Raw genomic sequence first — 461,373 nt, forward strand, 5'->3', positions numbered from 1 at the left:
TGTTCAACGTTGACTACCTCGGCGGTCAGATTGGTACTTTCGCCATCAACTTCTCCCGCCCGGCGGGTCAGGTGATTGCACAGTACTATGAATTCCTGCGCCTCGGTCGTGAAGGCTATACCAAAGTACAGAACGCTTCCTACCAGGTTGCCGCTTATCTGGCGGATGAAATCGCCAAACTGGGGCCGTATGAGTTCATCTGTACCGGTCGCCCGGACGAAGGCATCCCGGCGGTTTGCTTCAAACTGAAAGATGGTGAAGATCCAGGATACACCCTGTACGACCTCTCTGAACGTCTGCGTCTGCGCGGCTGGCAGGTTCCGGCCTTCACTCTCGGCGGTGAAGCCACCGACATCGTGGTGATGCGCATTATGTGTCGTCGCGGCTTCGAAATGGACTTTGCTGAACTGTTGCTGGAAGACTACAAAGCCTCCCTGAAATATCTCAGCGACCACCCGAAACTGCAGGGTATTGCCCAGCAGAACAGCTTTAAACACACCTGATAACATCACGTTGTAAAAACCGAATGCCCAACCTTTAAAAACAGGTGGGTATTCGGCTATTTATTAATTGCAATAATATATTACCTGTCTATTCATCGTGTTGATAAGATATATGTTATATGAATGTTATGGAGCATAGCGATACTGCTTAATATTACGATGATGAATTATTTGCTTACTATTAATTCCTCTGCGTTCTTAAGTCCCCTTTTTATATAATAAATCCAGTCATCCAGCCCGAGTATCATCGCTCATTATCATCCTGTTTTCCCGCTTCGTTTAAATTTATTTATCAATCAATTTGACTTAAGAGGGCGGCGTGCTACATTAATAAACAGTAATATGTTTATGTAATATTAAGTCAACTATGCAACCACTACATGGTAATTGTCTAATTGCGTACGCAAGACATAAATATATTCTCACCATGGTTAATGGTGAATATCGCTATTTTAATGGCGGTGATCTGGTTTTTGCGGATGCAAGCCAAATTCAAGTGGATAAGTGTGTTGAGAATTTCGTATTAGTTTCAAGAGACACGCTTTCATTATTTCTCCCGATGCTCAAGGAGGAGGCATTAAAACTTCATGTACATAAAAAAGTTCCTTCATTACTCGTTCATCACTGTACCAGAGATATTCCTGTTTTTCAGGAAGTTGCGCAACTATCGCAGAATAAGAATCTTCGCTATGCAGAAATGCTACGTAAAAGGGCATTAATCTTTGCGTTGTTATCTGTTTTTCTTGAGGATACGCAGTTTATACCGTTACTTCTGAACGTGTTGCAACCGAATATGCGAACACGAGTTTGTACGGTCATCAATAATAATATCGCCCATGAGTGGACATTAGCCCGAATTGCTAGCGAATTGTTGATGAGTCCAAGCCTGTTAAAGAAAAAATTGCGCGAAGAAGGTACGTCATATTCACAGTTGCTTACTGAGTGTAGGATGCAGCGTGCTTTACAACTTATTGTTATATATGGGGTTTCAATTAAGCGAGTTGCAGTATCCTGTGGATATCACAGCGTGTCGTATTTCATTTACGTTTTTCGAAATTATTATGGGATGACGCCCACAGAGTATCAGGAGCGATCGGCGCAGGAATTACCGAACTGTGGCTCGGCGGCAAGTATGGCTGCGCAAGGGATTTTTTACGGCACTGACCGTTCTGCGGAAGGAATAAGATTATAGAGTTTTACTCAGACATAAAAAAAACCCGGCATAGGGGACCGGGAAGAGGATAGTCTGCCGTCTCCAGACTAATAAACCGTTATAACACTCCCTGTTGGCACGGGAAACTTTGTGCTCTCAGTAAGTTAAATATAACTTTTACTGGAAATAAGATCAGCCATTTTTTTATAAACATAAGCTATACGCTGTGTGAAAATATAATCGTGTTGCATTTACTTATTATCAATTAACTGTTATGCAAAACTACTTTGTGGATAAAATTTGGTCCTACCAAATATGGCAGTTTTTGCACACAGAAACAGTCTGGCGTCATTTCATTAGTATACTGACATTGAAATAATCGCAGTAATGAAATATAAGGGATAGTCATGGCTCATGTCTGCTCGGTGATCCTCGTTCGTCGTTCATTCGATATTCATCATGAACAGCAAAAAATATCGTTGCATAACGAGAGTATCCTGCTGCTGGATAAAAATTTGGCAGACGATTTTGCGTTTTGTTCACTTGATACGCGACGGCTGGATATCGAAGAGCTGACAGTTTGCCATTACTTACAAAATATTCGTCAGTTGCCACGCAATTTAGGATTGCATAGCAAAGACCGTTTGTTAATTAACCAGTCACCCCCCATACAGCTGGTGACGGCGATTTTTGATAGTTTCAATGACCCCCGGGTCAATTCGCCGATACTGAGCAAAATGCTCTATCTTTCCTGTTTATCAATGTTTTCTCATAAGAAAGAACTGATCCCCTTACTTTTCAATAGTATCAGTACTGTTTCAGGAAAAGTTGAACGCCTTATTAGCTTTGATATCGCTAAACGTTGGTATCTACGCGATATCGCAGAAAGAATGTACACCAGCGAGAGTCTCATCAAAAAAAAGTTGCAGGATGAAAATACCTGTTTCAGTAAAATATTACTCGCCTCCAGGATGTCGATGGCCAGACGATTACTCGAGTTACGTCAAATACCTCTGCATACTATTGCGGAAAAATGTGGCTATAGCAGTACGTCATACTTTATAAATACATTTAGACAATATTATGGTGTAACGCCACATCAGTTTTCGCAACATTCGCCGGGTACCTTTTCCTGACATATTTCGCATTTGAATATTGGTCAGGATCTCACGTCTGCTTCATGTGAAACTCTTTCCTGATGATTTCTGCCGGGCTACCGGCTAGTTCTCTTTCGTAGTTTGCCAGGCGGTATAGGTATTTTCAGGAGGAAAAGACTCGGCATGTTTGGGATTATTAAGCTAACAATTCATACGATTACGGGAATGTGGGTCAGTATTGTGCTGTTCAAATTGATGACGAATGGCTGGAGTGGTTTCTACTTTCAGTGCTGTGTACTAAGCCTGGTATTCCTGACGGTTAGCTGGTTGTTGAGTGGTGAATGGTTAGCAGGAAAGAGTAAGGCTGAACCCTCACGTTCAACCTTACTCTCATTTACACGTTACGCTTTTTTAAAGCGGGCAAAGAGATGTTCCACTACAACGAAAAAGACCGGAACGAAGTAAATTGCCAGCACTGTTGCGGCAAACATCCCGCCCATTACGCCGGTACCTACCGCGTTTTGCGCGCCAGAGCCGGCACCATGACTGATAACCAGCGGCAGCACGCCGAGAATAAAGGCCAGAGAAGTCATCAGGATTGGGCGTAAACGCATACGCGCTGCTTCGATGATTGCCTCTACCGGCGTTTTCCCTTCTTTCTGCATCATCTCAACGGCAAATTCGACAATCAGGATGGCGTTCTTGGCGGAAAGCCCGATGGTGGTCAGCAAACCAACCTGGAAGTAAACGTCATTACTTAAGCCGCGCAGATCGGTGGCCAGTAATGCGCCAACGACGCCTAACGGAACAACCAACATCACCGAGAACGGAATTGACCAGCTTTCATAAAGTGCGGCGAGGGCGAGGAACACCACGACCAGTGAAATGGCATATAGCGCGGGAGCCTGGTTTGAGGATAACGCTTCCTGATACGACAGTCCGGTCCATGAGTAGCCGACGCCTGCCGGAAGTTTTGCGACCAGGTCTGCCATAAATTTCATGGCGTCACCGGTACTTTTCCCGGCAGCCGCTTCACCTAAAATCTCCATTGACGGGATGCCGTTGTAGCGTTCCAGTCGCGGTGAACCATAGGTCCATTCGGTAGACGAATAGGCAGAAAGCGGTGCCATCGTGCCAGAGGCGTTGCGTACATACCATTGGTTGATGTTATCCGGCAACATACGGAACGGCGTGCCTGCCTGGACATACACTTTTTTCACCCGCCCCTGGTTGAGGAAGTCGTTCACGTAGCTGCTGCCGAAGGCGGTGGAAATTGTCTGGTTGATATCAGACAGCGCCACACCCATAGCCTCGGCTTTCGCGGCGTTGACGTTCACTTTGAACATCGGCGTATCTTCCAGGCCGTTCGGGCGTACCCCGATGACCTGATTCGGTGATTGCGCTGCCAGTGATAACAGCTCGTTTCGCGCCTGGGTCAGCTTTTCGTGCCCCAGATTGCCGTTGTCCAGCAGTTCCATATCAAAACCTGACGCGGTACCCAGTTCAGCCACCGCGGGTAAGTTGAACGGGAAGACGACGGCTTTATTGATACTGCTTAGCGCAATCATTGCCCGCTGAATAATCGCGGTAACCGAGTTTTCCTCGCCGACACGTTCAGACCACGGCTTGAGGCTGATAAACGCCAGACCGTTGTTTTGCCCCTGACCACTGAAGCCAAAGCCACCAACGGTAAACACCGACTGAACATTATTTTTCTCTTTTGTCAGATAATAATCCGTCACCTGTTGTAGCACTTTCGTGGTGTTAACCATGGTTGCACCGGAAGGTAACTGCGCGGTGGTCATAAATACCCCCTGATCCTCTTCTGGTAAGAAAGAGGTCGGCGTACGCAGGAACAGCACCGCCATCCCGGCGCAAATCAGCAGGTAGACCACCATGTAGCGACCGGTACAACGCAACAGCGAGCGGGTGCTGTCGGTATAGTGCTGAGTTGATTTTTCAAACAGCGTGTTGAAGCGTGCGAACAGGGCGTTAGGTTTGTGACCGCCCTCCGGCGCGGCTTTCAGAATGGTGGCGCACAGGGCAGGGGTCAGGCTCATTGCTACAAATACTGAAAGCAGCATGGAGGAGATCAGCGTGATGGAGAACTGGCGGTAGATCTCCCCGGTCGCACCGCTCATAAAGGCCATCGGCATAAACACTGCGGAAAGAACAACGGCAATCCCGACCAGCGCACGTTGGATCTGCCCCATCGATTTATGCGTCGCTTCCTTCGGCGGTAGCTTATCTTCCGCAATGACACGCTCGACGTTCTCCACCACCACGATGGCGTCATCCACCAGTAACCCTATCGCCAGCACCATCCCGAACATAGTTAACGTGTTGATGGTGAAACCGACCGCCGACAAGATCGCAAACGTCCCGAGAATAACCACCGGTACGGCAATCGTCGGGATGATTGTGGCGCGGAAATTCTGCAAAAACAGATACATGACCAGGAAGACGAGGATGATAGCCTCAACCAGCGTTTTGAAAACTTCCTGAATAGAAATTTTGATAAACGGTGTGGTGTCGTAAGGATAAACCGTCTTCAGGCTTGCAGGGAAATAAGCCGATAAACGGTTCAGCTCCTCTTTCACCGCTCGCGAGGTATCCAGGGCGTTTGCTCCGGTAGCCAGTTTGATGGCGATCCCGGCAGCAGGTTTGCCGTTATAGCGCGCCACGGTGGAATAATCTTCCGCCCCAAGTTCGACGCGGGCGACATCACGCAGCAGCACTTGCGAACCATCTTGCTGAACTTTCAACAGGATTTTGCCAAATTCTTCCGGCGTTTGCAGACGCGTCTGCACAATGATCGAGGCGTTCAGTTGCTGGTCTGCCGCCTGTGGCATGCCACCCAGTTGACCACCGGAAATCTGGTTGTTTTGCACCTTAATCTGGGAAATAACATCGGAAGGTACCAGGTTATATTTATTGAGTTTTTGCGGGTCCAGCCAGATACGCATGGCGTACTCGGAACCAAAGAGCTGTACGCTACCAACGCCCGCGGTACGGCTTAGCGGGTCTTTGATATTAGACGCTACATAGTCCGCGATATCGTACTGGTTGAGGCTGCCGTTATCAGAAATAAATGCCGCTACCATCAGGATATTACTGCTCGACTTATCGACGCTAATTCCCTGCTGCTGCACCGCTTCAGGTAATGAAGGCATAGCGAGTTGCAGTTTATTTTGCACCTGAACCTGTGCGATATCAGGCGATGTCCCCGTCTCGAAGGTCAGAGTGATGGAGGCATTACCTGCCGCATCGCTGGTTGAAGACATGTACATCAGGCCATCAAGCCCATTCATATTTTGCTCAATCACCTGAGTGACCGAGTCTTCTACCGTTTGCGCATCGGCACCCGGATAGGTTGCGCTGACGGTAATGGTCGGTGGTGCAATCTGCGGATACTGCGCAACCGGTAAGTTCATGATCGCCAGACCGCCTGCAAGCATCATAATAATGGCAAGTACCCAGGCAAAAACCGGGCGATCAATAAAATAGTTAGCCATGAAAGTCCCCTTAAGCCTGCAACGTTATTGTTTCGATTCGGTGCTGGCGTTTTCCTGGCTGGAGGAAATTGCACGTGCTTTGATACCCGGACGAATGCGTTGCAAACCGGAAACGATCACCCGATCGCCAGCCTGCAAGCCAGAGGTGACAACCCACTGGTCGCCGATGGCTTTGCTGGCTTCGATTTCGCGTAGCTGCACGACATCGTCTTTATCCAGAATGAGTGCCGTTGCTTTACCCTGGGCGTTGTGGGTGACGCCTTCCTGCGGCACCAGTAATACATTCTGGCGGCTACCTTCATCCACTAATGCCGTGACATACATGCCAGGCAGCAAGTCACCATTTGGGTTGGGGAAAATCGCCCGTAACGTCACGGAGCCCGTGGTTTCATCCACCGTCGGGTCGGAGAATTTCAGCGTGCCGGTCTGGCCGTAACGTTTACCATTTTCCAGATTGAGCTGTACTGGCGTACTGCCCTGAACCTGTTTGATTTGCCCACTGGCGACCTCTTCTTTCATGCGCAAGAAATCCTGCACCGACTGCGTGAGATCGACATAAATCGGGTCCAGACGTTGTACGGTAACCAGCGAATCTGCCTGATTAGCGGTAACGAGTGCGCCGACGGTCACCGACGATTTCCCGCTGACGCCCGTAATCGGCGAGGTGACATTCGCGTATTGCAGATTGATCGTCGCCTGTTCAACAGCCGCTTTGGCGACGGTGACATTGGCTTCTGCTTCATTCAACTGGGTGCGCGCGGTGTCGTAATCCTGACGGCTAACATAGTTGGTCTTCAGCAACGATGCCTGGCGGTTAAAGGTGATGCGGGCATTGCTGGCGGTAGAGAGCGCTTTCGCCAGCGAACCTTTGGCGGAGTTCAGCTCTGCCTGTAAAGGCGCAGGATCAATCTGATACAGCGAATCGCCCTGGTTCACTTTATCGCCTTCGATAAAGTTGCGTTTAATGATAATACCGCCCACCTGGGGACGTATCTCGGCAACTTCATAAGGAACGGTTCTACCGGGCAATTCGCTCAACACATTGACCGAACCGGGGGAGAGTGTGACGACACCGACCTCAGGCGTCATGGCGGCGGCGTTTTCCGCCGATTTGTCATCGCAGGCGGTGAGCATCGCGCCGCAGAATAACAACGGTATTAACAGTTTTCTTCTTCTGTTCATTTTAGTCCCTGAAAATTCTTGAGAAATAACGGTTCTTTAAATTGCGCGCGAGGAGAGATATGAGGGATTTACAGACCAGCGGCATAGTGGGGTTGTCAGCCAGTAAGATGGGATGCAAGCACAGTGATCGACATGGTGAGGTCAACGACAAAAAAAATGTTGCCGTTCTGCCAACAGTTTCTGCCAGCATTCGGGCAACGAAGGGTTCTACTGGTGGATACACATACCAGGGGAATAAAGTCGTTTTCGTCTCTCCTTCAATAATCACCGGGGGTATTGAAATCAGCATCTGCATCCCTCGTCATGCCAGCCATCAATTTCAGCTGCTTATGTCCTTACTAAAAATAAGATGTGATACCCAGGGTGACGATGTCGCTCATACGTCTTAATTTCAGCTTGTACATAATGTTGAATTTCTGAATCTTTAATGTTTGTTGCGAAATGTTGAGCGTTGACGTGATATTGCTTTCATTTTTGTTTTTCAGAATCAGTTGCATAATTTTGAACTGATTATGTGAAAAACATAATTGTGAATTCTTATGGGGCAAGTGTTTACCATAAGTAATCTCAAGAAGATTTTTGATACTTTCTTTACGGCTGACAAAATAAATAGGCGCTTTAGCTTTTAGTTTACTGATGTGATAAGGTGCCAAAACAATAATTCTCTCGGCATCTAATTTCTCCAGGAATTTAATCGCTTCTTCATCAAGGATATGGTTGTGATAGGTGTCAATGATCACCTTGAAGGGTTTATTGCCTACTTTTTTGATCTCTGACAGGGAATTGATTTTTATCATTTCGTGATTATCTTTCAACTGCCAAAAGCCCTGTAAAAGAAAAGAATCTTTCGTCATGAGAAAAATCATAACTTGCTCCTTAGCCGTTATCGTTTCGAACATGTCATCCTTTTCATTATTTACATCCTTGTCCGAATCGTTGTTCAATATAGTAAACGCCTATAAGAACTTTGCCCTTCGTGAACTAATACGTCTATTAACACTAATCAATACTTCAGATTTATCCATCACGCACTCCATATATTGATCCTAAGTAAGATTCCTGGTTGTTATCAGTTTGTAACCAGTAAACAAAAGGTTAACTTTTGCGGATTACTGCCCAAGAATAAGTTATCAATAACCAGTTTGTGATCTCTGAAGAATATTACTAAAGTTAAAATGTAATCCGATTTAAATATCGAGTCTCCTTGTTTCGACTTAGGCTGGCAATTGGATTGCCAGCTTTCTTTTAACGCATTGAAATTACCTGATTAAATAACTCATTCATGTCTTCAGGTTTTTATATAGCGTCTGGAGACACGGATATTTATGCAATGTAATCAACGCCAGTTGCAAAAAAATGAACCCGGATTACTTATTTAACCGCCCATAGCATCAACGCTTACGGAACTCTTTGTTCACTTTCCCACAGCACTTTTAAAACATTAAACCTGACCACGGAAAATATCAGCCATGATAATGTTTGAAATGGCTAATTTGCCATGGAACGAAAAAAATCAGATTAAATTCAGTAGGTTGAAATAATCAACAGCAGGCAATTGTTTCAATGATAGTGCGTAATTGAACTGAAACACTGTATAGCTAAGAGAGTATTAACTGGATCATAGTCACTTAATGTGACTATGATCCAGGTGGAAATAGGGATAATTATTGCTTTTTAACGAACAAACTGGCGAAGCTGAACAGACTGGCGGCGCTAAATATCAGTTCAATTCCCACCAGTGTGGAAACCAGCGTTACCGACACCATCGGCGTAGCACCAAGGAATATCCAGGCAATGACGATATCCAGCACACCAATAACGAGCTGTAGCCAACTGCCTTTCATTGAACGCTGACGATACCAACTCATCAGGCGAATAACCCCTGCCACACAGAACAAACCGGCAATAAATGCCGCAATGGCAAAAATGCCCAGCTCTGGTGCGCGGATGAAGAAATAGCCGATCAATAAATAGGCGACTGCGACGAGGAAACCGGATAATACCGGCCAGAAATTATGACTGCGGTTGCTGAATAGCCCGACAATAAGCGCAATGCCCGAGCAGATTAATAATGCACCCACTACTGTGCTTAAAATGTCGCCAGAGACGAACGGAAAACTGATACACAGCAACCCGACGATAAACAGCAGCACGGCAATAAACTGGATTGCTCTGCGATGTTTTTTAAGCATCTCCAGATCAAACTTCAAAATTGTTGCCTTATCTATATATAACATAGAACCACCCTATAAAATTAAGAAGAAAATCCCCTGCTATCAATCTATGCCAAAAACGCGTGTAAGAATGCAGTCGATTTAATAAAAATTTCCTAATTACAGTATCTGATGCATCTGTAACTCATTGTATTGAAATAAAAATATCTGATTTTGATATTTTCCATCAACATGACATATACAGAAAACCAGGTTATAACCTCAGTGTCGAAATTGATTCGTGACGGCTCTTTCACTTTATAGTTGAGGATATTACGATGAAAAAAGTATTAGGCGTTATTCTTGGTGGTCTGCTTCTTCTGCCAGTAGTGAGCAATGCAGCGGATGCACAAAAAGCAGCTGATAACAAAAAACCGGTCAACTCCTGGACCTGTGAAGATTTCCTGGCTGTGGACGAATCCTTCCAGCCAACTGCAGTCGGTTTTGCTGAAGCACTGAACAACAAAGATAAACCAGAAGATGCGGTTTTAGATGTTCAGGGTATTGCAACCGTAACCCCAGCTATCGTTCAGGCTTGTACTCAGGATAAAAAAGCCAGCTTTAAAGATAAAGTTAAAGGCGAATGGGACAAAATTAAGAAAGATATGTAATTCCGGGAATGCGTTACATCGTATTTCCTTGCATATTGAACAGGCCGGAATATCTTCTTTAAAAGCAGCTATTCCTCCTGTTTGTATATAATCTCTATATTGAATGGGTTACAAAATGAACATTTCATCTCTCCGTAAAGCGTTTATTTTTATGGGCGCTGTAGCGGCTTTGTCACTGGTGAACGCACAATCTGCGCTGGCAGCCAATGAATCCGCTAAAGATATGACCTGCCAGGAATTTATTGATCTGAATCCAAAAGCAATGACACCAGTTGCGTGGTGGATGCTGCATGAAGAAACAGTATATAAAGGTGGCGATACCGTTACTTTAAATGAAACCGATCTCACTCAAATTCCTAAAGTGATCGAATACTGCAAGAAAAACCCGCAGAAAAATTTGTATACCTTCAAAAATCAAGCATCTAATGACTTGCCGAATTAATAAGGTACAAGTAAAAAGGAGTAGCAAGTTGAGCCATCTTGCTGCTCCTTTTTTCATTTTTATATGACAGCAGAATTTATTATACGACTTATACTTGCGGTAATTGCCTGTGGCGCTATTGGCATGGAAAGGCAAATGCGCGGCAAAGGAGCAGGGTTACGCACACATGTATTAATTGGCATGGGAAGCGCCCTGTTTATGATTGTTTCGAAATATGGTTTTGCTGACGTGCTGTCTTTAGGTCACGTCGGACTGGATCCCAGCCGTATTGCTGCTCAGGTTGTGACGGGCGTCGGGTTTATCGGTGCAGGTAACATTCTCGTTCGTAACCAAAATATTGTAGGTCTGACGACGGCAGCGGATATCTGGGTGACCGCCGCCATTGGTATGGTTATTGGCAGCGGTATGTACGAACTGGGTATTTATGGTTCAGTGATGACCTTGCTGGTGCTGGAAGTCTTCCATCAATTAACCTTCCGCCTGATGAACAAAAATTACCATTTACAGCTGACATTAGTGAACGGTAATACGGTATCAATGCTCGACTGGTTTAAGCAGCAAAAAATAAAAACGGATTTAGTTTCGTTGCAGGAAAATGAAGATCATGAAGTGGTCGCCATTGATATCCAGCTTCATGCCACGACGTCGATAGAAGATCTGTTGCGATTATTAAAAGGTATGGCAGGGGTGAAAGGCGTTTCAATTAGCTAATCTGTATAGTTATTTATTCGCAGGAGTACCAGTGCGGTACTCCTGTTGGTTTTAATGATCGAGGACGATCAGTGGTGAATGGTTGGCAGGATCTTTAAGTACGGTAATATCCGCGCCGTAGAGCATTGTTAGCGCCTGCTGTGTCAATACGTCCTGCGGCTTACCATTTGCGATAACCTTTCCTTTTTGCATTAATACAACACGGTCTGCATAACGCGCGGCAAGATTTAGATCGTGCAATACGCAGCAAACATTGAACTGCCGTTCGTGAACTAACTGGCGTAATAAACGAAACAAGTGCTGCTGATGGTGAATATCCAGCGCCGAAGTTGGTTCATCAAGAAATAACCATTTCGGTGAGGGAGTAGGTTCCCAGAGTTGCACCAGCAGGCGCGCTAATTGCACGCGCTGTTGTTCACCACCGGATAATTGCCGATAGTCGCGGTTTGCTAACGCCTGACAGTCACATAACGCCATTATTTGTGCTGTTTCATTATCCTGATTACCAGTACGATGCGGATGCCGCCCCATCTGGATAACTTCTTGTACGCTGAATGGAAACGCCATGTGGCTATTTTGACGCATCACGGCCCGGTGTTTCGCCAGTTCAGTAATCGACCATTCATTTAATGGCTTATTAAACAACCGACATTCGCCGCTATCAGGTTGAAGATAGCCGGTTAGCTGGCGAAGCAGCGTAGATTTTCCCGCACCATTAGGCCCGAGGATGGCAACAATTTCCCCACCGGGAAAAGTCAGCGAGACATTATCAGTCAGACGCCGCCCCTGAAGGCTATAAACCAGATTCTGGGCGCTGATCATGTGATCCTCCGGTTGCGCAGAATCAACCACATAAAATAAGGGCCACCAAGCAGGCTGGTTAATAATCCCACGGGCATTTCTGCTGGCTGTACCAGCGTGCGGGCAAGCGTGTCTGCCATCAGCAATAAACAGGCTCCGGCGAGGGCGGAACAAGGGATTAGCCAGCGGTGATTTGCCCCGGTAGTCATGCGAATCAGATGCGGGATCACCAGGCCAATAAAGCCGATAATGCCGCTTACCGATACGGCAGCACCAACGAGCAGTGAGCTCACTAACAGTAATTGCTGGCGTTTACGCTTCACGTTCACGCCGAGGTAGTGGGCTTCTTCATCACCGAGCTGCAGTAAATTCAGCGTTCCGGCGAGACAAGTTGTTGCGATAATGGCCGGTAGGATGAATGAACTGGCAACCAATAACGTCGGCCATTGCGCCTGTCCAAGATTGCCCATCATCCACAATGTGAGTTGTCGTAGCTGCTGCTCATCGCCGATATAGCTCAGGATGCCGATCGCTGCGCCGCACAGGGCATTGATGGCGATACCGGCGAGTAATAATTGCATCATGCTGCCATCGCGATGGCGCTGCGTGATGAGAAAAATGATGGTGCAGACCACTAAACTTCCGGCAATGGCAAACACCATTTGCTCATAGAGCACCAGCACCACTGGGAAGGAGAAGGGCAGCACAATAGCAACGCCAACCATTAATGCAGAACCGCTACTGACGCCGAGTAATCCAGGGTCAGCCATTGGGTTGCGAAAAAGCCCCTGCATAATTACCCCGGCGGTTGCCAACGCTGCACCTACCAGCACCGCCAGCAAAACCCGTGGTAGACGAATATTGAGCCAGATATCGCGGTATTCCTCATCAAAAAGGGCATCAAAACTGATCTTTAACGCTCCCTGACTGGCACCAAACAGCACCAGAGCTAGCAATAATAGTGATAGCCCCATAAAGACCCTGGCGGAAGAGAGTGAATCCTTGAGCACGCAAAACTCCGTTACGACATTACGGCGCGGACATGCCGCGCCGGGGGATCACGCCGGTTTCAGGTCCGGTTCAATCAGACTGTAGACCTGCTGGTTAAGTGCTGGCGCATTTGCCAGTTCATGGATATGTGCGGCGACATCAGCACGGTTAATAAAACCATGACACTCCTGATTTTGTATCCGTTGTGCTTTGCCCGTTGCCGCACCATCAAGCAGACCGCCAGGGCGGAGAATGGCATAATCAAGCTGGCTGGTTTGCAACCAGCTTTCCGCCAGCGTTTTTTCCCGTACCGCCTGACCAAACGCAGCCTTTGCCCGCTCTGATAAAAACGGCCAGCTATCGCCGCATCCCAGTGACGTCACCAGAATCATGCGTGTGATGCCTGCTTTCTCGGCCTCGTCAATCACTGTTCTGTGCGCCAGATAATCCTGAGCTCCGCCCATTGTTGAGATGATAAGCGCATCCGGGCCAGCTGCGCGGCAAGCAGCCGCGACTACGCTGGCATCACAGGCGTCGCCTGTAAAAACCTGTACGCCTTGTTGCGCCAGTTTCGTGGCGGCATCGGCATGACGAATGACAGCAACGACCGGACGTTGTTCCGCCAGCGCCAGTTCAAGCGTTCTGGCACCCACACCTTTTCCGCCTGCGCCAAAGAGTAGCCACGGTGTCATCAGGCGTGTTCCTTTAACGATGCTGCCAGAGCATGGAAGGCGCTGACTTGTTCGCTCAGGAGCTGACGATGATCATCCCTACCGAGGAAGATTTTCAGCATTGCGCTGCCTTCCTTATTGAAAAAGAGAATAGAGGCGGTGTCCATGCCCATAAATTTACGTTCGATCAAGGCAATATGCGTGCAGTTTTCTGCTTTGATATGCCCGGACATGCCGTGCTTTCCGCGTAGGTTGAAATAGCCGTGGCGATGGAAACCCGAAGGCAGTTCGCCGCTAAATTCGAGTATTACATCGGTAGTATGTACTAACGTGGTGACGTTGCCCCATTCGCAGACGGTATCCCAGACAGTATCGAATTTATCACCTGACACAACAGTCGGAGAGGGCAGATTTTTCACTACCTCCAGCAGCGTGGTGTTGTATTGTTCGGCGATCGCCTCCAGCGTACCGTCTGGCTCCGTTTTCAAAAATTCCTGTAACGAGACATGGCTCATAAATCACTCCTGTTATGGTTTTTCAAGCGCAATTGCTGGCGCATTAAGTACCTGAATCAGTTCATTAAGAGACTGCAAAATGTTGCTTGCCCAGAAACGACCTTCATTGGTCAACCGCAGACACGTTGACGCATCGCGGCTTAAGCCTTTTTGGTGCCACTGGGCCAGTAACGGCGCGAGTTTTTCGGCATGTGGCGTAAGTTCGTCCAGCGGTACACGCGCCGTTTCAATGCCCGACTGCAAGGTATGACGCCATTGCGCATTACGTTCGGCGTTACGCATGATCATCATCAGCGGTTTTTTGCCTGCCGCGACGGATTCATGCCAGGTCTGAAGATTGCGTTCGTTCATCCAGGAGTACCCATTAATCGAACCGCCGGCTCCGGAACCAAAGGCCAGACAATCGGCACCTTGTTTAATCAGCAGGTTATAGAGATTGCGTTCGCGTGTGGTACGGCCCCAGTGGCTGTTACTGATGCAGCGCCAACCGGCATCGTCCATAAAATCACATCCTTGCAGGTAAAGATCGCGACGTTCTGCCGGAGAGGGCACGGTAGTACGCCCATTTTCCACGGCTTTGCCCAGCGGTGTATTGGGCAGGACATTGAGCGCATAGAGATCGACGCCGTCGAGACCGATATCGCGGGCAATAGCCAGATCTTCTCCCCAGGTTTGCGCATCCTGACCCGGCAGACCAAACAGCAGGTCACAGACCACCGCGGCACGGTCGCGTTTGACCAGGCTTTCCATAAACGCAATAGCGGTTGGGCCATCCGAGGTGCGGGCCATTTTCTTGCGGATTTTGCTGTTAAACGACTGAATACCAATTGAGAAGCGGTTTGCTCCAGCATCAAGGCAAGCATCGATTCGCTCAGCGTCAAAATTCAGTACCCGGCCTTCAATAGTGATTTCACAATCAGGGGCCAGTGGCAGCTTTTCTCGTAATGTGGTGATGATTCTGGCCAAATCGTGTGTTGAAAGCGCGGAAGGCGTACCGCCACCGAAATAGACCGCGTGGATGGGGGCAGACTGATGCAATACGCTGTCTGCTTCCATTTCTATTTCACGAATCAGGGCGTCGGTATAATGAGCACACGCATCGTCATTAAAACGGTTCTGATAAAAACCACAAAACGTGCAGTGTGTCGCACAAAAAGGAATGTGTAGGTAAACCAGTCGCTTACGTGGTGATACCGTTTGATTGATCATCTCTTGCCAGGTCTGTGCCAGTTGCTCTTTGGCAACCGGAATGGCCCCACGAAACGGCATCATGGCGCGCCTGTCTTTAAAGGGCTGATCACCGTCTAAAGCAAAATGTGGCGTGAGATCCAGGGTGTTATTTGTGTTCATTCGTCTGATTTAAATCCATTTATTGCGGCCAAAGCTGCTGGTGTAAAGACTCAACGACATCAGCAATACGCGGACCCATTCCCAGAATCAGGTTTTGATCAACGGTGATAATGCGCTGGTTTTTCCATGCGGCAGTGTGGGTAATTCCGGCAATAGAACGTAGCCGATTAATATCGCCATCGACCATTTGTGAGGTGACGACAATCACTTCAGGGTTAGCCGCAATCAGCGATTCCGCGCTGTAGCTTTTGTACTGCTGGTGGGTAGCGACGTTTTCTGCTCCGGCAAGCGAAAGAATGGCGTCCGCGACGCTGCCTTTACCGGCAACCTGTGGCGCACTTCCGCCTGCGGAGAGAATAAACATGGCTTTAACCGGGGCTTTTTTGGCCGCCACGTTTTGCTGTACTCGCTCCAGGCGTTGGTTGATCTGTGTCACCAGCGCCTCGCCTTGTTCAGGAACCTGTAACGTTTTTGCCAGTTGGCGAATGTTGGCGTACATCTGCTCAAGGGTGGCTGGTACACGCGGCAGAGTGACGACGTTGACTTTTTGCGCCCGCAGTTGGTCGAGCACAATTTGCGGTCCTGCATCCTGCCAGGTAATTACGCTATCCGGGCGAAGTGACAAAATGCCTTCGCTGCTGAGTTGTTTCCAGTAACCAATATGCGGCAGTTTGGCGGTTTCTGGTGGATAAGATGTCGTTTCATCGACACCAACCACGCGTTTGCCAGCGCCCATCGCGTAGATTAACTCCGTCAGCGATCCTCCTGCGACCACGATACGTTCGGCAGCCGTTACGCTAAAAGTCCAGCTAAGAGCCAGTAATGCCGTAAACAATTTTTTTCGTTTTACCATGGTCTTCGCGGCAGAGACCACGGCTGAAATACATAACGTTAGTGGGGAAAAAAGAAACGGCCTGGTGATGATCCTTGGCATAATGTGAGAACTCTTATCAAATTGAGAATGATCATGATTATCATTTGAGTTATATATGAAATACAACCGTCGATTCAATACGCACGGCGTTACAAGCGTATTTATTTTTGATTTTTATCAAGATGCTTCGTCAGCTAATGTTCTTGTTACCGATTAAATTTCAGCGCGGGAAAAAGCTGAGAACCCGGAGATATCGCGGCTTGCAGAGCAAAGAGAAGAGAAAATTATCACTGTTAACGACAACGTTTTGTGATGAGGTTGTGGGGGGATAGCCATAAACACAGGATGGTTTTCTGGATGCTGGATAGATTTCATAACCCCCTGTTTATTGTGTTAATGGCGGTTAAAAAAAGCTTGATCATAAAAAATTGATCGATAATAATTCTCATTATCACGTTTGAGTTTAACAAAATATGACATCATGGATAACAAAATCATATCTTTTGTAAGGGAAAACGCACAGCACTCTTCACTTCAGACGTGGCGTACTACTTTGCCTGACAAAGAGGGCGTGCTTTTGCTGAATTATCAGAAATATTCGGCAATTTTACGGGATATATACGCTAATAGCTTCCCGTGGTGATATCTAATCATTTGAATTGTAAATAAATTTATTTTTCGCCAGCCACCCCGGTATTAACCCAGGCAGCCAGCATTTTTTATTTTCCTCATGGAGAATCGCTATGTCACGTCCGCAATTTACCTCGTTGCGTTTGAGTTTGTTGGCTTTGGCTGTTTCTGCCACCTTGCCAACGTTTGCTTTTGCTACTGAAACCATGACCGTTACGGCAACGGGGAATGCACGTAGTTCCTTCGAAGCGCCTATGATGGTCAGCGTTATCGACACTTCCGCTCCTGAAAATCAAACTGCTACTTCAGCCACTGATTTGCTGCGTCATGTTCCTGGAATTACTCTTGATGGTACCGGACGAACCAACGGTCAGGATGTAAATATGCGTGGCTATGATCATCGCGGCGTGCTGGTTCTTGTCGATGGTGTTCGCCAGGGAACGGATACCGGACACCTGAATGGCACTTTTCTCGATCCGGCGCTGATCAAGCGTGTTGAGATTGTTCGCGGACCTTCAGCATTACTGTATGGCAGTGGCGCGCTGGGTGGAGTGATCTCCTACGATACGGTCGATGCAAAAGATTTATTGCAGGAAGGACAAAGCAGTGGTTTTCGTGTCTTTGGTACTGGCGGCACGGGGGACCATAGCCTGGGATTAGGCGCGAGCGCGTTTGGGCGAACTGAAAATCTGGATGGTATTGTGGCCTGGTCCAGTCGCGATCGGGGTGATTTACGCCAGAGCAATGGTGAAACCGCGCCGAATGACGAGTCCATTAATAACATGCTGGCGAAAGGGACCTGGCAAATTGATTCAGCCCAGTCTCTGAGCGGTTTAGTGCGTTACTACAACAACGACGCGCGTGAACCAAAAAATCCGCAGACCGTTGAAGCTTCTGATAGCAGCAACCCGATGGTCGATCGTTCAACAATTCAACGCGATGCGCAGCTTTCTTATAAACTCGCCCCGCAGGGTAACGACTGGTTAAATGCAGATGCAAAAATTTACTGGTCGGAAGTCCGTATTAATGCGCAAAACACGGGGAGTTCAGGCGAGTATCGTGAACAGATAACAAAAGGAGCAAGGCTGGAGAACCGTTCCACTCTATTTGCCGACAGTTTCGCTTCTCACTTACTGACATATGGCGGTGAGTATTATCGTCAGGAACAACATCCGGGTGGCGCGACGACGGGCTTCCCGCAAGCAAAAATCGATTTTAGCTCTGGCTGGCTACAAGATGAGATCACCTTACGCGATCTGCCGATTACCCTGCTTGGCGGAACCCGCTATGACAGTTATCGCGGTAGCAGCGACGGCTACAAAGATGTTGATGCCGACAAATGGTCATCTCGTGCGGGGATGACTATCAACCCGACCAACTGGCTGATGTTATTTGGCTCATATGCTCAGGCATTCCGCGCCCCGACGATGGGCGAAATGTATAACGATTCTAAACACTTCTCGATTGGTCGCTTCTATACCAACTATTGGGTGCCAAACCCGAACTTACGTCCGGAAACTAACGAAACTCAGGAGTACGGTTTTGGGCTGCGTTTTGATGACCTGATGTTGTCCAATGATGCTCTGGAATTTAAAGCCAGCTACTTTGATACCAAAGCGAAAGATTATATCTCCACGACCGTCGATTTCGCGGCGGCGACAACTATGTCGTATAACGTCCCGAACGCCAAAATCTGGGGCTGGGATGTGATGACGAAATATACCACTGATCTGTTTAGCCTTGATGTGGCCTATAACCGTACCCGCGGCAAAGACACCGATACCGGGGAATATATCTCCAGCATTAACCCGGATACCGTTACCAGTACCCTGAATATTCCGATCGCTCACAGCGGCTTCTCTGTTGGTTGGGTCGGTACGTTTGCCGATCGCTCAACACATATCAGCAGCAGCTACAGCAAACAACCTGGCTATGGTGTGAATGATTTCTACGTCAGTTATCAAGGGCAGCAGGCGCTCAAAGGCATGACCACTACTCTGGTATTGGGCAACGCCTTCGATAAAGAGTACTGGTCGCCGCAAGGCATCCCACAGGATGGTCGTAACGGAAAAATTTTCGTGAGTTATCAATGGTAATCATCTGCCCCGATATTTCGGGGCATTTATCTGGAAGGAAGAGAGACAATGAACCACTACACACGCTGGCTTGAGTTAAAAGAACAAAATCCCGGAAAGTACGCGCGTGACATCGCAGGTTTAATGAATATCAGCGAAGCAGAACTGGCATTTGCACGCGTCACGCACGACGCGTGGCGGATGCGCGGCGATATTCGTGAAATTCTGGCGGCGCTCGAAAGTGTTGGCGAGACCAAATGTATTTGCCGTAATGAATACGCAGTCCATGAACAAGTTGGTGCGTTCACAAACCAGCATTTGAACGGACATGCCGGATTGATCCTCAATCCGCGCGCGCTGGATTTACGTCTGTTTCTCAATCAATGGGCCAGTGTTTTCCACATCAAAGAAAACACGGCTCGTGGCGAACGCCAGAGTATTCAGTTCTTTGATCATCAGGGCGATGCATTACTAAAAGTTTATGCCACCGACAATACCGATATGGCGGCATGGAGTGAGCTTCTGGCACGGTTTATCACCGATGAGAATACGCCGCTTGAGTTAAAAGCCGTTGATGCGCCAGTTGTTCAAACGCGAGCCGATGCCAGTGTGGTCGAGCAAGAGTGGCGGGCGATGACCGACGTTCATCAGTTTTTTACGTTGCTCAAGCGCCACAACCTGACGCGCCAACAGGCGTTCAATCTGGTGGCAGACGATTTGGCCTGCAAAGTATCCAACAGTGCGTTGGCGCAAATTCTTGAATCTGCACAGCAGGATGGCAATGAAATCATGGTGTTTGTTGGCAACCGTGGCTGCGTACAGATTTTCACCGGTGTGGTAGAAAAAGTGGTGCCAATGAAAGGTTGGCTGAATATTTTCAACCCGACGTTTACCCTTCATCTATTAGAAGAGAGCATTGCTGAAGCCTGGGTTACCCGTAAACCGACCAGCGATGGCCACGTAACCAGCCTGGAATTGTTTGCCCATGATGGTACGCAGATAGCGCAACTTTATGGTCAACGTACAGAAGGTGAACAGGAGCAAGCGCAATGGCGTAAGCAAATTGCTTCGTTGATACCGGAAGGCGTTACTGCATAACGTATAATTAACGGGAGGTCTGGCTGTTGCTGGGCCTCTTTATATTGTTCAATCGTTCACACCAGATAATTAATATGCTGATGGCGTACCAGCTCATTGATCCGCTTAAGATTGAGGATCATCATGATATTGTGTTTATGGCAGTAGAACGTTTTTAGCGATATTTTCAGTTTCTCCAGAATATCTTCCGTTGTCATTTGATTCGCAATACAGCTCAGAACCTGATGCTGCTTGCGCGAGAGGGACACATCCGCTTCAGGCACAGAGCAGTAACTGCCATTGATGAGTGCGACAAAGTCGATGATGGCGATAGTTCGCGGAACAAAGGTCACCGGTACTTTCCCCAGGCAGCGTTTAATATTAAAGGGGGAGAAAATAATTACATGGACAGGTTTTAATCGTTCAATTTGAGTGAGAAAATTAGAATGAAATACATTATTCATTAATGTATCAATAATGACGAAGGCATTCTGATGCAACATTACGTCGATCTCTTCTTCGTTCTGTATATGAACGACATTACCTTTACTCAGAATGTTTTTCATCGCGGTGAAAAACATCGTATCCCTGGTAATTATAAGAAACATAACCGACTCCTGGTACGGACATTAACTTTATAATCAGTTTGCCAAAGGTAATTAACAGGACAGGGCTTATAATAATAGTTAGCTTACTGTGTATTAATTTGATGTAATGCATGATGCAGATGCTGAGAAAGCATCTGCATCTTTCGGTGGTGTTATTTGACCAGCTCAGGTGTTACCTGACTCACCGCATTGGTGTAGTAAGGAGCCCCCCAGCCCGGTTCCGGCCAGAATGCACCATAGCCGTAATCCCACAGGTTATAGGTGGTATTAACCACTTCTCTCAAATGCCACACCTGGATGCCCTGCATATTCACTTCCAGGAAGTTATACGGGACTTTATTGATAAAGCCAGGTTGTTCACCCTGAATGGTACCGAGGATGGTAACAAAGTGATTACGATAGTTCACTGGATCAAGGAAGCCGCTTTGTCTGGCGAGCAGTCGGCCCTGATAGTTGGCTTCAATATCGGGCTTCGCATAGCTATCCAGCGGTAATACAGCGATTTCTAACAACGTATCCGTTTTACCATTGATAACGTTGATAACCTTCCCGCCAAAGCGCGCTTGTTGACCAACATATAACCCCGGCTGGTTATGAACAGCAACAAAACTTTTTTGAATATCAGGTTGGTTATTGCCTTTGATATTTTGCGGAATTGAACTACATGCGGCAAGCAAAAATGAAAGGCTGAGGATGAGTGCACCTTTTGTCATGTTCATGTTACTATCCTTATCAACAAATATTAAAACCATAATAGATATTTCTTTATAGTTTTCATCTGATTCTGAGGCGATATGCCTGATAGTAACGTAAACCTGTCTGATGTTTATATCTCTTCTGTTTAGTTGAGCTCAGTTAATTTTTGGGCGTGGCATGAGTATCCATTGTTCCATAATCTATATTCAGAGGTTTTTAATCTTTTCGTGTCTAATGTTATTTATCTGATTAAGTATTGATTGTGTCTTTTGCGGAAGTGGTGTCGAGCTTATCGTTTCAATGTTATTAATAAGACTTACAAGTTGAGCCTCAACTTTGAGTAGTCTGCATTTGTATATGTGGTGTTCGTATGGCACGCATTAATTTGTTGGCGTTGTTGCGCTAAATCAAATTGTTCAGAGGTGTATCCATTCTCCAGAGAATGGGGCATTAATGGGGTGTTGTTCTTCCCGGTTATCACAAGGCCACTTCGGTGTGTCTGGCGTTTTAACATTATCGGTATTTGTTGTGCAGTTATAAATATCACCGTTATATGTATTTATTACACCTGGGGTAAAGTCAATTGACATAACATTCCTTATTCATCATTTGTTTTATGCTAAGATTTTTAAATTGGATAATTAGAACAGGAATGGATTTTCTTCTACATACAGTAAATATAATGCGTCATATCTTCCTGATATAATTACCTTTGACTTCTCTTTTATTTCCATCTGGTAATATTTGAGTGCAAAAAAAGGCAATAATCATATCGCAAAAGAAAACGTTAACAACTATCGAAAATGCTCGTTTTAAAAAGGTATGATGTTCTCTGATAGTGTGTGAAGTGATATTTTTGTGATGTTTTAGATATGTAATAATAAAATAGGTTAACGTATGTTGAAATTATTTATTGTGTAAACCACTGATAAATCATAATCCAGTACATCTTTAAACTGCTGCACTGTATCGCTGATAACTAAGCAGCTCACTGATACACCATGCTGGACGCGATAATTGGAATCTCACGCAGGGAGTACTGTGTAAATAGCAAAATCGCCTGATACGCTACGACTGTCAGGCCTACAAATAACATACAATTCATCGAATTATCATAACTTTGTAGGTCGGATAAAACGCGCCAGCGTCGCATCCGACATAAATAAAGCGCATTTTTCTAACAACCTGTGGGGGAATATAGCCGCTTTATTTCAGGCGATTACCCGCCTCATCAACCACTTTCTCGCCATCTTCCTTGGTGAACGCGCCTTTTTGCGCATCTGGCAGAATTTCCAGCACGACTTCTGAAGGGCGGCACAGGCGAGTTCCCAGCGGCGTCACCACAATCGGGCGATTAATCAGAATCGGGTGCTGAAGCATAAAGTCGATTAACTGATCGTGAGTAAATTTATCTTCTGCAAGGCCCAGTTCCTCATACGGCTCGACGTTTTTACGTAGCAGCGCGCGTACGGTAATCCCCATATCGGCAATGAGTTTTACCAGCTCATCGCGCGTCGGTGGTGTTTCCAGATAATAGATAATGGTCGGTTCTGTACCGCTGTTGCGGATCATCTCCAGCGTATTACGTGACGTACCGCAGGCCGGGTTGTGATAAATGGTAATGTTGCTCATATCAGTATCTCATTACGATGTGAAAGAGAGGTGTAGCGCCAGCGCCACCAGAGTTACAAACCAAAGCGGACAAGTCAAAAACACATATGGTTTAACGAATATGTAAGTGTAGAGAAAGGTGTAGGTGTGAATTAAGCGTTGGGCATTCATTTGAAAGGAGGTCTGAATCAGGACGTAAAAAAACCGACTTCGCGTCGGTTTTTTTACTGTTCAGCCCTGAGTTGGTGGCTCTGGCTGGAGTGAGATAGCCCACATCTAACAATGAGACATGCGCCGTGACAGGCAATGGATGAGTAAGCGGATGCATTCTCACTCCATCGCATGGAGAAAACGGGTGATTGATAAAGCAATCATCGTTCTTGGGGCGTTAATTGCGCTGCTGGAACTGATCCGCTTTCTGCTTCAGCTTCTGAACTGATAGCGGAAACGTAGCTAAGGGCTAAGAGCACACTACTCTTAGCCCTTTAACATTTAACGCATTGTCACGAACTCTTCTGCCGCTGTCGGGTGAATGGCAACCGTGTTGTCGAAGTCTTTTTTGGTTGCACCCATCTTCAGCGCCACCGCGAAGCCCTGCAACATTTCGTCCATACCAAAACCAATGCCGTGAATACCGACAATCTTCTCTTCCGGTCCAACGCATACCAGTTTCATGCGACACGGCTGGCGGTGAGTGGTGACGGCGGTATACATCGCGGTGAAAGAGGATTTATACACTTTCACCTGATCGTCGCCGTACTGCTCGCGCGCCTGCGGCTCCGTTAAACCAACAGTACCAATCGGCGGATGGCTGAAGACCACGGTCGGAATGTTGCTGTAATCCAGATGCTCATCCGGCTTGTTATTAAACAGGCGTTCAGAGAGACGGCGACCTGCTGCAACAGCCACCGGTGTCAGTTCCACTGCACCCGTGTTATCGCCCACCGCGTAAATACCTTCAACGTTGGTGTTTTGATATTTATCGACGACGATATAGCCTTTTTCGTTGGTTTTAACGCCAGCGGCTTCCAGGTTGATGTTGTCATTGGCAGGCTCGCGACCAATCGCCCAAATCAGGCAATCCACCGTTTCACTGCGACCATCTTCCAGCTCCAGTGTCAGGCTACCATCGGCATTTTTCACTACCGCTTTCGGGATGGCGTTGGTGTGCAACTGCGGGCCTTCGGCGTTCATCACTTCAACCAGCGTTTCAGAGATCATCGGGTCGAAGCTGCGCAGCGGCGCATGTTTACGCACAAACAGATGCGTCTTCGCACCGAGGCCGTTAATCACGCCCGCCAGTTCAACGGCGATGTAACCCGCGCCAACAACCGCTACGCGCTCTGGCAAAGCCGGAAGGGCGAAGAAGCCATCAGAATCAATACCGTATTCCACGCCCGGAATATCCGGGTGGCTCGGACGACCACCGGTGGCGATCAGAATATGATCGGCCGTGATGGTTTCGCCGTTGACTTCAATGGTTTTGGCATCAACGAAGCGGGCAAAGCCTTTGATTACATCAACGTTATTTTTACCGAGCACGTTCTCATAGGAAGTATGAATACGGTCGATATAGGCGGTACGGCTGGCGATCAACGTTTCCCAGTTGAATTTATTGATAGTGGTATCAAAACCATAATCCGGGCCGTACATATGGATCGCTTCACGGATTTGCGCCGCGTGCCACATCACTTTTTTCGGCACACAGCCAACATTTACGCAGGTGCCGCCCAGCTCTTTGGCTTCAATCAGTGCGCATTTCTGGCCGTACATAGCCGCGCGGTTGATGGAGGCGATACCGCCGCTGCCGCCGCCGATGGCGATGTAATCATAGTGTTTAGTCATGACATATTGTCCTTATCGTTGATTACCGCGATTGTAGCGCGAGACGTAATAGGTGCCAGCAATGGCTGCAATTACTCTGGCACGATCCAGCTTACGGTGGCGTGCCCGGTGCCTGCCGGAACCAGTTTGCTGTGCAGCCACGGCAGCACGTTATTCATCTGCTGTTCCAGCTTCCACGGCGGGTTAATCACAATCATGCCAGAAGCGGTCATGCCACGGCGATCGCTGTCTGGCAGCACCGCCAGTTCAATTTGCAGAATTTTGCGAATGCCGGTCGCTTCCAGGTCGTGGATCATGCGCTTAATTTGCTGGCGCAGCACCACTGGATACCACAATGCGTAAGTGCCAGTGGCGAAACGTTTGTAACCTTCTGCTATCCCGCTGACCACCGCCTGATAGTCGGTTTTCATTTCATACGGCGGGTCGATAAGGATTAAACCACGGCGGGAAACCGGCGGCAGCTTGGCCTTAAGCTGCTGGAAACCGTCGGCTTTTTCGACGCGCGCACGGCTGTCTTTCTGAAATTCAGAACGCAGCAACGGGTAATCGCTCGGGTGCAGTTCGGTCAGTTGCAGGCTGTCCTGTTCACGCAGTAGCTGGCGAGCAATCAACGGCGAACCGGGGTAATAACGCAACTGCCCGCTACGGTTGAAGTGTTTTACCACATTGATGTACGCCTCCAGCTCCGCAGGCAAATCGTCCTGCTGCCAGATACGGGCGATGCCTTCGAGATATTCGCCGGTACGCTCGGCATGTTCGCTGCCTAACTGATAACGCCCGGCCCCTGCGTGGGTGTCGAGATAGAGAAACGGTTTATCTTTCTCTTTCAGCGACTCAATGATCAGGCTCTGAACGGTATGTTTAAGGACGTCGGCGTGGTTGCCAGCGTGAAAGCTGTGGCGATAACTGAGCATGGGTAAAGGTGTTCCGGTAAGTAAAAATCGGCCCGTATTCGGGGCGCACAAAAGCCTATCAGGACAGTATACCGAAAAGAGGCCGCCGCCGCGAAAGCGTAACGTTTCTCATTGAAATTCACTACACTTAACCCCATGCTACAAACATTATGTAAAGCGCCTGTTGAGCGCTTCCTTAACCTCTTTAACCAGGACTGCGCTAATGACGAATCCGTTACTGACTCCCTTTGAATTGCCTCCGTTTTCTAAAATTCTCCCGGAACATGTCGTTCCAGCCGTGACTAAGGCGCTGAACGACTGCCGCGAAAATGTGGAGCGCGTAGTAGCGCAAGGGGCACCGTACACCTGGGAAAATCTCTGCCAGCCGTTGGCGGAAGTGGACGATGTGCTGGGGCGTATCTTCTCCCCGGTCAGCCATCTGAACTCGGTGAAAAATAGCCCGGAACTGCGTGAAGCGTACGAACAAACCCTGCCGCTGCTGTCAGAATACAGCACCTGGGTAGGGCAACATGAAGGGCTGTATAAGGCATATCGCGACCTGCGCGATGGCGATCATTACGCCACGCTGAACACGGCGCAGAAAAAAGCGGTTGATAACGCACTGCGCGACTTCGAACTCTCTGGCATCGGTCTGCCGAAAGAGAAACAGCAGCGTTACGGCGAAATTGCTACCCGTCTTTCTGAACTGGGCAACCAGTACAGCAACAACGTCCTCGATGCGACGATGGGCTGGACCAAACTCGTTACCGACGAAGCGGAGCTGGCGGGGATGCCAGAAAGCGCGCTGGCTGCGGCAAAAGCCCAGGCTGAAGCGAAAGAGCTGGAAGGTTATTTGCTGACGCTGGATATCCCAAGCTACCTGCCGGTAATGACCTACTGCGACAACCAGGCCCTGCGCGAAGAGATGTATCGCGCTTATAGCACTCGTGCTTCCGATCAAGGTCCGAACGCCGGTAAGTGGGACAACAGCAAGGTGATGGAAGAGATCCTCGCGCTGCGTCACGAACTGGCGCAACTGCTGGGCTTTGAAAACTACGCCTTCAAATCACTTGCCACTAAAATGGCAGAAAACCCGCAGCAGGTGCTGGATTTCTTAACCGATCTGGCAAAACGCGCGCGCCCGCAAGGCGAAAAAGAGCTGGCGCAACTGCGCGCCTTCGCCAAAGCCGAATTTGGCGTCGATGAGTTACAACCGTGGGATATCGCTTACTACAGCGAAAAACAGAAACAGCACCTCTACAGCATCAGCGATGAACAACTGCGTCCGTACTTCCCGGAAAACAAAGCGGTTAACGGCCTGTTTGAAGTGGTGAAACGTATTTACGGCATCACCGCTAAAGAGCGTAACGATGTTGATGTCTGGCATCCGGATGTACGTTTCTTCGAACTGTATGACGAGAACAACGAACTGCGCGGCAGCTTCTACCTCGACCTGTATGCCCGTGAAAACAAACGCGGCGGGGCGTGGATGGATGACTGCGTAGGCCAGATGCGTAAAGCCGACGGTTCGCTGCAAAAACCGGTCGCGTATCTGACCTGCAACTTCAACCGCCCGGTAAATGGTAAACCGGCGCTGTTTACCCATGACGAAGTGATCACCCTGTTCCACGAGTTCGGTCACGGCCTGCACCATATGCTGACCCGCATTGAAACCGCTGGTGTTTCCGGGATCAGTGGGGTGCCGTGGGATGCGGTCGAACTGCCGAGCCAGTTTATGGAAAACTGGTGCTGGGAGCCGGAGGCGCTGGCGTTTATCTCCGGTCACTATGAAACCGGCGAGCCGCTGCCGAAGGAGCTGCTGGATAAAATGCTGGCGGCGAAGAACTACCAGGCGGCGCTGTTTATTCTGCGCCAGCTGGAGTTCGGCCTGTTCGATTTCCGCCTCCATGCAGAGTTCCGTCCGGATCAGGGGGCGAAAATCCTCGAAACTCTGGCAGAAATCAAGAAACTGGTTGCCGTGGTACCGTCTCCGTCATGGGGCCGTTTCCCGCATGCTTTCAGCCACATTTTTGCCGGTGGTTATGCGGCAGGTTACTACAGCTACCTGTGGGCCGATGTACTGGCAGCAGATGCCTTCTCGCGTTTTGAGGAAGAGGGCATTTTCAACCGTGAAACTGGGCAGTCGTTCCTCGACAACATTCTGAGCCGTGGCGGTTCAGAAGAGCCGATGGAGCTGTTCAAACGCTTCCGTGGTCGTGAACCACAGCTGGATGCGATGCTGGAGCATTACGGCATTATGGGCTGAACATTCAGTGAAAATCTGCTTAATTGATGAAACAGGCGCCGGAGACGGCGCCTTATCTGTTCTGGCGGCCCGCTGGGGGCTGGAACACGATGAAGACAACCTGATGGCGCTGGTGTTAACGCCGGAGCACCTGGAACTGCGCAAGCGTGATGAGCCGAAGCTGGGCGGCATCTTTGTTGATTTTGTTGGCGGGGCGATGGCGCACCGACGCAAATTCGGCGGTGGTCGCGGAGAGGCGGTGGCGAAAGCGGTGGGCATTAAAGGCGATTATTTGCCGGATGTGGTGGACGCCACCGCAGGATTAGGGCGCGATGCCTTTGTGCTGGCTTCGGTCGGCTGCCGCGTGCGGATGCTGGAGCGTAATCCAGTGGTTGCCGCGCTGCTCGACGATGGCCTGGCGCGTGGTTATGCGGATGCGGAAATCGGCGGCTGGTTACAGGAACGTTTGCAGTTGATTCACGCCTCCAGTCTGACGGCGCTGAGCGATATCACCCCGCGTCCGCAGGTAGTTTATCTTGACCCAATGTTCCCGCATAAGCAGAAAAGCGCGCTGGTGAAAAAAGAGATGCGCGTGTTTCAGTCGCTGGTGGGGCCGGATCTTGATGCCGATGGATTGTTGGAGCCTGCGCGGTTGCTGGCAACCAAACGCGTGGTGGTGAAGCGTCCGGACTATGCGCCGCCGCTGGCGAATGTCGCCACGCCAAACGCGGTAGTCACTAAAGGGCATCGCTTTGATATTTACGCCGGAACGCCGGTGTAAAAGTAAAGCGGGGTAGCGATAACGCTACCCCGCTTTCTGCAAGAATAATTAATGGCTTTCCGGCGTCGCAATCATGCGTTTCAGCCACGGCACCATCAATAGCATCACTACTGCAACGCCCAGCGTAACCAGGCCAATCTTACCAAACACGTTGGTATAGACGGGCAACGTCTCAAGTGGATCGGTAATGTTGTCTGGTACTGCGGTAAATGTTGCCACATAGCCGCCCAGCAAGAACGCGGCAGCCTGCGTCAGGAACCACATCCCGAGAATAAAGCCCATCAAATGCTGCGGCACCAGGGCAGCAATCATCGCCAGGCCAAGGGCGCTAATAAACAGTTCACCTAAGCTCTGGAATAAGTACACCAGCACGATAAACCATGGCGATGTCAGCCCCTGGGCATCCGCAAACCACATTCCAGCCGCTGCAGCCGTCAAAAAGCCCAGTGAGCACATAAACATGCCGAGAGTAAACTTCATCGGCATCGAGAGATCTTTGCCTTTGTTACCCAGATGCGTGTAAATGCCTGCCAGTATTGGGCTGGCGAGTACCACCCAGAACGGGTTAAGCGCCTGGAAGCTGACCGGGTTGATGGAAAAGCCGAGAATTTCATGATGCACGTTGTTGATGGCAAAGAAGTTCAGCGACGTTGGCATCTGGGCGTAGAGAATGTAAAACACCACCGCTTCGAGCATCAGGACAAAGGCGACAAACATTTTATTGCGCCCGGTTTTATCCAGCTTGAATGCCTGACGAAAGAAGATGATGGTGACGACGATGGAGAGAACAATCAGAACCAGATTGGCGACTTCTACGTTGTGCATCAGCCAGGCGCAGACGAAGATCATCACCACGCTGCCAAGTAATACGTACAACAGTTTACTGAAGCTCATCGGCCGGAAGTCGGGTTCAGAACCAATGTCTTTCACCATTCCACGACAGGCGATGTAAACCAGTAATGCGATAATTAACCCCGCACCGCACAGGTTGTAGGTGACTGAATAGCCGAATTTATCAGCGATCACAGGGGCCAGCGATAACGCTATCAACGAGCCGATATTGATCGACATATAGAACAGGGTGAATGCGCCATCAAGCCGCGGATCTTTCGGCGGGTAGCACTTCGAAAGCAAGCTGGCTGGGTTAGCTTTAAACAGGCCGTTACCGACAGCGATAGTCCCCAGGGCGATGAAAATCAGGTCAGGCTTAAGTAGCGACATGCCGGTCATGAAGTAGCCAATCGCCAGCACAAGTGCTCCGAGAACAATGGTGCGTTTGGTTCCCAGCAGGTGGTCGCCAACATAGCCACCAATGGAAATGAGGCCATAGACCAGCGCAGCAAAAGCACCAAAAGTGACAAAAGCCTGCTCTTGCGAGAACCCAAGCTGTTTAACGAAGAAAACCGCCAGTACGCCCTGCACGCCGTAGTAGCCGAATCGCTCCCATAACTCGACAAAAAAGATCATGAAAAATGGGCGAGGTTGCTGCAGCATCCCCATGGGTGTTGTTGTATTCATATTTATTAACCTTCCAATACCATCCTGAAAAGTATGAACGCGTAAGGGATAACGCGCGAAAAAGTTTATATCTGTCAGAGATTCTTAATATTGATGCGGCGAATAGATTAATACACTATTACAACAGAAAATAACCAGCTGATCACACTAATGATAGAAAATATGATGGTGTTAAATGTTGTATTGGCAGGGGTTTTGATTGAGTACGCAGACCGCAGGCCAGATAAGGCGTTTACGCTGCATCAGGTAACAAGGCGCGCCAAAAAGCAAAACGCCCGCATATGCGGGCGTTCAGGAACACGTCGTGGAGGGAAGATTATTCTTCTTCGTCGCGCAGCGGAACAATCAGCATATCAACGTGAACGGTGTTGATCAGCTGACGTGCGGAAGACATCAGTTTGCTCCAGAAGTCCTGGTGGTGACCACAAACCACCAGATCCATATCGTATTTCTTGATTGCATCGACCAGTACCTGGCCCAGATCGCCGCTGCCGCTCAGGGTTTCAGTGATTGGGTAGCCTGCATTGGTTGAAAGCTCGGTCAGCGCATGATGTGTCTCTTCAGAGATGCGTTTCTGCATATCACCCAGATTCACATCGATAAGCCCGGTGTATAGGTCAGAGTAGTTTACATCTACGTGGATCAGAGAAACTTTCGCATTGTAGGGGCGAGCCATAGAGACTGCTTTCTCTACCAGAACTTTGCTTTCCGGGGAGAGGTCGACCGCGATGAGAATGTGTTTATAAGCCATAGTGTTACTCCTTCCATAAAGTTGTCGATGACTGGCCAGCTAGCGTTTCTTGTGCCGTTACGTCACCCGCGTCCTGCGAACTACGTGCGCGGGGCTAACCCAGCCGTAAAGATTCAGTGTTAAGACCATCCTTACCTTATAGCGACCCGGATGATCCGTCAATCCGCCTTGCTTACTCGTTAGATAAACAAATTTTCGACATGAATATATTGATAGTGGTTAACCTTCTGGAAAAAAAACAACCTGATCTCCTACACTATCTATAGAGCCGCTCGGATGTTGGTCACCACAAAAGCGGTTTCTCCAGGACCTGGTGTTAACTGATTGGCAGCGTATCGGGAGCGGTAGCCCCGGGGTGGAACTCCGCGGGCAGGTCGCCGGGGAGGAGGTATGATAAGCACCGTCGCATTATTTTGGGCTTTATGTGTCGTTTGCATTGTTAACATGGCGCGCTATTTCTCATCACTACGCGCGTTGTTAGTGGTACTGCGTAACTGCGATCCATTGCTCTATCAATATGTTGATGGAGGGGGCTTTTTTACCTCACATGGCCAACCCAACAAACAGGTGCGTCTCGTTTGGTATATCTATGCCCAACGTTATCGCGATCATCACGATGATGAGTTTATTCGCCGCTGTGAGCGGGTGCGTCGGCAGTTTATTCTGACCAGCGCATTGTGTGGTCTGGTGGTGGTCAGCCTGATTGCATTGATGATTTGGCATTAAGCACTTCAGCAATAATGACGCATAAAAAAAGCGGGCCAGTAAACTGACCCGCTCGTTTTGGTGCGTACGATTACAGGAACTGCAAGGAGAGCCAGTACAGCCCGCCGGAAAGCAGTACCGCAGCCGGAAGGGTAAACACCCAGGCCATCAGAATACTGGTTACGGTTTTACGCTGTAAGCCGCCGCCATCTACCACCATCGTCCCCGCGACAGAAGAGGAGAGTACGTGAGTAGTGGAAACCGGCATCCCGGTATAACTTGCCAGGCCGATAGACACTGCCGCCGTCATCTGGGCAGACATCCCCTGAGCGTAGGTCATGCCTTTCTTACCGATTTTCTCACCGATAGTCGTTGCCACACGACGCCAGCCAATCATCGTACCGATACCTAACGCCAGCGCGACCGCCATGATGATCCACACCGGCGCATACTCGATGGTGCTAAGCATGTCGGACTTCAGTTTCTTCAACAGGCGCTGATCGTCAGCACTCACGCCAGGCATCTTCACCACTTTGTCGATAGTGTCAGAAACGCACAGCATAATGCGGCGCATCTGGCTACGTTGATCAAGCGACAGCTTGTCGTAGCTTTCCACATCGGTAGTCAACATGCCTTTCAGGCGGTTGAGCGCGTTAATGGTATTCGACGGATGGCAATGGAACTCCGCGGGTTGCGTTGCGCCAGCTTCCGGAGCCGGTACTAACTGATCAGCACCGGTCGCTTGTTTCAGCAGCGCAGGATGCTGCTCAAAGTAAGCTTCGACGTTGTTGATGGCATCACGGGTACGGGTGATTTCGTAGCCAGTGGCATTCATGTTCACCACGAAGCCTGCTGGTGCGACACCAATCAATACCAACATAACCAGACCAATGCCTTTCTGACCATCGTTCGCGCCATGCGAAAACGCCACGCCGATAGCGGAAAGGATCAGCGCAATACGCGTCCAGAACGGCGGCTTTTTCTTGCCGTCTTTCTTTTCACGCTCCGCTGGGGTCAGGTGGATACGGGCGCGTTTCTTGGTGCCGCTCCAGTAGCGACGCAGCAAGAAAATCAGACCGCCAGCAAACACCAGGCCGACAATAGGGGAAACGATCAGGGAACCGAAAATACTTAATACTTTCGGGATATTGAGTGCATCCACCACTGACGTCCCGGTCATCAACGCATTGGTTAAACCAATCCCGATGATCGCGCCAATCAGCGTATGAGAGCTGGATGCAGGTAAACCAAAGTACCAGGTACCCAGGTTCCAGATAATCGCCGCCAGCAACATAGAGAACACCATGGCAAGGCCATGAGACGATCCCATATTAAGCAGCAGATCCGTCGGCAGCATATGCACAATGGCATAGGCAACACTCAGACCACCCAGCAAAACACCCAAAAAGTTGAACACCGCCGCCATAACCACGGCGAGCTGAGAACGCATCGCGCGGGTATAGATAACGGTTGCCACGGCGTTGGCTGTGTCATGGAAACCATTGATGGCTTCGTAGAACAGCACAAAAGCCAGTGCAAGCAATAATAACAGCCCGGTATGCAAATCCAGGCCAGCAAACAAATGTAGCATAGGACGTTACGCCATTTTGAGGACATGAACGCGGCGCATTATCAGTGACTTTCGCGGCGCGGGCAAAGTGAAATATAGACTTTTTTTGATTTGCCTCCTGTATGGATTACACTCAAAAAATAATTATCTTATATAATTCAGGCAAATACTTCCTTTTAGTAATATTGATGCTGGTGCGACCACTGAGGAATCTTTACAATTCACGCCCGTTTTTTCTTAGAGGAGCGCAACGTGGAAAGGTTTGATGCCATTATTATAGGCGCTGGTGCGGCAGGTATGTTCTGTTCTGCGCTGGCAGGTCAGGCAGGACGCCGGGTTCTGCTGATCGATAATGGTAAAAAACCAGGGCGCAAAATCCTCATGTCTGGCGGTGGGCGCTGCAACTTTACCAACCTTTATGTCGGACCGGGCGCTTATCTGAGCCAGAATCCGCATTTTTGTAAGTCTGCACTCGCGCGTTTTACCCAGTGGGATTTCATTGATCTGGTCAATAAACACGGCATCGCCTGGCACGAGAAAACGTTAGGGCAGCTCTTCTGCGATGACTCCGCGCAGCAGATTGTCGACATGCTGGTGGATGAGTGCGAGAAGGGCAATGTGGCCTTCAGATTGCGTAGCGAAGTGCTGAGCGTGGCGAAGGATGATACAGGCTTCACGCTTGAACTGAACGGCATGACTGTCGGTTGCGAAAAGCTGGTCATTGCGACCGGTGGACTGTCAATGCCGGGGCTGGGCGCATCGCCGTTTGGTTATAAGATTGCCGAACAATTCGGCCTCAACGTGCTGCCGACCCGTGCGGGTCTGGTGCCATTCACTCTGCATAAACCGTTGCTTGAAGAGTTACAGGTGCTGGCGGGCGTGGCGGTGCCTTCCGTGATTACCGCTGAAAACGGTACCGTTTTCCGTGAGAACTTACTCTTCACCCACCGCGGCTTATCTGGACCGGCGGTGTTGCAGATTTCCAGCTACTGGCAACCGGGTGAATTTGTCAGCATCAATCTGCTACCGGATGTGGACCTCGAAACCTTCCTGAATGAGCAGCGTAATGCACATCCGAATCAAAGCCTGAAAAACACGCTGGCGGTTCATCTGCCGAAGCGGTTGGTTGAACGGTTACAACAACTCGGGCAAATCCCGGATGTCTCGCTAAAACAGCTCAACGTGCGTGACCAACAGACACTGATTAGCACATTGACTGACTGGCGCGTACAACCCAACGGCACTGAAGGCTATCGCACTGCCGAAGTGACGCTCGGCGGCGTGGACACCAACGAACTCTCTTCACGGACGATGGAAGCGCGCAAAGTGCCTGGGCTGTACTTCATCGGCGAAGTGATGGACGTCACCGGCTGGCTGGGGGGCTATAACTTCCAGTGGGCGTGGTCGAGTGCATGGGCTTGTGCGCAGGATTTGGTGGCAGAATAAGAAGCAAAATGCGCTCTCGATACCAGAGGGATTAACCTGAATAAAACCAGATAAGGCGCCCAACGCCTTATCTGAAGCCTTTTTTATTATTTTTTCGCTGAACCCGCTTCTAATATAGAAACGATGGAAAACAGTGTAAAACAAACTGCACCTAAGCCCACCAGAACTCGCGAAGGAATAAAGTAAGCCATATCGGTTTGCGCAATTTCAGCCAGGAACGCAGCAAGGAACAGACAAAACAGACAGGTAAATACCGGAATCATGGGTATTCTGTTGGCTAACGAACATGTGCGTCGCCATACCAGCGCTAACAACCACACTTTGGAGAAAATACTGTAGCAGATCATCCCCAGGCAAATGAGAATAATGCCGGGGGCCAGGCGGGCGCTTGCATCTGAACTGATTAATACGTAGATACCAAAAATAATGGTAAGTGAGCCAAGCAAAATAACCCAATAGCACCACAGCCAATGTTCTTTCACTGAGAACGTATTCCGCGTTTGATGGACAATAGTGGCGACAAGGCCAATAAGACAAGCGCAAATTGCCGTTAACCCCATTAGTACGTGACCTGCAACATAATGTGGTGTGATATCTGCACTACGTAACAGTACGACTGACCAAATGAAACCAAAGAGAGTAAGCAGAACGGGAACGGCAATTAAGCAATCACCGATTGTTGAAGAATAGGCCTGCAATGGCGTACCGTCACTCTTACTGCCCGAGGCGTTTTTGGGGATCAACAGAAAATGTCCGGAAGATGCCGCTACGGTTGATACACAAGCGGCAATCATGCCAACGCCGAAAATAACATGACCGGCGACAAATTCATCTGCCATCACATTATTGCTTGCCAACAGTGACCATCCCCAAATCATAGTTGTAGCAGAACCGGCATAACCAATAACAGGAAATAACCTGTTGTAGAATTTATTCATGCCGTGAGTTAACTGAGATATAATAATAAATGCGGTAGTGAACAATGCCAGACATATCGCAGAAAGAGAAATCAGAACATGCCCTGCAACGAAATATTCACTTTGCCCAGAACCGGTTAATACAAACTCACCTAATGCGATGCATATTATACCCATCAGTAAAGGAATTAATTTAAACAACCATCCGATATATATATTCATTTTAAACCCCATATATATTTTCTGCTACACTTCGAAAAACATATGATTCGTCTTTTCAGTTAGTTAAATATGTCTATAAGATGCCATCAATTAAAAAAAGTAACTTCACTATAATCGGATTTAGCGTTATGGGGATCAACTTTTAGCGGTGAGTTAATGCTATTAAATAAATATTTATCCTAAGATAAACTCTGAATTAATATCTTTATCTTATTTTGTTGTTTTAAATGAGTCTTTTAGGAAATATTTTATTAAACCCACGAGCCTTTATCATCTATCATCTTTTCAGAATAAATTATTTTATATTCGGTATTTATTCGCATATCAGGCGATAATAACGCTATGTGATAGTCATCAGGTTTCCCTGTTACGGAAACCTGTGCAACAGAATCTGTGAACCTGTACAGAATATTTTTGGAAAAAACACCAGCGAACGGAAGAACATCGCGATGTATCACAAGTTGATGGCAATCAAATAGACAACATGAATATAACTGTTAGTATTTAATTGATTTCACTTATGAGTATGCGTGTTTCATTTACGGCCAGGAATGCTGATGATGACAACATTACTACCCGTTTTCACTAAGCCTTCCCCATTGGCGCTCAATGCTCTGTGCGCTGGTCGTATTTGCCATTTCCTTCTTATCCCGGATGGAAGAATCCGCTGAACATCGTTCGGTGGCAGTTGTAACACGCGTCGATTGCTTACAGGGATTATGGCGGGTCGATTATGGATAAGAGTAAGCGCCATCTGGCGTGGTGGGTTGTCGGGGCACTGGCGGTGGCTGCCGTCGTGGCGTGGTGGCTGTTGCGCCCGGCGGGTGTGCCGGAAGGCTTTGCTGTCAGCAATGGGCGCATTGAAGCGACGGAAGTGGATATCGCCAGCAAAATTGCCGGGCGTATCGACACCATTCTGGTGAAAGAAGGCCAGTTTGTTCGAGAAGGTGAAGTGCTGGCGAAGATGGATACTCGCGTGTTGCAGGAACAGCGACTGGAAGCCATCGCGCAAATCAAAGAAGCACAAAGTGCCGTTGCCGCCGCGCAGGCTTTGCTGGAGCAACGCCAAAGCGAAACTCGTGCCGCACAGTCGCTGGTTAATCAACGCCAGGCAGAACTGGACTCCGTAGCAAAACGTCATACGCGTTCCCGCTCACTGGCACAACGGGGGGCAATTTCTGCGCAACAGCTGGATGACGACCGCGCCGCCGCTGAGAGCGCCCGAGCTGCGCTGGAATCGGCAAAAGCTCAGGTTTCTGCTTCTAAAGCCGCTATAGAGGCGGCACGCACCAATATCATTCAGGCGCAAACTCGCGTCGAAGCGGCACAAGCCACTGAACGGCGCATTGCCGCAGATATCGATGACAGCGAACTGAAAGCCCCGCGTGACGGACGCGTGCAGTATCGGGTTGCTGAGCCAGGCGAAGTGCTGGCAGCAGGCGGTCGGGTGCTGAATATGGTCGATCTCAGCGACGTCTATATGACCTTCTTTCTGCCAACCGAACAGGCGGGCACGCTGAAACTGGGCGGTGAAGCACGTTTGATTCTTGATGCTGCACCAGATCTGCGTATTCCCGCGACCATCAGTTTTGTCGCCAGCGTCGCCCAGTTCACGCCAAAAACTGTCGAAACCAGCGATGAGCGGCTGAAATTGATGTTCCGTGTCAAAGCGCGTATCCCACCGGAATTACTCCAGCAGCATCTGGAATATGTCAAAACCGGATTGCCGGGCGTAGCGTGGGTGCGGGTGAATGAAGAACTTCCGTGGCCTGACGACCTGGTGGTGAGGTTGCCGCAATGACGCATCTGGAACTGGTTCCCGTCCCGCCTGTCGCGCAACTGGCGGGCGTGAGCCAGCATTATGGAAAAACCGTTGCGCTGAACAATATCACACTCGATATTCCGGCCCGTTGCATGGTCGGGCTGATTGGACCGGATGGTGTCGGTAAATCGAGCTTGTTGTCGCTGATTTCCGGTGCTCGCGTCATTGAGCAGGGCGGCGTGATGGTGCTGGGCGGCGATATGCGCGACCCGAAGCATCGCCGCGACGTCTGCCCGCGCATCGCCTGGATGCCGCAGGGGCTGGGCAAAAATCTCTACCACACCTTGTCGGTGTATGAAAACGTCGATTTTTTCGCCCGCCTGTTCGGTCACGACAAAGCGGAGCGGGAAGTGCGAATTAATGAGCTGCTGACCAGCACCGGATTAGCACCGTTTCGCGATCGTCCGGCAGGGAAACTCTCCGGCGGGATGAAGCAAAAACTTGGGCTGTGCTGTGCGTTAATCCACGACCCGGAATTGTTGATTCTTGATGAGCCAACAACGGGGGTTGACCCGCTCTCCCGCGCCCAGTTCTGGGATCTGATCGACAGCATTCGCCAGCGGCAGAGCAATATGAGCGTGCTGGTTGCCACCGCCTATATGGAAGAGGCGGAACGCTTCGACTGGCTGGTAGCGATGAATGCCGGAGAAGTGCTGGCAACTGGCAGCGCCGAAGAGTTGCGGCAGCAAACGCAAAGCGCCACGCTGGAAGAAGCATTTATAAATCTGTTACCGCAAGCACAACGGCAGGCGCATCAGGCGGTAGTGATCCCACCGTATCAACCTGAAAACGCAGAGATTGCCATCGAAGCGCGCGATCTGACCATGCGTTTTGGTTCCTTCGTTGCCGTTGATCACGTCAATTTCCGCATTCCACGCGGGGAGATTTTTGGTTTTCTTGGTTCGAACGGCTGTGGTAAATCCACCACCATGAAAATGCTTACCGGATTGCTGCCCGCCAGCGAAGGTGAGGCGTGGCTGTTCGGGCAACCGGTTGATCCAAAAGATATCGATACTCGTCGCCGGGTGGGCTATATGTCGCAGGCGTTTTCGCTCTATAACGAACTCACCGTGCGGCAAAACCTGGAGTTACATGCTCGTCTGTTTCATATCCCGGAAGCGGAAATTCCCGCGCGAGTGGCTGAAATGAGCGAGCGTTTTAAGCTCAACGACGTCGAAGATGTATTGCCGGAGTCATTGCCGCTCGGCATTCGCCAGCGGCTATCGCTGGCGGTGGCGGTGATTCATCGCCCGGAGATGTTAATCCTTGATGAACCGACTTCTGGCGTCGATCCGGTGGCGAGGGATATGTTCTGGCAGTTGATGGTGGATCTCTCGCGCCAGGACAAAGTGACTATCTTCATCTCCACCCACTTTATGAACGAAGCGGAACGTTGTGACCGTATCTCACTGATGCACGCCGGAAAAGTGCTCGCCAGCGGTACACCGCCGGAACTGGTTGAGAAACGCGGAGCCGCCAGTCTGGAAGAGGCATTTATCGCTTATTTGCAGGAAGCGGCAGGGCAGAGCAACGAAGCTGAAGCGCCGCCGGTGGTACACGACACCACCCACGCGCCACGTCAGGGATTCAGCCTGCGCCGTCTGTTTAGCTACAGCCGCCGCGAAGCGCTGGAACTGCGACGCGATCCGGTACGTTCGACGCTGGCGCTGATGGGAACGGTGATCCTGATGCTGATAATGGGTTACGGCATCAGTATGGATGTGGAAAACCTGCGCTTTGCGGTGCTTGACCGCGATCAAACCGTCAGTAGCCAGGCGTGGACGCTCAATCTCTCCGGTTCCCGTTACTTTATCGAACAGCCACCGCTCACCAGTTATGACGAGCTTGATCGTCGGATGCGTGCGGGCGATATCACGGTGGCAATTGAGATCCCTCCCAATTTCGGGCGCGATATCGCGCGTGGTACGCCCGTGGAACTCGGTGTCTGGATCGACGGTGCGATGCCGAGCCGCGCCGAAACGGTAAAAGGTTACGTGCAGGCCATGCACCAGAGCTGGCTACAGGATGTGGCGAGCCGACAGTCCACACCCGCCAGCCAAAGCGGGCTGATGAATATTGAGACGCGCTATCGCTATAACCCGGACGTAAAAAGCCTGCCGGCGATTGTTCCGGCGGTGATCCCGCTTCTGCTGATGATGATCCCGTCAATGCTAAGCGCCCTTAGCGTGGTGCGGGAAAAAGAGCTAGGGTCGATTATCAACCTTTACGTGACCCCCACCACCCGTAGCGAATTTTTACTTGGCAAACAGCTGCCATACATCGCGCTGGGGATGCTGAACTTTTTCCTGCTCTGCGCCCTGTCGGTGTTTGTGTTTGGCGTACCGCATAAAGGCAGTTTCCTGACTCTCACCCTGGCGGCGCTGCTGTATATCATCATCGCCACCGGAATGGGGCTGCTGATCTCCACCTTTATGAAAAGCCAGATTGCCGCCATTTTCGGTACGGCAATTATCACGTTGATCCCGGCGACACAGTTTTCCGGGATGATCGATCCGGTAGCTTCGCTGGAAGGTCCAGGACGTTGGATCGGCGAGGTTTATCCCACCAGTCATTTTCTGACTATCGCCCGCGGAACGTTCTCGAAAGCGCTGGATCTGACTGATTTGTGGCAACTTTTTATCCCGTTGCTGATAGCCATACCGCTGGTGATGGGCTTAAGCATCCTGCTGCTGAAAAAACAGGAGGGATGATGCGCCATTTACGCAATATTTTTAATCTGGGTATCAAAGAGTTGCGCAGTCTGCTCGGTGATAAAGCGATGCTGACGCTGATTGTCTTCTCGTTTACGGTGTCGGTGTATTCGTCAGCGACCGTTACGCCAGGATCGTTGAACCTCGCGCCGATCGCCATAGCCGATATGGATCAATCGCAGTTGTCGAACCGGATCGTTAACAGCTTCTATCGCCCGTGGTTTTTGCCACCGGAGATGATCACCGCCGATGAGATGGATGCCGGACTGGACGCCGGACGTTATACCTTCGCGATAAATATTCCGCCTAATTTTCAGCGTGATGTCCTCGCCGGACGCCAGCCGGATATTCAGGTGAACGTCGATGCCACGCGCATGAGCCAGGCATTCACTGGCAACGGTTATATCCAGAATATTATCAACGGTGAAGTGAACAGCTTTGTCGCGCGCTACCGTGATAACAGCGAACCGTTGGTATCGCTGGAAACCCGGATGCGCTTTAACCCGAACCTCGATCCCGCGTGGTTTGGCGGGGTGATGGCGATCATCAACAACATTACCATGCTGGCGATTGTGTTGACCGGATCGGCACTGATCCGCGAGCGTGAACACGGCACGGTGGAACACTTACTGGTGATGCCGATAACGCCGTTTGAGATCATGATGGCAAAGGTCTGGTCGATGGGGCTGGTGGTGCTGGTGGTGTCGGGATTATCGCTGGTGCTGATGGTGAAAGGCGTGCTGGGCGTACCGATTGAAGGCTCGATCCCGCTGTTTATGCTGGGCGTGGCGCTCAGTTTGTTTGCCACCACGTCAATCGGCATTTTTATGGGGACGATAGCGCGTTCAATGCCGCAACTGGGGCTGCTGGTGATTCTGGTGCTGCTGCCGCTGCAAATGCTTTCCGGTGGTTCCACGCCGCGCGAAAGTATGCCGCAGATGGTGCAGGACATTATGCTGACCATGCCGACGACACACTTTGTTAGCCTCGCGCAGGCCATCCTCTACCGTGGTGCCGGATTCGAAATCGTCTGGCCGCAGTTCCTGACACTGATGGCAATTGGCGGCGCGTTTTTCACCATCGCACTGCTGAGATTCAGGAAGACAATTGGGACAATGGCGTAATTACAGTTGCCCGATGCGTAAGCTTATAGGGTCTACGCATTGGTGCAATTTATTGAATTTTAGTGGTTTTGTAGGCCGGATAAGGCGTCACGCCGCATCCGGCGAAGATTTACTTACCCAACCGATGCCCCTCATTCATCATCAGGATTTTGCTATACACATCTTCCTCGACGGCGTTTTTTGCTGATGCCATCACCCGTGCCAGATTCGCCTCGTTGTGATTATTCACATACGCTTTGCCGACTGCGGTGATAAACGCTTTGCGCAGATCGCTGGCGATATTCACTTTAGCGACGCGATAATTAACGAAACTGCGTAATATCTCCGGGGCGATACCGGAGCCGCCGTGAATAACCAGCGGCACCGGGCTGACTTCGGCAATGCGCTTCAGCAGGGGGATATCGATCCGCGGTATATCGTCCAGGCCATGAACGTTACCAATAGAAACTGCCAGCATGTCGCAACCGGTGCGTTCGACAAAGGTCTTCACCTTTTCCGGTTCCGTTTTGCAATCGGCTTCGCTGACGTGATCGTCTTCTTTGCCGAGAATCGCCCCCAGCTCCGCTTCAACCGGTACGCCATAGGATTTACAGAAATCGACAGCTTCCTGGGTGAAAGCGATATTCTCTTCAAAAGAGAATGCGGCACCGTCAATCATGACCGAGGTAAAGCCCGCGCGCACCGCCTGTTTAACATCCTCCTGAGTTTTCCCGTGATCAAGATGAAGACTGACCGGAACATCCATTTTATCAGCGTGACGTTTCACGATTTCATAAATGTAATCGTATCCCGACAGTTGTGCATTGGTGGGCGCAATCTGAATGAAGTTGGGTAATCCTGAACGCTCAATGGCGTTTAAAATTGAAATCGTTGTCTCCAGATTGGTGGTATTAAATGCGCCCGCTAATACCCGTTTTTCCTGAATGCGGTCGAGCAGTATCCGTCCATTAACTAATGGCATATTGAAAACCTCATCTTTTAATATCAGTTAATTATTCAGCTTCACCGAAGCGGTCGCGAAATAAGGTAGTGAGAGTTTGTATTGCCTCGTTTTCATCATCACCTTCGCAGCGTATTTCCACCGTTTTTCCGCCTTTTATTCCGGCGCGCATAATATTCATCATGCTGGTGGCATTAATATCATTACCTTCATAGTGCAGCGTCACTTTACAGCTATATTTTTTGGCGGCTTTCGCCAGACAGGCCGCCGGACGTGCATGCAGGCCAGTACTGTTTCTGACTTCCACGGTTTTACTCAACATAGTGCTCCTCCCGATGATGTAATGGCATCACGCCTTCTTGCTGTAATTTCAACTGATACCAGCTTTTCCATTTGTGCTGATAACGCTGTAATTGATGGTATCTCGCCCGATTCGGTAACAAACGTTGGGCTATGGTGACTTGCGGCGGTGGAATATCCGGTGCGGCGGTTAATAATGCTCCGACAGAAACCGCCTCGTTAAATGCAATTGCTTCAACCGGACGCTGTAAAATATCCGCCTTTAATTGCAGCCAAAGGGGATTATGGGTTGCCGGACCTATCACTTTTAACGCGCTGGTGCCGGGCACATTAAAACAGGCGAAGCAGTTGGCAAATTCCATGGTTAATCCCAGTGAGACGCTGGCAATTAACATATCGATATTTAACGTATCGCCAAGCCCATAAAATAATCCTCGGGTATGGCGATTTTTATAGGGCGAACCCGAACCGCGAAGATGCGGAATAAAAACGGGAATGTCATCAAGCGACCAGTTCCCCGCCAGATAATCCGCATACCCACGATTGAGCGACACGGCGATCTCCTCATCGGTTAGCCGGAACGTGTTACGCAGCCACTCCAGCGCGAAACCGCCCACGGGCAGAGAAGCAAACAGGGTGAACTGGTTGGCAAGCGAGTAACAGCCGTTTGCCAGCTTGTCACGTTTGGCCTGTTCATCCAGCGTCGGTTGTGTATCCAGTTGCAGAATGCCTTCCGTGGTGCCCGTCGAGTTAAGGATATCGCCCGGCATCATCTGCAACGCCCGCGCACCCACCATATGGTCATGTCCGGCCAGCGTCACGCTGACCGATTGCGAGAACCCAAGCGTTTTACAGAGCGACTCACTGACCCATCCGGCGTGTTCGCCTGGCTGCACCAATGGCGCAAATGCTGAACAGGGAACGTGTAACAACGCCGCCGCTTTCGCTGACCATTCGCCTTTGCGCACGTCCAGGCACAGTGTACGGCTGGCTAAGGTGATATCCGTTCGCTGTTCGCCAGTCAGCCGCCAGAGCAGCACTTCCGGTGCATGTAGCCAGCGCAGGCCGCGACGATTGCGCAGCGGATAATGCTCCAGCAACCAACGCATTTTGAAGGCAGAGTAATTGCTGTGCAGTGGTAACCCGCAAATGTCATAAAGTGCCGCACTGTCTGCCTCGCTAAGCGTTGCCAGATACTCTTCACCGCGACGGTCATACCATGCCAGCATTGGCGTCAGGATCTCGCCATGTTCGTCAAGAAACACCCCTGACTCGCCAAAACTGGCAATGCTTATCCGCCTGACCGGCAGCGGCGAAGCGGCGTTCAGTTGCGCTATCGCCTGGCGGACCTCCTGCCAGAGGGCGTCGATATCGAAATCGACATCGCCCTGTGGGGAGATCTGCTTTGCCGTCACGAATTTATGCGCGCCCAACGTCGTTGCGTCCAGGCAGGAAAAGCAGGTGACTTTGCAATTGGTGGTGCCAATATCGATAACGATAGCTGCGCTGTTATCAGGCATAAACCGTGCTCCGCGTCATTCGGAAAATGCCATACAGTACCAGGGCGATAACCGGCACCAGACCAATGGCGATGATATTGCCGTTGAAGATTTCCAGCAGCCAGAAGCGGAACGGGTTACCGCCATCAAGGAAACTGGAAACCTGGCCGCTGGAGCCTTCGGCAAATTTGAAGTTAACGTCTTTCGCCATGCCGGTAATAAACGGTGCGATTTTAGTCGCAATCCACAGGTCGGCAATAATCACCGGGATCGCCGCCAGAACGGTGCGGAAAATATTGCCACGGCTGGCTAAAGCAATCATCGACGCCATTACCGCCAGGTTGGCAAGGTCACCAAGCGGCAGGACTTCATTACCTGGGAGGACAAACGCGATAAAGACCGAGATTGGCGTCAGCAGCAGGGCGGTGGAGATAATCGCCGGGTTACCTACGGCAACGGCGATATCCAGGCCGATATAGAGATCGTCACGGTCAGGGTATTTGGCATTGAGATACTTTTTAATGGCTTCAGACAGCGGTAATAAACCTTCCATCAGGATGCGTACCATGCGTGGCAGGATGAACATCACACCGCCAATGCTGATGCCAAGCAGCAAGACTTTTTTGAAATCGTATCCGGCAATTACGCCGAGCAGAATGCCCAGAATAGTGCCAACCATCATCGGTTCGCCGAAGATGCCAAACTTTTTCTGTACGGTTTCCGGGTCGATATGAATACGATTGAGGCCGGGGATATGGTCGATGATTTTGTCGACCAACAGACCGACCGGAAAGAACACCACCGAAGAGAGCGTCGGCAAAGAGATCCCTTCCAGGCCAAAGTATTTTTGTACCAGTGGCGCAGACCAGTCGGCGAGTTTAAGTACTACCACCGCAGCAATCGCCGCTGCCAGCAAACCAAAGAACAGGCTGCCGGTGCTGTAATAAACCAGCGTACCGGCAAGGGCAAAATGCCAGTAGTTCCACATATCTACGTCAACGGTGCGGGTTTTATTTAACGCCAGCATCGCCACGTTAATCAGAATAGTCAGGGGAATAACAAACGGGGCAATTGGCGAACCCCATGTAATAGCGGAAAGCGGCGGCCAGCCTAAATCCACCACCGGTAAATTAATTCCGGTGCGTTCAACCATCGCCTGGGCCGCTGGCCCGACATTGCTGGTAAGAATATCGAAAATGGCATAAATACCGACAAAACCAATGCCGACCGTTAATGACGAACGTAAGGCTTTAGCGGGTTTTACTTTAAAAAAGAGAGCAAGAATAAATAACACCAACGGCAACATTACCGTGGGACCAAATCCCAATATATATTGCACAATATTATAGAGGGTATGCGCGATATCGTTCATAATAAACCTCTTTTTCAGGCGAGAGCGCACCTCGCGTTAGCGCCTGATGGAGTGGGTTGAAATTAATTATTATTAATTACTTTTTAAGGATCGAAACAATTTGCGCCAGTACTTTCTCTTCGCCAATACCGGTAATAATGGGTAAGCCGTTAACCACCGGCACGTCGAGTTCATAAGGCACTTTAGTCGTTGAAACAACCAGCGCTACGCCGTCGGTATTACCGGGTAAAGAGGCAACGTTGGTTTGGGAATAATTGACGTTAAGGCCGTGCTCTTTGCAATACTCCATGACTTTTTCTGTTACCGCCGTGGATGTGGCAATACCCGTGGCGCAGACAAATAAAATGGTTTGACTCATATTTCACCTCGTTCATTCATTTTGTTTAAGATTACTGTGTGTATTTTTGTTGTTTCCATTGTAAGCAAGGCTTGCATAAAGGGCGTATCCTGAATCATCTCCATAATCCAGCCCAGGGCATTTAATTGTTTGTTACTTTCGCTTAAGGCGAGCAAAAAAATCACCCTGACAGGCACGGGATCAGGGTCGCCGCCCATATCGGCAAACTCTACCGGCTCTGGCAAAATACCGACGGCAATTGCATTGTGCCTGACATGTTTATGGTCCGTGTGCGGAATGGCGACGCACGGCGGTTCGGTAGGCAGCCCCGTTGGGTACGTCGCTTCACGTTTCAGTACGTGATCGGCAAAATCAGGGACCACCAGCTCAGCAGCAACCAACGGTTGCGCTAACTGACGGATGATCTGTTCAACGCTTAACCCTGCCGGAAGTCGTTGAATATAATTTTCCTGAAACTGTATGCCTTGCATTTTATTCCTCATAAAAAAGTGTATTTAACTCAATTCCCGCCGTTGCAGCACGGTGCCCAGATAATATTTATTTCCTTTTAACCAGACGTTGCCAAACTCAACGGGTAACTCTCGGGAGAAAAAGACTAATTGCTCCAGATGCAAAACGGGTGCATCTTCACTGATATCTAAAAAATGACCGCGTTCATTACCAATTAATCGCGCGGCATAGCGACTTTCCGAGTAACGAATTTTTCTTTTCGACAAACTTTCTATTGTTGGAAATAAATTGTGTTGATTAAAATCGATTTCCACGATGCCGGGGCATAGCTCAATATTGATACGGTTCTCTATCAGCATCGCTTTTTCATCACCAATTGAACGTAAACGCTCAAGGTAAAGAATATCCTGACCGGGCGTTATTCTTAATTTCTCTGCCACATAACGATTAGCCGGTTCAATCCGTGACGTAATAACTTCAGTGGTAAAGTGTATTTTCTGGCTTTCCAGCGATTCCGCGAATGACAATAATCCTTCACCTAACGGATATGCCACGTTCTCTTTTTTGACAAATGTTCCCTTCCCCTGGACCTGTATCAACACGCCTTCTTTTACCAGTTGGGCGACCGCTTTTTTAACGGTTCCCCGGCTCACTTCCAGCATATCCATAATCTGGTATTCCGAAGGAATGCGATCGTCTTCCACCAGATCCCCGGTATAAATACTTTCTCTTATCCACTCCACCACTTGTTGATAGAGCGGTATTTGTGACGACTTACTTAATGATTTCATGGCGCGCACCTGAACATTTACAGTTGTCTATGGACAATCATGGACAACTTCAAGCGTATAGTAGGTGAACGGGAGAAAAAGAGGATCGAAGCGTCTCACATTTTGAGGGACCAAATCGTGATCAAAAAAATGTGACGTGAGTCGATATTTGTCAGAAGTTTACTGCGCCGTCAGGAAATAACGGCGCGTTGGTAGGTGTTAATCTTCCTTCGGCAAGCACTGCAAATGCCCGTGCCGCACGCCGCGCTGGGCGATGACGTCATCGGCAAAATGCTGCACGTCGCCCATGTCACCTTTCAACACGGCGATTTCCAGACAGTCGTCGTGATTAATGTGCACATGCAGAGTAGCAACTGAGAGATCGTGGTGATGATGCTGGGTGGAGACAATACGGCTGGCTAAGTCGCGTTTTTCGTGTTCATACACATACGACAGCACCGCGAAACCTTGTGTGCCGTGTTGTTGAGTGGCTTCCTGCGCCAGAGCGCTACGCAGAATATCGCGGATCGCCTCGGAACGGTTGTTATAACCACGACGCTGGCTCAGACTGTCCAGCGTCTCCAGTAAATCGTCATCAAGCGTGATGGTGACTCGTTGCATTTGCGTTAAACCTTTTCTGTGGTGCGACGGCGCACGGGGAATGCGGGTAATACCGCGTTTTGTAGCACACGTCCGGCGTCAGAGGAAAAGGTTAATTTATCTCCCACCACCTGGGTTTCGACGATTTGTCCGTTGTCCATCACCATCACCCGCTGACAGAAGCGTTCCACCAGGCGTAAGTCGTGGGTGATGAACAGGCAGGCGGTGCCAAACTGTTGTTGCAGCTTTTTCAGCAGGCGAATGACGCCCGCCTGTAACACGAGATCAAGGTTCGAAACCGCTTCATCCAGAATCAGCAGTTTCGGTTCGACCGCCAGCGCGCGAGCCAGGCAGACGCGCTGGAGCTGGCCGCCGCTTAACTGCGGTGGGCGTTTGTCGAGCACGCTGTCGTCGAGATCGACCGCCTTCAGCATTTCACTGGCGCGCGCCAGTTGTTCGGCTTTTTTCAGCGATAGCAGGTGGCGCATCGGTTCACGCAGGATCTCGCGCACGGTTTTGCGCGGATTCACGGCGCTGATGGAGTCCTGAAACACCATTTGAATATCACGGCGGAACGCTTTACGTTGCGCGCGATTGAGCTTCGCCAACGGTTCGCCGCGCCAGCTAATATTTCCCTGTGAGGGCGACTCTAACCCTACCAGCAGCCGCGCGAGGGTACTTTTTCCGCAGCCGCTGCGCCCCAGCAGGGCGACGGTTTCACCGCTTTTCAGGGCCAGGGAAACGTTATTCAGCACCGCCTGGTGTTGATGTTTGCCGCTAAATCCACCGTGCGCGTAGTGATGGGAAAGGTCGGAGACGTTAAGTAAAGTCATGATGCCAGCTCCATACCGTAGAGGGCGAGATGAGCGGAAACCAGGCTGCGCGTTACCGCATGTTTGGGGACGTTAAACAGCGTTTCTACATCGCCCTGTTCAACAATCTTACCGTGAGACATTACCGCCACATCGTCTGCCAGACGCGCTACCACGCCCATATCATGGGTAACCAGCAGCATTCCCGGTGCTTGTTTTTGCATAATGCTTTCCAGCAGATCGAGGATGCGCGCCTGTGCTACAACGTCGAGATCGGTGGTTGGTTCATCGGCGATGATAAACGGTGATTCGCACAGCACCGCCATCGCAATCATCATGCGCTGCAACATGCCGCCGCTCATCTCGAACGGGTAGAGCTTCAGCACGCGCGCGGCGTTTTCCAGCCCCACCGCTTCTATGGCAGCGGTAAGCGTAGCGTCATCGGCGGGTTTCCCCAGCGCCAGGCAGGTTTCACGCGCGTGGGTGTGCATGGTGTGCAGCGGATTAAAGGCACTGCGCGGGTTCTGCATGATGGTGGCAATTTTGATGCCGCGCAGGGCGCAGGGAGAAACCGGTTTTCCATCGGCCAAAATTTCCCCCGCCGTCTGGCGAACGCCAGCAGGCAGAATGCCCAGCGTCGCGGCGCAGGTCAGCGACTTCCCGCTGCCACTACCGCCGACTAACGCCAGCACACGCCCACGTTGCAGGGTTAACGATACGCCGTGCACCAGCGGCTGCGCGGCCTGTAGCGCGATATTACGGAGTTCAATCTGTTGTGGCATTAGTGTGCGTGCTCCGTCACCAGATGAGGGTCCAGATGATCGCGCAGTGCGTCACCCACCAGGTTAAAGGCCATCACGCTGATAAACAGCGCCAGCCCCGGCCAGAACATTTGCAGCGGCTGGGTCCAGATATACTGACGCGCGTCGTTAATCATCACGCCCCATTCGGCGGTCGGCGCGGTCACGCCGAGACCGAGGAAGGACATCCCCGCGACGTGTAGCATCATATGACCGATATCCAGCGTCGCCAGCACCAGCAGCGAGGGGATCACCGCACCTGCCAGATGATCAATAAACACCCGCACATGGCCCGCGCCAGAAAGCCGTGATGCCAGCACAAACTCGCGCTGGCGCAGTGAAATCACCAGGCTACGCACCATGCGTGCATACCACGCCCAGTGCGACAGGGCGATGGCTATAATCACATTGGTCAACCCGGTGCCGAGCACGCCGACCATAAAGAACGACAGAATCGAGGTTGGGAAGGTCATAAACATATCAGCGACGCGCATGGTGGCCTGATCAACGCGCCCGCCAATCAGCCCGGCGCTGCCGCCAATAATCAGCCCTAATATCAGCACCAACAGCAGGCAGGCCATTACCGAGCCGAGCGACACGCGGGTCGCTGCCATCAGCCGCGAGAAAATATCGCGCCCTAAATGATCGGTGCCCAGCCAGTGCTGCGCATCCGGCGAGAGCAGGCGCGACGGCAAATCAATAGCCTGAGGGTCATACGGCAGCCACCACTGGCTGGTGAGCGCAATCAGCGCCAGCAGGGCGATAATGATCAGCGCCAGGCGAACCGACCAGCGGGAGGAGAGGAAAAAGTTCACGCGTGCGCTCCTTCATGACGACGAATACGCGGGTCCAGCGCGGCGTTGAGCAAATCGACAATCAAATTACAGACCACAAAAACCACCACCATCATCAGCGTAAAGCACTGGATCACCGGATAGTCACGGTTAAAAATCGCCGACACCGCATAGCGCCCGACGCCCGGCCAGGCAAAGATGTTTTCGATAATCATCGTCCCGCCAATCAGTTCGCCAATGTGCATCCCCACGGCAGTGATCATCGGCAGCGAGGCATTGCGCAGAATATGGCGGCGTTCGGTCTGTTTGTCGCTCAGACCACGCAGTCGTGCCCAGGTGACGTGACGCTGACCGGCGACGTCCAGCATACTGGCGCGCAGCAAACGCGCGTTAATCGCCAGCGACATAAAGGCGATGGATACCGCAGGCAAAATGATGTGCTGCCAGCCGCCGTAACCCATCGCGGGTAGCCATTGCAGATACACCGAAAACGCCATCACCAGTAAAAACGCCAGCCAGAAGTTAGGCATCGACACGCCGAGAAACGCGATGAAACGGACGGCGAAATCCGGCAGACGATCGCGATGGCGCGCCGCCCAGATACCGAGCGGTACGGAGGTGAGCAGAATTAATACCAGCGCCGCACCTGCAAGTTCCAGCGTGGCGGGCAGGAAATTCAGCATATCGTCCAGCACCGGGCGTTGGCTGGCGAATGAGATACCAAAGTCAAGATGCAGCGCCTTCCACAACCAGGTGCCATACTGGACGTACAGCGGCTGATCCAGCCCCAGCATAGTTCGAGTAGAGGCCAGCATCTCCGGCGTCGGCGGCAGGTTAGATAAACGCAAATAATCAAGCGCCGGGTCGCCGGTGCCGAGGCGCAGCATCAAAAAAATGATCACCGAGGCGGCGAGCACCATCGGGATCAGCAGCAGAAAGCGGCGTAATACATAACGCAACATTAAGGTTTCACCGGTTTAATCTGTTCGAACGGGATTTCGGTGGCGATCGGCGCGTAGGGGATGTTACCCAGTTCCGGTTTTGAAACCACCATCATTGAGATGTAACTGATAGGCAGATAAACCGCCTCGTCATGCAGACGGGTCAGAATGTCGCGATACAGCGCCTGACGTTGCGTTTCGTCATGGGTCGCCAGCACTTCGCCGATCTCTTTATCAATCAGCGGCTTGTCGGCTAAACCTTGCTGTGCCTGGAAGTCAGCGTGCGACGGTACGCGCATTGAACTCAGGAAGGCGTGTGGATCGTATGGCGCGCCCCAGGTGCGGTGGAAAATCATGCCAAAACGACCGTCGCGCTGACGAGCATAGATACTGCTCTCTTCTTCGCCAATCAGCGAGACATCTGCGCCAATCTGGCGCATATCAGCCTGAATGATTTCCGCCATCGATTTGCTTAACGCATCGGTGCCGATGAACGACAGTTCAATGCGCAGCGGCTGACCATTTTTCTCGCGGATGTCTTTGCCTGCAGGCAGCGTCCAACCGGCTTTTTCCAGCAACGCTTTCGCTTTCTGCGGATCGTACTGGCGCGGTTTCAGGCCGAGGTTGGCGTAGGGCACAGAAGGGGCAAACAGGGTGTCGGCGACCTGCTGGGTACCATACAACGCGTTATCAATCAGCGATTTTTTGTTCACCGCGTAATTAAGAGCTTCACGGACTGCCAGCTCGTTGGTGGGGGCTTTGGCGGTATTGAGCGCCAGCATCACGGTTTCGATCGGCTGTGACAGTTGAGTGTGGTAAGCCGGGTTCTGGCTAAAGCGGGCGAAGGTATCGAGCGGTAATAACCCTTCGTTTCCGTACAGCAGGTCGATATCGCCAGTTTCAAACGCCACCGCGCGGGTAGTCGGGTCCGGGATCACGTTAAAGGTGATCTTTTTAATCGCCGGCTTTTCGCCCCAGTAGTTTTCGTTACGGACGAAGACATCGTACTGATTCAGTTTCGATTCCTGTAAAACCCACGGCCCGGTGCCAATCGGCGCTTTAATTCCGTTCATGGTTTCGTGGTTTTTAAACTGCGAGGGTGCGATAAAACGGAAAGGACGGGGCAGGGCCAGTTCTTGCAGGAAAGGATAGTAGGCGCTTTTCAGGGTGATTTGCAGCTCGTTTTTGCTGAGTGCTTTGACATCAACAATCTGGTTTGCCAGCTCCAGCCAGGCGTGACGTTGACGGTTATCGAGCACTGCACGGAAGTTTTCTGCCGCCGCCTCTGCATCAAACGGTTCGCCGTTGGAGAATTTCACGTCATCACGCAGGGTGAAGGTCCAGGTTTTACCATCTTCTGAATGAGTCCAGCTTTTTGCCAGCCACGGGATCACCGAACCGTCTGCCTGATATTTCACCAGCGGTTCATAAACCATGCTCTGGGCGAACATTTGGTTAGGCGTGTAAAGGTGCGGGTTTAGTGGCCCGACATTCACCGGCCAGGCGGTGGTGATTTCATCTGGTGCAGCGGCATGGACGATAAAAGACGCACAAGCCAGCAGCGCAAATAGAGTGCGGCGGAGTGTAGAGAACATGGTAACCCCAATGGATTAAAATAGATGGCGGAAATAAGTATGACGATTTTAAGTATTCGTCATACTGATTACCTGTTCTGGATCAATAGATGGGCAGTCGGGTGGGCGGATCAGTTAACTGAATCGATCCATTGCACACTGTCGGCGGTGAGCGTAAAGGGGGTAGGGGTGCAGATCGCCAGGCTTAAATTTTCTAGCTGACAATGGCTGACTGACAGCGAGGAGTTATAGGTGCTGTCTACGCTGACGATTTGCCAGGCGCTGCCGCCACGCTGTTTAACGATGGCTTCTTTGCGCGTCCAGATGCGCCAGAACATTTCCAGTTGCTGATCAGGATGCACGGCGTCCATCTCGGCATGTTCCCCAAGGCTGAATACGGCGTTCGCCAGCCAGCGCCAGTTGGCGCGCGGGCGAATCACTTCGATATCGCAGCCGACTTCGCCTTCATCGCTCAACAGCAGGGCGATATCGTCACCACTATGGCTTAAGTTGAACCATAGCGGCGTTTCCGGCGCGAATGCAGGTTTGCCTTGTTCGCCATAGATGATCTCCGGTAGCGGGGAAAGCGTGTGCGAAAGCAATGCACGCCCCGCCAGCCAGCGTTCACGTCGTGGACCTTGCGGTGCTTGCTCGCGTAAACCCGGTGGCAGAGGAGCTGCGCTTAAGGTCGAAACTTTCCCCAGAACTATCCGATACATATCAGGGCCAACGTTTAATGGAAAATGAAAGTGCGTATCGTAACACTTGTCGCCTCATCCCGGTAACCGACTTTTCGGTCTGCCTGGCCCCAGTAAAATCGCCAGTTTGCTGCCGCCTTTGGTGGTTTCCATCCAGATTTTACACACGCTGGTTAATGGCACCGAAAGTAGCATCCCTACCGGGCCGAGCAGCCATCCCCAAATTAACAATGAAAGAAATACCACCATGGTGGACATCCCCAGGCGATGGCCCATCATCCGTGGTTCTAAAATATTGCCGATGACCATATGGACCACTAAAAACAATGCGCCGACCAGAATACATTCGTAAATACCATTAAACAGCAGCACCTGAATCATTGGCGGTACGGCGGAAATTACCGCACCGATATTGGGCACGTAGTTGAGCAAAAACGCCAGTACTGCCCACATCAGCGCAAACTGCACCCCCATCAGCTCCAGCCCCAGCCAGACGATTATGCCTGTCCATAAACTGAGTAGCGTCTTTAACGCCAGATAATGCGAAACGCCTTTAAGTGCGCGGTGTAGTCCGGCGATGTGAATCTGTGGATTATTCAACGCGAAACGCATTTTGTAAGGGACGTGGCGCACTTCAAACAGCATAAAAACTACGGTCATCACCAGCAAAAGCACGCTCGCCATTGCCCCGGAAAGCCCGGTCATTAGCGCCGTGGTGAAGGTAACCACTTTTTCCGAGTCCATCCGCTGCAGTATTCGCTCCGGCGACATATGCAAATTAAGAAAAGGCAACATCTCCTGCAATTTAAAAAGTTTGCGCGTCAGCTCCTTATTAAACCTCGGCAGCATAGAGATAAATTCGTTAAACGATGCCGCCAGTACGCCGACCAGCGCGGTGAGTGCGATCAGCATCACCACAACCACAATCGTAATGGCAACGGGGCGTTGTACCCCCCGACGAATAAACCAGGTGACGAGCGGGTTGAGAACGATGGCAAAAAACAGCGCCAGTAATAGCTGCACAATGATATCTGCCGCTGCGTGAATGCCCGCGAGGATCACTACCAGCGAGGCCAACTTGAGCAGAATGTGCATGCCCGTTTTATCGGGTTGAGGGGTTTCCATTGGGGCTTCCTTGTGACTTTTTGTATTAAGTGTAGCGGGAGTCACGCCAGCAATATTCTGATTCTTACTGCTGATTTTCACGTCAGCACATGGTAAAAATGAAACACTGTTGTAAAAATGTGGTGATCCTCATGCCCGAACCCGTAGCCGAACCCGCGCTAAACGGATTGCGCCTGAATTTGCGCATTGTCTCCATTGTCATGTTTAACTTCGCCAGCTACCTTACCATCGGGTTGCCGCTCGCTGTATTACCGGGCTATGTCCATGATGTAATGGGATTTAGTGCATTCTGGGCAGGGTTGGTTATCAGCCTGCAATATTTTGCCACCTTGCTGAGCCGTCCTCATGCCGGACGTTACGCCGATTTACTGGGACCAAAAAAGATTGTCGTCTTCGGTTTATGCGGCTGCTTTTTGAGCGGTCTGGGATATCTGACGGCAGGATTAACCGCCAGTCTGCCCGTCATCAGCCTGTTATTACTGTGCCTGGGGCGCGTAATCCTTGGGATTGGACAAAGTTTTGCCGGAACGGGATCGACCCTGTGGGGTGTTGGCGTGGTTGGTTCGCTACATATCGGGCGGGTGATTTCGTGGAACGGTATTGTCACTTACGGGGCGATGGCGATGGGTGCGCCGTTAGGTGTCGTGTTTTATCACTGGGGCGGATTGCAGGCGTTAGCGTTAATCATTATGGGCGTGGCACTGGTGGCCATTTTGTTGGCGATCCCGCGTCCGACGGTAAAAGCCAGTAAAGGCAAACCGCTGCCGTTTCGTGCGGTGCTTGGGCGCGTCTGGCTGTACGGTATGGCGCTGGCACTGGCTTCCGCCGGATTTGGCGTTATCGCCACCTTTATCACGCTGTTTTATGACGCTAAAGGTTGGGACGGTGCGGCTTTCGCGCTGACGCTGTTTAGCTGTGCGTTTGTCGGTACGCGTTTGTTATTCCCTAACGGCATTAACCGTATCGGCGGCTTAAACGTGGCGATGATTTGCTTTAGCGTTGAGATAATCGGCCTGCTACTGGTTGGCGTGGCAACTATGCCGTGGATGGCGAAAATCGGCGTCTTACTGGCGGGGGCGGGGTTTTCGCTGGTGTTCCCTGCATTGGGCGTAGTGGCGGTAAAAGCGGTTCCGCAGCAAAATCAGGGGGCGGCGCTGGCAACTTACACCGTATTTATGGATTTATCGCTTGGCGTGACCGGACCACTGGCTGGGCTGGTGATGAGTTGGGCGGGCGTTCCGGTGATTTATCTGGCGGCGGCGGGACTGGTCGCAATCGCGTTATTACTGACGTGGCGATTAAAAAAACGGCCTCCGGTGGAAATACCTGAGGCCGCCTCATCATCTTAAAACTTACTGAATAACCAGCGTATTAATGATGTTTTCTGCGGTGGTCTGTGCTTTTTGCTGATTGTCAGCTGGCAGCGTAATTTGCATGGTTAGCAGTTGATTACCCACGTTACCCAGAATAACGGAAGAGTACGCCGTCTGGCCTTTCGCGGAGATAATGCTGTCTAACTGCTGCATTTTGTGACCTTTCAGCTCAATGGCTTTATTGGTTACCACTTGCAGCTGCGGATCGCGGCTACGTTGCTGATCTTCCAGACGCTTCGCCAGCACCGCCAGATCTTCTTTCGGATCATCGCCCATGATGACGATGACTGCTTTCTGCCCTGTGGCGTCGGACCAGACATGCATGTTATTGGCCTGCGTTCCCAGCTTACCGCTCTGGTCGGTCATATCCGCTGGCAGCGAGAAACTTAACTTGCCATCAAGCAGGTTGACGGGATTCCCGGTCGCGTTACTTTCTGCGACCGAACCCTGCGCCATAGCGTTAGTGTCTTTATCATCACAGGCCGCAAGCCCCATAACCAGCAGGCCAATTCCGACATATTTAACCAGATTGCGCATTGACTTCTTCCTTTCGATAAACGGCCATAACGGCTCATTCATCCATCTTATCACAACTCTGATAACGAACCTTTAACTCGCCTGCAAAGCGTTGATTTCGGATTTATCTGCCAGTCTTTTCAACAGCATATTGAGTAATACGCCATACATTGGCAGGAAGAAAACGATACTGATTAACACTTTGAAACAGTAATCGACCAGCGCGATTTCCATCCAGTGTTCAGCCATAAAGGCATCCGGGCTACGCCAGAAGGCAATGAAGAAGAAGGCCAGCGTGTCGCTGACGTTACCGAACAGTGTGGACGCTGTCGGTGCCAGCCACCAGTGACGACTCTGACGCAGGCGGTTAAAAACGTGCACGTCGAGGATCTGCCCCAGCGCGTAGGCCATGAAACTGGCGGTGGCGATACGGGCGACAAACAGGTTGAAGTGGGCGAGCGCGCCGAATCCTTGCCATGACCCCATATAAAACAGCGATGAGATGACGTAGGAGATCAGCAATGCGGGGATCATTACCGCAAAGATGATGCGACGAGCCAGCGGCGCGCCAAAAATACGCACGGTCAGGTCAGTAGCGAGAAAGATAAACGGAAAGCTAAACGCGCCCCAGGTGGTATGAAAACCAAAAATGGAGACCGGGAGCTGTACCAGATAGTTGCTGGAGGTGATCACCAGCAGATGAAATAGCGATAGCCAGAACAACGCCTTATAGCGTTGCGTTTGCGAGAAAACGTTCATATTGTACCTTTTTGATTAACCATTGGGGTGAGGGAACCCAATACGTACGACACGTCTGTTACCTTAACATAATAACGTGCTTACCCTTTTTTCGAGCCGCCGCATGATACTGCTTTACGTTGACAATGCAATGGTTAATTTTCACGCAATCGTTAACCTGGTTTGCTTACGGACTCACAGGGCGTAAACTAGCGCCGTTTTTTTATGTGATGAGAAGAAAATGACCGATCTCTTTTCCAGCCCTGACCACACACTCGACGCACTTGGCCTGCGCTGCCCGGAACCAGTAATGATGGTGCGCAAAACAGTGCGCAATATGCAGCCAGGTGAAACGTTGCTGATTATTGCTGACGATCCGGCGACGACCCGTGATATTCCTGGGTTTTGTACCTTTATGGAACACGAACTGGTTGCTAAAGAGACGGATGGACTGCCTTATCGTTATTTGATTCGTAAAGGCGGTTGATGGGGGAAGATGGGCTTCGATACTGCCTTTCCCTTACCCTCTCCCCAGAGAGGCGAGGGGACCGATCGCGCTCAATGTTGCTGCTTGAAACCGGTTTGTAGGCCGGATAAGGCGTTCAAGCTGCATCTGGCGATACGGTGCACAATGCCTGATGCGACGCTGTCGCGTCTTATCATGCCTACGAGTTCGATGCTCTGTGTAGGCCGGATAAGGTGTTCACGCCGCATCCGGCATTGTTGGACCGTAGACTGATAGCCTCTTTATTTCCTGCGCAATAACCGTAACGCATTCGCCGTTACCAGCACCGTCGCACCGGTATCTGCCAGCACTGCCAGCCACAGGCCGGTCATCCCTAACAGCGTGGTGACGAGGAAAACGCCTTTCAGCCCCAGCGCAATAGTGATGTTCTGGCGAATATTCGCGTGAGTGGCGCGCGCCAGTTCAATCATTTGCACCAGGCCGCGCAGGTGGTTATGCGTCAACGCCGCGTCGGCGGTTTCCAGTGCGACATCTGTGCCACTGCCCATTGCGATCCCAATGGCGGCGGCTTTCATCGCTGGCGCGTCGTTAATACCGTCGCCGACCATCGCCAGCGGCGCATGTTGATTCAGCTCGGTCACCGCTTTAACTTTATCTTCCGGCAAGAGGCCCGCTTTAAATTCCAGCCCCAGTTCCCCGGCGATTGCCGCTGCTGCGCGTGGATTATCGCCGGTGAGGATCACCCCTTTGACACCCAGCGCGTTCAGTTCACTGATAGCAGTTGCAGCATCGGCGCGCAGGGTATCCTGCAACGCAATGACACCCAGCACGTCATCATTACGAACTACCAGCACTACCGTTTGCCCGGCGCTTTCCAGTTCATTAATCAAACCAGCAAATGCATCAGCAGGATGTTTTCCGGCAGCGCATATCAACACGCGCTCACCGTTAACCTGCGCTTCAATGCCAGACCCGACCAGCGCCCGCTGTGATTGGGCGGTGGGAATGGCGAGTTCAGCAACCTGTGCTTCGCGCACAATGGCCTGTGCCAGTGGATGCGTCGCGCCTTGCTCGACCGCCGCCGCCAGTGTCAGCAGTTCAGATTCACTAATACCCGTTGCCGGATGAATCGCGGTAACGCGCGGTTTACCGACGGTCAGCGTACCGGTTTTATCAAACGCCACCTGGGTAACACGACCCAGCTGCTCCAGCGCCGCGCCGCCTTTAATCAACGCCCCACGACGCGCTGCTGCCGCCAGCCCGGAGGTAATCGCCGCGGGCGTGGAGATAACTAAAGCACACGGGCAACCAATCAGCAGCAGCGTCAGCCCTTTATAAATCCACTCCTGCCAGCTGGCGGCAAACAGCAGCGGCGGCACCAGCGTTACCAGCAGGGCGACGGCCATAATCGCTGGCGTGTAAATACGGCTGAAACGGTCGATAAACCGCTCAATAGGTGCGCGGCGCTCTTCGGCTTCTTCAATCAGTTTCAGAATCCGGTCAATGGCGCTGGCACCCGGTTCTGACAGCACTTCCAGCGTTACCAGACGGTCTACGCTGGTGGTGCCTGCAGGAACTTTATCGCCCGTCGCGCGCTCCACAGGAATGGATTCTCCGGTCAGGGCACTTTCATCAAAACTGGCAAACGGTGAGAGCAGTTTACCGTCGGCAGGCAAACGCCCACCTGCCGCAACTTCAATCACATCGCCAGGCCGCAGGCTGTTTATTGCCACCTCTTCACGCTCACCGTTACGCAGACGCGTGGCGGTTTCTGGCTTCAGCGCCATTAACGCGCTGACCCCTTGACGCGCGCGACTGGCGGCCCAGCCTTCCAGTCGTTCACCAATCAAAAACAGCAGCAACACCATCGCAGCTTCAGCCGTTGCGCCAATAAACAGCGCACCAATAGCGGCTACGCTCATTAAGGTTTCAATGGCGAAGTAGCTGCCAGATTTGATCAGCCGTAATGCCTGACGAGCAATTGGGTACAGCCCAACCAGCGTGGTCGCGATAAACGCCAGTTGACCAAACGGATGATTGAACTGCTCCAGCCCCCAACTGATTGCCATCATCACGATAAGCGTAATCAGCGGCAGATTCTCTTTCAGGCGTGATTCTTGTGGTTCGTCGGAGGCCTGTTCATCGCGCAGGGAATAGCCCGCTTTTTGCACCGCAGATTCAACTTGTGCCCGGATGTCATTGTCGGCATCCACCACCAGTTTTTCGGTGGCGAACAACACCTGTACCTGATTCACGCCTGCAAGCTGGCGCACGGCATTTTCCACTTTGCGCGCACAGGCGGCGCAGTCCATACCGCTGACTTTCCAGCTATAGCGGGTGCCGGAGACGTTTTCAGAGAGAGTTGGCGTGCTGGAACATGCGCCGCCGCAGCAACAGTCGTTGGTGTTCTGTACCGTAGTTAGCGGTTTGAACGCAGCAAATTGAGGGGCTTTCTTGCCGTGATTGTCAGGAGTCGACATGGCATCCTCCGGTTAAGTTTTTTCTCATTAACCGAAGGATACACTCTGGAGTCGACTCCAGAGTCAAGTTTTATCAGAGATACAGCGAGCGGACGATGAGGAAGTGACCAGCAAAGTAGCAGGCCGCGGCAATGGCGTTATCCGCACGGAAGCGTCGGCGATAGTGACTACCCAGCCAGACAAAGTTACTGATAAACAGCAACGAAGCGCCGACAAACGCAGAGAGCGCCGGAGCGGTCGGACGGAAGAACCACAGTTCACCTGCCAGCCACACCATCACCAGCGTCATGCCGATAAACGTGCAGATAGGCCAACGATACTCTTCCAGACGCGTCCAGATAATCGCCAGTAACAGCGCGCCCAGAACCAGCAGCACCAACGGCAGAGGCCAGAAGAAAGAGAGCGTCATCTGACTGGCGAAATAGATGGTGTACAGCAGGTGCGAGAGGAAAAACGCGCCGATGGCGTACATCAGACGTTGACGTGGCAACAGGGTTAGCGCATCGCCCAGCAGTGAGGCACACAGCCCCGCCAGCACCAGATAGCTAATGGCGTCGAACATCGGCGCTTGCCAGGCCAGCAACAGCAGGAGAAGAAGGGTTAACGGTTTAAACACCCAGCGTTGCCAGGTTGGCCCACGATACGATGCATCCACAGATAGCCATGCGGAAAGACAGACAGCGATAAACGACCAAAGCATCTTAGTTCCTTGAATTCGTTATTTTTTCGTAAGCGGAATGCCTACGGTCTTGCTTCCAGTTTAGTGGCGAGGGTGGACGGATGACAACACCATAACTGGCAGGGTATGCTTATTTCCGCATTTTCCGATGAGGGATAAAGATGAGTAAACCACCTCTTTTCTTTATTGTTATCATTGGCTTAATCATCGTCGCCGCATCGTTTCGTTTTATGCAACAACGACGGGAAAAAGCTGATAATGATATGGCACCGCTCCAGCAAAAGCTGGTGGTGGTGAGCAACAAGCGGGAAAAACCGATTAACGATCGCCGTTCGCGCCAGCAGGAAGTGACTCCGGCAGGCACCAGTATGCGCTATGAGGCAAGCTTCAAACCGCAAAGCGGAGGAATGGAGCAGACGTTTCGCCTCGACGCCCAGCAGTACCACGCCCTGACAGTGGGTGATAAAGGTACGCTGAGCTATAAAGGAACGCGCTTTGTCAGCTTTGTAGGCGAACAATAAGGTTATTTTTTAACTTTAAATTTCTTCTGCCAGACCAGCAGTTCAAACACGCCGAAAAGGAAAATCCGCACCTTTTCGGCGGTGGTCATCTGCGGGCCATCTTTCGGTAAAGTGGATTTCAATAGCGCCAGCTGCATACCATGCATCAGCACGGTAAAAATCAGCGCCACGTTAACGAAAATATTCAGCGGGCGTGGGAAGGGATGCACCAGGTTGAGGATTAAAAATCCCCAAACGCAGAGCATTAACAAACGACCAATATTAATCAGCATCACTTTCTCCTTGTGCTTCGCGTTGATACAGCCGATAAGCCACCTGACCCGCCACTTTTTCCCGATGTAATGACCAGTTTGCCGGAACAGTGGGCAGACCGTTTTCGACTTCGCTTTCGACATAAATCAGGGCTTCGTCAGCCAGCCAGCCGTTATCTTCCAGTAAATTTATCGTCTCTTCTAACAAGCCACGGCGGAACGGTGGATCGACAAACACGATATTATGCGGTGTGCCTTTTTGCGCCAGGAATGACATCGCGTTGCTGTTCACCACGCGTGCATTGCCTGCTTTTAGTGTCGCCAGATTCTTAATTAACTGCTGAGAAACCGCACGATCCATCTCAATCAACGTGGCCCCCGCAGCGTAGCGCGATAACGCTTCCAGCCCCAGCGCGCCGCTCCCGGCGAAGCAATCCAGACATTGGGCGTCAACAATGACCGGAGCCAGCCAGTTAAACAACGTTTCGCGTACGCGGTCGGTGGTGGGGCGCAGACCTGGACTATCAGGAACCGGGAGTTTACGGCCTCGCCACTGCCCGCCAATAATGCGGATTTGGCCGCTGCCGGAATGATTCGGTTTTTTCATGATAAATTGCTCAATCCGCCAGATAACACATACTTGCAGGCGGTGATGTGAATTAAGTTAAGTGATAGACTATTTCATCATTTTTTTAGCTGCTATGTACATAGCGTTAACGCTGTGCCATGAAGCAACAGCGAGGAGTGTAGTCGCAAATGGCGAAAGAAAAAAAACGTGGCTTTTTTTCCTGGCTGGGCTTTGGTCAAAAAGAGCAGACCCCGGAAAAAGAGACAGAAGTTCAGAATGAACAACCAGTTGTAGAAGAAATCGTTCAGGCGCAAGAGCCTGTGAAGGCTTCTGAACACGCCGTTGAAGAGCAGCCGCAGGCGCATACTGAAGCCAAGGCGGAAACTTTTGCTGCCGACGTTGTGGAAGTTACTGAACAGGTTGCTGAAAGTGAAAAAGCGCAGCCTGAAGCGGAAGTCGTTGCACAGCCGGAACCGGTCGTAGAAGAAACGCCGGAGCCAGTGGCTATCGAACGTGAAGAACTGCCGTTGTCGGAAGACGTCAACGCCGAAGCGGTTTCGCCAGAAGAGTGGCAGGCCGAAGCGGAAACCGTAGAGATTGTCGAAGCGGCGGAAGAAGAAGCGGCTAAAGAAGAAATCACCGACGAAGAGCCGGAGGCACAGGCGCTGGCTGCCGAAGTGGCAGAAGAGGCGGTAATGGTGGTTTCTCCGGCAGAAGAAGATCAGCCGGTGGAAGAAATCGCTCAGGAGCAGGAAAAACCGACCAAAGAAGGTTTCTTCGCGCGCCTGAAACGCAGCCTGTTAAAAACCAAAGAAAATCTCGGTTCCGGATTTATCAGCCTGTTCCGCGGTAAAAAAATCGACGATGATCTGTTTGAAGAGCTGGAAGAACAGCTGTTGATCGCCGATGTGGGCGTGGAAACCACTCGTAAAATTATCACCAATCTGACAGAAGGCGCATCCCGCAAGCAGCTTCGTGATGCCGAGGCGCTCTATGGCCTGCTGAAAGAAGAGATGGGCGAGATTCTGGCGAAAGTCGATGAGCCGCTGAATGTTGAAGGTAAAACGCCGTTCGTGATCCTGATGGTGGGCGTCAACGGTGTGGGTAAAACCACGACGATTGGTAAGCTGGCGCGTCAGTTTGAGCAGCAGGGTAAATCGGTGATGCTGGCGGCAGGCGATACTTTCCGTGCGGCAGCGGTTGAACAGCTTCAGGTCTGGGGTCAGCGCAACAATATTCCGGTGATTGCCCAGCATACCGGTGCTGATTCCGCTTCTGTTATCTTCGACGCCATTCAGGCCGCTAAAGCGCGTAACATCGACGTCCTGATTGCCGATACCGCCGGACGCCTGCAAAACAAATCGCACCTGATGGAAGAGTTGAAGAAAATCGTCCGCGTGATGAAGAAACTCGACGTTGAAGCTCCGCATGAAGTTATGCTGACTATTGATGCCAGCACCGGGCAGAATGCGGTAAGCCAGGCCAAACTGTTCCACGAAGCCGTTGGCTTAACCGGCATCACGCTAACGAAACTGGACGGCACGGCGAAAGGCGGGGTAATTTTCTCGGTGGCTGACCAGTTTGGTATCCCTATCCGCTACATTGGTGTCGGCGAACGTATTGAGGATTTGCGTCCGTTTAAGGCGGACGACTTTATAGAGGCACTTTTTGCCCGAGAGGATTAACAATGATTCGCTTTGAACATGTCAGCAAGGCTTATCTCGGTGGGAGACAGGCGCTGCAGGGCGTTACGTTCCATATGCAGCCGGGTGAGATGGCGTTTCTGACCGGTCATTCCGGCGCAGGGAAAAGTACCCTCCTGAAGCTGATCTGTGGGATTGAGCGGCCCAGCGCCGGGAAAATCTGGTTTAGCGGCCATGACATCACGCGTCTGAAAAACCGTGAAGTTCCGTTTCTGCGCCGCCAGATTGGCATGATTTTCCAGGATCACCATCTACTGATGGACCGTACTGTCTATGATAACGTGGCGATCCCGCTGATTATCGCCGGTGCCAGCGGTGATGACATTCGTCGCCGGGTGTCGGCGGCGCTGGATAAAGTCGGGCTACTGGACAAAGCGAAGAACTTCCCTATTCAGCTTTCCGGCGGTGAACAACAGCGTGTTGGCATTGCCCGCGCGGTGGTGAACAAGCCCGCGGTACTGCTGGCGGACGAACCGACTGGTAACCTGGACGACGCGCTGTCGGAAGGCATTTTACGTCTGTTTGAAGAGTTTAACCGCGTTGGAGTAACCGTATTGATGGCAACGCACGACATCAACCTGATTTCGCGACGTTCCTATCGCATGCTCACCCTGAGCGATGGTCACTTGCATGGAGGCGTGGGCCATGAATAAGCGCGATGCAATCAATCACATTCGGCAGTTTGGCGGGCGTCTGGATCGCTTCCGTAAATCGGTCGGCGGCTCTGGCGACGGCGGTCGTAACGCGCCGAAACGCGCGAAATCCTCGCCAAAACCGGTAAATCGCAAAACCAACGTTTTCAACGAACAGGTACGCTATGCCTTCCACGGCGCATTGCAGGATCTGAAAAGCAAACCGTTCGCCACGTTTTTAACGGTGATGGTTATCGCCATCTCCCTGACGCTGCCCAGCGTCTGTTATATGGTGTACAAAAACGTTAACCAGGCGGCGACGCAATATTATCCGTCACCGCAAATCACTGTTTATCTGCAAAAAACGCTGGATGATGACGCCGCTGCGGGCGTGGTGGCACAGTTGCAGGCCGAGCAAGGCGTGGAGAAAGTGAATTATCTTTCTCGTGAAGACGCACTGGGCGAGTTCCGTAACTGGTCTGGTTTTGGTGGTGCGCTGGATATGCTGGAAGAAAACCCGCTTCCGGCAGTGGCGGTGGTGATCCCGAAACTCGATTTTCAGGGGACGGAGTCACTGAATACGCTGCGTGATCGTATCACGCAGATTAACGGCATTGACGAAGTGCGGATGGATGACAGCTGGTTTGCCCGCCTGGCGGCGTTGACCGGGCTGGTCGGGCGCGTTTCCGCGATGATCGGCGTGTTGATGGTGGCAGCAGTGTTTCTCGTCATCGGCAACAGTGTGCGTCTGAGCATCTTTGCTCGCCGTGACTCTATTAACGTGCAGAAACTGATTGGTGCGACGGATGGTTTCATCCTGCGCCCGTTCCTGTACGGTGGCGCACTGCTGGGATTTTCTGGCGCATTGTTGTCATTAATTTTGTCAGAAATTCTGGTGCTGCGATTGTCATCGGCGGTTGCGGAAGTGGCACAGGTTTTCGGAACGAAGTTTGATATCAATGGTTTATCGTTCGATGAATGCCTGCTATTGCTGCTGGTATGCTCGATGATTGGCTGGGTGGCAGCGTGGCTTGCCACGGTACAACATTTACGCCACTTTACGCCTGAATAATAAAAGCGTGTTATACTCTTTCCCTGCAATGGGTTCCGTAGCAGGGAAAGAGACCCCGTTGTCTCTTCCCGGTATTTCATCTCTATGTCACATTTTGTGCGTAATTTATTCACAGCGTTGTATTGAACTTGTGGATAAAATCACGGTCTGATAAAACAGTGAATGATAACCTCGTTGCTCTTAAGCTCTGGCACAGTTGTTGCTACCACTGAAGCGCCAGAAGATATCGATTGAGAGGATTTGAATGACTGACAAAATGCAAAGTTTAGCTTTAGCCCCAGTTGGCAACCTGGATTCCTACATCCGGGCAGCTAACGCGTGGCCGATGTTGTCGGCTGACGAGGAGCGGGCGCTGGCTGAAAAGCTGCATTACCATGGCGATCTGGAAGCAGCTAAAACGCTGATCCTGTCTCACCTGCGGTTTGTTGTTCATATTGCTCGTAATTATGCGGGCTATGGCCTGCCACAGGCGGATTTGATTCAGGAAGGTAACATCGGCCTGATGAAAGCAGTGCGCCGTTTTAACCCGGAAGTGGGTGTGCGCCTGGTCTCCTTCGCCGTTCACTGGATCAAAGCAGAGATCCACGAATACGTTCTGCGTAACTGGCGTATCGTCAAAGTTGCGACCACCAAAGCGCAACGTAAACTGTTCTTCAACCTGCGTAAAACCAAGCAGCGTCTGGGCTGGTTTAACCAGGATGAAGTCGAGATGGTGGCCCGTGAACTGGGCGTAACCAGCAAAGACGTACGTGAGATGGAATCACGTATGGCGGCACAGGACATGACCTTTGACCTGTCTTCCGACGACGATTCCGACAGCCAGCCGATGGCTCCGGTGCTCTATCTGCAGGATAAATCATCTAACTTTGCCGACGGTATTGAAGATGATAACTGGGAAGAGCAGGCGGCAAACCGCCTGACCGATGCGATGCAAGGTCTGGACGAGCGTAGTCAGGATATCATCCGCGCGCGCTGGCTGGATGAAGACAACAAGTCCACGTTGCAGGAACTGGCTGACCGTTACGGTGTTTCCGCTGAGCGTGTGCGTCAGCTGGAAAAGAACGCGATGAAAAAATTGCGCGCTGCCATTGAAGCGTAATTTCCGCTATTAAGCAGAGAACCCTGGATGAGAGTCCGGGGTTTTTGTTTTTTGGGCCTCTACAATAATCAATTCCCCCTCCGGCAAAACGCCAATCCCCACGCAGATTGTTAATAAACTGTCAAAATAGCTATTCCAATATCATAAAAATGGGGTATGTTTTAGCAGAGTATGCTGCTAAAGCACGGGTAGCTACGTATAAAACGAAATAAAGTGCTGCACAACAACATCACAACACACGTAATAACCAGAAGAGTGGGGATTCTCAGGATGAACATAAAGGGTAAAGCGTTACTGGCAGGATGTATCGCGCTGGCATTCAGCAATATGGCTCTGGCAGAAGATATTAAAGTCGCCGTCGTAGGCGCAATGTCCGGTCCGGTGGCGCAGTACGGTGACCAGGAGTTTACTGGCGCAGAGCAGGCGGTTGCGGATATCAATGCTAAAGGTGGTATCAAAGGCAACAAACTGCAAATCGTAAAATATGACGATGCCTGTGACCCGAAACAGGCGGTTGCGGTGGCGAACAAAGTCGTTAACGACGGCATTAAATACGTGATTGGTCACCTCTGCTCTTCATCAACGCAGCCAGCGTCTGACATCTACGAAGACGAAGGCATTTTAATGATCACCCCAGCGGCAACCGCGCCGGAGCTGACCGCCCGTGGCTATCAGCTGATCCTGCGCACCACCGGCCTGGACTCCGACCAGGGGCCGACGGCGGCGAAATATATTCTTGAGAAAGTGAAACCGCAGCGTATTGCTATCGTCCACGACAAACAGCAATACGGCGAGGGTCTGGCGCGTGCGGTGCAGGACGGCCTGAAGAAAGGCAATGCTAATGTGGTGTTCTTTGATGGTATTACCGCCGGGGAAAAAGATTTCTCAACGCTGGTGGCGCGTCTGAAGAAAGAGAATATCGACTTCGTTTACTACGGCGGTTACCACCCGGAAATGGGGCAGATCCTGCGTCAGGCACGTGCGGCAGGGCTGAAAACCCAGTTTATGGGGCCGGAAGGCGTGGCTAACGTCTCGCTGTCTAACATTGCGGGTGAATCAGCAGAAGGGCTGCTGGTGACCAAGCCGAAGAACTACGATCAGGTTCCGGCGAACAAACCGATTGTTGACGCGATCAAAGCGAAAAAACAGGACCCAAGCGGCGCGTTCGTCTGGACCACCTACGCCGCGCTGCAATCTTTGCAAGCGGGCCTGAATCAGTCTGACGATCCGGCGGAGATCGCTAAATACCTGAAAGCGAACTCGGTTGATACGGTGATGGGGCCGCTGACCTGGGATGAGAAAGGCGATCTGAAAGGCTTTGAGTTCGGTGTGTTTGACTGGCACGCCAACGGCACGGCGACTGATGCGAAGTAATCATTAATCGGCAACTTTGGGTTGCCGCCAAATTGCTAATATCGAGTACGTTGCTTCATGCCGGATGCGGCGTAAACGCCTTATCCGGCCTACAAGATTCAAAGAAATCAGTAAATTGCAGCACACATTGTAGGCCTGATAAGCGTAGCGCATCAGGCAATATCACTTTTGAAATCAAACTTGACGATTAATGCTTCTCCCAGCCACCCTGTTGTGCCGTAAATCCCAGTGCTCGCATAAACGCTGTCATCACGCCGCGATCTTCCACGCCAGCATCCGCCATCCACCAACATGAAACGTCAGGATTGTTACGCAAAACCTCTTCCAGTAGATATTGCCCCACACCGCGACGTCGGGTGACTTCCCGCACGCGTAGAGAATCCAGTGCCCCCTCGGTGCCGCTTAAGGTTACCCGCACGGCAGCGAGCAGGCGCTCGTTAAAACGCGCGGCGTAGATACGGTAGTTATCGTCAACCTGTAAAGAGGAAGGGGAATACTCCGGCCAGATCTTTTGCAGGTCAATCCGGTCCTGGTCGCTAAAGTTTTCTAATCGAATGATGGTCAGCTTCATGGGGAACCCGTGTAAATCACAAAAGTGGAACCAGTGTAGCGAAATAATTTAATCGGAGGCTTTCTCTTTTTTATTTCTTTTGGCAGGTGATTAATTTTTTTTCAGCAATAATTACAAAGTTAAAACATTAGAGAATGAAAAATATCCAGCATAATCCCCTAAATGGTAGTGAATTATTCTGCCCTTTGTACCGTTATTTTATGCTGACAACGGCGCTTTTTTCTGTTTATCTATCAATAAATTCAGAATATTATCTGTTCTTAATCGACTGAAAAATAGGGATTTTAATCGCTATCATCACAAAATACTGCGCTAAACCCTTAATCAGACAGGTAAAAACAGTGCAGTATAAAAAAAGAACAGTCTGATTTGTTAACACATAAAAACAAAGCAACACAACATCACGAATGGGGATTTTTGACTATGAAACGGAATGCGAAAACTATCATCGCAGGGATGATTGCACTGACAATTTCACACACCGCTATGGCTGACGATATTAAAGTCGCCGTTGTCGGCGCGATGTCCGGCCCGATTGCCCAGTGGGGCGATATGGAATTTAACGGCGCGCGTCAGGCAATTAAAGACATTAATGCCAAAGGGGGAATTAAGGGCGATAAACTGGTTGGCGTGGAATATGACGACGCCTGCGACCCGAAACAAGCCGTTGCGGTCGCCAACAAAATCGTTAACGACGGCATTAAATATGTTATTGGTCATCTGTGTTCCTCCTCTACCCAACCTGCATCAGATATCTATGAAGACGAAGGTATTCTGATGATCTCGCCGGGAGCGACCAATCCGGAGCTGACCCAACGCGGTTATCAATACATCATGCGTACTGCCGGGCTGGACTCTTCCCAGGGGCCAACGGCGGCAAAATACATTCTTGAGACGGTGAAGCCCCAGCGCATCGCCATCATTCACGACAAACAACAGTATGGCGAAGGGCTGGCACGTTCGGTGCAGGACGGGCTGAAAGCGGCTAACGCCAACGTCGTCTTCTTCGACGGCATTACCGCTGGAGAGAAAGATTTCTCCGCGCTGATCGCCCGCCTGAAAAAAGAAAACATCGACTTCGTTTACTACGGCGGTTACTACCCGGAAATGGGGCAGATGCTGCGCCAGGCCCGTTCCGTTGGCTTGAAAACCCAGTTTATGGGGCCGGAAGGTGTCGGTAATGCGTCGCTGTCGAACATTGCCGGTGATGCCGCTGAAGGCATGTTGGTCACCATGCCAAAACGCTATGACCAGGATCCGACAAACCAGGGCATCGTTGATGCGCTGAAAGCCGACAAGAAAGATCCGTCCGGGCCCTATGTCTGGATCACCTACGCGGCGGTGCAATCTCTGGCAACTGCCCTTGAACGTACCGGCAGCGATGAGCCGCTGGCGCTGGTGAAAGATTTAAAAGCTAACGGTGCAAACACCGTAATTGGGCCGCTGAACTGGGATGAAAAAGGCGATCTTAAGGGATTCGATTTTGGTGTCTTCCAGTGGCATGCCGACGGTTCATCCACGGCAGCCAAGTGATCATCCCACCGTTCGTGAAAAACGGGCGGGTTTAGAAAGGTTACCTTATGTCTGAGCAGTTTTTGTATTTCTTGCAGCAGATGTTTAACGGCGTCACGCTGGGCAGTACCTACGCGCTGATAGCCATCGGCTACACCATGGTTTACGGCATTATCGGCATGATCAACTTCGCCCACGGCGAGGTTTACATGATTGGCAGCTACGTCTCCTTTATGATCATCGCCGCACTGATGATGCTGGGCATTGATACCGGCTGGTTGCTGGTGGCGGCGGGATTCGTCGGCGCAATCGTCATTGCCAGCGCCTACGGCTGGAGTATCGAACGGGTAGCCTATCGCCCGGTGCGTAACTCTAAGCGCCTGATTGCACTCATCTCGGCAATCGGCATGTCTATCTTCCTGCAAAACTACGTCAGCCTGACCGAAGGTTCGCGCGATGTGGCGCTGCCCAGCCTGTTTAACGGTCAGTGGGTGGTGGGCCATAGCGAAAACTTCTCTGCGTCTATTACCACCATGCAGGCGGTGATATGGATTGTTACTTTCCTCGCCATGCTGGCGCTGACGATTTTCATTCGCTATTCCCGTATGGGGCGCGCCTGCCGTGCCTGCGCGGAAGATCTGAAAATGGCGAGCCTGCTTGGCATCAACACCGACCGGGTGATTGCGCTGACCTTTGTGATTGGCGCGGCGATGGCGGCAGTGGCGGGCGTGCTGCTCGGTCAGTTCTACGGCGTAATTAACCCTTACATCGGCTTTATGGCCGGGATGAAAGCCTTTACCGCTGCGGTGCTCGGTGGGATTGGCAGCATTCCGGGGGCGATGATTGGCGGGCTGATCCTGGGGATTGCGGAGGCGCTCTCTTCTGCCTATCTGAGTACGGAATATAAAGATGTGGTCTCATTCGCCCTGCTGATCCTGGTGCTGCTGGTGATGCCGACCGGTATTCTGGGTCGCCCGGAGGTAGAGAAAGTATGAAACCGATGCATATTGCAATGGCGCTGCTCTCTGCCGCTATGTTCTTTGTGCTGGCGGGCGTCTTTATGGGCGTGCAACTGGAGCTGGATGGCACCAAACTGGTGGTCGACACGGCTTCAGAGATCCGTTGGCAGTGGGTGTTTATCGGCACGGCGGTGGTCTTTTTCTTCCAGCTTGTGCGGCCTGCTTTCCAGAAAGGGCTAAAAAGCGTTTCCGGGCCGAAGTTTATTCTGCCCGCGATTGATGGCTCCACGGTGAAGCAGAAACTGTTCCTCGTGGCGCTGCTGGTGCTTGCGGTGGCGTGGCCGTTTATGGTGTCGCGTGGGACGGTGGATATCGCCACTCTGACCATGATCTACATTATTCTCGGTCTCGGGCTGAACGTGGTTGTTGGTCTTTCTGGTCTGCTGGTGCTGGGATACGGCGGCTTTTACGCCATCGGCGCTTACACTTTTGCGCTGCTCAATCACTATTACGGTCTGGGCTTCTGGACCTGTCTGCCGATTGCCGGGTTGATGGCGGCGGCGGCGGGCTTCCTGCTCGGTTTTCCGGTGCTGCGTCTGCGCGGTGACTATCTGGCGATCGTTACCCTCGGGTTCGGCGAAATTGTGCGCATATTGCTGCTCAATAACACCGAAATTACCGGCGGACCGAACGGTATCAGTCAGATTCCGAAACCGACGCTCTTCGGACTCGAGTTCAGCCGTACCGCCCGCGAAGGCGGCTGGGACACGTTCAGTAATTTCTTTGGCCTGAAATACGATCCCTCCGATCGCGTCATCTTCCTCTACCTGGTGGCGTTGCTGCTGGTGGTGTTAAGCCTGTTTGTCATTAACCGCCTGCTGCGGATGCCGCTGGGCCGTGCGTGGGAAGCGTTGCGTGAAGACGAGATCGCCTGCCGTTCGCTGGGCTTAAGCCCGCGTCGTATCAAGCTGACTGCCTTTACCATCAGCGCCGCGTTTGCTGGTTTTGCCGGAACGCTGTTTGCTGCGCGTCAGGGCTTTGTCAGCCCGGAATCCTTCACTTTTGCCGAATCGGCGTTTGTGCTGGCGATAGTGGTGCTCGGCGGTATGGGCTCGCAATTTGCAGTGATTCTGGCGGCTGTTTTGCTGGTGGTATCGCGCGAGTTGATGCGTGATTTCAACGAATACAGCATGTTAATGCTTGGTGGTTTGATGGTGCTGATGATGATCTGGCGTCCGCAGGGCTTGCTGCCCATGACGCGCCCGCAACTCAAGCTGAAGAACGGCGCAGCGAAAGGAGAGCAGGCATGAGTCAGACATTATTATCTGTTAACGGTCTGATGATGCGCTTCGGCGGCCTGCTGGCGGTGAACAACGTCAATCTTGAACTGTACCCGCAGGAAATCGTCTCGTTAATCGGCCCTAACGGTGCCGGAAAAACCACGGTCTTCAACTGCCTGACCGGATTCTATAAACCCACCGGCGGCACCATTTTACTGCGCGATCAGCACCTGGAAGGTTTACCGGGGCAGCAAATTGCCCGCATGGGCGTGGTGCGCACCTTCCAGCATGTACGTCTGTTCCGTGAAATGACGGTGATTGAAAACCTGCTGGTGGCACAGCATCAGCAACTGAAAACTGGGCTGTTCTCCGGCCTGTTGAAAACCCCCTCTTTCCGTCGCGCCCAGAGCGAAGCGCTCGACCGCGCCGCTACCTGGCTTGAGCGCATTGGTTTGTTGGAACATGCCAACCGTCAGGCGAGTAACCTGGCCTATGGTGACCAGCGTCGTCTGGAGATTGCCCGCTGTATGGTGACGCAGCCGGAGATTTTAATGCTCGACGAACCGGCAGCAGGTCTTAACCCGAAAGAGACGAAAGAGCTGGATGAGCTGATTGCCGAACTGCGTAACCATCACAACACCACTATCTTGTTGATTGAACATGATATGAAGCTGGTGATGGGGATTTCAGACAGAATTTACGTGGTCAATCAGGGGACGCCGCTGGCAAACGGTACACCGGAGCAGATCCGTAATAACCCGGATGTGATCCGTGCCTATTTAGGTGAGGCATAAGATGGAAAAAGTCATGTTGTCCTTTGACAAAGTCAGCGCCCACTACGGCAAAATCCAGGCGCTGCATGAGGTGAGCCTGCATATCAATCAGGGCGAGATTGTCACCCTCATTGGCGCGAACGGGGCGGGGAAAACCACCTTGCTCGGCACGTTATGCGGCGATCCGCGCGCCACCAGCGGGCGAATTGTGTTTGATGATAAAGACATTACCGACTGGCAGACGGCGAAAATCATGCGCGAAGCGGTAGCGATTGTCCCGGAAGGGCGTCGTGTCTTCTCGCGGATGACGGTGGAAGAGAACCTGGCGATGGGCGGCTTTTTTGCCGAACGCGACCAGTTCCAGGAGCGCATAAAGTGGGTCTATGAACTGTTTCCGCGTCTGCATGAGCGCCGTGTTCAGCGAGCGGGCACTATGTCTGGCGGTGAACAGCAGATGCTGGCGATTGGTCGCGCTTTGATGAGTAACCCGCGTTTGCTACTGCTTGATGAGCCATCGCTCGGGCTGGCACCGATTATCATCCAGCAAATTTTCGACACCATCGAACAACTGCGCGAGCAGGGGATGACCATCTTCCTTGTCGAGCAGAACGCCAACCAGGCGCTAAAGCTGGCGGATCGCGGCTACGTGCTGGAAAACGGTCATGTAGTGCTCTCCGATACCGGCGACGCGCTGCTGGCGAATGAAGCGGTGAGAAGTGCGTATTTAGGCGGGTAATAACACGTTGATTGATAAGGAGTCAAAAGACTCCTTTGAGACAGGTGACAAATGTAAAATTGCCTGATGCGCTGCGCTTATCAGGCCTACTGGGTGAGTTGCAATATATTGAATTTGCACGATCTTGTAGGCCGGATAAGGCGTTTACGCCGCATCCGGCATGAAACGATGAGTAATCTGTAGAGTTTGATTCAGACCTTCTATTTTTCCGCTTATCCGTGCCCCATCTCCCATTTTCCCTCGCCCGCGCCGTCACCGCCTTGTCATCTTTCTGACACCTTACTATCTTAAAAATGTAACAAAATAGTTATTTTTCTGTAATTCGAGCATGTCATGTTACTCCGCGAGCATAAAACGCGTGAATTCGCGCATTCGGTACAACAAGAGAGATAATCAATGAAACCGTTACGTTATACAGCTTCAGCACTGGCGCTCGGACTGGCTTTAATGGCAAATGCGCAGGCAGTGACGACCATTCCGTTCTGGCATTCTATGGAAGGGGAACTGGGTAAAGAGGTGGATTCTCTGGCCCAACGTTTTAACGCCGAAAACCCGGATTACAAAATTGTACCGACCTATAAAGGCAACTACGAACAGAATTTAAGCGCGGGGATTGCCGCATTTCGTACCGGCAACGCTCCGGCTATTTTGCAGGTTTATGAAGTTGGCACCGCCACCATGATGGCGTCGAAAGCCATTAAACCGGTGTATGACGTATTTAAAGAGGCAGGGATTCAATTCGATGAGTCGCAGTTTGTGCCGACGGTTTCAGGCTATTACTCCGACAGCAAAACCGGCCACTTACTCTCCCAGCCGTTCAACAGCTCGACTCCCGTTCTCTATTACAACAAAGACGCCTTCAAGAAAGCAGGATTAGACCCGGAACAGCCGCCGAAAACCTGGCAGGATCTGGCGGACTATGCCGCAAAACTGAAAGCCTCCGGTATGAAGTGCGGCTACGCCAGCGGCTGGCAGGGATGGATCCAACTGGAAAACTTTAGCGCCTGGAACGGTTTGCCGTTTGCCAGCAAAAACAACGGCTTTGACGGCACAGACGCGGTGCTTGAGTTCAACAAGCCGGAGCAGGTGAAACACATCGCCATGCTCGAAGAGATGAACAAGAAGGGCGATTTCAGCTACGTTGGGCGTAAGGATGAATCCACCGAGAAGTTCTATAACGGTGATTGCGCGATGACTACCGCCTCTTCCGGTTCTCTTGCCAACATTCGCGAGTACGCCAAATTTAACTATGGCGTAGGCATGATGCCTTACGACGCCGATGCGAAAGACGCGCCGCAAAACGCCATTATCGGCGGAGCCAGTCTATGGGTAATGCAGGGTAAAGATAAAGAAACCTACACCGGCGTGGCGAAGTTCCTCGACTTCCTCGCAAAGCCAGAAAACGCTGCCGAGTGGCATCAGAAAACCGGCTATCTGCCAATCACTAAAGCGGCGTATGACCTGACCCGTGAGCAGGGCTTTTACGAGAAAAACCCAGGAGCGGATATTGCCACGCGTCAGATGCTGAACAAGCCACCGTTGCCGTTCACCAAAGGTTTGCGTCTGGGCAACATGCCGCAGATCCGCGTGATTGTGGATGAAGAGCTGGAGAGCGTGTGGACCGGTAAGAAGACACCACAGCAGGCGCTGGATACTGCCGTTGAGCGTGGGAACCAGTTATTGCGCCGCTTTGAGAAATCGACGAAGTCTTAATCAGTGTAATGTCGGATGCGTTTCGCTTATCTGACCTGGCATCGCGTGTAGGCCGGATAAGCGAAGCGCATCCGGCACAGTTCAGGAATTAACTGTAATGTCATCATCCCGTCCGATGTTCCGCTCGCGCTGGCTGCCTTATTTGCTGGTCGCGCCGCAGCTCATCATCACCGTTATCTTTTTTATCTGGCCTGCGGGCGAAGCGTTGTGGTACTCGCTACAAAGCGTCGATCCGTTTGGTTTCTCCAGCCAGTTTGTCGGCCTGGATAATTTCGTCACGCTGTTTCACGACAGCTACTATCTCGACGCCTTCTGGACGACGATAAAATTCAGCACCTTTGTCACCGTCAGCGGTTTGCTGGTATCGCTGTTCTTCGCAGCGCTGGTGGAGTACATCGTGCGCGGCAGTCGTTTCTATCAAACCTTGATGCTGCTGCCGTATGCCGTGGCTCCCGCCGTTGCCGCCGTATTGTGGATCTTTCTGTTTAACCCTGGTCGCGGGCTGATCACCCATTTTCTCGCTGAGTTCGGCTACGACTGGAACCACGCGCAAAACAGCGGTCAGGCGATGTTCCTGGTGGTGTTTGCCTCAGTGTGGAAGCAAATCAGCTACAACTTTCTGTTCTTCTATGCCGCGCTGCAATCCATCCCCCGTTCGTTGATCGAAGCCGCAGCCATTGATGGGGCAGGGCCGATTCGCCGCTTCTTTAAGATTGCGCTGCCGCTTATCGCTCCGGTGAGTTTCTTCCTGCTGGTGGTGAACCTGGTGTATGCCTTCTTCGACACCTTCCCGGTGATCGACGCCGCCACGTCCGGCGGGCCAGTACAGGCCACCACGACGCTGATTTATAAGATTTACCGTGAAGGCTTTACCGGACTGGATTTGGCTTCGTCTGCCGCGCAGTCGGTGGTGTTGATGTTCCTCGTCATCGTGCTGACGGTGGTGCAGTTCCGCTATGTTGAAAGCAAGGTACGTTACCAATGATTGAGAACCGTCCGTGGCTGACAATATTCAGCCATACCATGCTGATCCTCGGGATCGCGGTGATCCTCTTCCCGCTGTACGTGGCGTTTGTCGCGGCGACGCTGGATAAACAAGAAGTCTATGCCGCACCGATGACGCTAATCCCCGGCACACATCTGCTGGAAAACATCCACAACATCTGGGTAAACGGGGTAGGCACGAATAGCGCGCCGTTCTGGCGGATGTTGCTTAACAGCTTTGTGATGGCGTTCAGCATTACGCTCGGCAAAATTACCGTCTCGATGCTCTCGGCATTTGCCATTGTCTGGTTTCGTTTTCCGCTACGTAACCTCTTCTTCTGGATGATTTTTATCACCCTGATGTTGCCGGTTGAAGTGCGTATCTTCCCGACGGTGGAAGTCATCGCCAACCTGAAAATGCTCGACAGCTACGCAGGTTTAACGCTGCCGCTGATGGCCTCGGCGACCGCCACGTTTCTGTTTCGCCAGTTCTTTATGACCCTACCGGATGAACTGGTGGAAGCCGCGCGGATCGACGGCGCGTCGCCAATGCGTTTCTTTTGCGACATCGTTTTTCCGCTGTCCAAAACCAATCTGGCGGCGCTGTTTGTGATTACCTTTATTTACGGCTGGAACCAGTATTTGTGGCCGTTGTTGATTATTACCGACGTTGATCTCGGCACCACCGTGGCAGGGATTAAAGGGATGATCGCCACAGGCGAAGGCACAACGGAATGGAACTCGGTGATGGCGGCGATGTTGTTAACCCTGATCCCACCAGTAGTGATTGTTTTAGTGATGCAGCGTGCCTTCGTGCGCGGCCTGGTCGATAGTGAGAAATAAGATGGCAGGACTGAAATTACAGGCAGTAACCAAAAGCTGGGATGGCAAAACCCAGGTCATTAAACCGCTGACCCTTGATGTGGCGGATGGCGAATTTATCGTGATGGTCGGGCCGTCTGGCTGCGGGAAATCGACGTTATTGCGAATGGTTGCCGGACTGGAGCGGGTAACGACGGGCGATATCTGGATCGACCGCAAGCGTGTCACCGAAATGGAGCCGAAAGATCGCGGGATTGCGATGGTGTTCCAGAACTACGCGCTCTATCCGCATATGAGCGTAGAGGAGAACATGGCGTGGGGGCTGAAAATTCGCGGCATGGGCAAGCAACAAATTGCCGAACGTGTTAAAGAAGCGGCGCGCATTCTGGAGCTGGACGGCCTGCTTAAGCGCCGCCCGCGTGAGCTATCTGGCGGTCAGCGTCAGCGTGTGGCGATGGGGCGTGCGATTGTGCGTGAGCCGGCAGTGTTCCTGTTTGATGAGCCGCTCTCTAACCTCGATGCCAAGTTGCGTGTGCAGATGCGTCTTGAACTGCAACAGCTGCACCGTCGCCTGAAAACGACTTCACTCTACGTTACCCACGATCAGGTTGAGGCGATGACGCTCGCCCAGCGAGTAATGGTGATGAACGGCGGCGTCGCCGAACAGATTGGCACGCCAGTTGAAGTGTACGAAAAGCCCGCCAGCCTGTTTGTGGCGAGTTTTATCGGCAGCCCGGCGATGAACCTACTGGCTGGCCGCGTGAATAACGAAGGTACGCATTTCGAACTGGATGGCGGTATTACGCTGCCACTAAACGGTGGCTACCGTCAGTATGCCGGGCGTAAAATGACCCTCGGCATTCGCCCGGAACATATAGCGCTAAGCTTGCAGGCAGAAGGTGGTGTGCCGCTGGTGATGGACACGCTGGAGATCCTCGGTGCAGATAACCTGGCGCACGGACGTTGGGGCGAACAGAAGCTGGTGGTGCGACTGGCGCATCAGGAGCGCCCGACGGCAGGCAGCACGCTGTGGCTGCATCTGCCGGAAAATCAGCTGCATCTTTTTGATGGTGAAACAGGACAACGAGTATGAGTAACTGGCCTTATCCCCGCATCGTCGCCCATCGTGGCGGCGGTAAACTGGCCCCGGAGAACACCCTGGCAGCAATCGACGTCGGGGCAAAATACGGTCATAAGATGATCGAATTTGACGCGAAGTTATCGAAAGATGGCGAGATCTTCCTGCTCCATGACGACAATCTTGAACGCACCAGCAACGGCTGGGGCGTCGCGGGCGATCTGAACTGGCAGGATTTACTGCGCGTGGATGCAGGCAGTTGGTACAGCAAAGCGTTTAAAGGTGAGCCACTGCCGTTGCTTTCGCAGGTGGCGGAACGTTGTCGCAAACACGGGATGATGGCGAATATCGAAATCAAACCCACCACTGGCACCGGGCCATTAACGGGCAAAATGGTGGCGCTGGCGGCACGCGAACTGTGGGCCGGAATGACGCCGCCGCTGCTGTCATCGTTTGAGATTGATGCTTTAGAAGCCGCACAGCTGGCGGCACCGGAACTGCCGCGTGGTTTATTGCTTGATGAGTGGCGCGACGACTGGCGAGAACTGACCGCGCGGCTGGGCTGCGTCTCTCTTCATCTCAATCATAAGTTACTCGATAAAGCGCGAGTGATGCAGTTGAAAGACGCCGGATTACGGATTCTGGTTTATACCGTCAATAAACCCCAGCGCGCGGCAGAGTTGCTGCGCTGGGGCGTGGATTGCATCTGTACCGATGCGATTGACGTGATTGGTCCGAACTTTACGGCCCAATAGTTTTCAACGGAATGTCAGGCTGCGGCGTGCTGGGCTGATTCAGCATGTCGCCGTTTCTCCTCTCCGGCAGAATATGCTGCTGATTCAACGAACTATCCGGATTACGGTTGCTGTTTAACATCCCGCCGTTGGTGTTGGGCAGCATTTGCTGCCGGGCGGGATTTCGCTCCCCCGGCTGTGACTGCAACACCCGCTGAGAATTATTGTTTATCTGGTTTTCTAAATGCTGCTGTTGCAGCTGCGTTTGCGTTTTCAGTTGCTGGTTCAGCATCCCTTTTTGCTGGATTTGCTGCGTCTGCATTTGAGTTTGCATCCGCTGCTGGCTGGGGATCTGATATCCCGGCTGGTTAGGGTTGTTCAGAGTATTAATGGGCTGTGCAAAGCCGACAAACGGCAGGAGTGCCGTCAAAAGCAGAAGTCGTTTCATCGCGTATCCTCCTCTGAAGATATTCTTTAAGTTTACTCGCTTCCCGGCAAAACGATGATTAATTCAGAGTTATATACCAGGCTTAGCTGGGGTTGCCCCTTAATCTCTGGAGAATAACGATGATAAAACCGACGTTTTTACGCCGGGTGGCCATTGCTGCTCTGCTCACAGGAAGTTGTTTTAGTACGGTAGCCGCGCCACCTGTTTCTTATGGTGTGGAGGAAGATGTCTTCCATCCGGTACGCGCTAAGCAGGGAATGGTGGCGTCTGTAGATGCTACTGCCACTCAGGTGGGGGTGGATATCCTCAAGGAGGGCGGGAATGCCGTTGATGCTGCCGTGGCGGTGGGCTACGCGCTGGCAGTAACGCATCCGCAGGCAGGGAATCTGGGCGGCGGTGGTTTTATGCTGATCCGCTCGAAAAATGGCAATACCACGGCTATCGATTTCCGCGAAATGGCACCCGCCAAAGCGACCCGCGATATGTTCCTCGATGATCAGGGCAACCCGGACAGCAAAAAATCACTCACTTCGCATCTGGCTTCCGGCACACCCGGTACGGTAGCGGGTTTCTCGTTGGCGCTGGATAAATACGGCACCATGCCGTTGAATAAAGTGGTGCAACCGGCGTTTAAACTGGCACGCGATGGTTTTATCGTTAACGACGCGCTGGCTGACGATCTCAAAACCTACGGCAGTGAAGTGCTGCCGAACCACGAAAATAGCAAAGCTATCTTCTGGAAAGAGGGCGAACCGCTGAAAAAGGGCGACAAGCTGGTGCAGGCGAACCTGGCAAAGAGCCTGGAGATGATTGCCGAAAACGGCCCGGATGAATTCTACAAAGGCACGATAGCGGAACAGATTGCCCAGGAGATGCAGAAAAACGGTGGCTTGATCAGCAAAGAAGATTTAGCGGCATATAAAGCGGTCGAACGCACACCGATAAGCGGCGATTATCGCGGGTATCAGGTTTACTCCATGCCACCGCCATCTTCCGGCGGTATTCATATCGTACAAATCCTCAATATTCTGGAAAACTTCGATATGCAGAAGTACGGCTTTGGCAGTGCCGACGCGATGCAAATCATGGCAGAAGCTGAGAAATACGCCTATGCCGACCGCTCGGAATATCTTGGCGACCCGGATTTTGTCAAAGTACCGTGGCAGGCGCTGACCAATAAAGCCTATGCCAAATCTATTGCCGATCAAATCGATATCAATAAAGCGAAGCCATCCAGCGAAATTCGTCCTGGCAAGCTTGCGCCTTATGAGAGTAATCAAACTACCCATTACTCAGTAGTGGATAAAGACGGTAACGCCGTGGCGGTGACCTATACGCTGAACACCACCTTCGGTACGGGCATTGTCGCGGGCGAGAGCGGTATTTTGCTCAATAACCAGATGGATGATTTCTCCGCAAAACCAGGCGTACCGAACGTTTACGGGCTGGTGGGCGGCGATGCCAACGCCGTCGGGCCGAATAAACGCCCGCTGTCGTCGATGTCACCAACCATTGTGGTCAAGGATGGTAAAACCTGGCTGGTCACCGGAAGCCCAGGCGGTAGCCGGATTATCACCACTGTGCTGCAAATGGTGGTGAATAGCATCGATTATGGAATGAACGTCGCCGAAGCGACCAATGCGCCGCATTTCCACCATCAGTGGTTGCCGGACGAGCTGCGTGTCGAAAAAGGGTTTAGCCCGGATACGATCAAGCTGCTGGAAGCAAAAGGTCAGAAAGTGGCGCTGAAAGAGGCGATGGGCAGTACACAAAGCATTATGATTGGGCCGGACGGTGAGCTGTACGGTGCATCCGACCCGCGCTCGGTGGATGATTTAACGGCGGGGTATTAAGGTTAGCGGCCCTCTTAGTGGGAAGAGGGCCGTATTGTCAGGGCAAGCCGAAGGTAGCCTTTTTTATTTCATAATCCTGTAGATATTCTTCCAGTGGCTTTGCCGTTCCCAGAGAATGAATTTCACCACTGCCTTTATCAACAATAAAAGGTGCGTTACCAGCTAAGCGCGCGGCCTCATCTCCAGTTTCGAGAAATTCTCGTGCTTCGAAACAGAAATACCAGCCCTGGCTAAAGCGTCCATGTAGAGTAATGACGACCGGGAGATTTGCATCATCAAGGTAATTGTTCGCTTTCGCGAATGCGTCGTGATAAGTAATCATAATTATAATAAATATTATTGTTTAGCGTTATATTATTATTCCTGCGTTATACATTGAGCAAAGACGCGTTCATCTTCGTCAAAGATATTATTAAATGCTGGTTTTGAAAAGAGTTCATCGGATAAGGTATAGTCACAAAATAAGTATCTGCTAATATTTTGTGATTTATTTTCCAGAACGTCGAACCGGATTTGCTCATTTAAGATATCAGAATCTTATGATTCGGGTAAAATTCTAACCAAATCAACATGTCACTAAGATCATCATCGCCATTAGCTATTTCAGTTTAAATAGCGACTACATGTCTTCGGTCCATCTCACTTAAGGAGTGTAGTTCCGTTGTAAGTTTTTCTATAGCTTGTATTGATAAATTTCGATCAAGAAATTTACTGCTGGTAAACTCTAAAAAGATGGCATGGTTTACAATGATTTTGGTTACCTTTTTATTATTATGAACAACTGTCCATGATTTCGTTTAAGAATGAAGAGAAATCACTAAACGAACTGAATATATTTTCTGTGCCAATATTATCTCTAATTTCAAAAAAGTTACTTTTAATGTCATAAGTAAATATTGAAATGCTATCATCCCCGATCACTAACCGTTCTTGTAAGTCAGGATTTATGAAATCATCATTATCTCTATAAAATTCATTTACGGCAAAAAGGTTTTTAACTGAAGGTTCTGGAATCGAGAGGCTAAATAATCGTAATCCATTAACTTCGAATCCATCCATTGCTCTTAAAAAAGTAAGATAATCAGGTTGATTATTAAAGAGAATACTAACTTCATTACATAACTTCTCCAGGCAATTAGTTGAGTTAGAATTAAATTTTATTTGGATTATACTTTCAATAAATGATTCCTTGAGCGGTGCTTCAAATGGATAGTCTAAATCATTCATCATTTTTTTTAATTTACTTATTTGGGTTTTAGTCATCATTTTGTGGGTTCCATAATATTTTTCATGGGAGGATAAATTGAGCCAGATGGAATGGCCCAGGGAGTGATTTTGCTTTCACCCACTAATATTCCCTTAGCTATTCGTGATTGCATGTTAGTAAACACCTTATGATATGGTTCGTTTTCGATTAATACTAAATTTTCCAAATCATTAGTACCACCATCATCTAGAGATAGTTTATGGTGTACATTATAATTTAGAGGAACATTGCCCTTTCTCATTCTTAAAAGGTCTTCGGCGTTGAATCTTCCAGATGCTTCGGAGGTTTTTGCAAGTTTGATAAGAAAATTTTTTCTTACATTTTTATTAAACTCCTTTCGTAAGTTAGCTAAGTCTTTTGAAGGTCTCTTAATGTATATTATTTCTATTATGTCTATACTATCAAGAAGTTTTTGTTGGCCTCTAAGCTTGCCTAAGTAACTATTTATTTCTGTATATGTATCAACATTAGAACGCTTTGTTAAAAGAATAGATGCTGTTGCTATCGCTATGCCCGCTGTTTTTTCATTTAGTATTTGATCATAGCCTTTGATTGCATCTCCACCCAGTTTTTCCGCAGTATCTCTGAATCCTTCAATGTTCCCATTGTATACGCCACCAGCAGCAAGTAGCCTGCCAACAGCTTCTCTGTTTAACGTTTTTAAACCATTATTTGTTTTGTTTTTTGAATTTGGTAAAAACAAGCGGTTATAATTTTCAGGGAGTGCCAAATAGCTGAACTCGGTGTTAGTGATAAGATGTTGGCAGAGGATAAATTCATAACTAACAGTTATTGTTTCTGTATCCAGTTGGTTTTCAAAGATCTGGTGATGAATAGCCGATAAAAAAGCGCCTCTTAGTTGTATATAATAATACTTTTCCCATCTACCAAATCTATTTATTCGATAGAAGTCAAATTCCATAAATAATTGTTCATTATTGTTAATGGAATTAATAAATAATGGAGTGCTTTTATCAATTAATTTACAAAATGTTATACCATGGAACTGTGAACCAAGCCCCGTATTAGTAATACTATTTAAGAGTGAGAATGTAAATATTTCATCCTCATGCCCGCTCTGCCAGCGATTACCTATAGATTCAGTAGTCCCACAACCTGCGGAGATGCTTCCTTGTTGTTCTCCCGTTACTGTCAGATAAACAATATTACTCATCCCTGAAAAGTCCTTTTATGGCATGCTATTTTATCAATGGCAATATTATGCTTGTTAATTGTTATTTATTTACTCCAGGAAATTGTAGGCGTATATATTAAAAAATAAAATATTACACTTTAGGAAGTAATTATGAGGTAAATCTCATATATTTATTGGGAAAATAAATACATTAAAGGAAGGTATGCCGATTTTGAATGACACCCTTTTTCCATCTCAGAAAAAGGGCACTATCTTACTTCACCCGCGCCATATAATACGCATCGACATATTCACCATTACGCAGCGCGTACTTCTTGCCAGTCCCTTCAATCTCAAAGCCAAATTTTTTATAGACCTTAATTGCTGGCGCGTTATCGACGAACACCGTTAGCTCAATACGATCTACCCGCAACCAGTTGTCGCACATTTCAATCATCTCTCACATCAGGGCGCTGGCGACGCCGCGGTTCTTCCAACGGGAGTCGACACAGATACCAAAATCGGCAACATGACTGCGGCGTGGGCGTTGTTGCACGTCAATGGTGAGATGGCCTACGACGATTCCATCAATACAGGCGACTAACTGCTTGATGCCAGGGCGAGCGGTGAGTCGTTCCAGCCACATTTGTTCTGAAGGATGAGGCACCTGTAGCGTGTTGTAATACACCTCCGGCTGGGCGTGAATCTGCCTGATGGCCTCGTAATCGCGTGTTTCTGCGTGGCGTATTACTATCTCACTCATTCCTTTGTCCTCTTTGGGGTAAATGTCCCTTTCAACATCATTGACTTTCAAATGCGAGTCAAATGCATTTTTTTGCAAAAAGTGTTGGACAAGTGCGAATGAGAATGATTATTATTGTCTCGCGATCAGGAAGACCCTCGCGGAGAACCTGAAAGCACGACATTGCTCACATTGCTTCCAGTATTACTTAGCCAGCCGGGTGCTGGCTTTTTTTTTGACCTTTCGTTCTCAATTTATCCTCGGGAAGTGCTTGTGTTCGTTATGCGCACTCCAGTAGGAACCACGTCCGCTTTGCGCTAAGGTGTAAATAACCACCTTAAAAAGGACGAAATCATGGTCATTAACTGCGCCTTTATTGGCTTCGGCAAAAGCACCACCCGTTACCATCTGCCGTATGTACTTAACCGCAAGGATAGCTGGCATGTCGCGCATATTTTTCGCCGCCATGCGAAGCCGGAAGAACAGGCCCCCATTTATTCCCATATCCATTTCACCAGCGATCTCGACGAAGTGCTAAACGATCCCGATGTTAAGCTGGTTGTCGTCTGCACCCACGCGGACAGCCACTTCGAGTACGCGAAGCGCGCGCTGGAAGCCGGGAAAAATGTGCTGGTCGAAAAACCGTTCACTCCGACAATTGCGCAGGCGAAAGAGCTGTTTGCACTGGCGAAAAGCAAAGGGCTGATCGTTACGCCGTATCAGAATCGTCGCTTTGATTCCTGCTTCCTGACAGCGAAAAAAGCGATTGAAAGCGGCAAGCTGGGAGAGATTGTCGAAGTGGAAAGCCATTTTGACTATTACCGCCCGGTGGCAGAAACCAAACCGGGGCTGCCGCAGGATGGCGCGTTCTATGGCCTTGGTGTGCATACGATGGACCAGATTATTTCTCTGTTCGGTCGCCCGGATCACGTCGCTTATGACATCCGCAGCCTGCGTAATAAAGCCAATCCGGACGACACCTTTGAAGCGCAGCTGTTTTATGGCGATCTAAAAGCCATCGTCAAAACCAGCCATCTGGTGAAAATCGATTATCCGAAATTTATCGTTCACGGTAAGAAAGGTTCGTTTATTAAATACGGTATCGACCAGCAGGAAACCAGCCTGAAGGCTAATATTATGCCGGGCGAACCAGGATTCGCAGCGGATGATTCGGTCGGTGTGCTGGAGTATGTCAATGACGAGGGCGTGACGGTAAGAGAAGAGATGAAGCCAGAGATGGGCGATTATGGGCGCGTTTATGATGCGTTGTATCAAACCATCACCAACGGTGCGCCAAATTACGTCAAGGAATCTGAAGTTCTTACGAATCTGGAAATCCTTGAACGCGGTTTTGAGCAAGCTTCTCCCTCCGCAGTGACTCTCGCGAGGTAAGTTTGATGGCCCCTCGAATAGTTCAATTTTTTTGAACAGAGGGGTCAATTTTCACCCTCTATCATCCCAGGCGGATCGGGTCCACACTAAGCCCATCGAAATCATTCAGGGGGCGAATACAAATGATCTACTTACGCAAAGCAAATGAACGCGGTCATGCAAATCATGGCTGGCTGGACTCCTGGCATACTTTCTCTTTTGCCAACTATTACGATCCGAATTTTATGGGCTTCTCTGCGCTGCGCGTGATTAACGACGACGTGATTGAAGCAGGGCAGGGCTTCGGCACTCACCCGCATAAAGATATGGAAATTTTGACCTACGTGCTGGAAGGTACTGTTGAGCATCAGGACAGCATGGGCAATAAAGAGCAGGTTCCGGCGGGCGAGTTCCAGATTATGAGTGCGGGTACGGGTATTCGTCACTCAGAGTACAACCCAAGCAGCACCGAGCGTCTGCATCTGTATCAGATCTGGATCATGCCTGAAGAAAACGGCATTACGCCGCGTTATGAACAGCGTCGCTTCGATGCCGTGCAGGGCAAACAACTGGTGCTTTCGCCGGATGCGCGTGATGGTTCATTGAAAGTGCATCAGGATATGGAACTGTATCGTTGGGCGCTGGTGAAAGATGAGCAGTCGGTGCATCAGATTGCCGCTGAACGCCGCGTCTGGATCCAGGTGGTGAAAGGCAATGTCACCATTAACGGCGTGAAAGCCTCGACCAGCGATGGTCTGGCAATCTGGGATGAGCAGGCGATTTCCATCCATGCTGATAGCGACAGTGAAATCCTGCTGTTTGATTTACCGCCAGTCTAAATTTATCTCACAAACCTTCCTGAGGAATCGGGAAGGTTCTGATGCGTCCGTGTTAAACTAAGAGAATCTATCTCTTTTGTACCTTCAGGACGATGAAAAAGAAAAGACCCGTACTTCAGGATGTGGCTGACCGTGTAGGCGTGACCAAAATGACGGTCAGCCGTTTTTTACGCAACCCGGAGCAGGTTTCCGTCGCTCTACGCGGCAAGATTGCCGCCGCTCTTGATGAACTGGGTTATATTCCCAATCGCGCGCCCGATATACTCTCTAACGCCACCAGCCGGGCGATTGGCGTCCTGTTACCTTCTCTCACCAACCAGGTTTTCGCGGAAGTATTACGCGGAATCGAAAGCGTCACCGACGCGCACGGTTATCAAACCATGCTGGCGCACTACGGTTATAAACCGGAAATGGAGCAAGAACGCCTCGAATCAATGCTCTCATGGAATATCGACGGCCTGATCCTCACTGAACGTACCCACACTCCACGCACCTTAAAGATGATTGAAGTGGCGGGGATTCCGGTGGTGGAGTTGATGGACAGTAAGTCGCCGTGCCTCGATATCGCCGTCGGTTTTGATAACTTTGAAGCGGCACGCCAGATGACCACCGCCATTATTGCTCGCGGGCATCGTCACATTGCCTATCTCGGCGCACGCCTCGACGAACGTACTATCATCAAACAGAAGGGATACGAACAGGCGATGCTGGATGCAGGCCTGGTGCCGTATAGCGTGATGGTTGAGCAATCTTCTTCTTACTCTTCCGGTATTGAACTGATTCGCCAGGCGCGGCGGGAATATCCGCAGCTGGATGGCGTGTTCTGTACTAATGATGACCTGGCGGTCGGCGCGGCGTTTGAATGTCAGCGTTTGGGGTTGAAAGTTCCTGACGATATGGCGATTGCCGGTTTCCACGGTCATGACATTGGTCAGGTGATGGAGCCACGGCTAGCGAGTGTGCTGACGCCGCGTGAGCGGATGGGCAGCATTGGCGCTGAGCGCCTGCTGGCGCGTATTCGTGGCGAATCTGTGACACCGAAAATGTTAGATTTAGGTTTCACCTTGTCACCGGGCGGATCTATTTAAGCCTACAAATTTGAAGTAGCTCACACTTATACACTTAAGGCACGGATGGATATTGCTTCTGATATTGTCCGGCTGGACAATGTTACCGATAACAGTTACCCGTAACATTTTTAATTCTTGTATTGTGGGGGCACCACTTTGAGCACGACTAACCATGATCACCACATTTACGTCTTGATGGGCGTATCGGGCAGCGGCAAATCTGCGGTCGCCAGTGAAGTGGCGCATCAACTTCATGCCGCGTTTCTTGATGGCGATTTCCTCCATCCGCGCTGCAATATCGAAAAAATGGCGTCTGGCGAACCGCTGAATGACGACGATCGCAAACCGTGGTTGCAGGCGCTGAACGACGCCGCGTTTGCTATGCAGCGCACCAATAAAGTATCGCTGATCGTCTGTTCTGCACTGAAAAAACACTATCGCGACTTGCTGCGTGAAGGTAATCCTAATCTCTCTTTCATCTACCTGAAAGGCGATTTTGATGTGATTGAAAGCCGCCTGAAAGCGCGCAAAGGCCATTTCTTTAAAACCCAAATGCTGGTGACGCAGTTTGAAACGCTGCAGGAGCCGGGTGCGGACGAAACCGATGTACTGGTGGTGGATATTGATCAACCGCTGGAAGGTGTTGTGGCAAGCACCATTGAGGTTATTAAAAAAGGCAAATAAGTAGTGACTACATTAACGCTTGTTTTAACAGCAGTAGGGTCTGTTTTACTGCTGCTGTTTTTAGTCATGAAGGCGCGTATGCACGCTTTCCTGGCTTTAATGGTGGTGTCCATGGGGGCTGGCCTTTTTTCTGGTATGCCGCTCGATAAAATCGCAGCGACGATGGAAAAAGGGATGGGAGGCACCCTCGGCTTCCTGGCGGTGGTTGTCGCCCTGGGAGCCATGTTTGGTAAGATCTTACATGAAACCGGCGCGGTCGATCAGATTGCCGTCAAAATGCTCAAATCCTTCGGTCACAGCCGCGTGCATTATGCCATCGGCCTTGCGGGGCTGGTTTGTGCGCTACCGCTGTTCTTTGAAGTGGCGATTGTTCTGCTGATTAGCGTTGCTTTCTCAATGGCGCGCCACACCGGCACGAACCTGGTGAAGCTGGTAATCCCATTATTCGCCGGCGTGGCGGCAGCGGCTGCGTTCCTGGTGCCTGGGCCAGCGCCAATGCTGCTGGCATCGCAGATGAATGCCGATTTTGGCTGGATGATCCTGATTGGCCTGTGCGCGGCAATTCCGGGAATGATTATTGCCGGGCCGCTGTGGGGTAATTTCATCAGCCGCTACGTGGAGTTGCATATTCCTGACGACATCAGCGAACCGCATCTCGGCGAAGGCAAAATGCCGTCCTTCGGATTCAGCCTGTCGCTGATCCTGTTGCCACTGGTGCTGGTGGGGCTGAAAACCATTGCCGCGCGTTTTGTGCCAGAAGGCTCTACTGCTTACGAATGGTTCGAGTTTATCGGCCATCCGTTTACCGCGATTCTGGTTGCTTGCCTGGTGGCGATTTACGGTCTGGCAATGCGTCAGGGTATGCCAAAAGACAAAGTGATGGAGATTTGCGGTCACGCGCTGCAACCGGCGGGGATCATTCTGCTGGTGATTGGTGCGGGCGGCGTGTTCAAACAGGTGCTGGTTGACTCTGGTGTCGGTCCGGCACTGGGCGAAGCGTTAACCGGCATGGGCCTGCCGATTGCCATCACCTGCTTCGTGCTGGCAGCTGCAGTGCGCATCATTCAGGGTTCTGCCACCGTTGCCTGTTTAACGGCGGTGGGACTGGTGATGCCGGTCATTGAACAACTGAACTACTCCGGTGCGCAAATGGCGGCGCTGTCGATTTGTATTGCCGGTGGTTCGATTGTTGTCAGCCACGTTAACGACGCGGGTTTCTGGTTGTTCGGTAAATTTACCGGCGCGACCGAAGCCGAAACGCTTAAAACCTGGACCATGATGGAAACCATCCTCGGCACTGTCGGTGCCATCGTTGGGATGATTGCGTTCCAGCTGTTGAGTTAATTACTGCGACAAATTACTGCGAGCTTGCTCGCAGTAATTCATTTCTCTTTTCTCCTGTCTTCATTTTTTTGATCTCTCTCGCAAAAAGACCGGAACATTATCCGTTCTAATCACTGCGTTAACGGACGAGGGAGAAGATGATGGAGAAACACGGAGCTGAATTGCTGTTACAGCGGATGTTAAGTAACACCAGCGCTACTTTCAGGGAAGGGCAATGGGAAGCTATAGATGCGGTGGTTAATCAGCGGCGAAAACTACTGGTTGTACAGCGCACCGGCTGGGGGAAAAGTGCCGTGTACTTCATCGCCAGTAAAATCTTCCGCGATCACGGCGCTGGCCCGACAATTATCATCTCTCCTTTGCTTGCCCTGATGCGTAACCAGGTTGCCGCCGCTGAACGGTTAGGTATTACGGCTGAAACGTTGAATTCTACAAACAGGGAAGAATGGCAGCGCATTAGCGATAAGTTGCTGCAAGGTGGCGTAGATTGTCTGCTGATTTCACCTGAACGGTTGGCGAATCAGGATTTTCTTGAAACGGTTTTATATCCAGTCGCTGACCGCATCGGTTTACTGGTGGTCGATGAGGCGCACTGCATCTCTGATTGGGGCCACGATTTCCGCCCGGATTACCGACGTATATTAGATATTTTGCGCCAACTGCCTGCGAATACCCCTATTCTGGGTACAACCGCGACAGCGAATAACCGTGTCGTTGAGGATATCCGTCAGCAATTGGGTGACATTGTGATTCAGCGTGGAACGCTGGCTCGCGAAAGTTTGGCGCTTGATGCCTTAGTCTTAGGAGAACAGTCATCCCGTCTGGCATGGTTAGCAACGGTTATCCCTCAGTTTTCCAAATCGGGAATTGTTTATACCCTGACGACTCGCGATGCTGAACTTGTCGCCGAGTGGTTAAGGAAAAATGGTATCAGTGCATTTGCTTATTACAGCGGCGTGACTTGTGAAGGTGCGGAAGATTCTAATACTGCCAGGGAGTATCTGGAGCAGGCACTGCTGGCAAATAAAATCAAAGTGCTGGTCGCGACGACGGCATTAGGTATGGGATTTGATAAACCTGATTTAGGTTTCGTCATTCATTATCAGATGCCGGGGTCTATTGTCGGTTACTACCAACAGGTGGGGCGTGCCGGGCGTGCTATAGATTCCGCAGTTGGCATATTGCTTTGTGGTGGTGAAGACCGCGCTATTCATCAATTCTTCCGTGAAAGCGCCTTTCCTGCGGAGGCGCAAATTCATGAAATACTCAACGTACTTAGCGAGAATGACGGTCTTACCCTACGAGGCATTGAACAACGGACGAATCTTCGTTATGGGCAAATAGAAAAAGCACTGAAATTATTGGTAGCTGAAAATCCATCGCCTGTGGTGTATACCGAGAAATTATGGCGCAGAACTATCGTCAGTTTTTCTCCTGATCATGAACGAATTAACCATTTGATGAATCAGAGAAAAAGTGAGTTGGCAGACGTTGAAAGCTATATCACGACCAAAGAGTGCAAAATGCAATTTCTGCGCCGCGCACTCGATGAGCCAAGTGCCGAACGTTGTGGTAAATGTAGCAGTTGTCTTCAGCATCCGCTGTTGTCGCCCGACATTGATAGCGGCTTACTCCATGCGGCAAATTTATTTATTAAACACGCTGACCTGCCATTAAATCTCAATAAACAGGTGGCATCTGGGGCTTTTACGCAATACGGATTTAAAGGGAACTTGCCTGCGGGTTTACAAGGATCTACGGGGCGAATCCTTTCTCGTTGGGGAGATTCCGGGTGGGGAAAGCAGGTAGCCCAGGAGAAAAAAACGGGGCGCTTCAGTGATGAGCTGGTGGAGGCATGTGCGGAAATGGTTCGCCAACGCTGGAATCCGCATCCTGAACCCACCTGGGTATGCTGCGTTCCTTCATTAAGGCACCTCGACCTGGTTCCTGATTTTGCCCGGCGACTGGCGGCGAAACTTGGCTTACCTTTTATTGATGCCATTGAAAAAGTCGTGGACAATCCACCGCAGAAAATGCAGCAAAACCGTTTTCACCAGTGTCAAAATCTCGACGGGGCGTTTGTGATTACCCCTCCTTTGATGCCAGGTCCGGCGTTGCTGGTTGACGATATCGTGGATTCTGCATGGACGCTGACAGTTCTGACAGCACTGTTACGCCAGGCAGGTTGCCCGACGGTTTATCCTCTTGCCCTTGCTTCTACCTCGGTAAAAAATTGATGAATCTTTCAGCCAATGCACAAGCAACTCTCCTGCTAACCAGCGATTTTTCTCGCGCGGCGGCGAGTGAGTATAAACCTCTTAGTAATAGTGAATGGGGGAAGTTTGCATTATGGCTGAAGCACCAACGTATCAGTCCCGCCGAGCTTCTGGTGCCGCAACCGCAAGAGAAACTTACAGGCTGGAGCGATCCGCGTATTTCTCAGGAGCGTATTCTTGGCTTGCTGGCGCGTGGTCATAGTCTGGCGTTGGCGGTAGATAAGTGGCAACGCGCCGGTTTATGGATCTTAACCCGCGGAGATGCCGATTATCCCGTTCGCTTGAAAAACCGATTGCGAACGGATGCACCTCCCGTTTTATTTGGCTGCGGGAATAAAGCATTACTGCAAGCGGAAGGTATGGCGATTGTTGGCTCGCGAGATGCTCCGACTGACGATTTGCGCTATACCCAACAACTGGCCGCGAAACTGGCCCAACAGGGGATTTGCGTTATCTCTGGTGGTGCGCGAGGTATTGATGAATGTGCAATGGCCTCGGCTCTGGAGGTCGGGGGAACTGCCGTTGGCGTATTAGCTGATAGCTTGTTAAAAACGAGTACGTTAGTGAAATGGCGTGAAGGGCTTATAGCAGGCAACCTGGTGTTGATTTCGCCGTTTTACCCAGAGGTACGTTTCACCGTCGGCAATGCGATGGCGCGGAATAAATATATTTATTGCCTTGCTGAAAGCGCAATGGTTGTACGTGCGGGAATGACCGGTGGAACGATAACCGGGGCGATGGAGGCATTAAAACATCAGTGGCTGCCCATGCAGGTTAAACCAAATCAGGATATGCAATCAGCCAATTCACGATTAGTAGAAAATGGGGCGTCATGGAGTGCTGAACAGGCTGAGAATGTGACGATCAGACTGCCAGACGTTCCTGGGCTGATGTATGACAGAGCACTCCGTAACGCTCAACCAGAACTGTTTTCGCTGCACGAAGATGACGCAAATTACGCAGTAATGCCCGCGCATACCCCTGTCGATTTTTATCAACTCTTTGTGGCGGAACTGGCGATCCTTGCAAAGGAATCGATAAGTATTGAAAGGCTGGCGTCTTGTACTGGTTTAACCATCGAACAAATTAGTGTGTGGCTGAACCGCGCAGAAGAAGAGGGAAGGGTTATCCGATTGGGTGAAGGTCATTATCAGTTCAGGTAATAAAACAGGTGCCGCGTCTGGTTGTGTGCAACACCTGTTTGAACCTTACCCCTTCATCCACATTCGAATGCCGTCGAGGAACATCTGAGTTGCCATCATCACCAGAATCAATCCCATCAGGCGTTCAAGTGCGTTCACCCCTTTCTCGCCCAGCAGACGTAAAAATAGCGAAGACTGTAGCAGGATGACAAAGGTGCCGCCCCAGGCCAGCAGCAGAGCAATCACCAGATGTCCCATCTGATTCGGGTACTGATGAGACAACAACATCAGCGTGGCGAGAATAGTCGGCCCGGCGACCAGCGGAATTGCCAACGGCACGATAAATGGCTCTTCACCTGCCGGAAGCCCGCTGCTATTTCCTGAAGCGCTGGGGAAAATCATCTTAATGGCGATCAGAAACAGAATGATGCCGCCAGAAATGGAGACGGTTTCTGCCCGCAGGCTAAGAAATGCCAGAATTTTCTCGCCCGCAAACAGGAACACCAGCATCACAAGGAGAGCAATAAGCAACTCTCGCACCATGATTGCCCGCCGTCTTTTCGGTTCAGTATGTTTCAGTACGGACATGAAAATAGGTAGGTTTCCGAGCGGATCCATAATCAGGATCAATAAAACTGTTGCAGAAATGATTTCATTCATAACTCAAATTCCCTGATAATTGCCGCGGACTTTCTGCGTGCTAACAAAGCAGGATAAGTCGCATTACTGATGGCTTCGCTATCATTGATTAATTTCACTTGCGACTTTGGCTGCTTTTTGTATGGTGAAAGATGTGCCAGGAGGAGACCGGCACATTTATACAGCACACATCTTTGCAGGAAAAAACGCTTATGAAAAATGTTGGTTTTATCGGCTGGCGCGGTATGGTCGGCTCCGTTCTCATGCAACGCATGGTTGAAGAGCGCGACTTCGACGCCATTCGCCCTGTCTTCTTTTCTACTTCTCAGCTTGGTCAGGCTGCGCCGTCTTTTGGCGGAACCACTGGCACACTTCAGGATGCCTTTGATCTGGAGGCGCTAAAGGCCCTCGATATCATTGTGACCTGTCAGGGCGGCGATTATACCAACGAAATCTATCCAAAGCTTCGTGAAAGCGGATGGCAAGGTTACTGGATTGACGCAGCATCATCTCTGCGCATGAAAGATGACGCCATCATCATTCTTGACCCCGTCAATCAGGACGTCATTACCGACGGATTAAATAATGGCATCAGGACTTTTGTTGGCGGTAACTGTACCGTAAGCCTGATGTTGATGTCGCTGGGTGGTTTATTCGCCAATGATCTTGTTGATTGGGTGTCCGTTGCAACCTACCAGGCCGCTTCCGGCGGTGGTGCGCGACATATGCGTGAGTTATTAACCCAAATGGGCCATCTGTATGGCCATGTGGCAGATGAACTCGCGAACCCGTCCTCTGCTATTCTCGATATCGAACGCAAAGTCACAACCTTAACCCGTAGCGGTGAGCTGCCGGTAGATAACTTTGGCGTGCCGCTGGCGGGTAGCCTGATTCCGTGGATCGACAAACAGCTTGATAACGGTCAGAGCCGCGAAGAGTGGAAAGGGCAGGCGGAAACCAACAAGATCCTCAACACATCTTCCGTAATTCCGGTAGATGGTTTATGTGTGCGTGTCGGGGCATTGCGCTGCCACAGCCAGGCATTCACTATTAAATTGAAAAAAGATGTGTCTATTCCGACCGTGGAAGAACTGCTGGCTGCGCACAATCCGTGGGCGAAAGTTGTTCCAAACGATCGGGAAATCACTATGCGTGAGCTAACCCCAGCTGCCGTTACCGGCACGCTGACCACGCCGGTAGGCCGTCTGCGTAAGCTGAATATGGGACCAGAGTTCCTGTCAGCCTTTACCGTGGGCGACCAGCTGCTGTGGGGGGCCGCGGAGCCGCTGCGTCGGATGCTTCGTCAACTGGCGTAATCTTTATTCATTAAATCTGGGGCGCGATGCCGCCCCTGCTAGTGCGTAATACAGGAGTAAGCGCAGATGTTTCATGATTTACCGGGAGTTAAATAGAGCATTGGCTATTCTTTAAGGGTGGCGGAATACACGAGTATTCACAGCCTTACCTGAAGTGAGGACGACGCAGAGAGGATGCACAGAGTGCTGCGCCGTTCAGGTCAAAAAAATGTCACAACCAGAAGTCAAAAATTCAGTTGGATGGGGTGACACAATAAAACAGGAAGACAAGCATGTCCGATCGTATCGATAGAGACGTGATTAACGCGCTAATTGCAGGCCATTTTGCGGATCCTTTTTCCGTACTGGGGATGCATAAAACCACCGCGGGACTGGAAGTCCGTGCCCTTTTACCCGACGCTACCGATGTGTGGGTGATTGAACCGAAAACCGGGCGCAAACTCGCAAAACTGGAGTGTCTCGACTCACGGGGATTCTTTAGCGGTGTCATTCCGCGACGTAAGAATTTTTTCCGCTATCAGTTGGCTGTTGTCTGGCATGGTCAGCAAAACCTGATTGATGATCCTTACCGTTTTGGCCCGCTAATCCAGGAAATGGATGCCTGGCTATTATCTGAAGGTACTCACCTACGTCCGTATGAAACCTTAGGCGCGCATGCAGATACTATGGATGGCGTCACAGGTACGCGTTTTTCTGTCTGGGCTCCAAACGCCCGTCGGGTCTCGGTGGTTGGGCAATTCAACTACTGGGACGGTCGCCGTCATCCGATGCGACTGCGTAAAGAGAGCGGAATCTGGGAACTGTTTATCCCCGGGGCGCATAACGGTCAGCTCTATAAATACGAGATGATTGATGCCAATGGCAACTTGCGCCTGAAGTCCGACCCTTATGCCTTCGAAGCGCAAATGCGCCCGGAAACCGCGTCTCTTATTTGCAGCCTGCCGGAAAAGGTTGTGCAGACTGAAGAGCGCAAAAAAGCGAATCAGTTTGATGCGCCAATCTCTATTTATGAAGTTCACCTTGGCTCCTGGCGTCGCCACACCGACAACAATTTCTGGTTGAGCTACCGCGAGCTGGCCGATCAACTGGTGCCTTATGCTAAATGGATGGGCTTTACCCATCTCGAGCTACTGCCTATTAACGAGCATCCCTTCGATGGCAGTTGGGGTTATCAGCCAACCGGCCTGTATGCACCGACCCGCCGTTTTGGTACTCGCGACGACTTCCGTTATTTCATTGATGCCGCACACGCAGCTGGTCTGAACGTGATTCTCGACTGGGTGCCAGGCCACTTCCCGACCGATGACTTTGCGCTTGCCGAATTTGATGGCACGAACTTGTATGAACACAGCGATCCGCGCGAAGGCTATCATCAGGACTGGAACACGCTGATCTACAACTATGGTCGCCGCGAAGTCAGTAACTTCCTTGTCGGTAACGCACTTTACTGGATTGAACGTTTTGGTATTGATGCGCTGCGCGTCGATGCGGTGGCGTCAATGATTTATCGCGACTACAGCCGTAAAGAGGGGGAGTGGATCCCGAACGAATTTGGCGGTCGCGAGAATCTTGAAGCGATTGAATTCTTGCGTAATACCAACCGTATTCTTGGTGAGCAGGTTTCCGGTGCAGTGACAATGGCGGAGGAGTCTACCGATTTCCCTGGCGTTTCTCGTCCGCAGGATATGGGCGGTCTGGGCTTCTGGTACAAGTGGAACCTCGGCTGGATGCATGACACCCTGGACTACATGAAGCTCGACCCGATTTATCGTCAGTATCATCACGATAAACTGACCTTCGGGATGCTCTACAACTACACTGAAAACTTCGTCCTGCCGTTGTCGCATGATGAAGTGGTCCACGGTAAAAAATCGATTCTCGACCGGATGCCGGGCGACGCATGGCAGAAATTCGCTAACCTGCGCGCCTACTACGGCTGGATGTGGGCATTCCCGGGCAAGAAACTACTGTTCATGGGGAACGAATTTGCCCAGGGCCGCGAGTGGAACCATGACGCCAGCCTCGACTGGCATCTGTTGGAAGGCGGCGATAACTGGCACCACGGTGTCCAGCGTCTGGTGCGCGATCTGAACCACACCTACCGCCACCATAAAGCAATGCATGAACTGGATTTTGACCCGTACGGCTTTGAATGGCTGGTGGTGGATGACAAAGAACGCTCGGTGCTGATCTTTGTGCGTCGCGATAAAGAGGGTAACGAAATCATCGTTGCCAGTAACTTTACACCGGTGCCGCGTCATGATTATCGCTTCGGTATTAACCAGCCGGGTAAATGGCGTGAAATCCTCAATACCGATTCCATGCACTATCACGGCAGTAATGCAGGCAATGGCGGCGCAGTACACAGCGATGAGATTGCCAGCCACGGTCGTCAGCATTCACTGAGCCTGACGCTACCACCTCTGGCCACTATCTGGCTGGTTCGGGAGGCAGAATGACACAACTCGCCATTGGCAAACCCACTCCCCTCGGCGCGCATTACGACGGTCAGGGCGTCAACTTCACACTTTTCTCCGCTCATGCCGAGCGGGTAGAGCTGTGTGTCTTTGATGCCAATGGCCAGGAACATCGCTATGACTTGCCAGGGCACAGTGGCGACATTTGGCACGGTTATCTGCCGGATGCGCGCCCGGGTTTGCGTTATGGTTATCGCGTTCATGGCCCCTGGCAACCCGCCGAGGGGCATCGCTTTAACCCGGCGAAGTTGTTGATTGATCCTTGCGCGCGGCAAATTGACGGGGAGTTTAAAGATAACCCGCTGCTGCACGCCGGTCATAATGAACCTGACTATCGCGACAACGCCTCCATTGCGCCGAAATGCGTAGTGGTGGTTGATCACTATGACTGGGAAGATGATGCCCCGCCGCGCACGCCGTGGGGCAGCACCATCATTTATGAAGCCCATGTCAAAGGATTAACGTACCTGCACCCGGAGATTCCGGTCGAGATCCGTGGCACTTATAAAGCCCTGGGGCATCCGGTGATGATCAACTATTTGAAACAGTTGGGCATTACCGCGCTGGAGTTGCTGCCGGTGGCACAATTTGCCAGCGAACCACGTCTGCAACGCATGGGGCTTAGTAACTACTGGGGGTACAACCCGGTGGCGATGTTTGCGCTGCATCCGGCGTATGCCTGCTCGCCAGAAACGGCGCTGGATGAGTTTCGCGATGCAATCAAAGCACTGCATAAAGCGGGTATCGAAGTCATTCTTGATATCGTGCTCAACCATAGTGCGGAACTGGACCTCGACGGCCCGTTATTCTCGCTGCGTGGGATCGACAACCGTAGCTATTATTGGATAAGAGAAGACGGCGATTATCACAACTGGACCGGTTGTGGTAACACGCTCAATTTGAGTCATCCGGCGGTGGTAGATTATGCCAGCGCCTGCCTGCGTTATTGGGTAGAAACCTGCCACGTCGATGGTTTCCGCTTTGATCTGGCGGCAGTCATGGGCCGTACGCCAGAGTTTCGTCAGGATGCGCCGTTGTTTACCGCTATCCAGAACTGCCCGGTGCTCTCGCAGGTGAAGTTAATTGCTGAACCGTGGGATATCGCTCCTGGTGGTTATCAGGTGGGAAATTTCCCGCCGCTGTTTGCCGAGTGGAACGATCATTTCCGCGATGCAGCCCGTCGTTTCTGGCTGCATTATGATTTACCTCTGGGAGTGTTTGCCGGGCGTTTTGCTGCCTCCAGCGATGTTTTTAAACGTAATGATCGTCTGCCGAGTGCCGCGATTAATCTCGTCACCGCGCATGACGGTTTTACGCTTCGCGACTGCGTTTGCTTCAACCATAAACACAATGAAGCAAACGGAGAAGAAAATCGCGACGGGACCAACAACAATTACAGTAACAATCATGGTAAAGAAGGGTTAGGCGGTACTCTTGATCTGGTTGAACGGCGGCGCGACAGCATTCACGCCCTGTTAACAACGTTGTTGCTCTCCCAGGGTACGCCGATGTTACTGGCCGGTGACGAACATGGTCACAGCCAGCATGGCAATAACAATGCCTACTGTCAGGATAACCAATTAACCTGGTTGGACTGGTCGCAGGCAAGCAGTGGTTTAACCGCATTTACCGCCGCGTTAATCCATCTGCGCAAGCGCATTCCCGCTTTGATGGAGAATCGCTGGTGGGAAGAAGGCGACGGCAATGTCCGTTGGCTAAATCGATATGCTCAACCTTTAAGCACGGATGAGTGGCAAAACGGGCCGAAACAGCTGCAAATTCTGCTCTCGGATCGCTTTTTGATCGCAATTAACGCCACGCTTGAGGTAACAGAGATTGTTTTACCTGCTGGGGAGTGGCACGCCATTCCCCCATTCGCTGGAGAGGATAACCCAGTGATTACGGCTGTCTGGCAGGGACCTGCACACGGATTGTGTGTGTTCCAGAGATGATAAAAAAGGAGTTAGTCATGGTTAGTTTAGAGAAGAACGATCACTTAATGTTGGCGCGCCAGCTGCCATTGAAATCTGTTGCCCTGATACTGGCGGGAGGACGTGGTACCCGCCTGAAGGATTTAACCAATAAGCGAGCAAAACCGGCCGTACACTTCGGCGGTAAGTTCCGCATTATCGACTTTGCGCTGTCTAACTGCATCAACTCCGGGATCCGTCGTATGGGCGTGATCACCCAGTACCAGTCCCACACTCTGGTGCAGCACATCCAGCGCGGCTGGTCATTCTTCAATGAAGAAATGAACGAGTTTGTCGATCTGCTGCCAGCACAGCAGAGAATGAAAGGGGAAAACTGGTATCGCGGCACCGCAGATGCGGTCACCCAAAACCTCGACATTATCCGCCGTTATAAAGCGGAATACGTGGTGATCCTGGCGGGCGACCATATCTACAAGCAAGACTACTCGCGTATGCTTATCGACCACGTCGAAAAAGGCGCACGTTGCACCGTTGCTTGTATGCCAGTACCGATTGAAGAAGCCTCCGCGTTTGGCGTTATGGCGGTTGATGAGAACGATAAAATTATCGAATTCGTTGAAAAACCAGCTAACCCGCCGTCAATGCCGAACGATCCGAGCAAATCTCTGGCGAGTATGGGTATTTACGTCTTTGACGCCGACTATCTGTATGAACTGCTGGAAGAAGACGATCGCGATGAGAACTCCAGCCACGACTTTGGCAAAGATTTGATTCCCAAGATCACCGAAGCCGGTCTGGCCTATGCGCACCCGTTCCCGCTCTCTTGCGTACAATCCGACCCGGATGCCGAGCCGTACTGGCGCGATGTGGGTACGCTGGAAGCTTACTGGAAAGCGAACCTCGATCTGGCCTCTGTGGTGCCGGAACTGGATATGTACGATCGCAATTGGCCAATTCGCACCTACAATGAATCATTACCGCCAGCGAAATTCGTGCAGGATCGCTCCGGTAGCCACGGGATGACCCTTAACTCACTGGTATCCGGCGGTTGTGTGATCTCCGGTTCGGTGGTGGTGCAGTCCGTTCTGTTCTCGCGCGTTCGCGTGAATTCATTCTGCAACATTGATTCCGCCGTATTGTTACCGGAAGTATGGGTAGGTCGCTCGTGCCGTCTGCGCCGCTGCGTCATCGATCGTGCTTGTGTTATTCCGGAAGGCATGGTGATTGGTGAAAACGCAGAGGAAGATGCACGTCGTTTCTATCGTTCAGAAGAAGGCATCGTGCTGGTAACGCGCGAAATGCTACGGAAGTTAGGGCATAAACAGGAGCGATAATGCAGGTTTTACATGTATGTTCAGAGATGTTCCCGCTGCTTAAAACCGGCGGTCTGGCTGATGTTATTGGGGCATTACCCGCAGCACAAATCGCAGACGGCGTTGACGCTCGCGTACTGTTGCCTGCATTTCCCGATATTCGCCGTGGCGTGACCGATGCGCAGGTAGTATCCCGTCGTGATACCTTCGCCGGACATATCACGCTGTTGTTCGGTCATTACAACGGGGTTGGCATATACCTGATTGACGCGCCGCATCTCTATGATCGTCCGGGAAGCCCGTATCACGATACCAACTTATTTGCCTATACCGACAACGTATTGCGTTTTGCGCTGCTGGGGTGGGTTGGGGCAGAAATGGCCAGCGGGCTTGACCCATTCTGGCGTCCTGATGTGGTGCATGCGCACGACTGGCATGCAGGCCTTGCGCCTGCGTATCTGGCGGCGCGCGGGCGTCCGGCGAAGTCGGTGTTTACTGTGCACAACCTGGCCTATCAAGGCATGTTTTATGCACATCACATGAATGACATCCAATTGCCATGGTCATTCTTTAATATTCATGGGCTGGAATTCAACGGACAAATCTCTTTCCTGAAGGCCGGTCTGTACTATGCCGATCACATTACGGCAGTCAGCCCAACCTACGCTCGCGAGATCACCGAACCGCAGTTTGCCTACGGTATGGAAGGTCTGTTGCAACAGCGTCACCGTGAAGGGCGTCTTTCCGGCGTACTGAACGGCGTGGACGAGAAAATCTGGAGTCCAGAGACGGACTTACTGTTGGCCTCGCGTTACACCCGCGATACGTTGGAAGATAAAGCGGAAAATAAGCGCCAGTTACAAATCGCAATGGGGCTTAAGGTTGACGATAAAGTGCCGCTTTTTGCAGTGGTGAGCCGTCTTACCAGCCAGAAAGGTCTCGACCTGGTGCTGGAAGCCTTACCTGGTCTTCTGGAGCAGGGCGGGCAGCTGGCGCTACTCGGCGCGGGCGATCCGGTGCTGCAGGAAGGTTTCCTTGCGGCGGCAGCGGAATACCCCGGCCAGGTGGGCGTTCAGATTGGCTATCACGAAGCATTTTCGCATCGCATTATGGGCGGCGCGGACGTCATTCTGGTGCCCAGCCGTTTTGAACCGTGCGGCTTAACGCAACTTTATGGATTGAAGTACGGTACGCTGCCGTTAGTGCGGCGCACCGGTGGGCTTGCTGATACGGTTTCTGACTGTTCTCTTGAGAACCTTGCAGATGGCGTCGCCAGTGGGTTTGTCTTTGAAGATAGTAATGCCTGGTCGCTGTTACGGGCTATTCGACGTGCTTTTGTACTGTGGTCCCGTCCTTCACTGTGGCGGTTTGTGCAACGTCAGGCTATGGCAATGGATTTTAGCTGGCAGGTCGCGGCGAAGTCGTACCGTGAGCTTTACTATCGCTTGAAATAGTTTTCAGGAAACGCCTATATGAATGCTCCGTTTACATATTCATCGCCCACGCTTAGCGTAGAAGCTCTTAAGCACTCTATCGCTTACAAGCTGATGTTTACGATTGGCAAGGATCCGGTCGTCGCCAATAAACATGAATGGCTGAACGCAACGTTATTTGCTGTGCGCGATCGTCTCGTGGAGCGCTGGTTACGCTCAAACCGTGCCCAGTTGTCGCAAGAAACTCGTCAGGTTTACTACCTGTCGATGGAGTTTTTGATTGGCCGTACGCTTTCCAACGCCATGTTGTCGCTAGGAATTTACGAAGATGTACAGGGCGCACTGGAAGCGATGGGATTAAATCTCGAAGAGCTGATTGATGAAGAAAATGACCCGGGCCTCGGTAACGGTGGCCTGGGCCGTCTGGCGGCTTGCTTCCTCGATTCTCTGGCGACGTTAGGGTTGCCGGGGCGCGGTTACGGCATCCGCTATGACTACGGTATGTTCAAGCAGAACATCGTTAACGGTAGCCAGAAAGAGTCGCCTGACTACTGGCTGGAATACGGTAACCCGTGGGAATTCAAACGCCACAACACGCGCTATAAAGTCCGTTTTGGCGGTCGCATTCAGCAGGAAGGTAAAAAAACGCGCTGGATTGAAACCGAAGAGATTCTGGGAGTAGCTTACGATCAGATAATCCCAGGTTACGACACCGACGCGACCAACACGTTGCGTTTGTGGAGTGCCCAAGCCAGTAGCGAAATTAACCTCGGTAAATTCAACCAGGGCGACTACTTCGCGGCAGTGGAAGATAAAAACCACTCCGAGAACGTATCTCGCGTACTGTATCCGGACGACTCCACCTACTCCGGGCGTGAGCTACGACTGCGTCAGGAATACTTCCTGGTTTCCTCGACCATTCAGGACATTTTAAGCCGCCATTATCAGTTGCATAAAACCTACGATAACCTGGCGGATAAAATTGCGATTCACCTCAACGATACTCATCCGGTGCTGTCGATTCCTGAGATGATGCGTCTGCTGATCGATGAGCACCAATTTAGCTGGGACGACGCGTTTGAAGTGTGTTGTCAGGTCTTCTCCTACACCAACCACACGCTAATGAGCGAGGCGCTGGAAACCTGGCCAGTCGATATGCTGGGTAAAATTCTGCCGCGTCACCTGCAGATCATCTTTGAAATCAACGACTATTTCCTGAAAACCTTGCAGGAACAGTATCCGAACGATACCGATCTGCTGGGACGGGCGTCGATCATTGATGAATCCAACGGTCGTCGTGTGCGTATGGCCTGGCTGGCGGTTGTGGTGAGCCACAAAGTTAACGGTGTATCGGAGCTGCACTCTAACCTGATGGTGCAATCGCTATTTGCCGACTTTGCGAAAATCTTCCCGGGTCGTTTCACCAACGTCACCAACGGTGTGACGCCGCGTCGCTGGCTGGCGGTAGCGAACCCATCGCTTTCAGCCGTGTTGGACGAACACTTGGGCCGCAACTGGCGCACCGACCTTAGCCTGCTTAATGATCTGCAACAACACTGTGATTTCCCAATGGTTAATCACGCGGTGCATCAGGCGAAGCTGGAGAACAAAAAGCGTCTGGCGGAGTATATCGCCCAGCAGCTGAATGTGGTGGTAAATCCGAAAGCGCTGTTCGATGTGCAAATCAAACGTATTCACGAATACAAACGTCAATTGATGAATGTGTTGCACGTGATCACCCGCTATAACCGCATCAAGGCCGACCCGGATGCGAAGTGGGTACCGCGCGTGAATATTTTTGGCGGTAAGGCGGCTTCGGCCTATTACATGGCGAAGCACATTATTCATTTGATCAATGACGTAGCGAAAGTGATCAACAACGATCCGCAGATTGGCGACAAGCTGAAAGTCGTGTTCATCCCGAACTACAGTGTTAGCCTGGCGCAGTTGATCATTCCGGCGGCCGATCTGTCTGAACAGATTTCGCTGGCGGGGACGGAAGCTTCCGGCACCAGTAACATGAAGTTTGCGCTTAACGGCGCGCTGACTATCGGTACGCTGGACGGTGCGAATGTCGAGATGCTGGATCATGTCGGTGCTGACAATATCTTTATCTTTGGTAACACAGCGGAAGAAGTGGAAGAACTGCGTCGTCAGGGCTACAAACCGCGTGAATACTACGAGAAAGATGAGGAGCTGCATCAGGTGCTGACGCAAATCGGCAGCGGTGTATTCAGTCCGGAAGATCCGGGTCGCTATCGCGATCTGGTTGATTCGCTGATCAACTTCGGCGATCACTACCAGGTACTGGCGGATTATCGCAGTTATGTCGATTGTCAGGATAAAGTCGACGAACTCTACGAGCGTCAGGAAGAGTGGACCGCAAAAGCGATGCTGAACATTGCCAATATGGGCTACTTCTCTTCTGACCGTACGATCAAAGAGTACGCCGATCATATCTGGCATATTGATCCGGTGAGATTGTAAGTTCAAATACGGCTAAATACCGTGTGTTCCGCTGAAGTAATACAGAGTGGAACTCACGGTATTTCTATACACAATAAACAATAACTTTGATGTATGTTATTCTATTTAATATATACCATTAATATATATTAAATAACGATTGATGATAATGTTTTTGGTATTTTGTTATTTCAAATAATATTAATTTATTATGAATGCATTAATATTATTCATGTGATTTATGTTTTATTGCCCCTCTTACAACTCCACGTAAAAATAAATTTTATCATTATCAGTGTGTTATATGTGAGTATAAACTCACTTATTGCGGCTTTGGATTATTTTAGGTACATTACTAAGCAGCATATATAATATTATTCACTCAATTACTCTTCTAAAGAACCTTCTGGAATTAGCCAACGTCAGCTTATTTTTTTTTGTGAGATATAACTTATTAACGCAGAATGTAAAAACACCAATGTTGCTTGGATTTTTTAACAAAAGGAAAGGTATAAATGAAATTCAATTTATCTAATTTATCCGCAGTATTACTGGCATCAGGTATGCTGATGTCTACTGCGGTAACCGCAGCACCCGGCGATGCAACACAATTTGGTGGGGCGGATACTGACTGGAGCACCGTTGATTATCCCAGGCTCACTGATATGGATGACAACGTTGATTCAATGGGGGGGAAAATCCGCTTTACTGGCCGTGTAGTGAAAGCTACCTGTAAGGTCGCAACCGATTCAAAACAGATTGAAGTTGTCCTGCCGGTTGTGCCTTCCAACCTTTTCACTGGTATCGACGTAGAAGCACAGGGGGCGAGCAACCAGACCGATTTCAATATTAATCTGACCGAATGTAGCAATACAGATGATCAGAAAATTGAGTTCCGTTTTACCGGTACTGCAGATAGCGCTAATAAAACGCTCGCTAACGAAGTAGAAGGATCAACGGATGCTGACAACAGCGGCAATGCGGGGGCGACTGGTGTAGGGATTCGAATTTACTCCAAAGGTACGACGAATAATGGTCTGATTAACCTGAATACCACTGCGGCAGAGGGTAGCGCCTCCACCGCCGCTTATACAATTCCAGGAAATGCTACGACCCATGATTTCAGCGCGGCCTTTACTGCAGGTTATGCTCAAAACGGTAGCACTGTTGCACCAGGTGTAGTTAAGTCAACAGCAAGTTTTGTTGTGCTGTACGAGTAAATATAAATACGATTTCAGGTTACAAAAAGTTGTAACCTGAGATTGAAATTATTTAATAGAGTATGAATAACAGATGTTATTTCATCAACAAGGATGCTGTATGAAATGTATTATTGGAAATAAAAAATGGGTTTGTGGATTCAGGGATGAATTAAAAGTATCACAAAATATTATACGCTCAGGGATTCTTTTTTTACTATCGATATTATTTATTAATAATGCGTCCGCGGGCGGGTTTGGCCTTGGCGTAACGCGATTGATTTATCCGGCAGAAAGTAAGCAAATAACACTCAGTGTGCAAAATAGCGGTGACAACACCAGTTATTTAATTCAATCATGGGTTGATGACAGTAAAACGGAAAAAAAGAGCCAGGATTTTGTTATCACTCCTCCCCTCTTTATGTTACCAACGCGTAAAGAAGCTTCATTACGTATCATGTTTCTTGGTAAGACTAATTTGCCGACCGATCGTGAAACTTTGTATTGGATGAATGTTAAAGCAATTCCGCCAACAGATGAGAAAAATACACAGAAGAATACCTTACAGTTGGCATTACAAAACAAAATCAAGCTATTTTATCGCCCGGAAAATCTACCTGTGCAACCAGGAAAAGCACGAAATATGTTGCGGTTTAAGTATGAGGGCAAACAACTAAAAGTTATCAATCCTTCGCCTTATTACCTGACACTGACAGGAATTAAAGTACAAGGGAGTAAATTGCCCAATATGTTTGTACCACCGAAAAGTGATATTACGGTCTCGTCGCCAGTGACGTTGGCTGGTGAAATTACTTATCAAACAATTAATGACTTTGGCGCTACGACGGAGCGGCAGAAAGGAATAATGCAGTAACAACGGAATAGTTCAGATGCAACACAGGTCAGGGATATGAACCTAAAGCTCAAAAGATGCGAATATTGGATGGCGGCACAAAAGCAGATGAAACGGGTTGTGCCGCTTCTTCTGGTTATTATGCCTGCATGTTCAATCGCGGGAATGCGCTTTAACCCTGCTTTTCTGTCGGGTGATACTGAAGCTGTTGCTGACTTATCCCGCTTCGAGAAAGGGATGACTTATCTTCCTGGTAGCTATGAAGTCGAAGTTTGGGTCAATGATTCCCCTTTACTCTCTCGTACTGTAACTTTTAAAGCAGACGATGAGAATCAACTGATTCCCTGCCTTTCACTTGCTGACTTATTAAGCCTTGGAATTAACAAAAATGCGCTGCCAGAGCAGGCTTTGGCTTCATCTGAAAATAGTTGCCTTGATTTGCGTATCTGGTTTCCCGATGTGCATTACATGCCGGAGCTGGATGCACAGAGACTTAAACTGACCTTTCCACAGGCGATAATAAAACGTGACGCTCGCGGATATATTCCACCAGAACAGTGGGATAACGGTATTACAGCTTTTTTGCTGAATTATGACTTTTCTGGTAATAACGATCGTGGTGATTACTCTTCAAATAACTATTATTTAAATCTTCGCGCTGGGATCAATATTGGTGCATGGCGTTTTCGCGATTATTCAACCTGGAGTCGTGGGAGTAATTCAGCAGGTAAACTGGAGCATATCAGTAGTACGTTGCAGCGCGTTATTATTCCTTTCAGAAGTGAATTAACGCTAGGAGATACATGGTCATCATCAGATGTTTTCGACAGTGTTAGTATTCGTGGCATAAAACTGGAATCTGACGAAAATATGTTGCCCGATAGTCAAAGTGGTTTCGCTCCCACGGTGCGCGGAATTGCGAAAAGTCGCGCTCAGGTAACAATCAAACAGAATGGTTATGTCATTTATCAAACCTATATGCCGCCGGGACCGTTTGAGATTAGCGATCTTAACCCGACATCATCTGCGGGAGATCTGGAAGTTACCATCAAAGAGTCTGATAATTCAGAAACTGTCTATACCGTACCTTATGCCGCTGTCCCCATCCTGCAACGAGAAGGTCATTTAAAATATTCTACTACGGTTGGCCAATATCGAAGCAATAGCTATAACCAGAAAAGTCCTTATGTATTTCAGGGGGAATTAATTTGGGGTTTACCCTGGGATATTACGGCTTATGGTGGGGCACAATTCTCTGAGGATTACCGGGCGTTGGCGCTCGGCCTTGGCCTGAATCTGGGTGTATTTGGTGCAACATCGTTTGATGTTACTCAGGCTAACAGTTCGCTTGTGGATGGGAGCAAACATCAAGGGCAATCTTATCGTTTTCTTTATTCCAAATCGTTAGTTCAGACAGGAACAGCATTCCATATTATTGGCTATCGTTATTCAACCCAGGGCTTTTACACTTTAAGTGATACGACATACCAACAAATGTCAGGGACTGTTGTTGATCCAAAAACGTTAGATGATAAAGATTACGTTTATAACTGGAATGATTTTTATAACTTGCGTTATAGCAAACGTGGAAAATTTCAGGCTAGTGTATCGCAACCTTTCGGTAACTACGGGTCTATGTATTTATCGGCTAGTCAGCAAACATACTGGAATACTGATAAAAAAGATTCTTTATACCAAGTTGGTTATAACACCAGTATTAAGGGTATCTATCTAAATGTTGCGTGGAATTACAGTAAATCACCAGGGACAAATGCGGATAAAATTGTCTCGCTAAATGTCTCATTACCTATAAGTAATTGGTTATCTTCCACGAATGATGGGCGCTCATCATCGAATGCCATGACTGCAACGTATGGTTATAGTCAGGATAACCACGGACAGGTAAACCAATATACGGGGGTATCTGGTTCTCTGTTGGAGCAGCATAATCTCAGTTATAACATACAACATGGTTTTGCTAATCAGGATAATAGCAGTAGTGGTTCTGTTGGTGTTAATTATCGTGGGGCATATGGTTCCTTGAATTCCGCCTACAGTTACGATAATGAAGGTAATCAACAAATAAACTATGGCATCAGTGGTGCTCTTGTTGTACATGAAAATGGTCTTACGTTGAGTCAACCATTAGGTGAAACTAATGTTTTGATAAAAGCGCCTGGAGCGAATAATGTGGATGTTCAGCGGGGGACAGGAATATCCACTGACTGGCGTGGATATGCAGTTGTTCCTTATGCAACAGAATATAGACGTAATAATATTTCATTAGATCCTATGTCAATGAATATGCATACTGAACTGGATATCACTTCCACTGAAGTTATTCCGGGAAAAGGTGCGTTAGTTCGTGCAGAGTTTGCTGCTCATATCGGTATTCGTGGTTTGTTCACAGTTCGTTATCGTAATAAATCAGTCCCATTCGGTGCTACAGCCAGCGCTCAGATTAAAAACAGTAGTCAAATTACCGGGATTGTCGGCGATAATGGACAACTTTATCTCTCAGGATTGCCTTTAGAAGGTGTTATTAATATCCAGTGGGGAGACGGTGTTCAGCAAAAATGTCAGGCTAATTACAAGCTCCCTGAAACAGAACTGGATAATCCTGTTAGCTATGCAACTCTGGAGTGCCGCTAATGAATTTAATATTCTCTAAATATTCTGTATTTTTTATTTTTTTCGCTTTTTTTGCTTTTCCGCTCTCAGGGCAGGCCAATGATTCAGTTGTTGTTACATTTACTGGGATTTTGTTGGCAAAAAGCTGTGACATTACTACCGGAAGTAAAGATCAGTCGGTAAAAATGGGCACTTATGATGCTAATGAATTTTTAAATGTAGGTGATGTTTCTCCGAGTCAAACGTTTACGATTAATGTACAAGGATGCCCGACTGCAAAAAGTACTGTTTATAGTTCTGGTGTGAGCGCCAATGTGCGGTTTACTGGTGATGCAGATGCCATTAATAGCGCATTACTGCGTCTCTCCGCCGGTGCAGATAGTGCGACTGGACTGGGAATAGAAATATTGGATAACAATGATGTGGCGATTGCCATTAATGGTGAATCAGGTTTTCGTGATTTAGTGTTAAATGAAAACGGTGATGCTAATTTGACGTTTAAACTTCGCTATAAATCAACTCAGGAAAATGTACATGCCGGGCAAGCAAATGCTCTGTTGTATTTTGATATCGATTATCAGTGAGGGAGATATGAAGATATTCATTAGTTTATTTTTGTTTATAATATCAACAAATTCTTTTGCTGATGATATCACTCATGCCGGAGTGGTTCGTATTGAAGGGTTAATTACCGAAAAAACCTGCATTATTTCTGATGAGTCAAAAAATTTTACAGTTAATATGCCAGACGTACCCAGTAGTTCGGTAAGGAGTGCAGGGGATGTTACTGAAAAGGTTTATTTTTCCATAACGTTAACCCGCTGTGGTAGTGATGTTGGCAACGCGTATATAAAGTTTACCGGCAATACAGTTTCTGAAGATGCCAGTTTATATAAGCTGGAAGATGGCTCGGTAGAGGGGCTTGCACTTACGATTTTTGATAAGAACAAAGGCAGTATTAGTAATGATGTTAAAAGCATGGTTTTTTCACTTACATCATCAGTTGATAATATATTGCATTTTTTTGCGGCTTACAAAGCATTAAAAAATAATGTCCAACCAGGGGATACAAATGCGTCAGTATCGTTTATTGTCACCTATGATTAAGGTAGTCATAGTATTATTTTCCCTTTTATTCTCTACAGCACAAGCAGGCTTAGTGATCGGTGGAACGCGTTTTGCGTATCCGGAAAATCAGTCCTCAATATCTGTTGAACTCAAAAACACTTCAGACAGAGATATGTTAGTCAAGGTTGCAGTCTCCCCTGATGATGCTCGTCAGTTGACGGGAACGGTTGAATCTTTGCCCTCATATTCTGAAACGGTATTTATCGCAACTCCGCCACTGTTTATTTTGAAGCCTGACAAAAATACAAAAATAAGAATTAATCGTGTTGGTGGCAGTTTACCTGCCGACCGGGAAAGTTTATTTATACTGAATGTTGCAGCATTACCAACGTTGGAAAATAGTCATTCAGTCAAAACTGATAATCAATTGCAAATAGCAGTCCGCAATCGTATGAAAATATTCTATCGGCCATCAAATTTGTCTGAAGACCCGAATATGTCATATCAAAAATTACGCTGGGCACGAAAAAATGAAATTGTTACCGTTTATAATCCAGGCCCCAGATATGTGACACTCTATAACCTACATGTTGATGGTAAAGTTATAGATGGTGGTATGGTCGCACCATTTAGCCATCGCCAACAATCATGGTGTAAATCGCAAGGGGTTTGTGAAATAGCATGGCAGACATTGGACATTTATAATAATGTATTGCCAATTTTGAAAGTAAAATTAAATCCTTCACAGTTGGATGTTACTGGCTTTGCATTTAGTCAATAATATATCTGAGGACATGATATGCGTATACATACTTATTGGTATAGAAGATATTTCATTTTATTGATTATTATATTTTCAAATGTTCTTTCTTCTATTGCTAATGCTGAAGATATGGGGCGAGAACGTGCATATTGTTATCCGGGTTCACCGAGTAATAATACTACGCCTGCATCCTTTTCTTATAATTTTGGTACTATAGTGGTTTCTGATGTCAACAAAAATGCGCCTGGCACTGTATTGCCATCACAAATCTGGAAGGTTGGAACCTATAAGGCTTATTGTAATTCTCTTGATGATTATGAAATTTACTTCAGTGCTGTCTCTGGAATAGATCCGTCTGGTGCCAGTGGTGATCATCAAGGGAGTGATGTATTTATTCCACTCACCCATGAAATATCTGTCTCTACTCATATAAAACTTTATAATCAAAATGGCACAATGACAGATAAAATTGTGCCATTCGAAAATTATAATACCAATTATCCGGGGGACAGAAGCAAACCATCTAATTGGGCATCAGGTACTGAAGGATATATTAAAATCAGGATTGATAAAAAAATTATATCTGATGTTTCATTAAGTAACGTATTATTGGTGTCATTATATGTCAGCCAGATCCCTACCGAACATGGTCCTATCCCTGTCTTTAATGCCTACATAGGAAACTTAAATATTCAGGTTCCGCAAGGTTGCACTATTAATGAGGGTACGAGTTTTACTGTTAATATGCCGGATGTGTGGGCCAGTGAATTGAGCCGGGCTGGTGCCGGAGCGAAGCCCGCTGGTGTTACTCCTGTAGCAACAACTATTCCGATTAATTGTACGAATAAAGATACAGATGCGGTAATGACGTTGGTATTCGACGGTAACATTTCCGCCACACGTGATACCAATGGGAAACAAAGTATTATTCAGGCACAAGATAATCCTGATGTTGGTATTATGATTATGGATAGTCAGCAAAACTCCGTAGATTTAAATGCCCTGGCAACATCAGTAGGCGTTCCGTTCAGATTGGTGGAAAACCAGGCTGCTTCTGCGCAAACTGCTGATGTTACTTTTCTGACTTTACCTGTTAGTACAACTGGAAAAGTGCCTGCGGCAGGTCGTTATAATGCACTGGCTATATTGCGAGTGGAATATCAGTAATTTTTGAGCCAGTACAGAGTCGGTTTAGCTATCACCGCAAAATAAAATGCAATAATAGGGATGAACAGAATGTAAAACAAAAAAATATTTTTAATTCTACAGGGGAAAAACCTGGTGGAAAATGTAGGTTATGTGCCGATGAATAAAATGTTGCATTAAGCCGGATAATAAAAATGGAATTAGTTGATACGTTATTTGCAAGCCTCTCCGGTACTGATCCATTCACTGGCGTGGATATTACGATTGCCAACTGCAAATCAACATACTGGGATGAAGGCATTGTTCAGCAACTCATTAACCAGGTCCTGGATGAAGGGGAAAAGTTCGCCGGTGCTGCCGGTCTTGAGGGATTATCTCGATATGATGTCACATTAAATATTGGTTTAACGTCCAGCAATGTATGGCCGGGATTTTCCCTCGATACCGCCACCATTAGCCGTCTTTGTGCCTGTGGTGCTGACTTTGGATTTGACCTCTATATCAGTGATGTACCAGATGTTCAATGTGATCTGAACACGACAAATGACTTCACCGTACAATTTACGGCGATGCTCAACCCGGATGAGCGGGTGATCATAGCAAAGCGTCCGCTTAAAAAATGTGACGCCTGGATTGAGGATGTTTATATCTTTCAAGTGTTTAAAGAAGCCTGGCAATTTCAAAACGATAACAGTTTACGCGGATTTCGCGATAAGCAGGCTGAACTGAAACTCTACGCGCGTCATTACTCAGTGGAAAATTGCACAGAGGAAAGCTGTTGGGACTGTAATTATTGCATTCGGCCCAGCTTTTCCCTCTCTCGTAGTGCCATTATTCGCCTGAATGCGGCGAATGCTCGTTTTGTCTATCAACCCTTTACACGCGATCAGCGGGCGAGGGGGTAATTATGCACCCCACTCCTGCCATGCAGGCATTAATTGAGCAGATATATCATATTTTTCGTCGTTATCCGGCGCCGAAGCAATTTGTGGTTTGTTGTGAATATTGTCTGAGTCAACAGGAACAAAAAGCATTACGGAATACATCGTTGCGAGCGATTCCTTATTCCTTAATCAATGCCTGGAATAGTAGTCCAGGACCTGATCCGCAAAACAGCGATGAGGTTCGTTATTTTCTGCCTCGTTTACTGGAGTTTGTTGCGCAGGGGCAATTTGACAATATTCACGAAGTATTTTCTCTACGGCGTATAAACCTTGCCAGTAAAGAAAACTGGCGTGAGGATGAACGGGAAATATTGCAGCAATTTGCTTGCCAGTATATGACTGATTGGGTATCCGGGGATGAGGCTGTCGAATTACAGTACAAGCTGGAAATGTTTTTCCGTGCCGATATCGCTCTTTCGCCATTGCTTGATGCCATTATTTCAGTTCCCGGATTTTGGTCGGCAGCGTCTCTTGCCTGTTTATTGAATACGTATCGTGACGGTTATATCAGAGATAACCAGGACGATATCGATAAAGCCATTACCGCCCAAATCAATGCCTGGGCCTTCAACAATCAATCCATCCTGAAAGAACGCGCGCGGCAGGCGATTGAGAACCCGCTTAAGCAGCCCGAACAGGGCACACAGTATCAGATCTGGGAAGACGACTGGATGATTGATGAGTGTTTATGCGCGATGTATGACGCATCATCCGAATCACCAGGAAAATAAAAATGATTAAATTCCGGCTTTATATTCCCCCTGTAATTCTCGGTTTTGTTATCGTACCATTATTGGTATGGCCGACGGTTATTGCCTTAGCCGTACTTATATTCACGTTAACTTTTCTGGCGGAAATAATATTCTCCTTTCCGCTCCTGGTTGTGCGTATTTCTCTTCAGGAATTACAACTTGAGTTATTGGTTGTATATGCACTTTTTTTCAGTGTAATGGGTGGCATCGGTTGGCAATTCTCCCGCAGAACGCCTCCTGAATTAAAAAACAGGCTACATTGCTGGCTGGTCTTTTCTCCGGTCTATTTCTGGTTAATTCTCTCGAATTTCATTCTTTATATTTCTCCAGAGAAATCAGCGTTGCTGGAAAATATCCGAAATTTCTTTCTGACATTTGTCTGGCTTCCCCTGAATTTTTCCCCTTTTTGGCCGCAGCCGTGGACTGATTTTGTCGGCCCGATTAGTGCCCAGCTTGGTTTTGCGTTGGGATATTATTGCCAGTGGCGTAGCAAAAATAGAAGCCATAGGAAGAAGTGGGGCGATTGGGTAACGTGCTTAAGTTTGGCGATTTTAGCTCTGGGGCCGTTATTCAATTATTTACAATGAATAGTCTAAGGAATTCAAATAGCCCGGTTGCACTTCACAACCGGGCATCATCCTTACGACGCCAGCGACAACCTCTGCTGCGTATATTCCACCAGCCACTGACTCACACGAGATTGTTGATCCGCATTTAGCCACATGCCTTGTTTCGTGCGACGCCACAGGGCATCGTCGGCGCGGCGGACCCATTCGTGGTCGACCAGATATTTCAGCTCCGCTTCGTAGAACTCATGACCGAAATCTTCACCGAGGTCGCTTATCGCCCCTGCATTGCCGAGCAGCAGTTCGCTGTTGCTGCCGTAAGTGCGCGCGTAGTGACGTGCCAGCGATTCAGTCAGGAACGGGTAACGGCGGCGCAGGCGGGCGGCGTAATCGTCACGGTCGCCTTCAATGGCACCACCCGGCAGCACGCTCTCTTTCGTCCACGCCGGACCAATGCCCTGATAATATGGCGTCAGTTTTTCCAGCGCGTGCTCCGCCAGTTTGCGGTAGGTGGTCAGCTTACCGCCGAATACCGACAGCAGCGGGGCTTTGCCGTCTTCATCATGGATATCAAGGGTGTAATCACGGGTAATGGCCTGTGGCGAGTCGGACTCATCATCACATAGCGGACGCACGCCGGAGTAGGTCCAGACGATATCGTCCCGGTTTAACTGCTTTTTAAAGTGCGTGTTATACACTTTCAACAGGTAATTGATTTCACTCTCTTCAATCTTCACTGCTTTTGGATCGCCTTTGTATTCCACATCGGTGGTGCCGATGATGGAAAACTCGTCCATCCACGGGATCACGAAGACAATACGTTTATCTTCGTTTTGCAGAATGTAGGCTTGCTTCTGGGTATGCACACGCGGCACCACAATATGGCTGCCTTTGATCAGGCGAATGCCATAAGGCGAAGGCAGATGCATCCCGTCGTCGAAAAATTGTTTCACCCACGGGCCGGTAGCATTAACCAGGCCGCGCGCCTGCCATGTATATTTTTTGCCGGTATCGATATCTTCCGCCTCCACAATCCACAGGCCGTTTTCGCGGCGAGCAGACGTGGCACGAGTACGAGTAAGCACTTCACCGCCTTTACGCACCACCATCTGGGCGTTGGCGAGTACCAGACGGGCGTCGTCTACCCAACAGTCAGAATATTCGAATCCGCGCTTAATTTCCGGTTTTAACACTGAGTTTGCGCCAAAACGCAAACCGGTTGATCCCGGCAGGCTGGTGCGTTTACCCAGATGATCGTACATAAACAGACCAATGCGAATCATCCACGCCGGGCGTAGATGCGGACGATGCGGCAGGCGAAAACGCATCGGGAAAGCGATATGCGGGGCCATTTTCAGTAGCACTTCACGTTCAGCCAGCGCCTCGCTGACCAGGCGGAATTCATAGTGCTCAAGGTAGCGCAGGCCACCGTGAATGAGTTTTGAACTGGCGGAAGAGGTCGCGCAAGCGAGATCCTGCGCCTCCAGCATCAGCACGGATAAACCGCGTCCAGCGGCGTCTGCCGCGATACCAGCACCATTGATGCCGCCACCTATCACAATCAGATCTTTGGTTTCCATGCTGCCCTCATTCACTTTCGTTAAAGTTCATAAATGTTCGTTATCGAACATATTAGCAAAGAATCGCGCTTTGGGTAACATTGAAAAAACATTTTAGAGTGATATGTATAACATTATGGCGTTTATCTGCCGCTTCGACGTAAACTGTGCGGTAAATTTGCCCACTTGTTTGTAAAGAAAGAGAGACGCATGGATCAGTTCGAATGTATTAACGTTGCCGACGCGCACCAGAAGTTGCAGGAAAAAGAGGCGGTGCTGGTCGATATTCGCGATCCACAGAGTTTCGCAATGGGGCATGCGGTGCAGGCTTTCCATTTAACCAACGACACGCTGGGCGCGTTTATGCGTGATAACGACTTTGACACTCCGGTGATGGTGATGTGTTATCACGGCAATAGCAGCAAAGGCGCGGCGCAGTATCTGCTGCAACAGGGCTACGATGTGGTCTACAGCATTGATGGCGGTTTTGAAGCCTGGCAGCGCCAGTTTCCCGCAGAGGTGGCGTACGGCGCGTAACGCTTTATACTGTCCCCTTTTGTGTGGAATAAGCGACAGCAACGATGTTGATGATTACCTCTTTTGCTAACCCCCGCGTGGCGCAGGCGTTTGTTGATTACATGGCGACGCAGGGTGTTATCCTCACGATTCAACAACATAACCAAAGCGATGTCTGGCTGGCGGATGAGTCCCAGGCCGAGCGCGTGCGGGCGGAGCTGGCGCGTTTTCTCGAAAACCCGGCAGATCCGCGTTATCTGGCGGCCAGCTGGCAGGCGGGCCATACCGGCAGTGGCCTGCATTATCGCCGTTATCCTTTCTTTGCCGCCTTGCGTGAACGCGCAGGTCCGGTAACCTGGGTGATGATGATCGCCTGCGTGGTGGTGTTTATCGCCATGCAAATTCTCGGCGATCAGGAAGTGATGTTATGGCTGGCTTGGCCATTCGATCCGACGCTGAAGTTTGAGTTCTGGCGTTACTTCACCCACGCGTTAATGCACTTCTCGCTGATGCATATCCTCTTTAACCTGCTCTGGTGGTGGTATCTCGGCGGTGCGGTGGAAAAACGCCTCGGTAGCGGTAAGCTAATTGTCATTACTCTCATTAGCGCCCTGTTAAGCGGCTATGTGCAGCAAAAATTCAGCGGGCCGTGGTTTGGCGGGCTTTCTGGCGTGGTGTATGCGCTGATGGGCTACGTCTGGCTACGTGGCGAACGCGATCCGCAAAGTGGCATTTACCTGCAACGTGGGTTAATTATCTTTGCGTTGATCTGGATTGTCGCCGGATGGTTTGATTTGTTTGGGATGTCGATGGCGAACGGAGCACACATCGCCGGGTTAGCCGTGGGTTTAGCGATGGCTTTTGTTGATTCGCTCAATGCGCGAAAACGAAAATAATTCCAGGGATTTATCAATGAAACAAACACAACGTCACAACGGTATTATCGAACTGGTTAAACAGCAGGGTTATGTCAGCACCGAGGAGCTGGTAGAGCATTTCTCCGTTAGCCCGCAGACTATTCGCCGCGATCTCAACGAGCTGGCAGAGCAAAACCTGATCCTGCGCCATCATGGCGGTGCGGCGCTGCCTTCCAGTTCGGTTAATACGCCGTGGCACGATCGCAAGGCCACCCAGACCGAAGAAAAAGAGCGCATCGCCCGCAAAGTGGCGGAGCAAATTCCCAATGGCTCGACGCTGTTTATCGATATCGGCACCACGCCGGAAGCGGTGGCGCACGCGCTGCTTAATCACAGCAATTTACGCATTGTGACCAACAATCTCAACGTCGCTAACACGCTGATGGTAAAAGAGGATTTCCGTATCATTCTTGCCGGTGGCGAATTACGCAGCCGCGATGGCGGGATCATTGGCGAAGCAACGCTCGATTTTATCTCCCAGTTCCGCCTTGATTTCGGCATTCTGGGGATAAGCGGCATCGATAGCGACGGCTCGCTACTGGAGTTCGATTACCACGAAGTTCGCACCAAACGCGCCATCATTGAGAACTCGCGCCACGTTATGCTGGTTGTCGACCACTCAAAATTTGGCCGTAACGCAATGGTCAATATGGGTAGCATCAGCATGGTCGATGCTGTCTACACCGACACGATGCCGCCTGCGAGCGTGATGCAGGTGCTGAAGGACCATCATATTCAACTGGAGCTGTGCTGATCCTGCATTGCTTCCCATGTCAGACCAAAACGCGCCAGGTATTTGCGTAGCCGATCCGCGTCATTGACGCTGGCTTTACCCTGGCGCGAAATGTCAAACAGTTCACGTCCGGCAGCAGAAAGCGACTTTGCCTGGCGGCAGATAGCGATAACGTGTTCCAGTTGCATACGGTCGAAGAGATCGATGTTTTCTGCCTCTGCGCCCAGCAACGCCGTAAGCGTGGAGGGGCGACTCTCCTGCCAGTTATAGCGCAGACGGTTGATCTCATCTTCCACCGTATCCAGTGTGATGCGTCCGCTAGTGGCAAAGGTGGCCATCCGCGTGACGCTGGCAGAAAGTTCGCGAAAGTTACCGCGCCATGTTGCCTGGGGAGAGGTCGCAAAGGCCAGCCAGGCACGCCGCGCTTCGGTGTTAAAACGCACGCTGTCGCCAGTGAGTGAGGCGTGGCGCCCCACTTCATAATCCAGGTTCGGTTCAATATCTTCCTGGCGTTGGCGTAATCCTGGCAAGGTGAAGGTCCAGAGATTGATCCGCGCGTACAGGTCTTCACGAAATTTGCCTTCGGCAACCAACTGGCGCAAATCGCGCACCGTTCCGGCGATAAGCTGAAAATCACTGCTCACCTGGCGATCGCTGCCAAACGGGTAAAAGGTTTTCTCTTCAATGGCTTTTAGCAACATCGCCTGTTCGTCTGCGCCCAGTTCGCCAATCTCATCAAGAAACAACATTCCGCCGTTGGCGCTGCGTAATAATCCTTCACGCGATTCCCGCGCCCCGGTAAACGCGCCTTTCACATGACCAAACAGCGTCGACATGGCGGTATCGCCGCGCAGGGTGGCGCAGTTCACTTCCACAAACGCGCCGCTAAACTGATGCCGTGCCTGTTTTAATTCAAAGATGCGTCGCGCCAAAAATGACTTACCCGCACCGGTCGGGCCGTTAAGCAGGATCGGTGCGCGGGATTTGATCGCCACTTTTTCGATCTGCTCAATCATGCGGTTGAAGTGGGAGTTACGCGTGGCAATGCCGGACTTAAGAAAATCAAGCGTTTGCTGGCGTTCCTCGGCAAAGCGGCTGGCGATGGCGTTATAACGGCTTAAATCGAGATCGATAATCGTCACCGCGCCAGGGCTATCGGGCCGCTCTTTTTTGCGCGGTGGTGAAGATTGTATCAACCGGGCGGGCAGGTAACGCGCTTCTGCCAGCAGAAACCAGCAAATCTGCGCGACGTGGGTACCGGTGGTGATGTGAATTAAATAGTCTTCTTTTTCTGGCTGGAACGCGTAACCACGGGCGAAATCATGCAGGCAGGCGTAAACCTCTTCGAAATCCCAAGGGTTATGCAGTTCTATCTCAACGCCCACCACTTCTGTTTCTGGCGAAACGCTGGCGATATCGCGTTTAAGCGTTTCGAATAGCGAGCGCGAGCGGGCGTCGTGCAATAATTCCAGCCGATCGATAACTAACGATTCTTGCTGGCATAGACAGAGTGTCGGACGCCATTTTGACCAGCGCTGACTGCCGCGCCCGGCATAATCCAGCACCGTTCCGACAAAGCCAAAAGCCACTGTTTTACGCATCTTAGATATCCTTATAAAAGACGAGATTTCATTATCGGTAAATCGGCTTTGCGGGAAATCTCCGTTTACGGACGTAAAAATATAATATTTTTAAAAACAATGAATTAAAAAATTAATATGCTTATTTGATTTTCTGGCACGACGGTTGCAATTATCAGGACAGCAAACAACGAAAAGAGAAAAACAAAATGAATTACGAATTACTGACCACTGAAAATGCTCCGGTAAAAATGTGGACCAAAGGCGTGCCGGTAGAAGCCGATGCGCGTCAGCAACTTATTAATACCGCGAAGATGCCATTTATTTTCAAACATATTGCGGTAATGCCTGATGTACACCTGGGTAAAGGTTCCACCATTGGTAGCGTGATCCCGACCAAAGGGGCGATTATTCCGGCGGCGGTGGGCGTGGATATTGGCTGTGGAATGAACGCACTGCGTACCGCGTTAACGGCGGCGGACCTGCCTGAAAACCTGGCAGAGCTGCGTCAGGCGATTGAAACGGCCGTACCGCACGGACGTACTACCGGGCGTTGTAAACGTGATAAAGGCGCATGGGAAAATCCGCCTGTTAACGTCGATGCGAAATGGGCTGAGCTGGAGGCCGGTTATCAGTGGTTAACGCAAAAATATCCGCGTTTCCTTAACACTAATAACTATAAACACCTGGGAACGCTGGGTACGGGTAACCACTTTATTGAAATTTGCCTTGATGAGTCGGATCAGGTGTGGATTATGCTGCACTCCGGTTCACGCGGAATTGGTAACGCCATCGGAACTTATTTTATCGATCTGGCGCAAAAAGAGATGCAGGAAACGCTTGAAACGTTGCCATCGCGTGACCTGGCGTACTTTATGGAAGGTACGGAATACTTTGATGATTACCTGAAAGCCGTGGCCTGGGCGCAGCTTTTTGCCAGCCTTAACCGCGATGCGATGATGGAAAACGTGGTAACGGCGTTGCAGAGCGTTATGCAGAAAACGGTAAAACAGCCACAAACGCTGGCGATGGAAGAGATCAACTGTCACCACAACTATGTGCAAAAAGAACTGCACTTTGGCGAAGAGATCTATGTGACGCGTAAAGGCGCGGTGTCTGCGCGTGCTGGTCAATATGGAATTATTCCCGGTTCGATGGGGGCGAAAAGCTTTATCGTCCGTGGGCTGGGAAATGAAGAGTCGTTCTGTTCGTGCAGCCACGGTGCCGGGCGGGTAATGAGCCGTACTAAAGCGAAAAAACTGTTCAGTGTGGAAGATCAAATCCGTGCCACCGCGCATGTGGAGTGCCGTAAAGATGCCGAGGTGATCGACGAAATCCCGATGGCGTATAAAGATATTGATGCGGTGATGGCGGCACAAAGCGATCTGGTGGAAGTTATCTATACCCTGCGTCAGGTGGTGTGCGTAAAAGGATAAATGATGAAAAGGATGATTGCGCTGGATGGCGCACAGGGCGAAGGCGGCGGGCAGATCCTGCGCTCGGCGCTGAGCCTGTCGATGATAACCGGCCAGCCATTTACCATCACCGGCATTCGTGCCGGGCGGGCGAAACCGGGGCTGTTGCGCCAACATCTGACCGCGGTAAAAGCGGCTGCGGAAATTTGTAGGGCAACGGTGGAAGGCGCTGAGCTGGGGTCGCAGCGTCTGGTCTTCCGACCTGGCACCGTGCGCGGCGGCGATTACCGCTTTGCTATCGGTAGCGCCGGAAGTTGTACGCTGGTGCTGCAAACGGTGCTGCCCGCGCTGTGGTTTGCCGATGGACCTTCGCGTGTTGAAGTGAGCGGCGGCACCGATAACCCGTCGGCCCCGCCTGCGGATTTTATCCGTCGGGTGCTGGAGCCGCTGCTGGCGAGAATAGGAGTTCATCAGCAAACCACGCTGTTACGTCACGGTTTTTATCCTGCCGGAGGCGGCGTGGTAGCAACGGAAGTCTCACCGGTGGCATCGTTTAATAGCTTGCAACTTGGCGAGCGCGGGAACATTGTGCAGATGCGTGGAGAGGTGCTACTGGCTGGTGTGCCGCGCCATGTTGCTGAGCGTGAAATCGCTACACTGGCGGGTAGTTTTTCCTTGCATGAACAGAATATTCATAACCTGCCGCGCGACCAGGGGCCGGGTAATACCGTCTCGCTTGAAGTCGAAAGTGAAAATATCACCGAACGCTTTTTTGTCGTCGGTGAAAAGCGCGTCAGTGCCGAGGTGGTCGCGGCACAGTTGGTGAAAGAGGTGAAACGCTACCTGGCAAGCCCGGCGGCGGTGGGGGAATATCTCGCCGACCAACTGGTGCTACCGATGGCGCTGGCGGGGGCGGGAGAATTTACGGTCGCCCATCCCTCATGCCATCTGCAGACCAATATCGCGGTGGTGGAGCGTTTCTTGCCAGTGCGGTTTAGTCTGATAGAAACAGATGGCGTAACGCGGGTGAGCATTGAATGATGTAAAGATGTAAGCCGGATCTGGCGCATTATCCGGCTAAACTCATACCCCATATCCCATCATCTTCAGCAGTTTCTGCGCGTGTTGTACCGCGGCCTGACGGTGGGCGACACCGAGTTTTTGGTACAGATTGCGGATATGCGTCTTGATGGTGGTTGCCGCCACTTCCAGCTCGCCTGCAATTTGCTCATTGCTGTAACCGGAGTAAATCAGCCCCAGGACCTGCCATTCACGTTGGGTCAACGGGCTGGTGCGGATCAGCTCTGGCACTTCCGGATGATTTAGCAGACGTTCAACGAAATTCTCATCGAAATGGGCGAATTTATGCCGATGATGTTGATTGATTTCTCGCAGAATACGCTGTGCGCGATGCTGTTCCAGCTCCGGCAGCGTATTGAGTTGAATAAGCTGGCGCAGTTGTTGCGCCATCGCTTCGCCTTCGATGACAAAATGACTGATAAATCCGGTACGATTCGCCAGTTTTAATGCGTCCAGCAACACACGCTGGGCGTCACTTTTACGTCCGGCCTGCCAGTACAGTTGATTAAGCAGCAACAGGTTACGGTTGAGATCGCTCATCAACCGCAGACTGCGGGCATTTTCATTGAGTTCTTCGAGGACAATTTCCGCAGATTCAAACTCGCCCAGCAAGATTTGTGCACGGGCAATGTTGCGCCATTGACCTTGCAGGAAGTGGTTGTTCGCAAACTCCGGTTTAGCCGTATGACGCAACCAGTTGGCAGCGGCGGCTTTATCGCCGGTCATTTGCCAGTACATCACCCGGACTTTGTTGGCGTTAGAGATCCAGTCGCTGTGATATTTGCCATTCCCCAGCAGGTTTTCCAGACGGTTCAGCTGGCTACGGGCGTTATCTAAATCACCACGGGCCAGCGAGCATTGAATCAACATTGCCAGGCACTGAAGCTGTTGCTGTGGTTGATAAGACGACAAGACTTCAATCCCGCTGCGCGCCGACGCTTCGGCTTCATCCAGCCGTGCCCAGGCCCATAACAGCTGCGCACGAATGCGCACCAGAAACTCATGCATTGGCAGCTGTTCCAGATGCTGCTCGTTGATCAGCTGGAACGCTTTTTCCTGCGTTTCCCACGCGGTTTGCAGGAACCCTTGGGCAAACAGAATTTCACTTTGCTGGATTAAACTCCACAAAGCGTAGTGCCAGACATCGTGCTGGCGTGCCATCTGTTCGGTTTGCTGCATTAACGCCAGTGAGCGGGTCAATTCGCCTTTGCAGTGCAACACTTCACCCAGCACCGAGGTTGCCACAATGCGGCTATAGAACCAGCCCGGCGGCAGCTCTTCCAGTGCCAGTTTTGCCAGCCGTTCCGCTTCATCCGGATTACCATCGTTAATCGCCACCTGGGCGCGCAGAGCGTTAAATTCTGCGTGCATGGTGCCTTCTCTGATGTCCTTGATTTCATGTTCAGCGCGGGCCAGTAGGGTGTTAACTTCGCCGTAGCGATGCTGGCTTTGCATCAGCCACGCCTGCAATAACACCAACTGCGGATTTTCCAGCAAACTGTCCCACGGCAGGGCCTTAAGCGACTCTTCCAGCAGCGACAGTTCGCTATGGTTGAACAAACTCCAGGCGTGATTAAGCAGAATATCGCGCAGCATCAGCGCATCGCCTGCCGCCAGCGCATGATGAATCGCTTCGCTGGGAAATCCCTGGGCCATCCAGCTTTCTGCGGCGGCACGGTGGATTTCCGGCAGCTCCGCCGCCAGTTCCCACTGGCAGCGCTGGCGCAGGAAGTTACCAAACAGTGGGTGATAGCAAAACCACTCGCCGGTATCATCCATCCGCTGTAAAAACAGCCCCTGACGCTCAATCTCTTCGAGGCGCATTTGCCCGTTTTCTTCGCCGGTCACACGGGTGATGAGTGCATCGTTCATTGAGCGCAAAATGGCGCTTTTCAACAGAAAATGGCGCGTTGCGAGATCGACGTTATCCAAAACCTCATCGACCAGATAATCCGAAAGATGGCTGGCATTGATTCCCGCCAGGCGGCGTGCCGACTTATGGGCTGAGTGAGTATTCTGCCGGGCGGAGAGGGCGATTAGCTGCAGTGCCGTCGCCCAACCGGAAACATCATCACAAATCCGACTGCTTTCTGCAGCTTCAATCGGCGATGACAGACGGCAATCAAAAAACTGCTTCGCTTCCTGATGGGTAAATGCCAGTTGCTGACTGCCAATTTCCAGCAGCTGGTCACGAACACGCAGATTGGCAATGCCCAGTTGCGGAAGGTTGCGTGACAACACCACAAGGGTGAGATTTTCTGGTTGATGGCGAATAAAGAAGCGCATTGACTCGTGGATCACAGGATTAGTGATCAGATGATAGTCATCGATGACCAGATAAAGTGGGCTATGCCATTCCGCCAGCTCAATGAAAAGCTGGGCGAAGAGTGACGTCAGGCTGGCATATTGCCGTTTTTGCGCCATCGTCTCACATATCGCGCAGTGACCGTTGGTTGCCTGTTGCACGGCGGCAATGAGATAGCTGGCGAAACGCTCTTGCTGGTTATCACCTTCATCCAGCGAGTACCAGCCGATATCGTTTTTGCCTGCCGCCCACTGGGAAATGAGCGTGGTCTTTCCGTAGCCCGCAGGACTTGTGATCAGCGCCAGCCGGAAGTTGTTCGCGCCGGAAAGTTTAGCCAGCAGGCGCTCACGAACCACGGTATGGTCGAGTCGAACCGGACGACTTAATTTTGACGGAATCAGCATAGTTAATCACTTCACTGTGGAAAATGAGGAAATATTATTTTTTTTGCGCTTCGTAATTAATGGTTATAAGGTCGGCCAGAAACCTTTCTAATGCAAGCGATGACGTTTTTTTATGTGTCTGAATTTGCACTGTGTCACAATTCCAAATGTTTATTAACAACTCACCTAAAACGACGCTGATCCAGCGTGAATACTGGGTTGTACGGTATTTTCCTTATGTTCATCAGTTTCATTTAAGCAAGGGTTTCTTCTTCATTTCTGATGAAAGTGCCATCTAAAAAGATGATCTTAATAAATCTATTAAGAATGAGATGGAGCACACTTGATATTTTACTTGTGAAACTGTTTCACTCCTTTACTTAATTTATAGAGTTACCTTCCGCTTTTTGAAAATACGCAACGGCCATTTTTTGCACTTAGATACAGATTTTCTGCGCGGTATGGCATTGATTTGCTGCTAATCCTGTGGATTGCACTAGCTTTAAGTGGTCGAGATCACATTTCCTTGCTCATCCCCGCAACTCCTCCCTGCCTAATCCCCCGCAGGATGAGGAAGGTCAACATCGAGCCTGGCAAACTAGCGATAACGTTGTGTTGAAAATCTAAGAAAAGTGGAACTCCTATGTCACAACCTATTTTTAACGATAAGCAATTTCAGGAAGCGCTTTCACGTCAGTGGCAGCGTTATGGCTTAAATTCTGCGGCTGAAATGACTCCTCGCCAGTGGTGGCTGGCAGTGAGCGAAGCACTGGCCGAAATGCTGCGTGCTCAGCCATTCGCCAAGCCAGTGGCGAATCAGCGACATGTTAACTACATCTCAATGGAGTTTTTGATTGGTCGCCTGACGGGCAACAACCTGTTGAATCTCGGCTGGTATCAGGATGTACAGGATTCGTTGAAGGCTTATGACATCAACCTGACTGACCTGTTGGAAGAAGAGATCGACCCGGCGCTGGGGAACGGTGGTCTGGGACGTCTGGCGGCGTGCTTCCTCGACTCAATGGCAACTGTCGGGCAGTCAGCTACTGGCTACGGCCTTAATTATCAATATGGCTTGTTCCGCCAGTCATTTGTCGATGGCAAACAGGTTGAAGCGCCGGATGACTGGCATCGCGGTAACTACCCGTGGTTCCGCCACAACGAAGCACTGGATGTGCAGGTAGGGATTGGCGGTAAAGTGACGAAAGATGGACGCTGGGAGCCGGAGTTTACCATTACCGGTCAAGCGTGGGATCTCCCCGTTGTCGGCTATCGTAATGGCGTGGCGCAGCCACTGCGTCTGTGGCAGGCGACGCATGCGCATCCGTTTGATCTGACTAAATTTAACGACGGTGATTTCCTGCGTGCCGAACAGCAGGGCATCAACGCGGAAAAACTGACCAAAGTTCTCTATCCAAACGACAACCATACTGCCGGTAAAAAGCTGCGCCTGATGCAGCAATACTTCCAGTGTGCCTGCTCGGTAGCGGATATTTTGCGTCGCCATCATCTGGCGGGGCGTAAACTGCACGAACTGGCGGATTACGAAGTTATTCAGCTGAACGATACCCACCCAACTATCGCGATTCCAGAACTGCTGCGCGTGCTGATCGATGAGCACCAGATGAGCTGGGATGACGCCTGGGCCATCACCAGCAAAACTTTCGCTTACACCAACCATACCCTGATGCCAGAAGCGCTGGAACGCTGGGATGTGAAACTGGTGAAAGGCTTACTGCCGCGCCACATGCAGATTATTAACGAAATTAATACTCGCTTTAAAACGCTGGTGGAAAAAACCTGGCCGGGCGATGAAAAAGTGTGGGCCAAACTGGCGGTGGTACACGACAAACAAGTGCATATGGCGAACCTGTGTGTGGTTGGCGGTTTCGCGGTGAACGGTGTTGCGGCGCTGCACTCGGATCTGGTGGTGAAAGATCTGTTCCCGGAATATCACCAGCTATGGCCGAACAAATTCCATAATGTCACCAACGGTATTACCCCACGTCGCTGGATCAAACAGTGCAACCCGGCACTGGCGGCTCTGTTGGATAAATCACTGAAAAAAGAGTGGGCTAACGATCTCGATCAACTGATCAATCTGGAAAAATTCGCTGATGATGCGAAATTCCGTCAGCAATATCGCGAGATCAAGCAGGCGAATAAAGTCCGTCTGGCAGAGTTTGTGAAAGTTCGTACCGGTATTGAGATCAATCCACAGGCGATTTTCGATATTCAGATCAAACGTCTGCATGAGTACAAACGCCAGCATCTGAATCTGCTGCATATTCTGGCGTTGTACAAAGAAATTCGTGAAAACCCGCAGTCTGACCGCGTACCGCGCGTCTTCCTCTTCGGCGCGAAAGCAGCACCGGGCTACTACCTGGCGAAAAATATTATCTTTGCGATCAACAAAGTGGCTGACGTGATCAACAACGATCCGCTGGTTGGCGACAAGTTGAAGGTGGTGTTCTTGCCGGATTATTGTGTTTCGGCGGCGGAAAAACTGATCCCGGCGGCGGATATCTCCGAACAAATTTCGACTGCAGGTAAAGAAGCTTCCGGTACCGGCAATATGAAACTGGCGCTCAATGGTGCGCTTACTGTCGGTACGCTGGATGGTGCGAACGTTGAAATCGCTGAGAAAGTCGGTGAAGAAAATATCTTTATTTTTGGTCATACCGTGGAACAAGTGAAGGCAATTCTGGCCAAAGGCTACGACCCGGTGAAATGGCGGAAGAAAGATAAGGTGCTGGACGCAGTATTGAAAGAGCTGGAAAGCGGTAAATACAGCGACGGCGATAAGCATGCCTTCGACCAGATGCTGCACAGTATCGGCAAACAGGGCGGCGATCCGTATCTGGTGATGGCAGATTTCGCCGCTTATGTAGAGGCACAAAAGCAGGTGGATGTGCTGTACCGCGACCAGGAGGCCTGGACTCGCGCGGCGATCCTCAATACCGCCCGCTGCGGTATGTTTAGCTCGGATCGCTCTATTCGCGATTATCAGGCTCGTATCTGGCAGGCAAAACGCTAAGGAAGCTCGATGGAAAGCAAACGTCTGGATAATGCCGCGCTGGCGGCGGGGATCAGCTCCAATTACATCAATGCCCACGGTAAACCGCAGTCGATTAGCGCCGAAACCAAACGGCGTTTGCTTGACGCGATGCATCAACGTACCGCCACGAAAGTGGCGGTAACGCCAGTCCCGAATGTCATGGTTTATACCAGCGGCAAAAAAATGCCGATGGTGGTGGAGGGCAGCGGTGAATTTAGCTGGCTGCTGACTACCGAAGAAGGAAAGCAGTACAAAGGCCATGTGACGGGGGGCAAAGCGTTCAATCTACCGACGAAGCTGCCGGAAGGTTATCACACGCTGACGCTTACCCAGGACGACCAGCGCGCGCATTGCCGGGTGATTGTCGCCCCGAAACGCTGTTACGAACCGCAGGCGTTGCTGAATAAACAAAAGCTGTGGGGTGCCTGCGTTCAGCTTTATACGCTGCGATCGGAAAAAAACTGGGGTATTGGGGATTTTGGCGATCTCAAAGCGATGCTGGTGGATGTGGCAAAACGTGGCGGGTCGTTTATTGGTCTGAACCCGATTCATGCGCTCTATCTGGCAAATCCGGAAAGTGCCAGCCCGTACAGCCCGTCTTCTCGCCGTTGGCTGAATGTGATTTATATCGACGTTAACGCAGTTGAAGATTTCCATCTTAGCGAAGAGGCTCAGGCCTGGTGGCAGTTGCCGACCACGCAACAGACGCTGCAACAGGCGCGGGATGCCGACTGGGTTGATTACTCCACGGTTACCGCCCTAAAAATGACAGCATTACGAATGGCGTGGAAAGGTTTCGCGCAACGTGATGATGAGCAGATGACCGCGTTTCGCCAGTTTGTTGCAGAGCAGGGCGACAGCCTGTTCTGGCAGGCAGCCTTTGATGCGCTACATGCCCAGCAAGTGAAAGAGGACGAAATGTGCTGGGGCTGGCCAGCATGGCCAGAGATGTATCAGAACGTGGATTCACCAGAAGTGCGCCAGTTCTGCGAAGAACATCGTGATGACGTCGATTTTTATCTCTGGTTGCAGTGGCTGGCTTACAGCCAGTTTGCCGCCTGCTGGGAGATAAGCCAGGGCTATGAAATGCCGATTGGCTTGTATCGTGATCTGGCCGTTGGTGTAGCAGAAGGTGGGGCAGAAACCTGGTGCGACCGTGAACTGTATTGCCTGAAAGCGTCGGTTGGCGCGCCGCCGGATATCCTCGGCCCGTTGGGGCAGAACTGGGGATTGCCGCCAATGGACCCGCATATCATCACCGCGCGTGCCTATGAACCGTTTATCGAGCTGTTGCGTGCCAATATGCAAAACTGCGGCGCATTACGAATTGATCACGTGATGTCGATGCTGCGTTTGTGGTGGATACCGTATGGCGAGACGGCAGATCAGGGCGCGTATGTTCACTATCCGGTGGATGATCTGCTCTCGATTCTGGCACTCGAAAGTAAACGTCATCGCTGTATGGTGATTGGTGAAGATCTCGGTACCGTACCGGTAGAGATTGTCGGTAAGCTGCGCAGCAGCGGTGTGTACTCCTACAAAGTGCTCTATTTCGAAAACGACCACGAGAAGACATTCCGCGCACCGAAAGCGTACCCAGAGCAGTCGATGGCGGTTGCGGCGACACACGACCTGCCTACGCTACGCGGCTACTGGGAGAGTGGGGATTTAACGCTGGGCAAAACGCTGGGGCTGTATCCGGATGAAGTGGTACTGCGCGGTCTGTATCAGGATCGCGAACTGGCGAAGCAAGGGCTGCTGGATGCTCTGCATAAATATGGTTGCCTGCCAAAACGTGCCGGGCATAAGGCATCGTTGATGTCGATGACACCGACGCTGAATCGTGGCTTACAGCGCTACATCGCCGATAGCAACAGCGCCCTGTTAGGGCTACAGCCGGAAGACTGGCTGGATATGGCAGATCCGGTAAATATTCCCGGCACCAGTTACCAGTATAAAAACTGGCGACGTAAACTTTCCGCAACGCTTGAGTCGATGTTTGCCGATGATGGTGTGAACAAATTGCTGAAGGATTTGGACAGACGGCGCAGAGCGGCAGCGAAGAAGAAGTAGAGTGCGGTTGATGCCGGATGCGACGCTTGACGCGTCTTATCCGGCCTACTAATTAATGCCGAATCGTAGGCCGGATAAGGCGTTCACGCCGCATCCGGCCATCAGTATTATCAAATCACCATATTCAGCAGCAGACAGCCTACCAGACCGCACACCGAGATAATGGTTTCCAGCATCGACCAGGATTTGATGGTCTCGCCGATAGTCAGGTTAAAGTACTCTTTGAACAGCCAGAAGCCCGGATCGTTCACGTGAGAGAAAATCACACTACCGGAACCAACCGCAATAACCATCAGCTCCGGGCTAACACCCGTCGTTGCAATCAGCGGTGCCGCGATACCACCCGCAGTGATTGCCGCGACGGTTGCGGAACCCAGCGCGATACGCAGTACGGCAGCAATCGACCAGGCCATCAGCAGCGGAGAAATGTTGGTTTCGTGCATCATGGAAGCAATGTATTTGTCCACGCCGCTGTCTACCAGCACCTGCTTGAACGCACCGCCACCACCGATAATCAACAGCATCATCGCAATGATTTTGATGGAAGAAACCAGCGTGTCGTTAATCTGATCCATTGAACGACCACGGTTCAGACCAAAGGTGAACATCGCGATCAGCACGGCAATCAGCGTAGCCATTACCGGGTCACCGAGGAACTCCGCTACCGGCAGGAAAGCGTGACCTTTCGGCAGGATCATTTCGGCAATCGCACGCATCGCCATCAGAACCACCGGCACCAGAGAGGTCCAGACGCTGACGCCAAAGCTCGGCATCTCTTCTTCGCTGAAGGTTTTCGCGCTGTACAGACCTTCCGGGATCGGCTTATCGATACCTTTCAACACGCGAGCGTAAACCGGACCGGCGAGAATCACGGTCGGGATTGCCAGAATAGTACCGTACAGCAGAGTTTTACCCATATCGGCATTGAAAATGGTGGCAATTGCAGTCGGACCCGGATGCGGTGGCAGGAAGCCGTGGGTCACAGACAGTGCAGCCGCCATTGGTACACCAACATACAGCAGTGGAATATTCGCGGAAGCCGCGATGGTAAACACCAGCGGCAGCATCAGCACGAAACCCACTTCATAGAACAGGGCAAAACCAACGGTAAAACCGGTCAGTACCACCGCCCACTGGATGTGTTTTTTACCAAATTTGGCAATCAGTGTGGTAGCGATACGTTGTGCGCCACCGCAGTCTGCCAGCATTTTGCCCAGCATCGCACCAAAACCCATGATCAGGGCAAGGCTACCGAGCGTTCCGCCGACACCGGCTTTGATGGAGCCAATAACTTTATCCAGCGGCATCCCTTGCATTAATCCAACAGCAAGCGCCACGAGGACGAGAGCGATGAAGCCGTTCATTTTGAAGCGGATCATCAGGAGTAATAACAAGATTACACCGATAGCAACAATGACTAATGGCATGATTTACCTGGCCTTTAATTTGTTATGGGTAACGTCAGGTTTCTGACGGAAAATCCTGGTTGTCCCAACTGGGAACAGAGATGTTACGGCACCACGGCTGATGACCCCTAAAACGAGTTAGTGTAGTCAGATGTTATGAGTGTGTTTGGTGCCCATGAGAATGATACGGGTAACATTACGTGCTTGAGAATCACCAGAGCGGGGTAAATTTAAATTATGAGAGGTTGGTCATATTATCGTGGGGAAACGAAGAGATTGGATTTGCTGAGGTAATTCTGCGCTAATGTCAGACTCTCGTGCAACGTACAGGCCCGATAAGACGCTTTAGCGTCACATCGGGCAATCGACAAAAGAGGAGAGAACTTAGTAGTAAGAGTGCTCGCCGCGTTGGTGTTCGGTGAGATCGCGTACACCTTTCAGCTCCGGGAATTCGTTCAGCAACTGCTTCTCGATCCCCTCTTTCAGCGTTACATCGACCATGGAACAACCGTTACAGCCGCCGCCAAATTGCAAAATGGCGTAACCGTCTTCGGTGATTTCCATCAGCGAAACGCGACCACCGTGACCAGCAAGCTGTGGGTTGATCTGTGATTGCAGCATATACTCCACGCGCTCCATCAGCGGCGCATCGTCAGCCACTTTACGCATTTTGGCGTTAGGCGCTTTCAGCGTCAGCTGCGAACCCAACTGGTCGGTAACAAAATCGATCTCTGCATCTTCCAGGTAAGGAGCGCTTAACTCATCAACATACGCGGTCAGCAGGTCAAATTTCAGGGCAGTGTCGGTGGCTTCCACAGCGTCCGGCGGACAATAAGAAACGCCACATTCAGCGTTAGGCGTGCCAGGGTTAATCACAAATACGCGGATTTGTGTCCCTTCTTCCTGGTTTGCCAGCAGTTTGGCAAAGTGCGCTTGTGCAGCATCGGAAATACGGATCATAGTAATGGCCTAATAGTTGACTATTTTAGTTGGTTATAATACGCCCATCATCGAGGCTCTACAAGGTTCGACAAAGGCACCAGACCTGGACAGTCGCCGCACCATTGCGTAAAAGCAACTGCGCAATCTCTGCGACGGTACTTCCGGTGGTGACGACATCATCCACAATCACCATATGGCGACCTTGCACGGGCAATTCAAGACGAAAGGCATTTTTCAGGTTGCGTTTGCGTAGCCGGGCACTGAGAAAATGCTGGGTCGCAGTGGCCCGTGTTCGTGTGACGGCTTCGCTATCCCATCGGCAGTGCAACCAGCGTGATAACGGCTGACACAGCAAATCGCTCTGATTAAATCCCCGACGCCAGTGACGCCGCTGCCATAACGGAACGCTGATGATGCGATCCGGCAATTGCAACCCGGTGGTGCGACGAGCGTGTAAGACCTCCAATAGTAACAGACGTGACAGGGCGCTGGCGATTTCGCTGCGCCGGGAAAACTTAAGCTGGTGGATTAGCGGGCTTAACGGCGGCGCATAGTCGGCAACCGTGACCAGTCTTTGCCAGGGCGGCGGTTTTTGCAGGCAGCGACCGCAGGGAAGATGTGAGTGTGTGGCGGGTAATCCACATTGGGGGCATAACGTTTTATCTGTACGGGCGGCGCGTGAGCATACCGAACAAATCCCCCAATGACCTAACGCCAGCGGCATTCGGCATAGCCAGCATAATCCCGGTACTGTTAGCATATGTTCATCCTTGTAAGTAAAAAGAGAACAATAGCGGATGAATAACATCTGGTGGCAGACCAAAGGTCAGGGGAATGTTCATCTTGTGCTGCTGCACGGATGGGGACTGAATGCCGAAGTGTGGCGTTGCATTGACGAGGAACTTAGCTCGCATTTTACGCTGCACCTTGTTGACCTGCCCGGCTTCGGGCGTAGCCGGGGATTTGGTGCGCTATCATTTGCTGATATGGCCGAAGTCGTGCTGCGACAGGCACCAGATAAAGCCATTTGGTTAGGCTGGAGTCTGGGCGGGCTGGTGGCAAGCCAGATTGCGTTAACCCATCCCGAGCGGGTTCTGGCGCTGGTCACCGTGGCGTCGTCACCTTGTTTTAGTGCTCGCGACGAGTGGCCGGGGATAAAACCGGACGTGCTGGCGGGATTTCAGCAGCAACTCAGTGATGATTTTCAGCGTACAGTGGAGCGGTTCCTGGCGTTACAAACCATGGGTACTGAAACGGCGCGCCAGGATGCGCGGGCGTTGAAGAAAACCGTTCTGGCGTTACCGATGCCGGAGGTTGACGTGCTTAATGGCGGGCTGGAAATCCTGAAAACGGTCGATCTCCGTCAGCCGCTGCAAAACGTGCCCATGCCGTTTTTGCGATTGTATGGCTATCTCGACGGTCTGGTGCCGCGCAAAGTGGTGCCGATGCTGGATAAACTTTGGCCTCACAGCGAATCATATATCTTCGCCAAAGCGGCCCATGCGCCGTTTATTTCACATCCGGACGAGTTTTGTCATCTGCTGGTGGCGTTGAAGCAGAGGGTGTAGGTGGCTTTCGAAATGGCGGGACAGAACTTTACTGGCTCGCCGCAGCCAACTCTTCTTCTGACACCCCGGTAAAGCGCATGATGTCTGCAAGAGGGACTCCGGATTCAAGCATTATTTTTGCTATATGCAAGGCTTTGGATTGTTCCCCTTCCTGCCGCAATCTTTCCGCAATAGTCATTAAACTCACCTTGTGTTTTGGTGAACGTTTGGCCACACCATCGATAAAATCGTTAAAACGTACCGCGTCGCCGGTTTGCAGTATGTAATTAAACAGCCCTTTGATTTGTCTGCCATTAGCGTATCCACTACTTAATAAGCAGGCCATTTGCTCTACCAGCCCCATCAGGTCGCGTTGACGAATATGTTTTTGAATTAACTCCAGTAGCGCCATACGTCGGTGCAGCATGATTTCATCATCAGGCATGAGGGTGACATCAATCAGCGGAAATGCAGAGGCATAAAGCTGCCTTGCCAGGTTGGGATCGGCGAAACAATCCAGCCAACACAGCGAATAGGGATAGGGGCTTTCAATACCGTGATAAAACAACAATGGCACCACCATCGGCAATGTTTTGTATCCGGCATCAAGGTGATTTTGCATTGCGGCAATGGCGTAACGCATCGTGTGGGGTGGAACTCTGCTTTTTGCTCATGGCGTTCCTTCACCTGTTATTTGAATGCCGCGACTCTACGCGCCACTCCACACCTGTGCATTAGCGAGTTTTCATCCCTGCGAGACGCTTTCAGAGGAACTTACGTCGCGCTGCAAGGGTTGCATTTTTATGGAAAGCCGCACGCAAAAAAGCCAGGATGCAAACGCATACCGGGCTTTCAAAACAGGCAGTGAAACAAGGTTAACGCAACGCCCACCATTCGTGCAGACAGGCTTTTCCTTCCGGGCAGCTTTTACAACTGCCGGAAAGACAGCCGTCAGGTTCTTCCTGAATCCGCACTGCTTTTCCCATACTTTCTAGCTGTTTCAGCATGGCGTTAATCATTGGCTGCGGAGTGTTCAGTGTCTGGCTAATCTGGGCCGCTTCCATACGGCCCCGTAACGCCAGCAAATCACGCACCTGAATAAGTGAAGCCATTAATGGCAATCACCGGTGGTGCTGGCCGCACAGCAACTGCTTACCGATTTGCGCGTTGCCAGCAGTTCGACATCTACCCGGCTACGCGCGCGGCGCAGCAGACCGATAACCACGATGTTAAACAGGATAACTGCCAGAATGCACACCAGGCTGTAAGTTGGATGCTGGCTGTAGCTGGCGACCTGATAGAACAATGTTGCCAGTGAGTAAGCAATATTCAGCCCCCACAGGATGGAGAAGCCCATCCAGCCACGGCTTGATTCACGCGCGATAGCCCCCATCACCGAGATGCACGGTACGTACAGCAGGACGAAAATCAGGTAGCTGTATGCGGCAGCTGCGCTACCGAATTTCTGATCCATCACGCCCATCGCCCCGGTACCCATTTCGCCGTCGCCTTTGCTGGCTTCAATGGGGTTCATCAGTACGCTAAGGCTGAAGGTGTCTTTCAGGCTCTGCCAGGTTTCATCTACCGCACTGAACAGCTCTTCACCGAGGTTAAATTCCGCCGGATTGAACTCTTCGTCCTGAATATTTTCTGCGGTGTAGAGGGTGTTGAGCGTACCCACTACCACTTCTTTCGCCATGGCACCTGTAAACAGGCCAACCGTTGCCTGCCAGTTATCTTCATGCACGCCAATCGGCTTGAAGACCGGGGTGATCACCCGGCTGACGGAAGCCAGCGCCGAGTCGTTGATGTTATCGACGATTTTCCCGCTCAGCGAGAAGCTGTTGAAGGCGCTCAGGAAAATGCTGACGATGATAATCACTTTACCAGCACGCAGAACGAAGCCTTTCAGACGCTGCCAGGTCTGGATAATCAGGCTTTTAACGTGTGGTACATGGTAGACCGGCAGCTCCATGACAAACGGCGTCGCTTCACCGCGCATGATGGTGTACTTGAGCATCAGGCCCGTCAGCACCGCCATTACGATACCCAGCATATACAGCGAGAAGACCGCCAGCGCACCGTTCTGCCCGAAGAAGGCAGCCGCGAATACTGCGAAGATAGCCAGACGCGCGCCGCAGGACATAAACGGTGCCATCATGATGGTCATCAGACGTTCACGCGGTGCATCAAGCGTACGTGCGCCCATTACCGACGGTACGTTACAACCGAAACCAACGATCAGCGGTACAAAGGATTTCCCCGGCAAGCCCAGCGCCTGCATCAGACGGTCCATCACAAACGCCGCACGCGCCATATAGCCGGAGTCCTCAAGGAAGGAGAGGAACAGGTACATCATGCCGATCTGCGGCACCAGTGGCAGCACGGTGTTAATACCACCGCCCAGGCCTTGGGCGAGGAAGATAGTCAGCCAGTCCGGGAAGTGGAGCGTGTAGCCAATCCACTGAATACCATGCACAAAGAGTGCTACGGAGCCGACGTCAAACAGCGGCTGTAACGCCCCGCCGATGTTGATAGCCAGCAAGAACATCAGGTACATCACAAAGAGGAAAATCGGCAGACCGAGGAAACGGTTGAGCACGATTTTATCTACCGCAGTGGTGAAACGGCTGGGTTCTGCCGTCAGGGTGTTGCTTACCACATCACAGATGGCAGCAATGCACTGGTAACGCGCATCGGCAATGTGCAGCGCCGGATCGTCCATCTCATTACGCAGACGGGCGAGGGCGGCATCCAGATGCTGCGACGCTTCACCGGCGTAGGCGCGGCTGTAGATATCGCCTTCCAGCATTTGCAGGCCCAGCCAGCGACGTTGTTTCAGCGGGATGTCGGAAGGCATCACTTTTGCCAGTGAATCTGCTTCGTTGAGCAGCGGCTGAGCGTAATGCACCAGTTCCACATTTTCGTTAGCTTTATAGCGATCAATCGCCAGCTTGAGCGCTTCAATACCGCGACCACGGGTTGAAACCAGCGGGATCACCGGGCAGCCAAGACGCGCCGACAGAGCATCAATTTCAATGCGAATATTTTGCTTCTCGGCAATGTCGAGCATGTTCAGCGCCACGATGCAGGGAATGCCGAGTTCCAACAGTTGCAGCGTCAGGTACAGGTTACGCTCAAGGTTAGACGCATCCACCACGTTAATCAGCAGGTCTGCGTCGCCACTCAAAATGTAGTGACAGGCGATTTGCTCATCGAGCGAGGTCTGCGATGAGATGGTGGTCAGAGAATAGGTGCCGGGCAGGTCCACCAGCGTGACCTGATGATCGGTGGTGGAGAATTGCCCTTCTTTACGTTCGACGGTAACGCCAGCCCAGTTACCTACACGCTGACGTGAGCCAGTGAGCTGGTTAAATAACGTTGTCTTGCCAGAATTTGGATTACCAATTAAGCCAATGGTTAATTTTTTCATTGTTGTTATCACCGTATTAACAGGAAACCGCTTCCACTTCTAATAAGGCCAGATCTTTTTTGCGTAATACCAGGCTCACACGACGGGTTTCGATATGAATGGGGTCGCCGAGTGGAGCGACGCGCACCACATTAAAAGAGGAGCCAGGTAACATGCCAAGAGAAAGCAGTTTTTGGCGATATGCCGGGCTGATTTCACGGGAAAAGCCAGTAATTTTCCACGCAGTATCTGGAGTGTATTGCATAGGTGCCTACTTGTTTCTCATTAACTGGATAACTACCTCATGGGGCGTTTGACAGCGACATGAGACCAGATGATTTGCCAACGAAGGAGAGATTAAATAATCAACAGTACAATGATAATGAGAATGGTTTCTATCAGCAATACTTAAAATGTGTGTGAATGTTGGTTTGAATAATAATCTGACTCAATGTTGATATGGCTCAAGGTTATATCGCAGCGAAAATATAATTCGCATGACGAATTATTAGGGCTGGTTAATGTTTAATTAAGGTCTCAGTTGTTAATGAAGTGATAAATATTAGGGAGTATATTGTGGGGTTGGCTGTGGAATAAAAATGCCGGAGATATACTCCGGCATTTTTATGTCAGGCAAGGCGTGTATTGCCAGATGCGGCGTGAACGCCTTATCTGGCCTACGATTTCGTGAAAATTTGAACCGTAGGCCAATCAGGGGGTTTAACGCTTTTTACCCATTGCTGCCGCCAGCGCGTCCATCATCGCGCTATTACCGGCAGGCTGCGCTTCACGCCCACGCGGTTTGGCTGCCGGGCGGTTGTTTTGCAGGCGTTCATTACCGCCGCCGCGACGGGCGTTGGTTTCGCCAGGCTGCTCGTCCAGACGCATGGTCAGGGCGATACGTTTACGCTGAAGATCCACTTCCAGCACTTTCACCTTCACAATGTCGCCCGCTTTCACCACGGTATGCGGATCTTCCACAAACTTGTTCGACAATGAAGAGATGTGAACCAGGCCGTCCTGATGCACGCCAATATCGACAAACGCGCCAAAGTTGGTGACGTTGGTCACCGCACCTTCGAGGATCATACCCGGTTGCAGGTCGTTCATTGTCTCGACGCCATCGGCAAACTGAGCGGTTTTAAATTCCGGACGCGGATCGCGACCCGGTTTTTCCAGCTCTTTGATGATGTCGGTTACCGTCGGCACACCGAATTTCTCATCAGTAAAGTCAGATGCTTTCAGGTTACGCAGTTCGCTGCTGTTACCCATCAGATCTTTCAGTGCCTGCTGTGTTGCTGCCAGAATGCGTTCCACCACCGGATAGGCTTCCGGGTGAACGGTAGAAGCGTCCAGCGGGTTATCACCGTGGTTAATGCGCAAGAAGCCCGCGCACTGCTCGAAGGCTTTCGGCCCCAGACGGCTCACTTTTAACAGTTGCTGACGGTTCTGGAACTGGCCGTTCTCATCGCGCCAGGCCACGATGTTTTGCGCCATCATGCGCGTCAGGCCCGCCACGCGGGTTAACAGAGGAACAGAAGCGGTGTTGAGATCGACGCCAACGGCGTTTACGCAGTCTTCTACTACTGCATCCAGTTTGCGTGCCAGCTGCGTCTGGCTGACGTCATGCTGATACTGACCTACGCCGATAGATTTCGGATCGATTTTCACCAGCTCCGCCAGCGGATCCTGCAAACGACGGGCGATAGACACCGCGCCACGCAGCGAAACGTCGAGATCCGGAAATTCCTGTGCTGCCAGCTCGGAAGCCGAGTAAACCGACGCGCCAGCTTCGCTGACGATCACTTTCTGCGCGGTCACTTTCGGGAACTGCTTCTGCACGTCGAGATAGAAACGTTCGGTTTCGCGAGAAGCTGTACCGTTGCCGATCGCCACCAGTTCAACGTTATGCTTTTCACACAGCGCAGCAACGGTCATCGCTGCTTTTGCGGCCTGCCCGGTATGCGGATAAATGGTATCGGTCGCCACCAGTTTGCCAGTTGCATCGACTACCGCCACTTTTACCCCGGTACGCAGACCCGGATCGAGGCCCATCGTTGCACGCAGCCCGGCAGGGGCCGCCATCAGCAGATCGTGCAGGTTACGGGCAAAGACGTTGATTGCTTCATCTTCCGCGCGTTCGCGCACGGTGCCCATCAGTTCAGTTTCCAGATGCATCAACACCTTGATGCGCCACGTCCAGCTCACCACACCTTTGCGCCAGCTATCCGCCGGGGCATTGTTCAGGCGCAGGCCAAGGTGATCCATGATGATTTGCTCGCAATAGCTCTCTTTCGGCGGCTCTTCGAACTGCGGATCGGCATTCAGCGAAAGCTGAAGTATGCCTTCGTTACGACCACGGAACATCGCCAGTGCGCGGTGAGAAGGCACCGTTGACAGTGGTTCGTGATGATCGAAATAGTCGCGGAATTTTGCCCCTTCCTCTTCTTTACCGCTCACCACGGTTGAGACCAGATGCGCGTTCTTCCACAGATAATCACGCACTTTCGCCAGCAGCGCAGCATCTTCGGCAAAACGTTCCATCAGGATATAGCGCGCGCCGTCCAGCGCGGCTTTGGTATCTGCCACGCCTTTATCGGCATCAATATATTGTGCAGCGGCGACTTCTGGCGTGTGTGACGGATCGCTCCACAGCAGATCGGCCAACGGCTCAAGCCCTGCTTCAATGGCGATTTGCCCACGGGTGCGGCGTTTAGGTTTGTAGGGCAGGTAGAGGTCTTCGAGTTCGGTTTTGCTTAGGGTGGCGTTGATGGCATTCGCCAGATCATCGGTGAGTTTGCCTTGCTCGGAAATGGACTTGAGGATCGCCTGACGTCTCTCTTCCAGCTCGCGCAGATAGCTCAGACGCGTTTCCAGATTACGCAGCTGCGTGTCATCCAGACCGCCGGTGATTTCCTTACGATAACGTGCGATAAACGGCACGGTATTCCCTTCGTCAAGCAGGCGAACGGCAGCGTCAACCTGTTCCGGGCGCGCCTGAATTTCACCCGCAATAATGCGGCAGAACGAATCATTCATCATGGTTTGAGTTCATCTTTTCGGATCAAAAATCAGGGGATAGTTATACGGACTGGCTGGCAAAAATGCCAGCCATCGGCAGGAGGTTAAGACTCTTCCTTACGGTTTCACGTACTCGATAGCATTAACATACCAGCTCGCTTCCCCGGCAGGGGTATTCACCACCGCCAGATCGCCGACTTCTTTTTTCAGCAATGCGCGGGCCATCGGGGAATCGATAGAGATGTAATCTTTACGGCCAAAAATTTCATCGTAGCCGACAATACGGAAACGGTGAGTCACGCCATCGTCGTTTTCAATCTCCACCCACGCGCCAAAAAAGACTTTGCCTTCCTGCTGCGGGGAGTAATCGACGATTTTGAGATTTTCCATGCATTTAGTGAGATAGCGCACGCGACGGTCGATTTCACGCAGGCGCTTTTTATTATACTGATAGTCAGCATTTTCGCTGCGGTCGCCCAGACTTGCGGCCCAGGTCACTTTCTTTGTGACCTCCGGGCGTTCTTCACGCCAGAGATAATTAAGCTCTTGTTTGAGTTTTTCATACCCTTCCCGGGTAACCAGGGGCGTTTTCATCTCGTTGATTCCCTTTGTCTGTTTGATAATGCGCACATTGGGTATAACGTGATCATATCAACAGAATCAATAATGTTTCGCCGAATAAATTGTATACTTAAGCTGCTGTTTAATATGCTTTGTAACAATTTAGGCTGAAATTCATACCAGATTTAGCTGGTGACGAACGTGAGCTTTTTTAAGAATACACGCTTACAAATTGTTGCGAACCTTTGGGAGTACAAACAATGCAAGAGAACTACAAGATTCTGGTGGTTGATGACGACATGCGCCTGCGCGCGCTGCTGGAACGTTATCTCACCGAACAAGGCTTCCAGGTTCGAAGCGTCGCTAATGCAGAACAGATGGATCGCCTGCTGACTCGTGAATCTTTCCATCTTATGGTACTGGATTTGATGTTACCTGGTGAAGATGGCTTGTCGATTTGCCGACGTCTTCGTAGCCAGAGCAATCCGATGCCGATCATTATGGTGACGGCGAAAGGGGAAGAAGTGGACCGTATCGTTGGCCTGGAGATTGGCGCTGACGATTACATTCCAAAACCGTTTAACCCGCGTGAACTGCTGGCCCGCATTCGTGCGGTGCTGCGTCGTCAGGCGAACGAACTGCCAGGCGCACCGTCACAGGAAGAGGCGGTAATTGCTTTCGGTAAGTTCAAACTTAACCTCGGTACGCGCGAAATGTTCCGCGAAGACGAGCCGATGCCGCTCACCAGTGGTGAGTTTGCGGTACTGAAGGCACTGGTCAGCCATCCGCGTGAGCCGCTCTCCCGCGATAAGCTGATGAACCTTGCCCGTGGTCGTGAATATTCCGCAATGGAACGCTCCATCGACGTGCAGATTTCGCGTCTGCGCCGCATGGTGGAAGAAGATCCGGCGCATCCGCGTTACATTCAGACCGTCTGGGGTCTGGGCTACGTCTTTGTACCGGACGGTTCTAAAGCATGAGGCGATTGCGCTTCTCGCCACGAAGTTCATTTGCCCGTACGTTATTGCTCATCGTCACCTTGCTGTTCGTCAGCCTGGTGACGACTTATCTGGTGGTGCTGAACTTCGCGATTTTGCCGAGCCTCCAGCAGTTTAATAAAGTCCTCGCGTACGAAGTGCGTATGTTGATGACCGACAAACTGCAACTGGAGGACGGCACGCAGTTGGTTGTGCCTCCCGCTTTCCGTCGGGAGATCTACCGTGAGCTGGGGATCTCTCTCTATTCCAACGAAGCTGCCGAAGAGGCAGGTCTGCGTTGGGCGCAACACTATGAATTCTTAAGCCATCAGATGGCGCAGCAACTGGGCGGTCCGACGGAAGTTCGCGTCGAGGTCAACAAAAGTTCGCCTGTCGTCTGGCTGAAAACCTGGTTGTCGCCCAATATCTGGGTACGCGTGCCGCTAACCGAAATTCATCAGGGCGATTTCTCCCCGCTGTTCCGTTATACGTTGGCGATTATGCTATTGGCGATAGGCGGGGCGTGGCTGTTTATTCGTATCCAGAACCGACCGTTGGTCGATCTCGAACACGCAGCCTTGCAGGTGGGTAAAGGGATTATTCCGCCGCCGCTGCGTGAATATGGCGCTTCGGAGGTGCGTTCCGTTACCCGCGCCTTTAACCATATGGCGGCTGGTGTTAAGCAACTGGCGGATGACCGCACGCTGCTGATGGCGGGGGTAAGCCATGATCTGCGCACGCCGCTGACGCGTATTCGTCTGGCGACCGAGATGATGAGCGAGCAGGATGGCTACCTGGCAGAATCGATCAATAAAGATATCGAAGAGTGCAACGCCATCATTGAGCAGTTTATCGACTACCTGCGCACCGGGCAGGAGATGCCGATGGAAATGGCGGATCTCAACGCAGTACTCGGTGAGGTTATTGCTGCCGAAAGTGGCTATGAGCGGGAAATTGAAACTGCGCTTTACCCCGGTAGCATTGAGGTGAAAATGCACCCGCTGTCGATCAAACGCGCGGTAGCGAATATGGTGGTGAACGCCGCCCGCTATGGCAATGGCTGGATCAAAGTCAGCAGCGGCACGGAGCCGAATCGCGCCTGGTTTCAGGTAGAAGATGACGGTCCGGGTATTGCGCCAGAACAGCGTAAGCACCTGTTCCAGCCGTTTGTTCGTGGCGACAGTGCGCGCACTATTAGCGGCACGGGATTAGGGCTGGCGATTGTGCAGCGTATCGTGGATAACCATAACGGGATGCTGGAGCTTGGCACCAGCGAACGGGGCGGGCTTTCCATTCGCGCCTGGCTGCCAGTGCCGGTAACGCGGGCGCAGGGCATGACAAAAGAAGGGTAAAAAAACGGGAGGTGAAGGTGCCTCCCGTTTTTAGATTGTTTTCAATTGATTGATAATGAAAGGATTCGCTTGCAAAAGCAGGAGCAATTTTCGGGGTGCTCCGGTAGGCTGACGGCGTTTGGTTTCCCAGCTTTTGACCAGGTCATAACTTACCCCTACGGCGACAGCAAAATCTTGCTGACGTAAACCCGTTGCTTCACGGATCGCTTTTACATCGATTTCGCTAAAAGTATGGACGTGCTCTGGTTCAGGCGTTTCTTCACCCTTTTCGATGCGTACCATTTCTTCTGCGCTGGCAAGAAGATCAGCAAATAATTCATCTTTCATCTGTTTTCAATGTCTCCGTTGGCATTTCGACCATGGTGGAATTTGTGGAGCTTCAACATTAAAGCAGCTTCTCGGACAATAGTTTCAATGCCTTTCTTTGTTCTTCTGTTAAATCATCCTGTTCATTTTTAGGATAAATCAACGCCAGATAAATTCGACCATTGCGTGTTACGTTGTAATAAATTATTCGAATGCCACCCCGTTTCCCCATTCCAGAACGGTTCCAGCGAATTTTTCTAAAACTGCCTGTGCCTGCGATAATGTCACCGGCAGTGGGATCTTGAATGAGTAGTTCCTGAAAAGCCCGGAACTACTTATCAGGTAGCAATAACTGGCGGCGTTTGCTAAATCCTTGTAGTTCAATAAAGGTGAACATAATGCATCCTGCGGTCTATTGATAATTATAAGTGTACATATTGGTAGCTAATTAGATATAAAAAAACCCCTTATCCGTTTGGATAAGGGGTCAATGAGATATCAGCTGATTACAGCTTCGGACCAGCCGCTACCAGCGCGGCACCCGCAGGGGTGTCGGTGTATTTATCGAAGTTGTCGATAAACAGTTTCGCCAGCGTTTCGGCTTTTTCCTGCCACTGTTCCGGAGAAGCGTAGGTGTTACGCGGATCGAGGAGCTTCGTGTCTACGCCCGGCAGTTCGGTTGGGATCGCCAGGTTAAACATCGGCAGAGTGAAGGTTTCTGCGTTATCCAGCGAACCGTTGAGGATGGCGTCGATAATAGCGCGGGTATCTTTAATGGAGATACGTTTGCCAGTGCCGTTCCAGCCGGTGTTAACCAGATACGCCTGCGCACCCGCTGCCTGCATACGTTTTACCAGCACTTCTGCGTACTGAGTTGGGTGCAGCGACAGGAACGCCGCGCCGAAGCAGGCGGAGAAGGTTGGCGTCGGTTCGGTGATGCCACGCTCAGTCCCGGCCAGTTTGGCGGTGAAGCCAGAGAGGAAGTGGTACTGGGTTTGATCGGCAGTCAGACGAGAAACCGGCGGCAGCACACCAAAGGCGTCTGCTGTCAGGAAGATAACTTTCGTTGCGTGGCCCGCTTTGGAAACCGGCTTAACGATGTTATCGATGTGATAGATCGGATAAGAAACGCGGGTGTTCTCGGTTTTTGAACCATCATCAAAGTCGATTGTGCCATCTTCACGCACGGTGACGTTTTCCAGCAGCGCATCGCGACGGATAGCGTTGTAGATTTCAGGTTCCGCTTCTTTCGACAGCTTGATAGTTTTCGCGTAGCAGCCGCCTTCGAAGTTAAACACACCGTCATCATCCCAGCCGTGCTCGTCATCGCCAATCAGGCGGCGTTTCGGGTCGGTGGAAAGGGTGGTTTTACCGGTGCCGGAAAGGCCGAAGAACACCGCAACATCGCCTTTCTCGCCAACGTTGGCGGAGCAGTGCATAGAAGCGATACCTTTCAGCGGCAGCAGGTAGTTCATCATCGAGAACATCCCTTTCTTCATTTCGCCGCCGTACCAGGTGCCGCCAATCAGCTGCATGCGCTCGGTCAGGTTAAACGCCACGAAGTTTTCGGAGTTCAGACCCTGTTCTTTCCACTGCGGGTTAGTGCACTTCGCGCCGTTCATAACGATAAAGTCTGGTTTGAAACCTGCCAGCTCTTCATCGCTCGGGCGAATAAACATGTTTTTGACAAAATGCGCCTGCCAGGCCACTTCGGTGATGAAACGGACGGAAAGACGAGTATCCGGGTTCGCACCACAGAAGGCGTCGACAACGAACAGACGTTTGCCGGAAAGCTGCCTGGTCACCAGGCCTTTCAGATGCTGCCAGGTTTCCGGAGAGAGAGGTTTGTTGTCGTTCTTACCTTTGCCTTTGTCTGCCCACCAGAAAGTATCGCGAGTGGTATCGTCACGAACGATATACTTATCTTTCGGTGAACGACCGGTGAAGATCCCGGTATCGACGGCAACGGCACCCAGATTAGTTAACACCCCGCGCTCATAACCGGTCAGGCTCGGGTCCAGCTCTTCCTGGTACAGCAGATCGTAGCTTGGGTTGTAAACGATATCATGTACGTCACTGATACCATAAGCCTCGAGTTCTTGCGGGGTCAAACCATTGTTAACGCGCATTTCACTGCTCCTTAGCCAATATGTATTGCCTGAATAGTAAAGTCTTTTTGGGGGTGTTAACCGCGACAAGGCTCATAGATTTACGTATCTGGAGAAATTCATATTTGACAAAAAACTCCGTGATTCCTGTCACGAAACGGTTGCTATTATCGCAGAAATAGCATTTTAGGTGTGGAAAATGTTCTCAAAAGGTTAAAACTTGGTTTATATGGCGGGAATATTGTGAGTGGAATCGCATTCATGAATGAAATTGATGCAAATTCAATCGGTAAAGTATCGATTCACCACGCTAACTTTTTTTGATTATTTTCTGAAAAAAGCAAAATACTACTGCCCGGATGCGATAATTAACCCACCTTTTGATTCTGGATAACCAACATGGATAACGTTGAACTTTCACCGGCAACACGCTGGGGGATGATTGCTACCGGATTACTTCAGGGGCTGGTTTGCTACCTGCTGATCGCCTGGCTTGCCGGAAAAAATCACAGTTGGATTGTTTATGGCGTGCCTGCGACCGTCGCGTTTTCATCCGTTTTACTCTTCTCCGTGATCTCCTTTAAACAGAAGCGCCTTTGGGGATGGCTGGCGCTGGTGTTTATTGCCACGCTGGGAATGAGCGGTTGGCTAAAGTGGCAAATTGATGGCATGAACCACTGGAGAGCAGAAAAGGCGCTTTGGGATTTTGGCTGCTATCTGCTGCTGATGGCAATGTTGTTGCTACCGTGGATACAACAAAGCCTTCGCATCCGCAATGACAGTAGCCGCTATCGCTATTTTTACCAGTCAGTATGGCATAACGTACTTATATTACTGGTGATTTTTCTCGCCAATGGCCTGACGTGGCTGGTACTTTTACTGTGGGGAGAGTTGTTTAAACTTGTTGGCATCACGTTTTTCAAAACGCTCTTTTTTGCAACCGACGGGTTTATTTATCTCACGTTAGGTCTGGTTACCGCACTGGCGGTGATCCTCGCGCGTACACAGTCACGTTTAATCGACTCTATTCAAAAGTTGTTCACGTTAATCGCCACGGGGTTGCTGCCGTTAGTATCATTGCTAACCCTGATGTTTATCATCACCCTGCCGTTTACGGGCCTGAGCGCGATTTCTCGCCACATTTCCGCCGCCGGGTTGCTGTTGACGCTGGCCTTTTTGCAATTGATCTTAATGGCTATTGTCCGCGATCCGCAAAAAGCGTCACTTCCCTGGACGGGGCCGTTGCGTTGCCTGATTAAAACCGCTTTGCTGGTTGCTCCGCTGTATGTGTTCGTCGCCGCCTGGGCGTTATGGATGCGGGTCGCTCAGTACGGCTGGACTGTCGACCGCTTGCAGGGCGCGCTGGCGGTGCTGGTGTTACTGGTATGGTCGCTGGGGTATTTTGTCAGTATCGTCTGGCGTAAAGGGCAAAACCCCCTTGTTCTTCAGGGCAAAGTGAACCTTGCGGTTTCGTTATTGGTGTTGGTAATACTGGTGCTTCTTAATTCTCCGGTGCTGGACAGTATGCGCATTAGCGTGAACAGTCATATGGCGCGTTATCAGAGCGGCAAAAACACGCCAGACCAGGTAAGTCTCTATATGCTCGAACAGAGCGGTCGCTATGGACGTGCGGCGCTTGAGTCGCTGAAAAGCGATGCCGAGTATATGAAAGACCCGAAACGCAGGCGGGGTCTGCTGATGGCTTTTGATGGAGTACAACGTCTTCAGCAGCAGATATCGGAAAAAGCATTAGCAGATAATGTATTTATTGCCTCAGGTTCTGGAAAACCGGATACGATATTCTGGTCGGCAGTGATGAAAAATCGCTATAACGCAATGATATGCATTGAAAAAGATGCCTGCGTGCTGGTAGAGCAAGATCTGAATAGTGATGGCAGGGCAGAGCGGATCCTGTTTGCCTTTAATGATGAAAGATACATTGTCTATGGTATTGATCCTGCTGGGAAAGAATGGAAAGAGATTACGATGAATTCACTCCCGGCTGTAATAACGAAAGAAAAATTACTCATGGCTGCGGAGGATGGAAAACTGGGGACGAAGCCTAAAGTGTGGCGCGATCTTACGGTGGATGGCGAAAGACTGGATTTGAATCTGAATGAATGACAGCGCATATCTGATTTTTATTGGATTCGGCACATTATCTTACCTGCGATAAATTGCATTGAATCCGTAGGTCTGATAAGCGCATCAGGCCATTACGTCGTAAAATCCGGCAGAGTCCTCTCTGCCGGACATACTCATTAATGAACTTGCGGATCTGCCGGAGACGCGTTGTTGCGGATCTCGGCAATATCCATCGCATTGAACAGATAGTGGTTACCGCAGTAATCACAATGCATGTCAATTTCGCCATCTTCCGCCAGGATGCTATCGACTTCTTCATCAGGCAGCGTTTTCAGCGCATCGGCGCAACGTTCACGCGAGCAGGTGCATTTGAACTCCACATCCTGCGGATCGTAAACCGTCACCTCTTCTTCGTGATACAAACGCCACAACACTTCGTTTGCCGGTAAAGTCAGCAGTTCTTCGGTTTTGATGGTTTCGGTTAGCGTCGCCAGGTGGTCAAAGTCGTCCTGCTGGGCATTTTGCGCAGGCATTACCTGCAACAACATTCCGCCTGCAGCCGGTTTGCCGTCTACGTCGCCGGTGCGAATAAACAGGCGCGTCGGCAGCTGTTCAGAACGCATAAAGTAATCTTCCAGGCAGGCAGCCAGGGTATCACCTTCCAGACCAACCACGCCCTGATAGCGTTCGCCTTCGCTCGGGGTGATGGTGATCACCACGTAACCATTGCCGACCAGCGTTTTCAGGTCGGCATTTTCTGGAATTTCGCCCTGCACGCGCGCCACACCGCGCATCTGCTGGTTGTTGTTACCGTTAATAACCGCCAGATTCATCGGACCGTCGCCTTGCAGCTGTACGGTGATATCACCATCAAACTTCAACGTAGCGGTTAACAGGCTGGTCGCAACCAGCAGTTCTGCCAGCACGTTCTTAACGGGCTGCGGATAATCGTGATTCTCAAGGATCTGTTGCAGGGTTTCCGAAACGGTTACCAGTTCGCCGCGAACGGCAAAGTTTTCAAACAGATAGCGATGTAATTGGTCATGTTGCGGCATAATCATCTCTCTTGCAGGTGACAGTTATTCACTGTCGCCGTGTTTAAATCGTAACAGGTCGCGGCGCTCTTTTTTGTCCGGGCGTCGGTCCGGATGCGGCATGGTTAAGGCATTAAGTTTACGTGCCAGCGCCATTTTTTCGCGTTTCTCTACACTTTCCGCAGTCTCTTCATACAGCAAGGCTGCCTCGCTGGCGGGGCGACGCTGTTCAGTAATCGCCTTTACAATCACCGTGCGTTCGTCATTTCCCTGGCGCAGAGTGAGCGTGGCATTCAGCTCGACGATTTTGCTTGGCTTGCTGCGCTGCCCGTTGTAATGCACCTTACCGCCTTCAATCATTTCACGGGCCAGCGCGCGGGTTTTATAAAAACGGGCAGCCCATAGCCATTTATCCAGTCGAACCTCAACAGCAGGTTTTTCTTTCATGGCATCTCCTTCACATTAGCGAGGGGATCAGGCGGCGGTAGTCATTCAGTGACGGATGGCGTTGATACTGTTTCTCGGCAATCCCGGAGTCAGGATTAGTCACACCGAGGCAGTAACGAATACCAAATTGCGCGGCAGCATCGAGAATCGCTTCGCTGTCATCAATAAACAGCGTTCTTTCAGCTTTAAGATCCGTAGCTTCGGCCACCGCATGCCATAACCGCTGATCCTCTTTCGGATAACCAAATGTGTGGGTGGAAAGTAATAAATCAAGGTGTGCGTCCAGACCGGTATGCTCAAGTTTTACCGCCAGGTTGTGCGGATGCGCATTGGTGAGCAAAATTCGCTGTTTACCGCTGGCTTTCAGTGCCTCAAGAAACGGAATGGTATCTTCACGCAGTACGGCACGCGGTCCCATCTCGGTGGTCATCGCACAGATATCCAGACCCAGTTGCTCACTCCAGTAATCAAGACAGTACCAGTTTAGCGTATGCTGTACGTCGTGATATTGCTGGCGCATATATTCCATCGCTTCCTGTGGCGTAACTCCGTTTTTCGCGCCCCATGTTTCAGGCACCAGCTTTTGCCAGAAATAGTTATCGAAGGCGAGGTCGAGCAACGTGCCGTCCATATCCAGCAGAACGGTATCTACGTCCTGCCAGGCAATGTTGATATGCATGAGGGAAATCTCCAGAGTGAAGCAATTTGCGCGACAGGGTAGCATAACCTGCCGCGCAAACGTGTTATTCGATAAGGCTTTCTGAAGGGGTGATCAGCTGCGGGTTCAGGCAGCTTTCATAATAGGCCTGAATCTTCATCATGCGAGTACGATGGCGCTGGTAACGACGCCAGGCCTGTACGCCATTATAAATGGCGCTACCCAGCATCGTCAGTAGCAGCAGCGTGGTGCTGAGATAGCGCCACAGGCCGGAACGATCCGGGATCGGATGAAGGCCAATATGCTGCGTACCATTGGCGTCAGTGAAGATTTTTGTGACGATACCTTCGGCGTTAAACGGCGTATGCATCAGCATTTGTGCCAGTTTCTGGAAAGCGTTCCACTGTTCTTGCGGCGGATAGTCGTAAAGTGATGCCGAAGGCCAGGGCTGATCAACAAAATCGCTGCCTTCGTCGCTGACAATCAGGAATCCGCCGGGGGCCGGACTGTTTAGTGATTGTGCCGCTCGCGCCGTTTCATGCGTGATAAACGGCGCGGTAGAGGTGGCCACCAGGTTATCCAGCGATTCCGCACTCACCGGGCGTAATAACACATTCACGCCATCGAGTTTCCCGGCGTTGGCGCGTTTTACCAGCGCGTCCCAGTCTTTACTGTTGCCGAGATTGACCAGCGCATTTTTCAGTCGCACACAGTCATCTTTGGCAGAACACAGATCTGCTGTCTTCAGAACAATGTCGCCAAAATCATCAAGCAATACCATACCGGATTTTTGAATTGCTGAACGTAATGAGGCACTGACGCGAGATTCATCTTCCGGTTTAGGGTGCAGCTGGCGATTAACTGCTTCGGTCAATGCCGTCGCTTTGTTGACCAGTTCAGATTCTGGTAATGGCAATGAGCGGGCGTCGTTCCAGATGATCTGCGAGCAGTCAAATGGTAAAAAAGGTGAATTGGTTTTCGCGCTCCAGGTACCGGAAGTGCGAATATTACACATTCCCGTACCGCTAATACGCAATGTATCGCCAACCCGCACGCCAGCGTCAGCCAGTTGTTTTACGCTAGTGGCTTCAATGGTCTGCGCGCCTTTCATCCACGAGAGGGTGAATTTCAGCGGCATATCCAGCGGGATCCAGAATAACAGCATAAACAGCACCAATAGCGAGCCCGCAGCAATAATCGTACTGCGCAGCCAGTGCTGTAACGGAAAGTTTTTTACTTCATCATGCAGCGAAAGATATCGCCCCTGACGCACTACGTGGCGGTCGAGATAGATATCGATATCGGTTTGTTGACCAAGATCCTGAGCAATGTATGGCTGCCAGTGTGCGGGATAGACCAGGTCGATAATACCGAGTGAAATATTGTTGATCTGTTCCTGATCGTTTTCGCCAAACAATCCCCAACGACGGGGTGTACCGCGCAGACAATGAATTTCCCGCAGGGAGGATTTTGCCGGGGGCGCGAATAGCCCCCACAGACCTGCTCCCAGCAGCAGTAACGCGCCGCCTGCCAGCCACGGAACAAAGACATCCGGGGTAATCAGGCAGAAAAAGAACATCATGAAGGAGGCGACAATCAGCAACGCTTCGCGCAGCCCGCGCGGACGACTCAGCGCATACTCTTCGTGCGTTTCTTTGCGAATATTGAGCAGCTCTATTTGCTCGCTCTCTTCCCCGCGAATCGACGCCTGCGTTGACGGAACAGGTTGCAAAGCATAGCCGCGAATTTCCTGCATGTACTCCTGCAGCGTATGACCGTTGAGTGAAATAACCAGCGGCAGCGAATCGGTATGAATCAGTTCAACGGTATTCTCATCGTTGATGTACTGTTCCCAGAAAGGCGGCAGGTGGACTTCTACCGAATCGAGGTAGTAACGCCATTTATTCGGATCGTCGGTAGAGATGCCATAACGCGTGATAGCGTGTGTCAGCATCATGACGTTGTTGCTTTCGGCATTCAGCGCCAGAGAGATCGGTGCCGCGCTGGCTCCCGTTGGGCCAGGCACCTGTAATACCTGCGTCAGGCTCTCAAGATAATTTTCAACGGCGCTACGTTCTTCAGATGTGAGTTTACGCGTTTGCGCATCCACGAAGGCGTTGGTCCAGGGCAGCTGACGCCGTCTGGATCGCACTTTTATCAGCCATCCCGCAAGTAGTGAGCAGGCCAGCAAAGCAGCTAAAAAAATCACAATGGTGCTCATGCTTTCCCCATCTTACTTAGTCTGTCAGGCGTGGTCAGTCGCACCGGACACAATACATGATTCTGCGGTTGGCTATCGGCAAGCGTGGAGTTTAACTTGAGCATCATTAAGCACATCACAGTAACCGCTGATCATAGCAAACCCTCTGAAGGCGGAATATCAGCAAATTCCTGGAGTTATTTCAACCTATTGACTTTTAATTTGATTTGAGGACGATTATTTATTAAGTTACATAAATGTAAATAACATGCAATTCACATTGCCGAAAGCGTGTCCGATATCGCACAATAACCGCTGATTTCACAGCATAGATCCCACGATGAGCAAATCATTACAAAAACCCACCATTCTGAATGTTGAAACTGTAGCCCGTTCCCGACTGTTTACCGTCGAAAGCGTGGATCTGGAGTTCAGCAATGGCGTGCGGCGTGTTTATGAACGAATGCGTCCAACCAACCGGGAAGCAGTGATGATTGTGCCGATTGTGGACGATCACCTGATCCTGATCCGCGAATACGCAGTGGGAACTGAATCCTACGAATTAGGTTTTTCGAAAGGATTAATTGATCCGGGTGAAAGCGTCTTTGAAGCCGCTAACCGCGAGCTAAAAGAAGAGGTTGGATTTGGTGCGAACGATCTGACTTTTTTGAAGAAGCTCAGCATGGCACCGTCTTACTTTTCCAGCAAAATGAATATCGTGGTAGCGCAAGATCTCTACCCGGAATCACTGGAAGGCGATGAGCCAGAGCCGCTACCACAGGTGCGCTGGCCGCTGGCGCATATGATGGATTTGCTGGAAGCCCCTGACTTCAACGAAGCGCGTAATGTCAGCGCGCTGTTCCTCGTGCGCGAATGGTTGAAAGGGCAGGGGCGAGTGTAAATGCGTGAAGTTTGCCTGATGCACAACGCTTATCAGGCTTACGAAGTTCCTGCAATTTATTGAATTTTCAATTTTTTGTTGGCCGGATAACGCGTTCACCCGCATCTGGCATAAACAAGTGCACTTTGTCAGCAAACTGAAAAAGGCGCCGAAGCGCCTTTTTAATCAGAACAATTCCTGTGCCTCGCCATTATCGATAATGGTCGTTCCCACCTCGTGCACCGCCTGTTGTGTCGGCTGCGTACCTTCGATGAAATACTCTTCGCGGCTGTTGCCACCATTAGCTAATTGCCCGGTGCTGCGATCGATATTCACCGTCACAATACCCGGTGGCGGCGTCAGCGGCTGTTCCGGCACACCTTCAAGAACGGCTTTCATATAAGCGTCCCATGCAGGCTGGGCACTCTTGGCACCGCCTTCGTAACCTGAGATCTGATCTTTAATCGCTCCGGAAGCCGTTGTATGACCGAGATTACGACGGTGATCATCAAAGCCAATCCAGACCGAGGTCACAACGCCCGGACCGTAACCCGAGAACCACGCATCTTTCGAACTGTTAGTGGTACCCGTTTTTCCGCCTATATCATGCCGTTGTAAATCACGACCTGCTCGCCAGCCAGTACCCTGCCAGCCTGGTTCACCAAAAATATTGGTGTTCAAGGCACTCTTAATCAGGAATGCCAGCGGTGTGTTGATGACGTGCGGTGCGTACTCCTGCGCGCCAGTCTTCGCCACTAACGCCTGATTTGCCTGCTCCAGCTGCGGCATTGGTACAGAAACATTCTGCTGCTCGCGGGAGATAGCGACATCTTCAACATCGTTATTTTCCAGCACGTTCGATTTCTGCGTATCACCGTAAATCACCGGAATATCGCATTCCGGGCAGGCTACTTTCGGTTTCGCTTCGAAAATCACGCCGCCCTGATCGTTTTCAATTTTGCTGATAAACCACGGGTCCACCAGGAAGCCGCCGTTCGCCATGACCGCGTAGCCGCGCGCCACCTGCATTGGGGTGAAGGACGCTGAACCCAGCGCCAGCGATTCGGTGTGGACAATGTTTTGTGCCGGGAAGCCGAAGCGTTGCAGATATTCTGCAGCGTAGTCGACGCCCATCGCCCGCATTGCGCGTACCATCACCACGTTTTTCGACTGACCCAGCCCCTGACGTAAGCGAATTGGACCGGCATATTGCGGTGGTGAGTTCTTCGGTTGCCAGTCAGAACCGGCACCTGCATCCCAGCGGGAAATTGGCACATCGTTCAACATACTTGCCAGCGTCAGACCTTTATCCATCGCCGCGGTGTAGAGGAACGGTTTGATGTTGGAACCCACCTGACGCAGTGCCTGGGTGGCGCGGTTAAACTTGCTCTGATTGAAATCAAAGCCACCGACCAGCGCCATAACGGCACCGTTTTGCGGATTGATCGACACCAGCGCCGAGTTCACTTCCGGCACTTGTGCCAGCCACCATGCATCGCCAACTTGACGAACCCAGATTTGCTGACCCGTTTGCAGAACATCGGTCACTTTACGCGGCGTCGGTCCCTGCTGAGTATCCGAACGGTAAGGGCGCGCCCAGCGAACACCTTCCATACTCAATACGACGGTCGACCCGTCTGCCAGCATCGCTGTTGCTTCCTGAGGATTGGCGCTGGTGACTGCGGCAGGCAGCAGCGGACCATAGGTCGGCAGCGCCTTCAGCGTATCGGTAATTTTGTTGTTGTCCCACGCCGATTCGCCCACTTTCCACAGCACATTTGCCGGGCCGCGATAGCCGTGGCGCATGTCGTAGTCCAGCACGTTATTACGTACCGCCTGCTGTGCGGCCTGCTGCACTTTGCGGGTGATGGTGGTGTAAATGCGATAACCGTCTTCATAGGCACTTTCGCCATAACGGTTATACATCTCCTGGCGCACCATTTCACTCAGGTATGGCGCAGAGAAAGCAATCTCCGGCGCGTGATAGTTAGCGGTAATCGCCTCAGTGCGTGTCTGATCGAACTGTTGTTGGGTGATATACCCTTCATCCAGCATCCGCGACAGCACGACGTTACGCCGTGCGACGGCACGATCCATTGAGTAGAGCGGGTTGAAGGTGGAAGGCGCTTTCGGCAGCCCGGCTATCACCGCCATTTCGTTCAACGTCAGTTGGTCGACAGTTTTACCGAAATAGACTTGTGCCGCAGCACCGACACCATAGGCGCGGTAACCGAGGTAAATCTTGTTCAGATAAAGCTCGAGGATCTCGTCTTTCGTCAGCAACTGTTCAATGCGAATCGCGAGGAAGACTTCCTTAATCTTGCGCATCAGTGTGCGTTCTGGACTGAGGAAGAAGTTTCTCGCCAGCTGCTGGGTAATGGTACTCGCCCCTTGTGACGCGTGACCGGAGAACAGCGCCACGCTTGCCGCACGGAAGATCCCCACCGGGTCAACGCCGTGATGCTCGTAGAAGCGGCTGTCTTCCGTCGCGATAAAGGCTTTAACCATCTCCGGCGGGATTTGATCCAACGTAACCGGAATACGACGTTTCTCACCGTATTGAGCAATCAGCTCGCCATCGGCGCTGTAAATCTGCATCGGAATTTGCAGGCGAACATCTTTTAATGTCGCCACATCCGGCAGTTGTGGCTCGATGTAGCGGTATAGGCCATAAATCGAGCCTGCTCCCAGCAGAATGCAACAGACTGCAAGGATCAAAAAATACTTTACGAACTTCACTGGAAATTTCCCATTTAGTTTCATTTGGGCAGTTTATAAACAAACGCGCGGTAGTATAAAGGCAAGCCAGACGCATTGATATACCCGTCAGAGTGACGGGTGATAAGGAGATCATCACAATGGCATTTAAGAACTGGCAAATTGGTTTGCATTTACAACAGCAAGAAGCGGTAGCGGTTGCTATCGTGCGGAGCGCAAAAGAATGCTTATTGCACCGCTGGTGGCGGTTGCCACTGGAGAACGACATTATCAAAGATGGGCGGATTGTTGATGTGCAGCGGCTGGCTAACACGTTGTTACCGTGGAGTCGTGAACTGCCGCAGCGTCATCACATTATGTTGGCGTTTCCCGCCAGTCGCACATTACAGCGGTCATTTCCACGCCCGTCGATGTCCCTCGGTGAGCGGGAGCAAATGGCCTGGCTGTCCGGGACGATGGCCCGTGAACTGGATATGGATCCGGACTCCCTGCGCTTCGATTACAGCGAAGACTCACTCAGTCCCGCCTATAACGTGACTGCCGCGCAAAGCAAAGAGCTGGCAACGCTGCTTACTCTGGCAGAAAGGTTGCGTGTTCATGTTAGCGCGATCACTCCGGATGCCAGTGCATTACAGCGATTCCTGCCTTTTTTACCTTCTCATCAGCAATGTCTGGCCTGGCGTGATAACGAACAGTGGCTGTGGGCGACGCGCTATAGCTGGGGGCGCAAACTGGCGGTGGGGATGACTAGCGCGAAGGAGCTGGCGGCAGCGTTATCTGTTGATCCCGAAAGCGTCGCGCTATGTGGCGAAGGCGGATTTGACCCCTGGGAGGCGGTTTCTGTTCGTCAGCCGCCGCTACCGCCACCAGGTGGAGACTTTGCCATCGCGCTGGGGCTGGCGCTTGGGAAGGTGTACTGATGAACCCGCCAATTAATTTTTTGCCCTGGCGACAGCAACGCCGGACTGCTTTTCTTCGTTTCTGGTTGCTGATGTTCGTTGCGCCTCTGCTGCTGGCCGTCGGGATAACGCTAATACTGCGTCTGACAAGCAATGCCGAAGCACGCGTAAACGCCGTTTTGCTTCAGGCGGAACAACAACTCGCCCGCAGCTTACAGATAACGAAACCACGTTTGCTGGAACGCCAGCAGTTACGCGAACAGCGTTTGCAAAGGCAGCGCCAGCGACAATTTACCCGCGACTGGCAATCTGCGCTGGAAGCACTGGCGGCGCTTTTACCCGAACATTCCTGGCTGACAACGATAAGCTGGCAGCAGGGAACGCTGGAGATCAAGGGGCTGACAACAAGCATTGCCGCGTTAAACGCGCTGGAAACGTCACTCCGCCAGGATGCTTCTTTTCATCTCAATCAGAGGGGGGCCACGCAGCAGGATGCGCAGGGACGCTGGCAATTTGAGTATCAGTTAACAAGGAAGGTTAGCGATGAACATGTTCTTTGACTGGTGGTTCGCCACATCACTCCGCCTCCGCCAGTTTTGCTGGGCAGTCTGGTTGCTGGTGTTAGTTACGCTCATTTTTCTGTCATTGACACACCATGAAGAGCGCGACGCATTAATTCGACTACGGGCGAGTCACCACCAGCAGTGGGCTGCACTGTATCGCCTGGTTGACACCACTCCCTTCAGCGAAGAAAAAACGCTGCCCTTTTCGCCACTGGATTTTCAGTTGCCCGGCGCACAACTGGTTTTCTGGCATCCATCCGCGCAGGGAGGCGAGTTGGCGTTGAAAACGCTGTGGGAAGCAGTGCCGTCGGCATTTACACGGCTGGCAGAGCGCAACGTCAGCGTGAGCCGTTTTTCGTTAAGCGTGGAAGGTGATGACCTTTTGTTCACGCTACAACTGGAGACACCGCATGAGGGTTAAACGCTGGTTGTTGGCAGGTATTGCATTGTGCCTTTTAACCGGTATGCGTGACCCTTTTAAACCGCCGGAAGATCTATGCCGGATTAGCGAACTTAGCCAGTGGCGCTATCAGGGGATGGTAGCGCGAGGCGAGCGCATCATCGGTGTAATAAAAGACGGGCAAAAGAAATGGCGACGGGTGCAGCAAAACGATGTGCTGGAAAACGGCTGGACAATTTTACAGCTGACGCCAGACGCACTAACGCTGGGAACCGGAACAAACTGCGAACCGCCACACTGGTTGTGGCAACGGCAAGGAGATACAAATGAAGCAATGGATAGCCGCACTACTGTTGATGCTGATACCCGGCGTACAGGCGGCAAAGCCGCAAAAAGTGACGCTGATGGTGGATGACGTTCCGGTAGCTCAGGTGTTGCAGGCGCTGGCTGAACAGGAGAAGTTGAACCTGGTGGTTTCGCCAGACGTCAGCGGTACGGTGTCGTTACATCTAACAGATGTTCCCTGGAAGCAGGCACTACAAACTGTAGTGAAAAGCGCCGGACTGATAACGCGGCAGGAAGGCAATATTCTCTCGGTGCATTCCGTTGCCTGGCAGAATGACAATATCGCCCGCCAGGAGGCGGAGCAGGCGCGGGCGCAGGCAAATCTGCCGCTGGAAAATCGCAATATTACTCTGCAATACGCCGACGCCGGAGAGCTGGCGAAAGCGGGGGAGAAGCTACTGAGTGCCAAAGGGAGTATGACCGTCGATAAACGCACCAATCGCCTTTTGCTGCGAGATAACAAAACGGCGTTAAGCACGCTTGAACAGTGGGTATCGCAAATGGATCTGCCGGTCGGGCAGGTTGAGCTCTCGGCGCATATTGTCACCATTAATGAAAAAAGTTTGCGTGAGTTAGGTGTGAAATGGACGCTGGCCGATGCGCAACAAGCTGGTGGCGTTGGGCAAGTCACCACGCTTGGCAGCGACCTCTCCGTAGCGACGGCGACAACGCATATCGGTTTTAACATTGGACGCATCAACGGACGTTTACTGGATCTTGAGCTTTCCGCGCTCGAACAAAAACAGCAGCTGGATATTATCGCCAGTCCGCGTCTGCTGGCCTCACATCTTCAGCCTGCCAGCATTAAACAGGGGAGCGAAATTCCATATCAGGTTTCCAGCGGGGAAAGTGGCGCGACGTCGGTGGAATTTAAAGAGGCCGTCCTGGGGATGGAAGTCACGCCCACGGTGTTACAAAAAGGTCGCATCCGGCTGAAATTACACATCAGCCAGAACGTTCCGGGGCAGGTGCTACAGCAGGCAGATGGCGAAGTGCTGGCGATTGATAAGCAGGAGATCGAAACGCAGGTCGAGGTCAAAAGCGGAGAAACGTTGGCGCTGGGCGGCATTTTTACCCGTAAAAATAAATCGGGTCAGGATAGCGTACCGTTGCTTGGCGACATTCCCTGGTTCGGGCAATTATTTCGTCATGACGGAAAAGAAGATGAACGACGCGAGTTAGTGGTGTTTATCACGCCACGACTGGTTTCCAGTGAGTAAACAGCCGTAAAAGCGGTAATGTTTTTACACTGAACGTGTTTCATCTATTTGACGCGCGCAGGTATTTAGCATACAAGGAGTACCGATTTGAGAGTTGGTGCTCTTCGCTGCCTGCGTTCCATGATGATGATTTATCATTCAGGCGGCATTTTGCTGTCTTTTTTACGCTAATCTTACCCGGTGATTTATCGCCAGAGCGGTGGTAGCAAGGCAGCGCGCTTGCAGCGACCAGATATGCAGAGGGATGGGTGATTTATTCAGTTGCCAAACCCGCTGGAGTATTGAGATAATTTTCAGTCTGACTCTCGCAATATCTTATGAGGTTTCAGTTCATGTCCTGCGGCGCTCTCTGAGCGAAGCGGGTTTATCATTAACGAATAGTCTTAGTAGTACCGAAAAAATGGCAGAGAAACGCAATATCTTTCTGGTTGGGCCTATGGGTGCCGGAAAAAGCACTATTGGGCGCCAGTTAGCTCAACAACTCAATATGGAATTTTACGATTCCGATCAAGAGATTGAGAAACGAACCGGAGCTGATGTGGGCTGGGTTTTCGATTTAGAAGGCGAAGAAGGCTTCCGCGATCGCGAAGAAAAGGTCATCAATGAGTTGACCGAGAAACAGGGTATTGTGCTGGCTACTGGCGGCGGCTCTGTGAAATCCCGTGAAACGCGTAACCGTCTTTCCGCTCGTGGCGTTGTCGTTTATCTTGAAACGACCATCGAAAAGCAACTTGCACGCACGCAGCGTGATAAAAAACGCCCGTTGCTGCACGTTGAAACACCGCCGCGTGAAGTTCTGGAAGCGTTGGCCAATGAACGCAATCCGCTGTATGAAGAGATTGCCGACGTGACCATTCGTACTGATGATCAAAGCGCTAAAGTGGTTGCAAACCAGATTATTCACATGCTGGAAAGCAACTAATTCTGGCTTTATATACACTCGTCTGCGGGTACAGTAATTAAGGTGGATGTCGCGTTATGGAGAGGATTGTCGTTACTCTCGGGGAACGTAGTTACCCAATTACCATCGCATCTGGTTTGTTTAATGAACCAGCTTCATTCTTACCGCTGAAATCGGGCGAGCAGGTCATGTTGGTCACCAACGAAACCCTGGCTCCTCTGTATCTCGATAAGGTCCGCGGCGTACTTGAACAGGCGGGTGTTAACGTCGATAGCGTTATCCTCCCTGACGGCGAGCAGTATAAAAGCCTGGCTGTACTCGATACCGTCTTTACGGCATTGTTACAAAAGCCGCATGGTCGCGATACTACTCTGGTGGCGCTTGGCGGCGGCGTAGTGGGTGATCTGACCGGCTTCGCGGCGGCGAGTTATCAGCGCGGTGTACGTTTCATTCAAGTCCCGACGACGTTACTGTCGCAGGTCGACTCCTCCGTTGGCGGCAAAACTGCGGTCAACCATCCCCTCGGTAAAAACATGATTGGCGCGTTCTACCAGCCCGCTTCAGTGGTGGTGGATCTCGACTGTCTGAAAACGCTTCCCCCGCGTGAGTTAGCGTCGGGGCTGGCAGAAGTCATCAAATACGGCATTATTCTTGACGGTGCGTTTTTTAACTGGCTGGAAGAGAATCTGGATGCGTTGTTGCGTCTGGACGGTCCGGCAATGGCGTACTGTATTCGCCGTTGTTGTGAGCTGAAAGCAGAAGTTGTCGCCGCCGACGAGCGCGAAACCGGGTTACGTGCTTTACTGAATCTGGGACACACCTTTGGTCATGCCATTGAAGCTGAAATGGGGTATGGCAATTGGTTACATGGTGAAGCGGTCGCTGCGGGTATGGTGATGGCGGCGCGGACGTCGGAACGTCTCGGGCAGTTTAGTTCTGCCGAAACGCAGCGTATTATAACCCTGCTCACGCGGGCTGGGTTACCGGTCAATGGGCCGCGCGAAATGTCCGCGCAGGCGTATTTACCGCATATGCTGCGTGACAAGAAAGTCCTTGCGGGAGAGATGCGCTTAATTCTTCCGTTGGCAATTGGTAAGAGTGAAGTTCGCAGCGGCGTTTCGCACGAGCTTGTTCTTAACGCCATTGCCGATTGTCAATCAGCGTAACAACAAGAAAGGTCAGGCCGCTTATCAAGCGGTCTATTAGCTTCAGGTTAATTGCAACGTGGTAAGCATTAACCTTTTAGTGGGGTGTTAAATGGATGAATTCAAACCAGAAGACGAGCTGAAACCCGATCCCAGCGATCGTCGTACTGGTCGTTCTCGTCAATCTTCTGAACGTTCTGAGCGTACTGAACGTGGCGAACCGCAGATCAATTTTGATGATATTGAACTTGATGACACTGACGATCGCCGTCCGACTCGTGCGCAAAAAGCGCGTAATGAGGAACCGGAAATCGAAGAAGAAATTGACGAATCCGAAGATGAAACCGTGGATGAAGAGCGCGTAGAGCGTCGTCCGCGTAAGCGCAAAAAAGCAGCCAGTAAACCCGCTTCTCGTCAGTATATGATGATGGGTGTCGGCATTCTGGTTCTACTGCTGTTGATCATCGGTATCGGTTCTGCGCTAAAAGCCCCCTCGACCTCTTCCAGCGATCAAACCGCGTCTGGCGAGAAGAGTATTGATCTTGCAGGCAATGCGACCGATCAGGCCAATGGCGTGCAGCCAGCGCCGGGAACCACGTCTGCGGAAAATACTCAGCAGGATGTTTCTCTGCCGCCGATCTCTTCTACGCCGACTCAAGGGCAAACCCCGGCGGCAACGGATGGTCAACAACGTGTTGAAGTGCAGGGTGACCTGAACAATGCGCTGACCCAGCCACAAAATCAGCAACAGTTGAACAATGTGGCGGTCAATTCTACATTGCCGACTGAACCCGCGACTGTCGCGCCTGTTCGCAATGGCAATGCATCGCGTGACACGGCGAAAACGCAAACCGCTGAACGTCCGGCCACTACGCGCCCGGCTCGTCAGCAGGCGGTGATTGAACCGAAAAAACCGCAAGCAACCGTGAAAACGGAACCGAAGCCAGTCGCACAGACGCCGAAGCGAACTGAACCAGCTGCCCCTGTGGCGAGCACAAAGGCACCGGCTGCGACTTCTACGCCAGCACCAAAAGAGACGGCGACTACGGCTCCAGTACAGACGGCATCCCCGGCGCAAACCACGGCAACACCAGCCGCTGGAGGGAAGACCGCAGGTAATGTTGGTTCGTTGAAATCGGCACCGTCCAGCCATTACACTCTGCAGCTGAGCAGTTCCTCTAACTACGACAACCTGAACGGTTGGGCGAAGAAAGAGAATCTGAAAAACTACGTTGTCTATGAAACGACGCGTAATGGTCAGCCGTGGTATGTCCTGGTTTCTGGCGTGTATGCTTCGAAAGAAGAGGCGAAAAAAGCGGTATCTACATTGCCAGCAGATGTCCAGGCCAAAAACCCGTGGGCGAAACCGCTGCGTCAGGTACAGGCCGACCTGAAGTAATCAAGGTTATCTCCCGCAATGGTTTATCATTGCGGGCGTTGCCTGAAGCGCTGGATGCTGTCGGAGCTTTCTCCACAGCCGGAGAAGGTGTAATTAGTTAGTCAGCATGAAGAAAAATCGCGCTTTTTTGAAGTGGGCAGGGGGCAAGTATCCCCTGCTTGATGATATTAAACGGCATTTGCCCAAGGGCGAATGTCTGGTTGAGCCTTTTGTAGGTGCCGGGTCGGTGTTTCTCAACACCGACTTTTCTCGTTATATCCTTGCCGATATCAATAGCGACCTGATCAGTCTCTATAACATTGTGAAGATGCGTACTGATGAGTACGTACAGGCCGCACGCGAGCTGTTTGTTCCCGAAACAAATTGCGCTGAGGTTTACTATCAGTTCCGCGAAGAGTTCAACAAAAGCCAGGATCCGTTCCGTCGGGCGGTACTGTTTTTATATTTGAACCGCTACGGTTACAACGGCCTGTGTCGTTACAATCTGCGCGGTGAGTTTAACGTGCCGTTTGGCCGCTACAAAAAACCCTATTTCCCGGAAGCAGAGTTGTATCACTTCGCTGAAAAAGCGCAGAATGCCTTTTTCTATTGTGAGTCTTACGCCGATAGCATGGCGCGCGCAGATGATGCATCTGTCGTCTATTGCGATCCGCCTTATGCGCCGCTGTCTGCGACTGCCAACTTTACGGCGTATCACACAAACAGTTTTACGCTTGAACAACAAGCGCATCTGGCGGAGATCGCTGAAGGTCTGGTTGATCGCCATATTCCGGTGCTGATCTCCAATCACGATACGATGTTAACGCGTGAGTGGTATCAGCGCGCAAAATTGCATGTCGTCAAAGTTCGACGCAGTATAAGCAGCAACGGCGGCACACGTAAAAAGGTGGACGAACTGCTGGCTTTGTACAAACCAGGAGTCGTTTCACCCGCGAAAAAATAATTCTCAAGGAGAAGCGGATGAAACAGTATTTGATTGCCCCCTCAATTCTGTCGGCTGATTTTGCCCGCCTGGGTGAAGATACCGCAAAAGCCCTGGCAGCTGGCGCTGATGTCGTGCATTTTGACGTCATGGATAACCACTATGTTCCCAATCTGACGATTGGGCCAATGGTGCTGAAATCCTTGCGTAACTACGGCATTACCGCCCCTATCGACGTACATCTGATGGTGAAACCCGTCGATCGCATTGTGCCTGATTTCGCTGCCGCTGGTGCCAGCATCATTACCTTTCATCCAGAAGCCTCCGAGCATGTTGACCGCACGCTGCAACTGATTAAAGAAAATGGCTGTAAAGCGGGTTTGGTATTTAACCCGGCGACACCTCTGAGTTATCTGGATTACGTGATGGATAAGCTGGATGTGATCCTGCTGATGTCCGTCAATCCTGGTTTCGGCGGTCAGTCTTTCATTCCTCAAACACTGGATAAACTGCGCGAAGTACGTCGTCGTATCGACGAGTCTGGCTTTGACATTCGACTGGAAGTGGACGGTGGCGTGAAGGTGAACAACATTGGCGAAATCGCTGCGGCGGGCGCGGATATGTTTGTTGCTGGTTCGGCAATCTTCGACCAGCCAGACTACAAAAAAGTCATTGATGAAATGCGCAGTGAACTGGCAAAGGTAAGTCATGAATAAGTTTGAAGATATTCGCGGCGTCGCTTTTGATCTCGACGGTACGCTGGTTGACAGTGCACCCGGTCTTGCTGCTGCGGTAGATATGGCGCTGTATGCGCTGGAGTTGCCTGTCGCAGGTGAAGAACGCGTTATTACCTGGATTGGTAACGGCGCAGATATTCTGATGGAGCGCGCATTGACCTGGGCGCGTCAGGAACGTGCGACTCTGCGTAAAACAATGGGTAAACCGCCCGTTGATGACGACATTCCGGCAGAAGAACAGGTACGTATCCTGCGTAAACTGTTCGATCGCTACTATGGCGAGGTTGCCGAAGAGGGGACGTTTTTGTTCCCGCACGTTGCCGATACGTTGGGCGCGTTGCAGGCTAAAGGCCTGCCGCTAGGCCTGGTCACCAACAAACCGACGCCGTTCGTCGCGCCGCTGCTCGAAGCCTTAGATATCGCCAAATACTTCAGCGTGGTGATTGGTGGTGATGATGTGCAAAATAAAAAACCGCACCCGGACCCGCTGCTACTGGTGGCTGAGCGGATGGGCATTGCTCCACAACAGATGCTGTTTGTCGGCGACTCACGCAATGATATTCAGGCGGCAAAAGCGGCAGGTTGCCCATCAGTTGGCTTAACCTACGGATATAACTACGGCGAGGCTATCGATCTCAGCCAGCCTGATGTAATTTATCAGTCTCTAAATGACCTTCTGCCCGCATTAGGGCTTCCGCATAGCGAAAATCAGGAATCGAAAAATGACTAAGCCCATCGTTTTTAGTGGCGCACAGCCCTCAGGTGAATTGACCATTGGTAACTACATGGGTGCGCTGCGTCAGTGGGTAAACATGCAGGATGACTACCATTGCATTTACTGTATCGTTGACCAACACGCGATCACCGTGCGCCAGGATGCACAGAAGCTGCGTAAAGCGACGCTGGATACGCTGGCGTTGTATCTGGCTTGTGGTATCGATCCTGAGAAAAGCACCATTTTTGTTCAGTCCCACGTGCCGGAACATGCGCAGTTAGGCTGGGCATTGAACTGCTATACCTACTTCGGCGAACTGAGCCGCATGACACAGTTTAAAGATAAATCTGCGCGTTATGCCGAGAACATCAACGCTGGTCTGTTTGACTATCCGGTGCTGATGGCAGCGGACATCCTGCTGTATCAAACTAATCTGGTGCCGGTGGGTGAAGACCAGAAACAGCACCTGGAACTGAGCCGCGATATCGCCCAGCGTTTCAACGCGCTGTACGGCGATATCTTTAAGGTGCCAGAGCCGTTTATTCCGAAATCTGGCGCGCGCGTAATGTCGCTGCTGGAGCCGACCAAGAAGATGTCCAAGTCTGACGATAACCGCAATAACGTTATCGGCCTGCTGGAAGATCCGAAATCGGTAGTGAAGAAAATCAAACGCGCGGTCACTGACTCCGACGAGCCGCCGGTAGTTCGCTACGATGTGCAGAACAAAGCGGGCGTTTCCAACCTGCTGGATATCCTTTCTGCGGTAACGGGCCAGAGCATCCCGGAACTGGAAAAACAGTTCGAAGGCAAGATGTATGGTCATCTGAAAGGTGAAGTGGCTGATGCCGTTTCCGGTATGCTGACTGAATTGCAGGAACGTTACCACCGTTTCCGCAACGATGAAGCCTTCCTGCAACAGGTGATGAAAGACGGCGCAGAAAAAGCCAGCGCACACGCTTCCCGTACGCTAAAAGCGGTGTACGAAGCGATTGGTTTTGTGGCGAAGCCGTAATTTAACATTAATGCCAAAAACCGGGGAAACCCGGTTTTTTTATCCTCATTTGCAATAATCCGAAAAAATGTGAAGCGCCTCGCCGTTTCCACATCTCGCTGTTGCGCCTTATCTTCAAATTCCTGAAGATATAAACATTCATTTTATTGAAAATATATTATGCGTCGAACGTTTATCAAAAAAGAAGGCGTCGTTATCACGACACTGGCCCGTTATTTGTTGGGTGAAAAGTGCGGTAATCGACTGAAAACCATAGATGAGCTGGCAACTGAATGCCGTTCATCGGTTGGCCTGACGCAGGCCGCGTTGAAAACGCTGGAATCAAGCGGAGCGATACGGATTGAACGCCGTGGGCGCAATGGCAGTTATCTGGTCGAGATGGATAACAAAGCATTGCTGACTCATGTGGATATCAACAACGTGGTATGTGCGATGCCCTTGCCCTATACCCGTTTGTACGAAGGCCTGGCGAGCGGATTGAAAGCCCAGTTTGATGGCATTCCTTTTTACTATGCGCATATGCGCGGCGCGGATATTCGCGTGGAGTGTTTACTTAACGGCGTGTATGACATGGCGGTGGTTTCGCGACTGGCGGCGGAAAGTTATCTCACGCAAAAAGGATTATGCCTCGCGCTGGAGTTGGGACCGCATACCTACGTTGGCGAGCACCAGTTGATTTGCCGTAAAGGCGAGTCCGCAAACGTGAAGCGCGTGGGGCTGGATAACCGTTCGGCAGATCAGAAAATCATGACCGATGTCTTTTTTGGCGATAGTGATGTGGAACGAGTCGATCTCTCTTATCACGAGAGTTTACAACGCATTGTTAAAGGCGATGTTGACGCGGTTATCTGGAACGTAGTGGCGGAAAACGAACTGACCATGCTGGGATTAGAAGCGACGCCGCTCACAGACGATCCGCGATTTTTACAGGCCACCGAAGCCGTGATCCTGACGCGAGTCGATGATTACCCAATGCAACAACTGCTGCGTGCAGTTGTTGATAAACATGCCCTGCTTGCTCATCAACAGCGAGTAGTCAGTGGGGAACAGGAACCCAGTTATTAAACGAAAGGCATCTGATATGGAAACCAGACTCAACCTGCTTTGCGATGCAGGCGTTATTGATAAGGACATCTGCAAAGGCATGATGCAGGTCGTCAATGTACTGGAAACAGAGTGCCATCTACCGGCGCGCAGTGAGCAAGGAACGATGGCGATGACACATATGGCGAGTGCACTGATGCGCAGTCGCCGTGGTGAAGAAATAGAGCCGCTGGATGACGAATTGCTGGCGGAACTGGCGCAATCCAGCCACTGGCAAGCCGTTGTGCAATTGCATCAGGTATTGTTGAAGGAATTTGCACTGGAAGTTAACCCGTGTGAAGAAGGCTATTTGCTGGCCAACCTTTATGGATTATGGATGGCTGCTAACGAAGAGGTTTGAAGCTCCCGATAAATCCACGTCGTACAACCTAAATATTCAAAAAAATGAATATTTAATTCAAGGAACAGAAACGAGGCAACAAGATGTTTGTAGAAGCATTGAAACGCCAGAATCCGGCGCTGATTTCCGCCGCACTAAGTTTGTGGCAGCAGGGCAAGATCGCCCCGGACAGTTGGGTGATCGACGTGGATCAAGTTCTGGAAAACGGCAAGCGGCTGATTGAGACGGCGCGGCTTTACGGCATTGAACTGTATCTGATGACCAAACAATTCGGTCGTAATCCGTGGCTGGCAGAAAAACTGCTGGCTCTGGGCTACAGCGGCATTGTGGCGGTGGATTACAAAGAGGCGCGAGTCATGCGCCGCGCCGGTTTGCCGGTAGCGCATCAGGGGCATCTGGTACAAATCCCTTGTCATCAGGTTTCTGACGCCGTTGAACAGGGAACCGACGTCATCACTGTGTTTACCCTCGACAAAGCGCGGGAAATTTCTGCGGCAGCGGTGAAGACCGGACGTGTGCAGTCTGTGCTGCTCAAAGTTTATAGCGACGATGATTTTCTTTATCCGGGGCAGGAGAGCGGTTTTGTACAGCATTCGCTGCACGAGGTGGTTGCTGAAATCCAGAATCTGCCGGGGCTACATTTGGCGGGACTTACCCATTTCCCTTGCCTGCTTTGGGATGAGGCTGCCGGGAAAGTTTTGCCGACACCGAATCTTCACACGCTGGTACAAGCACGGGATCAACTGGCGAAATCTGGTATTGCGATTGAGCAACTGAACGCACCTTCAGCGACCAGCTGCACGTCGCTGCCATTGCTGGCGGAATACGGTGTGACTCATACCGAACCCGGTCATGCGCTGACGGGCACTATTCCGGCAAATCAACAGGGCGATCAGCCTGAACGTATCGCGATGCTCTGGTTAAGTGAAATCTCCCATCATTTCCGTGGCGACAGCTACTGCTACGGCGGCGGTTACTACCGTCGTGGTCACGCGCAACATGCGCTGGTGTTTACGCCAGAAAATCAAAGAATTACTGAAACATATCTCAACGCCGTGGATGACAGCAGTATCGACTACACCCTGCCGCTGGCAGGCGAGCATCCGGTAAGCAGTGCAGTGGTGCTCTGTTTTCGCACGCAGATTTTTATCACCCGTAGCGATGTGGTGTTGGTGTCCGGTATTCACCATGGCGAACCAGAAATAGTTGGTCGTTATGACAGCCTAGGCAACCCTCTGGAGGCGTAAATGGCGCGATTTGTGGTGTTATTGATTGATAGCTTTGGCGTAGGGGCAATGAAAGATGTCACGTTGGTGCGTCCGCAGGATGCCGGGGCGAATACCTGTGGTCACATCCTGAGCCAGTTGCCGCATTTGCAGCTACCAACGCTGGAGACTCTGGGGCTAATCAACGCATTGGGTTATGCGCCTGGCGATATGCAGCCGTCAGACTCCGCAACCTGGGGCGTGGCAGAGCTGCAACATGAAGGTGGCGATACCTTTATGGGGCATCAGGAGATTTTAGGTACGCGCCCATTACCGCCGCTGCGGATGCCCTTTCGTGATGTGATTGACCGTGTTGAGCAGGCATTAGTTTCCGCTGGCTGGCAGGTTGAGCGTCGTGGCGATGATCTGCAATTTCTGTGGGTCAATCAGGCGGTTGCGATTGGCGATAATCTCGAGGCGGATTTAGGCCAGGTCTATAACATCACCGCCAATCTCTCTGTGATCTCTTTTGACGACGCAATCAAAATGGGTCGTATCGTGCGTGAGCAGGTACAGGTCGGGCGGGTCATTACATTTGGTGGCCTGTTAACCGACAGCCAGTGCATCCTCGATGCCGCAGAAAGCAAAGAAGGGCGCTTTATTGGCATCAATGCGCCGCGTTCTGGCGCCTATGACAACGGTTTCCAGGTCGTACATATGGGCTACGGTGTTGATGAAAAAGTGCAGGTGCCGCAAAAACTGTATGAAGCGGGCGTGCCAACCGTGCTGGTGGGTAAGGTGGCAGATATCGTCAGCAATCCTTATGGCGTGAGCTGGCAAAACCTGGTGGATAGCCAGCGGATTATGGATATCACCCTCAACGAATTTAACACCTATCCGACGGCGTTTATTTGTACCAATATCCAGGAAACCGACCTCGCTGGTCATGCAGAAGACGTCGCACGTTATGCGGAACGTTTGCAGGTCGTTGACCGTAACCTTGCCCGGCTTATTGAGGCGATGCAGCCAGATGATTGCCTGGTCGTGATGGCGGATCACGGTAACGATCCGACCATTGGTCACAGCCACCATACCCGCGAAGTGGTGCCAGTGCTGGTTTATCAGCAAGGGATGGTCGCTACGCAGCTTGGTGTGCGCACCACGCTTTCTGATGTGGGGGCTACCGTATGTGAATTTTTCCGCGCGCCACCGCCACAAAATGGTCGCTCTTTTCTTTCCTCCCTCCGGTTTGCAGGAGACACCCTATGAGTTTTGATCCGACGGGTTACACCCTGGCCCATGAGCATCTGCATATTGATCTCTCCGGCTTTAAAAACAACGTGGACTGCCGCCTTGATCAGTATGCGTTCATTTGCCAGGAGATGAACGACCTGATGGCCCGGGGCGTGCGTAATGTGATTGAGATGACCAACCGTTACATGGGGCGCAATGCGCAATTTATGCTCGATGTAATGCGCGAAACCGGGATCAACGTGGTGGCCTGTACCGGTTATTACCAGGACGCGTTTTTCCCGGAACATGTGGCGACCCGCAGCGTGCAGGAACTGGCGCAGGAGATGGTCGATGAAATTGAGCAGGGTATCGATGGCACTGACCTGAAAGCCGGAATTATCGCGGAGATCGGCTCCAGCGAAGGGAAGATTACGTCGCTGGAAGAGAAGGTGTTTATTGCCGCCGCGCTGGCACATAACCAGACCGGACGCCCGATCTCCACGCATACGTCGTTCAGCACGATGGGGCTGGAGCAACTGGCTCTGTTGCAAGCCCACGGAGTTGATCTTTCGCGCGTCACCGTCGGCCACTGCGATCTGAAAGACAATCTCGACAACATTTTGAAGATGATCGATCTCGGCGCGTATGTGCAGTTCGACACCATCGGCAAGAACAGTTACTACCCGGACGAAAAGCGCATTGCGATGCTCCATGCGCTACGTGACCGTGGGTTGCTGAACCGCGTCATGCTGTCGATGGATATTACGCGGCGCTCTCATTTAAAAGCCAACGGTGGTTATGGCTATGACTTTTTATTGACCACTTTTATTCCGCAATTGCGCCAGTCAGGATTCAGTCAGGCCGATGTGGATGTGATGTTACGTGAAAATCCCTCTCAATTTTTCCAATAAGGACAGACTCATGAAAAAGATTGGCGTTGCAGGCTTACAGCGTGAGCAGATTAAAAAAACCATTGAAGCGACGGCTCCTGGCTGTTTTGAAGTTTTCATTCACAACGACATGGAAGCGGCAATGAAAGTGAAATCCGGGCAACTGGATTACTACATCGGCGCGTGTAATACCGGTGCGGGCGCGGCCTTGTCGATTGCTATCGCGGTGATTGGCTATAACAAAAGTTGCACCATTGCCAAGCCGGGCATTAAAGCGAAAGACGAACATATCGCCAAAATGATCGCTGAAGGAAAAGTGGCGTTTGGCCTTTCCGTTGAGCACGTTGAACACGCGATTCCGATGCTGATTAACCATCTGAAATAAAAGGCACGACTATGGATCTGTATATTCAGATTATCGTGGTGGCGTGCCTGACGGGTATGACATCGCTTCTGGCGCATCGCTCGGCGGCCGTTTTTCATGACGGTATCCGCCCGATCCTGCCACAACTGATTGAAGGCTATATGAACCGTCGCGAGGCGGGGAGTATCGCTTTTGGTCTGAGCATTGGTTTTGTGGCCTCGGTGGGGATCTCTTTTACCCTGAAAACCGGGCTGCTCAACGCATGGTTACTCTTTCTTCCTACCGATATCCTCGGCGTACTGGCGATAAACAGCCTGATGGCGTTTGGTCTTGGTGCTATCTGGGGAATATTGATCCTCACCTGTCTGTTGCCAGTAAACCAGCTGCTGACCGCGCTACCGGTGGATGTATTAGGTAGCCTGGGGGAATTAAGCTCGCCGGTGGTTTCAGCTTTTGCACTGTTCCCGTTGGTGGCGATTTTCTACCAGTTTGGCTGGAAGCAAAGTCTGATCGCCGCCGTGGTGGTACTGATGACTCGTGTGGTGGTAGTGCGCTATTTCCCACATCTTAACCCTGAATCCATCGAAATCTTTATTGGCATGGTGATGCTGCTGGGGATCGCAATAACTCATGACCTGCGCCATCGTGATGAAAATGATATCGATGCCAGCGGTATGTCGGTGTTTGAAGAGCGTACATCACGGATTATCAAAAACTTACCGTATATCGCCATCGTGGGTGCATTGATTGCTGCCGTTGCCAGCATGAAGATTTTCGCCGGTAGTGAAGTGTCGATCTTCACACTGGAGAAAGCGTACTCCGCAGGCGTAACGCCGGAACAATCGCAAACACTAATCAACCAGGCGGCACTGGCAGAATTTATGCGCGGGCTGGGTTTTGTGCCGTTGATTGCCACCACCGCGTTAGCCACCGGTGTGTATGCAGTTGCGGGCTTTACCTTTGTTTATGCGGTGGGCTATCTCTCGCCGAATCCGATGGTTGCAGCGGTATTAGGCGCAGTGGTTATTTCGGCGGAAGTCTTGCTGCTTCGTTCGATCGGCAAATGGTTGGGGCGCTACCCGTCGGTACGTAATGCGTCGGATAACATCCGTAACGCCATGAATATGCTGATGGAAGTGGCGTTGCTGGTCGGTTCGATCTTTGCAGCAATCAAAATGGCGGGCTATACCGGATTCTCTATCGCGGTTGCCATTTACTTCCTCAACGAATCCCTGGGCCGTCCGGTACAGAAAATGGCGGCACCGGTCGTAGCAGTAATGATCACCGGCATCCTGCTGAATGTTCTTTACTGGCTTGGCCTGTTCGTTCCGGCTTAAGGAAGGCACCTATGAAGACGTTTCCTCTGCAAAGCCTGACGCTTATTGAGGCGCAGCAAAAGCAGTTTGCGCTGGTGGACACGATTTGCCGTCATTTTCCTGGCTGCGAGTTTCTTACCTGCGGTGATTTGGGCTTAACGCCGGGGCTAAATCAGCCCCGCATTACCCAGCGTGTGGAACAGGTGCTGGCTGACGCGTTTCACGCACAGGCCGCGGCGCTGGTACAGGGCGCGGGTACTGGCGCGATCCGTGCGGCACTGGCGGCTTTGCTCAAATCGGGGCAGCGTCTTCTGGTGCATGACGCGCCTGTTTACCCGACGACACGGGTTATTATTGAGCAGATGGGGCTAACGCTCATTACGGCTGATTTCAATGATCTGTCGGCACTGAAGCAGGTTGTTGACGAGCAACAACCTGATGCCGCGCTGGTGCAGCATACGCGCCAGCAGCCGCAGGACCGCTATGTGCTGGCAGACGTGCTGGCAACGTTGCGCGCGGCAGGTGTTCCAGCGTTAACCGATGACAACTATGCGGTGATGAAGGTAGCGCGAATCGGCTGCGAATGCGGGGCGAATGTGTCGACATTTTCCTGCTTCAAGCTGTTTGGGCCAGAGGGCGTTGGTGCGGTGGTAGGCGATGCCGATGTTATTAGCCGGATTCGCGCCACGCTCTATTCCGGCGGCAGTCAGATTCAGGGGGCGCAGGCATTAGAGGTGTTGCGTGGTCTGGTGCTCGCGCCAGTGATGCACGCGGTGCAGGCGGGGGTATCTGAACGGTTGCTGGCTTTGCTTAACGGCGGCGCGGTGGCGGAAGTGAAAAGCGCCGTCATTGCCAATGCACAGTCGAAGGTATTGATTGTGGAGTTTCATCAGCCGATTGCCGCCAGAGTGCTGGAAGAGGCGCAGAAACTCGGTGCCTTGCCTTACCCGGTTGGTGCAGAGTCGAAATATGAAATCCCGCCGCTCTTTTATCGACTTTCCGGAACGTTTCGCCAGGCGAATCCGCAGTTAGAACATTGCGCGATTCGCATTAACCCAAATCGCAGCGGTGAAGAGACGATATTGCGGATCTTGCGTGAAAGTATTGCCAGCATTTAATCGTTGTAAACGATATTTTTGAAAAGAATGCAGAAACAAATACGCCCTCGGGTAATCTCGAGGGCGTCAGGCAATTAAACCGGCGTTAGCCGATTTCTGTCAATGGCTTACTGTGCAGTCGGACCGCAACCGCCAATGATTTTAGAAATAGAAATAGCCGGGTGCAGCAGGTAGTCGTAAGAGCAGTTCTTATCACGGTTTTCAATATGACCAGTACATGCAGTTAACGTAGCCAGTACTGCGCCTACCAGTGCAACTTTAATAAATTTGTTCATTTACATTCCCTATGTATTATATATTAATTAACATTCATTGATTATATGAATATAAGCAGACTGCTCATTAAGAACGATACAGAAATATTCAATTAGCGTCAGTGAGCGATTGATTTAATTTTGTAAGTCGCTGTAACGGTGAAAATAACCCATTAGCAGACAATATTTATTAAGGGGTTATGTTTTTATCTGCTGAATATATAAAGAGAGTTGTAAACGAAAAAGGCCAGACTTCTCTGGCCCTGGTTAAATTAATGGTTAGAGAACCAGTTCAATTTATCGCGCAGGCCAACAACCCGACCAATAATAATTAGCGATGGACTGTTCATTTGCTGCGCCAGTTCGCCCAGCTGCGTGAGCGTACCGTCAATCACGCGCTGCGTGACTGCCGTTCCGTTTTCGACAATTGCCACCGGCATTTCACCAGGCATACCGTATTCAATCAGCTTTTGCTGAATAGTTGCAGCCTGATTCAGCCCCATATAAAACACCAGCGTCTGTTTTTCTGCCGCCAGGTTTTCCCAGTCCAGCTCGCCACCGGTTTTTAAGTGTCCAGTAATTAAGCGTACGCTCTGGGCATAATCGCGATGCGTGAGCGGAATACCCGAATAGGCAGAGCAACCAGAAGCTGCGGTAATACCCGGAACCACCGAGAATGGAATACCCGCGTTGCACAGTGTTTCCAGCTCTTCTCCGCCACGCCCGAAAATAAACGGATCGCCGCCTTTCAGACGCACCACGCGTTTACCTTTTTGCGCTTCCCGCAGCAGGATCTGGTTAATCTCTTCCTGCGGTACGCAGTGGTATCCCGCGCGTTTGCCGACGAAAACGCGATCAGCATCGCGGCGTACCAGATTCATAATATCGTCAGAAACCAGACGGTCGTAGACCACCACATCTGCCTGCTGAATTTGTTGCAGACCTTTCAGTGTCAGCAGTCCGGCATCGCCCGGACCTGCACCAACCAGCACCACTTCACCGCGATGGTCGAGCGGTTCGTTGATTAACTGTTCGGTGGTTTCAGTAATGGCTTTCTGATCGTTGTTGGCCAGCGACTGCGCCAGGCGGTCGTTAACGAATAATTTCTCCCAGAAACGGCGACGCTCACCCATCGTGGCGAACTGTTGTTTCACTCGCCCGCGTAATTGCCCGGCGTATTTCGCTACCTGGCCCAGATGTAACGGCAGCAGTGATTCGAGTTTTTCGCGCAACAGGCGCGCCAGAACCGGAGAGGTGCCGCCAGAGGAGACCGCTACCATGAGCGGCGAGCGGTCAATAATCGACGGCATAATAAAGCTGGCGGCTTTCGGCGCATCGACCACGTTACAGAAGATGCGACGAGCTTCAGCGGCTTCGCTGACGCGCTGGTTAAGCGCGTCATCATCTGTCGCTGCAATCGCCAGCCAGCAGGTGTCGAGAAGGCTTTCATCAAATGGCCCTTCGACGAGGGTTAACATGCCTGCATCTGCCCATGCGGTGAACTGTGGAATAAACGCTAATGCATTCACCGTTAAGCGAGCGCCTGCGTCTAACAGCAACCTTGCTTTGCGTTCCGCGACATCACCACCGCCGACAATCAGACAGTCGCGATCGCGTAATTGGCAAAATATAGGCAAATGATCCACGTAAAAACCCCTTAGTAATTAACCGGCAGCCGTTTCAGTTTGATTAAATTTGTCCGCAACCGGACGATTCGCTTTCGGCGTAGCATACCAATAACCCAATCCCATGAATACGGCACCCGATAAAGTATTACCCAGCGTCACCCACAGCAGGTTATGACCAATGCCCGCCAGCGTGTAGGCTTCGCTGTGGTTGCCGAACCAGGAGAGTGCGAACAGCGTCATGTTAGCGATGGAGTGCTCGTAGCCGGACGCGATAAATGCCAGCAAACACCACCAGATAGCGATAAATTTCGCCGCCCCTTCAGTGCGCAGCGCCATCCAGATTGCCAGGCAAACCAGCCAGTTACACAATGCACCTTTGAAGAACAGTACCATTGCCGGTGCAGTGGTTTTAGCCAGCGCAACGGAGTGAACGATGCTGGTATCTACCGGCAGCAGGCTACCGCCGCCCCAGCTATAAAGCATGGCAACGAAGACGGAACCGACCAGGTTACCCAGCCAGGTTTGCGGCAGGATTGCCCACATTTGCCCGTGGCTGATGGTGCCCGCTTTCACCCCAAAGGTGAGGAACATGGTGTGTCCGGTGAACAATTCAGAACCGGCGATAATCACCAGCGTTAAGGCGATACCAAAGGTCGCGCCCATCACCAGAGGACGTACGGACGGGTCGAGCAAATTACCGAGCGTGAAAATCAGGATGATCCCAAGACCCACATACGCGCCCGCCATCGCGGAGCTGACCCAAAAGCCGAGCGGGTTATTTGCCGACAGGCGTGCAATGCGCGCAGCGTTAGCCGCACACTTAGTAATAGTGTCTGTAAACATTTGATTATCCTTTAAAAAATAAAAACAAAAAATAAAACAAAAAGTTTAAAAAATGTCCTGCAATATACCGAAGGTTATTACAGGACCATGCAAAAAGGGGAGGCATTGCGCCTCCCGTTAAAATATTAACCGCGCAGCTGTACCACGCCGTCTTTCACTCGCGCGTCGTAATGCTTGACGGAAAACTGTTCGTCTTCCATGCACAAGCCGTCGCTTAAGCGAAAACGCTGCTTTTTCAGCGGACTGGCGACCCACAGCTCGCCCTGGTGTTCCGCAATCAACCCGCGTGACAGCACGCTGGACTCGAAGAACGGGTCGATGTTGCTGATCGCAAACACCTGATCGCTGTGATACGGGCGGAAAATTGCTACTTGTTCGTCACCTAACAGCGCGCAGACGCCGGTTTCAGGCAGGATGTCATCGATTTTGCAGATGTCTTTCCACTGGCTCATGCGTTGTCCTCCACCAGAGTTACCGGGATACGTTCATACGGCGTTGCCGGACGGTGCTGTTCGCGCTCTGGCACCATCTGCACGTTCGGGTCACGCTTGTCGCTGTTGATGAAGTGTTTGAAGCGAGTCTGCGCAGACGGCGTATTGACCGTTTCAGTCCATTCGCACACTACCGCTTCCCGCAGGCGCGCCATCTCTTCTTCCAGATGAGCGTTCAGCCCCAGTTTGTCGTCAATGATCACCGCTTTCAGGTAATCGATGCCACCTTCGAGGTTTTCTAACCACGGCGCGGTACGCGTCAGTTTGTCGGCAGTACGGATGTAGAACATCATGAAGCGGTCGAGATATTTGATCAGCGTTTCGCGATCGATATCCGCTGCCAGCAGATCCGCATGACGCGGTTTCATGCCGCCGTTACCGCAAACGTACAGGTTCCAGCCTTTTTCGGTGGCGATAATACCCACGTCTTTACCCTGAGCTTCTGAACATTCACGGGTACAGCCGGAGACACCGAACTTCATTTTGTGCGGCGTACGGATGCCTTTGTAACGGTTTTCCAGTTCCACGCCGAGGCCGACGCTGTCGCCAACACCGTAGCGGCACCAGGTGCTTCCCACGCAGGTTTTCGCCATACGCAGTGCTTTCGCATAGGCATGACCGGTTTCGAAGCCGGCTTCAATCAGTTGACGCCAGATCTCTGGCAGATCGTCTTTCTGTGCGCCAAACATCGCCAGGCGCTGAGAGCCGGTGATTTTGGTGTAGAGATTAAATTCACGCGCGATACGACCCACTGCCATCAGCCCTTCCGGGGTGATTTCACCGCCCGGAGAACGCGGGATCACCGAGTAGGTGCCGTCTTTCTGGATGTTCGCGAGGAAGTTGTCGTTAGAATCCTGCAGCGGAGTATGTTCCGGCTTCAGAATGTATTCGTTCCAGCAGGAGGCCAACAGCGAACCGACGGTCGGTTTACAAACTTCACAACCGTAACCTTTGCCGTGTTTCGCCAGCAGTTCTTCGAAGGTTTTAATGCCTTCAACGCGGATCAAATGGAACAGTTCCTGACGCGAATAAGCAAAGTGTTCACACAGGTTGTTGTTAACTTCGATACCCTGTTTCGCCAGTTCCGCGTTCAGTACCTGAGTGACCAGCGGAATACAACCGCCGCAGCCCGTACCGGCTTTGGTTTCGGCTTTCAGCGCCGCAACGGTGTGGCAGCCTTTGTTGATAGCAGCAATCAGGTCGCCTTTGGTGACGTCGAAGCAGGAGCAGATTTGCGCGCTGTCCGGCAGTTTATCAACACCGATAGACGGCTTACCGCTACCCGAGTGCGCTGGCAGGATCAGGGAATCCGGGTTTTCCGGCAGCTCGATAGCGTTCAGCACCAGTTGCAGCAGGTTGCCGTAGTCGCTGGTATCGCCCACCAGTACCGCACCGAGCAGGGTTTTGTTGTCTTCGCTGACAATCAGGCGTTTGTAGATCTCTTTGCTTTCGTCGAGGTAAACGTAGCTACGTGCGCCAGGCGTGCGACCGTGCGCATCACCAATACCGCCTACGTCTACGCCCAGCAGTTTCAGCTTGGCGCTAAGGTCTGCACCTTCAAAGGCGTTTTCGCTACCAAGAATATGGTCAACGGCGACCTGCGCCATTTTGTAGCCTGGTGCTACCAGACCAAATACACGGTTGTTCCAGCTTGCGCATTCACCGATGGCGTAGATATCCGGATCGGAAGTCTGGCAGGAATCATTTATGACGATACCCCCACGCGGAGCAACGTCCAGACCACACTGGGTTGCCAGCTTATCGCGCGGACGGATACCGGTAGAGAAGACGATAAAGTCGACTTCCAGTTCGCTGCCGTCGGCAAAACGCATGGTTTTACGCGCTTCAACACCTTCCTGCACAATCTCAAGAGTGTTTTTGCTGGTGTGAACGCGCACGCCCATACTTTCGATTTTGCGACGCAGCTGCTCGCCGCCCATCTGATCAAGCTGTTCCGCCATCAGCATAGGGGCAAATTCGATAACGTGGGTTTCAATGCCTAAGTTTTTCAGCGCGCCAGCAGCTTCCAGACCTAACAGGCCGCCACCAACAACGGCACCGCGCTTGCTGCGACGAGCGCAGGATTCAATGGCGTTGAGGTCTTCAATGGTGCGATAGACAAAGCAGTCCTGAGTATCAGAACCTTTAATTGGCGGGATCCACGGGTAGGAACCGGTCGCCATGATCAGCTTGTCATAAAAAACGGTACGTCCGGCGCTGGAGTGAATCACCTTCTCCTGACGGTTGATGGTGATAGCGCGTTCGCCGACCAGAACTTTGATGCCGTGTTTCTCGTAGAAGCCTTCGCGCACCAGCGACAGCTCTTCGGCGGTGTGGTGAGAGAAGTAAGACGAGAGGTGTACGCGGTCATAAGCGATGCGCGGTTCTTCACAGAAAACGGTAATATCAAAGTTGGCCGCATCAGATTTATCAAGAAGATCTTCGATAAAGCGATGGCCGACCATACCGTTACCGATAATTGCGAGTCTGACTTTGCTCATTTTTGCCTCGATTTCTTTTCTATTACCGCCTACCTTAACGATTCAGCAACCCCGCTTATTGATGTAAATCAAATTCACCTTTATATACTCCTTAAGGGGTATATTGCTGATTTGTATAAATTTTCTTAAGTCACGGAATTGTCTGATATTTCATGTTTGTGCAAAAAACAGACAAATTGAACGGATTTATAGAAATAGATGTACGTAGCAGAGTAAGAGAGGAAAAGGCCGGACGACGATAGTGCCGCCCGGCATGAACAATTAATGAGAGGTCAGGGTGTTATGCTGACGGTGACGGCTGACGAAACCTAACAGGAAGCACATCACAAAGACGACAGCGTACAGACCGTTTGCCGTCAGCAGCGCCGCCTGCGGACCACTATGTTCAACAATCGGGCCGGTAACCACAAAGGTCAACATAGTACCGATGGTCCCGCAGGTCAGGACAAAGTTAACCAGTTTTGGCGACGGTACTTTGGTCTGCTGTGAACCCAGGGTGATGATGGTGGTATAGATCGCGCTGGAGAAGAAGCCCAGGGCGAGAATTGACCACGCCATATGTGCCGGTGTTCCGGTGTTAAAGACGTACATCAGAATCGCAGCCAGACCAGCCAGTACGGTCAGAATGCGCTGCAAATCAAAGAAGCGAAGAATAAAGCTGAACGCCCACATGCCGACCATGTACGACATCCAGAAGTTACTTACCAGCGTGCCAGCGTCATTCAGGCTCATACCCAGACCTTTGGCATATTCTGGCACCCAGGAGATAAAACCTAACTGACCGAGGATGTAGCACAGCGCCGCAACAGAGAGAAACAGTACGCCGATCCCCCACTTTTCTTTCTCTACCGGAGCATCCGTTTTTGGCGCATGTTTGCCCAGCGCCGGGAACTCACAGCCGAAGGTCAGAATAAAAATAGCGACATATACCAGCCCGATGCAGGCATAAACCCAGTACCACTCAATGCTACGTGCCAGCAGAAACGCGGCGATCATTGGGAAAATCATCCCGGCCATACTGAAGAAGGAGTCGGTAAATAACAGGCGTGAACCGCGCTGACGTCCTTCATACATTTGTGTTACCAGGAATGTACCAATCGACATGGTGATGCCGCTGACCACCCCGAGAATGAACATCGCCGCCGAGAACAGCGCCAGGCTGTGGCTGAACATCAAACCGGCAACCGCCAGCACCATCAGGAGAAAGCCAAAACGTAACTGCGTTTTCAACGGGACGATTTCCATCAGCCAGGCGTTGAGGAAGATAGAGATTAAAATGCCGGCATTGAGGAAGGTGAAGGTGTTACTCATGCTGGAAACAGGCAGATTGAAATAATCGGCGATATTTCCCATCACCATCCCGGTGACAATAACCAACGCACCGGTCAGTGCGTAGGAAAGAAAGCTAATCCATGTGAGCTTGATGCGATTGCTGTTAGTCATGATTGGCCTGCGTTCAAAAATAAAATGGCATAGCGGGCTATGCCGCGAGCGGGCGATTTTAGGCGATTTTGTGATCTGATTAAATGTTTTATTGCAATCGGTTGCTAAATTGCATTTTAAGAGGTGATTTTGGTCACGGAATAAAAAGTTATCCTCAGGTTACATATATTTCAGATACGTAAAATTAGGTAAAGGGATGGCCTTGTTCTTGAAGGCTATTTAGAATCTCTTCACTTGCTTTTTTTCTGCTCTGTTTGTTAAGGAAATCTCATGTTCAAATCGACCCTGGCGGCGATGGCTGCTGTTTTCGCCCTTTCTGCTCTTTCTCCCGCAGCAATGGCAGCGAAAGGGGACCCGCACGTATTGTTGACAACCTCAGCTGGTAACATCGAACTGGAGCTGGATAAACAAAAAGCGCCAGTGTCTGTGCAAAACTTTGTCGATTATGTGAACAGTGGTTTTTATAACAACACGACCTTTCACCGCGTCATTCCTGGCTTTATGATTCAGGGCGGCGGTTTCACCGAGCAGATGCAGCAGAAAAAACCAAACCCGCCAATCAAAAATGAAGCTGATAACGGCCTGCGCAACACGCGTGGCACCATCGCGATGGCGCGTACCGCTGACAAAGACAGCGCCACCAGCCAGTTCTTTATCAACGTTGCCGATAACGCCTTCCTTGACCACGGTCAGCGTGATTTCGGTTACGCGGTATTTGGTAAAGTGGTGAAAGGCATGGACGTTGCCGATAAGATTTCCCAGGTGCCGACTCATGACGTTGGTCCGTACCAGAATGTGCCGTCAAAACCGGTAGTTATCCTTTCCGCTAAAGTCCTGCCGTAATGATTTCTCGCGCGGGCAATCTTGCCCGCGCTTCTGCTCTCCCGGCGTAACCCGGATTTGCCGCTTATACTTGTGGCAAATGGACACGTTCAGGGAGGCATCAAGTGAAGAAACTCACCGATAAGCAAAAGTCCCGTCTCTGGGAGCTTCAGCGTAATCGTAATTTCCAGGCCAGTCGCCGTCTTGAAGGCGTCGAGATGCCTTTAGTCACTCTTACTGCCGCAGAGGCTTTAGCGCGTCTTGAAGCGCTGAGGAGGCACTATGAGCGATAAATTCGGCGAAGGGCGCGATCCGTATCTTTATCCAGGCCTTGATATCATGCGTAACCGGCTGAACATCCGCCAGCAGCAGCGGCTGGAACAGGCCGCTTACGAAATGACGGCGCTGCGTGCTGCGACCATTGAACTTGGCCCGTTGGTTCGGGGTTTACCGCATTTGCGCACTATCCATCGCCAGCTGTATCAGGATATTTTCGACTGGGCGGGGCAACTGCGCGAAGTCGATATTTATCAGGGCGATACGCCGTTCTGCCACTTTGCTTATATCGAAAAAGAGGGCAATGCCCTGATGCAGGATCTGGAGGAAGAAGGTTATCTGGTTGGCCTGGAGAAAGCGAAGTTCGTCGAGCGGCTGGCGCATTACTATTGTGAAATCAACGTGCTGCATCCCTTCCGGGTGGGAAGTGGTTTGGCACAGCGGATCTTCTTCGAGCAACTGGCGATTCATGCCGGATATCAACTGAGCTGGCAGGGTATCGAAAAAGAGGCCTGGAATCAGGCAAATCAGAATGGGGCAATGGGGGATCTCACCGCGCTGCAGATGATATTTAGCAAAGTGGTAAGCGAAGCCGGGGAATCTGAGTAAAATAGCGCGGTTCTTTCGTACCGGAGCCGCCATGATCCTGCTTATTGATAACTACGATTCTTTTACCTGGAACCTCTACCAGTACTTTTGTGAACTGGGGGCGGATGTGTTGGTTAAGCGCAACGATGCGTTGACGTTGGCGGATATCGACGCCCTTAAACCACAAAAAATTGTCATCTCACCCGGCCCCTGTACGCCAGATGAAGCCGGGATCTCCCTTGACGTTATTCGTCACTATGCCGGACGCTTGCCGATTCTTGGCGTCTGCCTCGGTCATCAGGCAATGGCGCAGGCATTTGGCGGCAAAGTTGTGCGCGCCGCAAAGGTCATGCACGGCAAAACCTCGCCGATTACACATAATGGTGTGGGCGTATTTAAGGGGCTGGCAAATCCACTCACCGTGACACGCTACCATTCGCTGGTGGTGGAACCTGACTCATTACCGGAGTGCTTTGAAGTGACGGCCTGGAGCGAAACCCGCGAGATTATGGGGATTCGCCATCGCCAGTGGGATCTGGAAGGTGTGCAATTCCATCCAGAAAGTATTCTTAGCGAACAAGGACATCAACTGCTGGCTAATTTTCTGCATCGCTGATTTCTGATTGCCATTCAGTGATTTTTTATGCATATTTTGTGATTATAATTTCATATTTATTTATGCGTAACAGGGTGATCATGAGATGGCAATTGAACAAACAGCAATTACACGCGCGACTTTCGATGAAGTGATTCTGCCGATTTATGCTCCGGCAGAGTTTATTCCGGTAAAAGGTCAGGGCAGCCGAATCTGGGATCAACAGGGCAAGGAGTATGTCGATTTCGCGGGTGGCATTGCAGTTACGGCGTTGGGCCATTGCCATCCTGCGCTGGTGAACGCGTTAAAAACCCAGGGCGAAACTCTGTGGCATATTAGTAACGTTTTCACCAATGAGCCGGCGCTGCGTCTTGGCCGTAAACTGATTGAGGCAACGTTTGCCGAACGCGTGGTGTTTATGAACTCCGGCACGGAAGCTAACGAAACCGCCTTTAAACTGGCACGCCATTACGCCTGTGTGCGTCATAGCCCGTTCAAAACCAAAATTATTGCCTTCCATAACGCTTTTCATGGTCGTTCGCTGTTTACCGTCTCGGTGGGCGGGCAGCCAAAATATTCCGACGGCTTTGGGCCAAAACCGGCAGACATCATCCACGTGCCTTTTAACGATCTTCACGCAGTAAAAGCCGTGATGGATGACCATACCTGTGCGGTGGTGGTTGAGCCGATTCAGGGCGAGGGCGGCGTGACGGCAGCGACGCCAGAGTTTTTGCAGGGCTTGCGCGAGCTGTGTGATCAGCATCAGGCATTATTGGTGTTTGATGAAGTGCAGTGCGGGATGGGGCGGACCGGCGATCTGTTTGCTTATATGCACTACGGCGTGACGCCGGATATTCTGACCTCTGCGAAAGCGCTAGGCGGCGGCTTCCCGGTTAGCGCCATGCTGACCACGGCGGAGATTGCTTCCGCGTTTCATCCTGGTTCTCACGGTTCCACCTACGGCGGTAATCCTCTGGCCTGTGCAGTAGCGGGCGCAGCGTTTGATATCATCAATACCCCTGAAGTGCTGGAAGGTATTCAAGCGAAACGCCAGCATTTTGTTGACCATTTGCAGAAGATCGATCAGCAGTACGATGTGTTTAGCGATATTCGCGGTATGGGGCTGTTGATTGGCGCAGAGCTGAAACCACAGTACAAAGGTCGGGCGCGTGATTTCCTGTATGCGGGTGCAGAGGAAGGCGTAATGGTGCTGAATGCCGGGCCTGATGTGATGCGTTTTGCGCCGTCGCTGGTGGTGGAAGATGCGGATATCGATGAAGGGATGCATCGTTTCGCCCACGCGGTGGCGAAGGTGGTTGGGGCGTAAATAAGACGCATCAGGCAAAAGATGTCGGATGCGGCGTGAACACCTCATCCGATGGTTTAGCCTGTATTACGCCTTCGAATCCCGCAACTTGCGACTCAGCCAAATCCCGTGATGCGGTCGCTGCCGCCATGCCATCGACGAAATGGTGTGCATGGTGTTCAGATGACCAATAACCCGTTGTAAATGCTGCTCCAGCGTACCTGCCGCGCCTTCGTGCGGCTGCATCTCCGGCGCATCCATGATATTGGCATCGCCAGAACTACCCGGTTCGTCATACTCCAGTCGCTGCTGACAACGCTGAATGGCGATTTCACAAGACTGTAAATACTCTTGTGCCAGTTCCGGTGGCAATGCCCGGTGTTCCCGCGCCAGCGTGGTCATGGCATTAATATGCTCAACAATAAACTGGCTGTGCGTTACCCACAGTTTCATATCTGCCAGATAATGGCTGTTAAACGCCGGTTCCTGCATCGCCTGATTCAATGAGTTATACAGAGTGTTATGCGCCTGATTTACCCGCATTCGCTGCCAGGCCAGTGGCGTAGGTTGCGGGTCCTCGCTCAGAATCAAGCGAATCGCGTCCTGATAGGCTTCTAAAGCGTCATGGGCGTTCTTACGCAATAACCCGCTCTGCCACTGCGGCCACAGCCAGACAGTACCGCCGAAAGCAATTAAACAACCAATAATGGTATCGATAAGACGCGGAAGGATGTACTGCTCACCGTTCAGCCACAACAGTTGCAGGGTATACACTGCGGTAATAGTAAAACCGACCGTCGCCCAGCCGTAGTTTTTGCGCAATATCAGGTAGCTGGCGAGGGTGGTAATCAGCATCAAGGTCAGGGTGTAACCTTCGGGAATTTTAAAGTGTAGCGTCACGCCTGCAATGATTAACCCGACCACGGTTCCCACGGAGCGATTTACAATCCTCAGACGGGTTGCGCCATAGCCATTTTGCGTCACCAGCAATACTGTCATCAGGATCCAGTACGACTTCGGCAGATGAAGCGCGGTGCCCATCAGGCTGGCAACGCTTAACATCACACTGAGTCGTCCGGCATTGCGTAGCGCTGGAGACTTTAGTGACAGATAACTTTTCAGCGCCGGAAGTAATGGCATTCGCCGCTGTTTATCGGCCAGTAAGTCACGGGCATAGAGCGGTTTTTGGGTGCGCAGCACACGAGCAATGCGGCTGAAATGCCAGTAGCAGAATTGCCCAACCGGATTATCCGGGTGTTGGCGGGCGATTTTTTCCAGTGCGCCAATTTGCTTTTCCATCGTAAAACGCGTTGGCAGGCGATGGTAAAGAATGTCATCAGCCAGCACGCGCAGGCGAGCGGCGACGGTTTGCGCATTCCAGCGGATAACTTCTTCCGCATGGCTACGCTCGACCAGCTTTTGCACCTCTTCCGGCTGATGCAAACTGACCGAAATATGTTCCTGCAAATCCAGCGCCTCCTGGAAAATACGCAGCATCCGCTTGTAATCGGTATTATTTTGCGCGGAAAGCATATGCATTTGCTGATAGCACTGGGTAATTAGATCGACCGCTTTTTGCTGGCGCACCAGCAGCGGCGGCAGCGCTTTATCAGGGTCGGTGTGCTGGGTAAGCAGGCTGTATTTGGCTTCACAGTAATCTGCCAGTTCACGGTACAGCAGACTTAGTGACTCGCGTAGCGGTTGTTCGCGCCAGATCCAGAACCAAAACCAGTTAAACAATCCGTACCACAAAGTGCCCAGCGCATAGATGAGCAACGGTTCCCAGACCGGCATGTATCCCGCCAGACTGAGGGTAAAAATGGCAGCGAGCAGCGATGCGGGAAGCAATTTTGCGTGCAATGGCCCCAGTTCAGCAGTGACGCCAAGTACCAGCGTTAATCCGGTCAGCAAAAAGGGCAGGGGAACATCTTTTGCCAGTAGCACCTGTGTCAGCAAGCTACAGGTGGCAAACAGCGACGCACCAATGATTAAGCGTTTGAAAAAACGTTTATGAGGCGTATCAAGGCCCGCAATATTGCAACAGGCAGGAACGAGGGAGAAGAGCAGGCCGAATCGTAATTCGCCAAGCATTAACCCAACGGCCACGGGCAAACATAGCACCAGCGTTTGTCGAAGTGCATAGTTGATATCGGGGTGATAAATCAGTCTGCGCCACATCGGGGGAAACAAAATGGCGCGCTACCAGGTAACGCGCCACTCTGACGGGATTAACGAGTGCCGTAAACGACGATGGTTTTACCGTGTGCGGAGATCAGGTTCTGATCTTCCAGCATCTTCAGAATGCGTCCCACGGTTTCACGAGAACAGCCGACAATCTGACCGATTTCCTGACGGGTAATTTTGATTTGCATACCGTCCGGGTGAGTCATAGCATCCGGTTGTTTTGCCAGATTCAGCAGAGTCTGTGCAATGCGGCCCGTCACGTCGAGGAACGCCAGGTTGCCCACTTTCTCTGAAGTGACTTGCAGACGACGCGCCATCTGTGCAGACAGACGCATCAGAATGTCCGGGTTTACCTGAATCAATTGGCGAAATTTTTTGTACGAAATTTCAGCCACTTCACAGGCGGTTTTCGCACGTACCCATGCGCTACGTTCCTGGCCCTCTTCAAACAGGCCCAGTTCGCCAATAAAATCACCCTGATTCAGATAGGAGAGGATCATTTCTTTACCCTCTTCGTCTTTGATCAGCACTGCCACAGAGCCTTTAACGATGTAGTACAGCGTTTCCGCTTTTTCACCCTGGTGAATAAGCGTGCTCTTGGATGGGTACTTATGAATGTGGCAATGAGACAAGAACCATTCGAGAGTCGGGTCTGTTTGCGGTTTGCCAAGCACCATGCGCGGTTATCCTCTGTTATAAGCTTTCTCCAGAGCCAGATAACGCCGCTGTCTCTGGATTGCCGAAATATGCTTCCCGCTACCTGGGAAGGGGCTATCAACTGTACTGCACGGTAATGTGGCGTCCTTTGCATACATGCAGTACATCAATATATTACTGTAGCATCCTGACTGTTTTAGCATAGCTTTCGCTTTGTGTCTCCTGGTGTCTCGCTTCAGCATGACCCAGGTCGCCTTCCGTTGCGCGATTTGGTTAGTACGCGTACTCTGTCAGGAAAATTGACGCAGTGGAGTAGCAAAAATGCAAGCGCGAGTGAAGTGGGTCGAAGGGTTAACTTTTCTGGGCGAATCCGCCTCTGGTCACCAGATTTTAATGGACGGCAACTCAGGCGATAAAGCACCAAGCCCGATGGAAATGGTGTTGATGGCAGCGGGTGGTTGCAGTGCCATCGATGTGGTTTCTATCCTGCAAAAAGGGCGTCAGGATGTGGTCGATTGTGAAGTAAAATTGACCTCTGAACGCCGCGAAGAGGCACCACGCCTGTTTACGCACATTAATCTGCATTTTATCGTTACCGGTCGCGACCTGAAAGACGCAGCGGTTGCACGTGCGGTTGATCTCTCTGCCGAGAAATATTGTTCAGTGGCGCTGATGCTGGAAAAAGCGGTGAATATTACTCACTCGTATGAAGTGGTTGCCGCGTGATTTAACTATCCCGTTGTGAAGCCGGATAGTATTTTATCCGGCGTAATAGCAGCGTTACTCGATTTTCTTTCCTTCCATCAATCGTTGCACCAGCGGCAGCATAATTAATTCCATTGCCAGACCCATTTTGCCGCCAGGCACCACTAACGTATTGATGTGGGAAATGAATGAGCCTTGCAACATCGCCAGCAGCCAGGGGAAATCGATCCCTTCCAGATTACGAAAATGGATCACCACAAAGCTTTCATCCAGCGACGGGATACCTTTTGCCGCGAACGGATTTGAGGTGTCGACGGTGGGAACGCGCTGGAAATTAAGATGGGTGCGGGAAAACTGCGGTGTGATGTAGTTGATATAGTCTTCCATTGAACGCACTACCGAGTCCATCACTGCTTCTCGTGAGTGCCCGCGCTCGCTGGTGTCGCGGATCAGTTTTTGAATCCACTCAAGGTTAACGATAGGCACCACGCCGACCAGTAAGTCCACATGCTGCGCAACGTTATGCTGTGGCGTGACTACGCCGCCGTGTAAACCTTCATAAAACAGTACATCAGTGGGTTCCGGTAAAGATTGCCAGGGGGTGAATGTCCCCGGTACCTGATTCCACGGTACGGCTTCGTCGTAGGTATGCAGATATTTGCGAGATTTCCCTTTGCCGCTCTGACCGTATTCAATGAAGGTTTGTTCCAGCAGGCCGAAGTCGTTCGCTTCGGGGCCGAAGTAGCTGATATGCCGCCCGGCGTCGCGCGCTTTGCGGATCGCCATGTCCATTTCCGGGCGGGTATAACGGTGAAAACTGTCGCCTTCCACCTCGGCTGCATGCAGATTTAACTGCGCGAATATTTTACGAAACGCGAGGCTGGTGGTGGTGGTCCCCGCGCCGCTGGATCCTGTTACCGCAATGACCGGATGTTTGGCAGACATAGTAACTCCATGACTTAGCTATCATTATTATCTCGTCCGCCGACGGTTGCAGGTTATTCGCGAAACTGACTGCGCGGCATGATATTGACCGTTTCGTGCAGCTCCGACCATACCAGCACCGCTTCTCCGCACTGTAGCTGGCGTTTGACGTCGGCGACTTTCTGTTCAAGTGTACGCTCATGTTCACCATAATCGGTGCCTTCACGTAACACAAAGCTTTCAATTAAATTTTCCAGCGTTTCGGGGGAGAGGTCTTGCCACGGAATCAACATGATTTCGCCTCCAGATACGTTGTTAACCAGTCAGGAATGCGTGACTCCAGCCACATTTGCGGATGAAGTAATGTACCGCCAATAAAGCCAACATGACCGCCATGTTCAGTCAGCTGATACTCCACCTGCGGGGGGAGACTTTCCGGTTTCGGGATCACCTGATGATCCATAAACGGATCGTCTTTGGCGTGAATAATCAGTGTCGGTTTGGCTATCCGATTGAGCATCGGCATGGCGCTACACTGACGATAATAGTCGATAGCGTCAGCGTAGCCGTGAATTCTGGCGGTGATGAGATCGTCAAATTCACGGATGCGACGTACCGATTTTAACTGCGTGAGATTAATCGGCAGTGTTCCGGGGTAGGCTGCCAGCTTGCGCGCGGCATTGGCTTTTAACAGGTTCAGCAAGTAACGCTGATAAATGCGGGAAAAGCCCTTTTCCATATGGTAACTACAGGCCTCCAGCATAAACGGCGCAGAGACAATCACTGCCGCATCAATCGGGAGATCATTGCCTTCTTTTGCCAGCAAACAGGCCAGCATATTACCGCCGAGCGAATAGCCGACGGCAGCCGTTGGCGCATGACCAAACTCGCGTTGCAGCCAGCGTAAAAACCAACTGGCGTCTTCGGTTTCGCCCGAATGGTAAATGCGGTGCATACGGTTTGGTTCACCGCTGCATCCGCGAAAATGCATCACCACGCCCAGCCAGCCGCGCTTTTGCGCCGCCTCAACCAGACCGTGAGCGTAAGGGCTATTGAGACTGCCTTCCAGCCCGTGAAATACCACTAAACGCGGTTTATGCCGCGCCTGTGCAGGATCTTCACTCCACGCGAGATCGACAAAATCGCCGTCGGGCAACTCCAGCCGCTGCCAGTACGGGGTGAATTTCACCTTGCGACGGAACAGACGCGGCAGCATGGTTTGTAGATGACAATTGCTAAAGCCGCGCATAGGGGTGAATTCAGCACTGCTGCTAAATTCATTGGCATCGGTCGTTGTTATCTGCGCCATCAGTTGCTTTGGCCTTCCAGCAGCATCTGCTCAAGCTGCTCCTGGGCTTCCAGCCATGCCATTTCGCACTCTTCCAGGCCGGATTTGGCGCTGGCTTGCTGTTGCAGGCAGGCGGTCAACTCCGCTTTACGGTTTTGATCGTACAGTTCGCTGTCGCCGAGTTTCTCTTCCGCCTGCGCCAGTTGCGCGTTCAGCTTCTCCATCTCTTTTTCCAGACGGGCAATCTCTTTACGCAGTGGCTGGGTTTGCGCACGCAGCTCCGCTTCCCGACGCTTCTGATCTTTACGTGCCTGGGCGCTGTTCGCGTTCTCTTTTGGCGCTTCGTCGGTCTGGTTTTCCTGCTTTTGTACGTCGCTCAACCACTGTTGATAATCTTCCAGATCGCCGTCGAACGGTTCGACTTTACGATCGTGAACCAGGTAGAGATCGTCAGTGGTGGAACGCAGCAAATGACGGTCGTGCGAGACGACAACCAGCGCGCCTTCGAACTCGATTAATGCTTCGGTGAGTGCCTGACGCATGTCGAGGTCAAGGTGGTTGGTCGGTTCGTCGAGCAGCAGCAGATTCGGACGCTGCCAGACAATTAATGCCAGCACCAGGCGGGCTTTTTCCCCACCGGAGAAGCGGCGCGTTTCTTCGGTTACTTTATCGCCCTGGAAACCAAAGCCGCCGAGGTAGTCACGCAGTTTTTGTTCCAGCTCCTGCGGCGCTAAACGTGCCAGATGTTGAAGAGGCGATTCGTCGGCGCGCAGGTATTCCAGTTGATGCTGGGCGAAGTAGCCGAGCTTGATCCCTTTCGCCAGACCAATTTCACCGCTGACTGGCGCAAGTTCGCCGGCTAACAGTTTGATTAATGTCGATTTACCCGCGCCGTTGCGGCCTAACAGACCAATGCGCGAGCCGGGGACCAGATTCAGTTTAATCGAGTCGAGAATAATGCGATCACCATAGCCTGCGCTGACTTTTTCCATCTTTAATAACGGATTAGGCAGGCTTTCCGGCGCGCGGAAGCTAAAGCGGAACGGGTTGTCGACGTGCGCGGGGGCAATCAGCTCCATACGCTCGAGCATCTTGATGCGGCTCTGGGCCTGCTTCGCTTTGGTGGCTTTGGCACGGAAACGGTCGATATAACTTTGCAAATGCGCCACGCGTTCCTGCTGGCTTTCATACATCGCTTGTTGCTGCGCCAGACGGGTGGCGCGCTGTACTTCAAACGAACTGTAGTTGCCGGTGTACTCGAACATGCTTTGTTGTTCGATATGAATAATTTTATCAACGATCGGATCGAGGAAATCGCGATCGTGAGAGATCAGGATCAGCGTGCCCTGATAGCTCTTCAGCCATTTTTCCAGCCAGATAACGGCATCGAGATCGAGGTGGTTAGTCGGTTCGTCGAGCAGCAGCAAGTCTGAACGGCAAATCAGCGCCTGGGCAAGGTTAAGACGCATACGCCAGCCACCGGAGAAATCACTTACCGGGCGCTCCAGTTGTTCATTGCTGAAACCGAGGCCGTGCAGCAGGCTGGCGGCACGGGAGCGAATACTCCATGCGTCAATAGCATCCAGCTTGCCATGAATGGTCGCAATGGCGTGCCCGTCGTTACGTTCGTTGGCGTCGTGTAGCTGCGCTTCCAGTTGACGATATTCACGGTCGCCGTCAATGACATATTCCAGCGCCGCTTGCGGTAACGCCGGTGTTTCCTGATTCACCCACGCCAGTTGCCAGCTTCCCGGAAAGGTGTAGCTGCCGCCGTCGGCGCTGATTTCATTTTTCAGCAATGCCAGCAGGGTAGATTTACCACAGCCGTTTTTACCCACCAGGCCGACTTTCTGCCCAGGGTTGATGGTGGCGGTGGCATTATCCAGCAGGACGCGCACGCCGCGACGAATTTGTAACGAGGAAAAAACAATCATAAGGCGCCGTATGTTCAGACTATGTTAACTTATCATTATGATAATGTAATGTATGGGCGAGCTGCCGCACCGGGCGCAATGGTAGCCCAAAACAGCGACTATACACAAAAACCATACCGGGAGGGGGATGATGTCTCAGCCAGCGAAAGTTTTGCTGCTGTATGCCCATCCGGAATCTCAGGACTCGGTGGCAAACCGGGTTCTGCTTAAACCGGCCACGCAGCTCAGCAATGTTACCGTGCACGACCTTTACGCGCACTATCCCGACTTTTTTATTGATATCCCTCGTGAGCAGGCATTACTGCGCGAGCACGAGGTGATTGTCTTTCAGCATCCTCTTTATACCTATAGCTGCCCGGCGCTACTGAAAGAGTGGCTGGACCGGGTATTAAGCCGTGGTTTTGCCAGCGGACCGGGGGGAAACCAACTGGCGGGAAAGTACTGGCGTAGCGTGATTACCACCGGGGAGCCGGAAAGTGCTTACCGTTATGACGCGTTGAATCGCTACCCGATGAGCGATGTTCTGCGCCCCTTTGAACTGGCGGCGGGCATGTGCCGGATGCATTGGTTAAGCCCCATCATTATTTACTGGGCGAGACGGCAAAGCGCACAGGAGCTGGCGAGCCACGCCAGAGCCTACGGTGACTGGCTGGCAAATCCGCTGTCTCCAGGAGGCCGCTGATGGAAGGTTCTGATTTTTTACTCGCAGGAGTGCTGTTTCTCTTCGCGGCGGTGGCTGCGGTGCCGCTGGCATCGCGGCTGGGTATTGGTGCAGTGTTGGGATATTTGCTGGCGGGGATTGCGATTGGCCCGTGGGGGCTGGGGTTTATTAGCGACGTCGATGAGATCCTCCACTTTTCGGAACTCGGCGTGGTATTCCTGATGTTTATCATCGGCCTTGAGTTGAATCCCTCCAAGCTTTGGCAACTGCGGCGTTCGATTTTTGGCGTAGGCGCGGCACAGGTGCTGTTAAGCGCGGCGTTGCTGGCAGGATTATTGATGCTGACCCATTTCTCATGGCAGGCGGCGGTGGTCGGTGGCATTGGCCTTGCGATGTCTTCAACTGCAATGGCGTTGCAATTGATGCGTGAGAAAGGGATGAATCGCAGCGAATCCGGCCAGTTAGGTTTCTCGGTACTGCTGTTTCAGGATCTGGCGGTGATCCCGGCACTGGCGTTAGTGCCGTTGTTGGCGGGTTCGGCAGACGAACATTTCGACTGGATGAAGATCGGCATGAAGGTGCTGGCGTTTGTCGGCATGCTGATTGGCGGGCGCTATTTACTGCGTCCGGTATTCCGTTTTATTGCAGCTTCTGGCGTGCGGGAAGTGTTCACCGCTGCGACGCTGCTGCTGGTGTTGGGTTCCGCATTGTTTATGGATGCGCTGGGGTTGTCGATGGCGCTCGGTACGTTTATTGCGGGTGTGCTACTGGCGGAAAGTGAATATCGCCATGAACTGGAAACGGCTATCGATCCCTTCAAAGGCTTGCTGCTCGGTTTGTTCTTTATCTCTGTCGGCATGTCGCTCAACCTCGGGGTGCTTTATACCCATCTGTTGTGGGTAGTGATAAGTGTGGTTGTGCTGGTGGCGGTGAAAATTCTCGTGCTGTATCTGCTGGCGCGATTGTATGGCGTGCGCAGTTCTGAGCGGATGCAGTTTGCTGGCGTGTTGAGTCAGGGCGGTGAGTTTGCCTTTGTCCTCTTTTCTACCGCTTCTTCACAACGCTTATTCCAGGGCGACCAGATGGCGCTGTTGCTGGTGACGGTGACGCTTTCCATGATGACCACGCCGCTGCTGATGAAGCTGGTCGATAAATGGCTATCCCGCCAGTTTAACGGACCGGAAGAAGAAGACGAAAAACCATGGGTCAACGATGATAAACCGCAGGTCATTGTCGTGGGCTTTGGGCGTTTTGGTCAGGTGATTGGTCGTTTGCTGATGGCAAATAAAATGCGCATTACTGTACTGGAGCGGGATATCAGTGCCGTTAACCTGATGCGCAAATATGTCTACAAAGTTTATTACGGCGACGCCACGCAGGTAGATCTTTTACGTTCTGCGGGTGCAGAGGCCGCTGAGTCTATCGTCATTACCTGTAACGAGCCGGAAGACACTATGAAGCTGGTGGAAATATGCCAGCAGCACTTTCCGCATTTGCATATTCTTGCGCGAGCGCGCGGACGTGTGGAAGCGCATGAGTTATTACAGGCAGGGGTGACGCAGTTTTCCCGTGAAACATTCTCCAGTGCGTTAGAGCTGGGGCGCAAGACGCTGGTCACGCTTGGCATGCATCCGCATCAGGCGCAGCGCGCGCAACTGCATTTTCGCCGCCTGGATATGCGAATGCTGCGGGAGTTAATCCCGATGCATGCTGATACCGTACAAATTTCTCGCGCCAGGGAAGCCCGACGTGAACTGGAAGAGATTTTCCAGCGTGAAATGCAACAAGAACGACGCCAGCTGGACGGCTGGGATGAATTTGAGTAGAGGGTAAAGATGGCAATCCGAAAACGTTTTATTGCGGGCGCAAAATGCCCGGCCTGTCAGGCACAGGATTCAATGGCGATGTGGCGCGAAAATAATATTGATATCGTTGAATGTGTTAAGTGTGGACATCAGATGCGAGAAGCAGACAAAGAAGCCCGCGATCACGTCCGCAAAGATGAGCAAGTGATTGGGATTTTTCATCCGGACTAGCGATATGCGCCGAGTTTTTTTAAGCTAGTGAGTACACGGCTGCAGAATTCCGCTACAATCTGCGCCACTATTCTTCCCATGCTCAGGAGATATCATGAAAGTAGCAAAAGACCTGGTGGTCAGCCTGGCCTATCAGGTACGTACAGAAGACGGTGTGTTGGTTGATGAGTCTCCGGTGAGTGCGCCGCTGGACTACCTGCATGGTCACGGTTCCCTGATCTCTGGCCTGGAAACAGCGCTGGAAGGTCATGAAGTTGGCGACAAATTTGATGTCGCTGTTGGCGCGAACGACGCTTACGGTCAGTACGACGAAAACCTGGTGCAGCGCGTTCCTAAAGACGTATTTATGGGCGTTGATGAACTGCAGGTAGGTATGCGTTTCCTGGCTGAAACCGACCAGGGTCCGGTACCGGTTGAAATCACTGCGGTTGAAGACGATCACGTAGTGGTTGATGGTAACCACATGCTGGCTGGTCAGAACCTGAAATTCAACGTTGAAGTTGTGGCGATTCGCGAAGCGACCGAAGAAGAACTGGCTCATGGTCACGTTCACGGCGCGCACGATCACCACCACGATCACGACCACGACGGTTGCTGCGGTGGTCATGGCCACGATCACGGTCATGAACACGGTGGCGAAGGCTGCTGTGGCGGTAAAGGCAACGGCGGTTGCGGTTGCCACTAATATCGAAAAGGTGACAAAAAAGCGGGGAATCCCCGCTTTTTTTACGCCTCAATAATGTGGCGGAGGCGTTTCTTCAGCCTGCGACGCGATGTTCGACGGCTGGCTGGCTTTTAACTTCTCGGTCAGCAGACGCAGATGATCGCGCAGTTTCGCCATCTCCATTTCATGAGCGGTCACCGTGACGTTCAGTTCTTCAATGGTGATTTCCTGAAAAGCCAGTCGGCTCTCCAGCTCTGCCAGGCGTGCTTCCAATGATAAATCCTGCATGATTCACCTCTTTTGTCGAATGGTCGCCGCGGATTCTACTTAACTTTGCTGCCCGAGACAGCACTCATTTCGCGGTCATCGAAACTAATTTAAACAAAAAGAGTCTGAAAATAGATGATAATAGGGCGTGTCTGTATGTAGATTTGTTCGACAACGCTTTATAGTACCCTTCTGATAATAGTTAACCCTGGGGTGAGATGCCCCGATCCTGGAGATATGGATGAAATCACTGTTTAAAGTAACGCTGCTGGCGACCACAATGGCCGTTGCCCTGCATGCACCAATCACTTTTGCTGCTGAAGCTGCAAAACCTGCTACAACTGCTGACAGCAAAGCAGCGTTCAAAAATGACGATCAGAAATCAGCTTATGCACTGGGTGCTTCGCTGGGTCGTTACATGGAAAACTCTCTTAAAGAACAAGAAAAACTGGGCATCAAACTGGATAAAGATCAGCTGATCGCTGGTGTTCAGGATGCATTTGCTGATAAGAGCAAACTTTCCGACCAAGAGATCGAACAGACTCTGCAAGCATTCGAAGCTCGCGTGAAGTCTTCTGCTCAGGCGAAGATGGAAAAAGACGCGGCTGATAACGAAGCAAAAGGTAAAGAGTACCGCGAGAAATTTGCCAAAGAGAAAGGTGTGAAAACCTCTTCCACTGGTCTGGTTTATCAGGTAGTAGAAGCCGGTAAAGGCGAAGCCCCGAAAGACAGCGATACTGTTGTAGTGAACTACAAAGGTACGCTGATCGACGGTAAAGAGTTCGACAACTCTTACACCCGTGGTGAACCGCTCTCTTTCCGTCTGGACGGTGTTATCCCGGGTTGGACAGAAGGTCTGAAGAACATCAAGAAAGGCGGTAAGATCAAACTGGTTATTCCACCAGAACTGGCTTACGGCAAAGCGGGTGTTCCGGGGATCCCACCGAATTCTACCCTGGTGTTTGACGTAGAGCTGCTGGATGTGAAACCAGCGCCGAAGGCTGATGCAAAGCCGGAAGCTGATGCGAAAGCCGCAGACTCTGCTAAAAAATAAGCACTAAGAACCGCCGCCTGACCAGGCGGCGGTTTTTTTATTACAGGCCGGATATAATTAGTGCTGGAAAGCGGAACCTCCGCTGTATTAATTTAGTTACCCGCATCATTAATGAGCCTGCCCTGAAAAGTTAACGACAGGCTCCTGAAAAGGAGTGTTTTTTTTCATGTCCAGGTCGCTTTTAACCAACGAAACCAGTGAGTTGGATTTACTGGATCAACGTCCTTTTGACCAGACCGATTTTGATATTCTGAAATCCTACGAAGCGGTGGTGGACGGGTTAGCGATGCTTATTGGCTCCCACTGTGAAATCGTTTTGCACTCTTTGCAGGATCTAAAATGTTCAGCCATTCGCATTGCTAACGGTGAACATACAGGCCGGAAGATTGGTTCGCCAATTACTGACCTGGCGCTACGTATGCTGCACGATATGACGGGAGCGGATAGCAGCGTTTCTAAATGCTACTTTACTCGCGCCAAAAGCGGCGTATTAATGAAGTCCCTGACTATCGCGATTCGTAACCGCGAACAGCGTGTAATTGGTCTGCTGTGCATCAATATGAATCTTGATGTTCCCTTCTCGCAGATTATGAGCACTTTTGTGCCGCCGGAAACTCCGGATGTCGGTTCAAGCGTCAACTTTGCCTCTTCTGTTGAAGATCTGGTTACCCAAACGCTGGAGTTTACCATCGAAGAAGTGAATGCCGATCGCAATGTTTCTAATAACGCCAAAAATCGTCAGATCGTGCTAAATCTCTACGAGAAAGGGATCTTCGATATTAAAGACGCGATCAACCAGGTTGCTGACCGCCTGAACATCTCCAAACACACTGTCTATCTCTACATCCGCCAGTTCAAGAGCGGTGATTTCCAGGGGCAAGATAAGTAATGCGTTTTGCCATCGTGGTGACCGGGCCAGCATACGGTACGCAACAGGCGAGTAGTGCTTTTCAGTTTGCGCAGGCGCTAATAGCAGAAGGCCATGAGTTAAGCAGCGTTTTTTTCTATCGGGAAGGGGTCTATAACGCTAACCAATTGACCTCACCGGCAAGCGACGAATTTGACCTTGTGCGCAGCTGGCAACAGTTGAATATGCAACATGGTGTGGCGCTGAATATCTGCGTAGCGGCGGCATTACGCCGTGGCGTTGTTGATGAAACGGAAGCCGGAAGACTGGGGCTGGCTTCGTCAAACCTTCAGACGGGATTTACCTTAAGCGGACTTGGCGCGCTGGCGGAAGCCTCGCTGACCTGTGACAGGGTGGTACAGTTCTGATGAAACGAATTGCGTTTGTTTTTTCTACTGTGCCTCATGGCACCGCGGCTGGCCGCGAGGGATTAGATGCTTTACTCGCAACTTCCGCATTAACTGACGATCTGGCCGTCTTCTTTATTGCTGATGGCGTTTTTCAGCTGCTGCCAGGACAAAAGCCCGATGCAGTGCTGGCGCGTGATTACATTGCCACTTTTAAATTGTTGGGTCTGTACGATATTGAACAGTGCTGGGTTTGTGCGGCTTCACTGCGCGAACGCGGGTTAGATCCGCAGACACCTTTTGTTGTCGAAGCCACGCCGCTCGAAGCAGATGCCTTACGCCGCGAACTCGCCAACTACGATGTTATTTTGAGGTTTTGAGGCATTTATGCTGCACACATTACATCGTTCACCCTGGCTGACGGATTTTGCTGCGCTGCTGCGTCTGCTCAGTGAAGGTGACGAACTGCTATTATTGCAAGATGGCGTAACTGCCGCAGTTGACGGCAACCGCTACCTTGAAAGTCTGCGTAATGCCCCCATTAAGGTCTATGCTCTGAACGAAGACCTTATTGCCCGCGGTTTGACTGGTCGAATTTCGAACGACATCATTCCCATTGACTATACTGATTTCGTCAGACTTACGGTTAAGCACTCCAGCCAGATGGCCTGGTGATGGCGGGATCGTTGTATATTTCTTGACACCTTTTCGGCATCGCCCTAAAATTCGGCGTCCTCATATTGTGTGAGGACGTTTTATTACGTGTTTACGAAGCAAAAGCTAAAACCAGGAGCTATTTAATGGCAACAGTTAACCAGCTGGTACGCAAACCACGTGCTCGCAAAGTTGCGAAAAGCAACGTGCCTGCGCTGGAAGCATGCCCGCAAAAACGTGGCGTATGTACTCGTGTATATACTACCACTCCTAAAAAACCGAACTCCGCGCTGCGTAAAGTATGCCGTGTTCGTCTGACTAACGGTTTCGAAGTGACTTCCTACATCGGTGGTGAAGGTCACAACCTGCAGGAGCACTCCGTGATCCTGATCCGTGGTGGTCGTGTTAAAGACCTCCCGGGTGTTCGTTACCACACCGTACGTGGTGCGCTTGACTGCTCCGGCGTTAAAGACCGTAAGCAGGCTCGTTCCAAGTATGGCGTGAAGCGTCCTAAGGCTTAATGGTTCTCCGTTAAGTAAGGCCAAACGTTTTAACTTAAATGTCAAACTAAACTCGTAGAGTTTTGGACAATCCTGAATTAACAACGGAGTATTTCCATGCCACGTCGTCGCGTCATTGGTCAGCGTAAAATTCTGCCGGATCCGAAGTTCGGATCAGAACTGCTGGCTAAATTTGTAAATATCCTGATGGTAGATGGTAAAAAATCTACTGCTGAATCTATCGTATACAGCGCGCTGGAGACCCTGGCTCAGCGCTCTGGTAAATCTGAACTGGAAGCATTCGAAGTAGCTCTCGAAAACGTGCGCCCGACTGTAGAAGTTAAGTCTCGCCGCGTTGGTGGTTCTACTTATCAGGTACCAGTTGAAGTCCGTCCGGTTCGTCGTAATGCTCTGGCAATGCGTTGGATCGTTGAAGCTGCTCGTAAACGCGGTGATAAATCCATGGCTCTGCGCCTGGCGAACGAACTTTCTGATGCTGCAGAAAACAAAGGTACTGCAGTTAAGAAACGTGAAGACGTTCACCGTATGGCCGAAGCCAACAAGGCGTTCGCACACTACCGTTGGTAATCCCTTCGGAGTTTTAGTCACCAGGCGGGCGCTTCCAGTAAGCAGCCCGCTTTGGGCTACTTAAATTGAACGCCTAAAAGATAAACGAGGAAACAAATGGCTCGTACAACACCCATCGCACGCTACCGTAACATCGGTATCAGTGCGCACATCGACGCCGGTAAAACCACTACTACCGAACGTATTCTGTTCTACACCGGTGTAAACCATAAAATCGGTGAAGTTCATGACGGCGCTGCAACCATGGACTGGATGGAGCAGGAGCAGGAACGTGGTATTACCATCACTTCCGCTGCGACTACTGCATTCTGGTCTGGTATGGCTAAGCAGTATGAGCCGCATCGCATCAACATCATCGACACCCCGGGGCACGTTGACTTCACAATCGAAGTAGAACGTTCCATGCGTGTTCTCGATGGTGCGGTAATGGTTTACTGCGCAGTTGGTGGTGTTCAGCCGCAGTCTGAAACCGTATGGCGTCAGGCAAACAAATATAAAGTTCCGCGTATTGCGTTCGTTAACAAAATGGACCGCATGGGTGCGAACTTCCTGAAAGTTGTTAACCAGATCAAAACCCGTCTGGGCGCGAACCCGGTTCCGCTGCAGCTGGCGATTGGTGCTGAAGAACATTTCACCGGTGTTGTTGACCTGGTGAAAATGAAAGCTATCAACTGGAACGACGCTGACCAGGGCGTAACCTTCGAATACGAAGATATCCCGGCAGACATGGTTGAACTGGCTAACGAATGGCACCAGAACCTGATCGAATCCGCAGCTGAAGCTTCTGAAGAGCTGATGGAAAAATACCTGGGTGGTGAAGAACTGACTGAAGCAGAAATCAAAGGTGCTCTGCGTCAGCGCGTTCTGAACAACGAAATCATCCTGGTAACCTGTGGTTCTGCGTTCAAGAACAAAGGTGTTCAGGCGATGCTGGATGCGGTAATTGATTACCTGCCATCCCCGGTTGACGTACCTGCGATCAACGGTATCCTGGACGACGGTAAAGACACTCCGGCTGAGCGTCACGCAAGTGATGACGAGCCGTTCTCTGCACTGGCGTTCAAAATCGCTACCGACCCGTTTGTTGGTAACCTGACCTTCTTCCGTGTGTACTCCGGTGTGGTTAACTCTGGTGATACCGTACTGAACTCCGTGAAAGCTGCACGTGAGCGTTTCGGTCGTATCGTTCAGATGCACGCTAACAAACGTGAAGAGATCAAAGAAGTTCGCGCGGGCGACATCGCAGCTGCAATCGGTCTGAAAGACGTAACCACTGGTGACACCCTGTGTGACCCGGATGCGCCGATCATTCTGGAACGTATGGAATTCCCTGAGCCGGTAATCTCCATCGCAGTTGAACCGAAAACCAAAGCTGACCAGGAAAAAATGGGTCTGGCTCTGGGCCGTCTGGCTAAAGAAGACCCGTCTTTCCGTGTATGGACTGACGAAGAATCTAACCAGACCATCATCGCGGGTATGGGCGAACTGCACCTCGACATCATCGTTGACCGTATGAAGCGTGAATTCAACGTTGAAGCGAACGTAGGTAAACCGCAGGTTGCTTACCGTGAAACTATCCGCCAGAAAGTTACCGATGTTGAAGGTAAACACGCGAAACAGTCTGGTGGTCGTGGTCAGTATGGTCATGTTGTTATCGACATGTACCCGCTGGAGCCGGGTTCAAACCCGAAAGGCTACGAGTTCATCAACGACATTAAAGGTGGTGTAATCCCTGGCGAATACATCCCGGCCGTTGATAAAGGTATCCAGGAACAGCTGAAAGCAGGTCCGCTGGCAGGCTACCCGGTAGTAGACATGGGTATTCGTCTGCACTTCGGTTCTTACCATGACGTTGACTCCTCTGAACTGGCGTTTAAACTGGCTGCTTCTATCGCCTTTAAAGAAGGCTTTAAGAAAGCGAAACCAGTTCTGCTTGAGCCGATCATGAAGGTTGAAGTAGAAACTCCTGAAGAGAACACCGGTGACGTTATCGGTGACTTGAGCCGTCGTCGTGGTATGCTCAAAGGTCAGGAATCTGAAGTTACTGGCGTTAAGATCCACGCTGAAGTACCGCTGTCTGAAATGTTCGGATATGCAACTCAGCTGCGTTCTCTGACCAAAGGTCGCGCATCATACACTATGGAATTCCTGAAGTATGATGAAGCGCCGAGTAACGTTGCTCAGGCCGTAATTGAAGCCCGTGGTAAATAAGCCTAAGGGTTAATACCAAAGTCCCGTGCTCTCTCCTGAAGGGGAGAGCACTATAGTAAGGAATATAGCCGTGTCTAAAGAAAAATTTGAACGTACAAAACCGCACGTTAACGTTGGTACTATCGGCCACGTTGACCACGGTAAAACTACTCTGACCGCTGCAATCACCACCGTACTGGCTAAAACCTACGGCGGTGCTGCTCGTGCATTCGACCAGATCGATAACGCGCCGGAAGAAAAAGCTCGTGGTATCACCATCAACACTTCTCACGTTGAATACGACACCCCGACCCGTCACTACGCGCACGTAGACTGCCCGGGGCACGCCGACTATGTTAAAAACATGATCACCGGTGCTGCTCAGATGGACGGCGCGATCCTGGTAGTTGCTGCGACTGACGGCCCGATGCCGCAGACTCGTGAGCACATCCTGCTGGGTCGTCAGGTAGGCGTTCCGTACATCATCGTGTTCCTGAACAAATGCGACATGGTTGATGACGAAGAGCTGCTGGAACTGGTTGAAATGGAAGTTCGTGAACTTCTGTCTCAGTACGACTTCCCGGGCGACGACACTCCGATCGTTCGTGGTTCTGCTCTGAAAGCGCTGGAAGGCGACGCAGAGTGGGAAGCGAAAATCCTGGAACTGGCTGGCTTCCTGGATTCCTACATTCCGGAACCAGAGCGTGCGATTGACAAGCCGTTCCTGCTGCCGATCGAAGACGTATTCTCCATCTCCGGTCGTGGTACCGTTGTTACCGGTCGTGTAGAACGCGGTATCATCAAAGTTGGTGAAGAAGTTGAAATCGTTGGTATCAAAGAGACTCAGAAGTCTACCTGTACTGGCGTTGAAATGTTCCGCAAACTGCTGGACGAAGGCCGTGCTGGTGAGAACGTAGGTGTTCTGCTGCGTGGTATCAAACGTGAAGAAATCGAACGTGGTCAGGTACTGGCTAAGCCGGGCACCATCAAGCCGCACACCAAGTTCGAATCTGAAGTGTACATTCTGTCCAAAGATGAAGGCGGTCGTCATACTCCGTTCTTCAAAGGCTACCGTCCGCAGTTCTACTTCCGTACTACTGACGTGACTGGTACCATCGAACTGCCGGAAGGCGTAGAGATGGTAATGCCGGGCGACAACATCAAAATGGTTGTTACCCTGATCCACCCGATCGCGATGGACGACGGTCTGCGTTTCGCAATCCGTGAAGGCGGCCGTACCGTTGGCGCGGGCGTTGTTGCTAAAGTTCTGGGCTAATTACACGTTAATTAGTTTTGAATTGAAAAGGGCGCTTCGGCGCCCTTTTTGCATTTGTTGACTGCATATCTTATTCGTACTGTCAGAACGAATAAATTATTCATATTTAAAATATCAATTCAATTTAATATTTTAAATATGAATGTTTCTGTTTTTAAAATGCTTCATTTGTCAGGCTTTTTTCTTATTTTTAATGCCGCACTTTAATTCATATTGAAGGGTTCTCGTAAAACGTAAATAATTCCTGCGTAGGACTTTTGTTTTGCAGTTTTTACGTTACAAGGGATTATAATGAAATTAAATATATTTACTAAATCTATGATTGGTATGGGGCTGGTGTGTTCCGCTCTGCCAGCATTGGCAATGGAAGCATGGAATAACCAACAAGGTGGTAATAAATATCAGGTTATTTTCGATGGCAAAATTTATGAAAATGCCTGGTGGGTTTCTTCTACAAATTGCCCGGGAAAAGCGAAAGCAAATGATGCAACTAACCCGTGGCGTTTAAAGCGTACCGCAACAGCTGCTGAAATTAGTCAGTTTGGCAATACACTTTCCTGCGAAAAGAGCGGCAGCTCATCTTCTTCAAATTCAAATACGCCAGCATCTAATACGCCTGCTAATGGCGGTTCGGCTACACCAGCACAGGGCACTGTTCCGTCTAATTCTTCTGTAGTTGCCTGGAATAAACAGCAGGGCGGTCAAACCTGGTATGTCGTCTTTAATGGTGCGGTATATAAAAATGCCTGGTGGGTAGCCTCTTCTAACTGCCCGGGTGATGCGAAAGGCAATGATGCCAGCAACCCATGGCGTTATGTTCGTGCCGCTACGGCAACGGAAATCTCAGAAACCAGTAATCCACAGTCTTGTACTTCAGCACCACAGCCTGCACCGGATGTGAAACCGGCACCGGACGTTAAACCGGCTCCTGATGTTCAGCCAGCCCCAGCTGATAAGTCAAACGACAACTATGCTGTCGTAGCCTGGAAAGGTCAGGAAGGTTCTTCTACATGGTACGTTATCTACAACGGCGGCATTTATAAGAATGCCTGGTGGGTGGGCGCGGCAAATTGCCCAGGCGATGCGAAAGAAAACGATGCCAGCAACCCATGGCGTTATGTTCGCGCGGCAACGGCAACAGAAATCACTCAGTATGGTAACCCAGGCTCCTGTTCCGTTAAGCCGGATAATAATGGCGGTGCTGTGACTCCGGTTGATCCAACTCCGGAAACACCGGAAACTCCAGTTACTCCAACTCCGGATAACAACGAGCCATCAACACCAGCGGATAGCAGTAACGATTACTCACTGCAGGCGTGGAGTGGCCAGGAAGGCAGCGAAATTTACCATGTTATCTTCAATGGTAATGTTTATCAGAATGCCTGGTGGGTTGGTTCTGAAGATTGCCCGCGTGGCACCAGTGTAGAAAACTCCAATAACCCATGGCGCCTCGTGCGTACAGCTACCGCTGCGGAAATGAGTCAGTACGGTAACCCGACTACCTGTGAAATTGATAATGGCGGCGTCATTATTGCGAATGGTTTCCAGGCCAGCAAAGCGTACAGCGCGAACAGCATCGTAGATTATAACGATGCACATTATAAAACCTCTGTCGATCAAGACGCATGGGGCTTTGTCCCCGGCGGCGATAACCCGTGGAAGAAATACGAACCGGCGAAAGCATGGTCCGCTTCCACCGTGTACGTGAAAGGTGATCGCGTTGTTGTTGATGGGCAGGCTTATGAAGCGCTGTTCTGGACGCAAAGTGACAACCCTGCTCTGGTTGCGAACCAAAACGCCACCGGTAGCAATAGTCGCCCGTGGAAGCCGTTAGGTAAGACTCAGAGCTATAGCAACGAAGAGCTGAATAATGCGCCGCAGTTTAATCCAGAAACGCTTTATGCCAGTGATACGCTGATTCGCTTTAACGGTGAGAACTACATTTCTCAGAGTAAAGTGCAGAAAGTTTCTCCTTCTGACAGCAACCCGTGGCGTGTTTTTGTTGACTGGACCGGAACCAAAGAGCGCGTAGGTACGCCGAAGAAAGCGTGGCCGAAACACGTTTATGCACCGTATGTCGACTTTACGCTGAATACGATCCCGGATTTGGCTGCGCTGGCTAAGAATCATAACGTCAACCACTTCACGCTGGCGTTTGTGGTGAGTAAAGATGCGAACACCTGTCTACCGACATGGGGTACCGCTTACGGTATGCAGAATTACGCTCAGTACAGCAAAATCAAAGCTCTGCGTGAGGCTGGCGGTGATGTGATGCTGTCTATCGGTGGTGCTAATAATGCCCCGCTGGCAGCTTCCTGTAAGAACGTTGACGATCTAATGCAGCATTATTATGACATCGTTGATAACCTGAACCTCAGAGTCCTGGACTTCGATATCGAAGGCACCTGGGTTGCGGATCAGGCATCTATTGAACGTCGTAACCTTGCTGTGAAGAAAGTGCAGGATAAATGGAAGTCAGAGGGCAAAGATATTGCTATCTGGTACACCTTGCCAATTCTGCCGACTGGCCTGACGCCGGAAGGGATGAATGTCCTGAGCGATGCCAAAGCGAAAGGTGTTGAGCTGGCGGGTGTGAACGTGATGACAATGGACTACGGTAACGCGATTTGTCAGTCTGCAAATACCGAAGGCCAGAACATTCACGGTAAGTGTGCAACGTCTGCGATTGCCAACCTGCATTCACAATTGAAAGGCCTCCATCCCAACAAGAGCGATGCAGAAATTGACGCTATGATGGGTACCACGCCGATGGTTGGCGTGAACGACGTTCAGGGCGAGGTGTTCTATCTCTCTGATGCTCGTCTGGTCATGCAGGATGCGCAGAAGCGTAATCTCGGTATGGTTGGTATCTGGTCAATCGCGCGCGACCTGCCAGGCGGCACTAACCTGTCTCCGGAATTCCACGGCCTGACTAAAGAACAGGCACCGAAGTACGCATTTAGCGAAATCTTCGCGCCGTTTACTAAGCAATAAATGTGTTGGCGATACCTTCCGGTATCGCCGCATTTTTTGTCAATGGGCTACTTTTGGTAGCCCATTATTTTTATTCATATTTCTATTCTTTGCTTAAAAAAGAGTCTTTCCGTAATTGAAATAAGAACTATTTTCATTTATTTTTGAAGAAAGTATACGGGAGTCTCTATGTACGTTTGTCTTTGTAATGGTATCAGCGATAAAAAAATTCGTCAGGCTGTGCGCCAGTTTTCCCCCCACTCGTTCCAGCAATTAAAAAAATTCATTCCGGTCGGCAATCAGTGCGGTAAATGTGTCCGGGCCGCGCGTGAAGTGATGGAGGATGAATTAATGCAACTGCCGGAGTTTAAGGAGTCCGCATAAACGGAGTGTGTTTTTTGACTTACTCGTAAGCCGTTCTACGCTTCAAAGAGTGGAAGCGAAGGAGTCAAAAAATGAAAGGTGATACTAAAGTTATAAATTATCTCAACAAACTGTTGGGAAATGAGCTTGTCGCAATCAATCAGTACTTTCTTCATGCCCGGATGTTTAAAAACTGGGGTCTCAAACGTCTCAATGATGTGGAGTATCATGAATCCATTGATGAGATGAAACACGCCGATCGTTATATTGAGCGCATTCTTTTTCTGGAAGGTCTTCCAAACTTACAGGACCTGGGCAAACTGAACATTGGTGAAGATGTTGAGGAAATGCTGCGTTCTGATCTGGCACTTGAGCTGGATGGCGCGAAGAATTTGCGTGAGGCAATTGGTTATGCCGATAGCGTTCATGATTACGTCAGCCGCGATATGATGATAGAAATTTTGCGCGATGAAGAAGGCCATATCGACTGGCTGGAAACGGAACTTGATCTGATTCAGAAGATGGGACTGCAAAATTATCTGCAAGCACAGATTCGCGAAGAAGGTTGAGCCGTGTCGGGAGGGAGAACCCTCCCGGTTAATAAGAGATCCAGGCCAGATATCCCAGGTTTATCATGCTGCCGAGCGCAAGCCACGGGCCGAATGCGATAGTGGGTATAGTCCGGCGTTGCAGAAGTTGTGAAACGATGGCGTAACCAATGCCACCCAGCGAGGCAATCAGCAGTATCATTGGTAACGTTTGCCAGCCACACCACGCGCCTGCAGCGGCCAGTAGCTTGAAATCACCGTAGCCCAATCCCTCTTTGTGACAAACTAACCAGACGCCCCAGTAAACACACCACAGCACCCCATAGCCAGCGACCGCGCCATAAACCGCATCATGTAAATCAATTAATCCAGACTGCGCATTAAATACCAAGCCAAGCCAGAGCAGCGGTAAGGTGAGTTTGTCGGGCAGGAGCTGAGTGCGAAAATCAATAACACTGAGCGTGAGTGCGAAACAGAAATAGAGAAAGAGTGCGCCAGTCACAATGGGCGTGAAAGGTGCCAGGGCGCAGGCGATAGCAGCAGCAACGCAAAGTATCAGGGGCACTGTATCATGCCAGGCATATTTTTTTTGCCAGAAATGAACCAATACCTGGCGAAACGTTAACGCCGTTTTATCCTCCAAAGGCGAGAGGTGATAGGCCATGACATTAACAAAATAACCTGCAATAAAACCAACCAGAATGAAGAGCGGCAGTAGCATTGTCATTATTGTTGCTCCCTGAAGGACAAATGCTTGAGGGTGATCTCTTCGTTTCCGGCAAGAGTAAACTGAAGGTCTTCAATAACAATACCGTATGTTATCTGTGCCGTAGTGAGCCAGCGGGAGACGTTTTCGAGGGGAGCTGTGACAGGGTTAATTGTCAGAGTATTGTCCGGACCGTTTTCCAGCGTGATAGTCAAATTCTCACGTTTTGCTTCTTCGAGAAGGATATTTTTGATGGGCTGCGTAAGCGCTGGATGACCGAGTAAACCATGGGTGCTCGCTTGATCCTGCATCCATTTGATGTCCTTCTTAATTTTTTGCGCGTGGGACTGATGCTCTTCAATGTAGGTATCTATCGGTTTTATCACCGCAAGCCAACAAAAAACGCCGAGCGAGAGAACCGCCAATGCCGCAACGATCTGTTTTTCCGATGTGGATTTTTCTGCCCACCATGATTTAATCATTTCCCTGAGTTCCTTACTGTCCATACGCCACTGACCGGATCTTTTTCTGTTTTTTCCATCGGAAGCCAGGACTGTGTTAACTCACAGAAACGATCGATATTGGCTTCACTCTTAGCACTCATTTTTAAGGTCAGCGACTTTTGCCTCTGGCTATAGTTCGCCTCCATTAACTGCAGTTCATGGTGTTCAAGCAGAAGTGTTTGTAAATGATAGAGCAACGGTACAGCTTCAGGATATTGCTGAGCGAGTTGCTGCTTAAAGTAAAAACGAAAGTTGTGGGTGTGTTTGATCTGCGGGAAATAACGTTGCCAGGTTTCTTGCTGTTGTTGCTGAAGTTTATCTTCAATCTTAAGCGTTTGCCAGAACGCGATGCCCCGGCTGCCAACAAAAGAAAGAATGGAGAGAACGAGACAGCTTACTGCCAGGCGGGCGAGCCATTTTCCCGATTTGCTTACAGTTTTCTGTTTACGAAAAACACCATGCAGCATGTCATAGCGCTGGAATGCAATATCGGCAGAATACAAACTCAGTGATGGTATTTCAGGATGCTGGATAAGTGGATTGGCCGCTGCAACGCCGTGAGGCGCTACACCATAACAACGCATATTCTCAGGCGGAAACTGGTTAGCAAGATGCTGTAACCAGTGTTCATCCAGTTCGTTGAAGGCATGTGCGGCACTGCGAATAAGCCAGCTTGTTTGCTGGTTAACCAGAGTCCAGCTATCTACTTCCCAGGGAAGATAGCAGCCATCTGGCAAAACCCGCGTCACGTTGAGTCCGGCAGTATGTAAACGCTCAAGATAACGACTGAGTTTCTCCGACTGAATGCCTATCACCTCGACACTTTCGTTTTGTTTATCGACAACCGTCCAGTGCCAATTTTGGCTGGCGTCGGGTAATGTCTCCTCCGCCAACCACTGTAATGTTTGCGCGGTGAGTTTGTATTTGGCGTTGGGCAGCGTGAGGGAACGATATAAAAGACCCTCAGGTGGGATCAAAAGGTGAACATTTCCAGCACCGGGCTGATCGGCCAGCGACTCCAGCGGAAGATCGTCTGTGAGCGTATGTACCGAAGATACGCTATCTGCGGAGAACGTCATCCATTCCCAATGCTTACGCAGCGTCGAGAAAGAACGTATTACCATCAACGATTCAGGCATCACGATCCTTATGATTAGTAGAGTTGCAGCGTACGCCGATAGATTTGGGCGCTCTGCTGTTTACGGTTGAAAAAAATATGGCTTTGCCATCCCTAGGATTGTTCGTCGCTGATACTTTCCGTATTCAGCGTAAAATAGCGGCTATAGGGAAAGAGATGCCCTTTCACCTGAGCAACCAGGGGCTTCACGCCGGAGAAATCCTGCTGCGCCCAGTAAAGAAATGCATCTGTGGTGAGCCAGCCTTCCCTGGGCCTTTTTTGTAATAAGACCCGAGCGTCAGCATCCGTGATGTTATTGAGGAATAATGCTCTGAAGAGCGGAATATCGTTCTCCGTTAGCATATTAAGATTGATGCTAAGTTCCGAGGTCGGGAGAACGCAGACATACGGGATAAGCCGCTGATAGATGTTTTCGGTTATGCCTTTTATCTGACGCAATTCACCGGTCAGAAAAAGCATTTGATTGGCGCTATGGCGAGGCGGCGTTTGGCTTTGGTAAAAGTTATCTTCTGCGCCGTGAAAGCGTGGCGAATCATCGGCATCAATATAGTCAGCGATTGATTGCACGATCTCATCGGTGTTTCCGCGATCGATACCGGCGTTAATCAGCAGGGCACTGAATACCTGGACGGGGAAATCAGGGGAAGCCAGCGGGGCGTCAGAGATTTTTGCTAAGGCATTGAGATTAAAACAGTGCTGGGCATCGCGTAACTGCCACTTCACTGTATTGCCATTTTCCAGCTGCAACTGTTGCGGTTGTGCCCAGTACTGCTGCAACGTGGTTTGTCTGTCGTTATCTTTAACGTCCTGGGTGAGGCTGGCAAGCGCAAGTTTCTCCGCCAGCTCAATATCATATTGCCGTTGCAAATGATGGTTTACCTGGCGGGTTCGATGAAGCTGGCCGTGAAAACTGATCGTCATGTCTGCAGCCAGAGCAGCCATGAGCGCCAGTAACATGAGTACAATGAGCAGTGCTACGCCGCGTTGTTCATTATTCATGGTTATTATTCCCGGCCTGCGTCTGAGCTGGCGACTCTTCTCTCGCTAACTGCTCAGGTAATGCAAAACGGCGCTGTAACGCCCCATATTGCTGAGTCTTCAGATGTAACGTGACTGAGAGAGGAAGCTCCTGGCTTTCTCCGCTGTTACTTTCCAGAAGAAAGCTCTCGACATGTTCCAGCATCGCCTGGGCGGGGTGATCCTTCCTGCCATCCACAGAAGTACGAACAGCACGGTAGAGCGTATGATTTCGCAGATACCAGTGAACAGTGAGTAAGGTTTGTGCTTCACTGAGAGGGGCCAGCGGATCGCGACTTTGCGTGGTAAAAATCGCTTCTTCACCCAACACCATGATTTTGTCCGTACTCCGATTCCGCCGGGCGACCAGTTGCAGGAGATCGTTATCAAGAATGGTGATGGTGCGCTGTAGCTGATTGAACTTCTGGATTTCTTTCTGTGAACGTTGATGCAACTCGGAAACTTGAGAAAAAATCATAAACGCCAGCACGCTAAGCATTGAGAAAATCGCCAGCGCCGCCATGACTTCCAGCAATGTGAAACCCTGCTGGCGATTAATCATCTTGTGCCTGCCCGGATTTATTATTGATGCTTTGATAGCGCGTAAGCGAGGTTGTCTGACCGCTGGGTAATGTCACCGTTATGGTGTGTTCCAGAAGCGTGCCGTCTTTGCTTGAGTGGATATCGCTGCGCCAGTTCCACTCTTCGCCATTTATTAACTCTTTGCCAGAACTGGACGTGTTTTCCTCGCCGAATGAATCTTGTGACTGAAGCTGGTTATCCGCTATCCACAATGCCAGCGTCTCGTTGCGCATTCGCTCGATGGCATTTCGTTGCCCTTGCATACTGCTCATTAAAGTCAGAGCAACAGCGGTGAAAATACTCATCGCCAGTAAGACTTCAAGCAGTGTCATCCCTGATTGTTTGTTCATGGGCGGGTATCTCTGGCGAGCGTTTGATCCAGGGGCCATGAGCCTGAACTGACTAACGTCAGGAGCGGCTCACCGGTCCCGGTATTAGCCATCAACAAAGAGAAGGGCGTGATTTGTCCGTCGGCCAGAATCACCACCTGCGGTTGGTTGCTGTCATCAGGTTTAAATGGCTGAAGTTGAATTGAGAGTTCTTCACCCCAGTCATTTTTGCTCTCGTCTGCGGCATCTTCTTGTAATGGAACCCAGCGCCAGGCTGATGGTGTTTTGCCCGGTACCATAATGCGCCATGCTGAATCAGAGAAATGGATACCGACAGGCTGACCACTGAGCGTGGCGCGGTCGATGGCTAATTCAAGTGCAGCGGTAAACCGCGCCGCTGTTTCGCGCGCACGAGTGTTGGCGGCATCCTCCCGACCATATGTGAAGAGCACCACACTTGCCGTGATAGCGACCAGCGCCAGCACCAGCATCATCTCCAGCAGGGTAAACCCGCGTTGCTGATTCATCGCTGACTTACTTTTTCTTCTTGCTCAAACCCCAGTTGGTGATGTCGTCCTCGGTTCCCATTTCACCATCGGGCCCTGCTGAAAGCAGATCGTATGCACCATGTTCACCAGGATTAACGAGGACATAATCATTGCCCCAGGGATCGGCAGGCAGACGCTTGATATAACCTTCCTTGTTATAGTTTGCGGCCAGCGGTGGCAGTGTCGGCGCTTCGACTAAGGATTCAAGCCCCTGATTTGTGGTTGGATAGCGATGATTGTCGAGTTTGTACATATCCAGGGCGTTTTCCAGTGCCACGATATCGCTGACGGCTTTTTGCTTATCCGCCTTTTCTTTATTGCCCATCAGGTTGGGAACCACCAGGCTGGCAAGTACGCCAATGATGACAATAACCACCATAATTTCCAGTAATGTAAAACCGCGTTGCTTATCCGTTGCGCGCATATACTTTCCTTAATTAATCATTGAGTTAAGTTGAAGAAGAGGTTGGAGTACCGACACGACAATAAACAGGACGATCAGTGCCATCGTAATAATGAGTGCTGGCTCGAAGATGGAGAGCGTTAAGGCGATCCGATTTTGTTGGAGTGTCTCCTGGTTATCTGCGGCTCTGACCATTAACGTGCCGAGTTGCCCGCTTTTTTCGCCAGAGGCCACCATGTAGAGCATCATCGGCGGGAAAATTGCGGTTTGTTCCAGTGAAAGATGAATGCTGTTACCCTGGCGAACGTTTTCTGCCGCATTTGCCAGGCGCTGGCGAATTTCGAGGTTGTTGAGGCTTTCGGTGGACAAATTCATCCCATCCAGCAGAGGGACGCCGCTGGATTGCAAAATACTTAAAGTGCGGAGATAGCGTGCGCTGTTAATGGCGCAAATCAGCGGGCCGATGAGCGCAACGCGCAGTAACATGGCATGAAAACGGTGGCGGTTATTGCCGCGTTTTAACCAGAGCCAGAAACCCACAGCGACAATAAACACCGTCGCTAATAATGTCGGGCCGGTACGTTGCAACGTGTCGCTCAGACCTAAAAGAATGCGTGTACTCAGTGGCAGTTGCTGCTTCATATGCACGAACTGTTCGGTAATTTTGGGCACGACAGCAGTGAGGAGAATAATCACGACCACAATCGCCACCGTAGTGAGCATGCAGGGGTAGATCAGTGACTGAATGAGCTTGCTGCGGATTTTCTGCCGGTTTTCATTGTAATCAGCCAGCTTTTCCAACACCGGGGCCAGCAGACCGCTCTTTTCGCCCGCTTTTACCAGGGTACGGTAGAGCGAATCGAAAAGCGTGGGAAAATGTTGTAACGCATCGGAAAGGGGATGCCCTTCAAGGATGGCGCTGCGTACCTGATTTAACACGTCAGCCAGTCGATTATTACTGCTTTGTTGACCAATTACGGCAAGGCTCTCTTCCAGGGGTAATGCCGCTGCGCTTAAGGTTGCCAACTGCCGGGTGAAAAGCGTCAGTTCACTATGGCTGATCCTCGGGCGACGTGTTTTTACTCCCGAACTTTTTTGGGGGCGAATATCCAGCAGGAAAAGCCCTTCTTCACGCAGCCGCAGTCGTGCCTGACGTTCATCGTTAGCATCAATGATCCCCTGCAATTTTTGACCATCCTGGGTCATGGCGCGATAGCGATAATTCATGCTTCGTTCTCCAGCGTGGCACTGGCGACGCGCATAACCTCATCCCAGGAGGTGTCACCGCGTATCACTTTTTGCAGGCCATTTTTGATTAAGGCATTGTGTTGTTGCCGGACCAGTCGCTCCAGTGCTTGTTCATCCACATTTTCATGAATAGCGGCCCGCAATTCCGGCGTCACCACCATCATTTCGTGGATCGCCATGCGCCCCTGATAACCGGATTGATGGCAATGAGGGCAACCTACGGGAGTGCCAATTGTTGTCACCGCGAGCTGATGATATTTAAACATCTGCGATTGTTGCGGCGATACGGGCGTGAATTGTCGGCATTGCGGACACAGACGACGAACCAGACGTTGCGCGATAATCCCTGCCAGTGAAGACGAAAGCAGGAATGATTCGACGCCCATGTCGCGTAGCCGGGTGACTGCGCCTGATGCACTGTTAGTGTGGAGTGTTGAGAGTACCAGATGGCCTGTGAGCGAGGCCTGAACCGCAATTTGCGCGGTTTCTGTATCACGAATTTCCCCCACCATGACGACATCCGGGTCCTGGCGAAGTATGGCGCGCAGGCCGCGAGCGAAAGACATATCCACGCGGGTATTCACCTGCGTTTGTCCTATGCCTTCCAGTTCATATTCCACGGGATCTTCTACCGTCAGAATATTACGGCCAGGGGTATTAAGCGCCGAAAGAATGGCGTAGAGCGTGGTGCTTTTACCGGAGCCTGTCGGCCCTGTTACCAGGATAATACCGTGCGGAAGCTGAATGAGATTTTCTAAATCCTGTTTATCCGCTGCCGTCATCCCCAGGTTGTTCAATGAAAGCTGGAGGCTGTTTTTATCCAGCAGGCGGAGCACAGTGCGTTCACCATAGATGGATGGCAGTGTGGATACGCGGACATCTATGTTACGTCGCCCGATACGCAAACTGATTCTTCCATCCTGTGGAATACGTTTTTCGGCGATATCAAGACGCGCCATGACCTTAATTCGGGAGATAAGCAGTGCCGCCAGTTTTTTGTTGGGCTGTAAAATTGTCCGCAAAACGCCGTCGATGCGAAAACGGATCGACATTGTTTTTTCATAGGTTTCAATGTGGATATCGGAGGCGGTTTCTTTGATGGCCTCACTCAAAATAGCATTGATCAAGCGGATAACCGGTGCGGCTGAATCTTCATTCAGCAGATCTTCATTTGCGGGCATCTCTTCCGAAAGCGAGAGAAGATCGACGGATTGATCGATATCCTGCGCAATCTGTTGCGACTCACCGGTATTCTGATGGAACACCGCTTCCAGCCGGGCTTCAAAATCAGCCTGTGACAAGCTGGTCATGGTCTGGCACTGGCCAACCTGACGTTGAATATCGAGTAACCGTTCGAATGGCGTATCGGCGAGATAAATAATCTCGCCCTCTGAATAGAGATAACCAATTCGTTGTGCCAGCGCCCAACTGGCGGGGTACGGTGAGTGAATTCTCATAAGAATGCCTCACCGTGACGATGGCGCAGGAGCGTGACTGTTGAACGTGTTCTCATCCAGCACCGGCAAATCTTCCGAGCCAATCAGCGCTTTTGATTTCCCGTCGATTCGCAGCTGTTGCTCCTGGCGGTAGCGGGTGTATTTCTCTTTTGACAGTGAGCGATAAACATCATCGTCACGGATAATCGTCGGACGGATAAATACCATCAGGTTGCGTTTAGCGCGCTCGGTCGAGGTATAGCGGAAGAGTTGTCCCACTAAAGGAATATCGCCAAGCAGAGGAACCTTTGACACTTGCTCTTTAGAAAAATCATCCAGCAATCCGCCCAGGACCACCGTTTCACCGGTTTTAACCAGCACGGCGTTTTGAATAGTACGGGTGTTAAATGTCGGGCCGAGCGTCGAATTAGACGAAGAGTCAACGCTGGAAACCTCCTGCTCTATTTCGAGCAGTACCGCGTCGCCTTCATTGACCTGCGGAGTGACTTTGAGTTTTGTGCCCACCGTTTTGCGTTCGACAGTATTAAAGACGTTATCCCCAGAAGTGGTCTGAGAGCCGGATAGCACCGGCACATCCTGACCAACGTTGAAGGACGCGAGTTTATTATCCAGCGTTACGATGCTCGGGGTGGCGAGGATGTCATTTTTATTGTTACTGGCCAGCGCAGTCAACAATACGCCCCAGTCGCCATTGAAGAAGCCTGCAGCCATGCCATTGTAGGCGCTAAACATATCCCAGGCAGGATTCGCGCTGGTGATCCCGCCATTCTTTTTATAATCAGCTACACCTTGCGCAGCGTTAAAAACCGGTAATCCCGTATTGGTAAATTGCTGTGCGCCAACGTTTTTATTCGCCCATTGCACGCCGAGGTTGAGTCCATTTCCATCCTGAACTTCGACGATGATTGCCTCAACCAGCACCTGTGCACGGCGAATATCCAGACGCGCAATTACCGTGGCGAGTTTCTCCTGGACGGACTGGTCAGCGGTAATGACCAACGAGTTGGTCTGTTCATCGGCGGTAATGGCCACATTATCCATCGCAGAAGTAGAAGAAGGCTTACGCGAATTCCCTTTTTCATCTTTCAGCTTTTCGGAAACACCGGTTAGCACTTCCACCAGATTCGTGGCTTTAGCATATTTCAGGTAATAGACCCGGGTATTTCCTTCCTCGCTCTCTTCGACATCAAGGCTTTTCAGTAATGAAGTTATGCGCTGGCGTGCTTTTTCCGGCCCGCTGATGATAAGAGAGTTGGTTCGCTTATCCGCCACAATCTTCGCGGAAAGGAGGGCAGGCATCTGGCTTTTACCGTGGCTTTCGCTGATTAATTGATTAAGAATCTCGGCGAGATCTTCCGCTGATGCATATTCCAGATGAATAATTTGCTGCTTCTCTGTGCCGATGACATCAACGCGCTTTATGACTTCAATCAGTTTATTAATGGTGGAGGCACGACCGGTCAGAATAAGAACGTTGGAGGGTTCATAATGCACAACATTACCGACGCTACCCGCATCCATCATCTGGCGGAGCAGGGGAGCCAGGTCACGAGCAGGAACGTTCTCAAGCGGTACGATTCGGGTGACCAACTCATCACCTACGCCTGGACGAGAACTGTCAGCAATCATCCCTGGCGATGTTTTTACATTAGCTGAGCGCACCACTTTCAGAAAACCATTGTCCAGCGTGATCACGGAATAACCGTAAAGATCAAGAATACTTAAAAAGAACTGGTAGTACTCCTGTTGGCTAAACGTATCATTACTGCGTACGGAAATGGTTCCCTGTACCGAAGGGTCGATCAGGATCGTTTTGCCAAGATGCTGACCCACTATTTCCACGAACTGGCGGATATCGGCGTTATTGAAGTTAGCGCCGTATTGTTCGTTCTCAGCGTGCCCTGCACAAGGCATAAGTAGTGCTGCCAGCAAGCAGCAGGTGATTTTATTGAGTCCCTTCATTGCGCTGTCCATTCATTCCTGTAAGTTCCGCGACGGAAACATTTATCAAGCGGGGTACGCCGTTGCGACGAATTGTAAACTGAGCACTTTGTTGAGTTAGCAGTAAACTTAATGCCTGTGAAACCTCATCAGGGTGGGTCAGCGAAAGATTATTGATCCTGAGGGCGATATCCCCAGGTTGCAGCAAGCTGGTGGTAAATGCATTGAGACCCTTACGAGGATTCAATCGAAGACCGTATATCTGTTCTCCATCACGTATAGGTGTGGCGATAATATAATCGGCGAGTACATTTTGATTTTCCGAATCAGGCTGCTTGATGATGTCAGGTAGCCCTGGATGGAGAGTTACTTTTTCGTAATGCCCGTGAGTTTCAAACACAACGCTGGTTTTATTTATTTTTCTAATAAACGTTCCCGGCGCTGACTCAAGGGCTTCGTTGAGGGAGTATCGCTTTTGTTCGTTCCCCTCATTAATTAAGACAAAAGAAGTCTCATCATTCGATGTGAGTACAATGCCATTAAGCGCTATAGAGAGCTTAGGTGTTTCCTGATTAACTGCCACGGGATTTGCATCTTTTACCCCAGCATGATTTTCGTTGCGCCATAAAGCGGCAAGGCTGAATTCAGACTGAAATGCATTTGTTGGTTGATTAATGATCTGTTCATTTTTAACTATAGTTGTATGGAAATAATTCACATTAAAAATAATCAACCCTATGCTTATAAATATAATCAATATATTGATGGCAGCATCTTTATTATGATTCGCCAGATGGAAAGGGAAAGGTAGTGTGGGCACGATGTATGTTCTAATAAAATAGATTGGGTGGGTTGTATATTGACGTTAGTATAAATAGTATTAATGCCGCTTGCATGAATCAAGCAAAATTTATTTATATTAGTAATATGTATTTAATTAATAAATACATACATTATTTTTATGATTAAGGATAATCAATAATTAAAACAGGAAGTTCTATGTCTACGAGAAGAGAAGTCATTCTTTCCTGGTTGCGTGAGAAACGTCAGACCTGGCGTCTGTGCTATTTGTTGGGTGAGGCTGGAAGTGGAAAAACCTGGCTGGCGCAGCAACTACAAAAAGATAAACATCGCCGTGTGATTACTTTAAGCCTCGTTGTTTCCTGGCAAGGTAAGGCCGCATGGATCGTTACCGACGATAATGCGGCTGAACAGGGCTGCCGTGACAGCGCCTGGACGCGAGATGAGATGGCGGGTCAATTACTGCATGCACTTCATCGAACTGATAGTCGCTGCCCTCTTATTATTATTGAAAATGCTCACCTGAATCACCGCCGCATACTTGATGATCTCCAACGCGCGATATCTCTTATTCCTGACGGTCAATTTTTGCTGATCGGCAGACCCGATCGAAAAGTTGAACGTGATTTTAAAAAACAGGGCATTGAACTTGTCTCGACAGGTCGTCTGACGGAGCACGAGCTTAAGGCAAGCATCCTTGAAGGTCAGAATATTGACCAGCCCGATCTCCTTTTAACCGCCAGAGTTCTGAAACGGATAGCTTTATTATGTCGGGGAGATCGCAGAAAGCTGGCGCTTGCCGGCGAAACAATTAGCTTATTACAGCAAGCCGAGCAGACCCGCGTTTTCACTGCAAAACAATGGCGAATGATTTACCGCGTATTAGGTGATAACCGCCCCCGGAAAATGCAGCTTGCCGTGGTGATGAGTGGAACCATTATCGCACTTACCTGTGGTTGGCTACTGCTGTCCTCTTTCACAGCTCCGTTACCCGTTCCTGCGTGGCTGATACCCGTAACGCCAGTAGCTAAACAAGATATGACTAAGGATATTGCCCATGTGGTGATGCGCGATAGTGAGGCGCTAAGCGTGTTATACGGCGTATGGGGGTACGAGGTCCCAGCCGATTCGGCCTGGTGCGATCAGGCAGTAAGAGCGGGGCTGGTATGTAAAAGTGGGAATGCTTCTTTACAAACATTGGTGGATCAGAATTTGCCCTGGATCGCATCGCTTAAAGTCGGGGACAAAAAATTGCCTGTTGTGGTCGTTCGCGTCGGTGATGCTACCGTTGATGTACTCGTAGGGCAGCAAACCTGGACGCTGACACATAAATGGTTTGAGTTGGTATGGACGGGTGATTATCTTCTGTTGTGGAAAATGTCGCCGGAAGGGGAGAGTACCATTACGCATGATAGCAGCGAGGAAGAGATTCTCTGGCTGGAAACGATGTTAAACCGCGCATTGCATATTTCGACAGAATCTTCGGCAGAGTGGCGTCCCTTGTTGGTAGAAAAAATAAAGCAATTTCAAAAAAGCCATCACTTGAAAACTGACGGTGTTGTTGGCTTTTCAACGTTAGTACATCTCTGGCAGGTGGCGGGGGAGAGTGCCTACTTATATCGGGATGAAGCAAATATTTCCCCAGAAACAACAGTGAAGGGGAAATGACATGTTTGAATTCTATATCGCCGCGCGTGAGCAGAAAGAAACGGGTCACCCTGGTATCTTCTCCCGACAAAAACACAGCACCATAATATATGTCATTTGTTTATTGCTGATTTGCCTGTGGTTTGCAGGAATGGTATTGGTTGGTGGGTATGCCAGGCAGCTATGGGCGCTTTGGATAGTAAAAGCAGAAGTCACAGTAGTAGATGCTGAAACGCCTGCTTTTAAACAATCAACACAACACTATTTTTTCAAAAAACAGCCACTCCCCGTCGTCGAATCCGTCGAGGAGGAAGATGACCCAGGCGTCGCGGTTGAGAATGCCACCTCTTCTTCTGAAGACGAAGAAAATACTGTAGAAGAAAGCGACGAGAAAGCCGGTTTAAGAGAGCGTGTCAAAAATGCGCTGAACGAACTTGAGAGATAACCCGAAAGCTGTTTACTTTACTAGCAATACGCTTGCGTTCGGTGGTTAAGTATGTATAATGCGCGGGCTTGTCGTAGTTGACAGCAGGTTCAATCTGAACCTCAGTTAGCCGAATTTGGCTACCTAACAATGCTCCCAATCGGGGAGCTACGTAAGAACGGTTACACTCTCCCATCAATCGTAATGGGTCTGAGGAGTAATCATTTTCGTTTATAAAATAATTGGAGCTCTGGTCTCATGCAGAACCAAAGAATCCGTATCCGCCTGAAAGCGTTTGATCATCGTCTGATCGATCAAGCAACCGCGGAAATCGTCGAGACTGCCAAGCGCACTGGTGCGCAGGTCCGTGGTCCGATCCCGCTGCCGACACGCAAAGAGCGCTTCACTGTTCTGATCTCCCCGCACGTCAACAAAGACGCGCGCGATCAGTACGAAATCCGTACTCACTTGCGTCTGGTTGACATCGTTGAGCCAACCGAGAAAACCGTTGATGCTCTGATGCGTCTGGATCTGGCTGCCGGTGTAGACGTGCAGATCAGCCTGGGTTAATCAGGTCATTGAGCGATTGAGAGGTTGAAACAATGATTGGTTTAGTCGGTAAAAAAGTGGGTATGACCCGTATCTTCACAGAAGACGGCGTTTCTATCCCAGTAACCGTAATCGAAGTTGAAGCAAACCGCGTTACTCAGGTTAAAGACCTGGCTAACGATGGCTACCGTGCTATTCAGGTGACCACCGGTGCTAAAAAAGCTAACCGTGTGACCAAGCCTGAAGCTGGACACTTCGCTAAAGCTGGCGTAGAAGCTGGCCGTGGTCTGTGGGAATTCCGCCTGGCTGAAGGCGAAGAGTTCACTGTAGGTCAGAGCATTAGCGTTGAACTGTTTGCTGACGTTAAAAAAGTTGACGTAACTGGCACCTCTAAAGGTAAAGGTTTCGCAGGTACCGTTAAGCGCTGGAACTTCCGTACCCAGGACGCTACTCACGGTAACTCCTTGTCTCACCGCGTTCCGGGTTCTATCGGTCAGAACCAGACTCCGGGCAAAGTGTTCAAAGGCAAGAAAATGGCAGGTCAGATGGGTAACGAACGTGTAACCGTTCAGAGCCTTGACGTAGTACGCGTTGACGCTGAGCGCAACCTGCTGCTGGTTAAAGGCGCTGTCCCGGGTGCAACCGGTAGCGACCTGATCGTTAAACCAGCTGTGAAGGCGTAAGGAGATAGCAATGGAATTAGTATTGAAAGACGCGCAGAGCGCGCTGACTGTTTCCGAAACTACCTTCGGTCGTGATTTCAACGAAGCGCTGGTTCACCAGGTTGTTGTTGCTTATGCAGCTGGTGCTCGTCAGGGTACTCGTGCTCAGAAGACTCGTGCTGAAGTAACTGGTTCCGGTAAAAAACCGTGGCGCCAGAAAGGCACCGGCCGTGCGCGTTCTGGTTCTATCAAGAGCCCGATCTGGCGTTCTGGTGGCGTGACCTTTGCTGCTCGTCCGCAGGACCACAGTCAAAAAGTTAACAAGAAGATGTACCGCGGCGCGCTGAAAAGCATCCTGTCCGAACTGGTACGTCAGGATCGTCTGATCGTTGTCGAGAAGTTCTCTGTAGAAGCGCCGAAAACTAAGCTGCTGGCACAGAAACTGAAAGACATGGCTCTGGAAGATGTGCTGATCATCACCGGTGAGCTGGACGAGAACCTGTTCCTGGCTGCGCGCAACCTGCACAAGGTTGACGTACGCGATGCAACTGGTATCGACCCGGTTAGCCTGATCGCCTTCGACAAAGTCGTAATGACTGCTGATGCTGTTAAGCAAGTTGAGGAGATGCTGGCATGATTCGTGAAGAACGTCTGCTGAAGGTGCTGCGTGCACCGCACGTTTCTGAAAAAGCGTCTACTGCGATGGAAAAATCCAACACCATCGTACTCAAAGTTGCTAAAGACGCGACCAAAGCAGAAATCAAAGCTGCTGTGCAGAAACTGTTTGAAGTCGAAGTCGAAGTCGTTAACACCCTGGTAGTTAAAGGGAAAGTTAAACGTCACGGACAGCGTATCGGTCGTCGTAGCGACTGGAAAAAAGCTTACGTCACCCTGAAAGAAGGCCAGAATCTGGACTTCGTTGGCGGCGCTGAGTAAGTCGGAGGAGTAATACAATGGCAGTTGTTAAATGTAAACCGACATCTCCGGGTCGTCGCCACGTAGTTAAAGTGGTTAACCCTGAGCTGCACAAGGGCAAACCTTTTGCTCCGTTGCTGGAAAAAAACAGCAAATCCGGTGGTCGTAACAACAATGGCCGTATCACCACTCGTCATATCGGTGGTGGCCACAAGCAGGCTTACCGTATTGTTGACTTCAAACGCAACAAAGACGGTATCCCGGCAGTTGTTGAACGTCTTGAGTACGATCCGAACCGTTCCGCGAACATCGCGCTGGTTCTGTACAAAGACGGTGAACGCCGTTACATCCTGGCCCCTAAAGGCCTGAAAGCTGGCGACCAGATTCAGTCTGGCGTTGATGCTGCAATCAAACCAGGTAACACCCTGCCGATGCGCAACATCCCGGTTGGTTCTACTGTTCATAACGTAGAAATGAAACCAGGTAAAGGCGGTCAGCTGGCACGTTCCGCTGGTACTTACGTTCAGATCGTTGCTCGTGATGGTGCTTATGTCACCCTGCGTCTGCGTTCTGGTGAAATGCGTAAAGTAGAAGCAGACTGCCGTGCAACTCTGGGCGAAGTTGGCAATGCTGAGCATATGCTGCGCGTTCTGGGTAAAGCAGGTGCTGCACGCTGGCGTGGTGTTCGTCCGACCGTTCGCGGTACCGCGATGAACCCGGTAGACCACCCACATGGTGGTGGTGAAGGTCGTAACTTTGGTAAGCACCCGGTAACTCCGTGGGGCGTTCAGACCAAAGGTAAGAAGACCCGCAGCAACAAGCGTACTGATAAATTCATCGTACGTCGCCGTAGCAAATAATTTTAGAGGATAAGCCATGCCACGTTCTCTCAAGAAAGGTCCTTTTATTGACCTGCACTTGCTGAAGAAGGTAGAGAAAGCGGTGGAAAGCGGAGACAAGAAGCCCCTGCGCACTTGGTCCCGTCGTTCAACGATCTTTCCTAACATGATCGGTTTGACCATCGCTGTCCATAATGGTCGTCAGCACGTTCCGGTATTTGTAACCGACGAAATGGTCGGTCACAAACTGGGTGAATTCGCACCGACTCGTACTTATCGCGGCCACGCTGCTGATAAAAAAGCGAAGAAGAAATAAGGTAGGAGGAAGAGATGGAAACTATCGCTAAACATCGCCATGCTCGTTCTTCTGCTCAGAAGGTTCGCCTTGTTGCTGACCTGATTCGCGGTAAGAAAGTGTCGCAGGCTCTGGATATTTTGACCTACACCAACAAGAAAGCGGCTGTACTGGTCAAGAAAGTTCTGGAATCTGCCATTGCTAACGCTGAACACAACGATGGCGCTGACATTGACGATCTGAAAGTTACGAAAATTTTCGTAGACGAAGGCCCGAGCATGAAGCGCATTATGCCGCGTGCAAAAGGTCGTGCAGATCGCATCCTGAAGCGCACCAGCCACATCACTGTGGTTGTGTCCGATCGCTGAGACTCTGGAGACTAGCAATGGGTCAGAAAGTACATCCTAATGGTATTCGCCTGGGTATTGTAAAACCATGGAACTCTACCTGGTTTGCGAACACCAAAGAATTCGCTGACAACCTGGACAGCGATTTTAAAGTACGTCAGTACCTGACTAAGGAACTGGCTAAAGCGTCCGTATCTCGTATCGTTATCGAGCGTCCGGCTAAGAGCATCCGTGTAACCATTCACACTGCTCGCCCGGGTATCGTTATCGGTAAAAAAGGTGAAGACGTAGAAAAACTGCGTAAGGTCGTAGCGGACATCGCTGGCGTTCCTGCACAGATCAACATCGCCGAAGTTCGTAAGCCTGAACTGGACGCAAAACTGGTTGCTGACAGCATCACTTCTCAGCTGGAACGTCGCGTTATGTTCCGTCGTGCTATGAAGCGTGCTGTACAGAACGCAATGCGTCTGGGCGCTAAAGGTATTAAAGTTGAAGTTAGCGGCCGTCTGGGCGGCGCGGAAATCGCACGTACCGAATGGTACCGCGAAGGTCGCGTACCGCTGCACACTCTGCGTGCTGACATCGACTACAACACCTCTGAAGCGCACACCACTTACGGTGTAATCGGCGTTAAAGTGTGGATCTTCAAAGGCGAGATCCTGGGTGGTATGGCTGCTGTTGAACAACCGGAAAAACCGGCTGCTCAGCCTAAAAAGCAGCAGCGTAAAGGCCGTAAATAAGGAGCGTCGCTGATGTTACAACCAAAGCGTACAAAATTCCGTAAAATGCACAAAGGCCGTAACCGCGGTCTGGCGCAGGGTACGGATGTTAGCTTCGGCAGCTTCGGTCTGAAAGCTGTTGGCCGTGGTCGTCTGACTGCACGTCAGATCGAAGCAGCACGTCGTGCTATGACCCGTGCAGTTAAGCGTCAAGGTAAGATCTGGATCCGTGTGTTCCCGGACAAACCGATCACTGAAAAGCCGCTGGCAGTGCGTATGGGTAAAGGTAAAGGTAACGTGGAGTATTGGGTTGCCTTGATTCAGCCGGGTAAAGTCCTGTATGAAATGGACGGTGTTCCGGAAGAGCTGGCCCGTGAAGCATTCAAGCTGGCAGCAGCGAAACTGCCGATTAAAACCACCTTTGTAACTAAGACGGTGATGTAATGAAAGCAAAAGAGCTGCGTGAGAAGAGCGTTGAAGAGCTGAACACCGAGCTGCTGAACCTGCTGCGTGAGCAGTTCAACCTGCGTATGCAGGCTGCAAGTGGCCAGCTGCAACAGTCTCACCTGTTGAAGCAAGTGCGTCGCGATGTCGCACGCGTTAAGACTTTACTGAACGAGAAGGCGGGTGCGTAATGACCGATAAAATCCGTACTCTGCAAGGTCGCGTTGTTAGCGACAAAATGGAGAAATCCATTGTTGTTGCTATCGAACGTTTTGTGAAACACCCGATCTACGGTAAATTCATCAAGCGTACGACCAAACTGCACGTACATGACGAGAACAACGAATGCGGTATCGGTGACGTGGTTGAAATCCGCGAATGCCGTCCGCTGTCCAAGACTAAATCCTGGACGCTGGTTCGCGTTGTAGAGAAAGCGGTTCTGTAATACAGTACACTCTCTCGATACGAATAAACGGCTCAGAAATGAGCCGTTTATTTTTTCTACCCATATCCTTGAAGCGGTGTTATAATGCCGCGCCCTCGATATGGGGATTTTTAACGACCTGATTTTCGGGTCTCAGTAGTAGTTGACATTAGCGGAGCACTAAAATGATCCAAGAACAGACTATGCTGAACGTCGCCGACAACTCCGGTGCACGTCGCGTAATGTGTATCAAGGTTCTGGGTGGCTCGCACCGTCGCTACGCAGGCGTAGGCGACATCATCAAGATCACCATCAAAGAAGCAATTCCGCGTGGTAAGGTCAAAAAAGGTGATGTGCTGAAGGCGGTAGTGGTGCGCACCAAGAAGGGTGTTCGTCGCCCGGACGGTTCTGTCATTCGCTTCGATGGTAATGCTTGTGTTCTTCTGAACAACAACAGCGAGCAGCCTATCGGTACGCGTATTTTTGGGCCGGTAACTCGTGAGCTTCGTAGTGAGAAGTTCATGAAAATTATCTCTCTGGCACCAGAAGTACTCTAAGGAGCGAATCATGGCAGCGAAAATCCGTCGTGATGACGAAGTTATCGTGTTAACCGGTAAAGATAAAGGTAAACGCGGTAAAGTTAAGAATGTCCTGTCTTCCGGCAAGGTCATTGTTGAAGGTATCAACCTGGTTAAGAAACATCAGAAGCCGGTTCCGGCCCTGAACCAACCGGGTGGCATCGTTGAAAAAGAAGCCGCTATTCAGGTTTCCAACGTAGCAATCTTCAATGCGACAACCGGCAAGGCTGACCGTGTAGGCTTTAGATTCGAAGACGGTAAAAAAGTCCGTTTCTTCAAGTCTAACAGCGAAACTATCAAGTAATTTGGAGTAGTACGATGGCGAAACTGCATGATTACTACAAAGACGAAGTAGTTAAAAAACTCATGACTGAGTTTAACTACAATTCTGTCATGCAAGTCCCTCGGGTCGAGAAGATCACCCTGAACATGGGTGTTGGTGAAGCGATCGCTGACAAAAAACTGCTGGATAACGCAGCAGCAGACCTGGCAGCAATTTCCGGTCAAAAACCGCTGATCACCAAAGCACGCAAATCTGTTGCAGGCTTCAAAATCCGTCAGGGCTATCCGATCGGCTGTAAAGTAACTCTGCGTGGCGAACGCATGTGGGAGTTCTTTGAGCGCCTGATCACTATTGCTGTACCTCGTATCCGTGACTTCCGTGGCCTGTCCGCTAAGTCTTTCGACGGTCGTGGTAACTACAGCATGGGTGTCCGTGAGCAGATCATCTTCCCAGAAATCGACTACGATAAAGTCGACCGCGTTCGTGGTTTGGATATTACCATTACCACTACTGCGAAATCTGACGAAGAAGGCCGCGCTCTGCTGGCTGCCTTTGACTTCCCGTTCCGCAAGTAAGGTAGGGTTACTAAATGGCTAAGCAATCAATGAAAGCACGCGAAGTAAAACGCGTAGCTTTAGCTGATAAATACTTCGCGAAACGCGCTGAACTGAAAGCGATCATCTCTGATGTGAACGCTTCCGACGAAGATCGTTGGAACGCTGTTCTCAAGCTGCAGACTCTGCCGCGTGATTCCAGCCCGTCTCGTCAGCGTAACCGCTGCCGTCAAACAGGTCGTCCGCATGGTTTCCTGCGGAAGTTCGGGTTGAGCCGTATTAAGGTCCGTGAAGCCGCTATGCGCGGTGAAATCCCGGGTCTGAAAAAGGCTAGCTGGTAATTGTCACCAATTGAATCACGGGAGTAAAGACAGATGAGCATGCAAGATCCGATCGCGGATATGCTGACCCGTATCCGTAACGGTCAGGCCGCGAACAAAGCTGCGGTCACCATGCCTTCCTCCAAGCTGAAAGTGGCAATCGCCAACGTGCTGAAGGAAGAAGGTTTTATTGAAGATTTTAAAGTTGAAGGCGACACCAAGCCTGAACTGGAACTTACTCTGAAGTATTTCCAGGGCAAAGCTGTTGTAGAAAGCATTCAGCGTGTCAGCCGCCCAGGTCTGCGCATCTATAAACGTAAAGATGAGCTGCCGAAAGTTATGGCGGGTCTGGGTATCGCAGTTGTTTCTACCTCTAAAGGTGTTATGACTGATCGTGCAGCGCGCCAGGCTGGTCTTGGTGGCGAAATTATCTGCTACGTAGCCTAATCGGAGGAAAAAATGTCTCGTGTTGCTAAAGCACCGGTCGTTGTTCCTGCCGGCGTTGACGTAAAAATCAACGGTCAGGTTATTACGATCAAAGGTAAAAACGGCGAGCTGACTCGTACTCTCAACGATGCTGTTGAAGTTAAACATGCAGATAATACCCTGACCTTCGGTCCGCGTGATGGTTACGCAGACGGTTGGGCACAGGCTGGTACCGCGCGTGCCCTGCTGAACTCAATGGTTATCGGTGTTACCGAAGGCTTCACTAAGAAGCTGCAGCTGGTTGGTGTAGGTTACCGTGCAGCGGTTAAAGGCAATGTGATTAACCTGTCTCTGGGTTTCTCTCATCCTGTTGACCATCAGCTGCCTGCGGGTATCACTGCTGAATGTCCGACTCAGACTGAAATCGTGCTGAAAGGCGCTGATAAGCAGGTGATCGGCCAGGTTGCAGCGGATCTGCGCGCCTACCGTCGTCCTGAGCCTTACAAAGGCAAGGGTGTTCGTTACGCCGACGAAGTCGTGCGTACCAAAGAGGCTAAGAAGAAGTAAGGTAACACTATGGATAAGAAATCTGCTCGTATCCGTCGTGCGACCCGCGCACGCCGCAAGCTCCAGGAGCTGGGCGCAACTCGCCTGGTGGTACATCGTACCCCGCGTCACATTTACGCACAGGTAATTGCACCGAACGGTTCTGAAGTTCTGGTAGCTGCTTCTACTGTAGAAAAAGCTATCGCTGAACAACTGAAGTACACCGGTAACAAAGACGCGGCTGCAGCTGTGGGTAAAGCTGTCGCTGAACGCGCTCTGGAAAAAGGCATCAAAGATGTATCCTTTGACCGTTCCGGGTTCCAATATCATGGTCGTGTCCAGGCACTGGCAGATGCTGCCCGTGAAGCTGGCCTTCAGTTCTAAGGTAGAGGTGTAAGATGGCTCACATCGAAAAACAAGCTGGCGAACTGCAGGAAAAGCTGATCGCGGTAAACCGCGTATCTAAAACCGTTAAAGGTGGTCGTATTTTCTCCTTCACAGCTCTGACTGTAGTTGGCGATGGTAACGGTCGCGTTGGTTTTGGTTACGGTAAAGCGCGTGAAGTTCCAGCAGCGATCCAGAAAGCGATGGAAAAAGCCCGTCGCAATATGATTAACGTCGCGCTGAATAACGGCACTCTGCAACACCCTGTTAAAGGTGTTCATACGGGTTCTCGCGTATTCATGCAGCCGGCTTCCGAAGGTACCGGTATCATCGCCGGTGGTGCAATGCGCGCCGTTCTGGAAGTCGCTGGGGTTCATAACGTTCTGGCTAAAGCGTATGGTTCCACCAACCCGATTAACGTGGTTCGTGCAACTATCGATGGCCTGGAAAATATGAATTCTCCAGAAATGGTCGCTGCCAAGCGTGGTAAATCCGTTGAAGAAATTCTGGGGAAATAAACCATGGCAAAGACTATTAAAATTACTCAAACCCGCAGTGCAATCGGTCGTCTGCCGAAACACAAGGCAACGCTGCTTGGCCTGGGTCTGCGTCGTATTGGTCACACCGTAGAGCGCGAGGATACTCCTGCTATTCGCGGTATGATCAACGCGGTTTCCTTCATGGTTAAAGTTGAGGAGTAAGAGATGCGTTTAAATACTCTGTCTCCGGCCGAAGGCTCCAAAAAGGCGGGTAAACGCCTGGGTCGTGGTATCGGTTCTGGCCTCGGTAAAACCGGTGGTCGTGGTCACAAAGGTCAGAAATCTCGTTCTGGCGGTGGCGTACGTCGCGGTTTCGAGGGTGGTCAGATGCCTCTGTACCGTCGTCTGCCGAAATTCGGCTTCACTTCTCGTAAAGCAGCGATTACAGCCGAAGTTCGTCTGTCTGACCTGGCTAAAGTAGAAGGCGGTGTTGTAGACCTGAACACGCTGAAAGCGGCTAACATTATCGGTATCCAGATCGAGTTCGCGAAAGTGATCCTGGCTGGCGAAGTAACGACTCCGGTAACTGTTCGTGGCCTGCGTGTTACTAAAGGCGCTCGTGCTGCTATCGAAGCTGCTGGCGGTAAAATCGAGGAATAAGTAGCAGATGGCTAAACAACCGGGATTAGATTTTCAAAGTGCCAAAGGTGGCTTAGGCGAGCTGAAACGCAGACTGCTGTTTGTTATCGGTGCGCTGATTGTGTTCCGTATTGGCTCTTTTATTCCGATCCCTGGTATTGATGCCGCTGTACTTGCCAAACTGCTTGAGCAACAGCGAGGCACCATCATTGAGATGTTTAACATGTTCTCTGGTGGTGCTCTCAGCCGTGCTTCTATCTTTGCTCTGGGGATCATGCCGTATATTTCGGCGTCGATCATTATCCAGCTACTGACGGTGGTTCATCCAACGTTGGCAGAAATTAAGAAAGAAGGGGAGTCTGGTCGTCGTAAGATCAGCCAGTACACCCGCTACGGTACTCTGGTGCTGGCAATATTCCAGTCGATCGGTATTGCTACTGGTCTGCCGAATATGCCTGGTATGCAAGGCCTGGTGATTAACCCGGGCTTTGCATTCTACTTCACCGCTGTTGTAAGTCTGGTCACAGGAACCATGTTCCTGATGTGGTTGGGCGAACAGATCACTGAACGAGGTATCGGCAACGGTATTTCAATCATTATCTTCGCCGGTATTGTCGCGGGACTCCCGCCAGCCATTGCCCATACTATCGAGCAAGCGCGTCAAGGCGACCTGCACTTCCTCGTGTTGCTGTTGGTTGCAGTATTAGTATTTGCAGTGACGTTCTTTGTTGTATTTGTTGAGCGTGGTCAACGCCGCATTGTGGTAAACTACGCGAAACGTCAGCAAGGTCGTCGTGTCTATGCTGCACAGAGCACACATTTACCGCTGAAAGTGAATATGGCGGGGGTAATCCCGGCAATCTTCGCTTCCAGTATTATTCTGTTCCCGGCGACCATCGCGTCATGGTTCGGGGGCGGTACTGGTTGGAACTGGCTGACAACAATTTCGCTGTATTTGCAGCCTGGGCAACCGCTTTATGTGTTACTCTATGCGTCTGCAATCATCTTCTTCTGTTTCTTCTACACGGCGTTGGTTTTCAACCCGCGTGAAACAGCAGATAACCTGAAGAAGTCCGGTGCATTTGTACCAGGAATTCGTCCGGGAGAGCAAACGGCGAAGTATATCGATAAAGTAATGACCCGCCTGACCTTGGTTGGTGCGCTGTACATTACCTTTATCTGCCTGATCCCGGAGTTCATGCGTGATGCAATGAAAGTACCGTTCTACTTCGGTGGGACCTCACTGCTTATCGTTGTTGTCGTGATTATGGACTTTATGGCTCAAGTGCAAACTCTGATGATGTCCAGTCAGTATGAGTCTGCATTGAAGAAGGCGAACCTGAAAGGCTACGGCCGATAATTGGTCGCCCGAGAAGTTACGGAGAGTAAAAATGAAAGTTCGTGCTTCCGTCAAGAAATTATGCCGTAACTGCAAAATCGTTAAGCGTGATGGTGTCATCCGTGTGATTTGCAGTGCCGAGCCGAAGCATAAACAGCGCCAAGGCTGATTTTTTCGCATATTTTTCTTGCAAAGTTGGGTTGAGCTGGCTAGATTAGCCAGCCAATCTTTTGTATGTCTGTGCGTTTCCATTTGAGTATCCTGAAAACGGGCTTTTCAGCATGGAACGTACATATTAAATAGTAGGAGTGCATAGTGGCCCGTATAGCAGGCATTAACATTCCTGATCATAAGCATGCCGTAATCGCATTAACTTCGATTTATGGCGTCGGCAAGACCCGTTCTAAAGCCATCCTGGCTGCAGCGGGTATCGCTGAAGATGTTAAGATCAGTGAGCTGTCTGAAGGACAAATCGACACGCTGCGTGACGAAGTTGCCAAATTTGTCGTTGAAGGTGATCTGCGCCGTGAAATCAGCATGAGCATCAAGCGCCTGATGGATCTTGGTTGCTATCGCGGTTTGCGTCATCGTCGTGGTCTCCCGGTTCGCGGTCAGCGTACCAAGACCAACGCACGTACCCGTAAGGGTCCGCGCAAACCGATCAAGAAATAATCGGGGTGATTGAATAATGGCAAAGGCACCAATTCGTGCACGTAAACGTGTAAGAAAACAAGTCTCTGACGGCGTGGCTCATATCCATGCTTCTTTCAACAACACCATCGTGACTATCACTGATCGTCAGGGTAACGCGTTGGGTTGGGCAACAGCCGGTGGTTCCGGTTTCCGTGGTTCTCGCAAATCCACTCCGTTTGCAGCACAGGTTGCAGCAGAGCGTTGCGCTGACGCCGTGAAAGAATACGGCATCAAGAATCTGGAAGTTATGGTTAAAGGTCCGGGTCCAGGCCGCGAATCTACTATTCGTGCTCTGAACGCCGCAGGTTTCCGCATCACTAACATTACTGATGTGACTCCGATCCCTCATAACGGTTGTCGTCCGCCGAAAAAACGTCGCGTATAACGCCTCGTTTTCCAGGTTTGTTGGAGAAAGAAAATGGCAAGATATTTGGGTCCTAAGCTCAAGCTGAGCCGTCGTGAGGGCACCGACTTATTCCTTAAGTCTGGCGTTCGCGCGATCGATACCAAGTGTAAAATTGAACAAGCTCCTGGCCAGCACGGTGCGCGTAAACCGCGTCTGTCTGACTATGGTGTGCAGTTGCGTGAAAAGCAAAAAGTTCGCCGTATCTATGGTGTGCTGGAGCGTCAGTTCCGTAACTACTACAAAGAAGCAGCACGTCTGAAAGGCAACACCGGTGAAAACCTGTTGGCTCTGCTGGAAGGTCGTCTGGACAACGTTGTATACCGTATGGGCTTCGGTGCCACTCGTGCAGAAGCACGTCAGCTGGTTAGCCATAAAGCAATTATGGTAAACGGTCGTGTTGTTAACATCGCTTCTTATCAGGTTAGTCCGAATGACGTTGTAAGCATTCGTGAGAAAGCGAAGAAGCAGTCTCGCGTGAAAGCCGCTCTGGAGCTGGCTGAGCAGCGTGAAAAGCCAACCTGGCTGGAAGTTGATGCTGGCAAGATGGAAGGTACGTTTAAGCGTAAGCCGGAGCGTTCTGATCTGTCTGCGGACATTAACGAACACCTGATCGTCGAGCTTTACTCCAAGTAAAGCTTAGTACCAAAGAGAGGACACAATGCAGGGTTCTGTGACAGAGTTTCTAAAACCGCGCCTGGTTGATATCGAGCAAGTGAGTTCGACGCACGCCAAGGTGACCCTTGAGCCTTTAGAGCGTGGCTTTGGCCATACTCTGGGTAACGCACTGCGCCGTATTCTGCTCTCATCGATGCCGGGTTGCGCGGTGACCGAGGTTGAGATTGATGGTGTACTACATGAGTACAGCACCAAAGAAGGCGTTCAGGAAGATATCCTGGAAATCCTGCTCAACCTGAAAGGGCTGGCGGTGAGAGTTCAGGGCAAAGATGAAGTTATTCTTACCTTGAATAAATCTGGCATTGGCCCTGTGACTGCAGCCGATATCACCCACGACGGTGATGTCGAAATCGTCAAGCCGCAGCACGTGATCTGCCACCTGACCGATGAGAACGCGTCTATTAGCATGCGTATCAAAGTTCAGCGCGGTCGTGGTTATGTGCCGGCTTCTACCCGAATTCATTCGGAAGAAGATGAGCGCCCAATCGGCCGTCTGCTGGTCGACGCATGCTACAGCCCTGTGGAGCGTATTGCCTACAATGTTGAAGCAGCGCGTGTAGAACAGCGTACCGACCTGGACAAGCTGGTCATCGAAATGGAAACCAACGGCACAATCGATCCTGAAGAGGCGATTCGTCGTGCGGCAACCATTCTGGCTGAACAACTGGAAGCTTTCGTTGACTTACGTGATGTACGTCAGCCTGAAGTGAAAGAAGAGAAACCAGAGTTCGATCCGATCCTGCTGCGCCCTGTTGACGATCTGGAATTGACTGTCCGCTCTGCTAACTGCCTTAAAGCAGAAGCTATCCACTATATCGGTGATCTGGTACAGCGTACCGAGGTTGAGCTCCTTAAAACGCCTAACCTTGGTAAAAAATCTCTTACTGAGATTAAAGACGTGCTGGCTTCCCGTGGACTGTCTCTGGGCATGCGCCTGGAAAACTGGCCACCGGCAAGCATCGCTGACGAGTAACCGGATCACAGGTTAAGGTTTTACTGAGAAGGATAAGGTCATGCGCCATCGTAAGAGTGGTCGTCAACTGAACCGCAACAGCAGCCATCGCCAGGCTATGTTCCGCAATATGGCAGGTTCACTGGTTCGTCATGAAATCATCAAGACGACTCTGCCTAAAGCGAAAGAGCTGCGCCGCGTAGTTGAGCCGCTGATTACTCTTGCCAAGACTGATAGCGTTGCTAATCGTCGTCTGGCATTCGCCCGTACTCGTGATAACGAGATCGTGGCAAAACTGTTTAACGAACTGGGCCCGCGTTTCGCGAGCCGTGCCGGTGGTTACACTCGTATTCTGAAGTGTGGCTTCCGTGCAGGCGACAATGCGCCGATGGCTTACATCGAGCTGGTTGATCGTTCAGAGAAAGCAGAAGCTGCTGCAGAGTAATCTGAAGCAACGTAAAAAAACCCGCCCCGGCGGGTTTTTTTATACCCGTAGCATCCCCACTTATCTACAATAGCTGTACTCTTTTTGTTCATCCCCTGGAGTATTTATGTGGTTACTTGACCAGTGGGCAGAGCGTCATATAGCAGAAGCGCAAGCGAAAGGTGAGTTTGATAACCTGGTAGGTAGCGGCGAACCATTGATACTGGATGATGATTCTCATGTGCCACCGGAATTACGTGCGGGGTATCGCTTGCTGAAGAATGCTGGTTGCTTACCGCCAGAACTTGAGCATAGGAGGGAAGCAATACAGCTTCTGGATATTCTCAAAGGTATCCGTCATGATGATCCGCAATATCAAGAGGTTAGTCGTCGATTGTCATTACTGGAATTGAAGCTGCGACAAGCTGGATTGAGTACCGATTTTTTACGCGGCGATTATGCTGACAAGTTGTTGAACAAAATCAACGATAACTAGTGGAGTATGTATGTATCGCATTGGTGAGCTGGCAAAAATGGCGGAAGTAACACCCGACACGATTCGTTATTACGAAAAGCAGCAGATGATGGAGCATGAAGTACGCACCGAAGGTGGGTTTCGCCTGTATACCGAAAGCGATCTCCAGCGATTGAAATTTATCCGCCATGCCAGACAACTAGGTTTCAGTCTGGAGTCGATCCGCGAGTTGCTGTCGATCCGTATCGATCCTGAACACCATACCTGTCAGGAGTCAAAAGGCATTGTGCAGGAAAGATTGCAGGAAGTCGAAGCTCGTATAGCCGAGTTGCAGAGTATGCAGCGTTCCTTGCAACGCCTTAATGATACCTGTTGTGGGACCGCCCATAGCAGTGTTTATTGCTCGATTCTTGAAGCTCTTGAACAAGGGGCGAGTGGCGTTAAGAGTGGCTGTTGATTTTTTGCACTGGCAGGATTACACTCGCGCCGTTAAATAACCAACTGGAGTTTTTATGAGCCGATATCAGCATACTAAAGGGCAGATAAAGGATAATGCGATAGAAGCATTACTACATGATCCCTTATTCCGACAGCGAGTAGAGAAAAATAAGAAAGGGAAAGGCAGTTACATGCGAAAAGGAAAACATGGCAATCGGGGGAACTGGGAGGCCAGTGGCAAGAAAGTAAATCACTTTTTTACCACTGGCCTTCTGCTTTCAGACGCTTGTTAAGAGCGGTTATTCTGCTCTTTCAGCAAATCACGAATTTCTGTCAGTAATACTTCTTCTTTAGTTGGTGCAGGTGTTGCTGCTGCTGGTTCTTCTTTTTTCCGATTCAGTTTGTTGATTAGCTTAATCGCCATAAAGATGGCAAAGGCCACTATCAGAAAATCAAAGACGTTTTGAATGAAGACACCGTAATGCATCACAACAGCAGGGATATCCCCTTGGGCCTCGCGTAGCGTGACAGCAAACTGTTTAAAGTCGATCCCGCCAATTAATAAGCCCAGAGGTGGCATGATGATATCGGCAACCAGTGAAGATACAATCTTCCCGAATGCCGCTCCGATAATGACACCCACTGCCAAATCCACCACGTTCCCGCGCATCGCAAATTCGCGAAATTCTTTAATAATGCTCATGTTATTCTCCCTATGAAGCCGACAACCATAAGTCTAACAAATGTTAAGCCATTTTCCTGCCAGGAATGGATTTAATTAATCCTTAATAATCAAAGGGAAATAATAAGGCGTCATTAGACGCCTTATTAATTACAAGAAGAAAGGACTTGGCTGGAAGAGTCTTTCGACGTCGGTAATAAACTTTTTATCTGTGAGGAACATAATTACGTGATCGCCTTGCTCAATGCGCAGATTGTCATTGGCAATCATCACATCGTTTCCACGTACCACCGCTCCAATAATCGTTCCTGGCGGTAGCTTGATTTCGTCAATGACTCTGCCGACAACGCGTGAGGTGCTTTCATCACCGTGAGCAACGGCTTCAATAGCTTCTGCTACGCCGCGGCGTAATGAGGAAACACCAACAATATCTGCTTTTCGCACATGGCTAAGCAACGCAGAAATAGTTGCTTGTTGTGGTGAAATCGCAATATCGATCACGCTCCCCTGAACCAGATCCACATAAGCGCGACGTTGGATCAATACCATCACCTTTTTCGCACCCATACGTTTGGCAAGCATGGCGGACATGATATTGGCCTCGTCATCGTTGGTGACGGCAATAAACAGATCAACTTGATCGATATGTTCTTCGGCCAGCAGTTCTTGATCCGACGCATCACCAAAAAAGACGATCGTATTCTGCAACTTTTCCGCCAGTTCGGCAGCGCGCTGCTGATTACGTTCGATGAGTTTAACGCTGTAATCTTTTTCCAGACGACGCGCCAGCCCTGCACCGATATTACCGCCACCAACCAGCATGATCCGCTTATACGGTTTTTCCAGTCGCTGTAATTCACTCATCACCGCGCGGATATGCTGTGAAGCGGCAATAAAGAACACTTCATCACCAGCTTCAACAATGGTCGAACCTTGCGGACGAATGGGGCGATTGTGGCGGAAAATTGCTGCCACACGAGTATCGATATGTGGCATATGTTCGCGCATGGTCGAAAGTGCATTACCAATCAGCGGGCCGCCATAATAGGCTTTAACCACAGCCAGGCTGACTTTACCCTCAGCGAAGTTCACCACCTGCAATGCGCCGGGATACTCAATCAGTCGGTAAATATTATCGATAACCAACTGCTCTGGTGCGATCAGATGATCAATCGGAACAGCATCTGAATGAAATAGCTTATCGGCATCGCGCACGTAGTCTGGTGAGCGGATACGAGCGATGCGATTAGGGGTGTTGAAAAGTGAGTAGGCTACCTGGCAGGCAACCATATTGGTTTCATCTGAACTGGTTACAGCAACCAGCATATCGGCGTCGTCGGCACCTGCCTCCCGCAATACGCGTGGATGAGAGCCATGCCCCTGCACGACTCGCAGGTCAAATTTATCCTGTAAGGTCCGCAGACGCTCACCGTTGGTATCGACAACAGTAATATCGTTGTTCTCGCCAACCAGGTTTTCCGCCAGTGTGCCGCCAACCTGGCCGGCACCCAGAATGATAATTTTCATCAGTCGCGACCCGTTATCTCATCACTTTTTGATTAGCTTAGCGTAAAAGAAGCCGTCGCCCTCTTCGGCACCGGGCAAATTTTGTTTACCCGGTTGCTCTGGTGTTCCTGTTTCGCAAAGTTCGGCATCAGCGGTACGTTGCAAAAAGGCTTTAATCTGCAGGCTATTCTCTTCCGGTAACACCGAACAGGTGGCATAGACCAGGGTTCCTCCGGATTTTAAATGCGACCAGATGGCGTCGAGAATTTCAGACTGCAACTGCGCGAGTTCTGGGATATCGCGATCGCGGCGTAACCATTTAATATCCGGATGGCGACGAATTACACCAGTTGCCGAACAAGGTGCATCTAATAAAATGCGATCGAACTGTTGCTCACCACACCATTGGGAAGGGTAACGGCCATCACCTTGTTTTACGGTTGCCTTCATACCAAGGCGTTTTAAATTGTCGTAAACGCGAGAGAGGCGCTGCTCATCAATATCGACCGCCAGAACTTGCGCCTCTGGAGCAACCTCAAGAATATGCGTTGTTTTACCGCCTGGGGCGGCGCAAAGATCCAGAATGTGTTCACCATTTTGTGGAGCAAGCCAGGTCATGCAACCTTGTGCTGAAGCATCCTGAACGGTAACCCATCCTTCTTCAAAACCGGGTAGCGCATGAACAGGTGCAGGTGTTTCCAGCTGTACAGCATCAGGGTAATCCGCATGCGGGAAACCTTTCATTCCTGCTTCATCCAGCAATGCAAGCCAGCTGTCGCGGGAATGATGCGTACGATTAACGCGCAGCCACATTGGCGGACGCTGGTTATTGGCTTCGACGATGGATTGCCACTGCTCGGGATACGCCTTTTGCAGACGCTTCAGCAACCAGGAAGGATGCAGATAACGTGCATCACTGGCATTAAACTCGGCTAATAACTCATCTTGCTGACGCTGGAACTGACGTAATACACCGTTAATCAATCCCTTAAGTTGCGGGCGCTTAATTGCAACTGCGCCTTCAACCGTTTCAGCCAGCGCGGCATGAGGTGGAATGCGGGTATAAAGCAGTTGATACAAACCAACCATAATCAGGTAATGAACAGTACGCTGTTTGCCTGTCATCGGACGGGCCATTAGCTTATTAATCAGCCAGTCTGACTGTGAGAGCGTACGCAGTACGCCAAAGCATAACTCCTGGAGAAGAGCTTTATCTTTATCGGAAACTTTTTGCTGGAGCGGTGGCAGAATGTTGCTCAGTGATTGCCCTTGCTCAACGACTTGTTCAATGGCCTGGGCCGCCATGCTACGTAAATTACGTTGTTTTTTCATAAGTATAAATATAAAGATGCCCGGTAAGACCGGGCTTAGAAGAGTGGACTATCAGGCCAGACGGTTGCCCGGTACAAACCATTCCCGACGAGAATTCAGGAGGTCTTGCACGCTCATCGCTTTCTTACCTGCAGGTTGCATTGAGAGCAGATTCAGGATGCCATCACCTGTCGCGACCTGAATGCCTTGTTTATTGGCTTCAAGGATTGTTCCTGGCGCAGCCTTTGTTGTCGTATCGATGACAGATGCTTTCCAGACTTTAACCGGCTGCCCTTCAATTTCCAGCCAGCTCATTGGCCATGGATTGAAAGCGCGAATGCAACGTTCAAGCTGTGCTGCCGAAAGTGACCAGTCAATACGCGCTTCTTCTTTACTCAACTTTTCGGCGTAAGTGACAAGAGTTTCGTCCTGAACTTCTGGTTTCGCCGTGCCGTCTGCCAGTTGTTTCAACGTAGTAATAAGCCCTTGTGGGCCAAGCTCTGCCAGTTTGTCGTACAGCGTACCACTGGTATCTTCTGCAGTAATCGGGCAGGAGAGCTTATAAAGCATGTCACCGGTGTCTAAACCAACATCCATTTGCATAATGGTCACACCAGTTTCTGCATCACCCGCCCATAGTGAGCGTTGGATTGGTGCAGCACCGCGCCAGCGTGGCAGCAGTGAACCATGAACGTTGATACAGCCAAGACGCGGCATCTCCAGCACAGCTTTAGGCAGAATTAAACCATAGGCGACGACGACCATAACATCAGCCTGCAGATCGGCGACCCGTTGCTGGTTTTCTTGTGGACGCAGGGAAACAGGTTGAAAAACGGGCAGACCTTTGTCCTCAGCCAGAACTTTAACCGGGCTGGGCATCAGTTTTTTACCGCGTCCTGCCGGTCGGTCTGGCTGGGTAAACACGCCAACGATGTTATGACCAGAAGACAACAGCGCGTCGAGATGACGCGCTGCAAAGTCAGGTGTACCCGCAAAAATAATACGTAGTGATTCTGACACGTTAATTCTTATCCTTAAGCCCGGGCTTTCAGACGATCCAGTTTTTCAACTTTCTGACGAATACGTTGTTGTTTCAGCGGTGACAGATAATCCATAAACAGTTTGCCGACCAGGTGATCCATCTCATGCTGAATACAGATGGCTAACAGACCGTCTGCTTCCAGTTCAAATGGTTTACCGTCGCGGTCCAGGGCGCGAATTTTAACTTTCTCTGCGCGTGGCACTAAAGCACGTTGTTCAGGGATCGACAGGCAACCTTCTTCAATGCCTGTTTCGCCGCTTTTTTCTAAAAGCTCCGGATTGATTAACACCAGCCGTTCGTCACGGTTTTCCGAAACATCAATTACAATGATACGTTGATGGATATCAACCTGGGTTGCCGCCAGGCCAATACCTTCTTCTGCGTACATCGTCTCGAACATATCATCGACGATACGCTGAATTTCTGCATTCACTTCTTCTACCGGTTTAGCAACTTTGCGAAGCCGCTCGTCCGGAATATGTAACACTTGCAAAACTGACATAAATCTCCAGAGATGTGTTCAGGAGTTAGAAAGATTATTTCTTCTATTCTAGACAAATCCCCCTCTGATTGACAGCATCACTGACCAATCGCAAAGATTGCTAAGGCTGCTTATGGCAGGGAGATAAGGATGGTCGATACAGAAATTTGGCTGCGTTTAATTAGCATCAGCAGCTTGTATGGCGATGATATGGTCCGTATAGCTCACTGGCTGGCAAAACAGTCGCATATTGATGCGGTTGTATTGCAGCAAACAGGGCTTACATTGCGGCAGGCACAACGCTTTCTTTCATTTCCGCGAAAGAGTATCGAAAGCTCACTTTGTTGGTTGGAGCAACCCAACCATCATTTAATCCCTGCGGACAGCGAATTTTATCCTCCTCAACTTCTGGCGACGACAGATTACCCCGGCGCACTGTTTGTTGAAGGAGAACTGCACGCGTTGCATTCATTTCAGCTTGCCGTAGTGGGGAGTCGGGCGCATTCATGGTATGGCGAGCGATGGGGACGATTATTTTGCGAAACTCTGGCGACGCGTGGAGTGACAATTACGAGTGGACTGGCGCGTGGAATCGATGGTGTGGCGCATAAAGCGGCCTTACAGGTAAATGGCGTTAGCATTGCTGTATTGGGGAATGGACTTAATACCATTCATCCCCGCCGCCATGCTCCACTGGCTGCCAGTCTACTTGAGCAAGGTGGTGCTCTCGTCTCGGAATTTCCCCTCGATGTTCCACCCCTTGCTTACAATTTCCCACGAAGAAATCGCATTATCAGTGGTCTAAGTAAAGGTGTACTGGTGGTGGAAGCGGCTTTGCGCAGTGGTTCGCTGGTGACAGCACGTTGTGCGCTTGAGCAGGGGCGTGAAGTTTTTGCTTTGCCAGGTCCAATAGGGAATCCGGGAAGCGAAGGGCCTCACTGGTTAATAAAACAAGGTGCGATTCTTGTGACGGAACCGGAAGAAATTCTGGAAAACTTGCAATTTGGATTGCACTGGTTGCCAGACGCCCCTGAAAATTCATTTTATTCACCAGATCAGGAAGACGTGGCATTGCCATTTCCTGAGCTCCTGGCTAACGTAGGAGATGAGGTAACACCTGTTGACGTCGTCGCTGAACGTGCCGGCCAACCTGTGCCAGAGGTAGTTACTCAACTACTCGAACTGGAGTTAGCAGGATGGATCGCAGCTGTACCCGGCGGCTATGTCCGATTGAGGAGGGCATGCCATGTTCGACGTACTAATGTATTTGTTTGAAACCTATATTCACACAGAAGCTGAGTTGCGTGTGGATCAAGACAAACTTGAACAGGATCTTACCGACGCAGGATTTGATCGAGAAGATATCTATAATGCCCTGCTTTGGCTGGAAAAGCTTGCGGATTATCAGGAAGGACTGGCAGAACCGATGCAACTGGCCTCTGATCCACTCTCCATGCGTATTTATACCCCTGAAGAGTGTGAAAGACTGGATGCCAGCTGTCGTGGTTTTCTGCTTTTCCTTGAGCAAATTCAGGTGCTTAACCTTGAAACCCGTGAAATGGTGATAGAGCGAGTGCTCGCGCTGGATACCGCTGAGTTCGACCTGGAAGACCTGAAATGGGTAATCCTGATGGTGTTGTTCAATATTCCGGGCTGCGAAAATGCGTACCAGCAAATGGAAGAATTACTCTTTGAAGTGAATGAAGGTATGCTGCATTAATCATTTCTTTAATTCAGCATAAGTAGTTATGGCGAAATCAGCACTGTTCACGGTGCGTAATAATGAGTCCTGCCCAAAGTGCGGGGCTGAACTAGTTATTCGATCCGGGAAACACGGTCCGTTTCTTGGATGCTCACAGTATCCGGCGTGTGACTACGTCCGTCCTCTGAAATCTTCAGCGGATGGACATATTGTCAAAGTTCTGGAGGGGCAGGTTTGCCCTGCATGTGGCGCAAATCTGGTATTACGCCAGGGACGCTTTGGTATGTTTATTGGTTGCAGTAACTACCCTGAATGCGAACATACCGAACTTATCGATAAACCGGACGAAACAGCAATTACATGCCCCCAATGCCGGACGGGCCATCTGGTTCAGCGCCGCTCCCGTTATGGCAAAACATTTCACTCCTGTGATCGCTACCCGGAGTGTCAATTTGCCATTAACTTCAAACCCATAGCTGGAGAATGCCCTGAGTGCCATTATCCGCTACTCATCGAAAAGAAAACCGCGCAGGGTGTAAAACACTTTTGTGCCAGTAAACAATGTGGAAAGCCGATTTCGGCGGAATAATAACGTGAATAATAACCTGCAAGGAGACGCTATCGCAGCTGCGATAGATGTCCTCAATGAAGAACGTGTCATCGCCTATCCAACGGAAGCCGTTTTCGGTGTCGGGTGCGATCCTGATAGCGAAACAGCAGTGATGAGACTGTTGGAGTTAAAACGGCGTCCGGTTGATAAGGGGCTGATTTTAATCGCGGCAAATTACGAGCAGCTTAAACCCTATATTGATGACACCATGCTGACTGACGCGCAGCGTGAAACCATTTTTTCCCGCTGGCCAGGTCCTGTCACCTTTGTCTTTCCCGCGCCTGCGACAACACCGCGCTGGTTGACGGGCCGCTTTGATTCGCTTGCTGTACGAGTCACCGACCATCCGTTGGTGGTTGCTTTGTGCCAGGCTTATGGTAAACCGCTGGTTTCTACCAGTGCCAACTTGAGTGGATTGCCACCTTGTCGAACAGTAGACGAAGTTCGCGCACAATTTGGCGCTGCGTTCCCGGTTGTGCCTGGTGAAACGGGGGGGCGTTTAAATCCTTCAGAAATCCGCGATGCCCTGACGGGTGAACTGTTTCGACAGGGGTAACATAATGGAAACCTATGCTGTTTTTGGTAATCCGATAGCCCACAGCAAATCGCCATTCATTCATCAGCAATTTGCTCAGCAACTGAATATTGAACATCCCTATGGGCGTGTGTTGGCACCCATCAATGATTTCATCAACACACTGAACACTTTCTTTAGTGCTGGTGGTAAAGGTGCGAATGTGACGGTACCTTTTAAAGAAGAGGCTTTTGCCAGAGCGGATGAGCTTACTGAACGGGCAGCGTTGGCTGGTGCTGTTAATACCCTCAAGCGGTTAGAAGATGGACGCCTGCTGGGTGACAATACCGATGGTATAGGTTTGTTAAGCGATCTGGAACGTCTGTCTTTTATCCGTCCTGGTTTACGTATTCTGCTCATTGGCGCTGGTGGAGCATCTCGCGGCGTACTACTGCCACTCCTTTCCCTGGACTGTGCGGTGACAATCACTAATCGGACGGTATCCCGCGCGGAAGAGTTGGCTAAATTGTTTGCGCACACTGGCAGTATTCACGCGTTGGGTATGGACGAACTGGAAGGTCATGAGTTTGATCTCATTATTAATGCAACATCCAGTGGCATCAGTGGTGATATTCCGGCGATCCCGCCATCGCTCATTCATCCAGGCATTTATTGCTATGACATGTTCTATCAGAAAGGAAAAACTCCTTTTCTGGCATGGTGTGAGCAGCGAGGCTCAAAACGTACTGCTGATGGTTTAGGAATGCTGGTGGCACAAGCGGCTCATGCCTTCCTTCTTTGGCATGGCGTTCTGCCTGATGTAGAACCGGTCATCAAACTATTGCAACAGGAGTTGTCAGCGTGAATCAGGCCATCCAGTTTCCGGATAGGGAAGAGTGGAACGAGAGTAAAAAATGTGTATGTTTTCCCGCTCTCGTGAATGGTATGCAACTGACATGTGCGATCTCTGGCGAGAGTCTGGCGTATCGCTTTACTGGAGATACGCCAGAACAGTGGTTAGCGAGTTTTCGTCAGCATCGCTGGGACCTGGAAGAAGAAGCGGAAAACTTAATTCAGGAACAAAGTGAAGATGATCAAGGTTGGGTGTGGTTACCCTGATCCATATATTCGTCCTTCCATTTCACGTAGTTATTTGCGGAATAGCGTAACCCAGCCTTCTCTTCATCACTTAACGGGCGGATCTGTTTGACGGGGCTACCGAGATACAGATATCCGCTCTCCAGCCGTTTATTTTGTGGGACCAGGCTACCCGCACCAATCATCACATCATCTTCTACTATTGCGCCATCAAGTAAAATTGAGCCCATCCCAACCAAAACTCGATTGCCAATGGTGCAGCCGTGGAGCATCACCTTGTGACCAACAGTGACATCTTCGCCAATGGTTAATGGGTTGCCAGCTGGGTTGTACGAGGATTTATGAGTGACATGCAACATACTGCCATCCTGGATATTGGTGCGTGCTCCGATCTGTACATAATGTACATCTCCACGAATCACAACGAGCGGCCAGATCCCCACATCATCAGCCAGACGAACGTCACCAATCACGACGCTGCTATCGTCGATCATTACGCGCTGACCGATTTGTGGAAAAAGATCGCGGTATGGGCGTAAAACATCAGACATACTCACCTCAACAATAAATGATTTACTAATGACTTTGGGTACATTATTGGCCTTGTGCAAGTCTTTTAGTATGCAAAAAAGCACCGTTTTGTGTGCGAATGCAGCAAAAAGGGTGAAAAAACAACAAACAGAAAAAAAGATCAAAAAAGTACTTGTGCAAAAAATTGGGATCCCTATAATGCGCCTCCGTTGAGACGACAACGTGAAACACTTCACAAGATAGTCGTAACAACAAAGAGAAAAATCCTGAAATTCAGGGTTGACTCTGAGAGAGGAAAGCGTAATATACGCCACCTCGCGACAGTGAGCTGAAAGCCGCGTCGCAACTGCTCTTTAACAATTTATCAGACAATCTGTGTGGGCACTCGAAGATACGGATTCTTGACGTCGCAAGACGAAAAATGAATACCAAGTCTCAGGAGTGAACACGTAATTCATTACGAAGTTTAATTCTTTGAGCATCAAACTTTTAAATTGAAGAGTTTGATCATGGCTCAGATTGAACGCTGGCGGCAGGCCTAACACATGCAAGTCGAACGGTAACAGGAAGCAGCTTGCTGCTTTGCTGACGAGTGGCGGACGGGTGAGTAATGTCTGGGAAACTGCCTGATGGAGGGGGATAACTACTGGAAACGGTAGCTAATACCGCATAACGTCGCAAGACCAAAGAGGGGGACCTTCGGGCCTCTTGCCATCGGATGTGCCCAGATGGGATTAGCTAGTAGGTGGGGTAAAGGCTCACCTAGGCGACGATCCCTAGCTGGTCTGAGAGGATGACCAGCCACACTGGAACTGAGACACGGTCCAGACTCCTACGGGAGGCAGCAGTGGGGAATATTGCACAATGGGCGCAAGCCTGATGCAGCCATGCCGCGTGTATGAAGAAGGCCTTCGGGTTGTAAAGTACTTTCAGCGGGGAGGAAGGGAGTAAAGTTAATACCTTTGCTCATTGACGTTACCCGCAGAAGAAGCACCGGCTAACTCCGTGCCAGCAGCCGCGGTAATACGGAGGGTGCAAGCGTTAATCGGAATTACTGGGCGTAAAGCGCACGCAGGCGGTTTGTTAAGTCAGATGTGAAATCCCCGGGCTCAACCTGGGAACTGCATCTGATACTGGCAAGCTTGAGTCTCGTAGAGGGGGGTAGAATTCCAGGTGTAGCGGTGAAATGCGTAGAGATCTGGAGGAATACCGGTGGCGAAGGCGGCCCCCTGGACGAAGACTGACGCTCAGGTGCGAAAGCGTGGGGAGCAAACAGGATTAGATACCCTGGTAGTCCACGCCGTAAACGATGTCGACTTGGAGGTTGTGCCCTTGAGGCGTGGCTTCCGGAGCTAACGCGTTAAGTCGACCGCCTGGGGAGTACGGCCGCAAGGTTAAAACTCAAATGAATTGACGGGGGCCCGCACAAGCGGTGGAGCATGTGGTTTAATTCGATGCAACGCGAAGAACCTTACCTGGTCTTGACATCCACGGAAGTTTTCAGAGATGAGAATGTGCCTTCGGGAACCGTGAGACAGGTGCTGCATGGCTGTCGTCAGCTCGTGTTGTGAAATGTTGGGTTAAGTCCCGCAACGAGCGCAACCCTTATCCTTTGTTGCCAGCGGTCCGGCCGGGAACTCAAAGGAGACTGCCAGTGATAAACTGGAGGAAGGTGGGGATGACGTCAAGTCATCATGGCCCTTACGACCAGGGCTACACACGTGCTACAATGGCGCATACAAAGAGAAGCGACCTCGCGAGAGCAAGCGGACCTCATAAAGTGCGTCGTAGTCCGGATTGGAGTCTGCAACTCGACTCCATGAAGTCGGAATCGCTAGTAATCGTGGATCAGAATGCCACGGTGAATACGTTCCCGGGCCTTGTACACACCGCCCGTCACACCATGGGAGTGGGTTGCAAAAGAAGTAGGTAGCTTAACCTTCGGGAGGGCGCTTACCACTTTGTGATTCATGACTGGGGTGAAGTCGTAACAAGGTAACCGTAGGGGAACCTGCGGTTGGATCACCTCCTTACCTTAAAGAAGCGTACTTTGCAGTGCTCACACAGATTGTCTGATGAAAATGAGCAGTAAAACCTCTACAGGCTTGTAGCTCAGGTGGTTAGAGCGCACCCCTGATAAGGGTGAGGTCGGTGGTTCAAGTCCACTCAGGCCTACCAAATTTGCACCGCAAATTTGAAGAGGTTTTAACTACATGTTATGGGGCTATAGCTCAGCTGGGAGAGCGCCTGCTTTGCACGCAGGAGGTCTGCGGTTCGATCCCGCATAGCTCCACCATCTCTGTAGTGATTAAATAAAAAATACTTCAGAGTGTACCTGCAAAGGTTCACTGCGAAGTTTTGCTCTTTAAAAATCTGGATCAAGCTGAAAATTGAAACACTGAACAACGAGAGTTGTTCGTGAGTCTCTCAAATTTTCGCAACACGATGATGAATCGCAAGAAACATCTTCGGGTTGTGAGGTTAAGCGACTAAGCGTACACGGTGGATGCCCTGGCAGTCAGAGGCGATGAAGGACGTGCTAATCTGCGATAAGCGTCGGTGAGGTGATATGAACCGTTATAACCGGCGATTTCCGAATGGGGAAACCCAGTGTGTTTCGACACACTATCATTAACTGAATCCATAGGTTAATGAGGCGAACCGGGGGAACTGAAACATCTAAGTACCCCGAGGAAAAGAAATCAACCGAGATTCCCCCAGTAGCGGCGAGCGAACGGGGAGGAGCCCAGAGCCTGAATCAGTGTGTGTGTTAGTGGAAGCGTCTGGAAAGGCGTGCGATACAGGGTGACAGCCCCGTACACAAAAATGCACATATTGTGAGCTCGATGAGTAGGGCGGGACACGTGGTATCCTGTCTGAATATGGGGGGACCATCCTCCAAGGCTAAATACTCCTGACTGACCGATAGTGAACCAGTACCGTGAGGGAAAGGCGAAAAGAACCCCGGCGAGGGGAGTGAAAAAGAACCTGAAACCGTGTACGTACAAGCAGTGGGAGCCTCTTAATGGGGTGACTGCGTACCTTTTGTATAATGGGTCAGCGACTTATATTCTGTAGCAAGGTTAACCGAATAGGGGAGCCGAAGGGAAACCGAGTCTTAACTGGGCGTTAAGTTGCAGGGTATAGACCCGAAACCCGGTGATCTAGCCATGGGCAGGTTGAAGGTTGGGTAACACTAACTGGAGGACCGAACCGACTAATGTTGAAAAATTAGCGGATGACTTGTGGCTGGGGGTGAAAGGCCAATCAAACCGGGAGATAGCTGGTTCTCCCCGAAAGCTATTTAGGTAGCGCCTCGTGAATTCATCTCCGGGGGTAGAGCACTGTTTCGGCAAGGGGGTCATCCCGACTTACCAACCCGATGCAAACTGCGAATACCGGAGAATGTTATCACGGGAGACACACGGCGGGTGCTAACGTCCGTCGTGAAGAGGGAAACAACCCAGACCGCCAGCTAAGGTCCCAAAGTCATGGTTAAGTGGGAAACGATGTGGGAAGGCCCAGACAGCCAGGATGTTGGCTTAGAAGCAGCCATCATTTAAAGAAAGCGTAATAGCTCACTGGTCGAGTCGGCCTGCGCGGAAGATGTAACGGGGCTAAACCATGCACCGAAGCTGCGGCAGCGACACTATGTGTTGTTGGGTAGGGGAGCGTTCTGTAAGCCTGTGAAGGTGGCCTGTGAGGGTTGCTGGAGGTATCAGAAGTGCGAATGCTGACATAAGTAACGATAAAGCGGGTGAAAAGCCCGCTCGCCGGAAGACCAAGGGTTCCTGTCCAACGTTAATCGGGGCAGGGTGAGTCGACCCCTAAGGCGAGGCCGAAAGGCGTAGTCGATGGGAAACAGGTTAATATTCCTGTACTTGGTGTTACTGCGAAGGGGGGACGGAGAAGGCTATGTTGGCCGGGCGACGGTTGTCCCGGTTTAAGCGTGTAGGCTGGTTTTCCAGGCAAATCCGGAAAACCAAGGCTGAGGCGTGATGACGAGGCACTACGGTGCTGAAGCGACAAATGCCCTGCTTCCAGGAAAAGCCTCTAAGCATCAGGTAACATCAAATCGTACCCAAAACCGACACAGGTGGTCAGGTAGAGAATACCAAGGCGCTTGAGAGAACTCGGGTGAAGGAACTAGGCAAAATGGTGCCGTAACTTCGGGAGAAGGCACGCTGATATGTAGGTGAAGCGACTTGCTCGTGGAGCTGAAATCAGTCGAAGATACCAGCTGGCTGCAACTGTTTATTAAAAACACAGCACTGTGCAAACACGAAAGTGGACGTATACGGTGTGACGCCTGCCCGGTGCCGGAAGGTTAATTGATGGGGTTAGCGGTAACGCGAAGCTCTTGATCGAAGCCCCGGTAAACGGCGGCCGTAACTATAACGGTCCTAAGGTAGCGAAATTCCTTGTCGGGTAAGTTCCGACCTGCACGAATGGCGTAATGATGGCCAGGCTGTCTCCACCCGAGACTCAGTGAAATTGAACTCGCTGTGAAGATGCAGTGTACCCGCGGCAAGACGGAAAGACCCCGTGAACCTTTACTATAGCTTGACACTGAACATTGAGCCTTGATGTGTAGGATAGGTGGGAGGCTTTGAAGTGTGGACGCCAGTCTGCATGGAGCCGACCTTGAAATACCACCCTTTAATGTTTGATGTTCTAACGTTGGCCCGTAATCCGGGTTGCGGACAGTGTCTGGTGGGTAGTTTGACTGGGGCGGTCTCCTCCTAAAGAGTAACGGAGGAGCACGAAGGTTGGCTAATCCTGGTCGGACATCAGGAGGTTAGTGCAATGGCATAAGCCAGCTTGACTGCGAGCGTGACGGCGCGAGCAGGTGCGAAAGCAGGTCATAGTGATCCGGTGGTTCTGAATGGAAGGGCCATCGCTCAACGGATAAAAGGTACTCCGGGGATAACAGGCTGATACCGCCCAAGAGTTCATATCGACGGCGGTGTTTGGCACCTCGATGTCGGCTCATCACATCCTGGGGCTGAAGTAGGTCCCAAGGGTATGGCTGTTCGCCATTTAAAGTGGTACGCGAGCTGGGTTTAGAACGTCGTGAGACAGTTCGGTCCCTATCTGCCGTGGGCGCTGGAGAACTGAGGGGGGCTGCTCCTAGTACGAGAGGACCGGAGTGGACGCATCACTGGTGTTCGGGTTGTCATGCCAATGGCACTGCCCGGTAGCTAAATGCGGAAGAGATAAGTGCTGAAAGCATCTAAGCACGAAACTTGCCCCGAGATGAGTTCTCCCTGACTCCTTGAGGGTCCTGAAGGAACGTTGAAGACGACGACGTTGATAGGCCGGGTGTGTAAGCGCAGCGATGCGTTGAGCTAACCGGTACTAATGAACCGTGAGGCTTAACCTTACAACGCCGAAGATGTTTTGGCGGATGAGAGAAGATTTTCAGCCTGATACAGATTAGATTAACCGGCGACAAGCGGGTTAATGAAACAGAATTTGCCTGGCGGCCTTAGCGCGGTGGTCCCACCTGACCCCATGCCGAACTCAGAAGTGAAACGCCGTAGCGCCGATGGTAGTGTGGGGTCTCCCCATGCGAGAGTAGGGAACTGCCAGGCATCAAATTTAGCGTGCTGATATGGCTCAGTTGGTAGAGCGCACCCTTGGTAAGGGTGAGGTCCCCAGTTCGACTCTGGGTATCAGCACCACTTTTTAGGTTAAAGTTCGGCAGATTAGAAAAGAATTTGTCTGGCGGCAGTAGCGCGGTGGTCCCACCTGACCCCATGCCGAACTCAGAAGTGAAACGCCGTAGCGCCGATGGTAGTGTGGGGTCTCCCCATGCGAGAGTAGGGAACTGCCAGACATCAAATCAAGCGAAAGGCCATCCGAAAGGATGGCCTTTTTGCTTTTCGAACTAACATTCAATTAATGGATTACCTGCGATAAAAATGCCCTCGTACGCTCTGATTTAGGATGCGCAAAAAATTCATTAGGTGCAGCTTGCTCCACTATTTCCCCACGATCCATAAAAATCACCCGGTCAGCGACGGTTCGTGCAAACCCCATCTCATGTGTTACACACAACATTGTCATACCCGACTGCGCCAGCCCAATCATCGTATCCAGCACCTCTTTCACCATCTCAGGATCGAGCGCCGACGTTGGCTCATCAAACAACATAATTTTCGGCTTCATACACAGCGAACGTGCTATGGCAACACGTTGCTGCTGACCACCAGAAATCTGTCCGGGAAACTTCTGGGCATGTTCGGCAATTCTCACCCGCTCAAGGTAATGCATCGCCAGAGCTTCAGCCTCTTTCTTTGGCATCTTGCGTACCCAAATCGGTGCCAGGGTACAGTTCTGCAACACGGTCAGATGAGGGAAGAGATTGAAATGCTGAAAGACCATTCCCACTTCCTGCCTGACGCGCTCAATATTGCGGATATCTTCATTAAGTTCGATGCCATCCACCACGATCCGTCCCTGTTGATGTTCTTCCAGATGATTAATACAACGAATGGTTGTCGATTTACCGGAACCAGAAGGGCCACACAGAACGATCCGTTCTCCCGGTTGCACGGTTAAATTTATATTTTTCAAAACATGGAATTGTCCATACCATTTATTGACGTTTTCCAGCGTAATCATCGCGTTAGCAGGTTGCAGTAAAATTTGGCTCATAGTGTCCTCAATGCGGTGTACGCCCGGTGTTAAAACGTTTTTCCAGATGTTGGCTATAACGTGACATGCTGAAACAGAAGATCCAGTAGATCAGCGCGGCGAAAACATACCCTTCCGTCGACATACCCAACCAGGCGGGATCAACGGTTGCCTGCTGAACGCTACTGAAAAGATCGAACAACCCGATGATGATCACCAGGCTGGTATCTTTGAAGAGTGCGATGATGGTATTTACCAGCCCAGGAATCACCAGCTTCAACGCCTGTGGCATAATAACCAGCCCCTGGGTTTTCCAGTAACCCAACGCCAGCGACTCTGCCGCTTCATATTGCCCTTTAGGCAGCGCCTGTAATCCGCCTCGCACGACTTCCGCAACATATGCTGACTGAAACAGGATCACGCCAACCAGCGCGCGGATCAATTTGTCGATACTGGTGTCTTCTGCCATAAACAACGGCAGCATGACCGAAGACATAAACAATACGGTAATCAGCGGTACGCCGCGCCAGAACTCGATAAAAATGACCGATAAGATACGCACAATCGGCATATGGGAGCGGCGACCTAACGCCAGTAAGATCCCCCACGGCAGCGCCCCCGCAATCCCAACTGATGCAATAATTAAAGTTAGCGTCAGCCCGCCCCATTGCCGGGTTTCAACCCGCTCAAGACCAAGAAACCCGCCATACATCAGCCACCAGACAATCAGTGGGTAAATCACCGCCCATACCGCAATATAGCGACCGCGATACGGGAGTATTTTCCAGAACATTGGTGCGATCGACACAAGCCCAATCAGTAATGCGAGGTTAATTCGCCAGCGTTGGTCGTGTGGGTAAAGCCCATACATAAACTGACCAAATCGTTCGTGGATGAAGACCCAACAGGCACCGGCTTTTGTGCAGTCGGCACGCGTTGAGCCAACCCAGTTAGCCTGCAAAAATGCCCAGTTCAGCAACGGTGGGATCAGTTCCCACATCAACCATATGCAGCCAATAGTCAGTAGGCTATTGCTCAAGCTGGAGAACAGATTTTTTCGCACCCACACCATCGCGCGGCTTGAGTTATGGCTCGCCGGGCGCGGGGGATGAGACAGCAATACTTTTGTCATCATGACTCCTTAGCGTTCAACGATCGCGATGCGGCGGTTATAGATATTCATCAGCAGCGAGATAGTCAGGCTGATAATCAGATAGACCGACATGGTCATGGCTATCGTCTCGATGGCTTGCCCCGTCTGGTTCAGCACGGTGCCAGCAAACAGCGAAACCATATCGGGATAGCCAATCGCGGCGGCAAGAGAGGAGTTTTTGACGATGTTGAGATACTGGCTGGTTAACGGTGGAATAATCACCCGCAGTGCCTGGGGAATAATGACCTGGCGTAGCGTAACCGGGTTGGGTAATCCCAGTGACCGAGCAGCTTCATGTTGACCATAAGGCACTGCCTGGATCCCAGCGCGGATAATCTCGGCGATAAATGCAGAGGTATAAACCGAAAGTGCCAGCGTTAAGGCTGCCAGTTCAGGAATTAAAACCATCCCGCCGCGGAAGTTAAAGCCTCGTAGGGCTGGGACATCCCAGTGTAGTGCTGCGCCAAAAAGCCATTGCGCCAGTAAAGGCAAACCAATGATCAACACTGCGGCGATCGGCCAGGTGCGGCGCAGCTGTCCGGTCTTTATCTGGTGTGTTTTATTAAAGCGGAATAGCCCAACAGAAAGGACTATAGCTATAACAACAGCCAGGATAAACGCAAGAAACCTATCTCCCAGCTGCGGCGACGGAATATAAAGCCCACGATTGCTCAGAAACACCAAATCCAGTGCGCTCACTGCCTGTCGTGGTCCGGGCAAATTGCGCAATACGGCAAAGTACCAGAAGAAGATTTGCAGCAATGGCGGAATATTACGGAAGATCTCAATATAAATTGTGGAAAGCTTTCGTAGCAGCCAGTTATCCGAAAGTCTCGCCAGACCGATAAAGAAGCCCAAAACAGAAGCGAACACAATACACAATGCAGAAACCAGTAGCGTATTGAGCAGGCCGACAATAAAAACGCGTCCGTAAGTGTCGCCTTGCTGATAATCAATCAAATGCTGAACGATGCCAAAACCGGCCCCGCGGTCAAGAAAAGCAAATCCTGATGTTATGCCGCGATTACTGAGATTCGTTACAGTGTTGTGAAATAACCAACCAATAATGCCGACAACAGCAACAACGGCAAGGATCTGGAATAACCAGGCGCGAACCGTAGGGTTGGCAAAAGAGAGTGAGCCTTTAACGGTTGAGCGGCGATGAGACATAGAAACCTCGGAAAGCATAACGCTGAAGAGAGCGCCGCCGTAGCGACGCTCGTTACCTCACACCGACTTAACGCACGGGCGGCGCGTACTGAATACCGCCGTTATTCCATAGATTATTTTGCCCACGTTTAATTTTCAGCGGGCTTTCTGAACCTACGTTACGCTCGAAAATTTCCGAGTAGTTACCCACCTGTTTGATGATGTTAAAGGCCCATTTATTATCCAGCTTCAGATCCTTGCCGTAATCGCCTTCTTTACCCAGCAGATGTGCCATATCAGGCGTTGCTGGATTAGCCGCTTTTTCATCGACGTTCTGGGAATTGATGCCCATCTCTTCAGCATTCAGCATGGCGAAAAGCGTCCAGCGTACAATCGAGAACCATTCATCATCGCCACGACGAACTACCGGCCCAAGTGGTTCTTTAGAGATAACTTCCGGTAAGACAATCCATTCAGTTGGGTTGCTTAATTTGATGCGCAGGGCATACAGTTGTGATTGATCCGAGGCCAGAGTATCGCAGCGGCCCGATTCCAGAGCCTTCGCTGATTCGTCTGAGCGATCGAAGGTTACTGGCGTGTACTTCATATTATTTGCCTTGAAGTAATCGGCGACGTTGAGTTCGGTATCAGTCCCCGCCTGAATGCAGACGGTAGCGCCATCCAGTTCTTTCGCGCTTTTTAGCCCCGCTTTATCGTGCGTCAGGAAGCCAATGCCGTCGTAATAAGTGACGCCAGTAAATGCCATTCCCATCCCGGCATCGCGAGATGAAGTCCAGGTCGTATTACGGGAGAGCAAATCCACCTCCCCTGACTGTAAAGCGGTGAAGCGTTCTTTTGCAGTGAGCGGGGTATATTTCACTTTCGTATCGTCACCGAATACAGCAGCGGCAACGCCACGACAAACATCTACATCAATACCTGAAAACTTACCGTCAGCATCGGCATAAGAGAACCCAGGTAATCCATCACTGATCCCGCATTGCACAAAACCTTTTTTCTGAACGGCATCAAGCGTCGCGCCAGCATGCGCCTGATTTGCAACGGCAAGCAGCACGCTGGCGGCAGCCAGTGTGGCTATCATCATCTTTTTCATAATGCTTCCTGTGAGGCGAAAATTATCGTTATAGGACGTTTGGGAAACGTCTTTTACCTGTCTGTGGCCATCCTCTTATAAGCAAAAGTAGTGCCAGCTTTTGCGCACGATTTCGCGTCGCAATAAGCTGAGTGTAGACAGGAAATAATAAAAACAGCGCCCCGCAATGGTGCGAAAATGGAACATGCGCCACATTTTGGCGCAAAATATTTACGCGTTTTTTACTAAGCAGAATAATGATTATTAGCGTGAGTATATTTCTGGTGGGATGTGTGAAAGTTAAATTGATGCGTTATTTCGAAAGCAGCGAAATAACGTGATATAACATGCTAAATCAGCAGGGAATTACCCAGCAGAATATAGCAATATTTTATCTTATGGAAAGATACTGTATCGTTAAAAAGAGCGCGGAGCTCCGCGCCCTGTTTAGTTATTTCGACAGAGCGATGATCCCCATCGTCAGGCCAGCAACAGCTGCTGCCCCGCCGGCAATAGCCCCAGCCGTTTCCCAGTTATCCTGAGTCGTGCCTTTCATACAGGTATTGGTGTGAACCAGACGACCCTGATCGTCATAAACCGGAACGCAGGGCGAATCGTGAGCACAGCCCGCCAGCAATGCGGTGAGCAATGTCACAGGAATTAATCTTTTCATGGTGTTACCTCAGTAATAAACGCTAACGCTTAATAAGTTAACTCTCTTATTAACGAGCTGAATGCCATTTTATCACTGGAGGTTATAAATCTTGCGGAATGAATAATGACAATTTATGTGAATTGTAAAAATAGTGAAGGGAGCGGGAACTATAGAAAGTTTTTAAAGAGTGAGAAGAAGAATATCTTATTAATTTTTATGGGGTTCACTGAAAATAAAAAAGGCGCCTGAAAGCGCCTTTATGTTTCTGATTTATCCTTTAAAGCATCGACGGATCACCACAAAGAACACTGGCACGAAGAAGATTGCCAGCAACGTTGCAGAGACCATTCCGCCCATTACCCCGATACCGACTGCGTTTTGCGCGCCACTGCCGGCCCCGTTACTGATAGCCAGCGGTAATACGCCGAGAATAAAGGCGAGAGAGGTCATCAGGATAGGACGCAGACGCATACGTACTGCCATTAGTGTCGCTTCAACAACACCTTTACCCTCTTTCTCCATGAGATCTTTAGCGAACTCAACAATCAAAATAGCGTTTTTGGCCGACAAGCCAATTGTCGTTAGCAAGCCCACCATAAAGTAGACGTCATTTTTTTGATTAAAGAGTGTTGCCGCCAGTAGCACGCCGACAATCCCTAACGGCACGACCAACATAACCGAGACAGGAATTGACCAGCTTTCATAGAGTGCAGCAAGGCACAGGAAAACAACCACAAAGGAAATTGCTACCAGAGCGGGAGCCTGGTTTCCCGATAAACGTTCCTGATATGACATACCCGTCCAGTCATAACCAATGCCCGCCGGTAATTTTGACGCAAGGTTTTCCATCAACGCCATAGCATCGCCGGAACTGGTTCCTGGCGCGGCTTCCCCCTGAATCTCCATTGACGGCAGACCGTTGTAGCGTTCCAGTCGCGGAGAGCCATACACCCAATGTGAAGTGGTAAAGGCAGAGAATGGCACCATTTCGCCGTTGGCGCTGCGGACATAAAGTTTATCGACATCTTCTGGCAGCATACGGAATTTGGCATCCGCCTGAACATACACCTTTTTCACGCGACCACGGTCGATGAAGTCGTTAACGTAAGTCCCACCCAACGCCGTTGAAATGGTCTGATTGATGTCAGAAAGTGAAACACCTAATGCCTGCGCCTTTTCCTGGTCAACTTCCAGTTTAAACTGCGCGGTGTCTTCCAGGCCATTAGGGCGCACGCTGACTAAGCTGGCAGGATGTTGCGCCGCCATGCCAAGCAACTGGTTACGGGCCTGGGTCAGGGCATCGTGACCCAGCCCAGCCTGATCAATTAACTCAAAGTCGAAACCCGTTGCCGTGCCCAGTTCAACAATGGCTGGCATATTAAATGGAATGACAAAACCGTCGCGGATCTTGCCCAATTCCATTTTGGCACGATGGATTACTGCTTCCGCACTGTTTTCGTCACCACTACGCTCTTCCCACGGTTTCAGACTGACGAAGGCCATACCGGCGTTTTGTGCCTGGCCGCTGAAGCTAAAGCCGTTAACTGTAAAGACACTTTCAACGTTCGCTTTCTCGTTCTTCAGATAGTAATCCGTCACTTGATCCAACACTTTTTGCGTCCGCTCTTGCGTCGCGCCAGCGGGTAACTGAATCATGGTCAGAAAGACACCCTGATCCTCTTCAGGTAAGAAGGAAGACGGAAGACGTAAAAACAACACCACCATTCCTGCAACAATCAGCGCATAGATCAGTAAATATCGCCCTGTGGAACCGAGGATTTTGCCAACGCTATTGGTGTAGTGATTAACGCTATGATCGAAAGTGGTGTTAAACCAGCCGAAGAATCCTCCCTTATTTTCGTGATGCTCGGCAGAGACTGGTTTCAGCAATGTTGCACATAACGCGGGGGTGAGAATCAGCGCAACCAGTACTGAAAGCGCCATTGCTGAAACAATAGTGATAGAGAACTGGCGATAAATTGCCCCTGTTGAGCCACCGAAGAATGCCATCGGAATAAATACCGCCGACAGTACCATCGCGATACCTACCAGCGCGCCCTGGATTTGCGACATCGATTTTTCCGTCGCTTCTCTGGGGGGGAGTTTATCCTCCATCATTACGCGCTCGACGTTCTCCACAACGACTATCGCATCATCAACAAGAAGTCCGATGGCAAGTACCATCCCAAACATCGTTAGCGTATTGATGGAGTAACCAAAAGCGGCGAGTATGGCAAATGTCCCTAACAACACGACAGGTACAGCAATGGTGGGTATCAATGTTGCCCGCATGTTCTGCAAGAACAGATACATCACCAGGAATACCAGCATAATGGCTTCGAACAGCGTTTTCACCACTTCCTGGATAGAAAGCTGGACGAAAGGCGTGGTGTCATAAGGGTAAAGAACCTTCATTCCCTGCGGGAAGAATGGCTGTAATTCCGCCAGTTTTGCCTTAATGGCTTTCGCGGTATCGAGAGCATTCGCGCCGGTTGCCAGCTTAATCCCCAGGCCCGCCGCCGGTTTTCCGTTGATGCGAGCGATAACGTTATAGTTTTCACCGCCAAGTTCAACCCGTGCGACATCTTTCAGACGCACCACCGAGCCGTCACTGTTTACGCGCAGGGTCACTTTGCCGAATTCTTCCGGATTTTTTAACCGCGTCTGAGCAATAATCGAGGCGTTCAACTGTTGCCCTGGTAACGCTGGCGTTCCGCCCAACTGTCCGGCAGCGATCTGATCGTTCTGTACCTTCAACTGGTTAATCACATCAACCGGTGTCAGTTTATATTTGTTTAGCAGATCGGCGTCCAGCCAGATACGCATCGCATACTGTGCGCCGAAAAGCTGTACGTCACCGACGCCATTCAGACGGCTAAGCGTATCTTTAACGTTAGAGGCCACATAGTCCGAGATATCGTCCTGTGTGGTGCCAGGGTTATCAGAGACAAAGCCCGCCACCATCAAATAGCTGCTACTGGACTTTTCAACACTGATCCCCTGCTGCTGAACCTCCTGCGGCAGCAACGGCGTGGCGAGCTGGAGTTTGTTCTGCACCTGTACTTGCGCGATATCAGGATCGGTCCCGGACTGGAAGGTAAGGGTAATTGTCACGCTACCGGCGGAATCGCTGGTGGAGGACATATACATCAGGTTATCGATACCGTTCATATTCTGTTCGATAACCTGCGTCACTGTATCCTGCACGGTCTGCGCATCAGCACCCGGATAGTTTGCCGAAACAGAAACCGCAGGCGGCGCAATGGTTGGATACTGGGCGACGGGCAATTGTAGGATCGCCAGTGCGCCCGCCATCATCAGAATAATGGCCAGCACCCATGCAAATATCGGTCGTCGAATAAAAAAGTTTGCCATGTCAGATTGCCTTACTTCGATGCAGTATCTGCGGGGGTATCGGTAGTGGCTTTAACCTGCTCTCCCGGACGCGCTTTTTGCAGGCCGCTGACAATGACTTGATCGCCAGATTTCAGACCTTCGCTAATCAACCATTTATCGCCAATCGCCTGACTGGCAACGACAGGGCGCGCTTCAACCTGACTTTTATTGTTAACAATCAGCACGGTTGCATCACCACGTGGTGTGCGGCTAACGCCTTGTTGCGGGATAAGAATGGCGTCAGGTTGGACGCCTTCATCAATCCGTGCGCGCACAAACATACCCGGCAAAAGCGTATGTTGCGGGTTAGGGAAGACAGCACGTAGGGTTATGGAGCCGGTGCTTTCATCAACGGTCACATCGGAGAATTGCAGCGTACCTTTCAGGGGATAGGTTTGACCGTTCTCCATGACCAACTCTACGTTGCTGGTGGCGTTTTCCTTATGCAAATTTCCTTGCTCTACGGATTGCTTCAGCCTCATAAAATCGTTGCTGGATTGGGTCACATCAACGTAGATAGGATCGAGCTGCTGGACAGTCGCCAGTTCAGTCGTTTGCCCATTAGTGACAAGAGCGCCTTCGGTCACGGTCGATTTGCCGATACGTCCGCTAATTGGCGCAGTCACTTTGGTATAAGCGAGATTGATGCGAGCGCTTTCGACTGTGGCTTTTGCGGCAATCACGGCGGCATCGGCCTGGCGAGCATCAGCAATGGCCTGGTCGTACTCCTGCTGACTGATGTATTTCGTACCCACGAGCGGAACGTAACGTTTTACCGTCAAATGCGCGATGGCGGCGGCGGCTTCACTTTTCGCCAGTTCGCCTTTCGCGCTGTCATAACTTGCCTGATAGGTCGCGGGATCGATCTGGTACAGGGACTGGCCTGCTTGCACATCGCTGCCTTCAGTGAAATTGCGATTCAGTACGATCCCGCTAACCTGTGGGCGAACTTCGGCTATACGGTAAGCATTGGTGCGGCCTGGTAATTCAGTCTTAACTTCTAACGGGGCCGTTTTCACAATATGAACGGTAACCTGCGGTTCACCGACGTGAGCTTTCTCTTCTCCCTTATCGTTACAACCGGCGATTAAAGCCGCGGAGATCAGAATAAAGGAGGGCAGGAGGAAAAACCTGGCATGTTTCGTCATTACTATTCCTCAAAAAACCAAAAGCGCGTTATTTGCCCAAAAAGGCAATGCGTTAACTCGCAGAAAGAAAAATACAGTTCGCTATCCTACAAATTATCATTCGTCGATGTAAGGAATAGTTATGAATACTGGCAACTCAAGGCACATAAACACAAAAAAAGATTAATATTCTACTGTTTTGTTTTGACGCGGAATGAAAGAAATAGAATTAAAATCTCGTAAATTGAAATATGTATAGGTCAAGTGAATGTATTTTATGTAAATAATACATATCATTTATTTGACGATTTATAGCAACGCAATATTAGCCTCTCGTATAAATACACATTAGGTGATAGATTAACCTTCGCTATTTTCTCATCCTGTGTCGAATATATTTATTTCCTGAATAATTAATCATGGCAAAAAGAACCAAAGCTGAAGCCCTGAAGACCCGGCAAGAACTGATTGAAACTGCCATCGCCCAGTTTGCGCAGCATGGCGTAAGCAAGACGACGCTCAACGACATTGCCGACGCTGCTAACGTTACGCGTGGCGCTATCTACTGGCACTTCGAAAACAAGACTCAACTGTTTAATGAGATGTGGTTGCAACAGCCTTCATTGCGGGAGTTAATCCAGGATCACTTGACCGCTGGGTTAGAGCATGACCCGTTTCAGCAATTGCGTGAAAAATTGATTGTCGGTTTGCAATATATTGCCAAAATTCCCCGCCAGCAGGCGTTGCTGAAAATCTTATATCACAAATGTGAATTTAATGATGAGATGCTGGCCGAGGGAGTGATACGCGAAAAGATGGGCTTTAATCCGCAGACTCTCCGCGAAGTATTGCAGGCGTGTCAGCAACAAGGTTGTGTAGCAAATAATCTCGATTTAGATGTTGTGATGATTATTATTGATGGTGCCTTCAGCGGAATTGTTCAAAACTGGTTAATGAATATGGCGGGTTATGATCTTTATAAACAAGCCCCCGCTCTGGTCGATAACGTATTAAGAATGTTCATGCCAGATGAAAACATAACGAAATTAATTCATAAAACGAATGAATTAAGTGTCATATAAATTCACATTCTGTCCTGAAAATTCAGTTCGTCACAGTTAACCAGTTTTAGTGGATTAACTGAGTTCATATTGCGGCATTTGTCTGTTTCTGTTGCCAGCAGTTCAATCCACTGCATCAGTAAAGTATCAAACAGAAAAACGAAGACAGCGAAAACGACGAGCCACCAATACTTGCGAATCATTACCTGAGCCTGTGCATGTTTAACCAAGTCTGGCAGGAAATATACACGAAATGAATAATCTGAAAACCAGGCTTACACTTCCTTTACTTTGCAATGAGATCGGGGTCAACTTCGCTTAACCGGCTTCGTTTTGACAGGTTGCCGGTCTTTCTTTTTTTCACTTTCGCCAGTTCTTCCGCAGAGTAATGCGACGCGACATCCAGCCGTCGAAGCCCCATTTTGATGTACTCGCTGTTGATCTCAATACCAATGAATTTTCGCCCGCTGGCGACGGCTACGGCACCGGTAGTAAAGCTACCGGCAAACGGGTCGAGAACGATATCGCCTGGGTTGGAAGAGGCGAGAATAATGCGTTTCAGCAAGGCTTCCGGTTTTTGCGTCGGGTGGTTTTCATATTCATCCATCAAATAACGCACGCGCGGAAAATCCCAGACGTTACCCGGTACTTTTTGATGATTGTAAGGCTGTGGAGGATTTTTGCGATAATTGATCAACGCGCGCTGCGATCCGGTTTTGGCTTCTACCAGAATAGCATCACCGTTGAACGTGTAGTTCTTTGCGTCTTTCACCATCATCAGGATGGGTTCGTACATGGAGCCGTAGTGTTTTTTCGCCTGCACTCCAGAACTGTCATATGACCAGACGATGCGACTTTTGATGGTAAAAAGCTTGCGGCACTGGAGATCGATAAAGGGCATGTTTTCCGTGCTATTCATGATGTACATGCTGCCCTGCTTTTTCAGAACGCGATGGCACTCTGCAATCACTTCAAACAGCCAGTCGATAAACAGATCTTCTTTCCAGGCTTCGATCAGACCATCAAAATTTTTACCGATGTTATACGGTGGGTCGGCAAAGATCAGATCGACACTTTCGGCGGGGAGCTTTTTAAGTTCGGTTAATGCATCACCCTGGATGATGGTCTTTGCTTCATTACCAAATCGGGTCGGTTCACATCCTGTTCTCATGGTCACTCCCTTTGTGACACCTATAAAAAAGGCGCTTCCCCATGCCGAGTAGCGCCTTTTTAATCAAGCATTTAGCTAACCTGAATTAGTTCATGCCGTATTTTTTCAATTTTTTACGCAGCGTACCACGGTTGATGCCCATCATCAGAGCAGCACGGGTCTGGTTACCACGGGTGTATTGCATCACCATGTCCAACAGGGGCTGTTCTACTTCAGCCAGTACCAGCTCATAGAGGTCATTCACATCCTGACCATTCAGTTGAGCAAAATAGTTCTTCAGTGCCTGTTTAACCGAGTCACGCAGGGGTTTTTGGGTTACCTGATCCTGAGAGTTAACGGTAGAAACGGTCAGTACGTCAGAATTTACGCGTTGTTCGAACATAGTTCTGTCAGCTCTTTATTTCTGTTTACGCAAAATTTTCGAAGTATGCCTCCAACGCCTCCAGCTGTTCGCTGGCATCCTCAATGGCGTTGAATGTGCGCCGAAACTGGTCATTTGGAGCGTGTTCCTGGAGATACCAGGAAACGTGTTTACGTGCAATTCGGTACCCTTTTGCCGGACCATAAAAGTCATGCAGTTCCCGAACGTGCGCGCAAAGCAAGCGCTTAACCTCTGCCAAAGGCAGCGGGGGCAGCAACTCCCCAGTGTCCAGATAATGCTGGATTTCCCGAAAGATCCAGGGTCTTCCCTGAGCTGCGCGGCCTATCATCAGGGCATCCGCCCCTGTATAGTCGAGCACAGCTCTGGCTTTAAGCGGGTCAGTAATGTCACCATTCGCGATAACCGGAATGGAAACTTTCTGCTTAACTGCCCGAATACTGTCGTACTCAGCTTCTCCATTGAACAAACAGGCGCGTGTACGGCCATGAATGGTCAGAGCCTGAATGCCACAGTCTTCAGCCAGTTGGGCAATCTCTTCGCAGTTACGGTGTTCCGGTGCCCAGCCAGTGCGAATTTTCAGGGTAACAGGAACGTCCACTGCATTGACGACCTCGGTAAGGATCGATTTAACGACATCCGGGTACTGCAAGAGGGCTGAACCTGCGAGCTTGCGATTCACTTTTTTAGCCGGGCAACCCATATTGATATCAATAATCTGGGCACCGCTTTCCACGTTAATACGTGCTGCATCTGCCATTTCTTTCGGATCGCTACCAGCAATTTGCACGGTGCGAATACCGGGTTCATCAATGTGCACCATCCGTAAACGAGATTTGTCGCTTTCCCAAACCTGTGGGTTAGAAGACATCATCTCGGATACTGTCAATCCGGCTCCCATCTCGTAGCACAACGTCCGAAAAGGTCTGTCTGTAATGCCAGCCATGGGCGCTGCGATCAGGCGATTTCTGAGCTGATATTGTCCGATGCGCATGAGTTAAGAAATGACCATACTGTGACTGCAAGGCGGCGTATATTACGCATTTTTTGCACGAGATGAAAGGCCAAACTTTGACCAATCCTCTGAGATGGATCAAAGAATTGCATTTAAAATGAGCGTAGCGCGATAATTACTCATAAAAATCATCATATTAGAAAATAGTGACTAAAATTTACACTCAAAGAAATTTGAGTAAGTTCTCAATTTTTCTTTATGAATGAAAATTTTGGCACGCAAATTTGCGTAAATAATCGGCAAATTAACGTGCCTTTTGTGACATCGCTCGCACTTCGCTCTGCGTCGCCATACGGCGATGCGAAGGTTAATTCTTACGACCGGTAATGCGGCACCACTCTTCTTTTTCCACGACCGGGTCCAGAGCGAAGCTGTCGGCATAAGCTTCGCAAACGCTCTCTGCCTGGCTTGCCAGAATACCGGAAAGGCCCAGCAAACCGCCTGAAACTGGCAGGACGCTGATTAACGGTGCCAGTTCACGTAATGGACCTGCAAGGATGTTAGCGACCACCACGTCGGCTTTCATTTCTTCTGGCTGATCTTTCGGTAAGTAGAGTTCCAGACGATCAGAAACGCCATTACGTTCAGCGTTGTCGCGGCTGGCCTGAATCGCCTGCGGATCAATATCAATACCAATGGCTTTTGCTGCACCCAGTTTCAGCGCCGCGATAGCCAGAATGCCGGAACCGCAGCCAAAGTCGATGACTGTTTTACCGGTTAAATCGAGGCTGTCGAGCCATTGCAGGCACAGAGAGGTAGTTGGATGGGTACCCGTACCAAACGCCAGCCCTGGGTCTAACATCACGTTGACGGCGTTTTCGTCCGGCACATCACGCCAGCTTGGGCAGATCCACAGTCGTTCACCAAAGCGCATCGGGTGGAAATTATCCATCCATTCGCGCTCCCAGTCTTTATCTTCCAGTTGTTCGATTTTATGCGCGAAGCCCGCGCCGAGCAGCGGATGGTTTTCCAGAATCGCCACCACGTCGTTCATATCGGTTTCAGCGTCGAACAGACCAATCACATCGGTGTCGCCCCACAGGCGCGTTTCGCCCGGCAGCGGCTCAAATACTGGCGTATCGTGGGTATCCTGAAAAGTGATAGAAACGGCACCCGCTTCCATCAGCGCATCGCTAAGATCTTCCGCGTTCGCGCCGGTAGTGTTCAGTTTCAGTTGGATCCAAGGCATGGCAAAACTCTTTATTTATCAGTAGTCAAAACGGTAGCTTGCGGGACGGATGTACCGAAACGGTTTCCGACCAGGAAAGCCAGCAAACTTAGTAGTAACGAGGGCACGATAGGGTGGAAGCCCAGGTACTGAATATTCAGCTTCGCGAGTACGGCATACAGCACGCCGCCAACGATCATCGCACTTAGCGCGCCTTTGGCGTTGGCACGTTCCCAGTAAAGACCCAGCACCAGCGGCCACAGGAAAACGGCTTCCAGCCCACCGAAGGCCAGCAAATTCAGCCAGATGATCATTTCTGGCGGCTTCCAGGCGGCAAGCAGCAGCAACGCACCGAGAACCAGCGTGATCACCGCCGACATCCGCTTCAGACGCGTCTCGTTTTGCATTTGATCCGGACGGATATTCAGATAGAGATCTTTAATGATCGTAGCGGAACTTTGCAGCAGTTGGGCGTTAATTGTCGACATGATCGCAGCCATCGGTGCAGCCAGGAAGATCCCGGCGGCAAACGGTGGCAGCACTTTTACCATTAACGTCGGGATCACCAGATCCGGTACGGTGAGATCGGGGATCACCGCCCGACCTAACGCTCCGGCCAGATGCATACCGAACATCAGGATTGCGACTACAATCGTACCGATAATGATCCCCCGATGTACGGCTTTGCTGTCTTTATAAGAGATACAGCGCACCGCAGTATGCGGCAGGCCTATAACGCCAAAGCACACCAGTACCCAGAACGACGTCATAAAGGCAGGCGACAGAATATCGTCAGCGCCTTGTGGCGTAACCAGTTGCGGATCGATGGTTTGCAGCGTGTCTACCGCATTACTTAAACCACCTGCGGCATGTACCACGCCAATAAGCAGCACAACGGTGCCAATCAGCATCACCAGCCCTTGCATGGTGTCGTTCAGCACGCTGGCGCGAAAGCCGCCAAAGGCGGTATACAACGCAATGCTGATACCGAAAATCAGCAGCCCGGTTTCATAAGGAATACCCGCCGCGGTTTCCAGCAGGCGCGCACCGCCGATAAACTGCACGGTCATCGCACCAACGAACGCAACCAGCAAACTCAAACTCGCCAGCCACACCAGAAGACGACTCTGGTAGCGGGCAAACAGCATATCGTTCAGCGTCACCGCATTGTAGCGGCGCGCAAGAATTGCGAACTTCTTGCCGAGAATACCGAGCGAAAGCCAGACTGCAGGAAGCTGAATCATCGCCAGCAATACCCACCCCAGGCCGTATTTATAAGCAGCTCCAGGCCCGCCGATAAACGAACTGGCACTGATATAGGTCGCGGTGAGCGTCATCGCCAGCACAATACCGCCCATAGAGCGGCTGCCGAGGAAATACTCATTGAGGAAGGTGCCGGTGTTCCGTTTACGCATTGCATAAACTGAAATCCCGAACACCACCACCAGATAGGCGACCAGCGGTAGAATCACTTCAAGCTGCATCGTCATCCTCCAGCGGGATATCGCGATAGATAAATTTCACCATCGCCCAGCACAGTCCAATAAACAGCAGCGGCGTCAGGATGCAAGCCATCTCAAACCAGCGTGGAAAGCCGGTAAAACCGGGGGCAACGCCAGGTAAGTAAGCGGCTACTAACCATACCGCCAGATACAAAAGGGTCAGCCCCAGCGCCCAGCGCGCCTCTTTATGGGCCTGAACAAAACGAGTGTCCACGGAAGGGGTCCTCCTCATGGGGGGATACGAGAAACGGGCAATTCTACGGCAAGTCTTCAGGCAGGGAAAATAATCTGACAGAAAATTGCCGTTCAGTGCTGCTGCAAAAAGTCTTCAATGTCTGCCAGTGAGGATATCCCTTCCATCGGACCTTGCCGCATTACGGCGAGCGCGCCGCTGGCATTTGCATATTGCAGCGCCTTGTGTGCCGGGAAACCGGATAAGAAAAGAGTGATAAACGTTGCGCCAAAGCAGTCGCCTGCACCCGTTGGATCGATAATTTCGATATCGTGACCTGCAACATGCTGGGCGTGTAATGTACCGTTTTTAAGCTTGTAATAGCTGGCCCCACGCTGGGCGCGTTTTATCGCCACATGTTTTACGCCGCCGTGGAGAAGATCGCTAACAATCTGTTCCTCTGACAGATTTTTGTGACGCGCGAAGAAAGGGAGTTCGCTTTCGCTGGGGATAAAAATATCCGTATATTCAATCAAATAATCGAGAGCCTGCGCCATTTCAGGAATGCTCAGCATCTCTTTGCGAATATTGGGATCGAAAGAAACGGTGCCGCCAGCCGATTTGATCGTCGTTATTGCTTTACGCATGACATCGATCATGCGAAATGAGAACAACGATGAGCCCACAATATGCAGATGGTTACACTGTTTAAGCAGATCCTTATCAATGTGCTCGGCAGTAAACAAACCGCAGGCGCTGTTAGGGATATTAAAGACGAAATCCCGCTGCTGGGGATTTTGATAACTCACGAACGCCGTACCTGTGACGGCATTGTTCATAACATGGATCCCATCGGTAATGACACCTTCATGACGGAGACGCTCTATAATGAGTCGGGCAAAATCATCATTACCAACACATCCAAAGAAGATGGCCCGATGGGACAGTTTTGCCACCTGAGCAGCAAAAATTGCTGGCGCACCGCTGGGAAATGGCCCGATAAACTCCCCAGGCTGAGTGAATTTTTGATGTGGGTTGCGGGACAAAAACTCGGCCAGCAATTCGCCCATAGCGCAGATAGTTGTTGTCACAAAACCCCTCTCATTCCTGAAGCCTTTCGCGATTGGACCAGGTAAAGCACTCATTACTGGTATAAAGGATAACGAAATCAGCCGACTGCAATTGTTGCTGATATTGTTCGTTAATGCTGCGGCTGACGATCACATTTTCTGCCTGATGCAAATGCCCGATAGCAGCCGTTGATGGCGCAGGATCGGCGGCAACGATAACCGTCTTATTCTGGGCATGATCGAAACAGAGCTGCCAGGCAGCGGCGAGTCTGGGAACGTTGATATTTAAAGTACCATCAGCATCCAGATGGCTGATTTCCAGGATGCTATGTGTAATGGTGAAATGCTGAAGTGCCTGTTCAAGCTGTTTTCCGGCCAGTGCGGTGTCGGGGCGCAACATTTCACTGCCAGCCAGTATTATTTCGCCATCAATAAACTGATTTGCCAGCAGCGCATGTTCGGGATCGTTGGTGATCAGACGCAGTTTTTTCACTTCGCTGAGCAATGGAATGATCTTACGGCAGATTATCCCATGTCCAAGAAATAGCGTGTCACGATCGCGAATTAATCGTGCGCAATGTCGTGCTATTTCCATTTGTTGTGCCAGAGACAATGGCGCGATCGGTTGTATCGCTTCTGGTTCAGAGGAGAGTGGTGTCGCAATAGCACCGCCAAATGATCGCTTTAAATATCCCTGTTGCTCCAGATAACTGAGATCGCCGCGGATCGTCACGCCAGAGACACCAAGTTGCGCAGATAAGTCATCAACTTTGATTTCACCCTGGGCGGCAACAATTTCTGCAATTTTTAATCTGCGTTTCAGTAGGTTAGACGATTTTCTCGGCACGTTAACACTCTTCATTGGCCTTTAATGCGTAACACTATAGCCCCTTGTATTTTTCTTTGAAAGTTATCCTTCAATCATATCGACAATTCGAAAAGAAAATCATGGGTCAAAAATTGCAACGAAAATAGCTTAATACATTGAAAAATAAATGAATATATTCATATTTATGCAGGGTTTTCATTGGTTTCACTTGCAAAGTGAAAAATAAATTAAGTTATTTTTTGTAAGTTATTTTGATGATGTTCGACATGCATCACGCTTTTTGCTGCTTTTGCTGTGCTAGTTTGCTTTCAAAATGAAAGTAAAGATTCTCTTTCTTCATTTTGTAAGGCGAACGACCAATAACAGGAGCTGCGATGTATATTATTTCAAGCAAAAACATGCTGAAAAAAGCCCAGTCAGAGGGATATGCCGTCCCTGCTTTCAACATTCATAACCTTGAAACTTTACAGGTAGTTGTTGAGAGCGCTGCACAACTTCGCTCTCCCGTTATGCTGGCGGGAACACCCGGTACATATCGTTATGGTGGCGTGGGAAGTTTAATTTCGTTAGTACAATCGCTGGCTCGCGAGTACAACCTGCCGTTAGTCCTGCATCTCGACCATCATGAAGAGAGTGATGACATTTTTAACAAGGTTCGCGCAGGGATCCGTTCTGTCATGATTGATGGCTCCCATTTGCCATTTGAAGACAACATTGCGCGAGTGCAAGAAGTTACCACCTTTTGCCATCGCTTTGATGTTAGCGTTGAGGCCGAGCTAGGGCGTCTTGGCGGCCAGGAGGACGATCTGCGGGTGGATGAAAAAGATTCCGCTTATACCTCACCAGCCGCAGCTGCAGAGTTTGTTCAACGTACCCAAATTGACTCCCTGGCGGTAGCAATCGGCACAGCACATGGTTTATATGCGCATGAACCACGACTGGATTTTGTGCGGCTGGAACAGATTCGTCAGCGAGTGGAGATTCCGCTGGTGTTGCATGGTGCTTCGGGCTTATCGGAACAGGACGTTCAGCACTGTATTCGTCGCGGTATTTGTAAAGTGAATGTCGCGACAGAATTGAAAATTGCGTTTGCCGATGCGTTAAAAGGATATTTCTACAACAATCCTGCGGCAAATGATCCACGTCACTATATGCAGCCCGCAAAGGCCGCCATGAAAGAAGTCGTAACTCGTATTATTGGCGTCTGTGGTAGTGAAGGAAAAATTTAAGACGTTGTACCCTACAAAAATAATGAGGATTGTTTATGAAAAATATTAAATTACTTGGTTCAGCTATGTTGGTGAGCCTGGCATTGTTCTCGCAAAGTTCGTTGGCAAAAGAGTATAAAATTGGTGCGTCATTATTAACACAACAACATCCTTTCTATATTGATCTTGCGAATGCCATGAAAGAAGAGGCAAAAAAAGACAATGTCAATTTAAGTGTCTCTATTGCCAATCAGGATTTAAACAAACAACTTTCTGATGTTGAGGATTTTATTACTAAAAAAGTGGATGCCATTATTATCTCTCCGGTCGATTCGAAAGGCGTCCAGGCAGCGATAATTAAAGCCGATAAGGCCGGTATTCCCGTTATCACCGTTGACGTCGCTGCGGAAGGCGTTCCGGTCGTATCGCATGTTGCGACCGATAACTATGCGGGAGGCGTTGAAGCAGGCAAGTTAATGGGTAAACTTTTGCATGGTAAAGGTACTGTAGCCATTATTTCTTATCCGGCACTACAATCGGTGGTTGCGCGCGTTGATGGTTTTAAGAAAGGGTTAAGCGATACACCGGATATTAAAATTGTTGCTGAACAGCCTGGTATTACGCGGGCTGAAGCGTTAACGACTGCGCAAAACATTATGCAGGCAAATGCTAACCTGAATGGTCTGTTTGGCTTTGGTGATGATGCGGCGCTGGCAGCGGTTATCGCAGCAAAATCTGCGCATAACGACAACATCAAAATCATTGGTTTTGACGGCATGAAAGAAGCGCGTGATGCCGTTGACAGTGAAAAAACGTTTGCGGCCGTGATTCGGCAATATCCCGATCAAATGGGTGCTAAAGCCATTGATGCCGCTGTTGATCACCTCAATGGTAAACCGGTAGAAAAAATGATCCCGGTACAACCCGGCGTTTATACAGGTAAATAGTAAATATCTTCACCTCACAACAAAACGTTATTGGCGTTTTGTTGTGACACCGAGGTCATTATGACGGATGTTATTCTTGATGTTTCGCATATTGCGAAGACATTTGGTCATGTTCAGGCATTAAAAGATATTACACTCTCTTTACGTAAAGGGCGGGTGCATACTTTATTAGGCGAGAATGGTGCCGGTAAATCGACATTAATGAAAATACTGGCCGGTGTTTATCCGCCAACCCAGGGAACGATAACACTACGTGGTGAAACCATCACCATTAATAATCCGCAGCATTCTCGCCAGTTAGGGATTGCGATTATTTTTCAGGAACTGAGCCTGAGTAATAATATGACCGTGGCGGAAAATATTTATGCCAATAATGAACCGCGACGTTTTGGTATAATTAACGATAAAGAAATGCTCGCAGATTGCCAGAACCTCCTCGCGGAACTGGGCATCCCACTAGACCCTCTGGAAATGGTCGGCAATATGTCGATGGCACATAGGCAACTGGTAGAAATTGCTAAAGCCTTAAGCTATGCAGCGGATGTCGTGATTATGGATGAACCGACATCTTCGCTAAGTGATAATGAAGCGGAGATCCTGTTTAACATTATTGAAAAATTAAAGCAGCGAGGCTGTGCGGTTATTTATATCTCTCATCGCATGGATGAAATTATGCGGATTTCAGATGATATTTCGGTGATCCGCGACGGTGAGTATATCGCTACGCATGAAAAGAAAAACAGTGATATCCAGCACTTGATTGCCCAAATGGTTGGTCGGGAAATGAAAAATATTTGGCCAGCACGTCTTGGGGAAAAACCGGATGAAAATGTTCCTGCAAAACTGGAAGTAAAAAATCTTTCCCATCCTTCGCTTTTTAAAGAGGTCAGTTTCGCTGTGCGTCCGGGGGAAGTCCTCGGATTTTTTGGCCTGGTGGGGGCCGGGCGTTCCGATGTGATGAAGGCGCTATTTGGCCTCGTTTCGTATCACGGGACTGTGTTGATTGATGGTAAGGAAGTCAGGATCGCTAATCCCAAACAGGCTATTGATCATGGCATTGCTTTTGTGACCGAAAACCGCAAGGAAGAAGGGTTAGTGCTGATGCACGACATCAATATGAACACGCACCATGTGGCGTTTCAATATAACGCTTCGCGGATGGGACTCATCAATCACCGACAAGAAGAGGCGAAGACGCTGCAATCAATTGCCAGAATGAACACTAAAGTGAGTTCTGTGCATCAGGCAGTGGGAGCACTGAGCGGCGGTAATCAACAGAAAATCGTGTTATCGAAGTGGCTGGAGAAAACTCCGCGTATTTTATTGCTCGATGAACCAACGCGCGGAGTGGATGTCGGCGCAAAATTTGAAATCTATAACGTGATACGTCAACTGGCTGCGGCAGGGACAGCAATTATTCTGGTGTCCTCTGAACTGCCAGAAGTCATGGCACTTAGCGATCGTCTGGTGGTAATGCGTAATAAAACGATTGCCGATATTTATTCATGTGAAAATTTAACGCAGACACAGGTAATGACCGCTGCAACAGGAGTACGTTAAATGACAGAGAAAACTCTTGCCAGTCCGAAACCTTCGGAAATTCCCATTGCAAATAATTTTAAAAAAGTCTTCAGGCAATATGGTGGTATCCTCAGTGGAATGGTGGTGTTAATCATTCTGTTCAGTTTTATTAATGACAGTTTTTTTACCGCCAATAACATTACTAATATTATTCTTCAGGTTTCGATAATTGCAATTACCGCCTATGGAATGACTTATGTGCTTTTGCTTGGCGATATTGATTTATCGGTCGGTTCAACCATTGCATTGATTGGCACATTTGCTGCGCTTGGGGCTTCATGGGGAATTCCATTTGTTTTATTGGTCCCATTATCCATTATTGCAGCACTGGCTTTGGGGATGATAAATGGTGGCTTGACGGCTATAGCGGGGATCCCTTCGTTTATTGTCACCGTTGCTACTATGGGGATCTTCCGTGGTATCGCTTATATAGTGACCGATGGTATGCCCATCATGATTAAAGATGATGCTTTTCTGGCGCTGGGGAATGGAGAATTTCTCTATATACCTATTCCTATATGGATATTAATCATCTTATTGCTGATAAACCACTTCATTCTTACTAAAACAACCTTTGGACGAAAAATTTATATCACTGGTGGTAATAAAGAAGCGGCAATTTATTCAGGGATAAATGTCACCCGCTTGAAAATTAAAGTCTTTATGATTACAGCCGTGCTGGCAGGTATCAGCGGGATGATCCTTGCCTCACGCCTCTATTCCGGGCAACCGAATTCCGCGTTGAGCTACGAACTGGATGCTATTGCCGCGGCTGTACTGGGAGGCACCAGCCTGAATGGCGGCTATGGAACCGTGGTGGGGACGGTGATCGGCGCATTAACCATCGGCGTTATTAATAATGGCATGAACTTAATGAATGTTCCTTATTTTTACCAGATGGTGGTTAAAGGATTAGTCATTCTTGTAGCCGTTTATTTTGACGTAAGAAATAAAAGAAAACGCAGCTAATCATTTCAAGGAATTAATCATATGAGTAAGGTCTTCACAATTGGAGAAATTCTGGTTGAAATTATGGCGAGTAAAATCGGCCAGCCATTTGATCAACCAGGTATCTGGAACGGCCCTTATCCCAGTGGTGCGCCCGCTATTTTTATCGACCAGGTGACACGTCTTGGCGTTCCGTGCGGCATCATTAGCTGCGTGGGGAATGATGGCTTTGGTGATATTAATATACATCGTCTGGCTGCTGACGGTGTGGACATCAGGGGGATTTCAGTCTTACCTCTGGAAGCCACCGGTAGTGCCTTTGTTACTTATCATAACTCTGGCGATCGCGATTTTATTTTTAATATCAAGAATGCTGCTTGCGGTAAATTATCGGCACAGCATGTTGATGAAAATATTCTGAAGGATTGTACCCATTTTCATATTATGGGTTCATCCCTGTTTTCATTCCATATGGTAGACGCAGTTAAAAAAGCAGTAACCATCGTTAAAGCAAATGGTGGCGTTATTTCTTTCGACCCGAATATTCGTAAAGAGATGCTCGATATTCCAGAAATGCGTGATGCCCTCCACTTTGTTCTTGAGTTAACAGATATCTACATGCCCAGCGAGGGCGAAGTGTTGCTCTTGTCGCCACACTCGACACCGGAGCGTGCAATCGCTGGTTTTCTTGAAGAAGGTGTTAAAGAGGTGATTGTGAAGCGCGGCAATCAAGGAGCCAGTTACTACTCCGCGAATGAGCAGTTTCATGTTGAGAGCTATCCGGTGGAAGAAGTTGACCCGACCGGTGCGGGAGACTGTTTTGGTGGCGCATGGATTGCCTGCCGCCAGCTAGGGTTTGACGCCCATCGGGCATTACAATATGCCAATGCCTGCGGTGCACTGGCGGTAACCCGACGTGGCCCAATGGAGGGAACGTCTCGCCTTATGGAAATCGAAACGTTCATCCAGCGCCATGACATGTCCATTCGGGAAGCAGCACAATGAAAAGCGAAATTTGGTCGTGGATTGGCGATCTCTCGCAGGTTGCCGGAATTAAACACTATGAGTTACGTAGTGGCAGAGCAAAGGGTACAGAAGCGTTTGATGTCCGTACTGGTGCGGGACTGGCATTTACGGTGGTAAAAGATCGCGCGCTGGATATTGCATGGGCCAGCTACAAGGACACTGCGCTCTCTTTTATCACCCCCAACGGTGTTGTCGCCCCCGCTTTTTTTGAGTCTCAGGGCAACGGGTTTTTACGTAGCTTTTACGCGGGGTTACTGACTACCTGCGGACTTAGCTACATTGGCACGCCCTGTGAGGATGAAGGAGAAACGCTGGGGTTACACGGGCGTTTGGCTGCGACTCCAGCAGAAGAGGTGGGGTATCGCACAGAACGGACCGACGACAGCATTGAATTTGTCATCAATGGCAAAGTACGGGAAACACGATTGTTCGGTGAAAATCTGACGCTGGAAAGGACCATTCGCTGCCGTTATGGCGAAAATGTGCTGCGCATTGAAGACAAGGTGACTAATCATGGTTTCACCCGCCAGCCGCTGCAAATTCTTTATCACTTTAATTACGGCTGGCCTTTATTATCGCCACAGGCAGAAATTTTGCTGTCGGCTAAAAGCGTAACGCCACGAACCCCGCATGCGGCGGAAGGGTTAGCCAGTCATCTGGAGATTTGTACCCCACAGCCCGGTTTTGACGAGCAGGTTTACTATCTCACGTTGAATAGCGACAGTCAGGGGATGAGAAAGTTGCGCTGGTGAACGCCGAACTGGGGTGGGGAATTTACGAGAAATTCGACATCATGCAGCTACCCAACTTTATCCAGTGGAAAAATTTAGGCGCGGGTGAATATGTTATGGGACTGGAGGTCAGTAATAGTTTTCTTGACGGTCGTGATAAAGAACGAGCGCAGGGGCGTCTGCCCTTTATTGAACCAGGGGAAACAAAGAAATACTGCTTTGAGCTGGGAATTGTTGATGGCGATGCTGAAATTAGCGCGTTGAAAGCGGAAATTGCAGGCTACCGTTAGTTAACGGCAATAAAAACGCCGGGTAGCATTAACAGGCCCGGCGTTGATTACGTTCTTTGCTAAGCGCGATGGAAACACCGCGCGTCACAAATTATTTTTCCTGAAGACCGAGTTTTTTCTCCAGATAGTGGATGTTAGTGCCACCATGCTGGAAGTTTTCGTCATTCATGATGCGGATCTGCAGATCAACGTTGGTTTTGATACCGTCGATGATCAGCTCCTGCAGCGCATTCTTCATGCGAGCAATCGCCACGTCACGGTTTTCACCGTAGCAAATCAGCTTACCGATCATTGAGTCATAGTATGGCGGTACGGTGTAGCCCGCGTAGATATGAGACTCCCAACGTACGCCAAAACCACCAGGTGCGTGGAAACGGGTGATTTTGCCCGGACTTGGCAGGAAGGTGTTCGGATCTTCGGCGTTGATACGGCATTCCACCGCATGGCCGCGAACGTGAACTTCTTCTTGCTTGATCGACAGCGGTTGACCGGCAGCGATACGCAGCTGTTCTTTGATCAGGTCAACGCCGGTGATCATTTCAGTAACCGGGTGTTCTACCTGAATACGGGTGTTCATTTCGATGAAATAGAACTCGCCGTTTTCGAACAGGAACTCGAAAGTACCTGCACCGCGATAGCCGATATCAACACACGCTTTAGCGCAACGTTCGCCGATGTAGCGACGCAGTTCCGGGGTAATGCCCGGAGCTGGTGCTTCTTCGACCACTTTCTGGTGGCGGCGCTGCATGGAGCAGTCACGTTCCGCCAGATAGATAGCGTTGCCCTGACCGTCAGCCAGTACCTGAATCTCGACGTGGCGAGGATTTTCCAGGTATTTCTCCATGTAAACCATATCGTTGCTGAAAGCAGCTTTCGCTTCCGCACGGGTCATGGAGATGGATTGTGCCAGTTCAGCGTCGCCGCGCACTACGCGCATACCGCGACCGCCGCCGCCGCCGGAGGCTTTGATAATTACCGGATAACCAATGCGTTTAGCAATGGCGCGGTTTTTATCCATATCGTCGCCCAGCGGGCCGTCAGAACCCGGTACGCAAGGAACGCCTGCTTTTTTCATCGCCGCGATTGCGGATACTTTGTCGCCCATCAGGCGAATGGTTTCTGCTTTCGGGCCGATGAAGATAAAGCCGGAGCGTTCAACCTGCTCGGCAAAATTGGCGTTCTCGGAGAGGAAGCCGTAACCCGGATGGATTGCTACTGCGCCGGTGATTTCAGCGGCGCTGATGATTGCCGGGATGTTCAGATAACTTTTTACTGACGGAGCAGGGCCGATACAGACCGTTTCATCTGCCAGTAATACGTGTTTTAGATCGCGATCCGCACTGGAGTGCACAGCGACAGTCTTGATGCCCAGTTCTTTACAGGCACGAAGAATACGCAATGCAATCTCGCCGCGGTTGGCAATAACAATTTTATCCAGCATGTTCGCCTCGTTACTCGATGACGACCAGCGGCTCGTCAAATTCTACCGGTTGTCCACTTTCGACCAGAATTGCTTTCACGGTACCGGATTTGTCCGCTTCGATCTGGTTCATCATTTTCATGGCTTCAACGATGCACAGGGTATCGCCCACGTTGACTTTCTGACCCACTTCGATGAACGCTTTTGCGTCCGGGCTTGGGGTGCGGTAGAAAGTACCAACCATCGGGGAACGTACGATGTGACCACTGATTTCCGCTGCTGCTGGCGCTTCCATGGAAGGAACGGTCGCCGGAGCGGCTGCGTTAGATTGAGCTGGCTGCTGCATCATAGGTGCAGCGTAAGCTTGTTGCATCACAGGGAAACTTGCGGCAGGAGCTGCACGGCTAATGCGTACTGACTCTTCACCTTCAGAAATTTCCAGTTCGGAGATGCCTGATTCTTCAACCAGCTCGATCAGTTTTTTAATCTTACGAATATCCATGAGTGGGTTCCGTACTCTTTGTTTAGTGTGATTGTGACAGGCGTTTCACCGCCGTCTGTAAAGCGTATGCCCCGACAGCTGTATGCATAGCGATAAATTCCAGCAGGCCGGGACGCCGGTCTATTTTGCCCCAGAGTGTCAATGTTAGACTTGACGGACATTGTGCAGCGATCTGCTGCTATCCTCCGGCAAAAAACAAAATATACCTTCGTTGCGCCAATGTCACCTTTTCCGCAGCGCAAAAACTGCGTCAGGGAGGACGAGGTCGCACATTATAACGATTTCGTAGCAATTGGCAGCTAAATACTGGTCTTATCAGGGAAGATAATCAACAGCTAACATGTAAATAACCTTCAACACCGTGTAATTTGCAACAAGCCGCACAATTCACGAAATTAGCGCCATCATCGACGGAACTTCTTATAACGTAAGGTGAAAAGCTGTAAAGCCAGCCCTGCGAAGATGGGGGGCTGCAATGAGATAATCTTCACAGACCACAAATAATGTAGGGATGCCAGGATCGCGACAAGATAGACGACATTACGCAGCGGTTGCTGGGGATTACCCAATTTTCACTGCATCGTCCGGAAAGATGTGAATGCTAAAGCACGCAAAATTAACCGACTGACAATGTTCCGCATTCAATAGGTTTAAGTGGTTAATTTGTAATCAAATAAAATCAGATTATTCCCCCCATGGTACCAGAAATCAGTAACAGATTAAGCGTAGCGTCGCCAAGGCAAAGCACCATAAACCTAACAGGCGACGGAGGCGTATCAATAATGGCTGTTTGGTGGAGTATCAATGCGCATCAATTTATGGTCAGTCGAAATCATGACTTTCCAGTTTGGATGATGTTGTACAACTTCATGACCAAGATGTTCGACGAAAGCTGTCCGGCTAACCGCTTTTCCCGTTAACCGATTGAATAATGATTTCAAAATGAGTTCCCTCTCTTATTATTCCCTGCTAAATGGTTAGTTAACCTTCACCAGCGTGCGACCCTGGATCTGGTTATTAATGATGGCCTCGGCAAACTTCGGTGCCTCTGCCAGAGATATCTCTTTTGCCGCCTGGGTATAGAATGATTCCGGTAAATCGGCGACCAGTCGCTGCCAGGCTTGTGCGCGGCGTGCTGGTGGCGTCATTACTGAATCCACCCCTTGCAAACGGACATTACGCAGAATAAATGGCATGACCGTGGTTGGCAGAGTAAAACCACCCGCCAGACCACAGGCCGCCACGCAGCCGCCGTAATTCATTTGCGCCAGCACTTTTGCCAGCACTTTGTCGCCAACGGTGTCAATTGCCCCAGCCCAGACTTGTTTTTCCAGAGGACGGGATTCGGCAAACTCATCGCGAGGAAGAATACGGCTGGCACCTAAACTTTTCAGATATTCATGGGTACTTTCGCGACCGGAAACAGCAACGACCTGATAACCCAACTTATGCAGCAGCGCCACGGCGGTACTGCCGACGCCACCACTGGCACCCGTCACGACAACCTCCCCATCCTGCGGGCGAACACCGGCATCTTCCAGCGCCATCACACACAGCATGGCGGTAAAACCGGCAGTACCGATAATCATTGCTTTACGCGCGTCCAGCCCTTGCGGCATGGCAACCAGCCAGTCACCTTTCACTCGCGCCTGTTCCGCCAGCCCACCCCAGTGGTTTTCACCAACGCCCCAGCCAGTGAGTAACACCTCCTGACCGGCATGAAAACGCGGATCTTCGCTGGTGCGTACAGTTCCGGCAAAATCAATCCCAGGAATCATCGGAAAATTTCGGATGATTTTTCCCTTACCGGTAATCGCCAGCGCATCTTTGTAGTTCAGGCTCGACCAGTGAACATCAACCGTGACATCGCCTTCCGGCAGGCGACTTTCGTCCAGAGTCTGTACTGATGCGAGAGTTTTGCCGTCCTGCTGTTCTAAAAGTAACGCCTGCATAAGTGGTCCTCATGTGCATGATGGATTGGAAAATAATTTCTGAAGACTATACTCGCTAATGGAAAAGCAAAGCCGATGAAGCGCAATAAATTGCGAGATAAATCTGATTTGCTAGTATGCCCGCTTCCTCACTATCGGAGTTAACACAAGGATGAGATTAACGACGAAATTTTCGGCCTTTGTCACGCTGCTCACCGGGTTAACAATTTTTGTGACTTTGCTGGGCTGTTCGCTAAGTTTCTACAACGCCATTCAGTATAAGTTTAGTCATCGTGTTCAGGCGGTGGCGACGGCGATTGATACCTACCTTGTGTCGAATGACTTCAGCACATTAAGGCCACAAATTACCGAATTAATGATGTCGGCAGATATCGTTCGTGTAGACCTGCTCCATGGTGATAAGCAGGTTTATACCCTGGCCAGAAATGGTAGTTATCGTCCGGTTGGCACCAACGATCTGTTTCGTGAACTGAGCGTTCCGTTGATAAAGCATCCGGGGATGTCGCTGCGTCTGGTTTATCAGGATCCGATGGGCAACTATTTCCATTCTTTAATGACTACCGCGCCGCTCACGGGGGCGATTGGCTTTATCATTCTTATGCTCTTCCTGGCGGTACGCTGGTTACAACGGCAACTTGCCGGGCAAGAATTGCTGGAAACCCGGGCTACTCGTATCTTAAACGGTGAGCGTGGCTCTAATGTGTTGGGAACCATCTATGAATGGCCGCCCAGAACCAGCAGTGCGCTGGATACGCTGCTTTGTGAAATTCAGAACGCACGCGAACAACACAGCCGTCTTGATACGCTGATCCGCTCTTATGCCGCCCAGGACATGAAAACCGGCCTCAATAACCGACTCTTTTTCGATAATCAGTTAGCAACGTTACTGGAAGATCAAGAGAAAGTTGGTACCCACGGGATCGTGATGATGATTCGTCTGCCGGATTTCAATATGTTGAGTGATACCTGGGGGCACAGCCAGGTTGAAGAACAGTTCTTCTCTCTGACGAATCTGCTATCGACATTTATGATGCGCTACCCTGGCGCACTGCTGGCGCGTTACCACCGCAGTGATTTTGCTGCGCTGTTACCGCACCGGACGTTAAAAGAGGCAGAGAGCATCGCCAGTCAGTTAATCAAAGCCGTCGATACCTTGCCGAACAATAAAATGCTCGATCGCGACGATATGATCCACATTGGTATCTGTGCCTGGCGTAGTGGTCAGGATACCGAGCAGGTAATGGAACATGCAGAGTCTGCCACGCGTAATGCGGGATTGCAGGGCGGCAATAGCTGGGCTATTTACGATGACTCGTTGCCTGAAAAAGGACGCGGTAATGTTCGCTGGCGTACGCTTATCGAGCAAATGCTCAGTCGCGGCGGCCCGCGCCTTTATCAAAAACCGGCGGTTACTCGCGAAGGCCGGGTTCATCATCGTGAACTCATGTGCCGCATCTTCGATGGTAATGAAGAGGTTAGCTCGGCAGAGTATATGCCGATGGTCTTGCAGTTTGGTTTATCGGAAGAGTATGACCGCCTGCTAATCAGCCGTCTTATTCCACTATTGCGTTACTGGCCAGAGGAAAATCTGGCGATTCAGGTTACCGTTGAGTCGCTGATTCGCCCGCGTTTTCAGCGTTGGCTGCGCGATACGTTAATGCAATGTGAAAAATCGCAACGAAGACGCATAATTATTGAACTTGCAGAGGCCGATGTTGGTCAACATATCAGTCGCTTACAACCTGTTATTCGTTTAGTGAATGCTTTAGGGGTACGGGTAGCCGTCAACCAGGCTGGTTTGACGCTGGTAAGCACCAGTTGGATCAAAGAACTTAATGTTGAGTTACTCAAGCTCCATCCGGGGCTGGTCAGAAACATTGAGAAGCGAACGGAGAACCAACTGCTGGTTCAAAGCCTGGTGGAAGCCTGCTCCGGGACCAGCACCCAGGTTTACGCCACCGGCGTGCGTTCGCGAAGCGAGTGGCAGACCCTGATTCAGCGTGGTGTTACAGGTGGGCAAGGGGATTTTTTCGCGTCCTCACAGCCACTTGATACTAACGTGAAAAAATATTCACAAAGATACTCGGTTTAACCTGCCGTTTAATCCGTTTTCACGTAGAATAACGCGCGCTGCGTCTCATGGGAGTGTGCTTGTCTGCTCGCCAGATTGTTGCAGCACATATGCAGATGAATGACCTTACGCGGTTGCAAACAGGCGAGGAATGCTGCTGATGCATTAAGCCTTTCTGGACTCAGGCAGAGATTTGTAACAAAGGAAACGAACTGCACTAATTTTCACCGTAGCAGATGATTTTTGCGCCTTGTCGCTGCTGCGTGTGGTTGGTAAAGTAAGCGGATTTTCTTTTCCGCCCCAGCTTTCAGGATTATCCCTTAGTATGTTGAAAAAATTTCGTGGCATGTTTTCCAATGACTTGTCCATTGACCTGGGTACTGCGAATACCCTCATTTATGTAAAAGGACAAGGCATCGTATTGAATGAGCCTTCCGTGGTGGCCATTCGTCAGGATCGTGCCGGTTCACCGAAAAGCGTAGCTGCAGTAGGTCATGACGCGAAGCAGATGCTGGGCCGTACGCCGGGCAATATTGCTGCCATTCGCCCAATGAAAGACGGCGTTATCGCCGACTTCTTCGTGACTGAAAAAATGCTCCAGCACTTCATCAAACAAGTGCACAGCAACAGCTTTATGCGTCCAAGCCCGCGCGTTCTGGTTTGTGTGCCGGTTGGCGCGACCCAGGTTGAACGCCGCGCAATTCGTGAATCCGCGCAGGGCGCTGGTGCCCGTGAAGTCTTCCTGATTGAAGAACCGATGGCTGCCGCAATTGGTGCTGGCCTGCCGGTTTCTGAAGCGACCGGTTCTATGGTGGTTGATATCGGTGGTGGTACCACTGAAGTTGCTGTTATCTCCTTGAACGGCGTGGTTTACTCCTCTTCCGTGCGCATTGGTGGTGACCGTTTCGACGAAGCTATCATCAACTATGTACGTCGTAATTACGGTTCTCTGATCGGTGAAGCCACCGCAGAACGTATCAAGCACGAAATCGGTTCGGCTTACCCGGGCGATGAAGTCCGTGAAATCGAAGTTCGTGGCCGTAACCTTGCAGAAGGTGTTCCACGCGGTTTTACCCTGAACTCCAACGAAATCCTCGAAGCACTGCAGGAACCGCTGACCGGTATTGTGAGCGCGGTAATGGTTGCACTGGAACAGTGCCCGCCGGAACTGGCTTCCGATATCTCCGAGCGCGGCATGGTGCTCACCGGTGGTGGCGCACTGCTGCGTAACCTTGACCGTTTGTTAATGGAAGAAACCGGCATTCCAGTCGTTGTTGCTGAAGACCCGCTGACCTGTGTGGCGCGCGGTGGCGGCAAAGCGCTGGAAATGATCGACATGCACGGCGGCGACCTGTTCAGCGAAGAGTAATCGGATGCAGGCAGGGGAAGTGTCTGTTTACCCTGCCTGGTCTGATACGAGAATACGCATAACTTATGAAGCCAATTTTTAGCCGTGGCCCGTCGCTACAGATTCGCCTTATTCTGGCGGTGCTGGTGGCGCTCGGCATTATTATTGCCGACAGTCGCCTGGGGACGTTCAGTCAAATCCGTACTTATATGGATACCGCCGTCAGTCCTTTCTACTTTGTTTCCAATGCTCCTCGTGAATTGCTGGATGGCGTATCGCAGACGCTGGCCTCGCGTGACCAACTAGAACTTGAAAACCGGGCGTTACGTCAGGAACTGTTGCTGAAAAACAGTGAACTGCTGATGCTTGGACAATACAAACAGGAGAACGCGCGTCTGCGCGAGCTGCTGGGTTCCCCGCTGCGTCAGGATGAGCAGAAAATGGTGACTCAGGTTATCTCCACGGTTAACGATCCTTATAGCGATCAAGTTGTTATCGATAAAGGTAGCGTTAATGGCGTTTATGAAGGCCAGCCGGTCATCAGCGACAAAGGTGTTGTTGGTCAGGTGGTGGCCGTCGCTAAACTGACTAGCCGCGTGCTGCTGATTTGTGATGCGACCCACGCGCTGCCAATCCAGGTGCTGCGCAACGATATCCGCGTAATTGCAGCCGGTAACGGTTGTACGGATGATTTGCAGCTTGAGCATCTGCCAGCGAATACGGATATTCGTGTTGGTGATGTGCTGGTGACTTCCGGTCTGGGCGGTCGTTTCCCGGAAGGCTATCCGGTCGCGGTTGTCTCTTCCGTAAAACTCGATACCCAGCGCGCTTATACTGTGATTCAGGCGCGTCCGACTGCAGGACTGCAACGTTTGCGTTATCTGCTGCTGCTGTGGGGCGCGGATCGTAACGGCGCTAACCCGATGACGCCGGAAGAGGTGCATCGTGTTGCCAATGAACGTCTGATGCAGATGATGCCGCAGGTATTGCCTTCGCCAGACGCGATGGGGCCAAAGTTACCTGAACCGGCAACGGGGATCACTCAGCCGACTCCGCAGCAACCGGCGACAGGAAATGCAGTTACTGCGCCTGCTGCGCCCACACAGCCCGCTGCTAATCGCTCTCCACAAAGGGCTACGCCGCCGCAAAGTGGTGCTCAACCGCCTGCGCGTGCGCCGGGAGGACAATAGTGGCGAGCTATCGTAGCCAGGGACGCTGGGTAATCTGGCTCTCTTTCCTCATTGCGCTGTTGCTGCAAATCATGCCCTGGCCGGATAACCTGATTGTTTTCCGGCCAAACTGGGTGTTACTCATCTTGTTGTATTGGATCCTGGCCTTGCCCCATCGCGTAAATGTGGGCACAGGTTTTGTGATGGGTGCCATACTGGATCTGATCAGCGGCTCGACGCTTGGCGTACGCGTATTGGCGATGAGCATCATTGCTTACCTGGTGGCGCTGAAATACCAGCTTTTCCGCAACCTCGCATTATGGCAGCAGGCGCTGGTCGTCATGTTGCTTTCGCTGGTGGTGGATATTATTGTTTTCTGGGCAGAGTTTTTAGTGATTAACGTCTCTTTCAGACCGGAAGTGTTCTGGAGTAGTGTAGTCAATGGGGTGCTCTGGCCGTGGATTTTCTTGCTGATGCGTAAAGTCCGTCAGCAGTTTGCAGTGCAATAAAGGTTTCTATGACTTCTCTGTATTTAGCTTCCGGTTCTCCGCGTCGTCAGGAGTTACTTGCGCAACTTGGCGTGACCTTTGAACGTATTGTTACGGGCATTGAGGAGCAGCGTCAGCCGCAGGAGAGCGCGCAGCAGTATGTTGTGCGTCTGGCGCGCGAGAAAGCACAGGCGGGTGTCGCGCAAACGGCGCAGGATCTCCCGGTGCTGGGTGCGGATACTATCGTTATCCTGAACGGAGAAGTGCTCGAGAAACCGCGCGACGCAGAGCATGCGGCGCAGATGTTGCGCAAATTATCGGGTCAGACCCATCAGGTGATGACGGCAGTGGCGTTGGCTGACAGCCAGCACATTCTCGATTGCCTGGTGGTCACCGATGTGACTTTCAGAACGTTAACAGACGAAGACATCGCGGGCTATGTCGCCAGCGGCGAACCGTTAGATAAAGCAGGTGCATACGGTATTCAGGGGCTGGGTGGCTGTTTTGTCAGGAAGATAAATGGCAGCTTTCACGCCGTAGTCGGCTTACCGCTGGTTGAAACGTATGAATTATTAAGTAATTTTAACGCACTGCGTGAGAAAAGGGATAAACATGACGGCTGAATTGTTGGTAAACGTAACGCCTTCGGAAACGCGAGTGGCGTATATTGATGGCGGTATTCTGCAGGAAATTCATATTGAACGTGAGGCGCGACGCGGAATAGTAGGCAATATCTACAAGGGTCGTGTAAGTCGTGTACTTCCGGGTATGCAGGCGGCTTTTGTAGATATTGGGCTGGATAAAGCCGCGTTTCTTCATGCATCTGACATCATGCCGCACACTGAATGTGTGGCGGGTGAAGAACAAAAGCAATTCACGGTGCGCGACATCTCGGAACTGGTCCGTCAGGGGCAAGATCTGATGGTGCAGGTGGTGAAAGATCCGCTTGGCACTAAAGGTGCGCGCCTGACCACCGATATCACGCTACCTTCTCGCTATCTGGTGTTTATGCCAGGGGCTTCTCACGTTGGGGTATCCCAACGAATTGAAAGCGAATCAGAACGTGAACGCCTGAAAAAAGTGGTCGCAGAGTATTGCGACGAGCAGGGCGGGTTTATCATCCGTACTGCAGCGGAAGGGGTTGGCGAGGCTGAACTGGCCTCCGATGCCGCTTATCTGAAACGCGTCTGGACCAAAGTGATGGAGCGTAAAAAACGCCCGCAGACCCGTTATCAGCTGTACGGAGAACTGGCGCTGGCGCAGCGTGTTCTGCGTGATTTCGCCGACGCCGAACTCGACCGCATTCGCGTTGACTCACGCCTGACTTACGAAGCATTGCTGGAGTTTACCTCGGAGTACATTCCCGAGATGACCAGCAAGCTGGAGCATTACACCGGACGCCAGCCGATTTTCGATCTCTTTGATGTCGAAAACGAAATTCAGCGAGCGCTGGAACGCAAAGTAGAACTGAAATCCGGTGGTTATCTGATTATCGACCAGACCGAAGCGATGACCACCGTGGACATCAATACCGGAGCGTTTGTCGGTCATCGCAATCTGGACGACACCATTTTCAATACCAATATTGAAGCGACGCAGGCTATCGCTCGCCAGTTACGGTTGCGCAATCTGGGCGGGATTATCATTATTGATTTCATCGATATGAATAATGAAGATCACCGTCGCCGCGTGCTGCACTCGCTGGAGCAGGCGCTGAGCAAAGATCGGGTGAAAACCAGCGTTAATGGTTTTTCGGCGCTGGGGCTGGTGGAGATGACGCGTAAACGCACCCGCGAAAGCATTGAGCACGTACTGTGTAACGAATGCCCAACCTGCCACGGTCGCGGAACGGTGAAAACCGTGGAAACGGTATGCTATGAAATCATGCGCGAGATTGTTCGTGTCCACCATGCTTACGACTCCGACCGTTTCCTGGTCTATGCTTCTCCGGCAGTAGCCGAAGCCTTGAAAGGCGAAGAGTCACACTCGCTGGCGGAAGTGGAAATTTTCGTTGGCAAACAGGTTAAAGTACAAATTGAACCGCTCTATAACCAGGAGCAGTTTGACGTCGTAATGATGTAAACAGATGCTGGGCCGCCATCCGGCAAAGGGTTTTTGAGTCACATTTTTAGCAGACAAGGAGTGACGGGTGAGGCGATTGCCGGGGATTTTACTGCTTACTGGAGCCGCGCTCGTTGTGATCGCTGCCCTGCTGGTTAGCGGCCTGCGTATTGCTTTACCGCATCTTGACGCCTGGCGTCCGGAAATCCTCAACAAAATAGAATCCGCGACTGGCATGCCGGTAGAAGCCAGTCAGCTCTCAGCCAGCTGGCAGAATTTTGGTCCGACGCTTGAAGCGCACGACATCCGTGCAGAACTAAAAGATGGCGGCGAATTTTCGGTTAAACGCGTTACTCTGGCGCTGGATGTCTGGCAGAGCCTGTTACATATGCGCTGGCAGTTTCGCGACCTCACTTTCTGGCAGCTGCGTTTTCGCACCAACACTCCTATCACCAGCGGCGGTGGTAATGATAGCCTGGAAGCCAGTCACATCAGCGATCTGTTTCTTCGTCAATTTGACCATTTCGATCTCCGCGACAGTGAAGTCAGTTTCCTGACGCCATCCGGTCAGCGCGCCGAGCTGGCGATCCCACAGCTCACCTGGCTGAACGATCCACGTCGACACCGTGCGGAAGGCCTGGTAAGCCTCTCCAGCCTTACCGGACAGCACGGCGTGATGCAGGTGCGTATGGATTTGCGCGATGATGAGGGGTTGTTAAGCAATGGTCGCGTCTGGCTCCAGGCGGATGACATCGACCTGAAGCCGTGGCTCGGTAAATGGATGCAGGACAATATTGCGCTGGAAACGGCACAGTTCTCCCTTGAAGGCTGGATGACGATCGACAAAGGCGATGTAACCGGCGGTGACGTCTGGCTGAAACAGGGCGGTGCCAGCTGGTTGGGCGAGAAGGAAACACATACGCTGTCGGTGGATAATCTGACTGCGCATATTACGCGTGAAAATCCGGGATGGCAGTTCTCTATTCCCGATACACGGATCACGATGGACGGCAAACCCTGGCCGAGCGGAGCATTGACGCTGGCCTGGATACCGGAACAGGACGTTGGCGGCAAAGACAATAAACGCAGTGACGAACTCCGGATTCGTGCCAGTAATCTGGAGCTGGCAGGCCTGGAGGGCGTACGCCCGCTGGTCGCGAAACTTTCACCTGCACTGGGTGATGTTTGGCGCTCCACACAACCGAGCGGCAAGATTAACACTCTGGCGCTGGATATCCCGCTTCAGGCGGCAGACAAGACCCGTTTTCAGGCATCGTGGAGCGATCTGGCCTGGAAGCAATGGAAATTATTACCGGGTGCGGAACACTTCTCCGGGACGCTTTCCGGCAGCGTAGAAAATGGTTTGCTTACTGCGTCGATGAAGCAGGCAAAGATGCCTTACGAAACGGTATTCCGTGCGCCACTGGAAATCGCCGACGGCCAGGCAACGATAAGCTGGCTGAACAATGACAAAGGTTTCCAGCTGGATGGGCGTAATATTGACGTTAAAGCCAAAGCCGTCCATGCGCGCGGCGGTTTTCGTTACCTGCAACCTGCTAACGATGAACCCTGGCTGGGTATTCTGGCTGGCATCAGTACCGATGATGGTTCACAAGCCTGGCGCTATTTCCCGGAAAACTTGATGGGTAAAGACCTGGTTGATTACTTAAGTGGCGCGATTCAGGGCGGTGAAGCGGATAACGCGACGCTGGTTTATGGTGGCAATCCGCAACTCTTCCCCTATAAACACAACGAAGGTCAGTTTGAAGTGCTGGTGCCGCTGCGCAACGCGAAGTTTGCCTTCCAGCCGGACTGGCCTGCATTAACTAACCTTGATATTGAACTGGACTTTATTAACGACGGTTTATGGATGAAAACCGATGGCGTTAATCTGGGCGGCGTGCGCGCGAGTAATCTCACCGCAGTGCTCCCTGACTACTCAAAAGAAAAACTGCTGATTGACGCTGACATTAAAGGTCCGGGTAAAGCCGTTGGCCCTTACTTTGATGAGACACCGCTGAAAGATTCCCTGGGTGCGACCCTGCAAGAACTCCAGCTCGACGGCGATGTGAATGCTCGCTTACATCTTGATATCCCGCTGAACGGCGAGTTGGTAACCGCGAAAGGTGAAGTGACGCTGCGTAATAACAGTCTGTTTATCAAACCACTCGACAGCACCCTGAAAAATTTGAGCGGTAAATTCAGCTTTATCAATGGCGATCTGCAAAGTGAACCACTGACAGCAAGCTGGTTTAATCAGCCGTTGAACGTGGATTTTTCCACCAAAGAAGGGGCAAAAGCCTACCAGGTCGCGGTGAATCTCAACGGTAACTGGCAACCAGCGAAAACCGGCTTTCTGCCTGCAGCGGTGAACGAAGCATTAAGTGGCAGCGTGGCGTGGGATGGTAAAGTGGGCATTGAGCTGCCTTATCATGCTGGCGCGACGTATAACGTAGAGCTGAACGGCGATCTGAAGAATGTGAGCAGTCACTTACCTTCACCGTTAGCCAAACCTGCGGGTGAACCACTACCGGTAAACGTTAAGGTTGATGGCAATCTCAACAGCTTTGAATTAACCGGACAGGCTGGTGCGGATAACCATTTCAATAGCTGCTGGTTGCTCGGTCAAAAGCTGACGCTCGATCGTGCTATTTGGGCGGCAGACAGTAAAACGCTCCCGCCGTTGCCGGAACAAAGTGGCGTTGAACTCAATATGCCGCCGATGAATGGTGCCGAGTGGCTGGCCCTGTTCCAGAAAGGCGCGGCGGAGAGTGTCGGTGGTGCAGCGAGTTTCCCACAACACATAACGTTACGTACGCCTATGTTGTCGCTGGGAAATCAGCAATGGAATAACCTGAGTATTGTTTCGCAACCGACGGCAAATGGCACCCTGGTTGAGGCGCAAGGGCGTGAAATCAACGCCACGCTGGCGATGCGTAATAACGCACCGTGGCTGGCGAATATCAAATATCTTTATTACAACCCAAGCGTGGCGAAAACTCGTGGTGATTCAACACAGTCATCACCTTTCCCGACAACGGAACGCATTAACTTCCGTGGCTGGCCAGACGCACAAATACGATGCGCAGAGTGCTGGTTCTGGGGGCAAAAATTCGGTCGCATTGACAGTGATATCACCATTTCTGGCGATACGTTAACGCTGACTAATGGACTGATTGATACTGGTTTTGCGCGGCTCACTGCCGATGGTGAATGGGTTAACAATCCGGGGAATGAACGAACCTCGCTGAAAGGAAAACTGCGCGGGCAGAAAATTGATGCCGCCGCAGAATTTTTTGGTGTCACGACGCCCATACGCCAGTCGTCATTTAATGTGGATTACGATTTACACTGGCGCAAAGCACCCTGGCAGCCAGATGAGGTGACGTTGAATGGCATCATTCATACTCAACTGGGTAAAGGCGAAATTACCGAAATCAATACCGGACATGCCGGGCAATTGCTGCGCTTATTGAGCGTAGATGCCCTGATGCGTAAGCTGCGTTTTGATTTCAGAGACACTTTTGGCGAAGGGTTCTATTTTGACTCCATTCGCAGCACCGCGTGGATTAAAGACGGCGTTATGCACACCGACGACACGCTGGTGGATGGCCTGGAAGCGGACATCGCTATGAAAGGGTCGGTAAATCTGGTACGTCGCGACCTGAATATGGAAGCGGTTGTCGCACCAGAGATTTCTGCGACGGTGGGCGTGGCTGCGGCCTTTGCGGTTAACCCCATTGTTGGCGCGGCAGTGTTTGCCGCCAGTAAAGTGCTGGGACCGCTGTGGAGCAAAGTCTCCATTTTGCGCTATCACATTTCGGGTCCGCTGGACGATCCGCAAATCAACGAAGTGTTGCGACAACCGCGCAAAGAAAAAGCGCAATGATTTGACGAGGGCGCGTAATTGCCCCAATCTCATATGATAATCGTTGCCAAAGGCCAACGAGCCAGAACATAACCGTAGGCCGGACAGGGCGTTCACGCCGCATCCGGCAGCCGTAAAAAATCCTCTACTGCAGTAACTAACGAGTAGCAAAAACGATGAGTCTGAACCTGGTAAGTGAACAATTGCTAGCGGCGAACGGCCTGAAACATCAGGACTTGTTCGCGATCCTCGGTCAACTGGCCGAACGTCGCCTTGATTATGGCGATCTCTATTTTCAGTCGAGCTATCACGAATCCTGGGTTTTAGAAGACCGTATTATTAAAGATGGTTCTTACAACATCGATCAGGGCGTTGGCGTGCGTGCAATCAGTGGTGAAAAAACCGGATTTGCTTATGCTGACCAAATCAGCCTGCTGGCGCTGGAACAGAGTGCACAAGCGGCGCGCACCATCGTCCGTGATAGTGGTGATGGCAAAGTACAGACGCTGGGCGCGGTAGAGCATAGCCCGTTATATACCTCGGTAGATCCGCTGCAAAGCATGAGCCGTGAAGAGAAGTTGGATATTCTGCGTCGCGTCGATAAGGTTGCCCGCGAAGCGGACAAGCGCGTACAGGAAGTGACTGCCAGCCTCAGTGGTGTCTATGAATTAATTCTGGTTGCGGCCACCGACGGCACACTAGCGGCGGATGTTCGTCCGCTGGTGCGTCTTTCCGTGAGCGTTTTGGTCGAAGAAGATGGCAAACGCGAACGCGGTGCCAGTGGTGGCGGCGGTCGTTTTGGTTATGAGTTCTTCCTTGCTGATCTCGACGGCGAAGTCCGTGCGGATGCGTGGGCAAAAGAAGCAGTGCGTATGGCGCTGGTCAATCTTTCTGCCGTTGCTGCACCAGCGGGCACCATGCCGGTAGTACTTGGCGCAGGTTGGCCGGGCGTGCTGTTGCATGAAGCGGTGGGTCACGGTCTGGAAGGCGACTTCAACCGCCGTGGCACTTCAGTATTTAGTGGACAGGTCGGGGAGTTGGTGGCTTCAGAACTGTGTACCGTGGTTGATGATGGCACGATGGTCGATCGCCGTGGTTCGGTGGCGATTGATGACGAAGGTACGCCAGGCCAGTACAACGTGCTGATTGAGAACGGCATTCTGAAAGGCTACATGCAGGATAAACTCAACGCGCGTTTGATGGGGATGACGCCGACTGGCAACGGTCGCCGTGAATCCTACGCTCATCTGCCCATGCCGCGTATGACCAACACCTATATGCTGCCGGGTAAATCGACCCCGCAGGAAATTATTGAATCCGTTGAGTACGGTATCTATGCACCGAACTTTGGTGGCGGCCAGGTGGATATCACCTCCGGCAAATTCGTTTTCTCCACCTCAGAAGCGTATCTTATTGAAAACGGTAAAGTAACTAAGCCGGTGAAAGGCGCAACGTTGATTGGTTCCGGTATCGAAACCATGCAGCAGATTTCGATGGTTGGCAACGACCTGAAACTGGATAACGGCGTGGGTGTCTGCGGTAAAGAAGGGCAAAGTTTGCCGGTTGGCGTGGGCCAGCCAACGCTGAAAGTTGATAACCTGACTGTTGGCGGTACTGCGTAATAATTTCAGTATTTTCAGAAGGATAATTAATCCTTCTCCGTGTACGAACGGTCCCCTCGCCCCTCTGGGGTTAGGGTGAGGGGAACCCGTTGGCACAGGTTTGTACAACGTAACAGTACAATATTAATTACTTCTCTTTCCCGCGCCCGTGCATCTCCTGAAACAATTTACCGACCTCAACAAAATAATCCGTTAGCGAGTTGATCACGACTTGTACCTTCAGCGGCAGCTTATCTTTTTCGGTATATAACGCATAAACCGGGCGTGGGTCTGACTGGTAACGTGGCAGCAGGATCTCCAGTTCCCCGCGATTGATCTCGTTGATCACCCACATCAACGGCACGTAGGCGATCCCAGCGCCTGCAGTCAGCCAGCGCACCAGCGTCATCGGATCATTAGTCACAAATCTCCCTTGCGGGATCAGGCGAGTCGAGATCCCTTCCGGTGCGATCAGTTCAAATTCATTGTCGGGTCGCACGCTGTATTCAAGCCATGAATGACTACTTAAATCGGCGGGTTTTTCTGGTATGCCGTATTGTGTGAGATAGCTTTTTGCGGCGCACACCACCATTGGCATCGCGCCCAGACGGCGGGAAAACAGGCTGGAATCTTGCAACGCGCCGACGCGGATCACCACATCCAGACCGTCGGCAATCAGGTCGGGGGCAGGAATTCCGGTAACCAGATTGACACTCAAACCTGGGTATTCTTTCAGCATTTTTGCCGTCAGCCCGGCGAGAACATTTTGTGCCATAGTTGAAGAACAGCCAATGCGCAGCGTCCCGATGGGGGTGTTATTGAAGGCATACAGTTGCTCATGAACATCCTGCACTTCATGGAGCATCCGACGGCAGCCCTGGTAGTAAATTCTGCCGGCTTCAGTCAGGCCAATGCTGCGTGTACTACGGTTTAACAGCTTTACCTGTAACTCATCTTCCAGTTTTGACACCGTCTGACTGATGGACGAAACGCTCATCTGTAGCTGTCTGGCGGCGGCGGTAAAAGAGCCAAATTCAACTACTTTGGCAAACACCGACATGCGTTTTAGTCGTTCCATTATTCACTCTGACTTAAAAGTGATTTAGATCACATAATATAGATAACAGCATAACAGTTACGTTAATATATTAAATATCAATCTACAGCAATGTTGCTCTCGCCCGGCTTTCCATGCCCTTCTCTGCGGCGACAGATGCTGAAAATAATAACGCCTGCTCTCTCTATACAACCAAGGTCAACATGAGTCTGTTTCCCGTTATCGTGGTGTTTGGGCTGTCCTTCCCACCGATATTTTTCGAATTGCTTTTATCACTGGCGATTTTCTGGCTGGTGCGCCGGGTACTTGTGCCAACAGGTATTTACGACTTTGTCTGGCATCCGGCGTTGTTCAACACCGCGCTCTATTGCTGCTTGTTTTATTTGATATCGCGACTGTTCGTTTGAGGTTGAAGTGAAAACACTAATAAGAAAATTCTCCCGTACGGCCATCACGGTCGTATTAGTCATTCTGGCCTTCATCGCAATTTTTAATGCCTGGGTCTATTACACCGAATCCCCGTGGACGCGTGACGCGCGCTTTAGCGCTGACGTCGTTGCGATCGCGCCGGACGTTTCTGGACTCATTACCCAGGTGAATGTTCATGATAACCAGCTGGTGAAAAAAGGACAGGTACTGTTCACCATCGACCAGCCGCGTTATCAAAAGGCGCTTGAGGAAGCGCAAGCCGATGTTGCTTATTATCAGGTACTGGCGCAGGAGAAACGCCAGGAGGCCGGACGTCGTAACCGTCTCGGTGTGCAGGCGATGTCTCGCGAAGAGATCGACCAGGCCAACAACGTACTACAAACAGTTCTGCATCAGTTAGCGAAAGCGCAGGCGACCCGCGATCTGGCAAAACTGGATCTTGAACGTACAGTCATCCGCGCGCCAGCAGATGGCTGGGTGACCAACCTCAACGTCTATACCGGTGAGTTTATTACTCGAGGATCAACGGCGGTTGCGCTGGTGAAACAGAACTCCTTCTATGTACTGGCCTATATGGAAGAAACTAAGCTGGAAGGGGTGCGCCCTGGGTATCGTGCGGAGATCACGCCGCTTGGCAGTAACAAAGTGCTGAAAGGGACTGTTGATAGTGTTGCCGCAGGGGTCACCAATGCCAGCAGCACGCGTGACGACAAAGGGATGGCGACCATCGACTCTAACCTTGAATGGGTACGTTTGGCGCAACGTGTTCCGGTACGTATTCGTCTCGACAACCAGCAAGAGAACATCTGGCCTGCGGGCACCACTGCTACGGTGGTAGTCACTGGCAAACAAGATCGCGACGAAAGTCAGGATTCGTTCTTCCGTAAAATGGCTCATCGCCTGCGTGAGTTTGGTTAATCACGATGGGTATTTTCTCCATTGCTAATCAACATATTCGCTTTGCGGTAAAACTGGCGACCGCCATTGTACTGGCGCTGTTTGTTGGCTTTCACTTCCAGCTGGAAACGCCACGCTGGGCGGTACTGACAGCGGCGATTGTTGCCGCCGGTCCGGCCTTTGCTGCGGGAGGTGAACCGTATTCTGGCGCTATTCGCTATCGTGGCTTTTTGCGCATCATCGGCACATTTATTGGCTGTATTGCCGGACTGGTAATCATCATTGCGATGATCCGAGCACCATTATTGATGATTCTGGTGTGCTGTATCTGGGCCGGTTTTTGTACCTGGATATCCTCGCTGGTACGAATAGAAAACTCGTATGCGTGGGGGCTGGCCGGTTATACCGCGCTGATCATTGTGATCACCATTCAGCCGGAACCATTGCTTACGCCGCAGTTTGCCGTCGAACGTTGTAGCGAGATCGTTATCGGTATTGTGTGTGCAATTATGGCGGATTTGCTCTTTTCTCCGCGATCGATCAAACAAGAAGTGGATCGAGAGCTGGAAAGTTTGCTGGTCGCGCAATATCAATTAATGCAACTCTGTATCAAGCATGGCGATGGTGAAGTTGTCGATAAAGCCTGGGGCGATCTGGTGCGACGTACTACGGCGTTACAAGGTATGCGCAGCAACCTGAATATGGAATCTTCCCGCTGGGCGCGGGCCAATCGACGTTTAAAAGCGATCAATACGCTATCGCTGACGCTGATTACCCAATCCTGCGAAACTTATCTTATTCAGAATACGCGCCCGGAATTGATCACTGATACTTTTCGCGAATTTTTTGACACACCGGTAGAAACTGCGCAGGACGTCCACAAGCAGCTCAAACGCCTGCGGAGAGTTATCGCCTGGACCGGGGAACGGGAAACGCCTGTCACCATTTATAGCTGGGTCGCGGCGGCAACGCGTTATCAGCTTCTCAAGCGCGGCGTTATCAGTAACACAAAAATCAACGCCACCGAAGAAGAGATCCTGCAAGGCGAACCGGAAGTAAAAGTAGAGTCAGCCGAACGTCATCATGCAATGGTTAACTTCTGGCGAACCACACTTTCTTGCATTCTGGGCACGCTTTTCTGGCTGTGGACGGGCTGGACTTCCGGCAGTGGTGCAATGGTGATGATTGCGGTAGTGACGTCACTGGCAATGCGTTTGCCGAATCCACGCATGGTGGCGATCGACTTTATCTACGGGACGCTGGCAGCGCTACCGTTAGGGCTGCTCTACTTTTTGGTGATTATCCCTAATACCCAACAGAGCATGTTGCTGCTGTGTATTAGCCTGGCAGTGCTGGGATTCTTCCTCGGTATAGAAGTACAGAAACGGAGATTGGGCTCGATGGGGGCGTTGGCCAGCACCATAAACATTATCGTGCTGGATAACCCGATGACTTTCCATTTCAGTCAGTTTCTCGACAGCGCATTAGGGCAAATCGTCGGCTGTGTGCTCGCGTTCACCGTTATTTTGCTGGTGCGGGATAAATCGCGCGACAGGACTGGACGTGTACTGCTTAATCAGTTTGTTTCTGCCGCTGTTTCCGCGATGACTACCAATGTGGCACGTCGTAAAGAGAATCACCTCCCGGCACTTTATCAGCAGCTGTTTTTGCTGATGAATAAGTTCCCAGGGGATTTGCCGAAATTTCGCCTGGCGCTGACGATGATTATCGCGCACCAGCGCCTGCGTGATGCGCCGATTCCGGTTAACGAGGATTTATCGGCGTTTCACCGACAAATGCGCCGCACAGCAGACCATGTGATATCTGCCCGTAGCGATGATAAACGTCGTCGGTACTTTGGCCAGTTGCTGGAAGAACTGGAAATCGACCAGGAAAAGCTACGCATCTGGCAAGCGCCACCGCAGGTGACGGAACCAGTACATCGGCTTACGGGTATGCTCCATAAGTATCAACATGCGTTGACCGATAGTTAAGTCAAAACCGACGCCTGAAGCGTCGGTTTTTTCATGGCTATACTTAGCGATGAACGGCAGAACTCGCCGCGAAACGTGACGGTGGCAACAGATGAATATTTATACCTTTGATTTTGATGAGATTGAGAGTCAGGAGGATTTTTATCGTGACTTTAGCCAAACCTTTGGTCTGGCGAAAGATAAGGTACGCGATCTCGACTCACTATGGGATGTGTTAATGAACGATGTCCTGCCGCTACCACTTGAGATTGAATTTGTTCATCTGGGAGAGAAAACGCGTCGCCGTTTTGGCGCGTTAATATTGCTGTTTGATGAGGCAGAGGAAGAACTGGAAGGGCATTTGCGTTTTAATGTTCGTCATTAGCGCAAAAAAAGCCCCCGAACCGGGGGCAATATCGTCGGACAAGACGATGAGGGTTTATTTGTACAGTTCAGCCGTAGCGTGCCAGGTGTCACCACTACGAGCTTCAGTAATCTGGTAGGCCGTTGCGCCTTTCTCTTCCGCTTTTTTGTTCAGCATTTCACGCATATCCATTGGCGAAGACGCCACACCACTTACGGATACGGTCCCGATTGCTTCACGATTTTGTGCTTGTGCAGCATCAATGGAGTCGGCAGCGAATGCACCGAAAGAGAGAACAGAAAGCACACTTAATGCAGCAACAGTGGTTTTGATTTTCATGATTTTTACCTCGACATAATCTTTTAGCTGGGCCTTTGTTTCGTGACCCATATCACAAAATCAAGTATACACTAATTATTGAACTAATTAATACCACGCTAACTGTTTCAGTTGATACTAAGTGTTAAAAATGTGAATTTTAATAACAAAAAAGAATTAAAAACACGATCATTTATTGTTAATTATAGTATTTTCAATTAGATAATGAATTTTGCATAATGTGCTTTTTTACTATATGTATTCATTGTGTGAATGATATGTCGCAGTAAAACGCACTATTCGTTAAATGAATCGCAGGGGAAAGCAGGGGGTTGATAGGCAAAAGCAACATTTTCCCCGCCGCCAGAAGCGACGGGGCAGAGATTAAAGCTCCTGGTCGAACAGCTCTAAAATCGCTTCGTACAGCTCTTTGACGGTGAAACCGTTAGCAGGGGTAGTAAAGATGGTGTCATCGCCAGCGATGGTGCCCAGAATACCTTCTGCTTTGCCCAGTGAGTCCAGCAGGCGAGCAATTAACTGCGCCGCACCAGGGCTGGTATGAATCACGACAACTGCATCGTTGTAGTCGATATCCAGTACCAGATTCTTCAATGGACTGGAGGTGGTTGGTACACCCAGTTCAGCTGGCAGGCAGTAAACCATTTCCATTTTGGCATTGCGTGTACGTACAGCACCAAACTTGGTCAACATCCGCGAGACTTTAGACTGATTAATATTGTCAAAGCCTTGCTCCTGCAACGCGGCGACGATTTCGCCCTGGGAGCTAAATTTCTCTTCTTTAAGTAATGCTTTAAATGCTTTAACTAGTTCTTCTTGCTTAGCCGAGCTTCGCATAAGTCACCCGATATGGTGGTTGATACAACATTATTGTGCATACAGATGAATTTTTATGCAAACAGTCAGCCCTGAAGAAGGCTGAAATAATGTTATGAAAGAGCGGGATTTTATCAAATTTCGTTATTGAGAAACATGCCTGCGTCACGGCCTGCAAATTCTGCTTAAAAGTAAATTAATTGTTATCAAATTGATATTGTTTTGGCTGAGCGGTAGGGTATATTGTCACCACCTGTTGGAATGTTGCGCTAATGCATAAGTGACTGTTAATTACGTAAGTTAGGTTCCTGATTACGGCAATTAAATGCATAAACGCTAAACTTGCGTGACTACACATTCTTGATATGTGGTCATTGTAAACGGCAATTTTGTGGATTAAGGTCGCGGCAGCGGAGCAACATATCTTAGTTTATCAATATAATAAGGAGTTTAGGATGAAAGTCGCAGTCCTCGGCGCTGCTGGCGGTATTGGCCAGGCGCTTGCACTACTGTTAAAAACCCAACTGCCTTCAGGTTCAGAACTCTCTCTGTATGATATCGCTCCAGTGACTCCCGGTGTGGCTGTCGATCTGAGCCATATCCCTACTGCTGTGAAAATCAAAGGTTTTTCAGGTGAAGATGCGACTCCGGCGCTGGAAGGTGCAGATGTCGTTCTTATCTCTGCAGGCGTAGCGCGTAAACCGGGTATGGATCGTTCCGACCTGTTTAACGTTAACGCCGGCATCGTGAAAAACCTGGTACAGCAAGTTGCGAAAACCTGCCCGAAAGCGTGCATTGGTATTATCACTAACCCGGTTAACACTACAGTTGCGATTGCTGCTGAAGTGCTGAAAAAAGCCGGTGTTTATGACAAAAACAAACTGTTCGGCGTTACCACGCTGGATATCATTCGTTCCAACACCTTTGTTGCGGAACTGAAAGGCAAACAGCCAGGCGAAGTTGAAGTGCCGGTTATTGGTGGTCACTCTGGTGTTACCATTCTGCCGCTGCTGTCACAGGTTCCTGGCGTTAGTTTTACCGAGCAGGAAGTGGCTGATCTGACCAAACGTATCCAGAACGCGGGTACTGAGGTGGTTGAAGCGAAAGCCGGTGGCGGGTCTGCAACCCTGTCTATGGGCCAGGCAGCTGCACGTTTTGGTCTGTCTCTGGTTCGCGCACTGCAGGGCGAACAAGGCGTTGTCGAATGTGCCTACGTTGAAGGCGACGGTCAGTACGCTCGTTTCTTCTCTCAACCGCTGCTGCTGGGTAAAAACGGCGTGGAAGAGCGTAAATCTATCGGTACTCTGAGCGCATTTGAACAGAACGCGCTGGAAGGTATGCTGGATACGCTGAAGAAAGATATCGCCCTGGGCGAAGAGTTCGTTAATAAGTAATTGATTAGCGGATAATAAAAAACCGGAGCACAGACTCCGGTTTTTGTTTTTTTACGCTGACCTTAGTTGGTCGCCGGATATTCCTGAATGGTGACCTGCAATGTTAACTGTTTATCGTCACGCATCACGACAACCGGGATCACCGAACCAGGGCGAATTTCCGCGACCTGATCCATTGTCTCCAGGGCGGAAATAGCGGGTTTGTTATTCACAGAGATAATCAGATCGTTGACCTGGATGCCTGCATTTGCCGCTGGGCCATCAGGCGACACTTCGTTAACCACGATCCCTTGCAGTTGATCCATGCCGCCACTCTGCGCATGTAATGGGGCGATCTCACGTCCACCAATGCCAATGTAGCCACGGATCACACGGCCATCACGGATCAGTTTATCCATAATTTTGGTCGCTAACTGGAAAGGAATCGCAAAGCCGATACCTTCCGGCGTTTCGCCATCGTTACTCTTATCAAACGACAGCGTGTTAATGCCCATCAGTTCGCCCAGCGAGTTCACCAGCGCGCCGCCAGAGTTACCGTGGTTAATGGAAGCATCGGTTTGCAGGAAGTTTTGCCGCCCGGTCGGGTTCAGACCGATTCGACCCGTGGCACTGATAATCCCCTGGGTAATGGTCTGCCCGAGGTTGTACGGGTTACCGATCGCCAGAACCACATCGCCAATGTGCGGTACGCGGCGTGGATTGATCGGAATCGTTGGTAAACCGCCTGTGGCGTTAATTTTCAGCACCGCCAGATCGGTTAGAGAGTCAGAGCCAACCAGTAACGCTTCAAAAACACGTCCATCCTGTAAGGCGACGATGATCTGATCGGCGTCGTTGATCACGTGTTTATTGGTGATGATATACCCGCGTTGATCCATGATTACACCAGATCCCAGGGTGCGGATCTCAAGCTGGTTGTGAGAGTTGGTGTTCAAACCGCGGTTATAAACGTTAACCACCGCTGGCGCGGCGCGGCGAACCGCCAGATTATAGCTGGCAGGCGTCTCATCGGTACTGTCAAATTGCGGAGTGGAAAGCGGGTTAAGGCTGCGCAGCGAAGGCATGGCAACCAGCAGAATAGCGCCGACAATTAATCCAATCGCAACGGAACGTAAGAGCTTCACAAACATGATGGAGGCATCGTTAAAAAAGGGAACGGCAGCAGCATACCACGAGTTAACCGGACATCACACGTCAGCCTGATGCCCGGTTTACGACATTAACGCATTAGTAGGTAGAGGCTTTCATTGCCGCGTACAATTTGCAGGGCAATGATGGCCGGTTTTGCCGCCAGCACTTTACGCATTTCAGCAATCGAGTTCACCCGATCGCGGTTGACGCCAATGATCACATCGTCTTTTTGCAAGCCAGCCTGAGCAGCTGGGCTTCCTTTGACAACCTCATCGATCTTAATACCTTTGCCACCATCTTTTAGCTGACCATCGCTCAACGTTGCACCTTCCAGCGCTGGCGTGATCATTTCAGCGCTGGCCGACGAAGAGGTGCTGGTATCGAGCGTCACTTCTACTTCCAGTGGTTTGCCGTTACGCAGCAGGCCAAGCTTCACTTTTGTGCCCGGCTCGGTGGTCGCGATACGAGAGCGCAACTCAGCAAAGCTATTCAGCGGTTTGCCGTTGAGGCTGGTAATAATATCGCCCGCTTTGACGCCCGCTTTTGCCGAGCCAGAACCTGGCAACACTTCGCTGACAAACGCGCCACGCTGCACGTCAAGGTTGAAGGCTTTGGCGATATCGGCACTCATCTCGGTGCCTTTGATGCCTAACAGGCCGCGTTTGATTTCTCCAAAGTCGATAAGCTGCTGCGCCAGTGTTCGCGCCATATTACTGGGAATGGCAAATCCAATCCCGACGCTACCGCCGCCAGGCGCAAGGATTGCAGTGTTGATGCCAATTAACTCACCGTTAAGGTTTAACAGTGCACCGCCGGAGTTACCGCGGTTAATGGAAGCATCTGTCTGGATAAAGTTTTCCAGACCTTCAAGATTCAACCCGCTGCGGCCTAATGCGGATATAATGCCAGAGGTGGCGGTTTGCCCAAGGCCAAATGGGTTACCGACCGCCACGGCAAAATCACCGACGCGCAATTTATCGGAGTCGGCAATAGCGATTTGCGTTAATTTGCTCGGGTTTTGAATTTGCAACAGGGCGATATCGCTCTGGTCATCGCTACCAATCAGTTTTGCATCAAACTCGCGCCCATCATTGAGCTGAATACTGATTTTCTGTGCCTGATTAATCACATGGTTGTTGGTCAGCACATAGCCTTTATTGGCGTTGATGATGACACCGGAGCCTAAACCTTCGAAGGGTTGTGCAGGTTGATCCGGTAAATCATCACCAAAAAACTTTTTGAATTCTTCCGGGATTTTCTGTCCCTGACTGGCCGTTCCTTCCACCCGTACGCTCACCACTGCCGGAAGCACTTTTTCCAGCATTGGAGCCAGACTGGGGAGGGGGGCCTGATCGGCAACCTGGCCTGGAATCGACGCGACGGCCTGAAATGACGCCGAGAGAGTTAACCCGACACTTAACGCTAATGCACTCAACAGCTGGGTTTGTTTTTTCATTATTCCTGCTCTCGTACCTGAATGATAAGAAAAGAGATTCAAAACAGTTTGATGTTATTGAATTTTCAGACGGCTAACAATGAGACACCAGATTAAATGATAGTCGGGGAGGGAGAGAAGAGGAGGGCGCAATGGCTGCGCCCGAAAAATAAATTAGTCGCGCTTCGCGCCAGTACGCAGCAGGCCGGATGCGCCTTCAGAATAGTCGCGAGGCATCTGCACCGGTGCCTGATCGTTGCTGGCTTCAGACTCTGCCAGACGATTACGGAACGGGTTTGCTTCCGCAGACAGTTCCGGCAGCAGGCTACTGGAGCTTTTCGCCATGTGCTGATACAGCTGGCGATAGTCGTGCGCCATGGTATCCAGTAATTCCGCGCTGCGGGCAAAGTGACTAACCAGCTCTTCGCGATACTCGTCCAGTTCAGCTTTATTCTTTTCCAGTTCGTACTGCAACGCCTGTTGCTGGCGTAGTTTACGATTACCAAAACGCATGGCCACAGCACCAATAATGATGCCGACGACTAACCCAATTAGCGCATATTCCCAGGTCATGAACATCTCCCGTTGTCTTTTGTTTCCGTAGGGTGTTGGCTTCAGGCTCCATGCCTGCGGCTGATTATGCCACTATAACCGTTAATTCCACAGAAGTGGAATCCCGACTGCATATCGCGTAGTGTAGAACGGCCTTTTTTTCGTCAACCGTGAACAACGGCGCACCGATTATTCAAGGAATAACAATAAGATCATGCAAAGCGTTACCCCAACATCGCAATACCTGAAGGCGCTCAATGAAGGCAGCCATCAACACGACGACGTTCAAAAAGAGGCCGTCAGCCGCCTGGAAATTATTTATCAGGAACTCATCAATAGCACGCCACCAGCCCCCAGGACGAGTGGGCTAATGGCGCGGGTCGGTAAGCTGTGGGGTAAACGCGAAGACACAAAGCATATGCCAGTGCGTGGCTTATATATGTGGGGCGGTGTAGGACGCGGGAAAACCTGGCTGATGGACCTTTTCTATCAAAGTCTGCCGGGAGAGCGGAAACAGCGCCTGCACTTTCATCGTTTTATGCTGCGGGTGCACGATGAGCTGACCGAATTACAAGGCCAAAGCGATCCGCTGGAAATTATTGCCGATCGCTTTAAAGCAGAAACTGACGTGCTCTGTTTTGACGAATTTTTTGTTTCTGATATTACCGATGCCATGCTACTTGGCGGTCTGATGAAAGCCCTGTTCGCCCGTGGTATTACCCTGGTAGCGACGTCAAATATTCCGCCGGACGAACTTTATCGAAATGGCCTGCAACGTGCGCGTTTTTTGCCTGCAATCGATGCCATTAAACAGCATTGTGATGTAATGAACGTGGACGCTGGTGTTGATTATCGACTGCGTACACTCACTCAGGCGCATCTGTGGCTTTCGCCACTCAACGATGAAACCCGGACGCAAATGGATAAACTATGGTTGGCGCTGGCGGGGGCGAAACGAGAAAATTCACCGACGTTAGAAATCAACCATCGGCCATTGGCGACAATGGGCGTCGAGAACCAGACGCTGGCGGTTTCTTTTACTACCTTGTGCGTCGATGCCCGCAGTCAGCATGACTATATTGCGCTCTCACGCCTCTTTCACACGGTCATGTTGTTTGATGTACCAGTTATGACGCGGTTGATGGAGAGCGAAGCGCGGCGCTTTATTGCGCTGGTGGATGAGTTTTACGAGCGCCATGTCAAATTAGTGGTGAGTGCAGAAGTGCCGCTGTATGAAATTTATCAGGGCGAGCGGCTGAAGTTTGAGTTCCAGCGTTGCCTGTCACGTCTGCAAGAGATGCAAAGCGAAGAGTATTTGAAGCGCGAGCATTTGGCGGGGTAAAACCTGCCACAAATCACAAAAAGGGGTCGATCTTTGACCCCGACTTCTCTATAATCCTGCGACCCCACGTTACAAGAAAGTTTTTTTTCCCGAAACTTTTTGTGTGCTGGCATAGGCTATTCGAAGGGGTAGGTTTGCCGGACTTTGTCGTGTGAACCTCAACAATTGAAGACGTTTGGGTGTTCACCAACGTGTAACTATTTATTGGGTAAGCTTTTAATGAAAACTTTTACAGCTAAACCAGAAACCGTAAAACGCGACTGGTATGTTGTTGACGCGACCGGTAAAACTCTGGGCCGTCTGGCTACTGAACTGGCTCGTCGCCTGCGCGGTAAGCACAAAGCGGAATACACTCCGCACGTAGATACCGGTGATTACATCATCGTTCTGAACGCTGACAAAGTTGCTGTAACCGGCAACAAGCGTACTGACAAAGTGTACTATCACCACACCGGCCACATCGGTGGTATCAAACAAGCGACCTTTGAAGAGATGATTGCTCGCCGTCCTGAGCGTGTGATTGAAATCGCGGTTAAAGGCATGTTGCCAAAAGGCCCGCTGGGTCGTGCTATGTTCCGTAAACTGAAAGTTTACGCGGGTAACGAGCACAACCACGCGGCACAGCAACCGCAAGTTCTTGACATCTAATCGGGATTATAGGCAATGGCTGAAAATCAATACTACGGCACTGGTCGCCGCAAAAGTTCCGCAGCTCGCGTTTTCATCAAACCGGGCAACGGTAAAATCGTAATCAACCAACGTTCTCTGGAACAGTACTTCGGTCGTGAAACTGCTCGCATGGTAGTTCGTCAGCCGCTGGAACTGGTCGACATGGTTGAGAAACTGGACCTGTACATCACCGTTAAAGGTGGTGGTATCTCTGGTCAGGCTGGTGCGATCCGTCACGGTATCACCCGCGCTCTGATGGAATACGACGAGTCCCTGCGTTCTGAACTGCGTAAAGCTGGCTTCGTTACTCGTGACGCTCGTCAGGTTGAACGTAAGAAAGTCGGTCTGCGTAAAGCACGTCGTCGTCCGCAGTTCTCCAAACGTTAATTGGCTTCTGCTCCGGCAGAAAACAATTTGCGAAAAAACCCGCTTCGGCGGGTTTTTTTATGGCTAAAATCTGCATCAGCGTAAAAAATGGAAAGTTGCTTTTTGCTGCCACCTGACAGACAGGTAAAACAAAAACCACATCGCCAATAAGGGACTAAGTCAACTATTTCAGACTAAAGCGCATCTCTTTTTCCCCATTTCCGGCATCGACTCACCACAAAGGTCGCAAAATCTGGTAAACTATCATCCAATTTTCTGCCCAAATGTCGGGTATTGCTCATTTTTTGTTTGATTTTCGAACAAAGAGAGTCGTTCCTTACTGGGTAACACAACTTCTGACTGGCCACCTGGTGGCTGGTAGCAGTAAAAATTCTGACTATACCTGGAGGTTTTCATGGCTGTCGCTGCCAACAAACGTTCGGTAATGACGCTGTTTTCCGGTCCTACTGACATCTATAGCCATCAGGTCCGCATTGTGCTGGCTGAGAAAGGTGTAAGTTTCGAGATCGAACACGTGGAAAAGGACAATCCGCCTCAGGATCTGATTGACCTCAACCCGAATCAGAGCGTTCCGACCCTGGTGGATCGTGAGCTGACCCTGTGGGAATCTCGCATCATTATGGAATATCTGGATGAGCGTTTCCCGCATCCGCCACTGATGCCTGTTTACCCGGTAGCTCGCGGTGAAAGCCGTCTGTACATGCATCGCATCGAAAAAGACTGGTACACGCTGATGAACACCATCATCAACGGTTCAGCTTCTGAAGCCGATGCCGCACGTAAGCAACTGCGCGAAGAACTGCTGGCGATTGCGCCGGTCTTCGGTCAGAAGCCGTACTTCCTGAGCGATGAGTTCAGCCTGGTCGATTGCTACCTTGCTCCTCTGCTGTGGCGTCTGCCGCAACTGGGCATCGAGTTCAGCGGCCCGGGTGCGAAAGAGCTGAAAGGCTATATGACCCGCGTCTTTGAACGTGACTCTTTCCTTGCTTCTTTAACTGAAGCAGAACGTGAAATGCGTCTGGGCCGGAGTTAATCTGTATGGATTTGTCACAGCTAACACCACGTCGTCCCTATCTGCTGCGTGCATTCTATGAGTGGTTGCTGGATAACCAGCTCACGCCGCACCTGGTGGTGGATGTGACGCTCCCAGGCGTGCAGGTTCCTATGGAATATGCGCGTGACGGGCAAATCGTACTCAACATTGCGCCGCGTGCTGTCGGCAATCTGGAACTGGCGAATGATGAGGTGCGCTTTAACGCGCGCTTTGGTGGCATTCCGCGTCAGGTTTCTGTGCCGCTGGCTGCCGTGCTGGCTATCTACGCCCGTGAAAATGGTGCAGGCACGATGTTTGAGCCTGAAGCTGCCTACGATGAAGATGCCAGCATCATGAATGATGAAGAGGCATCGGCAGACAACGAAACCGTTATGTCGGTTATCGATGGCGACAAGCCAGATCACGATGATGAAACTCATCCTGACGATGAACCTCCGCAGCCACCACGCGGTGGTCGACCGGCATTACGCGTTGTGAAGTAAAATGAAAACAGGCCCATGTGGCCTGTTTTGCTATCTGTCATCTTTTCGCCTGACTTTGATACTGTGCTACGATAGCGTCGTTATTATCCGCTAACGCATTTTCCTGAATGAGTCCTATGAACGCATTTGATCCGCAAGCTGAAGATTCTACTACCACTATCGGGCGCAACTTGCGCAGCCGCCCGCTGGCGCGTAAAAAACTCTCCGAAATGGTGGAAGAAGAGCTGGAACAGATGATCCGCCGTCGTGAATTTGGCGAAGGTGAACAATTACCGTCTGAACGCGAACTGATGGCGTTCTTTAACGTCGGGCGTCCTTCGGTGCGCGAAGCGCTGGCAGCGTTAAAACGCAAAGGTCTGGTGCAAATAAACAACGGCGAACGTGCCCGCGTCTCACGTCCTTCTGCGGACACCATCATCGGCGAGCTTTCCGGCATGGCGAAAGATTTCCTTTCTCATCCTGGTGGGATTGCCCATTTCGAACAATTACGTCTGTTCTTTGAATCCAGCCTGGTGCGCTATGCGGCTGAACACGCCACCGATGAGCAAATCGATTTGCTGGCAAAAGCACTGGAAATCAACAGTCAGTCGCTGGATAACAACGCGGCATTCATTCGCTCAGACGTTGATTTCCACCGCGTTCTGGCGGAGATCCCTGGTAACCCAATCTTCATGGCGATCCACGTTGCCCTGCTCGACTGGCTAATCGCCGCACGTCCAACCGTGGCCGATCAGGCTCTGCATGAGCATAACAACGTTAGCTATCAACAGCATATTGCGATCGTTGACGCGATCCGCCGTCATGATCCTGACGAAGCCGATCGCGCGTTGCAATCGCATCTCAACAGCGTCTCTGCTACCTGGCACGCCTTCGGTCAGACCACCAACAAAAAGAAATAATGCCACTTTAGTGAAGCAGATCGCATTATAAGCTTTCTGTATGGGGTGTTGCTTAATTGATCTGGTATAACAGGTATAAAGGTATATCGTTTATCAGACAAGCATCACTTCAGAGGTATTTATGGCAACGAATTTACGTGGCGTAATGGCTGCACTCCTGACTCCTTTTGACCAACAACAAGCACTGGATAAAGCGAGTCTGCGCCGCCTGGTTCAGTTCAATATTCAGCAGGGCATCGACGGTTTGTACGTGGGGGGTTCGACAGGCGAAGCCTTTGTACAGAGCCTTTCAGAGCGTGAACAGGTACTGGAAATCGTCGCTGAAGAGGCGAAAGGTAAGATTAAACTCATCGCCCACGTCGGTTGCGTCAGCACCGCCGAAAGCCAACAACTTGCGGCATCGGCTAAACGTTATGGCTTCGATGCCGTCTCCGCCGTCACGCCGTTCTACTATCCTTTCAGCTTTGAAGAACACTGCGATCACTATCGGGCAATTATTGATTCGGCGGATGGGTTGCCGATGGTGGTGTACAACATTCCAGCCCTGAGCGGGGTAAAACTGACCCTGGATCAGATCAACACCCTGGTTACGCTGCCTGGTGTAGGTGCGCTGAAACAGACCTCTGGCGATCTCTATCAGATGGAGCAGATCCGTCGTGAACATCCTGATCTGGTGCTCTATAACGGTTACGACGAAATCTTCGCCTCTGGTCTTCTGGCGGGCGCAGACGGCGGTATCGGCAGCACTTACAACATCATGGGCTGGCGTTATCAGGGGATCGTGAAGGCGCTGAAAGAAGGCGATATCCAGACCGCGCAGAAACTGCAAACTGAGTGCAACAAAGTCATTGATTTACTGATCAAAACTGGCGTATTCCGCGGCCTGAAAACTGTCCTGCATTATATGGATGTCGTTTCTGTGCCGCTGTGCCGCAAACCGTTTGGTCCGGTAGATGAAAAATATCTGCCAGAACTGAAGGCGCTGGCCCAGCAGTTGATGCAAGAGCGCGGGTGAGTTGTTTCCCCTCGCTCGCCCCTACCGGGTGAGGGGAAATAAACGCATCTGTACCCTACAATTTTCATACCAAAGCGTGTGGGCATCGCCCACCGCGGGAGACTCACAATGAGTACTACAACCCAGAATATCCCGTGGTATCGCCATCTTAACCGCGCACAATGGCGGGCATTTTCCGCTGCCTGGTTGGGATATCTGCTTGACGGTTTTGATTTCGTTTTAATCGCCCTGGTACTCACCGAAGTACAGGGTGAATTCGGGCTCACGACGGTGCAGGCGGCAAGTCTGATCTCCGCAGCCTTTATCTCTCGCTGGTTCGGCGGCCTGATGCTCGGCGCTATGGGTGACCGCTACGGGCGTCGTCTGGCAATGGTCACCAGCATCGTTCTCTTCTCGGCCGGGACGCTGGCCTGCGGCTTTGCGCCAGGCTACATCACCATGTTTATCGCTCGTCTGGTCATCGGCATGGGGATGGCGGGTGAATACGGTTCCAGCGCCACCTATGTCATTGAAAGCTGGCCAAAGCATCTGCGTAACAAAGCCAGTGGTTTTCTGATTTCCGGCTTCTCAGTGGGGGCCGTCGTTGCCGCTCAGGTCTATAGCCTGGTGGTTCCGGTCTGGGGCTGGCGTGCGCTGTTCTTTATCGGCATTTTGCCAATCATCTTTGCTCTCTGGCTGCGTAAAAACATCCCGGAAGCGGAAGACTGGAAAGAGAAACACGGGGGTAAAGCACCGGTACGCACGATGGTAGACATTCTCTACCGTGGTGAACATCGCATTGCCAATATCGTAATGACACTGGCGGCGGCTACTGCGCTGTGGTTCTGCTTCGCCGGTAACCTGCAAAATGCCGCGATCGTCGCTGTACTCGGGCTGTTATGCGCCGCAATCTTTATCAGCTTTATGGTGCAAAGTACGGGCAAACGCTGGCCAACGGGCGTAATGCTGATGGTGGTCGTGTTGTTTGCTTTCCTCTACTCATGGCCGATTCAGGCGCTGCTGCCAACGTATCTGAAAACCGATCTGGCTTATGACCCGCATACTGTCGCCAATGTGCTGTTCTTTAGTGGCTTTGGCGCGGCGGTGGGGTGCTGCGTCGGTGGCTTCCTCGGTGACTGGCTGGGAACCCGCAAAGCGTACGTTTGTAGTCTGCTGGCCTCGCAGCTGCTGATTATTCCGGTATTTGCGATTGGCGGCGCAAACGTCTGGGTGCTCGGTCTGTTACTGTTCTTCCAGCAAATGCTTGGTCAGGGCATCTCAGGGATTTTACCGAAACTGATCGGCGGTTATTTCGATACCGACCAGCGTGCAGCGGGGCTGGGCTTTACCTACAACGTTGGCGCACTGGGCGGTGCACTAGCTCCAATCCTCGGCGCGTTGATCGCTCAACGTCTGGATCTGGGAACGGCACTTGGCTCGCTCTCGTTTAGTTTAACGTTTGTGGTGATCCTGCTGATTGGTTTGGATATGCCTTCTCGTGTTCAGCGTTGGCTGCGCCCGGAAGCATTGCGTACTCATGACGCTATCGACGGCAAACCATTTAGCGGTGCCGTGCCGTTTGGCAGCGCCAAAAACGATTTAGTCAAAACCAAAAGTTAATCCTGTTGCCCGGTCTCTGTACCGGGCCTTTCGCTAAGGGAAGATGTATGTCGTTACTTGCACAACTGGATCAAAAAATCGCTGCTAACGGTGGCCTGATTGTCTCCTGCCAGCCGGTTCCGGACAGCCCGCTCGATAAACCCGAAATCGTCGCCGCCATGGCATTAGCGGCAGAGCAGGCGGGCGCGGTCGCCATTCGTATTGAAGGTGTGGCAAATCTGCAAGCCACGCGTGCGGTGGTGAGCGTGCCGATTATCGGGATTGTGAAGCGCGATCTGGAGGATTCTCCGGTACGCATCACGGCCTATATTGAAGATGTTGATGCGCTGGCGCAGGCGGGCGCGGACATTATCGCCATTGACGGCACCGACCGACCGCGTCCGGTACCTGTTGAAACGCTGCTGGCACGTATTCACCATCACGGTTTACTGGCGATGACCGACTGCTCAACGCCGGAAGACGGCCTGGCATGCCAAAAGCTGGGAGCCGAAATTATTGGCACTACGCTTTCTGGCTATACCACGCCTGAAACGCCAGAAGAGCCGGATCTGGCGCTGGTGAAAACGTTGAGCGACGCCGGATGCCGGGTGATTGCCGAAGGGCGTTACAACACGCCTGCTCAGGCGGCGGATGCGATGCGCCACGGCGCGTGGGCGGTGACGGTCGGTTCTGCCATTACGCGTCTTGAACACATTTGTCAGTGGTACAACACAGCGATGAAAAAGGCGGTGCTATGACCACACTGGCGATTGATATCGGCGGTACTAAACTTGCCGCCGCGCTGATTGGCGCTGACGGGCAGATCCGCGATCGCCGAGAACTTCCTACGCCTGCCAGCCAGACTCCGCAGGCGCTGCGTGATGCCTTATCCGCATTAGTCTCTCCGTTGCAAGCACATGCGCAGCGGGTTGCCATCGCTTCAACCGGAATTATTCGCGACGGCAGCTTGCTGGCGCTGAATCCGCATAATCTCGGTGGATTGTTACACTTTCCGTTAGTCAAAACGCTGGAGCAACTTACCAATTTGCCGACCATTGCCATTAATGATGCGCAGGCCGCAGCATGGGCGGAGTATCAGGCGCTGGATGGCGATATAACCGATATGGTGTTTATCACTGTTTCCACCGGCGTTGGCGGCGGTGTAGTGAGCGGCGGTAAACTGCGTACCGGCCCTGGCGGTCTGGCGGGGCATATCGGGCATACGCTTGCCGATCCGCATGGTCCAGTCTGCGGCTGTGGACGCACAGGTTGCGTGGAAGCGATTGCTTCTGGTCGCGGCATTGCAACGGCAGCGCAGGGGGAGTTGGCTGGTGCGAATGCGAAAACTATTTTCACGCGCGCCGGGCAGGGTGATGAGCAGGCGCAGCAACTGATTCACCGCTCCGCACGTACGCTTGCAAGGCTGATCGCTGATATTAAAGCCACAACTGATTGCCAGTGCGTGGTGGTCGGTGGCAGCGTTGGTCTGGCAGAAGGGTATCTGGCGCTGGTGGAAACGTATCTGGCGCAGGAGCCAGCGGCATTTCATGTTGATTTACTGGCGGCGCACTACCGCCACGATGCAGGTTTACTTGGGGCTGCGCTGTTGGCCCAGGGAGAAATATTATGATGATGGGTGAAGTACAGTCATTACCGTCTGCCGGATTACATCCTGCGTTACAGGACGCGTTAACGTTGGCATTAGCTGCCAGACCGCAAGAAAAAGCGCCTGGCCGTTACGAATTACAGGGCGACAATATCTTTATGAATGTCATGACATTTAATACTCAATCGCCTGTTGAGAAAAAAGCCGAATTGCACGAACAATACATTGATATCCAGCTGTTATTAAACGGTGAGGAACGGATTCTGTTTGGCATGGCAGGCACTGCGCGTCAGTGTGAAGAGTTCCACCATGAAGATGATTATCAGCTTTGCAGCGCCATTGAAAACGAGCAAGCCATCATCCTGAAACCGGGAATGTTCGCCGTGTTTATGCCAGGAGAACCGCATAAACCGGGATGCGTTGTTGGCGAACCTGGTGAGATTAAAAAGGTGGTAGTGAAGATTAAGGCTGATTTAATGGCTTAAAATTTAGTTGGATCGCTCGTTTTATAAATTCGCCAGACACTGTCTGGCGAATTTATTGTTACCTCGCTTAAACTTCCAGCCAGTTCATAATACCGTCTGCCGCCTTACGACCTTCGGCAATAGCGGTCACCACCAGATCGGAACCACGGACGATATCGCCGCCAGCAAAGATTTTCGGGTTGCTGGTCTGGAAAGCGTTGTCGTTGTCTTCCGGGGCGATAATGCGCCCCTGCGAATCCAGCTCGACGCTGTGTTTTGCCAGCCATTCCATGTTGTGTGGACGGAAACCAAACGCCATGATCACCGCATCTGCCGGAACGATATGTTCGGAACCTGCCACAATCTCCGCGCGGCGACGGCCTTTGGCATCCGGTTCGCCCATTTCTGTGCGCACCATTTTTACGCCGCTGACTTTGCCGTTGCCATTCACTTCTATACCCAGCGGCTGGACGTTGAATTTGAACTCTACGCCTTCTTCCCGCGCGTTTTTCACTTCGCGGCGGGAACCCGGCATGTTCTCTTCATCACGACGATAGGCACAGGTAACGTGCTTTGCCCCCTGGCGTACAGACGTGCGCACGCAGTCCATCGCAGTGTCGCCACCGCCAAGGACCACCACGCGTTTGCCTTCCATGCTGACGAACGGTTCGTCGCGGGTTTCACCAAAGCCCATTAACTGTTTGGTGTTGGCGATAAGGAACGGCAGTGCTGCGTACACGCCATCGGCGTCTTCGTTTTCCAGCCCGCCGTGCATTGACTGATAAGTCCCGACGCCAAGGAACACGGCATCGTAATCACTCAGCAGATCGTCCAGCTGCACGTCGCGGCCCACTTCGGTATTGAGTTTGAATTCAATACCCATGCCGGTGAAGATTTCACGGCGGCGCGTCATTACCTCTTTTTCCAGCTTGAAAGCCGGAATACCGAAGGTCAGCAAGCCGCCAATTTCCGGGTGACGGTCGAAGACGATCGCTTTTACGCCGTTGCGCGTCAGGACATCCGCGCACGCCAGACCCGCCGGACCTGCGCCGATAATCGCTACTTTTTTACCGGTCTGTTTCACGCCGGACATATCCGGACGCCAGCCCATCTCGAACGCTTTATCATTGATATAACGCTCAATGTTGCCGATGGTCACCGCACCGAACTCATCGTTCAGGGTGCAGGAACCTTCGCACAGACGGTCTTGCGGGCAGACACGTCCGCAAACTTCCGGCAGGGTGTTTGTCTGGTGCGACAGTTCCGCCGCTTCAAAAATACGCCCCTCATTGGCGAGCTTCAGCCAGTTTGGGATGTAGTTGTGTACCGGGCATTTCCACTCGCAGTATGGGTTGCCGCACGACAGGCAGCGGTCAGCCTGCGCTTTGGCCTGGCCTTCGGAAAACGGCTCGTAAATTTCAACAAACTCAATTTTGCGGATCTTCAGCGGTTTCTTTGGCGGATCAACGCGCTGCAGGTCGATAAATTGATAAACATTCTGACTCATTGTTGCTACCCCTTACTGCGCCTGCACGCGCAACTCTGCTGCGCTACGACTACGGTGACCCAGCAGTGCTTTTACATCACTGGACTTCGGTTTAACCAGCGCGAATTTCGTGGCGAAGGTTGACCAGTTCGCCAGAATCTCTTCACCGCGCTGGGAACCGGTATGCTGCACATGCTCGGTGATAAGACCACGCAGATGCTCTTCATGGATCGCCAAATCGTCAACGCTTAAGACCTCGACCAGTTCCGGGTTAACGCGTTTGCGGAAATCGCCGCTTTCATCGAGAACGTAAGCGAAGCCACCGGTCATGCCCGCGCCGAAGTTAACGCCGGTTTTACCCAGAATACAGACAATACCGCCCGTCATATATTCACAGCCGTTGTCGCCAATGCCTTCTACCACGGTGATAGCACCGGAGTTACGCACGCCGAAACGTTCACCCGCGCGGCCTGCGGCATACAGACGACCTCCGGTCGCGCCATACAGGCAGGTGTTGCCGATAATGCTTGCTTCATGGCTGCGGAAGGCTGAGCCAACCGGAGGACGAATGGCGATTAAGCCACCCGCCATGCCTTTACCGACATAGTCGTTGGCATCACCGGTCAGGTACAGTTCCACGCCGCCCGCGTTCCACACGCCGAAGCTCTGGCCTGCGGTGCCGTTGAAGTACGCTTTGATCGGATCGGCTGCCAGCCCCTGATCGCCGTGCGTCTGGGCGATATAGCCTGAAAGCGATGCGCCGACAGAACGGTCGGTGTTGCGGATATCGAACCAGAAGGTTTTGCTCTGGCGTTCATCAACAAACGGTTTTGCCTGTTGCAGCAACTGCGCGTTCAGTAGGCCGTTATCAAACGGCGGGTTGTTTTCGGTACAGTAGAGTGCCTTACCTGCATGTGGCTCGGCAGTTTCCAGCAGCTTCGACAGCGCCAGTTTCTGCTGTTTGGCGGTGAAACCGTCCAGCTCTTTCAGCAGGTCGGTGCGACCAATCAGATCCACCAGACGTGTTACGCCCAGCTGTGCCATCAGCTCGCGGGTTTCACGGGCGATAAATTCAAAGTAATTCGTCACCTTGAATGGCAGGCCGTGATAGTGATTCTTACGCAGTTTGTCATCCTGAGTTGCTACACCCGTGGCGCAGTTGTTCAGGTGGCAAATTCGCAGATATTTACAACCGAGCGCGACCATTGGGCCAGTGCCGAAGCCGAAGCTTTCTGCGCCGAGAATCGCCGCTTTGATGATATCAACGCCCGTTTTCAGGCCGCCATCAACCTGCAAACGAATTTTATGACGTAAACCGTTGGCAACCAGCGCCTGTTGGGTTTCCACCAGGCCGAGTTCCCACGGACAGCCTGCGTATTTCACCGATGAAAGCGGACTTGCGCCGGTGCCGCCGTCATAGCCTGCGATGGTGATCAAGTCCGCATAAGCTTTCGCCACGCCGGTCGCGATGGTGCCGACGCCCGGTTCGGACACCAGCTTCACGGAGATCATCGCTTTCGGGTTAACCTGCTTGAGGTCGAAAATGAGCTGCGCTAAGTCCTCGATAGAGTAGATATCGTGGTGCGGCGGCGGGGAGATCAGCGTCACTCCGGGCACCGAATAGCGCAGTTTGGCGATGTAAGGAGTGACTTTGTCGCCCGGCAACTGACCGCCTTCGCCCGGCTTCGCGCCCTGGGCGACTTTAATCTGAATCACGTCAGCATTGACCAGGTACGCCGGAGTAACGCCGAAGCGACCGGACGCCACCTGCTTGATGCGCGACACTTTGTTAGTGCCATAGCGCGCCGGGTCTTCACCGCCTTCGCCGGAGTTTGAGTTACCGCCGATGCTGTTCATCGCTTCCGCCAGCGCCTCGTGGGCTTCCGGGCTTAACGCGCCGATAGACATCGCGGCGGTATCGAAGCGTTTAAACAGTTCGCTTGCCGGTTCAACATCAGCAATGTTGACCGCGTTTTCACCCGGCGTAATTGCCAGCAGATCGCGTAGCGTGGTTGCCGGACGCTCATTAACCAGCTTCGCGTATTCCTGATAGTCGCTGTACTCGCCGCTTTGTACCGCCTGTTGCAGTGTGCGCACAACGTCCGGGTTGTAGGCGTGGTATTCGCCACCGTGCACGTATTTCAGCAAGCCGCCCTGGCTGATGGGCTTACGCGCCAGCCAGGCACGTTTCGACAGATTCAGCAGATCCTGCTGGAAGTCTTCAAAGCTCGCCCCGCCAATGCGGCTAACCGCGCCCTGGAAGCACAGGCCTACGACATCATCGTGCAGACCGACCGCTTCAAACAGTTTCGAGCAGCGGTAAGAGGCGATGGTGGAGATGCCCATTTTGGACATGATTTTGTACAAGCCTTTGTTGATGCCGTTACGGTAGTTGAGCATCACGGTACGATAATCTTTGGCAATCGCGTGGGTGTCTACCAGGCGGCCCAGCGTTTCATAGGCAAGGTACGGATAAATAGCCGTCGCACCGAAGCCCAGCAACACGGCGAAGTGGTGCGGATCACGGGCGCTGGCGGTTTCTACGATGATGTTGGCATCGCAACGCAGGCTTTGCTCGACAAGACGGGTCTGGATCGCGCCAACCGCCATCGGAGCCGGAACCGGCAGGCGATCTTTAGCGATATTCCGGTCGGAGAGCACCAGCAGCACGGTGCCGCTACGTACCATTTTTTCGGCTTTGTCACACAGTTCTTTCACCGTCGCTTCGAGCGTGGTTTTAGTGACGTCAAAGGTGATATCCAGCGTATCTGCGCGGTAGTGATCCTCTTTCATCGTCGTGAGCTGTTTGAAATCGGAGTAGAGCAGAATCGGCGATTTAAAGCTTAAACGGTGCGCCTGTCCCTCTGCTTCGCAGAAGACGTTCATTTCGCGGCCAATGCTGGTGGCGAGCGACATAACATGCGCTTCGCGCAGCGGGTCGATTGGCGGGTTGGTTACCTGAGCAAACTGCTGGCGGAAGTAGTCGTAAATAATGCGCGGCTGGCTGGAGAGCACGGCGAATGGGGTGTCGTCGCCCATCGAACCGACCGCTTCCTGACCGTTTTCACCCAGTACGCGGATCACCGAATCCAGCTCTTCCGCGCTGTAGTTAAATTGTTTCTGGTAGCTGGCAAGCGTGTCGTCGTCCAGTTCGCGGCTACCCACTTCTTCATCGGGCAGATCTTCAAACGGTACCAGACGGCGGACGTTTTTCTCCATCCACTCTTTATAGGGATGGCGGCTTTTCAGGTCATCATCGGTTTCTGCCGAGTGTAGAATGCGCCCACTGCGAGTGTCGATCACCATCAGTTCGCCTGGCCCTACGCGGCCTTTTTCGACCACTTCGTCAGGCTGATAATCCCAGATACCGACTTCAGAGGCGCAGGTGATCAGTTTATCTTTGGTGATGACGTAGCGTGCCGGACGCAGACCGTTACGGTCGAGGTTACAGGCGGCGAAACGGCCATCGGACATCACGATCCCTGCCGGGCCATCCCACGGCTCCATATGCATGGAGTTAAAGTCAAAGAAGGCACGCAGTTCCGGGTCCATATCCGGGTTGTTCTGCCAGGCTGGTGGCACTAACAGACGCATGGCACGGATGATATCCATCCCGCCTGCCAGCAGGAGTTCCAGCATGTTATCCATCGAACTGGAGTCAGAGCCGGTTTCGTTGACGAACGGCGCGGCGTCGTGCAGGTCAGGGATCAGCGGCGTCTGGAATTTATAGGTACGCGCACGCGCCCATTGGCGGTTACCGGTGATGGTGTTGATTTCACCGTTATGCGCGAGGTAGCGGAATGGCTGCGCCAGCGGCCAGCGCGGTACGGTGTTAGTGGAAAAGCGCTGGTGAAACAGGCAGATGGCCGATTCCAGACGCAGGTCAGCGAGGTCCAGGTAGAAGCGCGGCAGATCCGCCGGCATACACAGACCTTTATAAATATTGACCAGATTCGACAGGCTACAGACGTAGAAGTCTTTGTCGGCTTCGAGACGCTTTTCAATGCGGCGGCGGGCGATAAACAGACGGCGCTCCATATCGCGCGGACGCCAGCCTGCCGGGGCGTTCACAAAAATTTGCTCAATGCGTGGCAGAGAGGAGAGGGCGATTTCACCCAGCACGCCTTCGTTAGTGGGGACATCACGCCAGCCCACAATCGACAACGTTTCGCGTTGCAGCTCTTCTTCAACGATGCGGCGTGCGGCAGCGGCGAGTTCAGGATCTTTATTCAGGAAGAGCATCCCGACGGCGTAGTTTTTTGCTAAACGCCAGCCGCGCTCCTGCGCAACGATGCGAAAAAAACGATCCGGTTTTTGTAACAGCAAGCCGCAACCGTCACCGGTTTTACCATCGGCGAGAATCGCGCCACGGTGCTGCATGCGGGCCAGTGCGTGTATTGCAGTACGCACTACCTTGTGGCTAGGTTCGCCTTCTATGTGGGCGATCAGGCCGAAACCACAGTTATCCCTCTCAAGGGATTTATCGTACAACATATCGTGAACCTCCCCCAGGCTCTGCGGGAACCCCACTTCCGAACCGCTGCGCACGGGCACAGTAAGAGCGTGGCGACGGGGTTTGCGTGTCATACGCGCACCTCGCATTCGCCCCCTTGTTGTCCTTTTCGCATCGGTTAATACGGTGAAGAGGGGATCTCAATTACTGCATAAATATGATGAGCAGGCTGCTCATCCAGAAAGCTTCCAGCGGATTTCCAACTTATCGGGAAAGCTGATACAGGTCAAATGGCAAGCTTATTGGTACAGAAATGTGCTTTAGCGCAAAATTCTTTATTAATTATCTGAAATTAAATTGGATTTTCTATTTAAGGCTAAAAGGGGCGTCGTTAGAGAAACAGCCAATACCTGACTGTCATAAAGGCGTGTTAACCCTTATCCTGCCTTGAACTGACGAGAAAACCAGCATTTTATACTGCCTTAATTGGTAATAACGTTTCATGCTACTGTTTTTGCCTAAAATCCATAAGGAGATAAAAAAATCTGACACAAGATAAGCAAAAGTGATTTATGTGATTGTGCATGAAATTTCGGTAATTTTGATTGATTATGCAGTTTGTAAAAGCAGGCCGGGACGATTGATCCAGGTCATCGCCGAATTGGGCTAAAAATGGCAGGCTTTGGCCTCTTTTCAAGGCGCGGTCTATCAGATTATGCAGTTACAGAAATTAGTCAATATGTTTGGTGGTGATCTCACCCGTCGTTATGGGCAAAAGGTGCATAAGCTGACGCTGCACGGCGGTTTTAGCTGCCCTAACCGTGACGGTACCATCGGGCGTGGCGGCTGCACATTCTGTAATGTTGCCTCGTTTGCCGATGAAGCGCAGCAGCATCGTTCCATTGCCGAGCAACTGGCGCACCAGGCGAATTTAGTTAACCGCGCTAAACGCTATCTGGCCTACTTTCAGGCGTATACCAGCACCTTTGCGGAAGTTCAGGTGCTGCGTTCGATGTATCAGCAGGCGGTGAGCCAGGCCAATATTGTCGGTTTGTGTGTTGGTACCCGCCCGGACTGCGTGCCGGATGCGGTGCTGGATTTGCTTTGCGAATATAAGGACCAGGGCTACGAAGTGTGGTTGGAGCTGGGGCTACAAACCGCCCACGACAAAACACTGCATCGCATCAATCGCGGTCATGATTTTGCCTGCTATCAGCGCACGACGCAGCTGGCGCGTGAGCGCGGGCTGAAGGTGTGTTCTCACTTAATTGTTGGCCTGCCTGGCGAAGGGCAGGCTGAATGTTTGCAAACGCTGGAGCGAGTGGTTGAAACCGGCGTGGACGGCATAAAGCTGCATCCGCTGCATATAGTGAAAGGCAGCATTATGGCGAAAGCCTGGGAAGCGGGGCGTTTGAACGGAATTGAACTGGAGGATTACACGCTCACTGCCGGAGAAATGATTCGCCATACGCCACCGGAAGTGATCTACCATCGCATTTCCGCCAGCGCCCGTCGCCCGACGCTGCTTGCTCCGCTGTGGTGCGAAAATCGATGGACGGGAATGGTCGGGCTGGATCGTTATCTGAATGAACATGGCGTACAGGGATCGGCGCTGGGACGTCCGTGGCTACCTCCAACGGCGTAGGCCATTGAGGGGAATTCCGCATTTCTCACACAATTTATAACGTAACTGTCAGAATTGGGTATTATTGGGGCAGGTTGTCGTGAAGGAATTCCCTAATGAAGCAAATTCGTCTGCTGGCGCAGTATTATGTTGACCTGATGATGAAGTTAGGTCTGGTGCGCTTCTCAATGTTGCTGGCGCTGGCCCTCGTCGTTCTTGCCATTGTGGTACAAATGGCGGTAACCATGGTGCTGCATGGCCAGGTCGAAAGCATTGATGTTATTCGTTCTATCTTCTTTGGTTTGCTGATTACGCCGTGGGCGGTCTACTTTCTATCGGTGGTCGTCGAGCAACTGGAGGAGTCACGACAACGTCTGTCACGACTGGTGCAAAAACTGGAGGAGATGCGCGAGCGCGATTTGAGCCTCAACGTTCAGTTAAAAGATAATATTGCCCAGCTAAATCAGGAAATCGCCGTTCGTGAAAAAGCGGAAGCAGAACTGCAGGAAACCTTCGGCCAACTGAAAATTGAAATCAAAGAGCGCGAAGAGACACAAATTCAGCTCGAGCAGCAATCCTCATTCTTACGTTCCTTCCTTGACGCTTCACCCGACCTGGTTTTTTATCGTAACGAAGATAAAGAGTTTTCCGGCTGTAACCGCGCGATGGAGCTGCTGACCGGAAAAAGCGAAAAACAACTGGTTCACCTGAAACCTGCTGATGTTTACTCACCGGAAGCCGCTGCGAAAGTCATTGAAACCGATGAAAAAGTGTTCCGTCATAATGTGTCACTGACCTATGAGCAGTGGCTGGATTATCCCGACGGACGCAAAGCCTGCTTTGAAATCCGTAAAGTACCGTACTACGACCGCGTGGGTAAACGTCACGGTTTGATGGGCTTTGGTCGCGACATTACCGAGCGTAAGCGGTATCAGGATGCGCTTGAACGCGCCAGCCGCGACAAAACGACGTTTATCTCCACCATCAGTCACGAATTGCGTACACCGCTGAACGGTATCGTCGGCCTGAGCCGCATTCTGCTGGATACTGAACTCACCGCCGAGCAGGAAAAATATCTCAAAACCATCCATGTTTCGGCTGTCACGCTGGGGAATATCTTCAACGATATTATCGACATGGATAAGATGGAACGGCGCAAGGTCCAGCTTGATAATCAACCGGTTGATTTCACCAGCTTCCTTGCCGATCTGGAAAATCTCTCCGCATTGCAGGCGCAACAAAAAGGATTGCGCTTTAATCTGGAGCCGACGCTGCCATTACCGCATCAGGTCATTACCGACGGGACGCGTTTACGGCAGATCTTGTGGAACCTCATCAGTAACGCCGTCAAATTCACTCAGCAAGGCCAGGTTACCGTGCGCGTGCGCTACGATGAAGGCGATATGCTGCATTTTGAAGTGGAAGACTCTGGTATCGGCATTCCGCAGGATGAGCTGGATAAAATCTTTGCCATGTATTACCAGGTGAAAGACAGTCATGGCGGTAAACCTGCCACCGGCACCGGTATTGGTCTGGCCGTTTCTCGTCGTCTGGCGAAAAATATGGGCGGCGATATTACGGTTACCAGCGAACAGGGCAAAGGTTCAACCTTTACGTTGACGATCCACGCACCGTCGGTAGCAGAAGAGGTTGATGATGCGTTTGATGAAGACGATATGCCTTTACCGGCGCTGAATGTGCTGCTGGTGGAAGACATTGAACTGAACGTGATTGTCGCGCGCTCTGTGCTGGAAAAGTTAGGTAACAGCGTTGATGTCGCCATGACCGGCAAGGCGGCGCTGGAGATGTTTAAACCGGGCGAATACGACCTGGTGTTGCTGGATATTCAGTTGCCAGATATGACCGGGTTGGATATCTCTCGTGCACTGACGAAGCGTTATCCGCGCGAGGATTTACCGCCGCTGGTGGCCTTAACCGCTAACGTGCTGAAAGACAAACAAGAGTACCTCAATGCTGGAATGGATGATGTGCTGAGTAAGCCGCTTTCTGTTCCGGCGCTAACCGCGATGATCAAGAAATTCTGGGATACCCAGGATGATGAGGAGAGTACGGTGACGACAGAAGAGAACAGTAAATCAGAAGCATTGCTCGATATTCCCATGCTGGAACAGTATCTCGAACTTGTAGGACCGAAGCTGATCACCGACGGGTTAGCGGTGTTTGAGAGAATGATGCCGGGCTATGTCAGCGTGCTGGAGTCGAATCTGACGGCGCAGGATAAAAAAGGCATTGTTGAGGAAGGGCATAAAATTAAAGGTGCGGCGGGGTCAGTGGGGTTACGCCATCTGCAACAGCTGGGTCAGCAAATTCAGTCTCCTGACCTTCCCGCCTGGGAAGATAACGTCGGTGAATGGATTGAAGAGATGAAAGAAGAGTGGCGTCACGACGTAGAAGTACTGAAAGCGTGGGTGGCAAAAGCCACTAAAAAATGACCCCGGCTAGACCGGGGTGCGCGAATACTGCGCCAACACCAGGGAAATCTTGGCTGCGCCGTAAATTATTATGATGAGTTACAAGGGCACAGCACTGTTTTTCAGGCCGCACGCAGTTAAGATAGCAAAACTTAAATGATTTGTTACATGAATCAGTTAAATGTGTGATGCGTAGCATTTTTATTAAAAAAATTAATGTGTTTCAGTCAATTGCGAAAGGAAGATCACAATGAAGAAAATTGGCGTAATTCTGAGCGGATGCGGCGTCTATGACGGTTCTGAAATTCATGAAGCGGTGTTGACGTTGTTAGCTATTTCACGCAGCGGTGCGCAGGCGGTCTGCTTTGCACCGGATAAGCAGCAGGTTGATGTTATCAACCATTTAACTGGTGAAGCGATGACGGAAACGCGCAATGTGCTGATTGAAGCGGCACGAATAACGCGCGGTGAAATCCGTCCTCTGGCCCAGGCCGATGCCGCTGAACTGGATGCGTTGATTGTGCCGGGGGGTTTTGGCGCGGCGAAGAATTTAAGCAATTTTGCCAGTCTTGGTAGCGAATGCACCGTTGACCGTGAATTAAAGGCGCTGGCACAAGCGATGCATCAGGCCGGAAAACCGCTTGGTTTTATGTGTATAGCACCGGCGATACTGCCGAAAATTTTCGATTTCCCGCTGCGTTTGACCATCGGTACTGATATCGATACCGCAGAAGTGCTGGAAGAGATGGGCGCGGAGCATGTGCCGTGTCCTGTCGATGATATCGTGGTTGATGAAGACAATAAGATTGTCACCACCCCGGCATATATGCTGGCGCAGAACATTGCAGAAGCGGCGAGCGGCATTGATAAGCTGGTTTCCCGCGTGCTGGTTCTGGCTGAATGAGTAAAAGCCGCTTAACGGTGTTTAGTTTCGTTCGCCGTTTTCTTCTGCGGTTAATGGTTGTCCTCGCCATTTTCTGGGGCGGGGGCATCGCGTTGTTTAGCGTTGCGCCTGTTCCTTTCTCAGCAGTAATGGTCGAGCGGCAAGTCAGCGCCTGGCTGCATGGCAATTTTCGTTACGTGGCACATTCTGACTGGGTCAGTATGGATCAAATCTCGCCGTGGATGGGACTGGCGGTGATTGCCGCAGAAGATCAGAAATTTCCTGAGCACTGGGGCTTTGATGTCGCTTCCATTGAGCAAGCCCTGGCGCACAACGAGCGCAATGAAAACCGTATTCGCGGTGCTTCAACGATTTCTCAGCAGACAGCCAAAAATCTCTTTTTATGGGATGGGCGTAGCTGGGTTCGAAAAGGGTTGGAAGCCGGATTAACGCTGGGGATAGAAACAGTCTGGAGCAAAAAGCGTATCCTGACGGTTTACCTGAATATCGCCGAATTTGGCGACGGTGTGTTTGGCGTCGAAGCTGCGGCACAACGTTATTTCCACAAACCCGCGAGCAAACTTACCCGGTCGGAAGCTGCATTGCTGGCAGCTGTATTACCTAATCCACTTCGTTTCAAAGTCTCCGCGCCATCGGGCTACGTGCGTAGCCGTCAGGCGTGGATTTTACGGCAGATGTATCAGTTAGGCGGTGAGCCGTTTATGCAACAACACCAGCTTGATTAAGCTTCGCGCGAAGTGAGGGCCAGCGTTTTGCTCTCACGAGGTTGCAGATCTTTCTGCAGGGCAATAGCCAGCGCCGGTTGGGCGATAAATCGTTTCCATAACCGCTCTTGCTTACGCAGACAACACCACTTCGACCAGGTCGCCAGTGGAATCAATGTGCTTTCACCAATGTTGTCGCAGACGACGGGGGTAACCTCTGACTCACTGATGCGGTGACAGAGGATATTCTGCGGCTTCAGCGACATCGTCACGATACGGTTATCCTGCAAATAACGCTTCAGCTGTTTCAGTAACTGGCGCAGTTGTGCAATGTCTTCTTCGTAACGGCATTGTTCTGCAAATTCGGTCAGCGTAATGGAAGGCTTGCCGTCGAAATCGGCAATCACATCGTAGACATAACCGGTTCCGCAATCCGTCTCAATGGTACCGTGATAGCGCGGTATTCCACTCCAGTCTTTTAACCGGCGACCAAGATGCGCGTAGTACTTTAACTCACGGCGGATCTCTTTATCGCCACCATCGCCACGATGGTAGACAATCTTGATACAGCGTTGGGCATCTTCCGGATGCGCATAACATTTCCGATGTCTTCCGGTGCCCAGGGGACTTTGTTCAGATAAGCGAATCATGCCATCTCCTGGAAATATTTTCTGACGATCTCCAGTATGGTCGATTAACTTAAACGAAATCTAAACAATGCTTCTTAAGGTTTTCTTAAGGTTCTTCTGAAAGTAAAAAGCGCACGAAATGTACAATTGATGTTGATTGATAACGATTTCAGTACGCGCTTTTCTTATTGCCGGGGGAGCTTGAAGGGATTTGAATGTCAAAGTGATGAAGATTAATCTTCATCAAAACCAGAGTTAAAGAGGGCGATAACGGCGGCCAGTGCTTCCTCTTCCTGTGGACCGGTCGCTTCAACTTCAATCTGCCGTCCTTTGGCAGAATCCAACATCAGCAGCGCAATAACGCTGTTGGCTTCAGCCTCGGTGCCTTCGTCATTACGTAACAGCACTTCAGCGTCAAAACCCTGCATTAATTCAAACAGCTTCATTGCAGGCCGGGCATGCATGCCCAGCTTGTTTGTGATTTCAACAGTTTGCTTGACGGTCATGGTTTACGTTTTTCCAGCGTCCGATGGCGTGACTGGACGTTTTTACCGCGCGAGCGGAAGTAGTCTGCCAGTTGCTCTGCAATATACACCGAACGGTGCTTCCCGCCGGTACAACCAATGGCGACCGTCAGGTAGCTACGGTTGTTGGTTTCCAGCATAGGTAACCATAGCTCAAGATAGCTTCGCGTCTGGTAGATAAAATTGTGTACTTCTGTGTGGCGGTCGAGGAACGCGGCGACAGGTTTATCAAGACCTGTCATTGGACGCAGTTTCGGATCCCAGTGCGGGTTCGGCAAGAAGCGCACGTCAAAGACGTAATCTGCATCGATAGGGATACCGTGTTTGAAGCCGAAAGACTCAAAGACCATGGTCAGTTCACGTTCACGTTTACCCAGCAGACGGGTACGCAGCATTTCTGCCAGCTCGTGAACGGACATTTCTGAGGTGTCGACAATCAGATCCGCTCGCGAACGCAGAGGCTCCAGCAAATCGCTTTCTTTGTCGATAGCACTTTCCAGCGACAGGTTTTTGCTGGAAAGCGGATGCAGTCGGCGCGTGTCACTGTAACGACGAATTAAGGTATTACGGTCGGCATCCAGGAACAGTAGTTGCGGTGAGAAAGCGTCAGGCAGGTTACTCATCGCCTGTTCGAATATTTCTGGTGACTCCGGCATATTACGAACATCAATGCTGACGGCGGCAGAAATCTCTCGATCGGCCAGAGTTCGAGCCAGATCGGGTAACAACACTACGGGAAGGTTATCCACGCAGTAAAAACCCATATCTTCCAGCGCACGCAGGGCGACAGATTTACCTGAACCTGAACGTCCGCTGACGATCATCAGTACCATGTACTGTTTCTCCTCACAACGTCTAAAAGAGACATTACCGAATAACTACGCTTCATCCGGAGTACCTTCGGTATCCGTAATGATTTGATACAGCTCTTCATCGCTCTGGGCTGCGCGTAAACGGCGGCAGATGGTTTTGTCCGCCAGACGTTTCGCTACCAGCGACAGAGTATGCAGGTGCGTTTTAGTTTGGTCTGCCGGCACCAGCAGGGCAAAAAGTAAGTCCACCGGTTGGTTGTCGATGGCATCGAAAGCTATAGGCGTTTCGAGCTGAACGAAAACGCCAACGGCGCGCAGAGTATCTTCTTCCAGTTTGCCATGCGGAATGGCAATACCATTGCCGATACCGGTACTGCCCATTTTTTCCCGCGTCAGGATAGCTTCAAAAACCACCTGGGGCGCCAGGCTAAGTTGTTTCGCTGCCAGCTCGCTGATGATTTCCAGGGCGCGTTTTTTGCTCTGACAGTGGACGCGGCTTCGCGTACATTCCCTGTTAAGAACACTGCTAAGCTGTAGAGTTGTATCATTATTTGTCATAATTTCACCTAAGAACCTGCCCACTCAAACAGTGGAACAGGCTCGGGGCATTAACCGTACAAATGGCCCGTTGTGCCGCACAACAGGCCGCCATGCACATGCTAATTGCCCGGACAATTAGTGTTGTTTCAGTTTATCTTTATGTTTGGTCAACTGGCGTGCCAGCTTATCAATTAAGCCATCAATGGCAGCGTACATGTCCTGACCTTCCGCGCTGGCATGAATTTCACCACCGTTTACATGCAGTGTTGCATCTGAGGTGTGGGTGACTTTCTCCACTTTCAGAACAACATAGACCTGGTTGATTCGGTCAAAATATTGCTCAAGTTTGGCAAATTTGGCTGTAACAAATTCGCGCAGTGCCTCGGTGATCTCGACGTTATTTCCGGTAATGTTGAGCTGCATAGTGTCTTCCTTATCGGTTGGGTCAAACGAGCTGTTTACGCTGGTTTGACGGCGGAATGGATAAAGACTCTCGGTACTTCGCAACAGTGCGGCGAGCCACCATGATACCTTGTTCCGACAGCAAAGAGGTTAACTTGCTGTCGCTCAACGGTTTCGCTGGGTTTTCCGCCGCGATTAATTTCTTCACCAGCGCACGAATCGCCGTGGAGGAAGCTTCGCCGCCGCCCTCGGTATTGACGTGACTGGAAAAGAAATACTTCAGTTCAAAAATGCCTCGTGGACTATGCAGGTATTTTTGCGTGGTCACGCGAGATATCGTCGATTCATGCATCTCGACGGCCTGGGCGATATCGGCCAGTACCATCGGTTTCATATATTCTTCGCCTTGCTCAAAGAAGGCTTGCTGCTGTTCAACGATACAGCGACTCACGCGCAGTAGCGTATCGTTACGGCTTTCCAGACTCTTGATCAACCATTTGGCATCCTGCAGATTGCTGCGGATAAACTGGCTATCACCATCGTTGCGCGCGTTATTGCACATCGAGGCGTAGTGCTGGTTGATTTGCAGACGCGGAATGCTGTCACTGTTGAGTTCTACCGTCCAGTGACCGTTATGCTTACGCACCAGCACATCTGGAATGACATACTCAGGTTCGCCAGTCTGGATCGACTGCCCGGGGCGCGGATCGAGCGACTGGATCAGATTGACGGCTTCTTTCAGCACATCTTCTTTCAGACGCGTGACGCGCATTAAAGTGCGGAAGTCGTGATTGGCTAATAGATCGAGATGATCGCTAATGATCAGTCTGGCCTCTTCCAGCCATGGCGTGGTCTTATCGAATTGGGAGAGTTGGATCAGCAGGCAGTCACGCAGATCTTTTGCCGCCACACCGACCGGATCAAACCGTTGGATCCGCTTAAGGACGGCTTCAACTTCGTCGATGTCAATCTCTTCATCGCCCATACTTTCGAGAATATCTTCCAGCGGGACAGTCAGATAACCGGTGTCATCAACGGCATCGACGATAGAGGTAGCAATAGCGCGGTCAGTGTCGGAAAACGGTGTCAACTCGACCTGCCACATCAGGTAATCCTGTAAGGTCTGTGTCGTTTCGCCCTGATAGACCGGCAGCTCGTCGTCAATGTAGTCACCGCTGGTGCCGGATGGTGTACCAGCGGTGTAAATGGTGTCCCAACTGGCATCGAGCGGCAGCTCTTCCGGCATCTCTTTTTGTTCGAGCGCGTCGGCGGTGTCCAGTGTTTCACTGTCTTGCGTTTCGCGGGTGTCGATTTCTTCATGAGTGTCGATTTGCTCAAGCAGCGGATTGCTCTCCAGCGCCTGCTGTAGCTCCTGCTGAAGTTCCAGCGTCGACAACTGCAACAGACGAATTGCCTGTTGGAGCTGTGGCGTCATCGCCAGTTGTTGGCTAAGCCTGAGTTGCAAACCTTGCTTCATGTTCAGAATCGTACTCTCCTGCTAAAACGTCGCAAACTTCTACCCTATCAGAGTCTGAAGTCTTCCCCAAGGTATACACGCTTAACGTGTTCGTCTTGTAAGATTTCTGTAGGCGTGCCGTGGGCGATCAAATGCCCCTGACTGACGATATAAGCGCGTTCACAAACCGCCAGTGTTTCACGCACGTTGTGGTCAGTGATCAGTACGCCCAGGCCGCTGTCGCGCAGGTGCTCAATGATGCGTTTAATGTCGATAACCGAGATCGGGTCAACCCCGGCAAACGGTTCGTCGAGCAGAATAAATTTCGGATTCGCAGCCAGTGCGCGGGCAATTTCTACACGGCGACGTTCACCCCCGGAGAGTGACTGCCCCATGCTGTCACGCAGGTGCTCAATGTGAAACTCTTCCATCAGCTCGTTCGCGCGGTCTTCACGTTGTTCAGCAGACAAGTCGTCACGAATTTGCAGTACCGCCATCAGGTTATCGTAAACGCTGAGGCGACGGAAAATGGAGGCTTCCTGCGGCAGATAGCCGATACCGCGGCGCGCGCGTGCATGCAGAGGCAGCAGACTGATATCGTCATCATCAATAATGATGTTGCCCGCATCGCGCGGCACAATGCCAACAACCATGTAGAAAGTGGTGGTCTTACCGGCACCGTTTGGCCCCAGCAGACCGACAATTTCCCCGGAGTTGACGGTCAGGCTGACGTCTTCTACCACGCGACGGCCTTTATAGGCTTTTGCAAGGTTCTTTGCAGTTAATGTTGCCATAACGAATTAATTACCCTTCTTCTGTGCCGGGGTCTGGCCTTTATTGTTTTTGTCCTGCAGCTGCGACGGCACCAGAACGGTGGTTACGCGCTTGCCTTTGTCGCTGAAAGCCTGCATTTTCTGCTCTTTCACCAGGTAAGTGATCTTATCGCCCTTAATGTTGCTATCGACCTGCTGCAGATAAGCATTACCCGTCAGAACGACAAAATCTTTTGCCAGTTCGTAGTGCATCTGGGAAGCGTGACCTTCAACGGGTTTACCGTTGTCCTGCATCTGGTAGAACGTTGCCGGTTTACCGTAGCCGTCAATCACTTCTTTACCTTGTTCGCCGCCCGGACGGGTAACGACCACTTTGTCGGCATTAATTTTGATGGTGCCCTGGGTGACGATGACATTGCCGGTAAAGGTAACCACGTTGCCTTGCATATCAAGAGATTGCTGGTCCGATTCAATGTGGATCGGCTGATCAGTATCTCCGGTTACGGCAAATGCCGGAATGCTGGCGGCCAGAAGTGAGCTGGCAAGCACAAGATTAAGGCTGAGTTTGTTTGTTTTGAATTTCATAGGATGTTCTAACCTTTTCAATCAGCTCGGCGTTCTTGCTGCGTAAGTTGCCGCGCATTTTCAGACCGCTGGAGTTAAATGTTGTTCCGTATAACGTGACGAGGTCTTCAGAGGTAACATCCTGCGTCACCAGATTGATCTGCGCGTTATCCGTCGTGATTCTGCGAAGTTGAGAGTCCGGCACGAGTGCATTGACTTCAACGTGTCCATATAAATAGAGCATCCGGTCATTGGTCAGCTTGGCTTTATCTGCTTTTACGGACCATGTCGGGATTTTATCCTTATCAAACGTGGTAAGTACCGGCTGCGTAAACCACGAAACGGCCTGATCGGAATAATATTCAACGTGTTGAGCAATCAATCGATAGCTTAGTGCCCCTTCTGGGTTATAGACGAGCGTGTCCGTATGCTCGCTTTTATAGGTGGGATCATTGTTGTTGACGACCACCTGGGCGGTATCGTCTTTTTCGGCCATATTAATGCCGATCATCACCAGAACCGCCAGTGATAGCACAATGATAACCCAACGTCTGGCTTTACTCATATCGATTGCCCTTTGGCTTCATCCAGTTTGCCCTGCGCCAGGAGTAATAAGTCGCAAACTTCTCGCACTGCGCCACGACCGCCAGCAATGCGCGTTACGTAATCGGCGCGCGGGATCAACAGTGGATGCGCATCGGCCACGGCGACGCTTAAACCCACTTTTTCCATTACCGGCCAGTCGATGAGATCATCGCCGACATAAGCCACATTTTCCGGGGCAATCGCCAGTTTTTCCAGCAGATCGCTAAAGGCGATCAGTTTGTTTGACTGCCCCTGATACAAGTGAGTGATCCCCAATGTGGCACAACGATCTTCTACCAGTTTAGCCTTTCGCCCGGTAATGATAGCGACTTCAATATCAGAGGTGAGCGCACAACGAATGCCATAACCGTCACGAACATTGAACGCTTTCAGCTCTTCGCCGTTATTGCCCATATAAATCAGGCCATCTGACAGTACGCCATCAACGTCGAGGATCAGCAGACGAATGTTCTCTGCTTTTGCCATAACGTCGGCGCTGACAGGGCCGTAACAGGTCGCAAGCGACGCACCTGCTTTGCTCATTGTTGTTTATCCTTGAATCTTTACACTACGCCTGCACGCAGTAAATCATGCATATGTAACACACCGAGTAAATGGTCGCCATCGGCAACCATCACGGAGGTGATATGGCGGGACTGCATTAAGTTCAGTGCCTCAACGGCCAGAATGCCTGGGCGCACGCGTATTCCCCCCGGCGTCATCACATCGGCAATACTTAACCGACGAACATCCACGCCCATATCGAAGACACGGCGTAAATCACCGTCGGTAAAGATGCCTTCAATCATCATATTGTCATCGCAAATGACAGTCATACCAAGATTTTTGCGGGTAACTTCCAGCAATGCGTCACGCAGACTGGCCGTTTTCTTAACATGCGGGATCTCATCGCCCGTATGCATAATATCGTTTACGCGCAGCAGAAGTTTACGACCCAGTGCGCCGCCTGGGTGTGAGAGCGCAAAATCTTCAGCAGTAAAGCCGCGTGCTTTTAACAGCGCGACAGCGAGGGCATCGCCCATAACCAGCGTGGCGGTTGTGCTGCTGGTCGGTGCCAGCCCTAACGGACAGGCTTCTTTCGCTACTTTAACACACAGATGCACATCTGCGGCGCGCGCCATGCTGCTCTCCGGGCAACCGGTGATGCAGATTAACGGTACGTGAAGACGCTTAAGCACTGGAATTAAGGCCGTGATTTCGCTGGATTCACCTGAGTTAGAGATAGCAATCACCACATCCTGTGGGGTGACCATGCCTAAATCACCATGCGCGGCTTCGCCAGGATGGACGAAAAATGAAGGTGTACCGGTGCTGGCAAATGTTGCTGCCATTTTGCGCCCGATGTGCCCCGATTTCCCCATCCCCATGACGACAACTTTCCCTTTACACCAGAACATCTTTTCACAGGCAAGCGTGAAATTCTGATTGATGTATTGATCAAGCTCCGCCAGGCATTCACGTTCAATCGCCAGGACTTCTTTACCTGCTTGCTGAAAGTCAAAACCCGGTTGTAACTCTACGTGCGACATAATGCGTTTCCAGTTATTCAACGAGTATTGGCGATAACCAGTACAACATCGCCAGCCATACGATAAATCCGCCAGTTAATAATACCCCTACACCACGGCCCGGTTGCGGGGAGCGCCGCCAGCACAGCAACGCAAAAATAATGCTCACCAGCAACATCACGCTGTAGTCACGACTGTACGCCAGTGGATCAATCTCTCCTGGCGTTATCAGCGCGGGTAAACCCAACACGATGACAATATTAAAAATGTTTGCGCCAATGATATTTCCGACCGCAATGTCGTTTTCACCTTTGCGAACCCCCGCTATTGCGGTTGCCAGTTCCGGCAGGCTGGTTCCGATAGCAATTGCCGTCAGACCCATCGTCAACTCGCTAATGGCAAAGTAATTCGCCAGCACCGTGGCGTTATCAACTACCATCCGCGTGGCCACTGGCATAATGATCAGTGCGATGCCGAGCCATAAAAATGCGACGGGCAATCCACCTTCACGCGGCAGCTCTGCAAGCTGCTCTCTGGTCAGGCTGTCAGTCCCCTGACGTTCAGCCTGACGTGCAAGTTTAACAATGAACAGCAGCCATAGCACAGCCAGAAAGAGGAGAAAGATACCATCGCTGCGACTAAGTTGTCCGTCATAGAGTACGGAACCGGCCACCACGCTGACCAACAACATTAAGGGTAATTCACGGCGTAGAACATCAGAATGGACGGTAAAAGGACGAACCAGCGCAGCCAGACCGAGGATCAGCAATATATTGATAATGTTTGAGCCGAGGGCTGTACCAACGGCTAAATCGCGTTGTTCGTGCAAAGACGCGGCAAGCGAGACGATGATTTCTGGTAACGATGTACCAATACTGACCACCGTCATGCCGATGATCAGCGGCGGGATGCCAAAGGTTCGGCAAAGAATAGACGCGGCAAAAACCAGGCGGTCGGCACTGTAAACGACCAAAAGTAAACCAACAATTAACAGTGCCGTAGCTAAAAGCATCTAACGTCCTTTCTTCAGGTATACTCGCCGGTCCGCTGAAGATTTTCAGAAAGCCGTAACAGATTCTTAATTTTGACTTTATGCGGCTAAAAAGTAAAACAAATGCCAGCTTTCGCTAACCACGGCAGGTAATATTCTGTAAATATGTTGGGTTCAAGGTTAAATTGAGCGCCATGCTTAGAAAATCAACGCAAGACGAAGGGTGAATTATGGAGCAGTCTGTGGCGAATTTAGTCGATATGCGCGATGTCAGTTTTACGCGTGGCAATCGCTGCATCTTCGATAATATTTCCCTGACCGTGCCGCGAGGGAAGATCACGGCGATCATGGGGCCATCGGGCATCGGTAAAACGACGCTACTCCGTCTGATTGGCGGGCAAATCGCACCAGATCATGGTGAGATCCTTTTCGATGGTGAGAATATTCCGGCGATGTCTCGTTCGCGCCTGTATACAGTGCGCAAACGGATGAGCATGTTATTTCAGTCCGGGGCGTTGTTCACTGATATGAACGTATTTGACAACGTCGCCTATCCACTGCGGGAACATACCCAACTTCCCGCACCATTGTTGCATAGTACGGTGATGATGAAGCTGGAGGCCGTGGGGCTGCGTGGAGCGGCTAAACTTATGCCTTCTGAACTTTCCGGTGGGATGGCGCGGCGTGCAGCGCTGGCACGTGCGATTGCGCTGGAGCCGGATCTCATCATGTTTGATGAGCCCTTTGTTGGGCAAGATCCCATTACCATGGGCGTGCTGGTGAAGCTGATTTCTGAGCTGAACAGCGCGCTGGGCGTGACTTGTGTGGTGGTTTCTCACGATGTGCCGGAAGTGTTAAGTATTGCGGATCACGCCTGGATCCTGGCGGACAAAAAAATTGTCGCTCATGGCAGTGCCCAGGCGTTGCAGGCGAATCCTGATCCGCGCGTACGTCAGTTTCTGGACGGGATAGCTGACGGGCCTGTTCCGTTCCGCTATCCTGCCGGCGATTATCACGCTGATCTTTTACCAGGGAGTTAAGCCACTCATGCTGTTAAATGCGCTGGCGTCGCTCGGACATAAAGGGATTAAAACCCTGAGAACGTTCGGGCGGGCCGGGTTAATGTTATTCAATGCGCTGGTCGGCAAACCGGAATTTCGCAAACATGCACCGCTGCTGGTGCGCCAGCTCTATAATGTCGGCGTCCTGTCGATGCTGATTATTGTGGTTTCTGGCGTGTTCATCGGAATGGTGTTGGGGCTGCAAGGTTATCTGGTTCTGACCACTTATAGTGCGGAAACCAGTCTGGGTATGCTGGTGGCGTTATCGCTACTGCGTGAACTGGGGCCGGTGGTTGCCGCGTTGTTGTTTGCCGGGCGTGCTGGTTCGGCGCTAACCGCAGAAATCGGCCTGATGCGCGCTACAGAGCAACTCTCCAGTATGGAGATGATGGCGGTGGATCCGCTGCGTCGGGTTATTTCTCCCCGTTTCTGGGCTGGAGTTATTTCATTACCACTGTTGACGGTTATCTTCGTCGCCGTGGGGATCTGGGGCGGATCGCTGGTCGGCGTCAGTTGGAAAGGCATTGATAGTGGGTTCTTCTGGTCGGCAATGCAAAATGCCGTCGACTGGCGTATGGATCTCGTCAACTGTCTGATTAAGAGCGTGGTGTTCGCTATCACGGTGACGTGGATTTCGTTGTTTAACGGCTACGACGCCATCCCGACGTCTGCCGGGATTAGCCGGGCAACCACTCGCACCGTTGTCCACTCGTCTCTGGCTGTTCTGGGGCTGGATTTTGTGCTGACCGCATTGATGTTTGGGAATTGAGTTCATGCAAACGAAAAAAAATGAAATTTGGGTGGGTATCTTTTTATTAGCAGCACTGCTTGCGGCGCTGTTTGTTTGCCTGAAGGCAGCGAACGTGACGTCTATACGTACTGAACCGACCTATACGCTTTATGCGACGTTCGATAACATTGGCGGCCTGAAAGCCCGCTCTCCGGTCAGCATTGGTGGCGTTGTTGTGGGCCGGGTGGCGGATATTACGCTGGACCCGAAAACCTATCTGCCGCGCGTAACGCTGGAAATTGAACAACGTTATAACCACATTCCTGATACCAGTTCGCTGAGCATTCGTACTTCCGGCCTGCTGGGGGAACAATATCTGGCATTAAACGTCGGTTTTGAAGACCCGGAACTGGGGACTGCTATCCTGAAGGATGGCGATACAATTCAGGACACCAAGTCTGCGATGGTGCTGGAAGATCTCATTGGTCAGTTCCTTTACGGTAGTAAAGACGATGACAATAAGAATAGTGGCGATGCGCCAGCTGCTGCGCCAGGTAATAATGAAACCACTGAACCTGTGGGTACAACGAAATAATTTCAGGAGAACCGACGCATGTTTAAACGTTTAATGATGGTCGCTTTGCTGGTGATTGCACCGCTGAGTGCGGCAACCGCGGCAGACCAGACCAATCCGTATAAGCTGATGGACGAGGCGGCGCAGAAAACGTTCGATCGCCTGAAGAATGAGCAACCGCAAATTCAGGCTAACCCGGATTATCTGCGTACCATTGTTGATCAGGAACTGTTGCCATACGTACAGGTGAAATACGCCGGTGCGCTGGTGCTGGGCCAGTATTACAAGAGTGCGACCCCAGCTCAACGTGATGCTTACTTTGCCGCTTTCCGTGAGTACCTGAAGCAGGCTTACGGTCAGGCGCTGGCGATGTATCACGGTCAAACCTATCAGATTGCGCCAGAACAGCCGCTGGGTGATAAAACCATTGTGCCGATTCGCGTTACCATTATTGACCCGAATGGCCGTCCGCCGGTGCGTCTGGACTTCCAGTGGCGTAAAAACTCCCAGACGGGCAACTGGCAGGCTTACGACATGATTGCTGAAGGCGTCAGTATGATCACCACCAAACAAAACGAGTGGGGAACGCTGCTGCGTACCAAAGGTATCGACGGCCTGACTGCGCAACTGAAATCGATTTCTCAACAGAAAATCACTCTGGAAGAGAAAAAATAATGAGCGAGTCACTGAGCTGGATGCAGACGGGTGACACGCTGGCGTTATCCGGAGAGCTGGATCAGGACGTTCTGCTACCGCTTTGGGAAATACGTGAGGAAGCGGTGAAGGGGATTACCAGCATCGATCTTAGCCGTGTGTCTCGCGTGGATACGGGTGGACTGGCACTGCTGCTCCATCTTATCGATCTGGCGAAAAAGCAGGGCAACAATGTGACGCTTCAGGGGGTAAACGACAAAGTGTATACCCTGGCGAAATTGTATAATTTGCCTGCTGATGTTCTGCCTCGTTAAATTTTTTCAGGCCGGATATGGCGTTAACCGCCTGTCCGGCAAACCTGCCTGCAAGTCGAGCCTTGTCTGATTTATCAGCGAGGCTTTTTGCTTATTTATGCCAGCGCAACTTTGCTCTAAGATGTTTCGCTGATTTATTAACTGATGATTGAAGATCCCATGGAAAATAATGAAATTCAGAGCGTGTTGATGAACGCTCTCTCCCTCCAGGAAGTCCACGTTTCCGGCGATGGCAGCCACTTTCAGGTTATTGCCGTGGGTGAGTTGTTTGACGGCATGAGTCGGGTTAAAAAACAGCAGACGGTCTATGGCCCGCTGATGGAATATATTGCGGATAACCGCATTCATGCTGTGTCGATCAAAGCGTATACCCCTGCGGAGTGGGCGCGCGATCGCAAACTGAACGGCTTTTGAGCTATGGGCGATTCGCCGGTAGCGGATATGAATTGTTAACTGAGAACAAACTAAATGGATAAATTTCGTGTTCAGGGGCCAACGAAGCTCCAGGGCGAAGTCACAATTTCCGGCGCTAAAAATGCTGCTCTGCCTATCCTTTTTGCCGCACTACTGGCGGAAGAACCGGTAGAGATCCAGAACGTCCCGAAACTAAAAGACGTCGATACATCAATGAAGCTGCTAAGCCAGCTGGGTGCGAAAGTAGAACGTAATGGTTCTGTGCATATTGATGCCCGCGACGTTAATGTATTCTGCGCACCTTACGATCTGGTTAAAACCATGCGTGCTTCTATCTGGGCGCTGGGGCCGCTGGTAGCGCGCTTTGGTCAGGGGCAAGTTTCACTGCCTGGCGGTTGTACGATCGGCGCACGTCCGGTTGATCTACACATTTCTGGCCTCGAACAATTAGGCGCGACCATCAAACTGGAAGAAGGTTACGTTAAAGCTTCCGTCGATGGTCGTTTGAAAGGCGCACATATCGTGATGGATAAAGTCAGCGTTGGCGCAACGGTGACCATCATGTGTGCTGCAACCCTTGCGGAAGGCACCACGATTATTGAAAACGCAGCGCGTGAACCGGAAATCGTCGATACCGCGAACTTCCTGATTACGCTGGGTGCGAAAATTAGCGGTCAGGGCACCGATCGTATCGTCATCGAAGGTGTGGAACGTTTAGGCGGCGGTGTCTATCGCGTGCTGCCGGATCGTATCGAAACCGGTACTTTCCTGGTGGCGGCGGCGATCTCTCGCGGCAAAATTATCTGCCGTAACGCGCAGCCAGATACTCTGGACGCCGTGCTGGCGAAACTGCGTGACGCTGGAGCGGACATCGAAGTCGGCGAGGACTGGATTAGCCTGGATATGCATGGCAAACGTCCGAAGGCTGTTAACGTACGTACCGCGCCGCATCCGGCATTCCCTACCGATATGCAGGCCCAGTTCACGCTGTTGAACCTGGTGGCAGAAGGGACCGGATTCATCACCGAAACGGTCTTTGAAAACCGCTTTATGCATGTGCCAGAGCTGAGCCGTATGGGCGCGCACGCCGAAATCGAAAGCAATACCGTTATTTGTCACGGTGTTGAAAAACTTTCTGGCGCACAGGTTATGGCAACCGATCTGCGTGCATCAGCAAGCCTGGTGCTGGCTGGCTGTATTGCGGAAGGGACGACGGTGGTTGATCGTATTTATCACATCGATCGTGGCTACGAACGCATTGAAGACAAACTACGCGCTTTAGGTGCAAATATTGAGCGTGTGAAAGGCGAGTAATTGTCTGAGAGCTGGCAGCCCCGTTCGCGGGGCTACCGCCAGACCACTCATTTTTTCGGTTTAGTGTAGCTACGCATCAATTGCGTTCTGTCGATAAACTCATGGGTCTGCGGATCATGGTAGCGTGATGGCCAGATAACCCAGGGGTCAGTTCCCAGGGCTTTCGCAATAATCATCTCTCCTTTCGGCCATGGGCGTGATAATGCGTTCGCCAGCGTTGAGGAACTCAAACCATTTCTGCGAGACTCCGCCGCCATTGACGTTCCCTTCTTGCGCAAACCTGCAATGATGTCAGCGGGATGCCAGTCAATGAAATTACTTTCCATCTTTCCTCACTCCTTAAGTTAGTCGCTTTCATTCAGAACACTTCTTCTGTTTCTGTCGAGCATCACTATACTCCTGATGGCCTATTGCTCTAAAAAGTTCCTGTAAAGAGTGTGAATATTCAGAATATATAAAGATACACAGCCCAGTTTTTCAGGAGTTATAGAGCTGAATAAGTATTTTATGGAATTTACTGGAATCATCCCGCGCACTGCGCGGGATGAGGGGAGGGGATTAACGATCGCGTTGAACAGCGATGTGCGCGAGGCCGACGAGTGCTTCTCTCCACGGGGTGTCCGGGAGCACCTGTAACGCTGCGATGGCTTTGTCTGCTTCTTCCTCGGCACGCTGACGCGTCCATTCAAGAGATCCACAAGCGTTCATTGCTTCCAGAACCGGTTCCAGAAGATGGCGACCGTTACCCTGTTCGATGGCGGTACGAATCATCTGTGCCTGTTCTGGTGTGCCATGATGCATCGCATGCAGCAGCGGCAGCGTCGGTTTACCTTCGTTCAGATCGTCGCCGACGTTTTTACCTAACTGTTCGCCATCGGCATTGTAATCGAGTAAATCGTCGATCAACTGGAAAGCAGTGCCGAGATAGCGCCCATAATCTTGTAGGCCTTTCTCCTCCTCCGGCGTACAGCCAGCCAGAATCCCGGAACACTGCGCGGCAGCCTCAAACAGACGCGCAGTCTTGCTGTAGATAACGCGCATGTAGTTTTCTTCAGTGATGTCCGGATCGTTAACGTTCATCAGTTGCAGAACTTCACCTTCTGCGATGACGTTTACGGCTTCTGACATGACTTCCAGCACTTTGAGTGAACCGAGGCTGGTCATCATCTGGAACGCGCGGGTATAAATAAAATCGCCTACCAGCACGCTGGCGGCATTGCCAAATGCGGCGTTGGCGGTAGCTTTACCCCTGCGCATATCTGATTCATCCACAACATCGTCGTGTAGCAGAGTCGCCGTGTGGATAAACTCGATCAGGGCAGCAATGGTGACATGCGCATTTCCCTCATAGCCAACAGCTCGTGCAGCCAGTACAGCAATCATCGGACGAATACGTTTACCGCCGCCGCTGACGATGTAATAGCCTAACTGATTGATCAGTTGGACGTCGGAATTAAGCTGCTCAAGGATTGCCGCATTAACACCCGCCATATCTTGCGCGGTTAACTCATTGATTTTTTCTAAATTCATCGCAAAAGCCGGGCTTTTCGCCCCGATTACCTTACTGTGAACAAAGGCAACTTAGGGTTTATGGTTAGGAATATAGGGTGATTGTACTGAAAAAATGGCACAGATAAACGTTACCGTACAAGTTGTGTTTTTTTTCTTCGTGTATTGACTGTAGCACTTGTCAAAGGCGTGCGTTTTGCGTAATATTCGCGCCCTATTGTGAATATTTATAGCGCACTCTGAATCATTGAAAAGGTGTGCGCGGAAGCGGAGTTTTATATGTACGCGGTTTTCCAAAGTGGTGGTAAACAACACCGAGTAAGCGAAGGTCAGACCGTTCGCCTGGAAAAGCTGGACATCGCAACTGGCGAAACTGTTGAGTTCGCTGAAGTGCTGATGATCGCAAACGGTGAAGAAGTCAAAATCGGCGTTCCTTTCGTTGATGGCGGCGTAATCAAAGCTGAAGTTGTTGCTCACGGTCGTGGCGAGAAAGTTAAAATCGTTAAGTTTCGTCGTCGTAAACACTATCGTAAGCAGCAGGGCCATCGTCAGTGGTTCACTGATGTGAAAATTACTGGCATCAGCGCCTAAGACCTGAGGAGAGATTTCAAATGGCACATAAAAAGGCTGGCGGCTCCACACGTAACGGTCGCGATTCAGAAGCTAAACGCTTGGGCGTTAAGCGTTTCGGTGGCGAATCCGTTCTGGCGGGTAGCATCATCGTTCGTCAACGTGGTACCAAATTCCACGCTGGCGCTAACGTAGGTTGCGGTCGTGACCACACTCTGTTTGCTAAAGCAGACGGTAAAGTGAAATTCGAAGTTAAAGGCCCGAAAAACCGTAAATTTATCAGCATCGAAGCTGAATAAGTTTTTCGCGTCCCGGTAACGGATGAAAGCCCCGCAACACGTTGCGGGGCTTTTTACATTCGATAACCGGTAAAAATGCGCATGGTGCGACGTTAATCCGCATATGCGCTTTGCAGGGAATACGGTATGAAGCAGCAGGCAGGCATTGGCATTCTTTTGGCGCTCACCACAGCAATTTGCTGGGGGGCGTTGCCAATCGCAATGAAGCAGGTGCTGGAGGTGATGGAACCTCCGACAATCGTGTTTTACCGTTTCTTGATGGCGAGTATTGGCCTTGGTGCCATTCTTGCGGTGAAGAAGCGGTTGCCGCCATTACGCGTGTTTCGTAAGCCACGCTGGTTGATTTTGTTAGCAGTGGCGACCGCCGGGCTGTTTGGGAACTTCATCCTGTTCAGCTCATCCTTGCAATACCTGAGTCCGACCGCTTCGCAGGTGATTGGGCAACTCTCGCCAGTTGGCATGATGGTTGCCAGCGTATTTATCCTGAAAGAGAAAATGCGCAGTACTCAGGTTGTAGGGGCATTGATGCTCCTGAGCGGCCTGGTGATGTTTTTTAACACCAGTCTGGTCGAGATATTTACAAAGCTCACCGATTACACCTGGGGAGTTATCTTTGGGGTCGGTGCGGCGACGGTTTGGGTGAGTTATGGCGTGGCGCAAAAGGTTTTATTGCGTCGGCTGGCTTCACCGCAGATCCTGTTTTTACTGTACACTTTATGTACAATTGCGCTCTTCCCTCTGGCAAATCCTGGAGTGATAGCGCAGCTTAGCCACTGGCAGCTCGCATGTTTAATTTTTTGCGGACTGAATACATTGGTAGGATATGGCGCCCTGGCGGAAGCGATGGCTCGCTGGCAGGCAGCGCAGGTGAGCGCGATCATCACGCTCACCCCACTGTTTACGCTGTTTTTTTCAGATCTTTTATCACTGGCCTGGCCCGATTTCTTCGCCAGACCGATGTTAAACCTTTTAGGTTATCTCGGTGCGTTTGTCGTGGTTGCGGGCGCGATGTATTCCGCCATTGGTCATCGTATTTGGGGCGGATTACGTAAGCATACAACGGTGGTATCGCAACCCCGCGCAGGCGAATGATTTACGGAGAATAAAATGAAGTTTGTTGATGAAGCATCGATTCTGGTCGTTGCAGGTGATGGCGGTAATGGTTGCGTGAGCTTCCGCCGCGAAAAGTATATTCCGAAAGGCGGCCCGGATGGCGGCGACGGCGGTGATGGTGGTGACGTATGGATGGAAGCCGACGAGAACCTGAACACGCTTATCGATTATCGTTTTGAAAAATCTTTCCGTGCAGAGCGCGGTCAGAACGGTGCAAGCCGAGACTGTACCGGTAAGCGCGGTAAAGACGTCACGATTAAAGTACCGGTAGGTACGCGTGTAATCGACCAGGGTACCGGTGAAACCATGGGCGATATGACCAAACACGGTCAGCGTCTGCTGGTTGCTAAGGGCGGCTGGCACGGTCTGGGCAATACCCGTTTCAAGTCGTCAGTTAACCGTACACCACGGCAGAAAACTAACGGTACGCCGGGCGATAAGCGTGAGCTGCTGCTGGAGCTGATGCTGCTGGCTGACGTCGGTATGTTGGGGATGCCAAACGCGGGTAAATCGACCTTTATTCGTGCGGTATCGGCGGCTAAACCGAAAGTGGCGGATTATCCGTTTACCACTCTGGTACCAAGCCTGGGCGTGGTGCGTATGGACAACGAAAAGAGCTTCGTTGTTGCCGATATTCCAGGACTGATTGAAGGCGCTGCAGAAGGCGCAGGTCTGGGCATTCGCTTCCTGAAGCACCTGGAACGTTGCCGCGTCCTGTTGCACCTCATCGATATCGATCCGATTGACGGCACCGATCCGGTTGAAAACGCGCGTATTATTATCAGTGAGCTGGAAAAATACAGCCAGGATCTGGCGGCGAAACCGCGTTGGTTAGTCTTCAACAAGATCGATCTGCTGGATAAGGTAGAAGCCGAAGAGAAAGCGAAAGCGATCGCTGAAGCGCTGGGCTGGGAAGATAAATATTATCTGATCTCTGCGGCGAGCGGACTGGGCGTGAAAGATCTCTGCTGGGATGTGATGACCTTTATCATTGAAAACCCGGTCGTGCAGGCTGAAGAAGCGAAACAGCCAGAGAAAGTCGAATTCATGTGGGATGATTATCACCGTCAGCAGCTTGAAGAGATTGCTGAAGAGGATGATGAGGACTGGGATGACGACTGGGACGAAGACGACGAAGAAGGCGTTGAGTTCATTTACAAGCGTTAATCAGCAAAACCCCGGCCATGTGCCGGGGTTTCTCTTTAGGCTAATTATTCTGATAAATATCTTTATACAAACGGCTTTCAAAACGCACTAACGGAATACGGCGATTACGCTGATCCGCCGGTTCTACTGCATAGCCAGAAAGATATTGCACAAACGCCATTCGTTGCCCGCTCGCTGTGGTAATGAATCCCGCCAGGTTATATACCCCCTGCAACGAACCGGTTTTCGCTGAGACTTTTCCATCCACGCCCGCCTGATGCAGACCTGCACGGTACTGCAAAGAGCCGTCATAGCCCGCCAGCGGCAGCATGGAGATAAAGTTAAGTTCATTGTCGTGTTGGGCAATATATTGCAGCACCTGCATCATGGTGGCGGGGGCAATCAGGTTATGCCGCGAAAGCCCTGAACCATCGGCAATAATGGTGTTTCCGATATCGACACCGGCTTGCTGGCGCAGGATCTGACGCACGGAGTCCGATCCGGCCCGCCATGTTCCAGGCACATTGAAGCGCGCATGGCCGATCATGCGGAAAACCGTATCGGCAATCATGTTGTCCGACTTTTTCAGCATAATCTTAAGCAGATCGTGCAGCGGGGCCGACTGTTTACTGGCAACTACCGTTCCAGGTTCGTTAACCTGAGTCTGGCGCAGCAGCGTTCCGCTCCAGGTGATACCCGCCTGTTTTAACTCATCTTTCAGAATTGCCCCGGCATAGCTGGCACCATCCTGCACGGCAAAAGCCAACGGGAGCGGCTCAGAACGTTGTGGCAGGCATCCCGTTAGCGTAAAGCGGTTCAGGTCACCAAGTACGACATCCAGTTCGCAGTATTGCGCTTCGGCAGAACCACGGGGGAGGGTGCGTACCTGACTGAACATCGTAACGGGGTAATAAGATGCCACGCGTATAAAAGCCATATCACCAGGTTTTGGGGCACTGTAGAGCGAGACGGAGAAACAGTTGCGGTCAACTATGGCGGCGGCAGGCGGAGCGCTAAAGCATTGTGTCATGTCATTCCATGGCCAGCCGGGGGCTTTATCGTGGCTGGCGAAAATGGAGGTATCTATCAACACATTGCCATCGATTTGGTTGACGCCAGATTTTTTCAAAGTCGTGACCATATTGCGAATATCCTGACGTTTTAACGTCGGATCGGCACCAAATCGCGCTACTAAGTCACCCTTAAGTATGCCGTTTTCCACATTGCCTTTGGTTTCAAGCGTCGTGGTAAAACGAAAATCGGGGCCGAGTTGAATCAACGCCGCCAGCGCAGTAATTACTTTCTGCGTACTGGCGGGTAGCGCCATCTGCTGACTGTGGTAATCAATAGCGGGGGCCGACGCGCCGACTTTTTGCACCATCAGGGCAAGGTTGGCACCTGCGGGGAGTTGAGTAATGTACTCATCAACATTTGCGGCCTGAACACTGAACGCTATACAGCTGGTCAATCCGATGATAAATCTGGAAAATCGCATAATCTCGCGCTAACAACCTGGAATCGAGCCGTCATACTACGGCGCAACGCCCTATAAAGTAAACGATGACCCTTCGGGAACTCCAGGGTAAAATGACTATCAAAATGTGAATTGTAGCTGACCTGGGACTTGTACCCGGGTCGGTATTTTTTTTGCTTCTGGTCCCGGTGAGGAGTTATGCCGGGCAGGCCGAACAGCCGGGGTGGGTGAAGACTTGCCCCATCAGGAATATTCAAGAGGTATAACAAATGCAAGCTATTCCGATGACCTTACGCGGCGCTGAAAAATTACGCGAAGAGCTGGATTTTCTGAAATCTGTGCGCCGTCCTGAAATCATTGCTGCTATCGCGGAAGCGCGTGAGCATGGCGACCTGAAAGAAAACGCCGAATACCACGCAGCTCGTGAACAGCAGGGTTTCTGCGAAGGCCGTATCAAAGACATCGAAGCCAAGCTGTCGAACGCGCAGGTGATTGATGTCACCAAAATGCCCAACAATGGGCGCGTTATTTTTGGTGCTACCGTAACGGTGCTGAATCTCGATTCTGACGAAGAACAGACTTATCGCATCGTTGGCGATGACGAAGCTGACTTTAAACAAAACCTGATTTCTGTAAACTCGCCTATTGCTCGTGGCCTGATCGGCAAAGAAGAAGATGATGTTGTGGTCATCAAAACGCCGGGCGGCGAAGTAGAATTTGAAGTAATTAAGGTGGAATACCTGTAAGAATTACCCAATACTCAAGATGTTGATGTATTGTAAAGAAAGGAAAAAGGCCGCTATGCGGCCTTTTATCAACGAACAGAGCGTGGCATTTTGCTCTCCTGCCTGCGGAAAACCCCTCGTTTTACACAGCGAATGTGTGTAACTTTAGGATAATCTTAGCGTGGCAGCGAGATTTTACGTTCTTTAGTTGGGCGATAAAGCACCAGCGTTTTACCGATGACCTGTACATTACAGGCGCCGGTTTCGCGCACGATAGCTTCCACGATCAAGGTTTTAGTTTCGCGATCTTCGGTGGCGATTTTCACCTTGATGAGTTCATGGTGCTCTAACGCTTGTTCAATCTCGGCCAGCACCCCTTCGGTCAAACCATTACTGCCAAGCAGAACAACTGGCTTGAGCGGATGTGCCAGACCTTTCAGGTGCTGTTTTTGTTTAGTACTCAGATTCATCGTATTTTTTGCTTACGTTGGGATTGAAAACGGGTCATTCTACCGCCATCTCCCATATATCACCAAATAGGCGCGTAAAAATTTACGCAATTGGTTACGATGAGTTATCCCCATGGGAAAGTTAAATGACAGGTAAGAAGCGTTCTGCCAGCTCCAGCCGCTGGCTTCAGGAACACTTTAGCGATAAATATGTTCAACAGGCACAGAAAAAGGGGTTACGTTCCCGTGCCTGGTTTAAACTTGATGAAATACAGCAAAGTGACAAACTCTTTAAACCGGGAATGACGGTTGTCGACCTTGGTGCAGCTCCGGGTGGTTGGTCACAATATGTGGTCACCCAAATTGGCGGCAAAGGCCGCATCATCGCTTGCGATCTTTTACCTATGGATCCTATCGTTGGTGTGGACTTTCTTCAGGGCGATTTTCGTGATGAACTGGTGATGAAAGCACTGCTGGAGCGCGTTGGCGACAGCAAAGTCCAGGTTGTCATGTCCGATATGGCACCAAACATGAGCGGAACACCGGCGGTGGATATCCCCCGTGCCATGTATCTGGTGGAACTGGCGCTAGAAATGTGTCGTGATGTATTAGCGCCAGGTGGCAGTTTTGTAGTGAAGGTGTTCCAGGGCGAAGGTTTCGATGAGTATCTAAGGGAAATTCGCTCCCTGTTTACGAAGGTCAAAGTTCGTAAGCCGGACTCTTCTCGTGCACGTTCGCGGGAAGTGTATATTGTAGCGACCGGGCGTAAACCCTAACCGGGAGATTTCAGACGAAAGTTTGAAAGATGCTGGATATAGAGTATCCTGACGCTGTTTTTAACACAGTTGTAATAAGAGGTTAATCCCTTGAGTGACATGGCGAAAAACCTAATACTCTGGCTGGTCATTGCCGTTGTGCTGATGTCAGTATTCCAGAGCTTTGGGCCCAGCGAGTCTAATGGCCGTAAGGTGGATTACTCTACCTTCCTACAAGAGGTCAATAACGACCAGGTTCGTGAAGCGCGTATCAACGGACGTGAAATCAACGTTACCAAGAAAGATAGTAACCGTTATACCACTTACATTCCGGTTCAGGATCCGAAATTACTGGATAACCTGTTGACCAAGAACGTCAAGGTTGTCGGTGAACCGCCTGAAGAACCAAGCCTGCTGGCCTCTATCTTCATCTCCTGGTTCCCGATGCTGTTGCTGATTGGTGTCTGGATCTTCTTCATGCGTCAAATGCAGGGCGGCGGTGGCAAAGGTGCCATGTCGTTTGGTAAGAGCAAAGCGCGCATGCTGACGGAAGATCAGATCAAAACCACCTTTGCTGACGTTGCGGGCTGCGACGAAGCAAAAGAAGAAGTTGCTGAACTGGTTGAGTATTTGCGCGAGCCGAGCCGCTTCCAGAAACTCGGCGGTAAGATCCCGAAAGGCGTCCTGATGGTAGGTCCTCCGGGTACCGGTAAAACGTTGCTGGCGAAAGCAATTGCAGGCGAAGCGAAAGTTCCGTTCTTTACTATCTCCGGTTCTGACTTCGTAGAAATGTTCGTCGGTGTGGGTGCATCCCGTGTTCGTGACATGTTCGAACAGGCGAAGAAAGCGGCGCCGTGCATCATCTTTATCGATGAAATCGACGCCGTAGGCCGCCAGCGCGGCGCAGGCTTGGGCGGTGGTCACGATGAACGTGAACAGACTCTGAACCAGATGCTGGTTGAGATGGATGGTTTTGAAGGTAACGAAGGTATCATCGTTATCGCTGCGACTAACCGTCCGGACGTTCTCGACCCAGCCCTGCTGCGTCCTGGCCGTTTCGACCGTCAGGTTGTGGTTGGCTTGCCAGATGTTCGCGGTCGTGAGCAGATCCTGAAAGTTCACATGCGTCGCGTACCATTGGCACCCGATATCGACGCGGCAATCATTGCCCGTGGTACTCCTGGTTTCTCCGGTGCTGACCTGGCGAACCTGGTGAACGAAGCGGCACTGTTCGCTGCTCGTGGCAACAAACGCGTTGTTTCGATGGTTGAGTTCGAGAAAGCGAAAGACAAAATCATGATGGGTGCGGAACGTCGCTCCATGGTGATGACGGAAGCGCAGAAAGAATCGACGGCTTACCACGAAGCGGGTCACGCAATTATCGGTCGCCTGGTGCCGGAACACGATCCGGTGCACAAAGTGACGATTATCCCACGCGGTCGTGCGCTGGGTGTGACTTTCTTCTTGCCTGAGGGCGACGCAATCAGCGCCAGCCGTCAGAAACTGGAAAGCCAGATTTCTACGCTGTACGGTGGTCGTCTGGCGGAAGAGATCATCTACGGGCCGGAACATGTTTCTACCGGTGCGTCCAACGATATTAAAGTTGCGACCAACCTGGCACGTAACATGGTGACTCAGTGGGGCTTCTCTGAGAAATTGGGTCCACTGCTGTACGCGGAAGAAGAAGGTGAAGTGTTCCTCGGCCGTAGCGTAGCGAAAGCGAAACATATGTCCGATGAAACTGCACGTATCATCGACCAGGAAGTGAAAGCACTGATTGAGCGTAACTATAATCGTGCGCGTCAGCTTCTGACCGACAATATGGATATTCTGCATGCGATGAAAGATGCTCTCATGAAATATGAGACTATCGACGCACCGCAGATTGATGACCTGATGGCACGTCGCGATGTACGTCCGCCAGCGGGCTGGGAAGAACCAGGCGCTTCTAACAATTCTGGCGACAATGGTAGTCCAAAGGCTCCTCGTCCGGTTGATGAACCGCGTACGCCGAACCCGGGTAACACCATGTCAGAGCAGTTAGGCGACAAATAAGTTCCCGCATCAGATGACTGTATTTGTACCGAAAACCCCGGGGCGTGCTCCGGGGTTTTTTCTTATCAATTCATACCAGGGATAACACCATGAAACTCTTTGCCCAGGGCACTTCACTGGACCTTAGCCATCCTCACGTAATGGGGATCCTCAACGTCACGCCTGATTCCTTTTCGGATGGCGGTACGCATAACTCGCTGATAGATGCGGTGAAACATGCGAATCTGATGATCAACGCTGGCGCGACGATCATTGACGTTGGTGGCGAGTCCACGCGCCCAGGAGCGGCGGAAGTTAGCGTTGAAGAAGAGTTGCAACGTGTTATTCCTGTGGTTGAGGCAATTGCTCAACGCTTCGAAGTCTGGATCTCGGTCGATACATCCAAACCAGAAGTCATCCGTGAGTCAGCGAAAGTTGGCGCTCACATTATTAACGATATCCGCTCCCTTTCCGAACCAGGGGCTCTGGAGGCAGCTGCAGAAACCGGTTTACCGGTTTGTCTGATGCATATGCAGGGAAATCCAAAGACCATGCAGGAAGCCCCGAAGTATGACGATGTCTTTGCAGAAGTGAATCGCTATTTTATTGAGCAAATAGCACGTTGCGAGCAGGCGGGTATCGCAAAAGAGAAATTGTTGCTCGACCCCGGATTCGGTTTCGGTAAAAATCTCTCCCATAACTATTCATTACTGGCGCGCCTGGCTGAATTTCACCATTTCAACCTGCCGCTGTTGGTGGGTATGTCACGAAAATCGATGATTGGGCAGCTGCTGAACGTGGGGCCGTCCGAGCGTCTGAGCGGTAGTCTGGCTTGTGCGGTCATTGCCGCTATGCAAGGCGCGCATATCATTCGTGTTCATGACGTCAAAGAAACCGTAGAAGCGATGCGGGTGGTGGAAGCCACTCTGTCTGCAAAGGAAAACAAACGCTATGAGTAATCGTAAATATTTCGGTACCGATGGGATTCGTGGTCGTGTAGGGGATGCGCCGATCACCCCTGATTTTGTGCTTAAGCTGGGTTGGGCCGCGGGTAAAGTGCTGGCGCGCCACGGCTCCCGTAAGATCATCATTGGTAAAGACACGCGTATTTCTGGCTACATGCTGGAGTCAGCACTGGAAGCGGGTCTGGCGGCTGCGGGCCTTTCCGCACTCTTCACTGGTCCGATGCCAACACCGGCCGTGGCTTATCTGACGCGTACCTTCCGCGCAGAGGCCGGAATTGTGATATCTGCATCGCATAACCCGTTCTACGATAATGGCATTAAATTTTTCTCTATCGACGGCACCAAACTACCGGATGCAGTAGAAGAGGCCATCGAAGCGGAAATGGAAAAAGAGATCAGCTGTGTTGATTCGGCAGAACTGGGTAAAGCCAGCCGTATCGTTGATGCTGCGGGTCGCTATATCGAGTTTTGCAAAGCCACGTTCCCAAACGAACTTAGCCTCAGTGAACTGAAGATTGTGGTGGATTGTGCAAACGGTGCGACTTATCACATCGCGCCGAACGTGCTGCGTGAACTGGGAGCGAACGTTATCGCTATCGGTTGTGAGCCGAACGGTGTAAACATCAATGCCGAAGTGGGGGCTACCGACGTTCGCGCGCTCCAGGCTCGTGTGCTGGCTGAAAAAGCGGATCTCGGTATTGCCTTCGACGGCGACGGCGATCGCGTGATTATGGTTGACCATGAAGGCAATAAAGTCGATGGCGATCAGATCATGTATATCATCGCGCGTGAAGGTCTTCGTCAGGGCCAGCTGCGTGGTGGCGCTGTGGGTACATTGATGAGCAACATGGGGCTTGAACTGGCGCTGAAACAGTTAGGAATTCCATTTGCGCGCGCGAAAGTGGGTGACCGCTACGTACTGGAAAAAATGCAGGAGAAAGGCTGGCGTATCGGTGCAGAGAATTCCGGTCATGTGATCCTGCTGGATAAAACCACTACCGGTGACGGCATCGTTGCTGGTTTGCAGGTGCTGGCGGCGATGGCGCGTAATCATATGAGCCTGCACGACCTTTGCAGCGGCATGAAAATGTTCCCGCAAATCCTGGTAAACGTGCGTTACACCGCAGGTAGCGGCGATCCGCTGGAGCATGAATCAGTCAAAGCTGTGACCGCAGAAGTTGAAGCGGCGCTGGGTAGCCGTGGACGTGTGCTGTTGCGTAAATCCGGCACCGAACCGTTAATTCGCGTGATGGTGGAAGGCGAAGACGAAGCGCAGGTGACTGAATTTGCACACCGCATCGCCGATGCAGTAAAAGCCGTTTAAAGCGTTAGATAACTGGCTAAAAAGGCGGCGATTGTCGCCTTTTTTCTCAGCGAACACATCGGTTTTGCTGTTTTTTTCCGCAGTTGATACAATGCAATAAAATTGCCCTTGCGAAGGTCATTCGCTTTGGTTAGTATTCACACCCGCTTCAGTGGGAAAGATTAAAAACTCCCGCTTTATTGGTTGAAGCATTGGTACGCGGCAACTCCGCAAGGAACAGGTTGATTATGTACGAAGCTCTTTTAGTAGTTTTCCTTATTGTGGCAATTGGCCTTGTTGGTCTGATCATGCTGCAGCAAGGTAAAGGCGCTGATATGGGAGCCTCCTTCGGAGCAGGCGCTTCCGCTACGCTGTTTGGTTCAAGTGGTTCTGGTAACTTCATGACCCGCATGACGGCGCTGCTGGCAACGTTATTCTTCATCATCAGTCTGGTGCTGGGTAACATCAATAGCAATAAAACCAATAAAGGTAGCGAATGGGAAAACCTGAGTGCGCCGGCGAAAACCGAACAAACTCAGCCAGCTGCTCCGGCTAAGCCGACCAGCGATATCCCGAACTAAAAAGTAGTATCCGTGCCGAGGTGGTGGAATTGGTAGACACGCTACCTTGAGGTGGTAGTGCCCAATAGGGCTTACGGGTTCAAGTCCCGTCCTCGGTACCAAATTCCAGAAAAGAGACGCTGAAAAGCGTCTTTTTTCGTTTTGGTCCTGGTCTGAGGAATGGTTGTCAGGTATCTGTATCTCGTCCAGTTGCTTTACTCGTAGCTGGTACTTTGAAACGATGGTGCCGGTACGCCTTAGTTATAAACTTTTCCCTTCTGCTGACATAATTGGCACTTTATTGTGTCAACTCCAGTTCCGGTACGAATACGGATATGTTTACTTCTCGATAAACCATCCTGCTCCTGTCAGTATAACTACTGATGGCTACGTTCTGCGTAATGTTTAGAGACGCATTGATAATGTTATTTAATTACTGAGAACAATGGCCGCATCATTTAAAAAGAAAAAACTAACAGTGTTTCGGTCTGATATGGATCAGAGTTGAAAAACATGTCTGATATAAAATTGAACATTGTTGATAATTGTTTATATTGGTTGTGAACTTGGATTTCTGGATGACAGTATTCAACAAATTTGTTAGAAGTTTTAAATCTCATTGGTTGTTGTATCTTTGTGTTATTGTTTTTGGTATTACGAACTTAGTCGCCTCTTCCGGAGCGCATATGGTTCAGCGATTGCTGTTTTTCGTTCTGACCATCCTGGTTGTTAAACGTATATCATCCCTTCCGCTTCGCCTGCTTGTTGCCACACCATTTGTGTTACTGACAGCGGCAGACATGAGTATTAGCCTCTATTCATGGTGTACCTTTGGTACAACTTTCAATGATGGATTTGCGATTAGTGTGCTGCAGAGTGATCCGGATGAAGTTGTCAAAATGCTGGGGATGTATATCCCTTATCTATGTGCTTTTGCCTTTTTATCCCTTCTTTTTTTGGCAGTAATAATAAAATATGATGTTTCCTTGCCGACGAAAAAAGTGACAGGAATATTATTGCTGATTGTCATTTCGGGCAGTTTATTTTCCGCTTGTCAATTTGCTTATAAAGATGCAAAAAATAAAAAAGCGTTCAGTCCATATATACTAGCGTCGCGATTTGCTACCTATACACCGTTTTTCAATCTCAATTATTTTGCTTTAGCAGCGAAAGAGCATCAAAGATTACTCTCAATTGCAAACACGGTGCCGTGTTTTCAATTATCAGTCAGGGATACAGGTATTGATACCTACGTGTTGATTGTGGGGGAGTCTGTACGTGTCGACAATATGTCTTTGTATGGATATACACGCTCTACGACACCGCAAGTCGAAGCACAAAGAAAACAGATCAAACTGTTTAATCAAGCAATAAGCGGTGCACCTTACACTGCGCTGTCGGTTCCCCTTTCTTTAACTGCTGATTCTGTTTTGAGTCATGACATTCATAATTACCCGGACAACATTATTAATATGGCTAATCAAGCAGGATTTCAGACTTTCTGGCTAAGCTCGCAATCCGCTTTTCGGCAGAATGGTACAGCAGTTACCAGTATCGCCATGCGCGCCATGGAAACAGTCTATGTCAGAGGATTTGATGAATTGTTGTTGCCGCATTTATCGCAAGCGTTACAGCAAAAGACGCAGCAAAAGAAACTGATTGTTCTTCATTTAAATGGAAGCCATGAACCGGCTTGTAGCGCCTATCCGCAATCCAGCGCTGTGTTTCAACCGCAGGACGATCAGGATGCCTGCTATGACAACTCCATTCATTACACAGATAGTTTGCTAGGTCAGGTTTTTGAATTATTAAAAGATCGCCGCGCCTCGGTCATGTATTTTGCCGACCACGGCCTGGAACGCGACCCTACGAAGAAGAACGTCTATTTTCATGGAGGCAGGGAGGCTAGCCAGCAGGCGTATCATGTCCCGATGTTTATCTGGTATAGCCCCGTTCTAGGGGATGGCGTGGATCGCACAACGGAAAACAACATCTTTTCGACAGCTTACAATAATTACCTTATTAATGCGTGGATGGGGGTAACAAAGCCGGAACAGCCGCAAACGCTTGAGGAAGTGATTGCACACTATAAAGGAGACTCACGGGTTGTGGATGCAAACCATGATGTTTTCGATTATGTGATGCTCAGAAAGGAGTTTACAGAGGATAATCAAGGTAACCCCACCCCTGAAGGGCAGGGTTGAGGTCGAATTACTGGCCTTTATTTTCCAGATTCTCCACCTGCGGCACCCCTGAAGCGGCAGAGGAGGAGAGCAGGCCAGTTTTGGCATAACCGAAAAGTTTCTCGCGGGTATCGGTGATATCCAGGTTACGCATGGTCAGTTGACCGATACGATCATCTGGCGAGAACACCGAGTCGCCTTTTTCCATCGTCAGACGCTCTGGTTTGTAGGTCAGGTTCTCTGAGACGGTATTCAGGATTGAATAATCGTTCCCGCGGCGCAGCTCCAGAGTAACTTCACCAGTGATCTGGCTGGCAACCCAGCGTTGCAGAGAGTCACGCAGCATCAGCGCCTGGGAATCAAACCAACGTCCCTGGTACAGCAGACGGCCCAACTGACGACCATGCGCGTGATACTGCTCAATGGTGTCTTCGTTGTGAATACCGGTCAACAAACGTTCATACGCAATGTGCAGCAGTGCCATCCCAGGGGCTTCATAAATGCCGCGGCTTTTTGCTTCGATGATACGGTTTTCAATCTGGTCGCTCATGCCCAGGCCGTGACGACCGCCGATGCGGTTAGCTTCCAGCATCATTTCTACGTCGTCGCTAAAGGTTTTACCGTTCAGCGCCACCGGATGACCTTGCTCAAAGCGTACTGTGACTTCTTCTGCCGGGATTTTCACGCTCTCATCCCAAAACTTCACGCCCATAATTGGGTTGACGATTTTGACGCTGGAGTTGAGGTATTCCAGATCCTTCGCTTCATGCGTTGCACCAAGCATGTTGGAGTCCGTGGAGTAAGCTTTTTCGACAGACATTTTGTAGTCGAAACCGCAGGCAATCATAAATTCAGACATCTCATGACGGCCACCCAGTTCATCAATAAAGTCAGTATCAAGCCACGGTTTGTAAATCTGCAGTTCAGCATTGGTCAGCAGACCGTAACGGTAGAAACGTTCGATATCGTTTCCTTTATAGGTGCTGCCGTCACCCCAGATATTCACGCCATCTTCTTTCATAGCAGCAACCAGCATGGTGCCGGTCACGGCGCGGCCCAGCGGCGTCGTGTTGAAATAGGTCAGTCCACCAGTGGTGTTATGAAATGCGCCACACTGAATAGCGGCAATACCTTCGGCCACCAGTTGTTTGCGGCAGTCGATCAGACGTGCGTTCTCCGCGCCGTATTCCATGGCACGACGAGGGATCGCATCATAATCCTCTTCGTCTGGCTGGCCCAGGTTTGCAGTATATGCATAAGGAACCGCTCCCTTTTGTCGCATCCACAGCAGTGCGGCACTGGTGTCCAGACCGCCGGAAAAAGCGATACCAATACGTTGACCTACCGGGAGATGCTTGAGAATCGTCGTCATAAAATAACACCCTGCTTAATTAACTGATGATGAGCCTGGATTTCTGCTTTCACTGAATTTTTATGCAAAATAAATGAGTTTTCATTTAATCATCTTTTATCGGAGACAGGAAGAGTTTAGTGTGTTTTTTGTAAAATAATGCGCTTAAGGGAAAGCAGGAGAAGGTAAAAGTATTCAACAAATGAAAGTGAACTGGATATTCATTCACGTGATTAGCAATAAACGTTGACAAAATGTGGCGTGGATCACTATAATGCCTGCAGATTTTACGTCCCGTCTCGGTACACCAAATCCCAGCAGTATTTGCATTTTTTACCCAAAACGAGTAGAATTTGCCACGTTTCAGGCGCGGGGTGGAGCAGCCTGGTAGCTCGTCGGGCTCATAACCCGAAGGTCGTCGGTTCAAATCCGGCCCCCGCAACCACTTTCCCTTAGAGTCCTTTTTCAAATATACTGTGAAGACTTCGGCCTTCGTAGTGGGATTTGAAAAAATCCTTCTGGAAAGTGCTCCAGACCGCAGTTGCGGTTATAGGGTTCAGTTATATAAAGCCCCGATTTATCGGGGTTTTTTGTTATCTGACTACAGAATAACTGGGCTTTAGGCCCTTTTTTTATGTCTTGGGGGTGGGCTTGTCCACATTAGAGCAAAAATTAACAGAGATGATTACTGCGCCAGTTGAGGCCCTGGGTTTTGAACTGGTTGGCATCGAATTTATTCGCGGTCGCACATCCACACTGCGCATCTATATTGATAGTGAAGATGGCATCAATGTTGATGATTGTGCTGATGTGAGCCACCAGGTAAGTGCTGTGCTGGATGTTGAAGACCCCATCACCGTTGCTTATAACCTGGAAGTCTCCTCACCGGGTCTCGATCGCCCACTGTTCACGGCTGAACACTACGCCCGTTTTGTCGGAGAAGAGGTGACTCTGGTTCTCCGTATGGCGGTACAAAACCGTCGTAAATGGCAGGGCGTTATCAAAGCGGTAGACGGTGAAATGATCACAGTTACCGTCGAAGGTAAAGATGAAGTGTTCGCGCTGAGTAATATCCAGAAGGCGAACCTGGTTCCCCACTTTTAATAGTCTGGATGAGGTGAAAAGCCCGCGATGAACAAAGAAATTTTGGCTGTAGTTGAAGCCGTATCCAATGAAAAGGCGCTACCTCGCGAGAAGATTTTCGAAGCATTGGAAAGCGCGCTGGCGACAGCAACAAAGAAAAAATATGAACAAGAAATCGACGTTCGCGTACAGATCGATCGCAAAAGCGGTGATTTTGACACCTTCCGTCGCTGGTTAGTTGTTGATGAAGTCACCCAGCCGACCAAGGAAATCACCCTTGAAGCCGCACGTTATGAAGATGAAAGCCTGAACCTGGGCGATTACGTTGAAGATCAGATTGAGTCTGTTACCTTTGACCGTATCACTACCCAGACGGCAAAACAGGTTATCGTGCAGAAAGTGCGTGAAGCCGAACGTGCGATGGTGGTTGATCAGTTCCGTGAACACGAAGGTGAAATCATCACCGGCGTGGTGAAAAAAGTAAACCGCGACAACATCTCTCTGGATCTGGGCAACAACGCTGAAGCCGTGATCCTGCGCGAAGATATGCTGCCGCGTGAAAACTTCCGCCCTGGTGACCGCGTTCGTGGCGTGCTCTATTCCGTTCGCCCGGAAGCGCGTGGCGCGCAGCTGTTCGTCACCCGCTCCAAGCCGGAAATGCTGATCGAACTGTTCCGTATTGAAGTGCCGGAAATCGGCGAAGAAGTGATTGAAATTAAAGCAGCGGCTCGCGACCCGGGATCTCGTGCGAAAATTGCGGTGAAAACCAACGATAAACGTATCGATCCGGTAGGTGCTTGCGTAGGTATGCGTGGCGCGCGTGTTCAGGCGGTTTCTACTGAACTGGGCGGCGAGCGTATCGATATTGTCCTGTGGGATGATAACCCGGCGCAGTTTGTGATTAACGCAATGGCACCAGCAGACGTTGCTTCTATCGTGGTGGATGAAGATAAACACACCATGGATATCGCCGTTGAAGCCGGTAACCTGGCGCAGGCGATTGGCCGTAACGGTCAGAACGTGCGTCTGGCTTCGCAGCTGAGCGGTTGGGAACTCAACGTGATGACCGTTGACGACCTGCAGGCTAAGCATCAGGCGGAAGCGCACGCAGCGATCGACACCTTCACCAAATATCTCGACATCGATGAAGACTTCGCGACTGTTCTGGTAGAAGAAGGCTTCTCGACGCTGGAAGAACTGGCCTATGTGCCGATGAAAGAGCTGTTGGAAATCGAAGGCCTTGATGAGCCGACCGTTGAAGCACTGCGCGAGCGTGCTAAAAATGCACTGGCCACCATTGCACAGGCCCAGGAAGAAAGCCTCGGTGATAACAAACCGGCTGATGATCTGCTGAACCTTGAAGGGGTAGATCGTGATTTGGCATTCAAACTGGCCGCCCGTGGCGTTTGTACGCTGGAAGATCTCGCCGAACAGGGCATTGATGATCTGGCTGATATCGAAGGGTTGACCGACGAAAAAGCCGGAGCATTGATTATGGCTGCCCGTAATATTTGCTGGTTCGGTGACGAAGCGTAATAAACTGTAGCAGGAAGGAACAGCATGACAGATGTAACGATTAAAACGCTGGCCGCAGAGCGACAGACCTCCGTGGAACGCCTGGTACAGCAATTTGCTGATGCAGGTATCCGGAAGTCTGCTGACGACTCTGTGTCTGCACAAGAGAAACAGACTTTGATTGACCACCTGAATCAGAAAAATTCAGGCCCGGACAAATTGACGCTGCAACGTAAAACACGCAGCACCCTTAACATTCCTGGTACCGGTGGAAAAAGCAAATCGGTACAAATCGAAGTCCGCAAGAAACGCACCTTTGTGAAACGCGATCCGCAAGAGGCTGAGCGCCTTGCAGCGGAAGAGCAAGCGCAGCGTGAAGCGGAAGAGCAAGCCCGTCGTGAGGCAGAAGAATCGGCTAAACGCGAGGCGCAACAAAAAGCTGAACGTGAGGCCGCAGAACAGGCTAAGCGTGAAGCTGCTGAACAAGCGAAACGTGAAGCTGCGGAAAAAGACAAAGTGAGCAATCAACAAGACGATATGACTAAAAACGCCCAGGCTGAAAAAGCCCGCCGTGAGCAGGAAGCTGCAGAGCTCAAGCGTAAAGCCGAAGAAGAAGCGCGTCGTAAACTCGAAGAAGAAGCACGTCGCGTTGCTGAAGAAGCACGTCGTATGGCGGAAGAAAACAAATGGACTGATAACGCGGAACCGACTGAAGATTCCAGCGATTATCACGTCACTACTTCTCAACATGCTCGCCAGGCAGAAGACGAAAGCGATCGTGAAGTCGAAGGCGGCCGTGGCCGTGGTCGTAACGCGAAAGCAGCGCGTCCGAAGAAGGGCAACAAACACGCTGAATCAAAAGCTGATCGTGAAGAAGCTCGCGCAGCAGTACGTGGCGGTAAGGGCGGAAAACGTAAAGGTTCTTCGCTGCAGCAAGGCTTCCAGAAGCCAGCTCAGGCCGTTAACCGTGACGTTGTGATCGGCGAAACCATCACCGTTGGCGAACTGGCGAACAAGATGGCGGTTAAAGGCTCTCAGGTCATCAAAGCGATGATGAAACTGGGCGCAATGGCAACCATCAACCAGGTTATCGATCAGGAAACCGCACAGCTGGTTGCTGAAGAGATGGGCCACAAAGTTATCCTGCGTCGTGAAAACGAGCTGGAAGAGGCGGTAATGAGCGACCGTGACACGGGTGCTGCGGCTGAACCGCGCGCGCCGGTTGTGACCATCATGGGTCACGTTGACCACGGTAAAACCTCTCTGCTGGACTACATTCGTTCAACGAAAGTGGCCTCTGGCGAAGCGGGCGGCATTACCCAGCACATTGGTGCATACCACGTTGAAACTGAAAACGGCATGATCACCTTCCTGGACACCCCGGGGCACGCCGCGTTTACTTCAATGCGTGCACGTGGTGCGCAGGCAACGGACATCGTAGTCCTGGTTGTTGCTGCAGACGACGGTGTAATGCCGCAGACCATCGAAGCTATCCAGCACGCGAAAGCGGCGGGTGTTCCGGTGGTGGTTGCTGTGAACAAAATCGATAAACCAGAAGCCGATCCGGATCGCGTTAAGAACGAACTCTCCCAGTACGGCATCCTGCCAGAAGAGTGGGGCGGCGAAAGCCAGTTCGTACACGTATCTGCAAAAGCGGGTACCGGTATTGATGAACTGCTGGATGCTATCCTGCTGCAGGCGGAAGTTCTGGAGCTGAAAGCGGTACGTAAAGGTATGGCGAGCGGTGCGGTTATCGAATCCTTCCTCGATAAAGGTCGTGGTCCGGTTGCTACCGTTCTGGTACGTGAAGGTACTCTGCACAAGGGCGATATCGTTCTGTGTGGCTTCGAATACGGTCGTGTTCGTGCAATGCGTAACGAACTGGGTCAGGAAGTGCTGGAAGCGGGTCCGTCCATTCCGGTGGAAATCCTTGGCCTGTCCGGCGTACCGGCTGCGGGTGATGAAGTTACCGTTGTACGTGACGAGAAGAAAGCGCGTGAAGTTGCACTCTATCGTCAGGGTAAATTCCGCGAAGTTAAACTGGCGCGTCAGCAGAAATCTAAACTCGAGAACATGTTCGCCAACATGACCGAAGGCGAAGTTCACGAAGTGAATATTGTCCTGAAGGCAGACGTACAGGGTTCTGTGGAAGCAATTTCCGACTCCTTGCTGAAACTGTCTACTGACGAAGTTAAAGTGAAGATCATCGGTTCTGGCGTAGGTGGTATCACCGAAACCGACGCTACCCTGGCTGCGGCGTCCAACGCCATCCTGGTTGGCTTCAACGTACGTGCTGATGCCTCTGCACGTAAAGTGATTGAAGCGGAAAGCCTGGATCTGCGTTACTACTCCGTCATCTATAACCTGATCGACGAAGTGAAAGCGGCGATGAGCGGTATGCTGTCTCCGGAACTGAAACAGCAGATTATCGGTCTGGCGGAAGTTCGTGACGTGTTCAAATCACCGAAATTTGGTGCTATCGCAGGTTGTATGGTTACCGAAGGTGTGGTTAAACGTCACAACCCGATCCGCGTTCTGCGCGACAACGTGGTTATCTACGAAGGCGAGCTGGAGTCCCTGCGACGCTTCAAAGATGACGTTAACGAAGTCCGTAACGGTATGGAATGTGGTATCGGCGTTAAGAACTACAACGATGTCCGCACTGGCGATGTGATCGAAGTATTCGAAATCATCGAGATCCAACGTACTATCGCTTAAGGTTTTTAGGGTTCCATGCGGGATAAGGCGTTTATGTCGCATCCTGCATGGATTGCCTGATGCGACGCTGGCGCGTCTTATCAGGCCAACGTGAACAGCCCTTCCACCTGAAATTAATTTTAAAAAGGGGCTAACAGCCCCTTTTTTGTCAGGAGAATTTATTATGGCGAAAGAATTTGGTCGCCCGCAGCGCGTAGCGCAGGAAATGCAAAAAGAGATCGCTCTCATCCTGCAGCGTGAAATTAAAGATCCTCGTCTGGGCATGATGACCACCGTTTCCGGTGTCGAAATGTCTCGCGACCTGGCGTATGCCAAAGTATATGTGACGTTCCTCAACGACAAAGATGAAGACGCGGTTAAAGCGGGCATCAAAGCGTTGCAGGAAGCTTCTGGTTTCATCCGCAGCCTGCTGGGGAAAGCGATGCGCCTGCGTATCGTGCCGGAACTGACCTTCTTCTACGACAACTCTCTGGTTGAAGGGATGCGCATGTCAAACCTGGTGACCAGCGTGGTCAAACATGACGAAGAACGTCGTGTTAACCCGGACGACAGCAAGGAGGACTAATGAGTCGTCCTCGTCGTCGCGGTCGCGACATTAACGGCGTTTTGTTGCTGGATAAACCGCAGGGGATGTCCAGCAACGATGCGCTGCAAAAAGTGAAACGGATTTATAACGCCAACCGTGCCGGGCATACCGGTGCGCTGGACCCGCTGGCGACCGGCATGTTGCCAATTTGCCTCGGGGAAGCGACGAAGTTTTCCCAGTATCTGCTGGACTCCGACAAACGCTATCGGGTCATTGCGCGTCTTGGGCAGCGTACCGATACTTCTGATGCCGACGGACAAATCGTTGAAGAACGTCCGGTAACCTTTAGTGCAGAGCAACTGGCGGCGGCGCTGGATACCTTCCGTGGCGATATCGAACAGATCCCTTCGATGTATTCAGCACTGAAATATCAGGGCAAAAAACTGTACGAATACGCGCGTCAGGGCATTGAAGTTCCACGTGAAGCGCGCCCGATTACCGTTTATGAATTGCTGTTTATTCGCCATGAAGGCAATGAGCTGGAGCTGGAAATTCACTGCTCAAAAGGCACTTATATCCGCACTATCATTGACGATCTCGGCGAAAAACTCGGTTGTGGCGCGCATGTTATTTACTTGCGTCGTCTGGCGGTAAGTAAATATCCGGTTGAACGGATGGTGACCCTGGAACATCTGCGTGAACTGGTTGAGCAAGCCGAACAGCAGGATATTCCGGCTGCGGAGTTACTTGATCCATTACTGATGCCAATGGACAGTCCAGCTTCGGACTACCCGGTGGTGAATCTTCCGTTAACGTCTTCTGTTTACTTCAAAAATGGTAACCCAGTTCGTACATCCGGTGCGCCGCTGGAAGGACTGGTTCGCGTTACAGAGGGTGAGAACGGCAAGTTTATCGGTATGGGCGAAATTGACGATGAAGGCCGCGTTGCGCCTCGTCGCCTGGTGGTTGAATACCCGGCGTAATGTTAACCGTCTTGCGATAACAGGTCGCTACGAGTAGAATACTGCCGCTTAACGTCGCGTAAATTGTTTAACACTTTGCGTAACGTACACTGGGATCGCTGAATTAGAGATCGGCGTCCTTTCATTCTATATACTTTGGAGTTTTAAAATGTCTCTAAGTACTGAAGCAACAGCTAAAATCGTTTCTGAGTTTGGTCGTGACGCAAACGACACCGGTTCTACCGAAGTTCAGGTAGCACTGCTGACTGCACAGATCAACCACCTGCAGGGCCACTTTGCAGAGCACAAAAAAGATCACCACAGCCGTCGTGGTCTGCTGCGCATGGTTTCTCAGCGTCGTAAACTGCTCGACTACCTGAAACGTAAAGACGTAGCACGTTACACCCAGCTCATCGAGCGCCTGGGTCTGCGTCGCTAATTCTTGCGAGTTTCAGAAAAGGGGGCCTGAGTGGCCCCTTTTTTCAAGCTGACGGCAGCAATTCACTGGAAACTAATGTATTGTTGCTATGAATGATCTTCCGTTGCAGAGGTTCGCGCGGCTAATGAGAGGCTTTACCCACATAGAGCTGGGTTAGGGTTGTCATTAGTCGCGAGGATGCGCAGAAGATCGGGTATTAACACCAGTACCGTAAGGTACTGTCTAAGAAAGAGAAAGGATATTACATTGCTTAATCCGATCGTTCGTAAATTCCAGTACGGCCAACACACCGTGACTCTGGAAACCGGCATGATGGCTCGTCAGGCTACTGCCGCTGTTATGGTTAGCATGGATGACACCGCGGTATTTGTTACCGTTGTTGGTCAGAAAAAAGCCAAACCAGGTCAGGACTTCTTCCCGCTGACCGTTAACTATCAGGAGCGTACCTACGCTGCTGGTCGTATCCCGGGTAGCTTCTTCCGTCGTGAAGGCCGCCCAAGCGAAGGCGAAACCCTGATCGCGCGTCTGATTGACCGCCCGATTCGCCCGCTGTTCCCGGAAGGCTTCGTCAACGAAGTTCAGGTTATCGCCACCGTGGTTTCTGTTAACCCGCAGGTTAACCCGGATATCGTCGCGATGATTGGTGCTTCCGCAGCACTGTCTCTGTCTGGTATTCCGTTCAATGGCCCGATTGGTGCTGCCCGTGTAGGTTACATCAATGACCAGTACGTACTGAACCCGACTCAGGACGAACTGAAAGAGAGCAAACTGGACCTGGTTGTTGCCGGTACAGAAGCTGCCGTGCTGATGGTTGAATCTGAAGCTGAACTGCTGAGCGAAGACCAAATGCTGGGCGCAGTGGTGTTCGGTCATGAACAACAGCAGGTTGTTATTCAGAACATCAATGAACTGGTGAAAGAAGCCGGTAAACCGCGTTGGGATTGGCAGCCGGAGCCGGTAAACGAAGCGCTGAACGCGCGCGTTGCTGCGCTGGCTGAAGCTCGTCTGAGCGATGCTTACCGCATCACCGACAAACAAGAGCGTTATGCGCAGGTTGATGTCATCAAATCTGAAACCATCGCGACACTGCTTGCTGAAGACGAAACCCTGGACGAAAACGAACTGGGTGAAATTCTGCACGCTATCGAGAAAAATGTTGTTCGTAGCCGCGTACTGGCAGGCGAACCGCGTATCGACGGTCGTGAAAAAGATATGATCCGTGGTCTGGATGTGCGTACTGGTGTGCTGCCGCGTACTCACGGTTCTGCGCTGTTCACCCGTGGTGAAACGCAGGCGCTGGTTACCGCAACGCTGGGTACTGCTCGTGACGCGCAGGTTCTTGATGAACTGATGGGCGAACGTACCGATACCTTCCTGTTCCACTACAACTTCCCTCCGTACTCCGTAGGCGAAACCGGCATGGTCGGTTCTCCGAAGCGTCGTGAAATTGGTCACGGTCGTCTGGCGAAGCGCGGCGTGCTGGCAGTAATGCCGGATATGGACAAATTCCCGTACACCGTACGTGTTGTGTCTGAAATTACCGAATCCAACGGTTCCTCTTCTATGGCTTCCGTGTGCGGCGCGTCTCTGGCGCTGATGGACGCAGGTGTGCCAATCAAAGCTGCCGTTGCGGGTATCGCAATGGGTCTGGTGAAAGAAGGCGACAACTACGTTGTACTGTCTGACATTTTGGGCGACGAAGATCACCTGGGCGATATGGACTTCAAAGTTGCGGGTTCCCGTGACGGTATCTCTGCATTGCAGATGGATATCAAAATTGAAGGTATCACCAAAGAGATCATGCAGGTTGCACTGAACCAGGCTAAAGGTGCGCGTCTGCATATCCTGGGGGTAATGGAACAGGCGATCAACGCGCCGCGTGGCGATATCTCTGAGTTCGCACCGCGTATCCATACCATCAAGATCAACCCGGACAAGATCAAAGATGTTATCGGTAAAGGCGGTTCTGTAATCCGTGCTCTGACCGAAGAAACCGGCACCACCATCGAAATTGAAGATGACGGTACTGTGAAGATTGCAGCGACCGACGGCGAGAAAGCGAAACACGCGATTCGTCGTATCGAAGAGATCACTGCAGAAATCGAAGTGGGCCGCGTCTACAATGGTAAAGTGACCCGTATCGTTGATTTTGGCGCATTTGTTGCCATTGGTGGCGGTAAAGAAGGTCTGGTCCACATCTCTCAAATCGCTGATAAACGCGTTGAGAAAGTGACCGATTACCTGCAGATGGGTCAGGAAGTACCGGTGAAAGTTCTGGAAGTTGATCGCCAGGGCCGTATCCGTCTGAGCATTAAAGAAGCGACTGAGCAATCTCAACCTGCTGCAGCACCGGAAGCTCCGGCTGCTGAACAGGGCGAGTAAGGTTGCCATTTGCCCTCCGCTGCGGCGGGGGGCTTTTAACCGGGCAGGACGCCTTGTTAGCAACCGGGAACAGGACGTTCATTCAACCGTGGTCTTCGGGAGTGGGAAATGAAGCCTTTTTTGCGCTGGTGTTTCGTTGCGACAGCACTTACGCTTGCAGGATGCAGTAATACTTCCTGGCGTAAAAGTGAAGTCCTCGCGGTACCATTGCAACCGACTTTACAGCAGGAAGTGATTCTGGCACGTATGGAACAGATCCTTGCCAGTCGGGCTTTAACCGATGACGAACGCGCACAGCTTTTATATGAGCGCGGAGTGTTGTATGATAGTCTCGGTCTGAGGGCATTAGCGCGTAACGATTTTTCGCAAGCGCTGGCAATCCGACCGGATATGCCTGAAGTATTCAATTACTTAGGCATATATTTAACGCAGGCAGGCAATTTTGATGCTGCCTATGAAGCGTTTGATTCTGTACTTGAGCTTGATCCAACTTACAACTACGCGCACTTGAATCGCGGGATCGCATTATATTACGGCGGTCGTGACAAGTTAGCGCAAGATGATCTGCTGGCGTTTTATCAAGACGATCCCAATGATCCTTTCCGTAGTCTGTGGCTTTATCTCGCCGAGCAGAAGCTCGATGAGAAGCAGGCTAAAGAAGTGTTGAAACAGCACTTCGAAAAATCGGATAAGGAACAGTGGGGATGGAACATTGTCGAGTTCTACCTGGGCAACATTAGCGAACAAACGTTAATGGAAAGGCTCAAGGCGGACGCAACGGATAACACCTCGCTCGCTGAGCATCTCAGTGAAACCAACTTCTATTTAGGTAAGTACTACCTAAGTCTGGGGGATTTGGACAGCGCCACGGCACTGTTCAAACTGGCGGTTGCCAACAACGTTCATAACTTTGTTGAGCACCGATACGCATTGTTGGAATTATCGCTCCTGGGCCAGGACCAAGATGACCTGGCAGAATCGGACCAGCAATAGCTGACGTACACATCAGCCCGTAATCTTTTTTGATTGCCATCACCTTAACGGGTGAGGGCGTTGTTGTTCGTTAATACACCTACTTTGAGCCGGTTCACACTTTTCAATGAAAATTGCTGATCAATTTCATGATGAGTTATGTAGACTGGCCGCCATTAATTTTGAGGCACACGTACTACATGGCTGAATTCGAAACCACTTTTGCAGATCTGGGCCTGAAGGCTCCTATCCTTGAAGCCCTTAACGATCTGGGTTACGAAAAACCATCTCCAATTCAGGCAGAGTGTATTCCACATCTGCTGAATGGCCGCGACGTTCTGGGTATGGCCCAGACGGGGAGCGGAAAAACTGCAGCATTCTCTCTACCTCTGCTGCAGAATCTTGATCCTGAGCTGAAAGCACCACAGATTCTGGTGCTGGCACCGACCCGCGAACTGGCGGTACAGGTTGCTGAAGCAATGACGGATTTCTCTAAACACATGCGCGGCGTAAACGTGGTTGCCCTGTACGGCGGCCAACGTTATGACGTGCAATTACGCGCCCTGCGTCAGGGGCCGCAGATCGTTGTCGGTACTCCGGGCCGTCTGCTGGACCACCTGAAACGTGGCACTCTGGACCTCTCTAAACTGAGCGGTCTGGTTCTGGATGAAGCTGACGAAATGCTGCGCATGGGCTTCATCGAAGACGTTGAAACCATTATGGCGCAGATCCCGGAAGGTCATCAGACCGCTCTGTTCTCTGCAACCATGCCGGAAGCGATTCGTCGCATTACCCGCCGCTTTATGAAAGAGCCGCAGGAAGTGCGCATTCAGTCCAGCGTGACTACCCGTCCTGACATCAGCCAGAGCTACTGGACTGTCTGGGGTATGCGTAAAAACGAAGCACTGGTACGTTTCCTGGAAGCGGAAGATTTTGATGCGGCGATTATCTTCGTTCGTACCAAAAACGCGACTCTGGAAGTGGCAGAAGCTCTTGAGCGTAACGGCTACAACAGCGCCGCGCTGAACGGTGACATGAACCAGGCGCTGCGTGAGCAGACACTGGAACGCCTGAAAGATGGTCGTCTGGACATCCTGATTGCGACCGACGTTGCAGCCCGTGGCCTGGACGTTGAGCGTATCAGCCTGGTGGTTAACTACGATATCCCGATGGATTCTGAGTCTTACGTTCACCGTATCGGTCGTACCGGTCGTGCAGGTCGTGCTGGTCGTGCACTGCTGTTCGTTGAGAACCGTGAGCGTCGTCTGCTGCGTAACATTGAACGCACCATGAAGCTGACCATTCCGGAAGTAGAACTGCCGAACGCAGAACTGCTGGGCAAACGTCGTCTGGAAAAATTTGCCGCTAAAGTACAGCAGCAGCTGGAAAGCAGCGATCTGGATCAATACCGTGCACTGCTGAGCAAAATTCAGCCGACTGCCGAAGGTGAAGAGCTGGATCTCGAAACTCTGGCAGCCGCACTACTGAAAATGGCACAGGGTGAACGTACTCTGATTGTTCCGCCAGATGCGCCGATGCGTCCGAAACGTGAATTCCGTGACCGTGATGACCGTGGTCCGCGCGATCGTAACGACCGTGGCCCGCGTGGCGACCGTGAAGATCGTCCGCGTCGCGAACGTCGTGATGTTGGCGATATGCAGTTGTACCGTATTGAAGTGGGCCGCGATGATGGTGTTGAAGTTCGTCATATCGTTGGTGCGATTGCTAACGAAGGCGACATCAGCAGCCGTTACATCGGTAACATCAAGCTGTTTGCTTCTCACTCCACCATCGAACTGCCGAAAGGTATGCCGGGTGAAGTGCTGCAACACTTTACGCGTACTCGCATTCTCAACAAGCCGATGAACATGCAGTTACTGGGCGATGCACAGCCGCATACTGGCGGTGAGCGTCGTGGCGGTGGTCGTGGTTTCGGTGGCGAACGTCGTGAAGGCGGTCGTAACTTCAGCGGTGAACGCCGTGAAGGGGGGCGTGGTGATGGGCGTCGTTTTAGCGGCGAACGTCGTGAAGGCCGCGCACCGCGTCGTGATGACTCTACCGGTCGTCGTCGTTTCGGTGGTGATGCGTAATCATCGCTGAACAGCGAACACAATCTGTAAAATAATATATACAGCCCCGATTTTAACCATCGGGGCTTTTTTTCTGTTTTTTGTACTCATGTACTGGTACAGTGCAATGCATAACAACACAGTCGCACTATTTTTCACTGGAGAGAAGCCCTCATGGCAACACTAACCACCACCCAAACGTCACCGTCGCTGCTTGGCGGCGTGGTGATTATCGGCGGCACCATTATTGGCGCAGGGATGTTTTCTCTGCCTGTGGTCATGTCCGGGGCGTGGTTCTTCTGGTCAATGGCGGCGCTGATCTTTACCTGGTTCTGTATGCTGCATTCCGGCTTGATGATTCTGGAAGCTAACCTGAATTATCGAATCGGTTCTAGCTTTGACACCATCACCAAAGATTTGCTGGGCAAAGGCTGGAACGTAGTCAACGGCATTTCCATTGCCTTTGTGCTCTATATCCTGACTTACGCCTATATTTCTGCCAGCGGTTCGATTCTGCATCACACCTTCGCAGAGATGTCGCTAAACGTCCCGGCACGGGCAGCGGGTTTTGGTTTTGCACTGTTGGTAGCGTTTGTGGTGTGGTTGAGCACCAAAGCCGTCAGTCGCATGACAGCGATTGTGCTGGGGGCGAAAGTCATTACCTTCTTCCTCACCTTCGGTAGCCTGCTGGGGCATGTGCAGCCTGCGACATTGTTCAACGTCGCCGAAAGCAATGCGTCTTATGCACCGTATCTGTTGATGACGCTGCCGTTCTGTCTGGCATCGTTTGGTTATCACGGTAACGTACCGAGCCTGATGAAGTATTACGGCAAAGATCCGAAAACCATCGTGAAATGCCTGGTGTACGGTACGCTGATGGCGCTGGCGCTGTATACCATCTGGTTGCTGGCGACGATGGGTAACATCCCGCGTCCGGAGTTTATCGGCATCGCCGAGAAGGGCGGTAATATTGATGTGCTGGTACAGGCGTTAAGCGGCGTACTGAACAGCCGTAGTCTGGACCTTCTACTGGTCGTGTTCTCAAACTTTGCGGTAGCGAGTTCGTTCCTTGGCGTAACGCTGGGTTTGTTTGACTATCTGGCAGATCTGTTTGGTTTTGACGACTCGGCTATGGGCCGTTTGAAAACAGCGTTGCTGACCTTTGCCCCGCCTGTTGTGGGTGGCCTGCTGTTTCCTAACGGATTCCTGTACGCCATTGGTTATGCTGGCTTAGCAGCTACTATCTGGGCGGCAATTGTACCGGCGCTGTTGGCCCGCGCATCGCGTAAACGCTTTGGCAGCCCGAAATTCCGCGTCTGGGGCGGCAAGCCGATGATTGCGCTGATTCTGGTGTTTGGCGTTGGCAACGCACTGGTGCATATTTTATCGAGCTTTAATTTGCTGCCGGTGTATCAGTAATCAGCGGTGCCTTATCCGACATTTCTGCTGCCTACACAATGCCTGATGCGCTTCGCTTATCAGGCATTGTGTAGGGCAGCGTTGCCATCTCGGATAAGGCTTCCTACGTTAAAACACACTACCCCAATAATTCTTCCTTCACATCCATCGCCAGTTCAAACGAATGCAGGCGCGCCTGGTGGTCGAAAATCTGCCCGTTAACCATAATCTCATCGGCGTCGGTTTCGCGCAGGATCGACTGCAAGCCATGACGCACTTTCGCTTTATCGCCCACCAGCGACATACTCAGCGCCTGCTGCACACCATACTGTTCGGACGGCGACCAGAACTGATCCATATTTTGAATCGGTGGCGGCAGTTGCCCGGTTTCGCCGCGGCGCAGCTTCACAAAGGCTTGCTGCATTGAGGTAAACAGGAATTCGGCATCGCGGTTGCTGTCGGCGGCGATAATATTGATGCACACCATCGCATACGGTTTCTCCAACCGTGCCGACGGTTTGAAGTTGCTGCGATAAAGATGCAGCGCCTGGAACAACATATCCGGCGCGAAGTGTGAGGCAAACGCAAACGGCAGACCAAGCTGCGCCGCCAGTTGTGCACTGTAAAGGCTGGAGCCTAATAACCACACGGGGATTTTCTCGCCATAGCCCGGTACAGGGCGCACATGCGGATTGGGATCACGGGCGTCAAACCAGTCCACCAGCTCCGCGACATCGCGGGGGAAATTATCAATATCGCCGCTCATATGGCGACGTAGTGCCATCATTGTCCGTTGGTCACTACCTGGCGCACGACCCAGCCCCAAATCGATTCGCCCCGGATAGAGCGTATTGAGCGTGCCGAACTGTTCGGCAATCACCAACGGTGAGTGGTTTGGTAACATCACGCCGCCAGACCCCAGATGCAGCGTGGTGGTATTTGCCGCCAGATAGCCAATCAATACTGATGTTGCAGCACTGGCAATGCCGGTCATATTGTGGTGTTCCGCCAGCCAGTAGCGATGATAGCCGCGCTTTTCAGCCAGACGGGCGAGATCGAGAGAGTGGGAGAACGCTTCCCGCGCTGAAGAACCTTCGGGGATGGGGGCCAGATCGAGTAGTGAAAACGCAATGGTTTTATCAGTCATAACAGCTCACTTTGTTACCGATTAATCTTTAATACTGCATTAAAGGGTAGTTAAAGTTGTTAACAAAGTGAGCTATTTGCTTAGGCTTGCAGTTCCAGCCCAGCCAGCCGTCGCCAGTAGCCGTTACAGTCGCTGTTTGCCGTCAACGGGAGTGGTGCAGCGCCATTTTCATTAGCGCGGAAGGCGTCGAGCATCGCGAAAGTGTCAGTACCCTGCGGTGACAGGCGGACCACATCAACCAGCCCCTGCATGGATGCCAGCTCGTTACCGAGGTTGTACACGTAGCCGCTCATGGTCTGAATGCCATTGAGCACAAACACTTGTTGGTTTTCCTGCGACAGCACGTTGCGCCCGTTCGGATACTTAATGCAGCAGGTTTCACACTCATCTTTCGGGCGGTCTTCCGAACGCGCGGTAAAGCAGCGAGCAGAGTAGGCCAGCGGCAGATGACCGTAGCTCAAGACTTCCACTTCAAACTGGTTACGAATGCCCAGCTCATCGCACTGATTAAGCAGATTCACCAGCCAGTCGCGGGAAAGCTCCACCGGCATACACCAGCGCATCATGCCCTGTTTGAGCAATATTTTCAGCGTCACCGCGTTGTAGCAGTTCAGCGCGTGCCCGGCGACGAACGGCAGTTTGCGTTCAGCGCACATATTCACCACGCCGAGATCGCTGGCTTCAATCAGAAACTCACCGTTCTCAACATAGCGTTTCAGTTCGCCCAGTTCGGAGGATGCTTGCACCAGCGCCAGCGTGGAGAGCACAATCTGCTTGCCACTTCCGGCGAGTGATTTTGCCATCTCCAGCCAGTCGCCAACTTTGGTTGCCCGGCGCTTGCTGCATACCGCTTCACCAAGATAAATCACGTCGGCGCTGCTGGCGGCGGCCTGCTGATAAAATTCTTCCAGCGTCTCTTTTGGCCAGTACCACAGCACTGGCCCTAAGGAATATTTCATTGCTTTTCTCACTGCCATTTACGGTGATATGCGCCAAGGGTGGTCTGCGTGCCTTCGGACATCGACCCGAGCGTCTCCATCCACGCGCTTTGCGGCACGAAGTTTTGCGGATCGGCCTTACAACGGTCGATAGCCTGACGCCAGACTTTCGCTACCTGGCTGACATACGCAGGGCTACGCTGGCGGCCTTCAATTTTCACCGAAGCGATATTCGCCGCCATTAACTCCGGCAGTAGCTCAAGGGTATTGAGACTGGTTGGTTCTTCCAGCGCATGATAGCGCTCGCCGTTCACCAGATAACGCCCTTTACATAGCGTCGGATAACCTGCGTTTTCGCCGTCCTGATAACGGTCGATCAGCACTTCGTTCAGGCGGGATTCCAGCCCCTGCGGCGTTTGTTGCCAGCGCACGAAACGGGCCGGAGAACACGCGCCCACGGTGTTGGGCGACTCACCCGTCAAATACGACGACAGATAGCAACGACCTTCCGACATAATGCACAGGCTGCCGAAAGCAAAGACTTCCAGTGGTACAGGTGTGACCCGTGCCAGTTGTTTCACCTGATGAATCGACAACACGCGCGGCAGCACCACGCGGGCAACGTCAAAATGGCGATGATAAAAGTTAATCGCCTCTTCATTGGTCGCCGAAGCCTGCACCGATACGTGGCGCTCAATATGCGGATAACGCTCGGCGGCGTACTCCAGCATGGCGAGGTCGGCGAGTATCAGCGCGTCGGCACCCAGTTGCGCCGCCATATCCACGGCGCGCTGCCAACGGGCGTAACCGTCCGGATGCGCAAAAGTGTTAATCGCGATGTGAAGTTTGCGGCGATGTTGATGGACAAAACTCACCGCTTCCTGCAATTTTTTCTCGGTAAAGTTAAGGCCGGCGAAGTGACGGGCATTGGTATCATCTTTTAGCCCGATATAAACAGCATCTGCGCCGTTTTCGATGGCCGCCTTAAGCGCCGGGAGATTTCCGGCAGGGCAGAGCAGCTCCATAATTTTTCCTGAAGGTTGCGCTATCAAAACGCAAAAATGTTAACGAACTGGGATTTTAGTTAACCTTGCTGCGACAATTTTTGATTTAAGGCAGTTAAAGTTGTATTGGTGGTAGCAGCAATTTCATATGGAATTGTTGATTTATACCGCTATGTTATTTTTCTGATATGGCAAAATAGGATGATTGTTGAAACAGGGAGTAAAACTCGTGTTGGATAAACTGCGTTCCCGTATTGTGCATTTGGGGCCATCTCTGTTGAGTGTACCGGTAAAACTGACGCCATTTGCGCTAAAACGCCAGGTTCTTGAGCAGGTCTTAAGCTGGCAATTCCGTCAGGCGCTGGATGATGGCGAGCTGGAGTTTCTTGAAGGTCGCTGGTTAAGTATTCATGTGCGTGATATTGACCTGCAATGGTTTACCTCGGTGGTGAATGGCAAACTGGTCGTTAGCCAGAACGCGCAAGCTGATGTGAGTTTTAGTGCCGACGCCAGCGATCTGCTGATGATTGCGGCGCGTAAACAAGATCCGGATACGCTCTTCTTCCAGCGTCGGCTGGTGATTGAAGGCGATACGGAGCTGGGGCTGTATGTGAAAAACCTGATGGACGCCATTGAACTGGAGCAAATGCCGAAAGCCTTACGCATGATGCTGCTGCAACTGGCGGATTTTGTTGAGGCGGGAATGAAAACCGCGCCTGAAACCAAACAGACATCGGTAGGTGAACCATGCTAATTCGAGTAGAAATTCCCATTGATGCGCCGGGTATTGATGCCCTGCTGCGTCGTTCATTCGAAAGTGATGCGGAAGCGAAGCTGGTTCACGATCTGCGTGAAGATGGCTTTCTGACGCTGGGGCTGGTGGCGACAGATGACGAAGGTCAGGTCATTGGCTATGTGGCATTTAGTCCGGTTGATGTGCAGGGCGAAGACCTGCAATGGGTCGGCATGGCACCGCTGGCGGTAGATGAAAAATACCGTGGACAGGGGCTGGCACGCCAACTGGTCTATGAAGGACTCGATTCGCTTAATGAGTTCGGCTATGCCGCAGTGGTGACGCTGGGCGATCCGGCGCTGTACAGCCGTTTCGGCTTTGAACTGGCGGCACATCACGATCTGCGTTGCCGCTGGCCGGGCACTGAAAGTGCCTTCCAGGTACATCGTTTAGCGGATGACGCGCTGAACGGTGTAACTGGTCTGGTTGAGTATCACGAGCACTTCAATCGCTTTTAATCTCCGGGGTTTGCAGGCTGCTCAACAGTTCTGCAAACACTGCACCTTCCGCTACCAGACGCTCTTTTTGCCGTTTGGTCAGTTGCTTAACGCGATATTCTGCCCGTAACGCCAGCGAACGATCGCCCACTGGTGCGGAAAACGCCAGCGTTAGTTCTCCCTTCCCGCGCAGTGCTTTCGCCCCTTTGCCGCTTTGGTGCTGCTGATAGCGGCGTTCGACATCCGTGGTGATCCCGGTATAAAGCTTATTGTCGGCGGTACGGATCAAGTAAAGAAACCAGGGTGTCATCGTCTGCGTCGCATGTTAAGGTCAGGCCCACAGTATAAAAGAGAACAGCAATGGAAACACTCACCGCCATCAGCCGTTGGCTGGCAAAACAACATGTTGTCACCTGGTGTGTGCAGCAGGAAGGGGAACTGTGGTGCGCCAATGCCTTTTATCTTTTTGATGCGCAGAAAGTCGCCTTCTACATTTTGACGGAAGAAAAAACGCGTCATGCGCAGATGAGCGGGCCGCAGGCGGCAATTGCCGGAACGGTAAACGGTCAGCCGAAAACGGTAGCGTTAATTCGCGGCGTGCAGTTTAAAGGTGAGATCCGCAGACTGGAAGGCGAGGAAAGCGACCTCGCACGCAAGGCGTACAATCGTCGCTTTCCGGTTGCCAGAATGCTGTCGGCCCCGGTATGGGAAATCCGGCTCGATGAAATCAAATTCACCGACAACACGCTGGGCTTTGGTAAAAAACTGGTCTGGCAACGGTAACCTATAGTTAAACATGAGTACACATACCGGGGGGAGGCAATATGAGCCAGGTTTTAATTACAGGCGCAACGGGGCTGGTGGGCGGTCACCTGCTGCGGATGTTGATTAATGAACCGAAAGTTAACGCCATTGCTGCGCCGACGCGACGTCCGTTGGGCGATATGCCCGGGGTGTTTAATCCCCATGATCCGCAACTGACTGACGCGCTGGCGCAGGTCACCGATCCCATCGACATTGTGTTTTGTTGTCTCGGCACCACGCGGCGAGAAGCGGGGAGCAAAGAGGCGTTTATTCATGCCGATTACACGTTGGTGGTGGATACCGCATTAACCGGGCGGCGGCTCGGTGCGCAGCATATGCTGGTGGTCAGTGCTATGGGTGCTAATGCCCACTCGCCGTTTTTCTATAACCGCGTCAAAGGGGAGATGGAAGAAGCATTAATCGCCCAGAACTGGCCGAAATTGACCATTGCTCGTCCGTCAATGCTGCTGGGTGACCGAAGCAAACAGCGAATGAATGAAACGCTTTTTGCGCCGCTTTTTCGTTTGCTACCGGGTAACTGGAAATCCATTGATGCACGAGACGTGGCGCGGGTCATGTTGGCAGAGGCGATGCGGCCTGAGCATGAAGGCGTGACGATTTTGAGCTCTTCAGAATTACGCAAAAGAGCTGAATAATTATTCCCAAGAAATGATAGTGAGCGTAATATTCACGCGCTCAATTATCATAACTTATTCCTGGGGAATGCTATGACTGGTCAGTCTTCATCTCAGGCGGCAACGCCCATTCAGTGGTGGAAACCCGCGCTTTTCTTTCTCGTTGTCATTGCCGGTCTCTGGTATGTGAAATGGCAACCTTACTACGGCAAAGCGTTTACTGCTGCCGAAACCCACAGTATCGGTAAATCTATCCTTGCGCAGGCAGATGCTAATCCGTGGCAGGCGGCGTTGGATTACGCGATGATCTATTTTCTCGCGGTATGGAAAGCGGCGGTGCTGGGGGTGATCCTCGGTTCGTTGATTCAGGTGCTGATCCCGCGTGACTGGTTGTTGCGTACGCTTGGGCAATCGCGCTTTCGCGGCACGTTGCTGGGAACGCTGTTTTCTCTGCCGGGCATGATGTGTACCTGCTGTGCGGCTCCGGTCGCGGCGGGAATGCGTCGCCAACAGGTGTCGATGGGCGGTGCGCTGGCATTCTGGATGGGGAATCCGTTGTTAAACCCGGCGACGCTGGTGTTTATGGGGTTCGTCCTCGGCTGGGGTTTTGCGGCGATTCGTCTGGTGGCGGGGCTGGTGATGGTGTTGCTGATTGCGACGCTGGTGCAAAAATGGGTGCGTGAAACACCGCAAACGCAGGCACCGGTCGAAATTGACATACCGGAATCACAGGGCGGTTTTTTTAGCCGCTGGGGCAGGGCGCTATGGACGCTTTTCTGGAGTACGATCCCGGTTTACATCCTTGCAGTACTGGTGTTGGGTGCCGCTCGCGTCTGGTTATTCCCCCATGCCGATGGTGCTGTCGATAACAGCCTGATGTGGGTGGTGGCGATGGCGGTAGCGGGATGCTTGTTTGTCATTCCCACGGCAGCAGAAATTCCGATTGTACAAACGATGATGCTGGCAGGTATGGGAACCGCTCCGGCGCTGGCATTGTTGATGACGCTCCCGGCGGTGAGTTTGCCGTCACTGATTATGTTGCGTAAAGCGTTTCCGGCGAAAGCCTTATGGCTGACGGGGGCGATGGTGGCAGTGTCTGGTGTGATTGTCGGCGGGCTGGCGCTGTTGGTTTGATTTGAGGGAAAACATGTCGGATGCGGCGTAAACGCCTTATCCGACCTACGGTTTGCATCGTTGTAGGCCTGATAAGACGCTGCAAGCGTCGCATCAGGCATTACAAGGGCTGCTATTTAATAAACGTAAACGCCGTAGTTACCCGCTTCACGCCGCTTACCCGGCTGGCAATATCTGCCGCCGCTTTCGCTTCACGTTCAGTCACCAGCCCCATCAGGAACACTTCACCGTTTTCGGTGGTCACTTTCACGTTGGACGATTTCACCAGGTCGCTGGTTAACAGCTGCGAACGTACTTTGGTGGTGATCCACGTATCGTTAGACGCTTCGCCCAGACCAATCGGCTGGCCCTGACGAATCTCGTTATACACTTCGTTGGCACCGTCTACGCCCATAGCAATCTGTTTGGCGCGAGCCGAAAGTTCAGCGTTTGGTGACTGCCCAACCAGCAGCACTTTGCCCTGATAGGCCGTTACATTAATGCGCGCTTCTTTCTTAATTTGTTCGTCTTTCGACAATGCGCTGTTCACGCGCACTTCCAGGGTACCATCGTCTACCTGGGTGCCGACACTGCGTGGGTCAGTTGCGGCTTTGGTACCCACAGCAGCAGTACCCACTACGGCAGCGGCAACACAACCTTGCAACAGCAGCGCGGAAATAAGGACTGCGATTGGCGATAATGCCTTCATGTATTCTCCTTAAACATCCTGGTGAGGGAAAAGCGTGTTATCGATCAGATCGCACAGGCAATTTACCGTCAGCATATGCATTTCCTGAATGCGAGCACTACGATGCGAAGGAATGCGGATCTCCACATCCTGTGGCCCTAACAAACCTGCAAGTTCACCGCCGTCATAGCCGGTTAATGCCACAATGGTCATATCACGCGTAACGGCAGCTTCTACCGCTTTTACAATATCGCGGCTGTTGCCACGGGTGGAAATGGCTAACAATACATCTCCCGCATGGCCCAGCGCCCGCACCTGTTTTGCATACACTTCATCATGTAAGCGATCGTTGGCAATTGCCGTTAAGACAACATTATCAGTATTTAGTGCAATGGCAGGTAAGCTGGGCCGCTCCGTTTCGAAACGGTTGATCATGCTGGCAGCAAAATGCTGTGCATTGGCAGCGGAAGTTCCATTACCACAACAGAGGATTTTGTTGCCATTGAGCAGAGACTGAACCAGCGTCATGGCTGCACGGGAGATGGCATCCGGAAGCGCCTCTGCCGCCGCAATTTGAGTTTGAATGCTTTCAGTGAAGCAAGCTTTAATTCTTTCTTGCACGCTAATCCTTAAACCTTAATTATGAGTGGTCATTAAAGGCATCCTTAATCCACTCAACCTCATTCCCGGTGAAGGCTACCACATCGAACCGGCAATCCACAGTATCAAAACTCCCATTATGACGCGCGAGCCACAAGCGGGCAGTCTGTAATAATTTGTGTTGTTTGCTGCGGGTCACACTGGCTGCCGCGCCGCCATAAAGCGCAGAGCGGCGGTAACGCACCTCGATAAAAACGGTGGTCCGGCCTTCACGCATTATCAGATCGATCTCGCCGCCACGCTCGTTCACGTTAGCGGCGATAAACCGTAGTCCTTTGCCTTCCAGCCAGCGACGCGCTTGTGCTTCCCACGCATCGCCGGTCTGTTTGGTGGTTAACTGGCGGGGACTACCTGACCTTGTTGGTACTGTAGCCATGATAACTTCCTGTTAATCACGCAATCCGGGTTTGCCGTCAGGCTTCCGGTATTACCGTTGATTTCAAAACCCTGAACCTGGCGCATTTGTGAGAAATGATTTGCCAACGACCAGGCATCGACGCCCATCGCATACATGCGAGCCAGCGAATAATCGTTGTTCACCGCGCTGAGCGCCTGCTGCATTAACGGCAGATTACCGCCTGCCAGCATCGGGATTTCGCTGTACTGCAAGCCTTCCATCTCCAGGCGGAAATCCGGGCCAGCGGTCCCTTGCGCACTGCGGGAGCTGGCGTACAGCGTTGCACCGCTCTGGCTACCGTTACGCATGGCGATCATTGGTTTGATAAAAGCGATTTCACCCGGCGTTGCCACAATGTACACCGCATCGACACGACCGCCATTATTGGTGAACTGATCATCGGTTGGTGTGGTTTGCAGCGTTGGATTGTTGGTCGTCATGCCGGAGTCGGTTGTTTCTCTGGGAGTAATCGGGCTACCCGTTAAAGCGATACCCGAACCGCCGTTAACACCCGCGCGTAACTCGCTGGTGGAACCAAATTTTTGTTGCAGAACGGTGCCGCCGCCCAGTTTCTGCCACTCTTGCGCAAACGCATTGGCTACGCGATCGCCCAATGAACTGCGTGGGATCAGCACCAGCGGCGCTTGTTTACCCTGGTCACGAATATGACGCGCTGCATCGCGCGCTTCGTCTTCCGGTGAAAGCGCGAAGTAACAAATATTGACGCGGTTTTCGATGTTCTCCGGCTGGTTCAGTGCCAGCACGTTCAGCGGAGTGTTGCTCTTCAGCAACTCTTCAACGTTATTTTTCAGCAACGGACCGACCACAATACTCGCGCCATCCTGCTGAACCTGGCTTAAGATCTGGCTAAGTGGTTGTGATGAGGTATCGTAGATTTTCAGCTCTGCGGATGGATTTGCGGGTGCGCTTACCGCTGCGGTGCTTGTCGCCGGGGCGCTTACAGGCACCGACTGGGCCGCAGGCTGTTCACCGGTCAGATCGCTAACCGAAGCTTGTGCCGGGCTGGCAACGCCATCCACGGTTTGCGGCTGAGGTTGTTCTGCTACGTCTGCGGCAGGTGCGGCTGCTACCTGGGCCACCACTGGCTGAGTGCCGATATTTTTCGCCGCTTCAAAGCCTTGCTGAATAGTGCGACCAAATACCGCTGCCTGGCCATTCAGCGGCAACAGCAGGGCGATTTTGTTGGTCGATGCTGGTTTAAACGCTTTTACGTTAACCAACTGCGTTGGCAGCATTTTCGCGCCCGGGTTGTTCGGATAACGTTTCTGCCAGTCGGCGATCCCAGCTTTCATCATGTCAGGATCGTTACGGTTATCAAACCAGACGCGCTGCAAATCCAGCCAGCCTTGCAGAATATTTTCGTCGGCGTTGATCACCAGCGTATTCGCCTGCTCCTGAGTCATGGAGGAGAGCGCCTGCCATGTGGCGTCAATATTCTGCTGCTTTTCTTTCGCACCGAGCAGCGGTTCCTGAGCAATTAACGCGCGCAGTAAATCAATGGAAGGACGCCCCTGGCTGGCATCGATTTTTGCCTGCCAGTAACGGGCTTGCTGGTTTTGTTCTAAATCGGCAGGTGTGATTTTCGCCAGCAAGTTTTGCGCGCCAGCAAAATCTTTCTGCGCCAGTTTTATCTCTGCCGCCAGCAGTGTTTTCTCGCGACGCTGAGTATCATTCAGTTCTTGCGGTAGTTGGTTAAACAACTCAACCGCCTGCCCGGTTTTACCTTCTTTCACCAGTGCACGAATGGCGAGTAATTGCCAGTTGATCCTGGTATCATCAGAACTTTGCTGCATCTGTTGCAGGTAAAAGGCAGAATCAGCCTGCGCCGTGCCCTGCATATAAGCAGTGGACTGATCGGGAGTATGGGTGCCACAACCGGCGAAAATCAGGGCTGCCAGAACAACAGGCAGACAACGCGCGGCTTTCAAACGAGAAAATGTTGAGGGTACCATAATGTATCCAGTGATATTTTTTTTTACGCAATGCTCAATATTAAATCGGCAATACGGACGACACAATGAAACAACACCAATCGGCGGATAATTCTCAGGGGCAGCTTTACATTGTACCGACGCCAATCGGCAATCTGGCGGATATCACCCAGCGTGCGTTGGAGGTATTACAGGCCGTTGATCTGATTGCCGCCGAGGATACGCGTCACACCGGTTTATTGCTGCAACATTTTGGGATTAATGCCCGGTTGTTTGCGCTGCACGACCATAATGAACAACAAAAAGCCGAAACGCTGCTGGCGAAGCTGCAAGAGGGGCAAAACATTGCGCTGGTTTCCGATGCCGGAACGCCGCTAATTAACGATCCTGGCTACCATCTGGTGCGTACCTGTCGTGAAGCGGGGATTCGCGTGGTGCCGCTACCAGGGCCGTGTGCTGCTATCACTGCGTTAAGCGCCGCGGGTTTACCATCCGATCGTTTTTGTTATGAAGGCTTTTTACCTGCCAAATCAAAAGGCCGCCGTGATGCGCTAAAAGCTATTGAAGCGGAGCCGCGCACGCTGATTTTTTATGAATCTACCCACCGTCTGTTAGATAGCCTGGAAGATATCGTTGCGGTATTAGGCGAATCCCGTTACGTGGTTCTGGCGCGTGAGCTAACCAAAACCTGGGAAACCATTCACGGCGCGCCCGTTGGCGAGCTGCTGGCGTGGGTAAAAGAAGATGAAAACCGTCGCAAAGGCGAAATGGTGCTGATTGTCGAAGGCCATAAAGCGCAGGAAAATGACTTGCCTGCTGATGCCCTGCGCACGCTGGCGCTGCTACAGGCAGAACTGCCGCTGAAAAAAGCGGCGGCGCTGGCCGCAGAAATTCACGGCGTGAAGAAAAATGCGCTGTATAAGTATGCGCTGGAGCAGCAGGGAGAGTGATTACAGGCGTCGCAGCAGGAATAGCGCTACAACGCCTTTACCTGGCGAGTTAACGACGACACATTTCATCAATCACGCATGTGAAATGGTTATGCAGCCATAAAAATGAAGCCGGGATAGCGGTGGAGACTTTAGCCGTGAGAAAACGTTCTGTCGCATCCTGTTTTCCTTCGCCAGTCACCAGTAACAAAACTTCGCGGGCATTGAGAATATCCTTCAGGCCTAAGGTGATCCCACGAGTCACGGGACGGTCCGCGGTTTTTAACATCTCATGTTGCTGTGTTCTGGCATCAAGTTGACTGATATGGCAGGCTGGTTGCAGGCTTTCTCCCGGTTCGTTCAGCCCAAGATGACCGTTTTTCCCCAATCCGAGAACGCATAAATCCAGACCGCCTTTGCGCGCAATCAGGTTCGTTACCCGTTCGCACTCTGTCTCATTTATCTCTTCGGAGCGAAAGCTGATGAGCTGGTCTTCACGCAGCCCCAGCGGCTGCACGATATGCTGTTGTAGGAAAGTTTCGCAGGTGCCAGGCATCGTTAATGGCAGATCCACCCATTCGTCGAGCTTCACGAAGGTGAGATGGCTGACATCAACCTGCTGCTGGTGGATTTTTTCTACCAGATAATGATACGTCAGTAATGGCGTGGCTCCGGTCGCCAGGCAAATCACGGCATCCGGTTTGCGACGGATCACGGCCAATAAATATTCGCTGGCACGTTCACTTAATGCCGTATAGTTTTCAACTTGTTGAAGGGGTTGCACAGGATGAAATTCCTTAAGTAAAGAGGCACCGCCAGACGCGGTGCCTCGTTCCATTTACAAAATGCCGAATGCAGAACAAACAATAGAAAGAACAAACGTCACGCCGATTAACAGCACCGGATGCGCTTTTTTCACCCGCAGGAAGTAATACATCAGCAGGGTGTAGGCCATCGGTAAAATATTCGGGAAGACTTTATCGAAGAAATCCTGTTGCAGTGCGACGCTGTGGGTACTGTCGATGGCAAACGACGTCACCACGTTAATATGCACATACGAAGCGATCAGCCCGCCGATTACTGTGATCCCGAGGATGGTTGCCGAACGAGCAATCATCTGCGAGTTCTCTCGCACTTTATCGATAGCCTTCACGCCGACTGAATAACCGACGTGGGTCCAGCCGACGCGCAGGAAAAAGATAAGCAGGTAAACGGCGAAAAACAAAATCGGTCCCAACAGGTTCCCCTGACTGGCAAACGATGAGCAAATCCCCGCCATAATTGGCAACAAGGTAAACCAGAAAATCGCATCGCCAATCCCGGCGATTGGGCCAAACAGCGCCACTTTGAGGCCTTTAATGGTGTCGCGGTTTTCTCCTTTTTCTTCCATCGAAATTAATAACCCCATCAGGAATCCGACCAGATTAGGGTGGGTATTAATAAATTCGAGGTTATCTTTCATCGCCGCGCTTAGGCCCGGTTTGTCGTCCTTATAAATCTTTTTCAGGATCGGCAACATCGCCCAGGTAAAACCGCCCGCCTGCATCCTTTCGTAGTTAAAGCTTGCTTGTAGCAGTGACGAACGAAAGCCCAGACGGGTGATATCTTTTTTACTGATTTCAGATCCCATTGCTGTAGTCCTCTTCTTCATTTTTACTGGCAACGGGCTGCGGTTGCGCTTGCTGCCGGGATTTCGCATTGAAAAACTCATACACCGCAAAGCCTGCGCCCAGTACGGCAACCGGCAACAGGTTGCTGACCTGGATGTAGCAAACGAACAGGAAATCGGCGATCAGGTAAGGGATATATTGCGCTTTGAACATCACGCGCAGCAGCAAGCCAAAACCAACGGCAGGCAGAATACCGCCAGCCACTTCAAAGCCGTGGGTCAGCCAGGCGGGCATCGCTTTCACCAGCGCCTGCATCGCCCCTTGTGCCAGGTAAGTACAGAGGAAAGCAATCACCGCATACGCTGAAGCGACGATGAGCATCGTTGTCCAGTTAAGTCGGGAAAATGCTGCCGTATCCGCCTCTTTTGCGCATTTATCGGCTTTGGTCATAAATAATGAGAAAGCGGAATAGAAGAACAGAATGACGTACTGCATTAACAAACTAAACGGCAGGCCAAGACCAATTGCCGTTTTGGCATCAACGCCCGTAGACCATGCAATGACAGTGGTCATCAGACCCGCCATAATAGGGTTGGGCGGCTGAACACCACCTGCAGGGGTTAATCCGGCGAAAGCCAACTCTGTCAGGCCACCGGTAATTAAGCCAGTCTGAATATCACCGAGAATAGCACCTGTAAGGGTACAAACGATTATCGGGCGGAATAAAAATAAGGCTTCCAGCCAAAAATCAATCCCCAGAAAGAAAACTAACGCCGCCAGGGATAATCCCTGGAGTAGGGTTATTTCATGCATTTTTATTACCTCAAACCAATATTAAGGCGATTTTAGATTTAGTCAGGGATTTGTTCTTTTTGATCGCCAGGGACGTCCTGAATGAAAACATTCACGCCACGTTGTTTAATAAAACGTAAGTCCGTGAGATCCTGGTCATCGACATAAACTTTACTGCTGATTTGCTTTTTCCCTTCCGAGAAATGCATATTGCCGACGTTGACATCTTTCAGGTCAATACCACCTTCTACCAATTTACGTACCGTTTGTGGCGTACGGCAAATCAGGAAGATCTTCTGATGTGGTGCAGCTTTGCCGATGACGTTAATGGTTTTTTCGATAGTAAAGAAACGAATGCCAAAGCCGTAGGTTTCTGCGGTAATACCCATTAATTTCTGTTGAATATCATCGTTAGCGACAACATCATCCACGACTACCAACAGATTCGCACCGATGGTGGATGTCCAGGTCACGCCAACCTGACCGTGAACCAGACGGTTATCAATACGGGTTAAGAGAATATTTGGACTGCTCATTGTGTAATCCTCACCATAAAGTTGAATAATATAATCTTTTTAAATATATTATTGTTGCGATATTGTACTGATGTATTTATTAAGGTTTAGTTATCTCCTTTACCATTAAGGCACTCCCCGATATTAATCGGGAAGTACATTGGGATAAATCATAAAAAACTAATGATTATGCTGAAATTCGATTCGCTGAACCACAGACATTAATTTTATTTCTGACAACTTCTTTCATCGCATCCATTCCGACGCGCATATAATAACGAGGATCATTACCCTGAGGATTTTCCGCAAACCAGGCTTTAACCGCGCCAGCGAAGGCTATTTTTAATTCTGTGGCAACGTTCACTTTTGTTACGCCAAGTTCAATAGTGCGACGGACAAATTCATCCGGGACATCGCTGGCACCATGCAGCACCAGAGGAACATCCACCACTTCACGAATTTCCGCCAGCCGCTGGAAATCAATCTTCGGCGTTTTGCTGTATAAGCCGTGCGCCGTACCAATCGCTACCGCCAGGCTGTCGACGCCAGTCAGTTCGACAAAGCGTTTAGCTTCTTGTGGATCGGTCAGGAATGCACTTTCGGCGTCAACGCTCATGTCATCTTCAACACCGCCGAGGCGGCCCAGTTCTGCTTCCACGCTGCAATCCTGGGAGTGGCAGAAGTCGACAACCGATTTCACCAGCTTCACGTTCTCGGCAAACGGGAAATGACTGCCGTCGATCATCGCGCTGCGCACGCCTGCGTGGACTTTACGGCGAATATCATCCAGCGATTCGTGGTGATCAAGATGCAGTGCCAGCGGCATGTTATAGGTCGTGGAATAGGCGCTACACAGGGCGTAGATCTCTTCCAGCGCGATATGCTTAAAGGTCCCCGGCGTCCCGGCGAGGATCACCGGCGATCGCATTTCACTGCACACTTCGAGGATCGCCTGGATCGTCTCGGCGTTATGAATGTTAAAGGCAGGCACCGCGTAGCCATTGGCCTGGGCGTCCTGTAACAGATATTTGGTGGAGATAATGCTCATAATGCGATCCTCTTATGCCTGCCACGGATGAATGATTACGCCTTGCACCACGCGGTTAACGGTGCCACTGGCTGATGGGGTATCCGGCGTATTACCCATGTGCAGCGACTGCATCAGTGCAAATGTCTGGGCGTACATCAGGAAGCAAAATGCCTGCTCAACGTCGATAAAGTGACGGGACGGCGGCAGGATGATATGTGGACCGGCGGCAATAACGTCGTTGCTTTCCGCGGCGATGGCGATTACGCGCATTGCCTGGTTATCGCGGCGGAGTTCTGCCAGCAGATCAAGATCATACTGACGGGTGTAAGGGTGGCTGGAGACAAACACCACCACCAGCGTTTCGTTATCGACCAGCGATTTCGGGCCATGACGGAATCCGGTCGGGGAATCATAGAAGGCCGCCAGTTTACCCGCTGTCAGTTCCAGCACTTTCAGCGCCGACTCGCGTGCTGCGCCCTGTAAGCCACCGCTGCCGAGATAAACGATCCGTTTCCACGGTGCGTAACCAAACACACCTTCGCTGAAATCGCCCAGTGAGGTCAGGATCGCCTGGCAACGATCCGCCACATCGCGGAAGGTTTGGCTGTTGATCGTCTCAGGTGCGAAAACCGCGAGGCAGCTGGCCATCATGGTGGTAATGCTGCTGGTCATCGCGAAGCCGCGATCGTGCGTTTCTGCGGGCATCAGCAGGGCAAACGCGTTGTCGCTGTTGATCGCGTTTTGGTAAAGAGCGCCCGCTTCGTTGCAGGTGATCGGCAGGTGATAGCATTCTGGTACAAATTGATTTGCCAGTTCCACGGCGGCGACGCTTTCCGGGCTGTTGCCGGATCGACCGAAGGAGATCAACAGCAGCGGATGAGCTGGATTCAGGTAGTCCATCGGATTAGTGACCAGATCGGTGGTCGGTACGGCGCTGAAGTTTTTACCGGTATGGCTGGCGAGCCACGGCGCGATGATGTCACCGATAAATGCCGAGGTTCCGGCTCCGGTCAGGATGATCCGCAGATTCTCTTTGCGCAGTAACGGTTCAAGGAAGTTATTGAGCGCGGAACGTAGCGCGTCGATGTTGGTGAGTGAACGGATCCATGCGCGAGGCTGATGGCGGATCTCTTCTTCAGTCCATGTACCGGTTGCGGCAGCAGCAGGGGTGTAATTTTCTGGCATAACTCAATCCTTAGTCTGATGAACTTGACGTCGGCGTTGTCGCTTTCGCTTGCCTTTCGTTTCATTTCACTTGGTGATTTCTTTCGTTGGTTAAAATTTATAGAAAAGAAACTGAAAGTTCAATGAAGAAAAAGGAAATAAAACGAAATCTGTGATCGTTGAAAGAAAAGGCAAGGGAAGTAAAAGGGATTGCTGGATGCGGCGTAAATACTTTATCCGGCCTTACGGTCACCAACCGTAGGTCGGATAAGACGCATTAGCGTCGCATCCGACACCGCTGCACAGATCAAAACGAAAGAAAAAGAAGGCCTTACGGGGGAAGTGAAGGCCTAATAAAGGAGCAAACCATCAAAACGAAGCTAATTGACCCTGAATCCAGATTTGTTGCACATGCAGCCCGCTATCCAGCGCAACGACGCTGGCGCGTTTGCCCGGTTTAAGCGATCCCAGAACACCATCAACACCCAGCATTCGCGCCGGATGCAGCGACGCCATATGGATGGCTTCCGCAGGCGTTACGCCCGTCAACTCGACCATGTTGCGCACTGCCGCATCGACAGACAGCGTACTGCCCGCCAGCCCACCGGACGCGGTACGGACAACGCCACCGCGCATCTGCACTTCTTCACCACATAACGTATAGTGACCATCCGGCATCCCGGCTGCCTGCATCGCGTCGGTGATCAGTACGATCCTCTCTTTCGCACAGCAACAACAGAGCGACATTGCCGCCGGATGTACATGATGACCATCGGCTATCAGTTCCAGCCAGGCGCGCTTGTCTGTTAATCCCGCGCCAACCATTCCCGGTTCGCGGTGATGTAAACCTGTCATCCCGTTATAGCAATGCACCAGGCCGTCGGCACCAGCATCAAACGCGGCACGGGTTTGTTGCCAGGTCGCCGCGCTATGCCCCAGCATCACCCGTACGTTTTGCTGTTTAAGATGGCGGATGGCCTGCAATGCCCCTTCTTTTTCCGGTGCCAGCGCCACCACGCGCAAGGTATGCTGAGAAACGGCAATCAATTGATCCAGCTCGGCAATTTCCAGCTCGCGGAACAGCTCCGGTGGATGCGCGCCTTTATTCTGCGGCGTGAAGTACGGTCCTTCGAGATAACTCCCCAGCACTTGCGCACCAGGTCCGCCGCGTTGGCAACGTTGAGCAATACGTTCCAGCGCCGCATGAATGGTATTAAGCGGCGCGGTTACGGTGGTCGGTAACCAACTGCCGACACCTTCGCGTGCTTTGTGCATTGCCAGCTTGTCGAGCACATCCGGCGCGTCATCCATTACATCAACGCCCGCACCACCGTGTACATGGGTGTCGATGTAAGCGGGACAGAGCAGTTCCGCATCGCGTTCAGTCACGCCCACTGGAATCGGTTCGATTGCTGCGATTACACCGTCAGCAATACGCAACTGATGGTCATCGAGCCATCCCTCTTCAGTCAGCAGCCTTCTGGCGCGCAGAACGTGTGTCATATTCCTTCCTCGACCGGACATTCTTCATGGCAGCGGCCTAACTCGTCCACCAGACTGGTCAGCCCACGGTGTCCACACTCCAGCGCCTGCACACGGAACTCTTCACCGCTTAACCCTTCGCGCTCCAGCACCATTTCCAGTAGCAGTTGCAAATTGGTGCCGGTGATCACTTCACAGCCCGGTTTTTGCATCGCCAGCGTTGAAGCTACGCGAAACGGCGTGCCGCCCAGCAAATCCGTCAGAAAAACAATGCCGTCTTCACAATCCAGTTGGGCGATGGCCTCTTCAAGCTGCGATGTAAGCAGCGCGGTGCTTGAGGTTTCCGGAAAATCGATGGCGATAAACTGCGATTGCTCACCGAGAATTTGCTTCATTGCTTTTTCCATGCCGCTGGCAAATCCGCCATGCCCTGTCAAAATAATACTTAACATCTAATACCTCATTGTATTTAAAGGAAATGGCAGAATTTACCGACGATGCCGAGAACCACGGTAATCGCAATCAGGCGCAGCGGACTCCAGCCGCGGCGTACCAGCCAGAACATGGTCAGGGTGTAGACCAGCGGTAAGAAGGCTGGCATCAGTTTGTCGATAACATCAGCCTGTAACTTAACCACTGCGTCGCCCGCGGTGATTTCCAGCGTGGTGCTTAAACGAACATAGGTTGCCACCAGCGCGCCGATTACCGTCATCCCAACGATAGATGCCGCATGGCCGACTTTTTTGGTATTTGCTTTAATGAGTGGAATCGCCGCCACGCCCATGCGGTAAGCATAATGCGCCAGACCAAAACGCAGCCCCAGGTGCACCACGTTGAACAGCACAATAAAGACGACAGCGCCAAGAATAGAGCCTTGTAGCGCGAGGCTTGCACCTATCCCGCCACAAATCGGCAGTAGCGTTAGCCAGAACATCGCATCGCCAATCCCGCCGAGCGGCGCACCGACGGCAATTTTGGTGCTCTGAATACTGTTAACGTCCTGCTTAGAACGCTCCATCGCAAGGATAATGCCGATAACAAACGTCACCAGAAACGGATGGGTATTGAAGAAACCCATATGCCCCTTCATGGCGCGCGCCAGGTCGCGTTTATTAGTGTGGATCTTTTTCAGTGCTGGCAGCAGGCCGTACAGCCAGCCGGAAGCCTGCATACGTTCGTAGTTGAAAGAAGCCTGTAACAGCATGGAACGCCAGGCGACGCGGTTGATATCTTTTTTCGTCAGCTCTGCGCCAATGCTCTGATCTTCATACACGTTTTCATTGACGCCAGTCAGCAGTGTTTCTTCGTTTTCACTGACGTTCGGCAGGGTGGTTTGATTAGATGCCATCTTCAAATTCCTCTTTCTGTGCCGCAGGTTGAGTCGGTTCAGGAGATTTACGCAGCAGGTCGATCAGCGCCATCGCCAGCGCGGCGGCAGCAATAGCCAGCACCGGTAACTTGAGCCAGGCCGCGGCAACAAAGCCCAGGATGAAGTAGGGGATGTAGACGTTTTTCATCATGATTTTCAGCAGCACGGCAAAACCGATTGCTGGCATGATGCCGCCCGCGACGCCGAGGCCGTCGATTAATCGTTGCGGCAGGACATCAATGATGGTTTTGGCATGTTCTGCGCCGAAGTAGATAGGCAGGAAAGCGCAGAGAAAATAGAAAGTGCCGAGTGCCAGCAATGCCAGATAGTTCACGCGTTCAATGCCGCGTGTATCGGCGTTCTCCGCCATCCGGTCGCAGCGGGACATCACGCCAGACATCACCGAGAACAGGAAGGTAATCCCCATCTGTACTGCGACAGCGAAAGGTACGGCGACACCGACCGCGACATCGGGTTTCACGCCAGTAGTAATGGCAAACGCCGTGCCGACGATAGTACCGATAATCACGTTAGGCGGCTGTGCGCCCGCCAGAGGGGCCAGCCCCATCCACACCAGTTCCAGCGTACCGCCGGTTAAAATACCGGTATGCAGATCGCCAAGTACCAGCCCGACCAACGGGCCGAGAACCACCGGGCGGTGCATATGGGTTAAGCCGTTAAACATATCCAGGCCAGCGATAAAGGCGATAATGCCCAACGCAAATGCCTGCAACAGACTGATTTCCATGATGAATCCCTCAAAGTAATTTAAAGAGGTCCACAGCAGGCTCTGTTGGGACGCCCTGAACGAAGCATTCCACCCCAGCGGCTTTCAGGTCGTTAAATGCTGCGATATCACCCGCATCCACAGAAACCGTTTTGGCGATTTGTTGCTTGCCATTGGCGTAGTGCATATTGCCAACGTTAATGCGATTCACCGGAACGCCACCTTTCACCAGCGTCAGGAAATCGGCCGGTGTTTTACAAACCAGCAGGATTTTCTGTCGATCGGCGGCGCGATGAATGTTGTCGATGACTTTTTGCAGCGTCCAGAAACGTACGGCGATCCCTTCTGCCAGTACCATTTCCATCAGGTTTTGTTGTACCGGATCTTCGGCAACCTCGTCGTTGGCTACCAGCACCAGATTTGCCCCCGCAAATCCGACCCACTGAACGCCGACCTGACCGTGAATCAAGCGTTCATCAATCCGACTTAAAACAATATTTGGCATAGCGTGTTCCTCTTTGTTTTGCTTATTGGCCTTCACAGGCTGTGTGGTACTGCGCCAGGATGTCCTGAATATGGTTGATAATGAGTTCCCGTGGCGTTGGCTGCAGCTCGCCGGAGCGAACTTTCACGTACTGCAGCGGCAGATACTGACTGATCAGCGGCAGCGGAATTGGTGAATCCGCCAGATTACGAACCAGATGAGCGAAAGCGTCATCAATCTGGCTGTCCGGCCAGTAATAGCGCACGCGATCCGAGTAGCTATAACCACGCGCCAGACGACGCGCGTTGCCGTCACCGTGGTAGTGGCTTTGCCAGTATTCCGGGCGGTCGAGCATCACGTTTTCCAGCACCTGACGCAGACCAGAACAGGCTTTTGCTGGCACCAGTTCTTCTTCAATCGCCGCCAGAGAGAACAGAGCTTCACGCAGAGCAAAGGTCAGCGCCGGGCCAACTTTCAGAATGGCAAAGTGGTCAATCACCAGCTGGCGCAGCGATTGCGGTGTTTGATAATCGGTAGAGTGCGCTTCGAAAATCAGCGTTTCGTAGTTTTCGACCATCTGGCTTAAGGCGGTCGCTTTGGCGGGCTGATAATCAATAACGTTGGTGTGATCGAATTCGACGCCGGGTTGAACCACCAGGGCAATGATGCGTGGCCAGATGGCATTCAGACCCTGCTTTTCAAAAGCGTGACGATGGGCTTCCAGCGTGGCGCGGGCGGCATCCGGCGTGGTGACCGCCAGCTCGCTTAAGGTTTCATGCGCGCCGCCAGGCACCGGGACTTCGGTACCAATGACATACTCCAGATCGGCTTCGCCAAAGTGTTCAAGACAGGTTTCTTCCGCCACTTTCGCCAGACGGGCGGCGCGTTCAGCCACGATGTCATCAGTTAAGGGAATCGGATCGTCCTGACAGGACATGCTGCAATCAAGGTGAATTTTTTTGAATCCTGCCGCCACGTAGCTTTTAATCAAATCATCGGCATTGGCCATTGCCTGAGCGGCAGGCAGGTTTTGCCAGCGGTTTGGCCCCAGATGGTCACCACCCAGAATCAGCGCATCCTGCGGGAAATTCAACGAGTCGGCGAGCTGACAAACAAAGCCGCGAAAATCGGCGGGCGTCATTCCGGTATAACCGCCGAACTGGTCCACCTGATTGGAGGTTGCTTCAATCAGTAACGGCGTTTGGTTTGCACTGGCGTAGCGGATTGCAGCTTCCAGCACCAGCGGATGTGCGGAACAAACGGCGTAAATCCCATTTGTTTTGCCCGCTTTGTGCTGTCTCACCATTTCTGTCAGATGTTTCACTTTCCTCTCCAGTTCAGATTACTGCGACATTAATCTTTCGTTTTGTTTCAGTTGATACTGCGTCATGGTGAGATAAAAATAAAACGAAAGATAATGGTTTTCTGATCTGATTCACAAAAGAAACATAATGAAAGCCACTGAAACGAGAGTAGCTTGCGCCAATGGGTAAGGTGGGCTTGCATTTGCTTAATAGAAAGGCGTTAATAGGCAAAACGAAATGAAACGAAAGTTTTACGAAAGGACTTACTATGAGTAATACCGACGCTTCAGGTGAGAAGCGAGTGACAGGCACCAGCGAGCGACGAGAACAGATCATTCAACGCCTGCGCCAGCAAGGAAGTGTGCAAGTTAATGATCTATCGGCGTTGTATGGTGTATCTACTGTGACGATCCGCAACGATCTGGCGTTTCTGGAAAAGCAGGGGATCGCTGTGCGTGCCTATGGTGGCGCGTTGATCTGCGATAGCACAACGCCGTCAGTCGAGCCATCAGTGGAAGATAAAAGCGCGCTGAACACCGCGATGAAACGCAGCGTTGCGAAAGCTGCCGTTGAGTTGATTCAGCCTGGTCATCGGGTGATCCTCGACTCCGGGACCACCACTTTTGAGATTGCTCGTCTGATGCGCAAGCACACTGACGTAATTGCGATGACCAACGGTATGAACGTGGCTAATGCGTTGCTGGAAGCGGAAGGCGTTGAGCTGCTGATGACCGGGGGGCATTTGCGCCGTCAGTCGCAATCTTTTTACGGTGATCAGGCTGAGCAATCGCTGCAAAATTACCACTTCGATATGCTGTTTCTTGGTGTAGATGCGATCGATCTGGAGCGCGGCGTCAGCACGCATAATGAAGATGAAGCCCGTTTAAACCGTCGGATGTGCGAAGTTGCGGAACGGATCATCGTGGTCACCGATTCCAGTAAGTTCAATCGTTCTAGTTTACATAAGATCATTGATACTCAACGTATCGACATGATCATTGTTGATGAAGGCATTCCTGCGGATAGTCTGGAAGGACTGAGAAAGGCTGGGGTTGAAGTGATTCTGGTCGGGGAATGAGAAAGGATGCCCGCTGGTCAACACCAATGCGTTCGGCGGGCATTGTGAACACCATCAATGGCTTTCTTCTGTCTCTTGGGTGAGGCTTTCCCAGTCGGCAGGAGGATGTCCTCTTTTTAACATTTTACTGAATACGGTATAGGCATCTGTTTTTTTACCGTAGGTGCGCAGCGTGTTTTCATCGTTCATCCATCCCAGAATGATGACTTTCTCTTTTTCACTGTAACGAAAGAAGAGACGATAGCGACCAGCGCCAAATTTTACCCGTGACCAGTCTTTATTTTTCCCAGAGCCTAACGACTTGCCATGACGGAATGCCGGTGATGATGGATTGACCGTGATATGCTCCTCAATCACTTTATGGACCACCGCCAATAACTTTGTGGCAGCTTTTCTCTGATAATTTTCAGGATCTTTTCCCTTTAATGCCTCGACTTCGGCAACTAAAGCATCGTAGGTTTCCTGAAAACAGGGATGAGCATATAGCGCCCAACCATTAACCCTTTGTGGAAAATCCATTATTCGTCGTCGCCAATCTCATCGTCAATGTTGACGTCCATGCCAGCGACAAGTTTCTTTCCTTGTTGAATGTCGAATGGACGAGTTTTTTGCGGGTTGTTCTGGATATCTGCATCCAGAAAACGCAAAAATGCATTCATAGTATGATCCTCCTGTTCATCTCCCAGTCGGCACATAAATACTTGCCCACCAGGCAGAATTTCGTAATGAATGCTGTCCAGGCCAGGCTTCAGTTTTAAGGCCTCACGCACTGGCGCGGGGATAGTTGTTTGTCCGCGTATAGTGACCTTTGATTCAGTGGTCAGTACAGCGTTAGAGCGAGCATTAGCGGGCATTATTTACTGTCCTTTTACAGCCTGTTTTCTGCTCAAATTATAAGCTTGAACTAAGGTAATGCAAATGCATTATTAATGGATGTGTGGACTTTAAACAATAAAAACATGGCACTAAGGCCATGTTTTGCGAGGGACGTTCCAAAAGAAATCAGGTCACCGGTGCCGGGTTAAACACCGCCAGCTGGTTATGCAGTCCCCATTGATCCGAGAAAGTTTTCTTCTTCCCGCTGGCGACGTCGAGAATAAAGTGAAACAACTTCCAGCCCACTTCTTCAATGGTTTCTTCGCCGGTAGCGATAGTGCCCGCGTTAATATCCATTAAATCAAACCAGCGGTTCGCCAGCTCGGTGCGGGTCGCCATTTTAATGACGGGTACCGCCATCAGGCCGTACGGCGTACCACGACCGGTCGTAAACACTTGCACGGTGATACCCGAAGCCACCTGTTGCGTGCCACAGACAAAATCGCTGGCTGGCGTCGCGGCGTAAATTAATCCGCGTTTAGTCGGGCGTTGGCCGGGCGACAGCACTTCAACAATTGCACTTTTACCCGATTTAGCAATGGAGCCGAGTGCCTTCTCCACCACATTTGCCAGACCGCCTTTCTTGTTCCCCGGCGAAGGGTTGGCGCTGCGATCGGTTTTTCCCATATTGAGATAGTTATCGTACCACTCCATCTCCTCCAGCAGCCGTTTGCCGACCTCTTCGTTCACAGCGCGTGGTGTCAGCAGATGTATCGCGTCACGCACTTCTGTGACTTCTGAAAACATCACCGTTGCGCCGCAGCGCACCAATAGATCAGACGCATACCCAACCGCCGGGTTTGCCGTTACGCCAGAAAACGCATCGCTGCCACCGCACTGCATGCCGACAACCAGTTCTGAAGCCGGACAGGTTTCTCGCTGACGTTGATTCAGTTTTTGTAGATGGCGTTCGGCGACCTGCAAAATATCCTCGACCATGGACTGAAAACCGACATGCTTTTCATCCTGCAAACTGACAATGCTGGCGCTTTCTACTGGAATAGCTTGCACATCATCCGTTCCAGTCAGTAGGCGTTCAGGCTGCAACTTTTCACAACCCAGACCAATCACCATTACTTCGCCGCCAAAGTTAGGGTTCAGCGAAATATTGTGAATGGTACGAATAGGTACAACTGCCGCGGGTGCGTTAATCGCCACGCCACAACCGTACAAATGATTCAGCCCCACCACGCCATCGACGTTCGGGTATTTCGGTAGCAGATCGCGTTCAATGATTTTTACTACGTAGTCCACCACGCCTGCCACACAGTGGACGCTGGTGGTGATGCCGAGCAGGTTTTTGGTGCCCACGCTGCCATCGGCATTGCGATAGCCCTCAAAGGTGTATCCTTCCAGCGGCGGTAAGGGTTCCGGGACTTTGGTTGCCAGTGGCAGCGTATGTAACGGCGGCGCTTCCGGTAGTACAACCATTGATTCGTCGATCCAGCTTCCGCGTGGGATTGCGCGCACGGCGTAACCAATCACCTCGCCATAACGAATAATTTCACCATTAGCCGGAATGTCCAGCAATGCGACTTTATGCCCCTGGGGAATATGTTCAATTAATTCCAGCCCATCCGGAAAACGCGTTCCTGCTTTCAGGCCATTATCATTAACAATAATTGCCACATTATCTGTGTCGTGAACTTTTATATAAAACGCAGTTGGCGTTTCTTGTCTGATTTTGATGTTGGCCATTGTGCAATATTCTCCAGCCAGGGACTATTAAAATGAGGACCTGGTCTCATTTAAAAATAAATAACTTCATTGGGTGAAATAAGAATGTCAGGAGTTTAAATGCAGAAATGTGATCAATGTCAATCATTTCAGGGATTGCAGTACCTCCCGGCAAGGTAAAGCGCAAATCTGTGCTTTAGCGCGCAACCTTATGTGCATATGCTCAAAATAATATTTAAATAGTATTAATTAAATTAGCATTTGCACAATGATTATTATTCTCGCGCTGCTTATACTAATTCCCGAGTTCATTGTCGTAACGGCATAAATGAAACTCATAAATAACACCTTCCCCATAATAATAAAAATCAGCATAAGTACCCGAGGTAAATAAAATGATGCTGGACACCGTTGACGAAAAAAAGAAAGGCGTGCATACCCGCTATTTAATATTACTGATTATTTTTATTGTTACCGCCGTTAACTACGCCGATCGTGCAACGCTGTCTATTGCTGGTACCGAAGTGGCAAAAGAGTTGCAGTTAAGTGCGGTTTCGATGGGTTACATCTTCTCTGCTTTTGGCTGGGCCTACTTGCTGATGCAAATTCCCGGCGGCTGGCTGCTTGATAAGTTTGGCTCGAAGAAAGTTTACACTTACAGCCTCTTTTTCTGGTCGCTGTTCACCTTCCTGCAAGGCTTTGTCGATATGTTTCCGCTGGCCTGGGCTGGGATCTCCATGTTCTTTATGCGCTTTATGCTGGGGTTCTCGGAAGCGCCATCATTCCCGGCGAACGCCCGTATTGTCGCCGCCTGGTTCCCGACGAAAGAACGTGGTACTGCCTCCGCCATCTTTAACTCGGCGCAATATTTCTCGTTGGCGCTCTTTTCGCCGCTGCTTGGCTGGCTGACTTTCGCCTGGGGCTGGGAGCACGTCTTTACCGTTATGGGGGTGATTGGTTTTGTGCTGACGGCGCTGTGGATCAAGTTGATTCATAACCCGACAGATCACCCACGTATGTCTGCGGAAGAGCTGAAGTTTATCTCGGAAAATGGCGCGGTGGTCGATATGGACCACAAAAAGCCGGGCAGTGCGGCAGCAAGCGGACCCAAACTGCATTACATCAAGCAATTGCTCTCTAACCGCATGATGCTGGGCGTATTTTTCGGACAATATTTTATCAACACCATCACCTGGTTCTTCCTCACCTGGTTCCCAATTTATCTGGTGCAGGAAAAAGGCATGTCGATTCTGAAAGTGGGTCTGGTCGCCTCGATTCCGGCACTGTGTGGCTTTGCGGGCGGCGTGCTGGGAGGTGTCTTCTCGGATTATCTGATCAAACGCGGTTTGTCCCTGACCCTGGCACGTAAGCTACCAATTGTGCTGGGAATGTTGCTGGCTTCCACCATCATCTTATGTAACTACACCAACAACACCACGCTGGTGGTCATGCTGATGGCGCTGGCTTTCTTTGGCAAAGGATTTGGTGCGCTGGGCTGGCCAGTGATTTCTGACACCGCGCCGAAAGAGATTGTTGGCCTCTGCGGCGGCGTCTTTAACGTCTTTGGCAATGTTGCCTCCATTGTCACTCCACTGGTGATTGGCTACCTGGTAAGTGAACTGCACTCCTTCAATGCAGCACTGGTTTTTGTGGGATGTTCAGCGCTGATGGCGATGGTCTGCTACCTCTTCGTAGTCGGCGACATTAAACGTATGGAATTGCAGAAATAAGCAAAGGTATAAGCGATGAATAACGATGTTTTCCCGAATAAATTCAAAGCCGCACTGGCTGCGAAACAGGTACAAATTGGTTGCTGGTCAGCTCTCTCTAACCCGATTAGCACTGAAGTTCTTGGTTTGGCTGGGTTTGACTGGCTGGTGCTGGATGGTGAACATGCGCCAAACGATATCTCCACGTTTATTCCGCAGTTAATGGCCCTGAAAGGCAGCGCCAGCGCGCCAGTAGTGCGAGTGCCGACCAACGAGCCGGTAATTATTAAGCGTCTTCTGGATATCGGTTTCTATAACTTCCTGATTCCTTTTGTAGAAACAAAAGAGGAAGCAGAGCAGGCGGTGGCATCAACTCGTTACCCACCGGAAGGCATTCGCGGCGTCTCCGTTTCTCACCGCGCCAATATGTTTGGCACCGTGGCGGATTATTTCGCTCAGTCGAACAAGAACATCACTATTCTGGTCCAGATAGAAAGTCAGCAGGGCGTAGATAACGTCGATGCTATTGCCGCTACCGAAGGTGTAGACGGCATCTTCGTCGGCCCCAGCGATCTGGCTGCGGCATTAGGCCATCTCGGCAATGCCTCGCACCCGGATGTACAAAAAGCAATTCAGCACATTTTTAACCGTGCCAGCGCGCACGGCAAACCCAGCGGCATCCTCGCACCAGTCGAGGCTGATGCGCGTCGTTATCTGGAATGGGGTGCGACGTTTGTGGCTGTCGGCAGCGATCTCGGCATCTTCCGCTCTGCCACTCAGAAACTGGCTGATACCTTTAAAAAATAACCACCACCGCAACAAGAGAGATGATTGATATGACTATGAAAGTTGGTTTTATTGGCCTGGGGATTATGGGTAAACCAATGAGTAAAAACCTTCTGAAAGCAGGTTACTCGCTGGTGGTTGCTGACCGTAACCCAGAAGCTATTGCTGACGTGATTGCTGCAGGTGCAGAAACAGCCTCTACGGCTAAAGCGATCGCTGAACAGTGCGACGTCATCATAACCATGCTGCCAAACTCCCCTCATGTGAAAGAGGTGGCGCTGGGTGAGAATGGCATTATTGAAGGCGCGAAGCCAGGTACGGTATTGATCGATATGAGTTCTATCGCACCGCTGGCAAGCCGTGAAATCAGCGAAGCGCTGAAAGCGAAAGGCATTGATATGCTGGACGCCCCGGTGAGCGGCGGTGAACCGAAAGCCATCGACGGTACGCTGTCAGTGATGGTGGGCGGCGACAAGGCTATTTTCGACAAATACTATGATTTGATGAAAGCGATGGCGGGTTCCGTGGTGCATACCGGGGAAATCGGTGCAGGTAACGTCACCAAACTGGCAAATCAGGTCATTGTGGCGCTGAATATTGCTGCGATGTCAGAAGCGTTAACGCTGGCAACCAAAGCGGGCGTTAACCCGGATCTGGTGTATCAGGCAATTCGCGGTGGGCTGGCGGGCAGTACCGTGCTGGATGCCAAAGCGCCGATGGTGATGGACCGCAACTTCAAACCGGGCTTCCGTATTGATCTGCATATTAAGGATCTGGCGAATGCGCTGGATACTTCTCACGGCGTCGGCGCGCAACTGCCGCTCACAGCTGCGGTTATGGAGATGATGCAGGCACTGCGTGCAGATGGTTTAGGAACGGCGGATCATAGCGCCCTGGCGTGCTACTACGAAAAACTGGCGAAAGTCGAAGTTACTCGCTAATGACGTCGTGCCCGGATGGCGTATTGCAATCCGGGCCTGGAATCCAGGCCGAATAAGAGAAACGCCCTCCGGCGTCATGTGGTAACAGGCATAGGTATGAAAATCGTAATCGCCCCAGACTCTTATAAAGAAAGTTTATCTGCCAGCGAGGTTGCGCAGGCGATAGAAAAAGGATTTCGGGAAATTTTTCCTGATGCACAGTATGTTTCTGTTCCGGTTGCCGACGGTGGTGAAGGAACGGTGGAAGCGATGATTGCAGCCACCCAGGGGGCTGAACGTCACGCCTGGGTTACAGGGCCGCTGGGCGAGAAAGTGAATGCCAGTTGGGGGATCTCCGGCGATGGCAAAACCGCGTTTATCGAAATGGCGGCGGCCAGTGGGCTGGAACTGGTACCTGCGGAAAAACGCGATCCACTCGTGACCACTTCACGCGGTACTGGCGAGTTAATCCTGCAGGCGCTGGAGAGCGGTGCGACAAACATTATTATCGGCATTGGCGGCAGCGCCACCAACGACGGCGGCGCAGGCATGGTACAGGCGCTGGGGGCGAAATTATGCGATGCCAACGGCAATGAAATTGGTTTTGGCGGCGGTAGTCTTAATACTCTGAATGATATTGATATTTCCGGTCTCGATCCGCGCTTAAAAGATTGTGTCATCCGCGTCGCTTGTGATGTCACCAACCCGTTAGTCGGCGACAGTGGTGCTTCGCGCATCTTTGGCCCACAAAAGGGAGCCAGTGAGGCGATGATTGTCGAGCTGGACAATAACCTCTCTCACTATGCCGATGTTATTAAAAAAGCGCTGCATGTTGATGTGAAAGATGTCCCCGGCGCAGGAGCTGCGGGCGGTATGGGCGCGGCGCTGATGGCGTTTCTTGGTGCAGAACTGAAAAGTGGTATTGAAATCGTCACTACGGCGCTGAATCTGGAGGAACATATTCACGATTGTACGCTGGTGATCACTGGTGAAGGGCGTATTGATAGCCAGAGTATTCACGGCAAGGTACCGATTGGTGTCGCAAACGTGGCGAAGAAGTACCATAAACCGGTGATTGGCATTGCGGGTAGCCTGACCAATGATGTTGGCGTTGTACATCAGCATGGCATTGATGCGGTCTTCAGCGTACTGACCAGCATTGGTACGTTAGACGAAGCACTCCGCGGAGCTTATGACAATATCTGCCGTGCTTCACGTAATATCGCCGCGACACTGGCGATTGGAATGCGCAACGCGGGGTGACAAGGGCGCGCAAACCCTCTATACTGCGCGCCGAAGCTGACCAGACAGTCGCCGCTTCGTCGTCGTCCTCTTCGGGGGAGACGGGCGGAGGGGAGGAAAGTCCGGGCTCCATAGGGCAGGGTGCCAGGTAACGCCTGGGGGGGAAACCCACGACCAGTGCAACAGAGAGCAAACCGCCGATGGCCCGCGTAAGCGGGATCAGGTAAGGGTGAAAGGGTGCGGTAAGAGCGCACCGCGCGGCTGGTAACAGTCCGTGGCACGGTAAACTCCACCCGGAGCAAGGCCAAATAGGGGTTCATAAGGTACGGCCCGTACTGAACCCGGGTAGGCTGCTTGAGCCAGTGAGCGATTGCTGGCCTAGATGAATGACTGTCCACGACAGAACCCGGCTTATCGGTCAGTTTCACCTGATTTACGTAAAAACCCGCTTCGGCGGGTTTTTGCTTTTGGTGCCCAGGGTAAGATGAATATCTACGGTATTAATAACAGACTTTGTAAGAAGTTATTAAGTCTATATTGCATTTAAAAGGTCGTAATTATACATATATTTCTCTCATTAATTGTAAGTTCGCAGGTATTGTCCGATCGTTGAATCATTTGGGCGTTATAACCTAAATTTTTACCGTCCAATAATCAATATTTCTATTGTGATTGTTAACCACTGCGTGCATTGAAGGGTGAAAAATATGTGCAATTGAGAAGCCTTTCATTGATGCCAGCCTTGTCATCATGACAAACAATAATAGATGCTTATTTTCCTCGCAGGGTTCTTTCGCACTATCAAAAAATGCTCATTTACCCGGCATTACAGTCAACGAAGCAACATTCTATGGCCTACGCTGATGTAAAGCACAGCGAAAATCCTCCTTGTTGACTTCGTCTGACCTTATCGCGGCGACCAGCAATTATTCGTTTTGTGATCCTCAACACAAAATGCTATTCGTTGCCTATGAGGGGAGAAGAATTTATGGAAAACGATTGCATTCACAAAATGACGTCCTGCCAGAAGAGAAAAAGTTGACGTTAATCAATTGTTCGAGATGATCAATACCTGTATTCGAAATTTTAAAATATTGATAAAATAAATGTTTGTTCTCCAACAAATAGCGTGAAAAAATGTGACGTGCCGCATTATTTATCGCTGAAAATGGTTTGTTTATAATAAAATTTGAGAACTTACTCATTAAATTTAACTCAAATTTTGCCTGGTAATTATCCGGTAATTGCTTGAAATATAGTCTCAGCCCCTTTTTTGTATTAACCACATAAAGAATGATGTTATCGCCATAAAATATGGTTATCCCCGTCATTTTTTTTGACAAAAGTCAGGGTTTATGCTGATTTTCATACTTTAACTTGTTGATACTTAAGGGTATTTAATTTTGGTGACGATGCCATGGAAAGTATTGAAAGTTAATTTGTGAGTGGTCGCACATATCCTGTTCATTTCATTTTGATACACTTCATACCGTCAATGAGGTAATTAACGTAGGTCGTTATGAGCACTATTCTTCTTCCGAAAACGCAGCACCTGGTAGTCTTTCAGGAAGTTATTAGAAGTGGTTCTATCGGCTCGGCTGCAAAAGAGTTAGGGTTAACTCAACCGGCCGTCAGTAAAATCATTAACGATATTGAAGATTATTTTGGGGTGGAGTTAGTGGTGCGGAAAAATACCGGTGTAACATTAACACCTGCCGGTCAATTGTTACTCTCCCGTTCCGAATCCATTACCCGTGAAATGAAAAATATGGTTAATGAGATAAGCGGTATGTCTTCTGAGGCGGTGGTGGAAGTCTCATTTGGTTTTCCTTCATTGATTGGTTTTACTTTTATGTCAGGGATGATCAACAAGTTCAAAGAGGTGTTCCCGAAAGCGCAGGTTTCTATGTATGAAGCGCAACTGTCTTCGTTCTTACCGGCAATCCGCGACGGTCGACTGGATTTTGCGATTGGTACGTTAAGCGCAGAAATGAAGCTTCAGGATTTACATGTTGAGCCGCTGTTCGAGTCCGAGTTTGTGCTGGTAGCCAGTAAGTCCCGAACATGCACCGGCACCACCACGCTGGAGTCGTTGAAGAACGAACAGTGGGTGTTGCCACAAACCAATATGGGGTACTACAGCGAACTACTTACTACGTTACAAAGAAATGGCATCAGTATTGAAAACATCGTTAAAACCGACTCAGTCGTGACAATTTATAATCTTGTTCTCAATGCTGATTTCTTAACTGTAATTCCTTGTGATATGACATCACCTTTTGGTTCTAATCAATTTATTACTATTCCGGTTGAAGAAACATTACCTGTGGCACAATATGCCGCGGTATGGTCGAAAAATTATCGTATTAAAAAAGCAGCATCGGTTTTGGTGGAATTAGCCAAAGAGTATTCATCTTATAATGGGTGTAGACGAAGGCAATTAATTGAAGTTGATTAGTTATTTGTTTTAATTTAAACATAAATAATCCACCTGTCTGTTTTGCAGGTGTCGGTTACGGTTACCTACATATTTAATTCAGGCTAAGAGGTTTTATAATGCATATTACATACGATCTCCCGGTTGCTATTGATGACATCATTGAAGCAAAACAACGACTGGCTGGGCGAATTTATAAAACAGGTATGCCTCGCTCCAACTATTTTAGTGAACGTTGCAAAGGTGAAATATTCCTCAAATTCGAAAACATGCAGCGTACCGGTTCATTTAAAATTCGTGGCGCATTTAATAAATTAAGTTCACTGACTGATGCGGAAAAACGTAAAGGTGTAGTGGCCTGCTCTGCGGGCAACCATGCGCAAGGGGTTTCGCTCTCCTGCGCGATGCTGGGTATTGACGGTAAAGTGGTGATGCCAAAAGGTGCGCCGAAATCCAAAGTCGCGGCAACGTGCGACTACTCCGCAGAAGTCGTTTTGCATGGTGATAACTTCAACGACACTATTGCTAAAGTGAGCGAAATTGTCGAAATGGAAGGCCGTATTTTTATCCCACCTTACGATGATCCGAAAGTGATTGCTGGCCAGGGAACGATTGGTCTGGAAATTATGGAAGATCTCTATGATGTCGATAACGTGATTGTGCCAATTGGCGGCGGCGGTTTAATTGCAGGTATTGCGGTGGCAATTAAATCTATCAACCCGACCATCCGTGTTATTGGCGTACAGTCTGAAAACGTTCACGGCATGGCGGCTTCTTTCCACTCCGGAGAAATAACTACGCACCGAACTACCGGCACCCTGGCGGATGGTTGTGATGTCTCCCGCCCGGGTAATTTAACTTACGAAATCGTTCGTGAATTAGTCGATGACATCGTGCTGGTCAGCGAAGACGAAATCAGAAACAGTATGATTGCCTTAATTCAGCGCAATAAAGTCGTCACCGAAGGCGCAGGCGCTCTGGCATGTGCTGCATTATTAAGCGGTAAATTAGACCAATATATTCAAAACAGAAAAACCGTCAGTATTATTTCCGGCGGCAATATCGATCTTTCTCGCGTCTCTCAAATCACCGGTTTCGTTGACGCTTAATTAATTCGTTGAGGATAGGATATGAGTACTTCAGATAGCATTGTATCCAGCCAGACAAAACAATCGTCCTGGCGTAAATCAGATACCACATGGACGTTAGGCTTGTTTGGTACGGCAATCGGCGCCGGGGTGCTGTTCTTCCCTATCCGCGCAGGTTTTGGCGGACTGATCCCGATTCTTCTGATGTTGGTATTAGCATACCCCATCGCGTTTTATTGCCACCGGGCACTGGCGCGTCTGTGTCTTTCTGGCTCTAACCCTTCCGGCAACATTACGGAAACGGTGGAAGAGCATTTTGGTAAAACTGGCGGCGTGGTTATCACGTTCCTGTACTTCTTCGCGATTTGCCCACTGTTGTGGATTTATGGCGTTACTATTACCAATACCTTTATGACGTTCTGGGAAAACCAGCTCGGCTTTGCACCGCTGAATCGCGGCTTTGTGGCGCTGTTCCTGTTGCTGCTGATGGCTTTCGTCATCTGGTTTGGTAAGGATCTGATGGTTAAAGTGATGAGCTATCTGGTATGGCCGTTTATCGCCAGCCTGGTGCTGATTTCTCTTTCGCTGATCCCTTACTGGAACTCTGCAGTTATCGACCAGGTTGACCTCGGTTCGCTGTCGTTAACTGGTCATGACGGTATCCTGATCACCGTCTGGCTGGGGATTTCCATCATGGTTTTCTCCTTTAACTTCTCGCCAATCGTCTCTTCCTTCGTGGTTTCTAAACGTGAAGAGTACGAGAAAGATTTTGGTCGCGACTTCACCGAGCGTAAATGTTCACAAATCATCTCTCGCGCCAGTATGCTGATGGTTGCAGTGGTGATGTTCTTTGCCTTTAGCTGCCTGTTTACGCTGTCTCCGGCGAATATGGCTGAAGCGAAAGCGCAGAATATTCCAGTGCTTTCTTATCTGGCTAACCACTTTGCGTCCATGACCGGTACCAAAACAACGTTTGCGATTACACTGGAATATGCCGCTTCCATCATCGCACTCGTGGCTATTTTCAAATCTTTCTTCGGTCACTATCTGGGGACGCTGGAAGGGCTGAATGGTTTGATTCTGAAGTTCGGTTATAAAGGTGACAAAACCAAAGTGTCGCTGGGTAAACTGAATACTATCAGCATGATTTTCATTATGGGCTCCACCTGGGTTGTTGCCTACGCCAACCCGAACATCCTCGACCTGATTGAAGCCATGGGCGCACCGATTATCGCATCACTGCTGTGCCTGTTGCCGATGTATGCCATCCGTAAAGCGCCGTCTCTGGCGAAATACCGTGGTCGTCTGGATAACGTGTTTGTTACCGTGATTGGTCTGCTGACCATCCTGAACATCGTATACAAACTGTTTTAATCCGTAACTCAGGATGAGAAAAGAGATGAATGAATTTCCGGTTGTTTTGGTTATTAACTGTGGTTCGTCTTCGATTAAGTTTTCCGTACTCAATGCCAGCGACTGTGAAGTATTAATGTCAGGTATTGCCGACGGTATTAACTCGGAAAATGCATTCTTATCCGTAAATGGGGGAGAGCCAGCACCGCTGGCTCACCACAGCTACGAAGGTGCATTGAAGGCAATTGCATTTGAACTGGAAAAACGGAATTTAAATGACAATGTGGCCTTAATTGGCCACCGCATCGCTCACGGCGGCAGTATTTTTACCGAGTCCGCCATTATTACCGATGAAGTCATTGATAATATCCGTCGCGTTTCTCCACTGGCACCCCTGCATAATTACGCCAATTTAAGTGGTATTGAATCGGCGCAGCAATTATTCCCGGGCGTAACTCAGGTGGCGGTATTTGATACCAGTTTCCACCAGACGATGGCTCCGGAAGCTTATTTATACGGCCTGCCGTGGAAATATTATGAAGAGTTAGGTGTACGCCGTTATGGTTTCCACGGCACGTCGCACCGCTATGTTTCCCAGCGCGCGCATTCTCTGCTGAATCTGGCGGAAGATGACTCCGGCCTGGTTGTGGCGCATCTTGGCAATGGCGCGTCAATCTGCGCGGTTCGCAACGGTCAGAGTGTTGACACTTCCATGGGAATGACGCCGCTGGAAGGCTTGATGATGGGTACCCGCAGTGGTGATGTCGACTTCGGGGCGATGTCCTGGGTCGCCAGCCAAACCAACCAGAGCCTGGGGGACCTGGAACGCGTAGTGAATAAAGAGTCGGGATTATTAGGTATTTCCGGCCTTTCTTCGGATTTACGTGTTCTGGAAAAAGCCTGGCATGAAGGTCACGAACGCGCGCAACTGGCAATTAAAACCTTTGTTCACCGAATTGCCCGTCATATTGCCGGACACGCTGCTTCATTACATCGCCTGGATGGAATTATATTCACCGGCGGAATAGGAGAGAATTCAAGTTTAATTCGTCGTCTGGTCATGGAACATTTAGCTGTATTAGGCGTAGAGATTGATACAGAAATGAATAATCGCTCTAACTCTTTTGGAGAGCGAATTGTTTCCAGTGAAAATGCGCGTGTCATTTGCGCCGTAATTCCGACTAACGAAGAAAAAATGATTGCTTTGGATGCCATTCATTTAGGCAAAGTGAACGCGCCCGCAGAATTTGCATAATTTAGTTGAAGTATTGTAGAGAGATTATTTTTCATGAAGGTAGATATTGATACCAGCGATAAGCTGTACGCCGACGCATGGCTTGGCTTTAAAGGTACGGACTGGAAAAACGAAATTAATGTCCGCGATTTTATTCAACATAACTATACACCTTATGAAGGCGATGAATCTTTTCTCGCCGAAGCGACGCCTGCCACCACGGAATTGTGGGAAAAAGTCATGGAAGGCATCCGTATCGAAAATGCGACTCACGCGCCATTGGATTTCGATACCAATATTGCCACCACAATTACCGCTCATGATGCAGGATATATTGACCAGCCGCTGGAAAAAATAGTGGGTCTGCAAACGGATGCGCCATTAAAGCGTGCACTGCATCCGTTCGGCGGCATTAATATGATTAGAAGTTCATTCCACGCGTATGGTCGTGAAATGGATAGCGAATTTGAATACATCTTTACCGATCTGCGTAAAACCCATAACCAGGGCGTATTTGATGTTTACTCACCGGATATGCTGCGCTGCCGTAAATCTGGTGTACTGACCGGTTTACCAGATGGTTATGGTCGTGGGCGTATCATCGGTGACTACCGCCGCGTGGCGCTTTACGGCATCAGTTATCTGGTACGTGAACGCGAACTGCAGTTTGCCGATCTCCAGTCCCGTCTGGAAAAAGGCGAAGATCTCGAAGCTACGCTCCGTCTGCGTGAGGAGCTGGCGGAACATCGTCGTGCGCTGTTGCAGATTCAAGAAATGGCGGCGAAATACGGTTTTGACATCTCCCGTCCGGCGCAGAATGCACAGGAAGCGGTGCAGTGGCTCTACTTCGCTTACCTGGCGGCAGTGAAATCGCAAAATGGCGGCGCGATGTCGCTGGGGCGCACGGCATCGTTCCTCGATATCTACATTGAGCGCGACTTTAAAGCAGGCGTACTCAATGAGCAGCAGGCACAGGAACTGATCGACCACTTCATCATGAAGATCCGTATGGTGCGCTTCTTGCGTACGCCGGAATTTGATTCGCTGTTCTCCGGCGACCCGATCTGGGCGACGGAAGTGATCGGCGGGATGGGGCTGGACGGTCGAACCCTGGTGACCAAAAACTCCTTCCGCTATTTGCACACCCTGCACACTATGGGGCCTGCACCGGAACCTAACCTGACTATTCTGTGGTCGGAAGCCTTGCCGATTGCCTTCAAAAAATATGCCGCGCAGGTGTCTATCGTCACATCCTCTTTGCAGTATGAAAACGACGATCTGATGCGTACTGACTTCAATAGCGACGATTACGCGATTGCCTGTTGCGTCAGCCCAATGGTGATTGGTAAGCAAATGCAGTTCTTTGGAGCACGCGCTAACCTGGCGAAAACGCTACTGTACGCAATCAACGGCGGAATGGACGAGAAGCTGAAGATTCAGGTTGGCCCGAAAACGGCTCCGTTGATGGATGACGTGCTGGACTACGACAAAGTGATGGATAGCCTCGACCACTTCATGGACTGGCTGGCGGTACAGTACATCAGCGCGCTGAATATCATTCACTACATGCACGACAAGTACAGCTACGAAGCTTCGCTGATGGCGCTACATGATCGTGATGTCTATCGCACCATGGCGTGCGGCATCGCGGGCCTGTCGGTGGCAACGGACTCCCTGTCTGCCATCAAATATGCTCGTGTGAAACCAATCCGTGATGAAAACGGCCTGGCGGTGGATTTCGAGATTGACGGCGAATATCCGCAGTATGGCAACAACGACGAGCGCGTAGACAGCATTGCCTGCGATCTGGTTGAACGCTTTATGAAGAAAATTAAAGCTTTGCCAACCTATCGCAATACTGTGCCGACCCAATCGATTCTGACTATCACCTCTAACGTGGTGTACGGTCAGAAAACCGGGAACACGCCGGACGGTCGCCGCGCCGGAACACCGTTCGCGCCGGGCGCTAACCCGATGCACGGTCGTGATCGCAAAGGCGCCGTAGCCTCATTGACGTCGGTGGCGAAACTGCCATTCACCTACGCCAAAGATGGGATCTCGTACACCTTCTCCATCGTCCCTGCGGCGCTGGGCAAAGAAGATCCGATACGTAAAACGAACCTTGTCGGCCTGCTGGATGGGTATTTCCACCACGAAGCGGATGTCGAAGGCGGTCAACACCTCAACGTCAACGTAATGAATCGGGAAATGCTGCTGGATGCCATCGAGCACCCGGAAAAATATCCTAACCTGACAATCCGTGTCTCTGGCTACGCCGTGCGCTTCAACGCACTGACCCGTGAACAGCAACAGGATGTTATTTCACGTACCTTTACCCAGGCGCTCTGACGCCGGAGGATGTATGAAAAAGATTATCGAAACGCAACGTGCCCCAGGCGCAATCGGCCCTTATGTTCAGGGCGTTGATTTAGGCAGCATGGTCTTCACCTCCGGGCAAATTCCGGTTTGCCCACAGACCGGTGAGATCCCGGCTGATGTGCAAGATCAGGCGCGTTTAAGCCTCGAAAACGTCAAAGCGATCGTGGTTGCTGCCGGACTGAGTGTGGGCGATATCATCAAGATGACCGTGTTCATCACCGATCTGAATGATTTTGCCACCATCAATGAAGTCTATAAGCAGTTCTTCGATGAACATCAGGCGACCTACCCGACCCGGAGCTGTGTGCAGGTCGCGCGTTTGCCGAAAGATGTGAAGTTGGAAATTGAAGCCATCGCAGTACGTAGTGCGTAAGGCCTCGTGAGCGGGACGGTCGCAAGGTCGTTCCGCTCCACTTTACTGAACGGCAATCCGAGGGTGTGGATATGATTAGTGCATTCGATATTTTCAAAATTGGGATTGGTCCCTCCAGTTCGCATACTGTGGGGCCAATGAATGCCGGAAAAAGTTTTATTGATCGGCTGGAAAGTAGCGGCTTATTAACCGCGACGAGCCATATTGTGGTCGATCTGTACGGGTCGTTGTCACTGACGGGCAAAGGCCATGCCACGGATGTCGCCATCATCATGGGACTGGCAGGAAACAGTCCGCAGGATGTTGTCATTGATGAGATCCCTGCATTTATAGAGTTAGTGACGCGCAGCGGGCGGTTGCCGGTGACTTCTGGCGCGCATATTGTTGATTTTCCTGTAGCAAAGAACATTATCTTCCATCCCGAAATGTTGCCTCGCCATGAGAACGGAATGCGGATCACTGCCTGGAAGGGACAGGAAGAGCTATTAAGCAAAACCTATTACTCTGTCGGCGGCGGGTTTATTGTCGAAGAAGAACACTTCGGCCTGTCGTACGATGTCGAAACACCCGTACCTTACGATTTCCACTCAGCAGGTGAACTGCTGAAAATGTGTGATTACAACGGCCTGTCTATATCTGGCCTGATGATGCACAACGAGCTGGCGCTGCGCAGTAAAGCGGAAATTGACGCAGGGTTTGCCCGTATCTGGCAAGTGATGCATGACGGTATTGAACGTGGAATGAATACTGAAGGCGTGCTGCCTGGTCCGCTCAATGTGCCGCGCCGTGCCGTAGCGCTGCGTCGTCAACTGGTTTCCAGCGATAACATCTCTAACGATCCGATGAATGTCATCGACTGGATCAACATGTACGCGCTAGCGGTTAGTGAAGAAAACGCAGCTGGCGGGCGCGTGGTAACGGCACCGACTAACGGTGCGTGCGGCATTATTCCGGCAGTGCTGGCTTATTACGATAAGTTCCGTCGTCCGGTAAACGAGCGGTCAATTGCCCGCTATTTTCTGGCAGCGGGGGCTATTGGCGCGCTGTATAAAATGAACGCCTCCATCTCTGGCGCGGAAGTCGGCTGTCAGGGGGAGATTGGCGTGGCCTGTTCAATGGCGGCGGCAGGGTTAACTGAACTACTGGGCGGCAGTCCGGCGCAGGTATGCAATGCGGCGGAAATCGCGATGGAGCATAACCTTGGGCTGACCTGCGATCCGGTTGCCGGACAGGTACAAATCCCGTGCATTGAACGTAATGCCATTAATGCCGTGAAAGCAGTAAACGCCGCGCGGATGGCGATGCGCCGCACCTCGGCACCGCGTGTTTCACTCGATAAAGTGATCGAGACGATGTATGAAACCGGCAAAGATATGAACGATAAATACCGCGAAACATCACGCGGAGGACTGGCTATTAAAGTGGTCTGCGGCTGACATTGCTGTCAGCTTTCATCCTTGGGTGCACAAAATGTGCACCCTTTTTTATTGTGATCTGCCGCAAATAGAGAATAATTATTTCCATTAACTCAATTTAATAGAAAATTATTACCCACAATTGCTATTTCAAAGTCTTGATTGTGAAGATTTTCTCTGACCTCGCGCGTATCATTTCTTTATTCTAATAACTCGCCTGCAAAAACGTAGACCGCATATCGCCTTGATGCGGCTCGGAAAAAAATAATAAGCCCTACAAAATATTGAGCGAGAAATTATGGAAATTGCATCGAATAAAGGCGTCATTGCAGACGCTTCGACCCCGGCGGGTCGTGCTGGAATGAGTGAGAGCGAGTGGCGAGAAGCGATCAAATTCGACAGTACTGACACCGGCTGGGTGATTATGAGTATCGGGATGGCGATTGGCGCGGGGATTGTTTTTCTCCCGGTGCAGGTCGGTTTGATGGGATTGTGGGTATTTTTGCTCTCATCGGTGATTGGTTACCCGGCAATGTATCTGTTTCAGCGATTGTTTATTAATACGCTGGCAGAATCACCAGAATGTAAAGATTACCCGAGCGTCATTAGCGGTTATTTAGGTAAAAACTGGGGCATCCTGTTAGGTGCGCTCTATTTCGTAATGCTGGTGATTTGGATGTTCGTCTATTCCACCGCCATCACCAACGATAGTGCTTCCTATCTGCATACCTTCGGCGTGACGGAAGGGTTGCTGTCAGACAGTCCCTTTTATGGTCTGGTACTGATTTGCATTCTGGTGGCGATCTCTTCACGCGGCGAGAAATTGTTATTCAAAATTTCGACCGGCATGGTGCTGACCAAGCTGCTGGTGGTCGCGGCGCTGGGCGTGTCGATGGTGGGAATGTGGCATCTGTATAACGTCGGTTCGCTACCGCCGCTGGGGCTGCTGGTGAAAAACGCCATTATTACGCTGCCGTTTACCCTGACGTCGATTCTGTTTATCCAGACGTTAAGCCCGATGGTGATCTCTTATCGCTCGCGGGAAAAATCAATTGAAGTGGCGCGGCATAAAGCATTGCGGGCAATGAATATCGCGTTTGGCATTTTGTTTGTCACCGTCTTTTTCTACGCCGTGTCGTTCACGCTGGCGATGGGACATGACGAAGCGGTAAAAGCCTACGAGCAGAATATTTCCGCGTTGGCGATTGCCGCACAGTTTATTAGCGGTGACGGCGCAGCGTGGGTGAAAGTGGTCAGCGTCATTCTCAATATCTTTGCTGTAATGACTGCATTCTTTGGCGTCTATTTAGGCTTTCGCGAAGCAACGCAAGGGATCGTAATGAACATCCTGCGTCGCAAGATACCTGCCGAGAAGATTAACGAAAATCTCGTTCAGCGCGGCATCATGATTTTCGCCATTTTGCTGGCCTGGAGCGCCATCGTACTGAACGCCCCGGTGTTGAGCTTCACCTCTATCTGTAGCCCGATTTTCGGCATGGTAGGGTGCCTGATCCCGGCGTGGCTGGTTTACAAAGTACCGGCATTGCACAAATACAAAGGGATGTCTCTGTACCTGATTATCGTCACTGGTTTGTTGCTTTGTGTTTCTCCGTTCCTGGCATTTTCTTGATTTACCTGAAATTTTAAGGTTTTTAATATGTTTGATTCGACTTTAAATCCGTTATGGCAGCGTTACATCCTCGCCGTTCAGGAGGAGGTAAAACCGGCGCTGGGGTGTACTGAACCGATTTCACTGGCGCTGGCGGCGGCGGTTGCTGCGGCTGAACTGGAAGGTCCGGTTGAACGTGTAGAAGCCTGGGTTTCGCCAAATCTGATGAAGAACGGTCTGGGCGTCACCGTTCCCGGCACGGGAATGGTGGGGCTGCCGATTGCGGCGGCGCTGGGAGCGTTAGGTGGAAATGCTAACGCCGGGCTGGAAGTGCTGAAAGATGCAACTGCGCAGGCAATTGCCGATGCCAAAGCACTGCTGGCGGCGGGGAAAGTCTCAGTTAAGATCCAGGAACCTTGCGATGAAATCCTCTTCTCACGCGCCAAAGTCTGGAACGGTGAGAAGTGGGCGTGTGTCACCATTGTCGGCGGGCATACCAACATTGTGCATATTGAGACGCACAATGGTGTGGTGTTTACCCAGCAGGCGTGTGTGACAGAGGGCGAGCAAGAGTCGCCGCTGACGGTGCTTTCCAGGACGACGCTGGCTGAGATCCTGAAGTTCGTCAATGAAGTCCCGTTTGCGGCGATCCGCTTTATTCTCGATTCTGCGAAGTTAAATTGTGCGTTATCGCAGGAAGGTTTGAGCGGTAACTGGGGGCTGCATATTGGTGCGACGCTGGAAAAACAGTGCGCGCGCGGTTTGCTGGCGAAAGATCTCTCTTCATCCATTGTGATTCGTACCAGCGCGGCATCCGATGCGCGTATGGGCGGCGCTACGCTTCCGGCAATGAGTAACTCCGGCTCGGGTAACCAAGGGATCACCGCAACAATGCCTGTGGTGGTGGTAGCAGAACACTTCGGAGCGGATGATGAACGGCTGGCGCGTGCGCTGATGCTTTCGCATTTGAGCGCGATTTACATCCATAACCAGTTACCGCGTTTGTCTGCGCTTTGTGCCGCAACGACCGCAGCAATGGGGGCCGCCGCCGGGATGGCATGGCTGGTGGATGGGCGTTATGAAACCATTTCGATGGCGATCAGCAGTATGATCGGCGATGTCAGCGGCATGATTTGCGATGGTGCGTCGAACAGCTGCGCGATGAAGGTTTCGACCAGTGCTTCGGCTGCGTGGAAAGCGGTGTTAATGGCGCTGGATGATACCGCCGTAACCGGTAATGAAGGGATTGTGGCGCATGATGTTGAGCAGTCGATTGCCAACCTGTGTGCGTTAGCAAGCCATTCGATGCAGCAAACGGATCGGCAGATTATCGAGATTATGGCGAGCAAGGCCAGATAAACGCCCGGTTTTGGGTATTGTGCCGGATGCGATGCTGGCGCGTCTTATCTGGCCTACGAATTGCACAATTTGTTGATGTTGTTGGGTTTTGTAGGCCGGATAAGGCGTTTACGCCGCATCCGGCAACTTGTCTTTACGCGGTAGCTTCATCTTCGGCTAAACGCGTTTCAGCATCCGCGACGATGGCTTCCAGCTCGCTCAACATCTCTTCATAGCCAAAATTTTTGGCGGTACGAGCAGGTTCTTTCGCCACCACGGGCTTCACTGGCTGGCGCTTTTTGGCCGATTTTTTACTCATCATCATCTCCCTGTAAAAACAACTAGACAGGCAAATCTATCAGCAAAGCGCGCAGTGGGGAATCGGCAACCAGCGTAATGTTAGCCTCGTCACGAATAAACGCCCCATCACCGCAGGTTAGCGCCGCTTTCTCTTCATGATGCGTAAGCGCATGAAATTTCCCGTGAATCGATTGCAAATACGCGCGTGGCCCATGCAACTGGAAATTCGCACTTTCGCCTTTGTCGAGCACGATATGGTGCAGCCACACTTGCTGGCGCAATAGCAGGCTTCCCATCCCACCTTCTGGCGAGGCGATTAATTGCTGCTTGCTCATATTAAGCGCCAGCTTTTGAATCAGCGGATTCTCTCGCTGCGGGCAGGCATCCAGCCAAAGTTGCATTCGCGTTAACGGTTTGTCTTTGCTGAGATTGTGTTCGCTATAGCTGACACCCGGCTGGGTAGAGAGCAGCAACACCTCACCAGTGCTGGCCTGAACATGATTGCCTTCGCTGTCGCGATACTCAGCTTCTCCATCCAGAATCACATTTAAAATATCGACTTTGGGATAGGTTCGCGGCTGAAAGGCGGCACCTGGGGCCAGCACTTCCTGGTTAAGCACGCGCAGGGAGGCATAGCCTAACAATTTCGGGTCGAAGTAGTGTCCAAAGGAAAAAGTATACCGGGCCTGCAACCATCCGTAGTCTGCTTGTCCACACTGCCTGGCAGTTCGGGTAGTAATCATAATTCTTGACCTCTCTTTACTTCCTTTTATGGTAAGGGGCTGGACGCTACATTGTTAGCCAGATATTCTGCCCGGTATGTTCAAATTTCCTGAATGAGAACGAAATGGCCAAAGAAAGGGCATTAACGCTGGAAGCACTACGGGTTATGGATGCGATCGATCGCCGGGGCAGTTTTGCGGCGGCGGCGGATGAGCTGGGACGCGTGCCTTCCGCACTTAGCTACACCATGCAAAAACTGGAAGAAGAGCTGGATGTGGTGCTGTTTGACCGCTCGGGCCATCGCACCAAATTCACCAATGTCGGGAGGATGTTGCTGGAACGAGGGCGCGTTTTGCTGGAAGCCGCAGATAAACTGACTACCGATGCGGAAGCCCTCGCGCGCGGTTGGGAAACGCATCTCACCATTGTGACCGAGGCGCTGGTACCGACACCTGCCTTTTTCCCGTTAATCGACAAACTGGCGGCAAAAGCCAATACCCAACTGGCAATCATCACCGAAGTGCTGGCGGGGGCGTGGGAACGGCTGGAGCAGGGGCGGGCGGATATCGTTATCGCGCCGGATATGCATTTTCGTTCCTCGTCGGAGATCAACTCGCGCAAACTCTATACCTTAATGAACGTCTATGTTGCCGCGCCGGATCACCCGATTCATCAGGAGCCGGAACCGTTATCTGAAGTGACGCGCGTGAAATATCGTGGAATTGCGGTGGCGGATACCGCTCGTGAGCGCCCGGTGTTGACCGTACAGTTGCTGGACAAACAGCCGCGCTTAACGGTGAGCACGATTGAAGATAAACGTCAGGCATTACTGGCGGGGCTTGGCGTGGCGACGATGCCGTATCCGATGGTCGAAAAAGATATTGCGGAAGGGCGGTTGCGTGTCGTCAGCCCGGAATCGACCAGCGAGATCGATATTATTATGGCCTGGCGTCGTGACAGTATGGGGGAGGCGAAATCCTGGTGTCTGCGGGAAATTCCCAAACTTTTTAGCGGAAAATAATCGATTAAGCACCTTTTACAAGGTGCTTAATTATTAGTCTTGTTCCAGTTTCGGATCTGGTCCAAAGCGGTTTTCGCCTGGCGTACCCGCCTGGCAGTTAAAGACGATGATAATAAGCCAGCCGATGAACGGGATTAAGAATAGCAGTGCCCACCACGCCGAGCGGTCGGTGTCGTGCAGGCGGCGGAACTGAACTGCCCACCATGGTAAAAACACCAGAATACCGTAGATTGTCGTCAGGATGCCTTCGCCACCGGCACGTTGCCAGCCTAACATTTTATCCAGTAGCCCCAGCACGAACGTAAAGATGATGTTGACCAGAATAAACATCCAGTACTCTTTGCGCCGCGCACGACCCCGGAAACCGACATAATTTTTTAGTACTTTCAGATACCAGTCCATTTTTGCCTCAATTTTGCTCAATCACTTGTTTTTAAAGCAGCAAATTAAGAATAGACGTGAATGAAATGGCAGTAAATATTATCGCGATGAATTAATAAGGCGCTGTGAAGGATAAGGGCAAGCGCAAAATTGCCAGATGCGCTACGCTTATCTGGCCTGCGCGGTCATTGCAACATATTGAATATAAATGTTTTGTAGGTTTGATAAGGCGTTTACGCCGCATCCGACATGAACAACACGTACTTAGCTAATTATCAGAGGCACCTCGTAAGGTGCCTTTTTTTAACCGAAGCGAACATCTCGTCCATGCGGTTCATCGAGATCCTGCCACGGACCAATTGAAATAATTCCCGTAGGGTTGATGGTCTTATGGCTGCGGAAGTAATGATTACGGATGTGATCGAAATTGACTGTTTCGGCAATTCCCGGCATCTGGTAGATATCGCGCAGGAAGCCATACAGATTCAGGTAATCGCTGATGCGGTGCTTATCACACTTGAAGTGGGTCACATACACTGGATCAAAACGCACCAGCGTGGTCCACAGGCGAATATCGGCTTCGGTTAGCTGGTTGCCGGTCAGGTAACGGTGCTGACCTAAAATCTGTTCCAGTCGCGCCAGCGATTTAAACACTTTCGCCACCGCCTCGTCGTAGGCTTGCTGGCTGGTGGCAAAACCGGCTTTATACACGCCATTGTTAACGGTGTCGTAAATCCAGCCGTTAAGTTCGTCAATTTTCAGTTGCAGGGCTGGTGGGTAGTAATCTCCAGCTTTCGCACCCAGCGCATCAAACGCGGTATTGAACATGCGTATGATTTCTGCTGATTCGTTGCTGACGATGGTGTGGTTTTTTTTGTCCCACAGCACGGGAACAGTAACTCGTCCGCTGTAGTGTGGATCGGCGTGGAGATAAAGCTGATACAGAAATTCATGTTGATAGAGTGTGTCGCCGGTTGCTCCCGGAAAACTGTCATCAAAGGTCCAGCCGTTTTCCAGCATCAGCGGGTTCACTACGGAAACGGAAATAAACGGTTCCAGTCCTTTGAGCTTACGCATGATCAGCGTGCGGTGTGCCCACGGGCAGGCGAGTGAAACATAGAGATGATAACGATCTTTCTCTGCGGCAAAACCGCCTTTGCCAGTGGGGCCTGGCGCGCCATCGGCAGTGAGCCAGTTACGAAATGCGGAAGCTGAACGTTGAAATTTACCGCCGGTGGATTTGGTATCGTACCAGGTGTCATGCCAGACGCCGTCAATCAGTTGACCCATTTTTCTATCCTCCAATAGCAAAAACGAGGAGCTTCCCCCTCGTTTTTTATCGTTAAGTATAGCGCGTGCTTACCACTTTTTATTCAGCAGGCGGTCGATGCTGAATGCGCCTGGACCGGTAATTGCCAGCAGCAGGAATCCGCCAGAAATAGTCAGGTTTTTCATAAACATCAGCGAGTTCATGCCTTCTGCAAAGTTGCTGTGAAATAAAAATGCCGTCAGCAGCGTAAAGCCAGTAGTAAACAGGGCTGTGGTACGTGTCAGGAAACCGAACAGGATTGCCAGACCACCACCAAACTCAAGCAGAATCACCAGCGGCAGCATAAAGCCGGGGACGCCCATTGCTTCCATATATTGTTGGGTACCCGCGTAGCCAGTAATTTTTCCCCAGCCTGCCGTAATAAACAGAATCGGCATTAAAATACGCGCTACCAGTACACCAACATCTTCTAATTTTTTCATCATACTCTCCACTGCGCCGCTCAGGCTGCTGATTGTTTTTTTGTGCAAGGGCGCGCTATTAGCGTCGTTGCTGTCGATGGAGAGAATCATAAACGTGACGAAGCGTGATTGTTAGCAAGGAAAACTGTCAAATATTTTCAAAAAATTTGAGGGATAAGGCCGGAATTTCTCCGGCCAGAGAGGAAGTTAACCGCGAAGCTGTTGTTGCTTGAGGGTTGTTTTCACCAGACGCCAGGCGCTCCATACACCAAAACCGCGTCTGGCCCAGCGGACCAGCATATTAGGATGGCGAATCGTCCAGATAGCCATCACGCTACTGCCAACCAGCGCCCAGGAGCGCAGACTCAACAGCATATTCCAGCGACGATCGTAAGCGCCTGTTGCCTCCAGCCATTCACGACGACTGGCGGAAAGATCCAGCCGTTGTTGCTGGATCTGGCTAAGCAGTTGCGCCTTACGTCGTTCACGTTCGACTTTACTGCTCACGGGACTCCTCCTCGAGCAGCTGCCGATCGTTTGCCAGCTCATGGCGCGTGTGGCGCAGCAACGTAGACTTACGCGATTTACGTAACGTCCAGATGCCGCCAATCAGTGCCAGTAGCAGCAACACCACGGTGGTGGCAATCATCGCATTCAGGCGATGTTGCGGATCAACCGCCCAGATAATTAGCACCATCAGGCTCATAAGACCAAATGCAGCGAAAAGCATCGTCAGGCCCAGCATCAGTAAAAGTTGAAAGAGATTCGCTTTTTCCTCTTCCAGCTCCACCACCGCCAGCCGCAGACGTGTCTCCACCATTTCAACCATGATGGAAACAATTCGCTGCCCGATGCCCAGAACGCTTTTACCGGGCCCTTGCGCGTGATGAGTGTCCGCCATAATTAACGACGCGACAGCAGAACGCCGAGCACTACACCGATTGCTGCGCCAATGCCCACGCCCGTCCACGGATTTTCACGCACATACTCATCGGCACGCGCCGCCGCGACACGGGTTTGTTTGGCAATGGCATCACCGGTTTCACCCAGGCGATAACGGCTCTGTTTCAGTGCCTGCTCCGCTTTGCTACGAATCTTACTCAACTCTTCTTTTGACTTCTCGCCAGATGAGCTAAGCACCTCTTCCAGCGTATCGGAAAGGGATTTCAACTCAGCACGCAGATGTTCCGTAGTGTGTTCTTTCGACATAGTTTTCTCCAGGTGAGTAAGTAGTGACTATTGTGAGTTAGTAGTCGCGCGCTTTCAGCTTTTTCAGCTCTTCCTGCGCTTCTGCCAGTTTCCGTTCGCGTTTGGCAATCTTATCTGCATCGCCTTTTTGCTTCGCCTCGGCTAAATCTTGCTGGCGTTCCGCCACCTCATCTTTCTGCTTTGCGATTTTCTTCTGATGATCGGCACGCAGTTGGCTATCTGAACAGTTGGCCCGGACTTCACTCAGGGCTTTATTCAGACCGTCAATACGATTCTGGTTTTGGTGTTTTTCGGCATAGCTGATCTCCTTAAGGATATTTTGCTCCTTTTCCTGACACAGGGTAGTGGCATAACTACCGGCACTAAGAGCAAAGAGAGAAACAGCTAAAGCGATGCGGTATTTCATTCTTGAACCTTCCATTGTGATTCGGACCTATTACAAAGGAACGATTGTCCAGACAACGAAGCGGTCGTGTTAACCACCGCCTCATTAATCATAGACAGTTACGGTGAAATCACCAAAGTGAGTGATCTGTTTCGGATAACAGGAAGTTATCCGAAGCGATGAGAGTTATCCCGCAACCGGGTCAGCCACTGCATAGCCTGACTGTTATTGTCCTGCTGCGCAATGATGTAGCCATGGGGCAATGTTCTGTCGAGGACCGCTTTTGCGGCGGCGCTCTGGTCGCTGGAGTCAAAGGTAATTAACAGAGTGTCGTTTTTGGGGGTGATACTTTTGAAAGGAATGCCGTGAGCGTCAAGGTGATGCCAGATTGAAAAACCGTCTGGCATCGTTGTCCCTTGATGAACGGCACGAATCGCCAGCGTAGACTCTTGCTGGCGAACCGCGGACCAGGCCAGCAATAGTGTGCTGACCAGAAGTAAAACAGCGCCGGACCAGGCTAGCTGGCGAAGTGACATGCGAGGTATTTGCATCCCTTACCCCCGATTTCCATATTTCTTTTTCCATAACACGACCAGAGAACCTGCCAGGCCAAACACCAGCAGCACCACCGGGAGCAGCATCAGGCATGACATCAGCTGGTCCTCGTACTTTAAAAATACCGGCGTTTTGCCGAGCATGTAACCCAGAGTTGTCAGGATCAACACCCACAGCAGACCACTCATCCAGTTGAAGAACTGAAAGCGCGCGTTATTCAGCCCTGATAACCCGGCAATCGTCGGCAGCAGTGTTCTGACAAACGCAATAAAGCGACCAATTAACAGCGCCGATAAACCGTGTTTATGAAAAAGATGGTGTGCGCGTTGATGATAATGCGCGGGTAAATGAGATAGCCAGTTTTGTACGGTGCGGGTATTGCCCAGCCATCGCCCCTGAATATAGCTGACCCAGCAACCGAGGCTGGCGGCAACGGTCAGCAGCAGAATCGTTTGCGGATAGCCCATCGCGCCTTTCGCAATCAATACGCCGACCAGTACCAGTAAACTGTCGCCCGGTAAAAAGGCCGCCGGAAGCAAGCCGTTTTCAAGGAACAAAATGACAAACAAGACAAAATACAACATGCCAATCATCGACGGATTGGCCAGGGTTTCAAAATCCTGCGCCCACAGGGCTTGCAGCAATTGGGTCAAAAGTTCCATTCATTATTCCTGGTGAATCGGTTAACGCCACGCTGGTTTTAAATGATGCACTACCGCAATGTTATTGCTGTCTTGGTATGTTCTGCGGGTTTGATACATCAACACAGCCTGAACTATTCCCTGTTAAATCGTGAGATAAGAAAGCATTCAAAAGCATAAATTCAAATTGAATCTAATTGTAACAAAGGTCAACGTTGTTCGTTATCAAAATTACATGTCCGTGGAGTCTGATTTTGCTGAATGCAGGGGAGGGAGGCGAGAGGATTTACACAGGCTGACACTTTATACTTTTCGCTTACCGACGAGACAAACAGGCGCACTGTAGCGCCTGTCGGACAGGAATTTCATTTACTGCCGCTGGTGGCTGTATCGAGATGCACCACCGGGTTTTCGGCGAACAGATAGCGGTCGGCATTGAACTCGAAATCGTCGCTGGTTTCGTTAAATAACATGATCTTGGTGTTTTCCAGGTGCTGCCACATTGCCAGCTTAGCAGCATGAGGATCTTTGCGAATCAGCGCCTTGAGGATTTGATCGTGGTCATCACACCAGTTATCGACGGTACGGGCATCAATGTGTTCGTGCAGTTTTTTCCAGTACGGGTTATGACTACGCTGGGTCCACATTTTTTCAACGATAGCCGCCAGGGCGGAGTTCTGCGTCGCCAGGGCTACCTGAATATGGAACTGCAAATCCCACTCGGAATCACGGAAGCATTGTTCACCGCGTGCCTGCTCCTGAATGGCCATCAATTTCATGATGTCCTGTTTTGTGACCTGAGTTGCCGCGAACTCGGCAATATTACTTTCGATGAGCTGGCGAGCCTGGAGCAACTCAAACGGACCGTAATTGGCGAATTCCATATTATTGTCAGCCGCCTGCTGATGGCGCGGCTGGTTGGAAACCACATGAATACCTGAACCTTTACGCACTTCGACATAGCCTTCAACTTCCAGCATGATGATGGCTTCACGAACCACGGTGCGGCTGACGTTTTTTTCATCGGCAATAAAGCGTTCGGCAGGCAGTTTATCACCCACCAGATAGACGCCCTGTTCGATGCGCTCTTTCAGGTCAGCGGCAAGTTGTTGATACAAACGGCGTGGTTCAGTGATTTCCATATGCGCTCCAGGCATGATACGGCAGACTATATTTGTTATACCACTTTTGCGAGTTTAGCTCTACTCGCAGTGATGAAAAAGCCGCCTGAGAAGGCGGCTTTGAAGGGAAACTAAAACTTACACGAAGCCTTAATGTTGCGGTGCGGGATCGTTATGTGATTCCTGCGCCACCTCAATCGCCGGTTTGTTCTGCAACACGGTCCAGATAACCAGCGCACCTAACAGGTCGAACACTGCCAGAACTGCGAACAGCGGGCTGAAGCCGATGGTGTCAGCCAGTGCACCGACTACCAGTGCAAACAGCGTACTTGCCAGCCATGCGGACATCCCGGTTAAACCGTTCGCCGTCGCCACTTCGTTACGACCGAACACGTCAGAAGAGAGCGTAATCAGTGCGCCAGACAGTGCCTGGTGAGCAAAACCACCGATACACAGCAGCATAATCGCGACATACGGGTTGGTGAACAGACCGATCATACCCGGGCCAATCATCAGCACAGCACCCAGCGTTACGACCATCTTACGGGAAACGATCAGGTTCACACCAAACCAACGCTGGAACAGTGGTGGCAGGTAACCACCGAGGATACAACCGAGGTCAGCAAACAGCATCGGCATCCAGGCAAACATCGCGATCTCTTTCAGGTTAAAGCCGTAAACTTTAAACATGAACAGCGGGATCCACGCGTTAAAAGTACCCCATGCCGGTTCTGCCAGGAATCGCGGCAGCGCGATACCCCAGAACTGACGGTTACGCAGGATCTGACCAACGGACATTTTCTTCACTGTGTCAACCTGGTGCTGGGCTTCCTGACCATTAATAATGTAGTCGCGTTCTTCATCGGTCAGATGTTTCTGGTCGCGCGGATGTTTATAGAAAATCAGCCATGCCATCGCCCAGATAAAGCTCAACGCACCGGAGATGATAAATGCCATCTGCCAGCTGTGCATCACGATTGCCCATACCACCAGCGGCGGCGCAATCATCGCACCAATCGAAGAACCTACGTTAAAGTAACCTACCGCGATGGAACGCTCTTTCGCCGGGAACCATTCGGAGCTGGCTTTCAGACCCGCCGGAATCATCGCGGCTTCCGCGGCACCGACCGCACCACGAGCAACCGCCAGGCCACCCCAACTACCTGCCAGCGCAGTTGCACCACAGAACACGGCCCACAGTACAGCAAACATTGCATAACCGATTTTCGTACCCAGCACATCCAGTACATAACCCGCTACCGGTTGCATGACCGTATAAGCAGCAGAATACGCTGCGATGATATAGGAATACTGTTGGGTGGAGATGTTTAACTCTTCCATCAGAGTTGGCGCAGCTGCCGCCACAGTGTTACGCGTCAGGTAACCAAGCACGGTGCCGAGCGTCACCAGTGCGATCATATACCAACGTAACCCTTTAATTTTACGCATGTAAAACCTCATCGTTTTGTTATATCCGCAGGAAGCGCGGCCATCATCCCGCCAGAGGCTGAAGATGTTAGTTACGACCGGGTAACCGAAAAAAAACCGGCACGCCCCGAACGTTGCCATGAAAGTTTCGTGCTAATTCGGCTTCCGTATCGGTTAACCCGATTCATCTAACAAATGAATGAATCGGCAATTTGCATTCCGTCGACTTATGATTTGCGACGGCAGAAAGATAACTTGTCATACAACTTTAAAAGGTGAGAGCCATCACAAATGTGCGAATATTTGTAGGGACATTACCTGACGACGGCGAGGCCAGTACTGGCGCGGCCTGCAGCGAGATTTACCACTTTGAGAGTAATTTTTTTAACTACGTTTATTGATCTAACTCACGAAAATATCTTCGGACTCTGGAAATTGGTGTGATAACTTTGTCAGCATCGCACCATAAGCAAGCTAGCTCACTCGTTGAGAGGAAGACGAAAATGACTCCGTTTATGACTGAAGATTTCCTGTTAGATACTGAATTTGCCCGCCGTCTGTATCACGACTACGCAAAAGACCAGCCGATTTTCGATTACCATTGCCATTTGCCGCCGCAGCAGATTGCGGAAGACTATCGTTTTAAAAACCTGTATGACATCTGGTTGAAGGGCGATCACTACAAATGGCGCGCTATGCGTACCAACGGTGTGGCCGAGCGTTTGTGCACCGGTGATGCGTCTGACCGTGAAAAATTTGACGCCTGGGCGGCGACTGTTCCGCACACTATCGGCAACCCGTTATACCACTGGACGCACCTCGAACTGCGTCGTCCGTTTGGTATCACTGGCAAATTGCTTTCTCCGTCAACTGCCGATGAAATCTGGAACGAATGTAACGAACTGCTGGCGCAGGATAATTTCTCTGCACGCGGCATCATGCAGCAGATGAACGTGAAAATGGTCGGCACCACCGATGACCCGATCGATTCTCTGGAGCATCACGCAGAGATCGCCAAAGACGGCTCTTTCACCATTAAAGTGCTGCCGAGCTGGCGTCCGGACAAAGCCTTTAACATTGAACAGGCGACCTTTAACGACTACATGGCGAAGCTGGGCGAAGTTTCCGATACCGACATTCGCCGCTTTGCTGACCTGCAAACTGCCCTGACTAAACGTCTGGATCACTTCGCCGCTCACGGCTGTAAAGTGTCTGACCACGCGCTGGATGTGGTGATGTTTGCTGAAGCGAACGAAGCGGAACTGGACAGCATCCTCGCGCGCCGTCTGGCAGGCGAAACCCTGAGCGAGCACGAAGTGGCACAGTTCAAAACTGCGGTGCTGGTGTTCCTTGGTGCCGAATATGCACGTCGCGGCTGGGTACAGCAGTACCACATTGGCGCACTGCGTAATAACAACCTGCGTCAGTTTAAACTGCTGGGGCCGGATGTCGGCTTTGACTCCATCAACGACCGTCCGATGGCGGAAGAGCTGTCTAAGCTGCTGAGCAAGCAGAATGAAGAAAACCTGCTGCCGAAAACCATTCTCTACTGCCTGAACCCGCGCGATAACGAAGTGCTGGGCACCATGATCGGTAACTTCCAGGGCGAAGGTATGCCGGGCAAAATGCAGTTCGGTTCCGGCTGGTGGTTTAACGACCAGAAAGACGGTATGGAACGTCAGATGACCCAACTGGCGCAGCTCGGTCTGCTGAGCCGCTTTGTCGGCATGCTGACTGACAGCCGTAGCTTCCTGTCATACACCCGTCACGAATACTTCCGCCGCATTCTGTGCCAGATGATCGGTCGCTGGGTGGAAGCAGGCGAAGCACCGGCGGACATCAACCTGCTGGGCGAGATGGTGAAAAATATTTGCTTTAACAATGCGCGTGACTACTTCGCCATTGAACTGAACTAAGGTCTGGGGTTGATATGCAATACATCAAGATCCATGCGCTGGATAACGTCGCGGTTGCTTTAGCGGATTTGGCTGAAGGCACAGAAGTCAGTGTCGATAACCAGACTGTTACGCTGCGCCAGGATGTTGCTCGTGGACATAAATTTGCGTTAACGGATATCGCAAAAGGGGCCAACGTCATTAAATATGGCCTGCCGATTGGTTATGCATTGGCGGATATTGCAGCGGGGGAACACGTTCACGCCCACAATACGCGCACGAATCTGAGCGATCTGGATCAGTATCGCTATCAACCTGATTTTCAGGATCTGCCTGCGCAAGCGGCAGATCGTGAAGTGCAGATCTATCGTCGCGCTAACGGCGATGTCGGGGTGCGTAATGAGCTGTGGATCCTGCCAACCGTGGGCTGTGTCAACGGCATCGCGCGGCAGATCCAAAATCGTTTCCTGAAAGAGACCAACAACGCTGAAGGTACCGACGGCGTGTTCCTCTTCAGCCACACCTACGGCTGCTCACAACTGGGCGACGATCACATCAATACTCGCACCATGCTGCAAAACATGGTGCGCCACCCGAACGCGGGCGCAGTGCTGGTGATTGGTCTGGGTTGCGAAAATAACCAGGTTGCCGCATTCCGTGAAACGTTGGGCGATATCGATCCTGAACGCGTTCATTTCATGATCTGCCAACAGCAGGATGATGAAATCGAGGCCGGGATCGCGCATTTGCATCAGCTGTATAGCGTGATGCGCAACGATAAACGCGAGCCGGGCAAACTCAGCGAACTGAAGTTTGGTCTGGAGTGCGGTGGTTCTGACGGTCTTTCTGGTATTACTGCTAACCCGATGCTGGGGCGTTTCTCTGACTACGTGATTGCTAACGGCGGTACTACCGTACTGACCGAAGTGCCGGAGATGTTTGGCGCAGAGCAGTTGCTGATGGACCATTGTCGCGACGAAGCAACGTTTGAAAAACTGGTCACCATGGTCAATGACTTCAAGCAGTACTTTATTGCCCATGACCAGCCGATCTACGAAAACCCATCACCGGGGAACAAAGCAGGCGGTATCACCACGCTGGAAGATAAATCGCTTGGCTGTACCCAGAAAGCGGGTTCCAGTGTCGTGGTTGACGTGCTGCGTTACGGCGAGCGTCTGAAAACGCCGGGGCTGAACTTGTTAAGTGCGCCGGGTAACGATGCCGTAGCGACCAGCGCCCTGGCGGGTGCGGGCTGCCATATGGTGCTGTTCAGTACCGGTCGCGGCACGCCGTACGGCGGCTTTGTACCGACGGTGAAAATCGCCACCAACAGCGAACTGGCGGCGAAGAAAAAACACTGGATCGACTTTGACGCGGGTCAGCTGATCCACGGTAAAGCGATGCCGCAGTTGCTGGAAGAATTTATCGACACCATCGTTGAGTTTGCCAACGGTAAGCAAACCTGCAACGAGCGTAACGACTTCCGCGAACTGGCGATCTTCAAAAGCGGCGTAACGCTATAAAGTCGAAATGAGTTGTTAATAAAAAACGGCGTTTCATAATGTGAAGCGCCGTTTGCTTTTCCATACCTGCTAAGGATTTATCATGACCGCGTATTGGCTGGCCCAGGGCGTGGGTGTCATCGCCTTTCTGATTGGTATCACAACATTTTTCAATCGTGACGAACGTCGCTTCAAAAAGCAACTTTCGGTCTATAGCGCCGTTATTGGCGTACATTTTTTTCTTCTGGGCACCTATCCTGCCGGTGCCAGTGCCATCCTTAATGCCATTCGTACATTGATTACCTTACGCACGCGCAGCTTATGGGTAATGGCGATTTTTATTGTGCTGACTGGCGGAATTGGCCTCGCGAAGTTCCATCATCCTGTCGAACTATTGCCGGTAATCGGCACGATTGTCAGTACCTGGGCGCTGTTCCGCTGTAAAGGGCTGACCATGCGCTGCGTAATGTGGTTTTCAACGTGTTGCTGGGTGATTCACAACTTCTGGGCGGGGTCGATAGGCGGCACGATGATTGAAGGCAGTTTTCTGCTGATGAATGGCCTGAATATCATTCGTTTCTGGCGTATGCAGAGAAGGGGAATTGATCCGTTTAAAGTGGAGAAAACCCCTTCCGCCGTAGACGAAAGGGGCTAAGTATTAGTTACGCAGGGCGCTATTTGCCAGACGATCGTCTTCCGCCTGGCAAGCTGCCGCAGTGAACAGCACGTCAGTTGACGAGTTCAGCGCGGTTTCACAGGAGTCCTGCAATACGCCGATAATAAAGCCGACAGCAACCACCTGCATGGCGATATCGTTCGAAATACCGAACATATTACAGGCCAGTGGGATCAGCAACAGAGCCCCCCCCGCCACGCCGGATGCGCCACAGGCACACAGAGAAGCCACTACGCTCAACAGCAGCGCTGTGGGCAGATCAACCGGAATACCCAGCGTATTAACCGCAGCCAGCGTCAACACGGTAATGGTGATTGCTGCGCCCGCCATATTGATGGTGGCTCCCAGCGGAATAGAAACGGAATAGGTATCGCGATCCAGATTCAGCTTTTCACACAGCGCCATATTCACCGGAATGTTCGCCGCAGAGCTGCGGGTGAAGAAGGCATACACGCCGCTTTCGCGCAGGCACAGCAGCACCAGCGGGAACGGGTTACGACGAATTTTCCACCATACCAGCAGTGGGTTAACCACCAGCGCCACCAGCAGCATACAGCCAACCAGTACCACCAGCAGTTGCGCGTAGCCCCACAGCGTGGAGAAACCGGTGGTTGCCAGGGTAGAAGAAACCAGACCAAAAATACCGATCGGTGCGAAGTGAATCACCAGTTTCACCATAAAGGTAACGGCATTCGACATATCGTTGACCAGGTTTTTGGTGGTTTCGTTACCGTGACGCAGTGCGAAACCGAGGCCAATTGCCCACACCAGGATCCCGATATAGTTACCTTTCAGCAGCGCGTCAATGGGGTTGGAAACCATGCTCATTACCAGCCCGCGCATCACTTCTACAATGCCTGACGGCGGCGAAATATCATCCGCGCTACTGGACAAGTGCAGGGTAGAAGGGAAGGCAAAACTGAAGATTACTGCGGCTAGAGCAGCAGAGAAGGTGCCCAGCAGATAGAGGAACAAAATAGGGCGGATATTGGTTTTCTGCCCGTGCTGGTGGTTAGCAATAGATGCCATTACCAGCATCAACACCAGGATGGGGGCAACGGCTTTCAGTGCGCCGACGAACAAAGTACCTAACAGACCAACAGCTTCCGCCGCGGGTTTTGAGATCCATGCCAGAAGAATCCCCAGAATAAGGCCGGCCAGGATTTGTTTTACCAGGCTGCCATGAGCCAGACGCCGGAATAGCCCCGGTGAATGTTGCGTAGTCATTTTTCGATCCTTTCATTGTGTTGTCGCACATCCCTGGTGCGTTCTGTCGACGCATCTTTCAGGATGTAACAAAGTGTTTGCAAGGTCGAGTATAAGGAAAGTTACAGCTTCGGGAAGCGAAATATGCTGGATTTTAAAGAGAAGTCATATTTCGCAACTTAATGGTTACATTTGTTTGACATGAAAATAAAGCCCAACGTGCGGCTTCCAGACTGATGACAACGTCAAAAAAGTACTCGGTCAGTCCCCTCGCCCCTTTTGGGGAGAGGGAGAAAACGGTGCTCATGTTGATGACAGAGTACACGGCTTAGGCAGATTAAAAATTATTCTACCCGCTGCTTATCATGCCGATAATTCACCCAGGCGTTGATAATAAACGTCATCACCAGAATGCCAAACACCACGCCCAGCGAGACGGCGATCGGAATATGGTAGAAGTCGACAATCAGCATCTTGATACCGATAAACACCAGAATCACCGCCAGACCATATTTGAGCATCGAGAAACGCTCTGCCACACCTGCCAGCAGGAAATACATCGCACGCAGGCCGAGGATCGCAAACAGGTTTGAGGTCAGCACAATAAACGGATCGGTGGTCACGGCGAAGATAGCCGGAATACTATCCACGGCGAAAATCACGTCGCTCAACTCCACCAGAATCAGCACCAGCATCAGCGGCGTGGCATACAACAAACCATTTTTACGCACAAAGAAATGCTCGTTGTCGATGGTGTCGGTCATGCGCAAATGACCGCGTAGCCAGCGCACCAGCGGCTTGTCGCCAATGCCTGATTCATCTTCATGGGCGAGCGCCATCTTCACGCCGGTAAACAGCAGGAAGGCACCGAAGATATACAAGATCCAGTCGAACTGTGAAATCAGCCAGCTACCAGTGAAGATCATGATGGTACGCAGAACAATCGCCCCGAGTACGCCATACACCAGCACGCGGCGTTGTAATGCCGCCGGAACAGAGAAATAGCTGAACAACATCAGCCAGACAAAGACGTTATCGACCGCCAGCGATTTCTCAATCAGATAACCCGTGAGAAAGGCCAGTGCCTGTGGATCGGCAACGGCGCGACCTTCGGTTTGCACCAGATACCACCAGAAAGCGGCGTTAAACAGTAACGACAGCGTCACCCAGACCAGCGACCAGGCCGCAGCCTGTTTCATGGTCATGGCATGTGCCCCACGACGCCCCTGCAACAACAGGTCGATAGCCAGCATAATGGTGACAACAACAGCGAATCCGCCCCATAGCAACGGCGTGCCGACAGTATTCATAGAAGTTCCTTACACATAAAAAAACGGCCAACGTCGGAAGACGTCAGCCGCTGCTTTTTATGCATAGACCTCGCCTTCCGGCAAGGTCTCACTTACAACAAAAAAGGAATACGTCTGCGTATTCCTTTCGGGTTGCCCGGTGACCGGATGTGGTTTTTCACACATCGTAATGACGATCGACCGGCAATGAAGTTACTCCCCTTTGCAGGTAACAAAGTATGACAGACCATTCAGTCAGTCAATGGTCTGTTACATACCTTTTACACTGTTTTACTTTGGCAATTTATAGTTTTACGCTATCTGCCGGAAAAATCACCCCAGTCTGGCGGCGGATCTCGGTCAGCAGTTTGGCGGTGATGCGACTGACCGCCAGCCCTGGATGATCCACCAGATGCTCATCCACCAGGGTAGCGAACAGCTCTGCTTCGTAGAGCATGGTATTAATATGCTGCGGTTGGGTGAGATCCTGCATCTGGCTGCCACGCGGAACAAAGCAAACTTTCTGGCATTCAGACAGTTTTTCAATCACCAGCGATCCCGCTTCGCCCTGAATCTCGCTTGCCAGGACAGAATCGCTCACTTTTGAGTGCTGCAACGTAACGCTGAAATCACCGTAATCCATCACCACCACGCCGTGGGCATCTACGCCGCTTGCCAACAAACTGGCGGTTGCCTGCACGCTTTTCGGCTCACCAAATAACGCCACCGCTGACGCCAGACAGTAAAAGCCGATATCCATAATTGAACCGTTAGAGAATGCCGGATTAAAGGTGTTGGGATTCTCACCATCCAGGTAACGTTGATACCGCGAGGAATACTGGCAATAGTTGAAAAAGACTTTACGCAGTTTGCCGACTTTCGGCAGCGCCTGGCGTAACAGATGAAAGTTCGGCAGGTAGGCCGTTTTAAATGCCTCAAACAGCACCACCTGATTTTCCCGCGCACAGGCAATGGCGGCATCCACTTCCGCCAGATTCGACGCCAGCGGTTTCTCGCAAATCACATGAATTTTGTGACTAAGGAAAAGTTGTGTCTGGGAAAAGTGCAGGGAATTCGGGCTGGCAATATACACCGCGTCAATGGCATCGCTTTCTGCCATCGCTTCCAGCGACGTAAACAGATGCTCGACAGAAAAATCATTGGCGAAGTGCTGGGCCTGTTCAAGACTGCGGGAATAAACGGCGGTTAACTTGTATTTACCGCTCTCATGGGCGGCCTCGACGAACTGGCGAGTGATCCAGTTCGTACCAATCACAGCGAAACGTATCATAACGCGTGGATACTCCATAAAGGGATTCTCTCGTCACTGTAGCACGCCTTTTTTATCTTCGACGTGCGCAGATACGCATTATTCTTTTGCCGGACAGCCATGCTCACTAAACGGCCCAATCATAACCAACGGCCCGAGATATTTCGGCTGGCGATGGAGGATTTTTGCGTCAATCACCGCGCTGACACGAGCGAGTTTCTCCCGCAGTTGAGTATAAAAACCGTGCTTCATATTGAGGTCTGGCGCGTTAAAACCGATAGCGTCGATGCCGTATTGCTTTGCCAGCCAGATGGCGCGTTGATTATGAAATTCTTGCGAGATAATGGTGATATGGTTTTCACCAAACACCTTTTTGGCACGCACCACCGAATCAAGCGTTGAGAATCCGGCATAGTCGCAGAAGATCACTTTTGCTGGTACGCCTTTAGCGATCAAGGCCTGCTGCATTCCTGACGCTTCATCGTAATTTTTACGTCCGTTATCGCCACTAACTAACAGCCATTTCACTTTTCCGGCGTGGTACAACTCTGCTGCGGTATCAATACGTCGGGTAAAGTAGCGATTACCCGGCCTCGCCCCCAGCAATAAACCCACGTTCCGCGCCGGAACGGCGTTGACATCGCTCCAGGTCAGTTGTTGGCTGGCGTTGACCATAACGCGATCGGCAATAAAAAGGGTTGCTCCTGCTATAAGCAACAATAAACAGCCAATTTTAAGAGTCCGGCGAGAAAAACAAATACGGAGAAGAAGGCGGGCAAATGCGCGCAGCATGGTCGTCATCCTTAACGAAAGGGAGGAGGTCGATTTTAGGCGCTAAAGGAGGAAAAAATAACGCCTGACATCATTTTCAGATTTTGTCCTGCCCAAGCGACAACTGCGTTAGCCACAGCCGGGTGTCGAACTCAAGCTGGTGGTACTGCGGCTCCATATGGCAGCACAATTGATAGAACGCTTTGTTATGCTCTTTCTCCTTCAGGTGCGCCAACTCGTGCACCACGATCATGCGCAAAAACGGTTCCGGCGCGTTGCGAAACACGGTAGCGACGCGGATCTCCGCCTTTGCTTTCAGCTTGCCGCCCTGCACACGCGAAACAGCGGTATGTAACCCGAGCGCATTTTTCAGCACATGGATCTTGTTGTCATACATCACTTTAGTGATCGGCGGGGCATTGCGCAGAAACTGATTTTTAAGATCCTGAGTATATTGCCAGAGGGCTTTATCGGTGGCGTAGTCGTGTGTTCCCGGATAGCGTTTTGCCAGCACATCGCCCAGACGCTGTTCGTTTATCAGCGTTCGCACCTGGGAAAGTAGCTGCTCGGGATAACCCTGAAGATAAGTAAGATTGCTCATAACCGCCCACGAAAAAGAGAAAAAGGGTATACTCACGCACCCTTTTCAGGGGCAACGTCGAAATTTTATCATTCAGGAGGGCCGATGAGCCACTTAGACAACGGTTTCCGTTCACTGACACTACAACGTTTTCCGGCGACGGATGACGTAAACCCACTACAGGCGTGGGAAGCGGCGGATGAATATTTGCTGCAACAGTTGGACGACACAGAAATCCGCGGCCCGGTGTTGATCCTGAATGATGCCTTTGGTGCGTTAAGTTGTGCGCTGGCGGAACATAAGCCATACAGCATTGGCGACTCATACATCAGCGAACTGGCGACGCGCGAGAATTTACGCCTCAACGGGATTGATGAGTCGAGCGTGAAGTTTCTCGACAGCACCGCCGACTACCCGCAACAGCCGGGCGTGGTACTGATCAAAGTACCGAAAACACTGGCGTTGCTGGAACAACAACTGCGCGCGCTGCGCAAAGTGGTCACGCCGGATACACGTATTATTGCCGGTGCCAAAGCCCGTGACATCCACACTTCCACGCTGGAACTGTTCGAAAAAGTGCTCGGCCCGACCACCACCACGCTGGCATGGAAGAAAGCGCGCCTGATTAACTGCACCTTCAACGAACCGCCGTTGGCCGATGCGCCGCAGACCGTTAGCTGGAAGCTGGAAGGCACTGACTGGACTATCCACAACCATGCGAATGTTTTCTCCCGCACTGGGCTGGATATTGGCGCGCGCTTCTTTATGCAACATCTGCCAGAGAATCTCGAAGGTGAGATTGTCGATCTCGGTTGCGGTAATGGCGTTATTGGCCTGACATTGCTCGATAAAAACCCGCAGGCGAAAGTGGTGTTTGTCGATGAATCGCCGATGGCGGTTGCTTCCAGCCGGTTAAACGTAGAAACCAACATGCCCGAGGCGTTGGATCGCTGCGAGTTTATGATCAACAACGCGCTCTCCGGCGTGGAGCCTTTCCGTTTTAATGCTGTGCTCTGCAACCCGCCGTTTCATCAGCAACATGCGCTGACCGATAACGTCGCCTGGGAGATGTTCCACCATGCCCGCCGCTGCCTGAAAATCAACGGCGAGCTGTATATCGTTGCCAACCGTCACCTGGATTACTTCCATAAACTGAAGAAAATTTTCGGCAACTGCACCACCATCGCCACGAATAATAAATTTGTGGTGCTGAAAGCAGTGAAGCTGGGGCGTCGTCGGTAAGATTGGGGGTTACCTGCCGGATGCGGCGTAAACGCCTTATCCGGCATACGTTCAGCACATTACCCCCAGGTCGGATAAGACGCGGCAAGCGTCGCATCCGGCAATGTCTGCCCAGTTCTGGAATCGCGCTTCCATAAAACAAAAAATCCCTGTCACCATCCTCTACATTCTCTTGTTTAGCGTTGTTCAACGTTTATGCTACATACGTGAAGTTATGACGCATAAAGAATACGATTTCTTTACCGCCGTTCATCGTACTAAGGGGAAAAAATGATTGCGATTGCCGACATCTTGCAAGCAGGAGAAAAGCTAACTGCTGTGGCACCTTTTCTGGCGGGTATTCAGAACGAGGAACAATACACCCAGGCGCTGGAACTGGTAGATCATCTGCTGCTCAACGATCCTGAAAACCCCTTGCTGGATCTGGTGTGTGCCAAAATAACCGCGTGGGAAGAATCAGCGCCCGAATTTGCTGAATTTAATGCCATGGCGCAAGCCATGCCTGGCGGTATAGCTGTGATTCGTACCCTTATGGATCAATATGGTTTAACCCTTTCCGATCTTCCGGAAATTGGCAGTAAATCGATGGTGTCACGCGTTTTGAGCGGGAAGAGGAAATTAACGCTGGAACACGCTAAAAAACTGGCAACGCGATTCGGCATTTCTCCCGCCTTGTTTATTGATTAACGCGACGTGCCGGATGCGTCGCATCCGGCGCTTCAAACAACGATTTAAATCTCTAGCGCCAGCCGTGTTCCCTGGGCAATTGCCCGCCGTGCGTCCAGCTCCATAGCTACATCGCAGCCGCCAATTAAATGCACAGTTTTCCCACTATCAATCAGCGGTTGCGCCAATGCGCGGTTTGGCTCCTGCCCCGCGCAGATCACCACATTGTCCACTGCTAATACCTGCGTTTCGCCGTTGATCACTACATGCAGCCCGTCATCGTCGATCTTCTGGTAACTTACGCCTGGGATCATTTTCACGCCGCGTGAGAGCAGGGTGGTGCGATGGATCCAGCCGGTGGTTTTGCCTAACCCTTGTCCTGGTTTGCTGGCTTTGCGCTGGAGCATCACAATCTGCCGTGGGCTACGGGGGATCTGCATGCCTTGCGGACTCAAACCTCCGGCCTGTTGCAGGCTACTGTCGATTCCCCACTCATTACAGAACCCGGCGATATTCTGGCTGGTGGATTCGCCCGGCTGACTTAAATACATCGCCGTATCAAAACCAATTCCGCCACAACCGATGATGGCAACTTTGTTGCCCACCGGCGCTTTGTCGCGCAGTACATCGAGATAACTCAATACATTCGGATGATCGATCCCGTCGATAGGCGGAACGCGCGGCACGATCCCACTGGCGAGGATCGTTTCATCGAACGCCTGTAACTGATCCGCTGTCACGGTGTGATTGAGTTTTAGCGTCACACCCGTCACTTCGATCATCCGGCGGTAATAGCGCTGCGTTTCGTAAAACTCCTCTTTGCCGGGGATCTGTTTGGCGATATTAAACTGCCCGCCGATCTCGCTGTGCGCATCAAACAATGTTACCTGATGCCCACGCGCCGCCGCGTTAATGGCAAACGCCAGCCCAGCAGGTCCCGCACCGACCACCGCCAGATTTTTTTTCTGCACGGCAGGAAGGATTGGCATTTTGGTTTCATGGCAGGCGCGAGGATTCACCAGGCACGAGGTGACTTTGCCAACGAAGATCTGATCGAGACAGGCCTGGTTGCAGCCAATACAAGTGTTGATCTCATCGGCTCGTCCCGATTGCGCTTTTGACAGCAGTTCCGCATCAGCAAGAAACGGTCGCGCCATCGATACCATATCGGCATCGCCGCGCGAGAGAATATCGTCGGCAACCTGCGGATCGTTAATCCGGTTGGTGGTCACCAGCGGCAGCGAAACGTGGCCTTTCAGTTTGCGCGTGACCCAGCTAAAGGCACCGCGCGGCACGGGCGTGGCAATGGTCGGAATACGTGCTTCATGCCAGCCAATGCCGGTGTTGATAATGGTCGCGCCCGCCGCTTCAATGGCCTGCGCCAGCTCTACCATTTCGGCAAAAGTACCGCCGCCTTCGACCAGGTCGAGCATCGACAGTCGGTAGATAATAATGAAGTCGTTGCCGACACGTTCGCGCACCGCACGCACTACTTCTACGGCAAACCGCATCCGGTTGCGGTAATCGCCGCCCCACTGGTCACTACGCTGATTGGTGCGCAGCGTCAGAAATTCGTTGATCAAATACCCTTCGGACCCCATCACCTCTACACCGTCGTATCCTGCCTCCCGTGCCAATTGCGCGCAGTGGGCGAAATCGTCGATCAGTTGCAGGATCTCTTCATGGGTGAGTTCGTGAGGAACGAAACGGTTGATGGGGGCCTGCAATGCGGAGGGAGCGACCAGATGCGGTTGGTAGCTGTAGCGCCCGGTATGCAAAATTTGCAGGGCGATTTTGCCGCCTTCCTGATGTACGGCTTCGGTAATGGTGCGATGGTGTGGGATCTGGCTGGCGTCATTGAGCATTGCACCGCCTTCCATGCCAACGCCTGTTAAATCTGGTGCGATACCGCCGCTGACAATCAACGCCACGCCGTGACGGGCGCGTTCGGCATAAAACGCTGCCAGCCGTTCAGCGCCGTCCGGGTATTCCTCCAGCCCGGTGTGCATTGAACCCATCAACACGCGGTTTTTTAACGTGGTAAAACCTAAATCCAGCGGGGCGAACAGCGACGGGTAGCTCATAAAATTGTCCAGTATGTAAAATAATTGTTATGTGGTCGGATGAGTTCTAATTTAGCCGTCGCCGGAGAAAAGGGAAAAGGGGAGTGCGGGGTTTGTGATGGGATTCAAAAAGAATACGCCCGGTGGTAACGCCGGATGCGACGCTTGACGCGTCTTATCCGGCCTGGGGGATTGCACATGTAGGGCGGATAAGGCGTTTACGCCGCATCCGCCAGCCGTTGCTAATTACTGCTTACGAAAAAAATCGTTATACAACATATACAAATGCGCGGCACTCCAGGAGAAATTTGGTGCGCCTTGCTGCGCGCCAGTGAGCGGGTTGTAATTCTCCTGAATTGGGCCATCGGCGGTTAATCCTTTGGCGTGCCGGAAGAACGTATCAGCCAGTTTCAGGGCGTCATCGCGATAACCGTAACGCTCCATCCCTTTCAGACCAAACCAGAACTGATCCACCCATACGCGCCCGCGCCAGTAGATATCTGCGCCAAAGGCTGGGTTGGTTAACGCTGCCGTCCCCAGCGGGACAAAGGTGTTGAATTCTTTCGGATCCAGCATCACCTTCACCACCGCGTCGGCGTTGGCCTGCGTTGCCGCACCGTTAAACAGCGGTGACCAGCCTTCCGGCCCTTTACCGCGCTCGACAATCGGTTTGCCCGCGCAGCCGTTCGCCAGCGGTTTATCTTCAATACGCACGTCATAGTAGAACTGTGTAGTCGGGTCGAACATACAAGTGTTGATGTAGTCCGCGAGCTGTTGTGCTAACTGACGATAGCGTTTGGCCTCTTCCGGCTTACCGAGAATCGTCGCCATCTCCGCCAGATAATGGTTATCGCTGTACATATAGCTGGCCTGATCCACCGACTCCTGCAATAGCGAGTAGCCCAGCAACGTTCCGTCCTGACTGCGGTTCTCGGCGAATTTCACCGTCCAGTCGCTACGTTTGCCGCCGTTAGCGACATATTTATCCAACTGTTCTTTGTCGATAAACCCAAAGACGGCGGCATCATCACGCCCCGATTCCCACGACGCCGCAACCTGTGCCGGAATTTCCAGACTGTCGTACTGGCCTTTCTCCACCACGCGGGCGTAGTTGTTCAGCCCAGACTGCGTCTCTTCTTTATTGCCTTTTTTCACTGTAAACAGCATCTCGCCATTATCAGTATTGTGGGCTTTATCGCGGGTTGCGCCATATTCCGGTACGCCGTTGCCGTTGTGATCGCGGTTACGTAGCCACCAGTCGTGATAGGCCACCAGTTTCGGGTACATCTCTGCCAGCCAGGTTTTATCCTGGGTGACGTTGTACACTTCCATCACCGACCAGGCGGCAAGGCTGGGTTTGGTGTTACGTTCGTTCCAGTTGCCGCCATCGCCGCCACGCTCGGGGCTAAGGTTCCACGCTATCAGGTCGGGGACAAAGCCCACATCCTGCGGACGCACGCTGTCGCCTGGCTGGATCTGCCAGGAGAAGACCGCGCGGATATTCTCTTTGGCGATATCCGGATTGAAATGCGCCATCGCAAACGCCTGCTTCCAGGTATCCCACGGCCAGGTCTGATTGCCGGAGAACCAGCGCCCGGTCACCGACGGCGTGACGGTGTTATATTTCACCGCACCGCCCGGCGATCGCCAGTTACCGTTGAGCGTTTCGATGGCTTTCACCGCGACGCGCGTCTGTTCCGGCGTCGCATCCGGATTGGTTAACCCTTTCTTCAGATACTCTTCCCAGCGTTGCTGCGAGGCGGTGAGATAAAACGCCGGACGCGCCAGAATATCGCGGATCTGCATTTGCTCTTTGCTAACTTCCTGAGCGGTCAGCAGATGGGAGTAGGTGGTATAGAGCGTCGTCGAACTGTTGATATGCGCCTTACTGGTAAAGCGATTGCCGTTGATTTCAGTCTGCACTGGCAGGGATTTATGCACCTGATATTCTGATTCACCGGAGGTCAGCAGATCCCAGGTGGCGCGCACTTTGCCAAAGGTGACTTTCAGGCCATCACGGGTGGCGCTGATTTTGCGCTGATAGTCAGGGTACTCGCCAGCAATGGTTTTATCGGAAAGCGGTTTCCCTTCTTTCGCTTCCAGTTTTTCCAGCAGTTCACCATCCCACACCAGATCCAGCGGTTTATCGCTGGTGATTTTGGTTTCCAGTAGTGATGTGCGCGGCGTGGCGAAGCGCAGAATCATTTCGACCTGTACATCTTTCGATATCAACTTTTGCACCAGCGCGCCGGGAATACTGTATGCCTCCAGCGTGAAATCGACTTTCTTGCCGTCTTGCCAGACGGTCAGGCGATCGAAATTGCTGGCCATAAAGTTGATGTATTCTTCCGTCAGCAGCGCAACGCCAGGAAAGCCGCCCATAGTGTTCGGGCCGTCTGGCAACAGATGACCATGCCAGGCTCCGAGATCGAAAAACGGATTAAAACGCTGGTGATCGTCGTAATCGTAATCCTTCATGTACTGCGGCGCGCCAGTACGGTTAATCACGTTTTTATAATTGTCAGCGTTAGCGGCATGGGCGGAAAAGCTCATCAGCAGAGCACAGGCTACTGGCGTTAAAATGGTTTTTATTTTCATGAGATTACTGTCCTTATTACCAGTAAAAATATTGCATCAGGAAGAGTTGGTCGCTGGGATCGTGAGAGGCATTTTTCATGTAGAAGCGGCTATCAAAAGCCGTTGCGAAACGTCCGCCGCCGTATTCGTACCAGATACCAAACTGCATGAAAGAGGTGGTTTCATCGTCAGCGTGGTCAGGGCGATGTTTGGCGTAGGTGTAAGCGGTGGAGAGATAAACGCCCTTTAACGCTTCATACATGGCGCTCACCATCATCCCGCTTTCACTTCCCGATACGTCCAGCCCGTCGGCGCGTCCGGTATGGTGCCAGGCGCGAGCGGCAAAGTTAGGGGTAAGCAGGCCCGTGAGATAGAGTTGGCCTGTGCCGTCGGTGATTTCCAGACCGTTCATCCAGGTGATACCTTCTGCAAGGTCATACTGGATGTAACCGTTCATCATTGCCGGATAGGTGTATTTGTCGTCGTAGCGATCGTACTTGCCAAAATGTAGCCAGGCTTTGCTTTCGTCATGATGTCCGGCAGGTGTGGCGGTAACGCTATAACGAAAGTTGCCGCTTAAGTTCTGTACCTTCAGCGCAGTCATAATGTCGCGGGTATTGGGAATGACGTAGCCCAGATCGGGCGTGAAATCGCCCCACCATTGCAGGTCATCCAGCGAGGAATCCTGACGCAGACTGAGCATGATTTCGGTGCCATCATTGGTACGATAACCGCCATAGAAACGGTTAATCCCACCTTCGAAACCACCCCAGCTATGGTCAGGCACCCAGGCATTACCGTCGTGGTCGGCCTGCACGGTCCAGCCTTCGCCGTAAATCAGGCCGAACCAGGAGCCGTACTTCATCTCCAGGCCACCTTCAATATAGGTGCCGTCGCTGTATTTATGTTTATTCTCACCCTCTAAATCCATATACCCACCAACCCCTAATTCGCCGTAAAAACGAAATGAAGGAGAAGATGTCGAGGTCATTGCGGGGGTTTTTGTGTCGTCATGTTCTGCCGGACGTGCTTCATCAGCGGTCACAGAAAAGGCGTAGCAAAACGGCAGCGCAAGTAATGCTCTGCATGGTGCAGTGATTAATTTCATTATGTTAATCCATGAGCTAAAGAAAAAGTACAGCCTTTTATCGTTGTAATTATAAAAATATAAAGGCAGAAACTATTTTCCCTCTCCCCATCCAGGAAGAGGGAAAATGCCTGCTCATTTTTTATTATTCTGCTTAATCAACATTGCTGGCTGGTGTCGCCTCAATATGGCGCTCTTCAGCCGTTAATCCCTTTATATATTTACTGTATTTCCACCACGCAAAGCCGAGGAAGATAACAATACCGCCGACGTTATAAAAAATGATGGTCAGAATATTCGCGCCAGTCGGGAATGTCGAAGCGACAAACCCTACGGCAAATATCGCAATCAGCATTGAAACAACGATAATACCGGTGCGGCGGGAGCCCATACGGAAATCGCGTGGCAGGTGATCTAATTTGGCGCGTAAATTCAGGTAAGCCAGCATGATGAATAACGGCGGAAGCATGGACGCTGCGGCGGTCATATTAATAATGGTATTCATCAGATCCTGCACGGTATTGGAACCGAGCATCGGGATAATCATCAGCGGGATGACGATCAGGAACTGGATCCACGCTGCGCGCGCCGGAACGCCGTTTTCGTTCAGTTCGACGGTTTTCTTACCAAAGATGCCTTCCGGAATTTCGGAGAAGAAAATTTTCACCGGCGTTGCCGTCCACATCAGCAGGGAACCGAACATCGCGGTAAAGGACACCAGACCGACAAAGCGATTCATCAGTGCTTCCGGTAGACCAAAATACGCCGCCATGCCGTGGAATACCTGTACCGATCCGCCAGTAAATTTCAACTCTTTGCTGCTGACGAAGACGTTAATCAGCACCGAGGAGACGGAATACAGTACGCCGATAAAAATCCCGGCGAGGATGATCACTTTAACGAACGATTTCGAACCGCCTTTGACGTCGTTAACGTACACAGCGACGGACTCCGCGCCACCTGCGGCCATAAAGATCCAGGTGGTCACGCCGAGGAACGCCCAGTTGAAGTTCGGGATCATCGCGTCAACGGTGATCGGATCGGCAGGCTGTACGCCGCCAACCAGTGCCGTACCTGCCAGTAAAATGTAGGAGAGCGTTAACAGCAGCATCAGCGTTGAAGTGACGGAGGTGATTGGCCCCAGCATTTTCGCCCCGTTGGTGGAAACCCAGGTGGAGAAGGCGAACAGCACCATACTGATAATGGTGGTGGCAACCGGCGTCATAATATATTCGTAGCCGAGGAAGGCATACGAAGCATAAGCAATAACGCGCGGCAACAACGAGGTGAAAAAGAACAGGTTTACGAACCAGTAGGTATAGGCAGTAATAAATGCCCAACGTCCGCCCAGCGAACTTTTTACCCACGCGTAGACACCGGCTTCTGAGTTTTTATTTAACGAAACAAATTCTGCGATGATCAGACAGAAGGGAATAAAATAAAAAATTGTTGCGAGGAAAAACATCGGTGCCGAGGCCAGTCCAAGCTCAATATTATTATTGATAACGTTGTTAAAGCTGTAAACGGCGGCAAAAGTCAGCGAGAGCAAGCCGAATTTGCCGATTGTATTACGTTTGGTATCAGACATAACACATCTCCGAAAATGAGTAGGGTAGCGGTGGCGGCAAACTCCTTTTGCCGCCGTAGTTGTTATTTGTTATGGAAATAACCATCTTCGATGGTGACTTTGAGAACCACTTTTTTGACCGCGTTATTGCAGATAAACCGATACGCTTCATGGATATCGCAAATAACGATTTGCCCTTCGTGGACCTCTACGGTTTCTCCGCAGCCTTTTAAATATTCACGGTCAGTTTCATCACGATAATATTCCACTACCTGTAATGTCTCTTTCGGCGCATATTCAATTTTTTGCTGCCCTTGCAGGTAGTAATGCACTTCAAAATAGCGTCGATGCCCGGTAAATAGCGCATCGGTCGCGGAGTCTGTCTCCACGCGGTAAGTCAATGAGTCACCGATGGAGTGGGCGACGCCAGGCTGAATGTTGTCGATATTTTCAATCGCTTCAACGCATCGTTGCCACTTCTTGCCAGAGGCATAAATCTGGCGGAACTGTTCTAAGTTATCGATGATCCTCATTGCTTATTCTCGCTGTGCAAATTCGTGGAAAAGAACCCTGCGCCGAACTCATACGACGCCAGGCTTTGCGCGGTAGCTTCTCCGCCAGAAACCGGCAGCAACGTAAAGCCGTAGCTGAAGTCACGGAACCAGACGCGCCAGGAGTCCAGCACCTCGCTGCCCCAGGAGTTGGAGCCGAGGCCAAGCAGCTGGTGGTCGAGATTCAGAGTGATGTCATCACTGCGCTGCAGCTCGTTACAGTGCTGGGCAGCGTGGATGTTTTCCTGGGTATAGTGCCAGGCGCTGAAGTTAATTGGTCGCTGCGGAACCACCAGCAGACCGTTGCCGTGGCGGTTAGTCAGTGCCGTCCAGCGGACATGCTGACGGTTACCGTTGTTCTGCGGGAAGGGATAGTTCTCGAACATGGCATCGACGGTGCTGCGCCAGATATCGATGATGTTAGCCTGCTGGCTGTCGGCGTAGTTTTCGCCCGGTCCACGTCCGTAATACGCCACCTGGTCGTATTCGCCGTTAATTCCCATGGTGAAACCGATGCACGGAATGATGTGCGGATAGTCGCCATAACGTTCGCCGGAAAGCGCCACGTTAACCTGGCCATCGGCAGCGATGCGCCAGATGTAGGTGCAGCGCATCCCGAAGTCAAACACCGGTGGGGCAATAACCGTGCGGCTGACTAGCAACACTTCATCATCACTTTGCTCAACGACAAAATCGCGCAGATGCTCCTGCATGATCTGCAAATGATTTGGCTGCCACAGCCCTTCGTACTCCTGCTTATGGTTGTCGATCATCGGCTTGAAGAAGTTGATCTTTGGCTCGCGGGTCAGCAGCGACTCGCCATTCACTTGCCAGGATGTCGGTTTACCACTCGTTTTTGAGAAGGTGATCGCAAAGTTGTAGCCGCGAACAGTACAGCTCAAACGATCGTCTTCCAGCGTCAGCGGACGGGCGTTATTCGGTGCGAAAGGTACAGGCTGCGCGGTGTTTTCCTTCAGCGGGAACTGATAAGTGGCGATAGAATGCCCGGCTTCGCTGTAGCGGGTGCGGGAATCTTTGGTCACCGTAATGTTGAGGAACGCTTCGCGGGCGTCCAGCTGCGGCAGCGTGATCTGTAAGGGGGCTTCGCTGTTCGGCGCAACGTCGCGCAGTTTAATCTGTTGCGTCGCGAGCGTTTCACCTTCGGCGCGCACCTCTGCGTGCAGGGTGTAGTCATCTAGCGTGGTAAACCACAGTTTATTTTCGACTTTCAACTCGCCGCGAGTCAGATCCAGCGCGTGGATTTTTACCGGCGCAATAACCTGTTTGTACTCTTTCAGGCCTGGTCCCGGCGTCTGATCGGAATAGATCAAACCATCAAGACAGAAGTTATAGTTGTTGGGATAGTCGCCGTAGTCGCCGCCGAATTTGTACCAGACGTTGCCGTTGTCATCCTGCGCCTGGATCCCGTGGTCGCACCATTCCCAGACATAATGTCCCTGAATGCAATCGTGCTTATAGAAGACGTTCTGGTACTCCGTCAGCCCGCCCGGTCCGTTCCCCATCGCATGAGCATATTCACAGATGATGCGCGGCTTCGGATGCGGGTATTCACCAAACTCATTCATCAGCGGCACGCGGGTGTACATGGTGGAAATAATATCGACCACTTCAGCATCGCGATCTTCTTCGTAATGCACCAGTCGCGTGTCATCCAGCGCCTTCGCCGCATGGTACATCGCGCGGATGTTACAGCCATAGCCGGATTCATTGCCCAGCGACCAGATGATGATCGACGGATGGTTTTTCTGCGCGTGAATATGGCGAACAATGCGCTCGACGTAGACGTTTTCCCACTGCGGATCGTCGGTAATACGGCTGATATCGCCGACATTAGCAAAGCCGTGCGATTCGACGTCGGTTTCCGCCATCACAAACAGGCCGTAGATATCGCACAGTTCGTAAAAACGTGGATCGTTCGGGTAGTGAGCGGTACGCACGGAGTTGATGTTGTGCTGCTTCATCAACTGGAGATCTTTCTCGACGCGATCCATCCCAACGGCGCGGCCTTTGCGATGATCGTTGTCGTGGCGGTTGACGCCGTGCAGCATCACATAACGGTTATTGATCCAGAACAGACCGTCGCGCACTTTGATATCACGGAAGCCAACGCGTTGTGGCACCACTTCCAGAACGTTGCCGTCGGCGTCTTTCAGCGTCATGACCAGATGGTAAAGATAAGGGGATTCTGCTGACCATTGCTGCGGCTGTTCGACAGTAAAAGCAAAGCGGGCGCTGGTCAGTTTTTCAATTGCCAAATGATCAATGGCGCTGCTGTGCACCACGTGTTCGCCATCAAACAGGGTATATTCCAGCGTCGTGACGACAGGGGAGGCGGCGAGATTTTCCAGCACCACTTCGCAGGAAAGTGTGGCATCGCAATAGGCTTCGTCAAAGTCGGTGCGCACGGTGAAATCGTTAATGTGCGTGAGTTGTTTTCCGATCAGATAAACATCGCGGAAGATCCCCGCCGACCACCACATATCCTGGTCTTCCACGTAGGTAGAGTCCGCCCATTGCATCACGCGCACACACAACAGGTTGTCGCCGGTTTTAACCATCGCGCTGATGTCAAACTCTGCGGTCAGGCGACTGCCCTTGCTGAACCCCACATACTGACCGTTAACGTAGACTTCAAAATAGGTTTCGACGCCGTCAAATTTAATCAGCGTCTGTTTACCCTGCCAGCCGTCGCTGAGGGTGAAAATACGTTGATAGGCACCGGTTGGGTTATCGCTGGGGACAAACGGCACATCGATGGGGAACGGAAAACCTTCGTCGGTATATTGCAGTTTGCCGTGACCTTCCATTTGCCACATGGCGGGGACGGTAATATGCCCCCAGTCAGCCATTAACTCAGAGGTGAAGGCTTCTGGCACTTGCAGCGGATGGTCAAAAAAGTGGAAATTCCACTGACCGCTTAAGGGCAGAAACAGGCTGCTGGTTTCACGGGCAAAAGTACGAGCCTGCGCAACAGAATCATATGAAAAAAAGTACGCACGCGGCGCAAGTCGGTTTTCGTGGGTGAGCTGAATGTTTTCCCAGCGATTCATAGGGCCTCCCGGTAGAGAGAAATCGGAACCATTCATGGTGATGGTAGTTTGTGTAATTGCTGGGGAGTTTAGTAAAAATTTTACTAAAAAGTAGCGAGTAAATGCATTTACTTTAACTGGATCACGAAAATAAACGGCAGCACTGTCCGGCAAAAACGATTGCTGGACAGCGTGCAAGGGGATTTAACGGGTCGTGCCGCGCAGTTTTAATTTGCTGGGAACGAAGACCAACAGCGGCAGCGCGCGACCATCGCGGGCTTTTTCATACACCAGGTTAACGCCCTGACTTCCCATCATCTCGGAATGGATGCGCACGGTGGAGAGCGGCGGAAAGGTAAATCGCGCGGTGGGGATATCGTTAACGCTGATAAGCGAAATATCCTGTGGGATGTTCAGGCCACGTTCATGAATTGCCCGCAGTACGCCGATAGCAATGGAATCGGAAGCAACAAACAGTGCCTTCGGATAGTCTTCCTGCGCCAGCATCTGTTTTGCCAGTTCATAGCCCGACGAACTGGAAAAACCGCCGCGCCAGATATCCTCTTCGCGTACCACGTGTTTCAGACGACCATATTCCGCAAAGGCGACCTCACGAATATCCGCCTTGCCGGGTAAGTCTTCACCGCCAATAAAACCAATACGATTAACGCCCTGATTGATATAGAAATCGATGATTTCTTTACTGATACGTGCCAGATCGATATCCACCGCATCGTAACCGCTGCCGGGTTCGTGAAAGTCGATAAAACAGATATTGTCGGTCAACGCACAGGCGGCGGCGCGCAGGGCGGGCGTGGGTTTGCCGACAATTAAAATACCGGTGACGTTTTTAATGTCTGGTAAACCGTTGTGTTCATAACAGTTGGTCAGTTCGATCGCCAGCTTTTCGCACTGAGTTTCAATGCCGTGGCGGATCGCCAGATAGTAAGGATCGTTGATCTCCAGCTCCTGCTGGTAGCTGTAGATAGCCAGAATATGATGTTGGTTGACTGCACCTGTCTGGAGTTTACGGGCGCTACTGGTCTTGTACTCCAGCTTTTCGGCGATCTCCAGAATGCGATGTTTCGTCTCTTCTTTCACATTCAATGTTGGATCGTCATTTAAGACCCTGGATACTGTCGCCAGGGATACGCCAGCTTCGATTGCGATGTCTTTTAGTGTTGCCATGTTTACCTTTTTTACTTTCCCTGATGTGCGCCCCCATTGTAGAGGAAGTGCTTATCGGGTCACCTGTTTTCAGTAAATAAAGCGCGTTTCTTTGACGCTGTAACGGTAACACAGCGGCTCACGAATGTGATCACGCCTGCATTCTCCATTTTTAGCCTACAGGATTGAGAAAAACTTTTGCTATAGTTTAGTAAAATTTTACCCAAAGGGAGGAAACAATGGAAACCGTGGCTTACGCTGATTTTGCACGTCTGGAAATGCGCGTCGGAAAGATTGTGGAAGTGAAACGCCATGAAAACGCCGACAAGCTGTACATCGTACAGGTTGATGTGGGGGAAAAAACACTGCAAACCGTGACCAGCCTGGTGCCGTACTACAGCGAAGAAGAGCTGATGGGGAAAACGGTGGTGGTCTTATGCAATCTGCAAAAAGCGAAAATGCGCGGTGAAACGTCGGAATGCATGCTGCTGTGTGCGGAAACCGATGACGGCAGTGAAAGCGTGTTGTTAACGCCGGAGCGGATGATGCCTGCGGGCGTTCGTATCGTATAAAACAATCGGATGGCGACGTCGAATCGCCATCCGATTTGATATTACGCTTCTTCGACACTTACTCGCATGGCCGCCAGCGCCTTACGCGCCGCTTTGATCACCAGTTCACACTGTTCAATGGTCAGTGTCAGTGGCGGTTCAATGCGGATCGTTTTAGCGTTGTTGAGTGTTCCGGCCACCAGTACGCGCTGGCGGAACATCTCGCTGGCAAAGTTATAGCCGATTTCGTTATCAACAAACTCAATCGCCATCAACATCCCTTTACCACGCGCTTCCTGTACCAGATCGGGATATTCCCGCGCCAGTTGACGGAAACCGTCCAGCAACATATCGCCTTTTTGTTCAGCCTGAGCCGGTAAGTTCTGCTCCAGCAACACATTGATGGTCGCCAGCGCCGCCGCACAGGCCAGCGGGTTGCCGCCAAAGGTGGTGGTATGCAGGAACGGATTGTCGAACAGGACTGAGAACACCTCTTCAGTGGCGATAGTTGCGCCAATCGGCATCACGCCACCGCCGAGCGCTTTGGCAAGGCAGAGGATATCCGGCTGTACGTTCTCATGCTCGCAGGCGAACATCTTGCCCGTGCGCCCCATGCCCGTTTGTACTTCATCGAGGATCATCAGTGCGCCGAACTCATCGCACAGCTTACGCACGGCGGTGAGATAGCCTGGCGGCGGCAGAATTACGCCACCTTCGCCCTGAATCGGTTCGAGGATCACCGCAGCAACATCATCACCGGTTTTTTTGCACTCGTTAAGAGCCGTGAGCATGGCTTCGATATTGCCAAACGGTACATGACGAAACCCTGGCAGCAGTGGCATAAAAGGTTTGCGGAAGGTCGATTTCGCCGTGGCCGACAGCGCGCCAAGTGATTTACCGTGGAACGCGCCGCTGGTGGCAATAAAAGTAAACTTGCCGCGCGGTGACTGATAAGCCTTCGCCAGCTTCAGCGCCGCTTCAACGGATTCGGTGCCGCTATTACAGAAGAAGCTGTATTTCAGTTTACCGGGCGTTAGCGCCGCAAGGGTTTTCGCCAGCATCGCCCGTAACGGATCAAGCAGCTCCTGGCTGTGAAGCGGTTGTTTCGCAAGTTGATTCTGTACGGCGGAAACCACAACTGGATTACGGTGCCCCACGTTGAAAATTCCAAAACCTCCCAGGCAGTCGATAAACTCCTGTCCCTGGGTGTCGACAAGCGTATTTAAACCTCCCGCTTGCCACTCTACGGCTCCGTAATCCCCGCCGGCGGTAACAGATTTGCGATACTCTAAAAACCCCGGATTGACATGCTCTTTGAAGTATTCAATCACCTCCCGGTTAAGTGCTTTCATCTCCTCATGATCCAACGTTCGCTTTTCAATGAGATTCAGGGCGTGGGCGCTGCACGCTAAAGCTGATGCGCTCGAAGGTAACCTGTTCAAAATATGCTCCGGAGGCTCGCGTATCACATGATACCGATTTAAGTATTGCAGGGATTGCGCCACTCCGGCTGCGATCGCGAAAATCGGGATAAACACAAATGTGGTTATCATTTGCGCAATATTTAATGCTATTTGCTAACATTTGCTGTTATTTTGCACGGTTTTTGTCGGGTATGGATTTGATGATTGCTGCGCAAATGCACGCTTTCAGGGCAATAATTGCCTGATTTTTGGGCAAGGTAATTAACGTTTTCGTATAGTAACAGAGTGAAAGTATTTTAAATCAAGGAATTAGATTTGTGCTTTAGTCGCAAATTGCGATCTAAATCAAATTAATTGGTTAAAGATAACCGCAGCGGGGCCGACATAAACTCTGACAAGAAGTTAACAACCATATAACCTGCACAGGACGCGAACATGTCTTCTCATCCGTATGTCACCCAGCAAAATACCCCGCTGGCGGACGACACCACTCTGATGTCCACTACCGATCTGCAAAGCTATATCACTCATGCTAATGACACTTTTGTGCAGGTGAGCGGCTATACCTTGCAGGAGTTACAGGGGCAACCGCACAACATGGTGCGTCACCCGGATATGCCAAAAGCGGCGTTTGCGGATATGTGGTTCACCCTGAAAAAAGGGGAGCCCTGGAGCGGCATCGTGAAAAATCGCCGCAAAAATGGCGACCATTATTGGGTGCGGGCCAATGCGGTACCGATGGTGCGCGAGGGAAAAATCAGTGGCTATATGTCGATTCGTACCCGGGCGACGGATGAAGAGATCGCGGCGGTGGAGCCGCTGTACAAAGCGTTGAACGCCGGACGGACCAGTAAGCGTATTCATAAAGGCCTGGTGGTGCGTAAAGGTTGGTTGGGAAAACTGCCTTCATTACCGCTTCGCTGGCGGGCGCGTGGAGTGATGACCCTGATGTTTATCTTGCTGGCGGCCATGCTCTGGTTTGTTGCTGCCCCGGTGGTGACGTATATCCTCTGTGCATTAGTGGTATTGTTGGCAAGCGCTTGTTTTGAATGGCAGATTGTCCGCCCGATAGAAAATGTCGCCCGTCAGGCACTGAAGGTGGCGACCGGAGAGCGTAATAGTGTTGAGCATCTGAAGCGCAGCGATGAGCTGGGGCTGACATTACGTGCGGTAGGGCAGCTTGGCCTGATGTGCCGTTGGCTAATTAATGATGTCTCAAGCCAGGTGTCCAGTGTCAGAAACGGCAGTGAGACGCTGGCGAAAGGCACCGATGAACTGAACGAACATACCCAGCAGACAGTTGATAACGTTCAGCAAACGGTGGCGACCATGAACCAAATGGCGGCGTCGGTGAAACAGAACTCTGCCACGGCGTCGGCTGCCGATAAACTTTCTATCACCGCCAGTAATGCGGCAGTGCAGGGCGGGGAGGCGATGACTACGGTGATCAAGACAATGGACGATATTGCCGACAGTACCCAGCGCATTGGCACCATTACTTCGCTGATTAACGATATTGCGTTTCAGACCAATATTCTGGCCCTGAATGCGGCGGTGGAAGCGGCGCGTGCCGGCGAACAGGGCAAAGGTTTTGCAGTGGTGGCGGGGGAAGTGCGTCATTTAGCCAGCCGCAGCGCCAATGCTGCCAACGATATTCGCAAGCTGATTGATGCCAGTGCTGATAAGGTGCAATCTGGTTCGCAGCAGGTACACGCCGCCGGACGGACGATGGAAGATATTGTGGCGCAGGTAAAAAACGTCACCCAGTTGATAGCTCAGATTAGCCATTCAACGCTGGAACAGGCCGATGGGCTTTCCAGCCTGACCCGTGCAGTGGATGAGCTTAACCTGATCACCCAGAAAAACGCCGAGTTGGTGGAAGAGAGTGCGCAGGTGTCGGCGATGGTGAAACACCGCGCCAGCCGACTGGAAGACGCGGTGACGGTGCTGCATTAATCGGTATGCCGGATCCAGCGGTTGGAGCACAATGCCTGATGCGATGCTGGCGCATCTTATCAGGCCTACGGGGTGTGTAGCGGGTGTAGGCCGGATAAGGCGCGTCAAGCGTCGCATCCGGCAATTGCACCGCGCCACTGGCGGATGCGGCGATTAATCCAGTTGCGTAATATCAAAAGCGGCGCGGTCGATCACCGCAATGATCTTTTTTATTTGTGCATCAGTGATATCGCTCTGGTTGACGCGTAAATCCAGCACCGCTTTAAAATTATCCAGCGCCCGCTTCATTTGCGGGTTCTGGCGCAGCGCAGCGCCAACGCAACGCGCTTTGATGCGTTCTTCAATCATCTCTACCTGTTCGCGGTTTTCTTCCAGCCACTGCGCGCCTTGTTCGGTCAGCGCAATCTGCTTCTTACCACCTTCCTCTTCGCGAATGGTAATCAGCGACTGCTCCTGCAGAAAATCCAGCGTCGGGTAGATGACGCCCGGGCTTGGGGTGTAATTCCCCTGGGTCAGATTTTCAATCGCTTTAATCAACTCGTAACCGTGGCTGTCATCGCGCGAGAGAATATCCAGAATCACCAGACGCAATTCACCGTGACCAAAGAAACGTTGTCGACGACCGCCGCCGCGACCGTGGCGACCACCGCAGCATTGACCGTGTTCATGCTGGTGACCGTGTCCGCAGTGCTCGTGTTCTGACTTCTCACCTTTGCAGCAGCCCTCATGGCGTGGCTGGCCTTCATGTTTACAACACCCTTCGTGATGATGGCTCATATCAGCCTCCTTTTGCTTAATTAGATATATCTAATTTATATCTGATATAAGCATTACTGCAAGTACAAAAATGATTTTTAAACGCAGGTTTACTCAACATGTAGGCCGGATAAGGCGTTCACGCCGCATCCGGCATTGAGCAATGATGCTTGATAAGAGGTTGCGCGTCTTATCAGACTACAGATATATCAGTGCTACAAATCACTTGCATTTATCATGATTAACAATCATTATCATTTGTGGAATTTATTTAGATATATCTGATTACCATCATGAAGGCGATAACAATGAATAACTCCCCCCGCTACCCGCAGCGCGTTCGCAATGATCTGCGCTTCCGTGAACTGACTGTGCTACGCGTTGAGCGTATCAGCGCCGGTTTTCAGCGCATTGTCCTTGGCGGCGAGGCGCTGGACGGTTTTACATCGCGCGGCTTTGACGATCACAGCAAGCTCTTCTTTCCTCAACCAGGCACTCACTTTGTGCCGCCAACGGTAACGGAAGAGGGCATCGTCTGGCCGGAAGGACCACGCCCACCGTCGCGTGACTATACGCCGCTGTATGACGAACTACGCCATGAACTGGCGATCGATTTCTTTATTCACGACGGTGGGGTCGCCAGCGGCTGGGCGATGCAGGCGAAACCGGGCGATAAACTTACGGTGGCAGGTCCGCGCGGTTCGCTGGTGGTGCCAGAGGATTACGCGTATCAGCTGTATGTCTGCGATGAATCCGGAATGCCCGCACTGCGCCGCCGCCTGGAAACGTTGAGCAAACTTGCCGTTAAACCGCAAGTTAGTGCGCTGGTTAGCGTGCGGGATAACGCCTGTCAGGATTATCTCGCGCACCTTGATGGTTTTAATATCGAATGGCTGGCACATGATGAGCAGGCGGTAGATGCGCGTCTGGCGCAGATGCAAATCCCTGCCGATGATTACTTCATCTGGATAACCGGCGAAGGCAAAGTCGTTAAGAATTTAAGCCGTCGCTTTGAAGCGGAACAGTATGACCCACAGCGGGTACGCGCGGCGGCTTACTGGCACGCAAAGTAACTGATATATAAAAAGAAAAAGGCTGACGATTTCTCGTCAGCCTTTGCTATGTCTGGTGGCCCCTGCTGGACTTGAACCAGCGACCAAGCGATTATGAGTCGCCTGCTCTAACCACTGAGCTAAGGGGCCATGGTAGCGGATTATAAAGTAACTCCGTGTCGCAATCCAGCCATTACCGCGCGCCTGCTGTTTTTATAAACAATGTATTTTCAATCCGTTATACTTTTCCTGGTGATGTTAGAAAGGAGTAAATATGGTTGAGGATATTTTGGCTCCAGGGTTACGGGTCGTGTTTTGCGGTATCAACCCTGGTCTTTCATCCGCCGGAACGGGTTTTCCCTTTGCTCATCCGGCAAACCGCTTCTGGAAGGTGATATATCAGGCCGGGTTTACCGACCGTCAGTTGAAGCCGCAGGAGGCACAGCATCTGCTGGATTATCGTTGTGGCGTCACCAAACTGGTAGACCGTCCAACGGTGCAAGCCAATGAAGTGTCAAAGCAGGAACTGCACGCAGGCGGGCGTAAGCTAATTGAAAAAATAGAAGATTATCAGCCGCAGGCGTTGGCGATTCTGGGCAAACAAGCATATGAACAGGGATTCAGCCAGCGCGGTGCACAGTGGGGGAAACAAACTCTCACCATTGGTTCGACGCAGATTTGGGTGCTGCCAAATCCCAGCGGTTTAAGTCGCGTTTCACTGGAGAAACTGGTTGAAGCGTATCGCGAGCTGGACCAGGCGCTGGTGGTGCGTGGGCGATAAAAACGCCACCGAAAAGGTGGCGTTTGTGCGGAGGGACTAGTGCCGGGTGCGGCGTAACACCTGATCCGGCCTACCGATTAATCGTCCAGGAAGCTACGCAGCACTTCAGAACGGCTCGGGTGACGCAGTTTGCGCAGCGCCTTCGCTTCGATCTGACGGATACGTTCGCGGGTAACGTCGAACTGTTTACCCACTTCTTCCAGCGTGTGGTCGGTGTTCATATCGATACCGAAACGCATACGCAGAACTTTCGCTTCACGCGCGGTCAGGCCAGCCAGCACGTCGTGCGTTGCCGCACGCAGGCTTTCGGTGGTCGCAGAATCCAGCGGCAGCTCGAGGGTGGTATCCTCGATGAAATCCCCCAGATGCGAATCTTCATCATCACCGATCGGCGTTTCCATGGAGATTGGCTCTTTGGCGATCTTCAGCACTTTGCGGATCTTGTCTTCCGGCATCAGCATGCGTTCAGCCAGTTCTTCCGGCGTTGGTTCACGGCCCATCTCTTGCAGCATCTGGCGAGAAATACGGTTGAGCTTGTTGATAGTCTCAATCATATGCACCGGAATACGGATGGTGCGCGCCTGATCCGCGATAGAACGGGTGATCGCCTGACGGATCCACCAGGTTGCGTAGGTGGAGAACTTGTAACCACGGCGGTATTCGAATTTATCAACCGCTTTCATCAGACCGATGTTACCTTCCTGAATCAGGTCAAGGAACTGCAAGCCACGGTTGGTGTATTTCTTAGCGATAGAAATAACCAGACGCAAGTTCGCTTCAACCATCTCTTTCTTCGCACGGCGGGCTTTCGCTTCACCGATGGACATACGACGGTTGATATCTTTAACCTGCTCGATGGTCAGGCCGGTTTCTTCTTCAATCTGCTGCAGTTTCTGCAGGGCGCGATGCACTTCTTCAGAGACATCGTGCAGTTTTTCCGACCACGGCTTGTTCATCGCAATTGCCGCGTTGAACCAGGTATCGCTGGTTTCGTTGCCGGTAAACAGGGTAATGAAGTTTTTCTTCGGCATTTTGCACTGCTCAACGCAGAGCTTCATGATCAGACGTTCTTGCGTACGAACGCGGTCCATCATGACGCGCATGCTGTTGACCAGGTAGTCAAACTGCTTCGGCACCAGGCGGAACTGTTTGAATACTTCAGACAGTTTCAGGATCTCTTCCTGAGCGGCAGCGTGACTGCGGCCTTTCGCTTTGATGGTGTCACGCGTTACAATGTACTGAGCGCGCAGTTCCGCAAATTTTTCGCGAGCCAGTTCCGGGTCGATGCTGTTGTCATCATCGGCGGTATCGTCGTCACCATCTTCTTCGTCTTCATCTTCGTCATCGTCCAGATCTTCCTGGGAAAGCTCAGAACCGACGTGAGTGGCGGTAGGTGCCAAATCTTCTTCTGCGTTCGGGTCAACAAAGCCGGTGATCAGATCGGACAGACGCGCTTCTTCTGCTTCAACACGATCGTACTGTTCCAGCAGATAGGTGATCGCTTCCGGATATTCAGCAACGGAGCATTGAACCTGGTTGATCCCGTCTTCAATACGCTTAGCGATGTCAATTTCGCCTTCGCGGGTCAACAGTTCAACGGTGCCCATTTCACGCATGTACATGCGTACCGGGTCAGTCGTGCGCCCGATTTCAGATTCCACGCTGGAAAGCACCTGCGCGGCGGCTTCGGCAGCATCTTCGTCCGCGGTGTTTTCAGCCAGCATCAGATCATCGGCATCCGGTGCTTCTTCCATCACCTGAATGCCCATGTCGTTGATCATTTGGATGATGTCTTCGATCTGATCTGAATCGACGATATCTTCCGGCAGATGGTCATTGACCTCGGCATAGGTCAGATAGCCTTGCTCCTTACCACGGGTGACAAGAAGTTTCAGCTGTGACTGCGGGTTTTGCTCCATAAGACGGTATCCACACTTATTTCATGAGGTTGGTGTTGGGCGATTGACCCGATGTCCTTCAGCTGTTAACGCTGAAATCCAACGGTTGTTTACCGCCAACGATAATTACGAGGGCGTACTTATATATTTGCCGCTGCCTCTCAGTGCGGCTGTCGGGGGCTTCCCGATCGCTCTTCGGCACTTAAGCCGTTAAATCACTTTTTCGCCAGCTCCTGGTTTAATGTCCAGAGCTCCAGGCGTTCTTCGTTGCTTAAACCATGCGTGCGCTCACGAGCGATTAACTCTTCCTGGCGCAGTTCAAGCAGCGAATCAAACATATGGTTGAGTGAGTCGGTGAAGGTTTGCTCAGCAATATTCTTATCTGCTATATCGTCCCACATCGACAGTTTTTCAAGGGTGGCAGCATTATTTGTACCACGATAGTGCTCTAAAAGTTGCCCGGTGGTCAGACCTGGCTGGGAGAGACAAGTGTTGACCAGTTCTCTGAATAAGCCAAGTCCAGGGAGCTTATTTTCATCCAGATTCTCAAGCGGCGGGACCAACGTCGCTAATTCTGGATTTTGCACCAGCAACCCTATAAGTATACGCATGGTCGTGCGTTTTAGCTGCGGAACAGGGCGAGAAACGCCGCTCTCTGCCGCTTTTGGCATTAATCGTTCAAGCTGGCTGTCATCAAGTATGCCTAATTTGTTGCCTAATTCCTGACGTAGATATATTCGCAGCGTTTCGCCCGGCACTTGCGATATCAGTGGCAGTGCCAGCGTACTCAAACGTGCGCGCCCGTCAGGGGTACTCAGATCAACTTGCGGCATCAGACTGTTAAACAGAAATGCGGAGAGTGGCATCGCCTGCTCCATCCGCGCTTCAAACGCTTCTTTACCTTCTTTTCGTACCAGCGTGTCAGGGTCTTCGCCATCAGGCAAAAACATAAAGCGTAGCTGACGACCGTCTGTCATGTAAGGCAGCGCCGTTTCCAGCGCTCGCCAGGCGGCATCGCGGCCTGCACGGTCGCCGTCATAACAGCAAATGACATTGTTGGTCGCGCGGAACAACAGTTGTATGTGATCGGCGGTGGTTGACGTACCTAACGACGCAACGGCGTAATTAATGCCGTATTGCGCCAGCGCCACCACGTCCATATAGCCTTCGACCACAAGCAGACGATTGGGTTCAGCGTTATCCTGCTGCGCTTCATAAAGACCGTAAAGCTGGCGGCCTTTATGGAAAATGTCCGTTTCCGGCGAGTTCAGGTATTTGGGGGTATCGTTGCCCAGCACGCGTCCGCCAAAACCAATCACCCGACCGCGTTTATCACGAATGGGGAACATCACCCGCTCGCGGAAACGATCGTAACTGCGACCCTGATCGTTAGTGACCAACATGCCCGCATCAACCAATGACTGGCGATTTTCTGGATTGCCGCCAAACCGCTTCAGGACGTTGTCCCAGCCGGGGGGCGCAAAACCAATCGCAAAGCGGGCGATAACCTCGTGGCTTAATCCGCGTTTTTCCAGATACTGGCGCGCAGACGTGGCAACAGGTTGTTGTAAAGATTGTTGGTAAAACGTATTCAGACCGTCCATCAACTGATAAAGCGTTTGCCGCTGATGGCGTTCGATCTGGCTGGGGCCGCTGCCTGCTTCAAATGGCACTTCAAGATTGTGCATTGCTGCCAGCTCTTCGACCGTTTCGACGAACTCGAGCTTGTCGTAGTTCATCAGGAAGTCGATCGCGTTGCCATGCGCGCCACATCCAAAGCAGTGGTAAAACTGTTTCTCACCGTTAACGGTGAATGACGGGGTTTTCTCGTTGTGGAATGGACAACACGCGTGGAAATTCTTGCCCTGCTTTTTCAGCTTCACACGGGCATCGATCAGATCGACGATGTCAGTGCGTGCCAGCAGATCATTAATGAATACGCGTGGGATTCGTCCAGCCATAGGCCCCGATTTTTAGCAATTCATAAACGAAAATAAGCCGCGCATTCCTTTCGGAAGCACGGCCTTACAACTACAACTCGGTCTGATCGGAGAGCAACGCTCTCGGGGAATTAGTACAGACGAGTGCGGCGTGCGTTTTCGCGAGCCAGTTTCTTCGCGTGACGTTTCACTGCAGAAGCTTTAGCGCGCTTACGTTCGGTAGTCGGTTTTTCATAGAACTCACGACGACGAACTTCCGCCAGAACACCTGCTTTTTCGCAGGAACGCTTGAAGCGACGCAGAGCTACGTCGAACGGCTCGTTTTCACGTACTTTAATTACCGGCATGTGCCTCTCACCTTTGATTAATTCGGTTTGCCGCTGGCATCAACGCCAGCTTATTTCAAAATGGTGCGGAATTTTACTGCAATTGCTGCTGCTTTGTAAAGCACCGCGGCCTTTTTTGAAAGGGACTTTTATAAGGGTGAGGAGTATACACGAGGCTTTCTCCAGGGGCGAACAAAGTTTTACATCAACCCGCATTGGTCCTACACTGCGCGGTAATAAAGCGAGGTAAAACAAGTCATGCGTGTACTGGGTATTGAAACTTCCTGCGATGAAACCGGCATCGCCATTTACGACGATGAAAAAGGTTTGTTAGCCAACCAATTGTATAGTCAGGTGAAATTGCACGCTGACTACGGCGGCGTCGTGCCTGAACTGGCCTCCCGCGATCACGTGCGTAAAACCGTACCGTTGATCCAGGAGGCGCTAAAGGAGTCTGGTTTAACGGCAAAAGACATTGATGCTGTGGCCTATACCGCAGGCCCAGGATTAGTCGGCGCACTGCTGGTTGGCGCGACCGTGGGGCGTTCTCTGGCGTTTGCCTGGGACGTTCCGGCAATCCCGGTACATCATATGGAAGGACATCTGTTAGCGCCGATGCTGGAAGATAACCCACCGGAATTTCCGTTTGTCGCGCTGCTGGTTTCCGGCGGTCATACGCAGTTAATCAGCGTGACTGGCATTGGTCAGTACGAGCTGCTCGGAGAGTCTATCGATGATGCGGCTGGTGAAGCGTTTGATAAAACCGCGAAGCTGCTGGGGCTGGATTATCCTGGCGGGCCATTACTGTCGAAAATGGCGGCTCAGGGTACTGCCGGGCGCTTTGTCTTCCCGCGCCCGATGACCGACCGTCCGGGGCTGGATTTCAGCTTTTCTGGTCTGAAAACCTTCGCGGCAAATACCATACGTGACAACGGCACTGACGATCAGACGCGTGCCGATATCGCCCGCGCCTTTGAAGATGCAGTGGTCGATACGTTGATGATTAAGTGTAAGCGAGCACTGGATCAGACGGGCTTTAAGCGACTGGTCATGGCAGGCGGCGTGAGTGCTAACCGCACACTGCGGGCGAAGCTGGCTGAAATGATGAAAAAGCGTCGTGGCGAAGTGTTCTACGCGCGTCCGGAATTTTGCACTGATAACGGTGCGATGATCGCCTATGCCGGAATGGTGCGGTTTAAAGCAGGCGCGACGGCGGATCTCGGCGTTAGCGTGCGTCCGCGCTGGCCGCTGGCAGAGTTACCGGCCGCGTAAAACTATTAGGTGCCGGAGAGCAATTTCCGGCACCGTCCTCACTTAAAGCAACACCATGGGCATCCACAGTAAGCCGGTAATCACCAGCAACACGAGGAATATCAGCCCAAAAATTGCCCCCAGTCGCCAGTAATCCACCGTTGGCAGATAACCACTACCGTAGTAAATCGGACTGGGTCCGGTGGCGTATGGTGTAAGAATGCTCCCCAGACCAATTGCCGCACCAACCATCAGGCAGAACACCGGCAGCGGGATTTCCGGCATCGCCAGCGCGGCGGCAATCATCATCGGTGCGAGAGCGGAGGTATACGCTGTGGCGCTGGCAAAAAAGTAGCGCAGCAGATAAAAGACCACAATCAACGCCACCATCACTATCGTTGGCGAATAACCGCTTAAGCTGCCTGCTAACAGTTTGCCAAACCAGCTAATAAAACCGGTGTTGTTGAGTCCGGTAGCGAGGGTGATAAGCGAGGCCAGCCAGAAGAAAACGTTCCACGCCGCTTTATTACTGACAATGTCGTCCCAGCAGATAATGCGCAGAAGCAGCATCAGCGCCACCACGCTGTAACCGACCATCGCGGCATCGATATAATCACCGCCAAAAATCCACAGCACCAGTGCGCCTACCATCAGCCCCAGCATCCGTTTTTCACGCGAACAGAGCGGGCCCATTGCCTGCAGTTCCGTCTCTGCCCAGCGCGGCACCTGATCGCCAGACTTCAGTATCGGCGGGTACAGCACGTAAGCCAGCCAGGGAACCAGCAGAACCAGTAAAATACTGAGCGGCAACATCCCGAGGAACCAGTCGCCCCAGCTCAGCGTGGCGTTAGATGCGCTTTTCATCAGTCCAATTAACAGCAAATTTGGAGCCATCGCCGTCAGGAAAATGGCGCTGGTCACGCAATCGGCAACAATCCCCATCCACATGATGTACGAGCCAATGCTGCGCGAACTGCTGTCGTTTGGTTGTGATTGATAGAGCGGTGGCAGGTTACGGATGATGGGATAGATAATCCCCGCACCACGCGCCGAGTTGGACGGTGTTACAGGCGCGAGTATCAGCTCGGAGAACATCACTGCATAGCCGAGAAACAGCGTGCGATGCCCCATTTTTTTCACCAGAATCAGAGCGATGCGACGTCCAAGCCCGGTTTTTTCATAGCCCGTACCAAACATAAAGGCGGCGAAAATAAGCCAGATAACTGAATTAGAAAAACCAGAAACCGCCCAGGAGAGGGATTTGGCGGTGAACTTAAAACCTGGCTGGGCGAGCTGCTCCGGGCTAAACAGCAGCCACGGCGAAAGAATGGCGATGATGGATATACCCACCATCGCCACCACGGCACCCGGCACGGGTTCGAGGATCAGTCCAACGATCACGCCAGTAAAAACGGCAAAGTAGAGCCAGGTATGACTCTCCAGCCCTGCGGGAAGCGGAAGTAGAGCAATAATGGCGATGACCGCCAGCGGCGCAAGGTATCGCCACCATTCAGTGGAAGGTTTCATCGTGTTATGCCTGAGAAAAAGGAGAGGGGCGAGCCTCTCTGGGAGGGTTATTTGATGTAGTGGACGTGCTCGCAGATCTCTTCTACGATGGGATCGCGGCGTTCGGCGAACAGCTTTTTGTTTTCGGCTATCAGGTTGTTGCCGTGGGTATCTATAGAGACAATCAGCGGGCCAAACTCTTTGACCCGGCAGACCCACAGCGACTCTGGCATCCCGAGTTCTGTCCAGTGTACCTCTTCAATCTCTTCCACTTGAGTTGCCGCCAGTACCGCACAGCCAGCCGGGAAAATCACATGCAGCGCCTTGAATTTCTGGCAGCCTTCTTCGGTCAGCGGCCCCATTCCGCCTTTGCCGACCACCAGTTTCACGCCGGTCTGCTCGATAAATTCACGTTCAAAACTTTCCATACGCATACTGGTTGTCGGGCCGACGGACACCATCTCCCATTTGTCGCCGTTTTTGCGCACGATGGGGCCAGCGTGGAAAATCGCTTTGCCGTTGAGATCGTAAGGGATCGGACGTTTCAGTTCGATCAATCGGCGGTGACAAACGTCACGGCAGGTCACCAGCGTACCGGTCAGGTAGATCACATCGCCGACGCGAATATCTTGCAGATCTTCAGCTTTGATCGGGGTTGTCAGGATCTTTTTCATAACGCGCTCCGGGTATGAGACAGATTTTCAAAGGTGAGATCGGCATGAACTCGCAGTGTGCCGCGACGATGCGCCCAGCAGCCGGTAGAAACAGCAACGCCGATGGTTGACGGATGGCGAGCGGCAGATTCGATATGCACGCCCATCACTGAACTGTTGCCAGTCAGCCCTTGTGGACCAATCCCCAGACGGTTGAGTCCTTCTTCCAGGCGTAGCTCCAGCTCTGCCGCTTTTGGATTGGGATGGCGGCTGCCAATCGGGCGCAAAATGGCTTTACGCGAGAGCACTGCGGCGGTTTCCACCGAGGTAGCGATGCCAACGCCCACAAGTACCGGCGGACAGGCGTTTACGGCGAGGGTGGAGATATTTTCGAAGACGAATTTCACTACGCCTTCGTAGCCTTCTGACGGCATTAACACTTTCGATCGGCCAGGTAGCGTGCAGCCGCCGCCTGCCATGTAAACTTCGATTTCCGCATCGTCACCGTCGGGGACGATATCCCAGGTGACCCACGGTACGCCACTGCCGGTATTTTTGCCGGTGTTTACTTCGTCAAAAATTTCTACCGCATTGTGACGCAGTGGCGCTTTGACGGTTGCCTCTTCCACGGCTTGTTTGAGTATGCTTTGCAGCTCGCCAAGCAGTGGGAAACGGGAACCGACCTTAACAAAAAACATGATTTCGCCGGTGTCCTGACAGGCAGGACGATTCAGGTCGATCGCTTTTTGCATGTTATCGAACATCGTGTGGTAGATGATTTTTCCCATCGACGATGTTTCGGCATCCTTTAGCTGTTTTAGTTTATCCACCACGTCATCAGGCATTCGGGTAGAAATCATGGCGGTAAAGTTAGCGACAATCTCCGTCAACTTATTCACTGCCTGTTGCTTATTACTTTCGCTCATCATGGCAACTCCAGTTTATGTATTTGTCTGGAAAAATTCACCGCCACAAACTACCACTAAAAATGTGGTTTTATATTTTTTGCCACCGTGAATATGTAATTAACAGTTCGTGAATCAACGCGAAAATAAGAACGAATATTGCGCCAGAGCAGGGAATGGTAATGTTTTGCGAAATACACTGCGTTTATCAAAACTGCGGATATTTAACAATGCTAAATAGCTGGCCTTTAGCCAAAGACTTGCAGGTACTGGTGGAAATCGTCCATAGCGGGAGTTTTAGTGCTGCAGCGGCGACGCTTGGGCAAACGCCTGCATTTGTCACCAAGCGGATCCAAATCCTTGAAAATACGCTGGCAACAACTCTGCTGAACCGCTCCGCTCGCGGCGTGGCGCTGACTGAAAGTGGCCAGCGTTGTTACGAACATGCGCTGGAAATCCTCACCCAATATCAGCGACTGGTCGATGACGTCACGCAAATCAAAACGCGCCCGGAGGGGATGATCCGCATTGGTTGCAGTTTTGGTTTTGGGCGCAGCCATATTGCGCCAGCTATTACCGAACTGATGCGCAATTATCCTGAGTTACAGGTGCATTTTGAATTGTTCGATCGACAAATTGATTTAGTGCAGGATAATATTGATCTGGATATTCGTATTAATGACGCAATTCCTGATTATTATATTGCGCATCTTTTGACAAAAAATAAAAGAATATTATGCGCAGCACCTGAGTATCTGCAAAAATATCCGCAGCCACAATCCTTACAGGAATTAAGTCGTCATGACTGCCTGGTGACCAAAGAGCGCGATATGACCCACGGAATATGGGAGTTGGGGAACGGTCAGGAGAAAAAATCGGTGAAGGTAAGCGGACATCTTTCCTCCAATAGCGGCGAGATTGTGCTGCAATGGGCGCTGGAGGGCAAAGGGATTATGCTGCGTTCCGAGTGGGATGTGTTGCCGTTTCTGGAGAGTGGCAAACTGGTGCGAGTATTGCCGGAGTATGCACAAAGCGCCAATATCTGGGCTGTTTACCGGGAGCCGCTCTATCGCAGCATGAAATTACGTGTCTGTGTGGAATTTCTGGCGGCATGGTGCCAGCAACGGCTGGGCAAGCCCGACGAAGGCTATCAGGTCATGTAGATCCACCAGAAATCACTCGGGATCCTTTTCGCGCTTTCTTTTGAATTTCGTCCAGATTTTTGTCTCCTGACGACGCCACAGACGCTGGATGTTGTCATGATGACGCAGCAGGATCAGGCAAGAGAGCATCGAAACCGGGAAGGTGAATTGTGGCTTAAACCACCAGACATAAAACGGAGCAATCAGTGCACTGACAATCGCTCCCAGCGACGAGTAACCACTCAATAGCACGGTCAGTAACCAGGTTCCCGCCATTACTCCAGTGAGATCCCAGCCAATTGGTGCGATGGCACCAAAAGCGGTAGCAACGCCTTTTCCTCCTTTAAAACCGAAGAAAACGGGCCAGATGTGTCCAAGACAGGCGGCGATGGCAATTAAGCCTAGCCAGAAGGGGCTGACACCTAATTCATACGCGCCCCAGACGGGCAACATTCCTTTCAGAACGTCGAAAATCAGTACTGCTACGGCTGCTCCCTTGCCACCGATACGTAACACATTGGTTGCGCCTGGATTGCCGGAGCCGCTGGTTCGCGGATCGGGCAACCCACACAAGCGGCAAACCAGAATGGCACTGGAAATGGAGCCGCAGAGGTACGCGATGAGGATCATTCCAGGCGCGATTGCACTCATAAGCTGTTCCGTTTTGAAAATTCGTGTTCAACGATGAATCTGTGGATAATACGCACATTTCGCCGGAAGTGGTATCCGGTTAGCCAAAAAGCAGGCAGGACGTGATGGATATTGTATTTATAGAGCAACTTTCGGTAATCACCACTATTGGTGTTTACGACTGGGAACAGACCATCGAACAGAAGTTAGTGTTCGATATCGAAATGGCGTGGGATAACCGTAAAGCGGCGAAAAGTGATGATGTGGCGGATTGCCTCAGTTACGCTGACATTGCAGAAACGGTGGTCAGCCACGTCGAGGGGGCGCGTTTTGCGCTGGTGGAACGCGTGGCTGAAGAGGTGGCGGAGCTGCTGTTAGCACGCTTCAACTCGCCGTGGGTGCGTATCAAACTCAGCAAGCCAGGCGCAGTGGCGCGGGCGGCGAATGTTGGCGTAATCATTGAGCGTGGCAATAATCTGAAAGAAAATAATTAATTTTACAGCTGTTAAACCAAACGATTATAACCTGGTCATACTGCAGTAGTTCGGACAAGCGTTACATTTTTATAATTTAGGGGTTTATTGATGAGCGATATGCACTCGCTGCTGATAGCGGCAATATTGGGTGTGGTCGAAGGATTGACAGAATTTCTGCCGGTATCCAGCACGGGCCATATGATTATTGTCGGTCACTTGTTGGGGTTTGAGGGCGACACGGCGAAAACCTTTGAAGTCGTGATCCAGTTAGGATCAATTCTGGCGGTAGTAGTGATGTTCTGGCGGCGTCTGTTTGGCCTGATTGGCATCCACTTTGGTCGCCCGTTGCAGCACGAAGGAGAAAGCAAAGGTCGTTTAACGCTGATCCACATCTTGCTGGGGATGATTCCGGCGGTGGTACTGGGGCTGTTGTTCCACGACACGATTAAATCATTGTTTAACCCGATAAATGTCATGTATGCACTGGTCGTTGGCGGTCTGTTGCTGATTGCCGCCGAATGCCTGAAGCCGAAAGAGCCGC

Annotated in this window: 447 protein-coding genes, 6 tRNA genes, 4 rRNA genes, 1 other RNA gene and 12 pseudogenes (2 of these 470 only partly in view); 263 read left to right on the top strand and 207 right to left on the bottom strand. The window is 51.1% G+C overall.

The window, feature by feature from the left end; all coding sequences use genetic code 11:
* The 3 genes from HBM92_RS01035 to gadW all read left to right on the top strand — a co-directional run.
* On the top strand, positions 1-503 hold the 3' end of the coding sequence (locus HBM92_RS01035; protein WP_000372240.1) for a glutamate decarboxylase. It extends 898 nt beyond the left edge of the window; only the last 503 of its 1,401 coding nucleotides appear in the window; the start codon falls outside the window, past its left edge; it ends in the stop codon at positions 501-503.
* A 367-nt stretch (positions 504-870) separates the two neighbouring features.
* The gene (gadX, locus tag HBM92_RS01040; RefSeq protein WP_001182743.1) at positions 871-1,695 is read left to right on the top strand and encodes an acid resistance transcriptional activator GadX; all 825 of its coding nucleotides are present in this window, start codon (positions 871-873) and stop codon (positions 1,693-1,695) included.
* A 368-nt stretch (positions 1,696-2,063) separates the two neighbouring features.
* A complete protein-coding gene (gene gadW / locus HBM92_RS01045; RefSeq protein WP_000951553.1) occupies positions 2,064-2,792 on the top strand; it encodes an acid resistance transcriptional activator GadW in 729 nt (242 codons plus the stop codon).
* Positions 2,793-3,154: 362 nt separating this feature from the next.
* Here gadW and mdtF read toward each other — a convergent pair whose 3' ends face one another.
* Positions 3,155-6,268, bottom strand: a complete 3,114-nt coding sequence (gene mdtF / locus HBM92_RS01050; RefSeq protein WP_000024904.1) for a multidrug efflux pump RND permease MdtF — start codon at positions 6,266-6,268, stop codon at positions 3,155-3,157.
* A gap of 24 nt (positions 6,269-6,292) precedes the next feature.
* The gene (gene mdtE / locus HBM92_RS01055; protein ID WP_001304950.1) at positions 6,293-7,402 is read right to left on the bottom strand and encodes a multidrug transporter subunit MdtE; all 1,110 of its coding nucleotides are present in this window, start codon (positions 7,400-7,402) and stop codon (positions 6,293-6,295) included.
* A 107-nt stretch (positions 7,403-7,509) separates the two neighbouring features.
* On the opposite strand from mdtE, the gene HBM92_RS01060 reads away from it, so the two are divergent.
* Positions 7,510-7,839 (top strand): hypothetical protein, encoded by a 330-nt coding sequence (locus tag HBM92_RS01060; protein WP_001205317.1) that lies wholly within the window; start codon positions 7,510-7,512, stop codon positions 7,837-7,839.
* Here the strand turns inward: HBM92_RS01060 and gadE are convergent.
* On the bottom strand, positions 7,789-8,316 hold the full coding sequence (gadE, locus tag HBM92_RS01065) for an acid resistance transcriptional activator GadE (RefSeq protein WP_000576690.1): 528 nt from the start codon (positions 8,314-8,316) through the stop codon (positions 7,789-7,791). The two genes, HBM92_RS01060 and gadE, sit on opposite strands and share 51 nt — an antisense overlap.
* A 798-nt stretch (positions 8,317-9,114) precedes the next feature.
* Positions 9,115-9,687 (bottom strand): acid-resistance protein HdeD, encoded by a 573-nt coding sequence (hdeD, locus tag HBM92_RS01070; RefSeq protein ID WP_000965671.1) that lies wholly within the window; start codon positions 9,685-9,687, stop codon positions 9,115-9,117.
* Between the two features lie 254 nt (positions 9,688-9,941).
* Between hdeD and hdeA the strand changes: the two genes are divergently transcribed.
* The 3 genes from hdeA to HBM92_RS01085 all read left to right on the top strand — a co-directional run bounded on the left by hdeA (position 9,942) and on the right by HBM92_RS01085 (position 11,427).
* Entirely contained in the window at positions 9,942-10,274 is a 333-nt protein-coding gene (gene hdeA, locus HBM92_RS01075) for an acid-activated periplasmic chaperone HdeA (protein WP_000756548.1), read from the top strand.
* A 115-nt stretch (positions 10,275-10,389) separates the two neighbouring features.
* Entirely contained in the window at positions 10,390-10,716 is a 327-nt protein-coding gene (gene hdeB / locus HBM92_RS01080) for an acid-activated periplasmic chaperone HdeB (RefSeq protein WP_001298717.1), read from the top strand.
* A gap of 63 nt (positions 10,717-10,779) precedes the next feature.
* Complete coding sequence (locus HBM92_RS01085; protein ID WP_000123131.1) at positions 10,780-11,427, top strand: MgtC/SapB family protein; 648 nt, start codon at positions 10,780-10,782, stop codon at positions 11,425-11,427.
* A 51-nt stretch (positions 11,428-11,478) separates the two neighbouring features.
* Here HBM92_RS01085 and HBM92_RS01090 read toward each other — a convergent pair whose 3' ends face one another.
* Genes HBM92_RS01090 through chuT form a run of 6 tightly spaced genes read right to left on the bottom strand, consistent with a single transcriptional unit; the run spans position 11,479 to position 16,688 of the window.
* The gene (locus tag HBM92_RS01090) at positions 11,479-12,249 is read right to left on the bottom strand and encodes a heme ABC transporter ATP-binding protein (RefSeq protein ID WP_000622316.1); all 771 of its coding nucleotides are present in this window, start codon (positions 12,247-12,249) and stop codon (positions 11,479-11,481) included.
* The gene (gene shuU / locus HBM92_RS01095) at positions 12,246-13,238 is read right to left on the bottom strand and encodes a heme ABC transporter permease ShuU/ChuU (protein ID WP_000910402.1); all 993 of its coding nucleotides are present in this window, start codon (positions 13,236-13,238) and stop codon (positions 12,246-12,248) included. Before shuU ends, HBM92_RS01090 begins: the two co-directional genes overlap by 4 nt.
* A 48-nt stretch (positions 13,239-13,286) precedes the next feature.
* Positions 13,287-13,910, bottom strand: coding sequence for an anaerobilin reductase (gene chuY / locus HBM92_RS01100; RefSeq protein WP_000189356.1), 624 nt, complete (start codon positions 13,908-13,910; stop codon positions 13,287-13,289).
* Entirely contained in the window at positions 13,910-14,404 is a 495-nt protein-coding gene (gene hutX, locus HBM92_RS01105; protein ID WP_000020034.1) for a heme utilization cystosolic carrier protein HutX, read from the bottom strand. Before hutX ends, chuY begins: the two co-directional genes overlap by 1 nt.
* Positions 14,405-14,416: 12 nt before the next feature.
* Positions 14,417-15,754 carry a heme anaerobic degradation radical SAM methyltransferase ChuW/HutW gene (gene hutW, locus HBM92_RS01110; RefSeq protein WP_001095623.1) on the bottom strand — a complete coding sequence of 446 codons (1,338 nt, stop codon included), beginning with the start codon at positions 15,752-15,754 and terminating at the stop codon, positions 14,417-14,419.
* A 19-nt stretch (positions 15,755-15,773) separates the two neighbouring features.
* Positions 15,774-16,688 carry a heme ABC transporter substrate-binding protein ChuT gene (gene chuT, locus HBM92_RS01115; RefSeq protein ID WP_001312167.1) on the bottom strand — a complete coding sequence of 305 codons (915 nt, stop codon included), beginning with the start codon at positions 16,686-16,688 and terminating at the stop codon, positions 15,774-15,776.
* Between the two features lie 683 nt (positions 16,689-17,371).
* On the opposite strand from chuT, the gene chuA reads away from it, so the two are divergent.
* Positions 17,372-19,354, top strand: coding sequence for a TonB-dependent heme/hemoglobin receptor ChuA/ShuA (gene chuA / locus HBM92_RS01120; RefSeq protein ID WP_000089583.1), 1,983 nt, complete (start codon positions 17,372-17,374; stop codon positions 19,352-19,354).
* Positions 19,355-19,402: 48 nt separating this feature from the next.
* The gene (gene chuS / locus HBM92_RS01125) at positions 19,403-20,431 is read left to right on the top strand and encodes a hematinate-forming heme oxygenase ChuS (RefSeq protein ID WP_001017192.1); all 1,029 of its coding nucleotides are present in this window, start codon (positions 19,403-19,405) and stop codon (positions 20,429-20,431) included.
* A gap of 56 nt (positions 20,432-20,487) precedes the next feature.
* On the opposite strand, the gene HBM92_RS01130 is transcribed toward chuS, so the two are convergent.
* From HBM92_RS01130 to arsC, 4 genes and pseudogenes are all read right to left on the bottom strand, one after another.
* Positions 20,488-21,018: a helix-turn-helix transcriptional regulator gene (locus tag HBM92_RS01130; RefSeq protein WP_000478618.1), complete on the bottom strand. Its 531-nt coding sequence runs from the start codon at positions 21,016-21,018 to the stop codon at positions 20,488-20,490.
* Positions 21,019-21,170: 152 nt separating this feature from the next.
* Complete coding sequence (slp, locus tag HBM92_RS01135; RefSeq protein WP_001057453.1) at positions 21,171-21,737, bottom strand: outer membrane lipoprotein Slp; 567 nt, start codon at positions 21,735-21,737, stop codon at positions 21,171-21,173.
* Positions 21,738-21,926: 189 nt separating this feature from the next.
* Positions 21,927-22,304, bottom strand: a pseudogene (locus HBM92_RS01140) (hypothetical protein); the annotation flags it as partial.
* A 616-nt stretch (positions 22,305-22,920) separates the two neighbouring features.
* On the bottom strand, positions 22,921-23,346 hold the full coding sequence (arsC, locus tag HBM92_RS01145) for a glutaredoxin-dependent arsenate reductase (RefSeq protein ID WP_000065791.1): 426 nt from the start codon (positions 23,344-23,346) through the stop codon (positions 22,921-22,923).
* A 334-nt stretch (positions 23,347-23,680) separates the two neighbouring features.
* On the opposite strand from arsC, the gene dinQ reads away from it, so the two are divergent.
* Positions 23,681-23,764, top strand: a complete 84-nt coding sequence (gene dinQ, locus HBM92_RS01150) for a damage-inducible type I toxin DinQ (protein WP_001295215.1) — start codon at positions 23,681-23,683, stop codon at positions 23,762-23,764.
* A 53-nt stretch (positions 23,765-23,817) separates the two neighbouring features.
* Here the strand turns inward: dinQ and gorA are convergent, their stop codons facing one another.
* Together gorA and rlmJ are read right to left on the bottom strand one after the other, a co-directional pair.
* Positions 23,818-25,170, bottom strand: a complete 1,353-nt coding sequence (gene gorA, locus HBM92_RS01155) for a glutathione-disulfide reductase (protein WP_000160795.1) — start codon at positions 25,168-25,170, stop codon at positions 23,818-23,820.
* A gap of 71 nt (positions 25,171-25,241) precedes the next feature.
* Entirely contained in the window at positions 25,242-26,084 is an 843-nt protein-coding gene (gene rlmJ, locus HBM92_RS01160) for a 23S rRNA (adenine(2030)-N(6))-methyltransferase (RefSeq protein ID WP_000954225.1), read from the bottom strand.
* 202 nt (positions 26,085-26,286) lie between these two features.
* Here rlmJ and prlC point away from each other — a divergent pair, with 202 nt between their 5' ends.
* Entirely contained in the window at positions 26,287-28,329 is a 2,043-nt protein-coding gene (gene prlC, locus HBM92_RS01165; RefSeq protein WP_001304945.1) for an oligopeptidase A, read from the top strand.
* A gap of 7 nt (positions 28,330-28,336) precedes the next feature.
* The gene (gene rsmJ / locus HBM92_RS01170) at positions 28,337-29,089 is read left to right on the top strand and encodes a 16S rRNA (guanine(1516)-N(2))-methyltransferase RsmJ (protein ID WP_000686607.1); all 753 of its coding nucleotides are present in this window, start codon (positions 28,337-28,339) and stop codon (positions 29,087-29,089) included.
* 48 nt (positions 29,090-29,137) lie between these two features.
* Here the strand turns inward: rsmJ and dtpB are convergent, their stop codons facing one another.
* Positions 29,138-30,607, bottom strand: a complete 1,470-nt coding sequence (dtpB, locus tag HBM92_RS01175) for a dipeptide/tripeptide permease DtpB (protein WP_001098636.1) — start codon at positions 30,605-30,607, stop codon at positions 29,138-29,140.
* A 175-nt stretch (positions 30,608-30,782) separates the two neighbouring features.
* Between dtpB and HBM92_RS25765 the strand changes: the two are divergent.
* Positions 30,783-30,847: pseudogene (locus HBM92_RS25765) on the top strand (hypothetical protein); the annotation flags it as partial.
* A 76-nt stretch (positions 30,848-30,923) separates the two neighbouring features.
* Here HBM92_RS25765 and uspA read toward each other — a convergent pair.
* Complete coding sequence (gene uspA, locus HBM92_RS01180; protein WP_000323571.1) at positions 30,924-31,358, bottom strand: universal stress protein UspA; 435 nt, start codon at positions 31,356-31,358, stop codon at positions 30,924-30,926.
* 390 nt (positions 31,359-31,748) lie between these two features.
* Between uspA and uspB the strand changes: the two genes are divergently transcribed.
* Positions 31,749-32,084 carry a universal stress protein UspB gene (uspB, locus tag HBM92_RS01185; protein WP_000626187.1) on the top strand — a complete coding sequence of 112 codons (336 nt, stop codon included), beginning with the start codon at positions 31,749-31,751 and terminating at the stop codon, positions 32,082-32,084.
* A 70-nt stretch (positions 32,085-32,154) separates the two neighbouring features.
* Here the strand turns inward: uspB and pitA are convergent, their stop codons facing one another.
* Entirely contained in the window at positions 32,155-33,654 is a 1,500-nt protein-coding gene (pitA, locus tag HBM92_RS01190) for an inorganic phosphate transporter PitA (protein ID WP_000902780.1), read from the bottom strand.
* Positions 33,655-33,885: 231 nt separating this feature from the next.
* Between pitA and HBM92_RS01195 the strand changes: the two genes are divergently transcribed.
* Positions 33,886-35,079, top strand: coding sequence for an NAD(P)/FAD-dependent oxidoreductase (locus HBM92_RS01195; protein ID WP_000439210.1), 1,194 nt, complete (start codon positions 33,886-33,888; stop codon positions 35,077-35,079).
* An 86-nt stretch (positions 35,080-35,165) separates the two neighbouring features.
* On the opposite strand, the gene HBM92_RS01200 is transcribed toward HBM92_RS01195, so the two are convergent.
* Positions 35,166-36,218 (bottom strand): DUF2776 family protein, encoded by a 1,053-nt coding sequence (locus tag HBM92_RS01200; RefSeq protein ID WP_014639672.1) that lies wholly within the window; start codon positions 36,216-36,218, stop codon positions 35,166-35,168.
* Positions 36,219-36,775: 557 nt separating this feature from the next.
* Here HBM92_RS01200 and yhiY point away from each other — a divergent pair.
* The 4 genes from yhiY (at position 36,776) to HBM92_RS01215 (ending at position 41,875) form a co-directional block, all read left to right on the top strand.
* Positions 36,776-36,889 (top strand): protein YhiY, encoded by a 114-nt coding sequence (gene yhiY, locus HBM92_RS25180; protein ID WP_001304942.1) that lies wholly within the window; start codon positions 36,776-36,778, stop codon positions 36,887-36,889.
* Between the two features lie 62 nt (positions 36,890-36,951).
* Entirely contained in the window at positions 36,952-38,019 is a 1,068-nt protein-coding gene (locus HBM92_RS01205; RefSeq protein WP_000361470.1) for an HlyD family secretion protein, read from the top strand.
* The gene (rbbA, locus tag HBM92_RS01210) at positions 38,016-40,751 is read left to right on the top strand and encodes a ribosome-associated ATPase/putative transporter RbbA (RefSeq protein ID WP_000149094.1); all 2,736 of its coding nucleotides are present in this window, start codon (positions 38,016-38,018) and stop codon (positions 40,749-40,751) included. The genes HBM92_RS01205 and rbbA overlap by 4 nt, the downstream gene beginning before the upstream one ends.
* Entirely contained in the window at positions 40,751-41,875 is a 1,125-nt protein-coding gene (locus tag HBM92_RS01215) for an ABC transporter permease (RefSeq protein WP_001314210.1), read from the top strand. Before rbbA ends, HBM92_RS01215 begins: the two co-directional genes overlap by 1 nt.
* A 109-nt stretch (positions 41,876-41,984) precedes the next feature.
* Here the strand turns inward: HBM92_RS01215 and HBM92_RS01220 are convergent, their stop codons facing one another.
* The 15 genes from HBM92_RS01220 to HBM92_RS01290 all read right to left on the bottom strand — a co-directional run bounded on the left by HBM92_RS01220 (position 41,985) and on the right by HBM92_RS01290 (position 54,908).
* Positions 41,985-42,836 (bottom strand): class II aldolase, encoded by an 852-nt coding sequence (locus HBM92_RS01220; RefSeq protein ID WP_001131791.1) that lies wholly within the window; start codon positions 42,834-42,836, stop codon positions 41,985-41,987.
* Positions 42,837-42,867: 31 nt separating this feature from the next.
* Positions 42,868-43,137: an HPr family phosphocarrier protein gene (locus HBM92_RS01225; protein WP_000949581.1), complete on the bottom strand. Its 270-nt coding sequence runs from the start codon at positions 43,135-43,137 to the stop codon at positions 42,868-42,870.
* Complete coding sequence (locus HBM92_RS01230) at positions 43,127-44,635, bottom strand: FGGY-family carbohydrate kinase (protein ID WP_001304939.1); 1,509 nt, start codon at positions 44,633-44,635, stop codon at positions 43,127-43,129. Before HBM92_RS01230 ends, HBM92_RS01225 begins: the two co-directional genes overlap by 11 nt.
* Positions 44,628-45,986, bottom strand: coding sequence for a PTS galactitol transporter subunit IIC (locus HBM92_RS01235; protein WP_001304938.1), 1,359 nt, complete (start codon positions 45,984-45,986; stop codon positions 44,628-44,630). The genes HBM92_RS01230 and HBM92_RS01235 overlap by 8 nt, the downstream gene beginning before the upstream one ends.
* Positions 45,987-46,062: 76 nt before the next feature.
* The gene (locus HBM92_RS01240) at positions 46,063-46,344 is read right to left on the bottom strand and encodes a PTS sugar transporter subunit IIB (RefSeq protein ID WP_000084021.1); all 282 of its coding nucleotides are present in this window, start codon (positions 46,342-46,344) and stop codon (positions 46,063-46,065) included.
* Positions 46,341-46,814, bottom strand: coding sequence for a PTS sugar transporter subunit IIA (locus HBM92_RS01245; RefSeq protein ID WP_001443177.1), 474 nt, complete (start codon positions 46,812-46,814; stop codon positions 46,341-46,343). The genes HBM92_RS01240 and HBM92_RS01245 overlap by 4 nt, the downstream gene beginning before the upstream one ends.
* A gap of 24 nt (positions 46,815-46,838) precedes the next feature.
* A complete protein-coding gene (locus HBM92_RS01250; protein WP_001304937.1) occupies positions 46,839-47,585 on the bottom strand; it encodes a GntR family transcriptional regulator in 747 nt (248 codons plus the stop codon).
* 198 nt (positions 47,586-47,783) lie between these two features.
* The gene (gene nikR, locus HBM92_RS01255) at positions 47,784-48,185 is read right to left on the bottom strand and encodes a nickel-responsive transcriptional regulator NikR (protein WP_001190062.1); all 402 of its coding nucleotides are present in this window, start codon (positions 48,183-48,185) and stop codon (positions 47,784-47,786) included.
* Between the two features lie 5 nt (positions 48,186-48,190).
* Positions 48,191-48,997: a nickel import ATP-binding protein NikE gene (gene nikE / locus HBM92_RS01260; protein ID WP_000173679.1), complete on the bottom strand. Its 807-nt coding sequence runs from the start codon at positions 48,995-48,997 to the stop codon at positions 48,191-48,193.
* Complete coding sequence (nikD, locus tag HBM92_RS01265; protein ID WP_001136233.1) at positions 48,994-49,758, bottom strand: nickel import ATP-binding protein NikD; 765 nt, start codon at positions 49,756-49,758, stop codon at positions 48,994-48,996. The genes nikE and nikD overlap by 4 nt, the downstream gene beginning before the upstream one ends.
* Positions 49,758-50,591, bottom strand: coding sequence for a nickel ABC transporter permease subunit NikC (gene nikC, locus HBM92_RS01270; protein ID WP_001008953.1), 834 nt, complete (start codon positions 50,589-50,591; stop codon positions 49,758-49,760). Before nikC ends, nikD begins: the two co-directional genes overlap by 1 nt.
* Complete coding sequence (gene nikB / locus HBM92_RS01275; protein ID WP_000947070.1) at positions 50,588-51,532, bottom strand: nickel ABC transporter permease subunit NikB; 945 nt, start codon at positions 51,530-51,532, stop codon at positions 50,588-50,590. Before nikB ends, nikC begins: the two co-directional genes overlap by 4 nt.
* Positions 51,532-53,106 (bottom strand): nickel ABC transporter substrate-binding protein, encoded by a 1,575-nt coding sequence (gene nikA, locus HBM92_RS01280; protein WP_000493122.1) that lies wholly within the window; start codon positions 53,104-53,106, stop codon positions 51,532-51,534. Before nikA ends, nikB begins: the two co-directional genes overlap by 1 nt.
* Before the next feature lie 110 nt (positions 53,107-53,216).
* Complete coding sequence (acpT, locus tag HBM92_RS01285) at positions 53,217-53,804, bottom strand: 4'-phosphopantetheinyl transferase AcpT (protein WP_000285789.1); 588 nt, start codon at positions 53,802-53,804, stop codon at positions 53,217-53,219.
* Positions 53,805-53,858: 54 nt separating this feature from the next.
* Positions 53,859-54,908, bottom strand: coding sequence for an AI-2E family transporter (locus tag HBM92_RS01290; protein ID WP_001297987.1), 1,050 nt, complete (start codon positions 54,906-54,908; stop codon positions 53,859-53,861).
* Positions 54,909-55,006: 98 nt separating this feature from the next.
* Between HBM92_RS01290 and HBM92_RS01295 the strand changes: the two genes are divergently transcribed.
* Positions 55,007-56,257: an MFS transporter gene (locus HBM92_RS01295; protein WP_001298004.1), complete on the top strand. Its 1,251-nt coding sequence runs from the start codon at positions 55,007-55,009 to the stop codon at positions 56,255-56,257.
* Between the two features lie 3 nt (positions 56,258-56,260).
* Here the strand turns inward: HBM92_RS01295 and dcrB are convergent, their stop codons facing one another.
* Together dcrB and HBM92_RS01305 are read right to left on the bottom strand one after the other, a co-directional pair.
* A complete protein-coding gene (gene dcrB / locus HBM92_RS01300; RefSeq protein WP_001245284.1) occupies positions 56,261-56,818 on the bottom strand; it encodes a phage sensitivity protein DcrB in 558 nt (185 codons plus the stop codon).
* A 72-nt stretch (positions 56,819-56,890) separates the two neighbouring features.
* Positions 56,891-57,556 carry a 7-cyano-7-deazaguanine/7-aminomethyl-7-deazaguanine transporter gene (locus HBM92_RS01305; RefSeq protein ID WP_001100463.1) on the bottom strand — a complete coding sequence of 222 codons (666 nt, stop codon included), beginning with the start codon at positions 57,554-57,556 and terminating at the stop codon, positions 56,891-56,893.
* A gap of 220 nt (positions 57,557-57,776) precedes the next feature.
* Between HBM92_RS01305 and tusA the strand changes: the two genes are divergently transcribed.
* Entirely contained in the window at positions 57,777-58,022 is a 246-nt protein-coding gene (gene tusA / locus HBM92_RS01310; RefSeq protein WP_000130621.1) for a sulfurtransferase TusA, read from the top strand.
* A gap of 260 nt (positions 58,023-58,282) precedes the next feature.
* Here tusA and zntA read toward each other — a convergent pair whose 3' ends face one another.
* Both zntA and HBM92_RS01320 read right to left on the bottom strand, forming a co-directional pair.
* Positions 58,283-60,481: a Zn(II)/Cd(II)/Pb(II) translocating P-type ATPase ZntA gene (gene zntA / locus HBM92_RS01315; RefSeq protein ID WP_000106605.1), complete on the bottom strand. Its 2,199-nt coding sequence runs from the start codon at positions 60,479-60,481 to the stop codon at positions 58,283-58,285.
* 73 nt (positions 60,482-60,554) lie between these two features.
* Positions 60,555-61,181, bottom strand: coding sequence for a lysoplasmalogenase (locus HBM92_RS01320; RefSeq protein ID WP_000964718.1), 627 nt, complete (start codon positions 61,179-61,181; stop codon positions 60,555-60,557).
* A 140-nt stretch (positions 61,182-61,321) separates the two neighbouring features.
* On the opposite strand from HBM92_RS01320, the gene HBM92_RS01325 reads away from it, so the two are divergent.
* Entirely contained in the window at positions 61,322-61,681 is a 360-nt protein-coding gene (locus HBM92_RS01325) for a DUF2500 domain-containing protein (RefSeq protein ID WP_000042886.1), read from the top strand.
* Positions 61,682-61,683: 2 nt separating this feature from the next.
* Here HBM92_RS01325 and HBM92_RS01330 read toward each other — a convergent pair whose 3' ends face one another.
* Both HBM92_RS01330 and rsmD read right to left on the bottom strand, forming a co-directional pair.
* Complete coding sequence (locus HBM92_RS01330; protein WP_001295207.1) at positions 61,684-61,953, bottom strand: DUF1145 family protein; 270 nt, start codon at positions 61,951-61,953, stop codon at positions 61,684-61,686.
* The gene (rsmD, locus tag HBM92_RS01335) at positions 61,943-62,539 is read right to left on the bottom strand and encodes a 16S rRNA (guanine(966)-N(2))-methyltransferase (RefSeq protein WP_000743193.1); all 597 of its coding nucleotides are present in this window, start codon (positions 62,537-62,539) and stop codon (positions 61,943-61,945) included. The genes HBM92_RS01330 and rsmD overlap by 11 nt, the downstream gene beginning before the upstream one ends.
* Positions 62,540-62,688: 149 nt before the next feature.
* Here rsmD and ftsY point away from each other — a divergent pair, with 149 nt between their 5' ends.
* The 5 genes from ftsY to livJ all read left to right on the top strand — a co-directional run bounded on the left by ftsY (position 62,689) and on the right by livJ (position 68,380).
* Entirely contained in the window at positions 62,689-64,185 is a 1,497-nt protein-coding gene (ftsY, locus tag HBM92_RS01340; RefSeq protein WP_001040647.1) for a signal recognition particle-docking protein FtsY, read from the top strand.
* Between the two features lie 2 nt (positions 64,186-64,187).
* Positions 64,188-64,856, top strand: coding sequence for a cell division ATP-binding protein FtsE (gene ftsE / locus HBM92_RS01345; protein ID WP_000617723.1), 669 nt, complete (start codon positions 64,188-64,190; stop codon positions 64,854-64,856).
* Entirely contained in the window at positions 64,849-65,907 is a 1,059-nt protein-coding gene (gene ftsX, locus HBM92_RS01350; protein WP_001042003.1) for a permease-like cell division protein FtsX, read from the top strand. The genes ftsE and ftsX overlap by 8 nt, the downstream gene beginning before the upstream one ends.
* Before the next feature lie 244 nt (positions 65,908-66,151).
* Entirely contained in the window at positions 66,152-67,006 is an 855-nt protein-coding gene (gene rpoH / locus HBM92_RS01355) for an RNA polymerase sigma factor RpoH (protein ID WP_000130217.1), read from the top strand.
* A 270-nt stretch (positions 67,007-67,276) separates the two neighbouring features.
* Positions 67,277-68,380: a branched chain amino acid ABC transporter substrate-binding protein LivJ gene (livJ, locus tag HBM92_RS01360; protein WP_001021996.1), complete on the top strand. Its 1,104-nt coding sequence runs from the start codon at positions 67,277-67,279 to the stop codon at positions 68,378-68,380.
* Positions 68,381-68,567: 187 nt separating this feature from the next.
* Here the strand turns inward: livJ and panM are convergent, their stop codons facing one another.
* Positions 68,568-68,951, bottom strand: coding sequence for an aspartate 1-decarboxylase autocleavage activator PanM (panM, locus tag HBM92_RS01365; RefSeq protein ID WP_000778808.1), 384 nt, complete (start codon positions 68,949-68,951; stop codon positions 68,568-68,570).
* Positions 68,952-69,374: 423 nt separating this feature from the next.
* Between panM and livK the strand changes: the two genes are divergently transcribed.
* The 10 genes from livK (at position 69,375) to ugpQ (ending at position 79,563) form a co-directional block, all read left to right on the top strand.
* The gene (gene livK / locus HBM92_RS01370; protein ID WP_001297972.1) at positions 69,375-70,484 is read left to right on the top strand and encodes a high-affinity branched-chain amino acid ABC transporter substrate-binding protein LivK; all 1,110 of its coding nucleotides are present in this window, start codon (positions 69,375-69,377) and stop codon (positions 70,482-70,484) included.
* A 47-nt stretch (positions 70,485-70,531) separates the two neighbouring features.
* A complete protein-coding gene (livH, locus tag HBM92_RS01375; RefSeq protein WP_001295097.1) occupies positions 70,532-71,458 on the top strand; it encodes a high-affinity branched-chain amino acid ABC transporter permease LivH in 927 nt (308 codons plus the stop codon).
* Entirely contained in the window at positions 71,455-72,732 is a 1,278-nt protein-coding gene (gene livM / locus HBM92_RS01380) for a branched chain amino acid ABC transporter permease LivM (RefSeq protein ID WP_000803819.1), read from the top strand. Before livH ends, livM begins: the two co-directional genes overlap by 4 nt.
* A complete protein-coding gene (livG, locus tag HBM92_RS01385) occupies positions 72,729-73,496 on the top strand; it encodes a high-affinity branched-chain amino acid ABC transporter ATP-binding protein LivG (RefSeq protein ID WP_000084170.1) in 768 nt (255 codons plus the stop codon). Before livM ends, livG begins: the two co-directional genes overlap by 4 nt.
* Before the next feature lies 1 nt (position 73,497).
* Complete coding sequence (gene livF / locus HBM92_RS01390) at positions 73,498-74,211, top strand: high-affinity branched-chain amino acid ABC transporter ATP-binding protein LivF (protein ID WP_000416895.1); 714 nt, start codon at positions 73,498-73,500, stop codon at positions 74,209-74,211.
* 396 nt (positions 74,212-74,607) lie between these two features.
* On the top strand, positions 74,608-75,924 hold the full coding sequence (gene ugpB / locus HBM92_RS01395; protein WP_000803580.1) for a sn-glycerol-3-phosphate ABC transporter substrate-binding protein UgpB: 1,317 nt from the start codon (positions 74,608-74,610) through the stop codon (positions 75,922-75,924).
* 97 nt (positions 75,925-76,021) lie between these two features.
* Complete coding sequence (ugpA, locus tag HBM92_RS01400) at positions 76,022-76,909, top strand: sn-glycerol-3-phosphate ABC transporter permease UgpA (RefSeq protein ID WP_000099265.1); 888 nt, start codon at positions 76,022-76,024, stop codon at positions 76,907-76,909.
* Positions 76,906-77,751 carry a sn-glycerol-3-phosphate ABC transporter permease UgpE gene (ugpE, locus tag HBM92_RS01405; RefSeq protein WP_000572183.1) on the top strand — a complete coding sequence of 282 codons (846 nt, stop codon included), beginning with the start codon at positions 76,906-76,908 and terminating at the stop codon, positions 77,749-77,751. Before ugpA ends, ugpE begins: the two co-directional genes overlap by 4 nt.
* Position 77,752: 1 nt before the next feature.
* The gene (gene ugpC, locus HBM92_RS01410) at positions 77,753-78,823 is read left to right on the top strand and encodes a sn-glycerol 3-phosphate ABC transporter ATP binding protein UgpC (protein ID WP_000907826.1); all 1,071 of its coding nucleotides are present in this window, start codon (positions 77,753-77,755) and stop codon (positions 78,821-78,823) included.
* Entirely contained in the window at positions 78,820-79,563 is a 744-nt protein-coding gene (ugpQ, locus tag HBM92_RS01415) for a glycerophosphodiester phosphodiesterase (protein ID WP_000073572.1), read from the top strand. Before ugpC ends, ugpQ begins: the two co-directional genes overlap by 4 nt.
* Here ugpQ and HBM92_RS01420 read toward each other — a convergent pair.
* The gene (locus HBM92_RS01420) at positions 79,550-79,990 is read right to left on the bottom strand and encodes a DUF2756 family protein (RefSeq protein WP_000826132.1); all 441 of its coding nucleotides are present in this window, start codon (positions 79,988-79,990) and stop codon (positions 79,550-79,552) included. The genes ugpQ and HBM92_RS01420 overlap by 14 nt on opposite strands.
* 119 nt (positions 79,991-80,109) lie before the next feature.
* On the opposite strand from HBM92_RS01420, the gene ggt reads away from it, so the two are divergent.
* Positions 80,110-81,843: a gamma-glutamyltransferase gene (gene ggt, locus HBM92_RS01425; protein ID WP_000595128.1), complete on the top strand. Its 1,734-nt coding sequence runs from the start codon at positions 80,110-80,112 to the stop codon at positions 81,841-81,843.
* A gap of 37 nt (positions 81,844-81,880) precedes the next feature.
* Here the strand turns inward: ggt and HBM92_RS01430 are convergent, their stop codons facing one another.
* The 5 genes and pseudogenes from HBM92_RS01430 to yhhY form a co-directional block, all read right to left on the bottom strand.
* Positions 81,881-82,165 carry a YrhB family protein gene (locus HBM92_RS01430; RefSeq protein ID WP_000634165.1) on the bottom strand — a complete coding sequence of 95 codons (285 nt, stop codon included), beginning with the start codon at positions 82,163-82,165 and terminating at the stop codon, positions 81,881-81,883.
* 199 nt (positions 82,166-82,364) lie between these two features.
* Positions 82,365-82,520, bottom strand: a pseudogene (locus tag HBM92_RS01435) (hypothetical protein).
* A gap of 94 nt (positions 82,521-82,614) precedes the next feature.
* Positions 82,615-83,109: a protein YrhA gene (yrhA, locus tag HBM92_RS01440; RefSeq protein ID WP_000988512.1), complete on the bottom strand. Its 495-nt coding sequence runs from the start codon at positions 83,107-83,109 to the stop codon at positions 82,615-82,617.
* The gene (gene tssD / locus HBM92_RS01445; protein WP_000065930.1) at positions 83,106-84,284 is read right to left on the bottom strand and encodes an Hcp1 family type VI secretion system effector; all 1,179 of its coding nucleotides are present in this window, start codon (positions 84,282-84,284) and stop codon (positions 83,106-83,108) included. The genes yrhA and tssD overlap by 4 nt, the downstream gene beginning before the upstream one ends.
* A 235-nt stretch (positions 84,285-84,519) precedes the next feature.
* Positions 84,520-85,008, bottom strand: a pseudogene (gene yhhY, locus HBM92_RS01450) (N-acetyltransferase).
* Positions 85,009-85,341: 333 nt separating this feature from the next.
* Here yhhY and HBM92_RS01455 point away from each other — a divergent pair.
* From HBM92_RS01455 to HBM92_RS01485, 7 genes are all read left to right on the top strand, one after another.
* Positions 85,342-86,379 (top strand): oxidoreductase, encoded by a 1,038-nt coding sequence (locus HBM92_RS01455; protein WP_000236276.1) that lies wholly within the window; start codon positions 85,342-85,344, stop codon positions 86,377-86,379.
* A gap of 122 nt (positions 86,380-86,501) precedes the next feature.
* Positions 86,502-87,197 (top strand): quercetin 2,3-dioxygenase, encoded by a 696-nt coding sequence (yhhW, locus tag HBM92_RS01460; protein WP_000639816.1) that lies wholly within the window; start codon positions 86,502-86,504, stop codon positions 87,195-87,197.
* A 92-nt stretch (positions 87,198-87,289) separates the two neighbouring features.
* The gene (gene gntR, locus HBM92_RS01465) at positions 87,290-88,285 is read left to right on the top strand and encodes a gluconate operon transcriptional repressor GntR (RefSeq protein WP_000730252.1); all 996 of its coding nucleotides are present in this window, start codon (positions 87,290-87,292) and stop codon (positions 88,283-88,285) included.
* 138 nt (positions 88,286-88,423) lie between these two features.
* Positions 88,424-88,951: a gluconokinase gene (gene gntK, locus HBM92_RS01470; RefSeq protein ID WP_000108320.1), complete on the top strand. Its 528-nt coding sequence runs from the start codon at positions 88,424-88,426 to the stop codon at positions 88,949-88,951.
* A gap of 3 nt (positions 88,952-88,954) precedes the next feature.
* Positions 88,955-90,295 (top strand): gluconate transporter, encoded by a 1,341-nt coding sequence (gene gntU / locus HBM92_RS01475; protein WP_000210122.1) that lies wholly within the window; start codon positions 88,955-88,957, stop codon positions 90,293-90,295.
* A 140-nt stretch (positions 90,296-90,435) separates the two neighbouring features.
* The gene (locus tag HBM92_RS01480) at positions 90,436-92,532 is read left to right on the top strand and encodes a RecQ family ATP-dependent DNA helicase (protein ID WP_001443176.1); all 2,097 of its coding nucleotides are present in this window, start codon (positions 90,436-90,438) and stop codon (positions 92,530-92,532) included.
* Complete coding sequence (locus HBM92_RS01485; RefSeq protein WP_001443175.1) at positions 92,439-93,734, top strand: DNA-processing protein DprA; 1,296 nt, start codon at positions 92,439-92,441, stop codon at positions 93,732-93,734. The genes HBM92_RS01480 and HBM92_RS01485 overlap by 94 nt, the downstream gene beginning before the upstream one ends.
* Positions 93,735-93,779: 45 nt before the next feature.
* On the opposite strand, the gene yhgN is transcribed toward HBM92_RS01485, so the two are convergent.
* Positions 93,780-94,373, bottom strand: coding sequence for an NAAT family transporter YhgN (gene yhgN / locus HBM92_RS01490; RefSeq protein ID WP_001002551.1), 594 nt, complete (start codon positions 94,371-94,373; stop codon positions 93,780-93,782).
* A 191-nt stretch (positions 94,374-94,564) separates the two neighbouring features.
* Between yhgN and asd the strand changes: the two genes are divergently transcribed.
* From asd to HBM92_RS01570, 16 genes are all read left to right on the top strand, one after another.
* Positions 94,565-95,668: an aspartate-semialdehyde dehydrogenase gene (gene asd / locus HBM92_RS01495; protein ID WP_000799949.1), complete on the top strand. Its 1,104-nt coding sequence runs from the start codon at positions 94,565-94,567 to the stop codon at positions 95,666-95,668.
* Positions 95,669-95,940: 272 nt separating this feature from the next.
* On the top strand, positions 95,941-98,127 hold the full coding sequence (gene glgB, locus HBM92_RS01500) for a 1,4-alpha-glucan branching enzyme (RefSeq protein WP_001283738.1): 2,187 nt from the start codon (positions 95,941-95,943) through the stop codon (positions 98,125-98,127).
* A complete protein-coding gene (gene glgX / locus HBM92_RS01505) occupies positions 98,124-100,097 on the top strand; it encodes a glycogen debranching protein GlgX (RefSeq protein WP_000192578.1) in 1,974 nt (657 codons plus the stop codon). The genes glgB and glgX overlap by 4 nt, the downstream gene beginning before the upstream one ends.
* Positions 100,098-100,114: 17 nt before the next feature.
* Positions 100,115-101,410 (top strand): glucose-1-phosphate adenylyltransferase, encoded by a 1,296-nt coding sequence (gene glgC, locus HBM92_RS01510; protein ID WP_000253975.1) that lies wholly within the window; start codon positions 100,115-100,117, stop codon positions 101,408-101,410.
* The gene (glgA, locus tag HBM92_RS01515) at positions 101,410-102,843 is read left to right on the top strand and encodes a glycogen synthase GlgA (RefSeq protein WP_001197646.1); all 1,434 of its coding nucleotides are present in this window, start codon (positions 101,410-101,412) and stop codon (positions 102,841-102,843) included. The genes glgC and glgA overlap by 1 nt, the downstream gene beginning before the upstream one ends.
* 18 nt (positions 102,844-102,861) lie before the next feature.
* Positions 102,862-105,309: a glycogen phosphorylase gene (gene glgP / locus HBM92_RS01520; protein WP_000993444.1), complete on the top strand. Its 2,448-nt coding sequence runs from the start codon at positions 102,862-102,864 to the stop codon at positions 105,307-105,309.
* 494 nt (positions 105,310-105,803) lie between these two features.
* On the top strand, positions 105,804-106,508 hold the full coding sequence (locus HBM92_RS01525) for a fimbrial protein (RefSeq protein ID WP_000671315.1): 705 nt from the start codon (positions 105,804-105,806) through the stop codon (positions 106,506-106,508).
* 100 nt (positions 106,509-106,608) lie between these two features.
* A complete protein-coding gene (locus HBM92_RS01530; protein ID WP_000649743.1) occupies positions 106,609-107,361 on the top strand; it encodes a molecular chaperone in 753 nt (250 codons plus the stop codon).
* Positions 107,362-107,397: 36 nt separating this feature from the next.
* Complete coding sequence (locus tag HBM92_RS01535) at positions 107,398-109,992, top strand: fimbrial biogenesis usher protein (RefSeq protein ID WP_001049767.1); 2,595 nt, start codon at positions 107,398-107,400, stop codon at positions 109,990-109,992.
* Positions 109,992-110,555 (top strand): fimbrial protein, encoded by a 564-nt coding sequence (locus tag HBM92_RS01540; protein ID WP_001048912.1) that lies wholly within the window; start codon positions 109,992-109,994, stop codon positions 110,553-110,555. Before HBM92_RS01535 ends, HBM92_RS01540 begins: the two co-directional genes overlap by 1 nt.
* Positions 110,506-111,078, top strand: coding sequence for a fimbrial protein (locus HBM92_RS01545; protein ID WP_001546307.1), 573 nt, complete (start codon positions 110,506-110,508; stop codon positions 111,076-111,078). The genes HBM92_RS01540 and HBM92_RS01545 overlap by 50 nt, the downstream gene beginning before the upstream one ends.
* Positions 111,044-111,820 (top strand): molecular chaperone, encoded by a 777-nt coding sequence (locus tag HBM92_RS01550; RefSeq protein ID WP_001304929.1) that lies wholly within the window; start codon positions 111,044-111,046, stop codon positions 111,818-111,820. The genes HBM92_RS01545 and HBM92_RS01550 overlap by 35 nt, the downstream gene beginning before the upstream one ends.
* Positions 111,821-111,838: 18 nt before the next feature.
* A complete protein-coding gene (locus HBM92_RS01555; protein ID WP_001304928.1) occupies positions 111,839-112,969 on the top strand; it encodes a fimbrial protein in 1,131 nt (376 codons plus the stop codon).
* A 173-nt stretch (positions 112,970-113,142) separates the two neighbouring features.
* Complete coding sequence (locus HBM92_RS01560; protein WP_000424219.1) at positions 113,143-113,853, top strand: hypothetical protein; 711 nt, start codon at positions 113,143-113,145, stop codon at positions 113,851-113,853.
* Between the two features lie 2 nt (positions 113,854-113,855).
* Positions 113,856-114,623 carry a hypothetical protein gene (locus HBM92_RS01565; protein WP_000553740.1) on the top strand — a complete coding sequence of 256 codons (768 nt, stop codon included), beginning with the start codon at positions 113,856-113,858 and terminating at the stop codon, positions 114,621-114,623.
* Between the two features lie 2 nt (positions 114,624-114,625).
* A complete protein-coding gene (locus tag HBM92_RS01570) occupies positions 114,626-115,231 on the top strand; it encodes a hypothetical protein (protein ID WP_000589348.1) in 606 nt (201 codons plus the stop codon).
* 53 nt (positions 115,232-115,284) lie between these two features.
* Here the strand turns inward: HBM92_RS01570 and glpD are convergent, their stop codons facing one another.
* On the bottom strand, positions 115,285-116,790 hold the full coding sequence (gene glpD / locus HBM92_RS01575) for a glycerol-3-phosphate dehydrogenase (RefSeq protein WP_000448156.1): 1,506 nt from the start codon (positions 116,788-116,790) through the stop codon (positions 115,285-115,287).
* Positions 116,791-116,979: 189 nt separating this feature from the next.
* Between glpD and glpE the strand changes: the two genes are divergently transcribed.
* Genes glpE through HBM92_RS01590 form a run of 3 tightly spaced genes read left to right on the top strand, consistent with a single transcriptional unit; the run spans position 116,980 to position 118,956 of the window.
* A complete protein-coding gene (gene glpE / locus HBM92_RS01580; RefSeq protein WP_000371928.1) occupies positions 116,980-117,306 on the top strand; it encodes a thiosulfate sulfurtransferase GlpE in 327 nt (108 codons plus the stop codon).
* A 44-nt stretch (positions 117,307-117,350) separates the two neighbouring features.
* Positions 117,351-118,181: a rhomboid family intramembrane serine protease GlpG gene (glpG, locus tag HBM92_RS01585; RefSeq protein ID WP_000928723.1), complete on the top strand. Its 831-nt coding sequence runs from the start codon at positions 117,351-117,353 to the stop codon at positions 118,179-118,181.
* Positions 118,182-118,197: 16 nt separating this feature from the next.
* Entirely contained in the window at positions 118,198-118,956 is a 759-nt protein-coding gene (locus HBM92_RS01590) for a DeoR/GlpR family transcriptional regulator (protein ID WP_001296480.1), read from the top strand.
* Here HBM92_RS01590 and rtcR read toward each other — a convergent pair.
* Positions 118,938-120,536: a DNA-binding transcriptional regulator RtcR gene (gene rtcR, locus HBM92_RS01595; protein ID WP_001232925.1), complete on the bottom strand. Its 1,599-nt coding sequence runs from the start codon at positions 120,534-120,536 to the stop codon at positions 118,938-118,940. The two genes, HBM92_RS01590 and rtcR, sit on opposite strands and share 19 nt — an antisense overlap.
* Positions 120,537-120,724: 188 nt before the next feature.
* Between rtcR and rtcB the strand changes: the two genes are divergently transcribed.
* Positions 120,725-121,951 (top strand): RNA-splicing ligase RtcB, encoded by a 1,227-nt coding sequence (gene rtcB / locus HBM92_RS01600; RefSeq protein ID WP_001105470.1) that lies wholly within the window; start codon positions 120,725-120,727, stop codon positions 121,949-121,951.
* A gap of 3 nt (positions 121,952-121,954) precedes the next feature.
* Positions 121,955-122,971 (top strand): RNA 3'-terminal phosphate cyclase, encoded by a 1,017-nt coding sequence (gene rtcA / locus HBM92_RS01605; RefSeq protein ID WP_001529442.1) that lies wholly within the window; start codon positions 121,955-121,957, stop codon positions 122,969-122,971.
* A gap of 42 nt (positions 122,972-123,013) precedes the next feature.
* On the opposite strand, the gene malT is transcribed toward rtcA, so the two are convergent.
* Positions 123,014-125,719 (bottom strand): HTH-type transcriptional regulator MalT, encoded by a 2,706-nt coding sequence (gene malT / locus HBM92_RS01610; protein WP_000906976.1) that lies wholly within the window; start codon positions 125,717-125,719, stop codon positions 123,014-123,016.
* A 622-nt stretch (positions 125,720-126,341) separates the two neighbouring features.
* On the opposite strand from malT, the gene malP reads away from it, so the two are divergent.
* Positions 126,342-128,735, top strand: coding sequence for a maltodextrin phosphorylase (gene malP, locus HBM92_RS01615; RefSeq protein ID WP_000081882.1), 2,394 nt, complete (start codon positions 126,342-126,344; stop codon positions 128,733-128,735).
* A 9-nt stretch (positions 128,736-128,744) separates the two neighbouring features.
* On the top strand, positions 128,745-130,829 hold the full coding sequence (gene malQ / locus HBM92_RS01620; RefSeq protein WP_000444377.1) for a 4-alpha-glucanotransferase: 2,085 nt from the start codon (positions 128,745-128,747) through the stop codon (positions 130,827-130,829).
* Between the two features lie 110 nt (positions 130,830-130,939).
* Here malQ and gntT read toward each other — a convergent pair whose 3' ends face one another.
* The 3 genes from gntT to gntX form a co-directional block, all read right to left on the bottom strand.
* Positions 130,940-132,256 (bottom strand): gluconate transporter, encoded by a 1,317-nt coding sequence (gene gntT / locus HBM92_RS01625; RefSeq protein WP_001131758.1) that lies wholly within the window; start codon positions 132,254-132,256, stop codon positions 130,940-130,942.
* Positions 132,257-132,619: 363 nt separating this feature from the next.
* Positions 132,620-133,195 carry a Fe-S biogenesis protein NfuA gene (gene nfuA / locus HBM92_RS01630; RefSeq protein WP_000619389.1) on the bottom strand — a complete coding sequence of 192 codons (576 nt, stop codon included), beginning with the start codon at positions 133,193-133,195 and terminating at the stop codon, positions 132,620-132,622.
* Positions 133,196-133,253: 58 nt separating this feature from the next.
* On the bottom strand, positions 133,254-133,937 hold the full coding sequence (gene gntX / locus HBM92_RS01635; protein WP_001308099.1) for a DNA utilization protein GntX: 684 nt from the start codon (positions 133,935-133,937) through the stop codon (positions 133,254-133,256).
* A 37-nt stretch (positions 133,938-133,974) separates the two neighbouring features.
* On the opposite strand from gntX, the gene bioH reads away from it, so the two are divergent.
* The gene (gene bioH, locus HBM92_RS01640; RefSeq protein ID WP_001060067.1) at positions 133,975-134,745 is read left to right on the top strand and encodes a pimeloyl-ACP methyl ester esterase BioH; all 771 of its coding nucleotides are present in this window, start codon (positions 133,975-133,977) and stop codon (positions 134,743-134,745) included.
* A gap of 28 nt (positions 134,746-134,773) precedes the next feature.
* On the opposite strand, the pseudogene HBM92_RS01645 reads toward bioH, so the two are convergent.
* From HBM92_RS01645 to greB, 6 genes and pseudogenes are all read right to left on the bottom strand, one after another.
* A pseudogene (locus HBM92_RS01645) lies at positions 134,774-135,367 on the bottom strand (Rpn family recombination-promoting nuclease/putative transposase); the annotation flags it as partial.
* A gap of 232 nt (positions 135,368-135,599) precedes the next feature.
* Entirely contained in the window at positions 135,600-135,836 is a 237-nt protein-coding gene (feoC, locus tag HBM92_RS01650; RefSeq protein ID WP_000157585.1) for a [Fe-S]-dependent transcriptional repressor FeoC, read from the bottom strand.
* The gene (gene feoB, locus HBM92_RS01655; protein WP_000737042.1) at positions 135,836-138,157 is read right to left on the bottom strand and encodes a Fe(2+) transporter permease subunit FeoB; all 2,322 of its coding nucleotides are present in this window, start codon (positions 138,155-138,157) and stop codon (positions 135,836-135,838) included. The genes feoC and feoB overlap by 1 nt, the downstream gene beginning before the upstream one ends.
* Before the next feature lie 16 nt (positions 138,158-138,173).
* A complete protein-coding gene (gene feoA, locus HBM92_RS01660) occupies positions 138,174-138,401 on the bottom strand; it encodes a ferrous iron transporter A (protein WP_001200455.1) in 228 nt (75 codons plus the stop codon).
* A 455-nt stretch (positions 138,402-138,856) separates the two neighbouring features.
* Positions 138,857-141,178 carry a Tex family protein gene (locus HBM92_RS01665; RefSeq protein ID WP_000980738.1) on the bottom strand — a complete coding sequence of 774 codons (2,322 nt, stop codon included), beginning with the start codon at positions 141,176-141,178 and terminating at the stop codon, positions 138,857-138,859.
* Between the two features lie 96 nt (positions 141,179-141,274).
* Positions 141,275-141,751, bottom strand: coding sequence for a transcription elongation factor GreB (gene greB, locus HBM92_RS01670; protein ID WP_000856744.1), 477 nt, complete (start codon positions 141,749-141,751; stop codon positions 141,275-141,277).
* 227 nt (positions 141,752-141,978) lie between these two features.
* Between greB and ompR the strand changes: the two genes are divergently transcribed.
* Complete coding sequence (gene ompR / locus HBM92_RS01675; RefSeq protein ID WP_001157751.1) at positions 141,979-142,698, top strand: two-component system response regulator OmpR; 720 nt, start codon at positions 141,979-141,981, stop codon at positions 142,696-142,698.
* Positions 142,695-144,047 carry a two-component system sensor histidine kinase EnvZ gene (gene envZ / locus HBM92_RS01680; protein WP_001253708.1) on the top strand — a complete coding sequence of 451 codons (1,353 nt, stop codon included), beginning with the start codon at positions 142,695-142,697 and terminating at the stop codon, positions 144,045-144,047. Before ompR ends, envZ begins: the two co-directional genes overlap by 4 nt.
* Before the next feature lie 30 nt (positions 144,048-144,077).
* Here the strand turns inward: envZ and nadS are convergent, their stop codons facing one another.
* The 3 genes and pseudogenes from nadS to pckA all read right to left on the bottom strand — a co-directional run bounded on the left by nadS (position 144,078) and on the right by pckA (position 146,482).
* Positions 144,078-144,374, bottom strand: coding sequence for a NadS family protein (gene nadS / locus HBM92_RS01685; protein ID WP_000650976.1), 297 nt, complete (start codon positions 144,372-144,374; stop codon positions 144,078-144,080).
* Positions 144,375-144,432: 58 nt separating this feature from the next.
* A pseudogene (locus HBM92_RS01690) lies at positions 144,433-144,750 on the bottom strand (type II toxin-antitoxin system RelE/ParE family toxin).
* A 109-nt stretch (positions 144,751-144,859) separates the two neighbouring features.
* Positions 144,860-146,482, bottom strand: a complete 1,623-nt coding sequence (gene pckA / locus HBM92_RS01695; protein WP_001304925.1) for a phosphoenolpyruvate carboxykinase (ATP) — start codon at positions 146,480-146,482, stop codon at positions 144,860-144,862.
* A 378-nt stretch (positions 146,483-146,860) separates the two neighbouring features.
* Here pckA and HBM92_RS01700 point away from each other — a divergent pair, with 378 nt between their 5' ends.
* Positions 146,861-148,585: a DUF4153 domain-containing protein gene (locus HBM92_RS01700; RefSeq protein WP_000370800.1), complete on the top strand. Its 1,725-nt coding sequence runs from the start codon at positions 146,861-146,863 to the stop codon at positions 148,583-148,585.
* A gap of 137 nt (positions 148,586-148,722) precedes the next feature.
* Here the strand turns inward: HBM92_RS01700 and hslO are convergent, their stop codons facing one another.
* The 4 genes from hslO to igaA form a co-directional block, all read right to left on the bottom strand.
* Positions 148,723-149,601 (bottom strand): Hsp33 family molecular chaperone HslO, encoded by an 879-nt coding sequence (gene hslO / locus HBM92_RS01705; protein WP_001135574.1) that lies wholly within the window; start codon positions 149,599-149,601, stop codon positions 148,723-148,725.
* 24 nt (positions 149,602-149,625) lie between these two features.
* On the bottom strand, positions 149,626-150,027 hold the full coding sequence (gene hslR, locus HBM92_RS01710) for a ribosome-associated heat shock protein Hsp15 (protein ID WP_000660483.1): 402 nt from the start codon (positions 150,025-150,027) through the stop codon (positions 149,626-149,628).
* A gap of 10 nt (positions 150,028-150,037) precedes the next feature.
* Positions 150,038-150,706 carry a GMP/IMP nucleotidase gene (gene yrfG, locus HBM92_RS01715; protein ID WP_001304924.1) on the bottom strand — a complete coding sequence of 223 codons (669 nt, stop codon included), beginning with the start codon at positions 150,704-150,706 and terminating at the stop codon, positions 150,038-150,040.
* Positions 150,707-150,770: 64 nt separating this feature from the next.
* Entirely contained in the window at positions 150,771-152,906 is a 2,136-nt protein-coding gene (igaA, locus tag HBM92_RS01720) for an intracellular growth attenuator protein IgaA (protein WP_000104576.1), read from the bottom strand.
* Between the two features lie 319 nt (positions 152,907-153,225).
* On the opposite strand from igaA, the gene nudE reads away from it, so the two are divergent.
* The gene (nudE, locus tag HBM92_RS01725; protein WP_000045736.1) at positions 153,226-153,786 is read left to right on the top strand and encodes an ADP compounds hydrolase NudE; all 561 of its coding nucleotides are present in this window, start codon (positions 153,226-153,228) and stop codon (positions 153,784-153,786) included.
* A 165-nt stretch (positions 153,787-153,951) separates the two neighbouring features.
* Here the strand turns inward: nudE and mrcA are convergent, their stop codons facing one another.
* A complete protein-coding gene (gene mrcA, locus HBM92_RS01730) occupies positions 153,952-156,504 on the bottom strand; it encodes a peptidoglycan glycosyltransferase/peptidoglycan DD-transpeptidase MrcA (protein WP_001443173.1) in 2,553 nt (850 codons plus the stop codon).
* A gap of 119 nt (positions 156,505-156,623) precedes the next feature.
* On the opposite strand from mrcA, the gene hofM reads away from it, so the two are divergent.
* From hofM to HBM92_RS01830, 20 genes are all read left to right on the top strand, one after another.
* On the top strand, positions 156,624-157,403 hold the full coding sequence (gene hofM / locus HBM92_RS01735) for a DNA utilization protein HofM (protein ID WP_001296474.1): 780 nt from the start codon (positions 156,624-156,626) through the stop codon (positions 157,401-157,403).
* Positions 157,403-157,942, top strand: a complete 540-nt coding sequence (hofN, locus tag HBM92_RS01740; RefSeq protein WP_001069336.1) for a DNA utilization protein HofN — start codon at positions 157,403-157,405, stop codon at positions 157,940-157,942. Before hofM ends, hofN begins: the two co-directional genes overlap by 1 nt.
* Positions 157,926-158,366 (top strand): DNA utilization protein HofO, encoded by a 441-nt coding sequence (gene hofO, locus HBM92_RS01745; protein WP_001055743.1) that lies wholly within the window; start codon positions 157,926-157,928, stop codon positions 158,364-158,366. Before hofN ends, hofO begins: the two co-directional genes overlap by 17 nt.
* Positions 158,356-158,760 (top strand): DNA utilization protein HofP, encoded by a 405-nt coding sequence (gene hofP / locus HBM92_RS01750; protein WP_001264136.1) that lies wholly within the window; start codon positions 158,356-158,358, stop codon positions 158,758-158,760. Before hofO ends, hofP begins: the two co-directional genes overlap by 11 nt.
* A complete protein-coding gene (gene hofQ / locus HBM92_RS01755) occupies positions 158,672-159,910 on the top strand; it encodes a DNA uptake porin HofQ (RefSeq protein ID WP_000815998.1) in 1,239 nt (412 codons plus the stop codon). Before hofP ends, hofQ begins: the two co-directional genes overlap by 89 nt.
* Positions 159,911-160,310: 400 nt before the next feature.
* Positions 160,311-160,832 carry a shikimate kinase AroK gene (gene aroK, locus HBM92_RS01760; RefSeq protein ID WP_000818618.1) on the top strand — a complete coding sequence of 174 codons (522 nt, stop codon included), beginning with the start codon at positions 160,311-160,313 and terminating at the stop codon, positions 160,830-160,832.
* A gap of 56 nt (positions 160,833-160,888) precedes the next feature.
* Complete coding sequence (aroB, locus tag HBM92_RS01765; RefSeq protein ID WP_000439850.1) at positions 160,889-161,977, top strand: 3-dehydroquinate synthase; 1,089 nt, start codon at positions 160,889-160,891, stop codon at positions 161,975-161,977.
* A 91-nt stretch (positions 161,978-162,068) separates the two neighbouring features.
* Positions 162,069-163,355 carry a cell division protein DamX gene (gene damX, locus HBM92_RS01770; protein WP_000343172.1) on the top strand — a complete coding sequence of 429 codons (1,287 nt, stop codon included), beginning with the start codon at positions 162,069-162,071 and terminating at the stop codon, positions 163,353-163,355.
* A gap of 106 nt (positions 163,356-163,461) precedes the next feature.
* Positions 163,462-164,298 (top strand): adenine-specific DNA-methyltransferase, encoded by an 837-nt coding sequence (dam, locus tag HBM92_RS01775; RefSeq protein ID WP_000742141.1) that lies wholly within the window; start codon positions 163,462-163,464, stop codon positions 164,296-164,298.
* A 17-nt stretch (positions 164,299-164,315) separates the two neighbouring features.
* Positions 164,316-164,993 carry a ribulose-phosphate 3-epimerase gene (rpe, locus tag HBM92_RS01780; RefSeq protein ID WP_000816280.1) on the top strand — a complete coding sequence of 226 codons (678 nt, stop codon included), beginning with the start codon at positions 164,316-164,318 and terminating at the stop codon, positions 164,991-164,993.
* Positions 164,986-165,744: a phosphoglycolate phosphatase gene (gene gph, locus HBM92_RS01785; protein ID WP_001031712.1), complete on the top strand. Its 759-nt coding sequence runs from the start codon at positions 164,986-164,988 to the stop codon at positions 165,742-165,744. Before rpe ends, gph begins: the two co-directional genes overlap by 8 nt.
* Positions 165,737-166,741, top strand: coding sequence for a tryptophan--tRNA ligase (gene trpS / locus HBM92_RS01790; RefSeq protein ID WP_000165543.1), 1,005 nt, complete (start codon positions 165,737-165,739; stop codon positions 166,739-166,741). The genes gph and trpS overlap by 8 nt, the downstream gene beginning before the upstream one ends.
* A 159-nt stretch (positions 166,742-166,900) precedes the next feature.
* Entirely contained in the window at positions 166,901-167,806 is a 906-nt protein-coding gene (yhfZ, locus tag HBM92_RS01795; RefSeq protein WP_001254828.1) for a GntR family transcriptional regulator YhfZ, read from the top strand.
* A gap of 16 nt (positions 167,807-167,822) precedes the next feature.
* Complete coding sequence (locus HBM92_RS01800) at positions 167,823-168,185, top strand: hypothetical protein (protein WP_001304923.1); 363 nt, start codon at positions 167,823-167,825, stop codon at positions 168,183-168,185.
* A gap of 83 nt (positions 168,186-168,268) precedes the next feature.
* The gene (locus HBM92_RS01805) at positions 168,269-169,432 is read left to right on the top strand and encodes a YhfX family PLP-dependent enzyme (protein ID WP_000497362.1); all 1,164 of its coding nucleotides are present in this window, start codon (positions 168,269-168,271) and stop codon (positions 169,430-169,432) included.
* The gene (locus HBM92_RS01810; RefSeq protein WP_000090568.1) at positions 169,433-170,659 is read left to right on the top strand and encodes a phosphopentomutase; all 1,227 of its coding nucleotides are present in this window, start codon (positions 169,433-169,435) and stop codon (positions 170,657-170,659) included.
* A complete protein-coding gene (locus HBM92_RS01815) occupies positions 170,656-171,534 on the top strand; it encodes a phosphotriesterase-related protein (RefSeq protein ID WP_000006986.1) in 879 nt (292 codons plus the stop codon). The genes HBM92_RS01810 and HBM92_RS01815 overlap by 4 nt, the downstream gene beginning before the upstream one ends.
* Positions 171,535-171,544: 10 nt before the next feature.
* Positions 171,545-171,898, top strand: coding sequence for a DUF2620 domain-containing protein (locus tag HBM92_RS01820; RefSeq protein WP_000719728.1), 354 nt, complete (start codon positions 171,545-171,547; stop codon positions 171,896-171,898).
* 11 nt (positions 171,899-171,909) lie between these two features.
* Positions 171,910-173,214, top strand: coding sequence for a YhfT family protein (locus HBM92_RS01825; RefSeq protein WP_000366847.1), 1,305 nt, complete (start codon positions 171,910-171,912; stop codon positions 173,212-173,214).
* Positions 173,215-173,225: 11 nt separating this feature from the next.
* On the top strand, positions 173,226-174,311 hold the full coding sequence (locus tag HBM92_RS01830; protein WP_000847184.1) for an aminotransferase class I/II-fold pyridoxal phosphate-dependent enzyme: 1,086 nt from the start codon (positions 173,226-173,228) through the stop codon (positions 174,309-174,311).
* A 107-nt stretch (positions 174,312-174,418) separates the two neighbouring features.
* Here HBM92_RS01830 and HBM92_RS01835 read toward each other — a convergent pair whose 3' ends face one another.
* The 6 genes from HBM92_RS01835 to tsgA form a co-directional block, all read right to left on the bottom strand.
* A complete protein-coding gene (locus HBM92_RS01835; protein ID WP_001031834.1) occupies positions 174,419-174,586 on the bottom strand; it encodes a YhfL family protein in 168 nt (55 codons plus the stop codon).
* 251 nt (positions 174,587-174,837) lie between these two features.
* Complete coding sequence (cysG, locus tag HBM92_RS01840; RefSeq protein ID WP_000349860.1) at positions 174,838-176,211, bottom strand: siroheme synthase CysG; 1,374 nt, start codon at positions 176,209-176,211, stop codon at positions 174,838-174,840.
* An 18-nt stretch (positions 176,212-176,229) separates the two neighbouring features.
* On the bottom strand, positions 176,230-177,036 hold the full coding sequence (gene nirC / locus HBM92_RS01845; protein WP_000493588.1) for a nitrite transporter NirC: 807 nt from the start codon (positions 177,034-177,036) through the stop codon (positions 176,230-176,232).
* 125 nt (positions 177,037-177,161) lie between these two features.
* Entirely contained in the window at positions 177,162-177,488 is a 327-nt protein-coding gene (gene nirD, locus HBM92_RS01850) for a nitrite reductase small subunit NirD (protein WP_000084762.1), read from the bottom strand.
* Positions 177,485-180,028 carry an NADPH-nitrite reductase large subunit gene (gene nirB, locus HBM92_RS01855; RefSeq protein WP_000049213.1) on the bottom strand — a complete coding sequence of 848 codons (2,544 nt, stop codon included), beginning with the start codon at positions 180,026-180,028 and terminating at the stop codon, positions 177,485-177,487. Before nirB ends, nirD begins: the two co-directional genes overlap by 4 nt.
* A gap of 261 nt (positions 180,029-180,289) precedes the next feature.
* The gene (tsgA, locus tag HBM92_RS01860; protein WP_000185247.1) at positions 180,290-181,471 is read right to left on the bottom strand and encodes an MFS transporter TsgA; all 1,182 of its coding nucleotides are present in this window, start codon (positions 181,469-181,471) and stop codon (positions 180,290-180,292) included.
* A gap of 270 nt (positions 181,472-181,741) precedes the next feature.
* On the opposite strand from tsgA, the gene ppiA reads away from it, so the two are divergent.
* The 5 genes from ppiA (at position 181,742) to argD (ending at position 185,079) form a co-directional block, all read left to right on the top strand.
* Complete coding sequence (gene ppiA, locus HBM92_RS01865) at positions 181,742-182,314, top strand: peptidylprolyl isomerase A (RefSeq protein ID WP_000477225.1); 573 nt, start codon at positions 181,742-181,744, stop codon at positions 182,312-182,314.
* A gap of 104 nt (positions 182,315-182,418) precedes the next feature.
* A complete protein-coding gene (locus HBM92_RS01870) occupies positions 182,419-182,586 on the top strand; it encodes a YhfG family protein (protein WP_000736858.1) in 168 nt (55 codons plus the stop codon).
* On the top strand, positions 182,576-183,178 hold the full coding sequence (locus tag HBM92_RS01875) for a putative adenosine monophosphate-protein transferase Fic (protein ID WP_001280638.1): 603 nt from the start codon (positions 182,576-182,578) through the stop codon (positions 183,176-183,178). Before HBM92_RS01870 ends, HBM92_RS01875 begins: the two co-directional genes overlap by 11 nt.
* A gap of 31 nt (positions 183,179-183,209) precedes the next feature.
* Positions 183,210-183,773 (top strand): aminodeoxychorismate synthase component 2, encoded by a 564-nt coding sequence (gene pabA / locus HBM92_RS01880; protein ID WP_000601853.1) that lies wholly within the window; start codon positions 183,210-183,212, stop codon positions 183,771-183,773.
* 85 nt (positions 183,774-183,858) lie between these two features.
* Positions 183,859-185,079 (top strand): bifunctional acetylornithine/succinyldiaminopimelate transaminase, encoded by a 1,221-nt coding sequence (gene argD, locus HBM92_RS01885; RefSeq protein WP_000963800.1) that lies wholly within the window; start codon positions 183,859-183,861, stop codon positions 185,077-185,079.
* Between the two features lie 66 nt (positions 185,080-185,145).
* On the opposite strand, the gene HBM92_RS01890 is transcribed toward argD, so the two are convergent.
* Together HBM92_RS01890 and crp are read right to left on the bottom strand one after the other, a co-directional pair.
* Positions 185,146-187,236, bottom strand: coding sequence for a YccS/YhfK family putative transporter (locus tag HBM92_RS01890; RefSeq protein ID WP_001304921.1), 2,091 nt, complete (start codon positions 187,234-187,236; stop codon positions 185,146-185,148).
* A 50-nt stretch (positions 187,237-187,286) separates the two neighbouring features.
* Positions 187,287-187,919, bottom strand: a complete 633-nt coding sequence (gene crp, locus HBM92_RS01895; protein WP_000242755.1) for a cAMP-activated global transcriptional regulator CRP — start codon at positions 187,917-187,919, stop codon at positions 187,287-187,289.
* A gap of 301 nt (positions 187,920-188,220) precedes the next feature.
* On the opposite strand from crp, the gene HBM92_RS01900 reads away from it, so the two are divergent.
* Positions 188,221-188,625, top strand: a complete 405-nt coding sequence (locus HBM92_RS01900; protein ID WP_001148908.1) for an OsmC family protein — start codon at positions 188,221-188,223, stop codon at positions 188,623-188,625.
* Between the two features lie 54 nt (positions 188,626-188,679).
* On the opposite strand, the gene HBM92_RS01905 is transcribed toward HBM92_RS01900, so the two are convergent.
* The 4 genes from HBM92_RS01905 to HBM92_RS01920 are packed head-to-tail and all read right to left on the bottom strand — an operon-like array spanning position 188,680 to position 192,750.
* Positions 188,680-189,549, bottom strand: coding sequence for a phosphoribulokinase (locus HBM92_RS01905; RefSeq protein ID WP_001274684.1), 870 nt, complete (start codon positions 189,547-189,549; stop codon positions 188,680-188,682).
* A gap of 53 nt (positions 189,550-189,602) precedes the next feature.
* Positions 189,603-189,821 carry a YheU family protein gene (locus HBM92_RS01910; RefSeq protein ID WP_000907085.1) on the bottom strand — a complete coding sequence of 73 codons (219 nt, stop codon included), beginning with the start codon at positions 189,819-189,821 and terminating at the stop codon, positions 189,603-189,605.
* Positions 189,815-190,837, bottom strand: coding sequence for a hydrolase (locus tag HBM92_RS01915; RefSeq protein WP_000057387.1), 1,023 nt, complete (start codon positions 190,835-190,837; stop codon positions 189,815-189,817). The genes HBM92_RS01910 and HBM92_RS01915 overlap by 7 nt, the downstream gene beginning before the upstream one ends.
* Complete coding sequence (locus HBM92_RS01920) at positions 190,837-192,750, bottom strand: ABC transporter ATP-binding protein (protein ID WP_000634808.1); 1,914 nt, start codon at positions 192,748-192,750, stop codon at positions 190,837-190,839. The genes HBM92_RS01915 and HBM92_RS01920 overlap by 1 nt, the downstream gene beginning before the upstream one ends.
* 130 nt (positions 192,751-192,880) lie before the next feature.
* Here HBM92_RS01920 and kefG point away from each other — a divergent pair, with 130 nt between their 5' ends.
* The 4 genes from kefG (at position 192,881) to slyD (ending at position 196,132) form a co-directional block, all read left to right on the top strand.
* On the top strand, positions 192,881-193,432 hold the full coding sequence (gene kefG / locus HBM92_RS01925) for a glutathione-regulated potassium-efflux system ancillary protein KefG (RefSeq protein WP_001297514.1): 552 nt from the start codon (positions 192,881-192,883) through the stop codon (positions 193,430-193,432).
* On the top strand, positions 193,432-195,237 hold the full coding sequence (gene kefB, locus HBM92_RS01930; protein WP_000399163.1) for a glutathione-regulated potassium-efflux system protein KefB: 1,806 nt from the start codon (positions 193,432-193,434) through the stop codon (positions 195,235-195,237). Before kefG ends, kefB begins: the two co-directional genes overlap by 1 nt.
* Positions 195,238-195,246: 9 nt before the next feature.
* Complete coding sequence (locus HBM92_RS01935) at positions 195,247-195,447, top strand: YheV family putative zinc ribbon protein (protein ID WP_001007730.1); 201 nt, start codon at positions 195,247-195,249, stop codon at positions 195,445-195,447.
* Between the two features lie 94 nt (positions 195,448-195,541).
* Entirely contained in the window at positions 195,542-196,132 is a 591-nt protein-coding gene (gene slyD / locus HBM92_RS01940; protein WP_000861334.1) for a peptidylprolyl isomerase, read from the top strand.
* A gap of 48 nt (positions 196,133-196,180) precedes the next feature.
* Here slyD and HBM92_RS01945 read toward each other — a convergent pair whose 3' ends face one another.
* Entirely contained in the window at positions 196,181-196,399 is a 219-nt protein-coding gene (locus HBM92_RS01945) for a protein SlyX (RefSeq protein WP_001153615.1), read from the bottom strand.
* A gap of 220 nt (positions 196,400-196,619) precedes the next feature.
* On the opposite strand from HBM92_RS01945, the gene fkpA reads away from it, so the two are divergent.
* The 12 genes from fkpA (at position 196,620) to bfr (ending at position 207,799) form a co-directional block, all read left to right on the top strand.
* Positions 196,620-197,432 carry an FKBP-type peptidyl-prolyl cis-trans isomerase gene (gene fkpA, locus HBM92_RS01950; protein ID WP_000838261.1) on the top strand — a complete coding sequence of 271 codons (813 nt, stop codon included), beginning with the start codon at positions 196,620-196,622 and terminating at the stop codon, positions 197,430-197,432.
* Between the two features lie 166 nt (positions 197,433-197,598).
* A complete protein-coding gene (locus HBM92_RS01955) occupies positions 197,599-198,321 on the top strand; it encodes a transcriptional regulator (RefSeq protein ID WP_000091466.1) in 723 nt (240 codons plus the stop codon).
* On the top strand, positions 198,321-198,707 hold the full coding sequence (tusD, locus tag HBM92_RS01960; RefSeq protein WP_001209702.1) for a sulfurtransferase complex subunit TusD: 387 nt from the start codon (positions 198,321-198,323) through the stop codon (positions 198,705-198,707). Before HBM92_RS01955 ends, tusD begins: the two co-directional genes overlap by 1 nt.
* A complete protein-coding gene (tusC, locus tag HBM92_RS01965; protein ID WP_000820734.1) occupies positions 198,707-199,066 on the top strand; it encodes a sulfurtransferase complex subunit TusC in 360 nt (119 codons plus the stop codon). The genes tusD and tusC overlap by 1 nt, the downstream gene beginning before the upstream one ends.
* A 7-nt stretch (positions 199,067-199,073) precedes the next feature.
* Positions 199,074-199,361, top strand: coding sequence for a sulfurtransferase complex subunit TusB (tusB, locus tag HBM92_RS01970; protein WP_000903381.1), 288 nt, complete (start codon positions 199,074-199,076; stop codon positions 199,359-199,361).
* Between the two features lie 125 nt (positions 199,362-199,486).
* Complete coding sequence (rpsL, locus tag HBM92_RS01975; protein WP_000246815.1) at positions 199,487-199,861, top strand: 30S ribosomal protein S12; 375 nt, start codon at positions 199,487-199,489, stop codon at positions 199,859-199,861.
* Positions 199,862-199,957: 96 nt separating this feature from the next.
* Complete coding sequence (gene rpsG, locus HBM92_RS01980) at positions 199,958-200,428, top strand: 30S ribosomal protein S7 (RefSeq protein ID WP_001138043.1); 471 nt, start codon at positions 199,958-199,960, stop codon at positions 200,426-200,428.
* 96 nt (positions 200,429-200,524) lie between these two features.
* A complete protein-coding gene (fusA, locus tag HBM92_RS01985; RefSeq protein WP_000124700.1) occupies positions 200,525-202,639 on the top strand; it encodes an elongation factor G in 2,115 nt (704 codons plus the stop codon).
* A gap of 70 nt (positions 202,640-202,709) precedes the next feature.
* Positions 202,710-203,894 carry an elongation factor Tu gene (gene tuf, locus HBM92_RS01990; protein WP_000031783.1) on the top strand — a complete coding sequence of 395 codons (1,185 nt, stop codon included), beginning with the start codon at positions 202,710-202,712 and terminating at the stop codon, positions 203,892-203,894.
* A 291-nt stretch (positions 203,895-204,185) separates the two neighbouring features.
* A complete protein-coding gene (chiA, locus tag HBM92_RS01995) occupies positions 204,186-206,888 on the top strand; it encodes a bifunctional chitinase/lysozyme (protein ID WP_000773147.1) in 2,703 nt (900 codons plus the stop codon).
* A gap of 168 nt (positions 206,889-207,056) precedes the next feature.
* Positions 207,057-207,251, top strand: coding sequence for a bacterioferritin-associated ferredoxin (bfd, locus tag HBM92_RS02000; RefSeq protein ID WP_000289085.1), 195 nt, complete (start codon positions 207,057-207,059; stop codon positions 207,249-207,251).
* A 71-nt stretch (positions 207,252-207,322) separates the two neighbouring features.
* Positions 207,323-207,799, top strand: a complete 477-nt coding sequence (gene bfr, locus HBM92_RS02005; RefSeq protein WP_000675504.1) for a bacterioferritin — start codon at positions 207,323-207,325, stop codon at positions 207,797-207,799.
* A gap of 28 nt (positions 207,800-207,827) precedes the next feature.
* Here bfr and gspO read toward each other — a convergent pair whose 3' ends face one another.
* From gspO to gspC, 12 genes and pseudogenes are all read right to left on the bottom strand, one after another.
* Positions 207,828-208,505 carry a prepilin peptidase GspO gene (gene gspO / locus HBM92_RS02010; RefSeq protein WP_000178174.1) on the bottom strand — a complete coding sequence of 226 codons (678 nt, stop codon included), beginning with the start codon at positions 208,503-208,505 and terminating at the stop codon, positions 207,828-207,830.
* Complete coding sequence (gspM, locus tag HBM92_RS02015) at positions 208,505-208,966, bottom strand: type II secretion system protein GspM (RefSeq protein WP_001298207.1); 462 nt, start codon at positions 208,964-208,966, stop codon at positions 208,505-208,507. Before gspM ends, gspO begins: the two co-directional genes overlap by 1 nt.
* Positions 208,963-210,126: a type II secretion system protein GspL gene (gene gspL, locus HBM92_RS02020; protein ID WP_001304915.1), complete on the bottom strand. Its 1,164-nt coding sequence runs from the start codon at positions 210,124-210,126 to the stop codon at positions 208,963-208,965. The genes gspM and gspL overlap by 4 nt, the downstream gene beginning before the upstream one ends.
* 14 nt (positions 210,127-210,140) lie before the next feature.
* Positions 210,141-211,124, bottom strand: a pseudogene (gene gspK / locus HBM92_RS02025) (type II secretion system minor pseudopilin GspK).
* On the bottom strand, positions 211,117-211,704 hold the full coding sequence (gene gspJ, locus HBM92_RS02030) for a type II secretion system minor pseudopilin GspJ (RefSeq protein WP_000610637.1): 588 nt from the start codon (positions 211,702-211,704) through the stop codon (positions 211,117-211,119). Before gspJ ends, gspK begins: the two are co-directional and overlap by 8 nt.
* On the bottom strand, positions 211,697-212,074 hold the full coding sequence (gspI, locus tag HBM92_RS02035) for a type II secretion system minor pseudopilin GspI (protein WP_001041742.1): 378 nt from the start codon (positions 212,072-212,074) through the stop codon (positions 211,697-211,699). Before gspI ends, gspJ begins: the two co-directional genes overlap by 8 nt.
* On the bottom strand, positions 212,071-212,580 hold the full coding sequence (gspH, locus tag HBM92_RS02040; RefSeq protein ID WP_001076033.1) for a type II secretion system minor pseudopilin GspH: 510 nt from the start codon (positions 212,578-212,580) through the stop codon (positions 212,071-212,073). The genes gspI and gspH overlap by 4 nt, the downstream gene beginning before the upstream one ends.
* A 7-nt stretch (positions 212,581-212,587) precedes the next feature.
* Positions 212,588-213,025: a type II secretion system major pseudopilin GspG gene (gspG, locus tag HBM92_RS02045; RefSeq protein WP_001202877.1), complete on the bottom strand. Its 438-nt coding sequence runs from the start codon at positions 213,023-213,025 to the stop codon at positions 212,588-212,590.
* Between the two features lie 9 nt (positions 213,026-213,034).
* Positions 213,035-214,231, bottom strand: coding sequence for a type II secretion system inner membrane protein GspF (gene gspF / locus HBM92_RS02050; RefSeq protein ID WP_001109576.1), 1,197 nt, complete (start codon positions 214,229-214,231; stop codon positions 213,035-213,037).
* The gene (gspE, locus tag HBM92_RS02055) at positions 214,228-215,709 is read right to left on the bottom strand and encodes a type II secretion system ATPase GspE (RefSeq protein ID WP_001219902.1); all 1,482 of its coding nucleotides are present in this window, start codon (positions 215,707-215,709) and stop codon (positions 214,228-214,230) included. Before gspE ends, gspF begins: the two co-directional genes overlap by 4 nt.
* A gap of 9 nt (positions 215,710-215,718) precedes the next feature.
* A complete protein-coding gene (gene gspD, locus HBM92_RS02060; RefSeq protein WP_001514015.1) occupies positions 215,719-217,671 on the bottom strand; it encodes a type II secretion system secretin GspD in 1,953 nt (650 codons plus the stop codon).
* Positions 217,655-218,470 carry a type II secretion system protein GspC gene (gene gspC, locus HBM92_RS02065; protein WP_001142674.1) on the bottom strand — a complete coding sequence of 272 codons (816 nt, stop codon included), beginning with the start codon at positions 218,468-218,470 and terminating at the stop codon, positions 217,655-217,657. Before gspC ends, gspD begins: the two co-directional genes overlap by 17 nt.
* A 179-nt stretch (positions 218,471-218,649) precedes the next feature.
* On the opposite strand from gspC, the gene gspA reads away from it, so the two are divergent.
* From gspA to arfA, 33 genes are all read left to right on the top strand, one after another.
* Positions 218,650-220,119 carry a type II secretion system protein GspA gene (gspA, locus tag HBM92_RS02070; protein ID WP_000107588.1) on the top strand — a complete coding sequence of 490 codons (1,470 nt, stop codon included), beginning with the start codon at positions 218,650-218,652 and terminating at the stop codon, positions 220,117-220,119.
* A gap of 1 nt (position 220,120) precedes the next feature.
* A complete protein-coding gene (gene gspB / locus HBM92_RS02075) occupies positions 220,121-220,543 on the top strand; it encodes a putative general secretion pathway protein GspB (protein ID WP_000461446.1) in 423 nt (140 codons plus the stop codon).
* A gap of 237 nt (positions 220,544-220,780) precedes the next feature.
* Positions 220,781-221,092 carry a 30S ribosomal protein S10 gene (rpsJ, locus tag HBM92_RS02080; protein WP_001181004.1) on the top strand — a complete coding sequence of 104 codons (312 nt, stop codon included), beginning with the start codon at positions 220,781-220,783 and terminating at the stop codon, positions 221,090-221,092.
* 32 nt (positions 221,093-221,124) lie between these two features.
* On the top strand, positions 221,125-221,754 hold the full coding sequence (gene rplC, locus HBM92_RS02085; RefSeq protein WP_000579833.1) for a 50S ribosomal protein L3: 630 nt from the start codon (positions 221,125-221,127) through the stop codon (positions 221,752-221,754).
* A gap of 10 nt (positions 221,755-221,764) precedes the next feature.
* Complete coding sequence (gene rplD / locus HBM92_RS02090; RefSeq protein WP_000424395.1) at positions 221,765-222,370, top strand: 50S ribosomal protein L4; 606 nt, start codon at positions 221,765-221,767, stop codon at positions 222,368-222,370.
* On the top strand, positions 222,367-222,669 hold the full coding sequence (gene rplW / locus HBM92_RS02095; RefSeq protein ID WP_000617544.1) for a 50S ribosomal protein L23: 303 nt from the start codon (positions 222,367-222,369) through the stop codon (positions 222,667-222,669). The genes rplD and rplW overlap by 4 nt, the downstream gene beginning before the upstream one ends.
* 17 nt (positions 222,670-222,686) lie before the next feature.
* A complete protein-coding gene (gene rplB, locus HBM92_RS02100; protein WP_000301864.1) occupies positions 222,687-223,508 on the top strand; it encodes a 50S ribosomal protein L2 in 822 nt (273 codons plus the stop codon).
* Between the two features lie 16 nt (positions 223,509-223,524).
* Positions 223,525-223,803, top strand: a complete 279-nt coding sequence (rpsS, locus tag HBM92_RS02105) for a 30S ribosomal protein S19 (protein ID WP_001138117.1) — start codon at positions 223,525-223,527, stop codon at positions 223,801-223,803.
* A gap of 14 nt (positions 223,804-223,817) precedes the next feature.
* Entirely contained in the window at positions 223,818-224,150 is a 333-nt protein-coding gene (gene rplV, locus HBM92_RS02110) for a 50S ribosomal protein L22 (RefSeq protein ID WP_000447529.1), read from the top strand.
* 17 nt (positions 224,151-224,167) lie between these two features.
* Positions 224,168-224,869, top strand: coding sequence for a 30S ribosomal protein S3 (gene rpsC, locus HBM92_RS02115; protein WP_000529945.1), 702 nt, complete (start codon positions 224,168-224,170; stop codon positions 224,867-224,869).
* A gap of 12 nt (positions 224,870-224,881) precedes the next feature.
* On the top strand, positions 224,882-225,292 hold the full coding sequence (gene rplP, locus HBM92_RS02120; RefSeq protein WP_000941212.1) for a 50S ribosomal protein L16: 411 nt from the start codon (positions 224,882-224,884) through the stop codon (positions 225,290-225,292).
* On the top strand, positions 225,292-225,483 hold the full coding sequence (gene rpmC / locus HBM92_RS02125) for a 50S ribosomal protein L29 (RefSeq protein ID WP_000644741.1): 192 nt from the start codon (positions 225,292-225,294) through the stop codon (positions 225,481-225,483). Before rplP ends, rpmC begins: the two co-directional genes overlap by 1 nt.
* Entirely contained in the window at positions 225,483-225,737 is a 255-nt protein-coding gene (rpsQ, locus tag HBM92_RS02130) for a 30S ribosomal protein S17 (RefSeq protein WP_000130100.1), read from the top strand. Before rpmC ends, rpsQ begins: the two co-directional genes overlap by 1 nt.
* Before the next feature lie 164 nt (positions 225,738-225,901).
* The gene (gene rplN, locus HBM92_RS02135; RefSeq protein ID WP_000613955.1) at positions 225,902-226,273 is read left to right on the top strand and encodes a 50S ribosomal protein L14; all 372 of its coding nucleotides are present in this window, start codon (positions 225,902-225,904) and stop codon (positions 226,271-226,273) included.
* 10 nt (positions 226,274-226,283) lie between these two features.
* Positions 226,284-226,598 (top strand): 50S ribosomal protein L24, encoded by a 315-nt coding sequence (rplX, locus tag HBM92_RS02140; protein ID WP_000729186.1) that lies wholly within the window; start codon positions 226,284-226,286, stop codon positions 226,596-226,598.
* A gap of 14 nt (positions 226,599-226,612) precedes the next feature.
* Entirely contained in the window at positions 226,613-227,152 is a 540-nt protein-coding gene (gene rplE, locus HBM92_RS02145) for a 50S ribosomal protein L5 (protein ID WP_001096200.1), read from the top strand.
* Between the two features lie 14 nt (positions 227,153-227,166).
* Positions 227,167-227,472 (top strand): 30S ribosomal protein S14, encoded by a 306-nt coding sequence (rpsN, locus tag HBM92_RS02150; RefSeq protein WP_001118930.1) that lies wholly within the window; start codon positions 227,167-227,169, stop codon positions 227,470-227,472.
* A gap of 33 nt (positions 227,473-227,505) precedes the next feature.
* Positions 227,506-227,898, top strand: coding sequence for a 30S ribosomal protein S8 (gene rpsH, locus HBM92_RS02155; protein WP_000062611.1), 393 nt, complete (start codon positions 227,506-227,508; stop codon positions 227,896-227,898).
* A gap of 12 nt (positions 227,899-227,910) precedes the next feature.
* Positions 227,911-228,444, top strand: coding sequence for a 50S ribosomal protein L6 (gene rplF / locus HBM92_RS02160; RefSeq protein WP_000091945.1), 534 nt, complete (start codon positions 227,911-227,913; stop codon positions 228,442-228,444).
* Positions 228,445-228,453: 9 nt separating this feature from the next.
* The gene (rplR, locus tag HBM92_RS02165) at positions 228,454-228,807 is read left to right on the top strand and encodes a 50S ribosomal protein L18 (RefSeq protein ID WP_000358960.1); all 354 of its coding nucleotides are present in this window, start codon (positions 228,454-228,456) and stop codon (positions 228,805-228,807) included.
* A 14-nt stretch (positions 228,808-228,821) separates the two neighbouring features.
* Positions 228,822-229,325: a 30S ribosomal protein S5 gene (rpsE, locus tag HBM92_RS02170; RefSeq protein WP_000940121.1), complete on the top strand. Its 504-nt coding sequence runs from the start codon at positions 228,822-228,824 to the stop codon at positions 229,323-229,325.
* A gap of 3 nt (positions 229,326-229,328) precedes the next feature.
* Positions 229,329-229,508, top strand: coding sequence for a 50S ribosomal protein L30 (gene rpmD, locus HBM92_RS02175; protein ID WP_001140433.1), 180 nt, complete (start codon positions 229,329-229,331; stop codon positions 229,506-229,508).
* A gap of 3 nt (positions 229,509-229,511) precedes the next feature.
* Positions 229,512-229,946, top strand: a complete 435-nt coding sequence (gene rplO, locus HBM92_RS02180) for a 50S ribosomal protein L15 (protein WP_001238917.1) — start codon at positions 229,512-229,514, stop codon at positions 229,944-229,946.
* A 7-nt stretch (positions 229,947-229,953) separates the two neighbouring features.
* On the top strand, positions 229,954-231,285 hold the full coding sequence (gene secY, locus HBM92_RS02185; protein ID WP_001118861.1) for a preprotein translocase subunit SecY: 1,332 nt from the start codon (positions 229,954-229,956) through the stop codon (positions 231,283-231,285).
* A 31-nt stretch (positions 231,286-231,316) separates the two neighbouring features.
* Entirely contained in the window at positions 231,317-231,433 is a 117-nt protein-coding gene (gene rpmJ, locus HBM92_RS02190; RefSeq protein ID WP_000868187.1) for a 50S ribosomal protein L36, read from the top strand.
* 146 nt (positions 231,434-231,579) lie between these two features.
* Entirely contained in the window at positions 231,580-231,936 is a 357-nt protein-coding gene (gene rpsM, locus HBM92_RS02195) for a 30S ribosomal protein S13 (protein ID WP_000090775.1), read from the top strand.
* 16 nt (positions 231,937-231,952) lie between these two features.
* Entirely contained in the window at positions 231,953-232,342 is a 390-nt protein-coding gene (rpsK, locus tag HBM92_RS02200) for a 30S ribosomal protein S11 (protein ID WP_001029684.1), read from the top strand.
* Between the two features lie 33 nt (positions 232,343-232,375).
* Positions 232,376-232,996 (top strand): 30S ribosomal protein S4, encoded by a 621-nt coding sequence (gene rpsD / locus HBM92_RS02205; RefSeq protein ID WP_000135224.1) that lies wholly within the window; start codon positions 232,376-232,378, stop codon positions 232,994-232,996.
* A gap of 25 nt (positions 232,997-233,021) precedes the next feature.
* Entirely contained in the window at positions 233,022-234,011 is a 990-nt protein-coding gene (locus tag HBM92_RS02210) for a DNA-directed RNA polymerase subunit alpha (RefSeq protein ID WP_001162094.1), read from the top strand.
* 40 nt (positions 234,012-234,051) lie between these two features.
* Positions 234,052-234,435: a 50S ribosomal protein L17 gene (rplQ, locus tag HBM92_RS02215; RefSeq protein ID WP_001216368.1), complete on the top strand. Its 384-nt coding sequence runs from the start codon at positions 234,052-234,054 to the stop codon at positions 234,433-234,435.
* 106 nt (positions 234,436-234,541) lie between these two features.
* A complete protein-coding gene (locus HBM92_RS02220; protein ID WP_000266504.1) occupies positions 234,542-234,910 on the top strand; it encodes a DUF1992 domain-containing protein in 369 nt (122 codons plus the stop codon).
* A gap of 10 nt (positions 234,911-234,920) precedes the next feature.
* The gene (gene zntR / locus HBM92_RS02225) at positions 234,921-235,346 is read left to right on the top strand and encodes a Zn(2+)-responsive transcriptional regulator (protein ID WP_000285610.1); all 426 of its coding nucleotides are present in this window, start codon (positions 234,921-234,923) and stop codon (positions 235,344-235,346) included.
* A 55-nt stretch (positions 235,347-235,401) separates the two neighbouring features.
* Positions 235,402-235,620, top strand: coding sequence for an alternative ribosome-rescue factor ArfA (gene arfA / locus HBM92_RS02230; protein WP_000092695.1), 219 nt, complete (start codon positions 235,402-235,404; stop codon positions 235,618-235,620).
* Here the strand turns inward: arfA and mscL are convergent.
* From mscL to def, 5 genes are all read right to left on the bottom strand, one after another.
* Positions 235,617-236,030, bottom strand: a complete 414-nt coding sequence (gene mscL, locus HBM92_RS02235; protein WP_000022450.1) for a large-conductance mechanosensitive channel protein MscL — start codon at positions 236,028-236,030, stop codon at positions 235,617-235,619. The two genes, arfA and mscL, sit on opposite strands and share 4 nt — an antisense overlap.
* A gap of 129 nt (positions 236,031-236,159) precedes the next feature.
* Positions 236,160-237,536 carry a Trk system potassium transporter TrkA gene (gene trkA, locus HBM92_RS02240; protein ID WP_000691387.1) on the bottom strand — a complete coding sequence of 459 codons (1,377 nt, stop codon included), beginning with the start codon at positions 237,534-237,536 and terminating at the stop codon, positions 236,160-236,162.
* Positions 237,537-237,557: 21 nt separating this feature from the next.
* Complete coding sequence (rsmB, locus tag HBM92_RS02245) at positions 237,558-238,847, bottom strand: 16S rRNA (cytosine(967)-C(5))-methyltransferase RsmB (protein WP_000744773.1); 1,290 nt, start codon at positions 238,845-238,847, stop codon at positions 237,558-237,560.
* Positions 238,848-238,898: 51 nt separating this feature from the next.
* On the bottom strand, positions 238,899-239,846 hold the full coding sequence (gene fmt, locus HBM92_RS02250; protein WP_000004425.1) for a methionyl-tRNA formyltransferase: 948 nt from the start codon (positions 239,844-239,846) through the stop codon (positions 238,899-238,901).
* 14 nt (positions 239,847-239,860) lie between these two features.
* The gene (gene def, locus HBM92_RS02255) at positions 239,861-240,370 is read right to left on the bottom strand and encodes a peptide deformylase (RefSeq protein WP_000114984.1); all 510 of its coding nucleotides are present in this window, start codon (positions 240,368-240,370) and stop codon (positions 239,861-239,863) included.
* 129 nt (positions 240,371-240,499) lie between these two features.
* On the opposite strand from def, the gene dprA reads away from it, so the two are divergent.
* The 6 genes from dprA to HBM92_RS02285 are packed head-to-tail and all read left to right on the top strand — an operon-like array spanning position 240,500 to position 244,294.
* Complete coding sequence (gene dprA, locus HBM92_RS02260; RefSeq protein WP_000228508.1) at positions 240,500-241,624, top strand: DNA-protecting protein DprA; 1,125 nt, start codon at positions 240,500-240,502, stop codon at positions 241,622-241,624.
* Complete coding sequence (gene smg, locus HBM92_RS02265; RefSeq protein ID WP_000460672.1) at positions 241,596-242,069, top strand: DUF494 family protein Smg; 474 nt, start codon at positions 241,596-241,598, stop codon at positions 242,067-242,069. Before dprA ends, smg begins: the two co-directional genes overlap by 29 nt.
* A gap of 28 nt (positions 242,070-242,097) precedes the next feature.
* Positions 242,098-242,640 carry a type I DNA topoisomerase gene (locus HBM92_RS02270; protein WP_001312137.1) on the top strand — a complete coding sequence of 181 codons (543 nt, stop codon included), beginning with the start codon at positions 242,098-242,100 and terminating at the stop codon, positions 242,638-242,640.
* Between the two features lie 4 nt (positions 242,641-242,644).
* The gene (gene tsaC, locus HBM92_RS02275) at positions 242,645-243,217 is read left to right on the top strand and encodes an L-threonylcarbamoyladenylate synthase type 1 TsaC (protein WP_001296460.1); all 573 of its coding nucleotides are present in this window, start codon (positions 242,645-242,647) and stop codon (positions 243,215-243,217) included.
* 4 nt (positions 243,218-243,221) lie between these two features.
* Positions 243,222-244,040, top strand: coding sequence for a shikimate dehydrogenase (gene aroE / locus HBM92_RS02280; RefSeq protein ID WP_000451246.1), 819 nt, complete (start codon positions 243,222-243,224; stop codon positions 244,038-244,040).
* Positions 244,037-244,294, top strand: a complete 258-nt coding sequence (locus HBM92_RS02285) for a DUF1488 domain-containing protein (RefSeq protein WP_001070581.1) — start codon at positions 244,037-244,039, stop codon at positions 244,292-244,294. Before aroE ends, HBM92_RS02285 begins: the two co-directional genes overlap by 4 nt.
* On the opposite strand, the gene HBM92_RS02290 is transcribed toward HBM92_RS02285, so the two are convergent.
* The gene (locus tag HBM92_RS02290; protein ID WP_001286206.1) at positions 244,270-244,824 is read right to left on the bottom strand and encodes a gamma carbonic anhydrase family protein; all 555 of its coding nucleotides are present in this window, start codon (positions 244,822-244,824) and stop codon (positions 244,270-244,272) included. The genes HBM92_RS02285 and HBM92_RS02290 overlap by 25 nt on opposite strands.
* A 471-nt stretch (positions 244,825-245,295) precedes the next feature.
* Here HBM92_RS02290 and HBM92_RS02295 point away from each other — a divergent pair.
* The 7 genes from HBM92_RS02295 (at position 245,296) to rrf (HBM92_RS02325) (ending at position 250,643) form a co-directional block, all read left to right on the top strand.
* Positions 245,296-246,837, top strand: a 16S ribosomal RNA gene (locus tag HBM92_RS02295).
* A gap of 68 nt (positions 246,838-246,905) precedes the next feature.
* Positions 246,906-246,982: transfer RNA gene (locus tag HBM92_RS02300), tRNA-Ile, on the top strand.
* A gap of 42 nt (positions 246,983-247,024) precedes the next feature.
* A tRNA-Ala gene (locus HBM92_RS02305) sits at positions 247,025-247,100 on the top strand.
* Between the two features lie 183 nt (positions 247,101-247,283).
* Positions 247,284-250,187: ribosomal RNA gene (locus HBM92_RS02310) — 23S ribosomal RNA — on the top strand.
* Positions 250,188-250,282: 95 nt separating this feature from the next.
* Positions 250,283-250,398: ribosomal RNA gene (gene rrf, locus HBM92_RS02315) — 5S ribosomal RNA — on the top strand.
* Between the two features lie 14 nt (positions 250,399-250,412).
* A tRNA-Thr gene (locus HBM92_RS02320) sits at positions 250,413-250,488 on the top strand.
* A 39-nt stretch (positions 250,489-250,527) separates the two neighbouring features.
* Positions 250,528-250,643 (top strand): 5S ribosomal RNA (rrf, locus tag HBM92_RS02325).
* Together the 16S, 23S and 5S rRNA genes with 3 tRNA genes alongside form the textbook arrangement of a ribosomal RNA operon.
* 62 nt (positions 250,644-250,705) lie before the next feature.
* Here the strand turns inward: rrf (HBM92_RS02325) and HBM92_RS02330 are convergent.
* The 7 genes from HBM92_RS02330 to acrE all read right to left on the bottom strand — a co-directional run bounded on the left by HBM92_RS02330 (position 250,706) and on the right by acrE (position 260,037).
* A complete protein-coding gene (locus tag HBM92_RS02330; RefSeq protein WP_000078346.1) occupies positions 250,706-251,464 on the bottom strand; it encodes an amino acid ABC transporter ATP-binding protein in 759 nt (252 codons plus the stop codon).
* A 7-nt stretch (positions 251,465-251,471) separates the two neighbouring features.
* The gene (locus HBM92_RS02335) at positions 251,472-252,575 is read right to left on the bottom strand and encodes an amino acid ABC transporter permease (RefSeq protein WP_001443220.1); all 1,104 of its coding nucleotides are present in this window, start codon (positions 252,573-252,575) and stop codon (positions 251,472-251,474) included.
* Between the two features lie 9 nt (positions 252,576-252,584).
* On the bottom strand, positions 252,585-253,766 hold the full coding sequence (locus tag HBM92_RS02340) for an amino acid ABC transporter permease (protein WP_001443219.1): 1,182 nt from the start codon (positions 253,764-253,766) through the stop codon (positions 252,585-252,587).
* A gap of 67 nt (positions 253,767-253,833) precedes the next feature.
* Positions 253,834-254,859 (bottom strand): amino acid ABC transporter substrate-binding protein, encoded by a 1,026-nt coding sequence (locus tag HBM92_RS02345; RefSeq protein WP_000738586.1) that lies wholly within the window; start codon positions 254,857-254,859, stop codon positions 253,834-253,836.
* A 430-nt stretch (positions 254,860-255,289) separates the two neighbouring features.
* A complete protein-coding gene (locus HBM92_RS02350) occupies positions 255,290-255,511 on the bottom strand; it encodes a membrane protein (protein WP_000825647.1) in 222 nt (73 codons plus the stop codon).
* A 252-nt stretch (positions 255,512-255,763) separates the two neighbouring features.
* A complete protein-coding gene (gene acrF / locus HBM92_RS02355) occupies positions 255,764-258,868 on the bottom strand; it encodes a multidrug efflux RND transporter permease subunit AcrF (protein ID WP_001273256.1) in 3,105 nt (1,034 codons plus the stop codon).
* 11 nt (positions 258,869-258,879) lie between these two features.
* Complete coding sequence (gene acrE / locus HBM92_RS02360) at positions 258,880-260,037, bottom strand: multidrug efflux RND transporter periplasmic adaptor subunit AcrE (protein WP_000160349.1); 1,158 nt, start codon at positions 260,035-260,037, stop codon at positions 258,880-258,882.
* A gap of 398 nt (positions 260,038-260,435) precedes the next feature.
* Here acrE and acrS point away from each other — a divergent pair, with 398 nt between their 5' ends.
* Complete coding sequence (gene acrS / locus HBM92_RS02365; RefSeq protein WP_001129506.1) at positions 260,436-261,098, top strand: multidrug efflux transporter transcriptional repressor AcrS; 663 nt, start codon at positions 260,436-260,438, stop codon at positions 261,096-261,098.
* A 2-nt stretch (positions 261,099-261,100) separates the two neighbouring features.
* Here acrS and HBM92_RS02370 read toward each other — a convergent pair whose 3' ends face one another.
* From HBM92_RS02370 to HBM92_RS02410, 9 genes are all read right to left on the bottom strand, one after another.
* Positions 261,101-261,280: a DUF2556 family protein gene (locus HBM92_RS02370; RefSeq protein ID WP_001295275.1), complete on the bottom strand. Its 180-nt coding sequence runs from the start codon at positions 261,278-261,280 to the stop codon at positions 261,101-261,103.
* Positions 261,281-261,363: 83 nt separating this feature from the next.
* Positions 261,364-262,248, bottom strand: a complete 885-nt coding sequence (gene yhdJ, locus HBM92_RS02375) for an adenine-specific DNA-methyltransferase (protein WP_001258951.1) — start codon at positions 262,246-262,248, stop codon at positions 261,364-261,366.
* Positions 262,249-262,333: 85 nt separating this feature from the next.
* On the bottom strand, positions 262,334-262,630 hold the full coding sequence (gene fis / locus HBM92_RS02380) for a DNA-binding transcriptional regulator Fis (RefSeq protein WP_000462905.1): 297 nt from the start codon (positions 262,628-262,630) through the stop codon (positions 262,334-262,336).
* A gap of 25 nt (positions 262,631-262,655) precedes the next feature.
* Entirely contained in the window at positions 262,656-263,621 is a 966-nt protein-coding gene (dusB, locus tag HBM92_RS02385; protein ID WP_001219652.1) for a tRNA dihydrouridine synthase DusB, read from the bottom strand.
* Positions 263,622-263,949: 328 nt separating this feature from the next.
* Entirely contained in the window at positions 263,950-264,831 is an 882-nt protein-coding gene (prmA, locus tag HBM92_RS02390; protein ID WP_001145827.1) for a 50S ribosomal protein L11 methyltransferase, read from the bottom strand.
* A gap of 11 nt (positions 264,832-264,842) precedes the next feature.
* Positions 264,843-266,294, bottom strand: coding sequence for a sodium/pantothenate symporter (gene panF / locus HBM92_RS02395; protein ID WP_001175695.1), 1,452 nt, complete (start codon positions 266,292-266,294; stop codon positions 264,843-264,845).
* Entirely contained in the window at positions 266,284-266,526 is a 243-nt protein-coding gene (locus HBM92_RS02400; protein ID WP_000381170.1) for a YhdT family protein, read from the bottom strand. Before HBM92_RS02400 ends, panF begins: the two co-directional genes overlap by 11 nt.
* Before the next feature lie 92 nt (positions 266,527-266,618).
* Positions 266,619-267,554 carry a sugar kinase gene (locus HBM92_RS02405; RefSeq protein ID WP_001298584.1) on the bottom strand — a complete coding sequence of 312 codons (936 nt, stop codon included), beginning with the start codon at positions 267,552-267,554 and terminating at the stop codon, positions 266,619-266,621.
* 31 nt (positions 267,555-267,585) lie between these two features.
* The gene (locus tag HBM92_RS02410; protein ID WP_000843957.1) at positions 267,586-268,416 is read right to left on the bottom strand and encodes a DeoR/GlpR family DNA-binding transcription regulator; all 831 of its coding nucleotides are present in this window, start codon (positions 268,414-268,416) and stop codon (positions 267,586-267,588) included.
* A gap of 341 nt (positions 268,417-268,757) precedes the next feature.
* Between HBM92_RS02410 and HBM92_RS02415 the strand changes: the two genes are divergently transcribed.
* The 6 genes and pseudogenes from HBM92_RS02415 (at position 268,758) to HBM92_RS02440 (ending at position 275,114) form a co-directional block, all read left to right on the top strand.
* Positions 268,758-269,612, top strand: coding sequence for a tagatose bisphosphate family class II aldolase (locus HBM92_RS02415; RefSeq protein ID WP_000275540.1), 855 nt, complete (start codon positions 268,758-268,760; stop codon positions 269,610-269,612).
* 35 nt (positions 269,613-269,647) lie between these two features.
* Positions 269,648-270,538, top strand: a complete 891-nt coding sequence (locus tag HBM92_RS02420; RefSeq protein WP_001298583.1) for a substrate-binding domain-containing protein — start codon at positions 269,648-269,650, stop codon at positions 270,536-270,538.
* A 60-nt stretch (positions 270,539-270,598) separates the two neighbouring features.
* A complete protein-coding gene (locus HBM92_RS02425; protein ID WP_000132903.1) occupies positions 270,599-272,098 on the top strand; it encodes a sugar ABC transporter ATP-binding protein in 1,500 nt (499 codons plus the stop codon).
* Complete coding sequence (locus tag HBM92_RS02430; protein WP_000137052.1) at positions 272,099-273,088, top strand: ABC transporter permease; 990 nt, start codon at positions 272,099-272,101, stop codon at positions 273,086-273,088.
* A gap of 21 nt (positions 273,089-273,109) precedes the next feature.
* Positions 273,110-274,072 (top strand): sugar kinase, encoded by a 963-nt coding sequence (locus HBM92_RS02435; RefSeq protein WP_000048611.1) that lies wholly within the window; start codon positions 273,110-273,112, stop codon positions 274,070-274,072.
* Positions 274,069-275,114, top strand: a pseudogene (locus tag HBM92_RS02440) (aldose 1-epimerase family protein). The gene HBM92_RS02435 and the pseudogene HBM92_RS02440 overlap by 4 nt, the downstream one beginning before the upstream one ends.
* Before the next feature lie 91 nt (positions 275,115-275,205).
* Here HBM92_RS02440 and accC read toward each other — a convergent pair.
* From accC to HBM92_RS02460, 4 genes and pseudogenes are all read right to left on the bottom strand, one after another.
* Positions 275,206-276,555, bottom strand: a complete 1,350-nt coding sequence (gene accC / locus HBM92_RS02445; protein WP_000884639.1) for an acetyl-CoA carboxylase biotin carboxylase subunit — start codon at positions 276,553-276,555, stop codon at positions 275,206-275,208.
* 10 nt (positions 276,556-276,565) lie between these two features.
* Positions 276,566-277,036, bottom strand: coding sequence for an acetyl-CoA carboxylase biotin carboxyl carrier protein (gene accB / locus HBM92_RS02450; RefSeq protein WP_000354622.1), 471 nt, complete (start codon positions 277,034-277,036; stop codon positions 276,566-276,568).
* Positions 277,037-277,440: 404 nt separating this feature from the next.
* Positions 277,441-277,828, bottom strand: a pseudogene (locus HBM92_RS25190) (sulfoxide reductase heme-binding subunit YedZ); the annotation flags it as partial.
* A 185-nt stretch (positions 277,829-278,013) separates the two neighbouring features.
* A complete protein-coding gene (locus HBM92_RS02460; protein ID WP_001148484.1) occupies positions 278,014-278,988 on the bottom strand; it encodes an MDR family oxidoreductase in 975 nt (324 codons plus the stop codon).
* A gap of 151 nt (positions 278,989-279,139) precedes the next feature.
* On the opposite strand from HBM92_RS02460, the gene csrD reads away from it, so the two are divergent.
* The 8 genes from csrD to tldD all read left to right on the top strand — a co-directional run bounded on the left by csrD (position 279,140) and on the right by tldD (position 291,615).
* Entirely contained in the window at positions 279,140-281,080 is a 1,941-nt protein-coding gene (gene csrD / locus HBM92_RS02465) for an RNase E specificity factor CsrD (protein WP_001241477.1), read from the top strand.
* A gap of 304 nt (positions 281,081-281,384) precedes the next feature.
* Positions 281,385-282,428: a rod shape-determining protein MreB gene (mreB, locus tag HBM92_RS02470; RefSeq protein WP_000913396.1), complete on the top strand. Its 1,044-nt coding sequence runs from the start codon at positions 281,385-281,387 to the stop codon at positions 282,426-282,428.
* Between the two features lie 65 nt (positions 282,429-282,493).
* Positions 282,494-283,597 carry a rod shape-determining protein MreC gene (mreC, locus tag HBM92_RS02475; RefSeq protein WP_000802518.1) on the top strand — a complete coding sequence of 368 codons (1,104 nt, stop codon included), beginning with the start codon at positions 282,494-282,496 and terminating at the stop codon, positions 283,595-283,597.
* On the top strand, positions 283,597-284,085 hold the full coding sequence (mreD, locus tag HBM92_RS02480) for a rod shape-determining protein MreD (protein WP_000179409.1): 489 nt from the start codon (positions 283,597-283,599) through the stop codon (positions 284,083-284,085). The genes mreC and mreD overlap by 1 nt, the downstream gene beginning before the upstream one ends.
* Before the next feature lie 8 nt (positions 284,086-284,093).
* The gene (yhdE, locus tag HBM92_RS02485; protein WP_000203095.1) at positions 284,094-284,687 is read left to right on the top strand and encodes a nucleoside triphosphate pyrophosphatase YhdE; all 594 of its coding nucleotides are present in this window, start codon (positions 284,094-284,096) and stop codon (positions 284,685-284,687) included.
* Positions 284,677-286,146 carry a ribonuclease G gene (gene rng / locus HBM92_RS02490; protein WP_000123197.1) on the top strand — a complete coding sequence of 490 codons (1,470 nt, stop codon included), beginning with the start codon at positions 284,677-284,679 and terminating at the stop codon, positions 286,144-286,146. Before yhdE ends, rng begins: the two co-directional genes overlap by 11 nt.
* Positions 286,147-286,213: 67 nt before the next feature.
* Positions 286,214-290,014: an AsmA2 domain-containing protein YhdP gene (gene yhdP / locus HBM92_RS02495; protein WP_001253543.1), complete on the top strand. Its 3,801-nt coding sequence runs from the start codon at positions 286,214-286,216 to the stop codon at positions 290,012-290,014.
* Between the two features lie 155 nt (positions 290,015-290,169).
* Positions 290,170-291,615 (top strand): metalloprotease TldD, encoded by a 1,446-nt coding sequence (gene tldD / locus HBM92_RS02500; protein ID WP_000055909.1) that lies wholly within the window; start codon positions 290,170-290,172, stop codon positions 291,613-291,615.
* A gap of 127 nt (positions 291,616-291,742) precedes the next feature.
* On the opposite strand, the gene aaeR is transcribed toward tldD, so the two are convergent.
* Complete coding sequence (gene aaeR, locus HBM92_RS02505; RefSeq protein WP_000440317.1) at positions 291,743-292,672, bottom strand: HTH-type transcriptional activator AaeR; 930 nt, start codon at positions 292,670-292,672, stop codon at positions 291,743-291,745.
* Between the two features lie 182 nt (positions 292,673-292,854).
* Between aaeR and aaeX the strand changes: the two genes are divergently transcribed.
* The 4 genes from aaeX to HBM92_RS02525 all read left to right on the top strand — a co-directional run bounded on the left by aaeX (position 292,855) and on the right by HBM92_RS02525 (position 296,335).
* Positions 292,855-293,058 (top strand): p-hydroxybenzoic acid efflux pump operon protein AaeX, encoded by a 204-nt coding sequence (gene aaeX / locus HBM92_RS02510; RefSeq protein ID WP_000051841.1) that lies wholly within the window; start codon positions 292,855-292,857, stop codon positions 293,056-293,058.
* A gap of 7 nt (positions 293,059-293,065) precedes the next feature.
* Positions 293,066-293,998, top strand: coding sequence for a p-hydroxybenzoic acid efflux pump subunit AaeA (gene aaeA / locus HBM92_RS02515; RefSeq protein WP_000854033.1), 933 nt, complete (start codon positions 293,066-293,068; stop codon positions 293,996-293,998).
* 5 nt (positions 293,999-294,003) lie between these two features.
* On the top strand, positions 294,004-295,971 hold the full coding sequence (gene aaeB / locus HBM92_RS02520; RefSeq protein WP_000510958.1) for a p-hydroxybenzoic acid efflux pump subunit AaeB: 1,968 nt from the start codon (positions 294,004-294,006) through the stop codon (positions 295,969-295,971).
* Between the two features lie 91 nt (positions 295,972-296,062).
* Entirely contained in the window at positions 296,063-296,335 is a 273-nt protein-coding gene (locus HBM92_RS02525; RefSeq protein WP_001029013.1) for a barstar family protein, read from the top strand.
* 54 nt (positions 296,336-296,389) lie between these two features.
* Here the strand turns inward: HBM92_RS02525 and yhcN are convergent, their stop codons facing one another.
* Positions 296,390-296,653: a peroxide/acid stress response protein YhcN gene (yhcN, locus tag HBM92_RS02530; RefSeq protein WP_000695690.1), complete on the bottom strand. Its 264-nt coding sequence runs from the start codon at positions 296,651-296,653 to the stop codon at positions 296,390-296,392.
* 363 nt (positions 296,654-297,016) lie between these two features.
* Positions 297,017-297,487 carry a transcriptional regulator ArgR gene (gene argR, locus HBM92_RS02535; RefSeq protein WP_001257847.1) on the bottom strand — a complete coding sequence of 157 codons (471 nt, stop codon included), beginning with the start codon at positions 297,485-297,487 and terminating at the stop codon, positions 297,017-297,019.
* 434 nt (positions 297,488-297,921) lie between these two features.
* On the opposite strand from argR, the gene mdh reads away from it, so the two are divergent.
* On the top strand, positions 297,922-298,860 hold the full coding sequence (gene mdh, locus HBM92_RS02540; RefSeq protein WP_001295272.1) for a malate dehydrogenase: 939 nt from the start codon (positions 297,922-297,924) through the stop codon (positions 298,858-298,860).
* Positions 298,861-298,922: 62 nt separating this feature from the next.
* On the opposite strand, the gene degS is transcribed toward mdh, so the two are convergent.
* The 3 genes from degS to zapG form a co-directional block, all read right to left on the bottom strand.
* Complete coding sequence (degS, locus tag HBM92_RS02545; protein WP_000497726.1) at positions 298,923-299,990, bottom strand: outer membrane-stress sensor serine endopeptidase DegS; 1,068 nt, start codon at positions 299,988-299,990, stop codon at positions 298,923-298,925.
* A gap of 89 nt (positions 299,991-300,079) precedes the next feature.
* On the bottom strand, positions 300,080-301,447 hold the full coding sequence (degQ, locus tag HBM92_RS02550; RefSeq protein ID WP_001298588.1) for a serine endoprotease DegQ: 1,368 nt from the start codon (positions 301,445-301,447) through the stop codon (positions 300,080-300,082).
* 153 nt (positions 301,448-301,600) lie between these two features.
* Positions 301,601-301,999, bottom strand: a complete 399-nt coding sequence (zapG, locus tag HBM92_RS02555) for a Z-ring associated protein ZapG (protein WP_001295270.1) — start codon at positions 301,997-301,999, stop codon at positions 301,601-301,603.
* Positions 302,000-302,192: 193 nt separating this feature from the next.
* On the opposite strand from zapG, the gene zapE reads away from it, so the two are divergent.
* The 11 genes from zapE (at position 302,193) to nanQ (ending at position 311,495) form a co-directional block, all read left to right on the top strand.
* The gene (gene zapE / locus HBM92_RS02560) at positions 302,193-303,320 is read left to right on the top strand and encodes a cell division protein ZapE (RefSeq protein ID WP_001192298.1); all 1,128 of its coding nucleotides are present in this window, start codon (positions 302,193-302,195) and stop codon (positions 303,318-303,320) included.
* 219 nt (positions 303,321-303,539) lie between these two features.
* Complete coding sequence (rplM, locus tag HBM92_RS02565) at positions 303,540-303,968, top strand: 50S ribosomal protein L13 (RefSeq protein ID WP_000847559.1); 429 nt, start codon at positions 303,540-303,542, stop codon at positions 303,966-303,968.
* 15 nt (positions 303,969-303,983) lie between these two features.
* Entirely contained in the window at positions 303,984-304,376 is a 393-nt protein-coding gene (rpsI, locus tag HBM92_RS02570; protein WP_000829818.1) for a 30S ribosomal protein S9, read from the top strand.
* A gap of 394 nt (positions 304,377-304,770) precedes the next feature.
* A complete protein-coding gene (gene sspA, locus HBM92_RS02575) occupies positions 304,771-305,409 on the top strand; it encodes a stringent starvation protein SspA (RefSeq protein ID WP_000257293.1) in 639 nt (212 codons plus the stop codon).
* 5 nt (positions 305,410-305,414) lie between these two features.
* The gene (gene sspB, locus HBM92_RS02580; RefSeq protein WP_000366127.1) at positions 305,415-305,912 is read left to right on the top strand and encodes a ClpXP protease specificity-enhancing factor; all 498 of its coding nucleotides are present in this window, start codon (positions 305,415-305,417) and stop codon (positions 305,910-305,912) included.
* 107 nt (positions 305,913-306,019) lie between these two features.
* Positions 306,020-306,811: a transcriptional regulator NanR gene (gene nanR / locus HBM92_RS02585; protein WP_000074795.1), complete on the top strand. Its 792-nt coding sequence runs from the start codon at positions 306,020-306,022 to the stop codon at positions 306,809-306,811.
* A 121-nt stretch (positions 306,812-306,932) separates the two neighbouring features.
* Entirely contained in the window at positions 306,933-307,826 is an 894-nt protein-coding gene (gene nanA, locus HBM92_RS02590) for an N-acetylneuraminate lyase (RefSeq protein WP_000224714.1), read from the top strand.
* A 108-nt stretch (positions 307,827-307,934) separates the two neighbouring features.
* Positions 307,935-309,425 (top strand): sialic acid transporter NanT, encoded by a 1,491-nt coding sequence (gene nanT, locus HBM92_RS02595; RefSeq protein ID WP_000108477.1) that lies wholly within the window; start codon positions 307,935-307,937, stop codon positions 309,423-309,425.
* A gap of 47 nt (positions 309,426-309,472) precedes the next feature.
* Positions 309,473-310,162 carry an N-acetylmannosamine-6-phosphate 2-epimerase gene (locus HBM92_RS02600; protein ID WP_000054239.1) on the top strand — a complete coding sequence of 230 codons (690 nt, stop codon included), beginning with the start codon at positions 309,473-309,475 and terminating at the stop codon, positions 310,160-310,162.
* The gene (gene nanK / locus HBM92_RS02605) at positions 310,159-311,034 is read left to right on the top strand and encodes an N-acetylmannosamine kinase (protein ID WP_000209058.1); all 876 of its coding nucleotides are present in this window, start codon (positions 310,159-310,161) and stop codon (positions 311,032-311,034) included. The genes HBM92_RS02600 and nanK overlap by 4 nt, the downstream gene beginning before the upstream one ends.
* Positions 311,031-311,495: an N-acetylneuraminate anomerase gene (nanQ, locus tag HBM92_RS02610; RefSeq protein WP_000979874.1), complete on the top strand. Its 465-nt coding sequence runs from the start codon at positions 311,031-311,033 to the stop codon at positions 311,493-311,495. Before nanK ends, nanQ begins: the two co-directional genes overlap by 4 nt.
* Before the next feature lie 67 nt (positions 311,496-311,562).
* Here the strand turns inward: nanQ and gltD are convergent, their stop codons facing one another.
* The gene (gene gltD / locus HBM92_RS02615; RefSeq protein ID WP_000081652.1) at positions 311,563-312,981 is read right to left on the bottom strand and encodes a glutamate synthase subunit GltD; all 1,419 of its coding nucleotides are present in this window, start codon (positions 312,979-312,981) and stop codon (positions 311,563-311,565) included.
* A 12-nt stretch (positions 312,982-312,993) separates the two neighbouring features.
* Positions 312,994-317,454 carry a glutamate synthase large subunit gene (gene gltB / locus HBM92_RS02620; protein ID WP_001468228.1) on the bottom strand — a complete coding sequence of 1,487 codons (4,461 nt, stop codon included), beginning with the start codon at positions 317,452-317,454 and terminating at the stop codon, positions 312,994-312,996.
* 674 nt (positions 317,455-318,128) lie between these two features.
* Between gltB and HBM92_RS02625 the strand changes: the two genes are divergently transcribed.
* The 4 genes from HBM92_RS02625 to mtgA all read left to right on the top strand — a co-directional run bounded on the left by HBM92_RS02625 (position 318,129) and on the right by mtgA (position 323,098).
* Positions 318,129-319,058, top strand: a complete 930-nt coding sequence (locus tag HBM92_RS02625) for a TIGR01212 family radical SAM protein (protein WP_001298679.1) — start codon at positions 318,129-318,131, stop codon at positions 319,056-319,058.
* A 95-nt stretch (positions 319,059-319,153) separates the two neighbouring features.
* Complete coding sequence (gene arcB, locus HBM92_RS02630; RefSeq protein ID WP_000809764.1) at positions 319,154-321,490, top strand: aerobic respiration two-component sensor histidine kinase ArcB; 2,337 nt, start codon at positions 319,154-319,156, stop codon at positions 321,488-321,490.
* A gap of 229 nt (positions 321,491-321,719) precedes the next feature.
* Positions 321,720-322,373, top strand: a complete 654-nt coding sequence (gene elbB, locus HBM92_RS02635; protein ID WP_000719791.1) for an isoprenoid biosynthesis glyoxalase ElbB — start codon at positions 321,720-321,722, stop codon at positions 322,371-322,373.
* Complete coding sequence (gene mtgA, locus HBM92_RS02640) at positions 322,370-323,098, top strand: monofunctional biosynthetic peptidoglycan transglycosylase (protein ID WP_000047069.1); 729 nt, start codon at positions 322,370-322,372, stop codon at positions 323,096-323,098. Before elbB ends, mtgA begins: the two co-directional genes overlap by 4 nt.
* Here the strand turns inward: mtgA and yrbL are convergent.
* The 12 genes from yrbL to HBM92_RS02700 all read right to left on the bottom strand — a co-directional run bounded on the left by yrbL (position 323,095) and on the right by HBM92_RS02700 (position 331,903).
* Positions 323,095-323,727: a PhoP regulatory network protein YrbL gene (yrbL, locus tag HBM92_RS02645; protein ID WP_000620393.1), complete on the bottom strand. Its 633-nt coding sequence runs from the start codon at positions 323,725-323,727 to the stop codon at positions 323,095-323,097. The genes mtgA and yrbL overlap by 4 nt on opposite strands.
* 212 nt (positions 323,728-323,939) lie before the next feature.
* Complete coding sequence (npr, locus tag HBM92_RS02650) at positions 323,940-324,212, bottom strand: PTS phosphocarrier protein NPr (protein ID WP_000216791.1); 273 nt, start codon at positions 324,210-324,212, stop codon at positions 323,940-323,942.
* Positions 324,209-325,063, bottom strand: coding sequence for an RNase adapter RapZ (gene rapZ, locus HBM92_RS02655; protein ID WP_000243741.1), 855 nt, complete (start codon positions 325,061-325,063; stop codon positions 324,209-324,211). Before rapZ ends, npr begins: the two co-directional genes overlap by 4 nt.
* Positions 325,064-325,108: 45 nt before the next feature.
* Positions 325,109-325,600, bottom strand: a complete 492-nt coding sequence (gene ptsN, locus HBM92_RS02660) for a PTS IIA-like nitrogen regulatory protein PtsN (RefSeq protein WP_000183674.1) — start codon at positions 325,598-325,600, stop codon at positions 325,109-325,111.
* Between the two features lie 117 nt (positions 325,601-325,717).
* Positions 325,718-326,005, bottom strand: coding sequence for a ribosome hibernation promoting factor (gene hpf, locus HBM92_RS02665; protein ID WP_001176599.1), 288 nt, complete (start codon positions 326,003-326,005; stop codon positions 325,718-325,720).
* Positions 326,006-326,027: 22 nt separating this feature from the next.
* Positions 326,028-327,461, bottom strand: a complete 1,434-nt coding sequence (gene rpoN, locus HBM92_RS02670; RefSeq protein ID WP_000809051.1) for an RNA polymerase factor sigma-54 — start codon at positions 327,459-327,461, stop codon at positions 326,028-326,030.
* Between the two features lie 47 nt (positions 327,462-327,508).
* On the bottom strand, positions 327,509-328,234 hold the full coding sequence (gene lptB / locus HBM92_RS02675; protein WP_000224099.1) for an LPS export ABC transporter ATP-binding protein: 726 nt from the start codon (positions 328,232-328,234) through the stop codon (positions 327,509-327,511).
* A 6-nt stretch (positions 328,235-328,240) separates the two neighbouring features.
* The gene (gene lptA / locus HBM92_RS02680) at positions 328,241-328,798 is read right to left on the bottom strand and encodes a lipopolysaccharide ABC transporter substrate-binding protein LptA (RefSeq protein WP_000669785.1); all 558 of its coding nucleotides are present in this window, start codon (positions 328,796-328,798) and stop codon (positions 328,241-328,243) included.
* On the bottom strand, positions 328,767-329,342 hold the full coding sequence (gene lptC / locus HBM92_RS02685; RefSeq protein WP_000030537.1) for an LPS export ABC transporter periplasmic protein LptC: 576 nt from the start codon (positions 329,340-329,342) through the stop codon (positions 328,767-328,769). The genes lptA and lptC overlap by 32 nt, the downstream gene beginning before the upstream one ends.
* Positions 329,339-329,905: a 3-deoxy-manno-octulosonate-8-phosphatase KdsC gene (gene kdsC / locus HBM92_RS02690; RefSeq protein WP_000030016.1), complete on the bottom strand. Its 567-nt coding sequence runs from the start codon at positions 329,903-329,905 to the stop codon at positions 329,339-329,341. The genes lptC and kdsC overlap by 4 nt, the downstream gene beginning before the upstream one ends.
* Before the next feature lie 20 nt (positions 329,906-329,925).
* A complete protein-coding gene (gene kdsD / locus HBM92_RS02695; protein WP_001305135.1) occupies positions 329,926-330,912 on the bottom strand; it encodes an arabinose-5-phosphate isomerase KdsD in 987 nt (328 codons plus the stop codon).
* A 13-nt stretch (positions 330,913-330,925) separates the two neighbouring features.
* Entirely contained in the window at positions 330,926-331,903 is a 978-nt protein-coding gene (locus HBM92_RS02700) for a calcium/sodium antiporter (protein WP_000922880.1), read from the bottom strand.
* 209 nt (positions 331,904-332,112) lie between these two features.
* On the opposite strand from HBM92_RS02700, the gene mlaF reads away from it, so the two are divergent.
* The 7 genes from mlaF to murA all read left to right on the top strand — a co-directional run bounded on the left by mlaF (position 332,113) and on the right by murA (position 336,943).
* Positions 332,113-332,922, top strand: a complete 810-nt coding sequence (mlaF, locus tag HBM92_RS02705; RefSeq protein WP_000438245.1) for a phospholipid ABC transporter ATP-binding protein MlaF — start codon at positions 332,113-332,115, stop codon at positions 332,920-332,922.
* A 7-nt stretch (positions 332,923-332,929) separates the two neighbouring features.
* Positions 332,930-333,712, top strand: a complete 783-nt coding sequence (mlaE, locus tag HBM92_RS02710; RefSeq protein ID WP_000925795.1) for a lipid asymmetry maintenance ABC transporter permease subunit MlaE — start codon at positions 332,930-332,932, stop codon at positions 333,710-333,712.
* 4 nt (positions 333,713-333,716) lie between these two features.
* Positions 333,717-334,268, top strand: coding sequence for an outer membrane lipid asymmetry maintenance protein MlaD (mlaD, locus tag HBM92_RS02715; protein ID WP_001305134.1), 552 nt, complete (start codon positions 333,717-333,719; stop codon positions 334,266-334,268).
* An 18-nt stretch (positions 334,269-334,286) separates the two neighbouring features.
* On the top strand, positions 334,287-334,922 hold the full coding sequence (gene mlaC / locus HBM92_RS02720) for a phospholipid-binding protein MlaC (RefSeq protein ID WP_000476478.1): 636 nt from the start codon (positions 334,287-334,289) through the stop codon (positions 334,920-334,922).
* The gene (mlaB, locus tag HBM92_RS02725; RefSeq protein WP_000004487.1) at positions 334,922-335,215 is read left to right on the top strand and encodes a lipid asymmetry maintenance protein MlaB; all 294 of its coding nucleotides are present in this window, start codon (positions 334,922-334,924) and stop codon (positions 335,213-335,215) included. The genes mlaC and mlaB overlap by 1 nt, the downstream gene beginning before the upstream one ends.
* Before the next feature lie 159 nt (positions 335,216-335,374).
* Positions 335,375-335,629 carry a BolA family iron metabolism protein IbaG gene (ibaG, locus tag HBM92_RS02730; RefSeq protein ID WP_000429656.1) on the top strand — a complete coding sequence of 85 codons (255 nt, stop codon included), beginning with the start codon at positions 335,375-335,377 and terminating at the stop codon, positions 335,627-335,629.
* Positions 335,630-335,683: 54 nt separating this feature from the next.
* Positions 335,684-336,943 carry a UDP-N-acetylglucosamine 1-carboxyvinyltransferase gene (gene murA / locus HBM92_RS02735; protein ID WP_000357259.1) on the top strand — a complete coding sequence of 420 codons (1,260 nt, stop codon included), beginning with the start codon at positions 335,684-335,686 and terminating at the stop codon, positions 336,941-336,943.
* A gap of 47 nt (positions 336,944-336,990) precedes the next feature.
* Here the strand turns inward: murA and sfsB are convergent, their stop codons facing one another.
* Positions 336,991-337,269: a DNA-binding transcriptional regulator SfsB gene (gene sfsB, locus HBM92_RS02740; RefSeq protein WP_000445413.1), complete on the bottom strand. Its 279-nt coding sequence runs from the start codon at positions 337,267-337,269 to the stop codon at positions 336,991-336,993.
* A 232-nt stretch (positions 337,270-337,501) separates the two neighbouring features.
* Positions 337,502-338,473: an octaprenyl diphosphate synthase gene (gene ispB, locus HBM92_RS02745; RefSeq protein WP_001047338.1), complete on the bottom strand. Its 972-nt coding sequence runs from the start codon at positions 338,471-338,473 to the stop codon at positions 337,502-337,504.
* A gap of 258 nt (positions 338,474-338,731) precedes the next feature.
* On the opposite strand from ispB, the gene rplU reads away from it, so the two are divergent.
* The 4 genes from rplU to cgtA all read left to right on the top strand — a co-directional run bounded on the left by rplU (position 338,732) and on the right by cgtA (position 341,601).
* Positions 338,732-339,043, top strand: coding sequence for a 50S ribosomal protein L21 (gene rplU / locus HBM92_RS02750; protein WP_000271401.1), 312 nt, complete (start codon positions 338,732-338,734; stop codon positions 339,041-339,043).
* A gap of 20 nt (positions 339,044-339,063) precedes the next feature.
* Positions 339,064-339,321 carry a 50S ribosomal protein L27 gene (rpmA, locus tag HBM92_RS02755; protein WP_000940595.1) on the top strand — a complete coding sequence of 86 codons (258 nt, stop codon included), beginning with the start codon at positions 339,064-339,066 and terminating at the stop codon, positions 339,319-339,321.
* A gap of 126 nt (positions 339,322-339,447) precedes the next feature.
* Entirely contained in the window at positions 339,448-340,413 is a 966-nt protein-coding gene (locus HBM92_RS02760; RefSeq protein WP_000813040.1) for a DMT family transporter, read from the top strand.
* Between the two features lie 15 nt (positions 340,414-340,428).
* Positions 340,429-341,601 carry an Obg family GTPase CgtA gene (cgtA, locus tag HBM92_RS02765; protein ID WP_000673572.1) on the top strand — a complete coding sequence of 391 codons (1,173 nt, stop codon included), beginning with the start codon at positions 340,429-340,431 and terminating at the stop codon, positions 341,599-341,601.
* A 40-nt stretch (positions 341,602-341,641) separates the two neighbouring features.
* Here cgtA and dacB read toward each other — a convergent pair whose 3' ends face one another.
* Positions 341,642-343,075 (bottom strand): serine-type D-Ala-D-Ala carboxypeptidase, encoded by a 1,434-nt coding sequence (gene dacB, locus HBM92_RS02770; protein ID WP_001212614.1) that lies wholly within the window; start codon positions 343,073-343,075, stop codon positions 341,642-341,644.
* A gap of 248 nt (positions 343,076-343,323) precedes the next feature.
* On the opposite strand from dacB, the gene greA reads away from it, so the two are divergent.
* Positions 343,324-343,800: a transcription elongation factor GreA gene (gene greA, locus HBM92_RS02775; protein ID WP_001148001.1), complete on the top strand. Its 477-nt coding sequence runs from the start codon at positions 343,324-343,326 to the stop codon at positions 343,798-343,800.
* Positions 343,801-343,955: 155 nt separating this feature from the next.
* Here greA and yhbY read toward each other — a convergent pair whose 3' ends face one another.
* Entirely contained in the window at positions 343,956-344,249 is a 294-nt protein-coding gene (gene yhbY, locus HBM92_RS02780; RefSeq protein ID WP_001054420.1) for a ribosome assembly RNA-binding protein YhbY, read from the bottom strand.
* Positions 344,250-344,374: 125 nt separating this feature from the next.
* On the opposite strand from yhbY, the gene rlmE reads away from it, so the two are divergent.
* From rlmE to HBM92_RS02815, 7 genes are all read left to right on the top strand, one after another.
* Positions 344,375-345,004 (top strand): 23S rRNA (uridine(2552)-2'-O)-methyltransferase RlmE, encoded by a 630-nt coding sequence (gene rlmE, locus HBM92_RS02785; RefSeq protein WP_000145975.1) that lies wholly within the window; start codon positions 344,375-344,377, stop codon positions 345,002-345,004.
* 99 nt (positions 345,005-345,103) lie between these two features.
* On the top strand, positions 345,104-347,038 hold the full coding sequence (gene ftsH / locus HBM92_RS02790; RefSeq protein WP_001107467.1) for an ATP-dependent zinc metalloprotease FtsH: 1,935 nt from the start codon (positions 345,104-345,106) through the stop codon (positions 347,036-347,038).
* Between the two features lie 89 nt (positions 347,039-347,127).
* A complete protein-coding gene (folP, locus tag HBM92_RS02795) occupies positions 347,128-347,976 on the top strand; it encodes a dihydropteroate synthase (RefSeq protein ID WP_000764731.1) in 849 nt (282 codons plus the stop codon).
* A complete protein-coding gene (glmM, locus tag HBM92_RS02800; RefSeq protein ID WP_000071137.1) occupies positions 347,969-349,306 on the top strand; it encodes a phosphoglucosamine mutase in 1,338 nt (445 codons plus the stop codon). Before folP ends, glmM begins: the two co-directional genes overlap by 8 nt.
* Before the next feature lie 227 nt (positions 349,307-349,533).
* Positions 349,534-349,866: a preprotein translocase subunit SecG gene (gene secG, locus HBM92_RS02805; RefSeq protein ID WP_001295556.1), complete on the top strand. Its 333-nt coding sequence runs from the start codon at positions 349,534-349,536 to the stop codon at positions 349,864-349,866.
* Between the two features lie 14 nt (positions 349,867-349,880).
* A tRNA-Leu gene (locus tag HBM92_RS02810) sits at positions 349,881-349,967 on the top strand.
* A 456-nt stretch (positions 349,968-350,423) separates the two neighbouring features.
* Positions 350,424-352,049, top strand: coding sequence for a phosphoethanolamine transferase (locus tag HBM92_RS02815; protein ID WP_001327708.1), 1,626 nt, complete (start codon positions 350,424-350,426; stop codon positions 352,047-352,049).
* Between the two features lie 7 nt (positions 352,050-352,056).
* On the opposite strand, the gene argG is transcribed toward HBM92_RS02815, so the two are convergent.
* Complete coding sequence (gene argG, locus HBM92_RS02820; RefSeq protein ID WP_000207680.1) at positions 352,057-353,400, bottom strand: argininosuccinate synthase; 1,344 nt, start codon at positions 353,398-353,400, stop codon at positions 352,057-352,059.
* Positions 353,401-353,747: 347 nt separating this feature from the next.
* Between argG and HBM92_RS02825 the strand changes: the two genes are divergently transcribed.
* The 12 genes from HBM92_RS02825 to mtr all read left to right on the top strand — a co-directional run bounded on the left by HBM92_RS02825 (position 353,748) and on the right by mtr (position 367,464).
* A tRNA-Met gene (locus HBM92_RS02825) sits at positions 353,748-353,824 on the top strand.
* Between the two features lie 206 nt (positions 353,825-354,030).
* The gene (rimP, locus tag HBM92_RS02830) at positions 354,031-354,483 is read left to right on the top strand and encodes a ribosome maturation factor RimP (RefSeq protein WP_001300397.1); all 453 of its coding nucleotides are present in this window, start codon (positions 354,031-354,033) and stop codon (positions 354,481-354,483) included.
* Positions 354,484-354,510: 27 nt separating this feature from the next.
* Complete coding sequence (gene nusA / locus HBM92_RS02835; protein ID WP_001031057.1) at positions 354,511-355,998, top strand: transcription termination factor NusA; 1,488 nt, start codon at positions 354,511-354,513, stop codon at positions 355,996-355,998.
* 24 nt (positions 355,999-356,022) lie between these two features.
* Positions 356,023-358,695: a translation initiation factor IF-2 gene (infB, locus tag HBM92_RS02840; RefSeq protein ID WP_000133040.1), complete on the top strand. Its 2,673-nt coding sequence runs from the start codon at positions 356,023-356,025 to the stop codon at positions 358,693-358,695.
* A gap of 163 nt (positions 358,696-358,858) precedes the next feature.
* Positions 358,859-359,260 carry a 30S ribosome-binding factor RbfA gene (gene rbfA / locus HBM92_RS02845; RefSeq protein WP_001040205.1) on the top strand — a complete coding sequence of 134 codons (402 nt, stop codon included), beginning with the start codon at positions 358,859-358,861 and terminating at the stop codon, positions 359,258-359,260.
* Positions 359,260-360,204 (top strand): tRNA pseudouridine(55) synthase TruB, encoded by a 945-nt coding sequence (truB, locus tag HBM92_RS02850; RefSeq protein WP_000089698.1) that lies wholly within the window; start codon positions 359,260-359,262, stop codon positions 360,202-360,204. Before rbfA ends, truB begins: the two co-directional genes overlap by 1 nt.
* 148 nt (positions 360,205-360,352) lie before the next feature.
* Positions 360,353-360,622, top strand: a complete 270-nt coding sequence (gene rpsO / locus HBM92_RS02855) for a 30S ribosomal protein S15 (RefSeq protein WP_000059466.1) — start codon at positions 360,353-360,355, stop codon at positions 360,620-360,622.
* A gap of 246 nt (positions 360,623-360,868) precedes the next feature.
* Entirely contained in the window at positions 360,869-363,004 is a 2,136-nt protein-coding gene (gene pnp, locus HBM92_RS02860; protein WP_001298330.1) for a polyribonucleotide nucleotidyltransferase, read from the top strand.
* A gap of 108 nt (positions 363,005-363,112) precedes the next feature.
* Complete coding sequence (gene nlpI / locus HBM92_RS02865; protein ID WP_000802080.1) at positions 363,113-363,997, top strand: lipoprotein NlpI; 885 nt, start codon at positions 363,113-363,115, stop codon at positions 363,995-363,997.
* A gap of 106 nt (positions 363,998-364,103) precedes the next feature.
* Positions 364,104-364,184: a protein YrbN gene (gene yrbN / locus HBM92_RS02870; RefSeq protein WP_010723222.1), complete on the top strand. Its 81-nt coding sequence runs from the start codon at positions 364,104-364,106 to the stop codon at positions 364,182-364,184.
* Positions 364,177-366,066: an ATP-dependent RNA helicase DeaD gene (gene deaD, locus HBM92_RS02875; RefSeq protein ID WP_001295553.1), complete on the top strand. Its 1,890-nt coding sequence runs from the start codon at positions 364,177-364,179 to the stop codon at positions 366,064-366,066. The genes yrbN and deaD overlap by 8 nt, the downstream gene beginning before the upstream one ends.
* A 153-nt stretch (positions 366,067-366,219) precedes the next feature.
* On the top strand, positions 366,220-367,464 hold the full coding sequence (mtr, locus tag HBM92_RS02880; RefSeq protein ID WP_000224345.1) for a tryptophan permease: 1,245 nt from the start codon (positions 366,220-366,222) through the stop codon (positions 367,462-367,464).
* 118 nt (positions 367,465-367,582) lie between these two features.
* Here the strand turns inward: mtr and HBM92_RS02885 are convergent, their stop codons facing one another.
* The 3 genes from HBM92_RS02885 to HBM92_RS02895 form a co-directional block, all read right to left on the bottom strand.
* Entirely contained in the window at positions 367,583-368,590 is a 1,008-nt protein-coding gene (locus HBM92_RS02885; RefSeq protein WP_000130380.1) for a luciferase-like monooxygenase, read from the bottom strand.
* Between the two features lie 80 nt (positions 368,591-368,670).
* Positions 368,671-369,549 (bottom strand): U32 family peptidase, encoded by an 879-nt coding sequence (locus HBM92_RS02890; RefSeq protein WP_001298329.1) that lies wholly within the window; start codon positions 369,547-369,549, stop codon positions 368,671-368,673.
* A gap of 8 nt (positions 369,550-369,557) precedes the next feature.
* The gene (locus tag HBM92_RS02895) at positions 369,558-370,553 is read right to left on the bottom strand and encodes a peptidase U32 family protein (protein ID WP_001305130.1); all 996 of its coding nucleotides are present in this window, start codon (positions 370,551-370,553) and stop codon (positions 369,558-369,560) included.
* Positions 370,554-370,761: 208 nt separating this feature from the next.
* On the opposite strand from HBM92_RS02895, the gene HBM92_RS02900 reads away from it, so the two are divergent.
* Positions 370,762-371,286, top strand: a complete 525-nt coding sequence (locus tag HBM92_RS02900; RefSeq protein WP_001295552.1) for an SCP2 domain-containing protein — start codon at positions 370,762-370,764, stop codon at positions 371,284-371,286.
* Positions 371,280-371,783 carry a GNAT family N-acetyltransferase gene (locus HBM92_RS02905; RefSeq protein ID WP_000908554.1) on the top strand — a complete coding sequence of 168 codons (504 nt, stop codon included), beginning with the start codon at positions 371,280-371,282 and terminating at the stop codon, positions 371,781-371,783. The genes HBM92_RS02900 and HBM92_RS02905 overlap by 7 nt, the downstream gene beginning before the upstream one ends.
* On the opposite strand, the gene yhbQ is transcribed toward HBM92_RS02905, so the two are convergent.
* Entirely contained in the window at positions 371,770-372,072 is a 303-nt protein-coding gene (yhbQ, locus tag HBM92_RS02910) for a DNA damage response exodeoxyribonuclease YhbQ (protein ID WP_000189322.1), read from the bottom strand. The two genes, HBM92_RS02905 and yhbQ, sit on opposite strands and share 14 nt — an antisense overlap.
* Positions 372,073-372,122: 50 nt before the next feature.
* Between yhbQ and HBM92_RS02915 the strand changes: the two genes are divergently transcribed.
* The 3 genes from HBM92_RS02915 to HBM92_RS02925 all read left to right on the top strand — a co-directional run bounded on the left by HBM92_RS02915 (position 372,123) and on the right by HBM92_RS02925 (position 374,335).
* On the top strand, positions 372,123-372,545 hold the full coding sequence (locus tag HBM92_RS02915; protein ID WP_000449449.1) for a YhbP family protein: 423 nt from the start codon (positions 372,123-372,125) through the stop codon (positions 372,543-372,545).
* Positions 372,546-372,586: 41 nt separating this feature from the next.
* Entirely contained in the window at positions 372,587-373,222 is a 636-nt protein-coding gene (locus tag HBM92_RS02920) for an NAD(P)H-binding protein (protein WP_000084526.1), read from the top strand.
* Positions 373,223-373,294: 72 nt separating this feature from the next.
* Positions 373,295-374,335 carry a permease gene (locus HBM92_RS02925; protein ID WP_000147603.1) on the top strand — a complete coding sequence of 347 codons (1,041 nt, stop codon included), beginning with the start codon at positions 373,295-373,297 and terminating at the stop codon, positions 374,333-374,335.
* Positions 374,336-374,447: 112 nt separating this feature from the next.
* On the opposite strand, the gene dolP is transcribed toward HBM92_RS02925, so the two are convergent.
* The 4 genes from dolP to lpoA are packed head-to-tail and all read right to left on the bottom strand — an operon-like array spanning position 374,448 to position 378,032.
* On the bottom strand, positions 374,448-375,023 hold the full coding sequence (gene dolP, locus HBM92_RS02930; protein ID WP_000646033.1) for a division/outer membrane stress-associated lipid-binding lipoprotein: 576 nt from the start codon (positions 375,021-375,023) through the stop codon (positions 374,448-374,450).
* Positions 375,024-375,032: 9 nt separating this feature from the next.
* Positions 375,033-375,623 (bottom strand): DnaA initiator-associating protein DiaA, encoded by a 591-nt coding sequence (gene diaA / locus HBM92_RS02935; RefSeq protein WP_001158035.1) that lies wholly within the window; start codon positions 375,621-375,623, stop codon positions 375,033-375,035.
* Between the two features lie 19 nt (positions 375,624-375,642).
* Positions 375,643-376,038 (bottom strand): YraN family protein, encoded by a 396-nt coding sequence (locus HBM92_RS02940; RefSeq protein WP_000246833.1) that lies wholly within the window; start codon positions 376,036-376,038, stop codon positions 375,643-375,645.
* Positions 375,996-378,032 (bottom strand): penicillin-binding protein activator LpoA, encoded by a 2,037-nt coding sequence (gene lpoA / locus HBM92_RS02945; protein ID WP_000249171.1) that lies wholly within the window; start codon positions 378,030-378,032, stop codon positions 375,996-375,998. The genes HBM92_RS02940 and lpoA overlap by 43 nt, the downstream gene beginning before the upstream one ends.
* Positions 378,033-378,097: 65 nt before the next feature.
* On the opposite strand from lpoA, the gene rsmI reads away from it, so the two are divergent.
* Positions 378,098-378,961: a 16S rRNA (cytidine(1402)-2'-O)-methyltransferase gene (gene rsmI / locus HBM92_RS02950; RefSeq protein WP_000809265.1), complete on the top strand. Its 864-nt coding sequence runs from the start codon at positions 378,098-378,100 to the stop codon at positions 378,959-378,961.
* Between the two features lie 49 nt (positions 378,962-379,010).
* On the opposite strand, the gene HBM92_RS02955 is transcribed toward rsmI, so the two are convergent.
* From HBM92_RS02955 to kbaZ, 12 genes are all read right to left on the bottom strand, one after another.
* Positions 379,011-379,778, bottom strand: coding sequence for a galactosamine-6-phosphate isomerase (locus HBM92_RS02955; protein WP_001305128.1), 768 nt, complete (start codon positions 379,776-379,778; stop codon positions 379,011-379,013).
* The gene (gene agaD / locus HBM92_RS02960; protein ID WP_000534351.1) at positions 379,779-380,570 is read right to left on the bottom strand and encodes a PTS galactosamine transporter subunit IID; all 792 of its coding nucleotides are present in this window, start codon (positions 380,568-380,570) and stop codon (positions 379,779-379,781) included.
* Positions 380,560-381,363: a PTS galactosamine transporter subunit IIC gene (agaC, locus tag HBM92_RS02965; protein WP_000544473.1), complete on the bottom strand. Its 804-nt coding sequence runs from the start codon at positions 381,361-381,363 to the stop codon at positions 380,560-380,562. The genes agaD and agaC overlap by 11 nt, the downstream gene beginning before the upstream one ends.
* 38 nt (positions 381,364-381,401) lie before the next feature.
* The gene (gene agaB / locus HBM92_RS02970; RefSeq protein WP_000098025.1) at positions 381,402-381,878 is read right to left on the bottom strand and encodes a PTS galactosamine transporter subunit IIB; all 477 of its coding nucleotides are present in this window, start codon (positions 381,876-381,878) and stop codon (positions 381,402-381,404) included.
* Between the two features lie 166 nt (positions 381,879-382,044).
* A complete protein-coding gene (kbaY, locus tag HBM92_RS02975) occupies positions 382,045-382,905 on the bottom strand; it encodes a tagatose-bisphosphate aldolase subunit KbaY (RefSeq protein ID WP_000022766.1) in 861 nt (286 codons plus the stop codon).
* A 12-nt stretch (positions 382,906-382,917) separates the two neighbouring features.
* Positions 382,918-384,072, bottom strand: a complete 1,155-nt coding sequence (locus HBM92_RS02980; RefSeq protein ID WP_001114872.1) for an AgaS family sugar isomerase — start codon at positions 384,070-384,072, stop codon at positions 382,918-382,920.
* A 348-nt stretch (positions 384,073-384,420) separates the two neighbouring features.
* Complete coding sequence (gene nagA / locus HBM92_RS02985; RefSeq protein WP_001298321.1) at positions 384,421-385,554, bottom strand: N-acetylglucosamine-6-phosphate deacetylase; 1,134 nt, start codon at positions 385,552-385,554, stop codon at positions 384,421-384,423.
* Entirely contained in the window at positions 385,551-385,985 is a 435-nt protein-coding gene (agaF, locus tag HBM92_RS02990) for a PTS galactosamine/N-acetylgalactosamine transporter subunit IIA (RefSeq protein ID WP_000948824.1), read from the bottom strand. The genes nagA and agaF overlap by 4 nt, the downstream gene beginning before the upstream one ends.
* A 17-nt stretch (positions 385,986-386,002) precedes the next feature.
* On the bottom strand, positions 386,003-386,881 hold the full coding sequence (gene agaE / locus HBM92_RS02995) for a PTS N-acetylgalactosamine transporter subunit IID (RefSeq protein WP_001298314.1): 879 nt from the start codon (positions 386,879-386,881) through the stop codon (positions 386,003-386,005).
* The gene (gene agaW / locus HBM92_RS03000) at positions 386,871-387,650 is read right to left on the bottom strand and encodes a PTS N-acetylgalactosamine transporter subunit IIC (protein WP_000406214.1); all 780 of its coding nucleotides are present in this window, start codon (positions 387,648-387,650) and stop codon (positions 386,871-386,873) included. Before agaW ends, agaE begins: the two co-directional genes overlap by 11 nt.
* 10 nt (positions 387,651-387,660) lie before the next feature.
* Entirely contained in the window at positions 387,661-388,134 is a 474-nt protein-coding gene (agaV, locus tag HBM92_RS03005) for a PTS N-acetylgalactosamine transporter subunit IIB (RefSeq protein WP_001295547.1), read from the bottom strand.
* A gap of 22 nt (positions 388,135-388,156) precedes the next feature.
* The gene (gene kbaZ / locus HBM92_RS03010) at positions 388,157-389,437 is read right to left on the bottom strand and encodes a tagatose-bisphosphate aldolase subunit KbaZ (RefSeq protein ID WP_000681926.1); all 1,281 of its coding nucleotides are present in this window, start codon (positions 389,435-389,437) and stop codon (positions 388,157-388,159) included.
* A 248-nt stretch (positions 389,438-389,685) separates the two neighbouring features.
* On the opposite strand from kbaZ, the gene agaR reads away from it, so the two are divergent.
* Positions 389,686-390,495 (top strand): aga operon transcriptional regulator AgaR, encoded by an 810-nt coding sequence (gene agaR / locus HBM92_RS03015; protein ID WP_000072187.1) that lies wholly within the window; start codon positions 389,686-389,688, stop codon positions 390,493-390,495.
* A 54-nt stretch (positions 390,496-390,549) separates the two neighbouring features.
* Here the strand turns inward: agaR and yhaV are convergent, their stop codons facing one another.
* From yhaV to garD, 3 genes are all read right to left on the bottom strand, one after another.
* A complete protein-coding gene (gene yhaV, locus HBM92_RS03020) occupies positions 390,550-391,014 on the bottom strand; it encodes a type II toxin-antitoxin system ribonuclease toxin YhaV (RefSeq protein ID WP_000347252.1) in 465 nt (154 codons plus the stop codon).
* A complete protein-coding gene (gene prlF / locus HBM92_RS03025; protein ID WP_001296435.1) occupies positions 391,014-391,349 on the bottom strand; it encodes a type II toxin-antitoxin system antitoxin PrlF in 336 nt (111 codons plus the stop codon). Before prlF ends, yhaV begins: the two co-directional genes overlap by 1 nt.
* Before the next feature lie 148 nt (positions 391,350-391,497).
* The gene (gene garD, locus HBM92_RS03030; RefSeq protein WP_001273940.1) at positions 391,498-393,069 is read right to left on the bottom strand and encodes a galactarate dehydratase; all 1,572 of its coding nucleotides are present in this window, start codon (positions 393,067-393,069) and stop codon (positions 391,498-391,500) included.
* A gap of 374 nt (positions 393,070-393,443) precedes the next feature.
* On the opposite strand from garD, the gene garP reads away from it, so the two are divergent.
* From garP to rnpB, 5 genes are all read left to right on the top strand, one after another.
* Complete coding sequence (gene garP, locus HBM92_RS03035; RefSeq protein WP_000979025.1) at positions 393,444-394,778, top strand: galactarate/glucarate/glycerate transporter GarP; 1,335 nt, start codon at positions 393,444-393,446, stop codon at positions 394,776-394,778.
* Positions 394,779-394,793: 15 nt separating this feature from the next.
* Entirely contained in the window at positions 394,794-395,564 is a 771-nt protein-coding gene (gene garL / locus HBM92_RS03040; protein WP_001058223.1) for a 2-dehydro-3-deoxyglucarate aldolase, read from the top strand.
* 29 nt (positions 395,565-395,593) lie between these two features.
* Entirely contained in the window at positions 395,594-396,484 is an 891-nt protein-coding gene (gene garR, locus HBM92_RS03045; RefSeq protein WP_001303675.1) for a 2-hydroxy-3-oxopropionate reductase, read from the top strand.
* A 96-nt stretch (positions 396,485-396,580) separates the two neighbouring features.
* Entirely contained in the window at positions 396,581-397,726 is a 1,146-nt protein-coding gene (gene garK, locus HBM92_RS03050; RefSeq protein ID WP_001296434.1) for a glycerate 2-kinase, read from the top strand.
* A gap of 32 nt (positions 397,727-397,758) precedes the next feature.
* Positions 397,759-398,135, top strand: an RNA gene (gene rnpB / locus HBM92_RS03055) — RNase P RNA component class A.
* A gap of 143 nt (positions 398,136-398,278) precedes the next feature.
* Here rnpB and HBM92_RS25195 read toward each other — a convergent pair.
* From HBM92_RS25195 to tdcR, 3 genes and pseudogenes are all read right to left on the bottom strand, one after another.
* Positions 398,279-398,341, bottom strand: a pseudogene (locus HBM92_RS25195) (hypothetical protein); the annotation flags it as partial.
* Between the two features lie 2 nt (positions 398,342-398,343).
* Positions 398,344-398,436: pseudogene (locus HBM92_RS25200) on the bottom strand (hypothetical protein); the annotation flags it as partial.
* Positions 398,437-398,691: 255 nt separating this feature from the next.
* Positions 398,692-398,910, bottom strand: coding sequence for a transcriptional activator TdcR (gene tdcR, locus HBM92_RS25205; RefSeq protein WP_163491126.1), 219 nt, complete (start codon positions 398,908-398,910; stop codon positions 398,692-398,694).
* A gap of 314 nt (positions 398,911-399,224) precedes the next feature.
* Here tdcR and tdcA point away from each other — a divergent pair, with 314 nt between their 5' ends.
* The 9 genes from tdcA to cyuA all read left to right on the top strand — a co-directional run bounded on the left by tdcA (position 399,225) and on the right by cyuA (position 410,952).
* The gene (gene tdcA / locus HBM92_RS03065; protein ID WP_000104210.1) at positions 399,225-400,163 is read left to right on the top strand and encodes a transcriptional regulator TdcA; all 939 of its coding nucleotides are present in this window, start codon (positions 399,225-399,227) and stop codon (positions 400,161-400,163) included.
* Between the two features lie 98 nt (positions 400,164-400,261).
* The gene (tdcB, locus tag HBM92_RS03070; protein ID WP_000548347.1) at positions 400,262-401,251 is read left to right on the top strand and encodes a bifunctional threonine ammonia-lyase/L-serine ammonia-lyase TdcB; all 990 of its coding nucleotides are present in this window, start codon (positions 400,262-400,264) and stop codon (positions 401,249-401,251) included.
* A gap of 21 nt (positions 401,252-401,272) precedes the next feature.
* Positions 401,273-402,604: a threonine/serine transporter TdcC gene (gene tdcC / locus HBM92_RS03075; protein ID WP_000107720.1), complete on the top strand. Its 1,332-nt coding sequence runs from the start codon at positions 401,273-401,275 to the stop codon at positions 402,602-402,604.
* A gap of 25 nt (positions 402,605-402,629) precedes the next feature.
* Positions 402,630-403,838 (top strand): propionate kinase, encoded by a 1,209-nt coding sequence (gene tdcD / locus HBM92_RS03080; protein WP_001298325.1) that lies wholly within the window; start codon positions 402,630-402,632, stop codon positions 403,836-403,838.
* A gap of 33 nt (positions 403,839-403,871) precedes the next feature.
* Positions 403,872-406,166: a 2-ketobutyrate formate-lyase/pyruvate formate-lyase gene (tdcE, locus tag HBM92_RS03085; RefSeq protein WP_000861712.1), complete on the top strand. Its 2,295-nt coding sequence runs from the start codon at positions 403,872-403,874 to the stop codon at positions 406,164-406,166.
* Between the two features lie 13 nt (positions 406,167-406,179).
* Positions 406,180-406,569 (top strand): enamine/imine deaminase, encoded by a 390-nt coding sequence (locus tag HBM92_RS03090; RefSeq protein ID WP_000719990.1) that lies wholly within the window; start codon positions 406,180-406,182, stop codon positions 406,567-406,569.
* Between the two features lie 71 nt (positions 406,570-406,640).
* Complete coding sequence (tdcG, locus tag HBM92_RS03095) at positions 406,641-408,005, top strand: L-serine ammonia-lyase (protein WP_000622140.1); 1,365 nt, start codon at positions 406,641-406,643, stop codon at positions 408,003-408,005.
* A 277-nt stretch (positions 408,006-408,282) separates the two neighbouring features.
* Positions 408,283-409,614, top strand: a complete 1,332-nt coding sequence (locus HBM92_RS03100; protein ID WP_000401593.1) for an amino acid permease — start codon at positions 408,283-408,285, stop codon at positions 409,612-409,614.
* Positions 409,615-409,641: 27 nt separating this feature from the next.
* Entirely contained in the window at positions 409,642-410,952 is a 1,311-nt protein-coding gene (cyuA, locus tag HBM92_RS03105; RefSeq protein WP_000460504.1) for a cysteine desulfidase, read from the top strand.
* Between the two features lie 133 nt (positions 410,953-411,085).
* Here the strand turns inward: cyuA and yhaL are convergent, their stop codons facing one another.
* Both yhaL and HBM92_RS03115 read right to left on the bottom strand, forming a co-directional pair.
* Positions 411,086-411,250, bottom strand: coding sequence for a protein YhaL (gene yhaL / locus HBM92_RS03110; protein WP_001295544.1), 165 nt, complete (start codon positions 411,248-411,250; stop codon positions 411,086-411,088).
* 22 nt (positions 411,251-411,272) lie between these two features.
* Positions 411,273-411,974 (bottom strand): pirin family protein, encoded by a 702-nt coding sequence (locus tag HBM92_RS03115; RefSeq protein WP_000633596.1) that lies wholly within the window; start codon positions 411,972-411,974, stop codon positions 411,273-411,275.
* Between the two features lie 104 nt (positions 411,975-412,078).
* Here HBM92_RS03115 and yhaJ point away from each other — a divergent pair, with 104 nt between their 5' ends.
* Positions 412,079-412,975, top strand: a complete 897-nt coding sequence (gene yhaJ / locus HBM92_RS03120; RefSeq protein WP_001041010.1) for a DNA-binding transcriptional regulator YhaJ — start codon at positions 412,079-412,081, stop codon at positions 412,973-412,975.
* A 33-nt stretch (positions 412,976-413,008) separates the two neighbouring features.
* Here yhaJ and HBM92_RS03125 read toward each other — a convergent pair whose 3' ends face one another.
* From HBM92_RS03125 to exuT, 12 genes are all read right to left on the bottom strand, one after another.
* Entirely contained in the window at positions 413,009-413,377 is a 369-nt protein-coding gene (locus HBM92_RS03125; protein WP_001305122.1) for a DUF805 domain-containing protein, read from the bottom strand.
* A gap of 282 nt (positions 413,378-413,659) precedes the next feature.
* Complete coding sequence (gene yqjG / locus HBM92_RS03130) at positions 413,660-414,646, bottom strand: glutathionyl-hydroquinone reductase YqjG (protein ID WP_000531177.1); 987 nt, start codon at positions 414,644-414,646, stop codon at positions 413,660-413,662.
* A gap of 69 nt (positions 414,647-414,715) precedes the next feature.
* Complete coding sequence (locus tag HBM92_RS03135) at positions 414,716-415,108, bottom strand: DoxX family protein (RefSeq protein WP_000732244.1); 393 nt, start codon at positions 415,106-415,108, stop codon at positions 414,716-414,718.
* A 186-nt stretch (positions 415,109-415,294) separates the two neighbouring features.
* On the bottom strand, positions 415,295-415,594 hold the full coding sequence (locus HBM92_RS03140) for a YqjK-like family protein (RefSeq protein WP_000096086.1): 300 nt from the start codon (positions 415,592-415,594) through the stop codon (positions 415,295-415,297).
* Complete coding sequence (locus tag HBM92_RS03145; protein WP_000785721.1) at positions 415,584-415,988, bottom strand: phage holin family protein; 405 nt, start codon at positions 415,986-415,988, stop codon at positions 415,584-415,586. Before HBM92_RS03145 ends, HBM92_RS03140 begins: the two co-directional genes overlap by 11 nt.
* Positions 415,989-415,990: 2 nt before the next feature.
* A complete protein-coding gene (locus HBM92_RS03150) occupies positions 415,991-416,296 on the bottom strand; it encodes a YqjD family protein (protein ID WP_000031415.1) in 306 nt (101 codons plus the stop codon).
* A gap of 37 nt (positions 416,297-416,333) precedes the next feature.
* Entirely contained in the window at positions 416,334-416,702 is a 369-nt protein-coding gene (gene yqjC / locus HBM92_RS03155; protein ID WP_001298323.1) for a DUF1090 family protein YqjC, read from the bottom strand.
* Between the two features lie 146 nt (positions 416,703-416,848).
* Complete coding sequence (gene mzrA / locus HBM92_RS03160; protein WP_001166764.1) at positions 416,849-417,232, bottom strand: EnvZ/OmpR regulon moderator MzrA; 384 nt, start codon at positions 417,230-417,232, stop codon at positions 416,849-416,851.
* Between the two features lie 3 nt (positions 417,233-417,235).
* Positions 417,236-417,898, bottom strand: a complete 663-nt coding sequence (yqjA, locus tag HBM92_RS03165) for a DedA family general envelope maintenance protein YqjA (RefSeq protein ID WP_000422149.1) — start codon at positions 417,896-417,898, stop codon at positions 417,236-417,238.
* Positions 417,899-417,919: 21 nt separating this feature from the next.
* Entirely contained in the window at positions 417,920-418,003 is an 84-nt protein-coding gene (locus tag HBM92_RS25210) for a hypothetical protein (RefSeq protein WP_212734101.1), read from the bottom strand.
* A 239-nt stretch (positions 418,004-418,242) separates the two neighbouring features.
* A complete protein-coding gene (gene exuR, locus HBM92_RS03170; protein ID WP_000406487.1) occupies positions 418,243-419,019 on the bottom strand; it encodes a transcriptional regulator ExuR in 777 nt (258 codons plus the stop codon).
* Positions 419,020-419,148: 129 nt separating this feature from the next.
* Entirely contained in the window at positions 419,149-420,447 is a 1,299-nt protein-coding gene (exuT, locus tag HBM92_RS03175; protein WP_001529413.1) for a hexuronate transporter ExuT, read from the bottom strand.
* A 482-nt stretch (positions 420,448-420,929) separates the two neighbouring features.
* On the opposite strand from exuT, the gene uxaC reads away from it, so the two are divergent.
* From uxaC to HBM92_RS03190, 3 genes are all read left to right on the top strand, one after another.
* Entirely contained in the window at positions 420,930-422,342 is a 1,413-nt protein-coding gene (gene uxaC, locus HBM92_RS03180) for a glucuronate isomerase (protein ID WP_000187442.1), read from the top strand.
* Between the two features lie 14 nt (positions 422,343-422,356).
* On the top strand, positions 422,357-423,844 hold the full coding sequence (gene uxaA / locus HBM92_RS03185; RefSeq protein ID WP_001199372.1) for an altronate dehydratase: 1,488 nt from the start codon (positions 422,357-422,359) through the stop codon (positions 423,842-423,844).
* Between the two features lie 82 nt (positions 423,845-423,926).
* A complete protein-coding gene (locus HBM92_RS03190; protein WP_000128143.1) occupies positions 423,927-424,478 on the top strand; it encodes a YgjV family protein in 552 nt (183 codons plus the stop codon).
* Between the two features lie 3 nt (positions 424,479-424,481).
* On the opposite strand, the gene sstT is transcribed toward HBM92_RS03190, so the two are convergent.
* From sstT to HBM92_RS03215, 5 genes are all read right to left on the bottom strand, one after another.
* Positions 424,482-425,726, bottom strand: a complete 1,245-nt coding sequence (sstT, locus tag HBM92_RS03195) for a serine/threonine transporter SstT (protein WP_000211382.1) — start codon at positions 425,724-425,726, stop codon at positions 424,482-424,484.
* Positions 425,727-426,049: 323 nt separating this feature from the next.
* Positions 426,050-427,015, bottom strand: a complete 966-nt coding sequence (gene alx / locus HBM92_RS03200) for a TerC family membrane protein Alx (protein WP_001098826.1) — start codon at positions 427,013-427,015, stop codon at positions 426,050-426,052.
* A gap of 283 nt (positions 427,016-427,298) precedes the next feature.
* Entirely contained in the window at positions 427,299-428,285 is a 987-nt protein-coding gene (locus tag HBM92_RS03205) for a Gfo/Idh/MocA family protein (RefSeq protein ID WP_001529412.1), read from the bottom strand.
* A 78-nt stretch (positions 428,286-428,363) separates the two neighbouring features.
* Positions 428,364-429,056, bottom strand: coding sequence for a vancomycin high temperature exclusion protein (locus tag HBM92_RS03210; protein ID WP_000942555.1), 693 nt, complete (start codon positions 429,054-429,056; stop codon positions 428,364-428,366).
* 76 nt (positions 429,057-429,132) lie between these two features.
* A complete protein-coding gene (locus HBM92_RS03215) occupies positions 429,133-429,636 on the bottom strand; it encodes a M48 family metallopeptidase (RefSeq protein ID WP_001305117.1) in 504 nt (167 codons plus the stop codon).
* 84 nt (positions 429,637-429,720) lie between these two features.
* Here HBM92_RS03215 and rlmG point away from each other — a divergent pair, with 84 nt between their 5' ends.
* The 3 genes and pseudogenes from rlmG to higA all read left to right on the top strand — a co-directional run bounded on the left by rlmG (position 429,721) and on the right by higA (position 431,544).
* Positions 429,721-430,857 (top strand): 23S rRNA (guanine(1835)-N(2))-methyltransferase RlmG, encoded by a 1,137-nt coding sequence (gene rlmG, locus HBM92_RS03220; protein ID WP_000018671.1) that lies wholly within the window; start codon positions 429,721-429,723, stop codon positions 430,855-430,857.
* A 196-nt stretch (positions 430,858-431,053) separates the two neighbouring features.
* Positions 431,054-431,131, top strand: a pseudogene (locus HBM92_RS03225) (type II toxin-antitoxin system HigB family toxin); the annotation flags it as partial.
* The gene (gene higA, locus HBM92_RS03230; RefSeq protein ID WP_000560266.1) at positions 431,128-431,544 is read left to right on the top strand and encodes a type II toxin-antitoxin system antitoxin HigA; all 417 of its coding nucleotides are present in this window, start codon (positions 431,128-431,130) and stop codon (positions 431,542-431,544) included. The pseudogene HBM92_RS03225 and the gene higA, both read left to right, overlap by 4 nt.
* A 44-nt stretch (positions 431,545-431,588) precedes the next feature.
* Here the strand turns inward: higA and fadH are convergent, their stop codons facing one another.
* The 7 genes from fadH to ebgR all read right to left on the bottom strand — a co-directional run bounded on the left by fadH (position 431,589) and on the right by ebgR (position 443,606).
* The gene (gene fadH / locus HBM92_RS03235; protein WP_000121468.1) at positions 431,589-433,607 is read right to left on the bottom strand and encodes an NADPH-dependent 2,4-dienoyl-CoA reductase; all 2,019 of its coding nucleotides are present in this window, start codon (positions 433,605-433,607) and stop codon (positions 431,589-431,591) included.
* Between the two features lie 225 nt (positions 433,608-433,832).
* On the bottom strand, positions 433,833-436,184 hold the full coding sequence (ygjK, locus tag HBM92_RS03240; protein ID WP_000695438.1) for an alpha-glucosidase: 2,352 nt from the start codon (positions 436,182-436,184) through the stop codon (positions 433,833-433,835).
* Positions 436,185-436,200: 16 nt separating this feature from the next.
* The gene (gene ygjJ / locus HBM92_RS03245; RefSeq protein WP_000767679.1) at positions 436,201-437,271 is read right to left on the bottom strand and encodes a protein YgjJ; all 1,071 of its coding nucleotides are present in this window, start codon (positions 437,269-437,271) and stop codon (positions 436,201-436,203) included.
* A gap of 133 nt (positions 437,272-437,404) precedes the next feature.
* Entirely contained in the window at positions 437,405-438,838 is a 1,434-nt protein-coding gene (locus HBM92_RS03250; RefSeq protein WP_001285446.1) for an amino acid permease, read from the bottom strand.
* Between the two features lie 62 nt (positions 438,839-438,900).
* The gene (locus HBM92_RS03255; protein WP_001219954.1) at positions 438,901-439,350 is read right to left on the bottom strand and encodes a beta-galactosidase subunit beta; all 450 of its coding nucleotides are present in this window, start codon (positions 439,348-439,350) and stop codon (positions 438,901-438,903) included.
* Complete coding sequence (ebgA, locus tag HBM92_RS03260; RefSeq protein ID WP_001082836.1) at positions 439,347-442,439, bottom strand: beta-galactosidase subunit alpha; 3,093 nt, start codon at positions 442,437-442,439, stop codon at positions 439,347-439,349. The genes HBM92_RS03255 and ebgA overlap by 4 nt, the downstream gene beginning before the upstream one ends.
* A gap of 183 nt (positions 442,440-442,622) precedes the next feature.
* Entirely contained in the window at positions 442,623-443,606 is a 984-nt protein-coding gene (gene ebgR / locus HBM92_RS03265; RefSeq protein ID WP_000212436.1) for a transcriptional regulator EbgR, read from the bottom strand.
* A 218-nt stretch (positions 443,607-443,824) separates the two neighbouring features.
* Here ebgR and HBM92_RS03270 point away from each other — a divergent pair, with 218 nt between their 5' ends.
* Complete coding sequence (locus HBM92_RS03270; protein WP_000450588.1) at positions 443,825-444,157, top strand: tRNA-binding protein; 333 nt, start codon at positions 443,825-443,827, stop codon at positions 444,155-444,157.
* A gap of 41 nt (positions 444,158-444,198) precedes the next feature.
* Here the strand turns inward: HBM92_RS03270 and ygjG are convergent, their stop codons facing one another.
* A complete protein-coding gene (gene ygjG, locus HBM92_RS03275; protein WP_032140966.1) occupies positions 444,199-445,578 on the bottom strand; it encodes a putrescine aminotransferase in 1,380 nt (459 codons plus the stop codon).
* Positions 445,579-445,995: 417 nt separating this feature from the next.
* Here ygjG and aer point away from each other — a divergent pair, with 417 nt between their 5' ends.
* Complete coding sequence (aer, locus tag HBM92_RS03280; protein ID WP_000094725.1) at positions 445,996-447,516, top strand: aerotaxis sensor receptor Aer; 1,521 nt, start codon at positions 445,996-445,998, stop codon at positions 447,514-447,516.
* Positions 447,517-447,669: 153 nt separating this feature from the next.
* Here aer and nfeR read toward each other — a convergent pair whose 3' ends face one another.
* Positions 447,670-448,293 (bottom strand): DNA-binding transcriptional regulator NfeR, encoded by a 624-nt coding sequence (gene nfeR, locus HBM92_RS03285; protein ID WP_000018005.1) that lies wholly within the window; start codon positions 448,291-448,293, stop codon positions 447,670-447,672.
* 287 nt (positions 448,294-448,580) lie between these two features.
* On the opposite strand from nfeR, the gene nfeF reads away from it, so the two are divergent.
* The gene (gene nfeF / locus HBM92_RS03290) at positions 448,581-449,345 is read left to right on the top strand and encodes an NADPH-dependent ferric chelate reductase NfeF (protein WP_001443216.1); all 765 of its coding nucleotides are present in this window, start codon (positions 448,581-448,583) and stop codon (positions 449,343-449,345) included.
* A 53-nt stretch (positions 449,346-449,398) separates the two neighbouring features.
* Here the strand turns inward: nfeF and HBM92_RS03295 are convergent.
* Positions 449,399-449,474: transfer RNA gene (locus tag HBM92_RS03295), tRNA-Ile, on the bottom strand.
* A 124-nt stretch (positions 449,475-449,598) separates the two neighbouring features.
* On the opposite strand from HBM92_RS03295, the gene mug reads away from it, so the two are divergent.
* Positions 449,599-450,105 carry a G/U mismatch-specific DNA glycosylase gene (mug, locus tag HBM92_RS03300; RefSeq protein WP_000228937.1) on the top strand — a complete coding sequence of 169 codons (507 nt, stop codon included), beginning with the start codon at positions 449,599-449,601 and terminating at the stop codon, positions 450,103-450,105.
* Positions 450,106-450,182: 77 nt separating this feature from the next.
* On the opposite strand, the gene rpoD is transcribed toward mug, so the two are convergent.
* The 3 genes from rpoD to rpsU form a co-directional block, all read right to left on the bottom strand.
* The gene (gene rpoD, locus HBM92_RS03305) at positions 450,183-452,024 is read right to left on the bottom strand and encodes an RNA polymerase sigma factor RpoD (protein WP_000437380.1); all 1,842 of its coding nucleotides are present in this window, start codon (positions 452,022-452,024) and stop codon (positions 450,183-450,185) included.
* Positions 452,025-452,218: 194 nt separating this feature from the next.
* Positions 452,219-453,964 (bottom strand): DNA primase, encoded by a 1,746-nt coding sequence (dnaG, locus tag HBM92_RS03310; protein ID WP_000918851.1) that lies wholly within the window; start codon positions 453,962-453,964, stop codon positions 452,219-452,221.
* A gap of 110 nt (positions 453,965-454,074) precedes the next feature.
* Positions 454,075-454,290 carry a 30S ribosomal protein S21 gene (gene rpsU / locus HBM92_RS03315; protein WP_001144069.1) on the bottom strand — a complete coding sequence of 72 codons (216 nt, stop codon included), beginning with the start codon at positions 454,288-454,290 and terminating at the stop codon, positions 454,075-454,077.
* A gap of 237 nt (positions 454,291-454,527) precedes the next feature.
* Between rpsU and tsaD the strand changes: the two genes are divergently transcribed.
* Positions 454,528-455,541, top strand: a complete 1,014-nt coding sequence (tsaD, locus tag HBM92_RS03320) for a tRNA (adenosine(37)-N6)-threonylcarbamoyltransferase complex transferase subunit TsaD (RefSeq protein WP_001264377.1) — start codon at positions 454,528-454,530, stop codon at positions 455,539-455,541.
* Positions 455,542-455,583: 42 nt separating this feature from the next.
* Here the strand turns inward: tsaD and ttdT are convergent, their stop codons facing one another.
* Genes ttdT through ttdA form a run of 3 tightly spaced genes read right to left on the bottom strand, consistent with a single transcriptional unit; the run spans position 455,584 to position 458,608 of the window.
* Positions 455,584-457,047, bottom strand: a complete 1,464-nt coding sequence (gene ttdT, locus HBM92_RS03325) for an L-tartrate/succinate antiporter (RefSeq protein WP_000804955.1) — start codon at positions 457,045-457,047, stop codon at positions 455,584-455,586.
* A 47-nt stretch (positions 457,048-457,094) separates the two neighbouring features.
* Positions 457,095-457,700, bottom strand: coding sequence for a L(+)-tartrate dehydratase subunit beta (ttdB, locus tag HBM92_RS03330; RefSeq protein WP_000722957.1), 606 nt, complete (start codon positions 457,698-457,700; stop codon positions 457,095-457,097).
* Positions 457,697-458,608, bottom strand: a complete 912-nt coding sequence (ttdA, locus tag HBM92_RS03335) for a L(+)-tartrate dehydratase subunit alpha (RefSeq protein WP_000986807.1) — start codon at positions 458,606-458,608, stop codon at positions 457,697-457,699. Before ttdA ends, ttdB begins: the two co-directional genes overlap by 4 nt.
* A 206-nt stretch (positions 458,609-458,814) precedes the next feature.
* Here ttdA and ttdR point away from each other — a divergent pair, with 206 nt between their 5' ends.
* Positions 458,815-459,747, top strand: a complete 933-nt coding sequence (gene ttdR, locus HBM92_RS03340) for an L-tartrate utilization transcriptional activator TtdR (protein WP_000935202.1) — start codon at positions 458,815-458,817, stop codon at positions 459,745-459,747.
* A gap of 12 nt (positions 459,748-459,759) precedes the next feature.
* On the opposite strand, the gene plsY is transcribed toward ttdR, so the two are convergent.
* The gene (gene plsY, locus HBM92_RS03345; RefSeq protein WP_001272796.1) at positions 459,760-460,377 is read right to left on the bottom strand and encodes a glycerol-3-phosphate 1-O-acyltransferase PlsY; all 618 of its coding nucleotides are present in this window, start codon (positions 460,375-460,377) and stop codon (positions 459,760-459,762) included.
* A gap of 104 nt (positions 460,378-460,481) precedes the next feature.
* On the opposite strand from plsY, the gene folB reads away from it, so the two are divergent.
* Both folB and bacA read left to right on the top strand, forming a co-directional pair.
* Positions 460,482-460,850 carry a bifunctional dihydroneopterin aldolase/7,8-dihydroneopterin epimerase gene (gene folB / locus HBM92_RS03350; RefSeq protein WP_001295541.1) on the top strand — a complete coding sequence of 123 codons (369 nt, stop codon included), beginning with the start codon at positions 460,482-460,484 and terminating at the stop codon, positions 460,848-460,850.
* A gap of 90 nt (positions 460,851-460,940) precedes the next feature.
* A protein-coding gene (gene bacA, locus HBM92_RS03355; protein WP_001305111.1) for an undecaprenyl-diphosphate phosphatase crosses the window boundary here: on the top strand, positions 460,941-461,373 show its 5' portion. 389 nt of this gene lie beyond the right edge of the window; only the first 433 of its 822 coding nucleotides appear in the window; its start codon is at positions 460,941-460,943; its stop codon lies off the right edge, out of view.

The organism is Escherichia sp. E.sYA108 (assembly GCF_011754335.1).
Classification (GTDB): domain Bacteria; phylum Pseudomonadota; class Gammaproteobacteria; order Enterobacterales; family Enterobacteriaceae; genus Escherichia; species Escherichia coli.

Excerpts from the sequence above, each read along its gene's own strand:
- gadX (WP_001182743.1), top strand. The coding sequence starts at position 871 with ATGCAACCACTACATGGTAATTGTCTAATTGCGTACGCAAGACATAAA.
- gadW (WP_000951553.1), top strand. The coding sequence starts at position 2,064 with ATGGCTCATGTCTGCTCGGTGATCCTCGTTCGTCGTTCATTCGATATT.
- mdtF (WP_000024904.1), bottom strand. The coding sequence starts at position 6,268 with ATGGCTAACTATTTTATTGATCGCCCGGTTTTTGCCTGGGTACTTGCC.
- mdtE (WP_001304950.1), bottom strand. The coding sequence starts at position 7,402 with ATGCTCACCGCCTGCGATGACAAATCGGCGGAAAACGCCGCCGCCATG.
- HBM92_RS01060 (WP_001205317.1), top strand. The coding sequence starts at position 7,510 with ATGAGGGATTTACAGACCAGCGGCATAGTGGGGTTGTCAGCCAGTAAG.
- gadE (WP_000576690.1), bottom strand. The coding sequence starts at position 8,316 with ATGATTTTTCTCATGACGAAAGATTCTTTTCTTTTACAGGGCTTTTGG.
- hdeD (WP_000965671.1), bottom strand. The coding sequence starts at position 9,687 with ATGTTATATATAGATAAGGCAACAATTTTGAAGTTTGATCTGGAGATG.
- hdeA (WP_000756548.1), top strand. The coding sequence starts at position 9,942 with ATGAAAAAAGTATTAGGCGTTATTCTTGGTGGTCTGCTTCTTCTGCCA.
- hdeB (WP_001298717.1), top strand. The coding sequence starts at position 10,390 with ATGAACATTTCATCTCTCCGTAAAGCGTTTATTTTTATGGGCGCTGTA.
- HBM92_RS01085 (WP_000123131.1), top strand. The coding sequence starts at position 10,780 with ATGACAGCAGAATTTATTATACGACTTATACTTGCGGTAATTGCCTGT.
- HBM92_RS01090 (WP_000622316.1), bottom strand. The coding sequence starts at position 12,249 with ATGATCAGCGCCCAGAATCTGGTTTATAGCCTTCAGGGGCGGCGTCTG.
- chuY (WP_000189356.1), bottom strand. The coding sequence starts at position 13,910 with ATGACACCGTGGCTACTCTTTGGCGCAGGCGGAAAAGGTGTGGGTGCC.
- hutX (WP_000020034.1), bottom strand. The coding sequence starts at position 14,404 with ATGAGCCATGTCTCGTTACAGGAATTTTTGAAAACGGAGCCAGACGGT.
- hutW (WP_001095623.1), bottom strand. The coding sequence starts at position 15,754 with ATGAACACAAATAACACCCTGGATCTCACGCCACATTTTGCTTTAGAC.
- chuT (WP_001312167.1), bottom strand. The coding sequence starts at position 16,688 with ATGCCAAGGATCATCACCAGGCCGTTTCTTTTTTCCCCACTAACGTTA.
- chuA (WP_000089583.1), top strand. The coding sequence starts at position 17,372 with ATGTCACGTCCGCAATTTACCTCGTTGCGTTTGAGTTTGTTGGCTTTG.
- chuS (WP_001017192.1), top strand. The coding sequence starts at position 19,403 with ATGAACCACTACACACGCTGGCTTGAGTTAAAAGAACAAAATCCCGGA.
- HBM92_RS01130 (WP_000478618.1), bottom strand. The coding sequence starts at position 21,018 with ATGTTTCTTATAATTACCAGGGATACGATGTTTTTCACCGCGATGAAA.
- slp (WP_001057453.1), bottom strand. The coding sequence starts at position 21,737 with ATGAACATGACAAAAGGTGCACTCATCCTCAGCCTTTCATTTTTGCTT.
- arsC (WP_000065791.1), bottom strand. The coding sequence starts at position 23,346 with ATGAGCAACATTACCATTTATCACAACCCGGCCTGCGGTACGTCACGT.
- gorA (WP_000160795.1), bottom strand. The coding sequence starts at position 25,170 with ATGACTAAACACTATGATTACATCGCCATCGGCGGCGGCAGCGGCGGT.
- rlmJ (WP_000954225.1), bottom strand. The coding sequence starts at position 26,084 with ATGCTCAGTTATCGCCACAGCTTTCACGCTGGCAACCACGCCGACGTC.
- prlC (WP_001304945.1), top strand. The coding sequence starts at position 26,287 with ATGACGAATCCGTTACTGACTCCCTTTGAATTGCCTCCGTTTTCTAAA.
- dtpB (WP_001098636.1), bottom strand. The coding sequence starts at position 30,607 with ATGAATACAACAACACCCATGGGGATGCTGCAGCAACCTCGCCCATTT.
- uspA (WP_000323571.1), bottom strand. The coding sequence starts at position 31,358 with ATGGCTTATAAACACATTCTCATCGCGGTCGACCTCTCCCCGGAAAGC.
- uspB (WP_000626187.1), top strand. The coding sequence starts at position 31,749 with ATGATAAGCACCGTCGCATTATTTTGGGCTTTATGTGTCGTTTGCATT.
- pitA (WP_000902780.1), bottom strand. The coding sequence starts at position 33,654 with ATGCTACATTTGTTTGCTGGCCTGGATTTGCATACCGGGCTGTTATTA.
- HBM92_RS01200 (WP_014639672.1), bottom strand. The coding sequence starts at position 36,218 with ATGAATATATATATCGGATGGTTGTTTAAATTAATTCCTTTACTGATG.
- yhiY (WP_001304942.1), top strand. The coding sequence starts at position 36,776 with ATGATGACAACATTACTACCCGTTTTCACTAAGCCTTCCCCATTGGCG.
- HBM92_RS01205 (WP_000361470.1), top strand. The coding sequence starts at position 36,952 with ATGGATAAGAGTAAGCGCCATCTGGCGTGGTGGGTTGTCGGGGCACTG.
- rbbA (WP_000149094.1), top strand. The coding sequence starts at position 38,016 with ATGACGCATCTGGAACTGGTTCCCGTCCCGCCTGTCGCGCAACTGGCG.
- HBM92_RS01215 (WP_001314210.1), top strand. The coding sequence starts at position 40,751 with ATGCGCCATTTACGCAATATTTTTAATCTGGGTATCAAAGAGTTGCGC.
- HBM92_RS01220 (WP_001131791.1), bottom strand. The coding sequence starts at position 42,836 with ATGCCATTAGTTAATGGACGGATACTGCTCGACCGCATTCAGGAAAAA.
- HBM92_RS01225 (WP_000949581.1), bottom strand. The coding sequence starts at position 43,137 with ATGTTGAGTAAAACCGTGGAAGTCAGAAACAGTACTGGCCTGCATGCA.
- HBM92_RS01230 (WP_001304939.1), bottom strand. The coding sequence starts at position 44,635 with ATGCCTGATAACAGCGCAGCTATCGTTATCGATATTGGCACCACCAAT.
- HBM92_RS01235 (WP_001304938.1), bottom strand. The coding sequence starts at position 45,986 with ATGAACGATATCGCGCATACCCTCTATAATATTGTGCAATATATATTG.
- HBM92_RS01240 (WP_000084021.1), bottom strand. The coding sequence starts at position 46,344 with ATGAGTCAAACCATTTTATTTGTCTGCGCCACGGGTATTGCCACATCC.
- HBM92_RS01245 (WP_001443177.1), bottom strand. The coding sequence starts at position 46,814 with ATGCAAGGCATACAGTTTCAGGAAAATTATATTCAACGACTTCCGGCA.
- HBM92_RS01250 (WP_001304937.1), bottom strand. The coding sequence starts at position 47,585 with ATGAAATCATTAAGTAAGTCGTCACAAATACCGCTCTATCAACAAGTG.
- nikR (WP_001190062.1), bottom strand. The coding sequence starts at position 48,185 with ATGCAACGAGTCACCATCACGCTTGATGACGATTTACTGGAGACGCTG.
- nikE (WP_000173679.1), bottom strand. The coding sequence starts at position 48,997 with ATGACTTTACTTAACGTCTCCGACCTTTCCCATCACTACGCGCACGGT.
- nikD (WP_001136233.1), bottom strand. The coding sequence starts at position 49,758 with ATGCCACAACAGATTGAACTCCGTAATATCGCGCTACAGGCCGCGCAG.
- nikB (WP_000947070.1), bottom strand. The coding sequence starts at position 51,532 with ATGTTGCGTTATGTATTACGCCGCTTTCTGCTGCTGATCCCGATGGTG.
- nikA (WP_000493122.1), bottom strand. The coding sequence starts at position 53,106 with ATGTTCTCTACACTCCGCCGCACTCTATTTGCGCTGCTGGCTTGTGCG.
- acpT (WP_000285789.1), bottom strand. The coding sequence starts at position 53,804 with ATGTATCGGATAGTTCTGGGGAAAGTTTCGACCTTAAGCGCAGCTCCT.
- HBM92_RS01290 (WP_001297987.1), bottom strand. The coding sequence starts at position 54,908 with ATGGAAACCCCTCAACCCGATAAAACGGGCATGCACATTCTGCTCAAG.
- HBM92_RS01295 (WP_001298004.1), top strand. The coding sequence starts at position 55,007 with ATGAAACACTGTTGTAAAAATGTGGTGATCCTCATGCCCGAACCCGTA.
- dcrB (WP_001245284.1), bottom strand. The coding sequence starts at position 56,818 with ATGCGCAATCTGGTTAAATATGTCGGAATTGGCCTGCTGGTTATGGGG.
- HBM92_RS01305 (WP_001100463.1), bottom strand. The coding sequence starts at position 57,556 with ATGAACGTTTTCTCGCAAACGCAACGCTATAAGGCGTTGTTCTGGCTA.
- tusA (WP_000130621.1), top strand. The coding sequence starts at position 57,777 with ATGACCGATCTCTTTTCCAGCCCTGACCACACACTCGACGCACTTGGC.
- zntA (WP_000106605.1), bottom strand. The coding sequence starts at position 60,481 with ATGTCGACTCCTGACAATCACGGCAAGAAAGCCCCTCAATTTGCTGCG.
- HBM92_RS01320 (WP_000964718.1), bottom strand. The coding sequence starts at position 61,181 with ATGCTTTGGTCGTTTATCGCTGTCTGTCTTTCCGCATGGCTATCTGTG.
- HBM92_RS01325 (WP_000042886.1), top strand. The coding sequence starts at position 61,322 with ATGAGTAAACCACCTCTTTTCTTTATTGTTATCATTGGCTTAATCATC.
- HBM92_RS01330 (WP_001295207.1), bottom strand. The coding sequence starts at position 61,953 with ATGCTGATTAATATTGGTCGTTTGTTAATGCTCTGCGTTTGGGGATTT.
- rsmD (WP_000743193.1), bottom strand. The coding sequence starts at position 62,539 with ATGAAAAAACCGAATCATTCCGGCAGCGGCCAAATCCGCATTATTGGC.
- ftsY (WP_001040647.1), top strand. The coding sequence starts at position 62,689 with ATGGCGAAAGAAAAAAAACGTGGCTTTTTTTCCTGGCTGGGCTTTGGT.
- ftsE (WP_000617723.1), top strand. The coding sequence starts at position 64,188 with ATGATTCGCTTTGAACATGTCAGCAAGGCTTATCTCGGTGGGAGACAG.
- ftsX (WP_001042003.1), top strand. The coding sequence starts at position 64,849 with ATGAATAAGCGCGATGCAATCAATCACATTCGGCAGTTTGGCGGGCGT.
- rpoH (WP_000130217.1), top strand. The coding sequence starts at position 66,152 with ATGACTGACAAAATGCAAAGTTTAGCTTTAGCCCCAGTTGGCAACCTG.
- livJ (WP_001021996.1), top strand. The coding sequence starts at position 67,277 with ATGAACATAAAGGGTAAAGCGTTACTGGCAGGATGTATCGCGCTGGCA.
- panM (WP_000778808.1), bottom strand. The coding sequence starts at position 68,951 with ATGAAGCTGACCATCATTCGATTAGAAAACTTTAGCGACCAGGACCGG.
- livK (WP_001297972.1), top strand. The coding sequence starts at position 69,375 with ATGAAACGGAATGCGAAAACTATCATCGCAGGGATGATTGCACTGACA.
- livH (WP_001295097.1), top strand. The coding sequence starts at position 70,532 with ATGTCTGAGCAGTTTTTGTATTTCTTGCAGCAGATGTTTAACGGCGTC.
- livM (WP_000803819.1), top strand. The coding sequence starts at position 71,455 with ATGAAACCGATGCATATTGCAATGGCGCTGCTCTCTGCCGCTATGTTC.
- livG (WP_000084170.1), top strand. The coding sequence starts at position 72,729 with ATGAGTCAGACATTATTATCTGTTAACGGTCTGATGATGCGCTTCGGC.
- livF (WP_000416895.1), top strand. The coding sequence starts at position 73,498 with ATGGAAAAAGTCATGTTGTCCTTTGACAAAGTCAGCGCCCACTACGGC.
- ugpB (WP_000803580.1), top strand. The coding sequence starts at position 74,608 with ATGAAACCGTTACGTTATACAGCTTCAGCACTGGCGCTCGGACTGGCT.
- ugpA (WP_000099265.1), top strand. The coding sequence starts at position 76,022 with ATGTCATCATCCCGTCCGATGTTCCGCTCGCGCTGGCTGCCTTATTTG.
- ugpE (WP_000572183.1), top strand. The coding sequence starts at position 76,906 with ATGATTGAGAACCGTCCGTGGCTGACAATATTCAGCCATACCATGCTG.
- ugpC (WP_000907826.1), top strand. The coding sequence starts at position 77,753 with ATGGCAGGACTGAAATTACAGGCAGTAACCAAAAGCTGGGATGGCAAA.
- ugpQ (WP_000073572.1), top strand. The coding sequence starts at position 78,820 with ATGAGTAACTGGCCTTATCCCCGCATCGTCGCCCATCGTGGCGGCGGT.
- HBM92_RS01420 (WP_000826132.1), bottom strand. The coding sequence starts at position 79,990 with ATGAAACGACTTCTGCTTTTGACGGCACTCCTGCCGTTTGTCGGCTTT.
- ggt (WP_000595128.1), top strand. The coding sequence starts at position 80,110 with ATGATAAAACCGACGTTTTTACGCCGGGTGGCCATTGCTGCTCTGCTC.
- HBM92_RS01430 (WP_000634165.1), bottom strand. The coding sequence starts at position 82,165 with ATGATTACTTATCACGACGCATTCGCGAAAGCGAACAATTACCTTGAT.
- yrhA (WP_000988512.1), bottom strand. The coding sequence starts at position 83,109 with ATGATGACTAAAACCCAAATAAGTAAATTAAAAAAAATGATGAATGAT.
- tssD (WP_000065930.1), bottom strand. The coding sequence starts at position 84,284 with ATGAGTAATATTGTTTATCTGACAGTAACGGGAGAACAACAAGGAAGC.
- HBM92_RS01455 (WP_000236276.1), top strand. The coding sequence starts at position 85,342 with ATGGTCATTAACTGCGCCTTTATTGGCTTCGGCAAAAGCACCACCCGT.
- yhhW (WP_000639816.1), top strand. The coding sequence starts at position 86,502 with ATGATCTACTTACGCAAAGCAAATGAACGCGGTCATGCAAATCATGGC.
- gntR (WP_000730252.1), top strand. The coding sequence starts at position 87,290 with ATGAAAAAGAAAAGACCCGTACTTCAGGATGTGGCTGACCGTGTAGGC.
- HBM92_RS01480 (WP_001443176.1), top strand. The coding sequence starts at position 90,436 with ATGGAGAAACACGGAGCTGAATTGCTGTTACAGCGGATGTTAAGTAAC.
- HBM92_RS01485 (WP_001443175.1), top strand. The coding sequence starts at position 92,439 with ATGGACGCTGACAGTTCTGACAGCACTGTTACGCCAGGCAGGTTGCCC.
- yhgN (WP_001002551.1), bottom strand. The coding sequence starts at position 94,373 with ATGAATGAAATCATTTCTGCAACAGTTTTATTGATCCTGATTATGGAT.
- asd (WP_000799949.1), top strand. The coding sequence starts at position 94,565 with ATGAAAAATGTTGGTTTTATCGGCTGGCGCGGTATGGTCGGCTCCGTT.
- glgB (WP_001283738.1), top strand. The coding sequence starts at position 95,941 with ATGTCCGATCGTATCGATAGAGACGTGATTAACGCGCTAATTGCAGGC.
- glgX (WP_000192578.1), top strand. The coding sequence starts at position 98,124 with ATGACACAACTCGCCATTGGCAAACCCACTCCCCTCGGCGCGCATTAC.
- glgC (WP_000253975.1), top strand. The coding sequence starts at position 100,115 with ATGGTTAGTTTAGAGAAGAACGATCACTTAATGTTGGCGCGCCAGCTG.
- glgA (WP_001197646.1), top strand. The coding sequence starts at position 101,410 with ATGCAGGTTTTACATGTATGTTCAGAGATGTTCCCGCTGCTTAAAACC.
- glgP (WP_000993444.1), top strand. The coding sequence starts at position 102,862 with ATGAATGCTCCGTTTACATATTCATCGCCCACGCTTAGCGTAGAAGCT.
- HBM92_RS01525 (WP_000671315.1), top strand. The coding sequence starts at position 105,804 with ATGAAATTCAATTTATCTAATTTATCCGCAGTATTACTGGCATCAGGT.
- HBM92_RS01530 (WP_000649743.1), top strand. The coding sequence starts at position 106,609 with ATGAAATGTATTATTGGAAATAAAAAATGGGTTTGTGGATTCAGGGAT.
- HBM92_RS01535 (WP_001049767.1), top strand. The coding sequence starts at position 107,398 with ATGAACCTAAAGCTCAAAAGATGCGAATATTGGATGGCGGCACAAAAG.
- HBM92_RS01540 (WP_001048912.1), top strand. The coding sequence starts at position 109,992 with ATGAATTTAATATTCTCTAAATATTCTGTATTTTTTATTTTTTTCGCT.
- HBM92_RS01545 (WP_001546307.1), top strand. The coding sequence starts at position 110,506 with ATGCCGGGCAAGCAAATGCTCTGTTGTATTTTGATATCGATTATCAGT.
- HBM92_RS01550 (WP_001304929.1), top strand. The coding sequence starts at position 111,044 with ATGCGTCAGTATCGTTTATTGTCACCTATGATTAAGGTAGTCATAGTA.
- HBM92_RS01555 (WP_001304928.1), top strand. The coding sequence starts at position 111,839 with ATGCGTATACATACTTATTGGTATAGAAGATATTTCATTTTATTGATT.
- HBM92_RS01560 (WP_000424219.1), top strand. The coding sequence starts at position 113,143 with ATGGAATTAGTTGATACGTTATTTGCAAGCCTCTCCGGTACTGATCCA.
- HBM92_RS01565 (WP_000553740.1), top strand. The coding sequence starts at position 113,856 with ATGCACCCCACTCCTGCCATGCAGGCATTAATTGAGCAGATATATCAT.
- HBM92_RS01570 (WP_000589348.1), top strand. The coding sequence starts at position 114,626 with ATGATTAAATTCCGGCTTTATATTCCCCCTGTAATTCTCGGTTTTGTT.
- glpD (WP_000448156.1), bottom strand. The coding sequence starts at position 116,790 with ATGGAAACCAAAGATCTGATTGTGATAGGTGGCGGCATCAATGGTGCT.
- glpE (WP_000371928.1), top strand. The coding sequence starts at position 116,980 with ATGGATCAGTTCGAATGTATTAACGTTGCCGACGCGCACCAGAAGTTG.
- glpG (WP_000928723.1), top strand. The coding sequence starts at position 117,351 with ATGTTGATGATTACCTCTTTTGCTAACCCCCGCGTGGCGCAGGCGTTT.
- HBM92_RS01590 (WP_001296480.1), top strand. The coding sequence starts at position 118,198 with ATGAAACAAACACAACGTCACAACGGTATTATCGAACTGGTTAAACAG.
- rtcR (WP_001232925.1), bottom strand. The coding sequence starts at position 120,536 with ATGCGTAAAACAGTGGCTTTTGGCTTTGTCGGAACGGTGCTGGATTAT.
- rtcB (WP_001105470.1), top strand. The coding sequence starts at position 120,725 with ATGAATTACGAATTACTGACCACTGAAAATGCTCCGGTAAAAATGTGG.
- rtcA (WP_001529442.1), top strand. The coding sequence starts at position 121,955 with ATGAAAAGGATGATTGCGCTGGATGGCGCACAGGGCGAAGGCGGCGGG.
- malT (WP_000906976.1), bottom strand. The coding sequence starts at position 125,719 with ATGCTGATTCCGTCAAAATTAAGTCGTCCGGTTCGACTCGACCATACC.
- malP (WP_000081882.1), top strand. The coding sequence starts at position 126,342 with ATGTCACAACCTATTTTTAACGATAAGCAATTTCAGGAAGCGCTTTCA.
- malQ (WP_000444377.1), top strand. The coding sequence starts at position 128,745 with ATGGAAAGCAAACGTCTGGATAATGCCGCGCTGGCGGCGGGGATCAGC.
- gntT (WP_001131758.1), bottom strand. The coding sequence starts at position 132,256 with ATGCCATTAGTCATTGTTGCTATCGGTGTAATCTTGTTATTACTCCTG.
- nfuA (WP_000619389.1), bottom strand. The coding sequence starts at position 133,195 with ATGATCCGTATTTCCGATGCTGCACAAGCGCACTTTGCCAAACTGCTG.
- gntX (WP_001308099.1), bottom strand. The coding sequence starts at position 133,937 with ATGCTAACAGTACCGGGATTATGCTGGCTATGCCGAATGCCGCTGGCG.
- bioH (WP_001060067.1), top strand. The coding sequence starts at position 133,975 with ATGAATAACATCTGGTGGCAGACCAAAGGTCAGGGGAATGTTCATCTT.
- feoC (WP_000157585.1), bottom strand. The coding sequence starts at position 135,836 with ATGGCTTCACTTATTCAGGTGCGTGATTTGCTGGCGTTACGGGGCCGT.
- feoB (WP_000737042.1), bottom strand. The coding sequence starts at position 138,157 with ATGAAAAAATTAACCATTGGCTTAATTGGTAATCCAAATTCTGGCAAG.
- feoA (WP_001200455.1), bottom strand. The coding sequence starts at position 138,401 with ATGCAATACACTCCAGATACTGCGTGGAAAATTACTGGCTTTTCCCGT.
- HBM92_RS01665 (WP_000980738.1), bottom strand. The coding sequence starts at position 141,178 with ATGATGAATGATTCGTTCTGCCGCATTATTGCGGGTGAAATTCAGGCG.
- greB (WP_000856744.1), bottom strand. The coding sequence starts at position 141,751 with ATGAAAACGCCCCTGGTTACCCGGGAAGGGTATGAAAAACTCAAACAA.
- ompR (WP_001157751.1), top strand. The coding sequence starts at position 141,979 with ATGCAAGAGAACTACAAGATTCTGGTGGTTGATGACGACATGCGCCTG.
- envZ (WP_001253708.1), top strand. The coding sequence starts at position 142,695 with ATGAGGCGATTGCGCTTCTCGCCACGAAGTTCATTTGCCCGTACGTTA.
- nadS (WP_000650976.1), bottom strand. The coding sequence starts at position 144,374 with ATGAAAGATGAATTATTTGCTGATCTTCTTGCCAGCGCAGAAGAAATG.
- pckA (WP_001304925.1), bottom strand. The coding sequence starts at position 146,482 with ATGCGCGTTAACAATGGTTTGACCCCGCAAGAACTCGAGGCTTATGGT.
- HBM92_RS01700 (WP_000370800.1), top strand. The coding sequence starts at position 146,861 with ATGGATAACGTTGAACTTTCACCGGCAACACGCTGGGGGATGATTGCT.
- hslO (WP_001135574.1), bottom strand. The coding sequence starts at position 149,601 with ATGCCGCAACATGACCAATTACATCGCTATCTGTTTGAAAACTTTGCC.
- hslR (WP_000660483.1), bottom strand. The coding sequence starts at position 150,027 with ATGAAAGAAAAACCTGCTGTTGAGGTTCGACTGGATAAATGGCTATGG.
- yrfG (WP_001304924.1), bottom strand. The coding sequence starts at position 150,706 with ATGCATATCAACATTGCCTGGCAGGACGTAGATACCGTTCTGCTGGAT.
- igaA (WP_000104576.1), bottom strand. The coding sequence starts at position 152,906 with ATGAGCACCATTGTGATTTTTTTAGCTGCTTTGCTGGCCTGCTCACTA.
- nudE (WP_000045736.1), top strand. The coding sequence starts at position 153,226 with ATGAGCAAATCATTACAAAAACCCACCATTCTGAATGTTGAAACTGTA.
- hofM (WP_001296474.1), top strand. The coding sequence starts at position 156,624 with ATGGCATTTAAGAACTGGCAAATTGGTTTGCATTTACAACAGCAAGAA.
- hofN (WP_001069336.1), top strand. The coding sequence starts at position 157,403 with ATGAACCCGCCAATTAATTTTTTGCCCTGGCGACAGCAACGCCGGACT.
- hofO (WP_001055743.1), top strand. The coding sequence starts at position 157,926 with ATGAACATGTTCTTTGACTGGTGGTTCGCCACATCACTCCGCCTCCGC.
- hofP (WP_001264136.1), top strand. The coding sequence starts at position 158,356 with ATGAGGGTTAAACGCTGGTTGTTGGCAGGTATTGCATTGTGCCTTTTA.
- hofQ (WP_000815998.1), top strand. The coding sequence starts at position 158,672 with ATGAAGCAATGGATAGCCGCACTACTGTTGATGCTGATACCCGGCGTA.
- aroK (WP_000818618.1), top strand. The coding sequence starts at position 160,311 with ATGGCAGAGAAACGCAATATCTTTCTGGTTGGGCCTATGGGTGCCGGA.
- aroB (WP_000439850.1), top strand. The coding sequence starts at position 160,889 with ATGGAGAGGATTGTCGTTACTCTCGGGGAACGTAGTTACCCAATTACC.
- damX (WP_000343172.1), top strand. The coding sequence starts at position 162,069 with ATGGATGAATTCAAACCAGAAGACGAGCTGAAACCCGATCCCAGCGAT.
- dam (WP_000742141.1), top strand. The coding sequence starts at position 163,462 with ATGAAGAAAAATCGCGCTTTTTTGAAGTGGGCAGGGGGCAAGTATCCC.
- rpe (WP_000816280.1), top strand. The coding sequence starts at position 164,316 with ATGAAACAGTATTTGATTGCCCCCTCAATTCTGTCGGCTGATTTTGCC.
- gph (WP_001031712.1), top strand. The coding sequence starts at position 164,986 with ATGAATAAGTTTGAAGATATTCGCGGCGTCGCTTTTGATCTCGACGGT.
- trpS (WP_000165543.1), top strand. The coding sequence starts at position 165,737 with ATGACTAAGCCCATCGTTTTTAGTGGCGCACAGCCCTCAGGTGAATTG.
- yhfZ (WP_001254828.1), top strand. The coding sequence starts at position 166,901 with ATGCGTCGAACGTTTATCAAAAAAGAAGGCGTCGTTATCACGACACTG.
- HBM92_RS01800 (WP_001304923.1), top strand. The coding sequence starts at position 167,823 with ATGGAAACCAGACTCAACCTGCTTTGCGATGCAGGCGTTATTGATAAG.
- HBM92_RS01805 (WP_000497362.1), top strand. The coding sequence starts at position 168,269 with ATGTTTGTAGAAGCATTGAAACGCCAGAATCCGGCGCTGATTTCCGCC.
- HBM92_RS01810 (WP_000090568.1), top strand. The coding sequence starts at position 169,433 with ATGGCGCGATTTGTGGTGTTATTGATTGATAGCTTTGGCGTAGGGGCA.
- HBM92_RS01815 (WP_000006986.1), top strand. The coding sequence starts at position 170,656 with ATGAGTTTTGATCCGACGGGTTACACCCTGGCCCATGAGCATCTGCAT.
- HBM92_RS01820 (WP_000719728.1), top strand. The coding sequence starts at position 171,545 with ATGAAAAAGATTGGCGTTGCAGGCTTACAGCGTGAGCAGATTAAAAAA.
- HBM92_RS01825 (WP_000366847.1), top strand. The coding sequence starts at position 171,910 with ATGGATCTGTATATTCAGATTATCGTGGTGGCGTGCCTGACGGGTATG.
- HBM92_RS01830 (WP_000847184.1), top strand. The coding sequence starts at position 173,226 with ATGAAGACGTTTCCTCTGCAAAGCCTGACGCTTATTGAGGCGCAGCAA.
- HBM92_RS01835 (WP_001031834.1), bottom strand. The coding sequence starts at position 174,586 with ATGAACAAATTTATTAAAGTTGCACTGGTAGGCGCAGTACTGGCTACG.
- nirC (WP_000493588.1), bottom strand. The coding sequence starts at position 177,036 with ATGTTTACAGACACTATTACTAAGTGTGCGGCTAACGCTGCGCGCATT.
- nirD (WP_000084762.1), bottom strand. The coding sequence starts at position 177,488 with ATGAGCCAGTGGAAAGACATCTGCAAAATCGATGACATCCTGCCTGAA.
- nirB (WP_000049213.1), bottom strand. The coding sequence starts at position 180,028 with ATGAGCAAAGTCAGACTCGCAATTATCGGTAACGGTATGGTCGGCCAT.
- tsgA (WP_000185247.1), bottom strand. The coding sequence starts at position 181,471 with ATGACTAACAGCAATCGCATCAAGCTCACATGGATTAGCTTTCTTTCC.
- ppiA (WP_000477225.1), top strand. The coding sequence starts at position 181,742 with ATGTTCAAATCGACCCTGGCGGCGATGGCTGCTGTTTTCGCCCTTTCT.
- HBM92_RS01875 (WP_001280638.1), top strand. The coding sequence starts at position 182,576 with ATGAGCGATAAATTCGGCGAAGGGCGCGATCCGTATCTTTATCCAGGC.
- pabA (WP_000601853.1), top strand. The coding sequence starts at position 183,210 with ATGATCCTGCTTATTGATAACTACGATTCTTTTACCTGGAACCTCTAC.
- argD (WP_000963800.1), top strand. The coding sequence starts at position 183,859 with ATGGCAATTGAACAAACAGCAATTACACGCGCGACTTTCGATGAAGTG.
- HBM92_RS01890 (WP_001304921.1), bottom strand. The coding sequence starts at position 187,236 with ATGTGGCGCAGACTGATTTATCACCCCGATATCAACTATGCACTTCGA.
- crp (WP_000242755.1), bottom strand. The coding sequence starts at position 187,919 with ATGGTGCTTGGCAAACCGCAAACAGACCCGACTCTCGAATGGTTCTTG.
- HBM92_RS01900 (WP_001148908.1), top strand. The coding sequence starts at position 188,221 with ATGCAAGCGCGAGTGAAGTGGGTCGAAGGGTTAACTTTTCTGGGCGAA.
- HBM92_RS01905 (WP_001274684.1), bottom strand. The coding sequence starts at position 189,549 with ATGTCTGCCAAACATCCGGTCATTGCGGTAACAGGATCCAGCGGCGCG.
- HBM92_RS01910 (WP_000907085.1), bottom strand. The coding sequence starts at position 189,821 with ATGTTGATTCCGTGGCAAGACCTCTCCCCCGAAACGCTGGAAAATTTA.
- HBM92_RS01915 (WP_000057387.1), bottom strand. The coding sequence starts at position 190,837 with ATGGCGCAGATAACAACGACCGATGCCAATGAATTTAGCAGCAGTGCT.
- HBM92_RS01920 (WP_000634808.1), bottom strand. The coding sequence starts at position 192,750 with ATGATTGTTTTTTCCTCGTTACAAATTCGTCGCGGCGTGCGCGTCCTG.
- kefG (WP_001297514.1), top strand. The coding sequence starts at position 192,881 with ATGTCTCAGCCAGCGAAAGTTTTGCTGCTGTATGCCCATCCGGAATCT.
- kefB (WP_000399163.1), top strand. The coding sequence starts at position 193,432 with ATGGAAGGTTCTGATTTTTTACTCGCAGGAGTGCTGTTTCTCTTCGCG.
- HBM92_RS01935 (WP_001007730.1), top strand. The coding sequence starts at position 195,247 with ATGGCAATCCGAAAACGTTTTATTGCGGGCGCAAAATGCCCGGCCTGT.
- slyD (WP_000861334.1), top strand. The coding sequence starts at position 195,542 with ATGAAAGTAGCAAAAGACCTGGTGGTCAGCCTGGCCTATCAGGTACGT.
- HBM92_RS01945 (WP_001153615.1), bottom strand. The coding sequence starts at position 196,399 with ATGCAGGATTTATCATTGGAAGCACGCCTGGCAGAGCTGGAGAGCCGA.
- fkpA (WP_000838261.1), top strand. The coding sequence starts at position 196,620 with ATGAAATCACTGTTTAAAGTAACGCTGCTGGCGACCACAATGGCCGTT.
- HBM92_RS01955 (WP_000091466.1), top strand. The coding sequence starts at position 197,599 with ATGTCCAGGTCGCTTTTAACCAACGAAACCAGTGAGTTGGATTTACTG.
- tusD (WP_001209702.1), top strand. The coding sequence starts at position 198,321 with ATGCGTTTTGCCATCGTGGTGACCGGGCCAGCATACGGTACGCAACAG.
- tusC (WP_000820734.1), top strand. The coding sequence starts at position 198,707 with ATGAAACGAATTGCGTTTGTTTTTTCTACTGTGCCTCATGGCACCGCG.
- tusB (WP_000903381.1), top strand. The coding sequence starts at position 199,074 with ATGCTGCACACATTACATCGTTCACCCTGGCTGACGGATTTTGCTGCG.
- rpsL (WP_000246815.1), top strand. The coding sequence starts at position 199,487 with ATGGCAACAGTTAACCAGCTGGTACGCAAACCACGTGCTCGCAAAGTT.
- rpsG (WP_001138043.1), top strand. The coding sequence starts at position 199,958 with ATGCCACGTCGTCGCGTCATTGGTCAGCGTAAAATTCTGCCGGATCCG.
- fusA (WP_000124700.1), top strand. The coding sequence starts at position 200,525 with ATGGCTCGTACAACACCCATCGCACGCTACCGTAACATCGGTATCAGT.
- chiA (WP_000773147.1), top strand. The coding sequence starts at position 204,186 with ATGAAATTAAATATATTTACTAAATCTATGATTGGTATGGGGCTGGTG.
- bfd (WP_000289085.1), top strand. The coding sequence starts at position 207,057 with ATGTACGTTTGTCTTTGTAATGGTATCAGCGATAAAAAAATTCGTCAG.
- bfr (WP_000675504.1), top strand. The coding sequence starts at position 207,323 with ATGAAAGGTGATACTAAAGTTATAAATTATCTCAACAAACTGTTGGGA.
- gspO (WP_000178174.1), bottom strand. The coding sequence starts at position 208,505 with ATGACAATGCTACTGCCGCTCTTCATTCTGGTTGGTTTTATTGCAGGT.
- gspM (WP_001298207.1), bottom strand. The coding sequence starts at position 208,966 with ATGATTAAATCATGGTGGGCAGAAAAATCCACATCGGAAAAACAGATC.
- gspL (WP_001304915.1), bottom strand. The coding sequence starts at position 210,126 with ATGCCTGAATCGTTGATGGTAATACGTTCTTTCTCGACGCTGCGTAAG.
- gspJ (WP_000610637.1), bottom strand. The coding sequence starts at position 211,704 with ATGATTAATCGCCAGCAGGGTTTCACATTGCTGGAAGTCATGGCGGCG.
- gspI (WP_001041742.1), bottom strand. The coding sequence starts at position 212,074 with ATGAACAAACAATCAGGGATGACACTGCTTGAAGTCTTACTGGCGATG.
- gspH (WP_001076033.1), bottom strand. The coding sequence starts at position 212,580 with ATGAATCAGCAACGCGGGTTTACCCTGCTGGAGATGATGCTGGTGCTG.
- gspG (WP_001202877.1), bottom strand. The coding sequence starts at position 213,025 with ATGCGCGCAACGGATAAGCAACGCGGTTTTACATTACTGGAAATTATG.
- gspF (WP_001109576.1), bottom strand. The coding sequence starts at position 214,231 with ATGAATTATCGCTATCGCGCCATGACCCAGGATGGTCAAAAATTGCAG.
- gspE (WP_001219902.1), bottom strand. The coding sequence starts at position 215,709 with ATGAGAATTCACTCACCGTACCCCGCCAGTTGGGCGCTGGCACAACGA.
- gspD (WP_001514015.1), bottom strand. The coding sequence starts at position 217,671 with ATGAAGGGACTCAATAAAATCACCTGCTGCTTGCTGGCAGCACTACTT.
- gspA (WP_000107588.1), top strand. The coding sequence starts at position 218,650 with ATGTCTACGAGAAGAGAAGTCATTCTTTCCTGGTTGCGTGAGAAACGT.
- gspB (WP_000461446.1), top strand. The coding sequence starts at position 220,121 with ATGTTTGAATTCTATATCGCCGCGCGTGAGCAGAAAGAAACGGGTCAC.
- rpsJ (WP_001181004.1), top strand. The coding sequence starts at position 220,781 with ATGCAGAACCAAAGAATCCGTATCCGCCTGAAAGCGTTTGATCATCGT.
- rplC (WP_000579833.1), top strand. The coding sequence starts at position 221,125 with ATGATTGGTTTAGTCGGTAAAAAAGTGGGTATGACCCGTATCTTCACA.
- rplD (WP_000424395.1), top strand. The coding sequence starts at position 221,765 with ATGGAATTAGTATTGAAAGACGCGCAGAGCGCGCTGACTGTTTCCGAA.
- rplW (WP_000617544.1), top strand. The coding sequence starts at position 222,367 with ATGATTCGTGAAGAACGTCTGCTGAAGGTGCTGCGTGCACCGCACGTT.
- rplB (WP_000301864.1), top strand. The coding sequence starts at position 222,687 with ATGGCAGTTGTTAAATGTAAACCGACATCTCCGGGTCGTCGCCACGTA.
- rpsS (WP_001138117.1), top strand. The coding sequence starts at position 223,525 with ATGCCACGTTCTCTCAAGAAAGGTCCTTTTATTGACCTGCACTTGCTG.
- rplV (WP_000447529.1), top strand. The coding sequence starts at position 223,818 with ATGGAAACTATCGCTAAACATCGCCATGCTCGTTCTTCTGCTCAGAAG.
- rpsC (WP_000529945.1), top strand. The coding sequence starts at position 224,168 with ATGGGTCAGAAAGTACATCCTAATGGTATTCGCCTGGGTATTGTAAAA.
- rplP (WP_000941212.1), top strand. The coding sequence starts at position 224,882 with ATGTTACAACCAAAGCGTACAAAATTCCGTAAAATGCACAAAGGCCGT.
- rpmC (WP_000644741.1), top strand. The coding sequence starts at position 225,292 with ATGAAAGCAAAAGAGCTGCGTGAGAAGAGCGTTGAAGAGCTGAACACC.
- rpsQ (WP_000130100.1), top strand. The coding sequence starts at position 225,483 with ATGACCGATAAAATCCGTACTCTGCAAGGTCGCGTTGTTAGCGACAAA.
- rplN (WP_000613955.1), top strand. The coding sequence starts at position 225,902 with ATGATCCAAGAACAGACTATGCTGAACGTCGCCGACAACTCCGGTGCA.
- rplX (WP_000729186.1), top strand. The coding sequence starts at position 226,284 with ATGGCAGCGAAAATCCGTCGTGATGACGAAGTTATCGTGTTAACCGGT.
- rplE (WP_001096200.1), top strand. The coding sequence starts at position 226,613 with ATGGCGAAACTGCATGATTACTACAAAGACGAAGTAGTTAAAAAACTC.
- rpsN (WP_001118930.1), top strand. The coding sequence starts at position 227,167 with ATGGCTAAGCAATCAATGAAAGCACGCGAAGTAAAACGCGTAGCTTTA.
- rpsH (WP_000062611.1), top strand. The coding sequence starts at position 227,506 with ATGAGCATGCAAGATCCGATCGCGGATATGCTGACCCGTATCCGTAAC.
- rplF (WP_000091945.1), top strand. The coding sequence starts at position 227,911 with ATGTCTCGTGTTGCTAAAGCACCGGTCGTTGTTCCTGCCGGCGTTGAC.
- rplR (WP_000358960.1), top strand. The coding sequence starts at position 228,454 with ATGGATAAGAAATCTGCTCGTATCCGTCGTGCGACCCGCGCACGCCGC.
- rpsE (WP_000940121.1), top strand. The coding sequence starts at position 228,822 with ATGGCTCACATCGAAAAACAAGCTGGCGAACTGCAGGAAAAGCTGATC.
- rpmD (WP_001140433.1), top strand. The coding sequence starts at position 229,329 with ATGGCAAAGACTATTAAAATTACTCAAACCCGCAGTGCAATCGGTCGT.
- rplO (WP_001238917.1), top strand. The coding sequence starts at position 229,512 with ATGCGTTTAAATACTCTGTCTCCGGCCGAAGGCTCCAAAAAGGCGGGT.
- secY (WP_001118861.1), top strand. The coding sequence starts at position 229,954 with ATGGCTAAACAACCGGGATTAGATTTTCAAAGTGCCAAAGGTGGCTTA.
- rpmJ (WP_000868187.1), top strand. The coding sequence starts at position 231,317 with ATGAAAGTTCGTGCTTCCGTCAAGAAATTATGCCGTAACTGCAAAATC.
- rpsK (WP_001029684.1), top strand. The coding sequence starts at position 231,953 with ATGGCAAAGGCACCAATTCGTGCACGTAAACGTGTAAGAAAACAAGTC.
- rpsD (WP_000135224.1), top strand. The coding sequence starts at position 232,376 with ATGGCAAGATATTTGGGTCCTAAGCTCAAGCTGAGCCGTCGTGAGGGC.
- HBM92_RS02210 (WP_001162094.1), top strand. The coding sequence starts at position 233,022 with ATGCAGGGTTCTGTGACAGAGTTTCTAAAACCGCGCCTGGTTGATATC.
- rplQ (WP_001216368.1), top strand. The coding sequence starts at position 234,052 with ATGCGCCATCGTAAGAGTGGTCGTCAACTGAACCGCAACAGCAGCCAT.
- HBM92_RS02220 (WP_000266504.1), top strand. The coding sequence starts at position 234,542 with ATGTGGTTACTTGACCAGTGGGCAGAGCGTCATATAGCAGAAGCGCAA.
- zntR (WP_000285610.1), top strand. The coding sequence starts at position 234,921 with ATGTATCGCATTGGTGAGCTGGCAAAAATGGCGGAAGTAACACCCGAC.
- arfA (WP_000092695.1), top strand. The coding sequence starts at position 235,402 with ATGAGCCGATATCAGCATACTAAAGGGCAGATAAAGGATAATGCGATA.
- mscL (WP_000022450.1), bottom strand. The coding sequence starts at position 236,030 with ATGAGCATTATTAAAGAATTTCGCGAATTTGCGATGCGCGGGAACGTG.
- trkA (WP_000691387.1), bottom strand. The coding sequence starts at position 237,536 with ATGAAAATTATCATTCTGGGTGCCGGCCAGGTTGGCGGCACACTGGCG.
- rsmB (WP_000744773.1), bottom strand. The coding sequence starts at position 238,847 with ATGAAAAAACAACGTAATTTACGTAGCATGGCGGCCCAGGCCATTGAA.
- def (WP_000114984.1), bottom strand. The coding sequence starts at position 240,370 with ATGTCAGTTTTGCAAGTGTTACATATTCCGGACGAGCGGCTTCGCAAA.
- dprA (WP_000228508.1), top strand. The coding sequence starts at position 240,500 with ATGGTCGATACAGAAATTTGGCTGCGTTTAATTAGCATCAGCAGCTTG.
- smg (WP_000460672.1), top strand. The coding sequence starts at position 241,596 with ATGTTCGACGTACTAATGTATTTGTTTGAAACCTATATTCACACAGAA.
- HBM92_RS02270 (WP_001312137.1), top strand. The coding sequence starts at position 242,098 with ATGGCGAAATCAGCACTGTTCACGGTGCGTAATAATGAGTCCTGCCCA.
- aroE (WP_000451246.1), top strand. The coding sequence starts at position 243,222 with ATGGAAACCTATGCTGTTTTTGGTAATCCGATAGCCCACAGCAAATCG.
- HBM92_RS02290 (WP_001286206.1), bottom strand. The coding sequence starts at position 244,824 with ATGTCTGATGTTTTACGCCCATACCGCGATCTTTTTCCACAAATCGGT.
- HBM92_RS02330 (WP_000078346.1), bottom strand. The coding sequence starts at position 251,464 with ATGAGCCAAATTTTACTGCAACCTGCTAACGCGATGATTACGCTGGAA.
- HBM92_RS02335 (WP_001443220.1), bottom strand. The coding sequence starts at position 252,575 with ATGACAAAAGTATTGCTGTCTCATCCCCCGCGCCCGGCGAGCCATAAC.
- HBM92_RS02340 (WP_001443219.1), bottom strand. The coding sequence starts at position 253,766 with ATGTCTCATCGCCGCTCAACCGTTAAAGGCTCACTCTCTTTTGCCAAC.
- HBM92_RS02345 (WP_000738586.1), bottom strand. The coding sequence starts at position 254,859 with ATGAAAAAGATGATGATAGCCACACTGGCTGCCGCCAGCGTGCTGCTT.
- HBM92_RS02350 (WP_000825647.1), bottom strand. The coding sequence starts at position 255,511 with ATGAAAAGATTAATTCCTGTGACATTGCTCACCGCATTGCTGGCGGGC.
- acrF (WP_001273256.1), bottom strand. The coding sequence starts at position 258,868 with ATGGCAAACTTTTTTATTCGACGACCGATATTTGCATGGGTGCTGGCC.
- acrE (WP_000160349.1), bottom strand. The coding sequence starts at position 260,037 with ATGACGAAACATGCCAGGTTTTTCCTCCTGCCCTCCTTTATTCTGATC.
- acrS (WP_001129506.1), top strand. The coding sequence starts at position 260,436 with ATGGCAAAAAGAACCAAAGCTGAAGCCCTGAAGACCCGGCAAGAACTG.
- HBM92_RS02370 (WP_001295275.1), bottom strand. The coding sequence starts at position 261,280 with ATGATTCGCAAGTATTGGTGGCTCGTCGTTTTCGCTGTCTTCGTTTTT.
- yhdJ (WP_001258951.1), bottom strand. The coding sequence starts at position 262,248 with ATGAGAACAGGATGTGAACCGACCCGATTTGGTAATGAAGCAAAGACC.
- fis (WP_000462905.1), bottom strand. The coding sequence starts at position 262,630 with ATGTTCGAACAACGCGTAAATTCTGACGTACTGACCGTTTCTACCGTT.
- dusB (WP_001219652.1), bottom strand. The coding sequence starts at position 263,621 with ATGCGCATCGGACAATATCAGCTCAGAAATCGCCTGATCGCAGCGCCC.
- prmA (WP_001145827.1), bottom strand. The coding sequence starts at position 264,831 with ATGCCTTGGATCCAACTGAAACTGAACACTACCGGCGCGAACGCGGAA.
- panF (WP_001175695.1), bottom strand. The coding sequence starts at position 266,294 with ATGCAGCTTGAAGTGATTCTACCGCTGGTCGCCTATCTGGTGGTGGTG.
- HBM92_RS02405 (WP_001298584.1), bottom strand. The coding sequence starts at position 267,554 with ATGGGCGAATTGCTGGCCGAGTTTTTGTCCCGCAACCCACATCAAAAA.
- HBM92_RS02410 (WP_000843957.1), bottom strand. The coding sequence starts at position 268,416 with ATGAAGAGTGTTAACGTGCCGAGAAAATCGTCTAACCTACTGAAACGC.
- HBM92_RS02415 (WP_000275540.1), top strand. The coding sequence starts at position 268,758 with ATGTATATTATTTCAAGCAAAAACATGCTGAAAAAAGCCCAGTCAGAG.
- HBM92_RS02420 (WP_001298583.1), top strand. The coding sequence starts at position 269,648 with ATGAAAAATATTAAATTACTTGGTTCAGCTATGTTGGTGAGCCTGGCA.
- HBM92_RS02425 (WP_000132903.1), top strand. The coding sequence starts at position 270,599 with ATGACGGATGTTATTCTTGATGTTTCGCATATTGCGAAGACATTTGGT.
- HBM92_RS02430 (WP_000137052.1), top strand. The coding sequence starts at position 272,099 with ATGACAGAGAAAACTCTTGCCAGTCCGAAACCTTCGGAAATTCCCATT.
- HBM92_RS02435 (WP_000048611.1), top strand. The coding sequence starts at position 273,110 with ATGAGTAAGGTCTTCACAATTGGAGAAATTCTGGTTGAAATTATGGCG.
- accC (WP_000884639.1), bottom strand. The coding sequence starts at position 276,555 with ATGCTGGATAAAATTGTTATTGCCAACCGCGGCGAGATTGCATTGCGT.
- accB (WP_000354622.1), bottom strand. The coding sequence starts at position 277,036 with ATGGATATTCGTAAGATTAAAAAACTGATCGAGCTGGTTGAAGAATCA.
- HBM92_RS02460 (WP_001148484.1), bottom strand. The coding sequence starts at position 278,988 with ATGCAGGCGTTACTTTTAGAACAGCAGGACGGCAAAACTCTCGCATCA.
- csrD (WP_001241477.1), top strand. The coding sequence starts at position 279,140 with ATGAGATTAACGACGAAATTTTCGGCCTTTGTCACGCTGCTCACCGGG.
- mreB (WP_000913396.1), top strand. The coding sequence starts at position 281,385 with ATGTTGAAAAAATTTCGTGGCATGTTTTCCAATGACTTGTCCATTGAC.
- mreC (WP_000802518.1), top strand. The coding sequence starts at position 282,494 with ATGAAGCCAATTTTTAGCCGTGGCCCGTCGCTACAGATTCGCCTTATT.
- yhdE (WP_000203095.1), top strand. The coding sequence starts at position 284,094 with ATGACTTCTCTGTATTTAGCTTCCGGTTCTCCGCGTCGTCAGGAGTTA.
- rng (WP_000123197.1), top strand. The coding sequence starts at position 284,677 with ATGACGGCTGAATTGTTGGTAAACGTAACGCCTTCGGAAACGCGAGTG.
- tldD (WP_000055909.1), top strand. The coding sequence starts at position 290,170 with ATGAGTCTGAACCTGGTAAGTGAACAATTGCTAGCGGCGAACGGCCTG.
- aaeR (WP_000440317.1), bottom strand. The coding sequence starts at position 292,672 with ATGGAACGACTAAAACGCATGTCGGTGTTTGCCAAAGTAGTTGAATTT.
- aaeX (WP_000051841.1), top strand. The coding sequence starts at position 292,855 with ATGAGTCTGTTTCCCGTTATCGTGGTGTTTGGGCTGTCCTTCCCACCG.
- aaeB (WP_000510958.1), top strand. The coding sequence starts at position 294,004 with ATGGGTATTTTCTCCATTGCTAATCAACATATTCGCTTTGCGGTAAAA.
- HBM92_RS02525 (WP_001029013.1), top strand. The coding sequence starts at position 296,063 with ATGAATATTTATACCTTTGATTTTGATGAGATTGAGAGTCAGGAGGAT.
- yhcN (WP_000695690.1), bottom strand. The coding sequence starts at position 296,653 with ATGAAAATCAAAACCACTGTTGCTGCATTAAGTGTGCTTTCTGTTCTC.
- argR (WP_001257847.1), bottom strand. The coding sequence starts at position 297,487 with ATGCGAAGCTCGGCTAAGCAAGAAGAACTAGTTAAAGCATTTAAAGCA.
- mdh (WP_001295272.1), top strand. The coding sequence starts at position 297,922 with ATGAAAGTCGCAGTCCTCGGCGCTGCTGGCGGTATTGGCCAGGCGCTT.
- degS (WP_000497726.1), bottom strand. The coding sequence starts at position 299,990 with ATGTTTGTGAAGCTCTTACGTTCCGTTGCGATTGGATTAATTGTCGGC.
- degQ (WP_001298588.1), bottom strand. The coding sequence starts at position 301,447 with ATGAAAAAACAAACCCAGCTGTTGAGTGCATTAGCGTTAAGTGTCGGG.
- zapG (WP_001295270.1), bottom strand. The coding sequence starts at position 301,999 with ATGACCTGGGAATATGCGCTAATTGGGTTAGTCGTCGGCATCATTATT.
- zapE (WP_001192298.1), top strand. The coding sequence starts at position 302,193 with ATGCAAAGCGTTACCCCAACATCGCAATACCTGAAGGCGCTCAATGAA.
- rplM (WP_000847559.1), top strand. The coding sequence starts at position 303,540 with ATGAAAACTTTTACAGCTAAACCAGAAACCGTAAAACGCGACTGGTAT.
- rpsI (WP_000829818.1), top strand. The coding sequence starts at position 303,984 with ATGGCTGAAAATCAATACTACGGCACTGGTCGCCGCAAAAGTTCCGCA.
- sspA (WP_000257293.1), top strand. The coding sequence starts at position 304,771 with ATGGCTGTCGCTGCCAACAAACGTTCGGTAATGACGCTGTTTTCCGGT.
- sspB (WP_000366127.1), top strand. The coding sequence starts at position 305,415 with ATGGATTTGTCACAGCTAACACCACGTCGTCCCTATCTGCTGCGTGCA.
- nanR (WP_000074795.1), top strand. The coding sequence starts at position 306,020 with ATGAGTCCTATGAACGCATTTGATCCGCAAGCTGAAGATTCTACTACC.
- nanA (WP_000224714.1), top strand. The coding sequence starts at position 306,933 with ATGGCAACGAATTTACGTGGCGTAATGGCTGCACTCCTGACTCCTTTT.
- nanT (WP_000108477.1), top strand. The coding sequence starts at position 307,935 with ATGAGTACTACAACCCAGAATATCCCGTGGTATCGCCATCTTAACCGC.
- HBM92_RS02600 (WP_000054239.1), top strand. The coding sequence starts at position 309,473 with ATGTCGTTACTTGCACAACTGGATCAAAAAATCGCTGCTAACGGTGGC.
- nanK (WP_000209058.1), top strand. The coding sequence starts at position 310,159 with ATGACCACACTGGCGATTGATATCGGCGGTACTAAACTTGCCGCCGCG.
- nanQ (WP_000979874.1), top strand. The coding sequence starts at position 311,031 with ATGATGATGGGTGAAGTACAGTCATTACCGTCTGCCGGATTACATCCT.
- gltD (WP_000081652.1), bottom strand. The coding sequence starts at position 312,981 with ATGAGTCAGAATGTTTATCAATTTATCGACCTGCAGCGCGTTGATCCG.
- gltB (WP_001468228.1), bottom strand. The coding sequence starts at position 317,454 with ATGTTGTACGATAAATCCCTTGAGAGGGATAACTGTGGTTTCGGCCTG.
- HBM92_RS02625 (WP_001298679.1), top strand. The coding sequence starts at position 318,129 with ATGCAGTTACAGAAATTAGTCAATATGTTTGGTGGTGATCTCACCCGT.
- arcB (WP_000809764.1), top strand. The coding sequence starts at position 319,154 with ATGAAGCAAATTCGTCTGCTGGCGCAGTATTATGTTGACCTGATGATG.
- elbB (WP_000719791.1), top strand. The coding sequence starts at position 321,720 with ATGAAGAAAATTGGCGTAATTCTGAGCGGATGCGGCGTCTATGACGGT.
- mtgA (WP_000047069.1), top strand. The coding sequence starts at position 322,370 with ATGAGTAAAAGCCGCTTAACGGTGTTTAGTTTCGTTCGCCGTTTTCTT.
- yrbL (WP_000620393.1), bottom strand. The coding sequence starts at position 323,727 with ATGATTCGCTTATCTGAACAAAGTCCCCTGGGCACCGGAAGACATCGG.
- npr (WP_000216791.1), bottom strand. The coding sequence starts at position 324,212 with ATGACCGTCAAGCAAACTGTTGAAATCACAAACAAGCTGGGCATGCAT.
- rapZ (WP_000243741.1), bottom strand. The coding sequence starts at position 325,063 with ATGGTACTGATGATCGTCAGCGGACGTTCAGGTTCAGGTAAATCTGTC.
- ptsN (WP_000183674.1), bottom strand. The coding sequence starts at position 325,600 with ATGACAAATAATGATACAACTCTACAGCTTAGCAGTGTTCTTAACAGG.
- hpf (WP_001176599.1), bottom strand. The coding sequence starts at position 326,005 with ATGCAGCTCAACATTACCGGAAATAACGTCGAGATCACCGAGGCACTG.
- rpoN (WP_000809051.1), bottom strand. The coding sequence starts at position 327,461 with ATGAAGCAAGGTTTGCAACTCAGGCTTAGCCAACAACTGGCGATGACG.
- lptB (WP_000224099.1), bottom strand. The coding sequence starts at position 328,234 with ATGGCAACATTAACTGCAAAGAACCTTGCAAAAGCCTATAAAGGCCGT.
- lptA (WP_000669785.1), bottom strand. The coding sequence starts at position 328,798 with ATGAAATTCAAAACAAACAAACTCAGCCTTAATCTTGTGCTTGCCAGC.
- lptC (WP_000030537.1), bottom strand. The coding sequence starts at position 329,342 with ATGAGTAAAGCCAGACGTTGGGTTATCATTGTGCTATCACTGGCGGTT.
- kdsC (WP_000030016.1), bottom strand. The coding sequence starts at position 329,905 with ATGAGCAAAGCAGGTGCGTCGCTTGCGACCTGTTACGGCCCTGTCAGC.
- kdsD (WP_001305135.1), bottom strand. The coding sequence starts at position 330,912 with ATGTCGCACGTAGAGTTACAACCGGGTTTTGACTTTCAGCAAGCAGGT.
- HBM92_RS02700 (WP_000922880.1), bottom strand. The coding sequence starts at position 331,903 with ATGCTTTTAGCTACGGCACTGTTAATTGTTGGTTTACTTTTGGTCGTT.
- mlaF (WP_000438245.1), top strand. The coding sequence starts at position 332,113 with ATGGAGCAGTCTGTGGCGAATTTAGTCGATATGCGCGATGTCAGTTTT.
- mlaE (WP_000925795.1), top strand. The coding sequence starts at position 332,930 with ATGCTGTTAAATGCGCTGGCGTCGCTCGGACATAAAGGGATTAAAACC.
- mlaD (WP_001305134.1), top strand. The coding sequence starts at position 333,717 with ATGCAAACGAAAAAAAATGAAATTTGGGTGGGTATCTTTTTATTAGCA.
- mlaC (WP_000476478.1), top strand. The coding sequence starts at position 334,287 with ATGTTTAAACGTTTAATGATGGTCGCTTTGCTGGTGATTGCACCGCTG.
- mlaB (WP_000004487.1), top strand. The coding sequence starts at position 334,922 with ATGAGCGAGTCACTGAGCTGGATGCAGACGGGTGACACGCTGGCGTTA.
- ibaG (WP_000429656.1), top strand. The coding sequence starts at position 335,375 with ATGGAAAATAATGAAATTCAGAGCGTGTTGATGAACGCTCTCTCCCTC.
- murA (WP_000357259.1), top strand. The coding sequence starts at position 335,684 with ATGGATAAATTTCGTGTTCAGGGGCCAACGAAGCTCCAGGGCGAAGTC.
- sfsB (WP_000445413.1), bottom strand. The coding sequence starts at position 337,269 with ATGGAAAGTAATTTCATTGACTGGCATCCCGCTGACATCATTGCAGGT.
- ispB (WP_001047338.1), bottom strand. The coding sequence starts at position 338,473 with ATGAATTTAGAAAAAATCAATGAGTTAACCGCGCAAGATATGGCGGGT.
- rplU (WP_000271401.1), top strand. The coding sequence starts at position 338,732 with ATGTACGCGGTTTTCCAAAGTGGTGGTAAACAACACCGAGTAAGCGAA.
- rpmA (WP_000940595.1), top strand. The coding sequence starts at position 339,064 with ATGGCACATAAAAAGGCTGGCGGCTCCACACGTAACGGTCGCGATTCA.
- HBM92_RS02760 (WP_000813040.1), top strand. The coding sequence starts at position 339,448 with ATGAAGCAGCAGGCAGGCATTGGCATTCTTTTGGCGCTCACCACAGCA.
- cgtA (WP_000673572.1), top strand. The coding sequence starts at position 340,429 with ATGAAGTTTGTTGATGAAGCATCGATTCTGGTCGTTGCAGGTGATGGC.
- dacB (WP_001212614.1), bottom strand. The coding sequence starts at position 343,075 with ATGCGATTTTCCAGATTTATCATCGGATTGACCAGCTGTATAGCGTTC.
- greA (WP_001148001.1), top strand. The coding sequence starts at position 343,324 with ATGCAAGCTATTCCGATGACCTTACGCGGCGCTGAAAAATTACGCGAA.
- yhbY (WP_001054420.1), bottom strand. The coding sequence starts at position 344,249 with ATGAATCTGAGTACTAAACAAAAACAGCACCTGAAAGGTCTGGCACAT.
- rlmE (WP_000145975.1), top strand. The coding sequence starts at position 344,375 with ATGACAGGTAAGAAGCGTTCTGCCAGCTCCAGCCGCTGGCTTCAGGAA.
- ftsH (WP_001107467.1), top strand. The coding sequence starts at position 345,104 with ATGGCGAAAAACCTAATACTCTGGCTGGTCATTGCCGTTGTGCTGATG.
- folP (WP_000764731.1), top strand. The coding sequence starts at position 347,128 with ATGAAACTCTTTGCCCAGGGCACTTCACTGGACCTTAGCCATCCTCAC.
- glmM (WP_000071137.1), top strand. The coding sequence starts at position 347,969 with ATGAGTAATCGTAAATATTTCGGTACCGATGGGATTCGTGGTCGTGTA.
- secG (WP_001295556.1), top strand. The coding sequence starts at position 349,534 with ATGTACGAAGCTCTTTTAGTAGTTTTCCTTATTGTGGCAATTGGCCTT.
- HBM92_RS02815 (WP_001327708.1), top strand. The coding sequence starts at position 350,424 with ATGACAGTATTCAACAAATTTGTTAGAAGTTTTAAATCTCATTGGTTG.
- argG (WP_000207680.1), bottom strand. The coding sequence starts at position 353,400 with ATGACGACGATTCTCAAGCATCTCCCGGTAGGTCAACGTATTGGTATC.
- nusA (WP_001031057.1), top strand. The coding sequence starts at position 354,511 with ATGAACAAAGAAATTTTGGCTGTAGTTGAAGCCGTATCCAATGAAAAG.
- infB (WP_000133040.1), top strand. The coding sequence starts at position 356,023 with ATGACAGATGTAACGATTAAAACGCTGGCCGCAGAGCGACAGACCTCC.
- rbfA (WP_001040205.1), top strand. The coding sequence starts at position 358,859 with ATGGCGAAAGAATTTGGTCGCCCGCAGCGCGTAGCGCAGGAAATGCAA.
- truB (WP_000089698.1), top strand. The coding sequence starts at position 359,260 with ATGAGTCGTCCTCGTCGTCGCGGTCGCGACATTAACGGCGTTTTGTTG.
- rpsO (WP_000059466.1), top strand. The coding sequence starts at position 360,353 with ATGTCTCTAAGTACTGAAGCAACAGCTAAAATCGTTTCTGAGTTTGGT.
- nlpI (WP_000802080.1), top strand. The coding sequence starts at position 363,113 with ATGAAGCCTTTTTTGCGCTGGTGTTTCGTTGCGACAGCACTTACGCTT.
- yrbN (WP_010723222.1), top strand. The coding sequence starts at position 364,104 with ATGAAAATTGCTGATCAATTTCATGATGAGTTATGTAGACTGGCCGCC.
- deaD (WP_001295553.1), top strand. The coding sequence starts at position 364,177 with ATGGCTGAATTCGAAACCACTTTTGCAGATCTGGGCCTGAAGGCTCCT.
- mtr (WP_000224345.1), top strand. The coding sequence starts at position 366,220 with ATGGCAACACTAACCACCACCCAAACGTCACCGTCGCTGCTTGGCGGC.
- HBM92_RS02885 (WP_000130380.1), bottom strand. The coding sequence starts at position 368,590 with ATGACTGATAAAACCATTGCGTTTTCACTACTCGATCTGGCCCCCATC.
- HBM92_RS02890 (WP_001298329.1), bottom strand. The coding sequence starts at position 369,549 with ATGAAATATTCCTTAGGGCCAGTGCTGTGGTACTGGCCAAAAGAGACG.
- HBM92_RS02895 (WP_001305130.1), bottom strand. The coding sequence starts at position 370,553 with ATGGAGCTGCTCTGCCCTGCCGGAAATCTCCCGGCGCTTAAGGCGGCC.
- HBM92_RS02905 (WP_000908554.1), top strand. The coding sequence starts at position 371,280 with ATGCTAATTCGAGTAGAAATTCCCATTGATGCGCCGGGTATTGATGCC.
- yhbQ (WP_000189322.1), bottom strand. The coding sequence starts at position 372,072 with ATGACACCCTGGTTTCTTTACTTGATCCGTACCGCCGACAATAAGCTT.
- HBM92_RS02915 (WP_000449449.1), top strand. The coding sequence starts at position 372,123 with ATGGAAACACTCACCGCCATCAGCCGTTGGCTGGCAAAACAACATGTT.
- HBM92_RS02920 (WP_000084526.1), top strand. The coding sequence starts at position 372,587 with ATGAGCCAGGTTTTAATTACAGGCGCAACGGGGCTGGTGGGCGGTCAC.
- HBM92_RS02925 (WP_000147603.1), top strand. The coding sequence starts at position 373,295 with ATGACTGGTCAGTCTTCATCTCAGGCGGCAACGCCCATTCAGTGGTGG.
- dolP (WP_000646033.1), bottom strand. The coding sequence starts at position 375,023 with ATGAAGGCATTATCGCCAATCGCAGTCCTTATTTCCGCGCTGCTGTTG.
- HBM92_RS02940 (WP_000246833.1), bottom strand. The coding sequence starts at position 376,038 with ATGGCTACAGTACCAACAAGGTCAGGTAGTCCCCGCCAGTTAACCACC.
- lpoA (WP_000249171.1), bottom strand. The coding sequence starts at position 378,032 with ATGGTACCCTCAACATTTTCTCGTTTGAAAGCCGCGCGTTGTCTGCCT.
- rsmI (WP_000809265.1), top strand. The coding sequence starts at position 378,098 with ATGAAACAACACCAATCGGCGGATAATTCTCAGGGGCAGCTTTACATT.
- HBM92_RS02955 (WP_001305128.1), bottom strand. The coding sequence starts at position 379,778 with ATGGAACGAGGCACCGCGTCTGGCGGTGCCTCTTTACTTAAGGAATTT.
- agaD (WP_000534351.1), bottom strand. The coding sequence starts at position 380,570 with ATGGGATCTGAAATCAGTAAAAAAGATATCACCCGTCTGGGCTTTCGT.
- agaC (WP_000544473.1), bottom strand. The coding sequence starts at position 381,363 with ATGCATGAAATAACCCTACTCCAGGGATTATCCCTGGCGGCGTTAGTT.
- agaB (WP_000098025.1), bottom strand. The coding sequence starts at position 381,878 with ATGAGCAGTCCAAATATTCTCTTAACCCGTATTGATAACCGTCTGGTT.
- kbaY (WP_000022766.1), bottom strand. The coding sequence starts at position 382,905 with ATGAGCATTATCTCCACCAAATATCTGTTACAGGACGCCCAGGCCAAT.
- HBM92_RS02980 (WP_001114872.1), bottom strand. The coding sequence starts at position 384,072 with ATGCCAGAAAATTACACCCCTGCTGCTGCCGCAACCGGTACATGGACT.
- nagA (WP_001298321.1), bottom strand. The coding sequence starts at position 385,554 with ATGACACACGTTCTGCGCGCCAGAAGGCTGCTGACTGAAGAGGGATGG.
- agaF (WP_000948824.1), bottom strand. The coding sequence starts at position 385,985 with ATGTTAAGTATTATTTTGACAGGGCATGGCGGATTTGCCAGCGGCATG.
- agaE (WP_001298314.1), bottom strand. The coding sequence starts at position 386,881 with ATGGCATCTAATCAAACCACCCTGCCGAACGTCAGTGAAAACGAAGAA.
- agaW (WP_000406214.1), bottom strand. The coding sequence starts at position 387,650 with ATGGAAATCAGTCTGTTGCAGGCATTTGCGTTGGGCATTATCGCCTTT.
- agaV (WP_001295547.1), bottom strand. The coding sequence starts at position 388,134 with ATGCCAAATATTGTTTTAAGTCGGATTGATGAACGCTTGATTCACGGT.
- agaR (WP_000072187.1), top strand. The coding sequence starts at position 389,686 with ATGAGTAATACCGACGCTTCAGGTGAGAAGCGAGTGACAGGCACCAGC.
- yhaV (WP_000347252.1), bottom strand. The coding sequence starts at position 391,014 with ATGGATTTTCCACAAAGGGTTAATGGTTGGGCGCTATATGCTCATCCC.
- prlF (WP_001296435.1), bottom strand. The coding sequence starts at position 391,349 with ATGCCCGCTAATGCTCGCTCTAACGCTGTACTGACCACTGAATCAAAG.
- garD (WP_001273940.1), bottom strand. The coding sequence starts at position 393,069 with ATGGCCAACATCAAAATCAGACAAGAAACGCCAACTGCGTTTTATATA.
- garP (WP_000979025.1), top strand. The coding sequence starts at position 393,444 with ATGATGCTGGACACCGTTGACGAAAAAAAGAAAGGCGTGCATACCCGC.
- garL (WP_001058223.1), top strand. The coding sequence starts at position 394,794 with ATGAATAACGATGTTTTCCCGAATAAATTCAAAGCCGCACTGGCTGCG.
- garR (WP_001303675.1), top strand. The coding sequence starts at position 395,594 with ATGACTATGAAAGTTGGTTTTATTGGCCTGGGGATTATGGGTAAACCA.
- garK (WP_001296434.1), top strand. The coding sequence starts at position 396,581 with ATGAAAATCGTAATCGCCCCAGACTCTTATAAAGAAAGTTTATCTGCC.
- tdcR (WP_163491126.1), bottom strand. The coding sequence starts at position 398,910 with ATGAGTAAGTTCTCAAATTTTATTATAAACAAACCATTTTCAGCGATA.
- tdcA (WP_000104210.1), top strand. The coding sequence starts at position 399,225 with ATGAGCACTATTCTTCTTCCGAAAACGCAGCACCTGGTAGTCTTTCAG.
- tdcB (WP_000548347.1), top strand. The coding sequence starts at position 400,262 with ATGCATATTACATACGATCTCCCGGTTGCTATTGATGACATCATTGAA.
- tdcC (WP_000107720.1), top strand. The coding sequence starts at position 401,273 with ATGAGTACTTCAGATAGCATTGTATCCAGCCAGACAAAACAATCGTCC.
- tdcD (WP_001298325.1), top strand. The coding sequence starts at position 402,630 with ATGAATGAATTTCCGGTTGTTTTGGTTATTAACTGTGGTTCGTCTTCG.
- tdcE (WP_000861712.1), top strand. The coding sequence starts at position 403,872 with ATGAAGGTAGATATTGATACCAGCGATAAGCTGTACGCCGACGCATGG.
- HBM92_RS03090 (WP_000719990.1), top strand. The coding sequence starts at position 406,180 with ATGAAAAAGATTATCGAAACGCAACGTGCCCCAGGCGCAATCGGCCCT.
- tdcG (WP_000622140.1), top strand. The coding sequence starts at position 406,641 with ATGATTAGTGCATTCGATATTTTCAAAATTGGGATTGGTCCCTCCAGT.
- HBM92_RS03100 (WP_000401593.1), top strand. The coding sequence starts at position 408,283 with ATGGAAATTGCATCGAATAAAGGCGTCATTGCAGACGCTTCGACCCCG.
- cyuA (WP_000460504.1), top strand. The coding sequence starts at position 409,642 with ATGTTTGATTCGACTTTAAATCCGTTATGGCAGCGTTACATCCTCGCC.
- yhaL (WP_001295544.1), bottom strand. The coding sequence starts at position 411,250 with ATGAGTAAAAAATCGGCCAAAAAGCGCCAGCCAGTGAAGCCCGTGGTG.
- HBM92_RS03115 (WP_000633596.1), bottom strand. The coding sequence starts at position 411,974 with ATGATTACTACCCGAACTGCCAGGCAGTGTGGACAAGCAGACTACGGA.
- yhaJ (WP_001041010.1), top strand. The coding sequence starts at position 412,079 with ATGGCCAAAGAAAGGGCATTAACGCTGGAAGCACTACGGGTTATGGAT.
- HBM92_RS03125 (WP_001305122.1), bottom strand. The coding sequence starts at position 413,377 with ATGGACTGGTATCTGAAAGTACTAAAAAATTATGTCGGTTTCCGGGGT.
- yqjG (WP_000531177.1), bottom strand. The coding sequence starts at position 414,646 with ATGGGTCAACTGATTGACGGCGTCTGGCATGACACCTGGTACGATACC.
- HBM92_RS03135 (WP_000732244.1), bottom strand. The coding sequence starts at position 415,108 with ATGAAAAAATTAGAAGATGTTGGTGTACTGGTAGCGCGTATTTTAATG.
- HBM92_RS03145 (WP_000785721.1), bottom strand. The coding sequence starts at position 415,988 with ATGGCGGACACTCATCACGCGCAAGGGCCCGGTAAAAGCGTTCTGGGC.
- HBM92_RS03150 (WP_000031415.1), bottom strand. The coding sequence starts at position 416,296 with ATGTCGAAAGAACACACTACGGAACATCTGCGTGCTGAGTTGAAATCC.
- yqjC (WP_001298323.1), bottom strand. The coding sequence starts at position 416,702 with ATGAAATACCGCATCGCTTTAGCTGTTTCTCTCTTTGCTCTTAGTGCC.
- mzrA (WP_001166764.1), bottom strand. The coding sequence starts at position 417,232 with ATGCAAATACCTCGCATGTCACTTCGCCAGCTAGCCTGGTCCGGCGCT.
- yqjA (WP_000422149.1), bottom strand. The coding sequence starts at position 417,898 with ATGGAACTTTTGACCCAATTGCTGCAAGCCCTGTGGGCGCAGGATTTT.
- exuR (WP_000406487.1), bottom strand. The coding sequence starts at position 419,019 with ATGGAAATCACTGAACCACGCCGTTTGTATCAACAACTTGCCGCTGAC.
- exuT (WP_001529413.1), bottom strand. The coding sequence starts at position 420,447 with ATGCGTAAAATTAAAGGGTTACGTTGGTATATGATCGCACTGGTGACG.
- uxaC (WP_000187442.1), top strand. The coding sequence starts at position 420,930 with ATGACTCCGTTTATGACTGAAGATTTCCTGTTAGATACTGAATTTGCC.
- uxaA (WP_001199372.1), top strand. The coding sequence starts at position 422,357 with ATGCAATACATCAAGATCCATGCGCTGGATAACGTCGCGGTTGCTTTA.
- HBM92_RS03190 (WP_000128143.1), top strand. The coding sequence starts at position 423,927 with ATGACCGCGTATTGGCTGGCCCAGGGCGTGGGTGTCATCGCCTTTCTG.
- sstT (WP_000211382.1), bottom strand. The coding sequence starts at position 425,726 with ATGACTACGCAACATTCACCGGGGCTATTCCGGCGTCTGGCTCATGGC.
- alx (WP_001098826.1), bottom strand. The coding sequence starts at position 427,015 with ATGAATACTGTCGGCACGCCGTTGCTATGGGGCGGATTCGCTGTTGTT.
- HBM92_RS03205 (WP_001529412.1), bottom strand. The coding sequence starts at position 428,285 with ATGATACGTTTCGCTGTGATTGGTACGAACTGGATCACTCGCCAGTTC.
- HBM92_RS03210 (WP_000942555.1), bottom strand. The coding sequence starts at position 429,056 with ATGCTGCGCGCATTTGCCCGCCTTCTTCTCCGTATTTGTTTTTCTCGC.
- HBM92_RS03215 (WP_001305117.1), bottom strand. The coding sequence starts at position 429,636 with ATGAGCAATCTTACTTATCTTCAGGGTTATCCCGAGCAGCTACTTTCC.
- rlmG (WP_000018671.1), top strand. The coding sequence starts at position 429,721 with ATGAGCCACTTAGACAACGGTTTCCGTTCACTGACACTACAACGTTTT.
- higA (WP_000560266.1), top strand. The coding sequence starts at position 431,128 with ATGATTGCGATTGCCGACATCTTGCAAGCAGGAGAAAAGCTAACTGCT.
- fadH (WP_000121468.1), bottom strand. The coding sequence starts at position 433,607 with ATGAGCTACCCGTCGCTGTTCGCCCCGCTGGATTTAGGTTTTACCACG.
- ygjK (WP_000695438.1), bottom strand. The coding sequence starts at position 436,184 with ATGAAAATAAAAACCATTTTAACGCCAGTAGCCTGTGCTCTGCTGATG.
- ygjJ (WP_000767679.1), bottom strand. The coding sequence starts at position 437,271 with ATGAAATTAATCACTGCACCATGCAGAGCATTACTTGCGCTGCCGTTT.
- HBM92_RS03250 (WP_001285446.1), bottom strand. The coding sequence starts at position 438,838 with ATGTCTGATACCAAACGTAATACAATCGGCAAATTCGGCTTGCTCTCG.
- HBM92_RS03255 (WP_001219954.1), bottom strand. The coding sequence starts at position 439,350 with ATGAGGATCATCGATAACTTAGAACAGTTCCGCCAGATTTATGCCTCT.
- ebgA (WP_001082836.1), bottom strand. The coding sequence starts at position 442,439 with ATGAATCGCTGGGAAAACATTCAGCTCACCCACGAAAACCGACTTGCG.
- ebgR (WP_000212436.1), bottom strand. The coding sequence starts at position 443,606 with ATGGCAACACTAAAAGACATCGCAATCGAAGCTGGCGTATCCCTGGCG.
- HBM92_RS03270 (WP_000450588.1), top strand. The coding sequence starts at position 443,825 with ATGGAAACCGTGGCTTACGCTGATTTTGCACGTCTGGAAATGCGCGTC.
- aer (WP_000094725.1), top strand. The coding sequence starts at position 445,996 with ATGTCTTCTCATCCGTATGTCACCCAGCAAAATACCCCGCTGGCGGAC.
- nfeR (WP_000018005.1), bottom strand. The coding sequence starts at position 448,293 with ATGAGCCATCATCACGAAGGGTGTTGTAAACATGAAGGCCAGCCACGC.
- nfeF (WP_001443216.1), top strand. The coding sequence starts at position 448,581 with ATGAATAACTCCCCCCGCTACCCGCAGCGCGTTCGCAATGATCTGCGC.
- mug (WP_000228937.1), top strand. The coding sequence starts at position 449,599 with ATGGTTGAGGATATTTTGGCTCCAGGGTTACGGGTCGTGTTTTGCGGT.
- rpoD (WP_000437380.1), bottom strand. The coding sequence starts at position 452,024 with ATGGAGCAAAACCCGCAGTCACAGCTGAAACTTCTTGTCACCCGTGGT.
- dnaG (WP_000918851.1), bottom strand. The coding sequence starts at position 453,964 with ATGGCTGGACGAATCCCACGCGTATTCATTAATGATCTGCTGGCACGC.
- rpsU (WP_001144069.1), bottom strand. The coding sequence starts at position 454,290 with ATGCCGGTAATTAAAGTACGTGAAAACGAGCCGTTCGACGTAGCTCTG.
- tsaD (WP_001264377.1), top strand. The coding sequence starts at position 454,528 with ATGCGTGTACTGGGTATTGAAACTTCCTGCGATGAAACCGGCATCGCC.
- ttdT (WP_000804955.1), bottom strand. The coding sequence starts at position 457,047 with ATGAAACCTTCCACTGAATGGTGGCGATACCTTGCGCCGCTGGCGGTC.
- ttdB (WP_000722957.1), bottom strand. The coding sequence starts at position 457,700 with ATGAAAAAGATCCTGACAACCCCGATCAAAGCTGAAGATCTGCAAGAT.
- ttdA (WP_000986807.1), bottom strand. The coding sequence starts at position 458,608 with ATGATGAGCGAAAGTAATAAGCAACAGGCAGTGAATAAGTTGACGGAG.
- ttdR (WP_000935202.1), top strand. The coding sequence starts at position 458,815 with ATGCTAAATAGCTGGCCTTTAGCCAAAGACTTGCAGGTACTGGTGGAA.
- plsY (WP_001272796.1), bottom strand. The coding sequence starts at position 460,377 with ATGAGTGCAATCGCGCCTGGAATGATCCTCATCGCGTACCTCTGCGGC.
- folB (WP_001295541.1), top strand. The coding sequence starts at position 460,482 with ATGGATATTGTATTTATAGAGCAACTTTCGGTAATCACCACTATTGGT.